Here is a 447334-nt window from a genome sequence, read left to right as displayed (position 1 = left end):
GGGGAATGTCGCTTTATCGTACGTTTACGGCTGCCGACGCCGTTGAATACGCCCGCCAATACGGGCAGGTGGCTGAGCCGCAGGCGCTGGTCAGCGCCGACGAGATCGGTGACGGCAACCTGAACCTGGTGTTCAAGATCCGCGATCGCGAAGGTGTGAGCCGGGTGATCGTCAAACAGGCGCTGCCCTACGTGCGCTGCGTGGGCGAATCCTGGCCGCTGACGTTGGATCGGGCGCGCATCGAAGCGGAAACGCTGCTGGTCCACGGCGGTTTCTGCCCAAGGCATACGGTAAAAGTCTTGCATCACGATCCCGAATTGGCGGTGATGGTGCAGGAAGATCTCTCCGATCATTGCATCTGGCGCAGTGAACTGGTGCAGGGCAACTATCACCCGCTGGCGGCCGGGCAACTGGCAGAATACCTGGCGCAGACGCTGTTCCACACCTCCGATTTTTATCAGTCGGCGCAGCGGAAGAAGGCGGAAGTCAGCCGTTTCACCAACCCAGAGCTGTGCCAGATCACCGAAGATCTGTTCTTTACCGATCCCTATATCGACCATGAGCGCAATCAGTTCGAGGCGGCGTTGTTGCCGCAGGTGCAGGCGTTGCGCGCGGATGCACCGCTGAAGCTGGCGGTCGCCAGCCTGAAACATCGCTTCCTCAGTAAGGCGGAGGCGCTGCTGCACGGGGACATTCACAGCGGTTCGATCTTCGTGGCGGAAGGGCGGTTAAAAGCGATCGATGCCGAATTCGGTTTCTACGGCCCGATCGGTTTCGATATCGGCACTGCGTTAGGCAACCTGCTGCTCAACTATTGCGGCCTGCCGGGGCTGTTCGGGCCGCGCGACGCCGCCGCCGGGCGCGAACAGCGCCTACAGGATGTGCGCGAGCTGTGGCTGATTTTCGCCGATCGCTTCCTGGCGCTATGCCATCAGCAGAGCCGCGATGCGGCGCTGGCGACGCCGGGTTACGCTGAGCAGTTCCTGCAGCAGGTCTGGACTGACGCAGTAGGGTATTGCGGCACCGAACTGATCCGGCGCACCATCGGCCTGGCGCACGTCGCCGATCTGGACAGCATTGCCGACGCCGATATGCGCCTCGACTGCCAGCGCCATGCGCTGGGACTGGGGCGCACGCTGATCGTTAATGCGTCGCAGATTGAGCATATCGACGCGCTGTTGGCGCGTATTCGCCAGCAAGGTTGAATAACTCGGCAATGAGGCAAACCCGGCTGCGGCCGGGTTTTTTATTTTTAAGAACTTATTGGTATCAGCAATAGAATAGATAAATTTTTTTTAACTAAAAAGGTATTTTTGTTCGTGTCTTATTTGTAAATTTAATTATATTTCCTGACCGTTGGTTACATGTCTTTAATATCGGTGTCCGCACCGGCGATGTGCTTATTTACCCAGTATTCATTGAGCGGGTTAAAATAAAAAATAGGCGACTGCGTTTTTTTTGATCGTTTTATTGTGGGAGTAGAAAGAAAAAAAGAGCCTTTTTATCGATAAAAGCTATCGCACCGCTGTTACTTTCTTATGGGTGGGAATAGCTCATGCTCTAAATTGAATAAAGTTGCAGGTTGATAAAATCAAAGTTACCTCCTAGATTGTTCGAGGGTCAGATAAACGCAAATAAATAACGCAAGGTTATTAACTATTAATCGCCTTCGGCATCACTTTGTCTGATTATTCCTGTCGAGATCGGAGTGCTCCATGCAATTAACGCCAAGAGAAATCGAAAAATTGATGGTCTATACCCTGGCCGACGTCGCATTAAAGCGAAAGTCCAGAGGGATAAAGCTGAATTACCCCGAGGCGGTGGCGATTATTACCACCGCAGCGCTGGAAGGCGCCCGCGAGGGAAAAACGCTGGAAGAAGTCATGAACGATACGCGGCAGGTATTGAGCCGCGATGACGTCATGGATGGTGTGGCGGACTTGATCCCGCACGTGCAGGTCGAAGCGATATTCAGCGACGGCAGCCGCCTGGTGACGGTGCACGACCCGATTCAGTAAGTGCGGTTGGCTTTCCTGATTGCCACGGATAAATCTTATCAGCACAGGTATTTCAATGAAAAAGCATGACCAAGAAAAGCACGTGCCGCCAGGCGGCTATATCCTGTCCGAAAGCCCCATTACCTTCAATGAAGATCGCGAGACGGTTATTTTAACGGTGCGCAACACCGGCGACAGGCCTATTCAGGTCGGTTCGCATTTTCATTTCTTCGAAGCCAACAAAGCGCTGCAATTCGATCGCGCCGCCGCCTTTGGCAAGCGTTTAAATATCACAGCCACGACGGCGATCCGTTTTGAACCCGGTGATGAGATTGAGGTGGCGCTGATTGCTATCGGCGGCAAGCAAACGGTCTACGGGTTTAATAATCTGGTAGACGGTTGGGCGGGTGACAGCCCGGTAGCAGCGGGTGAAAGGGTAAAGAAAACGATAGATGTAAAGCGAGCTATTGAGCTGGGTTATAAAAACCTCGTTCAGACGCCGCCGAAAACGAGCGAGGAATAACGCATGCCAACCGTCTCCAGGCAAGAATATGCCGGGCTGTTCGGCCCAACCACCGGCGATAAAATTCGTTTGGGCGATACGCAACTGTTTATTGAAATAGAGAAAGACCTGCGCGGCTACGGCGAGGAATCGGTCTACGGCGGCGGCAAGTCGCTGCGTGACGGCATGGGCGCCGACAACCGATTAACCAGCGATAACGTCCTGGATCTGGTGATTACCAACGTGACGATTTTGGACGCCCGGCAAGGGGTGATCAAGGCGGACGTCGGCATCAAGAACGGCCTGATCGCCGGCATCGGCAAAAGCGGCAACCCGGCGATGATGAACGGCGTCACGCCCGGCATGGTGGTGGGCGTCAGCACCGACGCCATCTCGGGTGAGCACCTGATCCTGACCGCCGCCGGCATCGATACGCATATCCACTTCATTTCGCCGCAGCAGGCGGCGCATGCGCTCTCCAACGGCGTGACGACGTTCTTCGGCGGCGGCGTCGGACCGACCGACGGCTCCAACGGCACTACCGTGACCGCCGGGCCCTGGCATATCCACCGCATGCTGCGCGCTTTTGAGACTATGCCGGTCAACGTGGGGATGCTCGGCAAGGGGCACGCTTCGCACGCTGCGCCGCTGGTCGAACAAATCGCCGCCGGCGTGGCGGGGCTGAAAGTGCATGAGGACTGGGGCGCCACCAACTCCGCGCTGCGCCACGCGCTGCGCGTGGCCGACGACATGGATATTCAGGTGGCGGTGCATACCGACAGCCTGAATGAAGGCGGTTACGTCGAGGACACCATCGACGCCTTTGAAGGACGCACCATCCACACCTTCCATACCGAAGGCGCCGGCGGCGGGCACTCGCCGGATATCATCAAGGTCGCCGCGCAGATGAACGTGTTGCCGAGCTCCACCAACCCCACGCTGCCGTTCGGCATCAACAGCCAGGCCGAATTGTTCGACATGATCATGGTGTGCCACAACCTCAATCCCAATGTGCCGGCCGACGTGGCGTTCTCCGAAAGCCGGGTGCGGCCGGAAACCATCGCAGCGGAAAACGTGCTGCACGACATGGGCGTGCTGTCGATGTTTTCCAGCGATTCCCAGGCGATGGGGCGGGTGGGCGAAAACTGGCTGCGGGTGATGCAGACGGCGCACGCGATGAAAGTCGCGCGCGGCAAGCTGCCGGAAGATGCGGCGGAGCACGACAACTTCCGCGTGTTGCGCTACGTGGCGAAGATCACCATCAATCCGGCGATTGCGCAGGGCATCAGCCACGTGCTGGGTTCGGTCGAGGTCGGCAAGATGGCCGATCTGGTGCTGTGGGAGCCGCGCTTCTTCGGGGCCAAGCCGAAGCTGGTAATCAAGGGCGGGATGATTAACTGGGCGGTGATGGGCGATCCCAACGCGTCGTTGCCGACGCCGCAGCCCACGTTCTACCGCCCGATGTTCGGCGCCATGGGTAAATCGCTGCAGGAAACCTGCGTCACCTTCGTCTCCGGCGCCGCGTTGCACGACGGTATCAAAGAGAAACTGGGGCTGGAGCGGCAGGTGATGGCGGTGCATAACTGCCGGGCGATCTCCAAGCAGGACATGGTGCGCAATGCGGAAACGCCGCACATCGAGGTGGATCCCGAAACCTTCGCGGTCAAGGTCAACGGCGAACATGCCACGGTGAAGCCGATCACCACCGCCGTGCTTAATCAACGTTACTTCTTCAGCTAGGGATCGCTGCTCATGATCGTGATTGAAAAGATACTCGGCAATATCAAACGGGATGCCGACTGGCGCGAGCGTTTGCAACATGCCTCGCTGGACGTATTGGCGCTCTCGCAGTGGGAGGCGCAGAAAAGCCGCTGCCGCAAAACCACCCGCGACGGCCAGGACCTCGGTATTTCCCTCGATCGTCACCAGGTGCTGGCCGACGGCGACGTGTTGCTCTGGAACGAAGCGAACCGCAGCGCGGTGGTGGTGCAGATGAACCTGCGCGATGTGATGGTCATCCATCTTGAGTCGCTGCTGGCGACCGATATGGCGACGGTGCTGAAGACCGCGTTCGAACTGGGGCATGCGCTGGGCAATCAGCACTGGAAATCGGTCATCAAAGGGAATCGCATCTTTATTCCGCTGACGGTGGCGACCAAGGTGATGGATTCGGTGATGAAAACCCACGGTTTCCATGCGTTGCCTTATTCGTTCGTGAAGGGCGAAAGCATTCTGCCGCATTTGACCCAGCCCGAAGCGCGCCTGCTGTTCGGCGGTGCGGAGGATTCCGCCACCCATGTGCATGTCGACAGCCCATTCCTCGGTCAGCATGTGATCAAATTGAAATGAACGCCGTTCAGTTGATTCGCATCCTGCAGTTTGCCGACTCGGTGCTGCCGGTGGGGGCGTTCGCCTTTTCCAACGGCGTCGAGTCGGCGATCCAGGCCGGCATCGTGCGCGATGCCGACACGCTGCAGTCGTTCACCCGCACCGCCTTGCAACAGGCGGCGGGCGGCGACGGCCGAGCGGTGGCGGCGGCCTGCCGGGCGCTGCAGGCCGGCGATCGCGAAGCGGCGATTGAGCATGACTGGGCGCTGTACAACCGCAAGCTGAACGAAGAGGGCCGCAACATGGTGGTGCGGATGGGAAAAAAGCTGGCGGAAATGGCGGCGGCCATCTGCGATGAGCCCCAGGTGGTCTGGTGGCTTGAGCAGATCAAAGCCGGTCGCGCCGCCGGTACCTATCCGGTAACGCAGGCGGTGGTGATGACGGCGCTGGGCGCCGGCCCGCGCGAGGTGGCGGTGATGCATCAGTACGGCGTGGCGATGACCATTCTCAGCGCCGCCATGCGCCTGATGCGCGTCACCCATATCGACACCCAACGCATCCTGTTTCAACTCAACCGGGACATCGACGTTTTTTGCGACGAAGCCGAACGCGGCGGCGTTGAACAAATGGCCTCTTACGCGCCGGTGACCGATGTCCTGGCCGCACTGCACGTCGGTGCATTTACCCGACTGTTCAGCAACTGATAATAAGGAACGATCAGAGTGAAAAAAATTACCCGCATCGGTATCGGCGGCCCGGTAGGCTCGGGCAAGACCGCGATTATTGAAGTCATTACGCCGCGCTTGATCGAGCGGGGCATCAGCCCGCTGATCATCACCAACGACATCGTCACCACCGAAGACGCCAAACAGGTCAAGCGCACGCTCAAGGGGATCCTGGACGAGGAAAAAATCCTGGGCGTCGAAACCGGTGCCTGCCCGCATACCGCCGTGCGCGAGGATCCGAGCATGAATATCGCGGCGGTAGAGGAGATGGAGGCCCGCTTTCCGGAAAGCGACGTGGTGATGATCGAGAGCGGCGGCGATAACCTGACGCTGACCTTCAGCCCGGCGCTGGCGGACTTTTACATCTATGTCATCGACGTCGCCGAAGGGGAAAAGATCCCGCGCAAAAACGGCCCAGGCCTGGTGCAGGCCGACATCCTGGTGATTAACAAAATCGACTTGGCTCCCTATGTCGGCGCCAGCCTGACGGTGATGGAACACGACACCCGCGTGGTGCGCGGCGAGCGGCCTTATATTCTCACCAACTGCAAAACCGGCGAAGGCATTGGCGAACTGGTGGACATGATCATGCGTGATTTCCTGTTCACCCATGCGCCGTCGGCGGCGGTATGACGGCGGCCAGCGAAGCCGCGAGGCGCGTCGCGCAGCTTGGCGCCGACGCGCCGGAGCTGGCCGATTATCAGGATGAACCGCCGCAAATGGCCAGCGGCGGCGTGGGCAAAACCGGCTATCTGCGGCTGGGGTTTGCGCTAAGTGGGCATCGCAGCGTGCTGCGGCAGATGGAGCGGCGCGTGCCGTTTCTGGTGCAGCGGGCGCTGTATTGGGATGAAGCGCTGCCGCAGATGCCGTGCGTGTTCGTCATCTCCACCTCGGGGTGCATCTTGCAGGGCGATCGCCTGACGCTCGAGGTGCAGGTCGCTCCCCAGGCCTGCGGGCATGTCACCACCCAATCGGCGACCAAGATCCACGCCATGGAAAATAATTACGCGGCGCAGATGCAGACGCTGACGCTCGAAGAGGGCAGCTATCTGGAGATGATGCCCGATCCGGTGATCCCCCACTGCGGCTCGCGTTTCATTACCGATACCCGCATTACGCTGCACCCGACGGCGACGCTGCTCTACGGCGAGATCCTGATGTCGGGGCGCAAACACCATCAGGCGGATCGCGGGTTCAGATTCGACGTGTACGCCTCGCGCATCAGCGCCTGCCGCCCCGAGGGCAAGACGCTGTTTGTCGAACGCTATGTGCTGGAACCGCATAAACACCCGCTGAACGGAGTCGGCGTGATGGGGCCGTTCGACGTGTTCGGCAATGTGATCCTGCTAACGCCGCCTGAGCACCATCAGCGGATCCTCGATCGCATCGCGCCCCAGTATGACGAGGCTGAGGGGATCGCCAGCGGCGTCAGCCGGTTGCCTAACGAGTGCGGGCTGATCTTTAAGGCCCTGGGCAAAGAGGCGCGCCAGGTGAAGGCGGCCATTCGCGTTTTCTGGCGCGTCGCCCGGGAAGAGATCCTGGGCGTGACGCTGCCCGAGCCCTTTATCTGGCGCTAATCTGCAGCGGGAAGCGGTCATGACGACAAGGTGGAGTTGGGGCGGGCTGTGTGCCCACAGCCGGATAGCGGCGGCGACGGATGCGGTGCTGCGCGGCTGTTCGCAGGTGATGTTTCAAAATAACCCGTTGACCGGATTACTGTTTTTTATCGCCATTTTTGTGGGTGCCTATGAGGAAGGGTTGCCGCAGGTGGCCTTCGGCTGTCTGCTGGGCACCGCATCGGCGACGCTGAGTGCGGCGTGGCTGGTGGACGATCGCACGGCGTTGCGTTCTGGCCTGTATGGCTACAACGGCTGCCTGGTCGGCGCCGCGCTGCCGACCTTTTTGCTGCCTTCGGCCTGGCTGTGGATCGGCGTGATATTCAGCAGCACGATCTCGGTGATCGTCACCGTTGGCCTCAATCGGCTGTTGCGAACCTGGAAGATCGCGGCGCTGACGGCGCCTTTCGTGCTGACCACCTGGACGGTACTGTTGGCCAGCTACCCGTTCAGCCATCTGCGGCATGTACGGTTACCGGCGGCGGCCATCCCGGCCGACGGGGCGGTGTTCTACGCGCATCCCGGCGTCGCAGAGATGCTGAGCGGCGCGCTGCACGGCGTTTCTCAGGTCTTTTTGTGCAGCAGTGTGAGTGGTGGCGTACTGCTGTTGCTCGGGCTGGCGGTTTCGTCGCCGCGCGCGATGCTGCTGGGTTTTTTCGGCGCGTTGCTGGCGGTGGCCACATCGCTGGCGATCGGCGCCGATCCGCAGGCGGTTTTCGCCGGGCTGTACGCCTTCAGCGCAGTGCTGACGGCGGTGGCGCTGGGATCCGTCTTCAACCCGCCCGGCCGGCGGGTGCTGATCTATACGCTGCTCGGCGTGATTTTCACGGTGCTGGTTCAGGGAGCGTTCAATACCCTGCTGGCTCCGCTGGGCATGCCGTCGCTGACCATGCCGTTCGTGATCGCGTCCTGGCTGTTTTTGAGCGCCAATCCGGCGGTGATCGCGGCGCGGCGCTAATCCATTGATTTGAACATAACGATAAAACAGGAGTGTGGGTATGGCGGGAGTTTCCGAAGGATTGCATGGCGCGGCCCGGCGACGGGCGGTATCTCTGTTGCTGGGGCTGGTGGCGGTCAACGTCATCGTCTGGCTGCTGGCGCTGGCGGTGTTCAAAGACAATGCGGCGCTGATGGGCACCGCATTGCTGGCCTACAGCTTTGGTCTGCGCCATGCGGTGGATGCCGATCACATCGCCGCGATCGACAACGTGACCCGCAAGCTGATGCAGCAGGGCAAAACGCCGGTGGCGGTCGGCACCTTCTTCTCGCTCGGCCACTCGACCATTGTGGTGCTGGCCTCGGCCGCCATTGCCGCGACGGCGATGATGTTCAGTCGCCAGATGGGCTGGTTTCACGAAACCGGCGGCCTGATCGGCACGCTGGTGTCCTCGTTGTTTTTGCTGACGGTGGCCTTTATCAACCTGCTGGTGCTGATCTCTGTGTGGCGTGCGTTCCGGCAGGTGAAAGCGGGCGAGCTGCCTGCGCATCAATCGCTGGATCTGCTGATGAGCGGCGGCGGTGTGCTGGCGCGTTGCTTCCGCCCGCTGTTCAAGTTGGTGAACCAGAGCTGGCATATGTACCTGGTGGGCTTCTTGTTTGGCCTGGGCTTTGACACCGCCACCGAGGTCGGGCTGCTGGGGATTTCGGCCGCCGGCGCGGGCCATGGCATGAACCTGTGGAGCATCATGCTGTTCCCGGCGCTGTTCGCCGCCGGCATGGCGCTGATCGACTCCATCGACAACTTCGTGATGATTGGCGCTTACGGCTGGGCGTTTTCCAAACCGATCCGCAAGCTGTACTACAACATGACCATCACGGCGGCGTCGGTGATCATCGCGGTGTTTATCGGCGGCATCGAGTCGCTCGGGCTTATCGCCGACAAGCTGGCGCTGTCCGGCCCGCTGTGGGACATCGTCGCGCGGCTCAACGATCATCTGGGGGAGATGGGCTACTGGGTGATCGCCGTGTTCATCTTCTGCTGGCTGGTGTCGGTGGTGAATTACCGCCTGCGCGGCTACGACAAACTGACGGTCAGCGGTTGAAAAGGCGGGTGCTCGTGGATCCTGCCTGACACCATCAGCCAACGGGCGGGGCGAACCCCGCCGTTGGGTTGCCTTACCGTTCGGATTCGTAAGCCAAAGTGGCCGCAACCTCCGAGTCTCCCAGCCTGATGCGCAGTTCGCACAGCGAACCGCGGGTTAGCCAGATGAACGCGATCAGCGTCATACAGACGATCACCAGCTTAAGTACGACCCGTTTTTGCTGCATTTTTGACCTCCCTATCCTTGCCTTGCGGCGGGTAAGAGGCTAACCTGATGTTGCTTGGCATCAGAGTGGCCTCGGGTTGATAATATCGACTCGGGGCCTTTCTCTTTCTTTCCTTTGCCAAGGCTCCGGACAGAAAGATCCAGAGCACCCGCTGCGCAGTCTACTCGAACTTCCTTCCCGTGAAATCCGCCGTTGCGCCAACCTGCGGCGCGGTGCGCAGTTTGCGGTGCAAGAAAAGAAAAAGGGGCGATGATGATCGCCCCTTGGATGCGTGGAGTGGGAATTGGCGTTAAGCCGCTTCGGTCTGCTGTTGGCGCTTAGACTGCGCCGCCGGCTTTTCCGGCTTGGCGGCCGCCAGCGCATCCGGCGCAAAGTCGTCCACGTTGATGGAGCGCAGACGGCTCTCTTCGGCTTTCACCAGGATCTTCGCTTCGTCGGCGCTGATCTTGCCTTCTTCCAGCGCGCGTTCCGCTAAACGATCCAGACGGGTGAACGGCAGGTTTTTGCCGGCTGCCTTGCACAGACGTTCGTGAATCGGCTCGGCGGCCATCACGTCGGCCAGCGCCGCTTCCAGCAGGCCGATTGGGTTATGTTCGCTCGGCGTCAGGTACTGGCCGCGCCCCAGGCGGCTGCGGGTGGCGGAAGGCACCTGCAGGATCTTGGCCAACTGGTGATCCAGACGATCGGACGGTGCGGTATGCACACGGCCGAGCGGGAAGACCACGAAGCGCATCGCGCCGGCGATAAAGCGGTTCGGGAAGTTGCGCAGCAGGTCATCCAGCGCCTGTTCGGCCTTATGCAGGCTGTCTTGCACGCCCCAATGCACCAGCGGCAGATCTTCTTTCTGACGGCCTTCGTCGTCAAAGCGTTTCAGCACGGCGGAAGCCAAATACATCTGGCTGAGGATATCCCCCAGGCGAGCAGAGATACGCTCACGGCGCTTCAGGCTACCGCCCAGCACGCCCATGGAAACGTCCGACAGCAGCGCCAGGTTGGCGCTCAGGCGGTTCAGCTGCTGATAGTAGCGACGGGTCGCGTCCTTGGTCGGCGTGGCGCTGGTGCGGCCGTTGGTCAGGCCCAGCCAGAAGCTGCGTACCTTGTTGCTGCCGACGTGGCCCAGGTGGCCGAACAGCGATTTATCGAAGGCGTTCAGATCGTTGCTCTGCGCCGCCGCCATTTCATCCAGCACATAAGGATGGCAGCGGATCGCGCCTTGACCGAAGATCATCATGGTACGGGTCAGGATGTTCGCGCCTTCCACCGTGATGGCAATCGGTGCGCCCTGATAGGCGCGAGCCAGGAAGTTGGATTCACCGAGCATGATGCCTTTACCGCCGGCGATGTCCATGGCGTCAACGATCGACTGCTGACCGCGGTGCGTGCAGTGGTATTTGACGATGGCCGACAGTACGGCCGGCTTCTCGCCCTGTACCAGCGCATAGGTGATCAGCGAAGCGGCGGCGTCCATCACATAGGTGTTGCCGGCGATGCGCGCCAACGGCTCTTCGATCCCTTCCATCTTGCCGATGGAGATTTTGAACTGACGACGAATGTGCGCGTAGGCGCCGGTCGCCAGGGCGATGGATTTCAGGCTGCCGGTAGAGTTGGACGGTAGGGTGATGCCGCGACCGACCGACAGACACTCAACCAGCATGCGCCAGCCCTGGCCGGCCATTTTCGGCCCGCCGATGATGTAATCGATCGGCACGAACACGTCGGTGCCACGGGTTGGGCCGTTCTGGAACGGCACGTTCAGCGGGAAGTGGCGGTTGCCGATCTCCACGCCCGGCGTGCTGGTCGGGATCAGCGCACAGGTGATGCCTGGGGATTCGTTGTCGCTCAGCAGGCGGTTCGGGTCATGCAGTTTAAACGCCAGGCCCAGTACGGTGGCGACCGGCGCCAGCGTGATGTAGCGCTTGTTCCAGGTCAGGCGCATGCCCAGCACCTGCTTGCCCTGCCAGTCGCCCATGCACACGGTGCCGACGTCCGGAATGGCGCCGGCATCGGAGCCCGCTTCCGGGCTGGTCAGCGCGAAGCAAGGGATCTCGTCGCCGCGCGCCAGGCCCGGCAGGTAGTGGTTTTTCTGTTCTTCGGTGCCGTAGTGCTGCAGCAGTTCGCCCGGGCCGAGAGAGTTTGGCACGCCGACGGTGATCGCCAGGATGCCGGAAACGCCGGCCAGCTTTTGCAGCACTTGCGCCTGAGCGTAAGGGGAGAATTCCAGACCGCCGTACTCTTTCTTGATGATCATCGCGAAGAAACGGTGTTCTTTCAGGTATGCCCAGAGTTCAGGCGGCAGATCGGCCAGTTCGTGGGTGATCTGGAAGTCGTTGGCCATGCGGCAGGCTTCTTCCACCGGGCCGTCGATAAACGCCTGCTCTTCTTCCGTCAGGCGCGGTTTCGGGTAGCTGTGCAGCTTGTTCCAGTCCGGCGCGCCGCGGAACAGATCGCCTTCCCACCAGGTGGTACCGGCGTCGATCGCTTCCTTCTCGGTGGTGGACATCGGCGGCATCACCTTGCGGAAGGCGCGCAGCGCCGGCGCGGAGAGCAGGGAACGGCGTACAGAGGAAAGGTTCAGCGGCAGCAGCACGATCGCCAGCGGCAGTAACAGCCAGAAGCTCCACAGGCCGATAGCACCCATGGCGGCGGTGTACGCCACCAGGATCAGGCTGCTGAGGGTAAGGTTCACTCGGTGGTAGAACACCACGCCGAGGAGAGCCAGGAAAACGACGATACTAAGAACCATCATAAGAAGCTCCGAAGTAGTAAGAGGTCTGACCTGTTGTGTGTATGTAATAGGTTTTAGTACAAGGCAGAATTTTTATCAATGCGTTTACAGTTTAATTACAACTCAGGTCACAAACTGACAGCACCAATCATCAAAAACCTCTCCGCTTCCTTAACCGGCGCGCTGTTTGGTTGAGAATGCTTCTCGCTGTTTCCGCGATCCGGTACACTGCGGAGCGGAAGATTTGACGATAACAAGAGGTTCCTCATGTACCACGACCTTATTCGCAGTGAACTGAACGAAGCGGCTGATACCCTGGCGAAATTTATCAATGACGACGCCAACATCGACGCCATCCAACGTGCGGCGGTGCTGCTGGCGGATTCCTTCAAAGCCGGCGGTAAAGTGATTTCCTGCGGCAACGGCGGTTCCCATTGCGACGCGATGCACTTCGCCGAAGAGCTGACCGGCCGCTACCGTGAAAACCGTCCGGGCTACCCGGCGATTGCCATCTCGGACGTGAGCCACCTGTCCTGCGTCAGCAACGACTTCGGCTATGAGTACGTATTCTCTCGCTATGTGGAAGCGGTAGGCCGCGAAGGCGACGTGCTGCTGGGCATTTCCACCTCCGGCAACTCCGGCAACATCATCAAGGCCATCGACGCGGCGCGTGCCAAGGGGATGAAAGTGATCACCCTGACCGGCAAGGACGGCGGCAAGATGGCGGGTTCCGCCGATGTGGAAATTCGCGTGCCGCACTTCGGCTACGCCGACCGCATTCAGGAAATCCACATCAAAGCGATTCACATCTTGATTCAGCTGATCGAAAAAGAGATGGTTAAGGCTTGATAGCCTTCGGGGAGCTGCGGCTCCCCATGGATAAGACGGCGGACGCCGCATGGTGCGTCCGCACAGCCTGTGTCAGTGTGGTTAAGGAGTGCTGGCGATGTGTGAACTGCTCGGGATGAGCGCAAACGTACCGACCGATATCTGCTTCAGCTTTACCGGCCTGGTACAGCGCGGCGGCCGCACCGGGCCGCATAAGGATGGCTGGGGCATTACCTTCTATGAAGGGAACGGCTGCCGCACATTCAAGGATCCGCAGCCGAGCTTCAACTCGCCGATCGCCCGCCTGGTACAGGACTACCCGATCAAGTCCTGCGCGGTGGTGTCCCATATTCGCCAGGCCAATCGCGGCGAAGTGGCGTTGGAAAACACCCACCCGTTCACCCGCGAACTGTGGGGCCGCAACTGGACCTACGCGCACAATGGCCAATTGAAAGGCTATCGTCAGTTGGATACCGGCACGTTCCGCCCGGTCGGCCAGACCGACAGCGAATACGCGTTCTGCTGGCTGCTGCATCAGCTGGCGCTGAAATACCCGCGCACCCCGAGCCAGTGGCCGGCGGTTTTCCGCTATATCGGCCTGTTGGCGAGCCAGCTGCGCAAGAAAGGGGTCTTCAATATGCTGTTGTCGGACGGGCGCTTCGTGATGGCCTATTGCTCCACCAACCTGTATTGGATCACGCGCCGCGCGCCGTTTGGCAAGGCGACGCTGCTCGATCAGGATGTGGAAATCGATTTTCAGCAGCAGACCACACCGAACGATGTGGTCACGGTGATCGCCACCCAACCGCTGACCGCCAACGAAACCTGGCACAAGATTGAGCCAGGCGAGTTCGCGTTATTTCACTTCGGTGAGCGGCTTGTTCTGAGCGAAGGGATTGGTGTTGGGCGTCGGATTGGCTGACGCGTACTGCGTCATCTGGCCGCTGCTCATCAACGGTTGACCCAGCACATACTGGCCGCTGTCTACGGTCATCATCGGCGGTTGGTGGTTCTTCGCGAAGTAATCGTAGCCCGGCTTCAGCTGGCGCCAGAAGGCGATATAGCTGGATGACGCATGGCGCTTGAGGTTTTGCTCGGTCATGCGGAACGGGTAGATGCTGATGTCGACGCGGCTTTGGCCATAGGCGAAGGCGGCTTCGACGTAGCGATAGATCTCATCCATATAGGTGTTGGTCATCGCATAACAGCCAATCGATTTACATTCGCCGTGGATCATCAGATAAGCGCCGGAATAGCCCTGCGATTTATCGTAATCATTAGGGAAACCGATATTGATCGCCCGGTAATACTTGCTGTCGGGTTTCAGATGGCGCGCGTCAACGCTATAAAACCCTTCCGGGCTTTTAAAGTCGCCTTCACGACGTTTAGGACCCAGCCCACCGGAGAAATTACAGATCGGGAACGTGTTGACCAGGCGGAATTCATTGCCCATTTTGGCATACAATTCCAGCTTGCGTTCCTCTTTGAAGATCTGAATATAGACCGGCGAACCCAATAATTGCTGTTTAACTACCGGCGCTTCGGGTACCTGCTCGCTGGCGCTGCAGGCCGTGATCATCGGCATAGAAACAAGCATCGCAAACAACAGCGCGATTTTGCTCATTATTATTCCTGCTTATATTTATCTGCCGGCGCAATTGAGGTTGGCCAGCATGCCACTGATTATTGTTTTTACTGCTGCAAAACACCGCCAGATTACCAGCGCGTTTATTTTTAGCAATACGTGATATGTATAAAAAAACGACAAAGCTCGATAAAAGTGAAATGACCGGCAGATTTTAACGATAAGTAGTGAAAAACAGGCGAAATTTAATTGCGTTTGCTTGACCCAAGTCACGACGGAACGCAGAACAATGTTGCGAACAATGTTAATATTCTCTCTTCAATTTAACGCACTGTGGCGATTGAAGCGGCAAGAGTTATTGCATATAACCCGGCCGTTTTGATGGTTATTTGGCTACAGGCCGTTAACACATCGACTGTCGCGCAAACAACGGAAAAGGGGAATCAAGGGAATGCGCGTTACCCCGTATTTTCACTGCGAGAAAGTTCATGTTGGGCGTGCCGCCGTGCGCACTGCCCGGCAATCCTGGCATCGTCAGCACCCGCCTCTGGGGCCGGGCAGACGTGTAAACCCAACTACATCGTATAAATCCTATGATTAAGATCAGAAAAGGGTTAGATCTGCCGATAGCCGGGGCTCCGGTTCAGGCGATCCAAGATGGCCCGAACATTCAGCATGTCGCCCTGCTTGGGGAAGAGTATGTCGGAATGCGTCCCTCCATGCTGGTGCAGGAAGGCGATACCGTTAAGAAAGGCCAGGCGTTGTTCGAAGATAAGAAAAACCCCGGGGTTTTCTTCACGGCTCCCGCCAGCGGCCGCATCGCTGCGATTAACCGCGGCGAGCGGCGCGTATTGCAATCGGTGGTGATTGCGCTGGAAAACGGCGGCGACGATCAGCTCGAGTTCGCGCACTACCCGCTGGGGGAATTGGCCCAGTTGCCGCGCGAACAGATCGAGAGCGAACTGATCGCCAGCGGCCTGTGGACCGCGCTGCGCACCCGCCCATTCAGCAAAACGCCGAGCCCCGGCAGCGAACCGCGCGCTATTTTCGTCACCGCGATGGATACCCAGCCGTTGGCCGCCGATCCGCAGGTGATCATCGCCGAGCAGCAGGCGGCGTTCAACGCCGGGCTGGTGGTCTTGGCGCGTCTGACGGCGGGCAAGGTACACGTATGCCACGCCGCCGGCGCCTCCGTTGGCCAGCAGAGCGGCCCGCAGATCGCCTACAGCGAATTTGCCGGCCCGCATCCCGCCGGGCTGGTGGGCACCCACATTCACTTCCTTGAACCGGTTAGCCTGAAGAAAACCGTTTGGCACATCGGCTACCAGGACGTCATCGCCATCGGCACGCTGTTCACCACCGGTAAACTCGATACCCGCCGGGTCGTGGCGCTGGCCGGGCCTCAGGTGTCGCAGCCGGCGCTGCTGCGTACCCGCCAGGGGGCCAGCCTCGAGGAGCTGACCGCCGGCCGCCTGAAAGACGGTGAGAACCGGGTGATCTCCGGTTCGGTGCTGAACGGCATGCACGCCGCCGGGCCGAACGCCTGGCTCGGCCGCTTCCACTCGCAGGTGTCGGTGCTGGAAGAAGGGCGCGACAAAGAGCTGTTCGGTTGGATCGTGCCTTCGCCGAACAAGTTCTCCATTACCCGCACCACGCTGGGCCACTTCCTGAAGAACAAACTGTTCGCCTTCTCGACCACCACCCACGGCGGCGAGCGCGCCATGGTGCCGATCGGCAACTACGAGCGGGTGATGCCGCTGGACATTTTGCCGACGCTGCTGCTGCGCGATCTGCTGGCGGGCGACAGCGACAGCGCGCAGGCGCTGGGCTGCCTGGAGTTGGACGAGGAAGATCTGGCGCTGTGCACCTTCGTTTGCCCCGGCAAGTATGAGTACGCGCCGGTGCTGCGCGAGGTGCTGACCAAGATTGAGCAGGAAGGATAACCCGATGGGCCTGAAGAATTATTTTGAGAAGATAGAGCATCACTTCACGCCGGGCGGCAAACTGGAAAAGTGGTATCCGCTGTATGAAGCGACTACCACGGTGTTTTACACCCCCGGCACGGTGACGCGCGGCGCTTCGCACGTGCGTGACGCCATCGATTTGAAACGCATGATGATCCTGGTGTGGCTGGCGGTGTTCCCGGCGATGTTCTGGGGCATGTACAACGTCGGCCAGCAGGCGATCCCGGCGCTGCACCATCTGTACAGCGGCGACGCGCTGCAACAGGTGCTGGCGGGCGACTGGCATTATCGTCTGGCGCAGTGGCTCGGCGCCTCGCTGGCGGCCGACGCCGGCTGGGTCAGCAAAATGGTGCTGGGCGCCTGTTACTTCCTGCCGATCTACGCCGTGGTGTTCGTCGTCGGCGGCTTCTGGGAAGTGCTGTTCGCCATCATCCGCAAACATGAGGTCAACGAAGGTTTCTTCGTCACCTCTATCCTGTTCGCGCTGATCGTGCCGCCGACCCTGCCGCTGTGGCAGGCCGCACTGGGCATCACCTTCGGCGTGGTGGTGGCCAAAGAGATCTTCGGCGGCACCGGGCGCAACTTCCTCAACCCGGCGTTGGCCGGCCGCGCCTTCCTGTTCTTCGCCTATCCGGCGCAGATCTCCGGCGATCTGGTGTGGACCTCTGCGGACGGTTTCTCCGGCGCGACGCCGCTGGCGCAGTGGAGCGCAGGCGGGGCGCACAGCCTGAGCAACGTGGCCACCGGCCAGTCCATCAGTTGGATGGACGCCTTCCTCGGCAACATTCCCGGCTCCATCGGTGAAGTCTCCACGCTGATGATCCTGATCGGCGGGGCGATTATCCTGTTCGGCCGCGTGGCCTCCTGGCGCATCGTCGCCGGCGTAATGCTCGGCATGGTGGCTTCTGCCCTGTTGTTCAACGCCATCGGTTCCGATACCAACCCGATGTTCGCCATGCCGTGGTACTGGCATCTGGTGCTGGGCGGCTTCGCCTTCGGCATGATCTTTATGGCGACCGACCCGGTTTCCGCCTCCTTCACCAACAAGGGGAAATGGTGGTACGGCATTCTGATCGGCGTGATGTGCGTGCTGATCCGGGTGGTCAACCCCGCCTATCCGGAAGGCATGATGCTGGCGATCCTGTTCGCCAACCTGTTCGCACCGCTGTTCGATTATCTGGTGGTGCAGGCCAACATCAAGCGGAGAAAAGCCCGTGGCGAATGAAGCGAAAAACGACGGCATCGGTAAAACGCTGCTGGTAGTGCTGCTGCTGTGTCTGGTGTGTTCAGTGGTGGTGGCGGGCTCCGCCGTCGGCCTGAAGTCCAAACAGCAGGAGCAAAAGCTGCTCGATAAGCAGCGCAATATTCTCGACGTAGCCGGCCTGTTGCAGCCGAAAATGGAGAGCGAGCAGGTCAAGCGCTTATACAGCGAGCGCATCGAACCACGCCTGGTGGATCTGAACAGCGGTGAGTTTGTCGCCGGCAAGGCGGCGGCGTTCGATCTGGGCGCCGCGCTGCGCGACGACGCCAAAAGCGTGGCGTTGCCCGCGGGCGACGATCCGGCCGGCATCAAGCGCCGCAGCAACCTGGCGGAAATCTACCTGGTGCGTGACGAAAGCGGCCAGGTGAACAAGCTTGTGCTGCCGGTATACGGCACCGGCCTGTGGTCGATGATGTACGCCTTCGTGGCGCTGGATAACGACGGCAACACGGTCAAGGGCATCACCTACTACGACCAGGGGGAAACGCCGGGGCTGGGCGGTGAGGTCGAGAACCCGTCCTGGCGCCAGCAGTGGGTCGGCAAGCAGCTGTTCGACGACAACGGCCAGCCGGCGATCCGCGTGGTGAAAGGCGGTGCGCGTCAGGGGGATGTGCACGGGGTGGACGGCCTGTCCGGCGCCACGCTGACCTCCAACGGCGTGCAGCATACGTTTGATTTCTGGTTGGGCGAGCACGGCTTCGGCCCGTTCCTGAAAAAAGTTCGTGAAGGAGCGCTGAAAAATGGCTGATTCCAAAGAGATAAAGCGGGTCCTGTTGGGGCCGCTGTTCGACAATAATCCGATCGCCCTGCAGGTGCTGGGCGTCTGCTCTGCGTTGGCGGTGACCACCAAGCTGGAGACGGCGGTGGTGATGACCATTGCGGTGACGCTGGTCACGGCATTCTCCAGCTTCTTCATCTCGCTGATCCGTCACCATATTCCCAACAGCGTGCGCATCATCGTGCAGATGGCGATCATCGCCTCGCTGGTGATCGTGGTCGATCAGCTGCTGCGCGCCTATGCGTTCGAGATCTCCAAGCAGCTGTCGGTGTTCGTCGGCCTTATCATCACCAACTGTATCGTGATGGGGCGCGCCGAGGCTTACGCCATGAAGTCGCCGCCGATCGAGAGTTTTATGGACGGCATCGGCAACGGGCTGGGCTACGGGGTGATCCTGGTGCTGGTCGGTTTCCTGCGCGAGCTGATCGGCTCCGGCAAGCTGTTCGGCGTCCCGGTGCTGGAAACGGTGCAGAACGGCGGCTGGTACCAGCCGAACGGCCTGTTCCTGCTGGCGCCGAGCGCGTTCTTCATCATCGGCCTGCTGATCTGGGTGCTGCGCACCCTGAAGCCGGCGCAGATCGAAAAGGAGTAAAGGCCGATGGAACACTATATCAGCCTGTTTGTGCGCGCGGTGTTCGTCGAGAACATGGCGCTGGCGTTCTTCCTCGGGATGTGTACCTTCCTGGCGGTGTCGAAGAAGGTCTCGACCGCCTTTGGCCTGGGCATCGCGGTGACCATCGTGCTCGGCATTTCGGTGCCGGTGAACAACCTGGTCTACAACCTGATCCTGCGCGACGGCGCGCTGGTGGAAGGCGTCGATCTGAGCTTCCTCAACTTCATCACCTTCATCGGCGTGATCGCGGCGCTGGTGCAGATTTTGGAGATGATCCTCGATCGCTTCTTCCCGTCGCTGTATAACGCGCTCGGCATCTTCCTGCCGCTCATCACCGTAAACTGCGCCATCTTCGGCGGCGTGTCCTTCATGGTGCAGCGCGACTATAACTTCGCCGAATCGGTGGTGTACGGCTTTGGTTCCGGCACCGGCTGGATGCTGGCGATCGTCGCCATGGCGGGGATCCGCGAAAAACTCAAGTATGCCAACGTGCCGGCAGGGCTGCGCGGCCTGGGCATTACCTTTATCACCACCGGACTGATGGCGCTGGGCTTCATGTCATTCTCCGGTGTTCAGTTGTAAAGGCGGGAAGAATTTATGGAAATTATTTTAGGCGTAGCAATGTTCACCACCATCGTGATGGTGCTGGTGTTGCTGATCCTGTTCGCCAAATCGAAGCTGGTGAATACCGGCGACATCGCGGTGGAGATCAACGGCGATCTGGATAAGAGCTTCCATGCACCGGCGGGCGACAAGCTGCTCAACGTGCTCTCCAGCCAGGGGATTTTCGTTTCCTCGGCCTGCGGCGGCGGCGGTTCCTGCGGCCAGTGCCGGGTGGTGATCAAAGAGGGCGGCGGCGATATCCTGCCGACCGAGCTTTCGCACATCAACAAGCGCGAAGCGAAAGAGGGTTGCCGCTTGGCGTGCCAGGTGAACGTGAAGCAGAACCTGAAGATCGAGCTGCCGGAAGAGATCTTCGGCGTGAAGAAATGGGAGTGCGAGGTTATCTCCAACGATAACAAAGCCACCTTTATCAAAGAGCTGAAGCTGAAGATCCCCGATGGCGAGGACGTGCCGTTCCGCGCGGGTGGCTTCATCCAGATCGAAGCGCCGGCGCACGACATCAGCTACGCCGACTTCGAGGTGCCGCAGGAGTATCGCGGCGACTGGGACAAGTTCAACCTGTTCCGCTACCGTTCGACGGTGAACGACACCACGGTGCGCGCTTACTCGATGGCCAACTACCCGGAAGAGAAGGGCATCATCATGCTCAACGTGCGTATCGCCACGCCGCCGCCGAACAACCCGGACGTGCCGCCGGGCATCATGTCTTCCTATATCTGGTCGCTGAAAGCCGGTGACAAGGTGACCATCTCCGGGCCGTTCGGCGAGTTCTTCGCCAAGGACACCGACGCCGAAATGATCTTCATTGGCGGCGGCGCGGGCATGGCGCCGATGCGTTCGCACATCTTCGATCAGCTCAAGCGCCTGAACTCGAAGCGCAAGATCACCTTCTGGTACGGCGCGCGTTCGCTGCGCGAGATGTTCTATGAAGACGACTTCAACCAGCTGCAGGCGGAGAACGAAAACTTCACCTGGCACGTGGCGCTGTCGGATCCGCAGCCGGAAGATAACTGGACCGGTTACACCGGCTTTATCCATAATGTTCTGCTGGAGAACTACCTGAGGAACCACCCGGCGCCGGAGGACTGCGAGTTTTACATGTGCGGGCCGCCGATGATGAACGCCGCGGTGATCAAGATGCTCAAAGATCTGGGCGTCGAAGACGAAAACATCATGCTGGATGACTTTGGTGGCTAAATGCGCGCATTGGCGATGAAAAACTGGCTGACGGGCGTGGCGCTGAGCGCCACCCTGCTGCTGACCGGCTGTGGGCCGGAACAGGTGGACCTGACGGGTAAAACCATGGGCACCTCGTATTCGATCCGTTACGTGACCGGTGACGATACGCCGTCGGCGCGCGAGATGCAGACGGAGATCGACAAACGGCTGGAGCAGGTGAACGACCAGATGTCCACCTACCGGCCGGACTCCGAGCTGAGCCGCTTCAACGCCAGCCGCGACATTGACCGGCCGTTCCCGGTTTCGCCGGCCACCGCTGAGGTGGTGCGCGAAGCGCTTCGCATCAACCGCGTCACCGACGGTGCGCTGGACGTGACCGTCGGGCCGCTGGTCAACCTGTGGGGCTTCGGCCCGGAAGGGCGGCCGGATAAAGTGCCGAGCGAGGCGGAGCTGGCGCACCGTCGCGCCTGGACCGGGGCCGATAAACTGTCGGTGCAGGGCAACGCGCTGGTGAAAAACATCCCCGAGCTGTATGTCGACCTGTCGTCGATCGCCAAAGGATACGGCGTGGACGTGGTGGCGGAGTACCTGCAATCGCAACACGTGCAAAACTACATGGTGGATATCGGCGGTGAAGTCCGCACCCACGGGCGCAACGGCGAGCAAAAGCCGTGGCGCATCGCCATCGAGCGCCCGACCGCCGGCACGCAGCAGCAGGCGCAGCTGGTGATCCAGCCGGGGGAGATGTCGATCGCTACTTCGGGTGACTATCGCAACTACTTCGAGCAGGACGGGGTGCGCTATTCGCACACCATCGATCCGATCACCGGCCGGCCGATCAACCACCGCCTGGTGTCGATCACCGTGCTGAGCCCGACCTGCATGACCGCCGACGGCCTGTCCACCGGACTGAACGTGATGGGGCCGGAGCGCGGCCTGGCGCTGGCCAATCTGCTCGGCATCCCGGTGTTCATGATCGTGAAAACCGCCGACGGGTTTGAGGAGCGTTATTCGGACGCGTTCAAACCCTATCTGAAAAAGCGTTCGTGAGGTTGCTATGTTGACGGTATTCGCCGCCACCTTCGTGTTGTTCCTGCTGATCGTCGGCGGGATGTCGCTGGGCTATGTGTTCAAACGCAAAAGCCTGCAGGGCAGCTGCGGCGGCATCACCGCATTGGGGATGGAGAAAGTCTGCGACTGCCCGGAGCCGTGCGATGCGCGCAAAAAGCGCGAAGCCAAAGCGGCGCAGCGGCGCGAGCAGCTGGACAAGCACCGCATTCTTTAGCTGTAGCGAAAACCCGGCCTTGGCCGGGTTTTTTTATTTGGGGGAGTTATTTGATTTTGAATAGGCCAGATTACCGAGTGCACCACCCATGAAACAGCACAAAATCAGGCCAATCGCCAGCAACTTGAAGTTAGCCGACATCTGATCCTCGCCCTCAACGTGGCCAATAATCCAGTCTGAGAGAAAGGGAAAAGCCATGAGCATGAGGCCAATACCTATTATCGCACCGACAATAATTGCTGCTATCCGTTTCATATCACCTGCCAGAACCAGACTTCTTTTGATTTAAAGAAATCGCTAAAACGCCCATCGTAATCTTTAATTTTGCTCAGGATTAAATCGTAAGGTTGATACATCTCTCATTTTAGAATCATTCGGATCTTCCTGATAGTTCTCAGCAGGTTAGTCTGTTGACTCGATTGGTTAAAATATCGTCTCATTAGGTTTATTTTGGATTTAGGGAGTTCCAGGATGGGACAACAACAAGAAGGGATAAAACGGGTGTTAACGGTGGGTGAAATTAATTTGGCCCGTTCCGTGTTTGGCAGGTCAGTTTTCTATGAGAAAGTGTTTGTTCACTGCGATAGCTATCTGCCGTTTGGGCTGCAAGCCAGCAGAACGGCGATGGCACCCAACGGAGAAGTCTGGTTTAGACAAGCCTTATATAAGGCTGATTTTTCCACGGCCGCTGCAGGTTTCCAGCATGTATTTATCCACGAAATGAGCCATGTCTGGCAGCACCAAAAAGGTATGTGGGTGAGAACCCGAGGGTTATTGAGTTGGGCTGCTGAATACAAATATCGACTCGATGGTAAACAGCTGTTGCATAACTACTCCATGGAGCAGCAAGCTTCTATCATCGCTGATTATTGGTTCCTGAAGAAGTATGGTTACACTATCTGGCTGGGTGCGATTAACAATGGCGTGAATTTTCAGGGCGTAACGGATAAAACGATCGCCAGAAAATACGAATATGCGCTTTCTCAGTTTCTTAAGCAGGGGTAACAGGATGAACCGCATTATTTTGGTTGGAACGCTAACTTTGTTGCTCGCCGGCTGCATGCACATGAACGATCCGAGGCCAAAAAACTACGCGGCCAACGTCACTGTCGTTGATAACCACGTTTGTGTGCGGGTTCAACCAGAAGGGGACGAGCGCTTGGCTAGCGTCATTATCGAAGAAATCGGCAACGCCAATGCTATCTTCGGCAAGCACTTCGCGGATAACGAGATGCCTGCGCTCACCGCGGCTACGTGCATTCCCGACGATAACTATAAATTCGAAGGCGGGAAGTCTTACGGGGTATCGGTGACGCTGTTGTCGCGGGATAAACGAAGTAATGGTCTTGAGCCTGCCGCCCGGCTATTCGGCGCTGGGTTTAGTGTTCGCAATGAAAATAGCACCATCCAGGTGGTTCCTGCTCGCTAACGGATGTTGAAAGCCATACGGGCATAAGGCGGGTTTGTCGAACCGCCTTATGCCGTTAGCCGGGTTTTTTATTTCGCCTTACGGAAGCTTTTTGCCTCGGCCGGTGAGTTGACCATCACGCCGTCGGCGCCCAGCGCCAGCGCCTGCTGATACTCTTGCGGCGAGTTGACGCCGAACAGGATGATGTGCGCCGGGCCCTGCGAGCGGAAACAGTCCATCGACTCTTTATCCCAGGTCAGAAACGCCTTAGAACGCCCTTCGCCGAGGGTATATTTCTCTACCACTTCCACCTCGCGCTTCAGCTCCAGTCCGTACCAGCGCGGCTGGCGGTTGTCCGGTTTGACGTCGCACTGGTGCGCCATGGTGATATTGGCCAGCAGCGTGCGGGTTTCGTCGCGGCTTTCGAAGCGCGGGATGGCCGGCGGCAGCGCCTGCAGGTATTTGGCGTCGGTGGAGTAGACGCGGATGCGGTTCAGGCTGTCGGTGCTTTCCAACGTCGCCAGCAGCGCCTGGCCAAACTGCCCGGATCGGCGTCCGGGGATTTGATGTCCAGATAGAAGGTGACGAGCGGAAACGCTTTAAGCACGTCGTCGAGCCGTGGAATGCCGATGCCCTGGCCGCGGAACGGGTGCGCATCACCCTTGGCGAAGGCCCAACCGGCGTCGATCTCGGCCAGCTGCGCGGCGGTATAGGCAGAGACCGGGCCCTGCCGGTTGGTCAGCGCTTTCAGGTCCGAGGGGCGATACAGCACGATGACGCCGTCTTTGGATTCTTGCAGGGTGATCCAGATGGCGTCGGCGCCGTTTTTCAGCGCGGTTTCGATGGCGATGCGGGTGTTCTCCGGCGCATCGGCGGTGCCGCCGCGGTGGGCGACGATCGCCGGCGCATGACCGGCGGTGGCGCTGGCCGCCAGCGCGCTCAGCGACAGCGCGGAAGCCAGCAGCAAAGAAGAAAATCTGATCATGTAGGGTACCTTGTCGTTATCGTTGTGGTGAGCCGCACGGGATGGCGGAAATCATACTATTGAAAAATTAAGCTTTTTTAACAACGCGGAAATATCTGGCGGAAACGGTGCTTTCGTCGAATCCTGCGGCCTTGAGCTTTCGGTATCTGACTGTATACTTATACAGTGTTACTGGAGGGTGCGATGCGTAAAATCATTCATGTCGATATGGACTGCTTCTTCGCAGCGGTGGAAATGCGCGACGATCCCAGCCTGCGCGATATCCCGCTGGCGATTGGCGGCAGCGCCGATCGCCGCGGGGTGATCAGCACCGCCAACTATCCGGCGCGGCGCTACGGCGTGCACAGCGCCATGTCCACGGCGATGGCGCTCAAGCTATGCCCGCATCTCACCTTGCTGCCGGGGCGCATGGCGGCCTACAAAGAGGCCTCGCTGCACATCCGCGAAATCTTCGCCCGCTATACCCCGCTGATCGAGCCGCTGTCGCTCGATGAAGCCTATCTCGACGTGACCGACAGCCCGCAATGCAACGGTTCGGCGACGCTGATCGCCCAGGAGATCCGCCAAGCGATCGCCGACGAACTGAACCTCACCGCGTCGGCCGGCATCGCGCCAATCAAGTTTCTCGCCAAAATCGCCTCCGAGATGAACAAGCCGAACGGGCAATACGTGATCACGCCGGCGCAGGTGCCGGCGTTTTTGCAGCAGCTGCCGCTCAGCAAGATCCCCGGCGTCGGCAAGGTGACCGCCAAGCGGCTGGAGGAAGTGGGGCTTATCACCTGCGCCGACGTGCAGCAATACGATTTGGCGCAGCTGCTCAAGCGCTTCGGCAAGTTCGGCCGGGTGCTGTGGGAGCGCTGTCAGGGCATCGATCGGCGCGAAATCTCTCCTGAGCGGCTGCGCAAATCGGTGGGGGTGGAGCGCACGCTGGCGGAGGATATTCACGACTGGGAAGACTGCGAAACGCTGATTATCGACAAACTCTATCCCGAGCTGGAGATGCGGCTGCGCAAGGTGAAGCCGGATCTGCAGATCGCCCGGCAGGGCGTGAAGCTGAAGTTTCAGGATTTTCAGCAAACCACCCAGGAGCACGTGTTTCCGGTGCTGAACCGGCAGGATTTGCTGGAGGTGGCGCGGCAGGCGTGGCGCGAGCGGCGCGAAGGGCGCGGCGTGCGGCTGGTGGGGTTGCATGTGACGCTGCTCGATCCGCAGCTGGAGCGGCAGCTGGCGCTGTCGTGGGAATAAAAAAGCCGGCGGTCGCCGGCTTTTTGCGTTAAGCGTGCAAATTACGCGCGCTCAGGGATTGCTTTCAGTAGCGAGGTCAGCAGCTTCCAGTACAGGCCGACGCTTTCGATATGCACCTGTTCATCCGGCGAGTGCGGGCCGGTGATGGTTGGCCCGATCGATACCATGTCCATGTTTGGATACGGCTTTTTGAACAGACCGCATTCCAGACCGGCGTGGATCACCATGATGTTCGGCGTCTTGTCGAACAGATCCTGATACAGCTCGCGCACCAGGTGCATCACCGGCGAGTCGGCGTCCGGCTGCCAGCCCGGGTAGCCGCCCTTCGGCGCCACCTTGGCGCCGGCCAGCTGGCCCAGCGCGGTCAGCATCTCGACCACATAGTCTTTGCCGCTGTCGATCAGGGAGCGGATCAGGCAGATGATTTCCGCTTCGTTTTCGCTGGTGGTGACCACGCCGACGTTCAGCGAGGTTTCCACCACGCCTTTCACCGCGTCGCTCATGCGGATCACGCCGTTCGGCGTGCCGTTCAGCAGCGCCAGGAAGCGCTGCTGGCTGTCGGCGCTCAGCGCCTGCGAAGCGCTGGTGGTCGGCTCCAACAGCACGGTGATGTTCTTCTCTTTGGCGGAGAGTTCGTTCTGCAGCACGGCCAGGAACTCCTGGCTCAGCGCTTTCAGCGCGTCGGCCTTGTCTGCCGGTACCGCAACCACCGCGGAGGCTTCACGCGGGATGGCGTTGCGCAGGGTGCCGCCGTTCAGATCCAACACGCGCAGGTTCAGCGCTGCCGCATGGGCGAACAGGAAGCGCGCCAGCAGTTTATTGGCGTTGCCCAGCCCGACGTGGATCTCGGCGCCGGAATGGCCGCCTTTCAGGCCCTTGAGGGTCAGCTTCAGGGTTTGGTAACCGGCCGGCACCGCTTCGCGCTGCAGCGGCAGGGTGGTGATGAAGTCGATACCGCCGGCGCAACCCATGTAGATTTCGCCTTCTTCTTCGGAGTCGGTATTGATCAGGATGTCCGCCTGCAGCCAGTTCGGCTGCAGCCCGAAGGCGCCGTCCATACCCGCTTCTTCGGTCATGGTCAGCAGCACTTCCAGCGGGCCGTGCTCAACGCTGTCGTCGGCCAGCACCGCCAGGGCGGAGGCCATGCCGATGCCGTTGTCGGCGCCCAGCGTGGTGCCGCGCGCTTTCACCCACTCGCCGGCGATATAAGGCTGGATCGGATCCTTGGCGAAGTCGTGCACGGTGTCGTTATTCTTTTGCGGCACCATGTCCAGGTGCGCCTGCAGTGCGACCGGCTTGCGGTTTTCCATGCCTTTGGTGGCCGGTTTGCGCAGCAGGATATTGCCGACCTGATCACGCTCGGCGTGCAGGTTCTTTTCTTTGGCCCAGGTGAGGATGTGCTGCGCCAGCGCTTCTTCATGATAAGAAGGGTGTGGGATAGAACAGATCTTGGCGAAAATATCCCACAGCGGCTGTGGCGAAAGCTGAGACAATTCAGACACTATAAGTCTCCTGTGACGGCAGGCTCCGACAGGACGGGCGTGCCGCGCGGTTAAGGTGAGTGGGCATCTGTGCGTCGTGGCACGATCATCAGAGAATATCACTTTATTTCCGGCGGTGCGCGCCCCGTATTGTGCGGTTTAAGCGCTTGATCACACGGCTTCGCGGCGGGAACGTTCGTTTTTTCAGCATCAATCACCGGAAAGCTGCGCGGCGGAAATCACGAGGTTTTCCTCGGTACAGCTGGAATTCAATGCGGCCAGTCTCTATAATCTCGCGCAACCTTTTTTCCCCTGAACTATAAAATAAGCCGCTTCACCGCCGGCTGGGACACGATTCTATGAGCGAAAAATACGTTGTTACCTGGGATATGCTGCAAATGCACGCACGCAAGCTGGCGCACCGCCTGCTGCCTGCCGACAAATGGACAGGCATCATTGCCGTAAGCCGCGGCGGTCTGGTACCGGCGGGCCTGCTGGCGCGCGAACTGGGCATCCGCTATGTGGACACCGTCTGCATTTCCAGCTATGACCATGACAACCAACGCGAAATGAAAGTGCTCAAGCGCGCCGAAGGCGACGGTGAAGGCTTCATCGTGGTGGACGATCTGGTGGATACCGGCGGCACCGCGAAAGCGATCCGCGATATGTACCCGAAAGCGCATTTCGTCACCATCTTCGCCAAACCGGCGGGCCGTCCGCTGGTGGACGACTATGAGGTCGACATTCCGCAGGATACCTGGATCGAACAGCCGTGGGACATGGGCGTCAGCTTCGTTCCCCCGATCGGCGGCCGCTAAGCCCAGCCAGTTCTAAGTCAACGCCCGGTTATGCCGGGCGTTTGCGTTATCTTGGTTTATCCCGCCAGAGTTAGGTACACTACCTCCAGTTAAGTAGGCCTTTTGCGGCCTATCGCCAGATTTACGGAGGCTGTTGTTACCATGGCACAGGCCAACCTTTCTGAAATTCTTTTCAAGCCCAAATTCAAACATCCCGAAACCTCGACGCTGGTGCTGCGTGCGCGCAACAAAGTGAGCGCCGCCATGCATTCCGCATTGGAAGGCGACACCACCGGCAGCTGGTACCGCATGCTGAATCCGCTGCTGTGGGCCTGGCGCGGCGTCAGCCCGATCGAAATCCACGAAGTGCTGGCGCGCATCGCCGCCTCCGACGCCGAGCGCAGCAATCCGCAGCGGCTGGATACCGTGGTGGGCTACCGCAACGGCAACTGGATCTACGAGTGGATCCATCAGGGCATGCAGTGGCAGCAGCGGGCGACGGAGCAGCAGGATCCGCTGCTCGGAGGCGAATACTGGCTGAAGGCCGCGAGCCTGTACAGCATCGCCGGTTACCCGCACCTGAAGGGCGACGAATTGGCCGAACAGGCGGAGATGCTCGCCAACCGCGCTTACGAAGAGGCGGCGCTGCTGCTGCCGTATCAGCTGAAAGAGCTGGAGTTTCGCATCGAAGGCGGCGGCAGCGTCACCGGCTTCCTGCACATGCCGGAGAAGGGCGAAGCGCCGTTCCCGACGGTGCTGATGTGCGGCAGTCTCGACACGCTGCAGACCGACTACCACCGTCTGTTCCGCGACTACCTGGTACCGCACGGCATCGCCATGCTGACGCTCGACATGCCGTCAATCGGTTCTTCGTGCAAATGGAAGCTGACGCAGGACTCCAGCTACCTGCACCAACAGGTGCTGATCCAGCTGGCCTCGGTGCCGTGGGTGGATCATCAGCGGGTGAGCGCCTTCGGCTTCCGCTTCGGTGCCAACGTGGCGGTGCGATTGGCCTACCTGGAGCCGCAGCGGCTGCGCGGCGTAGCCTGCCTGGGGCCGGTGGTGCATCGCCTGCTGTGCGACAGCAGCACCCAGCTGAACGTGCCGGACATGTATATGGATGTGCTGGCCAGCCGCATGGGCATGGCCAACGCTTCCGACAACGTGCTGAAGGTGGAGCTGAACAGCTACTCGCTGAAAATGCAGGGGCTGCTGGGGCGCCGCTGCCCAACGCCGATGATCTCCGGCTACTGGGAGCGCGATACGCTCAGCCCGAAAGAGGAGTCGCAGCTGATCGTCACCTCCTCGGTGAGCGGCAAGCTGGTCGCCATCCCGCGCACCCCGGTTTACGACAGCTTCCACCGGGCGTTGCTGCAGATGTCCGGTTGGCTGAGGGACAAAATGCGTTAATTAGTTGCTAAATTTTAACAGTTTGTTAAAAAGAGTGGTCTACATTGAGGAGGTTAGAGAATGACGTTACCGAGTGGTCACCCTAAAAGCCGACTAATGAAACGTTTTGCCAGCTTGGGGCCGTACCTGCGTGAAGGGCAATGTGAAAACGACCGTTTTTTCTTTGATTGTTTGGCCGTCTGCGTCAATGTAAAGCCTGCTCCGGAAAAGCGTGAGTTCTGGGGCTGGTGGATGGAGCTGCAGGCGGAAGAGGCGCGCTTCACCTATTCGTACCAATTCGGCCTGTTCGACAAGGAAGGCGACTGGACGGCGCAAAACATTAAGGATGATGAAGTGAACGCCAAGCTGGAAGACACCCTGCGCGACTTCCATCGCCGCCTGGGCGAACTGCTGGCGACCATGGAACTGGGGCTGGAACCCGCCGACGATTTCAAAGAAAAACTGATCAAACTCTCCGCCTGACCCCGTTTGACCACGTATTGTGCTGATTTCGCGTTGTGCCTGTTGGCATAACGCGTCTCTCCTGTTACAAAGACCTTTGCACTCTTCTTCTCATCATTACACACGGCAGAAATACTATGAACGGCAGCCAGACATTGGTTGTGAAATTGGGCACCAGCGTGTTGACCGGCGGATCGCTGCGTCTGAACCGCGCCCACATCGTCGAATTGGTGCGCCAGTGCGCGCAGCAACACGCCGCGGGCCACCGCATCGTCATCGTCACCTCCGGCGCCATCGCCGCCGGGCGCGAACACCTGGGCTACCCCGAGCTGCCCGCCACCATCGCCTCCAAGCAGCTGCTGGCAGCAGTAGGGCAGAGCCGGCTGATCCAGCTGTGGGAACAGCTGTTCTCCATTTACGGCATTCACGTCGGGCAGATGCTGCTGACGCGCGCCGATCTGGAAGACCGCGAGCGCTTCCTCAACGCGCGCGACACCATGACGGCGCTGCTGGACAACCGCATCGTGCCGGTAATCAATGAGAACGACGCCGTCGCCACCGCCGAAATCAAGGTGGGCGACAACGATAACCTGTCGGCGCTGGCGGCCATTCTGGCCGGGGCCGACAAACTGCTGCTGCTGACCGATCAGCAGGGCCTCTACACCGCCGATCCGCGCAACAACCCGCAGGCCGAACTGATCCGTGAAGTGCACGGCATCGACGACGCGCTGCGCGCCATCGCCGGCGACAGCGTCTCCGGTCTGGGCACCGGCGGCATGGGCACCAAGCTGCAGGCAGCCGACGTGGCCTGCCGCGCCGGCATCGACGTGGTGATCGCCGCGGGCAGCAAGCCGGGCGTGGTGGCGGACGTGATCGAAGGCAAGCCGGTGGGCACCCGTTTCCACGCGTTGGAAACCCCGCTGGAAAACCGCAAGCGTTGGATCTTCGGCGCGCCACCGGCCGGTGAGATCACCGTCGACGACGGCGCGGTGGAAGCGATGATGGCGCGCGGCAGCTCGCTGTTGCCAAAGGGCATCCGCGAAGTGAAGGGCGACTTCTCGCGCGGCGAAGTGATCCGCATCCGCAACCTGACGGGGCGCGATCTGGCGCACGGCGTCAGCCGCTACAACAGCGATGCGATGCGGATGATCGCCGGGCACCACTCGCAGGAAATCAGCGAGATCCTCGGTTATGAATACGGTCCGGTGGCAGTGCACCGCGACGATATGATTGTCAGTTAAGGAGTGAGCATGCTGGAGCAGATGGGGAAGGCCGCCAAGCAGGCCTCCTGGCAGCTGGCGGTGCTGAGCACGGCGAAGAAGAATCAGGTGCTGTCGGTGATGGCCGACAGGCTGGAAGCCAACAGTGAAGCGATCCTGCTGGCGAATGAACAAGACATGGCGCAGGCGCGCGCCACCGGCATGAGCGAAGCGCTGCTTGACCGCCTGCTGTTGACCCCGGCGCGGCTGGCGGCGATCGCCAACGACGTGCGCCAGGTGTGCCGCCTGAACGATCCGGTCGGCCACGTGTTGGACGGCAACCTGCTGGACAGCGGGCTGAAGCTGGAGCGCCGCCGGGTGCCGCTCGGCGTGATCGGCGTGATTTACGAGGCGCGGCCGAACGTCACCATCGACGTCGCCAGCCTGTGCCTGAAAACCGGCAACGCGGTGATCCTGCGCGGCGGTAAAGAGACGCATAACACCAACCAGGCAACGGTGAAAGTGATCCAGCAGGCGCTGGAGCAGTGCGGCCTGCCGGCGGCGGCGGTGCAGGCGATCGACAGCCCGGATCGTGCGCTGGTGAACGAACTGCTGCGCCTGGATCGCTATGTCGACATGCTGATCCCGCGCGGCGGCGCCGGCCTGCACAAGCTGTGCCGCGAGCAATCGACCATCCCGGTGATCACCGGCGGCATCGGCGTGTGCCATACCTACGTGGATGCCGACGTCGATTTCGACAAGGCGCTGACGGTCATTGAAAACGCCAAGATCCAGCGCCCGAGCGCCTGTAACTCGCTGGAGACGCTGCTGGTGAACCGCAGCATCGCCACCGAGTTCCTGCCGGCGCTGAGCGCCAAAATGGCGGCGGCGGGCGTGACGCTGCACGCGGCGGAAAACGCGCTGCCGCTGCTGCAGGGCGGCCCGGCGACGGTGGTGCCGGTGAACGCGGAAGATTACGACGATGAATGGCTGTCGCTGGATCTGAACGTGCTGCTGGTGGACGATATCGATCAGGCCATCGACCACATCCGCACCCACGGCACCAACCACTCCGACGCGATCCTCACCCGTTCGCTGAGCAGCGCCGAGCACTTCGTGCGCGCGGTGGACTCCTCGGCGGTGTACGTCAACGCCAGCACCCGCTTCACCGACGGCGGCCAGTTCGGCCTGGGTGCGGAAGTGGCGGTGAGCACCCAGAAACTGCACGCCCGCGGCCCGATGGGCCTGGATGCGCTGACCACCTACAAGTGGATCGGCTACGGCGACGATCTGGTGCGCAGCTAAGGCCGCATTGCGGTCATAAAGAGGTCAGGGCGCAGCGGGCTGCGCCCTGATTTTTTTTTGCAGCGTAGCTGCAGTGCGGCTGTTTGCAAAACAACCAAACGCCCCGGCGGCTATTGACTCATTTCACGCACAGGTCTACCTTGTTCAACGCACTTCCGGCTTGCCCCGCAGGCCCGGCTCGATGCCGATATAGCTCAGTTGGTAGAGCAGCGCATTCGTAATGCGAAGGTCGTAGGTTCGACTCCTATTATCGGCACCACTCCCTCTCCAGACTCCATTTGCTTACCCTTTCGCCGGTTAAACAACCGTTTAATTAATCACTGTTATAATTACCCCTGTTGAGCCTTGATGGGTGAATGTTTTCTCCTCAAGCATTGCGATGCGGCGCTCTGTGGAGCGGCATCCGTTTTTTGGACATGCCGGTGGTTCGGTGAGAAGTAAGGAGAAGTGCACTATGAGCAGAAAAGACAAGCTCGCGGCGGCCCTGCTGGCCATCTTCCTGGGTGGGCTGGGCATTCACAAGTTTTACTTAGGGATGAAGTGGTGGGGGCTGTTCTACCTGCTGTTCTGCTGGACGGGGATCCCGGCGATTGTCGGCTTTATCGAAGGCATTATTTATCTGTTCCAATCGGAAGAGAAGTTCAATCAGAAATACAATCCGGGTCTGATTTAACGCGTTTTCTGGCGGCGCCTCCTGTTAAGGGAAGCGCCGTTTTTCATTCCGTTACTGTTTCTTCATCATCATCTTGCCGCGCATCTCTTTGCTCATCATTTTATTCGAGCTGGAAATGACGCAGTTATATTGCTTACCTTGGTTAATGATCATAAAGGTGCTGACCGGATCTTTAAAATTCTTGTCGATGGTGAAATAAATATAGGCCTGCGGCAACGCGGCCGGTTTAAAGGCGCCGAAGGCATACACATCCGCCAGGCCCAGCGCGGAGAGATCGACCGTCAGCTCCATCGGTTTCATAGAGTCCGGCGATGGGAACATCGACTTGGCCGACATCATCATGGTGCTGCTGTTGATGGTGTAATCGGTTTTGACCTTCATGCCCATATATTTCGATTCCGGCATGGAAAGTTCTTTTTTGCAGGCGGCGTCGTGCTGCGGCGCCGGGCTGCCGTTTTCCATCACGGCATGCACATGTTCCAGCATCACCGCCGCGCTGCCGGTGGTAGGCTGCGCATCAGCCGCGTAAGCCGCGCCGCTGAAGGCGGCCACAGAGGTAAAGATAATGCCTGTAACGATTTTCATTGTCGCTCTCCGGAATGCTAATAATGATATTAATTGCGGTGTGTAGCCTATTGGCTTGATAAAACGCAAGGTTACCCGTTCCGTGGAAATAAAATTCCCTCGGAATATTGCTATAAAATGGTTTTTCACCCTCGCGGATAACGGGGTTGATTTAACTTCCTAAACGCCTTTCTTTTTTTATTCGGCGTTTTACCTGCATATAAATAGTATGTCTAAACATAGTCAATGTTTAGAATATACACAAATTATTGCGGTTTTTTTCCCCTTTTATCTTTTTGGTTTTAATAAGGTTGCGAATATTGCATTGAGATACAGAGGGTTATCTTTTTATGTTGAAATTACTCTGTGAAGCGTTATTTATGTGATCTCTGTAGTCACAGAAATAACGCTGAAATTATTACCTTTCTATTGAATGGCTAATTATCCATGGCATAGGCTTCAACCCCTTGCGTTTCCTGCGCTAGAATCAGGCGGTTTTCTCGTGGAAAAGGATATCGCTATGGCCGCCTGGGCCCTTTTGATCGTCGGTTGGGGGTTGATTTGGCAGGATCACCCGATTTTCGGCGTGCTGTGCATCGCGCTGTTTGCCGTGCTGCAATGGGTGAAGTACGCCGCTAAAGGCGCGCAAGATCCCGAAGCGGCCGCAGAGTGGCGCAAGACCGACTGGCGCTCGCAGCCGATTGAAATGGCGCACGCCGGCGACAGCGATCGGCGGATTGGCGGCGTGGGGGAGCTGGGCATGGGCGGCCCCAATTTTTGGACGCTGCTGCTGCGCGACGGGGCGATTGTGCATGGCGCCTGTGCGGCGGCGCAGGACGTGGACGATGGCAAGCTGCGCCTGATCCCGACCCGCAGTCGTGAGGGTGAGGGGCTGACGGTGTACGAGCCTGCCGCCCGGATGATGTACGCGCTGCCGGCATTGACCGATCGCGAGCAGGCGGCGTTGGCCGCCGGTGCCGCCGAGGCGCTGGCGCGGCTGCGGGCTAGGTGTCGGCAGGCGGAGGCCACGCCGTTGCATCCGGTGCGCGGTCTGTGGGTGCCGCCGTGGACAGAGGATCCGGCCGATCGTCTGGAGATCGCCTTGCCCAACGGCCGCGTGCTGGCGGCGCGCTCGATGTTGCCGGCGGATCTGCGCCAGGCGGACGATCCTGCCGCGCTGCTGCACGCGCCGCCTTATGAGCTGTTGTTGGATAACCGGCCGACGGATCGTTTCGTGCGCGATCTTGAACGCGTGGCGGGATCCCCGATGGGCTGCGGCTTGAGCGTCGGCGGTTGCCAGTTCCGCGGCGAGCATATCGTCGATGGTCTGTACCATCTGTACTTCGCCGGTGAGTGGTTCAGCCTGCTCGCTTACGCGCATAAACCGGCGGGCGGGCGTGGTTCCGACACCACCTTTTTCGTCGAGCGGGTCGAGCCGCAAGACGGCGGGGTGTTTGTGATTGAATGGGATGCCTACAGCGTGGGGCCCGACGGGCGTGAGCCGCGCGTGCCGGCCCCGCCGGTATTGGTTATCGCGGTGAGCTGGCAGGAAACGCCGCTGCAGCTGCCCACGGCCAATAACCGCGTGACCGTGCGTTTGCCCAACGCCACGGCGTAAGGCTTAGGGCAGCACCCTGACTTCGCCGTTGTGCAAGGTCAGCACCGCGATCGGGCTGCCGGAGAAGCACTCCCTAAAGATCCAGTCGCTTGGCCGAAACGCCGTCGCAGGCAGCCCGGCCTGCCACTCCTCCCACTGCGGGGCCGGCCGATCCGGCGGCAACAAGAAGGTGACCAGCCAACCCGCTTCGCAGTGCACCCTTTGGCCGCTCGGGCGGGTAAAGGTGTGCGCGCTCGCCAGCTCCATCACCGGCGGTAAAACCTCGAAGGCGATGATCGGCACGCCGGCCACGCTCTGCGGCTGAGGAAAACGCACAGCGGTCACGCCGTTCATCGTGATAGGGCTGTCTTCGGTGCCGGGCAGGCGTGGATCCTGGCGGTTTACCCAACTGCCTTTCGGCAGCGTCGTTTCACCGAACGGCTTTGCTTCGTCGAGCGTCAGGTAGCTGCGTTGATTCCAACGATCTTCCGCCCGCTGGCTCTTGATGTCCTGGATGGCCATGCCGATCAGCATCAGCGCGCACGCCACCGGGTAGACCGCCAGCGCCGAGGCCAGCAGATAGCCGCCCCAGGAGAGCGGCGGTCGCGGTCGGCCGCAGCGGGCGGCGATGTAGCGCCGGCCCCACCAGGCGATCAGGATGCCGGCGAGCAGCAGGGCCAACAACAGCGCCAGCAATCCTGCGGCGCCGGCGCCATAGCCTAACAGCATGGCAAGTTCCTTCTGTTCATGGCGTAGTGGAACGATAGCGAACGAAGTAGGGCAGTGGCGGGGTCTTCCCGTCATCGCCATAGTGGCTTTCCGGTTCGATCACGGTTTGGCGTGCGTCGTCGCGCCCGTTGTAGCGGTATTCCAACGGCTGTCGGTAGCGCACGTCGGATGAGCGCAGATCGAAAATCAGCGAAAGGCGCGCATCGCCGTTATCCGTTTGAGCGACCAGTTTGTCGTTGCCCGCCCACAGCTGATACAGCGATTTATCGCCGTTTTCCAACAGCACCGCCAACTGCCCGTCGGATTGATAACGCAGGAGCTGATACAGCCCTCTGTCCAGCGTTTGCGCGATCAGGTAGATGCCGCCATCCGGAGCCTGTGCGCTTTCCTTCACGCGTACCGGTAGCCAATGCAGTTCGGCCACCTCGCCGGTTTTGCCGTTAACGGCAATGTGCAAGGCGCCGGAACCGAGCACCGGGTTCATCCAGAACAGCACGCGTTCGCCATCAACGGCGGTAAAGATCTCGGGCATGGATTTGCGCTTTCCGGCGGCGTTAGCCGTCGGTGAGTCCTCCTCGCCGCGCTCAAAGCCCAGCAGCTGCCGCGCGTCCAGCTGCGCCGGCAGATCCAGCGTTTGCCGCCAATGGGCGCCAAAGTCCGGGCTGTAGAATACGCCTTCGGTGCTGATGAAATACAGCGCGCGTTGCCCCGGCAGCGCCACCAGTTTGCCGCCGATAAAGGAAGGCAGGTTGTCGTCGCCCTCCGGCCAGGGGATCAGCGCCCCGATGGTGCCCCGTTGCACATTGACCAGCCGGCGCCCCTTGGACAGAAAAAGCGCGCACTCCTGCTCGACGCAAACCGCATCGTAGATCGATTCGTCGAGTTGCCCCAGCATCTGCAACCCCTTCGGGCCGGTGAATAACACCTGGCTGAGGTAGCTGGCCGCCCAGCCGTAAAAGCTATTGTAGGCCCCGCGTTCACTCCTTTTGCTGATGAGCAGCAGAGCGCCGTCCTGCGCCGGGTAGCTGTGGATGAGATCGTAACGGGCTATCGTCGGCAAGGCTTCGTCGCTCTGGGTCCATTGCCACTGTGCATAGCGTTGTTCAGGGGCGAGGAAATAGACGCCCAGCGCGCTGGCCAAAAACAGCATCAGGATAATAAGGGGTCTTTTATAAAGCGCTAACGTCATCATTTCAGCTCCGTCACCTGTTCCTGCCGCCATAGCCTGCGGCGCAGATGGCGCAGGTATTTGAACGTTTTAAACGTGCGGTGCTGGTCAAACGCATAGAGGCGGCAGATCTGGGCGAAGCCCTCGATCAGCAGCGCCAGGCCGCTGATCATCAGCATCAGCAGCAGCAGAATCGGCGGCAATTCACTGCCGAGGCGCTTCAGGGTCCAGGCATCCAGGTAAAAGCCCGCTGGGGTATCGGCGTTATCCCACACGATCATGCCGAGCATCAAACACATCATGATCGCGCCGAGGATGAAGACGACGCGCGCGCTCAGGTTAAGGCCGGCTTCGGTGAAGTAGCGGCTGCCGCCGATGAGATAGGTCTGGCGGTCGCGGTGATTGATGATCCCCCGCACCGTCGGCAACTCGGGGACGGTGTCGTTCTCGCAATACAGCACCTGCAGCGGATCGCCTTTGGCGATGAAAAGCGGATGTTGCCGACGAAATACCGGATGCAGTTTGGTATTGGGAACGTTGAGCGCGCGGGTCGTCAACGCGAAGTGCGTCTCCTTCTGGCGCCACGCATAAGTGTCCAAATACTGCACCTGCCGCGGGAGCTTATAGTCGCGGAGTTCGTAGCTCAGGGCGTTGACCGTCTCGATGCCGGAGGCCTCGACGCCGTCCGGGAGGGGAGGCGCGGTCTGCAGCGGTGCGGCCGCCGGCACGGCGTCTGTGCGGACGGCCCGGTATTTGATGCCGGGGATGTTCAGGCTGAGCGAGCCGGGCGGCGTGACGTCTTGCCCCAGCAGCACGCGATCCAGCGCCCTGAGCAGGCGCCTGCGGCCGCGGTGCGCAATCAACAGGAGCTCTGAGCCGACGAACAGCACCAGGCCGATGCCGATAAGGCCGGCGATGATGGCGATAAAAAACAGGACGAGGGTCAGCCAGGAATCTTCCCGGTCCATGATGAAAAAGCTCGCCGGGAAACCGCCGGCCAGCACGATGCCCAGCAGCAGCAGGGCAAAGTATTTCAGCTTGTATTTCAGCGTTCTGTCGGGCTCCAGGCGGCCTTTCGTGCCGTGCAGCAGCCAGTGCAGCCAGTAGCTGCCGTCCCGCAGGCGGTGGGCGCCGATCTTCACCCGATCGCCGGCGGCGAGCGTGGCCAGCAGGTTTTCGCTGTCGCTGAAGTCGTCACGGTAAAAAAAGAACGTCTGGCCGGAAGCGATGAGCCTCACCAGATTGTCGGGCGCTGTCTGTTGGCAAGCGCATTGCTCGACGGTCACATGAAAAAATTGGGTTTGCATGTCATTCCCTGTCAGCGGGCGTGGCCCGAAAATTCATCCCTGGCGCCGGGTGGTCAGCGCTTTTTCATCAACGGCAGCATGCGCACCAGCGCATTGTCCTTGACGATATAGTGGTGGAACAGCGCGGCGGCGGCATGCAGGCCGATCAGCCAGTAGCCGAATGACGCCAGCGTTTTGTGCCAGCCGATAATCGCCCGCGCCTGCGGCCGATCGGCCACATCGGCGAACGGCATTGGCAGGCCGAATAGATACCACTCTTTGCCCCCCAGATAGCGCGAATAGACCCCCAGCACCGGCAGCGTCAGCAGCAGCAGGTAAATCAGGGTGTGCGTCAGGTGCGCCAGGCCGGTTTGCCACTTCGGCGGTTTGGGCGCGATGGCGGGCGAGGGGTGGCGCCAGCGCAGGAACAGGCGGGCGAGCATCAGCGCAAATACCGTTACGCCGCAGCTGAAGTGGGTGACAACCAGCACGTACCAGGGGGCGCTGCCCGGTTCGGCCAAGCCGCGCAGCTCGATGGTGACACAGGTGATGACCAGCAGGATCGCCACCAGCCAGTGCAGGCGAATTTGCCACGGCATGTAGGTGTTCTGCACCGGGTTACCTTTTGATGTTAAAGGGTCTGTGCGTCGATGGTAACGAAATGTTACATCGGAGGAAAGCGCGTGCGCGCAATTTAGGCAAAACGCCAGGCTCAACTCACTTATTAAGCTATTGGTTTAGTGGGGTATGCGCCAGGCGGTAGAGGGGCATCGTAAGTTGTGAAGCTAATGGGCGACAGTTTCAGAGGCTGGCAGCTTATTAAGTGGTGAAGCGGGTTGCGCCGCAGCCCGCGCTGCGGCGCCTGACATCAGTTCAATTTCGCCTTGGCGAAATCGCTGCCGTTCACGTCCACCACATAGCCGCTCAGGTTGCTGCGGGTGGCGTAGAACACCTTGCCGGTGGCCAACGGCAGCCACGGCGCCTGTTTGGCGAAGATCACCTGCGCCTGTTGATACAGCTTGGCGCGCGCCTGCGGCTGGTTCTCCTGGATAGCCTGCTGGATCAGCCGGTCATAATCCTTATCGCACCAGCGCGCCACGTTGGCGCCGCTCTGCACCCCGGCGCAGCCGAGCAGGGTGGCGAAGTTGTCCGGATCGCCGTTGTCCGACACCCAGCCGTACAGCGCGCTCTGCTGCTCGCCTTTGCGCAGCCCGGCCAGGTACTGACCCCACTCCCAGGTGACAATCTTGGCCTTCACGCCCACCTTCGCCCAGTCGCTTTGGATCATCTCGGCGATGCGCTTCGAGTTCGGGTTGTAAGGGCGCTGTACCGGCATCGACCAGATGTCGGTCTCAAAGCCCTGCTCCAGCCCGGCCTGCTTCAGCAGCTCGCGCGCCTTCTGCGGATCGTAGGTGTACTCCGGCAGTTTATCGTTGTAGCCCAGCATGCCCGGCGGCAGCAGCGAATTGGCCGGCGTGCCGCTGTCTTTGAACACCGCGGCGACGATCGCTTTCTTGTCTACCGCGTAGCTCAACGCCTGGCGCACCAGCAGGTTGTCGAACGGTTTTTTCTGGGTGTTGAACGCCAGATAGCCGACGTTCAGTCCGGTGATGTCGTGCAGCTGCAGGTTGCCGTCGGCCTTGATGGCGGCGAACTGTTCCGGCAGCGGCGCGGGGATGATCTGGCATTCGTTGGTTTTCAGCTTGGCCAGCCGGGTTTGCGGATCCGGCGTGATGGAGAAGATCAGGTGCTTGCTGGCCACTTCGCCCTGCCAGTAGTGCGGATTGGCGATGTAGCGGATCAGCGAATCCTGTTTGTACTGCTGCAGCGCAAACGGCCCGGTGCCGATCGGCCAGTTGTCGACGTATTCCGGCGTGCCCTTTTTCAGCATGGCGTCGGCGTATTCGGCGGACAGGATCGAGGCGAAATCCATCGCCCAGTCAGCGACGAAGGCGGCGTTGGGCTGGCTCAGCGTGAAGCGCACGTGATGCTCGTCCACCGCTTCCACCTTGGTGATCAGCTTATCCAGGCCCATGTCGGTGAAGTATTCATAGTTGCCGCCGGAGACCTTGTGATACGGGTTAGCGGAATCTTTCTGCCGCATCACGGTGAACACCACGTCTTCGGCGTTGAAGTCGCGTGTCGGGGTGAAGTATTTGTTGCTGTTGAATTTCACGCCCTGGCGCAGGGTAAAGGTATAGGTCTTGCCGTCCGGGCTGACGCTCCACTCGGTGGCCAGCGACGGGGCGGGGGTTTTATCGCTTTCGCGCAGCGTCACCAAGCGGTTGTACAGCACCTGCGAGGTGGCGATAAAAGTCGGCCCGGAGCTGGAGAGCTGCGGGTTGAACGATTCCGGCGAGGCGACGGTGCAGTACACCAGCGCATCGGAAGCGGCCAGCGCGCCGCCCGCCGACAGCAGGCCGCAGCCGGCCAGCACCAATCCGGTGATAGGGTGTTTTAAAAACGTCAAGGCAAGATCCTCAGGTGGAGTGGGCCGTTACCGGCGAATTGATTTAACTATAGATAACGGATGGCGAGACGGGGAACAAGCATCTCACCTGCGCATTCTGTGCGCCCCGCGTTGCCTGCCGCCGCAGCGCAGATCTACACTGCGGGACAATCAGTCACTCGCAAGGATTTCCCGATGAGCCACTTTCGCCCTGTCGCCCTCGAACACGCCAGCCGCCTGCTGAACCACGGCCCGACGGTATTGATCACCAGCCGCAGCCGCGACGGCGCTAAACGCAACGTGATGGCCGCCGCCTGGTCGATGCCGGTGGAGTTCAGCCCGCCGCGCATCGCCATCGTGGTGGACAAAGGGGCGCACAGCCGGCAAATGATCGAGGAGAGCGGCGCATTCGGCATTTGCGTGCCGGCGGCCATGTTCATCGACGCCACCTACGCGGTCGGCAGCGTGTCCGGGCTGGATGACGACAAGTTCGCCCGCTTTCATATCGCCGCAGCGCCGAGCGCTACGCTGCAGGTGCCGCTGATCGAACAGGGTTGCGTGGCGTGGCTGGAGTGCCGCTTATTGCCGGAAAGCGGCGCACAGGAAAAATACGATACCTGCTTCGGCGAGGTGCTGAGCGCGGCGGCGGATGAGCGGGTGTTCCAGCAAGGACGTTGGAACTTCACTGCCGCCAATGCGGATCTGCACACCATTCATCATCTGGGGGCAGGCAACTTCGTGCGCAGCGGCGAGGCGCTGCGGGCCAAACCGCTTTAATCGGCCTCGCGCCCGCGGTCGGCATCATAGCGCTCGCGGGCGGCGTCCAGCTCCGGGAAATGGTATTCCGCCCATCGGTCCAGCGCCGTCAGCGTCTCGACCAGCGAGCAGGCGACGGTGCTGAGCCGGTATTCCACATGTGCCTGATTCTTTTCACTTAAATCCAGCCGCTCGAGCAGCCCGTTGCGTTCCAGCTGGCGCAGCGTTTGCGTCAGCACCTTCTGCGAAATGCCGTCGATGCGGCGCAGCAGCTCGCCGTTGCGCATCGGACGCTGCGCCAGCGCAGGCAGGATCAGCATCACCCACTTGCCGGAAATCAGCGCCAGCGCATCGCGCGCGGAACACTTGCTCGAATAGACGTCGCCGGGATAAGCCATTGGGGGTTACCTTCAGGTGCGTAATTGCCAAGGGGGCGATAAAGCCACAGCATAACAGCACCACCTTACAACGGGAGACACAGGATGAACGTGCTGATTGTGCTGGCTCACCCCGAGCCGCATTCTTTCAATGCCCATTTGGCCGAACAGGCGCGGCAGGCTTATCTGGCGCAGGGGCACCAGGTGAAGACGGTCGATCTGTATCAGGAGGGGTTTGATCCGCGCGAGGGCGCCGGCCATTACCCCAGCAGAAAGCAGGCGGACCGGTTCGATGCGATGCAGGAACAGCGCCATCACTGGACGATCCAGGCGCTGCCGGCGGAGATCCGGCGGCATATCGAGCTGCTGCACTGGGCGGATACGCTGGTGCTGCAGTTCCCTTTCTGGTGGTTCGGCGCGCCGGCCATCATCAAGGGCTGGATGGATCGGGTGTTCGTTTACGGCGGGCTCTACGACAGCCGCCACCGCCATGAGAATGGCGTGATGCGCGGTAAGCGGGCGCTGCTGACCGTCACCGCCGGCGCTTCCGCTCAGGCCTGCGCCCCGGACGGGCGCGACGGCGATATGCGGCTGATGCTGTGGCCAATCATGCATGCGCTGCACTATATCGGCTTTAGCGTGCTGGAGCCGTTCTTGGTCTATGGCGTGCGCGGCGGGTTGGCGAGCGAGGAGCGGCAGGCGCAGAACGCCGCTTTGGCGCAGGTGACCCAGGCGTATCGGGCTGCCTTAAGCGATCTTGCCGCCTGGCCGGCGGTGCCGTTCAACCGCAATGAAGATTTTGACGCCGATCTGGCGCTGAAGCCCGGTGCGCCGGTCTACAGCCCGTTCGTGCGGCACCGCGATCCGGTTTAGAACCCGGCCTTCAGCAGTTCCTCGCGCAAGTCGTCGATAATCGCCGGTTCGATGTCGGGGAACTGTTGCTGGATATCGGCGATGGCTTCGGCCACGCTGGGGCCGGCGAAGGTACCGGAGAAGGGCAGCAGCGGCAGGTTGGCGTCGCTGTCCGGCAGTTCGCCGTGGATGGTGCCGGTGATCATGCCCGCTTTTTTTTCCGCCGTGAGGTCGTACTCCCCCACGTTTTTGTCGATCGGTTTCATTGGCCGCCTCGCAGTTGGTGAGTGTTTACCCTGTTCTGTTAAAGCATAGTGTTTCAGGCAATGAATACCAATCAATGTATATAATATTAATATAAAACAATGTGATGCGATTTTTGTCGTTTGACGTTCGCCGGGGGGCGGCGTTATGCTCGTGGCGCTAAAGGGACCTTCCTCACTGACAGGGACAGACGACATGAAAAAACTGAAAAGCGCGGCGTTGTTGTTGCCGCTGTTGGCGCTCAGCGCCTGCACCCATCACCTCAGCAGCGCCGAGCAGCATGCCAAGCACTACATTTATCAAACGCGCGACGACTTCGATCCGCAATTCCGCACTGATGTGAACGGCAGCATTAAAAACGCCGTGCCGATGTTCGAACAGTTCTACCAATGGGGGAAAAAGGATCGCGTGGCGGGCGTGGCGCGCAGCGAGGCGCAGAAAAAGGCCGATTACTTGGCCAGCGCGGAGTTCCAGCAGAACATGGAACACAAAACCATTTTCATTAATCGCGCCTACAGCAGCGCCGACAATCCTAAGCGCCGCCAGGTGCTCTCGCAAGAGGCGGTAGGCGCCTACTGGGACGGTTACGAAGGGCGCTGAACATAATCCCTCACAAATAGAAGGTAATAAAAACTGGTCTTCTGGCGGTTATTTGATTATAAAAACCGCCGCTAAGGACGATGTTCATAGATGAAACCAGGAGTGTTTATGTTGGCAAAAGTTAAACGTTCGTTCGCCGCCGCCGTCGTATTGATGTTGGCGCTGCCTGCGGTTCAGGCCGCGGATTACCGTGCGGGCGAGCAATACACCCGGCTGGATAAGCCGGTGGCCGCCGCGCCGGCGGTGGTGGAGTTCTTCTCCTTCTACTGCGGCCCTTGCTATCAGTTCGCCGAGACCTATCGCGTAGGCAGTACCGTGGCGCAGGCGCTGCCCGCCGGTGAGAAAGTCACCAAATATCACGTCAGCCTGATGGGCAAACTGGGCAATGAGCTGACCGAAGCCTGGGCGGTGGCGACGGTGCTGGGCGTGGAAGACAAGATTGAAGGGGCGATGTTCGACGCGGTGCAGAAACAGCGCGCCGTCAACGGCGCCGACGATATTCAGCGGGTGTTTACGGCGGCCGGCATCGATGCCGCTACCTATGAAAACGCACGCCACAGCCTGCTGGTCAAAGGATTGATCGCCAAGCAGAACGAGGCGGTGAAAGCATTCGAGGTGCGCGGCACCCCGTCGTTCTACGTGGCAGGCAAATACAAGATAGACAATGCCGGCATGGCCAGCACCAGCGTTGAAGGCTACGCCAAAGAGTACGCCGCGGTGGTGCGTTACCTGTTGGACAAACAGCCGTAAACCGGGCCGTCAGGGCCCGGTGTTAGCCGCCGGGTCTATTTATCCGCAGGCAAATCCAGCGCCTGGCGCAGCTCGTCGCGCGCTTGCCGGTACTGCTGCTGGAAATCCTGCTGCTGTGAAAGCTGCTGGCTGATGACGCTGCCGGCGATGCGGCCCATCTCGATATCGGAAGGGTAGTGGATCCCTGCCACCACTCTGTTGTCACCGTATTGCCAGGCGCGCGTCATAATGGCGGCGCGCTTTTCCGGCACCATATTGGCTAAGGTGATGCCCATCAGCGTGCCCAGCGTGGTGTGGCCGGAAGGCCAGGAGCCGGAGCTGGAGCGCTTGACGATCGGCTCGATGCGGCTGTCCAGCATATGCGGGCGCGGGCGCTTCCAGAAATCTTTCGCCGGATCCACCACCGCCGCCTCGGTCGCGACGATGCGATCGAAGAAGGCGCTCACGGCCGGCAGCGCTTTGGCGTTGAACTTCGGCCCCATCACGTTGCTGTACACCCAGACGTTCTCTTCCGCATCCGCCTTGGCCTGGCTGGCCATTTCCGGCGTGCGTTTCTGCTGCATGTCGAGCACTTCCCGCAGTTCGCGCTGGGTCTGCGCCGAGTCGTTGGCCGGCGGCGGCGGCAGGATGTGGGTCAGATCCACCTGCTGCGCGGTGGTGAACGGTTGGGCTTCCTCTGCCGCCTGCGCGTGGAACGCGGCCAGGGCGCTGGTGGTAAACAAACACAGCGCTAAAACGGATTTTTGCAACGATTTCATCGGGTCATGTCCAGGGTGTCAACGTGAAGGGGAGATCAGCCTGTATTTTTGGCGAGGCCTGTGACGATGAGATGACGGTTTCGTGGCGGATGAATGACAGCGCCCGATGATCTGTGATCGCGACGCCAAATCCCCCGTTCGCCATTGATTGTGTGTTAACGGATTGTTATGGTGTTTTTCTGTTCAACGGCGCAGCACCGCCGGCGTTTGAAGGGAGAGATCATGACGGCATTGGCAACGCTCCGGGACGCCGGCTTTGAAGAGTGGCTGGGGAAAATCAACACCGCCTGCGGCCGATTCTGCGCAAAAACGCTGGGGCCCGGCTTCAGCGGGGCGATGCAGGAGTTTCGCGCTCATGCCCTGCGTCTGAGCGTGGTCGACGTGTCTCAGGCCCGGCTGTACCGCACGCCGAGCGAGATCGCCCGCAGTGACGGTGCGCACTTTTTCACCGTTTTCCAGCTGCGCGGCAGCGCGTTGATGGAGCAGGGCGATCGCCAAACGGTGCTCTCTCCCGGCGACATGACGCTGATCGACGCCTCACGGCCCAGTAGCTTTACCTTCCAGCGCGATTCGCGCCAAATCTCTCTGCTGTTGCCGCGCGGCTGCCTGCCGGTGCCGCCGCCTTGCGCCCAGCGTCTCGGGGCTGAGCTCAGCGCGGTGCGCCTCAGCCGCCAGCTGGTGCTGAGCAGTATGCAGGATCCTCAGCTCGCCGCGGCGGAAAGCGAGGCGGTGCTGAATGCGCTGGCGGCGCTGCTGCGTCCGGCGCTGGCGCTCGAACAGGCGCGCCCGGAGGGGCAGCAACCGGTCTTCGACAAGGCGCTGGCATTGATCGACAGGCATATTCAGTCGGCGCAGCTGCGCCCTGAGTGGGTGGCGGCCGAGTTGGGGGTGTCGTTACGCAGCCTGTATCGGGTGTTCGCCCGTCAGGGGCTGATGGTGGCGCAGTACATCAGGAACCGCAGGCTGGATCTGTGCGCGCAGGCGCTGCGCAGCGCCGCCGGGCAGGAAAAACTGGCCGGCGTCGGCCTCGACTGGGGCTTCACCGATCACAGCCATTTCTCGACCGCTTTCAAGCAGCGTTTCGGCATGTCGCCGAGCGAATACCGTCGGCAGTATCAGTAAGTCAGGGCGCGGGCCAGGCCCGCGCCGCTTCACTCAATAGCGGATGCAGACCGATTTCGATTCGGTGTAGGCATCCAGCCAATCCGGGCCGAAGTCACGGCCGCTGCCCGACTGTTTAAACCCGCCGAACGGCATATTCGGATCGATCAGCGTATGGGTGTTGACCCACACGGTGCCGGCCTGAATGCGCGGCGTCAGCGCCATCGCCTGCTGCAGGCTGGTGGTCCACAGGCTGGCGGTCAGCCCGAAGTCGGTGTCGTTGGCCTTGCTCAGCGCCTCTTCGGCGCTCGCCACCCGAATCAGGTTGACCACCGGGCCGAACACTTCCTCGCGCGTCAGGTTCAGCCGATCGTCCGGGTTGATCACCAGGGTCGGCGGAATGTAGAAGCCGTTGGCGTCCGGCCCGGCCGCGCCGCCGATAAGCTCGGCGTTTTTCGCCCGGGCGTCGTCCAGGTAGGCCGCCACCTTGTTGCGGTGCGCGAGCGACACCAGCGGGTTGATTTGCGCGCCGGTATCCATCCCCGGCCCGACCGACAGCGATTTCACCGCCTGTTCGAATCCGGCCACCAACCGATCATAAATCGGCGCTTCAATATAAATTCGCGAGCTGGCGGCGCACACCTGCCCCTGGTTGAGGAAGCTGCCGAGCATCAGGCCTTCGATCACCTGCTGTGGATCGGCATCTTTCAGCACGATGGCCGGGTTTTTGCCGCCCAGCTCCAGCGTTACGCGGGTCAGGCGATCCGCCGCCGCGCGCGCGATGCTTTTGCCCACCGGCGTGGAGCCGGTAAAGCTGACTTTGGCGATCAGCGGATGTTCGGTCAGCGCTTTGCCGCACACGGTGCCGCGGCCGGTGACCACGTTGAACACGCCCGGCGGCACGCCGGCTTCGCTCGCCAGTTCGGCGATGCGCAGCAGGGTGAGCGGGGTGGTTTCCGACGGCTTGATGACGATGGAGCAGCCCGCGGCCAGCGCCGGCATCACTTTCCACATGCCGATCATCAGCGGGAAGTTCCAGGGCACGATGCCGGCGACCACGCCGATCGGCTCTTTACGGGTATAAACCTGATATTTGGCGCCCGGCGGCATCGGAATGGACACGTCCAGCGTCTGGCCGGTGATTTTTGTCGCCAGCCCGGCGGTGTAACGCATCCAGTTCAGGGTGCTACCGACTTCGAAAGCGCGGGCGATGTTGATGGATTTGCCCTGCTCCAGGGTTTCGAGCTGCGCCAGCTCTTCGGCGTGTTGTTCCACCAGATCGGCGAAGCGCAGCAGGATGCGTTCGCGCTCTACCGGCAGACGCTGCGCCCAGACGCCTGCGCTGAAGGCTTTGTGGGCGGACTGCACCGCCAGCGCGACGTCGTGTTCATTGGCGTCGGCGGTGGTGGCGATCTGCTGCCCATTGGCGGGGTTATACACCGCCAGGCGGCCTTCCGCGGCGGACGCGCGCCACTGGCCGTCGATATACAGCCCATGCTGACGATCGAGAAAACGCGATACGCTATCCAGCACGGCTACGGTATTGTCAGACATACATCCTCCGATCAGGCTCATCAGGTTATCGTTAACCCTGCAAGTCTAGATCAGCGGGAAAGCGGCGGCTTTGGTCTGCCTGACATTCGGTTTGTCCTGCGTGTCATTTTGCCGTGACGGAAGGGTAAACCGCGGCCGGCGGGCGCCGGCCGGGAGGGATCACGAGCTCAGGGTCGCCAGACGGGTGGCGAAGCCGAGGAACAGCAGGCCGATGAGGCCGTTGCCGAGCTTCGCCAGGCCTTTCTTGTGATTGAAGAAATGCGCCAGCATCGCGCCGGAGAAGATCAGCGTGCTCATGTAGATAAAGCTGACGGCTTCGAGGATCAGCGCCAGAATGGTGAACGACAGTCCGGTGTGCGCGTAGTTGAAATCGATGAACTGCACGAAGAACGACACGTAAAACAGGATAGCTTTTGGGTTGGTCAGGCTCAGCGTCAGCGATTTGCGCAGAATGCTGTGGCCGCCCTCAATTTGCTGCTGTTGCGCCTGCGCCTTCTGCACGAAGGTGGCGTAGAGGATTTTTGCGCCGAGGAACAGCAGGTAAATTGCGCCGAGAAAACGCACCAGGGTAAACAGGAACGGCGTGGTGCGGATCAGCGAAGCCACGCCGATATAGGCGCAGAAGATCAAAATCGCATCACCGATAAATACGCCCAGCGCGGCGGTATAGCCGGCGCGCACGCCGCGCGATATGCCGGTTTTCAGCACGTACAGCGTATTCGGCCCCGGCAGTATGATAATGAAGACCACCCCGGCCAAATAGGTCCATAAATTCAGGACGCCAAAACTCTCTAACACAATAACCTCTCCATGCGCGCAACTAACAGGCAAAAACACTGGCCACGCCCGTGGCCGGCCGCGATCCTAACGCTGTGCAACCGGGTTGGCAACGTAATAAACTTCATGTTGTTGGTTAAAAATTGTCGAAACATTGCTGAAAACGTCGGCGCCGAATTAAAAAGCAAGAGTCGGCGTGTTTCGCCAACGGCCCGTCACTATGCTGGTTAACACCGAAACCGCAGTGAGGAACGGATGATGAAAAACGTAATCGACAGCGCCGATCCGCGCTGGCTGGCGATCGTCAGCCGCGACAAGCACGCCGACGGCCGCTTTATCTACGCGGTGAAAACCACCGGCGTGTATTGCTCGCCTTCTTGCCCGTCACGCCAGCCGAATCGGCAAAACGTGGAGCTGTTCGACGATGCCGAACAGGCGGAAGCGGCGGGCTATCGGCCCTGTAAACGCTGCCGCCAGGGGCTGACGCCGTTGACGGAACAGCATGCGCGGCAGATAGCCGAGGCCTGCCGCTATATCGAACGGGCGGAGAAAGCGCCGTCGCTGCAGACGCTGGCGCGCCACGTTGGGTTGAGCCAGTACCATTTCCACCGGCTGTTCAAAGCGATCACCGGCCTGACGCCGAAAGGCTACGCCGATGCGCAGCGCAGCCAACGGCTGCGCACCGGTCTTACGCAGCAGGAGACGGTGACCGACGCGATCTTCGACGCCGGTTATGGCGCCAACGGCCGCTTCTATCAGCAAGCCAACGCCGCGCTGGGTATGACGCCGAAGGCCTACCGGGCCGGCGGCAAAGGCATGCGCATCCATTTCGCCGTCGGGCGCTGTTCGCTGGGCGAGATCCTGGCGGCGCAGAGCGAGGTAGGCATCTGCGCCATTCTGCTGGGGGACGATGCGCAGCGGCTGGTGCAGGATTTGCAGGACAAATTTCCCCATGCCGAGCTGATCGGCGGCGATGCGCAGTATGAAGCGCTGATGGCGCAGGTGGTGGGGTTGATTGAAGCGCCGGAAAACGGGCTGGCGCTGCCGCTGGATATTCGCGGCACCGCGTTTCAACAGCGGGTCTGGCAGGCGCTGCAGGCGATACCGGTCGGGGAAACCGTCAGCTATGCCGATATCGCCCGGCGCATCGGCGCGCCCAAAGCGGTGCGCGCGGTGGCCGGCGCCTGCGCCGCCAACGTGCTGGCGGTGGCGATCCCCTGTCACCGGGTGGTGCGCAACGACGGCGCCTTGTCCGGCTATCGTTGGGGCGTCGAGCGCAAGAAAGCCTTGCTGGAAAAAGAGGCGCAGCGATGAGCGGCGCGCTGGCGGCGCGGCTGGCCGAATTGGACTGGGCGGCAATTGAGCGTGAACTCGATGCGCAGGGCTGCGCGCGGTTGCCCAGCGTGCTCAGCCAAGAGCTATGCCGCGAGCTGGCGGCGCTCTACCCGCAGGATGCACACTTCCGCAGCCGCATCGTGATGGCGAAGCACGGTTTTGGCCGCGGCGAGTACCGCTACTTCGCCTATCCGCTGCCGCCGCCGGTGGCCGAAGCGCGCAGCCTGATGTATGCGCGGCTGGCGCCGGTGGCCAACCGCTGGAACGTCTTATTGGGCCTGGCGACGCGCTATCCCGCCGAACACGAGGCCTACCTGGCCGAATGCCACCGGGCCGGCCAACGGCGGCCGACGCCGCTGCTGTTGCGTTACGAAGCGGGGGATTATAACTGCCTGGATCAGGATCTGTACGGCGAGCGGGTGTTTCCGCTGCAGGTGGTGTTTTTACTTTCCGCCCCCGAACGGGATTTCACCGGCGGCGAATTCGTGCTGACCGAACAGCGGCCGCGTATGCAGAGCCGGCCGGAGGTGGTGCCGCTGCAGCAGGGCGATGCAGTGGTGTTCGCCGTGCATCACCGGCCGGTAGCGGGAGTGAAAGGCTACTATCGGGTCAATCTGCGCCACGGCGTCAGCCGGATACGCACCGGCCAACGCCACACGCTGGGGGTAATCTTTCACGACGCGCTATAGCTTGCGCGCCAGCAGAGTGGCGAAGCGCAGCGAGATGCGGTTGCCGGCGGCGTCGGTTTTGTGCAGTTGGCCGACGTCCTCGTTGTATTTGAGGATCTCCCAGTCGCGATAATAATGCTTCAGCTCACCCGGGCTGAAGGTGAACGGGAACGGCAGCGGGCAGGGATAATCCTCGCTATCCATCGCCGCCACGATCAGGTTATGGCCGCCGCGCACGGTGCTGTCCTGCATGTTTTGCACGATAGGCGGGATTTGCTGCCGCTCGAGGAACATCATCACCACGGTGGACAGGATGAAGTCGTAGTCACCGCTGAAGCGGTGGGTATTGAGATCCTGCACCCCGGCGCTCAGGTGGGTCAGCTGCTCGGCGTCGATGATCTGATTGAGGCGGGCTATCGACGGCGCGTGCTTGTCCCAGGCGGTGACGTTGAAACCTTTCAAATTGAGATAGAGCGAATTGCGCCCGCCACCGCAGCCCAGATCCAGCGCCTTGCCCGGCGCGATGCGCGCTGCCGCCTCGATCACTTCAGAGTGGGTGCGCGTCAGTTCGTATTTCTTGTGGTAGTAATCTTCCGGCGTGCAGTAAAACGCCAGCCGGCAGGTCATGTCGTCCGAGAAGGAAACGATGCGATGCCACTGCTGCGGCTCGATAAACGGCGGCTGGCTTTCGGGGCTGAACTGCCAGGTCTCGGTGGTGGCGCCGTCTTCGGTCATCATGGCGAACGTCAGGCTGCCGCTCAGTACGGTGAGCTTCGCCCAGGTGCCGCTCTGGGTATTGTGGCGCTGGCGGAAGGCTTCCGGCAGCGTGTCGCTGTTCCATTCCGGCAGGGTTTTATAGCAAAGCAGCTGCTGCTCCATAGGGGGCTCCTCTGGCTGGGTGAGCAAAGTGATTTATATGATGTATATAAAATACATCTTTATCGATCGTTTGAACATAGTGGCCTGACGGAAAGGCGCGGCGGTATCTTTATACTGGATTGTGCGCGGCGGCTGGGCTAATTTCAGTGCTGTTCATGTCATCACGTTCAGGGAAAAGATGCCGATACCTCGTTTATTCCACCCGATGCCTTTTCGCTGGCTAAGTCTGGCCGCGCTGCTGGCGCTGGCGGGCTGTACCAGCAAAACTACCACCACGGCGCCGGCGGCGCGCCCCGCCGACGTCAAAGCCCGGCTGATGACGCTGATCCCGGCCAACGTCGGCGATCGTCAGGGCTGGGCTACCGATATTACCGCCGCCTTCGCCGCGCAGGGCATCGAGCCGAGCGATGACAACCTGTGTTCGGTGCTGGCGGTGACCGAACAGGAGTCGACGTTCCAGGCTAACCCGCAGGTGCCGGGGCTGCCGAAGATCGCCTGGAAGGAGATCGACCGCCGCGCCGATCAGATGCACATCCCGAATTTTTTGGTGCACACCGCATTGAAGATTTCGTCGTCGAACGGCCAGAGCTACAGCGAGCGGCTGGATAAGGTGCGTACCGAGAAGGATCTGAGCGATATCTTCGATGACATGATCGACCGCGTGCCGATGGGGCAGAAGCTGTTCGGCCATTTAAATCCGGTACATACCGGCGGCCCGATGCAGGTGAGCGTCACCTTCGCCGAGGCGCACGCCAAAGGGTACCCTTATTCGATCGATGGCTCGATTCGCCGCGAAGTCTTCAGCCGGCGCGGCGGTATGTATTTCGGCATTATGCATTTGCTGGGATATCCGGCCGATTACAGCCGGCCGATTTACCGCTTTGCCGACTTCAACGCCGGCTGGTACGCCAGCCGTAACGCGGCGTTCCAAAACGCGGTCAGCCGGGCGAGCGCTATTCCGCTGGCGTTGGACGGCGATCTTATCGACTTCGGCAGCGACAAGCCCGGCTCGACCGAGCTGGCGGTGCGCACGCTTGGCAAGCGCCTGAACATGAGCGACAGCGCCATTCGCCGGGCGCTGGAGAAAGGCGACACGGCCGGCTTTGCCGACACCGACCTGTATAAGAAGGTCTATGCGCTGGCGGGCGGCAAGCTGCCGCGCGAGATGCTGCCGGGTATCCAGCTGGAAAGCCCGAAAATCACCCGCAAGCTGACCACCGCCTGGTTCGCCAAGCGGGTGGACGAACGCCGCCAGCGCTGCATGGCGCGCGCCGGCGGGTAGCGGCCATGTCGTCAGCGCCGTCGAATGAAGTCGATCACGGCTTGTGCCACCGCCTGCGGCACGTCCTCCATCAGGAAATGTCCGGCCAAGGGAAACACCTGCAGCCTGGCGCCGGGAATATCTCCCTGCAGCCGATAGGCGTAACTAACCGGCTGCCATTCGTCGCAGGCGCCCCACAGGATCTGCACAGGCAGACGCAGAGCCGGTAAATGCTCGGAAAAATCGGCGGTATAGCGGGCATCGTAATGAGCTATCTGATGCCGATAAAACGTCGGTTGGCCGATGACGCCGATGATCGGCGTCAGATAGCGGTGTAGCAGTTCGCCTTCCATCAGCGCTTTGTTGAACACCGCCATTTTGAGTTGCCGCGTCATCGCTTGTTCATGCTGTTCCGGCGCCATGACCGCATAGCGTTGATAGTGGTCGCGCATGTCGCGCCAGGACGGCGAAGGCCAGGAATCATAGCTGCAAATATCAGCGATGGTCAGCGAGCGAAAACGCGCGGCATGGCTGAAGGCCAAACGCAACGACAGCGCGCCGCCGATGTCGTGCCCAAAGATGTGCGCCGTCTCCAGTTCCCAGTCATCCAGCAACGCGAGCAGCAGTTCCGCCTGCGCGGCGATGGAGGTGTCCGCCGTCAGCGGGCGCTCTGAAGCGCCAAACCCCAGCAGATCGTAGAGATGAACTTGAAACCCCGCCGCAATCAGTGATGGTAGCACGTGCCGCCAGACGATGGCGTGCGCCGGGGTACCATGTACCAGCACCAGCGGCTCTCCCGTGCCGTGGACGCCGGCAGCGATGCGATGCCCGTTGATGATTCGGTGTTGGTTAAGCAGGTTTGGAAAAGCGTTCATGGCGAATCTCCAGATGAGAGCGTGTTTTTCCACCCTAACCAGTGTCTTTCCATGACGCCAATGACAAGTTATGGTTGGTTCCTCCCAATTTTTGTCATGGTGGAAATATGAATCAGCGTTTGTCGATAGATGCCTTGCGGGCGTTGCTGTGCGTGATCGACACTGGCAGCATGACCCGGGCTGCGCAGCAGCTGAATCTCAGCCAGTCGGCGGTCAGCTGGAAAATCAAACGGCTGGAGGCGCTACTGGGGCGCACCTTGCTGGATCGCCAGGGGGCTGCGCTGGCCGCCACCATAGACGGTGAGGTGCTAGCCGAACACGGACGACGCATTTTGAGCGCACACGACCGCGCGCTGGCGCATTTTGCACCTTCAGCGTTGCAGGGCGCAGTGCGGCTCGGCGCCACGGAACAGATGCCGTTGCCACCGCTGGCTGCCCTGTTGGCGGCGTTCAATGATCGGCACCCGCAGGTTGACGTGCAGTTGGTTATCGACCAAAGTCAGGTGCTGCGCCGCGGATTGGTGCAGGGAGAACTCGACCTGATCCTGCATCAGCGGTTTGACGGCCCGGATGATGAGGCAGAGACGTTGCTCGGTCGGGAGCGTTTACATTGGTGTTCGCCGCCGGGCTGGCGCTATCGGCAGGGTGAACCTATTAAATTGGTGAGCTACGGGCCGGATTGTTTTTATCGCAGTCTGGCGGAACGGTTGCTGAGCACGGCGGGAATACGTTGCAAAATAACCCTGGAGTGTCCTTCGGTTACCGGGATGCTGACGGCGATTTCTGCCGGTATGGGCGTCGGCGTGCTCAATCAGCAATGTCTGGATCGGCGAGTGCGAATCGATGAGACGCTTGAGCGTATGCTGCCACTACCGACGGTGGTAAATGCGCTGCGTATCGGAGAGGGCCCCCGTCGTTCACTGGCGCAAACGCTGGGGAGCGAGATTGTAGCGGCGTTGCAAACCGACGCCGCTTCCTGAGAAGCGGCGCGATCGCGCATCAGGCGCTGCGGCGCGGGTTGGTCAGGCCGAAGTTAAAGCTGTTGCAACGGTTGCAGAACTCTTTCATCACCGGCGGCGTATCCATCATCGGCACTTTCACCTCGATAAACGCCAGCCGATCCTGCCGCGAGGCGTGTTCCAGGGCCATTTCCAGCTGCTGCGTGGTTTCCACTGCCACGCTGAACGGCTGCGCCTGGGTATTCAGCACCGCCGGCAGTTTGGCATAGTCCCACGGGCTGATGTCGTTGTAGGACGAGTTTTCGCCGAGGATATAACGTTCGATGGTGTAGCCATCGTTATTGATCAGGAAGATGATCGGCTTTTGTTCGCAGCGCAGCAGGGTAGAGACTTCCTGCGCGGTGAGCTGGAAGGAGCCGTCGCCGATGAACAGCAGGTGACGGCGCTCCGGCGCTGCCATCAGGGTGCCGAGCAGCGCCGGTAGGGTATAACCGATCGAGCCCCAAATCGGTTGGTTGACCACCTTGACGCCGCCCGGCATGCGCATGCCGCCGATGGCCGCACCGGAGGTGCCGTTTTCCACCACCACCACGTCATCCGCCTGGATGAAGCGTTGGATGCGTCGCCACAGATAGGCCTGGTCGATAGGCGCGTCGCTCGGCGTCGCCAGCTTCTCACGGGGATCGGCCAGCGGCGATAAACGCTGCGCCGGCGCGTCTTCGCTCAGATCCAGCAGCGCCTGCAGCAGATCCGTCGTCGCCACCGCCGGGTAGGAGGTATTGTCCAGCTTCAGCGAGAACGGCTGGATATCCACCTGAGCGGCGGCGGGAATTTGCTGCGAGAAATAGCCGGTGGTGGAGTCTACCAGACGTACGCCGAAGCTCAGCACGCAGTCTGAGTGGGCCATGCGTTCATAAAGTTCGGGACGCGACAGGTTGCCGCTGTAGCCGCCCATCCAACCGGCGGTATCTTCCGGAATAATGCATTTGGCGGTCGGCATATTGGTCAACGGAATGGCAAAACGATGAGCGACGGCGATAACCTGCTGCTGCAGCTGATAGCGATCCACCATTTGGTCGACCAACATGATCGGACGCTGTGCGCGTTTTATTTTGGTTAACAGCGCCATCGCCGCTAATTGCACATTGTATTTATCGCTGGCCGGCAACTGCGGCGCCGCTGCGGCTGCGGCGACTTCAATTTCGACGTCGCAAATATCGGAAGGCAGCTGTAAATAGACCGGTTTCTTCTCTATCCAGGCGCGGGAAATAACGCGTGGGATTTCCTGCGCGGCATTTTCCGGCGTAATCAAAGCTTGAGCAACGGTAAATTGTTTAAAACAGTTCATGACGTTGTCGAAATTACCGTCGCCCAAGGTATGGTGCAATAGCTGATGATTCTTCATCGCATGCAGCGGCGGCGTGCCGGCGATGCAGACCACCGGCGAGGATTCGGCATAGGCTCCGGCGATGCCGGACAACGCGGCCAGATCGCCGACGCCGTAAGTGACGATCAGCGCGCCGGCGCCCTTCATTCGGGCGTAGCCGTCGGCGGCGTAGGAGGCGTTCAATTCATTGCAGTTGCCGATAAACGCCAGCCGGTCGTCGCTTTCCAGCAGCTCTAGCAGGCTGAGGTTATAGTCGCCGGGCACGCCGTAAATACGATCGACGTTCAGGGCGTGAAGCTGTTGCAGAATGAATGACCCGATAGTTATTTTCATTGATTGCTCCGGATTATTTATCTTTATTTTGTCAGGCGAAAATCAGCAAAAATAAATTGCTGGCGATGTTGTGTCGTTAGCTTTAACAGTTATTTAAAGCGTCCACTTGTTCAAGATAGGGTTGGCAGCCGGTAAATTGGCGGTTTGTATTCGGCGCTTTACGCGATTGAGTAATACATAAAAAGTAGGGTTATTGCGTGTTGGCGTGCAGCGGTATTTTTCCTTGATGGAATATCGACAGAGAAATGGCGGCATGTCGGCATTTATCATAATGCAGGGGGAGTTACCCGGTACTTTTGACGCCGCGTTAAATCCTGCCTGGCGACACCCGGCAGTGAGTCTGAGAAAGAAATACCGACGCTGACGTAAAGGGGGATTTTGGTGATCCGCCGCACGCTTATTTCAAGAAACCATCCTGTAACCAATTAAAAACAAAAAATTAACAACGATTGTTTTTTAGTCGTCGGTTTTCGTCAGCTTTGCTTTACGGGGCCGCAGTGCGCGTCACGTCGGGCCGGCGTTAAAATATGCCGTCACGGGCGCTAATATAACGTGGTGGCCATCACATTCCGTGGGAACTGATACGTAAACTTTTCTCTACGTGTGCGCAGATGGCGTATACCTACCAGAGAGGGCGGTGCCCCAGTGGCACAGGCTGACGGGGGGAAGAGCGATGAAAAGCTATCGACATATTCTGGTACTGATTCACGATGAGCGCAATGGGCTGCTGCTATTGCGTCAAACGGTGGCGATGGTGCGCGGGCTGCCGATCGCCATCACCGTTGGCCACCTTAACGCCGACTATGCGGAGCTGGAGTACGGCAGCGATGCGCTGGTCAAAGACCGCCAGGCGCAGGAGGTGATTGCCGCCAAGGCGATGCTGAGCCGGTTGGTGAGCGCCGTCGATGCGCCGGTTGCGGTCAAGGAAATCGTCACCATCCGGCGCTTTAAGGACGTCAGCGATTTCATTCATCAGGCTGATATCGATCTGGTGGTGGTCGGGCACCAAAACCGCCTGTTCGGTCTCTATTCCTCTTATTCCCTGGAGTTTGTGAACCGTCTCGATGTCGATGTGTTGGTCAAGCACCTTGCCCGTGAGTAGCGTGCGACAAAGCGGACTTTTCCCACGGCTTTGCCGCTCGAAAGGCGATAGCATAGGGGACACCGGTGCAACCTGTTAAAAAATATTGGGAATTTTCCGGTGCTAAACTTAACCAAAGCACAACAGGCGTTGGATAAATTAGATACAGCTTGATCTTGCCTGGGCTATCGGTAAGAATCTTCGGCCGTATTTTTACAGGAGCTTTACGATGTTTCTCAAACGGACTCTTTTGGCATGTTCTCTGGCGTTGATATTTCCTGCACTGCCTTCTTACGCTGAGGTTGGTACAGAAAGTGGCAATACCGCGCAGGCTGAAAAACCGGGTCTATGGCAGCGGTTTACCCATAACGTGGCGGAGACCTGGAACAACTCGCCTAACCACGATCTCTATATCCCGGCCATCACCTGGCACAACCGTTGGACTTACGATGATGAACATATCGATAAGTACAACGAGCGTCCGTGGGGCGCCGGTTACGGCATCTCCCGCTACGACAGCGACGGTGACTGGCACGGCATCTACATCATGGCGTTCAAGGATTCCTTCAACAAGTGGGAGCCGATCGGCGGCTACGCCTACGAGAAGATCTGGCGCCCGCTGGATGACAAGGATTTCCGCCTGGGGCTGGGCTTCACTGCCAGCGTCACTGCGCGTGACAACTGGAAATACATTCCTGTTCCGGCGCCGCTGCCGCTGGCCTCTATCGGCTATCAGCGGCTGACGTTCCAGGCGACCTACATTCCCGGCACCTATAACAACGGCAACGTGTTCTTCGCCTGGCTGCGCTGGCAGTTCTAAACTTCCTGAATTCCGAAAAACGGCGCGGTGGCGAGATAAAAGGAACTTGTCGCCGTCGGCGGCGTCGGAAGGGTATCCCGGCGCGCTGCGCCGATCGCATGCCGTTATTACAGGAGTTTCACCACTATGATCACCAAACATCGTTTACTGTTGGCCTTGGCGCTGTCCGCTACCCTGGCCAGCGGCGCCACCCAGGCCGCCGGGCTGATGGATTCCCTCAGCAGCGCGGCGGGCGAACTGAGCAAGTCGGGCGGCGACAGCAGCGGCGGCATGTCGCTCTCCTCGCTGACCGGCCTGCTGAACGGCGGCGACAAGGCGTTGAGCTCCAGCAGCATGACCAATGCCGCCGGTATCCTGCAGTACTGCGTGAAAAACAACGTGCTGTCGGCTAACGGCGCCGAAGGGGTGAAAGATCAGCTGCTCAGCAAGCTGGGCATCACCAGCACCGAAAACGCCAAGAGCCAGGATTATCAGCAGGGTCTGGGCGGCTTGCTGCAGACCGGCGAAGGCAAGAGCCTGGATCTGAACAGCCTGGGCACCTCGCAGATCACCGAGAAGGTGAAGCAAAAAGCCTGCGATCTGGTGCTGAAGCAGGGCAAATCCTTTATTTCATGATGAGCGAACGGCGGAGCGCTCCGCCGTTCGTTTTTGCATAAGCTGGAAAAATGAAAAAAACGTTGATGCTTTCCCTGCTGGCAGGGATGACGATGTTGCAGGGGTGTTCCGTGAAATCCAACGATGCGCCGCCACCACCGCAGGCGAAACCGATCGGCATGGCGAACCCGGCCGACGTGTATTGCACCAAAATCGGCGGCAAGCTGAACGCCAAAGAGAATGCGGCAGGCCAGTATTCCACCTGTACCTTGCCGAATGGGCAGGAAATAGAAAGCTGGGAGCTGTTCCGGCGCGATCACCCGGTGAAAAAGTAATCCTCGCGGCGCCGGCTCTTCCGCTCGGCGCCCGATCAGAATTGGCGATCGCCTATCGACTGCAGCTGCAGACTGCCGTTCTTCTGTAGCGTCAGCGGCATGCGCCAATCGCTCTGTTTATCCAGGTTGAACGGCCGGGAGCGGAACATGCAGCCGGTCTTGATGTTCTTGATTTTCATGACGTGTTCCGCGTCCGCATTGATTTTTATCTCGAAGCTGCCGGTGGGGGGAATAAAGACTTCCGCCAGCTGCTGCGGCGCCGCCGGCGTTTCCAGCTTGACCAGCACCGCGAAATTGTTGCCCTGATTATCCAGCGTCAGCCGATGCAGACCGGTCGCGGGCAGCCTCGTCGGCTGATGCAGATAACCGGCTGAGGCGGGCCACGGCTGTCCGGCATTGTCGTGCAGCGGCCCACCGCACTGTTCGCGCGCCTCGCGCAGCGGCATTTCGCGCTTGATAGCGCGGTTGTAATCGGTGGGGGCGGCGAGGCTGAACTCGTCATCATATTGGTGGGCGCGCAGATAGCGCTTGGCGCCGAGCACCGCGAGGGCGATCAGCATGAAGAACAAAAATATCCTCAGGCGATTTTTGAAAATCAGCCCGAACAGCTTCCCGGGGAGTTGAAACAGCCACCTTGCGATCGTCAATAACATCGTTTTCCCTTTACGCCCAAGCCGTTACGTCTGCGGTAACTTCGCCTGCCTCAGTATAGCCAAAGCGTTGCCTCCGGGCGGCATGCGCCATGAAATTCCTGTTTTTTACCCCAAACCTTCCTCTAACAGCAACAGCAGCAGGAAGCCGGCAAAGAACATCGCGGTGGCGAACGGGGTCTCTTTCCCGCCTTCATGCGCTTCGACCAGCAGCTCCTCGGTCACCAGGTAGAGCAGGGCGATCAGGCCAAAGGCCAAAAAGGCGGTCAGCCAAAATGTGCCCAGCATGGCCACCGGCGCCCCCAGCAGGCCACCGATGGGCAGCAGCAGCGCCAGGCCGACTATCGCCGCCATGGCACGCAGCCGCCTGCCGAGAAAGTCTTTCAAATCGCCGACGATCGATAATCCGAGGAACAGCACTTCCAGCGTTAACGCCAGCGTCAACAGCAGACCGGCTTTGGCGCCGGCCGCGAAGGCAATGCCCAGCACCAGCCCATCGATAAAGATATCGACGCCGACCGCGGCGATAAAACCGACCGGCCCCTGCGATTTTTCACCCAGCCGCCGAACCAGCAACATCAACAGCACCCCCACAGCGCCGCCCAGCAACACGGCCACAGGCGACTGCTGCTTGAGATCGGGCAGGATTTCGGTGGCGGCAGCGGCGAAAACGATGCCGGCGGTAAAGTGATGGATGACGCGCATCGTGGCGTCACCGGGGCGTCGATAGAGCGCCACCGCAGCGCCGACGACGGTGGCTGCGGCGGGAAACAGCGTATAAAGCACGGCGGAGGTCATCGCGTCATAATCCCTTATTGGTGATGTCGCTTTGAGTCTAGACGAGCGCCGCCGCTTAGGCGTGGCGAAAAAAGTGATTGTTCGATTGTGTACGTTTATGTACATTTGTGATCACTTCAGTGCCACCGGATCCACGCGATGTCCAAACTGTTACCGAATGAACGCCACCAGGCCATTCTCGACACGCTTCGCCAACAGGGGCGGGTACTTGCCCTGGAGATGGCGCAGCGGCTGAATACCACCGAAGCGACTATCCGCCGCGATCTGCGCCAGCTGGCGGCGCAGAACCTGTGCAAACGTATCTATGGCGGTGCGCTGGCGCCGACGCCGGCCGAAGGCCCCGTTGCGGCGCGCATGGCGCTCAGCGGCGATGAGAAACTGGCGCTGGCGCAGACCGCGCTGAGGGTGATCGGCGAAGAACAGTTGATTTTCCTCGATGCCGGCAGCACCCACCTGCATTTGGCGGAGCTGTTGCCGCGCGATCGGCGTTTGACGGTGGTGACCAATGCGTTGAGTATCGCCGGTAAAATGCTGGAGCGGCCGGGGATCCGCACCATCCTGATCGGCGGCGAGCTGGATGCGCAGGTCGGTGGCTGCGTGGACACCAAGGCGGCGGAAGAGATCGACGGTTTCCATTTCGATCTGGTGTTCACCGGCATCTGCGCCTACGACCCGGCCGGCGGTTTTTCGGCGCTGAGCTATCAGGACGCCACGTTCAAAAAGCGGTTGCTGACGCGCGCCGGCAGCGTGGCGGTGCTGTGTACCCGCGACAAACTCAATACCTATGCCCCTTACCCCTTCCTGCCCGCCGGGCGGGTGGATCATCTGGTGACGGCGCGCGGCGCGCACCCGCAGCTTGAGTTGCAGGTGGTGCAGGGCGGCGGCCAGGTCTGGCACAGCGACTTATCGACCGGAGAATGATGATGAAAATTGCCCATGTTGCCCTGTGGACCCAGGACATCGACGCGCAGCTGGCGTTCTGGCAGCGCTATTTCAACGGTGAAGCGGGGGAGGAGTATGTCAGCCGCAACCGATCGGGGTTCGTTTCCCGCTTTGTCAGCCTGGCGGCCGGGCCGTCGCTGGAGATCATGCGCGTGCCGACGCTGTTGCCGGCGCAGGCGCAGGAGGAGCGGGTCGGTTGGGCGCACATCGCGCTGTCGCTGGGGGATGAGCGGCAGGTCGATAGGTTGGCGCAGCGCGCACAGCAGGAGGGCATTTTGCTGTCCGCGCCGCGCTGGACCGGCGACGGCTTCTATGAGGCCGTCATCCGGGATCCGGACGGCAATGCGATCGAAATTACCGCCTGATCACTCTTCTTCGATGCTGGCGAACTGCTCACCCAGATAGTCGAGCAGCAGCCGCACCGCCGGCAGCAGGCCGCGGCGCGACGGGTAGACTGCGTGCACCACGCCGCCCTGCGGCTGCCAGCCCGGCAACAGTTGCACCAGCTCGCCGCGCAGCATGTCGTCGCGCATCATCATCGCCGGTAGCTGAACGATGCCGGCGCCGGCGATGGCGGCGGTGCGCAGCATCAGCATGTCGTCGGTGACCAGCCGCGGCGTGTGTTCCCACTCTACCCGTTCACCCTGTGGGCCGGTCAACCGCCATTGGTGCTGACCACGCGCCGGGCCGAGATCGAGCGTCGGGTATTTACGCAGGTCTTCCGGCGTGTGCGCCGGCCCGAGGGTGCGCACCAGCGCCGGGCTGGCGGCGACGCACCAGGTGCGCTGCGCCAGGATCTTCAGCACCAGATCGCTGTCTTCCAGCGGCGGCGGCCGCACGCGGATCGCCAGATCCAGCCCTTCCCCCACCACGTCCACCCGGCGGTTGGTGGCTTCCAGATGTACCGTCACCTTGGGGTAATCGGCCATAAAAGCCGCCACCATGCTGCCGACGCGGGTGTGCAAGATCGCCACCGGGCAGGACATGCGCACCGTGCCGCAGGGCTCGGCGCGGGTCTGCTCGATCGCTTGCTGCGCCGCTTCCGCTTCCACCAGCATCGCCTTGCAGTGTGCGTAATAGGTTTGGCCGACCTCGGTCACCGAGAAACGCCGCGTCGAGCGCTGGATCAGGCGCACGCCCAACCGCTCCTCCAGCAGCGCCACGCGGCGGCTGAGCTTGGATTTGGGAATGCCCAGCGCCCGGCCGGCGGGGGCGAATCCCTGGTGATCGACCACGCTGGCGAAGAAAAACAGATCGTTCAGATCGGTCAGCATCGTATCCCTTATCGTTCTACCAGTAGAACGCTGAGTGTACATCTTGCCTACTACTGCAGCAAACCCCGACGGATTAAACTTCTGACATCAACTTAAGGCCGTGAGGCCTGAAACGGGAGTTCAAGATGAAAAAAATCCTCGGTATTCACAACAGCCCGGAAGCACATTGGGTCGGTAACGGTTTCCTGGTGAATTCGCTGTTCTCTTATAACGATTTGGGGGCGGAAATGAGCCCGTTCCTGCTGCTGGATCACGCGGCGCCCACCAAATTCCGTTCCGCCTCCGGCACCCGCGGCGTGGGTCAGCACCCGCATCGCGGGTTTGAAACGGTGACCATCGTCTATCAGGGCGAAGTGGAACACCGCGACTCGACCGGCAGCGGCGGGGTGATTGGCCCCGGCGACGTCCAGTGGATGACCGCCGCCTCCGGCATTCTGCACGAAGAGTTCCATTCACGGGATTTCTCGCGCAAGGGCGGCACCATGGAAATGGTGCAGCTGTGGGTCAACCTGCCGGCCAAAGACAAAATGGCCGAGCCGGGTTACCAGACGCTGTTGAACGCCGATATTCCGGTGGTTCCGCTGGCGGACGGCGCAGGGCAGGTGCGGGTGATCGCCGGTGACTTTGGCGGCCACGCCGGCCCGGCACGCACTTTCAGCCCGCTCAACGTGTGGGACATGAAGCTGAATGCCGGCCACACCACCACGCTGACGGTGAAAGAAGGCCATACGCTGGCGCTGGTGATGCTGCACGGTGCCATCCTGGTCAACGGCGAAGACGTGGTGCGCGAAACCCAAATGGTGCGTTTCGACCGGGCGGGGGATTCGATCACTATCGAAGCCAACAACGACGTCGCGCTGCTGGTACTGAGCGGCGAACCGATCGATGAGCCTATCGTCGGCTACGGCCCGTTTGTCATGAACAGCGACGCGGAAATCCAGCAGGCGTTCCGCGATTTCAACAGCGGCAAGTTCGGCAGCATGAACGCTGAAGCGACCGTCGGTTGACCTTGGCGCCTGGGGCGGGACGTGTTCCCCGGCTCAGGCGCTACACTTAAACCTCGACGTCCCGCTCAGGCGGGGCGTTTCATCCGCAACATCAACCCCCACAGGAGTAAAACCATGACTGCAAATTACAAACGCCTCGACAAGGACCAGGCCGCCGTATTGCTGGTGGATCATCAGGCAGGGCTGCTTTCGCTGGTGCGCGATATCGATCCCGATCGGTTTAAAAACAACGTGCTGGCGCTGGGTGATTTAGCGAAGTACTTCAATCTGCCGACCATTCTCACCACCAGTTTCGAAAACGGCCCCAACGGCCCGCTGGTGCCTGAACTGAAAGCCCAATTCCCCGATGCTCCCTTCATTCCTCGCCCTGGCCAAATCAACGCCTGGGATAACGACGACTTCGTCAAGGCGGTAAAAGCCACCGGCCGCAAGCAGCTGATCATCGCCGGCGTAGTGACCGAAGTGTGCGTGGCATTCCCGGCGCTGTCTGCGCTCAATGAAGGTTTCGAGGTCTTTGTGGTGACCGACGCCTCCGGCACCTTCAATGAGCTGACGCGTCAGTCGGCCTGGAGCCGCATGGAAGCCGCCGGCGCGCAGTTGATGACCTGGTTCGGCGTCGCCTGCGAGCTGCACCGCGACTGGCGCAATGACATCGAAGGGCTGGGCGCGCTGTTCTCCAACCATATCCCGGACTACCGCAACCTGATGACCAGCTATAACACGCTGACGAACGGTAAGTAACGCGACGGCCCTTTACCCAACCTTTCGCCTTTCATCACGTTAGACGCGGGATGTAAGCAAAACGTAGCGGGGCGAAAAGGTAGCGAAAAGCGGCTTTCTCATGGGCCGGGGGCGGGGTAGCGTAATCCCGAACCCGGCAAATGAGGCTAATTCAATGAAACAAGCAATCAAGATCCTGGCGCTGCCCTGCATGGGCATGGCGCTGTTGTTCAGCGCGAGCGCGATGTCGGCCCCCGAGGCGCCTGCGGCCAAAGCGTTGCCGCCTGTGGCGGATGAACCGATGCGCATGCCGCCTTTCCCGGGAGGGCACCCGCCCAAACCGGGGTTCTGCCACGGCGGCGAACTGTTCTGCGCCACCTCGGCCAGCGACAATCCGGTGGAAACCATCAACAAACTGACGGCGGTGATCCCGGCGGGTAGCGCCAAGCATTACGAGGTGCGCGTCGCGGTGGTAGCCGTGCCTGACGCCCCGCCCGCGCGTTAACGGGCCACACCATCCCGCTCTGGTTCGCATGCCCAAGGCGCGTTAGGCTAAGGCGAGCGTTTATCGGGAGGCGGGATGACCCTTTTAGCACAACTGCCTTATCTCCAGCCCGGCGATCGCGCGCTGTTGTTCGACGGCGAATGCAATCTGTGTCACGGGCTGGTGAGATACCTTATTCGTGCCGATCGGCAGCGGCGCATTCTATTGGCGACGGTGCAATCCGTCGAAGGGCAGGCGATCCTGCAGGCGCTGGGATTGCCGACCGATCGTTTCGATTCCGTGGTTTATATTGAGCAGGGGCGCTGTTGGCTGCGTTCGGCGGCGTTGTTTCGGGCGCTGCGCCAATTGGGATGGCCGTACCGCGCGCTGGCGCTGGTGCGTTACCTGCCGCCGCGACTGGCGGACAAGGTCTATGATGCGGTCGCCGGCAATCGCTACCGGCTGTTTGGTCGCAACGATGGCACCGGTTTGCCGGGCGCCGACCAGCCCGGGCGCTATCTGCCCCGGCGGCAGGAACCGCCGGCCTGAGCTTTACGCTTCTTTACCATCCAACCGCTTGAAATATCAACACTCCAGCTCCATATAATGGAACGTTTAGCCAACAAGGAGCGCGTATGGGAATCAGTGAAGAAGAGCACATCCGCCGTTTGACCCAGGAGAAGAACGACATGGGCAATACGGCGAAATGGGTGGCGATCGTTTCCGCCGTGTACTTTGCCTTGATGGTGTTTTACGGCCATCCGACCGGCGTATTGGCGATGTCGGGCGCGGTGTTCATCGTGTCTACCACCACCTGGCTGAAAAAGCGTCAGAAGGTCAAGTCTTACCGCATGGCGTTGGCCAAAATCAGCGACGATCAGCCCTGATAGTCGCCGCGCTTTAGCGTATACACCAGGCTCGGCGCTGCGCCGGGCACGTCATCCAGTGTATCCACCCGCCGTAAACCGACCTTTTCCAGCACCCGCCACGAAGCCTGATTCTCCGCGCGCACAATGGCGGAAATTTCACCCACTTCCAGCCCGATAAAGCCGTACTGCAGTGAAGCCCACGCCATCTCGGTGGCCAGCCCCATGCCCCACACCCGGGTATCGAAGCGATAGCCGAGGTTAACGGTGCGCTGCGCGCCGAGCGGTTTCCAGGACAAGCCGCCAAAGCCGATAACCCAATCCGGCCGTTCGCGCAGGGCGATCGCCCAGGAGCCGTAACCGTGCTGCCGCCAGCCGGCGAGCCGATCCTGCAGCGCCGAGGCGGCCTGCGCTTCGCTGGTCAGCGGGCCGGCGGGGTTGAAGCGTTGGGTTTGCGGATCGCCAAAGATGGCGTAGAAACGTTCGAGGTCCGCCATTACCGGCGGCCGCATCTGCAGGCGTTCGCTGAAGAAGGGGGATGAAGGATTAAAGCTCGGCATCGTTTCTCCCGGCCGGATAAATGAACAGCGTTCACTGTAGTCCAGATCGGCGAAACGGGAAATCCCCCTCTCCAGGTGAGAGGGGGGAGGGCATTACAGGAAGGAGTCGTCGTCGTCGTTGTAATCGTCGTCGGCGTAGTCCGTGTCGTCCTGATAGTTGGCGTTCTGGAAGCCGTTGTCCTGGTTGAGGAAGCTGCCGCCGTCGCCGTTGTTGAAGGTATCAAGGTTGTTGGAGGCGTCGAAATTACGCATCGCGCTGTCGTCCAGCGGCGCCGGGGTTTCTTCGATAATATTCACGATTTCCTGCGGCTGCGAATGGCGGAACATGCCGGTCAGCATGTCGGCCAATACCACGCCGCCGGCGACGCCCGCCGCCGTTTGCAAGGCGCCGCCCAGGAAGCCGCCGGCGCGTGAAGGCGCCGCCTGCTGCGGTTGGGCATAGGCAGGTTGCTGCGGCTGCGCGTAGCCCCCCTGCTGCGCGTTGTTCCAGGCCGCCGTATTTTGCTGCTGCGCCTGGTACTGTTCACGCGGGCTCGGCGTATTGCGGCTGCCGCCGCCGAACAGGCCGGCCAGGAAACCACCGCTGCTTTGCTGGCCGTTGGCGGTTTGCTGCAGCTGCGCGACCTGGGCTTCCAGCTCTTTGACGCGCTGGTCCATCTGCTTGAGCGCCGCTTCCTGAATGATCATCGCCTGCGCCATGTAATAAGGGGCGGAAGGCTGCTCGCGAATATGCTGATTGATTTGCTGTTCTGCCTGGAGATCCCGTGGGCCCGTCTTGGTCTCGGCTTCTTTCAGGCGGCCAAACAGACCATCGATAAGGCGTTGTTCTTCGGATTGCATAGGCGTACCTCGGGAGATAAATAACGGTGCTGGATGATGACTATCATCGGTAACAATCACCCTAGCGCGTTTACATGAACCAATAAATAAATGGCGGGTAAACCTGTCTATGAATTTGTTACCAATTACGGCAGCGGGATCAGCATCACCAGCTTCAGACCGCCGTGTTCCGCCGGGTGGAAGGTGAGCTGGCGATAGCGCAGCGCGCCTTGCTGAGGATGTTCGAACGCTCTTTCGCCGCCTTCGCGCGCCATCACGTCATGCTGTTTCCACCAGTGATTAAAGTCCGTGCTGTTGTGCGTCATGTTGCGCACGAAGGCGCGCATCTCTTCGGTGTTTTGATGATGGCTGGTCTCGGCGCGAAACTCGGCCACCACGCGGCGAGCGCGTTCCTGCCAATCGCTGACCAGCGTTTTTGCCAATGGGTGGAAGAACATAAAGTGCAGCAGGTTGGGGCTGCTGGCCACATCCAGCCAGCCGCTGAACAACGCCGCCGCCTGTGGGTTCCAGGCGACGACGTTCCAGGTCACGTCCAGCAGGTAGCAGGGCACCGTCATCTGGTGCACGCTCTGCAGCACCGCGTCATTGGCGGTTTCACGGTGCGTTTCCTGCTCGGGGTCGGCGATGCGCGCCAGGGTAAACAGGTAGTGGCGCTCTGCCGGGCCGAGCCGCAGCGCCTTGGCGATGCGTGCCAGCGTATAGGGGGAAATGGATACCTCGCGGCCCTGTTCGATCCAGGTATACCAGGTGGCGCTGATGCCGCTGATTTGCGCCAGTTCTTCGCGGCGCAGGCCGCTGGTGCGGCGGCGCGAAGAGCTGGGCAGGCCGATCATTTCCGGCGTGATGCGTTCGCGGTGCGTGCGCAGAAATGCGCCGAGGGCTTTTGGCCCGGATAAGGCTTCTGATGACATAGCATGGTACCTATTTATACCAGGATAACTGCTCATATTGTACCCGTATAGTAGCCTGATTATAGTAGCCAAAAGCCTTCAGGCACAGGCGCAAGCCGGATAATAACAGGAGCAAACATGAGCAACAGCAACAGCCATAAAAACGCGGTAGACCGGCAGTTCGGCGAGCAGGCCAACGCCTATTTGAGCAGTGCGGTGCATGCGCAGGGCAAGGATTTGCAACGTCTCGCGCAGTTACTGGCGCCGTATGCCGACGCACGCCTGCTCGATCTGGGCTGCGGCGCCGGGCACGCCAGCTTCACGGCGGCGGCCAGGGTGGCGCAGGTGGTGGCCTACGATCTGTCGGCGCAAATGTTGGCGGTGGTGAAGCAGGCGGCGGCGGAAAAAGGCCTGGGCAACATTCAGCCGCAGCAGGGCGTGGCGGAGTCTTTACCCTTTGAGGACGCCAGCTTCGATCTGGTCATCAGCCGCTATTCGGCGCACCACTGGCACGATGTCGGCCAGGCGCTGCGTGAGGTCAGGCGGGTACTCAAGCCGGGCGGCAGGGCGATCTTCATGGACGTGGTCTCGCCGGGGCATCCGCTGCTGGATATCTACCTGCAAACCGTGGAAGTGCTGCGCGACACCTCACACGTGCGCAACTATGCGCCGGGTGAGTGGCTGGCGTTATTGACCGAAGCCGGGCTGGTGGTGCGCGAGGTGACGTCGGATCGGTTGATGCTGGAGTTCGGCAGCTGGGTGGCGCGCATGCGCACGCCGGCGCATTTCGTTACCGCGATCCGCGCGCTGCAGCAAAGCGTGTCGGAAGAGGTGGCAGCGCACTTCGCCATTCAGCCGGACGGCTCCTTTACCAGCGATATCATGATGTTTGAAGTGACGAAAGGCTGAAAGCAACGGGGCAGCCGATGAAGGCTGCCCCGTGAAACGCGATCGACTGCGATACGCTTATTTTTTGTCTTCCAGCAGGCAGCGGTAGATCAGGCCGCCGATAATGCCGCCGACCAGCGGCACCAGCCAGAATACCCACAGCTGCTGCAGCGCCCAGGTGCCCTGGAAGATCGCTACGCCGGTGCTGCGCGCCGGGTTGACGGAGGTGTTGGTCACCGGGATGCTGATCAGGTGGATCAGGGTCAGCGTCAAGCCGATCGCCAGCGGGGCAAAGCCTGCCGGCGCGCGCTTGTCGGTTACGCCATGGATAACGATCAGGAAGAAGGCCGTCAGCACCAGCTCAATCACGATGGCTGATTGCAGAGAATAACCGCCCGGTGAGTGTTCGCCGTAACCGTTGGAGGCGAAACCGCCTGTGGTGGCGTCGAAACCGGCTTTGCCGCTGGCGATCAGATACAGCACCGCCGCTGCGGCGATACCGCCGATCACCTGTGCGATCACGTAAGGGATCACGTCTTTCGCCGCGAAACGGCCGCCGGCGAATAAGCCGACGGTGATCGCCGGGTTAAAGTGCCCGCCGGAAATATGGCCGACGGCATAGGCCATCGTCACCACGGTCAGACCGAAAGCGAGCGCGACGCCGAGGAAACCAATACCCAGTTGTGGGAATGCCGCTGCTAATACTGCGCTACCACAACCACCAAACACCAACCAAAATGTGCCAAAAAATTCAGCAAAAAGTCGCTTTGACATAGATTCCATCCTGCGGAATTGACTAACGGGCGTTAGCACTAAAAACTATAGAACAGCTTTTTCAGTTCATGCAGATATTCTATAGAATTTTCTTAATGCACCTTGAATAACGGCGGTATTAAATCCCCGGTATTTTATTTTGTCTATGAGAAAAACACCGTTTTTTGCCGTGCTGGCGCGCGTTTGCCGATTTTTTTATCTTTGCCATAAGAATTTACCCTAAGCGAAATGGCGGGCTATTTTCGGGCGATTTTTTCCAGTGGTTTTCTCCATTCAATATCCCCAGGTTAATTGCTAATTTCTATTTGCCAGCCAACCTATTGTCTATTTCACATTTGACGAATTGCCTGTTGTCATCTCAGTGTCATGCTAAATTAATATCTTCGTCTGCCTGATAACGCTTCATTCAACCTCGGGTAAAAACCATGAAAATAAAATCGCTCTCCCTGCTGTTGGCTTCACTGTTTCCTGTATTCACCTACGCTGCAGATATTGAGGTGGCGCGTTATGTGGTCGGCTTCCCCGGCGGGGAACACGTCGCCTATCAGGGGGCGTTCGCCAAGAATTTCCCGCAGGGGCTGCCGGTGGGGATCGGCTCCGGGTTGACGTTCAATAGCAAACAGGGCGACGCTCTGGTATTGACGACGCTGACCGATCGCGGCCCGAATGCCGATGCCCCTGCGGTGGGCAAGCAGGAGGCCAAGATTTTCGCCAATCCGCAATTCGTGCCTCTGTTGATGGACATTCGTATCGGCGGCGGCAAGGCCGTGGCCGAGAATGCACGGCCCTTGCATGACGAAAAAGGGCCGATTAGCGGGCTGCCGCTGCCGAGCGAGCTAATTGGCTCCACAAATGAAGTGGCGTTGAATGACGTGTTGCAGCCGCTGTCCGGCGATCGCCGCGGGTTGGATACCGAAGGCATTACCGGTGACGGCAACGGTGGCTATTGGCTGTGCGATGAGTACGGCCCGTTTCTGATCCATGTTGACGGCAAAGGTAAAATTCTCGCCAAATACGGCCCAACGCCGCAGGCCGGTGAGCAGGCGGTGGCGAGCGGGTTACCGAACATCTTGAAATGGCGCCAGCCTAACCGCGGTTTTGAGGGGCTGACCCGGATGCCGGATGGGCGCATTCTGGCGGCGGTGCAGAGCACGCTGGATGTCGATGGCAAAAGCAAAAACAAGGCGCAGTTTACCCGGCTGGTGAGTTTCGATCCGCGCAGTGGCAAAACCACCATGTACGGCTATCCCATCGATATCGACAGTTATAAAAAAGCCAAAGACGCCAAGATTGGCGATGTGGTGGCGTTGGACAATCAGCGCATCCTGTTGATTGAACAGGGAACCGGTAAAGATAAGACAATGATCAACAAGATCTATCTGGTGGATCTCGCGCAGGCCAGCGATCTGGGCGCGTTTGACGGCCAGGGTAAAGCGCTGGAGTTCGACGACGCGAAAGATCTCGCTAAGCGCGGCGTGAAGCTGGCGCAGAAACGGGAAGTGGCGGATTTGCGCCAGTTGGGCTGGCGCCAGGAGAAAGCGGAAGGGTTGGCGCTGATCGACGATCGCACGCTGGCGGTGATCAATGACAACGATTTCGGCCTGCAGGCCAAACTGGTGGATGCATCGCCAAAGAGCAAGAAAATCGGCGACTACCAGCTGGAGAAAGAAGGACGGCTGAGCCTCGACGGCGACAAGACCGACGCCCGTATCGAGTTGCGCCCGCTGGAGCAGCCGGAATCGCTGAGCGAGCTGTGGGTGCTCACCTTGCCGCACCCCTTGAAGTGACCGACAGTGGGGGCGATAGCGCCCCCGTCAGACCGTTGACAAAGGAGGATAAAACGTGGTTTTTCCTCCTTTGTGGCCATCAGCCGAAAATCAATAAATTGATTTTCCTTGTTTTTTATCCGCTGCTCTTTGCAAACCCGGCAATGGCATGAGGTTTGTCATCAATCTCACAGCGGGGGCGATAGCGCCCCCGTTTGTGTCAGGCTTCCGCCTGCCGCTGCGGTGCTCTGCCGCGCGAGATGCTCTCCCACGCCGCCACCACCACCATGATCAGCGTCGTCAGGCCATTGACCATCAGCAGATCGGTTAAATAGGCGATGGGGGCCAATACCGCCAGCGCCAGCAGCCCGACCAGGTGCGATAGCGGGAAGCGATGATACACCAGCCGTTTATACAGCGCGTTGGCGAACAGGTAGAGCGCCGGGCCGAGCAGCAACACCGCCGCCGTGGCGTGTTGGATGCGGCCGTCGGGATGGGCGATCACCAGCTCGTTGGCCACGGCGCAGACGATGATCGCCCCCACCAGCGCGACGTGCACGTAATGAAAATAAGCGCCCAGCTGGCCGGGGTTTTCCGCCTGGCTGATGGCGTGGCTGCCGGCTTTGCTGCTGGTGTCGAAGTAGACCCACCACATCGCCAGGCTGCCGAGAAAGGCCACCAGCGAAGCGATGAGCACCGGCAGGCTCCAGCTTTCCATCTCGCTCAGGGTGGCGCCGGTGATCAAAATGGTTTCCCCCAGCGCCACGATCACGAACAGCTGGCAGCGCTCCGCCAGATGGTGCCCCTCGATGGTCCATTCGCTGCTGCTGTCCGAACGCCCCAGCATCGGCAGCCGGAAGCCGAACATCGGCGAGACGTATTCGCACAGTACGGCGACCGCCCACAGCGCCAGGCGGACATTGCCTTCCGCCAGCCCGCCGGCGATCCAGAAGACGGCGGAGATGCACAGCCAGCCGAGAATGCGGTGAAAGTTTCGTTTTAACGGATGACCGGGCGCCAGCAGGCGCAGCACCGTGACGGAGCGCCCGACCTGAATGGCGACATAGAACAGCGCGAAGATCAGACCGCGCTCGCCAAACGCCTGCGGCAGCGCGGCGGCGGCGAACAGCCCCAGCAGCATGATAGCGAACAGCAGCAGGCGGATCTGACGGGTGTCGGGATTGAACCAGTTGGTGACCCAGGCGGTGTATTGCCAGGCCAGCCAGACGGCGAACCACAACAGCAGGGTTTCCAGCGCGCCGGTCAACGTCAGGTGATGCAACAGATAGTGGGAAAGTTGGGTCACGGCGAAAACGTAGATCAGATCGAACAGCAGTTCGGAGAATGAGACCGAAGCGCCCTGACCGTCACGTACGCGCAGCAGGTTTTGCGACATAAGCGTTCTTCCTTAAAAGGGTAAGCCACAAAATCAGCGTAGCTCAGCGCGCCCCGGCGGGTAAACAATCTTAAATAGCGGCGACACGCGTTCTTTCTTTCGCCCTGTCTTTAATTGTTCATCAAATAGGGGTAAGGTGAAGCCTGTAAAATCATTCTCGCCTGAAAATACATACTCGCTCTTACTTCCTCCTTATTCTCCTCACAATGATTGATGTTCTTTACGTTGCATGACGTCCGTTTTCATTGGCTAGCGGATAATTAACATCACTGACAACGAGCTAATAAACAAGAACACCTGGAGTCAATCATGAAACTTATCCCAAGCATCGCAGCAGTATTGATCGCCGCCGCTTCCTTCTCCACTTTCGCCGCGCCGCTGTCGTCGGTGAAACAGGTCAACAGCGAACAGGCCGCCAATCTGCAAAGCCTCGGCGTGGTGTCGGTTTCCGGCATTAGCGGCTCACCGCATGACGCCATTCACGCCCTGAAAGAAAAAGCCGCGGCGGACGGTGCCAGCCATTACCGCATTATCGGCCTGGACACCCCCGGGGACTCCAGTAACTGGCGCGGCAACGCGGAAATTTATCGCTAAGCGTTGATTGTTACTCTCTGGCCACGGCAACGTGGCCAATAAAATAAACGGTCGTAATAATTATCTGAACAGTCGGCGCATAAACGACTTATTTTCAGGTCATTATTACGACCGTTTTTCTTTGTGCCGTCGTGGCTGAGGTCGCATTTTATTACAACTGTGTCTGCCGCTTTCGGAATCATGTTAATGATTACTTAAGAAATTCGGCTCACATTGGGGGTTTAACCCAAGGAGGCCTCAATGTTAAATGCGACCCGGCTGCAACTGATGAATCACTTCGCTTACCTGCAGCAATTTATGGCTTCACCGCGCACCGTCGGTACGCTGGCGCCTTCTTCCCCGTGGCTGTGCCAGGCGATGCTGAACCAGATTGAATGGACCCGTGCGCTGTCGATCGCGGAGCTGGGCGCGGCGGACGGCGTACTGACCAAACGCATCCTGGGGCGGATGCGCGCCGATGCGGCGCTGGAGGCTTTCGAAATTCAACCGCATTTCGTGCATCGGCTGCGGGGAATAGACGATCGGCGGCTGCAGGTGATGCCCCATTCGGCGACCCAAATGGCCACGGATTACGATGTGGTGTTTTCCTGCCTGCCGCTGCTGTCGATCCCGGTCAGGATCAGCGTGCGCATTCTTCAGCAGGCCCGGCAGCGGCTGCTGGCGCGCAATGGCACGCTGGTGCTGTTCCAATACAGCCACCTGTCGGAAAAATTGCTGTCCCGCTATTTTCACTGGAAGCGCCTGCGGGTGGTGCGCAACTTCCCGCCGGCGCTGGTGTATGTCTGTACGCCGCGTTAACTACAGCGTTTTCGCCATCACCACCACGTCTTCGTCATGCTGTCGCCGGCGCTCCAGAGGTTGCCAACCCCAGCCGGCATACAGCGCTTCCGACTTGTCGGTGATGAGATGCAAGACCGAATGATGGCGCTGCCGCGCCGCTTCGACGATGGCCATCTCCAGGCGATGGGCGATGCCCTGGCGGCGATGGTCGGGATGTACGAAAACGCCGGCCAGCCACGGGGTGAGATCCTGGCGCTGATGATCGTCGCTGGGCCACAGGCTGGCCATGCCCACCGGGCGATCGCCGTCGATCATCATCAGCGTCAGGAGATCGTCGCTTGGCCGGCTGCATTGGGTGAAACGCAGCTGGGTGCGTTCCAGCGTGCCGCCGCGTTGTGAACCCCACTGGCCGAAGGCCCAGGCGGCGCACACGTCGACAAACTGCGGGCACTCCGACAGCGGAATAATGCGTTGAGTCATGGAGGTCTCCCGGTTTTTTTGCTGTTTCCCCCTCCTATTTAATCGATTTTTCCGCCATTTTTTTAACTTTTTAAAGCCGCTCTTTTAGCGGTTTCGCCATGTTTCGCCGTGCGCCCGGCGCCATTTACCGGATTTCTTTTGGCAATCACCGTGCAGGATTGCAAGTGCTAATGAGAGTGATTATCATGCGCACACTATTTCCCCCGTGCCGGCTCAATCATGCGCAATTCCCTCATTTTACTGCTGCTTTCCCTGTGGTTCAGCCTGTTCTCCGCTCAGGCGAAGACGGTGACCGATATCACCGGCCGCCAGGTCGTGGTGCCGGACAACCCGCAGCGCATCGTGGTGGGGGAGAGCCGCATGCTGTATACGCTGGCCCTGCTGGAGCCGGGCAACCCGGCGCAGCGCATCGTCGGCTGGCCGGCAGATCTGGCGCGGTTCGATGCGCAAAGCTGGCAGCTCTATACGCAGAAGTTCCCGCAGATCGCCGCGATCTCCGTGATCAGCGGCAATAACTTCCGCCAGGTCAATATTGAAAGCCTGCTGCAGCTGAAGCCGGATCTGGTGATCCTGGCGCGCTACGCGCGTGAAGACGGCGACAACGATCTGCTGGTTTCCGCGCTGAACAAGGCCGGCGTGGCGGTGATCTACGTCGATCTGCGTATCGATCTGCTGAACAACACCGTGCCGAGCGTGCGGCTGCTGGGCGAAGTGCTCAACCGCCAGCAGCGCGCCGAGCAATTCATCACGTTTTATCAGCAGCATATGGCGGTGGTTCAGCAACGGCTGGCGGGCTATCAGGGGCCGAAGCCCAAAGTGATGCTGCACCTGCATCTGGGGCGGCGCGACACCTGCTGCACCACCGCCGCACACGGCAATCTCGGCGATCTGCTGACTTTTGCCGGCGGCGACAACATCGCCAACGCCAGCGTCAAAGGCGTGTATGGCGAACTGAACCCGGAAACTATTCTGAGCGCCAATCCTGATGTGTACCTCGCCACCGGCATGGCCGGCCCGCAGGGCAAACGGCTGTCCGATCTGCGCCTCGGGCCGCAGGTCAGCCCACAGGAGGCGGCCGACAGCTTCCGCCGGCTGATCGCCACGCAGCCGATGCTGGCCAGCCTGCAGGCGGTGAAGCATCACCGCGCGTGGAGCGTCTGGCACAACTTTTACCTCAGCCCGTACCACGTGGTGCTGGTCGAGATGTTCGCCAAAGCGTTTTACCCGGATCTGTTCGCCGACATTAACCCGCAGCAGACCTTCCAACAGCTGTATCAGCAGTTTTTGCCGTTACCTTTTTCAGGGACCTATTGGAGTCAGTTAGATAATGAATAACAACAAGCGCGGCTGGTGGTGCGCATTGCCTTTGGCGGTCTGCGCAACATCGCCGACGTGGGCGGCGGAAAAAGCCGCGTCGAAGGAAGAAAGTCTGGTGGTGATTGGCCGCAAAGACGCCGACGGCGTGCAGAGCTATCAACCATTGACCAGCGTCACCGGCACCCGCAGCGAAGCCAACCTGCTGAACGTGCCGCAGGCGATAGACGTGGTGCCGCAACAGGTGATTACCGATCAGGCGGTCAGCAGCCTGGACGAAGCGCTGTACAACGTCAGCGGCATTACCCAGGCCAACACGCTGGGCGGCACCCAGGACGCGGTAATGAAACGCGGCTTTGGCGACAACCGCGACGGCTCTATTCTGCGCGATGGCGTGCGTTCGGTGCAGGCGCGCAACTTTACGCCGACCACCGAGCGGGTAGAGGTGCTCAAGGGGCCGGCCTCAATGCTGTACGGCATGGGTGAGCCGGGCGGGATGATCAACATGATCACCAAAAAACCCCAGTTGCAGCAGCACACCCATGTGGAAGGCTGGGGCAGCAGCTTCAACGGCGGCGGCGGTCAGCTCGACGTTACCGGGCCGCTCGGCACGTCGGGCTTCGCCTATCGCATGATCGTCGATCACGATGAAACCGACTACTGGCGCAACTTCGGCCGCAACCGCCAGACGGTGATCGCGCCCTCGCTGATGTGGTATGGCGAGAACACCACCGTGCGGCTGGCTTACGAGCATATGGAATATCTGGTGCCGTTCGATCGCGGCACCATTATCGATTCGCGCACCGGCAAACCGGTGAATACGCCGCGCGATCGCCGTTTCGACGAAGCCTATAACGCCACCCGCGGCGATCAGGACAGCGTCACTCTGCAGATCGATCAAACGCTCAACGAGCGCTGGAAAAGCTCGCTGACCTACGCCTACAGCCGCAACAGCTACAGTGACAACCAGGCGCGCGCCACGGCGCTGAACCCGGTGACCGGCGTGTTGAGCCGCCAGGCCGACTCGACCGCCCATGCTGTCAGCCACGCCAACGCGGTGCAGCTGACGCTCAATGGTGACGTGGATTGGGGCAGCATCAACCACCAGATGCTGTTCGGCTTCGATTTTGAAGATAACCGTACCTACCGCGGCGACATGATCCGCGGTAAAAAGAACAGCGATTTCAATATCTATCATCCGGTATACGGCCTGATGCCGCCGTCGACCGCGGTCAGCGCCAAAGACAGCGACCAGCGGGAAAACCTCACCAGCTACGGCTGGTTTATGCAGGACTCCATCCAACTGACCGATAAATGGCTGGTAATGGGCGGGCTGCGTTACGACGCTTTCGACGTCTATGCCGGCAAGGGGCGGCCGTTCCAGACCAACACCGACAGTTCGGACGGCAAGCTGGTGCCGCGCGCCGGGGTGGTCTACAAGCTGACGCCTTACGTGTCGCTGTACAGCAGCTATACCGAGTCGTTCAAGCCGAACTCTTCCATCGCCACCCAAATTGATTCGCTGCCGCCGGAGCAGGGCAAGTCGTGGGAAGTCGGCGGCAAGCTGGCGTTGCCGAACGGCGTTACCGGCACTTTGGCGCTGTTCGACATCACCAAGCGTAACGTCATGGTCAATGAGCTGGTGGAGGGCGAAACCGTGACGCGCACCGCCGGGCGCGTGCGTTCGCAGGGCGTGGAGCTGGACGTGGCCGGTAATCTCACCGACTCGCTGAGCCTGATCGGTTCCTATGCGTATACCGACGCCCGCGTGGTGGACGATCCGGATAACAAGGGGAAAGAGATGACCAACGTGGCGCGTCATACCGCCTCGCTGTTCCTGACCCAGAACCTGGGCAGCCTGGGCCTCTACAGCGGCGATGAGGTGCGCATTGGTGCCGGCGCGCGCTACGTGGGCCGTCGCCCGGGCGATGCCGCCAACAGTTTCTCCCTGGATAATTACACCGTTGCCGATGCGTTCGCCGCTTACACCATGCCGATCAACGGCTATCGGGTGAAATGGCAGCTGAACGTGAAGAACCTGTTTGATAAAACTTACTACCCGTCCAGCGGCGGTAATTTGCGCGTGGCGGTGGGGGAACCGCGTGAGGTGGTGCTGCGCGGCAGTATCGATTTCTAAGCCACGGGCGGTGAAATTTGCTTAAATAACCGCCCCAACGTTAAGGAGAACCCATGAGCCTGCAGATTCGTTTGGCGCAGCAGCAAGATATCGTGCATCTGATGGCGGTTGAACGTTCGGCGGCGCAGCTGTTTCGCCAGCAGCCGGAATGGCGCTTTATCGCCGAAGGCGAGGTGATGGCCCCGCAGCAGCACGCCGCATTTATCGCCGAGCACCGTGAATGGCTGGCGCAAAGCGACAACGGCGAGTGCGCCGGTTTTATCGCCGTGCAGGTTCAGGGGGACGATTGGCACATCGCCGAATTGTCGGTCGCCGGCACCTGGCAGCGGCAGGGCGTCGGCCGTCGCCTGATCGGCGCGGTGGCGGAAGAGGCCAAACGGCAGGGGGCCGGCCGCCTGACGCTCACTACCTTCATCGAGGTGCCGTGGAATGCGCCTTACTACCGGCGGCTGGGATTCCGGCCGCTTGACGACGCGCGGCTCACGACCGCTTTACGGCGGCACCTGGATGAGGATCTGGCGCACGGCTTTGCCGTCGGCAGTCGCTGTGCTATGGAATTTACACTATCGTAAATATTGAAATACAGAGCGGGCAGGGTATGATGCTGCCACCACGTCATCGCACCCGCTCGGTATTTTGGTATGCAATGCACTCAAGTCACCGCATAAGGGACAACCCGTAATGACACAAACCCTGTTCATGATAGGCGCTCGCGGAGCCGGCAAGACGACGGTAGGCAGCGCATTGGCGCTGGCGTTGGGCTATCAGTTCGTCGATACCGATCTGTTTATGCAGCAGGCGGCGCAGATGAGCGTGGCGGAAATGGTCGAGCGCGAGGGCTGGCTGGGGTTCCGCCGCCGCGAGACCATCGCGTTGCAAACCGTGACCAAGCCGTCAACTATAGTTGCCACTGGCGGCGGTGCGATCCTGGCGGAAGAGAATCGTCAGTTTATGCGCCAGCATGGCACCGTTATCTACCTGCGCGCGCCGGCCAGCGTGTTGGCGCAGCGGTTGGAAGAGTATCCGGAAGATGCGCAGCGCCCGACGCTCACCGGCAGGCCGATCGCCGAAGAGATGCTCGAGGTGCTGGCGGCGCGCGAAGCACTGTATCAGGACGCCGCGCATTACGTGATAGACGGCGCCGCCGATCCACAGCGGGTGGTGGAACAAATCCTCGCGGTGCTGCCGCGTGAGACGGTGAAGTAACCCTTTCTTCTCGTCGGGCGCTGGGCGCCCGTTTTCCTATTCCGTTTGCCGAGCCGGCGCAAAGTACGCCCCGGGCGTGACGCCGAAGCGGCGGCGAAAGGCGGCGATATAGGCGCTGACGTTGTCATAGCCACAGGCGTCGGCCACCTCGCCGACCGCTGCGCCGCGTGATAATCCCTCCAGTGAACGCAATACCCGCGCCTGCTGGCGCCACAGCGCAAAGCTGATGCCGGTTTCCTGCTGAAAGCGGCGGCTCAGGGTGCGCGGGCTGAGCCCGGCCCAGGCGGCCCAGTCGCGCTGGCTGCGCAGGCTGGCGGGATCGTTCAGCAGCGCCCGGGCGATGTTCAGCAACCGGGCGTCCTGCGGCAGCGGCAATTGCAACGGCGCGCGGCTTGCCGCATGCATTTCGTCCAGCAGCACCTGCAGTAGCCGCCGTTGCGGCGCACTCAGCGGGCCGGCGGGGAACTGCGCGATGCGCTCCACCAGGGCCTGCAACAGCGCAGAGGCCGTGAACAACTGCGGCTGCGGCGGCATCTCCGGCACGCTTTCCACCGGCAGATACAAACTCCAGCCCGCCACGTCGCCGCAGGCCAGCGCCTGATGGGCGCATCCCGGCGGCAGCCAGCCCAGCGTACCGCCGGTGATCGCCCATTGCCGGCCCGGGAGTTCCATGGCCAGCATGCCGCGCGTCAAGAGATAGATCTGGCCGCCTTCGTGTCGGTGCCAGGGCGTCAGGTGTTTTTTTTCATGCTGAAGGCGTTGGCTGCGGATCTGCGTCATATTGGCCGTTTAGCGTTATTAAAAGTCTTTATGTGGTTATTATGCCATCGCCTGGCCGAGATAGGATCGCCGTTCACCCTATTTCGGAGAAACGTGATGACTCAACTTACCCCACTGAATCTGGTACTCGATACGCTGCAGCAGGTTGTCGCCAGCCCGGAACATCGGCCGACGCAGCTCGCCGCCCGTTTCAGCGCAGGCTACCGCCAGCAGGTGGATGGCAAGGTGCTGAACTTCGAACAGTTTGAACAACACATGGCGCTGCTGAAGCGGCAAACTCGCCGCATGACGCTGAGCGTGATCGCGGCGGCGGCGCAGGGCGAGGCGGTGCTGACCCACCATCTGGTCGAGGTGGAAAAGCGCGATGGCTCCTGCAGCCGTGTGCGGGTGCTGGCGCACTTCACCGTGCGTGAAGGCCGCATTTGCGCCTGCGACGAATTGACCGAACTGTTGGCGGGCGCCCCCGGCGATCGCGATCTTGGCTCGCGCGTGTCGGAATGAGGGCGGCTGCTATACTTGCTACTGTGTGAAACACACGGGAGAACGGCATGCGCGAAAATGATCAACCTGCTTATCCACGGAGCGCCCGCGTCGTAGAGGTGTTTCGGGGCGACCCGAGTCTGCATCTGCGCCGTTTTGAAGTGCGCACCGACGACATTGAGCCGAATACGCTGCTCAGTGAACATGAAACCGAGCAGGAAGCGCTCGACGCCAAGCACCGCTATGAGGACGAGGCGTTAGAGCTCTGACCTGCAGCCCAGCGGAAACCGGCGTCAGGCCGGTTTCCTGTTATTCCCGCCTTAGCACATATTTCCCAGAACAATATTGATAATGATAATCATTTATGTGATTTTTATCGCCCCTATTGGGTGTTTCACTTCTGGGAAAAGAGATGTCCAATTCCGAGTTGCAGGCGCTATTTCTGCGCCACATGCGGCCGCTGCAAGCCTATTTGAATGCTAAACTGCGCGACCCTCAGCTGGCCGCGGATTTGGCGCAGGAAAGTTTTACCCGCCTCACCGAGCAATACCCGCAGGGCAATATTCTCGATATCGAGGCCTACCTGTATAAAACCGCCAAAAATCTGATGCTCGACCATCTGCGGCAGCAGCAGCGGCGGCAAACCGAAGCGGTAGAAGACGACATTCTGGCGCAGTACCCCTCCGGCGAACCGGCGCTCGAACAGCGGGCGATCGATGGCCAACTGCTGCAGCTGTTGCAACAGGCGTTGGCGGGCATGCCGCCGCGCACGCAGCAGATTTTCCGCCTTAACCGGCTCGATGGCTTGACCCAGGCGCAGGTGGCGACGCAGCTGGGGGTGTCGCTCAGCACGGTGGAGAAACACTTGGCCAGCGCGCTGGAGCGGCTGATGGCGCGGATGGGCGAACAATAATGGCAATTTTTTTACGGGTTTATCCGCCCTCAGACGTCTTAACCTATAACCAGAAAAAACAGGGGTCTACGTCATCATGAAACCGCTAACCGCACAGGTGCGACAGCAGGCGGCGGCCTGGGCCGTATGCCTGGCCGAAGGGGCGCTGCCCGACGATCGGCGGCAAGCGCTGGACGCCTGGCTGGCCGATGATCCGCAGCATCCGGCGGCGCTGCGTCAGGCTCGCCTGCTTTGGGCGACGCTGGGGCAGCTGCCGCCAGAGCAGCGGCAGGCGTTACAGCCGCAGGTGGCGGCGCTGAAAACGCCCTCTCGCCATCGATGGCCCCGCTGGGCGGTGGCGGCTGCGGTGGCGATCGCCGTTTCCTTCGGCGTTTATCGTGGGCCGGATCTGTGGATCGGCCTGCAGGCGGATTATCAAACCGTTCGCGGCGAGGTGCGCGAAGTCGCGCTGCCGGACGGCAGCCGGGTGGCGCTGGACAGCGGCAGCGCGATCGCGCTGGCGTATTCTGCAGACGAGCGCAAGGTGCGGCTGCTGCGCGGTACCGCCTATTTTATCGTCGCGCCGCTGGGCGGGGCGGAACGTCGCCCGTTCAGGGTGGAGGCGGAAAACGGCGTTACGCAGGCGCTGGGCACCGAGTTCAGCGTGGCGCGCACCGGGCAGGGCGTAGACGTCAGCGTGCATCAGCACAGCGTGCGGGTGACGCTCGAGCGCGGCGAGCGCTCGCTGGTGGTCGCGCAACGTCAGGCGGCGCATTACCGCAGCGGCCTGCTGTGGCTGACGAGGCAAACGGCCGGCGATGACGCCTGGCGGCGCGGCTGGCTGGTGATCGACCGCCAACCGCTGACGCAGGCGCTCGCGCAGCTCAATCGCTATCGCGAAACCCGCATCGTGGCGGTCAATCCCGCGCTAAGAGCGCGCACGGTGAGCGGCGTGTTCGCGCTCAATAAACTCGACGACGGCGTCGGCGCCATTCGTCAGGAACTCTCCGCCCGCCAACTGAATCTCCCCGGCATCACATTGCTTTACTGAGCGGCTAAAGGCGGGCCGGGATGCCCGTTTCGCCGCTATTTTCACTTTCTGTAAAAAATCTTTACGGGTTTTTGCCTCCCGGAACGTCCTTATGTTTAAACGAGATTGATTTCCATTATCACTTAGTTTGGCATTCTTTCGGGTGGAACACACACGCATGTTTATTCACAAGGGAACCACGCCGGCCGGCCGATTGGCCACGGCGATACGCGCCGCGCTGGCGGCGATGATGCTGACTCAGCCGGCGGTAGCGCTCGACGCCCAGGCTGATGCGAGCAGCGCGCAGGCCGCACAGCAAAAGAATTTCAACATTGCGGCGCAGCCGCTGCAGAGCGCCATGTTGCGCTTCGCCGAGCAGGCCGATATGCAGGTATTTTTCGACGAGGTGAAGCTCGACGGCATGCAGGCGGCGGCGCTGAACGGCAGCATGAGCGTTGAACAGGGCCTGCGGCGCTTGATTGGCGACAATCCGGTGGCTTTCCGCCTGCAGCCGCAGGGGCAGATCGTATTGAGCCGGTTGCCAGCGGCAAACGGCGACGGTGGCGCGCTGGCGCTGGACAGCCTGACGGTGCTGGGCGCCGGCGGCATCAACGCCAACGATTGGGTTTACGACGAACCGCGCTCGGTCAGCGTCATCAGCCGCGAACAGATGGACAACCGCCCGGCGCGGCACGCGGCCGATATTCTGGAGCAGACTACGGGGGCCTATTCCAGCGTCAGCCAGCAAGATCCGGCGCTGTCGGTCAACATCCGCGGCATACAAGACTATGGCCGGGTGAACATGAATATCGACGGCATGCGGCAGAATTTTCAAAAGAGCGGCCATGGCCAGCGTAATGGCACCATGTACATCGATTCCGAACTGCTGTCCGGCGTGACCATCGACAAGGGCACCACCGGCGGCATGGGCAGCGCCGGCACGCTCGGCGGCATCGCCACCTTCAATACCGTCAGCGCGAGCGATTTCCTGGCGCCGGGCAAAGAGCTGGGCGGCAAGCTGCACGCCAGCACCGGCGATAACGGCACCCACTTCATCGGCAGCGGCATACTGGCATTGGGCAACGAAACCGGCGATATCCTGCTGGCCGCCAGCGAACGCCACCTCGGCGACTATTGGCCCGGCAACAAGGGCGATATCGGTAACATTCGTATCAATAATGACACCGGCAATTACGATCGCTACGCCGAGAGCATCAAGAACAACAAAATCCCCGACACCAATTACCGCATGCACTCGCGGCTGGCCAAGGTGGGCTGGAATCTGCCCGCCAATCAGCGCCTGCAGCTGAGCTATCTGCAGACCCAGACCGCGTCGCCGATCGCCGGCACGCTGACCAACCTGGGCACTCGCCCACCCTATGAACTGGGCTGGAAGCGCACCGGTTACAGCGACGTGATGGCGCGCAACGCGGCGTTTGATTACAGCCTGGCGCCGGAAGGCGTCGACTGGCTCGATTTTCAGGCCAAGCTGTATTACGTCGATACTCAGGACGACAGCGACACCTACAGCACCAGCTCGCTGCTGGACAACGGCTACGCGACGCGTACCCGGCTGCGTACCTACGGCGCGCAGGCGCAAAACACCTCGCGCTTCAGCCTGGCGCCGGGGCATGACTTCCGCGCCAACTACGGGCTGGAGTTCTATTACGACAAGGCGACCAGCGACTCTTCTCGTCAGGGCATGGAAGGGGTGACGCCGGCCGGCAATCGTTCGGTCGCCAGCCTGTTCGCCAACCTGACCTACGACTACGACGGCTGGCTGACGTTGGAGGGCGGGCTGCGTTACGACCGCTATCGCCTGCGCGGCCAGACCGGCCTGAGCTATCCGGATTTGGCCAAGGATGGGCAACGCTACACGATTGACAATCCTTGCAAAGCGCTGCGTCTGACCGGCTGTTCAACCACCACCCGCGAAGATTGGGCGGTTGACCGCGATCAGGGCAAGCTGTCGCCGACGCTGGCGGTGGCGGTGCGCCCCGGCGTGGAGTGGCTGGAGCTGTATACCACCTACGGCAAATCCTGGCGGCCACCGGCGATCACCGAAACGCTGACCAACGGCAGCGCGCACGGCTCCTCCACGCAATACCCCAACCCGTTTCTGCAGCCCGAGCGCTCGCGCGCCTGGGAAGTCGGGTTCAACGTGCAGCAGCCGGATCTGTGGTTTGAGGGCGATCGGCTGGTGGCCAAGGTGGCCTACTTCGACACCAAAGTGGATAACTACATCAACCTGGCGATAGACCGCAATAAACCGGGGCTGGTGCAGCCGAGCATCGGCAATGCCGCTTACGTCAACAACCTGTCGAAAACCCGCTTCCGCGGGCTGGAGTACCAGCTCAACTATGACGCCGGGGTGTTCTACGCCGATCTGACCTACACCCACATGATCGGCAAAAACGAGTTCTGCTCGAACAAAGCCTGGCTGGGAGGACGCCTGCGCTATGGCGACGGTTCGCGCCGCGGCAACTTCTATGTTGAACCGGATGCCGCGTCCAATGATGCCGTCACGTGCGACGGGGGCTCGCAGTTCGGCACTGCCGCCTATCTGCCGGGCGATCGCGGCTCGGTCACGCTGGGCGGCCGCGCCTTCGATCGCAAGCTGGACGCCGGGGTGACCGTGCGCTTCGCGCCGGGCTATCAGGACAGTTCGGTGCCGTCCAACTACCCGTACCTGGCCGACTGGCCGAAGTACACCCTGTTCGATCTGTACGCCAGCTACAAACTGACCGACAGCCTGACGCTGCGCGGCTCGGTGGAGAACCTGACCAACCGCGCCTACGTCGTCAGCTACGGCGAGACGCTGGCCAATACCCTGGGGCGCGGCCGCACCGTGCAGGGCGGGGTGGAATACCGTTTTTAAGCAGTAAAAGGGCGTTGCTCATTCTTGAGCACAAGGGCGGCCTCGCAAGGGGCGCCATTCATCAATGGAGATAGAGAAATGGCATTTTCAGTCAACTATGACAGCAGCTTCGGCAGCTACAGCATCCATAACTATCTGAACGAGTGGGCGTCGTCATTTGGCGATATCAACCACACCAACGGTAACGTCACCGACTCCAACAGCGGCGGCTTCTATGGCGGCAGCCTGTCCGGCAGCCAATACGCTGTGACCAGCACCGCCAACAACGTTACCTCGTTCGTGGCGGGCGGCAACCTGACCTACACCTTGTTCAATGCCCCGGCGCACACCCTGTATGGCCAGCTGGATTCGCTGTCGTTCGGCGACGGCCTGAACGGCGGCGGCTCCACGCCGTACAACATCCAGGTGCCTGACGTCAGCTTCGGCGGCCTGAACCTCAGCAGCCTGCAGGCGCAGGGCCACGATGGCGTGGTGCACCAGGTAGTGTACGGCCTGATGTCCGGCGATACCGGCGCGCTGGAAACCGCGCTGAACGGCATCCTCGACGACTACGGCCTGAGCGTCAATTCCACCTTCGATCAGGTGGCGGCGGCGACGGCGGTGGGCGTGCAGCATGCCGACAGCCCGGAACTGCTGGCGGCCTGATCGCGGCCGTTTGCCCGCCGGCGCCGCGCGCCCCGGCGGGCATTTTCTCGTTTTTAGCCGATGGAAAACGCCATGAAAAACGCCGTCAGGCGCGGAGAAGTGATGAGCGTGCTGGCCGCATACCGGCGCGGATTTTGGGGCATCGCGCTGTTTACCGCGGTGATCAACCTGCTGATGCTGGCCCCGGCGCTGTACATGCTGCAGGTCTACGATCGCGTGTTGCCGTCGGGCAACCGCATGACGCTGGCGATGCTGACCCTGATGGTGGTCGGCCTTTACCTGTTTATGGGGCTGCTGGAGTGGGTCCGCAGTCAAGTGGTGATCCGCCTCGGCGCCCAGATGGATATGCGCCTGAATCAGCGGGTCTACGACGCCGCCTTCGAAACCAATCTGAAAACCGGCAACCCGTTGGCGGGGCAGGCGCTGAACGATCTGACCAACCTGCGCCAGTTCGCCACCGGCAATGCGCTGTTTGCGTTCTTCGATGCGCCCTGGTTCCCGGTTTATCTGCTGGTGGTGTTTCTGCTCCACCCCTGGCTTGGCGCGTTGGCCAGCGCCGGGGTAATCGTGCTGGTGCTGCTGGCCTGGCTCAACCAGCGAGTGTCGCAAGCGCCGCTCGCGGAGGCTGGCCGGGTCGCGCTGAGCGCCACGCAGCAGGCCAACGGCAACCTGCGCAACGCCGAAGCCATTGCCGCCATGGGGATGCTGACCGACTTGCGCCTGCGTTGGTTGCGGCAGCATCAGCAGTTCCTGCTGTTGCAGAACCGCGCCAGCGAGAAAATCGCCGCCGTCACCGCCTGGTCGAAAACCGTGCGGCTGGCGCTGCAGTCGCTGATGTTGGGCTGCGGCGCGCTGCTGGCGGTCAACGGCGACATTACGCCGGGCATGATGATCGCCGGATCGATCCTGATCGGCAGGGTGCTGGGGCCGATCGATCAGCTGATCGGCGCCTGGAAGCAGTGGTCGTCGGCGCGCCAGTCTCTGCAGCGGCTGGAAGTGATGCTGGCCGCCAACCCGCCGCAGGCGGCGAGCCTGCCGCTGCCGGCCCCCAATGGCACCTTGACCGTGAATCAGCTGGCCGCCAGCGCGCCCGGCGGGAGCGCACCGGTATTGCACGGCGTCAGTTTTCGTCTGGAGGCCGGTGAGGTGCTGGGCGTCATTGGCGCATCCGGCTCGGGCAAAACGCTGCTGATGCGCCAACTGGTCGGCGCGCTGACGCCGCTCAGCGGCGACGTGCGGCTGGACGGCGCGGATATCCGGCAGTGGGATAAACAGCAGCTGGGGCCGCATATCGGCTACTTGCCACAGGATATCCAGCTGTTCGCCGGTACCCTGACGGAAAACATCGCCCGCTTTGGCCAGGTTGACGCCGAGAAGGTGGTGGCCGCGGCCGCGCTGGCCGGCGTGCACCAATTGATACTGCATTTGCCCAAAGGGTATGAAACTGAGCTGGGTGAGGGCGGCAGCGGCCTGTCCGGCGGCCAGCGTCAGCGGGTGGCGCTGGCGCGCGCGCTGTACGGTTCTCCGGCGTTGGTAGTGCTGGATGAACCGAATGCCAACCTCGATCGTGAAGGGGAAGAGGCGCTGCAGCGGGCGATCGAAGCGTTGAAGGCGCGCGGCACCACCATCGTGTTAGTGACTCACAAACCGGCGATCCTGGCGACGACCGACAAATTGCTGGTGCTGGCCGCTGGCCAGGTGCAGCACTTCGGCCCCAGTGACGCCATCCTGAAAAAGTTGCCTGGTTTTGCGCCCGCTGCCGTACCGGCCAACGTCGGCCGCAGCAGCGGTGGCTTCAACGTCAACTACGCCAACTTTGCAAAAACGGCCAGCGGTGAACGAAAAGTATGAGCAATCAGAGTGTGATCCCCGGCGATATCGACGCCCTTTCCCGGCAGTTCGACGAAGGGCGTCATCTGCGGCTCGGCGGCTGGCTGGTGCTGTTGGGGTTTGGCGGTTTCCTGCTGTGGGGGCTGTTGGCGCCGCTGGACAAAGGCGTGCCGGTCTCCGGCAGCGTGGTGGTGGCCGGTAACCGCAAGGCGGTACAGCACCCGAGCGGCGGCGTGGTGTCGCAAATTCAGGTGCATGAAGGCGACCGGGTTCGCGCCGGGCAGGTGCTGTTGCTGATGGATACCGTCGACAGCCGCACCCAGCGCGATGCGCTGCGCAGCCAGCAGTTGAGCAACGCCGCGCAGCGGGCGCGGCTGCAGGCCGAACGCGACGGCCTGCAGGCGATCGCCTTCCCGGCATTGCTGCAAGCGCGGCGGGAGGAGCCGGAGGTGATGTCGTTGATGCTGTTGCAACAGCAGCTGTTCACCAGCCGCCGTGCGGCGTTGCAGAGCGAGCTGGCGGCAATCGCGGAGAGCATCGCCGGATCGCAGGCGATGCTGGAGGGGATCCGGCAGTCTTACGCCAGCAAACAGCGGCAAAAGGCCATGTTGCAGGAGCAGCTGGGCGGCATGCGCAAGCTGGCGGCGCAGGGGTATGTGGCGCGCAATCGGCTGTTGGATCTGGAAGGACAGTATGCGCAGATTGACGGCCAGGCGTCCGAGGATACCGGCAATATCGGCCGCCTGGGGCGCCAGATCCTGGAGCTGAAGCTGCGGGCGATCCAGCGGCGGGAAGAGTATCAGAAAGAGGTCAGCAGCCAGTTGGCCGAGGTGCGGATGAAGCTGGACGAACTGGATAACCGCCTGGCCAAGGCGGAGGCCGATTTGGGCCATACGCAGGTGAAAGCGCCGGTGGCGGGCACCGTGGTGGGGCTGAGCGTGTTCACCGAAGGCGGCGTGATCGGCGCCGGCCAGCAGCTGATGGAGATCGTGCCCAGCGATCGGGGGTTGCAGGTGGAGGCGCGTATCCCGGTCGAGCTGATCGACAAGGTGCAGGTGGGATTGCCGGTCGAGCTGTTGTTCTCGGCGTTTAACCAAAGCACCACGCCGCGCGTCGAAGGCGAGGTGACGCTGGTCGGGGCCGATCGCCTGACCGACGAGAAAAGCGGCGCGCCCTACTACAGCGTGCGCGCCAAGGTCAGCGAAGCGGGGCTGCAACGCCTGAACGGGTTGGAGATCCGCCCGGGGATGCCGGTCGAAGGCTTCATCCGCACCGGCGAGCGTTCGATGATGAACTACCTGTTCAAACCGCTGACCGATCGCCTTCATCTGGCGCTGACGGAAGAGTGAGCATGTCGGTTTCGTCGCTGCCTTTCGCCGCGCCCGGTGCCGCCATGCCCTGGCGCCGCTGCCTGGTGCTGGTGCTGACGCTGCATCTGCTGGCCGCGGCGCTGCTCTGGCCCTGGCGAGACAAGGCCGCGCCGCCGTGGGTGCCACCGCCGGCGGTCATGGTGCTGATGGCCGCCGCACCGCAGGCCCCGGCCGAGGTAAAACAACCGCCGGGAGAAAGGACGCCGCCGCCTCAGGTTGAACCGCCGGCACCGCCGGAACCCTTGCCGACGGTGAAGGTGCCTGAAGCCGTACGGCCGAACATCGCCGTACCGCCAAAGCAGAAAAAACCGCCCAAGCCGGTGAAGAAAAACCCCCTGCCGCGCACGCCGCCGCAGGAGAAAACGATCGCGCCGCCGAAGGTTCAGGAGCAAAGCATCGGCGCGCCGCCGCCGGGCCGGGCGGATAAAACGGCCGCGCCGCAAACCCGCCTGACGCCCTATGCGCAGGCAGGAGAGGACAGCTGGCGCAGCCGCATCAACAGCCGCCTTAATCGCTTTAAGCGTTACCCCAAAGACGCATTGCGGCTGAAGCGCCAGGGCGTCGGGCAGGTGCGTTTTACGTTGGACAAGCAGGGCCATGTGCTGGCGATAACGCTGGTCAGCAGCGCCGGGCTGCCGTCGCTGGATCGTGAAATCCAGGCGCTGGTCAAACGCGCTTCGCCGCTGCCGACGCCGCCGGCGGACGCTTATGTCAACGGCACGGTGGAATTGACGTTGCCGATCGATTTCAGTTTACGCGGCGCGGGTTTTTGACGCGGTGGTTTCATGGCGATGGCCTGAGCGTGACGCACGGAAACCTTTGCCTCTGCGCCGGGATCGCATTTCGCGCGAAAAACCAGTGACAGATCAACCGCAATCCCCCAATATGGATTTTCCATCAAGATGATTACGCGGGTGCCAGTCTATGCTGAAAGTGAATGAGTATTTTGCCGGAAAAGTGAAGTCTATCGGTTTTGACAGTAGCAGCATCGGTCTTACCAGCGTGGGTGTGATGGAAGAGGGGGAATACACCTTCTCCACCGCGCAGCCGGAAGAAATGACGGTGATCACCGGGGCGCTGAAAGTGCTGCTGCCGGGGGCGCCGGACTGGCAGGTGTTTACGCCGGGCGAGAAGTTCTTCGTGCCGGGGCACAGCGAGTTCAACCTGCAGGTGGCCGACGCGACCGCCTATCTGTGCCGCTATCTGAGCAAATAAATTTTGTTCGTTAGGGGAACGCAGGGCTCAGCGGATGCTGGGCCCTGGTCGTTTCTGAGGCGGGATTAACGCTGGGCTTCGCCGCCGAGCGCTTCGATGGTGTTTTTGATCAACGCCGCCAGCTCGCTGGTCATCAGGATAAAGTCGGCGTCAAAGCGCTGGGCGAAGTCATCGCGATCGATATCGTCGTTCTGCTCGCGCAGCGTGTCGGCGAACTTCAGGCGCTTGAGCGAACCGTCGTCCGACAGCATCAGCTGAATGCGCTCCTGCCAATCCACCGCCAGCTTGGTCACCAGCTTGCCGGCTTCGATGTGCACCGCGATTTCGTCGCTGATCAGATTCTGTTTCTTGCAGCGGATCACGCCGCCTTCTTCCAGAATCGCTTTCAGTTCCGCTTCATCCTGAATGGCGAAGCCGGCCGGCATCTCGCCGGAACGCACCCATTCGGTCAGCGTCAGTTCGATCGGGCTTTCCATGGTCAGCGGCACCACCGGCAGCGAGCCGAGGCTCTTGCGCAGCAGCGCCAGCGTATCTTCGGCGCGTTTGGCGCTGGCGGCATCGACCATGATCAGATCGTTGACGGTGTCGATCCACATGAAGGTCTGGTTGAAGCGGCTGAACGCGCGCGGCAGCAGGCTGTGCAGCACTTCGTCCTTCAGCGCGTCTTTCTCGGTCTTCTTCAGTTTGCGGTGTTGTTCCGCCTCCAGGCGCTCAATCTTGGCCTGCAGCTCTTGCTTGATGACCGGCGACGGCAGGATTTTCTCTTCCTTGCGCGCGCAGATGACGATCTGGCCGTTGACCGCGTGCGTCAGCGCATCGCTGTGCGAGCCCATCGGGGAGACCCAGCCGGTCTTCGCCATATCCTGGCTACCGCACGGCGTGAAGGCGAACGCGCTGAGTTGTTTTTCCATTTCATCCGCGTTTAACGCCACTTCGCGGCTCAAACGGTAAACCATCAAATTCTTAAACCACAGCATAATGTTATCCCTGGCTGGGCGTGCGTTCGGCACGCTGATTCGTCAAAAGCAGGGCGGCATGATAACGAATTGACGCTGAAAAATCGCCCCATTCTCTCCGAATTGCGTCGCCGTACGCAGCGGAAAAGGCCTGGCCCGGGAGAGGGAAACAGGTGATTCATCCGCGCGCTTACATTAGGCTGTGGCAACGCTGCGTGGCATCGAGGAGAAAAAACGTGCGCATTGGCATCGACTTGGGCGGGACAAAAATTGAAGTGATTGCGTTGGCGGACGACGGGCGAGAGCTGTTTCGCCATCGCATCGCCACGCCGCGCCATGACTATGGGCAAACCCTGGCGGCGATCGCCGGGCTGGTGAAGCTGGCGGAAGATCATACCGGCGAATGGGGATCGGTCGGGATCGGCATTCCCGGCACGCTGTCGCCGTTTACCGGGCGGGTGAAGAACGCCAACTCGGTATGGCTCAACGGCCAACCGTTGGATAAGGATCTGTCGGCGCTGTTGGCGCGCGAGGTGCGTATCGCCAACGACGCCAACTGCCTGGCGGTGTCGGAAGCCACCGACGGCGCCGGTGCCGGCGCGCAAACCGTGTTTGCGGTCATTATCGGCACCGGCTGCGGCGCCGGCGTGGCGCTGAACGGCCTGGCGCATTCCGGCGGCAATGGCATCGCCGGCGAGTGGGGCCACAACCCGCTGCCGTGGCAGGATGACGATGAGCTGCGCTACGCCCGCGACGTGCCGTGCTACTGCGGTAAGCCGGGCTGCATCGAAACCTTTATTTCCGGCACCGGTTTCGCCACCGACTATGCGCGCCTGAGCGGCAACGCGCTGCAAGGGCACGAGATCATGGCGCTGAGCGAGCGGGGCGATGCGCTGGCGGAGCAGGCGATCGTTCGCTACGAAATGCGGCTGGCGAAAGCGTTGGCGCACGTGATCAACATTCTGGATCCGGACGTGGTGGTGCTCGGCGGCGGCATGAGCAACGTGGATCGCCTGTACCGCACGGTGCCGCAGCGGGTGAAAGATTGGGTGTTCGGCGGCGAATGTGAAACGCCGATCCGCAAGGCGGTTCACGGCGACTCCAGCGGCGTACGCGGTGCGGCCTGGCTGTGGCCGCAACAGCAACGCTAAACGTTGCAACAAAGCGCGAGGCTGCTCGCGCTTTAAACCCTTTCCTGTACAAAAACTGGACGGCGCCTTATGCTTTAGCTAACTTAGCTAAGGAGGACGCGTATGCCGATTCAGGCCAATATGCACGAAGCCAAATCCAATCTGAGCCAGTTGGCGGACAGAGCCGCGGAGGGAGAAACCGTGATTATTGCAAAAGCAGGGAAGCCGTACGTACAGCTGGTTGCCATCAAGGGGGAAGCGCGCCGCCCTGGCGCCGCCAAGGGCAAGTTCACCGTGCCGGCGGATTTCAACGCGGGGGATGCGGCCATTGCGGCGCTGTTTGAGGGCGATGAATGAAGCGCTTGCTGCTGGATACCCACGCGTTGCTGTGGTGGCTGATTGATGACGCCTGCCTGGGCGCGAACGCCAAAAGGCAGATCGCCGATCCCGGCAACGCGGTATACGTCAGCGCGGCCAGCATTTGGGAGATCTCGATCAAGCAGGCGCTGGGCAAGCTGGCGCTGCCGGAAGATATCTTTGCGATCATCGAGGCCGAAGATTTTCTGGCGCTGCCGATGGACGCCTTTCACTGCCAACAGGCCGGGCAGTTGCCGCCCTATCATCAGGATCCTTTCGATCGCATGCTGATCGCACAGGCGCAGGCCGAAGGGCTGACGCTGATCTCCGCCGACGCGGTGTTTCCGCAGTACGGCGTGCGGGTGGCGGATGCCCGCCGTTAAGCCGGTTTTTCCTCGCTTTCGCTGCGCACCCGTTCGATATGAATGGTCAGGAACATCATCTCTTCCGTGGTGAGCTGATGCTGATAGTGCTTTTCGATGTGGCGGTTGATCTTGCCGGCGCAGGCGAATGACTCACGGTATTTCTCTTTCACCACCTGATACAGCGAGTCGTCGTCGCTGTCGACGTAGTTTTTCCCCAGCAGGCGCTGGGCGAAGAATTTCAAATGGGTGACGAAACGGTGGTAGCTCAGGGCTTCCTCATTGTAATCAAAGCGGAAGTGGTATTTGACCAGGTTGAGGATCTCTTGCATCACGCGGGTGATGTGCAGCGTGTTGTGCATCTCGTCGTTAAGTTGGGCGTTGACCAGGTGTAGGGCGATAAATCCGGCTTCGTCTTCCGGCAGCGCGGTATCCAGCCGTTGGGCGATCAGGGCCAGCGCCTCCAGCCCGACGGCGAACTCGGCCGGATAGAGCTTTTTAATCTCCCACAGCAACGCATTTTTGATATCCAGCCCTTGCGCATGGCGCTGCAGGGCGAAGTGGATGTGATCGGTCAGCGTGATGTAGACGATGTTATGCAACTTGCCCGGCAGCCGTTCGCGGGCAAGGGTAATAATCCTGTCGGCGGTGGTGACGCAGGCCAACGGGATCTCGGCGAGCAGCTCTTTATAGCGTTCGGCGATTTCACCGCCGTTATGAGTGAACACCTTTTCGATCAGGCTTTCATCCAGCGTGTCGCCGGGCTTCTTTTTAAAGCCGATTCCTTTTCCCATTACCACCGTCTCTTCGTGACGGTCGTCCAGCGTAATCACCACGTTATTATTGAGTATTTTAGCGATTTTCATGGTCTTTCCCGGTGTTTCAGCATCCTGAAAACGAAAAAACCTGACGCCCGGAAGCGATCCCGGGCGTCAGGTTTTGCCTGTATTTTATGTTTCTGCCCTGCGGCCTGAGCGGCGGAGGGGATACAGTAACAATCCTGTTATGCCTGCATAATAACCCGTGCTCGCCGCGGCTCAACGCTTTTCACCGCGGAGTGCCGCCACGGTCACACTTCTGCGCCGCGCGCGGCGGGATCATTCCAGCCTGAAGTGCGCCTCCAGCCGGCTGACGCCAAGCCCGTTGACCTTTTTCACCTTGATTTGCACCGGAATACGCTCTTTCATCGCCTCGACGTGGCTGATCACGCCAATGGTTTTACCGGAAGCATTCAGGCTGTCCAGCGCGTCCAGCGCGGTATCGAGGGTTTCGGCGTCCAGCGTGCCGAAGCCTTCGTCGAGGAACAGCGAGTCGATGCTGGTTTTGTGGCTGACCAGATCGGACAACGCCAGCGCCAGCGCCAGGCTGACCAGGAAGCTCTCGCCGCCGGACAGGGTGCGGGTATCGCGCAGCGCATCGGCCTGCCAGGTGTCCACCACCTGCAGCTCCAGCGCGTCGCTGGTTTTGCGCTGCAGCAGGTAGCGCCCGTGCAGCCGGCCGAGCTGAAGGTTGGCCAGGTAGACCAAGTGATCGAGCGTCAGCCCCTGAGCGAAACGGCGGAACTTGTCGCCTTCTTTCGAGCCGATCAGCTGGTTGAGGTAGCTCCAGTCGTCGTAGTCTTGCTGGCTGCGGGCGATTTGCTCGAACAGCGCCTGTTGATTGAGACGACGGGCGGCGTCGCTTTCCAGCTGGTTGCGCAGTTCGCCCTGGCTCAGCTGCAGCGCCTTCAACTGCTGTGCCAGCGCGGCCAGCGATTGGGTGAGCGCGTCGAGATCCGCGTTGGCTTCATCCACCCCTTCAGGGCGGTTCAGCCGATGCTGCTCCAGCGTTTGCGTCGCCTGAGTCAGCAGGGCCGCAGCCTCTACCTGCCGCTGTTGCAGTTGCTCTTTGCGCTGCTGCAATTCGCGGCGCAGGGCGTCGTCCAGCAGCGCGGCGGCGAAGGCGGTTTCATCGGCGAATTCGCTGTCGGCCAGCGCCTGCTGCCATTGCTGCTGCGCCTGCTGCAGCCGTTCCTGCATTTGGGTGTGCTGTTGTTGTAACCCGGCCTGTTGGCCGGCCAGGCGTTCGCGCAGTTCCTGCGCCTTTTGCCACTGCTCGGCGGCCTGCAAGCTGGCCTGTTCACAGGCGGTTTGTTTGGCGCGCAGCTGTTCGCGCACCTCGGCGACTCGCTGTTCGCCGAACAGCGCCAGCCGCTGCGCGCGCCGTTCGGCGAGGGTCTTCTCGCCTTCCTGCCAGCGTTGAAGCAGGTCTTGCTGCTGTTGCAGGCTGTCGGCGTGGGTTTTCTGCAGCAGCGTAAAGCGCTCTTCGAGCAGCGCCAGCTGTTGCTGCGCCTGCTGCTGCTGCGTTTGCAGAGCGGCGAGCGCGTCTTTTGCCTGTTGTACCGCCTGCGCCGCCTGTTCATGCTGCTGCAGCGCGTGCTGCCCGTGCCGCTCTTCGTCGTCGCAGCCGCTCAGCCAGGCGCTGAGTTGCTCGCCCTCCGCCAGGGTAAAGTCGAATGCCAGCGGCGCGCTGAGCTGCTGCCACTGCTGCTGTTTGGCAGCCAGCTGCTGCTCATCCTGCGCGATGGTTTGCTGCTGGCGCTGCAATTGCTGTTGCAGGTTGTCGTAACGGGCTCGCAGCTCGACGCCTTGTTTTTGCAATGCTTCGGTCTGGACTTTCATTTGCTCCAGACGTTGCGCAGTTTCTGACAGTTTTACCTCTTGGTATTGTTCTACCGCCGGGTGCTCGCATGAGCCGCACAGTGGGCAGGGGGCTCCGGGTTGCAAACGGGCGCGCTCGGCCTCAAGACCCACGATCCGTTGTTCCAGCGCATAGGTTTTTTCAACATCGGCCTGGTGTGCTTTCTGTTGCTTAAATTGCTGACGGATGAGTTCTAGCTGTGGCTCCAGCTGGGTCAGTTCACGTTGACCGATGTTTAGCTCTTGCCGCTGCTGTTCCAGCCGTTTAACGATTTGCTGTGATAAAGAGGAGAGAGTAAACAGCTGCTGACGCGTCGGGCGCAGATCCGCCAGTGCGTTAAGGCGTTGGCGCAGCGGGGCCAGCGGGGTTTGCGCCTCCAGCGCCTGTTGCTGCTGTTGTTGAACGGCCAGCGCTTCGGTCAGCGCGTTCAACTGCTGCTGATGCTGTGCGGCCTGCGCCGTCAGCTGGCTGCGCTGGGCGGTGAGCTGCTCCAGTGCGGTCTGCTGCTGGGCGCACTGCTGCGCGGCGGCATCGCCGGCCTGTCGCCGCTCGGCCTGCGTCGACTGCAGTTGGGCGATCTGATGGTCGAGCGGGGCGACCTGGTCATCGATCAGTTGTTGCTGCTGCCGCATATGCTCGGCATGGGCTTGCTGCGCCAGACGGGCCTTTTCCACCGCCTGCTGCAGCGGCGCCAGCTGCGCCGAGTGCTGCTCCTGTTGCTGCGTCAGCTGGGCAGCCTGCTGTTGTATCGTTTGTAGCTCGGTGCGGCAGCGATCGCGTTCGCCGCGCAGCGGCCGCAATTTCTCGGCCGGTTCGCTGAGCGCCAGCCGCTGCAACTGCGGGGCGGCCTCGGCCTGCTCGCGCTGGGCGGTTTCCAGCCGCCGTTGACCCTCGTTTTGCTGTTGCCGGAGGCGTTGCCATTGCTGCAGCCAGCTCAGCGCCTGTTGCTGTTGCTGGGTTTGCTCGCCGAGGGTACTTTCCTGCGCGCTCAGCGCCGTCAGCTGTTCGCTCAGGGAGTGGCGCTGTTCATCATTCAGCAACTCGATGCCGCTGGCGCGCTGGTGCAACGCATCCAGGTCGGTTTTGGCCTGCTTGTGCGACTCGAACACCTGTTCGGACAACCGCCCGTAGATTTCGGTGCCGGTCAGCTCTTCCAGCAGCTCGGCGCGATCGTTGGCGTCGGCGTTGAGGAACGCGGCAAACTGCCCTTGAGACAGCATCATCGATTTGGTGAAGCGGCCGAAGTCCAGCCCGGTGATGGCGGCGGTGATCTCCAGCTTGTCGCGCACCTTATCCGCCAGGATCTTGCCGTCCTCGCGGCGCGCCAGTTCGACCTTCGGCGCCTGCAGATTGCCGTCCGGCGCATTTTTGGCGCGGCGCTGGCTCCAAAAGGCGCGATAGCCGATGCCCTTGATCTCGAATTCGACCTCCGCCAGCGATTCGGCGGTGTGGCGGGTCATCAGTTCATTCTGGCTCGGCGTGACGTTGAGGCGTGGCGTCTGGTGGTACAGCGCCAGGCAAATGGCGTCCAGCAGGGTGGTTTTGCCCGCGCCGGTCGGGCCGGTAATGGCGAACAGACCGTTGCTGGCGAACGGCTCAGCGGTGAAGTCAATTTTCCATTCGCCCTGCAGCGAGTTGAGGTTTTTTAACCGCAGGCTGAGGATCTTCATGGGTTGGTCTCCTCAGGATTGTGCTGCACCGCATCGACTACCTGGCGAAACAGTTGGTGCATCCGCCGTTGGCGCGCTTCGGGCATGTCGGCCTCCTGTGCCAGGCGCCGTTCGAACACCTCGTTGACGCTCAGCTCGTTGAGCGTTTCTTTGTCCTGCTGCGCGATCGCCTGGCGGCGTTGCTCTTTGCTGCGCCGCAGCAGTACCACTTCCACTGGCAGCTCATCCGCCATCAGTTGGATGCGGCGTTGGATATCGCTGAGGTAGTCCTGCGTCGCCACTTCGATATCCAGCCACACCGGCAGCTCGCCGGCATAGTCGGCAAATTGCTGCAGTTGCCGTTCGATCTCGGCCAGATCGCCTTTGATCAGCTGCATGGGCTGGAACTGCGGGATCGTTAACGCGTCTACCCGCTGGAGGGCGCCGTCGGCGAAATCGACCAGGAAGACGCTTTTGGCTTTGCCCAGTTCATCGAAGCTGAGCGGGATCGGCGAGCCGCTATAGCGAATATGTTCCGACTTGGCGACGTTCTGCGCGCGGTGAATGTGGCCCAGCGCGATATAGTCGGCAGGGGGGAAGGCCTGCGCCGGGAAGGCGTCCAGGGTGCCGATATAGATATCGCGCACCGAGTCGGAGGTAGTGACGCCGACGGTGGTCAGGTGGCCGGTGGCGACGATCGGCAGCGGCAGGCCCAGCCGATCGCGGCGCTCGCAGGCCGCCTGATACAGCGCCTGGTAATGTTCGGCGATGGCTTCCTGCAGCGCCTGCTGTTTCTGTACGCCGGATTCGCCGGCGCGGCTGGTGAGCAGATCGCGCGGCCGCAGAAACGGAATGGCGCACAGCACGGCACCCGGCTGACCGTCGCGCCGGTTAAGCACCACGATCTGCTGCTCGATGGCACCCTGCGCGCTCGCGATCACCGTGGTGTTCAGGCAAGAGAGCAGTTCCCGCGATTCGTTCAGCGTCGCGACCGAATCGTGGTTGCCGCCCAACACGACCAACTGGCAGCCGGTGCGCTGCAGGTCCACCACGAAGCGGTTGTACAGCTCGCGGGCGTAGCTGGGTGGCGAGCCGGTATCGAACAGATCCCCGGCGACGATCAGCGCATCCACCTGCTGCTGCTCGATCTGCTCGATCAGCCAGTTCAGAAAAGCCTGGTGCTCGGCGGCGCGGCTTTTGGTGAAAAAGTACTGGCCAAGATGCCAGTCAGAGGTGTGGATCAGGCGCATGACACTCCCGGATGCAAAGATAATGGCGATGATTATAAAGGCCGCGGCGGCGGCTGTCCCGGCGCAATGGCGATGACCATGGAATGATTTTTCTTTGCGCCGGGAAATAATCGCTATGCTTACTGCCTATAACAGCCGCTTTTTTTCATAAAAGTGTCACAAAACTGACGCATAATGGCGCCCGCAAAGTCGCTAACACATTGGCAGGATTGACGATGGCAAGACGCATACTGGTGGTGGAAGACGAAGCGCCGATCCGTGAGATGGTGTGCTTTGTGTTGGAACAGAATGGTTACCAACCGTTGGAAGCCGAGGATTATGACAGCGCCGTGACGCGCCTGTCTGAGCCGTTCCCTGATTTGGTGTTGCTCGACTGGATGTTGCCCGGCGGTTCCGGCATTCAGTTCATCAAACATATGAAGCGCGAAGCGCTGACCCGCGATATCCCGGTCATGATGCTGACTGCGCGCGGCGAAGAGGAAGACCGCGTGCGCGGCCTGGAAGTGGGGGCGGATGATTACATCACCAAGCCGTTCTCGCCGAAGGAGCTGGTGGCGCGCATCAAGGCGGTCATGCGCCGCATTTCACCTATGGCGGTGGAAGAAGTGATTGAAATGCAAGGGCTGAGCCTGGATCCATCCTCCCACCGCGTGATGGCTAACGATCAGGCGTTGGACATGGGGCCGACCGAGTTCAAGCTGCTGCACTTCTTTATGACCCACCCGGAGCGCGTTTATAGCCGCGAGCAGTTGCTTAATCACGTCTGGGGCACTAACGTTTATGTGGAAGACCGTACCGTTGACGTGCATATCCGTCGGCTCCGCAAGGCGTTAGAAACCAGTGGGCATGATAAAATGGTTCAAACCGTTCGGGGCACCGGCTACCGGTTCTCAACGCGCTACTGATCGCGCTGCGCTGGAGAATATGCCGTGTTAGAACGTCTGTCGTGGAAGAGGCTGGCTCTGGAGCTGGCTCTTTTTTGTTTGCCCGCTTTACTGCTGGGGCTGATTTTCGGTTATCTGCCCTGGTTCCTGCTGGCCTCCGCGCTGGCTGCGCTGGTGTGGAATTTCTACAACCAGCTCAAACTCTCCCATTGGCTGTGGATCGACCGCAGCATGACACCGCCGCCCGGCCGCTGGAGCTGGGAGCCGCTGTTTTATGGCCTGTATCAGATGCAGCAGCGCAACCGCCGCCGCCGGCGCGAGCTGGCGCTGCTGATCAAGCGCTTTCGCAGCGGGGCCGAATCGCTGCCGGATGCGGTGGTGATGACCACCGTCGAAGGCAACATCTTCTGGTGTAATGGGCTGGCGCAGCATCTGCTCGGCTTCCGCTGGCCGGAAGACAACGGCCAGCACATCCTCAACCTGCTGCGCTATCCGGAATTCAGCCACTACTTGCAACAGCAGGAGTTCTCGCGCCCGCTGACGCTGCAGCTGAACAACGAACACTACGTCGAATTCCGCGTGATGCCGTATTCCGAAGGGCAGCTGCTGATGGTGGCGCGCGACGTTACCCAGATGCGCCAGCTGGAAGGGGCGCGGCGCAACTTCTTCGCCAACGTCAGCCATGAGCTGCGCACGCCGCTGACGGTGCTGCAGGGCTACCTGGAGATGATGGGCGACGAAGAGCAGGACGGCTCGCTGCGCAGCAAGGCACTGAGCACCATGCAAGAGCAGACCCGCCGCATGGACGGGCTGGTCAAGCAGCTGCTGACGCTGTCGCGCATCGAGGCGGCGCCCAATGTCGACATGAACGAGCGGGTGGATATCCCGCTGATGCTGCGGGTGTTGCAGCGCGAGGCGCAGTCGCTGAGCGGCGGCAATCACGAGATCACCTTCCGGGTGAACGAACAGCTCAACGTGTTCGGTAATGAAGACCAGTTGCGCAGCGCGGTGTCTAACCTGGTGTACAACGCGGTCAATCACACGCCGAAGGGCACCCACATTGAAGTGAGCTGGCAGCAGACGGCGCACGGCGCGCAGTTCCAGGTCAGCGACAACGGGCCAGGCATCGCCGCCGAACACCTGCCGCGGCTGACCGAGCGTTTTTACCGCGTCGACAAGGCCCGTTCGCGCCAAACCGGCGGCAGCGGGTTGGGGTTGGCGATCGTCAAACACGCGCTCAGCCATCACGATGCGCGGCTGGAGATCCTCAGCGAACCGGGGATTGGCACCCGCTTTATCTTTACCTTACCCAATCGGTTGATTGTTCCCGCCGCTTTATCAGAGAATGCGGTGAAAAATTAACGCGAGACACCGGTATGACCCGAATAACCCGAGGGCTGTTGCTTTGCCTGGCGCTGCTGGCCGGACGCGGCGCGCTGGCGCAGCCCGACGGCATGCTGGCGGGCAACCTGTCCAGCGTCGGTTCCGACACCCTGGCGAATCTGATGGCGCTGTGGGCGCAGGATTTCAGTCAGCATTACCCCAACGTTAACCTGCAGATCCAGGCCGCCGGCTCCTCTACCGCGCCGACCGCCTTGGCGGCGGGCGCCGCGCAGCTGGGCCCGATGAGCCGGCCGATGAAGGCGGCCGAGGTCTCGGCGTTCGAACATCGCTACGGCTATGCGCCGCTGGCGGTGCCGGTAGCGGTGGATGCGCTGGTGGTGTTGGTGCATCAGGACAATCCGCTGCGTGGCCTCAATCTGCAGCAGCTCGATCGCATTTTCTCCGCCACCCGGCGCTGCGGCGAAAGCAAACCGCTGACGCGCTGGGGCGAACTGGGGCTGAGTGGCGACTGGGCGACGCGTTCGCTGCAGCGCTTCGGCCGCAACTCGGCGTCCGGCACCTACGGCTATTTCAAACTGCGTGCGCTGTGCGGCGGCGATTTTATGCCGCGCGTCAATGAGCTGCCCGGTTCGGCTTCGGTGGTGCAGGCGGTGGCCGGTTCACTCAACGGCATCGGCTACGCCAGCATCGGCTTTCGCGCCAGCGGCGTGCGGCTGCTGCCGTTGGCGGAGTCGGGAGAGGACTATGTTGCGCCTACCGCCGCCAACGTGCGCAACGATCGCTATCCGCTGTCGCGCTATCTCTATATCTACATCAACAAAGCCCCCAATCAACCGCTGGAGCCGCTGACCGCCGCGTTCCTCGATCGCGTGCTGTCGACCGCCGGACAGAGCCTGGTCAACCACGACGGCTACCTGCCTCTGCCGCCGGCCGCCCTGCAGAAGACCCGTCAGGCGCTTGGGTTGCAACCGCTCGCGTCGGCCATGATGCAATAACCGACAAAAGGCGACGTAATTTTCGCCTTTTTTCACGGCCAAACGAAGCTCGTGCCACGCGAAAATCGGGCTTATATTGGTGTTTTCGCGCGGTAAAGTGATATATGTTTCACGTTTCGTGAATCTGTTGTTCAAAAATGATACAAATCATGTAGTGTATATTTATTGATAGCCAATATGATCGACTGGTGGCTAAAGTTTATATGGTTGATAGCTCTGCTTTTCACCGTGCGCCTTGCCTTGAAGCGCTATAAACGTTTACCTTAGCCTTCGTTGTCGGATTAAACCTCCATTTTTATAACTCCTAAAATTTTGCCCATCTTCATGAGCGGCCACTTTCGAATAGGGACATAAACGCCGGATCCAGTGCGTTTAGGGTGCTTATTTGGCGCTGCAACGATCGGGCATGCCGGCAACCGGGTGGGGCGTTACGCCACCACGCTATCGGACAATTTTTTTTCATTTGAACAGGCAACACGACATCGTATGAGTCATCGTTTAACGTCAAAAGATATCCTGGCACTGGGCTTTATGACCTTTGCCTTATTCGTCGGGGCCGGGAACATCATCTTCCCGCCGATGGTCGGCTTACAGTCCGGTGAACACGTCTGGACCGCGGCGCTGGGCTTCCTGATCACCGCCGTCGGCCTGCCGGTCATCACCGTCATCGCGCTGGCGCGCGTCGGCGGCGGCATCGACGCCCTCAGCTCGCCGATCGGGCGCGGCGCCGGCCTGCTGCTGGCGACCGTCTGCTACCTGGCCGTCGGCCCGCTGTTCGCCACGCCGCGCACCGCCACCGTGTCCTTCGAAGTGGGTATCGCCCCGCTGACCGGCGACGGTGCCATGCCGCTGTTCATCTATAGCCTGGTGTATTTCGCGCTGGTGATCGGCATCTCCCTGTATCCGGGCCGCCTGCTCGACACCGTCGGCCATGTGCTGGCGCCGCTGAAGATCGTGGCATTGGCCGTACTGGGCATCGCCGCGCTGCTGTGGCCTGCCGGCGCGCCGATCCCGGCGACGGCGGCTTACCAGAGCGTGCCTTTCTCCTCCGGCTTCGTTAACGGCTATCTGACCATGGATACGCTGGGTGCGCTGGTATTCGGCATCGTTATCGTCAACGCGGCGCGTTCACGCGGCGTGAAAGACGCCGGTCTGTTGACCCGTTACACCATTCTGGCCGGTTTGATCGCCGGTGTGGGCCTGACGCTGGTTTACCTGAGCCTGTTCAAGCTGGGCTCCGGCAGCGGCGCGCTGGTGCCTGACGCCACCAACGGCGCGGTGATCCTGCACGCTTACGTTCAGAACACCTTCGGCAGTTTGGGCAGCTTCTTCCTGGCGGCGCTGATTTTCATCGCCTGCATGGTAACCGCGGTCGGCCTGACCTGCGCCTGCGCCGAGTTCTTCGCGCAATATCTGCCGTTCTCGTACAAGACGCTGGTGTTTATCCTGGGTCTGTTCTCGATGGTGGTGTCCAACCTCGGCCTGAGCCACCTGATCCAGATCTCCATTCCGGTGCTGACCGCGATTTACCCGCCGTGCATCGTGCTGGTGGTGCTGAGCTTCACCCTGCGTTGGTGGCACAGCGCGCCGCGCATCATCGCGCCGGTGATGCTTGTCAGCCTGTTGTTTGGTATCCTTGACGCGGTGAAAGCCTCCAGCTTCCAGCAACTGCTGCCGGCCTGGACGACTCACCTGCCGCTGGCGGAGCAGGGGTTGGCATGGTTGCCGCCTTCGCTGCTGATGCTGGTGCTGGTCGCGATTTATGATCGGGTGTGCACGCGTTCCCAAGTGACCGCGCACTGATAATCCCCCGGCTTAATCCAGGGCCACGGACATGTCCGTGGCTTTTTTTCGTTTAAAACTATGGGTCATTTTCATGCAACAACAGTCACCCACCTCTGCCCCCGACAATAAGCTGAAACGCGGCCTCAGCACGCGTCATATCCGCTTTATGGCGTTGGGGTCAGCCATCGGCACCGGGTTGTTCTACGGCTCGGCGGATGCCATCAAAATGGCCGGCCCGAGCGTGCTGCTGGCTTACCTGATCGGCGGCATCGTGGCCTTTATCATCATGCGCGCCCTGGGGGAGATGTCGGTCAACAACCCGCAGGCCAGCTCATTTTCCCGCTATGCGCAGGACTACCTCGGCCCGATGGCGGGTTACATCACCGGTTGGACCTACTGCTTTGAAATCCTGATCGTCGCCATCGCCGACGTGACCGCTTTTGGCATCTATATGGGGGTCTGGTTCCCGGAAGTGCCGCACTGGATCTGGGTGCTGAGCGTGGTGTTGATCATCGGCGCCATCAACCTGATGAGCGTCAAGGTGTTCGGCGAGCTGGAGTTCTGGTTCTCGTTCTTCAAGGTCGCCACCATCATCATCATGATCGCGGCCGGTATCGGCATCATCATCTGGGGTATCGGCAACGGCGGGCAACCGACCGGCATTCATAACCTGTGGTCGAACGGCGGCTTCTTCAGCAACGGCTTTATCGGCATGATCCTGTCGCTGCAGTTGGTGATGTTCGCTTACGGCGGCATTGAAATCATCGGCATCACCGCCGGCGAAGCCAAAGATCCGAAAAAATCGATTCCCAAAGCCATCAACTCGGTGCCGTGGCGCATTCTGGTGTTCTACGTCGGCACGCTGTTCGTCATTATGTCTATCTACCCGTGGAACCAGGTGGGCACCAACGGCAGCCCGTTCGTGCTGACCTTCCAGCATATGGGCATCACCGTGGCGGCGGGCATTCTCAACTTCGTGGTGATTACCGCGTCGCTGTCGGCGATCAACAGCGACGTGTTCGGCGTCGGCCGCATGCTGCACGGCATGGCTGAGCAGGGCCACGCGCCGAAAATGTTCAGCAAGGTGTCGAAGCGCGGTATTCCCTGGGTGACGGTGGTGGTGATGATGCTGGCGCTGCTGCTGGCGGTATACCTCAACTACATCATGCCGGAGAGCGTGTTCCTGGTGATCGCGTCCCTGGCGACCTTCGCCACCGTGTGGGTGTGGATCATGATCCTGTTCTCCCAAATCGCCTTCCGTCGCAGCCTGAGCAAAGAGCAGGTGAAGCAGCTGGCGTTCCCGCTGCGCGGCGGGGTATTCACCTCGGTGGTGGCGATCGTGTTCCTGGTGTTCATCATCGGCCTGATCGGCTACTTCCCGACCACGCGCGTCTCGCTGTACGCCGGCCTGGTCTGGGTGGTATTGCTGCTGGCGGGATACTGGTTCAAGGTCAACCATCAGAAAAAACGCGCGCCGCTGGCGACGCAGCAAGACTAAATGGAAAAACACCGGCTAAGGCCGGTGTTTTTTTAGCGTTGGTCTTCCACTTCATCCTCCCCGGCGGCGCGCGCTTCGATACGCATGTCGCCGCCGTTAAGGCGTTCTTCCTCCTCCTCGCCGGCGCAGCGCGCCAGCACTTCGCGAATGTCCTGCATATTGCTGCTGAGCGCGCTCAGCGAAGGTTGCAGATTGCGGGGCATGCGGCTTTCGTCCAGCGAAGCGCTGTGCAGGCAGCCGATAAACAGCAGGGTGGCCATCAGGGTAAACAACCGGTGACGTAACCGTTTCAGCAAGGGCTTTCCCTCTCGGTGGTGAAGGTGATGGCGCATTAACGCCGTTTTCGCCGGGGAAAAGAAGGGGGTGGAGATATCTGCTGGCAATTGAAAGAACATCATTACCAGCAGACACAATTACGTCAGCCGACGTCAGGAAGCGTTCGCGCTTTGTTGCAGCATGCCGCGCAGGTCATTGCCGGTCGGTGTCTGATGCACGCGCAGGCCGAACTCGTCGATCACCGCCAGGATATGGTCGAAAATATCCGCCTGAATGCTTTCATACTCCGCCCAGACCGTGGTGTTGGTGAAGGCGTAGATTTCCAGCGGCAGGCCTTCCGGCGTCGGCGCCAGCTGGCGCACCATCAGGGTCATGTTCTGGTGAATGCGCGGGTGAGCGCGCAGATAGGCTTCCAGATAGGCGCGCAGCGTGCCGAGGTTGGTCAGGCGGCGGCCGTTGAGCGGCGAGGCCAGATCGACGGCGATCTCCTGGTTGTGCTGGCTCAGCTCCTGGGTCTTGACGTTCAGGTAGCTGTGCAGCAGCGGGTTGCGCTGCAGGCTGCGCTGTTCCTCTTCTGACAGGAAGTGCACGCTGCCGGTGTCGATATTCAGGCTGCGCTTGATGCGGCGCCCGCCGGATTCCGACATCGACCGCCAGTTTTTGAACGAGTCGGAGATCAGCGCGTAGGTGGGAATGGTGGTGACGGTGTTGTCCCAGTTACGCACTTTGACCGTGGTCAGGCCGATGTCGGTGACCGCGCCGTCGGCGCCGTATTTCGGCATTTCCAGCCAGTCGCCGATCTTCAGCATATCGTTGGCGGAGAGCTGGATGCCGGCCACCAGCCCGAGGATCGGATCCTTGAACACCAACATCAAGACCGCGGTCATGGCACCCAGGCCGCTGAGCAGCAGCAGCGGCGATTTGCCCATCAGCAGCGAGACGATCATGATGCCGATCAGGATCGCCGCCACCAGTTTCAGGCCCTGGAAAATGCCGCGCAGCGGCAGCTGATTGGAGATCGGGCTTTGGCGCAGCAGCGCCAGCAGCGTATCCAGCAACGAGAACAGCGACAGCAGGGTGAAGGCGAGGATCCACACCTGCGCGGCGGTAACGATCACCGCCTGGGTCTGGCTGCCGCTCTGCAGCCACAGCGTCGCCTGGATGCTGATGATCACCCCTTGCAGCAGCAGCGCCACGCGCTGGAACAGTTTGTATTGGGTGATGGCCTGCTGCCAGACGCGCTGCGATTGCTGGCCTCGGCGCTGAAGGGCAGCCAACACTACCCGGTGCAGCACCAGGTGGATCACCACCGAGATCAGAACAATCAACCCTAATACCATCAACAGCGACATCACTCCGCCGAATTCCAACCCAAATTGTTCCAGCCAGCGCGTTATCTGTTGTTGCATTACCGCTCCTTAAAAAATGCGCAAAAAATATCCTGTAAGCTCAAAACGCGTTAGCCTAAGGGTTAACGTGCAGGATTTGTGCCTGTTTACCTTTTTTTACATCGAGTTAGCGTTATTTTTCGGTCTCCGCCCCCCGGCTCATCCCCGGGTTTTGCGGTCAGAGAGGAGGGGGAGTTGCACTTAACGTGGCATTGTTCGCTTCTTGAAGAACGCCGTCGATTTCGTTTGGTACAGCAGGAGAACAGTATGCTTAACGCCTGGCATCAACCGGTCCCGCCTTTTGTGGTGAAGCAAGGGCAACGTTTGGATATCACGCTGTGGTTACAAGGGGATGAACTGCCGGAACGGGTGTTTTTGCGCGCCGAACCGGACAACGAAGAGTGGCTGCTGGTGATGAAAGCGCAGCGCCACGAGGGGATGCGGCGCTACCAGGCCAGCCTGACGCTGAATGAGGGCGAGCCGACGCGGCGTTACTGCTTCAAGCTGCTGTGGGCCGATCGCCAGCAGTGGTTCGGCCCGCAGGGCTGGTCGCCAACGCCGCCGGGCCAGCTGGCGCAGTTCACCGTCGACGAGCCCGACAACGGCCCCGAATGGGTGGCGGATCAGCTGTTCTATCAAATTTTCCCCGATCGCTTCGCCAGCAGCGGCGGCGAGCACGGCATCCAAAGCGGCAGTTACCGCCATCACGCGGCCGGTGCCGAGGTGATTCGGCGCGACTGGCAGCATCCGCTGGAGGATCGCCACGCCGCCTCGACCTTTTACGGCGGCGATCTGGACGGCATCAGCGCCAAACTGCCGTATTTGCAGCAGCTGGGCGTGACGGCGCTGTACCTGAACCCGATTTTTACCGCGCCGAGCGTGCATAAGTACGATACCGAGGACTATTATCAGGTCGATCCGCACTTCGGCGGCAACGCGGCGCTGCAGCGTTTGCGAGTGAGCACTCACAAGGTGGGCATGAAACTGGTGCTGGACGGGGTCTTCAACCACACCGGCGACTCGCATCCGTGGTTCGACCGCCATCGTCAGGGCGAAAACGGCGCCTGTCATCATCCCGATTCGCCGTATCGCGGCTGGTTCAACTTTTACCCGGACGGCCGCGCGCTCGACTGGAAGGGCAACGCCAGCCTGCCGAAGCTCAACTTCGCCGAGCCGCAGGTGGCGGAAGCGATTTATCAGGGGGAAGGCAGCGTGGTGCGCCACTGGCTGCGCCCGCCGTACAGCATCGACGGTTGGCGGCTGGACGTGGTGCACATGCTGGGGGAGAACGGCGGCGCCGCCGGCAATTTGCGTCACCTGGCAGGCATCTATCAGGCGGTGAAGCAGGAGAACCCGCAGGCCTACGTCTTGGGCGAGCACTTCGGCGACGCGCGCCGCTGGCTGCACGCCGGCGTGGAGGATGCGGCGATGAACTACATGGGCTTCGCGCTGCCGGTGCGGGCGTTCTTGGCGGGGCTGGACGTGGCCTATCATCCGGTGCGGCTGGACGCCGCCGGGTGCGCGCAGTGGATGGACGGCTACCGCGCCGGGCTGCCGCACGGCCGCCAGCTGATCCAGTTCAACCAGTTGGACAGCCACGATACCGCGCGTTTCCTCACGCTGTTGCAGGGGAACGCGGCGCGCATGCAGATGGCGGCGGTGTGGTTGCTGAGCTGGATCGGTGTGCCTTGCCTCTATTACGGCGATGAGATTGGTCTGGACGGCGGCAACGATCCGTTCTGCCGCAAGCCGTTCCCGTGGGACGTCGGCGACTGGGACCGGCCGCTGTTGGCGCTGTTCCAGCGCATGGCGACGCTGCGTAAACAGAGCGTGGCATTGCGCCGCGGCGGCTGTCAGGTGCTGTATGCCAGCGGAGAAACGCTGGTGTTCGTGCGCCTGTATCAGCAGGAACAGGTGCTGGTGGCGCTGCAGCGCGACGGCAGCGGTCAGGCGCAGCTGCCGCACAACCCGCTGTTGGCGCGCGGCCCGTGGCGGCGTGTGGAAGGGCGGGGAGAGTTGAGCGAAACGGCGGGCGGGCTGCGCCTGCAGCTGGCGGAAGAGTCGGCCACCGTGTGGCGGTATGAAGGCTAAAGCAACTGCGGGGGCCGTAAGGCCCCCGCGATAAAGGTGAGTAGGCGTTTACATCAGTAACCGACCGCGGAGCCTGCCGGACGACGCACGTCGTTAGCGCCGTACAGGTAGCCTTCACGCACCTTACCGGAAACCGCCGAATCGTTGCCGGAGTTGGCCGGGCCGACGCCCGCCGCGCCCGGCAAGCCGACCAGAATCAGTTCGGCGGCGCCCCACGGCGTTTGCTCGACCATCTTATAACCCATGCCGCTCAGCAGCTTTAGCGTATCGGCGGAAACGCCGCGCTGTTCGTAGTACACCTCATCCGGCAACCATTGGTGATGGATGCGCGGCGCGTCTACCGCTTCCTGCGGCGCCATACCGTGGTCGATCACGTTCAACGCGGTCTGCAGGGTGATGGTGATGATGCGTGAGCCGCCCGGCGAACCCAGCACCATAAAGATTTTGTTGTCCTTGGTCACCAGTGTCGGGCTCATCGACGATAGTGGGCGCTTACCGGGGGCAATGCTGTTGGCGGTGCCCTGCACCAGCCCGTACAGGTTTTTCTCGCCCACTTTCACCGTGAAGTCGTCCATCTCGTCGTTGAGGAAGAAGCCGGTGCCCGGTGCGATCACCACGGCGCCGAAGCGGCCGTTGACGGTATAGGTGGTGGAGACCGCGTTGCCGTCGTGGTCGACGATCGAATAATGGGTGGTTTCCGGCTTCTCATGCGGTTCCATGCCGGGCTGCACGTTTTCCGACGGCGTGGCCTTGTCCGCGACGATTTTCTTGCGGATCTGCTCGGCGTAGCTCTTGCTCACCAGCCGGTCGATCGGGTTCTTGATGAATTCCGGGTCGCCGAGGTAGGTGTTGCGGTCCATGTAGGCATGGCGCATCGCTTCGGTCATGGTGTGAATGGCCGCCGCCGAGTTGAAGCCCATGCTTTTCAGGTCATAGCCTTCCACCACGTTGAGGATTTCGCACAGCGTCACACCACCGGAGCTGGGAGGCGGCGCCGACACGAATTTGTAGCCGCGATAGCTGCAGGTGATCGGCGGGGTTTCGGTGACTTTATAGTTGGCGAAGTCGGCGGCGGTCAAAATGCCGCCGCCCTGTTTGGCCGCTGCCTCCACCGCCTGTGGGATCTTGCCTTTATAGAAGGCGTCGGTTCCCCCTTTGGCGATGGCTTCCAGCGTGTTGGCCAGATCGGTTTGCACCAGTTTGTCCCCCGGCTGCAGCGGGCTGCCGTCCGGGCGCAGGAAGATTTTGGCCGACTCGGGATCCTGTTTGAAGCGTGCGACGGTGGTGTCGAGAATATCGGTGTCGGCGCGGGTCAGCACAAAGCCTTCGCGCGCCAGCCTGATCGCCGGCGCCAGCACCTGTTCACGGCTCAGTTTGCCGTACTTCTCACGCGCGGTTTCCATCCCCAGCACGGTGCCCGGCACGCCCGCCGCCAAATAGCCGTACAGGCTGGCGTCTTTCTTCACCTTGCCGTCGGCATCCAGATACATGTTGGCGCTGGCCGCCGCCGGCGCGGTTTCGCGGAAGTTGATGAAGGTGTCGGTGCCGTCCGCCAGGTGGACGGTCATAAAGCCGCCGCCGCCGATGTTGCCGCAGCAGGGGTTAACCACCGCCTGCGCGTAACCGACCGCCACGGCGGCGTCGATGGCGTTGCCGCCCATCTTCAGGATATCCACCCCGACCTGCGAAGCCAGATGCTGAGAGGTGACCACCATGCCGTTTTTGGCTTCCACCGCCGGGTTGGACGCCGCATACAGGCTGCCGCTGACCAGCAGCGCCGCCATGGTCAGGGGTTTGCTCCATTTCTGTAAAAACATAGTTATTCCTACCCTGTCAGTTTTTTATTGTGTTGTGTTTGCTTGCCGCTGTTCACTTGCAAAGCGCGAGCCAGCGTTATTGATAGTAGCCGCAGATGGGCATTCGCGCGGCGAGCAGGGCGGGAAATGTGAGCGGAAACAGGGAAATAAAGCACTGAAGGTGGGCGGTCTGCCCCAAAAAGGAGCATAAAAAAACCGGCCGCGTGGGCCGGTTGATTCACTATCAGGCTGAAATTACAGCTTGGCAGCGTTTTCAGACAGGTATTTTGCCACGCCGTCTGGGGAAGCGCCCATACCTGCTTTGCCTTTTTCCCACTGAGCCGGGCACACTTCACCGTGCTCTTCGTGGAATTGCAGCGCGTCAACGGTACGGATCATTTCGTCGATGTTACGGCCGATTGGCAGGTCGTTAACAACCTGAGCACGCACGATGCCGTCTTTGTCGATCAGGAAGGAGCCGCGCAGCGCAACGCCGGCTTCCGGGTGTTCGATGCCGTAAGCTTTCTGGATTTCACGCTTGATGTCAGCAACCATTGCGTATTTCACTTCACCGATGCCGCCTTTGTCGACAGGGGTTTTACGCCATGCGTTGTGAACGAATTCTGAGTCGAAGGAAACGCCAACCACTTCAACGCCACGCTTCTGGAACTCTTCGTAGCGGTGATCGAAAGCGATCAGCTCGGAAGGGCATACGAAGGTGAAGTCCATTGGCCAGAAGAACAGCACGGCCGGTTTGCCGTTCAGGTGCTTCTTCAGGTTGAAGTTTTCAACGATTTCGCCGCTACCCAGTACGGCAGCTGCAGTGAAGTCAGGGGCTTGACGAGTTACCAGGACCATAATTACTCCTGTAATAGGTGTTAAAGGGTGGATGTAAAAACAAGGGCCAGTATAGGGGCCGCGACTTGGCGAATAAAGGGCAAAAGACCAATCGATGAGATAGCTTTTACCTATTAAATTCATTAATTAAATTTGACAGGCTTTAAAAATAACCTTTTCCCACAAAAGGGCAAGCGGCAAAACGTAAATTCTTGCAAGGCGCTGCAATTTCAAACGCTTGGGCTTGACCTCAGAGCGTTTTGTCCTTCGCCTGCCGCATCATTTGCGGATAAAACTGCCAGAATTGTGTTTCAAGCTGATGATAATGTTGCTCGACGTCGGCGAACGAGCCGGCCAGCGCATCGAGGCGCGGACGGCGGCTGGCCATGCCCTGCAGCACCCGGGCGATGAACGGCAATTCGGCGTAGCGTTCCAGCCAGCGTTCCGGCCACAGATAGCCGTTCAGGTTCTGAAAACGCGGCGGCGTGAGTGGCAGGTAAGGTTCGATCTGGCTGCGGGCTTCCTGGGTAAACTGGTGCAGGTCGCGTGAAGGTTCCAACTGCTGCCAGTGGCGCGCCAGAAAATGGTCCCACACCACGTCGAGGGTAATCGGCGCCACGCGGCGGTAGGGGGCGCTGAAGTAGTCGCGGCAGGCTTTCACCTGCGGCAGGCTGTCGGTCAGCACGTCGACGCGGCGGTGCATCATGATGCCGGCCACCACGTCGGGCTGATAGTCGGCGGCGGGGTTGCCGCGCACGAAATCGGCCAGCAGGTTGCCCAGCAGCGAGCTGTCCGCCAACATGGCCAAATGAAGATGAGCGAGAAAATTCATCCCTCAACTATACCCGAAGTCAGGCAAATCCTCCTTATTTCTTGCCGCTGACCGCCCCCGGCTTTAGACTAGGCCGCCTGTTTTTTACCAACCAGCCCTAAATTGAAGAAGTGAATACCCATGCGCGTCGCTGATTTTTCGTTTGAACTTCCCGAATCCCTGATTGCCCACTACCCCCAGGCCGAACGCAGCGCATGCCGCCTGCTGCAGCTGGACGGGCCGAGCGGGGCGCTGACGCACGGCGTATTCACCGATCTGCTGGACAAGCTGGAAGCCGGCGACCTGCTGGTGTTCAACAATACCCGCGTGATCCCGGCGCGCATGTTCGGCCGTAAGGTCAGCGGCGGCAAGATAGAAGTGCTGGTGGAACGCGTGCTGGACGACCATCGCGTGCTGGCGCACGTGCGTGCGTCGAAAGCGCCTAAGCCGGGCGCCGAGCTGCTGTTGGGAGATGACGAGAGCATCGCCGCCACCATGGTGGCGCGCCACGAGACGCTGTTCGAACTGCGCTTCAACGACGAACGCGACGTATTCACCATTCTTAACGCAGCCGGCCACATGCCGCTGCCGCCTTATATCGCCCGCCCGGATGAAGACGCCGACCGCGAGCTGTATCAGACGGTCTACAGCGAGAAACCGGGGGCGGTCGCCGCGCCGACCGCCGGCCTGCACTTCGACGAACCCTTGCTGGCGGCGCTGCGCGCCAAGGGCGTGGAAATGGCGTTCGTGACGCTGCACGTCGGCGCCGGCACCTTCCAGCCGGTGCGCGTGGAAACCATCGAAGATCACGTGATGCACGCCGAATACGCCGAAGTGCCGCAGGACGTGGTCGATGCCGTGCTGGCCTGCAAGGCGCGCGGCAAACGCGTCGTGGCGGTTGGCACCACCTCGGTGCGCTCGCTGGAAAGCGCCGCGGCGGCCAGCAAAGAGGCGCTGATTGCGCCGTTCTTCGGCGATACCAGCATCTTTATCTATCCAGGTTATCACTACCAGGTGATCGACGCGCTGGTGACCAATTTCCACCTGCCGGAATCGACCCTGATCATGCTGGTATCGGCCTTCGCCGGCTATAAAAATACCATGAACGCCTATCAGCAGGCGGTGGCCGAGCAGTATCGCTTTTTCAGCTACGGCGATGCGATGTTCATCAGCCGTAACCCGCAGGCGGAAAACGAGTCCGTCGGCGGCTAATTTCCCGGGCTGTGCCCACGGCGCGGCCCCGTTTCAACGACATCAGACTGTTTCTCTGATGCTGGAGGCTTTGTGAAGTACGAATTAGACACTACCGATGGCCGCGCGCGTCGCGGCCGCCTGATCTTCGACCGCGGCGTGGTGGAAACCCCGGCTTTTATGCCGGTCGGTACCTATGGCACGGTCAAGGGCATGACGCCGGAAGAAGTGAAAGAGACCGGCGCGCAGATCCTGCTGGGCAACACCTTCCACCTGTGGCTGCGCCCGGGCCAGGAGATCATGAAACTGCACGGCGATCTGCACGACTTCATGCAGTGGCCGGGCCCGATCCTCACCGACTCCGGCGGTTTCCAGGTATTCAGCCTGGGGGCGATGCGCAAGATCAAAGAGGAAGGCGTGTACTTCCGCAACCCGATCAACGGCGACAAGGTGTTCCTGAGCCCGGAAAAATCGATGGAAATCCAGTATGACCTGGGTTCCGACATCGTGATGATCTTCGACGAGTGCACGCCGTACCCGGCCGACTGGGACTACGCCAAGCGTTCGATGGAAATGTCGCTGCGCTGGGCGGAGCGCAGCCGCAAGCGTTTCGACGAGCTGGAAAATAAAAATGCGCTGTTCGGCATCATTCAGGGCGGCGTTTACGAAGATTTACGTGATGTTTCCGTCAAAGGGCTGGTGGATATCGGCTTTGACGGGTACGCTGTGGGCGGCTTGGCTGTAGGCGAGCCGAAAGAGGATATGCATCGCATTCTTGAACACGTTTGCCCGCAAATTCCGGAAGATAAGCCACGCTATTTGATGGGCGTCGGCAAGCCGGAAGATTTGGTGGAAGGCGTGCGCCGCGGCATCGACATGTTCGACTGCGTCATGCCGACCCGCAACGCCCGCAACGGCCATTTGTTCGTGACTGACGGTGTGGTAAAAATCCGTAATGCCAAGCACAAGGATGATACTTCTCCGCTGGATAAGGACTGTGATTGCTACACGTGTCGCCATTACAGCCGCGCCTACTTGCACCATCTCGACCGTTGCAACGAAATATTGGGTGCTCGACTGAACACGATTCATAACCTGCGTCACTACCAGCGCCTCATGGCGGGTTTACGCCAGGCTATCGAAGAGGGTAAATTAGAGCAGTTTGTTGCGGATTTCTATGGTCGGATCGGCAAGCCGATTCCGCCTTTAAACGCTTGATCTAATAATTGATAACTTAATGAGGGAATTTCAATGAGCTTTTTCATTTCTGACGCCGTCGCATCCGCAGGGGCTCCGGCTCAGGGAAGCCCGTACTCTCTGATCATTATGCTGGTGGTGTTCGGCCTGATCTTCTACTTCATGATCCTGCGCCCACAGCAGAAACGCGCGAAAGATCACAAGAAGCTGATGGACTCCATCGGTAAAGGCGACGAAGTGCTGACCACTGGCGGCTTGATCGGTCGCGTGACCAAAGTGGCCGACACCGGCATCATCGCCATCGCGCTGAACGACACCACGGAAGTGATGATCAAGCGTGACTTCGTGGCGGCCGTTCTGCCGAAAGGTACCATGAAGGCCCTGTAATCTTTTTTCCCGAAGGGAATTGCCGTGCTAAACCGTTATCCTTTGTGGAAGTATCTGATGTTGATCGTCGTGATCCTCGTCGGTCTGCTTTATGCGCTTCCCAACATCTACGGTGAGGATCCGGCCGTACAAATCACTGGCGCGCGCGGTGTCGCCGCCAGTGAAACTACGCTGGACCAGGTCCGTACCGTATTAGAAAAAGACAACATTGCGAGCAAGTCGATTGCGCTGGAAAATGGCGCCATCCTGGCTCGCTTTAAAGATCCTGACGTTCAGCTGCGCGCCCGCGAAGCGCTGGTGACCGAGCTGGGTGACAAATTCGTCGTGGCGCTGAACCTGGCGCCGGCCACGCCGACCTGGCTGGCCATGCTGGGCGCAGAACCGATGAAACTCGGCCTGGACCTGCGCGGCGGCGTGCACTTCCTGATGGAAGTGGACATGGACACCGCGTTGAGCAAGCTGCAGGAACAGACCATGGATACCCTGCGCAGCGAGCTGCGCGAGAAGGGTATTCCTTACGCGTCTCTGCGCAAGCTGGACAACAACGGCGTGGAAGTTCGCTTCCGTGACGATGCGGCTCGCGACCAGGCCATCAGCTACATCGGCCCGCGTCAGCGCGATCTGGTGCTGTCCGCCAACGGCGCCAACACCATGAAAGCCAACCTGACGGACGCCCGTCTGAGCGAAGCGCGCGAATACGCCGTCCAGCAGAACATCACTATCCTGCGTAACCGCGTCAACCAGCTCGGCGTCGCCGAACCGCTGGTGCAGCGCCAGGGCGCCGACCGCATCGTGGTCGAGCTGCCGGGTATTCAGGACACCGCGCGCGCCAAAGAAATTCTGGGCGCCACCGCGACCCTCGAATTCCGTCTGGTGAACACCAATGCGGACGCCACTGCGGCGGCCAACGGCCGCGTGCCGGGCGATTCCGAGGTGAAATACACCCGTGACGGCCAGCCGATCGTGCTGTACAAGCGCGTGATCCTGACCGGTGACCACATCACCGACTCCACCTCGAGCACCGACGAATACAACCAGCCGCAGGTTAACATCTCGCTGGACAGCGCCGGCGGCACGTCCATGTCCAACTTCACCAAGGACAACATCGGCAAGCCGATGGCGACCCTGTTCGTGGAGTATAAGGACAGCGGCAAGAAAGACGCCAACGGCCGTGCGGTGCTGGTGAAACAGGAAGAAGTGATCAACGTGGCGAACATTCAGTCACGTCTGGGCAACAGCTTCCGCATCACCGGTATCGGCAACCCGAACGAAGCGCGCCAGCTTTCGCTGCTGCTGCGTGCGGGTGCGCTGATCGCGCCGATTCAGATCGTTGAAGAGCGCACCATCGGTCCAACCCTGGGTCAGCAGAACATCACCCAAGGTCTGGAAGCCTGTCTGTGGGGCCTGGTGGCGTCCATCGTCTTCATGGTGGTCTGGTACCGTAAGTTCGGCGTGATCGCCACCACGGCGTTGGTCGCCAACCTGGTGCTGATCGTCGGCGTGATGTCCCTGTTACCGGGGGCGACGCTGACCATGCCGGGTATTGCCGGGATCGTGTTGACGCTGGCGGTGGCGGTTGACGCCAACGTACTGATTAACGAACGTATCAAGGAAGAGCTGAAGAACGGCAGGTCCGTTCAGCAGGCGATCCATGAGGGCTATAAAGGCGCGTTCTCCAGTATCGTCGACGCCAACATCACCACCCTGATCACCGCGGTCATCCTGTACGCAGTCGGCACCGGTTCGATCAAGGGCTTTGCGATCACCACCGCTATCGGTGTGGCGACGTCCATGTTCACCGCGATTGTCGGTACCCGTGCCATCGTCAACCTGCTTTACGGCGGCAAACGCATTAACAAGCTGTCTATCTGAGGAGTGCGTTGTGGCACAGGATTATACTGTTGAGCAACTCAACTACGGCCGTAAAGTCTACGACTTTATGCGCTGGGACTATTTGGCCTTCGGCATCTCGTTGCTGCTGTTGGTCGCGTCGATTGTCACCATGTCGGTGCGCGGGTTTAACTGGGGTCTGGATTTCACCGGCGGTACGGTGATTGAAATCAACCTGGAGAAGCCGGCTAACCTCGATCTGATGCGCGATACGCTGGAGAAGGCCGGATTCCAGGATCCGATTATCCAGAACTTCGGCAGCAGCCGCGACGTGATGGTGCGCATGCCACCGGCGACCGGCACCGCAGGCCAGGAACTGGGCAACAAGGTGATCGGCGTGATCAACGACTCGGTGGATAAAAACGCCACCGTGAAGCGCATCGAGTTCGTCGGCCCGAGCGTGGGCAGCGAGCTGGCACAAACCGGCGGCATGGCGCTGCTGGTGGCGTTGATCTGTATCCTGATCTACGTCGGTTTCCGCTTCGAATGGCGCCTGGCGCTGGGGGCGGTTATCGCGCTGGCGCACGACGTGATCATCACGCTGGGCGTGCTGTCGCTGTTCCACATCGAGATTGACCTGACCATCGTCGCATCCCTGATGTCGGTTATCGGTTACTCGCTGAACGACAGTATCGTGGTATCCGACCGTATTCGTGAGAACTTCCGCAAGATCCGCCGCGGCACGCCTTACGAGATCATGAACGTGTCGTTGACCCAGACGCTGAGCCGTACGCTGATGACTTCCGGTACTACCCTGATGGTGGTGCTGATGCTGTACATCTTCGGTGGCGCGATGCTGCAAGGCTTCTCGCTGGCGATGTTGATCGGCGTGTCGATCGGTACCGTTTCCTCCATCTACGTCGCGTCCGCGCTGGCGTTGAAGCTGGGGATGAAACGCGAGCACATGCTGCAGCAAAAAGTGGAAAAAGAGGGCGCGGATCAGCCTTCGATTCTGCCTTAACCGCCGCAGTATTCAGCGAAATGAGAAGGAGCGCCGATGGCGCTCCTTTTTTTTGCTTTGAGTTTCAGTGTTGCTGCACCACCGCCGGTTGTGCGGTGGCCACCAGGCTGTGCAGACGGATATAGCCGAGCTGTTCCGGCGTCAGGCCGCTGAAGCGCAGTTCGAAGTCCTGGCCGGGTTTCGGCAGCAGCGAATCGGCGCTGGCGATCGGTTGCGACAGCGCTTCGGCGGTCAACGGCCGGCCGGTGGCTTCATCCAGCTGGCCCCATTCCACCACCGCGTTGAACGGCGGCAGCGTGGCCTGTGAGAGGATGCGCACATGCAGCTGCGCCTGCGTGCCGTTGGCTTCGCTCTTGATGTGGCTCAGTGAAACGCTCAGTTCGCCGAGGCTGCTCTGCAAACGGGCGGCGCTCCGGGCTGCCGGCAGCAGGTAGACGCCGTTGTCGGAGTGCTGATTGAGCAGATTCTGCCGCTCCAGCGCGGTGGTTTGGTCGGTCAGCACGCTCACTTTCTGGTTCAGCGCGGCGACCTGATGGCGCAGCTGGGGCACGGCGGCGTTGTGCGCGCAGCCCGCCAGCAAAATGGCGGCGGCGAGCAGGGCGATTTTGGGGTAACAGGTTGTCATGACGGCGATTTCCTATGCTGAGTCTCCTGCTATCAGCTTAGTCCGCATGGCGGTGAAAGTCATATCGCTGTCGCCTTCCCGCCGCCTGTCGCAACAAATGGCCGCCGCTCTTTGTTGTGGCTGCACTTCGGGTTAAACTGCATTTATCTATAAAAAACGTTTATCAGGACGTGTTATGCATTGCCCTTTCTGCGCCGCCGTTGATACCAAAGTCATTGATTCCCGCCTGGTGGGGGACGGATCGCAAGTGCGCCGTCGTCGCCAGTGTCTGGTATGCAATGAACGCTTCACCACCTTCGAGGTGGCCGAGCTGGTGATGCCGCGAGTGATTAAAAGCGATGAGGTGCGCGAGCCGTTCAACGAAGACAAACTGCGTCGCGGCATGCTGAAAGCGCTGGAAAAGCGCCCGGTCAGCTCGGACGACGTGGAAAACGCCCTTAACCATATCAAATCCCAACTGCGCGCCACCGGCGAACGCGAAGTGCCGACTAAATTAGTCGGCAATCTGGTGATGGACGCGTTGAAAAAGCTGGATAAGGTTGCCTACATTCGCTTTGCGTCGGTGTACCGCAGCTTCGAAGACGTGCGCGAATTCGGCGAAGAGATTGCCCGCCTGCAAGACTAAAGGATCTTTCATGCATCACGACGAATTTTACATGGCGCGCGCCTTCGAACTGGCGCGACTGGGGCGTTTCACGACTGCGCCCAATCCGAACGTCGGCTGCGTTATCGTGCGTGACGGCGAAATTGTCGGTGAAGGTTATCACCTGCGCGCCGGCGAGCCGCATGCGGAAGTGCACGCGCTGCGCATGGCGGGCGACAAGGCGCGCGGCGCCACCGCTTATGTCACGCTCGAGCCGTGCAGCCATCACGGCCGCACGCCGCCCTGCGCCGATGCGCTGGTGGCCGCCGGCGTGACGCGGGTGGTCGCGGCGATGCAAGATCCCAATCCGCAGGTGGCGGGGCGCGGGCTGTACAAGCTGCAGCAGGCCGGCGTCGAAGTCCGTCATGGCCTGATGCTGGCCGAGGCCGAAGCGGTCAACCTGGGCTTCCTCAAACGCATGCGCACCGGTTTCCCCTATGTGCAGCTGAAGCTGGGCGCGTCGCTGGACGGCCGCACGGCGATGGCCTCCGGCGAAAGCCAGTGGATCACCTCACCCGAAGCGCGCCAGGACGTGCAGCGTCTGCGCGCGCAGAGTGCCGCCATTCTCAGCACCAGCGCCACCGTGTTGGCGGACGATCCGTCGCTGACCGTGCGATGGGATGAGCTGGACGCCGAGACGCAGCGCCTCTATCCGCGCGAAAATCTGCGCCAGCCGCTGCGCATCCTGCTCGATAGCCAAAATCGCATTACCCCGCAGCACCGCGTGGTGCAGCAGCCGGGCGCCACCTGGTTGGCGCGCCTGCAGGCGGATGAACAGAGCTGGCCGCAAGACGTTGAGCAGTTTATCTGCCCGGCGCACGGCGGCGGCGTCGATCTGGTGGTGATGATGATGCTGTTGGCCAAACGCCAGGTGAATTCAATCTGGGTGGAGGCGGGGGCATCGCTGGCCGGGGCATTGCTGCAGGCCGGCCTGGTGGATGAGCTCATTTTGTACATCGCGCCGAAACTGTTGGGCGATAATGGCCGTGGCCTGTGCCACCTGCCGGGCCTGGAGCGGTTGGCCGACGCGCCGGAATTCGTCTTTAGCGATGTGCGTCAGGTTGGCCCCGATCTGCGTTTGCGCCTGCGGGCGAAACACTGAATCTCGCGCCCGCGCGCCGGTTTTACAAAAGCGCCGCGCAGGCGATGAAAGAATATGATAGAATCCGCCCCCCTGCGGGGTATTGAACCCATTTTTAAGGAAAGCCCATGAAAGTTATCGAAGGTGTTGTTGCTACTCCAAATGCCCGTGTGGCGATCGCAATTGCACGTTTTAACAATTTCATCAACGACAGCCTGCTGGAAGGTGCCATCGACGCACTGAAACGCATTGGTCAGGTTGCTGACGACAACATCACCGTTGTCTGGGTCCCGGGCGCTTACGAGCTGCCGTTGACGGCGAGCGTATTGGCCAAAACCGGCAAATACGACGCGGTTATCGCGCTGGGCACCGTTATCCGTGGGGGCACCGCGCACTTCGAATATGTGGCGGGCGAAGCCAGCTCCGGCATCGGCAACGTTGCGATGAATGCCGAAATCCCGGTTGCCTTTGGCGTGCTGACCACCGAAAGCATCGAACAGGCGATCGAACGCGCCGGCACCAAAGCGGGCAACAAGGGCGCTGAAGCCGCGCTGACCGCACTTGAAATGATTAATGTTATCAAAGCTATTAAAGCCTGAATTTAGTTAAGGGGAATTCCGTGAAACCTGCTGCTCGTCGCCGCGCTCGTGAGTGCGCTGTTCAAGCGCTTTACTCTTGGCAGTTGTCTAAAAACGACCTTGCCGATGTTGAACACCAGTTCCTGACGGAGCAGGATGTCAAAGATGTTGACGTCGCCTATTTTCGCGAGTTGCTGTCCGGCGCGGCAGTGAATGCAGGTATGCTGGACGAACTGATGGCGCCTTACCTGTCGCGTCAGCTCGAAGAGCTGGGTCAGGTGGAGCGCGCGGTGCTGCGCGTCGCGCTGTTTGAACTGAAAATGCGCGAGGATGTCCCTTACAAGGTGGCGATTAACGAAGCGATCGAGCTGGCGAAAACCTTCGGCGCGGAAGACAGCCACAAGTTTGTGAACGGGGTGCTGGATAAAGTGGCGCCAACCCTTCGCAAGAAAAAGTAAAACATTAAGGCCGGCATTCCCGGCCTTAATTTCTTCTAGTGGAATATCGATATGGCATGCGGCGAATTTGACCTCATTGCCCGCTATTTTGACCGGTTTAAGCGCGTGCGCCGGGATGTACAGTTGGGCATTGGAGATGACTGCGCACTGCTGGCAGTGCCGGAAAAACAGCTGGTGGCCGTCAGTACCGATACGCTGGTGGCGGGCATTCACTTCCTGCCGGACATCGATCCGGCCGATCTCGGTTACAAGGCGCTGGCGGTCAATCTCAGCGATCTGGCGGCGATGGGCGCCGATCCTGCGTGGCTCTCGCTGGCCCTGACCCTGCCGGAGGTGAACGAGCCGTGGCTGAAAGCCTTCAGCGACAGCCTGTTCGATCAGCTCAACTATTACGGCATGCAGCTGATAGGCGGTGATACCACGCGCGGCCCGCTGAGCATGACCTTGACCATTCAGGGACTGATCCCGGCCGGCCGGGCGCTGACCCGCAGCGGTGCGCGCATCGGCGACTGGATCTATGTGACCGGCACGCTGGGCGACAGCGCCGCCGGTCTGGCGATCCTGCAGGATCGCCTGGCGGTGACGGATACGGCGGCGCGCGATTATCTGGTCGCTCGCCATCTGCGGCCGCAGCCGCGCGTGCTGCAGGGGCAGGCGCTGCGCGATCTGGCCAGCTCGGCGATCGACATCTCCGACGGCCTGATTTCCGATCTGAAGCACATCCTGAAGGCCAGTGACTGTGGCGCACGCATTGTTCTGGACGAGCTGCCGATGTCGCAGGCGCTGAGCAGCCACGCCGATGCCGAGCAGGCGCTGCGTTGGGCGCTGGCGGGCGGCGAAGATTACGAGCTGTGCTTCACCGTGCCGGAGATCAACCGCGGCGCGCTGGAAGTGGCGCTGAGCCACCTCGGGGCTGACTACACCTGCATCGGGCAAATTGGCCCGCTGTCTGAAGGCATCCGCTATTATCGCAACGACGAAGCGGTAGAGCTGGACTGGATTGGGTTCGATCATTTCAACGCGGAGCCGGGCAGCCATGGATGAAGCCAAGCGCCGGCTGCGGATGAGCAACCCGTGGCACCTGCTGGCCACCGGTTTTGGCAGCGGTTTGTCGCCGGTGATGCCGGGCACCATGGGATCGCTGGCGGCGATTCCGTTCTGGCTGCTGCTGATCCAACTGCCGTGGCAGCTCTACTCGCTGGCGGTGATGTTCAGCATTTGCATCGGCGTCTATATTTGCCATCGCACGGCAAAAGACATGAAGGTGCACGATCACGGCAGCATCGTCTGGGACGAATTCGTCGGCATGTGGATCACGCTGATGGCGTTACCGGTCAACGATTGGCGCTGGGTCGCCGCCGGTTTCGTCATCTTCCGCATTCTGGATATGTGGAAGCCGTGGCCGATCCGCTGGTTCGACCGCAACGTGCATGGCGGTATGGGTATCATGGTCGACGATATCATCGCCGGCGTGCTGTCCGCCGGCATCATCTACCTGATTGGGCACCACTGGCCGATCGGGCTGTTCTGACAGACGGGCGCGCTTCGTCGCGCCCGCTTCTCTTTATTCAAACCCCGTCACCCGGTGCGGCACGTAAGCCGTCTCCAGTTCCGCCACCTCTTGCGGCGACAAACTCAAATCGACTGCGGCGATGGCGTCGTCCAGCTGTTCGCTGCGCGAAGCGCCGACGATCGGCGCGCTGACCGCCGGCTTGTTCAGCAGCCAGGCCAGCGCGATCTGCGCGCGTGAAACGCCGCGTTCGTCGGCGAGGCTGGCGACGCGCTCGGCGATAATGGCGTCAATGCCTTCGGTTTCCTCGTACAGGCTCTTGCCGAACTGGTCGGAAACCAGCCGCGCGGTGGTTTCGCCCCAGGGGCGGGTCAGGCGGCCGCGCGCCAGCGGGCTCCACGGCAGCACGGCGATGCCTTCGGCGGCGCACAGCGGGTGCATCTCGCGTTCTTCTTCGCGCTGAATCAGGTTGTATTGATCCTGCATGCTGACGAAGCGCGTCCAGCCGTGCAGATCGGCAGTATACAGCGCCTTGGCGAACTGCCAGGCGTACATCGAGGAGGCGCCGATGTAACGCGCCTTACCGGCTTTCACCACGTCGTGCAGCGCTTCCAGCGTCTCTTCCAGCGGCGTTTCGTAATCCCAGCGATGGATTTGCAGCAAATCGACATAGTCGGTGCCCAGGCGCCGCAGGCTGTCGTCGATGGACTGCATGATGTTGGCGCGCGATAAACCGCGCTTCAGGTTGCTCAGCGGGAAATACACCTTGGTGGCGATCACCACGTCCTCGCGGCGCGCATAGTCGCGCAGCGCTCGACCGAGGATCTCCTCGCTGCTGCCGTCGGAATAGCTGTTGGCGGTGTCGAAAAAGTTGATACCGGCTTCCAGCGCCTGTTTCAGCAGCGGGCGGCTGCTCTCTTCCGGCAATGTCCAGGCGTGATTGCCGCGGTTTGGCTCGCCGTAGGTCATGCAGCCCAGGCAGATGCGCGAGACGTTCAGATCGGTGTTGCCCAGTTTCAGGTACTTCATGCTTGCCTCCCATTCACAGCTCAGACAGTAACTGTAGCGCGGATCCCGGAGGGCGGAAATGAAAACGCCCCCGCAGGCGGAGGCGTTTGTCAGATGCAGGCGGTGATTACTGCGCCAGCCAGGTTTCGATTTGGCGCTGAATACCGGCGGCGTCCAGCCCCAGATCGGCGCGCAGCTCTTCCTGGCTGCCCTGCGAGACGAAGCTGTCCGGCAGGCCGAGGTTCAGCACCGGCACCGGGCGGCGTTTGGCCATCAGCAGTTCGTTGACGCCGCTGCCGGCGCCGCCCATGATCGCGTTCTCTTCCAGCGTGACCAGTGCTTCATGGCTAGCGGCCAGTTCGAGCACCAGCTGTTCGTCCAGCGGTTTGACGAAGCGCATGTCGACCAGCGTGGCGTTGAGCGCTTCCGCCGCTTGCGCGGCCTCCGGCAGCAGGGTGCCGAAGTTGAGAATGGCGATCTTTTCCCCCTGGCGACGCACCACGCCTTTGCCGATCGGCAGCAGGCTGAGCGGCTCCAGCGCCGCGCCGGTGCCGGAGCCACGCGGGTAGCGCACGGCGCTCGGGCCGGCATTGTAGTGATAGCCGGTATACAGCATTTGGCGGCATTCGTTCTCGTCGCTTGGCGTCATGATCACCATGGTCGGGATGCAGCGCATGAACGACAGATCGAACGCCCCCTGGTGAGTCTGGCCGTCGGCGCCGACGATACCGCCGCGATCGATGGCGAACATCACCGGCAGGTTCTGGATCGCCACATCGTGGATCAGCTGGTCGTAGGCGCGTTGCAGGAAGGTGGAATAGATCGCCACCACCGGCTTGTAGCCGCCGATCGCCAGCCCGGCGGCGAAGGTGACCGCATGCTGCTCGGCGATCGCCACGTCGAAATATTGCTGCGGGTAGTCGCGGGAGAACTGCACCATGCCGGAGCCTTCGCGCATGGCCGGCGTGATTGCCATCAGCGAGCTGTCTTTGGCGGCGGTTTCACACAGCCAGTCGCCGAAGATTTTCGAATAGGTCGGCAGACCGCCGGCGCTTTTCGGCAGCGTGCCGCTGGCAGGATCGAACTTCGGCACCGCGTGGAAGCTGATCGGATCCTTCTCCGCCGGCGCGTAACCGCGGCCTTTCTTGGTCATGATGTGCAGCAGCTGCGGGCCTTTCAGATCGCGCATGTTTTTCAACGTGGCGACCAGTCCCTGCACGTCGTGCCCGTCTACCGGGCCGATGTAGTTAAAGCCCAGTTCTTCGAACAGCGTGCCCGGCACCACCATGCCTTTCAGGTGCTCTTCGGTGCGTTTCACCAGCTCCTTGATCGGCGGCACGCCGGCCAGCACTTTCTTGCCGCCTTCGCGCAGGGTGGAGTAAAGCTTGCCGGACAGCAGCTGCGCCAGGTGGTTGTTCAGCGCGCCGACGTTTTCCGAGATCGACATCTCATTGTCGTTCAGCACCACCAGCATGTCCGGATTGATGTCGCCGGCGTGGTTCATCGCTTCGAACGCCATGCCGGCGGTGATGGCGCCGTCGCCGATCACGCACACCGTGCGGCGGCCTTTGCCTTCACGCTCTGCCGCCACCGCCATGCCGAGGCCGGCGCTGATCGAGGTCGATGAGTGGCCGACCGACAGCACGTCGTATTCGCTTTCGGCGCGCCACGGGAACGGATGCAGGCCGTTCTTTTGCCGAATGGTGGCGATGCGGTCGCGACGGCCGGTCAGAATTTTGTGCGGGTAGGCCTGGTGGCCGACGTCCCACACCAGATGATCGAACGGCGTGTTGTAGACGAAATGCAACGCCACCGTCAGTTCGACGGTACCCAGCCCGGAGGCAAAGTGGCCGCTGGAACGACTGACGCTGTTCAGCAGGTATTGCCGCAGCTCATCGCACAGCTTCGGCAAGCTCTCTTTGGGCAGCGAGCGGAGTTCCTCGGGGTTTTCCGCTAGCGCCAGGGTTGGGTATTTGGCTATATCAAGACTCATTCGATACTCATATCAGAGGAGTTAACGTCACACGTTAATTGTCGCGTTCAATAATGAAGCTGGCTAACGCTCGCAATGGCGCTGTGTTATAAGATTGCGCTGCCAAAGTGTCCAATGCAGCTAATGCTTCCTGATAGAGATCCCACGCTTTTGCTTTCGCGCTGTCAAGCCCGAGTAACGCCGGGTAGGTACTCTTTCCGTGTTGTTGGTCCGCGCCCTGGCGCTTGCCGATTTTCTCAGTCTCGCCGACAACGTCCAAAATGTCATCCTGCACCTGGAACGCCAGGCCGACCGCGGCGGCATAACGATCCAGCTGCGGCAGCGCCGCTCGCCCGGCTTCGCCGGCGCTCAGCGCGCCCAGGCGCACCGCCGCGCGGATCAGCGCGCCGGTTTTGTGGCGATGGATTTGCTCCAGCGCCTGCAGGTCGACGTGCTTGCCTTCAGCTTCCAGATCCAGCGATTGGCCGCCGCACATGCCGGCTACGCCGCTGGCGGCCGCCAGTTCGGAGACCATCGCCAGCCGATCGCGCAGGGCCACGTCGGGCATCTCGGCATCGGCCAGGATCGAAAACGCCAGCGTTTGCAGCGCATCGCCGGCCAGGATCGCGTTGGCTTCGCCGAATTTAATGTGGCAGGTCGGCTGGCCGCGGCGCAGATCGTCGTCGTCCATCGCCGGCAGATCGTCGTGGATCAGCGAGTAGGCGTGAATGCATTCCACCGCTGCCGCCGGCGCGTCCAGGTTGGTCAGCGACACGCCGAACATCTGGCCGGTGGTGTAGACCAGGAACGGGCGCAGGCGCTTGCCGCCCAGCAAGGCGCCGTGACGCATCGCCGCCACCATGTTGCCGTCGTTGAACGGCAGCGGGGCGATGAAATCCAGCAGCGCGCGATCGGCGCGCTGGCGGAACATCTGCAGTTGATCGGCAAAAGCGGCCGATGGGGCGATCTCAGACATGTCGGTTACTCGGCATCCGGTGTGAAAGGCGCCAGCGCCGCATCGTCGGCGCTGTCGTTAAGAAGTATCTGCACACGCTGTTCCGCCTGTTGCAGTTTCTGCTGGCCCTGACGCGCCAGCTGTACGCCGCGTTCGAACTCGTTCAGCGCGTCTTCCAGCGGCAATTCGCCTGACTCCAGGCGCGTCACGATGCTTTCCAGCTCGCCGAGGGCGCTTTCAAAGCTGGCAGTTTGCTCTGTACTGGCTGATTGTGCTGGTTTTTTCGGCATAATTTTCTTTTTACGTCATCATGTGAACCGTGGCGCCAGAGCCTATCCTAGCGGATCTTGATTAGCAAATCATGGCGCTCATGTGTGGTTTTGTGCGCAGAGCGCGGCGATATGGTGATATACTCCGCGCCGTAATTCTTATCTGACAACAAAGACCGCCATGAAGTTTATCATTAAATTGTTCCCGGAAATCACCATCAAGAGCCAATCTGTGCGCTTGCGCTTTATCAAGATTCTCTCGACCAATATTCGCAACGTCCTGAAGCAGTATGATGAAACGCTGGCGGTCGTCCGTCACTGGGATCATATCGAAGTTCGCGCCAAAGATGAAAACCAGCGGCCGATCATTGCCGACGCCCTGACGCGCATTCCCGGCATCCACCATATTCTGGAAGTGGAAGACCGCGCTTATACCGACATCCACCACATCTTCGAGCAGACGCTGGAAGCCTACCGCGCCCAGTTGGAAGGCAAAACCTTCTGCGTGCGCGTCAAGCGCCGCGGCAAGCAGGCGTTCAACTCGCAGGACGTGGAGCGTTACGTCGGCGGCGGCCTGAACCAGCATATCGAGAGCGCGCGCGTTAACCTTAGCCGCCCGCAGGTCACGGTAAACCTGGAGATTGAAGACGACAAGCTGATGTTGGTCAAACGCCGCCTCGAAGGCATCGGCGGTTACCCGGTCGGCACCCAGGAAGACGTACTGTCGCTGATTTCCGGCGGTTTCGACTCGGGCGTGTCCAGCTATATGCTGATGCGTCGCGGTTGCCGCGTGCATTTCTGTTTCTTCAACCTGGGCGGCGCCGCGCACGAGATTGGCGTGAAGCAGGTGGCGCACTACCTGTGGAACCGCTTCGCCAGCTCGCACAAGGTGCGCTTCGTCGCCATCGACTTCGAACCGGTGGTGGGCGAGATCCTGGAGAAGGTCGACGATGGCCAGATGGGCGTGGTGCTCAAGCGCATGATGGTGCGCGCCGCTTCGCAAGTGGCCGAACGCTACGGCGTGCAGGCGCTGGTGACCGGTGAGGCGCTGGGGCAGGTCTCCAGCCAGACGTTGACCAACCTGCGTTTGATCGACAATGCGTCCGATACCCTGATCCTGCGTCCGCTGATCTCGCACGATAAAGAGCACATCATCAAGCTGGCGCGCGAAATCGGCACCGAAGACTTCGCCAAAACCATGCCGGAATACTGCGGCGTGATTTCTAAGAGCCCGACGGTGAAAGCGGTCAAGGCCAAGATTGAAGAGGAAGAGAGCCACTTCGATTTCAGCATTCTCGACCGGGTGGTGAGCGAAGCGAAGAACGTCGATATTCGCTCTATCGCCGAGCAGGCGCAGGAGCAGGTGACCGAGGTGGAAACCGTCGCGGCCTTCGGCGCCGACGAGGTGATCCTGGATATCCGCTCCAACGACGAGCAGGAAGAGAAGCCGCTGCAGCTGGAACAGGTTGAAGTGAAAGCGCTGCCGTTCTACAAGCTGAGCACCCAGTTTGGCGATCTGGATCAGAGCAAAACCTACCTGCTGTATTGCGAGCGCGGCGTGATGAGCCGCCTGCAGGCGCTGTACCTGCTGGAGCAAGGCTTCAGCAACGTGAAGGTTTATCGCCCGTAACGCACGGAGCGGCATAAATGAGAAGGGCTGAACCGGTGTTCAGCCCTTTTTTTATCGGCAAGCCGCTCAGTCGCGGAAGTCGTACATTCCCGGGATCAGCACCAGCTGCGCAGCGATCTCCGCCGCCTTGGCCTTACCCAGCAGCAGGTCTATCAGCTTCAGCGCGAACTCCATCGCGGTGCCCGGCCCCTGGCTGGTGAGCAGGTTGACGCGGGCATCGTATACCACGCGGCGCTCCATCCATTTATCCGCCGGGATCTGGTCTTTCAGGCCAGGGAAGCCGGTCATGTTGCCGACCGGGAACAGATCGTGGTGCTGCAGCACCAGCGCCGGCGCCGCGCAGATGGCGGCGACGATGTTGCCCTGCAGATGCATCTGCCGCACCTTCTCCACCAGCAGCGGGCTGTCGCGGAAGCATTCTGCGCCTTTCAGGCCGCCGGGCAGCACGATGGCGTCGAACGGCTCATCGACGATCGCCACCAGCGGCGCGTCGGCCAGCAGTTTGACGCCGCGCGAACAGACGATAGTCAGCTCGCCGTCGCCGGCAACGCTGGCGGTAGTGACGCTTACACCCGCCCGCACCAGCAGGTCGATGGTGGTGACGGCTTCGGTTTCTTCGCTACCAGGTGCCAGGCAGACCAGCGCCGATACGCTCATATTCATTTTCCTTTCGTTTAATCAGTTCAAACAGCCGCGCATTTTCCGGCAGCACGAGGCCGTGGCTGCGCGCGCGGCGCAGCAGGTAACCGGTGATGTAGTCGATCTCGGTGTGCCGCTGGCTGCGGATGTCCTGCAGCATCGACGAAACGTTGTCGGCGGTGCTGTGGATCACGTCCATCACGTATTGCATCAGGCCTTCACAGGAGGTGTGGTAGCCCTCCATCGCCATCACGCTGGCGACTTCACGGCACAGCGTTTCGATCTGTTCCGGGTAGCGCTGCAGATCGCCGTTACGGCAGCCGTACAGCGCCGTGAGCGGGTTGATCACGCAGTTGACCGCCAGCTTGCGCCAGTTGGCCGAGGCGATGTTGTTGTGCCAGGCAACGTCGGGCAGCGCCTGATGCAGCACTTCCGCCAGGTGGCTGAGGTGCTGGGCGGCCGGCGAGGTCGGGCCGATGTGGGTGATGCCGGTGGCGACGTGGATAATGGTGCTGCCTTCGTGGCGCGCGGCGTGGGTGGTGGTGCCCTGCAGGATCGGCTGGCCGTTCGGCGGCAGCTCCTCCTGGGTGCCCATGCCGTTGTGCAGCAGCAAGATAGCGCACTGGGGGTTCAGCTTCGGCAGCAGCGCGCTGACCGCGCTGGACACCTGCCAGGCTTTCAGCGTCACCAGCAGCAGCTCGCTTTGCGCAAGATGCTCCGGATCGTTGGTGGGTAAGTTGCGATTGAACGAGACGCCTTCCGGCTCTATCACGTTCACCGCGCAAAAAGGCTGAGGCACTCTTAGCCATCCCTGTACATCGTGGCCCTGCTGATACAGCCGGGAGAGCCACAGTTGTCCGAGCGCGCCGCAACCAAGAATGGTTATTTTCATTCAGTCTCCTTGGAAACACGGGAATACCGCTCAATTACCGTGAATTAACTATAGGCTTTATGGCAGCCCGAAGCGCTATCCCTGCGTGCGTTCAGCAGATTTTGTCTGAGACGGCAAAGCGGTTATCATGCTCGGCATCAAAATCGCCTAAGCTATTAGGCACTCATTCAGGAGGAAGAAGTATGCCATCTTTCGACATCGTTTCCGAAATTGATATGCAGGAAGTGCGTAACGCCGTTGAGAACGCCACCCGCGATCTCGGCACCCGCTGGGATTTTCGCAACGTGCCGGCCAGCTTTGAGCTAAACGAGAAAGACCAAAGCATCAAGGTTGCCACCGAGTCTGATTTCCAGGTGCAGCAGCTGCTCGACATTCTGCGCGAAAAGCTGAGCAAGCGCAGCATCGACGGCGCCGCGCTGGAGATCCCGGAAGAGTTTACCCACAGCGGTAAAACCTACAGCGTGGAAGCCAAGCTGAAGCAGGGGATTGAAACCTCTGTGGCGAAGAAAATCGTCAAGCTGATCAAAGACAGCAAGCTGAAAGTACAGGCGCAGATCCAGGGCGAAGAAGTGCGGGTGACCGGCAAGTCACGCGACGATTTGCAGAGCGTGATGGCGCTGGTGCGTGGCGGCGATCTGGGGCAGCCGTTCCAGTTCAAGAACTTCCGCGATTAATCTCTACGGGGCCGGCATTGCCGGCCCCGTTTCTTTACAGCGAATTGACCAGCGCTTCCAGCTGACCGCGATTGGTCTGCTTGGTATCCACCTTGACGTAGGCGCTGCGCTCTTCCGGCACTACGATCGCCTCAGCCACGCCGGGCTGCGCCTTCAGGCGGCTTTCCAGCGCCGAATCCTTCACCGCCAGTTCCGACAGCGTAATGCGCAGGCTGCTGACATACGGCGGCTCTTTCATGGTGCTGCTGACCAGGAACCAGACTGCGGCCAATACGGCGCCGGCGATAAACACCAAGCCCGCCCCCTGCAAACCGTACAGCCAGCCGCCGAGGCTGCCGCCGATCGCCACGCCGATAAACTGGCTGGTGGAGTAGACCCCCATCGCGGTGCCCTTGTAGCCGGCCGGCGATTCTTTGCTGATCAGCGAAGGCAGAATGGCCTCCATCACGTTGAAGGCCATGAAGAATAGCTGCACGCCGGCGATGATGCCCCACAGGTGTGCGCCGGAGAGCCACAGCAGCACTTCGGCGCAGAACAGCACCGCCACGCAGCCCATAAACACCTGCTTCATGCGGCGATATTTTTCGGCATAGATGATGAAAGGCACCACGGCGGCGAACGATACCAGCATGGTGACCAGGTAGACGATCCAGTGCTCGCTGGCCGCCAGCCCGGCTTTTTCCATCGCCAGCGGCAGCGCCACGAAGCTCGACATCAGCAGGATATGCAGGCACATGATGCCGAAGTTGAGCTTCAGCAGGCGCGAGTTGCTCAGCACCTTGCGGAAGCTGCCGCGCACGATGCTGGACTCGCGGTTCAGCAGATGCGTGTCGGCGGAAGGCACTACCGCCAGGGTGATGACAATGCCGGCCAGCGCCAGTACGGCGATCATCCAGAACAGCGCGTGCAGACCGAAAGCGTGGGTGATGATAGGGCCCAATACCATGGCGATGGCAAAGGTGATGCCGAAGCTGACGCCGATAAACGCCATCGCCTTGGTGCGGTTCTGCTCGCGGGTCAGATCGGAGAGCAGCGCCATTACCGCGGCGGCGATCGCGCCGGAGCCTTGCAGCGCGCGGCCGAGGATCACGCCCCAGATCGAATCGGTCGCGGCGGCGATCACGCTGCCGAGGGCAAAGATCAGCAGGCCGCCGACGATCAGCGGCTTGCGGCCGATGCGATCGGACACCAGGCCAAACGGGATTTGAAACACCGCCTGCGCCAGGCCGTAGATGCCGATGGCGATGCCGATCAGCGCTTCGCTGGCGCCGTTGAGCGCCATGCCATAGGTGGTCAGCACCGGCAGTACCATAAACATGCCGAGCATGCGCAGGGAGAATACGGTGCCCAATCCCCAGGTGGCGCGGCGCTCCTGCGGGGTCATTGAATTATCGTTCACATCAAACCTCGGTAAAAACCATGCCATCAGACGTTGAAACAGCGCCTGATGGCATGACTTCTGTAAAGCTGCGTCATTTTAGTGTGCAGGGCAGGGGGGGTAAATCGAATGTTGTTTAGCAGATATTACAGTTCGGCCGCTTTTCGGCGTGACAAATAAAATGGGCCGCAAAAGCGGCCCATTCACAGATGATTTGGCTTACCAAACGTAGGTCACCAGCGCTTCAGGCGCCGCCGTGGCGCTGAAGTCGATCGACATCATCACGCTCAGCGAGGTGATGGCGACGATGGAGAACACGAACAGTTTACGCGCCCAGACGCTGTCGTTTTCGGTCTTGTAACCGCGCAGCGCCATGCCGAGCCACCATACGCTCACCGCCGCAGCGACGATCAGGTACTTGTAGCCGGCATAACCTACCAGGGTCAGCATCAGCGTGGCGATCATAAATGCCAGGATGTAGACCGTGATGTGGTTCTTGGCGACGGAAATGCCTTTCACCACCGGCAGGACCGGAATGTTGGCCGCCTGGTAATCTTTAAAGCGGAAGATAGCGATCGCATAAGAATGCGGCATCTGCCACAGGCTAAAGATAGCCAGCAGGATCAACGCGCCGGCGTCGAACTCGTTGGTCACCGCGCAGTAGCCGATAACCGGCGGCGCGGCGCCCGACAGGCTGCCGATCAGCGTGCCGTAGACCGAGTGGCGTTTCATGTACAGGCTGTAAACGCCGACATAAACCACGAAGCCCATCACCGCCAGCCACATGGCCAGCGGGTTGGCTGCGATATACAGCAACGCAAAGCCCACAATACCCAAAGCGGTCGCATAAACCAGGGTGACACTCGGCGCGATCAGGCCTTTTACCAGCACCCGATTCTTCGTTCTCTCCATTTTCTTGTCGATGTCGCGGTCGATGTAGTTGTTAAACACACAGCCCGACGCGACCACCAACGAGACACCCACCAGGGTGGCGAGAAACAGGGGATAGTCGATGCTCCCTTTGGAAGCGAGCAGGAATCCCCCAACGACAGAAATTAAATTGCCGAAAATAATTCCTGGTTTAGTGACTTGCAGGTATTGCTTAATCATCACGTGCAGCTCAGCTCTTAATCGACCATCATATTGATGTTGAGGTTGTACATAATCCAGAGTGAACCTACAACAACGATACCGATGATCATAGCGGTGAACAGCAATGCCACCAGGTTCCAGCGCTCTTCCGATGAGGTGTTCATGTGCAGGAAGTAAACCAGGTGAACAATCACCTGGATAACCGCCATACCGACAACAACCGCCAGGATGGTGGAATGAGAGGCAGTGCCGTTCATTACCATCGCAAATGGAATTACCGTCAGGATGATCGACAGGATAAAGCCGATCAGGTATGACTTCACGCTGCCGTGGCTTGCGCCGCCGTGAGAGGTTTCATGGGATGAATGGCTCATTACATAACCCCCAGCAGGTAGACAACGGTAAATACGCAGATCCAGACCACGTCCAGGAAGTGCCAGAACAGGCTCAGGCACATCAGGCGGGTTTTGTTGGCTGAGGTCAGGCCGAACTTGCTCACCTGAATCATCATCACGACGATCCAAATCAGACCGGAAGTCACGTGCAGACCGTGGGTGCCGACCAGCGCGAAGAAGCTGGACAGGAACGCGCTGCGATCCGGACCGAAGCCTTCGGCGATCAGGTGATGGAACTCATAGATTTCCATCGCCACGAAGCCCAGACCAAACAGGAAGGTCAGGAACAACCAGGTGTTTACACCGCCAACTTTACCCTTGTTCATGGCGATCATCGCCATGCCGTAGGTGATGGAGCTGAACAACAGCAGGAAAGTTTCGACCAGGACAAACTTCAGGTCGAAGATGTCTTTGCCTGAGGGACCGCCCGCGGTCCCGTTCACCAGGACTGCATAAGTTGCGAACAAGCTCGCAAACAAAATACAGTCGCTCATCAGGTAGATCCAGAATCCGAAGACTTTGGTCTCACCCGCATCGTGGTGCCCATGCTCTGCATGGGCTGCGTTATGATTGGTCAGAGTTTCAGTTGACATGGTTCACGCCTGCTTTACGGATTTGTTCGTAGTGTTGGTTCTCAATGCGCTCGATTTCATCAACCTGCACATAGTAGTCAACATCGTGATCGAAGCTCTTGCCGATCCAGACAACGATCATACCGATGAAGCCGGCCAGAGCCATCCACCAGATTTCCCAAATCATTGCGAAACCGAAGACCAGGCTGAAGAAGGCGATGATAACGCCGGCGCCGGTGTTCTTAGGCATATGAATCGGTTCGTATTTAGCCGGTTTCTTATACGCTTCGCCTTTTTCTTTCATGTCCCAGAATTCATCACGGTCGTGAATCTGCGGCACTACGGCAAAGTTATAGAACGGCGGTGGAGACGAAGTTGACCACTCCAGAGTACGAGCACCCCATGGGTCACCGGTCAGATCGCGGTTCTGTTCGCGGTCACGGATACTGACGAAGATCTGAATCAGCTGGCACAGGATGCCGCAGGCGATCAGCGCCGCACCGCCGGCTGCAACCAGCAGCAGAGGGTGGAACTCAGGGTTGATGTTCTGGCTGATACGACGGGTCATGCCCATAAAGCCCAATGCGTACAGCGGCATGAAGGCGGTGAAGAAGCCGATGATCCAGAACCAGAACGCGCGGATGCCCCATTTTTCGTTCAGCGTGAAGCCGAAGGATTTCGGGAACCAGTAGGTCAGGCCCGCGAAGCAACCGAACACCACGCCGCCGATGATGACGTTGTGGAAGTGAGCGATCAGGAACAGGCTGTTGTGCAGCACGAAGTTCGCGCCCGGCACCGCCAGCAGAACGCCGGTCATACCACCCACGGAGAAGGTGATGATGAAGCCAACGGTCCACAGCATTGCGGAGTTGAGCTTGATACGGCCCTGATACATGGTGAACAGCCAGTTGAAGATTTTCACCCCGGTCGGGATGGAAATGATCATGGTGGCGATACCGAAGAAGGCGTTAACGTTCGCGCCGGACCCCATGGTGAAGAAGTGGTGCAGCCAGACGATGAACGACAGAACGGTGATCGCGATGGTTGCCCATACCAGTGAGGTATAGCCGAACAGGCGTTTTCTGGAGAAGGTCGCGGTGACTTCGGAGAACACGCCGAACACCGGCAGAACCAGGATATACACCTCTGGGTGACCCCAGGCCCAAATCAGGTTGATGTACATCATCATGTTGCCGCCCATATCATTGGTGAAGAAATGGGTGCCCAGATAGCGATCCAGGGTCAGCAGCGCGATGGTGACGGTCAGAATTGGGAAAGAAACGATGATCAGGACGTTAGTACACAGGGCCGCCCAGGTGAACACCGGCATCTTCATCATAGGCATGCCAGGGGCACGCATCTTCAGAATGGTGGCGAAGAAGTTCACGCCGGTCAGCAGGGTACCCAGACCGGAAATCTGCAGACTCCAGATCCAGTAATCGACCCCGACGCCAGGACTGTACTCTTTACCCGACAGCGGCGGATACGCCAGCCAACCGGTCTGAGCGAACTCACCGACCCCCAGGGAGATGTTGATCAGCACAACGCCCACCACGAAGAACCAGAAGCTCAGGGAGTTCAGGAACGGGAAGGCGACGTCGCGCGCACCGATTTGCAGCGGCACCACGACGTTCATCAGGCCGACCACGAAAGGCATCGCCATGAAGAAGATCATGATAACGCCGTGCGCGGTGAAGATCTGGTCGTAGTGGTGCGGCGGCAGGAACCCGGCTTCGCCGGCGGACGCCAACGCCTGCTGGCTACGCATCATGATGGCGTCGGCAAAGCCGCGCAGCAGCATGACCATGGCCACGACGATGTACATGATACCAATTTTTTTATGGTCGACCGAAGTCAGCCATTCGCTCCACAGCCACTTCCATTTGCCGAAATATGTCAGCAGCGCCAGCACTGCCAGGCCCCCGACAATAATTGCGGCTACGGTGACCATGATGATCGGTTCGTGGTACGGAACCGCATCAAGTGTTAATTTTCCCAACATCAGTTATTCCTCGGCTCCGGCGTGAGCAGCATGTTCACCCATGTCCATACCTTGGCTCATGTCCATGCCTTCGTGCGCGCCAGCGCCCTTGTGCATATCCATGTCGCCCATGAATTTGGCAATTGTTTCTTTGAACAAATTCGGTTTGACAGCGGCAAAGTACTCAACCGGGTTGTTTTCACTCGGCTCTGCCAGTTTGTTAAAGTCGTCGGTGGTGTTCAGGTTTTTAGACGATGCCTTCACCTTGGCCACCCACTGATCGAAGTCGCCTTCGGTCGGGGTAACGATCGCGGTGAATTTCATACCGGAGAAGCCTGCGCCGCTGTAGCTGCTGGAGATGCCCTTGTAGGCACCGGCTTCGTTGCCGATCAGGTGCAGTTTGGTCTGCATGCCGGCCATCGCATAAATCTGCCCACCTAACTGCGGGATAAAGAACGAGTTCATTACCGAGTTAGAGGTGATCTTGAATTCGACTGGAACATCTTTCGGGAACGCCAGCTCATTAACCGTCGCAATGCCTTGTTCCGGGTAGATGAACAGCCATTTCCAGTCGAGCGACACCACTTCGATCGTCATCGGCTTCTTGTCAGTGACAATCGGCTTGAACGGGTCGAGCTCGTGGGTAGTCTTCCAGGTAATGGTGCCAAGGATGGCGATGATAATGATAGGAATGGTCCAGACGACCGCTTCGATCTTGTTGGAGTGGGCCCAGTTCGGACTGTACTTGGCGTCTTTGTTGGAAGAACGATACTTCCAGGCAAAGGCGAACGCCATGAAGATAACTGGCACCACCACGATCAACATCAACGCGATTGCAGTGATAATCAGTGTCCGTTGCTCAACACCAATTGCTCCTTTGGGATTCATCAAAACCATATCGCAACCACTGAGCAATACAGTGGCTGCGATTAATGACAGCATCCCAATACTTTTATTGTATTTCTTAAGTCTCATCTAACGACCTCAATAACAAAGGCTCAATTGTCGTTTCATGTGTGCGGGCATTTTACGGGAAGGTTGCAGTACTGTAAACATGCTTAAGGGAGTGTCAGCGGCTTGTTGACACTTTCTGTTAAGGGGGTCACAGATGTAACCCTGCGTGACAATTTACCAATGACAACAACGCGTTGGCACGCTGAATCGTGACGAGCAGCCCGTATGTTAAGGAAAACTAAAGGTATGATGAATTTGGCGAAGAAATGCGCGGCGGGGAAATACGCAGAAAAGGTTTATTTAATGTAAAATAATTGTGTCTTAAAGGTGAATTTAATTTTATTTCCGAGCGCCGTAGCCGGATAAAAAAATAATTTCCACGCCGATTATCTTTTTTTAGCGAAATAAATATACCTGCGGATCGCTTTTTTTTCGGCCGGCGAAATCGCCGGCCGGTCAGATTATGCCAAACGGGTGCGGCGCAACGCCAGGTAATCCAGCGTGCTGCCCATCGCGACGCCGAGCAGGCTCAGCGCGGCGCCGACCTGCAGCAGCCGATCGGCCAACAGCGGTTCCTGCGTCCAGCCCAGCGCATTGGCGACCAGCAACAGCAACCACAGACCCAACAGCGAACAGCCCAGCGTCAGCAAGCGCAGCGCCCAGCGGTAAGATCCTGAAAACTCGGTGCGCGGCATAAAGTCGCCGTGCTGCTGGGTGTGTTCCAGCGTCTGGCGGCAGATGCCGAGCAGCAGCAAGCCGGGCAGGGCGGCGGCGATCGAGAACAGGTAGAACAGCGGCCAGCCGTGGGCTTCGACGAACCAGCCGGCGATCGGGCCGACATAAACGCGGCCCACGGCGGACAGCGCCGACAACAGCGCAAACTGGGTGGCGGAGAACGAACGGTTGCACAGCGTCATCAGCAGCGCCACGAAGGCCGCGGTGCCCATGCCGCCGCACAGGTTTTCGAGGAAGATGGCGCTGCCCATGGTGAGCAGGCTCTTGTCGGTCACCGCCAGGATCCAATACCCGAGGTTGGAGACTGCCTGCAGGACGCCGAACAGCATCAGCGCGCGGAACAGGCTAAGGCGCTGCATCAGCACGCCGCCGAACAGGGCGCCGACGATGGTGGCGAACAGGCCGAGGGTTTTGTTGACCAGCCCGACTTCACCGGCGTCGAACCCCACGCCGCGGATCAGGAACGTGGTGCTCAGGCTGCCGGCGAAGGCGTCGCCCATTTTGTACATCACGATCAGCAGCAGGATCAGCCAGGCGTTGTTGCGGCCGAAGAAATCGCGCAGCGGCGCGACGACCGCCTGTTCCATAGTGCGCGGCGCCGGGATGCTTTCATCCGGCTCCGGTGCCAGCAGCGTGGCGGCCACGCCGATCAGCATCAATCCGGCCATCAGCCAGTAGGTGGCTTGCCAGCCGAAATAGCGATCCGCCAGCCACAGCGCCAGGCCGCCGGAAACCAGCATCGCCAGCCGATAACCCAGTACCGATATCGCCGCACCCGTGCCGCGTTCTTCGGCTTTCAGCAGGTCGGTTTTATAAGCGTCGAACACGATATCTTGCGAGGCGGAGCAGAACGCCACCAGCACCGCCAACGCCGCCAGCCACCACAGGTGCTGCGCGGGTTGCATGAAGCCCATCGCCACGATCGCCGCCACCAGCAGCAGCTGGCTGATCAGCAGCCAACCGCGGCGCCGCCCGAGGAACGGCGGGGTATAGCGGTCCATGAAGGGCGACCAGAGGAATTTGAAGACGTAGGCCTGGCCCACCAGCGAGAAAATGCCGATGGTTTTCAGATCGATGTTTTCGACGGTCATCCAGGCTTGCAGCGTGCCGGAGGTCAGTGCCAGCGGCAGACCCGACGCGAAGCCCAGCAGCAGCAGAATGGCGGAGTTACGCTGGGTGAAGATGTTCAGATAGTGTTTCGACATGAGTTCCCTGTCTGCGCCGCCCGATCCGCCGGGCGGCGCAAGGCGCGTCGATTAGCGCGCGTTTTGCTTGATAAAGTCGTTGACGCTGGTGTCCTGGGCCATGTCGGCGATCACGTCGCCCAGCACGGAGTTGACGGCGTCGGTGATCTTCTCGTTGGTGGCCGTGAAGGCGCCCTGCACGTTATAGGTTGAGCGGTAATTTTTCACCTGCTTGTTGCCGTTCTTCGCCTGGGCGATGATCGAGATGTCGGCTTTGGTGGTGATGTTGTAGCGCAGATTGCCTTCGGAGACGTCCGCGTACAGGTTATTGACGACGATCTGCAGCGCCACCGGGCCGTCGGCGCCGATCATGTAGCCGCGTGCGCCCATTTGTTTCTCCAGCACTTCCTGCAACAGGAAACGCAGATCGCGCGATGGCGTCAGCGTAACCAGCTGACCGTCGCGGTTTACCTTGGCCAGCGCCTGATCGGTGCGTTGATCCGCGCCGTTGATGCTGATGGTGATGCCCTGCAGGGTAGGATCCTGCTGCGGCAGAACGATTTTCGGCGTGACGTTCAGGGTGTTGCTGCTGGTCGCACAGCCGGCCAGCAGCAGGGCGGCCAGCAAAGGAAGACAAAGTTTCTTTAACATGTTTTCTGTCTCATTCTCGATGGATTTAGCAATAATCAGAGCGGGATAGCCGACAACAAATTGCCGACATCATAGCATCGCCGCCGTGCGGTGGAAGCGCGGAAGGCGCCTGAGTGACAAATTTTTACCTGCCGTTGATAAAAACACGCTTTTTTGGCCTGCTCAATCGGATAATCCCCCAAGCGGCGGGGATAACGCTCATCATCTGACCGCAGAAAAGAGAAATTTGTCCAGGCGATGGTCTAAACGGGGGAAAACCGGCTAATATTGAACTAGATGGGCACGGTCCTCTGCCGGTGTTGTAAGGAGATCCTATGATTCGCGAGCAAATAGAAGCAAAGTTAAGGGCGGCGTTTGAGCCCGCGTATCTGGAAGTCGTTGATGAAAGCTATCGTCATAACGTTCCGGCGGGTTCAGAAAGTCATTTCAAAGTGGTATTGGTCAGCGATCGCTTCGTCGGCGAACGGTTTTTGACGCGTCACCGCTCTATCTACGGCGTACTGTCGGAAGAACTGGCCGATGGCGTACACGCGCTGGCGCTGCACACCTATACGCTCAAAGAGTGGGAAGGATTGCAGGATACCGTGCCGGCCTCGCCGCCGTGCCGCGGCGCCGGGACGCTGGCCTGAGGGGGAAATTTTCAGGTATCAGTGGAACTTTGCCCTCGAATTAGGGTATTACTACTGACGAATTTTGAAACGGCCTGCGGGCCGTTTCTGTTTTTGACGACGACACGGCCGATGCGCAATATGGCCAACGTTCGGTCTGTTTTGGCGGCCTTTTGGCGATTGAATCGGCAAAAGTGTGAGTTTTAGCGCGCCTGCGCCGCCTAGCTTTCCTCGACTCGCCATGCATGCGCCGCTATAATGTCGCGTCTTATTTTTCCGGAATGGTTTCGGGACGCTTCTGTCATCAGGGAACTCGGTTCTTATTTGTAGCCGTCCTGGTTCTTGGAACGGAGTTGACCGAGCACTGTGATTTTTTTGAGGTAACAAGATGCAAGTTTCAGTAGAAACCACTCAAGGCCTTGGGCGCCGTCTCTCTATTACTGTACCGGCTGATACTATCAAGCAGGCGGTGAAGAAAGAGCTGATCAACGCAGCGAAAAGCGTGCGTATCGACGGCTTCCGCAAAGGCAAAGTGCCGATGAACATCGTGGAACAGCGTTACGGCGCTTCTGTTCGTCAGGACGTGCTGGGCGAAGCGATGCAGCGCAGCTTCGTTGACGCGATCATCAAAGAAAAGATTAATCCGGCCGGCGCACCAAACTACGTGCCGGGCGAGTACAAAGAAGGTGAAGACTTCACTTTCGCCGTTGAATTCGAAGTGTATCCAGAAGTTGAGCTGAAAGGCCTGGAAAACATCGCGGTTGAAAAACCGGTGGTTGAAGTGAACGACGAAGACGTCGACGCGATGCTGGACACCCTGCGCAAGCAGCAGGCTACCTGGAAAGAAACCGATCGCGCAGCGGAAGCTGAAGATCGCGTGACCGTTGACTTCACCGGTTCTATCGACGGTGAAGAGTTCGAAGGCGGCAAAGCGTCCGACTTCGTACTGGCAATGGGCCAGGGCCGCATGATCCCAGGCTTCGAAGAAGGTCTGGTCGGTCACAAAGCGGGCGAAGAGTTCTCCATCGACGTGAACTTCCCGGAAGATTACCACGCGGAAAACCTGAAGGGCAAAGCGGCCAAATTCGCTATCGTGCTGAAGAAAGTTGAAGAGCGCGAGCTGCCGGAACTGACCGAAGAGTTCATCAAGCGTTTCGGCGTGGCGGACGGTTCCGTTGCCGGCCTGCGCACCGAAGTTCGCAAGAACATGGAGCGCGAGCTGAAAGGCGCCGTGCGTAACCGCATCAAGTCTCAGGCGATCGACGGTCTGGTGAGCGCGAACGAAATCGACGTGCCTGCTGCCCTGATCGACGGCGAAATCGACGTGCTGCGTCGTCAGGCTGCACAGCGTTTCGGCGGCAACGAGAAGCAAGCGCTGGAACTGCCACGCGAGCTGTTCGAAGAGCAAGCGAAACGCCGCGTAGTGGTTGGCCTGCTGCTGGGCGAAGTGATCAGCACCAACGATCTGAAAGCTGACGAAGACCGCGTGAAGACGCTGATCGAAGAAATGGCTTCTGCCTACGAAGATCCGAGCGAAGTCATCGAGTTCTACAGCAAAAACAAAGAGCTGATGAACAACATGCGCAACGTGGCTCTGGAAGAGCAAGCGGTTGAAGCCCTGCTGGCAAAAGCGAAAGTGACTGAAAAAGCCACTACCTTCAGCGAGCTGATGAACCAGACTCAACAGGCGTAATGCCGGCGTGCCGGGCGCGATGAACGGCGCCCCCGGTTTCGCCTGGCGAACCGGCGCACGATGAAAAAGCCCGCAACCTCAGGTTGCGGGCTTTTCTTTTTGCCACGTTGCTGATTAATCTCAGGTTAAGCGGGGCAATATGCACTATATTTACCCTGTTGCCTGGGGAACTGGCTGGCATGATAACGGTCAGAATAACGGCATCGTTTCCGGCGCGCGGAGAAAATCGACTTCTGGGCTTGAAATCGCGCCGGGATCCCCCAATCTGTAAAGAATAATTCTGGGGCTGTTTGCCAAAGTGCGCGGGATGAAATAACCGTCGGGTACGTGTGGCGTGGGTCGAATGCTTGAGCATAGTCATCATGGCCGTTCTCAAGTAGAATCGGCGTATTAGGGTGACACCCTGGCCGCCAAGGCAATTTCTATTAGGAGACGGTAATGTCATACAGTGGCGAACGAGATCAATTTGCACCGAACATGGCGCTGGTGCCGATGGTGGTAGAGCAGACTTCACGCGGGGAGCGTTCTTACGACATCTATTCCCGCCTGCTGAAAGAGCGCATCATTTTCCTGACCGGCCAGGTGGAAGATCACATGGCCAACCTGATCGTGGCGCAAATGCTGTTCCTCGAAGCGGAAAGCCCGGAAAAAGACATTTACCTCTACATCAACTCGCCGGGTGGGGTAATTACCGCGGGCATGTCGATTTACGACACCATGAAGTTCATCAAGCCGGACGTCAGCACTATCTGTATGGGCCAGGCGTGCTCGATGGGCTCCTTCCTGCTGACCGCCGGCGCCAAAGGCAAGCGTTTCTGCCTGCCGAACTCGCGCGTGATGATTCACCAGCCGCTGGGCGGCTACCAGGGCCAGGCGACGGACATCGAAATCCACGCGCGTGAAATCCTCAAGGTGAAAGCGCGCATGAACGAACTGATGGCTGAGCATACCGGCCAGCCGCTGGAGCAGATCGAGCGTGACACCGAGCGCGATCGCTTTATGACCGCGGAAGAAGCCGTGGAATACGGCCTGGTTGACGGCATTCTGACACACCGCAGCTAGAATCACGCGGCGCCGATGGACTATAGTAATCAGAGTGGGCAGGGGCTCGCTCTGTTGTGACCCTCGGCGTTCCCGATATGAGTTTGGGCGCACTGCCGCCGTGATTTTCCTGCGGGACAAGACTAAAGAAGAGGTTTGACTGATGACAGATAAGCGCAAAGACGGTTCAGGAAAGCTGCTGTACTGCTCTTTTTGCGGCAAAAGCCAGCATGAAGTGCGTAAGCTGATTGCCGGGCCGTCAGTGTATATCTGCGATGAATGTGTCGATCTGTGTAACGACATTATTCGCGAAGAGATTAAAGAAGTTGCCCCGCATCGTGAGCGCAGTGCGCTCCCGACGCCGCACGAAATTCGCCACCACCTGGATGACTACGTCATCGGCCAGGAGCAGGCGAAGAAAGTGCTGGCGGTTGCGGTGTACAACCACTACAAACGCCTGCGCAACGGCGATACCAGCAACGGTATCGAGTTGGGCAAGAGCAACATCTTGCTGATCGGCCCGACCGGCAGCGGTAAAACGCTGCTGGCGGAAACGCTGGCGCGTTTCCTGGACGTGCCCTTCACCATGGCCGACGCCACCACGCTGACCGAAGCCGGTTACGTGGGTGAGGACGTGGAAAATATTATCCAGAAGCTGTTGCAAAAATGTGACTATGACGTGCAGAAAGCGCAGCGCGGCATCGTTTATATCGATGAAATCGATAAGATTTCCCGCAAGTCCGACAACCCGTCGATCACGCGTGACGTCTCGGGTGAAGGCGTGCAGCAGGCGCTGCTGAAGCTGATTGAAGGCACCATTGCCGCGGTTCCGCCGCAGGGCGGCCGCAAGCATCCGCAACAGGAGTTCCTGCAGGTCGATACCTCCAAGATCCTGTTTATCTGCGGCGGCGCATTCGCCGGCCTGGATAAGGTGATCGGTCAGCGCGTCAACACCGGCTCCGGCATCGGTTTCGGCGCGACCGTCAAGGGCGAGTCCGAGAAGGCCACCGAAGGCGAACTGCTGCTGCAGGCTGAACCGGAAGACCTGATCAAATTCGGTCTGATCCCGGAGTTCATCGGCCGTCTGCCGGTGGTGGCGACCCTGAGCGAACTGAGCGAAGACGCGCTGATTCAAATCCTGAAAGAGCCGAAGAACGCCCTGACCAAGCAGTATCAGGCGCTGTTCAATCTGGAAGGCGTGGAGCTGGAGTTCCGCGACGAAGCGCTGAACGCCATCGCCAAGAAAGCCATGGCGCGCAAAACCGGTGCCCGCGGCCTGCGTTCCATCGTGGAAGGCGCGCTGCTCGACACCATGTACGATCTGCCGTCGATGGACAGCGTAGACAAAGTGGTGATCGATGAGTCGGTCATCGCCGGCCAATCCAAGCCGCTACTGATTTACGGCAAGCCGGAAGCCCAGGCATCTGGCGAATAATTAGCCAGTTAAACCAGAGCGTTATCAGCAAAATGGGGGATTTCATCCCCCATTTCTTTTTCCTGCATTCTTGCCGTTGAATGTAAGAGATTCATCCCCATATACTCATTAACCAGATTTTATGAAACGTTAGATGCTTGCGTCTCATGAGATTCCCCCTCAACCTGGCGGAAATTAAACTAAGAGAGAGCTCTATGAACCCTGAGCGTTCCGAACGCATTGAAATCCCCGTCCTGCCATTGCGCGACGTGGTGGTTTATCCGCACATGGTGATCCCGTTATTTGTTGGCCGGGAAAAATCGATTCGGTGCCTCGAAGCCGCAATGGATCACGATAAGAAGATCATGCTGGTGGCACAGAAAGAGGCCTCAACGGATGAACCTGGCATTAACGACTTGTTCTCGGTTGGCACCGTAGCGTCTATCTTGCAGATGCTGAAGCTGCCGGACGGCACGGTAAAAGTGCTGGTCGAGGGGCTGCAGCGCGCGCGTATCACTACGCTGTCCGACAGCGGTGAGCATTTTGCCGCGCAGGCGGAATACCTTGATTCGCCAGCGATCGACGAGCGCGAGCAGGAAGTGCTGGTGCGCACCGCGATCAATCAGTTTGAAGGTTATATCAAACTGAACAAAAAAATCCCGCCGGAGGTGCTGACTTCACTGAACAGCATCGATGACGCCGCGCGCCTGGCGGACACCATCGCTGCCCACATGCCGCTGAAACTCAGCGACAAGCAGTCGGTGCTCGAGATGTCCGACATCACCGAGCGTCTGGAATACCTGATGGCGATGATGGAGTCGGAGATCGACCTGTTGCAGGTCGAGAAACGCATCCGTAACCGCGTCAAGAAGCAGATGGAGAAGAGCCAGCGCGAGTACTATCTGAATGAGCAGATGAAGGCGATTCAGAAAGAACTGGGCGAGATGGACGAAGCGCCGGACGAGCACGAAGCGCTGAAGCGCAAAATCGATGCGGCGAAAATGCCGAAAGAGGCGCGCGAGAAAACCGAAGCGGAACTGCAGAAGCTGAAGATGATGTCGCCGATGTCGGCGGAAGCGACCGTGGTGCGCGGCTACATCGACTGGATGTTGCAGGTGCCGTGGAACGCGCGCAGCAAGGTGAAAAAAGACCTGGTCAAGGCGCAGGAAGTGCTCGATACCGATCACTACGGCCTGGAGCGCGTCAAGGATCGCATCCTCGAGTACCTCGCGGTACAGAGCCGCGTCAGCAAAATCAAAGGGCCGATCCTGTGTCTGGTAGGGCCGCCGGGCGTAGGTAAAACCTCGCTGGGGCAGTCGATCGCCAAAGCGACCGGGCGCCAGTACGTGCGCATGGCGTTGGGCGGCGTGCGTGACGAAGCGGAAATCCGCGGTCACCGCCGTACCTATATCGGTTCGATGCCGGGCAAGCTGATCCAGAAAATGGCCAAGGTTGGGGTGAAGAATCCGCTGTTCCTGCTGGATGAGATCGACAAGATGTCGTCCGACATGCGCGGCGATCCGGCCTCCGCTCTGCTGGAGGTGCTGGATCCGGAACAGAACGTGGCGTTCAACGACCACTACCTGGAAGTGGATTACGATCTGTCCGACGTGATGTTCGTTGCCACCTCGAACTCGATGAACATTCCTGCGCCGCTGCTGGACCGTATGGAAGTGATCCGCCTGTCGGGTTACACCGAGGACGAGAAGCTTAACATCGCCAAGCAGCACCTGCTGCCGAAGCAGCTTGAGCGCAACGCGCTGAAAAAAGGCGAGCTGACGGTCGACGACAGCGCCATCATCGGTATCATTCGCTTCTACACCCGCGAAGCCGGGGTGCGTAGCCTGGAGCGTGAAATCTCCAAGCTGTGCCGTAAAGCGGTGAAAACGCTGCTGATGGACAAGAAGCGCAAGCATATCGAGATCAACGGCGACAACCTGAAGGATTACCTGGGCGTGCAGCGGGTCGATTACGGCCGTGCGGATACTGAAAACCGCGTGGGTGAAGTCACCGGATTGGCGTGGACGGAAGTGGGCGGCGATCTGCTGACCATCGAAACCGCCTGCGTGCCGGGCAAAGGCAAGCTGACCTACACCGGTTCTCTGGGTGAAGTGATGCAGGAATCGATTCAGGCAGCGCTGACCGTGGTGCGCGCGCGCGCGGAGAAGTTGGGCATCAACGCCGATTTCTACGAGAAACGCGACATCCATGTGCACGTGCCGGAAGGGGCGACGCCGAAAGACGGCCCGAGCGCCGGTATCGCGATGTGCACCGCGCTGGTCTCCTGCTTGACCGGGAACCCGGTACGCGCCGATGTGGCGATGACTGGCGAGATCACGCTGCGCGGCCAGGTGTTGCCGATCGGCGGCCTGAAAGAGAAGCTGCTGGCGGCGCATCGCGGCGGCATCAAAACCGTGCTGATCCCTTACGAGAACAAGCGCGATCTGGAAGAGATCCCGGACAATGTTATCGCCGATCTGGAGATTCATCCGGTGCAGCGAATCGATGAAGTTTTGAACATTGCGTTGCAAAACCCGGCCTTCGGCGCACTGCCGGTAGCGGCAAAATAGTGACGAATCGCAAAAACCATTGATAAAACTTATACTGGCAAGCCATTTCGGACTTGCCAGTATTTTTTTGTACCGCTAAGTTAGATCTCTGTCGGCCCGCGTTTTGCCACCCAGTCGGTGGCTTGCCAAGGTTCGATGGGATTGATATAACAGCTGCGCTGTCGCAACCGTAGGGATTTTTCGGTGCGACGATAGAATTCTAGAGGGGATGATAGAGTGAATAAGTCACAACTGATCGACAAGATTGCCGCAGGTGCTGATATTTCCAAAGCGGCAGCGGGACGTGCTTTAGACGCAGTAATCGCTTCCGTTACCGACTCTCTGAAAGCAGGGGATGACGTGGCTCTGGTAGGTTTCGGTTCCTTCACCGTGCGTGAACGTTCGGCTCGTACCGGCCGTAACCCGCAGACCGGTAAAGAAATCAAGATCGCGGCAGCCAAAGTACCGGCCTTCCGTGCAGGGAAAGCGCTGAAAGACGCTGTAAACTGATTTGGCGTCTAACCGTTTAGCGTAACAGGGTTTTGTAATAAACAATCACCTGACGCAGCGGTGCTGGTAAGGTAAGATACAAGGCGCATCGGACTGATGCGCTTTTTTTATTTTTGTCGCAGGGAACGCGCCTGCACAAGGGTTGTTAATCCACATCACAGCGGAGTGTTGTCACACTATGATGGACAATTTACGCGCGGCTGCTAATCACGTCGTGCTCAAAATCATCCTGGCCCTGATCATCCTGTCATTCGTTCTGACCGGGGTGGGTAACTACCTGATCGGCGGCTCCGGCGATTATGCTGCGAAAGTAAATGGTCAGGCGATCGAACGTGCTCAACTGGAGCAGGCGTTCCAAAGCGAACGCAGCCGTATGCAGCAGCAGCTGGGTGACCAGTTCTCTGCGCTGGCCGGCAACGAAGGCTACATGCAGCAGATGCGTCGTCAGGTGTTGTCCCAGTTGATCGACAACATGCTGCTCGACCAATACGCCAAGAAGCTGGGTCTGGCGGTCAGCGACGATCAGATCAAAGACGCCATCCGCAAGGCGCCTTATTTCCAGACCAACGGCCAGTTCGATAACGCCAAATACCTCGATTTGATCGGCCGTATGGGCTATACCGCCGACAACTTCGCGCAGTCGATGCGCCAGCAACTGGTCAATCAGCAGCTGATCCAGGCCTTCGGCGAATCCGGCTTCGTACTGCCGTCCGAATCGCAAGCTATGGCGGCGCTGGTGCTGCAAGAGCGCGACGTGCGCATGGCTACTATCGATCTGAAGGCGCTGCAGGCGAAACAGAACGCCGGCGACGACGAGCTGAAAGCGTATTACGATCAGAACAAGAACAGCTTCATCGCACCGGAGCAGGTGAAGGTGAGCTATATCCCGCTGGACGCCGCGTCCATGCAGGACAAGGTGAAAGTGAGCGAAGAAGACATCAGCGCTTACTACGACCAGCACAAAAGCAGCTACGGCCAGCCGGAACGTAAAAACTACAGCGTGATCCAGCTGAAAACCGAGGCGGAAGCCAATGCGGCGTTGGACGAGCTGAAGAAGGGCGCCGATTTCGCCACCCTGGCGAAAGAAAAGTCTACCGACATCATCTCACGCCGCACCGGCGGTGAGCTGGGCTGGCTGGAGCCGGAAACCACCGCCGACGAGCTGAAGCAGGCTAACCTGACTGAGAAAGGGCAGCTGTCCGGCGTGGTGAAATCCTCTGTCGGCTTCCTGATCGTGCGTTTGAACGACATCGAACCTGAGAAACTGAAACCGCTGAGCGAAGTGCATGACGCTATCGCCAAGCAGGTGCAGCAGGAGAAAGCGGTAGACGCGTATTACGCGCTGCAGCAGAAGGTGAGCGAAGCGGCGACCAGCGACAACGAATCTCTGGCCTCGGCTGAAGAAGCGGCCGGCGTGAAAGCGGCGCAAAGCGACTGGTTCACCCGTGACAACATTCCTGCCGCGCTGAACTTCAAGCCGGTCGTGCAGGCGATCTTCGACGGCTCGCTGATCGGCGAGAATGGCGCGCCGGGCAGTAACTCCGACGTGATCACCGTCGATGGCGACCGCGCCTTCGTGGTGCGCGTGAGCGGCCATAAGCCGGAAGGTATCGAGCCTTTCGACCAGGTGAAAGACCGCGTGGCCGAGCTGGTGAAGCGTAACAAAGCGGTGCAGGAAGCGAAACTGCAGGGTGAGAAGCTGCTGGTTGAGCTGAAGCAGGGCAAGGGCGACGAAGCGATGAAAGCCGCCGGCCTGAGCTTTGGCGCCGTGCAGAAGATGGCACGCGCGCCGGAAGACAGCCAGCTGGTGGAGAGCGTATTCGCGCTGCCGCACCCGCAGGACGGTAAACCGGTGTACGGCATGTCGCAGGATCGTCAGGACAACGTGGTGCTGATCGCGCTCGATGCGGTGAAACCAGGCACGCTGCCGGAAGACGAAATGAAAACCTTCGTCGGCAAGATGGAAGAGGGCGCGACCGGCGTTTCCTTCGATTCGCTGCTGGCGAGCCTGCGTAAAGAAGCCAAGATCAAAATGGGCGCCGCTGAGCAACAGCCTCAGTAATCGCCGCATTTTTCTGCAACGCAGTGCAACAAACAAAGGCCGCTTTCGCGGCCTTTTCCACATCTGATATCCGCCGATTGCTGAATATTCGCCGCCGCGGCAAGGTAGCCGTGCTGTCACACACAAGGAGGATACAGCATGCAACATACAGAGAAAAAATCAGCGTTATCAGGTTATCAGCATCACATTAAAGCTGCGCTGACCGCGCTGCTGTTGTGCCTGGCGGGGCCGGTCGCTGCGGTGGATAAAACCGAGGCACCGGCGCCGATGCTCTCAACACCGACGAGCAATGGCGGGCAATCGGTGATGACCAAGGCAACCGAAGAGGCGGCGGTCAGCATCAATCAGGCCACCGCCGAACAGCTGGCCGCTGCCTTGAGTGGCGTCGGTCTGAAGAAGGCGGAAGGCATTGTGCGCTACCGCGAGCAGAATGGGCCGTTCACCCAGGTTGAGCAGTTGCAGGAGGTGCCGGGCATCGGGCCGGCGCTGTTTGAGAAGAACCGCACCCGGCTGAAAATGTGATCCCGGTCGCGGCTGCGTGGCAAAATGCCGCTGAGGCCATGACTCCTCTGCTACATTTCACAGGTCTTACCAGTTTGGCGCGTTGACCAAACGGGCGAGGGAGCCTCTGCGGCTCCCTCTTTCTGTAATCACCAGGCAGGAGCGATCGTTCCCTATGCAAACCTTTATCAAAGTTCGCGGTTATCACCTTGATGTTTACCAGCACGTTAACAACGCCCGCTATCTGGAGTTTCTGGAAGAGGCGCGCTGGGAGTGGCTGGAAAACGAGGCCGGGTTCCGCTGGATGACGGAAAACAACATCGCTTTCATCGTGGTGAACATCAATATCAATTACCGCAGCCCGGCAGTATTGGGCGATAAGCTGCGTATCGACAGCCAGATGGTGCAGCTCAACGGCAAGAGCGGGGTGCTGAGTCAAAAGGTGACGCAGGATCCGGCCGGAACGCCGGTGGCCGACGCGCTGCTGACTTTTGTGTGTGTCGATCTGAAAACGCAGCGGGCGCTGCCGATTGAAGGCGAATTGCGCGAGCACCTGGAGGCGCTCACGCTGAAGGAAAATCCGCAGTAAGCTCACACGGGCGGCAGGAGCTGCCGCCGTCACTGCCTCAGGCCAGCGCGGCCTTCTGTTTCAACGCTGCCATCACTTCCGCCTGGTTGGCCCGGTACTGCATCAGGCCATTGGCGCGCAGGTTGCAGGCAGCGCATTCACCACAGCCGTCACCCTTGATGCCGTTGTAGCAGGTCAGCGTATCCTGCCGCACGCGATCCAACTGGTGGTAATAATCCGCCAGCGCCCAGGTCTCGGCCTTGTTCAGCCACATCAGCGGCGTTTCGAAGCGGATATCGCGAGCGATGCCCAGCACCACCGCCTTGTTCAACGCTTTGACGAACTCGTCGCGGCAATCCGGGTAGCCGGAGAAGTCGGTTTCACACACGCCGGTGATCACCGCTTCCGCTTCCACCTGGTAGGCGTAGATCGCCGCCAGCGTCAGGAACAGGATATTGCGGCCCGGCACGAAGGTGCTCGGCAACGCATTTTTCTGATTGGGATCGTAGGCGGGAACCGGAATATTGTCGCGCGTCAGGCTGCTGACGGCCAGCTCATTGAGCAGCGTTACGTCCAGCACCTTGTGCGCTTTGGCGCCGAGGGCCACCGACAGCTCTTGAGCCACTTCAATCTCGGCGCGATGGCGCTGGCCATAATCGAACGTGACGCAGTGAACTTCGTCATACTGTTGCAATGCCTGGATCAAGCAGGTCGTGGAGTCTTGTCCACCGCTGAAAACGACAACCGCGCGCTTCATAAAATCACCTTTTTGGACTTTGGCCATTCCCGATACACATTCGGGCGGCAGGATAAAAATTGCGTTGCGGCGACAATAGTAGCAGAAAGGGCCGCCAGGCGCAGGACGGTTCGGCTCAGGCCGGTGCGTCGTCCACCGGCGGCGGCAGCCACGCCTGGCAAAAATCGAACCAGCCGTGCGCGGTCAGCGTCACGCCATGCATGCGCGGCGGTGCGCTGATCTGATACTGGTAGTGAAACAGCGGCGTGATGATGGCGGCGGCCATCAGCTGTTGATAATAGGCCTGCAGCTGTTCGAAGCGCGGTTGCTGCGCCTGCAGCTGCTGGATCTGCTGCAGCGTATCCTGTTGATGCTGCCAGCGGCTTTCCGTCAGGATGCCGCGCCACAGCGTATCCTGACGCAGCCAGCTCTCCAACGTCGCCTCCGGCGCCTCGCCGATCAGGTTGTCCGCCAGCAGCAGGTCGGCCTGGGCGATCTGTTCCTCGCTTTGCCAGCGCTTGCCGGCGTAGTAGCGCACTTCCAGCTCGCAGCCGTGCTGCGCCAACAGCCGTTGTAGCGCGGCCGTCACCGTTTCCAGCTCGACCGGCGGCCGATACAGCAGCGTCAGCCGGGTGGGCAGGGGGACATCTTCTTCAATCCGTTGGCTGGGGATGCGCCAGCCGGGCAGCATTTCATGGCTGGGGGTGATCACGCTGTTGGGGATCGGCAGATGGTTCAGCAGGCCGGACTGCTGGATCAGCATCAGCAGCTTTTGCCCCTGGGCTTCGCTCAGCACGCCGTGGCGCAGGTTCAGCGCCAAATAACACCAGCCCAGGCTCATGCTGCGCTGTACCGGCCGGGCCAGCGCCAAGTCGTCTTGCTGACCGATGGTGATGCGCACCGGATGCTGGCAGCTGGTGTCGGCGCCGGCGGTGGGCAGATCGGGCGTGATCCAGTATTCGATGGTGTCCAGATACGGATGCTGCAGATGGTAACCGGCGTGCTGTTCCAGCCTCACCAACTGCGGTTCATTCAACGCCAGTTTGAACGGGCCGGCGCCGATGGTCGGCAGCTCCGGGTGGGTCATCAGACAAGGCAGCTCCGCCAGCCGGTGGGCCAGCCAATAGTCCGGCAGGTGCAGATCGAACTGAATGCACAGCGGATGCGGCAAGCTGATGTTCGCGACGTTGGCTAGGCTGGGTTGGCTGCGCGGGTGGCGCTGCAGTTTTTCCAGCGTTTGCAGCAGCTGTTGGCCGGTCAGCGGTTCACCGTTATGCCAACGCAGCTGGCTGCGCAGGAAGAAGCGCCAGCGCAGGCCGTGCTCGCCAATCTGCCAGTGGTGCGCCAGGTCGGGCTGCGGTTCCGGGTTACCGGTCATCAGGCGCGTCAGCCCGGCGTGCAGGGTCGACACCAGATGTTGTTCGGCGCGGCCGGTCAGCGTGAGCGGGTCGAGCGCTTCCAGCGTGCGGTAATAGGGAATGCGCAGCGTCGGGCTGCCGGCCTGCCATTGTCCGCCGAGGTGCGGGCTGAGCAGATCCTGCAGGTGCTGCGGATCGAGTTGCGCCATTTCCAGCGCCCCCTGATGATTGCCCTGTTGCAGCAGCTGTTGCAACAGCTGCGCGCGCAGCTCATCCGGGGTTTTCAGGCAGTGCAGGCGGGCGCGTTTGCCGCGGCCGGGCTGCGAATGCCAGCTCAACCAGCCCTGATCCTGCAGCTGCTGCACCAGCGTGCGGGCGTGGCGTTCGCTGCAGTAGAACATCGCCGCCAGCTCGCCGATGGTCGCGGCGACCGGCGCGCTGCCGAGCTGATGGTACAGGCGTTGATATTGGCTGAGACGGTGAACCAGGCGCATGGGCAGAAATCCGGAACAGTTTTCTCAAATTGTTCACTATTACTTCCGTAAATGCCATCCCATACTGCATTGATTGCAATCGCGTTCACATTCAAGAGGTCTTTATGTATCGCCTGGCAGCTTTCGATATGGACGGCACGTTGTTGATGCTGGATCACCGGATTGGCCCGGAAACGCTGGCGGTGCTGAACCAGCTGGTGGAGCGGGAGATGGTGGTGACGTTCGCCACCGGGCGGCATTACCTTGACGCGCAGCCGATCATGGCGCAGCTGGGGCTGCAGGGCTACCTGATCACCGGCAATGGTACGCGTGTGTATGACAACCGCGGCCAACAGCTGCATGCCACCGATCTGCCGGCAGCGGTCGCCGAAGAGGTGCTGCATCATCATTGGCGTACCCGCGCCAGCATGCATGTGTTCCGCGACGAAGGTTGGCTGACCGAATTCCCCGTGCCGGAAGAGATGCTGCGGGCACATCACCTGAGCGGCTTTCGTTTTCAGCTGGCTGACGTGCGCCGCCTGCCGGCGTTCGGTAACAGCAAGGTGTGTTTTGTCGCGCCGCATGAGGAGTTGCTGGCATTGCAGGTGCAGCTGCGGGCACAGCTGGGTGGTGAGGCCGATCTGTGCTTTTCCGCCTACGACTGCCTGGAGGTGCTGCCGCTCGGTTGCAACAAGGGCACGGCGCTGGACCGGCTGAGCCGCCATCTGGGGCTGACGATGGCCGACTGCATGGCGTTCGGCGACGCGATGAACGACAAAGAGATGCTGGGGGCGGTGGGACACGGTGTGGTGATGGGCAACGCCCTGCCGCAGCTGAAATCCCTGCTGCCGCAGCTACCGGTTATCGGCCATTGCCAACAGCAGGCGGTGGCCCACTATTTACAACATTGGCTGCGTTCACCTTGCCTCACCTATTCCCCCGAAGAATGAGGTTCTCCTTACAGCCGGCCGGGTATGACTACCCGGCTTTTTTTTACCTAACGCCTGGCGTTACAAATCCGCCAGCTGCGCCAGATAAGGCTGCAGATCGCCGATGTTGTTGCTGACCCATTCCGGGTTGTAATAGGTATCCAGGTAACGCTCGCCGCTGTCGCACAGCAGGGTGACGATCGACCCTTGCTCGCCGTTTTCCCGCATCTGTTTCGCCAGCTGCAGCGCACCCCAGACATTGGTGCCGGTGGAGGCGCCAACCTTGCGGCCGAGCACGCCTTCCAGCCAGTGAATGGTGGCGACGCTGGCGGCATCCGGCACCCGCAGCATGCTGTCGACCACCGACGGGATGAACGACGGTTCGGCGCGCGGGCGGCCGATGCCTTCGATACGGCTGCCGCAGCTGCCGATCAGGGTGCGATCGCCGTGGTGGAAGCAGTCATAGAACACCGAGTTTTCCGGATCGACCACCGTCAATTGGGTGTTGTGCCCCTGATAGCGGATATAGCGCCCCAGCGTGGCGGAGGTGCCGCCGGTGCCGGCGCTCATCACGATGTGTTTCGGCACCGGGAAGGGTTCGCGCGCCATCTGGCGGAAGATGCTGTCGGCGATATTGTTGTTGCCGCGCCAGTCGGTGGCGCGTTCGGCGTAGGTGAACTGATCCATATAGTGGCCTTTCAGCTCTTGCGCCAGCTGTTCGGAGGCGGCGTAGATCTGAGCGGCATGATCGACGAAGTGGCAGCGGCCGCCGTAAAAGGCAATCTGCTCCACCTTGCGGCGCGCGGTGCAGGACGGCATCACCGCGATGAACGGCAGGCCGATCAGACGAGCGAAGTAGGCTTCGGACACCGCGGTGCTGCCGGAAGAGGCCTCGATGATGGTGGTGTTCTCGGTGATCCAGCCATTGCACAGGCCATAAAGGAACAGCGAGCGCGCCAGGCGGTGTTTCAGGCTGCCGGTCGGGTGGGTGCTCTCATCCTTCAGATACAGGCAGATGCCGGGAAACGCCGGCAGGTTCAGGCGGATCAGGTGCGTATCGGCGGAGCGCTGAAAATCCGCTTCTATTTCACCGATAGCATATTTTACCCAAGAGTTTGTCATGATTTGGCCTCAGAATAGGGGGCTGGTTTATGGCGTAGCATAGCCTGTCGGCAGGAAAAAAGGATTGCCATTTTTCCTGTTTAATCGCCTAATGAGAGAAAGTTTTTCTCCTGGTAGCCGATATGTTAGATAAAACAGACCGTAAGCTGCTGTGCATGCTGCAGCAAGATTGCACCCAGTCGCTGCAGACGCTGGCCGATGCGGTCAATTTGACCTCGACGCCGTGCTGGAAACGGCTGAAGCGCCTGGAGGACGAGGGCTATATCCGCGGCCGGGTGGCCTTGCTGGATAACGAAAAGCTCGGCCTGGGGCTGACGGCGTTCGTGCTGATCAAGACCCAGCAGCACAGCAGCGAGTGGTATCAGGCGTTTGTGCAGTTGACCAGCCAGATGCCCGAGGTGCTGGCGTTCTACCGCATGGCGGGGGAGTACGACTACCTGATGCAGGTCGAAGTGGCGGACATGAAAAGCTACGACGGCTTTTATAAGCGTCTGGTGAACGGCGTACCGGGCCTCATCGATGTCACCTCAAGCTTTGCCATGGAAAAAATCAAATACACCACCGCGCTGCCGGTACCGGAGTGAAAAGTTCACCGGACGGGCGGCTTAACGGTGGTATCCTGCTCTGCTAAAGCAGAAAAAGAGACAAATCCCATAAAACCCTGGAATCAAACTGCGTGAGATTATTTGCTCAAATTGGCTGGTACTTCCGCCGGGAGTGGCGCCGCTACCTCGGGGCGGTGGTGCTGCTGATCGTCATCGCCATCCTGCAACTGCTGCCGCCTAAGCTGGTCGGCATCATCGTGGACGGTATCACCGAAAAACAGATGTCCACCGGTGTGCTGATGGCCTGGCTCGGGCTGATGATCGGCACCGCGATCGTCGTTTACCTGCTGCGCTATGTGTGGCGGGTGTTGCTGTTCGGCGCGTCCTACCAGTTGGCGGTCGAGCTGCGCGAAAACTTTTACCGCCAGCTCAGCCGGCAAAACCCGGCGTTCTACCTGCGCCACCGCACCGGCGATCTGATGGCGCGCGCCACCAACGACGTGGACCGTGTGGTATTCGCCGCCGGTGAAGGCGTGCTGACGCTGGTGGATTCGCTGGTGATGGGGTTGGTGGTGCTGGTGGTGATGAGCACCCAAATCAGCTGGCAGCTGACGGTGCTGGCGTTAATCCCGATGCCGCTGATGGCGATCGCCATCAAATATTACGGCGACCAGCTGCACCAGCGTTTTAAATCGGCGCAGGCGGCGTTTTCCAGCCTGAACGATCAGGCGCAGGAAAGCATGACCAGCATCCGCATGATCAAGGCCTTTGGGCTGGAAGATCACCAATCCAATCGCTTTGCCGAGGTGGCGGCGCAGACCGGGGCCAAAAACATGCATGTGGCGCGGGTGGATGCGCGCTTCGATCCGACCATTTATATCGCCATCGGCGCCTCTAACCTGCTGGCCATCGGCGGCGGCAGCTGGATGGTGGTGAACGGGTCGCTGACGCTCGGGCAGCTGACCAGCTTTGTGATGTATCTCGGCCTGATGATCTGGCCGATGCTGGCGCTGGCCTGGATGTTCAACATCGTTGAACGCGGCAGCGCGGCCTACAGCCGCATCCGCAGCCTGCTCGACGAGGCGCCGGCGGTGCAGGACGGCCCGCAGGCGCTGCCGGCCGGCCGCGGCGTGCTGGACGTGGATATCCGCGCGTTCCACTACCCGGAAAACCCACATCCGGCGCTGCATGACGTGGCGCTGACGCTGAAGCCGGGGCAGATGCTGGGGCTGTGCGGGCCGACCGGCGCCGGCAAGTCGACGCTGTTGTCGCTGATCCAGCGCCAGTTCGACGTCGACCAAGGGCAGATCCGCTATCACGGCCTGCCGTTGCCGCAGGTCAAACTCGACGACTGGCGTTCGCGGCTGTCGGTGGTGAGCCAGACGCCGTTCCTGTTCTCCGATACCGTGGCGAACAACATCGCGCTGGGCCATCCGGGGGCGACGCAGGCGCAGATCGAACAGGCGGCGCGGTTGGCCAGCGTTCATGAGGACATTCTGCGGCTGCCGCAGGGCTATGACACCGAAGTGGGCGAACGCGGCGTGATGCTGTCGGGCGGGCAGAAACAGCGCATCTCCATTGCGCGTGCGCTGCTGCTGGATGCGGAGATCCTGATCCTCGACGACGCGCTGTCGGCGGTGGATGGCCGTACCGAACACCAAATCCTGCACAACCTGCGCAGCTGGGGGCAAGATCGTACGGTGATCATCAGTGCGCACCGGCTGTCGGCATTGACCGAAGCCAGCGAGATCCTGGTGATGCAGCACGGCGGCGTAGCGCAACGCGGCGACCCGGCGGCGCTGGCGGCGCAGCCGGGCTGGTATCGCGATATGTACCGTTATCAGCAGCTGGAAGCGGCGCTGGACGAAGCGCCGGAAAACGGCGAGGAGGCGTTGGCCGATGAATAAAGTGCAAAAGCTGTGGCCGACGCTGAAGCGGCTGCTGGCCTATGGCTCGCCGTACCGCAAACCGCTGGGGCTGGCGGTGCTGATGCTGTGGATCGCGGCGGCGGCGGAAGTCGCCGGGCCGATCCTGGTGAGCTATTTTATCGATAACTACGTCGCCAAAGGACAACTGCCGCTGACGCTCGTCGGCGGGCTGGCGGCGGCTTACATTCTGCTGGAGCTGCTGGCGGCGGCGCTGCACTACTTCCAGGCGCTGCTGTTCAACCAGGCGGCGGTGGGGGTGGTGCAGCGGCTGCGTACTGACGTGATGGACGCCGCGCTGCGCCAGCCGCTCAGCGCCTTCGACACGCAGCCGGTCGGGCAATTGATCTCGCGCGTTACCAACGACACCGAGGTGATCAAGGATCTGTACGTAATGGTGGTCTCCACGGTGCTGAAAAGCGCCGCGCTGATCGGCACCATGCTGGTGGCGATGTTCAGCCTCGACTGGCGCATGGCGCTGGTGGCGGTCTGCATCTTCCCGGCGGTGTTCGTGGTGATGGGCATCTATCAATACTACAGCACGCCGATCGTGCGCCGGGTGCGCAGCTATCTGGCGGACATCAACGACGGTTTCAACGAAGTGATCAACGGCATGGGCGTGATTCAGCAGTTCCGCCAGCAGGTGCGCTTCGGCGAGCGCATGAGCGCCGCCAGCCAGTCGCATTATCTTGCGCGTATGCAGACCCTACGGCTCGACGGTTTTCTGCTGCGGCCGCTGCTCAGCCTGTTTTCGGCGCTGGTGCTGTGCGGCCTGTTGATGCTGTTCGGCTTCAGCGGCGAGGGCGTGATTGGCGTCGGCGTCCTCTACGCCTTCATCAACTACCTGGGGCGCCTGAATGAACCGCTGATCGAGCTGACGTCACAGCAATCGATCCTGCAGCAGGCGGTGGTGGCCGGCGAACGCATTTTCGAGCTGATGGATCGCAGCCAGCAGAGTTACGGTATTGACGATCGTCCGTTGGCCGGTGGCCGCATCGACATCACCGATCTGAGCTTCGCTTACCGTGCGGACAAAAAGGTGCTGCAGCATATTTCGCTGGCGGTGCCATCACGCGGCTTCGTGGCGCTGGTCGGGCATACCGGCAGCGGCAAGAGCACCTTGGCCAACCTGCTGATGGGCTATTACCCGGTCAGCGAGGGGGAAGTGCGTCTCGATGGCCGCCCGATCTCCAGCCTGTCGCACCGCACGCTGCGTCAGGGCGTAGCGATGGTGCAGCAAGATCCGGTGGTGATCGCCGATTCGGTACTGGCCAACGTCACGCTGGGGCGTAACATCGAGGAAGACGCCGTTTGGCGGGCGCTGGAAACGGTGCAGCTGGCGGATCTGGTGCGCGGCTTCCCGCAGGGTATTCACACACGGTTGGGGGAGCAGGGCAATAACCTGTCGGTCGGGCAGAAACAGCTGCTGGCGATGGCGCGGGTCTTGGTGCAGGCGCCGCAGATTCTGATCCTCGACGAGGCGACTGCCAATATCGACTCGGGCACCGAACAGGCGATCCAGCGCGCGCTGCGTGCGATCCGCGAGCACACCACGCTGGTGGTGATCGCCCACCGGCTGTCGACCATCGTCGATGCCGACTCCATCCTGGTGCTGCATCGCGGCCAGGCGGTGGAGCAGGGCAACCATCAACAGCTGCTGGCGCAGCAGGGGCGCTACTACCAGATGTATCAGCTGCAGCTGGCGGGCGAGCAGTTGGCGGAAGCGGTGCGCGAGGAGAGTCAACCCGCCTGATCCCAGGGGCCGCGATCGCGGCCCTTGTTTCTTTCCCACGCACCACAAGCAGGCAACCCGCCTGTGCCATGCCCCCTTTCTGCACTTTTTCGACGCGATGCGCACCAAATCAGTGCGCATTATTTAACCCATTCAAGGTATCGGTGCTGTGCTGCGTCGCGGCGGCGCCCGCGTGTGCGCTAATCCGCTGAATCGTCATACAAAAATTAAATTTGGCACAGCCCTTGCTACATATGACGCGTACCAGGGGTGAGTTTGGGCTTAATTCGTGGAGGGGCAATATGAAGCTGGTGACCGTGGTAATCAAACCGTTCAAGCTGGAGGATGTGCGCGAGGCTCTGTCCTCCGTGGGCATTCAGGGGTTGACCGTAACCGAAGTGAAGGGCTTTGGCCGCCAGAAGGGGCATGCCGAGCTGTATCGCGGCGCCGAATATAACGTCAACTTCTTGCCCAAGGTCAAAATCGATATCGCTATCGCCGACGATCAGTTGGATGAAGTGGTTGATGTGATTAGCAAAGCCGCCTACACCGGTAAAATCGGCGACGGCAAAATTTTCGTTGCCGAGTTGCAACGCGTGATCCGCATTCGCACCGGCGAAACCGACGAATCGGCACTGTAACCACGAACTCAGTTAAGCAATGGGGATGGATTGATAATGAAAAGACTGTTATCCATGTTGGGCCTGAGTTCGGTAACCCTGGTTCCTTCTTTGGCCCTGGCCGCCCCGGCGGTCGCCGATAAGGCCGACAACGCCTTTATGATGATCTGCACCGCGCTGGTGCTGTTCATGACGCTGCCGGGCATCGCGCTGTTTTACGGCGGCCTGCTGCGTGGCAAAAACGTGCTGTCGATGCTGACGCAGGTCACCGTCACTTTCGCGCTGGTCTGCGTGCTGTGGGTGCTGTATGGCTACAGCCTGGCGTTCAGCGAGGGCAATGCGGTATTCGGCGGGTTCGAAACGGCGATGCTGAAAGGCATCGGCATCGACAGCGTTACCGGCAGCATCAGCCAGATGATCCACGTCGCCTTCCAGGCGTCCTTCGCCTGCATTACCGTGGCGCTGGTGGTGGGCGGCTTCGCTGAACGCATTCGCTTCTCGGCGGTGCTGATCTTCGCGATCGTATGGTTCACCCTGTCTTACCTGCCGATCGCGCACATGGTGTGGGGCGGCGGCTATCTGGCCACCGACGGCGCACTGGACTTCGCCGGCGGCACCGTGGTGCACATCAACGCCGCCAGCGCCGGGCTGATTGGTGCCTACCTGATCGGCAAACGCGCCGGCTTCGGTAAAGAGGCGTTCAAACCTCACAACCTGCCGATGGTGTTTACCGGGGCGTCCATCCTGTATATCGGCTGGTTCGGCTTCAACGCCGGTTCCGCCAGCGCGGCCAACGGCATTGCGGCCCTGGCATTCCTCAACACGGTGGTTGCCACCGCGGGCGCCATTCTCTCCTGGACCTTCGCCGAATGGGTGCTGCGCGGCAAGCCTTCGCTGCTGGGCGCCTGCTCCGGCATGATCGCCGGGTTGGTTGCGGTGACGCCTGCGGCGGGCACCGTGAGCGTGGGCGGGGCGTTGATCATCGGCCTGGTGGGCGGCGTCGCCGGCCTGTGGGGTGTCGTGACGCTGAAGAAATGGCTGAAGGTGGACGACACCTGCGACGTGTTCGGCGTGCATGGGGTGTGCGGCATCGTCGGCTGCCTGCTGACCGGCGTGTTCACCGCCTCTTCGCTGGGCGGCACCGGCTACGCCGAAGGGGTGACGATGGGCCATCAGGTCTGGATCCAACTGGTGAGCGTGCTGATCACCCTGGTGTGGTCGAGCGTCGCCGCCTTTATCGCTTTCAAGATCGCGGGCGCGATGGTGGGCCTGAGAGTACCGGAAGAGCAGGAACGCGAGGGGCTGGACGTCAACAGCCACGGCGAGAGCGCCTACAACCAGTAAGACTCGAAGCAGGGCAGTGCGCTAAAGACTAAAATAATGATGAAGCCGAAAGGGGCGATGGAAACATCGCCCCTTTCTTTATGCTGCGGATCAGGCGTCGCGCTGGCGAATTACCCCTTCCTGCACGGTGGTGGCGACCAGTACACCGTCGCGGGTGTAGATCTGGCCGCGCACAAAGCCGCGTGCGCCAGAGGCAGAGGAACTCTCCACCGCGTACAGCAGCCAGTCATCCATGCGGAACGGACGGTGGAACCACATAGAGTGGTCAATGGTGGCCACCTGCATGCCCGGCTCGAGGAAACCTACGCCGTGCGGCTGCAGCGCGGTCGGCAGGAAGTTAAAGTCCGATGCGTAGCCCAGCAGGTATTGGTGGATACGTTGATCGTCCGGCATATTGCCGTTGGCGCGGAACCAGACGTAGCGATGCGGTTCTTCCACGCTGCCTTTCAGCGGGTTGTGGAATTTCACCGGGCGCATTTCGATCGGCTTCTGGCCGATAAATTTTTCGCGCACTTTTTCCGGCAGCATATGCGCCAGCTTCTGGGCGATCTCTGATTCGGACAGCAGTCCTTCCGGCGGCGGCACGTCCGGCATCAGGTTCTGGTGCTCGAAACCTGCTTCCGGGCTCTGGAAGGAGGCGGTCATATAGAAGATGGGTTTGCCGTGCTGGATGGCGCTGACGCGGCGGGCGCTGAAGCTGTTGCCGTCACGCAGGGTTTCCACGTCGTAGACGATGGGTTTACTGCTGTCGCCCGGACGCAGGAAGTAGCTGTGGAACGAGTGCACGCTGCGATCATCCGGCACCGTCTGTTTGGCGGCGTAGAGCGCCTGACCGACCACCTGCCCGCCGAACACCTGGCGTAACCCCAGATCTTCGCTCTGACCGCGGAACAGCCCTTCTTCGATTTTCTCCAGATCCAGCAGATCGAGGAGGTTTTGTAATGCCTGGCTCATAAAATTGTTACCTTTCTAATAATCATTTTGCGCAGTGTGCGGAATATCACGGCGCGGCGTCAACATCTTGCGTTAAAGGGCCGATGAGAATGCTCTTAATAGTGAGCGCATTGGGCAGGCTAAGTGATTAATAGGCGGAGCAAAGTGGATTTATCAGTGTTTTGTGCTAACTTTAATGGGTGCGGTGGTGAAAGCCACCAACGTGTTGATAATAAAAAAGGAGACCGATCCATGAAACTCTGGCAAATCGTAGGCGGTGCCGCGGCACTGACGATCACGCTGGCAGGATGCGCGCAAAAGAGTGCTGATGTGCCTACACCGGCTGCCGGCAACCCGGCGGCTGCGCAAACGCAGATTCAGGGCCCGGCGGTGACAGGTTCGGTTAATATACGTCAGCGCATTGCGCTGCCGCCGGACGCCGTACTGACGGTCACTCTCTCTGACGCCTCGCTGGCGGATGCGCCGTCTAAAGTGATTGCACAGCGCGCGGTACGCACTGAAGGGCAACAGGCGCCGTTCAGCTTTACGCTGCCGTATAACCCGTCCGACATCCAACCGAATGCGCGTATCATTCTGAGCGCGGCGGTGACGGTCAACGGGCGACTGATATTTATTACCGACACCATCCAGGAAGTGGTCAATCGCAACGGCACGCGTGCCGATCTGCTGCTGGTTCCGGTTCAGGGTGTGCCGATTCAGGCTGCGCCAACCGCCATGCAGTAATCTTACTGCGGTACAGCAAGATGAAATCAACAGCCTTTGCGCTTCGGCCAAAGGCTGTTTTGTTTTACCAGCGCCAGCCGTAGCGATCGAAATCGACCGTGCTGTGCGGGCCGAAAATAATCCCCTCCGCCAGCAATGCCTGCCGTTGCCGTTGAAAATCCTCCCCCTGCTGCGATATCTGCCCGTGGCGGTTGATCACCCGGTGCCAGGGCAGCGTGCTGCCTTCCGGCAAACGCCGCAGTACGCCGCCGACCTGACGCGCGGCGCGCGGTGAACCGGCCAGCCGGGCGACTTCGCCGTAGGTGGTGACTTTGCCGTAAGGAATGGCGGCCACGATGTGGAATACCCGCTGGCTGAAAGAGGCGTCTTCTGGTTGCATGTTGCGGTTCCTGCTCGAGTCAAAACCCAGGCGGAGAGTGTGCCACAGCGCAGGTGGGTAAGAAAACAGCGGTTGGTCCCGGTTGGCTTGCTATTTGGTAGGGCATCACCGATAATGCCCACCGCTTCGGAGTACAGAAGCCGTCAATGGGGGCCCTGTTGGTTCTCCCGCAACACTAACTTGTGAACTCGGTCAGGTCCGGAAGGAAGCAGCCGCAGCAGGTGACGTGTGTGCCGGGATGTAGCTGGCAGGGTCCCCACCCATTTGCGGCCCGCAAAAACGCTTTTCCCCGTTATTCTTCCTGTCGACAGCTGCACAAGCGTCATTCCGCACGCCGCGAGCGAGCGTCTTTTCCTCTGCGCCGTTTTGCCCTTCTCCGCCTGTAGAGTTGCCAACAGATCCGATGACGGTGAAAAAAATAGCGTTTATATCGTTATTTGTGGGACAAATAATGGCGGAGATATAGGGAAAATTCTTAAAGTTGCACGCCTGTTGGGATGGCGTTAGTATTGTTTATTCTCTATGCGAAAAAACTATCCGCGCTTCGCGGCGGTCGTCGAACTGGCTGAATAAGTTTAAATAATAACCCGTGTGCGCTGTCAGGCTGAACATGATTTATATCATTGATAAAGATATTACATTTAACACTGAAAACGGTTCATTGAAGAGTATAAAGAAGGGACGAGAAGTTTTCTTATCCAGCGTTAATTCTAGAGTATTCAAATGTTTGCTTGAGCATGGCCACGAGGCGGTGAGCCGGGATACGCTGTTGCAGCAGGTGTGGACCGATCACGGCCTGAGCGCCTCTTCGGCGACGTTAAATCAATATATCAGCCTGACGCGGCGGGCATTGACGTCTGTCGGTTTCAATGAACGGCTGATCGTTACCCTCTCTAAAAAGGGGTATAGACTCAATAGAATAATACCGATCGACCGACTGCGGATTGATTTACCCGAGCCCCCACCGCTTGCCGATGCCCCGACGCCCTTGGCTGCGCCGACCGCAACGTCAAAAAACACCCACCACTATTTTTTTATTCTGCTGCGCAGCTTATCGATCGTCGTGCCATTATCATTTCTGGCGCTGTGCTTCATCTATTACAAACATCATCGCGACAGTGAAAAGAAGCAGGTATTGTCTTACGTCGGTACGGTGAACGGCTGCCCGATCTACTATGCCGGGAATTTTTTGGAGAATCACCAGGACGACTATTTGCAGTTCTTGGTCAGGAAGGATCTTTATGGCCAACGCTGCCGCCCCGGTGAGATTGTCATTACCAAGGTTAACCGTTCTCATAATGCCAATGAAGACAGCGGACGCCAGTTTATCGCCAAATGCACGAAGGACAGTGCGGCCGTTTTGCATAATTGTGAGAGCGAGTACATCCGGGCATGGAAAAAAAATTAAATATTTTGTCAGCCACGCTGGTCGGCCTGTGCGTGTTGACGGGCAGCGTGGTGTATTCCCTGGTCCGCAGCCATCATGAATTCGGTGAATTTTCCTGTGAAGCGAACGCCACGTTCAATTATTTCAATTCGCTGGATGTGCAGGCGGCACACGATGACATCCAGCTGTCGCTAAAAATAAACTACATCTTTTTGTCCGGCGATAAAGGCGTGATGATCCTGTCGGGCCTGGCCAACGACGGCGAAGAGACGTATTTCGTCAACCGACGGGTTAACTTCAGCTATGTGTCGCAAGGCAGTTTTTATCGTTTCCACTATGGCGAGGTGAATTATTCACCGCGCGATACCTTGCCGGAAGAGGTGTATACTTACTTTTTCAGCAATGAATCGACGTTTTATCATATTCGTAGCGTGGACAAGAATACGCTGATGTTTAGCAATGCCTACTCGCCGATGTTTTTATGTAATATTGAGTCCTGATTTTTATCTCGTTTTTTATATGAGGTTAAGGTGTATTTATATTACCCTTTACATCCTCGCCTTCTGCCTTTTTAGCACGCAACTAATAACATGGGTTATTATGTTCGAATGTCTATTTTCTTCATCATTAATCAAATTTAATGGTGATTTAGTTATTTTATAAAACCTGCTATCGTCATGTTTTTAAATGATTTAATGAATCTAAGGCGATGTGATGTGGCCATATTAATTTTATATTGTTTATTTTAAAGAAATAAGTTGCATGAATGTTTTTTGCATGATTAATTGAGGCCGCTCTTGAAACGGCGAACCATTAATTTTCATTGAAAATGCATCTCGCCGCATGCGTGCAAAGGTGATGGCACAGAGAGCCTTTGAACTTCATTAAACTGATAGGCGAGAGATGGACATACATAACATTGCCCTGAACGAGACTCTGTTGGAAAATGAGTTGGTGATATTAAACAACAATGAAAAAACGCTGTTGTTTAAAAAAGAGAATGTGCTCATTGAAATGACCGAATTACAGCGGCGCTTCATGCTGTGCCTGTTGAGCGGTATTTATAAGAAGAACGACATTATTCGCGCAGTCTGGTTTTGCAACCATGAGACCATCAGCGACAATAACTATTATCAGATGATATTCCAATGCCGCTCTTTGCTCTCCCGCCACGGTATTCCCGGCGAGGTGATCAAGACCATTCCCCGATTTGGCGTGATGTTGAGTTTTCAAGCCTGCGAGCGCGCGTCCGCTAATTTGCAGGGGGGATGCCCGCCATCGGCTAATAAGCGCCGGCGAACGTGGCTGGACGCCGTGAATTATAAAGTGGCCCTGGTCATCACGCTGCTGTTTTCCGTCGCGATGGTGGTCGGTATTTCCGCTTAGCGTTGGCACCGTTGAATAACCGGGGGTGCCGTGAGCAAACGGTTGATAGACTTTTTTATGCTTCTTTTTTTTCTGACGAATCTGGTGTTCATGCTCCAGCTGGGATGGCGAATGATGGCCGGGGATGGCGCGCCCGTTGAGCCGAGCCGTGAAAACGCGCGCGGGCCGGCGCGCCATATTGTCTTTCCTCAGGAAGAGGACATCGGGAAAATTAATGACGCGCACTGGTTTGGGCGCTATCAAGCGGCGAAAGACGGCGAAAAGGCGCACGGGTATAAAGTCGGCGAATGGGCGATCGGTGCCGAGCTGCTGGCTAACGCACCGGAAGCCGCTGCGCTTGGCAAGATAGCGGGCCTGCTGTTCAGCGATAACGCCCAAAAAAGCCTGGTCATCGTCGAGCATGGCGGTAAGCAAACCGGTTATGGCGTTGGCGACCGTCTGGCCGGCAGCAATGCCGTCATCGTGCGGATAGTGAAAAATAAAATACTGCTCGACGAAAACGGCTATTACGCCACGCTGACGTTTAAAGAGTAGCCGGCGCGCCGTTTCGGCGCGGGGTGTTTTATAGCATAAGGCGACATTGTGATTACGCATTTTATTTATCGTTCTGGCCCAGGCTGGAGCGCCGGCTTATGGCGCGCGTTAGCGGCGGTGGCCGTCATGATTGTGCTGGCTGGCGCGGCGCACGCAGAGCAATTCTCCGCCAATTTCAAAGGCACGGACATTCAGGAATTTATCAATACGGTCAGTAAGAACCTGGGCAAAACCATCATTATCGATCCGGCGGTGAAAGGTAAGGTCACGGTACGCAGCTATGAACAGCTCGATGAGAAACAGTATTACCAGTTCTTTCTCAACGTATTGGATGTTTATGGCTATACGGTCATCGGCATGCCCAACAACGTCTTGAAGGTGATCGCCGCCAAAGAGGGAAAAAGAGCCGCGCTGGCACAAAACGGCGGCGAGACGATCGCCGAAGGGGATGAAGTGGTGATGCGCGTGGTACCGCTGCGCAATATCGCGGCCAAAGACGTTTCACCGATATTGCGCCAGCTCAACGACAGCATCGGCGTGGGCAGCGTGGCGCATTACGAGCAGGGGAACGCGCTGTTGATCACCGGCCGGGCCAGCGTGGTCAACGGCCTGCTCGAGCTCGTCAGGGAGATGGATCAGGACGATGGCAATCGGGTCGAGACCCTCGCGCTGAAGCATGCGGCGGCGCCGGAGATCGCGCGCATGGTGAACGAACTGTTTCGCGAAGAGGGCAAGCGGCGCATGGCCGGCGCGAGCTCGCTGCGGCTGGTGGCGGATGAGCGGACCAACAGCGTGATGATCGCCGGGGATGACCGGAGCCGCGAACACGCCAAGGAGCTGATTGACCAGCTGGATAACAAGAGCGTCACCCAGGGCAATACCCAGGTTATCCCTCTCAAATACGCCAAGGCGCAGAGCCTGGTCGAGGTGCTGACCGGCGTGAGTGCGGGTCTGCAAAACGAGAAGGAGAGCGCCGCCGCTAACGTGGCGCTGCTGAAAAATGTGGTGATCAAGGCCGATGAGCAGACCAATGCGCTGATCATCACCGCCGCGCCGGATGTGATGCGCGATCTGGAGGCGGTGGTCGCCAAGCTCGATGTGCGCCGCGCGCAGGTGCTGGTCGAAGCGGTGATCGTCGAAGTGCAGGATGGGCAGGGGCTGAACATCGGCGTGCAGTGGGCCAACAAATACGGGGGCGGCACGCAGTTCGCCGGCTCGGCGCCCGGGGTGTCGGCGGGGTTCGAAAACGGCATGAGCGACGTGTTCGGCAAGGCCAACGGCCTGATGACCGGTTTCTACAGCGGTAACTGGGGCGTATTGCTGACCGCCATCGCCAGCAACAATCAGAACAATATCCTGGCCACGCCGAGCATCGTCACGCTGGATAACGCCGAGGCGGAATTCAGCGTCGGGCAGGATGTGCCTATCCTGACCGGTTCGCAAACCACCAATAGCGATAACGTCTTCAATACCGTGTCGCGCAAGACGGTGGGGATCAAACTCAAGGTCAAACCGCAGATCAACCAGGGCCAGTCCGTGCTGATGCAGATCGAACAGGAGGTCTCCAGCGTCGCCGACAGCGCCGGCGCCACGCCGGATTCGCTGGGAGCGACCTTCAATATCCGCACGGTCAACAATACGGTGCTGGTGGACAGCGGCGAAACCGTGGTGGTGGGCGGCCTGTTGGACAAGTCCAACTCGGAGCTGGAGAGCAGCGTGCCGATCCTGGGCAAGATCCCGCTGGTGGGGGCGCTGTTTCGCTCGACCGCCACCAAAGCGAGCAAGCGTAATTTGATGCTGTTTATCCGCCCGACCATCATTCGCAGCACCGAGGGGTATGCCCGACAGAGTCAACGCAAGTTAGGCAAGTTCGACGCCGAGCAACAGGACGATCGTGAGCTGAATAACGCACTGCGTGGCGAGATCGCCGGCGATAAGAAGGCGATCGACAATCGGGCGTTTCTCGCCACCGTTGCAAGTATCGACGCGTTTTATCCGCGGGGAGCACGCCCGTGAAGCCACGCTCTGCGGGGCCGCTGCTGCCTTTTTCCTGGGCGCGCCAGCATGGCGTGCTGGCCGTTGACGGGCAGCACGGTATCCAAATTTATTGTCGCCCTGACACGAGCCACGCCGCATTGATGGAGGCCTACCGCTGCCTGCCCGGCGAGCCGGCGCTGGCCCGGCTGGAAGCGGAGGTCTTTGATCAACGGCTGGTGGCGCACTACCAGCAGGAAAGCGGCCAGGCGCAGAAAATGATCGACGATCTGGGCGGCGAACTGGATTTTTACGCGCTGGCCGAGGAGCTGCCGCAGCAGCAAGACCTGTTGGACGAACAGGATGATGCGCCGATTATCCGCCTGATCAACGCCTTACTGAGCGAGGCGATCAAAGAGCGCGCCTCCGATATCCACATCGAAACCTACGAGAGCGAGCTGGTGATCCGTTTTCGCATCGACGGCGCGCTGCGGCGGATTTTGGCGCCGCAGCGCAAGCTGGCGGCGCTGCTGGTGTCGCGCATCAAGGTGATGTCGAAGCTGGATATCGCCGAGAAGCGCGTGCCGCAGGATGGACGCATGGCGCTGAAGGTCGGCGGGCGGGCGATTGACGTGCGGGTGTCGGTGATGCCGGCCAGCCACGGCGAGCGCGTGGTCATGCGCCTGTTGGACAAACAGGGCGTGCGGCTCGAACTGCCCAGCCTGGGCATGACGCCGGCACATCAGCAGGCGTTGCTGCGCCTGATCCGCCAGCCGCACGGCATTATTTTGGTCACCGGGCCGACCGGCTCCGGCAAAAGCACCACGCTCTATACCTTGCTCAGCCAGATCAACGATGAACAGCGCAACATCATGACGATCGAAGATCCCGTCGAGTATGAGTTGGCCGGCATTGCGCAGACGCAGGTGAATCCCAAGGTGGACATGACCTTCGCGCGCGGGCTGCGCGCGCTGCTGCGTCAGGATCCCGACGTGGTGCTGATCGGCGAGATCCGCGACGGTGAAACGGCGCAGATCGCGGTGCAGGCCTCATTGACCGGGCATCTGGTGCTGTCGACCCTGCATACCAACACGGCGATCGGCGCCGTGACCCGGCTGCGGGACATGGGAGTCGAGCCGTTTCTGCTTTCGAGCTCGCTCAGCGGCGTGTTGGCGCAGCGCCTGGTGCGCCGGCTGTGCCCGCAGTGCCGTGAGCCTTATGCGTTGCCTGACGCGCAGCGGCGCCTGCTGGGGCTGCCACCGACGCCGGCGGTGACCTGCTGGCGCCCGTTGGGGTGCGAGGCCTGCGGTGGGCAGGGATATCACGGCCGAATCGGCTTGCACGAATTGTTGGTGCTGGATGAACCGATGCGCATGGCGATCCATCGCGGTGAGGGCGAGTTGGATATCGCGAAACTGGCCGCCGAACGCTATCTGCCGCTGCGCCAGGATGGTATCGCCAAAATGCGCGCCGGGGAGACCAGCCTGGAGGAAGTGCTGCGAGTGACGCGCGAAGGGGACGGCGATGAAGTTTGATTATCGCGCCTGCGATCGTGAGGGGCGCGCCCAGCGCGGCGTGTTGGAGGCGGATTCTCTGCGCCACGCCCGCGATCGCCTGCGTGAAAAGGGGTGGCAGGTGCTGGCGGTGCAAGCGCGCAGGCGGCCCGCTTTCGCCGGCATGTTTGCCGGCCGCTGGATGAGCGGCGTGAGCAGTGGCGATGTGGCGCTGTTGACCCGGCAGCTGGCGACGTTGCTGTCCGCTGCGCTGCCGCTGGAGGAAGCGCTGATGGCGGTGGCGCGGCAAACGGAGAAGAAAGGTCTGCAGGCGGCGTTGGTTCAGGTGCGGCAGCGCATCCTGGAGGGCTTCCCGCTGGCGCAGGCGCTGGGACAGTATCCGCAGATTTTCGACCGCCTCTATTGCGCCATGGTGGCCGCCGGTGAGATTTCCGGCCATCTGGCGCCGGTGCTGGAACGGCTGGCCGACTACGTCGAACAGCGCCAGCAAATGAAGAACAAAATCGTGCAGGCGCTGGTGTACCCGATGGTGCTGACGGCGGTGGCGATCGGCGTGGTGGCGATCCTGTTGACGGCGGTGGTGCCGAAGGTGATCGAACAGTTTGTGCATATGAAGCAGACCTTGCCGCTGTCGACCCGGATGCTGCTCGGCGCCAGCGACGGGCTGCGCCGATGGGGGGCGTTGGCGCTGATATCGGTGCTGACGGGCCTTGGCGCTTTCCGCTATCGCCTGCGGGATCCGGCGCGACGCGTGCGCTGGCATGCGTTCATCCTGCGGTTGCCGGTGGTCGGCAAGCTGTCACTGGCGGTGAATACGGCGCGCTACGCCAAAACGCTGAGCATTTTGAACGCCAGCGCGGTGCCGTTGCTGGAGGCGATGCGCATCAGCGCCGGCGTGTTGGGCAATGATGCCGCCCGCAAACGGCTGCTGGCGGCGATGGAGCGAGTGCGGGAGGGCGAAGGATTGTCGCCGTCGCTTGAGGGCACCGCGCTGTTCTCACCGATGATGCGGCACATGATCATGTCCGGCGAGCGCAGCGGTGAGCTGGACATGATGCTCGAACGGGCGGCGACGATGCAGCAGGAGGCCTTCGGCCGGCAAGTCACGCTGGCGCTGGGGCTGTTTGAGCCTTTATTGGTGATCGCGATGGCAGGCTCGGTGCTGTTTATCATCTTGGCCATCCTGCAGCCGATATTGCAGCTCAATAATATGGTCGGCTAATTATGCCGTTAATGGAGAGTAAAGTGAGTCATATCAGCAAGATGCGCAGGTCGCGGCAGCGGGGGTTTACGCTGCTGGAAATCATGGTGGTGATCGTCATTCTGGGGCTGTTGGCCAGCCTGACCATTCCCAGCCTGATGGGAAACAAGGAGAAGGCCGATCGACAAAAGGCCGCCAGCGATATCGTCGCGTTGGAGAACGCGTTGGATATGTACAAGCTGGACAACGGGCGTTATCCCAGCGCGGAACAGGGGCTGGCGGCGCTGGTGACCCGGCCGGCGCTGGCGCCGATCCCGAGAAATTATCCCGAAGACGGTTATATCCGCCGGTTGCCGCAAGATCCCTGGGGGCAGGAGTACCGTCTGCGCAATCCGGGGCGTCACGGCAAGCTGGACGTGTTTTCTCTGGGCCCGGATGGCATCGCCGACACCGATGACGATATCGGCAACTGGGTGGCCGACGCCGACGCGCCATGAGGCGCATACGCGGCTTTACGCTGCTGGAGATCATGTTGGTATTGCTGCTGCTGGGGGTGACCAGCGGCCTGGTAATGCTGAGTTTTCCGGCGGATGAGAAAGCGTTGGCACGGCAGGGGGAGCGGCTGAACCATTGGTTGAATGCCCTCGCCGAGCGGGCCGAGCGCGAAGGGGTGAGTTATGGCGTGGCGTTCGGCAGCGGCGGTTGGCGCAGCGTTGCTGCCACGGGGCAGGAACGTCGGGAGGAATATGCCCTGCCGGACGGCATCGCGCTGTGGCTGAGCGTTGAAGGGCAAACCGTCGCGCTCGATGACGCGGCGGAGCGGCCGCCGCAGGTGTGGCTGTATCCGGGGGGCGAAACCACGGCGTTCAGCGTAGCGCTGTCGCAGGGGCGGTGCCTGTGGCGATTGCAGGCGCCCGGTTACTTCGTATTTGAAACGACGGACATTCGTTGCGATGACGCGGAAAATGAGACGCCAGCAGGGCATGACGCTGCTGGAAGTGATGGTGGCGTTGATGATCTTCGCCATCGGTTGTCTGGCACTGATCAACAGCACCGGCGGCCAGGTGCGTAGCCTGAGCGAGATCGAAGCCAAGACCGTTGCGCTGTGGGTCGCGGACAACCAGCTGACGCTGCTGCAGCTCGATCCGCATCCGCCGACGCTGGCCTGGCATTCGGGTACCACGGTGATGGCCGGTGAGGCCTGGTACTGGCGTTATCGCGGGCAGGAGACCAGCGACGCCGGAATGCGGGCGATCGCGATCGAAGTCAGGCGCGATCCGCAGGATCGCAACGTGTTGGCGGCGTTGCAGGCTTATCGGGAGTTGCCATGACGCGCGCTTTGCAACGCGGTTTTACGCTGGTGGAAATGCTGCTGGCCATCGCCCTGTTCGCCATGCTGTCGCTCACCGCCCTGGCGGTCTTCAGGGGTGTGCTGAAAAACGACGAAATTACCCAGCGCAAATCGACGCAGCTGACCCAGCTGCAACGGGCGCTGGCGATCGTCGAGCGCGATTTTGCTCAGGCGCAGGTGCGTGCGCCGATCGGTGATCAACGCAGGCCGGCGGCGCCGGAATTCGCGGTGCTGCAGACGGCGGAGGGGGAAGACGCGGATTTTCAGCTGTTGCTGATCCGAAGCGGCTGGCCGAATCCGCAGGCCCGGCTGCCGCGTGCCACGCAGGAACGGGTGGCCTATCGCCACCGGCAGGGGCGGCTGGAGCGCCTCAGTTACCCGAATTTGAGCAGCCCGCAGGCGATGGCGCGCAGCGTGCTGTTGCTGCCGGAGGTGACGCGGTTCCGCCTGCGTTTTTACCGGCAAGGCGAATGGTTGACGGCCTGGCGCGCCGGTGGGCTGCTGCCGCAGGCGGTGGAGATTACCGTCGAAACCCCCGCGTTGGGGGAAATACGGCGCATCATCGCGCTGCCCTCGGCGAGGCCATGATGAAAAAACAACGTGGTATGGCGCTGTTGATGGTGCTGCTGATGATGTCGCTGATGGCGATCGTGGCGGTCAATATTAACGACAACTGGCAGCGTTCGCTGGCGCGCACCCAGTCTCAGCAGGATCGGCTGAGAGCGAAATGGCTGCTGTTGGGCGGGGAGATCTACGCCCAACAGCGGTGGCGGCAGGCAGGAGAGCAGCGCAAGGCCTGGGGAGCCTCTGGGGCGATGTTCAGTATGCGTACCGAAGAGGGGGAGGTGGCGATACGCCTGCGCCGGGTCGATGCCTGTTTCAACGTAAACGCCCTGATCCGCGCCGCCGGCCCAACGGAGGTCGGGGATAGCGAGGGGGCTCCCCCCAATAAGGAGAGACGGATATTCATGCTGTTAATGAACAACCTGGGGATCGCCGACGTGCAGGCGGGTGCGATTGCCGATGCGATCGTCGCCCGGGCTTATGGCGAAGGGTATCTGATGGGGGATATCAGCGAACTGCGGGAGTTGGCTGGTATCGATCGTGAGCTATACCTGCGCCTCGCGCCGCAGCTTTGTGCGGCGCCGGATGCTGAATTGCAGATCAACCCGGACGCCGTGGATGAGGCCCGGTTGCCGCTGCTGCGGGCGATGCTGATGAACGCCCTGAACGGTGAACGGCTGCGGGCGTTGCTGGCGGTTCGCCCGCCGCAGGGTTGGCAGACGCTGACGTTTTTGTCGCAGGAAAAAGCGCTGCAAGCCTTGGATGACGACGATCTCGACGAGCGATTGAAGTTCGACGACAGCCGCTGGATTGCGCAGCTGCAGCTGACGCTGAACGACGGGCGCTATCGGCTTGTCAGCGCGTGGCAACCGGGCCAGTCAGGCATCACGGTCAGCGGACGCCGGTTCGACAGAGGGGAGGGATAAACGGTGGCGAACACAATCCTGCTTATCGCGCTGAGCGAAGACTCGATGGCCGATGTGCGCTGGGGCCACGTCGGCGAGACGCGCTGCCGCTTTGGCGCCCGTCTCGATTTGACCGAAGGCGGCGGCAAGTTGGCGGCCATGGCGCAGGGCTGCCGGGTGGTGGTGTTGGTGCCTGCCCGTCATGTGGTGCTGAGACAAACGACATTCCAGGGTAAGGCCCGGCAGGCGACGCCGCTGGCTTTGGCCTACGCCCACGAGGCCGGGCTGTTGACCGATACCGAGCAGATGCACTGGGCGGTGCTGGGCAAGGCGCAGCGTGATTTCACCCTCGCCGGCGTCGCGCTGGCGCAGATGCAGGGCTGGGTCGAGCGCCTGAGCGCCTGCGGCATTCGCGCCGATAAAATGCTGCCCGACGTGCTGGCATTACCGCTGCCGGGCCAATGCAGCGCGCTGCGCTGGCGCGATCGCTGGCTGATCCGAACGGGGAATGGGCAGAGCTTGTCGCTGCCCGATGCCTGGCGGGATTACACTCCGCTGCCGACGCCGGATTGGTGTTTGCACTGCGGCGGAGAGATTCCGGCGGGCTGGGAAGCGGCGCGTATTGACGAGGATCCGCTCTGGCAACTGGCGCAAGAGGCCTGGAGCAGCCCCGCCACGCTGCTGCAGGGGCGTTTCAAATCGAGCGTACGCTGGCCGCGTCGCCTGCCCGATAAGACCGCCTGCGCGCTGCTGTTGCTCAGCGGTTCGCTGCTGGTGGGCGGTTTGCATCACCAACAGATGGCCCGGCAGAACGAGAGCCGGATAGCGGTACTGTCTCAGCGCCTGCTGCCTGGCCAGACCGCGCCGGCGTTTGCGGAACAGGCGGCGAAAGCGCAGGTGCGGCGTATGCAAGACGCCCTGAATGCGCCGCAGCTGTTCAGGCTGCTGCCCTACGCGGCCGGGGCACTGGCTTTATGGGCGCCCCCGCAGCTGCAGGCGCTGGCTTTCGACGCTGCCGACGATCGTCTGGTGGTGACGCTGAACAGAAACGACGTGCCGCTGCCGGCACCGGTTAACGATGGCGAGATCAGCATGACGTTCAGCGAAGGCGGCGCACCCAACCAGGCGGTCCTGACGGTGAGAGGTGAGCGATGAATATCGGATGGCGCGATAAGGCGTTGCGGCGGGCGGTGTTGTTAAGCCTGTTGCTGTTGGTAGCCTGCGGCTACTGCCTGTATCAGTTTTCACTGGCGCAGAAAAGCGCACAACGGCTGGCGGCGCTGCAGGGGCAGGCACGCGTCATCCAGCAACTGCAGGCTCGCTTGCCGCCGGGCGCCGCTGCGCGCGAGCAACTGCCGGAGCGGCTGCGGCAGAGCGCGCAGGCGTACCGCATTCCCATCGCCGACCTGACGGAAAGTGACGCGGAGATGCTGGTGAGGCTGCCGCCCGTGCCGTTCGAAAGCCTGCTGTCGTGGCTGGCCGCCCTGCAACGCGAGCACGGTATCCGCGTGCTCGCGCTCGCCGTGGAGCGCGCGGGGCAGGCGCCGGGCGTAGTGCAGGTCAGCCGGCTGCAGGTGACAACGCAGCCGTCGATGTAACCCACGCTAACGAATCATCAGGAATCAGAAAAAATCATGCTATTCGCCCTAAACGCGGCGGCGGATGAACACTGGCTGTTATTTAGCGCCGTGTTGAGTCTGTGCGTCGGCAGTTTTATTAACGTGGTCGTTTATCGGCTGCCTGTCATGCTTGAGCGTGAAATGGAAACGACGCAGGCCGAGCGGTTTGATCTCGTTTGGCCGCGTTCATTTTGCCCGTCATGCACAAAACAATTATCGGCGTTCGATAATATTCCTTTATTAAGTTGGCTGCTGTTGCGTGGCCGCTGTCGTTATTGCCGCCGCCCTATTTCCGTGCGTTATCCACTGGTGGAGTTATTTCTGATGCTGATGGGAATCATGCTGGCCTGGCATCTCGGCATTGGGCTGGATTGGTTTTTCATGCTGGCGTTTGTTGCGTTGTTGCTGGCGCTGGCGGCGATTGACAGCGAGCGCCAACTCCTGCCGGATTGTCTGACGCTGTCGCTGTTGTGGGGCGGGTTGCTGTGGCATTGCCTCGCGCACCCGGCCTTTTTGCCGGCGGCGGTTATCGGCGCGATGGCGGGCTATCTGACGCTGTGGCTGCTGTATTGGGGATTTCGTCTGGCGACTGGCCGCGAGGGGCTGGGATACGGCGATTTTAAACTGTTGGCGGCGCTTGGCGCCTGGGGCGGCTATGCCGCTTTGCCGTCGATCCTGCTGTTCGCCTCCGCCGGCAGCCTGCTATGGCTGTTGCTGCGCGTATGGCGCGGCGGTGATGGAACTCAGCCCCTGCCTTTCGGGCCGGGGCTGGCGACGGCGGGCGCAGGCGCGGTCGCCTGCCAATGGTTTGTGCTGCCGCTGGGGGGCTAACGGCGCTGGGCTAAAAAGGGCGCCAGTGACCGATTGAATTCGCTGCACTTCTCCTGCAGCGGCGTGGCGTCGGCCGCCAGCTGTGCGGCGACGTGTTGACCTGCAGCAAGCAACTGGGCGCGATTGAGCGCCGGCGACCAGCCTTTTTTCTCTGCTTCCTGCAGCGCCGCCGCCGTGAGCTTATCGTCGGCCGGGATGTCGGCGCGATTGCAACGCTCTCTCAAAAACAAGCCGGCGCCGACCAGCGACGACAGCTGGTCGCGTTGGGCGGCGGCGTCAGGGGCGGATTTGGCGGCGTGCTGGCAGCCGGAGAGCAGCAGGGAGGCCAAGACCGCTGCGGCGATATTTTTCAATGTCACGTTATTCTCTCTGTGGAATAGGAACGGTGCGCTTATTTCTTTCGCCGCACGGCGGCGCTTCACGATTTCCGGATTATTTTAAACGTTTGTCATGCCATTTAATATCTTGGTCGTATTAGGTTTTATTATTTTAATGCATTCTAAGTGCCGGGCGTTCAGGGCTTCTACTTATTATTCCTCTCGCGGTATCGCCGCACCTCTTTGAGTTTCTTCTCACTCAGTTGGAATCCAATAAATTTAACTGGAGTCGTAATGAATTTATCCAAAATCGCCCTGATGATGGCAACGCTCGCTGCCTCGTCGGCCGCCTGGTCGCATGGGTATATCGAAGTTCCCGAAAGCCGCGCCTACAAGTGCAAGCTGGGTAGCAACACCGACTGCGGCCGGGCGCAGTGGGAACCGCAAAGCGTTGAGCAGATTTCCGGCTTCCCTGGCGGCGCTACGCCGCTCGACGGTCAGCTGGCCAGCGGCGGGGTTAATGGCTTCGAACCGCTGGATCGCCAGGGCGTCAACGTCTGGGCGTTGAACACCATGAAGCCGGGGCCGCAGACGTTCACCTGGTACCACACCGCCAAGCATAAAACCAATAACTGGCGTTACTACATCACCAAACAAGATTGGGATGTGAACAAACCGCTGTCGCGCGAGGCTTTCGAAAAAGAGCCGTTCTGTGAAGTTGATGGCCATGCTCAGGCGCCAAAAGATCGCGAAGTGCATCAGTGCGTGGTGCCGGAGAGAACCGGCTATCAGGTGATTTACGGCGTGTGGGAAATCAATGACACGGTAAACAGTTTCTATCAGGTGGTTGACGTTAACTTTGAAGACGACGGCGTCGTATCCGAATGGCGCAAGCAGCTGCAGGGTTCCCTCACCGGTAAAAACCTGCAGGTTGGCGACAAAGCGATCGCTCGCTTCTTCGACGCAAACGGCGAAGTGCTGGCGATGAAAACCGAGCTGGCGATCGACAGCGAGGCGCTGACCGACAAAAACCGCTGGAGCCACGCACTGGCTACCAAGATCAACGCCGAACAGAAAGCGGTGCGCGCCGGGGTGAAGGACGGCAAAGGCAACGTCAACCCGGTATTCGGCAATAACGCGGTCTTCGCCAAGCAGGGCAGCACGATGAAGAGCGTGGTGATTTCCTATGATGAAAATACACCTGAGATTACCGAAGAGATTCGTATTGGCAATCTGTCCAGCACCAAGATCAAGGATGGTAAAGCCCAACTGACCTTCAATGCCGAGGTTAAAGGCAAGCTGACGGTTGAAGCGCGCGTTTACGATCACGGTCAGACGGAGAAAGGCTATGTGAAAGAGACGCTGGAAGACGCAAGCCAGCCGCTGACCATCGCGCTGAGCAACGTCAGCGAGGGCCACCACATGCTGAAAGTGATCGCCAGCAACGATAACGGGCAGAGCATTCAGCCTGATATCGAAAACTTCAATCTGGAAGCCGACTCCACCGGCGGTGGTGGCAATGGCGACTACAACTTCGTCTTCCCGAACGAGCTGAGTAAATACACCGCCGGCACCACGGTGCTGCAGCAGAAGGACGGCAAGGTGTATCAGTGCAAACCTTTCCCTTACAGCGGTTACTGCATGCAGTGGAACAGCGGCGCGACTCACTATGAGCCGGGCGTGGGATCCAACTGGCAGGATGCCTGGGTTCTGAAAAAGTAAGCGTAAATCGGATAGCCAAGCGGCCAGCGATGGCCGCTTTTAAAGGAGTTTTATGTCACACGAACCTGCCCGTTACGATCTTTTCAGTCGGTTACTGCATTGGGGCATTGCCGCGGTCATGATCTACGTAATGATTGTCGGTTATTCGCTGCATTTTATGACGGATGCGCGCATCTTCGCTTTTTTCTCCGTGACCAATATGTCGTTGGCTTTGGTGCTGACACCGCTGATGGCGGCGCGCTTTATCTGGCGCTTTTTCCGGCCGAAGGTGCCCTATGGCGATATGCTGCAAGGGCACGAGAAGGGATTGGTGCATTTGCAGCACGAAATATTCTACCTGCTGATTTTCGTGGTGCTGATCAGCGGATTCCTCATGCTGGAGCACGGCTTTGCCGTTTTCGGTGCGATTGACTTCCCACGCCCGATTGCAAATCTCGACGTTAACCGCTTCTTTTTCGCCGTGCACCGTTATGCGTGTATCGCGCTGTCGGCCATGATCGTGCTGCACGTTGCGGCGGTGATTAAACACCACTGTTTTGCCCGGCAGGCGATTTTGCGCCGCATGCTCTGATTTTACGGGGCGATCACTCCGCCCGGCGAGGCAGTGCGGCGGCGTGGCCGCGAGGGGTATAGGTTAGGAGGGATTGGCTGCATGGCCGTTACGCTGGTGGCCGTTAAGAAGGGGGCGAGAGTCATAACGCGTTAATCGCGTTATACCCCGAACAGGAACAGAGAAGTGTTGCTATTTATTATTAACGATAAAGATGAACGTAATTAACATTTCATTGTCAATAGGAAAAATACGTATTTAACGTGGACATTGAAGCCGATAAAAGCATCGGCTCAACGCGTTGGGGTCTGATTACCTGACATATTTCCAAACGGAGGTGGGGATTTTGTCATACAGTTTGTTCATGGTGAGCTCCGCCAGACGGTGATCGGCCGCTGAGTAAAACAGCTCCAGTTCATCATCGGAAAGCTCGTACTTATTTTTCTCAATAACACGTTCGAGAGTATCAATCGTGGTGCATTTACGTAAACGCATCAGATAGTCGGTTTTAGTCATGGTGGCCTTTTAGTTTAATAACCGTAAAATAGCTCGGGAATAATTATCCCCTAAGTTTTCATTGTCGTACAGATGTCCTCTCCTGAGAACATTCTGAATAATCTCGCCTTGGTCTTTTGCCAGCGGCGCAGGTCGGAATCATTGATACCGTAGCTGCTGAACAGCGTATAAGTATCGTCGAGATATTCTTCGACTAACTCCGACAGGTCTGATTCGTCCATGTATTTAATTTTATAACTCATCACAAACGAAGCGATATGTTCGATCAACTCATTAAGCTGCAGGTTGACGGAGGATGTCGGATCGTTGACCCACCCGTGGTGGCTGTCTCCCAGGGTAGCGATACCTTCATCATACAAATTTTCGCACAAGAATTTGAGCTGAGCAATGTCGTGTCGCTTAGGCGAATACTCATCCATATCATCCCCTCCGTAAGTCTTAATTGCGGTGTGATAACACTATGTGAGTAAGCTGATTTACATCATGAACGGAGGCAGCTTAACGGTGGTTAAATAAACTTCCCGTAAAATGAATATAAATCATTTTTTCGCGTTTGGCCTGCAGTTATTACGTAAACTTACAATTCATCCGCAGTTGATGGACGTGAGTTATCAATGATGTCGAAGATTAAACCCCGCTCCGTCACTCGAAACCGGACGCTGTCGTTGATGATATCTTCGCTGTTGATATCCAGGCAGGCATTAAAAATGCCCCACTTATAGCGATAACTCATTGAATAACCGCCGTCACCTTGTTGCACTATATCAAGTATTTCTAATGAATCTTCGGCATAGCGTGCGCTTTCAGAATAAAAACTGAGTCCACTGGTCAGCGCCGGCACTAACTCCGCTATATTGTCATTAATCACTTTCTTTAATTTTTTAACAGAAAGTGCGTTGACGTCCAGGCTACAGACAAGGGTAACAAGCATTAAGATCGGCCAACAGCAATGTTATCTGCTTATCTTACTCCTTTTCCACACGCGCCGGTAAATTTTTCGATTTACCGCTGTTCTTTACCCTATGCCAACATTTCTGTCGAACGGGAATATCCCTGAGATTGATAAGGGGAGCGTGGCGGGGGAGAGCCGCTGCGCGGGGCTGTTACGTTCCGTTGCATTAATTGGCACGGCAGGGCTTGAGACGTCGTAGTGAGTGTGATGTTATATTGTAACCATTACTCCATCGCGTTGGTCACGACATTGACTCCCTCTCCACAACATGACGCTGCGTCGTCACTGAATTCGTTGTTTACCACCTCCGCTGCCGTGCGCTGTTCGGGGGCCGTTGTGCTGCTGGCCCTGTTGTGGCTCGGCATTTTCTGGGCGGTGTCGCTGCCATGATCACCTTGCGTCAGTTGGCGATAGGCTATGGGGCCACGCCACTTTTCCCGCCGCTGAGCGGGCAGTTTACTGCCGGATCGTTAACCGCGGTGGTGGGCGTCAACGGGGCGGGTAAGTCGACGCTGCTGAAAACCTTCGCCGGATTGTTGCCGCCGTTGGGGGGCAGCCTGAGTTTTAGCGGCGGAAAGCCACCGCGCAGAGCGTATTTACCGCAGCAGGCGGAACTGGATCGGCAGTTCCCCATCGCGGTGAGCGATCTGGTGGCGATGGGCTGTTGGCCGCAAAGCGGCATGTTCGGCGGCATGAACAAGCGTGCGACGAGCCAGGTCAATGAGGCGCTGGCGAACGTTGGCATGAGTGCGCTGGCGCGCAGCCCGGTGGGCGAGCTGTCCGGTGGCCAGCTGCAGCGAGTGCTGTTTGCGCGCCTGCTGGTCCAACAGGCGCCGCTGATCCTGCTGGATGAGCCTTTTACCGGCATCGACAGCGCCACCACGCAGATTTTGCTGCAGGCGATTGCGCAACTGCACCGGCAGGGGAGAACGGTGATTGCCGTGCTGCACGATATGTCGATGGTTGCCGAGCATTTCCCGCAGGCGCTGTTGCTGACGCCGCAGGCTTGCCACTGGGGCGCGGCTGAGCGGGTGCTGGAACAGGTGCCGAGGTATCGCGCCGAACGGCAGCCGGATCTGCGGGCGGTGGCGCCATGATGCTGTTGCATGGGCTTATCGATCCTTTCCTCTCTTTCGGTTTTATGCGCCGTGCGCTCATGGCGTGCCTGGCGCTGTCGCTCAGCGCAGCCCCGCTGGGCGTGTTTCTGCTGCTGCGCCGCATGAGCCTGGTCGGGGACGCATTGTCCCACGCGGTGTTGCCGGGCGCGGCGATCGGTTATCTGATCTCCGGCATGTCGCTGGTGGCGATGGGCGTGGGCGGCTTTATTGCCGGGCTGGCGGTGGCGATGCTGTCCGGCCTGGTGAGCCGCCGCACGCCGTTAAAAGAAGATGCCAGCTTCGCCGGGTTCTATCTGGGGTCGTTGGCGCTGGGAGTCACGCTGGTCTCGCTGCGCGGTTCCAGTGTGGATCTGCTGCACGTGCTGTTCGGTTCGATTCTGGCGGTCGATGAGCAGGCCATGCTGATGGTCGGTGCAATCGCCTCAGTTTCGCTGCTGGCGCTGGCGGCGCTGTATCGCGCGTTAGTGATCGAATCCTTCGACGTGACTTTTCTGCGCGTCAATGCGCCGCGCCGGTTGGCGCTGATCCACGGCCTGTTTCTGGCGCTGGTGGTGGTCAATCTGGTGGCGGGATTCCAGATCCTCGGCACCCTGATGTCGGTGGGGCTGATGATGCTGCCCGCCGCCAGCGCGCGCTTCTGGGCGCGCAATCTGCCGCAGACGCTGGCGACGGCGATGGGCATCGGCGCGCTTTCCAGCGTGATTGGGCTGGTATGGTCCTACTACGCGTCGTTGCCTGCCGGCCCGGCGATCGTGCTCAGCGCCAGCGTCATCTTTTTCGTCTCGATCCTGTTTGGAACGCGCGGAGGCATTTGCGCCTTCGCGCGCCGTTGAGAAGTGCCCTTTGCAAGGAGAAAGTATGAAACGTTTACCTATATCGCTGGCGGTTGCTGCTCTGCTGGCCAGCCCATTGGCGATGGCGAAGACCGTCGACGCCGTCGCCAGCTTTTCCATTCTGGGCGATATCGTCAAACAGGTGGGAGGCGATCACGTCAAGGTTAGCACGCTGGTAGGGCCGGATGGCGATCCGCACAGTTTCGAGCCTTCGCCGCAGGACGGCAAGACGCTGGCTCGGGCTGATGTGGTGTTCGTCAGCGGCCTGGGACTGGAAGGGTGGATCGATCGTCTGGTCAGCGCTTCGGGTTATAAAGGGCAGGTGATCACCGCTTCACAGGGGATCGCACCCGCCAAATGGAGGAGGACGGCAAACCGATTACCGATCCTCACGCCTGGAACAGCATGAAAAACGGCGTGCAGTACGCCACCAACGTGATGAACGCCCTGATTGCCGCCGATCCCGAAGATGCCAACTATTTTCGCCAGCGCGGAGCCGAATATATTCAGCAACTGCAAAAGCTGGACCTGTGGGCCAAAACCCAGTTCGCGGCAGTACCGCCACAGAAACGCAAGGTGCTGACCAGCCATGATGCCTTTGGCTACTTTGGGCAAGAGTACGGCGTCACCTTCCTTGCCCCGGTCGGGTTTTCCACCGAGGCCGAAGCCAGCGCCAGCGACGTGGCGGGCCTGATCAAGCAAATCAAACAGGAAAAGGTCAACGCTTACTTTATCGAAAATCAGACCGATCCGCGGTTGGTGAAACAGATCGCCGCCGCCACCGGCGCCAAGGCGGGCGGCGAGCTGTACCCTGAAGCGCTCTCCCGCGCGGGCGGCCCGGCGGCCACCTATGAGCAGGCGTTCAAGCACAATGTCGACGCGCTGCTGAGCAGCATGAAGTAATCTCCGCCCCCGCCTGCCGGCGGGGGACGGCTTGCAGGCACTTTCTCGCCATAAAAAAAAGCCCCGTTGAGCAGCAACGGGGCTTTGCGACAGATGACACTTTGGAATTAACGCTTTTTCTTACGTCCCTGTACCGCTTTGAATCGCGGATTGCTTTTACAGATCACATAGATGCGGCCACGACGGCGCACGACTTTGCAATCAGGGTGGCGGTTTTTCGCCGAACGCAATGAACTCAATACCTGCATGGGATTTCCTTGTTACTTATTGCCGATAAAGCGGCCAAAGCGCTGCTGGAAGCGCGCCGTGCTGCCTTCTTTGGAATAGTCTTTCTGCTTGCCGGTGTAATACGGATGCGAAGCAGAAGAGACGTCAAGGGTGACATACGGCCAGCTTTCGCCGTCCAGCTCGATGGTGCGATCGGTTTTGATGGTCGATCCCACTTTGAAGTAGGCATTGGCGCTGACGTCGTGGAACACCACGGTGCGATAATCGGGATGGATGCCGGGTTTCATAATGGCTCTCTAATGTAATGTTATACTATAACAATAATTATGCGCCGACCTGGCATCGCGATCAAGCGCAAATTGCACACAAGAGTGAATTAATGAGAACGGTTTGCATTAAGCAACTGAAGCAAAAGAAAAAGGCCGCATGCGCGGCCTTTTCGATTATCGGGTGGAGCTCACATCACTGAGCGATCAGTGGTGCTCTACCGGATGGCTGTGTTCCAGATCCTCGTTCTTCTTGCTGAAGCGGCGGCGAACCACCACGAAGAACACCGGTACGAAGAAGATCGCCAAGACGGTGGCGGTGATCATCCCGCCCATTACGCCGGTACCTACCGCGTTCTGTGCGCCGGAGCCTGCACCGCTGCTGATAACCAGCGGCAGAACCCCGAGGATGAAGGCCAGAGATGTCATCAGGATTGGGCGCAGACGCATACGCACCGCTTCCAACGTCGCTTCGATCAGGCCTTTGCCTTCTTTCTCCATCAGATCTTTGGCGAATTCCACGATCAGGATGGCGTTCTTCGCCGACAGGCCTATGGTGGTCAGCAGCCCCACCTGGAAGTACACGTCGTTGTTCATGCCGCGCATCGTCGCGGCCAGCAACGCACCGATAACCCCCAGCGGCAATACCAGCATGACCGAGAACGGCACGGACCAGCTTTCATACAGCGCCGCCAGACACAGGAACACCACCAGAATCGAGATGGCGTACAGCGCCGGCGCCTGGTTGCCCGACAGACGTTCCTGATAGGACATACCGGTCCAGTCGTAACCGATGCCGCTTGGCAGTTTGGATGCCAGCTGTTCCATCAGGTTCATCGCTTCACCGGTACTCTTGCCCGGTGCGGCCTGGCCCAGAATTTCCATCGACGGCAAGCCGTTATAGCGTTCCAAGCGCGGTGAGCCGTATTCCCATTTCGCCGAAGAGAAGGCGGAGAATGGCACCATCTGGCCGCTCGTGCCGCGCACGTACCATTTGTTGATGTCTTCCGGCAGCATACGGAACGGCGCCTCGGCCTGCACGTACACCTTCTTCACACGACCGCGGTCGATGAAGTCGTTGACGTACGAACCACCCAGGGCGGTGCTCAGCGTGCTGTTGATGGTGGTGATGCTGACGCCCAGCGCCTTGGCTTTCTCCTGATCGACGATCAGTTTGAACTGCGGCGTATCTTCCAGGCCGTTCGGGCGCACGCCCACCAGCACGTCCGGATGCTGAGCAACCATGCCCAACAGCTGGTTACGCGCTTCGGTCAGTTTTTCGTGCCCCAGGCCGCCCTGGTCAATCAGCTCGAAGTCGAAGCCGGTTGCGGTACCGAGTTCGATAATCGCCGGCAGGTTGAACGGGAACACCAGGCCTTCTTTAATCTGCGAGAACGCACCCATGGCACGGCCTGCGATCGCCTCGACCTTGTTCCCGGCCCCTGGACGTTCACCCCAGTCCTTCAGGCTGACGAATGCCAGGCCGTTGTTCTGGCCGTTACCGTTGAAGCCGAAGCCCGCGACGGTAAACACCGAAACCACGTTGTCCTTTTCCTTGTTCAGGAAGTAGTCGGAGACTTCTTCCAGCACTTTGTTGGTACGGGACTCGGTGGCACCGGCAGGCAGCTGCACCATGGTCAACAGGATGCCCTGATCTTCGTCCGGCAGGAACGAGGAAGGCAGGCGCAGGAACAGCAGGCCCATGCCAACCACGATCAGCAGGTAGATGATCAGGTAGCGACCGGTGCTGCGCAGGATGTTGCCCACGCTGTCGGTATAGTGATGCGTGCTCTTCTCAAACATGCGGTTAAACCAGCCGAAGAAGCCTGTTTTAACCCCGTGATCGCCTTTCGGGATCGGTTTGAGCATGGTGGCGCACAGCGCCGGCGTCAGGATCAAGGCCACCAGCACCGACAGCGCCATCGCGGACACGATGGTGATTGAGAACTGGCGATAGATAGCGCCGGTTGAACCGCCGAAGAACGCCATCGGCACGAATACCGCCGACAGCACCATGGCGATACCCACCAGCGCGCCCTGGATCTGGCCCATCGATTTACGGGTAGCTTCTTTCGGCGGCAGCCCCTCTTCGGACATAACGCGCTCGACGTTTTCCACCACCACGATGGCGTCATCCACCAGCAGGCCGATCGCCAACACCATGCCGAACATCGTCAGGGTGTTTATCGAGAAGCCAAACGCCGCGAGGATCGCAAAGGTCCCCAGCAGTACTACCGGCACCGCGATGGTTGGGATCAGCGTCGCGCGGAAGTTCTGCAGGAACAGATACATCACCAGGAATACCAGGATGATGGCTTCGATCAGCGTTTTCACCACTTCGTTGATGGAGATTTTAACGAACGGGGTGGTGTCGTACGGATAAACCACTTTCATCCCTTGCGGGAAGAAGGGCGCCATCTTGGCCAACTCGTCTTTCACACCTTTGGCGGTGTTCAGGGCGTTGGCGCCGGTTGCCAGTTTGATACCCAGACCGGCGGCCGGCTTGCCGTTGTAGCGAGCGGTAACGGCATAGCTTTCCGCGCCGCGCTCGATATGAGCGACGTCGCGCAGGCGCACCTGGGAACCGTCGGTATTTACCTTCAGCAGGATCTTGCCGAACTCTTCCGGCGAAGTCAGACGGGTCTGCGCGATGATCGAGGCGTTCAACTGCTGCCCCGGCACCGGCGGCAGGCCGCCCAGCTGGCCTGCGGCGATCTGGTTGTTCTGCTCGGTGATGGCGGAGGTCACGTCCGTGGTCGTCAGCTGGTAGTTGTTCAGCTTGTTCGGATCCAGCCAGATACGCATCGCGTACTGGGCACCGAACAGCTGCACTTCACCCACGCCGGACGAACGGCTGATCGGGTCCTTGATGTTGGACGCCACGTAGTCCGCAATATCGTCCTGAGTCATGTTCGGATCGTCGGAAACGAAGCCGGCCACCATCAGGAAGCTGCTGCTGGATTTTTCTACTTTCAGGCCCTGTTGCTGAACTTCTTGCGGCAGCAACGGGGTGGCCAACGACAGTTTGTTCTGGACCTGAACCTGCGCGATGTCAGGATCGGTGCCGGAATCAAACGTCAGGGTAATGGTGACGCTACCAGAGGAATCACTGGTGGAGGACATGTACATCAGGTTATCGATACCGTTCATGTTCTGTTCGATAATCTGAGTGACGGTATCCTGCACCGTTTTGGCATCTGCGCCCGGGTAGTTGGCGGAAATGCTCACCGCCGGCGGTGCAATAGTGGGATACTGCGCGATAGGCAGTTTCATTATTGCAAGCACCCCCGCCAACATGACGATGATGGCGATTACCCAGGCGAAAATCGGGCGATCTATAAAGAACTTAGCCATGTATTACAGGCTCCTTTTTATGACTTCTGCGCTTCAGACTGCGGCTGTTTTTGCGCCTGAGTGTCAACTTCCTGCACTTTTACCTGCGCGCCCGGATGCACTTTCATCAGGCCGGAGACGATCACGCGATCGCCGGCTTTCAGGCCATCGGTAACCAGCCATTTGTCGCCAATCGCCTGGTCTGCCTTCAGCGTGCGCAGCTCAACTTTGTCGTCTGCCCCTACCACCAACGCCGTCGCGTCGCCGCGCGGGTTGCGGGTAACGCCTTGCTGAGGCACCAGCAGTGCATCGCTGCGCACGCCTTCGTCCAGACGGGCGCGCACGAACATGCCCGGCAGCAGCGTATCGTTCGGGTTAGGGAACAGGGCGCGAATGGTGATGGAGCCGGTGGTCTCATCGACGGTGACGTCGGAGAACTCCAGCGTGCCTTCCTGCGCGTATTCAGCGCCGTTTTCCAGCATCAGTTTCACCTTGGCCTTGCCGTTTTCCTGCTTCAGCGCGCCGCTGGCCAGTTCTTGCTTCAGGCGCAGGAAGTCGGTGCTCGACTGGGTGACGTCGACATACATCGGATCCAGCTGCTGCACGGTGGACAGGGCGGTCGCCTGGCCGTTGCTGACCAGTGCGCCTTCGGTCACGGCGGACTTGCCGATGCGGCCGGAGATCGGGGAGGTCACCTTGGTGTATGCCAGGTTGATGCGCGCGGTTTCCACGGCGGCCTTGGCGGCCACGACGGCGGCGTCCGCCTGCTGCAGCGTGGAGACGGCGTTGTCGTAGTCCTGTTTACTGATGTAGCTCGTGCCCAGCAATGGCTTGTAGCGGTTTACCGTCACGCGTGCGATGGAAGCGCTGGCCTGCGCTTTGGCCAAATCGCCTTTCGCGCTGTCGTAGCTGGCCTGATAGGTGGCGGGATCGATTTGGTACAGAGACGTCCCGGCTTTGATATCGCTGCCTTCAACGAAGTTGCGCTTCAGGATGATGCCGCTGACCTGAGGGCGAACTTCGGCGATGCGATACGCAGCGGTGCGGCCAGGAAGATCGGTAGTGATGTTGAGAGGCTCGGCTTTCAAGGTCACTACGCCCACTTCAGGAGCCTGCTGGTGGGCGCCTTGCTGTTGGGTTTCTTTATCGTTACATCCTGTTAGCACTAAGCTGCCTGAAAGCATCAGAACGGCCGCCAGAGGCGTTAACCCTCTGTTTTTGTTCATAGAAAAACCTCAAGTGTCCGATTTCAAAATGATCAATGGATCACAAGCTTTAAAACCCATTGCTGCGTTAATTATATGTGCGTGCTATGGTACATACATTCGCGAATGTATGTAAATCACACTCCCCCTAAATAACAATGCCATGGCACGAAAAACCAAACAGCAGGCGCAAGAAACCCGACAGCAAATCCTTGATGCTGCGGTGAGAGAGTTCTCTGAACGTGGCGTTGCTGCAACGTCACTGACAGATATTGCCACCGCTGCCGGGGTTACGCGTGGAGCCATCTACTGGCACTTCAAGAATAAGGTAGACCTGTTTAATGAAGTTTGGGAATCTACCGAGCCGAAAATTGACCAGCTCGAAACAGAGTATCAGGCAAAGTTTCCCGATAATCCACTGCGGGTTATCCGAGAAATTCTGATTTACATTCTGACGTCTACGGTTGAAGACGGCCGCAGGCGGGCGTTGATGGAAATTATATTCCACAAATGCGAGTTTGTCGGTGAAATGATGCCGCTGCTGGATTCGCGCAAGGTGCTGTACCTCGCCGGCTACGAGCGTATCGAAGCGGTACTGTATAACTGCATTCACCACGGGCAATTGCCCGCCGATTTGCATACCCGTCGTGCGGCGATCATCCTGCGCGGTTATATCACCGGCCTGATGGAAAACTGGCTGTTTATGCCGGAAAGTTTCGATCTGCGGGCCGAAGCCGAAGCGCTGGTGGACGCGTTTTTGGAGATGCTGCAGTTTTGCCCCACCTTGCGCCTCAAACCCGACGCGGCGACGCCTGACGTCGACCGCCTTCCTTTATAAGGAGAGATTTCATGTCATCCATCGTTCTCATCGCCAATGGCGCCGCCTATGGCCATGAATCCTTGTTCAATGCGCTGCGGTTGGCCATCGCCATGAAAGAGCAGCAGAGCAGTCTCGACCTGCGACTGTTTCTGATGTCCGACGCGGTGGTGGCCGGGCTGGCCGGACAGCAGCCGCACGAAGGGTATCACCTGCAGCAGATGCTGGAGATCCTCACCGCGCAGCAGGTGCCGGTCAAGCTCTGCAAGACCTGCGCCGACGCGCGCGGCGTCAGCCGCTTGCCGCTGGCGGACGGCGTGGCGATCGGTACGCTGGTCGAGCTGGCGCAGTGGACGCTGGCGGCGGAGAAAGTGCTGACTTTCTGATTTCGCGACAACGAGACATCACCAGCAACGTTTTTGTTGTTCGTTGCCCGCCGGCGGTCGTGATAATCTTCAGGCTTCTTTACCGATCCGAAGCCAAATCATGCATCGCTGGTTGACTCTGCCTTCTCTGACGCCGCTCACGTTTGTCGGCGCATGCCGGCGGCGCATCGCCGCCGTGACACTCCTTTTCCTGATTTTTGCGTGTTGCTTGCCGGCACAGGCGGCGCTGAACGGCGATCTGCCGCAGCGCAGCGAAGTGCAAAGCCAGCTGGAAACGCTGAACAAGCAAAAAGCCCTGACGCCGGTCGAAAAGCTCTCCCAACAGGATTTAACCCGTACGCTGGAGCTGCTGGACGCCATCGAGCGCAACCGGCAGGACGTCGCACAGCTCAAACAGCAGGTGCAGCAGGCGCCGGCGAAGCTCAATCAGGTCACCGCCGAACTGGATGCGCTGAAGCGGCCGACGGACAACGCGGCCGCGCGCGCCGCACTGTTGCCGCTGTCGCTGCGCCAGCTGGAAAGCCGGCTGTATCAAACGCTCGACGAGCTGCAAAGCGCGCAGGAGAGCCTCTCGACCTACAACAGCCAACTGGTGTCGCTGCAAACCCAGCCTGAACGGGTGCAGAGCACCATGTACGCCGCTTCGCAGCGCCTGCAGGAGATCCGCAGCCAGCTCAGCGGCCAGACGCCGGGGCAAGATTCGCTGCGCAACAGCCAGCAGGTGATGCTGAACACCGAACAGGCGCTGCTCAATGCGCAGCTGGAGCTGCAGCGCAAGAGCCTGGAAGCCAACACCACGCTACAAGATCTGCTGCAAAAACAGCGTGATTACACCACGGCGCATATCGACGCACTGGATCGGTCGGTGCAGTTGCTGCAGGAGCTCGTCAACAGCAAGCGCCTGACGCTGTCTGAAAAAACCGCCAAAGAGGCGCAGAACCCGGAAGACGCCACCGATATCCAGCACGATCAGTTGGTCAGCAAGCAGTTGGACGTCAACCGACAGTTGAGCCAACAGCTGATTGCCGCCACCGAAGAGAGCAACACCCTGTTCCAGCAGAATATTCGGGTCAAAAACTGGCTCGATCGCGGTCTGCAGGCGGAACGTAACCTGAAAGAGCAGATCCAGGTGCTGAAGGGCAGCCTGGTGCTGTCGCGCATCCTGTATCAGCAGCAGCAGAGCCTGCCGCAGGGCACGCTGCTGGCGGATATAGACACGCGCATCGCCGATCTGCGGCTGGAGCAGTTCGATATCAATCAGCAACGCGACGATCTGTTCAAGGGGGAGGATTACATCAACCAGCTGGTGGCCGAAAGCAAGGAAAAGGCCGGCCCGGAAGTGATCGACGCGCTGAACGAGATTGTCGACATGCGCCGCGAACTGCTGGATCAGCTGAACAAGCAGCTCAGCAACCAGCTGTCGCTGTCGATCAACCTGCAGATCAACCAGCAGCAGCTCACCAGCGTCTACGGCTCGTTGCAGGATACGCTGACCCAGCAGATTTTCTGGGTCAACAGCAACAAGCCGGTCGATCTGGCGTGGCTGAAGGCGATGCCTGAGGCGGTGCGCGATCAGCTCGCCGGGCTCGATATCAAATTCGACGGTGGCAAGCTATTGCAGGGCGGCTTGAATGCGCTGGTGTTCCTGATCCCGATGCTGCTGGCGATCGGACTGTTGCGCTGGCGCTACCGGCTGATCGACGGCCATCTGCAAAAGCTGGCCAACGACGTGGGGCAGCTTAAACGCGACGGCCAGCTGCATACGCCGAAGGCCATCGCGCTGACCTTGCTGAAGGTGTTGCCCGGCGCCGCGCTGCTGCTCGGCGTCGGTTTCTGGATGTATCGCGCGGATTTGGGCATCAGCGACTTTATCTGGGCGCTGTCGCAGCAGCTGGCGCTGTCGTGGCTGGTGTTCGGCTTCAGCTACCGCATGCTGAAGCCGGGCGGCATCGCCGAGCGGCATTTCAACTTCGGCGCCAACCTGTGCGCGCATTACCGCCGCCAGACGCTGCGGCTGGGGCTGGCGCTGCAGCCGTTGATCTTCTGGTCGGTCTTGGGCGAGAAAGCGCCGCTGCGTTTGGTGGAGGACGTCATCGGGCAGATCGTGGTGATGTTGACGCTGGCGCTGCTCACGGTGCTGGTGTTCCCGCTGTGCCGCGACAGCTGGCGCGAAAAGGGCTCGCACGCCGTGCGGCTGGTGGTGGTCACCGCGCTCGCCGCCACGCCGCTGATCCTGCTGGGGCTGATGTTTGCCGGCTACTTCTATACCACGCTGCGGCTGGCCAGCCGCTGGATAGACAGCCTGTATCTGTTCTTCCTGTGGAATATCGTGTACCTGACCGCGCTGCGCGGCCTGAGCGTGGCGGCGCGGCGTCTGGCCTATCGGCGCGCGTTGGCGCGGCGGCAAAATGTGGCGAAGGAGGGGGCCGAAGGCGGTGAAGCCGTGGTGGAAGAGCCGCCGTTGGCGCTCGATCAGATCAACCAGCAGTCGCTGCGCCTGACCACCCTGGTGCTGTTCGCCATCTTCGCCAGCGCCTTCTACGCCATTTGGTCGGATCTGGTGACGGTCATCGCTTACCTGGACAGCATCACGCTGTGGCATTACACCAGCACCGTGGCGGGCAGCAGCGTGTCGCAGGCGGTGACGCTGGGCAACATGATGGTGGCGATCGCCGCAGTGATCGTCGCCTACGTGCTCACCCGCAACCTGCCCGGTTTGCTGGAGGTGGTGGTGCTGTCGCGGCTGCAGCTGCGGCAGGGGGCATCCTATGCCATCACCACCGTGCTCACTTACCTGATTACCGCCGTGGGCGCCGTGGTTGCGCTGGGATCGCTCGGCGTCTCCTGGGACAAACTGCAATGGCTGGCCGCCGGCCTGACGGTCGGGCTGGGCTTCGGCCTGCAGGAAATCTTCGCCAACTTCGTTTCCGGCCTGATCATTCTGTTCGAACGCCCGATCCGCATCGGCGATACCATCACCATCGGCACCTTCTCCGGTTCGGTCAGCAAGATCCGCATTCGCGCCACCACCATTACCGACTTCGATCGCAAAGAGGTGATCATTCCGAACAAGGCGTTCGTCACCGAGCGGCTGATCAACTGGTCGCTGTCCGACACCATCACCCGCGTGCTGATCAAGGTGGGCGTGGCCTACGGTTCCGATCTCGACAAGGTGAAAAAGGTGCTGCTGCAGGCGGCGCACGACAACCCGCGGGTGATGACCGATCCCGAACCGCAGGTGTTCTTCCTCAACTTCGGCGCCAGCACGCTGGATCACGAACTGCGGCTCTATGTGCGCGAACTGCGCGATCGCAGCTACACCGTGGACGAGCTGAACCGCTCAATCGACCGCTTGTGCCGGGAAAACGACATCGACATCGCCTTCAATCAGCTGGAGGTCTATCTGCATAACCAGCAGGGCAACGAAGTGCAGGAAGTGAAAAGAACGCTGTCGCCGGATGAAGGCGGCCAGACGGCGAACTGAGACGCTAATGAGAGGCAAAAGGGACAGCGGCGCTGTCCCTTATTATTGTCCGGCAGGCAGATAGGGAGAGGTGACGCCGGTGCGCTGCAGCTTTTCTTGATAGTCCCGTTTGACGATATCCAGCGCCGCCAGCGCGGTGGCCGGATCGATCTCGTTGCATTCCAGCAGGTAAATCAAGTCTACCGCCAGTTGCAGTTCGGGTGAGGCGTTTTCCAGAGACATAGTACCTGCGCTTATATTAATTAATGGAATGAATAACTCGCGTACCGGCAGAGTATAGTGAACCCGGCGCGCAACCGGGAATAATCATTAAAATATTGTGATAAATCTTCAAAAACCGTTTTCTTTGCGCTCGATATTGCGTTCGATGCGCGCCAGCGCCTGACGGCAGCGCATCAGTCTCCCCTCCAGCGCCGCCAGCTCGTGCTGCAGCTTTTGCTGCGCCGCCAGCGTGGTCTGGCGCCCCAGCAGGCTTTCCCGATCCTGAATCATGGCGATCAGCCGGCGTTCGTAGTCCTGATGCTCGGCCAGCTTGTGGTACAGATCGGCCTCGGGGGCTTCTTTCGGCTGGTTCTTGCGCCGCAGCGCCTGGGTTGCCAGCTCGCGCTGCAGGGCAGAGATTTGAGCCACCAGTTTTTCGGCCAGAAAGGCCACCTGGCTGGTGCGGCTGTCGTTGGCGGCGCTTTGCAGCTGGGCGAAATTCTTCTCCACCTCGGCCAGGTAGTCGCGCAGCCGCGTGCCGCGGTTGGCGAACAGGGCGGCGTCGAAGCGCGCCTGCGGGATCGGGGCGTCGCCGCGCGGGGTGACTTCGGCCGCCAGCGCCGCGATCTGCTGCGCCAACACCTGTAATAGACGCTGAGTGCTCACATAAGCTCCCTCTTGATTTCAACAGGCGTAAGCTTGCCCGCGATCCTGCCGTGAAACAAGCGCCGTACGCATATTCCGCCGGCGCGGCGCCGATGCTACAGTAGACGGCAACCGATTGAGGAGCGAAGAGCCGCATGACGCGTGGGTTATTGATCATTTTGGGCTGGCTGGCGGTGGTGCTGGCGACGTTGGGCGTGGTGCTGCCGCTGTTGCCGACCACGCCGTTCCTGCTGTTGGCCGCCTGGTGTTTCGCCCGCTCTTCGCCGCGCTTTCATCACTGGCTGCTGCACCGCTCCTGGTTCGGCCCCTACCTGCGCCATTGGCAGCAGCATCGCGCGCTGCCGCCGGGGGCGAAGTGGAAGGCGGTGCTGGTGATCGTGCTCACCTTCGCCTGTTCGCTGTGGCTGGTGAAAATTTGGTGGGTGCGCGGGCTGTTACTGCTGATGCTGGCCATTTTGCTGACCTTTATGCTGCGCCTGCCGGTTATTGATCTGCCGCAACAAAAACAGCGCTGATTGTACCTTAAACTCCTCAATAGCTTTCAAGCCGCAGCGAGGCGACAAACGCAGGCATCCCCGGGAGCTTACTGAGGTAAGTGACCGGGGGGAATGCGTGCGGTCAACAACGCTGCGGGTTGAAAGATGCAGGGGAGAGTTGCATTCTTCCGCCAGTTTGCATAGATTTGAGCGTTTTCGTGCGCGGATTGCCTGCCATTCCTTCTCCGGTGTGTTTCACCCGGCGGCGGCGGGTGAGCGGCGCGCCGGTTTTCAGGCAGCTTTATCAGGCAACAATTATGACCGCTACTGCGCAGCAGCTTCAGTTTATTAAAGACAGTATCAAAACCATCCCGGATTATCCGAAGCCGGGCATCCTGTTCCGCGACGTGACCAGCCTGCTGGAAAACCCGTTGGCCTACGCCGCCAGCATCGAGCTGCTGGTTGAGCGCTATCGCGAAGCGGGCGTGACCAAGGTGGTGGGTACCGAAGCGCGTGGTTTCCTGTTCGGCGCGCCCGTCGCGTTGGCGCTGGGCGTCGGTTTTGTGCCGGTGCGTAAACCGGGCAAACTGCCGCGCGCCACGCTCAGCGAAAGCTATGAGCTGGAGTACGGCACCGACAAGCTGGAGATCCACACCGACGCCATCACCGCAGGTGACAAAGTGCTGGTGGTGGACGATCTGCTGGCGACCGGCGGCACCATCGAAGCGACCACCAAGCTGATCCGCCGCCTGGGTGGTGAAGTGAAAGACGCTGCGTTCATCATCAACCTGCCGGATCTGGGCGGGGAAGCGCGTCTGAACAAGCTGGGCATCGACTGTTACTGCCTGGTGGACTTCGCCGGCCATTGATGCGGCATCGCCCCTTGGGCACAACGGCCTCGCGGATCGCCGCGGGGCTGTGTTAGCATGACTCTCCAGATTCCTCGACTTCTCCGGTATTAATGAGCTATCAGGTTCTCGCCCGTAAGTGGCGCCCTCAAACGTTCGCAGACGTGGTCGGCCAGGAACATGTCCTGACCGCGTTGGCCAATGGCCTCTCGCTGGGGCGGATCCATCACGCCTATCTGTTCTCGGGCACGCGCGGCGTGGGGAAAACCACCATCGCGCGCCTGCTGGCCAAAGGCCTGAACTGTGAAACCGGCATTACCGCCACGCCGTGCGGCCAATGCGACAACTGCCGCGAGATCGAGCAGGGGCGCTTCGTCGATCTGATCGAGATCGACGCCGCTTCCCGCACCAAAGTGGAAGATACCCGCGATCTGCTGGACAACGTCCAGTACGCGCCGGCGCGCGGCCGCTTCAAGGTCTACCTGATCGATGAAGTGCACATGCTCTCGCGCCACAGCTTCAACGCGTTGCTGAAGACGCTGGAAGAGCCGCCATCGCACGTGAAATTCCTGTTGGCCACCACCGATCCGCAAAAGCTGCCGGTGACCATTCTCTCGCGCTGTCTGCAGTTCCACCTCAAAGCGCTGGACGTCGATCAGATCCGCCAGCAGCTGGAAACGGTGCTGACGGCGGAGCAGATCACCAGCGACGCCCGTGCGCTGCAGCTGCTGGCGCGCGCCGCCGACGGCAGCATGCGCGATGCGCTGAGCCTGACCGATCAGGCGATCGCCATGGGGCAGGGGCAGGTGACCGCCGCCACCGTCAGCCAGATGCTCGGCACGCTCGATGACGAGCAGCCGCTGGCGATCCTCGAAGCGCTGGTCAGCGCCGACGGCGAAAAGGTGATGGCGCAGGTCGCGCAGGCCGCTTCGCGCGGCGTGGACTGGGAAAACCTGCTGGTGGAGACGCTGGCGTTGCTGCACCGCATTGCGATGGTGCAACTGCTGCCTTCGATGCTCGACAACCACTACGCCGCCGTGGAACAACGGCTGCGCGAGCTGGCGCGCACCCTGCCGCCGGCCGATGTGCAACTTTACTACCAGACGCTGTTGGTGGGCCGCAAAGAGCTGGCCTATGCGCCGGATCGCCGCATGGGGGTTGAGATGACCCTGCTGCGCGCGCTGGCGTTTCACCCGAAAGCGGTGATCCCGGAGCCGGTGGCGTTGGTGCAGACCGCGCCGGCGCCGATGGCGCAGCCGCAGGCCGCCGCATCGCAACAGCCGCCGCAGTTTCAGGACGCGCCGCCGCCGCTAGGGCAGCCGGCCGCGCCACCGCGACAATCATCGGCCCCATTACCGGATGCCACCGCCCAGCTTTTAAAAGCGCGGTCCCAGTTGCAGCGGCAGCAGGGAGCATCCACACCAAAAAAGAATGAGCCGGCGGCGCCAGGAATAGCGCGGCCGGCAAACTCGGCGCTGGGGCGTTTGGCTTCGGTGACCGAGCGTAGCCAGCAGCGCCTGGCGGAGAAGAAGGTGCCGGAAAAACCGGCGAAGCCGGAAGCCTATCGCTGGCGCGCGCAGACCGAGCCGGAAGCGGCGCCGGAACCGCTGGCGACGCCGAAAGCGTTGCGCACGGCGTTGGAGCACGAGAAAACGCCGGAGCTGGCTGCCAAGCTGGTGGTGGAATCGCTGGAGCGCGACGCCTGGGCGGCGGAAATCGATAAGCTCAAGATCCCGAAACTGGTGCAGCAGCTGGCGTTGAACGCTTTCAAGCAGCAGCCGGAACCGGGCAAGATTAACCTCCATCTGCGGTCTTCGCAGCGCCATCTGAATTCGCCTTCGGCGCAGAAGACGCTGGCCGAAGCGCTCGGCGAGCTGTACGGCAGCCCGGTCGAGCTGACCGTGGTGGAGGACGATAATCCGGCGGAGCGCACCCCGCTGGAATGGCGACAAGCCATCTATGAAGAAAAGCTGGCGCAGGCGCGCCAGTCCATCGTTGCGGATACCCATATTCAGACGCTGTGCCGGTTCTTCGACGCGGATCTGGATGAAGAGAGTATCCGCCCCCTTTAAACGCCGCGCGAGGTGCGCGGCCCTAGCGACGAGAGACGACTATGTTTGGTAAAGGCGGTCTGGGCAACCTGATGAAGCAAGCCCAGCAAATGCAAGAAAAAATGCAGCAGATGCAGGAAGAAGTCGCCAAATTGGAAGTGACCGGCGAATCTGGCGCGGGCCTGGTGAAAGTCACCATCAACGGCGCGCACAACTGCCGCCGCGTGGAGATCGATCCTAGCCTGATGGAAGACGACAAAGACATGCTGGAAGATCTGATCGCCGCCGCGTTTAACGACGCCGCGCGCCGCATCGAAGAGACCCAGAAAGAGAAAATGGCTTCCGTCTCCAGCGGCATGCAGTTGCCGCCTGGCTTCAAGATGCCGTTCTGATGCAAACCAGCCCGCTCCTTGAATCCCTGATGGAGGCGCTGCGCTGCCTGCCGGGCGTCGGCCCGAAATCGGCGCAGCGCATGGCGTTTCAGCTGCTGCAGCGCGACCGCAGCGGCGGCATGCGTCTGGCGCAGGCGTTGACGCGCGCGATGTCGGAAATCGGCCACTGCGCCGACTGCCGCACCTTCACCGAGCAGGACATCTGCACCATCTGCGCCAATCCGCGCCGTCAGCAAAACGGCCAGATTTGCGTGGTGGAGAGCCCGGCGGATATCCACGCCATCGAGCAGACCGGCCAGTTCGCCGGGCGCTACTTTGTGCTGATGGGCCATCTGTCGCCGCTGGACGGCATCGGGCCGGGCGATATCGGTCTCGATCGCCTGGAGCAACGGCTGGAAAAGGAAAGCATCACCGAAGTGATCCTCGCCACCAACCCGACGGTGGAAGGGGAGGCGACCGCCAACTACATCGCCGAGATGTGCGGCCAGTATGGCGTACTTGCCAGCCGTATCGCCCACGGCGTGCCGGTGGGCGGCGAGCTGGAGATGGTCGACGGCACCACGCTGTCGCATTCGCTGGCCGGGCGTCACGCCATCAAGTTCTGATGTTTTCCCGGACGGGGCCATTCGGCCCCGTCGTTTTTTTGCCAAAAATTTCCCGCCGTCCGCTTGAAAAACAAGACCCTGACCCTCATCTGATCCTCATTGTTCGATTTTGGTAGCCATTGTCTTTGAGGTAATCAATGAGTATGAAAGGTCAAGAAACCCGCGGGTTCCAGTCTGAAGTAAAACAGCTGCTTCATTTGATGATCCATTCGCTGTACTCCAACAAAGAAATTTTCCTGCGCGAGCTGATTTCCAACGCCTCTGACGCTGCCGACAAGCTGCGCTTCCGCGCCCTGTCCGCACCAGAGCTGTACGCCGGCGACGGCGAGCTGCGCGTACGCTTGTCCTTCGATAAAGAGCAGCGCACCCTGACCATCGCCGACAACGGCATCGGCATGCGCCGCGAAGAAGTGATCGAAAACCTCGGCACCATCGCCAAGTCGGGCACCAAAGCGTTCCTGGAATCCATCGGTTCCGACCAGGCGAAAGACAGCCAGCTGATTGGCCAGTTCGGCGTCGGTTTCTACTCGGCGTTCATCGTGGCGGATAAAGTGACCGTGCGTACCCGCGCCGCCGGCGCTGCCGATGATGAAGGCGTGTTCTGGGAGTCCGCCGGCGAAGGCGACTACACCATCGCCGACATCACCAAAGAGACCCGCGGCACCGAAATCACCCTGCATCTGCGCGAAGGCGAAGATGAGTACCTCGACGCCTGGCGCCTGCGCTCGGTGATCGGCAAATATTCCGATCACATCGCCCTGCCGGTGGAGATCGAAAGCAAAAACGAAGAAGACGACACCGTCACCTGGGAGAAGATCAACAAGGCGCAGGCCCTGTGGACCCGCAGCAAGGCTGACGTGACCGACGAAGAGTACAAAGAGTTCTACAAGCACATCGCCCATGATTTCACCGATCCGCTGAGCTGGAGCCATAACCGGGTGGAAGGCAAGCAGGAGTACACCAGCCTGCTGTATATCCCGGCGCAGGCGCCGTGGGACATGTGGAACCGCGATCACAAACACGGCCTGAAGCTGTACGTGCAGCGCGTGTTCATCATGGACGACGCCGAGCAGTTCATGCCGAACTACCTGCGCTTCGTGCGCGGCCTGATCGATTCCAACGATCTGCCGCTGAACGTGTCGCGCGAGATCCTGCAAGACAGCCGCGTGACGCAAAACCTGCGCGGCGCGCTGACCAAGCGCGTGCTGCAGATGCTGGATAAGCTGGCCAAAGACGACGCCGAAGGCTACCAGAAATTCTGGCAACAGTTCGGTCTGGTGCTGAAAGAGGGCCCGGCGGAAGACAACGGCAACCAGGAAGCGATCGCCAAACTGCTGCGTTTCGCCTCCACCCACGGCGACAGCTCGGCGCAGACCGTGTCGCTGGAAGAGTACGTCGGCCGCATGGCGGAAGGGCAGGAGAAGATTTACTACATCACCGCCGACAGCTACGCCGCCGCCAAGAGCAGCCCGCACCTGGAGCTGTTCCGCAAGAAAGGCATCGAAGTGCTGCTGCTGTCCGATCGCATCGACGAGTGGATGATGAGCTACCTGACCGAGTTCGACGGCAAGCCGTTCCAGTCGGTCAGCAAAGCGGATGAAACGCTGGATAAACTGGCGGATGAAACCGAAGAGCAGAAGGCCGCCGAGAAGCAGCTGGAACCGTTCATCGAACGCGTGAAAACCCTGCTGGGCGAGCGCGTGAAGGATGTACGCCTGACGCACCGCCTGACCGATACGCCGGCGATCGTGGTGACCGACGCCGACGAAATGAGCACCCAGATGGCCAAGCTGTTTGCCGCCGCCGGTCAGCAGGCGCCGGAAGTGAAGTACATTTTCGAGCTTAATCCAGCGCATGCGCTGGTCAAACGAGCATCCGATGTGGGCGATAACGAACATTTTGCCGAATGGATCGACCTCTTATTGGATCAGGCGCTGCTGGCTGAACGCGGCACGCTGGAGGATCCGAACCTGTTCATCCGTCGTATGAATAAGTTGCTTTCCGCCTAAAAGCTGAGGATATGCGCCCTTAACGGCACCGTTAGGGGCGTATTTCCGCTTTTTCCCCGTTTTTTCTTGCCTTTTGTTCGTCCGTTTTTTTGCACATTCCGCAATCGATTTCCTTCGCGCGCCTTGAGCCTGCCCCCCCTGAAATGGTATCGTTGAGCGTTTTCGCAATTTTATAAAAACTACATAGCAAGGGGATTTACGCAATGCGTATCATTCTGCTGGGCGCTCCGGGCGCTGGTAAAGGTACTCAGGCTCAATTCATCATGGAGAAATACGGCATTCCGCAAATCTCCACCGGTGATATGTTGCGCGCAGCCGTGAAGGCCGGCAGTGAACTGGGCAAGCAGGCGAAAGAGATCATGGACGCCGGCAAGCTGGTGACCGATGAGCTGGTGATCGCGCTGGTCAAAGAGCGCATCACACAGGAAGATTGCCGCAAGGGCTTCCTGTTGGACGGTTTCCCACGCACCATTCCGCAGGCCGACGCGATGAAAGAAGCCGGCATCAACGTGGACTTCGTGCTGGAGTTCGACGTGCCGGACGAGCTGATCGTTGACCGCATCGTTGGCCGCCGCGTGCACGCGCCGTCCGGCCGCGTCTACCACGTGAAGTTCAACCCGCCGCAGGTGGAAGGCAAAGACGACGTGACCGGCGAAGAGCTGACCACGCGCAAGGACGATCAGGAAGAGACCGTGCGCAAGCGCCTGGTGGAATACCATCAGATGACCGCGCCGCTGATCTCTTACTACAGCAAAGAAGCGGCAGCGGGCAACACCCAATACCGTAAAATCGACGGCACCCGCAAGGTAGCCGAAGTGAGCGCAGAGCTGGCGACCATCCTCGGTTGATCGCAAGCGCATTGTGCATGACGCCGGGCCTGAGGTCCGGCGTTTTTTTTGCCGTTTTCCCGCCAAATTGTGATCGCGGCAGCTTGTTGCGGCCGTGCCCGTTAATCGCCCGCGCCAAATGGCGTATAACAAGCCTGCGTTTTCACCCTCAGCAGGGAGCCGGGCATGCTCAGACAAACCAATCTTCTGGCGGAAGCCACCGCGCGTCAGATCGTCCAGCGGGCGATGGGCATCATCAGCCATTCCGTCAACGTGATGGACAGCAACGGCGTGATCATCGCCTCCGGCAACCCGCAGCGCCTGTTCCAGCGCCATGAAGGCGCGGTGCTGGCGCTGGCCGAGAACCGGGTGGTGGAAATCGACCGCGTCACAGCCGAGCACCTGAAGGGCGTGCGGCCCGGCATCAACCTGCCGTTCAGCTTTCGCAATCAGCGGGTGGGGGTGATCGGTATTTCCGGTGAACCGGCTGAGGTGCGCGCCTACGCTGAACTGGTGAAGATGGCGGCGGAGATGATGGTGGAGCAGGCGGCGCTGCTGGATCAGCACCAGTGGGAAAAACGCTACCGGGAGGAGCTGGCGAACCAGCTGCTGCAGCCCCAGCCGAACACCGCGTCGCTGGAAGCGATGGCGGCGTATCTGGGATTGGATCTGCGCCAGTCGCGCATCGTCTGGATAGTCGAGCTGCAAGAGGCGCAGCCGCACCTGCTGCGCGAGCTGCTGGCGGAGCTGGAGGCCACCCAGCGCGACGCGTTGATCGCCATTACCGGCTTCAATGAAATGACCCTGCTGCGCCCGGCCTGCATGGCGCAGGGCGAATGGAGCCTGAAGCTGGAACGCCAACAGGCGCAGCGTTTACAAAACCAGCTCAAACACCGCTTTCGGGTGCGGCTGATCGTCGGCGGTTTTTATGACGATCCGCAAAGCGCCTACCGCTCCAGCCTGACGGCGCGCGCCACCCAGGCGATGGCGCAGCGTCTGAAACTGCGTCACGCCACGCTGTTCTACCACGACTATCCGCTGCCGTCGCTGTTGTGCGATCTGGGGGAGGACTGGCGCGCGCAGGAGCTGGGGCGCCCCTGGCGGACGCTGGGCGAACAGGACGAAAAAGGCGTGCTGCGCGGCACGCTGCGCCACTATTTTTCGCAGAATTGTGATCAGACGCAGACCGCCGCGCAGCTGCATATCCACGTCAATACCCTGCGCTATCGCCTGCAGCGCATCGAAGCGATAACTGGTATGAAAATCAATCAATTAACCGACGCTCTGCGGTTGTATATCGGCATGCTGATGCACGACTGAGTTGTGCCAACCCACAAATTCCACGCCGCTCCGCCGGCGATTTTTTGTTGTTTCCCCTCAGGCCAACGCCGGGCGCGCGGGATATGTTGGCCTGCACATCAACCACGGAGAAAACAACAATGACAACCGTATCCACGCTGGGGGCGCTGGTGGCGTTAGCCGTCGCCATCGTCCTGATTCTACGCAAGGTGCCACCGGCTTACGGCATGATCGCCGGCGCGCTGGCGGGCGGGCTGTGCGGCGGCGCCGACCTGGTGCAGACCGTAACGCTGATGATCGGCGGGGCGCAGGGCATCACCAACGCCGTGATGCGCATTCTGGCGGCGGGGGTGCTGGCCGGGGTGCTGATCGAATCCGGCGCGGCGCACACCATCGCCGAAACCATCGTGCGCAAGGTGGGTGAAACCCGCGCGCTGCTGGCGCTTGCGGTGGCTACACTGATCCTGACGGCGGTGGGGGTGTTTATCGACGTGGCGGTGATCACCGTCGCGCCGATCGCGCTGTCGATCGCCCAGAAGGCCGGCATTTCACGCGCGGCGATCCTGCTGGCGATGATCGGCGGCGGCAAGGCCGGCAACGTGATGTCGCCCAACCCGAACACCATCGCGGCGGCGGACAATTTCCACGTGCCGCTCACTTCGGTGATGATGGCCGGCATCGTGCCGGGGCTGTGTGGCCTGGTGGTGGCCTATGTGCTGGCGCGTCGCCTGAGCGATAAAGGTAGCAAAGTGATGGCCGAAGAGCTGACTCAGCATGGCGAAGGGGCGCGGCCGGGCTTCGCTGCGGCGATCAGCGCGCCGCTGGTGGCGATCCTGCTGCTGTCGCTGCGGCCGATCGCCGGTATCGCCGTCGATCCGCTGATCGCGCTGCCGGCCGGCGGCTTGGCGGGCGCACTGCTGATGGGGCGCATCCGCCAGTGCAATCAGTTTATGGTCTCCGGCCTGTCGCGCATGGCGCCGGTGGCGATCATGTTGCTCGGTACCGGCACGCTGGCGGGCATTATCGCCAACTCGGCGCTGAAGGATGTCTTGATTAACGGTTTAACGCACACCGGGCTGCCGGCCTGGCTGCTGGCGCCGCTGTCCGGCGCGCTGATGTCGATGGCGACCGCGTCGACCACCGCCGGCACCGCCGTGGCTTCCGGGGTGTTCAGCTCCACGCTGCTCGAACTGGGCGTGAGCGGGTTGGCCGGCGCGGCGATGATCCATGCGGGCGCTACGGTGTTGGATCACCTGCCGCACGGCAGCTTCTTCCACGCCACCGGCGGCAGCGTCAATATGGCGGTGCACGAACGGCTGAAGCTGTTGCCGTATGAAACGCTGGTGGGATTCACCATCGCGGCAATCTCGGCGCTGATGTTTGGCGTGTTTAACCTGGCGGGATAAGGAACAGTGATGAAAACGCTGAAAAAAGTGGTTATTGCCCCGGATTCTTTCAAAGAGAGCCTGAGCGCGCTCGGCGTTGCCGACGCCATCGAGCGGGGATTCCGCCAAATTTATCCGCAGGTGCACTACGTGAAGCTGCCGATGGCGGACGGCGGCGAAGGCACGGTGGAGTCGATGGTGGCGGCCACCGGCGGCGAAATCGTCCAGGTGACGGTCACCGGGCCGCTGGGGGAGCCGGTGCAGGGGTTTTATGGCCTGCTGGGCGATGGCGAAACCGCAGTGATTGAAATGGCCGCCGCTTCCGGGCTGCACCTGGCGCCGCCCAACCGGCGCGATCCGCGCATCACCACCAGTTACGGCACCGGCGAACTGATGCTGGCGGCGCTGGAGCGCGGCGTGAAGGCGATCATTCTCGGCATCGGCGGCAGCGCCACCAACGACGGCGGCGCCGGGATGATGCAGGCGCTGGGCGTGAAGTTGCTGGATAAGGAGCGCCGGCCGCTGCCGGTGGGCGGGGCGGCGTTGGCGCAGCTGGCGCATCTTGATCTCGCCGGGCTGGATGCGCGTTGGCAACGGGTGAGCGTAACCGCCGCCTGCGACGTCGATAACCCGCTGTGCGGCGAAAAGGGCGCCTCGGCGGTGTTCGGGCCGCAGAAGGGGGCGACGCCGGAGATGGTGGCACAGCTCGATGCGGCGCTGCATCATTATGGCGAACTGCTGGAACGGGAAACCGGCCGCGCCGTGCTCACTCAGCCGGGCGCGGGCGCGGCGGGCGGCATGGGGGCGGCGCTGCTCGGCATGCTCGACGCGCGCTTGCGACCGGGCATCGAGATTGTCACTGAAACCCTGCGCCTGGATGAGGCGGTGCGCGATGCCGATCTGGTGATTACCGGCGAAGGGCGGCTGGACAGCCAGTCGATCCACGGCAAAACGCCGATCGGCGTGGCGCGGGTGGCCAAGCGCCACGGGGTGCCGGTGATCGCCATCGCCGGCAGCCTGACGCCGGATTATTCGGTGGTGCATCAACACGGCATCGATGCGGCGTTTTCGGTACTCGATCGCATCGTGACGCTGGAAGACGCGCTGGCGAGCGCCGATCGCAATCTGCAGGTGACGGCGCGCAACGTGGCGGCGGTATGGCAACTGGCGCAAGGGGGAAGCCCACAGGCATAGCCTGTTGCTGTTATCGGTTTCGATGCAGGACTTTTCCGTTACAATAGCCGGCATTAATGGCTGCTGACATCCCGACCCAGAACGGAATGCCGGCCGGAAAGGAAATGAGGGGAACTGAGATGAAGCAAGAGAAACACGGCGTATTGCTGGTGAACCTGGGCACACCAGATGCGCCGACCTCGTCGGCGGTCAAACGCTATCTGAAGGAATTCCTCAGTGACGATCGCGTGGTCGACACGGCGCCGCTGATCTGGTGGCCGATCCTCAACGGCGCGATCCTGCCGATCCGCTCGCCGCGCGTGGCGAAGCTCTATCAGTCGGTGTGGATGGAAGAAGGCTCGCCGCTGCTGGTATACAGCCGCCGCCAACAGCGGGCGCTGGCGGCGCGCATGCCGAATACGCCGGTGGAGCTGGGAATGAGCTACGGCTCGCCAAGTTTGGCTGAAGCCATCGACAAGCTGCTGGCGCAAGGTGTGACCAACCTGGTGGTGCTGCCGCTCTACCCGCAATACTCCTGTTCCACCAGCGCGGCGGTATGGGATGGCGTAGCCCGAGTGCTGAAAGGCTATCGCCGCTTGCCGTCGGTGGCCTTCATCCGCGATTACGCCGAACACCCGGCCTATATCGCCGCGCTGCAGCAAAGCGTGGAGCGCTCGTTCGCCGAGCACGGCCAGCCGGATCGGCTGGTGTTGTCGTTCCACGGCATCCCCAAACGCTATGCGCGCCTGGGCGATGACTACCCGCAGCGCTGCGAAGATACGCTGCGTGCGCTGAGCGCCACGCTGCCGCTGGCGCCGGAGCGCGTGATGATGACGTACCAATCGCGCTTCGGCCGCGAGCCGTGGCTGACGCCGTACACCGATGAGACCCTGAAGGGGCTGCCGGCGCAGGGCGTGAAGCACATTCAGCTGATTTGCCCCGGTTTCTCGGCGGACTGCCTGGAAACGCTGGAAGAGATCAAAGAACAGAACCGCGAGATCTTCCTCAAGGCCGGCGGCGAGAAGTTTGAATACATCTCGGCGTTGAACGACGAGCCGGCGCATATCGATATGATGCAGCAGCTGGTGGCGCAGCGTCTGTAATCATCCATAATCTGTCTATTAGATGCATCGTGATCGGGCGGGGATGTGTTAACATTCTCCGCTTGTTAAACCGTCACCACCGCCAATCACATGAAATTTCCTGGTAAACGCAAGTCCAAACACTATTTCCCGGTGAGCGCCCGCGATCCGCTTCTGCAGCAGGCCCAGCCCGAAAGTGAAATCAGCACCTCGTATATCGTCGGCATCGATCAGACGCTGGTGGATATCGAGGCGAAAGTGGACGACGCTTTTGTCCAGCGCTATGGCCTGAGCCTGGGCCACTCTCTGGTGATCGAAGACGACGTCGCCGAGGCGCTGTATCAGGAACTGAATGAAAACAACCTGGTCACCCATCAATTCGCCGGCGGCACCATCGGCAATACCATGCACAACTATTCGGTGCTGGCGGACGATCGCTCAGTGCTGCTCGGCGTGATGTGCAGCAACGTGAAAATCGGCAGCTATGCCTACCGTTATCTGTGCAATACCTCCAGCCGTACCGATCTTAACTATCTGCAGGGCGTAGACGGCGCCATCGGCCGCTGTTTCACGCTGATCGGTGAAAGCGGTGAGCGCACCTTCGCCATCAACCCTGGCCAGATGAACCAGCTGCGCCCGGAAAGCATTCCTGAAGAGGTGATCGCCGGCGCATCGGCGCTGGTGCTGAGCTCTTATCTGGTGCGTTGCAAGGAAGGGGAGCCGATGAAGGCCGCTACCCTGCAGGCGATCGAATACGCCAAAAAACACGACGTGCCGGTGGTGTTGACGTTGGGCACCAAGTACGTGATCGCTGACAACCCGCAGTGGTGGCGCGATTTCCTGAAGGAAAACGTGACGATTCTGGCGATGAACGAAGACGAAGCGTTGGAGCTGACCGGGCTGAGCGACCCGTTGACCGCCTCGGATATGGCGCTGGAGTGGGTGGATCTGGTGCTGTGCACCGCCGGGCCGAGCGGCCTGTATATGGCGGGCTACACCGAAGAAGCCAACAAGCGTCAGACCCAGCATCCGCTGCTGCCGGGGCATATCGCCGAGTTCAACCGCTACGAGTTCAGCCGCGCTATGCGCCGCGAGCACTGTGAACATCCGCTGCGCGTTTATTCGCACATCGCGCCTTATATGGGCGGCCCCGAGAGGATCATGAACACCAACGGCGCCGGCGACGGCGCGCTGTCGGCGTTGCTGCACGATATCGCCGCCAACGGCTATCACCGCCACAACGTGCCGAATTCCAGCAAGCACGTGCGCAGTTACCTGACATACTCCTCATTGGCGCAGGTGTGCAAATACGCCAACCGCGTCAGCTACCAGGTGTTGAACCAGCATTCGCCACGACTCACTCGCGGCCTGCCGGAGCGCGAAGACAGCCTGGAAGAGGCTTACTGGGAGCGTTAACCCGCTGAAAAAGAAAAGGTCCGGCAATGCCGGACCTTTTTTTATGCGCGCGTGGCGTTTCAGATCGGGCAGCCGCCCATTTTTTCTTCTTCGCTCAGGGTGTCCAGCTGCAGGATGTTCAGCATGCTGTTGGCGATCTCCCGTTCGCCCATCACCACCTGATTGGCGCCGCGATCGGTGATGTAGGCCACTTCGTCGTCGTAGTGGGCGCGGGCGATGATTTCGATGTTCGGCCGCTTGGCGCGCGCCGAGGCGACGATCTCGCCGGCCTCATAGCCGTTGGGGATGGTCAGCAGCAGCCAACGCGCGCAGTCGAGCCGCGCCAGGTCCATCACTTCCGCATTGGCGGCGTTGCCCAGCACCGTCTTGATGCCTTGCTCGCGCAGCGCTTCCACCCGCGGGCGGGAGTTTTCGATCACCACCAGCGGGATGCCCGCCTCGGCCAGTTTGCCGCCCAGCAGGCTGCCGACGCGGCCATAGCCGACCACCAGCGCATGGTTGCACATTTCTACCGGGATCTGCTTTTCTTCTTCCACCGCCTCTTCGAGGATTTGCTCTTCGATGGTTTCGGTCTTGGCCAGATAGCGCTCCAGCAGGGTGAACAACAGCGGGTTGAGCATGATCGACAGGATCGCGCCTGCCAGCACCAGATTGCGACCGTGTTCCGACATCATGCCGAGCGTGATGCCGAGGCCCGCCAGAATAAAGGCGAATTCGCCGATCTGCGCCAGGCTGGCGGAGATGGTCAGCGCGGTACGCTTGGAGTGGCCGAACATTTTCACCAGCAGGAACGCGGCGGCGGATTTGCCGAACACGATGATTGCCAGCGTCGCCAGCACCGCCAGCGGTTCGTTAATCACGATCATCGGATCGAACAGCATGCCGACCGAGACGAAGAACAGCACCGCGAACGCGTCGCGCAGCGGCAGGGTGTCGTGCGCCGCGCGGTGGCTCAGTTCGGACTCGTTCAGCACCATGCCGGCGAAGAAGGCGCCCAGGGCGAAGGAGACGTCGAACAGTTTCACCGCACCGTAGGCGATACCGAGCGCCAGCGCCAATACCGCCAGGGTGAACAGTTCGCGCGAGCCGGTGCTGGCGGTTTTCGACAGGATCCACGGCACCAGACGGCGGCCGACCACGATCATCAACGCGATGAAGGCGATGACTTTACCGATGGTCAGCGCCAGCTCCATCAGCAACTGGCCGCTGCTGGCGTTGTTGTTGCCCAGCATGTTGCCGAAGGCCGGCAGTAACACCAGCGTCAGCACCATCGCCAAATCTTCGACGATCAGCCAGCCGATGGCGATTTGCCCGCGCTGGCTGTCGATCAGCTGCCGTTCCTCCAGCGCGCGCAATAACACTACGGTGCTGGCGGTGGAGAGACAGAGGCCGAACACCAGCCCGGAGATCAGATCCCAGCCGAGCAGCTTGGACAGCCCCATGCCGAGCAGGGTCGCGACGGCTATCTGCGCCACGGCGCCGGGTATGGCGATAGATTTTACTGCGAGGAGGTCTTTCAAAGAGAAGTGCAGGCCAACACCGAACATCAACAGGATAACGCCGATTTCCGCCAGTTCCGGCGCCAGTGAAGTATCGGCGACGAAACCGGGGGTGAACGGGCCGGCGAGCACCCCTGCGGCCAGATACCCCACCAGAGGGGAGATGCGCAGGCGGTTCGCCAGCATGCCGAGGAGGAAGGCGAGTACTAACCCTCCGACGATGGTGGTGATGAGCGGTGTTGAATTATGCATCCATACTCCTTCTGGCTATGCATCGCGGCACGGGAGAAACGCAACAAAGTTACGAAAAGATACATTTAGTTTATTGCATTTGTTCGCGGCTTGCTTGGCTAATTTGGCCTTTTTTGTAAAAAAGCAGAGGATTTCACTTAAGGCGCGGCAATGAGGAGATTTTGTGTCAGATAAGCCAAATAACATTGGTTTATCCGTGGGATAACCCGGATGAATAAATGATTTCATCCGGGCATTCAGCGGGGTTATTGCGCTTTATGCTCCATATTGGGCAGTAGCGCAGTGATAATGCCGATCAGCGGCAGGAAAGCACAGATTTGGTAGACCAGCTCGATACTGGTCAAATCGGCAACATAACCAAGAACTGCCGCACCTAATCCGCCCATACCGAAAGCAAAACCGAAGAATAAACCGGAAACCATGCCGACTTTTCCGGGGATCAGCTCCTGTGCGTAGACCAGAATGGCGGAGAACGCCGAGGCGAGAATAACCCCGATGATCACCGTCAAAATGCCGGTCCAGTACAGGGATGCATAGGGTAAAATAAGCGTGAAGGGTGCGGCGCCGAGGATGGAGCCCCAAATAACATATTTACGCCCTATTTTGTCGCCAAGAGGCCCGCCGATAATGGTTCCGGCCGCCACTGCGAACAGGAAGGCGAACAGGTGAATCTGCGCATTCTGCACCGAAACGCCGAACTTATGTATCAGATAAAAGGTGTAATAGCTGCTGATGCTGGCCAGATAGAAGTATTTGGAGAAAATCAGCACCAGCAGAATGCCCAGCGAGTAGGCTACGGTACGTTTTGGCAGCGGTTTCAACACCGAAGGGCTTTTCGGCAGCCCTTTAGTTGCCCGATGCTGATGTTGATACCATTTGCTGACCTGCAGCAACACCACGATCGCCAGCAGCGCCGCCAGCGTGAACCAGGCGACGTTGCCCTTGCCGTAAGGCGCGATGATCAGCGCGGCCAGTAGCGGGCCGAGCGAGCTGCCGAAGTTGCCGCCGACCTGGAACAGCGACTGCGCCAGGCCGTGCCGCCCGCCGGAGGCCATGCGCGCCACGCGCGAGGATTCCGGGTGGAACACCGATGAGCCGGTGCCCACCAGCACCGCCGCCAGCAGCACCAGCGGGAAGGTGTTCGCCACCGACAGCAGCAGCAGGCCGGACAGAGTAAAGCCCATGCCGATCGGCAGCGAGTAAGGCTGCGGATGTTTATCGGTGTAATAGCCAATCAGCGGCTGCAGCAGGGAGGCCGTCAGCTGATAGGTCAGGGTAATCATGCCGATCTGCACGAAGCTGAGGTGAAAATCGGCTTGCAGGATCGGGTAAATCGCCAGGATCAGCGATTGGATCATATCGTTGAGCAGGTGAGACACGCTGATGGCGCCGAGGATGGAGAAGGCGGTTCCCTTCACCGCGCTGCCCTTGGCGGGCGGCATCGCGCTTTGGCTACTGTCGGTCATATTATTATTAGCCTGATAAGTTGTTGAGCACAGAGATGACATCTTAGGCAGGGCGCGCAATTTTTACCATATCTGAAATAATCAGACTCACATCGCAAAAATTTGAAATCAGCTGTCATTAATTCGCGCTACAATTTCGCCCTCATCATAAAAGCCATTTAATACACGGAGATCCGCCATGCGTTTTTCGCTGAAAACCACCGCATGCGCGTTGGCCGTTTCCCTGACGTTGCTGTCGGGGGCCGCCAGTGCCTGGGAAAAGGATAAGACCTACGCCATCACCATTCTGCACACCAACGATCATCACGGTCACTTCTGGCAGAACGATCACGGCGAATACGGCCTGGGCGCGCAGAAAACGCTGGTGGACGGCATTCGCCAGGAAGTGGCGGCGCAGGGTGGCAGCCTGCTGCTGTTGTCCGGCGGCGATATCAACACCGGCGTGCCGGAATCGGATCTGCAGGATGCCGAGCCGGACTTCCGTGGCATGAACCTGGTGGGTTATGACGCGATGGCGATCGGCAACCACGAATTCGATAACCCGCTGAGCGTACTGCGCCAGCAGGAGAAATGGGCGACCTTCCCGCTGCTGTCCGCCAACATCTATCAGAAAAGCACTGGCCAGCGCCTGTTCAAGCCTTACGCCTTGTTCGACAAGCAGGGCATCAAGATTGCGGTGATCGGCCTGACGACCGACGACACCGCGAAAATGGGCAATCCGGAGTACTTTACCGACATTGAATTCCGCGTGCCGGCGCCGGAGGCGAAGCGGGTGGTGGAGCAATTGCGCAAGGACGAGAAGCCGGACGTGATCATCGCCGCTACCCACATGGGGCACTATGACAACGGCGAACACGGCTCCAACGCGCCGGGCGACGTGGAGATGGCGCGCAGCCTGCCGGCCGGGTATCTCGACATGATCGTCGGCGGCCACTCGCAGGACCCGGTGTGCATGGCCGGCGACAACCGTAAGCAGGTGGACTATGTGCCGGGCACGCCGTGTTCGCCGGATCGCCAGAACGGCACCTGGATCGTGCAGGCGCATGAATGGGGCAAGTACGTGGGCCGCGCCGATTTCGAATTCCGCAACGGTGAGCTGAAGCTGGTGCATTATCAGCTGATCCCGGTGAACCTGAAGAAGAAGGTGGAGAAGGAGGACGGCACCAGCGAGCGAGTGTATTACACCCAGCAGATCGCGGAAGATCCGACCATGATGAAACTGCTGACGCCGTTCCAGGAGAAGGGCAAGGAGCAGCTGAGCGTGAAGATCGGCAGCGTTAACGGCAAGCTGGAGGGCGATCGCAGCAAGGTACGCTTCGTGCAGACCAACCTGGCGCGGGTGATGTTGGCCGCGCAGAAGGAGCGCGCCGATGCCGACTTTGCGGTGATGAGCGGCGGTGGGGTGCGTGACTCCATTGAAAGCGGCGATATCACCTACAAAAACGTGCTCAAGGTACAGCCGTTCGGCAACACCCTGGTGCATGTCGATATGAAAGGCAGCGAGGTTGAGCAGTACCTGGCGGTAGTGGCCAACATGAAGCCGGATTCCGGCGCCTACGCCCAGTTCGCCAACGTCAGCCTGGTGGCGGACGGCAAGGGCGTCAGCGAGGTGAAGATCAACGGCCAGCCGCTGCAGGCGGATAAAACCTACCGCATGGCGACGCTGAACTTCAATGCGCTGGGCGGCGACGGCTATCCGAAGCTGGACGGGCTGCCGAGCTACGTCAACACCGGCTTTATCGATGCCGAGGTGCTGAAGCAGTATATCGAGAAACACTCGCCGCTGGATGCGGCGGCTTACGAACCGAAGGGCGAGATCGTTTATCGCTAATCGCCACCGCAGCGGCCTGCTCCCCCATGGGCGGGCCGCCTGTTTTCCCGCCGAAAACCCTGCCTCAAACGCACGCAAAAGTCGCCGCCGCCGCCTTCCAATGATAGCCTGAGCAACAATTTGATTTTGATAACGCAAGCAGGGAGATGACATGTTGAAAACCGCAGGCTGGCTGCTGCCCGCCATCCTGGCGCTGGCGGGGTGTTCGTCATCCGGCCAACGCCATGAGCAAACGCTCAGCCAGGCGTTGACGGCCATCGGCCAAGACAAGGCGCTGGTTGGCGCGTCGAGCGGCGTGATGGTGCGCGATGCCGACAGCGGTACCGTGTTGTATCAGGCGCACGCGGAGCAGCGCCTGGCGCCGGCTTCCAACATGAAGATGTTCACTTCTCTGGCGGCGTTCGGCGTGCTGGGGGCGGATTACCGGTTTGAAACCCGGCTGCTGACCACCGGTGAACAGCGCGGCGACACCTTGCAGGGGGATCTCTATCTGCAGGGCAGCGGCGATCCGACGTTGCATCTTGACGATCTCGACACCTTCGCCGCCACGCTGGCGCAGCGCGGCATTCGCCAGATTCATGGGCGGCTGATCCTCGACGCCAACGCGTTCGATCAAACGCCCTTCGGCGCCGGCTGGAGCTGGGACGACGAACCCTTCGCCTTCGCCGCGCCGATCTCGGCGCTGAACTACGCCTTTACCCCCGGCGGCGATATCAACGTGGTGCGGGTGGACGTGCAGCCGGGTAACCGCGCTGGTGCGCCAGGGCGGGTGAGCGTCTATCCCGCCAATGATGCGGTGACGCTGGTCAACCGCACCACCACCGGCGGCGACACCGCACTGACGTTCGAGCGCCAGCCGGGCAGCAACCGGATCGTGGTCAGCGGCACCATCGCCGCGCAGGCGGAGACCCGCTCGCGATTGATCACCGTCGATCAACCGGTTCGCGTGATCGGCGCCTTATTGCAAAATGCCCTGCGCGCGCAGGGCATCACGCTGCGCGGCAACGCGGAAGAGGGCGTGACGCCTGCGGGCGCTCGTCTGCTGACCGAAAAAACCTCGCCGCCGCTCTCCCGCCTGGTCGTCACCTTCCTGAAAGTGTCCAATAACGGTTACGGCGAGGTACTGACCAAGGCGATGGGCCGCAAGACGCAGGGTAAGGGGGATTGGGCCGCCGGCCTGCAGGCGATCGGCCAGTTTGTGCAAAGCCAGGGCATCGAGGCCGGCGCATACCGTCAGGTAGACGGTTCCGGGCTGTCGCGCATGAACCAAATCACGCCGCAGCAGCTGACGACGCTGCTGTTGGCGGCCAGAAAACAGCCGTGGTTTGCCGACTGGTATCGTGCCTTGCCCATCGCGGGCCAGCCGGGGTTGTTGGTGGGCGGTACGCTGCAGAGCCGCATGGTGAAGACGGCGGCAGCCGGGCGCGCCCACGCTAAGAGCGGCTCCATGACCGGGGTCTCGTCGCTCAGCGGCTATGTCGATTCGGCGACCGGACGGCCGCTGGCGTTCGCCATCATCAGCAACAACTATCTGGTGCCCGGCGCGGAGGTGAAGGCGCTGGAGGACCGCCTGGTCGAGACGCTGGCGGCCTGTGACGCCACGGTGGTGTGCCGCTGAGCGCGCGGCGTCAGTCGCGCTTGGCGATATCGGCGAAGCTGCCGGCCAGCAGGCGGCACAGATCGGCGGCGGCCAGCTCGATGTCCAGCCCGCGTTTGCCGCCGGAAACGTAGATGGTGGCGAACGCTTGCGCCGGGCTGTCGATCACCGTCGGCAGTCGTTTTTTCTGCCCCAGCGGGCTGATGCCGCCCACCAGATACCCGGTGACGCGCTGCGCCAGCTGCGGATCGGCCATCTCGGCCTTTTTGGCGCCGAGGGCGCGGGCGACCTTTTTCAGATCCAGCTGGGTGGCGACCGGCGTGACCGCCACCGCCAGGTGTTTGGCGTCGCCGTTCAGCGCTACCAGCAGCGTTTTGTAAACCCGATCGGCATCCAGCCCCAGCTTTCTCACCGCTTCGTCGCCGAAGTTGGTTTCGTCGCTGTCGTGGTGATACGGATGAAGGGTAAAGGCGACCTTTTGTTTCTCAAGCAGAACGACTGCGGGCGTCATGATGTGTTGTCCAGAATGTCCCCTGCGGGGAAAGGGTGATAACCAGCCTTAAAAATACAAAAATCCGACCTGCCCGGCAACCTGAGCGGCTGTTACATAAAGCGGGTTGCCAAGATATTCACCGGGTTGCTACCCTGTTTACTGTAACCGTTAACACGGTTGCTATGCGTATAACTAGAATACAAGAAATTCCTCTTTGACTGGCCAATAGCGATATTGGCCTCTTTTTTTATCCCTGCGGCTGCAGCATCGCCGGCAGGTTATCCTCGCCATACAGGTGCAATGCGCCAACCGCCACCACATAGTCCCCGGCCGGCAGCGCCTCCAGCTGTCGCCGCCAGTCGCGATTGCGCTGGTGCATCAGCACGTCGTACAGCCCGGCGCTGAAGGTGGCGGGCAAGGTGTCCAGCGTGCCGCGCGGTTTGGCGTCCAGCCACCAGCTCACCATGGTTTGCAGCAGCCGCGCGTTGGTGTGCCAGTGCTCCAGCGTATCGCGCAGCAGCGCAATGCCGCCTTCCGGCAGCTGTTCCAGCATCGTCAGCTGCTGCTGCGTCCCTTCCAGTTCGATCACCGGTTTGTCCTGCGCCCGGGCGGCCTGCAGCAGCTGATAGTCCACGCCATACTCTGCCCGCAGCCCCAGACGCTGAGCCTGGCGCGCCTGCATCATCAGCGCCACCTGCCAGCCGGGCAGGGTGGCGAAGGCGTGCGGATCGGCGCCCAGCTCATGGCACAGCGCCAGCAGCCGTTGATATTCTTCGGCGGACAGGCGCTGTTCCAGCTCCGGCTGCAGCTCGGCGTGGTCGAAAGGCGAGGCGGCGTCGGTGATATCGGCTTCGACGATCAGCGCGTCGGCCTGTTGCAGCCGGGCGGCCAGCCGGGGCGGCAACGGTGACATATCGACGGTGCCCATATGGATGCTGCCCACCAGATGCAGCCGACGATCGCCCGGCAGAGTGATGTCCAGCGCCGGATAGGCGTAACGTTTGGGCGAGATCAGGCCGAGAAAGGCGGCGAGACGGCGTAACAGTTGACCCATACGGCGTGGCTCCTGAATAACGGGTGCGCGTTTCAGCATGAAAAGCGAGGGAAAATCGTCATTCATGCTAAACGCTATCCGCCGCGCAGGGAAGCCCGGAAAACAGCGGGGCGCCATGACGGCGCCCCGGCGATCACTTCCTGGGTTTAAAACGCAGCAGCCGGTTGGCGTTGCTGACCACGGTAATCGACGACAGCGCCATTGCCGCGCCCGCCACTACCGGGCTGAGCAGCGTGCCAGTCAGCGGGTAGAGCACGCCGGCGGCGATTGGAATGCCCAGCGTATTGTAGATAAAGGCGCCGAACAGGTTCTGCTTCATGTTGCGCAGCGTGGCCTTCGACAGCGCTACCGCATCCGCCACGCCGTGCAGGCTGTGGCGCATCAGGGTGATGGCGGCGGTCTCGATGGCAATGTCGCTGCCGCCGCCCATCGCGATGCCCACGTCGGCCTGCGCCAGCGCCGGGGCGTCGTTGATGCCGTCGCCGACCATCGCCACGCGCTGGCCCTGCGCCTGCAGCTGCTTGATCGCCGCCGCTTTGCCGTCCGGCAGCACCCCGGCAATCACCCGATCGATACCGGCCTCTTTGGCGATGGCGTTGGCAGTCACCGGGTTGTCGCCGGTCAGCATCACCAGCTGATACCCCTGCTGGTGCAGGCGCTGCAGCGCTGCGACGCTGTCCTCGCGCAGCGGATCGCGAATGGCGAACAGCGCGGCCGGTTTACCGTCAACGGCCAGCAGCACCGGCGTCACGCCGCGTTCGGCCTGGGCGCGCATCGGCGCATCCAGCTCGGTGGTTGCGACCTGATGCTGTTCCAGCAGCGCGGCGTTGCCCAGCAGCAGCTGCACGCCGTCGATCTCCCCGCTGACGCCGGCGCCGCGCAGGGTGCGGAACTGCGCGACCTGCGGCAGCGTTTGCCCGGCGGCGCGTTCCATGATGGCGCGCGCCAGCGGGTGGTTGGAGCCTTGCTCCAGCGCCGCGGCCCAGCCGATCGCCTGCTGCTCGCTGACCTGATTGAAGGTCAGGATCTCCACCACCTGCGGCTTCCCTTCGGTCAGGGTGCCGGTTTTGTCGAACACCAGGGTGTCCAACTGGCTGGCCTGCTGCAGGGCGTCGGCGTCGCGTACCAGCACGCCGAACTCCGCCGCGCGGCCGACGCCGGAGATGATCGACATCGGCGTTGCCAGGCCCAATGCGCATGGGCAGGCGATGATCAGCACCGTGGTGGCGATCACCAGCGTATAGACCAGCTGCGGCTGCGGGCCGAAGAAGTACCACATCGCCGCGCTGAACAGGGCGATCGCCACCACCGCCGGCACGAACACCGCCGAGACGCGGTCGGCCAGTTGGCCAATCGCCGGTTTACTGCTCTGCGCCTGACGCACCAGTTTGATGATGCGCGCCAGCGTGGTTTGGCTGCCGATGGCGGCGGCGCGGAACAGCACGCTGCCGTCGTCGACCACCGTTCCGGCATGCACCGTATCGCCGGGGCCTTTTTGCTGCGGCACCGCTTCGCCGGTCAGCATCGCTTCATCGAGCCAGACTTCGCCCTGCACGATTTCACCGTCGACCGGCACGCGATCGCCGGTGGTCAGCCGCAGCGTCATGTCGAGCTGCACCTCCGCCAGCGGGATGTCGCGCTCGCCGTCGTCAGTCACCCACCGCGCGGTAGGCGGCGTCAGATCCAATAACCGCTCCAGCGCCTGCGAAGAACGCTGACGAGCGCGCTGCTCCAGCGCATGGCCGAGGTTGATCAAACCGATGATCATCGCGCTGGCCTCGTAATAGAGGTGGCGAGCCTCCATCGGGAAGAAATCAGGCCAAATGTTGACGGCGATCGAGTAAAGCCAGGCGGCGCCGGTACCGAGCGCCACCAGGGTATCCATGGTGGCGCTGCCGTTCATCAGTGCGCGCCAGGCGTTGCGGTAGAAGTGCCCGCCGGCGAATACCATCACCGCCAGGGTAATGACGCCGACCAGCAGCCAGGGGCGCTGGGTTTCCGGCGTCAGCGTCATGCTGCCGCCGAACAGTCCCCAGGCCATCAGCGGGATACCCAAGGCCAGGCCCAGCACCGCCTGCCAGCTAAAGCGCTTCATGTTGGCGCGTGCGGTCTGCTGCTGGCGCTCGCGGCGTTCGGTCTCGTCCTGAATCATCTCGGCGCCGTAGCCGGCTTTTTCCACTGCCGCCACCAGCGCCTGCGCATCGGCGCCGCCGGTCACCAGCGCGCTGCGTTCCGCCAGGTTGACGCGCGCATGCTCTACGCCGGGAACGCTTTGCAGCGCCTGCTGCACTTTATTGACGCAGCTGGCACAGGTCATGCCGCTGAGCAGCAGCTGTACGCTGTCGTCCGCGCCGTCGGTTGCCGGAAGGGAAGGTTGCGCCGCTGGCTGAACGTCCGGCAACGAAGGTGTTGCGTCAGTCAACGGCTCAGTTTTTGGGACGACGGCACCCGCCACGCTGGCGTGATAACCGGCATCCTCCACCGCGGCGATCAGCGCCTGCGGATCGGCATCGCCGTACACTTTCGCGCTGTCGATCTCGACGTCGGTAGCGAACACGCCCGGCACGGCTTCCAGCGCTTTGCGGGTGCTGCCGACGCAGTGCATGCAGCTCAGGCCGCTCAGCTGCAGCTCGGTATCGGCGTGTGGCGCGACTTCGGCCTGATAGCCGGCGGCAATCACGCTATCGATCAACGCGCTGTCCGGCGCGTCGCCGGTCACTTTGGCGTAATGCACGTTAACCTCGGCCTGTTCGACATCGCTGCGGCTTTCCAGGGCTTTTTTCACCCGCTGCGCGCAGTTCATGCAGGACAGCCCCTGCAATGCCAGCATAGTGGTGTGTGACATGGTTGGACTCCTTGCTTAAAGGGCGGTGTTTAAAGGTTGACCGCCGGACCTGTTTTCACTAAGAATGGAGCTTAAACCTTCCAGCAAGGGTAAGGTCAAGGAGGGAAAATGAATATTAGCGACGTCGCGAAAAAAACCGGGTTAACCAGCAAGACGATTCGTTTTTACGAAGAGAAAGCGCTGATTACCGCCCCGATCCGCAGCGACAACGGTTACCGCCACTATTCCGCCAGGCACGTTGAAGAGCTGACGCTGCTGCGCCAGGCGCGGCAGGTGGGCTTCAACCTGGACGAGTGCCGTGAGCTGGTGGCGTTGTTCAACGATCCGGCCCGCCACAGCGCCGACGTGAAGGCGCGCACGCTGCAGAAGGTGGCGGAGATCGAAAGACACATCAGCGAGCTGGGAGAAATGCGCCAGCGCCTGCTGACGCTGGCGGAACAATGCCCGGGCGACGAGGGGGCGGAGTGCCCCATTATCAATAATCTGGCGGGGTGCTGTCGTTCGAATTAACGGCTGATGGCGCGGATCACCAGCGTGACCCCTTCTACCGCCACCACTTCCACTTCGGTGCCGGCGGGCAGATCTTCTGCCGCCTGCGCGCGCCAACTGCTGTCGCCGATATTGATGCGCCCCATGCCGTTGTGCATCGGCTCCGTCAGCGTGGCGCGGGTGCCGATCAGCTGGCGATTGCGCTGGTTGAGCACCGGCGACCCGCCGGATGCGGCCACCGGGCGCCGGCGCAGCCAGTACCACCACAGGTAGGCGACGACGACGGTCAGGACGGCGAAGATCATGCCTTGCCACGCCCAGGAAAGTTGCGGCAGCAGCCAGATCAGAGCGCCGACCAACAGCGCCGCCACGCCGCTCCACAGCAGGTAGCCGCCGGCGCCGAGCATTTCCGCCGCCAGCAACACGCCCCCGAGGGAGAGCCAAAACCACAGCGGATTCGCCGCGATCAGTTCGAGCATGATTATTTGCCTTTGCTTTCTTTCAGCAGCTCGGTAATGCCGCCGATCGAGCCGAGCAGGCTGCTGGCGTCCAGCGGCATCATCACCACCTTGCTGTTGTTGGAGGAACCGATCTTCTGCAGCGCGTCGGTGTATTTCTGCGCCACGAAGTAGTTCACCGCCTGAATGTTGCCGCTGGCGATGGCATCGGACACCAGCTGGGTGGCGCGCGCCTCGGCCTCGGCGGCGCGTTCACGCGCTTCCGCCTGCAGGAACGCCGACTGGCGTTCGCCCTCGGCCTTCAGGATCTGCGATTGTTTCTCCCCCTCGGCGCGCAGAATGGCCGCCTGACGCACCCCTTCCGCCTCGAGGATGTCGGCGCGCTTGGTGCGCTCGGCCTTCATCTGGGCGTTCATCGAGGCGATCAGTTCCGCCGGTGGCCGCACGTCGCGGATCTCGATACGGGTGATTTTCACCCCCCACGGATTGGTCGCTTCATCGACGATGTGCAGCAGGCGGCTGTTGATGCTGTCGCGCTGCGACAGCATTTCGTCCAGCTCCATCGAGCCGAGCACGGTGCGGAAGTTGGTCATGGTCAGGTTGACGATCGCCTGTTCGAGGTTGCTGACTTCGTAGGCGGCACGCGCCGGATCGACCACCTGGATAAAGCACACCGCGTCGATGGCGACGTTGGCGTTATCGCGGGAAATCACTTCCTGCGAAGGAATGTCCAGCACCTGCTCCATCATGTTGATTTTGCGGCCGATGCGGTCCATGAACGGCACCACCAGGTTCAGCCCCGGCATCAGCGTTTTGGTGTAGCGGCCGAAGCGTTCTACCGTCCATTGGAACCCCTGCGGCACAATTTTGACGCCGGCGAACACCACAATCAGTGCGACGACGATCACGATGGGAATAAAAGTAAGCATGCAAACCTCCTGTCAGACATATGTAAACAGATATTACGACAGCGCCGGAAAAATGCCTACTGATACCGCGACTTAATCCAGGGCGCCGACCAAACCCGCGATCAGCGGATCCCGCGTCTGGAACAGGCTGATAAGGGTACGCACCGCTTCGCCGCCGCGAGCGTCGGACCAGGCCAGCGACAGGGGAGAGGGCTGGCGCGGATATTTGAGCTGCTTGGCCACCAACTCGCCGCTATCAAGATAAGTTTGGCACAGTTGGCGCGGAAGGAAACCGATCCCGAGGCCGCGCAGATGGCACTCCAGCTTGGTGCGCAGATCCGGCACCTTGATCTCCTGTTGGCCCGACAGCAGCCAGGCGGTGCGCTTGGCCAGATGGCGCGCGGTATCTTCGACGTTGATCGCGGCGTAAGGGCGCAGCTGCGTTTCGTTCAACGGATCGGCTGCATTGGCCAGCGGGTGTGTCGGCGAGATGGCGAATACCCAATTGACCTTGCCCAGCGGCAGCACCTTGATGCTGTTTTCCAGCGATTCATTGCCCGCCGCGCCGATCGCCAGATGGCAGTCCTCATTCAGCAGCGCATCCCACACGCCCATGTACACCTGGCGGGAAATGTGGAATTGGGTGAACGGGTATTTGTCGTGCAGGTGGGTCAACAGCCCGGCCACGGCGGCGGCGTCGTACAGCAGGTTGTTGATCACGATATTCACCTGATGCTCTACGCCGTCGTTGATTTGCCGCAGTTCGCCCGGCATGGCGTCCAGCCAGGTGTGCCACTGGCGGCAGCGTTCCAGCAAATACTCCCCGGCCGGCGTCAGGTTGACGGTGCGGGTGGTGCGGATAAACAGCTGCGTACCGATGCTCTCTTCCAGCGTTTTAATGCGGTAGCTGATGGTGGCGGTGGTTTTATGCAGCAATTCTGCCGCGCGCGAGAAGCTTTGGCACTCGGCAACTTTGATAAACGAACGAATGGTTTCGTGATCCAGCATGTGGGGTCCTTGGCTGACACCGCCTTTTCGGTTATCGGTGAGAAGAATCTACTGATGTTGCGGCGCGATAGGCAGCGGCAAAGCCCAACCCCACGATCCCGGTCACAGAATCATCCGATAGCGATGAACGTGCGCCGCCCCATTTTACCCGATGATGAATTAGGCGGTTTTTTAATTCATTGATTTAAAGCAACTAATATTGCTCTTCGATCGTAAAGTGTGCTGATGATCTTATTGTGGAAAAATTTTCCAAAAAATGCTGTCAAATTCGCCAAGCGCTGTCTAGAGTGAAGGCGTTGGGTGAAATATCGCCGTTCAATCGTCGCTGGGTCATGCGCTTGGGAGAATCACATGGATTTAGTCATCGAAGAATTAACGCCGGCGGCCTTTGCGCCTTATGGCGATGTATTGCAGATAGAGGGCTCGCGCTTCTTTCATATCAATGACGGGAAAACCGAGCGTTATCACGATCTTGCCAAGATAGAGGTATCCGACGGCAACCGGGTGCTGGCCAGCATCAACCGGGCGGAACCCAGCGAGCTACCGATGACCTTTTCCCTGTTGGAAAAGCATCCGCTCTCGTCGCAGGCCTTTGTGCCGATGAACGGCGAACGCTTCGTGGTGATCGTCGCCGAACCGGGCGACACCATCCCCGTCGGCACGCTGCGCGCTTTTATCACCAACGGCAAACAGGGGATCAACTACCATCGCAACGTCTGGCACCATCCGCTGTTTGCCTATGCGAAGGTCACCGACTTTTTCACCATCGATCGCGCAGGCGCTGACAACTGCGTGGTCAGCCGCTTGCCGGAGCCGTATCGCATAGTTTTGGCATAGCGCTGGCCGCACGCCGCGCAGGGCGTTTATCATAGCGTCACCCATGCCGTTACTGACAAAGGAAGCTTGAATGACCGAATTACGCAGGAAAGGACGACCCGCCACCGAAGCCGGCGCCACCAAAGGGGCGCAGGCGTTGGATCGCGGGCTGGAGATCCTCCAGTACCTGGCCAACGCCGGGGGGAGCTCGTCGGTTTCCGTGCTGTCCGAAAAGCTGGAGCTGCCGCTGTCCACTACCTTCAGATTATTGAAAGTGTTGGAGAAATCGGAATTCGTCTTTCAGGATCCACAGCTGGGCTGGTGGCATATCGGCATTCAGTCGTTCACCGTCGGTTCCGCTTACATGAACGATCGCGACGTAGTATCGGTGGCCGGGCCGTTCATGCGCCGGCTGATGCTGCTGTCCGGCGAGACCGCCAACCTGGCGATCCGCAACAATTTCGACGCGGTGCTGATTCGTCAATGCGAGTGCCAGGCGATGGTGCGCATGTGCGCGCCGCTGGGCAGCCGCTTGCCGCTGCACGCCTCGGGCGCCGGCAAGGCGCTGCTGTACCCGCTGGCGGAAGAGGAGATGCTGGATCTGATCGTGCGTTCGGGGCTGCAATCCTACACGCCGAAGACGCTGACCAGCGTGAACCTGCTGCGTAAGGATCTGCATCAGTCGCTGGCGCAGGGCTACACCATCGACGATGAAGAGCACGCGCTCGGCCTGAACTGCCTGGCTTCGGCGATTTTCGATCGCAACAACAACGTGATCGCCGCCATTTCCATCTCCGGGCCCAGTTCGCGGGTCGGCAAGGAGCGGTTCAAGGAGCTGGGCGAACTGGTGGGTGAGGTGGCCAGAGACATCAGCGCCGCGCTGGGCGAATCGCGCAGCAAGGCATAAACGTCGCGCGCCGGGCTGAACCGGCGCGGAGCAAGACTCCCCGTTTGATGAGCAAACGGGTTTTTTTGACCGTAATTTTAAGTTGGAAAAATTTTCCAATAAATTAAGGAGAACATCACATGGCAATTATGCGAGCGGTAGACGCGGCAATGCACGTGCTGGAAAAAGAAGGGATCACCACCGCGTTCGGCGTGCCCGGCGCGGCGATCAACCCGTTCTACGACGCGATGCGGCGGCACGGCGGCATCAAACACTACCTGGCGCGGCACGTGGAAGGGGCCTCGCACATGGCGGAAGGCTACACTCGCGCCGCCGCCGGCAACATCGGCGTGTGCATCGGCACTTCCGGCCCGGCGGGCACCGACATGATCACCGGCCTTTACTCCGCCTCCGCCGATTCGATTCCGATCCTGTGCATCACCGGCCAGGCGCCGCGCGCGCGTTTGCACAAAGAGGATTTCCAGGCGGTAGACATCGAATCGATCGCCAAGCCGGTGACCAAGATGGCGGTCACCGTGCAGGAACCGGCGCTGGTGCCACGCGTGCTGCAACAGGCGTTTCACCTGATGCGTTCCGGCCGGCCGGGGCCGGTGCTGATCGACCTGCCTTTCGACGTGCAGATGGCGGAGATCGAGTTCGATCCGGACACCTACTCTTCACTGCCCGCCTATAAGCCGGCGGCTACCCAGGCGCAGATCGACAAAGCGCTGGATCTTCTGTGCGCGGCGAAAAAGCCGTTGATCATCGCCGGCGGCGGCATTCACAACGCCGATGCGGCGGATCTGCTGCAGCAGCTGGCGGAGATCTGCAACGTGCCGGTGATCCCGACGCTGATGGGCTGGGGCGCCATTCCGGACGATCACCCGCTGATGGCGGGTATGGCGGGCCTGCAAACCTCGCACCGCTACGGCAACGCCAACCTGCTGGATTCTGATCTGGTGTTCGGCATCGGTAACCGCTGGGCCAACCGCCACACCGGGTCGGTGGACAAGTACACCGCCGGGCGCAAGGTGGTGCATATCGATATCGAGCCGACGCAAATTGGCCGGGTGATCTGCCCGGATCTGGGCATCGTTTCCGACGCGCGCATCGCGCTGCAAATGCTGGTGGACGCGGCGCAGCGCCGCTTCGAGCGCGGCGAGTTGCCGAATCGCGACGCCTGGTGCGCCGCCTGCCTGCAGCGCAAGCAAACGCTGCTGCGCAAAACCCACTTCGACAACGTGCCGGTCAAGCCGCAGCGGGTGTATGAAGAGATGAACCGCGCCTTCGGCCGTGACGCCTGCTACGTCACCACCATTGGGCTATCGCAGATCGCTGCCGCGCAAATGCTGCACGTTTTCGAACCGCGCCACTGGATCAACGCCGGCCAGGCCGGCCCGTTGGGTTGGACGTTGCCTGCGGCGCTGGGCGTATGCGCCGCCGATCCGCAGCGCAAGGTGGTCGCGCTGTCGGGCGACTATGATTTCCAATTTATGATTGAAGAGCTGGCGGTCGGCGCGCAGTTCAAGCTGCCCTATATCCACGTGTTGGTGAACAACGCCTATCTGGGGCTGATCCGCCAGGCGCAGCGCGGGTTCGATATGGATTACTGCGTGCAGCTGTCGTTTGAAAACATCAACAACGCGGAGATTGGCGAGTACGGTGTCGATCACGTCAAGGTGGCGGAAGGGCTGGGCTGCAAGGCGCTGCGGGTGTTCAAACCGGAAGAGATCGCGCCGGCGTTCCGTCAGGCCCAGGAACTGATGCAGCAGCACCGGGTACCGGTGGTGGTGGAAATCATCCTGGAGCGCGTCACCAATATCTCCATGGGTACCGAGCTGGATAACGTCAATGAGTTTGAACCGGTGGCGGCAACGCCGGAAGACGCACCGACCTCGGTCAACTTCTTTGATTACCGTTGAGGAATCTCGCCATGCCGAAATTTTCAGCCAATCTGTCCATGCTGTTCACCGAAGTCGATTTCCTGCAGCGCTTCCGCCGGGCGAAGGAGCAGGGCTTCAGCGCGGTGGAATATATGTTCCCTTACGACTACCCGATCGCCGCGCTGCGCAGCGAACTGGAGGCGCATCGCCTGAACCAGGTGCTGTTCAACCTGCCGGCCGGTGACTGGGCGGCGGGCGAACGGGGCATCGCCTGTTTACCGGGGCGCGAAGCGGAGTTCCGCGACGGCGTCGGGCGCGCGATCGAGTATGCACAGGCGCTGGGCTGCGATCGCATCAACTGCCTGATCGGCAATCCGGATCCCGCCGTCAGCCGCCACACCACCGACGAACGGGTGAAGGAGAACCTGCGCTACGCCGCCGACACTCTGGCGCAAAAGAATATCCGACTGCTGATCGAACCGATCAACCGCTACGACATGCCGCAGTTCTACCTGCAAACCTCCCGGCAGGCGATCGAACTGATCGAAGCGATCGGCAGCCCCAACCTGTATCTGCAGTACGACCTTTACCACATGCAGCGCATGGAGGGAGAGCTGACGCAGACCCTTGAGCGCCTGCTGGCGAAGATCGACCACATTCAGGTTGCCGACAACCCGGGGCGGCACGAGCCGGGCACCGGCGAAATCAACTGCGAGTTTATCTTCGCGCAGCTGGATCGCATGGGTTACCGCGGCTGGATCGGCTGCGAATACAAACCGCTCACCACCACGGAAAGCGGCCTGTCATGGATTAAAAAATACCTGTCTTGAGGAGATGAAAATGAACGTGGGATTTATTGGTCTGGGCATCATGGGCGCGCCAATGGCGGAAAAGCTGCTGGCGGGCGGGCATACGCTTTATGCCCACACCCGGCATGAGGTACCGGCGGCGCTGCTGCAACAAGGGGCCATCGCCTGCCGCGATCCGCAGCAGGTGGCGGATGAGGCGGACGTGATCTTTATCATGGTGCCGGATACGCCGCAGGTGGAGGAGGTGCTGTTTGGTGAACGCGGCTGCGCCACCGGCAAGCTGAACGGCAAAGTGGTGGTGGACATGAGCTCCATTTCACCGCTGGAGACCAAGCGGTTCGCGCAGCGCATCAACCAGCTGGGCGCCCGGTACCTGGACGCGCCGGTTTCCGGCGGCGAAGTGGGCGCCAAGCAGGGCACGCTGACCATCATGGTGGGGGGCGAGGAAGCGACCTTCGAACGGGTGCAGCCGCTGCTGGCGCTGATGGGCAAGAATATCACGCTGATCGGCGGCAACGGCGACGGGCAAACCTGCAAGGTCGCCAACCAGATCATCGTGGCGCTGACCATCGAAGCGGTCTCCGAGGCACTGGTGTTCGCCTCGCGCGCCGGCGCCGATCCGGCCCGGGTGCGTGAAGCCCTGATGGGCGGCTTCGCCTCGTCGCGCATTCTGGAGGTGCACGGCGAGCGGATGATCAAGCGGGCGTTCGCGCCGGGGTTCCGCATCTCGCTGCACCAGAAGGATCTCAACCTGGCGCTGCAGGGCGCGAAGGCGCTGGCGCTCAGCCTGCCGAATACCGCCACCTGCCAGGAGCTGTTCAACGTCTGCGCCGCCAATGGCGACGGCGAGCTGGATCACTCCGCGCTGGTGCGGGCGCTGGAAATTATGGGCAACCACCGGGTGGCCGGCTAAGGCGCCCGCCGGCATTTAATTTGCTGGCTTATCATTAGAATCAGAGATGTTCGACATTAATAACGCCCTCTTTATGATAAATAAAGAGGGTCCCCGCCAATCCAATAAAAAATGATTCAGCACAATAAAAAGTAAAAAGCAGGATGCCAACCCAAGGAGACACTGAATATGGCAACCGATAATGCTGTTATTGATAAAGATATTCTTACCGCCCCTGACAAAAGTCGTTTATATCGAAAAATCGCCTGGCGCATTATGCCCATTCTATTAGTGAGCTATATCGTCGGTTATCTCGACCGGGTGGGGATTTCGTTTTCGAAATTCCAAATGATGCCCGATATTCTGAACGGCAACGTCTCGATGGCTGAAGCCGTTTACGGGCTGGGGGCCGGGGTATTTTTCATTGGCTATATCATCGCCGGGGTACCCAGCAACATTCTGCTGAGCCGCTATGGCGCCAGAAAGATCATCGCGCTGCTGATGGTGGTGTGGGGGGCGATCTCGATGCTGAGCGTCTTTATCACCAACCCCTGGCAATTCTACCTGGCGCGTTTTCTGCTGGGGCTGGCGGAGGCCGGTTTTTACCCCGGCGTGATCCTCTACCTGACGCTGTGGTTTCCCTCCAGCCAGCGCGCCAAGATGACGGCGCTGTTCGTGTGCGGCATCCCGGTCAGCAACATCATCGGCGGCCCGCTGTGCGGGTGGATCATCGAGCACATGAACGGCCTGATGAATCTCTCCGGCTGGCAGTGGCTGTTCTTTATCAGCGGCCCGCGCGCGCTGCTGATCGCCATTGTCATCTTCTGTTTCCTGGATAATACCTATCAGAGCGCCACGTGGCTCAGCCCGCAGGAGAAGGCATTGATCAAAGAGGATATGGCGCAGAGCGCGCCGCGTCAGGGCGCCGCCGGCGGGCAGGAGTGGACGATGAAGAGCATGCTGAGATCGTCCGCGTTCACCAAAATGTGGCTGATTTGCTTCTGCACCGTGATGGGCCAGGGCGGGCTGGCGTTTTGGGTACCGACCATCATTCGCGACACCGGCGTGACCTCGGTGATGGATATCGGGTTGCTGACCATGCTGCCTTACATGCTGGCGGTGGTGGCGATGCTGGTGGCCGCGCGCAGTTCGGACAAGCATCGCGAGCGGCGCTGGCACATCATCGTACCGTTCTGCATCGCCGCAGTGTCGCTGATCTTCATCGGCCTGTTCCCGGACAACAAGCACGTGGTGATGGCGGCGCTGTGCGTGGCGGTGGCGTCGAGCCTGGTGCCGTCGCCGCTGTTCTGGAGCCTGCCGAACGCCATTTTTACCGGCACCTGCGCTGCGGCGGGCATTGCGCTCATCAATTCCATCGCCAATATCGGCGGCTTTATTTCGCCTTATATCATCGGCTATTTCAAACAGCTGACCCACAGTAATTTAGTGGCGATGTGCGTCTTATCGACAATGATGATACTGGGGGCGATATTAACCTACAGCGTGCCGGCAAAATGGGTCAATAAATAACACTTCCCGTCATCTTCATTAAATAATCGGCAACAGTTTTATTTTATTTCGCCATGCATTCCTCATCTGATTAATTCAGCGGGGGAAGGCATGGCCATTTTTATTTCCGTTCGAATAAAGGATGCATCATGAAAATTGTTATTGCACCGGATTCATTTAAAGAAAGCGTTAGCGCGGAACGGGCGGCGCGGGCGATCGCGCGCGGTTTTCACGAGGTTTATCCCGATGCCGAGTGCGTCTGCCTGCCGATCGCCGACGGCGGCGAAGGCACGGTGGACGCGCTGGTGGCCGCTACCGGCGGGCGCAAGGTGAGCGTGACCGCCACGGGGCCGTTGGGGGAACGGGTGGCGGCATTTTATGGCGTCAGCGGCGACGGCAAAACGGCGGTGATCGAAATGGCGGCGGCCAGCGGGCTGATGTTGACGCCGGCGGAGCGTCGTAACCCGCTGCTGGCGACCAGCTACGGCACCGGCGAACTGATCCTGCATGCGCTGGATCAGGGCATTCGCCACCTGATCCTCGGCATCGGCGGCAGCGCCACGGTGGATGGCGGTGTCGGCATGGTGCAGGCGCTGGGCGGGCGTTTCTACCGCCCGGACGGCAAGACGCTGCCGTGGGGCGGCGGCGAGCTGGCGACGCTGAGCGGAATCGATCTCAGCATGCTGGACGCACGCCTGCGGCAGTGCCGGATTGAGGTCGCCTGCGACGTAGACAATCCGCTGGTGGGGCCGCGTGGCGCGGCGGCGGTGTTCGGGCCGCAGAAGGGCGCGACGGCGGCGATGGTGGCGCAGTTGGAGCAAGGGCTGGCGCAGTATGCCGAGGTGATCCGCCAGAGCACCGGCCAGGACGTGCGGCAGGTCGCCGGCGGCGGGGCGGCGGGCGGCATGGGGATCGCCTGCCAGGTGTTCCTCGGCGCAACGCTGAAGCCGGGCATCGAGATCGTGATGGCGGCGCTGGGCCTGGAGCAGGCGCTGGCGGAGGCCGATCTGCTGATCACCGGCGAAGGGCGCATCGACAGCCAAACGCTGGGCGGCAAGGCGCTGTCCGGCGTCGCCCGTCTGGCGCGGGCGCGCGGCCTGCCGGTCATCGCGTTGGCCGGCGTGGTGGAGGAAGGGGCGGAAGCGCTGCACGCGCAGGGAATCGACGCGATGTTCAGCATTCTGCCGCGTCTGAGTACGCTGGAGGTCGCGCTGTCGCAAGGGGAACTCAACCTGCAGCGCAGCGCCGCCAACGTCGCCCGCGTAATGCGCATCGGCCGGCGATTGGGATAAAAAAGAAGGCCACGCTGCGCGAGCAGGTGGCCTTGGTTTTGGCGGCGAAGCGCTTACGGCTCGACGTCGCGGTTGCAGTCCTTGGAGTAGATGTAGCTGAAGGTTTCCTGGCCCACCGCATAGCCCGCCTGCTGCACATAGGCGCCCATGAAGATGTAGTCGCCTTGCTTCACCGGCATCCATTCATTGTCCAGGTTGTACACGCCGGCGCCGCTGAGAATGTAGGCGCCATGCTCCTGCACGTGGGTCTCGATGTAGCCGTGGCTGGCACCGGGGGCGAAGGAGAGGATGTGCATGTTCATGTCGAAGCCCAGATCTTTCGGCAGCAGATCCTGCAGGATCACCTCGCTCATGCCCTCGTAGTGGATCTGCTCCAGGTTGGCGACGTTGTTGCTGACCACGTGCGCCTCGTAGCCTTTGATGCGCTGATAGCGGCGTTTGTAGAGGAACAGGCGGCTGGATTGGCCACCGTTGGCGTTTTCCAGCCGCAGGGTGACGCCCGCCGGGCAGTAAAGGTAGCCGCCGGCGGTCAGCGGGTAGTCGGTGGCGTCGGCGGAAGCGGTGATGGCGCCGTCGATGACGTACACGAAGGTTTCGAGCTCTTCGCCGCCAAAGCCTTTGGTATTGCGGCCGCAGTCGTGCAGCGTCACCAGATAATCGACGAAGGTGGCACCCAGTTTCGGCGTCGACAAGATGGTGACGTCGCAGTTTTCAAAACCGGGAATGACGTTGCGCACCAGGCCGTTCGGCGGGATCAGCGCATAGTTGCCGCGTTTGATGATGGCGCGCGTTGACAGAATGTCGGTTGGATAACCGGTTTGATTGTTGAAGTAACCCACGTTGATTCTCCTGATCGTTGAAAGGGCGCCGCGGCGGCGCCCGGTAAAAAAGCGCCGTCAGGCCTCGGTGGCCGTTCGAGCTGCCGTAGTGCGTTTCATCAAGACGTTGACGGTGAAGAAAATGGCGGTGCCCACCAGCAGGATGGCGGCGGAGATGTAAAAGCCCATCACCTTGGAGCCGGTGCTGTCGGAGATCACGCCGGTGAGGAAGGGGGCGATCACCGACGAGGACATGCCGAAGAAGTTGAACACGCCGAAGCTGGTGCCATAGCCTTTCTTTGGCGCGTTGTCGGCGACGAAGGAAATCATGATCGGATCGACCGCCAGCTTACCCAGCAACCCGTACAGGATCAGGCTGATCAGCAGCATGGTGGAGTCCGGCGAAATGACGGTGCAAACCAGCATCACCGCCGCGCACAGCTCGAGGAAAATGATCAGCTGCACCTTCTTGTTGCGGAAACGGTCGGACATGCGGCTGAAGAACAGCGCGCCCGGCACCGAGGCGAACGCCACCAGCGCGGAGGAGAAGCCGATGGCCACCCCTTCAAAGCCGCGCTCTTGCTGCAGGAACGAGGGCAGCCAGGTGACTATCATGTAGTAGCCGTAGCAGGTGGCAAAGTACATCGCGTAGGCGGAGATCATGCGCAGGCTGAACAGGCCGCTGGCCTGGCCGTCCTCTTCGGGCGCGATCGCCGTCGGTGCAACGGTCTGGCTGACGGCCACCGGGGCTTGGGGCTGCGAGCCTTTGATGACCACGGCGAACACCAGCGTCATCACCACCAGCAGGCCGGTGATGATGAACAGCATGATCTGCCAGTTCATGTTGAAGCTTTTCACCAGCAGGCTGGAGGCGATCAGGCCGATCGCCATGCCGAGCGCCGAGCCGCTGTTGATCACCGCGGTCGCCAGGCCACGGCGTTCCAGCGGGATATTCTCCGACGACAGGGAGTAGGCCGAGCCGTAATAAGAGCCGCAGCCCATGCCCGCCAGCAGGCTGCCGGCATAGACCATGGTCAGACTGGTGGCGTTGCCGATCAGCAGCGTGGCGATGATGAACAGGCAGAAGCCCGGGATCAGCACCACCTTCTTGCCGAATTTGTCCACCAGGATGCCCGCCGGGATCTGCATCCCGGTGTAGGCGAAGAAGTAGAAGCTGGCGATCAGCCCCATTTCCGCATTGGAGTGCGCGCCGATGGTTTGTTGGATCTCGGGGAAGATCGGCGTCAGGACGGTGCGATAGATCCAGATCACCGCCCAGCCCAGACAGAGCACGACGACGATCTTTTTCCAGTAGCGCGGGTCGATATCGTTGCTCATGCCTCGGCCCCCTGTTCGGTGTAGGCCAGCTGATACAGCGTCTGCGCCAGGATTTTCACCCCTTCGTTCAGATCGGCGACGGCGGTTTTTTCCGCCGGGTTATGGCTGATGCCGGCGATGCTCGGCACGAACATCATCACCGTCGGCACGCGCGGGGCGAAGATTTGCGAGTCGTGTCCGGCGCCGCTGTGCATCATGCGGTAATTCAGCCGCTGCGTTTCGCACAGGCGGCTGACGCAGGCCACCAGCTGTTCGTTCATCGGGATCGGCGCTTCGTCCATCCACAGATCGATCTCGACCTCGATGCCCATCTCGGCGCAGATGCGCTGGATATCCTGCTCGATCTCCTGCGTGAAGCGCAGCAGCGTGGCCTGATCGGTGTGACGACAGTCGAGGGTGAAGTGGGTGAAGCCCGGCACCACGTTGACGGTGTTTGGCTTCGGCTCCACCTTGCCGAAGGTCAGCACCAGCGGATCGCCTTCGGCGCGCGCCTTGGCGATCGATTCGCAGCAGATGCGGCTGAAGGCGTGCACGGTATCCCGGCGGTAGCTCATCGGGGTGGTGCCGGCGTGGTTGGCTTCGCCCTGCAGCCGCACGTCATAGCGCCGTTGGCCGACGATGCTGGTCACCACGCCGATGGTTTTGCCTTCGGTTTCCAACACCTTGCCCTGCTCGATGTGGATCTCGACGAAGGCCGCGATGTCGCTGCGCAGCGGCTGATGCGGCGGAGGGAAATCGAAGCCGGCGTCGCGCATGGCGTTGACGAAGCCGACGCCCTTGGCGTCCGTAATGTGCTGCACGTCTTCCCGCCGGGCCAGGCCGACGATGTTCTTGCTGCCCCAGAACACATAAGGAAAACGGCTGCCTTCTTCTTCCGCCAGCGCGATGACTTCCAGGCTGCGCAGCGGCGGGCCGTAGGTGTCCTTGAGGTGTTTGATCGCCATGAAGGCGGCTTCGATGCCGAACTGGCCGTCGAGGTTGCCGCCGTTGACCACCGTGTCGATGTGCGACCCGGAGAGAATCACCTGGTCGGGGTATTTGCTGCCCTCCAACCGGCCGAACAGGTTGCCGACTGCATCAAAATGGGTGTTCAGCCCGGCGGCCTCGAAGGCGTTTTTCAACGCGTGCTGCGCTTCGATCCATTCCGGGGTATAAAGCAAACGCGTCATGCCGCCGCTGGGGTCGGCGCCGATTTTCGATAACCAGCCGGAAATATCACGGATTTCTTGTTGGAAGTCTTTCATGTTTACCTGCCCGCATGTTGTGTCTCAGCGGCGATGCGGCCAGGGCGGGGATATACGCCACCGGCCGACCTATTGCGCTGAGCGCGCTGATGAAGGTTTTCTTTTTCTCCCCGGCTCTGACATATCAACCGCGAGCCGCGGCGCAAAAAGCCCACGATAATAAGAGTGCGTTAACTGGCGAAGGGATCTTTATGGTCGTAAGAGCGCTGGTAAATAGCATTTGAAATTAAGTATTGATAAATATCGTCGACGATTTCGATACCGTTTTTCTCGCTTTCCATTTCACGCGCATGGCTATTCTGCCCCGGGTAAAGCACTTTGCTGACGCCTGGCGCCGGTTTAACGGCATTCAATTCTTTCATGACCTGACTGATATTTTTACGGAATGCGGATTCGTTGGTGAAATAACCCGGGTTCAGCACGATATGCAATTGGCCCAATTCCCGGCCGGCGCTGAGATCGTGATACATCGAGCTGACGTGTTTGCCGAACGGCAGGCCGAGCAAAATGCCCGACAGCACGTCGACCATCATCATCAGGCCGTAGCCTTTCGGCCCGGCGATCGGCAGCAGCCCGCTGACGGCGAACGGATCGGTGGTGTGCTTGCCCTCGGCGTCCACCGCCCAGGTGTCGGGAATGGCGGCGTTGCGCGAACGGGCGTCCAGCACTTTGCCCCAGGCCTGCACGGTGGTGGCCATATCGAAGGTGATCAGCTCGTCGCCTTCGCCCGGCGCGGAGAAGGCGATGGGGTTGGTGCCGTAGTAGACTTCGGCGCCGCCGTACGGCACCACCATCGGATCGGACTGGCACAGCGAAATGCCGACCATGCCGGCGCGCGCCGCCTGCTGCACGAAGTACGACAGCGCCCCGCTGTGGCCGATGCGGCGCACGCCCACTACCGCCACGCCGTTCTCTTTCGCCATCTCGATGGCGCGATCCATGCTCAGCTTGGCCGCCACGTGCCCGGCGCCGTTGTCGCCGTCGAAAATGGCGCTGCAGGGGCCGGTTTTTTCAAAGGTGAAATGCGGGTGATTGTTGGTGCCGCCTTTGCTGATACGTTCGGAATAGTATTCGACCCTGACCGCGCCGTGGGAGTGGATGCCGCGCGCATCGGCATGAACCAGCACATCGGCGACGATGCCGGCGTGTTCCTGGCTCAGGCCGGCGGCGTGAATTTTTTGCTGGATAAGCTGATGTAATTGTTGTTTAGAGACCTTCATATACAGTCCTTTTATCACTACGGTTTATTTAATTCGCCTCTGCGTTGTAATGTATAAATACCGGGGGGGAATAATGTGATCCAGATGCGTTTTATCCGATTGGATTAAAAATTCGTTGAATTAAATTGCCATTGTTAGAAGTTTTTTTATAAATGCTTTTCCCCGTCTGGATTAACTAATATTGAAGTGATTAAGTTATTTTTTCTAACAATAGATAAAGTGTGACCGCACTCACCTCTGGGCGTGATTTTAATTTGTAGCTTGATAATTAACCTTTTCGCTGGATTCAATGCATCGCCGTGCCGCCGGTGCGGGAAATATTGCCGATATTATTAAATGCTGTCTTAAGGATATCACCATGATCCATGCTTTTATTAAAAAGGGGAGCTTTCAGGATTCCGTCAGCCTGATGTTGATCTCCCGCAAACTCAGTGAATCTCCCAAGGTCGAGGAAATATCCGTCATGATGGGGACGCCGGCCAATAAATCCTTATTGGAGGTGACCGGTTTCTGGCACCCGCAGTTTAGCGAAGCGACGCCGAACGATATTTGCGTGGCGATCAAAGCGGAGTCCGCCGACGAGACGATCGCCGAGGAGATCGGCGTGGCGCTGGAGACGGCGCTCAAGGCGATTGCGCAGGGGAGCCAGGGCGGCAAAAAACTGCTGCGGGCGCGCAGCTGGCGCACCGCCAGGCAGAAGCTGCCCGCCGCCAATCTGGCGCTGATCTCGATCGCCGGCGAATACGCGGCGGAGTTGGCGGATAGCGCGCTGGAAGACGGCTGCAACGTGATGATGTTCTCCGACAACGTCAGCCCGGCGCAGGAAGTGGCGCTGAAAACCAAGGCGCGTGAACGCGGGCTGATCGTGATGGGGCCGGACTGCGGCACCGCCTGCATTGCCGGCGCGCCGCTGGCGTTCGCCAACGTGGCACCCGCCGGATCTATCGGCGTGGTGGGCGCCTCCGGCACCGGCATTCAGGAGCTTATTTCGCAAATTACCCTGGCGGGCCAGGGCATCTCGCACGCTATCGGCCTCGGCGGGCGGGATTTGACGGCGGAGATCGGCGGCATCAGCGCCATCAGCGCGCTGCGCATGCTGGCGGCGGATCCGCAGAGTCTTGTGCTGGCGTTCGTGTCCAAGCCGCCGGCGCCCGAAGTGCGCCAGCGGGTGATCGACGAGATGAAAGCGCTCGGCAAGCCGGTGGTGGCGCTGTTCCTCGGCGCGCAGTCTGCCGTGCGCCAGGAGGGCAACATCACGTTCGCCGCCACGCTGGATGAAGCGGCGCGGCTGGCGGCGATGCTGGGCTGCGTGCAGCAACAGGCGGCGCAACAGCCTGCGGTGCCCGGCGGCAAAATCGCCGGGCTGTACGCCGGGGGCACGCTGGCGGCCGAATGCGCGATGCTGCTGGCGGAAAAACTGTCCCTGCCGGTGGATAGCGAGCATCCGCGCGGCGCCATGCTGGTGGCCGACGGCCATCGCATCATCGACATGGGTGATGACTTTTATACCCAGGGGCGCCCGCACCCGATGATTGACCCGACCGCCCGCAAGCAAGAGATCGCCCGCCTGGCGCAGCAGCCGCAGACCGGCGTATTGCTGCTGGACGTGGTGATCGGCTTCGGCGCTCAGGACGATCCGGCGGCGTCGCTGGCGGCCGAGGTGGCCAACGTGCGCGCGGCGCGCGGCGCGGCTCACCCGCTGGCGGCGATCGCCACCGTCACCGGCACCGAACAGGATCCGCAGCAGCGTTCGCGGCAAATCGCCACCCTGCAGGAGGCCGGCATCGCGGTAATGCCGTCGCTGCCGGCGGCGGTCGCGCTGGCGCATCAGCTGATTACTCCCGTCTTACCCGCACCTGAACGCGAACGGCCGGCCTTGCTGGACGGCGTCGCGGTGATCAACGCCGGGCTGCGCAGCTTCGCCGATGACCTGCAAACCAGCGATATCCCGGTGGTGCATTACCAGTGGGCGCCGGTGGCCGGTGGCGATCAACGATTAGCCAACATCTTGAAAAAATTAAAGTAAGGAACCGCTATGTACGCAACGATTGAGCAAGCAAACGCCGCCGTTATCGCCCGTATCCGCGAGGCGCGCCCGCACTGGCAGGATGTGGATCTGGCGCACCGGTTGATCCCGCAGCTGGCCGAAGGGCGCAAGCTGCTGCACGCCGGCCCGCCGGTCACCTGGCAAGAAATGAGCGGACCGGTGCGCGGCGCCTGCATCGGCGCCTGCCTGTTCGAAGGCTGGGCGCAGGATGAGCAGCAGGCGCTGACGCTGCTGGAGCAGGGGGAAATCGAGTTTATCCCGTGCCACAGCGTGAGTGCGGTGGGGCCGATGGGCGGCATCACCTCGGCCCACATGCCGATGGTGGTGGTCAGGAATACCGTTCACGGCAATTACGCCTACTGCAACATGAACGAAGGCATCGGCAAAGTGATGCGCTTCGGCGCCTACGGTGAGGACGTGCAGCAGCGCCTGCGCTGGATGCGCGACTCGCTGGCCCCGGTGCTGAAAGCGGTGCTGGCGACGCTGGACGAAGGGATCGATCTGACCGCGCTGATGGCGCAGGCGATCAGCATGGGGGACGAATTCCACCAGCGCAATATCGCGGCCTCGGCGCTGTTGATGCGCAGGCTGGCGCCGGAGATTAGCCTGCTGCCTCGCGATAAGGCGGAGCTGGCGCAGGTGATGCAGTTCCTCAGCATCACCGATCAGTTCTTCCTCAATCTGGCGATGGCCTACTGCAAGGCGGCGATGGACGCCGGGGCGGAGATTGAACAGGGCACCATCGTCACGGTAATGACCCGCAACGGCAAGAATTTCGGCATCAAGATCAGCGGCATGGGCGATCGGTGGTTCACCGCGCCGGTGAACACGCCGGAAGGGCTGTTCTTCTCCGGCTTCAGCCAGGCGGACGCCAACCCGGACATCGGCGACAGCGCGATCACCGAAACCTTCGGCATTGGCGGCGCGGCGATGGTCGCGGCCCCGGGCGTGACGCGCTTTGTCGGGGCTTCCGGCGGCATGAGCGCCGCCACCGACATCTCTGAGGAAATGGCGGAGATCTACCTCGAGCGCAACATGATGCTGCAGATCCCGACCTGGGACTTCCAGGGCGCCTGCCTGGGGCTGGATGCGCGCCGGGTGGTGGAAACCGGCATCACGCCGCTGATCAACACCGGCATCGCCCACCGCGAAGCCGGGGTCGGGCAAATTGGCGCCGGCACGGTGCGTGCACCGCTCGGCTGCTTCGAGAAAGCGATCGAAGCGCTGGCCGATAAGCTCGGCATTACGGCGTAAGCAAACGGAGGGGCGTATGGACATTATCGCGTTGGCCGGCAGCCGCCATGCGACGCAGGATTACGGCGCGCTGCGCTGCGTCGGCAGCTTCAACAACGCGATCAATTTCCTGACGGAAAACGCGCGGCTGCTGACGCTGCACCGCGCCGGCAGCGGCCTGAGCCCGATGGGGTGGCAGCTCGGTACGCGGGATTTCGACCGCGTGCGTCATGCGGCGCCGTCCGCGCGACGCTGCGCTTTCTCCGCCGCCGGCATCACGTTGGATGCGCTCCTGGTTCGGCCCGCCGCGGCGGCGCGGGATCTGGCGTTGGTACTGCGCGCGGCCATTGCCGATCGGCCGCTGACGGCAGTATTGCAGCGCTGCACGGCGCAGTGCGGGTTGCACGGCGAGCTGGGCCGATTGGTGAGGCAACCGTTAACACCGGAGCTGGCCGCGCTGGTGCGGGAGTTCTCCCGTTGGCTGCGGGGCGACACGGTCGACTGGCGTCAGGCGCTGGGCAAGGGGCCGGGGCTGACGCCGAGCAACGACGACACCCTGCTCGGCCTGCTGCTGAGCGCGCACCTCGACAGCCGCATCCCTGTCACCGGGCTGGCGCCGTTTTTCACCCATACCCCTCCGCTGGACGCGCTGACCACGCTGGTGAGCGCGCACTACCTGCGTTACGCCGAGCAGGGCGTGTTCGCCACGCCGCTGCATGCGTTGGCGCAGGGGCTGCGGGCGCCTGAAGACGTATCGGCGGCGGTGGCGGCGGTGCTGAGCCTGGGGCACTTCTCGGGAGCGGACACGCTGCTGGGCGTGTGGCTGGGGGTGACGACGATTAACGCACTGTGCGGCGCGCGGTGTGAATACGAGGGCCGGATCGCGGATCCGGCCGGGACGGTATGATTTCAACTACGGGTGCAAACCATGAAAACCTTGGTCATTGCGTTGGGCGGCAACGCCCTGTTGCAGCGCGGAGCCGTGCTCTCTGCGGAAAATCAGTATAAGAGCATCGCCCTCATCGCCGACGCCATCGGCAAGCTGGCGCAGAAATACCGCATCGCCATCGTGCACGGCAACGGCCCGCAGGTGGGGCTGCTGGCATTGCAGAACCTGGCGTACCGCGATGTGCCGCCCTATCCGCTGGATATTCTGGTGGCTGAAAGCCAGGGCATGATCGGCTATATGCTGGCGCAGCAGCTGAACGCCTGCCATCCGCAGCAGCCGGTATCCACGCTGCTGACGCGGGTGCTGGTGGATGCGCAGGATGCGGATTATCAGGCGCCGAGCAAGTTCATCGGGCCGGTGTATGCGCCGGAACAGCGGCAGGCGCTGGAGGCCAAATACGGCTGGACGCTGAAGGCGGACGGTAACTACATTCGCCGGGTGGTGCCTTCGCCAGCGCCGCAAAAGATCCTCGACATCGAGGCGATCACGCTGCTGCTGTCGCAGCGGCACATCGTGATCTGCAACGGCGGCGGCGGTATCCCGATGATCGCCGGCGAGCATGGGCTGACGGGCAGCGAAGCGGTGATCGACAAAGATCTGGCTGCGGCGCTGTTGGCGGAGCAGGTGGGGGCCGATCATCTGGTGATCCTCACCGATGCCGACGCGGTGTACCAGGAGTGGGGCACGCCGCGCCAGCGCGCCATTCGCCGCGCCACCACGCAGGAGCTGGCGCCGATGGCGGTGGCGGACGGCGCCATGGGGCCGAAGATCATGGCGGTCAGCCGCTTCGTCGATCGCACCGGGCGGACGGCGCATATCGGTGGCCTGCAGGATATCGACGCGGTGCTGGCGGACCAGGCCGGCACTTCTATTTTACCTTAGCCGCCGTCGGTTTATCCGCGCCCAGGTTGGCGCGGATAAGTATGCCTAAATGGCATGATTTCAATAATTTTTATTCATTTCATGATGTTGCTCGCCTTGGCTAGAGTAAAAACACCCCCGTATTTACCGTCAAAAATTTGTCATTTTTATTTGCGACTATGCTTTTTGAAATGACATTTCGGCCAAGGATTGTTATGGATTCGCTCAGTGTTGATGAACTCGCCCAGAAGAAGGATCGCTGGTATCGCATTGTGGAGGAGATGTTGGCGGAAGCCGGCGTCGCCATCAACGGCCCGCGCGCCTGGGATATCCGGGTGCATAACCCGGCGCTGTTCAAACGCATTTTGCAGGAAGGCTCGCTCGGCTTCGGCGAAGGCTATATGGACGGCTGGTGGGAGTGCGAACGGCTGGACATGTTGTTCACCCGCATTTTGCAGGCCGGCGTCGATGAGCGGCTGCCGAAAAGCCTGAGCGACATCGCGCGCATCGCCTATGCCCGGCTGTTCAACCGCCAATCGCGCAAGCGCGCCTGGCAGGTGGGCAAAGAGCACTACGACATCGGCAACGACCTGTTCCGGGCGATGCTTGACCCTTACATGCAATACTCCTGCGGCTACTGGAAAGAGGCGCAGACGCTGGAGCAGGCGCAGCAGGACAAGCTGCGGATGATCTGCGAAAAACTGCAGCTGAAACCGGGCATGACGCTGCTGGATATCGGCTGCGGCTGGGGCGGGTTGGCGCAGTTTGCGGCGCAAAACTACGGCGTCACGGTGCACGGTGTGACCATTTCGGCCGAGCAGCAGAAGCTGGCGCAGGCGCGCTGCGCCGGGCTGGACGTCGAGATCTTGCTGCAGGATTACCGCGATCTGGATCGTCAGTTCGATCGCATCGTGTCGGTCGGCATGTTCGAGCACGTCGGGCCGAAAAACTACGAGACCTATTTCAGCGTCGCGGCGCGCAACCTGAAGCCCGACGGCCTGTTTTTGCTGCACACCATCGGTTCCAATCAGACCGATCTCAACGTCGACGCCTGGATAGACAAATACATCTTCCCCAACGGCTGTCTGCCTTCGGTGCGGCATATCGCCGAGGCCAGCGAAGGGCGTTTCGTGATGGAGGATTGGCACAACTTTGGCGCCGATTACGATCGCACGCTGATGGCCTGGCTGGAGAACTTCAAACGGGCGTGGCCAGAGTTGGCGGGCGGTTATTCCGAGCGCTTCGAACGCATGTTCACCTATTACCTGAACGCGTGCGCCGGCGCGTTCCGTTCGCGCAACATTCAGCTGTGGCAGGTGTTGTTCAGCCCGGCGGGCGTGGAAGGTGGGGTGCGGGTCTATCGTTGATATCCCTTCGTCTTTCCCGCCGCATCGTTGTTGGCTGCACGTTCGAACCCCTGGTCACTTAGTTATCTAAGCTCCCAGGGCTTCTCACGTTTGCCGCCTGGATGCAGCTTCAGGTATGACGGATATCAGTACAGCAGGGAGTACAGCTGGCGGCGATATTTAGCGGCCAGCGCGTCGCCGGTACCGAGTGCGGCCAGAATGTCCATCAGGGTCTTGCGCGCGTTGCCGTTGGCGGCGGCCAGATCTTTCTTCAGATGCCCCATCAGCAGTTCCAGCGCTTCTTCGTTACGCCCGACCTGATGCAGCTGCAGCGCCAGCTGCACCGCCAGTTCGACGTTGTCCGGCTGCTGTTGCACCTGTTGTTGCAGCTGCTGGATTTCCGGCGTGTCCGCCGCCTGCTTCAACAGTTCAATCTGCGCCACCAGGCCCTGATAGCGGGTATCGCGATCCTGCAGCGGGATGGTTGCCAGCACCGCTTCAGCGTCTTCGCTGCGGCTGAGCGCGATCTGGGTTTCGGCCAACGTCAGACCGATGTCGCTGCGCTGTTGGCTGCTCTGCCAGGCGTCTTTCAGCAGCGGCAGCGCTTCGGCGGCGTTGCCGGCGGCCAGCAGTTCCTGCGCCTGCGCCAGTTTCAGATCTTCTTCCTTCGGCAGGAAACGCTGCAGCAAGTCGCGGATCGCTTCTTCCGGCTGCGGGCCCTGGAAGCCGTCGACCGGCTGGCCGTCTTTGAACAGGTAGACCGTCGGAATCGAACGCAGCCCGAATTGGGAGGCGATCATCTGTTCGGCGTCGCAGTCCACCTTGGCCAGAATGAACTGACCGGCGTATTCCGCCGCCAGCTTGTCCAGCACCGGCGTGAGCTGCAGGCAGTGTTGGCTGCGCTCGGACCAGAAGTAGAACAGCACCGGAATGGACATCGATTGTTCCAGCGTCTGGTGCAGGTTAGTTTCGTTAATATCAACAACAGCTTGAGCTAGCATCTTTTTTCTCTCTGATCGTGCGGAGCCATGGGGTGTAGATGGGGGCGCGCCGCCATTCTTCAACCCCGGCGGGCGAATTAAGCGTTGCCGCGCAGCAGCCAATCCAGACAGCGGCCCGGCAAAATGCGGCGCAGCACGCTCATGGCGTGTGCCAACAGGGTCACCGGGTAGCGCAGTTTGGCGCGCGGGCTCTCCAGCGCGTGGCGCAGTTTGGGCAGAATGGCCTCCGGCGGCAGCGTCAGGCGCTTGGCGATGCCGGGATTGTGCACCGGCTTATCGCTCTGCGCCTGGTTGACGTTCTGGCTAAAGTGGGTGGAGATCGGCCCCGGTTCGATCAGGCTGACCTGAATGCCGCTGCCGTGCAGTTCCATACGCAGCGCGTCCGACCAGGCTTCCAGCGCGAACTTGCTGGCGGCGTAGGCGCCGCGCCCGGCGCTGGAAACCAGGCCCATCACCGAACTGGTCTGAATAATGCGCCCTTCGCCGTGCGGCAGCATCGCGGGCAACAACAGCTGGGTCAGTTGGTGGGTGCCGAACAGGTTGGTGGCGAATTGCCGCTCCAGCTGGCTGCGCGAAATGCGACTGAGCGGGCCGTAAACGCCGAAACCGCCGTTATTGAACAGGCCGTACAGGCGGCCGTCGGTCAGCGCGATCACCTCGGCAGCGGCACGCTCGACGCTGGCGCTGTCGTCCAGATCCAGCTCGATGCCTTCCAGCCCAAGTTGGCGCATGTTTTCCACGTCCTGCGGTTTGCGGCAGGCGGCCAGCACCCGGTAGCCGCGGTTGCGCAGATCCTGCGCCGCAATCAGTCCAATCCCGCTGGAACAGCCGGTTATCAATACCGCTTTTTGCATAACTTTACCTAGTGTACGACCCTAATTTAGTGAGACTCATGTTTTACTAGCGGTTCCAGGCGCTCCGCCATCCAGGTGGCGATAAACGGCTGGGCGTCCCCATTGGGGTGCAATCCGTCATCCTGCATCCATTCCGGCTTCACCACCACCTGTTCCATATAGAATGGCAGCAGCGGAATGTTGAACTGTTTGGCCAGCGCCGGATAGACGGCGCTGAACGCCTCGGTATAGCGGCGGCCGTAGTTCGGCGGGATGCGAATTTGCATCAGCAGCGGCTGTGCGCCGGCCTGCTGCACCTGTGTGATGATCTGGCCGAGATCGCGCTGTACGTCCTGCGCCGGGAAGCCGCGCAGGCCGTCGTTGGCGCCCAGCTCAATCAGCACCCAGCGCGGCTGATGCTGTTTCAGCAGCACGGGCAGACGCGCCAGCCCCTGCGCGGCGGTGTCGCCGCTGATGCTGGCGTTGACCAGCTGTGGCGCGCCCGGTTTTTTCTGCCACTGTTCGGCCAACAGCGTCGGCCAGGCCCGCTCGATCGGCAGGCGGTAGCCGGCGCTTAAACTGTCGCCCAAAATCAACAAGGTATCGGCGGCGACAGCGCGTAAACTGAATAATCCCAACAGCAAAAGGAAGGGAAGATGCCAGCGGAAAACGTTCTTGAAGTTCATCATCTTAGTAAACACGTTGGTCAGGGTGAGCATCAGCTCACCATCCTTACCGGAGTCGAGCTGCTTGTCAAACCCGCGCAGACGATCGCCCTGATCGGTGAATCCGGATCGGGGAAATCGACCCTGCTGGGCATTTTGGCCGGGCTGGATGACGGCAGCGAGGGCGAGGTGCGCCTGCTCGGCGAGTCGCTGACCGCACTTGACGAAGAAGGCCGCGCCGCGCTGCGCGCCAGGAACGTCGGCTTCGTGTTTCAGTCGTTCATGCTGGTGCCGACGTTGAACGCGCTGGAAAACGTGCAGCTGCCGGCGCTGCTGCGCGGCGAGAGCGACAGACAGAGCCGCGAGCAGGCGGTGCAGCTGCTGGAACAGCTGGGATTGGGGAAACGGCTCGATCACCTGCCGGCGCAGCTGTCCGGCGGCGAGCAGCAGCGCGTGGCGCTGGCGCGCGCCTTCAGCGGCCGGCCGCGGGTGCTGTTCGCCGATGAACCCACCGGCAACCTCGATCGTCAGACCGGCGATCGCATCGCCGACCTGCTGTTTTCCCTCAACCGGGATTTTGACACCACCCTGATCCTGGTGACCCACGACGAAACCCTGGCGGCGCGCTGCCAGCGGCGGCTGCGGCTGCGCGAAGGCAAGCTGTGGGAGGAAGCATGATCTGGCGCTGGTTCTGGCGCGAATGGCGCTCGCCGTCGCTGCTGATCGTTTGGCTGGCGTTGACGCTCTCCGTCGCCTGCGTGCTGGCGCTGGGCAGCATCAGCGATCGCATGGATAAAGGGCTCAGCCAACAGAGCCGCGACTTTATCGCCGGCGATCGGGTGCTGCGCAGCGCGCATCCGGTGCCGGAAGGTTGGCTGCTGGACGCGCAGCAGCAGGGGCTGAAGCTGAGCCGTCAGCTGTCGTTCACCACCATGACCTATGCCGGCGATCGGCCGCAGCTGGCGGACGTGAAAGCCACCGATCTGGCCTATCCGCTGTACGGCAAGCTGGAAACGCGCCCGGCCAATATCAAACCCGAACCGGGCAGCGTGCTGGTGGCGCCGCGTTTGCTGGCGCTGCTGAACGTGAAAGTGGGGGATTCGCTCGAGGTGGGCGACACCACGCTGCGCATCGCCGGTGAAATCATTCAGGAGCCGGACGCCGGCTTCAATCCGTTCCAGACTGCGCCGCGCATCATGATCAACCTGGCGGACGTCGATAAGACCGGCGCGGTGCAGCCGGGCAGCCGGCTGACCTACCGCTACATGTTCGCCGGCGCCGAGCCGGATATTCAGCGTTACGAAGCGCGGCTGACGCCGCAGTTGACGCCGGATCAGCGCTGGTTCGGGCTGCAAGAGTCCGGCAGCGCGCTCGGCAAGTCGCTGCAGCGTTCCCAACAGTTCCTGCTGCTGTCGGCGCTGCTGACGCTGCTGCTGTCGATCGCGGCCGTGGCGGTGGCGATGAGCCACTATTGCCGCAGCCGCTACGATCTGATCGCGGTGTTGAAAACCCTTGGCGCCGGGCGCGGCGCGCTGCGTAAGTTGATCGTCGGCCAGTGGTTGGCGGTGATGGCGCTGGCGGCGGTGTGCGGCGGGGCGATCGGGCTGGCATTTGAAGCGCTGTTGATTCGCCTGCTGAAGCCGGTATTGCCGGCCGCGTTGCCCGCCGCCGGCGCCTGGCCGTGGCTCTGGGCGCTCGGCGCGCTGGTGCTGATTTCGCTGCTGGTCGGGCTGCGGCCGTACCGTCAGCTGCTGGCTACCCAACCGCTGCGGGTGCTGCGCCGCGACGTGACGGCCAACGTGTGGCCGCTGCGCTACTTCCTGCCGGTGACGGCGGCGATTGTGGTGGCACTGCTGGTGGTGCTGATGGGGGCCAGCACGCTACTGTGGGCGATCCTGGCCGGTATGGCGGTGCTGGCGCTGCTGCTGGGCGGCATCGGCTGGGGCAGCCTGTTGTTGCTGCGCCGCATCACGCTCAAGAGCCTGGCGCTGCGGCTGGCGGTCAACCGCCTGCTGCATCAGCCGTGGGTGACCATCAGCCAGCTGGCGGCATTCTCGCTGTCGTTCATGCTGTTGGCGCTGCTGTTGGTGCTGCGCGGCGATCTGCTCGAACGTTGGCAGCAACAGCTGCCGCCGGACAGCCCGAACTATTTCCTGCTCAACATGACCGAGGCGCAGGTGCCGCAGGTGAAAACCTTCCTGCAGCAGCACCAGATCAAGCCGGAAACCTATTATCCGATCGTCCGGGTACGCCTGACCGAGATAAACCAGCAGCTGGCGACCGAACGGGTGCATGAAGACGATCCGGGCGGCGAGGCGGTGAACCGCGAGCTGAACCTGACCTGGCTGGCCGATCTGCCGGATCATAATCCGCTGGTGGCGGGCAACTGGCCGCCGAAAAGCGGCGAAGTCTCGATGGATGAAGGCATTGCCGGGCGGCTGAAGATCACGCTGGGCGACACGCTGACCTTCAGCGGCGATACCCAGGCGTTCAGCGCCAAGGTCACCAGCCTGCGCCAGGTGGATTGGGAAAGCCTGAAGCCGAACTTTTACTTTATCTTCCCGCCGGGCGCGCTGGACGGCCAGCCGCAGACCTGGCTCACCAGTTTCCGCTACGACGGCGACGGCCAGATGCTGACCCAGCTCAACCGCCAGTTCCCGACGCTCAGCCTGCTGGACATCGGCGCGATCCTGAAACAGGTCGGCGGCGTGCTGCAGCAGGTCAGCCGCGCGCTGGAGGTGATGGTGGTGCTGGTGGTGCTGTGCGGCGGCCTGCTGCTGCTGGCACAGGTGCAGGTCGGCATGCGTCAGCGCCGTCAGGAGCTGGTGGTGTACCGCACGCTGGGGGCCGGCAAACGGCTGCTGCGCCGCACGCTGTGGTGCGAGTTCGCCCTGCTGGGGCTGGTGGCGGGCATCGCGGCGGCGGTAGGCGCCGAGGCGGCGCTGTGGCTGCTGCAAAGCCGGGTGTTCGACTTCCCGTGGACGCCGACGCCGGTGCTGTGGTGGGCGCTGCCGCTGGCCAGCGCGCTACTGCTGTCGCTGTGCGGTGGCTGGCTGGGCGTGCGCCTGCTGCGCGGCCGGGCGCTGTTCCGAAGTTATGAGGGGTGATGTTGCGATCGCAGGCCCGTTGCCGCCTGGCGTGGCCGGGCCTGCCGATTTTCTTTCGCGCGTTACTGGCGCTATTCCTCTATCATGCCCATTTATAGTGAAATCGATTACATTTATGTCATGTCGATACGTTTGCCACTGAGCATCGGTGCAACGGATAGCTGGCCGGTTTCGCCTGTTTTTCGCATTAATTTATAGGATTATGCATGACTTAAGCGAATTCATCCGCCATAAAAAGCGGTCTATAAAGATTTAATGGTGTGTAACCGTTTTCACTAATGTGATCGCACTCACTTATCTCCGACGCATTGCCTCCTATCATGTCGCACACTGATGACCGTTTTCTCCTGGAGGCTGTATGAGCGATACCGTCAAAGTTACACCGGCGGAGAAAAGCCCGACTCATGTCGGTATGACTTTTTTTGTCTGTTTTTTAGCCGCCTTGGCCGGCCTGCTGTTCGGTCTTGATATCGGCGTGATCGCCGGCGCCTTGCCGTTTATTACCGACACTTTTCAGATCACCAGCTCTCAGCAGGAGTGGGTGGTCAGCTCAATGATGTTTGGCGCCGCCGTCGGCGCCATCGGCAGCGGCTGGATGAACTTCCGGCTGGGGCGCAAATACAGTTTGATGATCGGCGCCATTCTGTTTGTGGCGGGATCGCTGTTTTCAGCGTTCGCCCCCAACGTGGAGGTGCTGATCGTTTCACGTATTCTGCTGGGATTGGCGGTGGGTATCGCTTCTTATACCGCGCCGATTTATCTTTCTGAAATCGCGCCGGAGAAAATCCGCGGCAGCATGATCTCGATGTATCAATTGATGATCACCATCGGCATTCTGGCCGCCTACCTGTCTGATACGGCATTCAGCTATACCGGTGCCTGGCGCTGGATGTTGGGCGTTATCACCATCCCGGCCGGGCTGTTGTTGGTCGGCGTGTTCTTTTTGCCTGACAGCCCGCGTTGGTTGGCCTCGCGCAATCGCCATGAGCAGGCGCGTCAGGTGTTGGAGAAGCTGCGCGACAGCAGTGCCCAGGCGCAGCATGAGCTGAATGAAATTCGTGAAAGCCTCAAACTGAAGCAAAGAGGTTGGGCGTTGTTCAAAGGCAATAAAAATTTCCGACGCGCGGTTTTCCTTGGCGTTCTTCTCCAGGTGATGCAACAGTTCACCGGAATGAACGTCACCATGTATTACGCGCCGAAGATTTTTGGTCTGGCGGGCTTCGCCAGTACGGAACAGCAGATGTGGGGTACGGTGATCGTCGGTCTGGTCAACGTGCTGGCCACCTTTATCGCGATTGGACTGGTTGATCGCTGGGGCCGCAAGCCCACTTTGATCCTTGGGTTTATCGTGATGGCTGTCGGCATGGGGGCGCTGGGAACCATGATGAACATCGGCATGAACTCGGCGGCGGGGCAATATTTCGCCATCGTTATGCTGCTGATGTTTATCGTCGGCTTTGCCATGAGCGCCGGCCCGCTGATTTGGGTGCTGTGCTCAGAGATCCAGCCATTGAAAGGCCGCGATTTCGGCATAACCTGTTCCACCGCCACTAACTGGATAGCCAATATGATCGTGGGGGCGACGTTCCTGACCATGCTGAATTCGTTGGGTAGCGCTCACACCTTTTGGGTCTACGCGGGGCTTAACGTGCTGTTTGTTTTCATCACGCTGGCGCTGATCCCGGAAACCAAAAATATTTCGCTGGAACAGATTGAACGCAATCTGATGGCCGGCAAACCGTTGCGTAACATCGGCTCGCGTTGATCTTTGCGGCAATGAAAAAGGTTCAGCCTGGGCTGAACCTTCTTCTTTTCGGCGGTGTAAACCGTTAAGCCAGCTTCTGCTGTGCCCAGGCCAGCCCGCTTTGGTATTCGCCCGGCAGCAGCGGCGCCAGCGCCTGCAGCGCCTGGCGCAGATCGGCGGCGCTCGGGTCGTTCAGATTGAGGTGGCCGACCTTGCGGCCCGGGCGCACCTCTTTCTCATACCAGTGCAGATGCACCAGCGGCAGCGACAGCCACTGTTCGTTGACGGCGGTGCCGATCAGGTTGACCATCACCGACGGCGTGCTCACCACCGGCTGCGGCAGCGGCAAACCGAGAATCGCGCGCAGGTGCAGTTCGAACTGGCTGATGGACGCGCCGTTTTGCGTCCAGTGGCCGCTGTTGTGCACGCGCGGCGCCAGTTCGTTGATCAGCAGCCGATCGCCGACGATAAAGCACTCCATCGCCATCACGCCGACGTAGTTCAGCTCGTTCAGGATCGCCGCCAGCATCTGCTCGGCCTGTTGCTGCAGCACCGGGTTGGGCTGCGGCAGCGCCACGCTGGTGCGCAGGATGCCGTCTTCATGCAGGTTGTGGGTCAGCGGGTAGAATACCGAACGGCCGTCGTGGCCGCGCGCGCCCACCAGCGACACTTCGCCGGAGAAATTGATGCCTTGCTCGACGATGCACTCGCCATAGGCGTCGGCCGGCAGTTCGGCTTCCTGGCCCGGGCGCAGGCGCCACTGGCCACGGCCGTCATAGCCACCGACTCGGCGTTTGACGATCGCCAGCTCGCCCAGCGAAGCGAACACCTGCGGCCATTCGGCGGCGCTCGCCAGCAGCTGCCACGGCGCGGTTGCCAGGCCGAGCTGGTCGAGCAGCTGTTTTTGCGTCAGGCGATCCGCCAGGCGCGGGAAGATGTCGCGGTTGACGAAGGCGCTGTGGGTAGCCAGCTCGCGCGTCAGCGCGGTTTCCGGCCAGCGTTCGATCTCGGCGGTAATGACGCTGTTCTGATACGGCACCGCCTCAGGTTCGGCATCGATGCCGATGGGGTAGACGGCGATGCCCAGCGGTTCGCCGGCCTGGCGCAGCATGCGCCCCAGTTGGCCGTTGCCCAGTACGCAAACCGGCTTCATGCGTCCTCCCGCGGATCGGGGTGGTTCAAGACGTCTTCGGTCTGCGCCTGACGCCAGTCCGCCAAACGCTGCGCCAGCGCGGCGTCGTGCAGCGCCAGGATCTGCATCGCCAGCAGCCCGGCGTTGGCGGCGCCGGCTTTGCCGATCGCCAGCGTGCCCACCGGAATGCCGCGCGGCATCTGTACGATGGAGTAGAGGCTGTCTACGCCGCTCAGCGCGGCGCTTTGCACCGGCACACCCAGCACCGGCACCAGGGTTTTCGCCGCCAGCATGCCCGGCAGGTGCGCCGCACCGCCGGCGCCGGCGATGATCACGTCAAAGCCGTTGGCGGCAGCCTGCTCGGCGAAGTTGAACAGCTTGTCCGGCGTGCGGTGAGCGGAAACGACTTCGACATGGAAGGGGACATCGAGCTGGGTCAGGACTTCGGCGGCGAACTGCATGGTGGCCCAGTCACTTTTCGATCCCATTACAATTGCGATTTTCGCCCCGGTAGTGGCGGCTGAAGCGGCGTTGGCTCCCATGGGTGTAAGGCTCCTGTGATTTTTCTGGCGTCGGCTGAGGGCCGAATGAGGGCGTAGAGCATACCATGAGCGCACGGCGAGGAAAACGGTTGCGTCGCCGGTTTTCACCGTCGAAAGCGCGAATTTTTACTCGCGCGTCAGTGCGGAATTCAGAACGGGAATTGGATCAGCTCGACGGCGTCGGCGCTGACTTTGATCATCGATCCTTCGACGTGCCAGGCGCCCAGCACCGCGCGATGGGCTTCGCCGTTGCTCAATGCCAGCCGGTGCACCGCCGGGCGATGGGTATGGCCGTGGATCATCCAGTGCACGTCGTGGCGCAGCATGGTTTGCTCGACCGCCTGCGGGTTGACGTCCATGATGGCGTCCGACTTGCCCTGGTTGGATTGCTGGCTGCGGGCGCGCATGTTGGCGGCGATCTTCAGTCGCCAGCGCAGCGGCAGCGCGAGGAACAATTTTTGAATCAGCGGGTTGTGCACTTTACGGCGGAATTGCTGATAGGCTTGATCGTCGGTGCACAGAGTGTCGCCGTGCAGGATCAGGATCCTGCGGCCGTACAACTCCAGCACTTTTTCTTCCGGCAGCAGCTGCATGCCGCTGGCGCGGGCGAAGCGCTTGCCGAGCAGAAAATCGCGGTTGCCGTGGATGAAGTAGCAGGGCACGCCGGCCTGTTGCAGCGCTTTCAGCGCCGCGGCGATCTCCGCGTGCAGCGGCTCGGGATCGTCGTCGCCGATCCAGGCTTCAAACAGGTCGCCGAGGATGTACAGCGCGTCGGCGTGCACCGCTTCGCGCCGTAAAAAGCGCAGAAAACCGGCAGTGATTGCCGGTTCCTGTGCGCACAAGTGCAGATCTGCGATGAACAGCGTACTCATGCAGCCGCGATTACTCGCTGACGGTCACGCTGTTGATCACCACGTCTTCTACCGGTACGTCCTGGTGCATGCCGCTGCGGCCGGTTTTCACGCCTTTGATCTTGTTGACCACGTCCATGCCTTCAACCACTTCTGCAAACACGCAGTAGCCCCAACCTTGCGCGTTTTCGCCGCGGAAGTTCAGGAAGTCGTTGTCAGCCACGTTGATGAAGAACTGTGCGGTGGCGGAGTGCGGATCGTTGGTGCGCGCCATTGCCAGGGTACCGATGGTGTTTTTCAGACCGTTGTTGGCTTCGTTCTTGATGGTCGCGTTGGTCGCTTTCTGGTTCATGCCCGGCTCGAAACCGCCGCCCTGGATCATGAAGCCGTTGATCACACGGTGGAAGATGGTGTTGTCGTAGAAACCGGCGCGGCAGTAGTTCAGGAAGTTTTCAACGGTAACCGGCGCTTTGTCAGCAAAGGTCTTGATAACGATATCGCCGTGATTGGTGTGGAAAGTAACCATAGTTTTAATCCTAACAAGGTGAAGTGAGACGTCACGTAAAGCGAGTGAACATTCAGACCGCCCTTATAACATATCCGCCCCAGCGAGTCAGCAGCGGCTCAACCGCGCACTGTCTGTGGTAATTGTATTTATGTTATATTATAACAATTTCGCCAACCGCCGAATTTCGCGCATTTTATTCGCGTGAAGTCAGCAAAGCATGGCCTTAACCTTGCAATAGATCAGGCTTCAGGTTTCAATACGCTACCGGGCGGAAAACCTGAAGCCCGGTTATCTTTTTTGTTATCACGCACACCACGGAATCTCCCGATGCTAAAGATTTTTAATACCCTGAGTCGTCAAAAAGAGGAATTCAAACCCATTCATGCCGGGAAAGTGGGCATGTACGTGTGCGGGGTAACCATCTATGACCTGTGTCACATCGGCCACGGTCGTACCTTTGTCGCTTTCGACGTGGTGGCGCGTTACCTGCGCTACCTCGGCTATTCGCTGAACTATGTGCGCAACGTCACCGACGTAGACGACAAAATCATCCGCCGCGCGGCGGAAAATCATGAGACCTGCGACCAACTGACCGAACGCATGCTGGCGGAAATGCACGCCGACTTCGACGCGCTGCTGATCGACCGCCCGGATCAAGAGCCGCGCGCGACCCAGCATATCGCCGAGATCATCGAGATCACCCAGCGCCTGATCGATCGCGATCACGCCTATGTGGCCAGCAACGGCGACGTGATGTTCTCCATCGACAGCGATCCGCAATACGGGCTGCTGTCGCGCCAGGATCTGGATCAGCTGCAGGCCGGCGCGCGCGTGGAAATCGACGACGTGAAGCGCAACCCGATGGATTTCGTGTTGTGGAAGATGTCCAAGCCGGGCGAGCCGAGCTGGCAGTCGCCGTGGGGGCCGGGCCGTCCAGGCTGGCACATCGAATGCTCCGCCATGAACTGCAAGCAGCTGGGCACCCACTTTGACATTCACGGCGGCGGTTCCGATCTGATGTTCCCGCACCACGAGAACGAGATCGCACAGTCGAGCTGCGCCCACGACGGCCCGTACGTCAATTACTGGATGCACTCCGGCATGGTGATGATCGACAGAGAGAAGATGTCCAAATCGCTGGATAACTTCTTCACCATCCGCGACGTGCTCGGCCATTACGATGCGGAGACGGTGCGTTACTTCCTGATGTCCGGCCACTATCGCAGCCAGCTGAACTACAGCGAAGAGAACCTCAAACAGGCGCGCACCGCGCTGGAGCGCCTCTATACCGCGTTGCGCGGTACCGACGCCGATGCCGCACCGGCCGGCGGCGAAGCGTTCGAAGCCCGCTTCCGCGAAGCGATGGACGACGACTTCAACACCCCGGAAGCCTACTCGGCGCTGTTCGATCTGGCGCGCGAGGTTAACCGCCTGAAGGGTGAAGACATGGCGGCGGCCAACGGCATGGCGGCGGAGCTGCGTAAGCTGGCGAACGTGCTCGGCCTGCTGCAGCAGGAGCCGGAGCAGTTCCTGCAAGGGGGCGCTCAGGTTGACGACGGCGAAGTGGCGGAGATCGAAGCGCTGATCAAACAGCGTAACGAAGCGCGTGCTGCCAAGGACTGGGCGCTGGCAGATGCCGCTCGCGATCGGTTGAACGAGATGAACATCGTGCTGGAAGACGGCCCGCAGGGCACTACCTGGCGCCGTAAGTAATCCGGCCGCAGGGAAAAACAAAAAAGGCGCTGAATTCAGCGCCTTTTTCTATGGCTGCGGGTTAGGGTTTAACCATGACCTTGCCGCCGTTGAATTCCACCACCTGATCGGCGACGATCTTGCAGCGCTTACGCGTTTCGACCTTGCCGTCAACTTTCACCTGCCCTTCGGCGATGACTTCTTTGGCGGCGCCGCCGCTTTCACACCAGCCCTGGAACTTCAGCAGATCGCACAGTTCGACGTGGGGATGATTGTCCAGATTGAAAATTTCCATACTGCCTTACTTATTTAGGTTGAACGTCGTGATATTCCTCGCAGGCCTGCAAGGTATTTTGGATCAGTGTAGCAACGGTCATCGGGCCGACGCCACCCGGCACTGGGGTGATGTAGGCGGCGCGCTCGCTGGCGGCGTCGAAATCGACGTCGCCGACCACTTTACCGCTTTCCAGACGGTTGATGCCGACGTCCACCACGATGGCGCCCGGTTTGATCCAGTCGCCTGGAATGAAGCCCGGCTTACCGACCGCCACCACCAGCAGATCGGCGTTCTCGACGTGATGACGCAGATTCTTGGTGAAGCGGTGGGTGACGGTGGTGGTGCAGCCGGCCAGCAGCAGCTCCATGCTCATCGGGCGGCCGACGATGTTGGACGCGCCGACCACCACGGCGTTCAAGCCGTAGGTATCGATGTTATAACGCTCCAGCAGGGTGACGATGCCGCGCGGCGTGCACGGGCGCAGCTTAGGCGCGCGCTGGCACAGGCGGCCGACGTTGTACGGGTGGAAGCCGTCGACGTCTTTGTCAGGGTGGATGCGTTCCAGCACCTTGACGTTATCGATGCCGGCCGGCAGCGGCAGCTGCACCAGAATGCCGTCGATTTCCTCATCGGCGTTCAGCTGGTCGATCAACGCCAGCAGCTCGGCTTCACTGGTGGCAGCGGGCAGATCGTAGGAGCGGGAAAGGAAGCCGACTTCATCGCAGGCGCGGCGCTTGCTGGCGACGTAAATTTGCGAAGCCGGGTTCTCGCCGACCAACACAACCGCCAGCCCTGGGGCGCGTTTGCCGGCCGCCAGACGTTGTTTCACTTGCTCAGCCACTTCGTTTCTAACCTGCTGCGCAATCGTTTTACCATCAATAATCTTTGCTGACATCAGTGTGGAAATCCATCAATTAAGAAAAGCGGGGATGCCGCTATTCTGGCAGAAGCTGAGCGCGCTGTCAGGCGCAGAATCACCCTCGCGGCCGTTGCCAATGCCGATTTACGCTTTTTTTATGCCGGCCTCAGGATCCTCTACGCCATTTTTACCTGCATTTGCATACGCTGAGGTCGTTCACAGGGCGAAAGAGGGCAGGATCATGAGAGCGATAACCCGGCTTTACCCGTTGCATCATCAGCCTGACGAGCAACCGGCGCAGCCTAAACATGTGGGAGAGACGGTGTTCGATTCTTCGCTGCATCCGGCGGACAGTGCGCAGCTTATCGCGCTGCATCAGCTCGGCCAGCATGAGGCGGCGCCGTCGTGGCGGGCACGCCTGAACGCCCTGTGGCGGAAGCTGTGCGCATGAACGGCAGCGCATGGGTAGGTTGCACGCTATTGCTGGTCTGGGCGCCGTGGAGCCAGGCCTCTTTGAACAGTGCGCGTCCCGACGCCGCGTTGGCGGCGAGACTGGCGGCAACCTGCAACACACTGGCGGTTGAGCATGCCGACTGGAGCGATATCACGGCGGTCGTTCAGTCCGCGCGCGTTTGCCTGCAGCGGAATAGCGGGCGGCAGCGTTCTGAACGCTCGCCGGGTGACACCGCGGTCGGTCTGGTGCAACGCAGCGTTGCGGGGGCCGCCGTGCGGGCGCTGGCGGAAAAAACGCCATAAAGCACGGCCACCGCCGTAACGTCATGAAAAGGCATTGACTCGCTAACCTCTGACCGTATAATCCCAACCCGCAGCCACAGGTTGCCGCATCTCAATGCGCCCTTAGCTCAGTTGGATAGAGCAACGGCCTTCTAAGCCGTAGGTCATAGGTTCGAATCCTATAGGGCGTGCCATTAAGTATCAATGAGTTACGCTCATTCCCCCACTGCAAGATTTTCCAAAAGTGCCAGATTAGTGACATTGCCCGCCAAGACTTCGTCAATTTTTCTCGCATGTTCGGTTAGATGGGTTGGGGATAGGTGAGCATAGCGCTGAACCATTTCTATGCTCTCCCAGCCGCCCATTTCTTGCAGTGCCGAAAGCGGCACACCTGCCTGAACCAACCAACTCGCCCACGTATGCCGCAGATCGTGAAAGCGGAAATCAGTTATTCCCGCCCTCCGTTTCCCGGTGTTCCATGCTGAGTTATCATCAACCCGCATTTTCCTAACTGCCGGGGTCACTCCGCCGCCTGGTCGCTTCCGTGCTGTCGTATGCACAAAGACGTACCGTGAGTGTTTTCCAATCTGATCACGTAACGTTCGGCATGCGGTATCGTTCAGAGCAACGCCAATAGCCTTACCCGCTTTGGCGTTCTCTGGGTGGATCCATGCCACCTTTCTTTGCATGTCAACCTGTGACCACTCGAGATCGATGATATTTGAACGGCGTAGGCCAGTTGCCAGGGCAAAAACGACAACGGGCCTAAACTGTTCAGGCATGCATTTGATCAAGGTGGCCGCCTCTTCCTTTGTCAGCCACCTGACGCGCTTGCTTGCAGGCTTCCTTACCTTTATCACCGGCGCTTTGCGCAGCCACTTCCATTCGTCGGCCGCCATCTTCATCAGCCCCCTCATAAAAGAGAGATGCTGGCTTCGAGTAGCCGCTGATACTGGTTTAGGCTCGTATGCCGGCACCGGTTTACCCTTCCTCTCTGCTGCGGCCTTTTTGAGCTCCCATCGTTGACGATGTTTCCTGTTGGGCATTTTGGCGACAGCAGCCATAATCCTATCTTCCGTGATAGATGAGAGAGTTTTGCCGGCGAAGTGCTGAAGGAAAAACTCTATCTTCGTTCGGTCGTCGTCCAATGACCTTTTCTCTTCTTTCTCCGTTAACCAGCGGAGACACGCCTCTTCAAAAGTATGCTCCGCTATCTCCCCAAGCTTGTTTACCCGCCAAGCCTCAGCCCTTAGCTGATCGTAGAGCTCTTGCGCTTGGAGCTTGTCCGTCGTGTTAAGGCAGCGTCTAATTCTTTTACCACTGCCCGGTTCGACAAAATCGCAGTACCAATTTCCGTAACGTTGTTTGAGGGCCATCTGTTGTTACCTTTCTGTTGATGGCCGTCTGCATTCACGGCCCGATTTTCTGTCTCTCTTGCGTAATATGCAAGGCACTCGGATTTTAAAATCTCCCATCTACCGCCGCCTTTCTTCCCGCTTTTGTTGGCATGAAGCAGCCCCTCTTTAATTAGTGCTCGAAGGGTTCTAGGCGACTTCTTCATGAATGCAGCCGCTTCAGGGAGCGTGAACGGCACATCGTTTATGTTGATTTCTGACATGGTCATCTCTCTGTAAAACGCCCATTCAGCATGCCGATCGTGTAGTTGAATCGCGGCAAAGAAATGCCTAGCAATTCGACCTGAGCGAAATGCTTCATGATGATAGGGCGGGATAGGGTGTCGAAAGGGGTTTTCGGGTGTTGCTTAATCGCGGCGTGGAGTTCGTCGTTACAGCGTTTTGCTACTGATCTTAGTGCGTTTTGCTGAACGCTGCCGGCAGCAATTGCAGGCTGTTTACAGGGCATTGATTCCCCCAATGATCCCAGCCTGGCGCATCGCCCCGGCTGAATAGTTCGATTCGTGACACGTCGCCGTAGAGCCGCTCAAGGCGCCGGCGGACTTCCCAGGGTTTCGCGCTGTGCTCGCCTAGGCAACTGAACACAACCTGCTTTACCGATGCGCTGGCGCGCTCGATGCCTTGTCCGCGAACGGCGATCAACACGTCTTCGGAGTTGGCGCGAGTGTAATTTCCGCCGTTCATCCGGGTTTCGGCGTTTAGCATGTCGATCAGGTCGGTGAAGTCGAAGATGGTTTGCTGCTTCAGCGCCTTATTAAACCGAGCTTCGGCCTGCTGGTTGAGCTTCACCCAGGTGAAAGCCTTCATCGTTCTGACGCTGAATCCCCAAGCCTCTGCCAGTTCGATCGCCTCCTGGCTGTGGTTGCCGGTATACCACATCGCGAGCACGCTATCTGGAGCAGCAACAGCCCATACCGGCAGGCGCTTCAGGTCTGCCATGCTCATAGTGCTGTAGTGATTACCGGCGGCGCCATTGCTGATTGTGTTGCCGTAACTCCAGGGAGGATCTGCATAGATGAGTTGATAGGTCATTGAGCGTTACCCCAGCAGCGCGCGGCCGCGTTGGTGCAGAACTCCATGCGAGTTTTAATCCACGGAACATCGACTGCTCGCGCAAGCTTGAGGGACTTTTCCCAAACTTCAGCGGCCTTTTCATACCATCCGCGGTGTTCACATTCAGCCGCAATTCTGGCGATATTGCGGTATGCATCATAGGTGCCCATGTTTAAATCCTGATTTGGTTGTTGTAGCGCTCATGGCTCATCACTTCCCATGAGTTGCCGTTGTCTTTTGACAGCAATCGCCAGCAGCGGGCCACTGGCAGCGTTAAATGCTTGTGTTGATATGTTAGGTTGGGTTTCTTTTTGCCCTCCCTGTAGGCGCATAGAACCCCCTCAGCTTTGGCGCTGATTCGTTGCGGAATTCGTGGTTTCATTTTTACCGGTGGGTTATTTGGTGATTGGCGCCCAGCATATGGATCGGATGCCAGGGCGGCGGACTTTCTCAACGGCGTTTTCTTTTTCCAGCTTCATCAGTCGGTGACGGATGGCTCTACCGGTCATGCCGTTGTAGCCGGCGCAGCGGAGGAGGCTTGCGACAGAATCCGGCGTAGAACCGGCAATGCTGAGCCGCGAGATGATTTCGTTATCGTCTGGTATCGTGATCATTCCCACCCTCCGGCGCTGCTGCCAGCATCGCTTTGTGCATGGCATCGTAGCCGTCTTCTTCCACCCTCTGAGCCGCGTCAATCATAGCTCGAGTCGCATCTATAGGAACCAGCTTCCAACCATCCGGAATTACCGGAGAGTTGAACGTGTAACCGCTACTTACAGGTTGAGCGAGAAGCCTCTCCATGATTTCCACCATATCCCCCGGTGGTATTTTGCATGTAGGGGAACCAAACTGTTTCTGCTGTCGAGCATATGCCAGGATGTGTTCCAGTTTGCCGCGGTTCATCATGGTCGTTCTCCTTTCAGCATTGCGGCGCGGCAGGCGTTCCATGCTGCTGCCCATGTAATGCCGGAGTACTTGTTGATATTGTGTTCTTGCGGAATGTCGTCAGGCGACGCCTCCGGCGGCACTGCTGGCGCTGGCGGTGCGTAATAGTTTGCCAGCACCCAGCCAATAACGTAGTCCGCCTTGAACTTTTCAACCGGGAATCCGGTGTTCCATTCCTTAAATTTCGCGATGACATCCAATGCCACCGGCTGAGCCTCCCGGTTAGCCGCCTGCCCCTTCCATCCTTCCCACATCGCAGCTGCCATGATGAACCACGCATTGCCGCAGCCGTCCTTCTTCTTGTCGAAGAACCAGTTAACGAAATCCATACTCATTTCGTTTTGCTCAGCAAACTGCTGGCGTTCGGTCGTTAGTGTCATGCATCCCCCTCAAGCAGTGCTTCGCCTTTGTCGGTCAAGTGAATGAAGTGCGTGTCATCTGCAAACCCAGAAAGTCCAGCATCGAAAATGGAATGCATATGGACATTAGCAGTTGGGTAATTCGATTCACGCTCATCACCGGTGATTTCGTCTACGAATTTCCCGTTGTAGCCGTTTACCGACTCAAGCACCGAATAGAATGCACCCCCGGCTTTTTTGAAGGCTTTCACACCTGATTCAATCTGTTTCCACGCTTTCAGCTGTGCCGGGGTTAGTTCAAGCAAGTCTTCTAATGTCATCCTACTCATCTCCCTCTACCCATCCACGGCCTGTACTGCGAATTAGGCCTTTCTTGCGCAGAGCTTGCAGCCGGCGATCAAGAACACGGAATGCCTCATCGCTATCTTTTCCCTCGGCCCCGGCGATTGACGTGCAGTAACCGCGAACACACCCGCTATACAGCTCGACAAACTTGGTTGGCTCCGCATCAATTCGCCGCAAAATTGCCGCGTCCAGATTTTCGTATTTGTTCACTACTCATCCCCCTCTACGGTGAAGCCAGCGGCGCGGATGTTCTGCTCGTAGCGCCAAAGCCCGAATTTATAACCAGTGTCGAAATCGTCGCTGCAATCACTGGGCCACATATCTCGGCAATCATCCAGGCCATCATCTGGAGACCGCACCGGCGTAGCCAGCTTGGCTTCCAGCTCGGAGGCTCGTTGCTCTGCTGCCTCAGCGCGTCGCTTCATCTCAATCAAGTCATATTCGTAATCGACAGCATTCGAGATTAGTAACCGCTCTTTCTCCCCTGCGCGGATTTTTAACGCCTCGTTATCGGCTAGCAGGGCGGAGACGTACTCTTGCGAGTAGAGGGCGCATTTTTGGTAATTTGGCGCTGGGTTGCAGTTAACTTCATCTGTGACAAATTTCCAGTCACCGACCCACGCTTCGCCATGTGAATCAGTAATTCCGGGCTTCGTGTAACGATAGCGCCACGCCACCGGCTTGCTCAGCTCGCTCAGCTTCTCAGTGCTCATAATGCTTTCTCCTGGGCCTCGGCCCACAACTTCCATCCGTAATTTTGATAAACCCAGCGACGAACGATTCGGCCATCACCAAACGAACCAAGGCGCAGCGTTGCCTGATTTCCATCAACGGCCATTACCTTGTAGAGAGCCCCGCGAGGGGACTGCCACACTTCGCCAACCTTAAGGAGGTCATCGCGCTTAGCCACGCCCCACCTCCCTAGCGCTGTCACCTGGGCTTGCATTGCGGATGGCAACCTTCAGCGCATAGGATTCTGCATCATCTCTGCTGCTGAAATTCTTCATCCATGCCAATGCTGAATCACACCCTCCGCCGTTATGAGTAGGGAACGTGGCGATGACACACGGCCCCATGCTCCAGAAGTTTGCATCAAAGCTCAGGGAGATACCGAGCGCTTCAGCTTGCTGCTTCAGTTCATTTGCTGGCATCACGTACCTCCCACACGACGAAACTCGATAACCCACACCCAGGGATTGGCACGCCAGCTCTCTTCGCCATAAATGGATTGCCAGAGGCGCTGGAATGCAACCTTGGCTGTAGCAAAGTCGCCCTTTGGCGTCAGGAATGTGTCTGGGTAATCCGGCAGCATGTCGCCAGCCGGTTTTACGCCCTCAGCCTTGGCATCCTCTTCGCTGATATCGTTCATGCGCTCAACGCGCACGGCTGTGATTTCCAGTAGGATGCGGGAGGCTTTGCGCGGCATGTGGATTGATGGCTTCCAGCAAGAACGCTCGCCCTGGCCGTCGTCATCACCCCAGGTAAATTCCCCGTCGGCGGCATAGATGGCGTGGCCGGAGTAGTAACCATTGCCAAAAGGCATTTCATGAATGGCTGTTGCTGGTCGATCTGGCACCCAATCAATAATCCGATCGCTTTCATCAAATTCGTGGCTGATAACACCCCACGTCTCGCGCACCCACAGCAGATCGCCTACCTGGCCGAATGGGCATAACCCATGCCCCGGCGCATCCATAACATGCGTGTAAATCCCGTCTTTGGTTTTGGTCGGCTTATGCAGTGGAATGCAGTTATCGGGGCTGACATTGGCAATAACCCGCCGCGTCTGGGTCTTGCGGCCGTCGAGAATGGCGCGAACCATCTCGCCGTTAAAAATCACTGGGCGCTCTTTCATTTGGCCTCCCGCAGCTCAGCGCGAATCATCGCGATAACTTCATCGCTGTAATCACGGGTGAAATCCTCTTCAGGAGCTCCAGGTAACTCAGTTACAGCCGACAAAATCATTTTTGCCACGTCCGCCACTTCACCTGCTGGCTTATCGATAAAGCCATGTTCAAATGCCGCCAATAGCCGGTTGGCCGCAAAGTTGATACCCTCCGCGCGGTGCTTATCCCGGATAGCTGCAAGTGCTGCGTCAGTGGCTGGGGTTTCACTTAAAAAGGCGGCAGCATTTGTGACGGCGCTATATTTCTCATCAGGAATGGAAACTTCATCAGATGAGACAACCGCGTAAAGCCATTCGAACCCATCCTTCAGCACCGCATTCTCCACAGCCAGCGCATCGGCTCGCTTCTGCTGCGCATCGCGCTCAGCCTCTACGGCGCTCACCACTTGCTGGTGGGCATCAAACCGAACAAGTTCGCCGTGCTCAGCTTCACGCGCGAAAGCCTCAAACCGAACAGCGTGCATTTTGTAATCAGGGGTAAAGCGCTTGATGGTTGTCATGCTTCGTCTCCCAGCACCCAGCGGAGCGCCTGAGCGTAATCACCGCTCGCACCTTCCAGGGCTTTCGTTATTTCTTTTCGTGACTTCAGGCGGGGTTTGGCATCGCCGATCACCTGGCGCTGCCGGCGTGCCTTTTCGTGGCCTTTGGTGCCGGCGGTTGCCGCTTCAACCTCTTTCACTTTTTCGCGCTGTTCGTCGGGTGTGAGGTTCGCCAACTGTCTCGCTTGGGTGACTGTTACTGCGCCAGATTCAACCGCATCTTTAACGGCCTGAGTGGCATCGAGCAGGGCGAGTGTGGCGCGGATCGTCTGCACGCCGACGCCAAACATCAGCGCTAAATCTTTTTCGTCGTGGCCCCACGTAAGCGCATCAGCCATTTTTTTAGCGCGTCCCAGAGGCGTGTCTGCCTGAAAGATTTCATTGGCACTAATCATCACCTCAGCGACGCTAAACGGTGATCCACGTCTGACGACCGCCGGCACCAGAAGAGGTTTTTTGCCTTCTTCTCGCAGACGTTTATTTGCTTCAAGAGTGTTTTTAACCCGCTGACGACCTTCAACGACGCAGGAGCGGCCTGTCTCTGGGTCTTTCCAGATAATGATTGGCTCCAATACCCCCAATTTCATGATGCTAAGCACAGTCGGTTCATGGAGGGGAAGATGGATGCGCTCGTCGTAAAGCGGGTGCTTTTTATCGGATACCAGGTGCAGATTTTCCGGCTCGAACATCAATACGTTGGTTTTACCGCTGGCGCCGTAGGCTTCCGTTGAGTTTTTGGCCATGCATCAACTCCATACCGCGCCGGCGGTGAGCAGGCACAGGGTAAAAATGAGAAGGTAGAAGAGGTGTTTGCCGTGGTGGCGCTTAGGGGCGAAATCGCCCCCGGTCAGGTCGTACTTGTGCTGTATGCGGGCGTTGAGGCTTACCATGTCGGCCTCCGCTGCTGAGTGTGAAGGCGGCGCTGCAACGTTCTGATGTTCTGGCGGACGACGTACACCGGCGCGCAGGTATCGGCGCAGACGAGGATTCTCACGGCCTTATATCTGCCGTCTTCGTAGCGCTGAATGCTCACTGCTTTTTTCTCTACGTCGCGGGTCTGTCCGCAGTGCTCGCAGCGTTGGGTATTGGTTTGCATAACATGTCCTCTCAATGAAATTCACATGGGCAAAGGCGCTGCCTGAGTTGATGCACGCGCTCGGTTTCCCTACGGTTCCAGCACACTGGAGCAGGGCAGCGCCTTTGCTGATGTGAAAAAAAGAGCCCCGGCGAGCGGGGCAAAGGATGTAACAAGGGAACTGAGCAGGCTTGTGATTTCTCACGCACCTGGTGGCGCATCGAACCGGGGATTTATACTGTGTAGGTTAAAAGGTGAACCGGAACGATACGCCACCAGACAGGTGAGACGCCGGCGTTAACCGGCGATATAGACGCAGCCCGCTATGGTTACAGCCCACAGGCACAGGCCCGCAGCGACGCTGTAAACCAGCGCCTTCCATCCGTTTAAGCTCATGATTGCCTCAGTGCGCCGCCGGCGCCGGATGATTAGCGAACGTCGATATCAGGAATGATCACTGAAGGTTTGAAGGTGACGCGGTAGAAATATGGGTTGGTCTTCACGCCGTCGATCTGCTCAATGAAGAATGTCACGTTGTCAGACAGGCCGAGCAGGTGCTTTTTGTACGAGTTAGGGCCAACCTTGCACACGATGCCCAAGGTGTTGGCGGTGCTGCTGTTGTCTTTCGAGCACAGGCCTTCGATAGACAACATATAATCGCCGGTGATGCCGTTATAGAAGACGACGCGGCGATTAACCTCGAAGTTATCTGAGGCGGTGCTTAGATTGCGCGAAACCACGTCTGCGTCATTGTCGCAACCGGCCAGAACCAGAAGCGAAAGAGCCAGAGCTATTTTCTTCATTCACATTTTCCTTATCAGTGCGCCCCGTAGGGCGCGGTGGGTGTTTTATGCGTTTACCATGAAATTAAGTGCTCCAGTCTTTCCCGTGGCGGCCACATAGTCCGCATATTTGGGGTTTACTATCCCTTTAAATTCACAAGCTAATGGCTCAAGCAGGGAATACATTTGCGCGGCAAAATTGGCGCGCTGGTCTTCGTTAAAATTCATGTATTCAACAGTAATTCTTTGTTGCATCACGAAAAAACTCAGGATTTCTTCGTGGATGATATGCATGATTTCGTCGTCCGCTAATCCGCTGGTAACGCGCGTTTTTACGTTTTCGACGATGACATGTGCGATTTTTTGGAATCGTTCGATCTGTAGTGCCATATCTACGTGTGCCATCGTGTAGCTCCTCAGTGGTTTTATGCCTACCGCCCCACACTGGCAGCGGCAGGGTAAAAGCACTCCGTAACCGTTACATTTTCCAGCCCTCCAGTTGTCTGCCTGTTCACGTTGCTGGGGCAGGCTCCCGCGCTTATGTCCCCTTGCACCCGTCATAGCCGAAGCTGATAAGAGCAAGCGGGGTTAAAAGTCTTTCTCCCTAAAGAACGTCTCCGGTCGATCCCTCTCGGGGCCGGGGAGTGATTACATCGCTCACCCCTGGGCGTCTTACCTGCGTGGCTTCCTGCCGGTGACGTTGTTGCTGTCGATGGATTAAAATGTACAGGCAAAACTGTATTTAGTAAACAGGAAAAACTGTAAAAATTACAGGTCATGATGTAATCCAATGATTTGGAAAAGATTAAAGTTTGAGATTTAGGCGAAAAAAAACCTCGCCGAAGCGAGGTCTTGAAGTTGAGAGGGATTAACTTATTGTGACGCCATACCAGAACACCGCGCCAACTACCCTGATTTTGTTGCTATCGTCACCCATATATATTTCATCGGGGTACTCATCAGTGTTGAATGACCGTAGACGCACTCCACCAGGAAGGCGATACAAAATCTTCACCCGAGCCATACCGTCATGATCCAATGCATAGATCTTTCCGTCTTTTATTTCCCTGTTACCAGTATTGATGGCGACTGTAGCTCCATCAGGGAGAACGGGCTCCATGCTATTACCCCAGACCGACATACAAGCCGCTTCTTCGGGCTTTACTCCAAGTTTTTTTAAGCTACGGAGTGAGAACTTTAGCTTTCTACCCTCGCAGTCAAGCTCTACCACTCTACCATTCCCCGCAGCTAACTGAGCCTCTTTGAAGAAAGGAAGATAGACATCATCTTCATCTTCTTCTTCATCGTCAGTCCACAGTGAAATACCGTCCAAAGGCGTCGCATTCGACTCTTGGACACCGGTTTTTAGCCACTGCATTGAGCACTTAAGAGCTTGAGACAGTTCAAATATTTTTCTCGGGTTTTTTGTCTCACCATTTTCAATGCTTGCAATTGACTGTTGCCGAATACCAACCAGATCAGCAAGTTCTGTTTGAGTAATACCAAGCGCTTCGCGCCTAGTTCGTACCCTTTCTGCAAGGCTCATAACCCCTCTCCGCCATTAATGAACAGCGCAAATCTTCACAGTAAATACTGTATTTGACAAACAGGCTTGCCTGTAGAACAATACAGATAAAACTGTAGGAGAGCGCAATGAATACAGGTAACTCACTTTCACATCGGGCAAAGGCTCGACGGATCGAGCTTGGTCTTACACAAGCCGAAGTTGCAGAGCTAGCTGGGATTACTCAGCAGTCATACCAGCAACTTGAGGCTGGGGAAACGAAGAGGCCCAGAAACTTACTGGAGATTTCTTCAGCCCTTAAATGCACAGCCCATTGGCTGATGTATGGAAAACGCAAGCTTTCTTCGTGAAAGCAACCTTTCAACATAACGGAAATTGTAAATGGAATCAGTCGCAACAAGTCGCAATTCAGTGCGCGTCAACTGCAAGCCTGAAGTGCTGGAGAGCTTCTTTCACAAGGAGGCTATTTTGCGTGGCAACAAGCCGCTGGCAATGGGGATGGGGATCCACCCTTCGGGGTTGAGCCGTGACAAGGTTCGCATCGTGAAGATGGCGGCGCGGATGGTGTTGGAGCTTGGATTGCCTGATGGGTGCGTTGCATCTCCAGGATGCGAGCAAAACGTAGTGCTGACCGGTGATGAGGCTAAAAAGTTGCTTTCAATGCTGGAGCACATCCGGGAACCAAAGACGGAATAGGGGGGGCTTTATGGCCTGGGACACGTTTGTTTACGACAACATCAAGAAGCAGCTGGTGAAAGAGGGATTCAGCGAAGCGCTGGCTCAGGGGGGGCAAACCATGGAGCTGATCACTATCGCCGTATGTCGCAGGCGAGCCGCAAAGGGATGGCATTCGACGATTGCCTCACCCGAGCCAGGCAGTTTGCATTGGCTAGCGGTACGAAGGACGAGAAGCCAGAGAAGGCGGGCAAGAAAGCAAAAAGCCGCGCAGCTGCAACTGCACGGCCTTCACTAATCTGATTTGGAGTTCTGCTATGAACAACCTGATTGTGATCGAAGATACCGCCATTCGTCAAGACTCGGCTGGCCGTTACTGCCTGAATGACCTGCATCGGGCCGCTGGTGGTGAGGAACGCCATAAGCCGAAATACTGGTACGCCACCCAGCAAACGCAAGAGCTTGTGCAACTTTTGACCGAGGGAGGAATTCCCCCCTCGCAAGAAAATCAACCAATTAGCGTTATTCGCGGTGGGTTGGAGCAGGGCAGTTATGCCTGCAAAGAGCTGGTTTACTCCTACGCCATGTGGATCAGCGCGGCCTTCAACCTGAAGGTGATACGCACCTTCGACGCAGTGCAAACCGCATCACCGATGACCGAGCTGGAAATGATCGCTCTGATGGCGACCAAAGCCGCCGAGCAGCAGCGCCAGATGAACGCATTACAGCTGCAGGTGAGCGGCGTAACCCAGCAGATTGAAGAAATCTCGACCGGCGCCATTCCTCCGGGTTGGCAGACTGTCCGCAACCTGGTTGCTGAATCCGGCCTTTCCGACGGGAAGGTGAGAGCGTTGATCAGCGCCTTCCATGTACCCAGCAAGAAAATTCCCTTCAACGCACCGGGCGGCATTCTGACGAATGCGACTGTGGCAAAAGAGGACGATTTCATGTCTGCACTGGGCGAGGTTCGCCGAACGGCGACGCGTGCCTGCCGCAGCAAGTACTGGTATCACCCGCGCCTTGGCCGCTTCGAGATGAAAGAGCTGCATGACTAGCCGCGAGGTTGATCGGTACTACGTAGACAGCCACGGCATCCGCGTGCATGTCATCCGTTGGGATATCGGCGAGAACCGAGTGATTTTCCTGCGTGATGGCTATGAGCATGGCGAGTGCTTCAGGTCTGTCGAGAACTTCAAAGAGAATTTTAAGCGAGTTGACGAATGAGCATAAACCAGATAGCCCGCTGCTGTGGATGTCTATCTCCAATAGACGAAGAGGAGATGCTGAAACTGGTTTATCCCAGCGGGGTACATGTTTGCGATCATTGCGCAAGAAAAGTATGGGAAAGCTATGAGAGCTGGCATGGCGGCAGTGCTGTAGGCAGTGCCAAAAGAAAGCCAAAGCGGCAGAGGGTAACCGACTCAGTAAGGTTGCGGATTTTTAAGCGCGATGGATTCTGCTGCAAGCACTGTAACACCAGCGAAGATCTGACTATTGATCATATCCATCCCGTATCCAAAGGCGGAAGTTCGGCTGATGAGAATCTTCAAACCCTTTGCATGTCATGCAATCGGTCAAAGGGGGCTTCTTTATGAGCTTGCTTCTGCCTTCTCGTCCTATTGTTGTTATTCCTGAACTTGCAATGCGTGTTGGGCTAAATGAAGCGATGCTGCTTCAGCAGGTTCATTACTGGATCACTGAGACAACATCAGGGATTGAGCATGATGGCCGTCGCTGGGTATACAACACGATCGCAGAGTGGATGGAACAGTTTCCATTCCTCTCAGAATCGTCCATTAAGCGGGCATTTTCATCGCTGAAATCGCAGGGGATTATCTATGTGGAGCAGCTATCCAGTGACCCTCGTGACAAGACCAATTTTTACGCAATCAACTATGAGCACCGCGCCCTGACTGATGAGGTCAAAATGACCTCATGCAACAGGTCAAATTGCACCGTTGCATCAGGTCACAATGAACCAATGCAACAGGCCAAACCGGCACGCTGCAAGAGACCAAAAAGAGCCGCTCTTCTTACAGAGAGTACTTCAGAGAGTACCCCAAAAGAAAACCCCCCCATAGCCCCCCAGAGCGATGCGGGAGCAGATAACCCATCGGCTGAGGCTGGGGAAGTTCTCGATTTTCTGAATGAAAAAATCAACGGCAGGACGCCAAAGCGCGCTGACACGTTGCGGGAGATTACCGAGCGCCTGGCAGAAGGCAACAGCGCCGCCGAACTGAAGCTGGTGGCTGAACACCGCGCAAGTCTGCTGCTGGGCGATCCGAAGATGGGCCACATGCTCAGCGCCAAGATGATTTTCGATGCCGTCCGGTTCGGTGGATATTTGGCAGCCGCCAACGCCTGGGATCGTCAGCGCAGCCACAAAGCTGCTATGGCCGAAGCGGTCGAACAGCAGCGCCAAGAGCCGGTGGCCGGTGACGCGCCGGAGATTGATTTCGATGAGGCTTTCGATCGCCTGATCCGTGATGCAGCGATGCCAGAAAATGACGCTGAGAAACGCGCGCAGCAACAGGTACGCAAGAACGGATTTGGGAATGTGGACGAGAGCAAAGCTCGCCAGCAGTGGCGCCCAATTTTAACCAGAGCTTACGCAATGTCAGGAGTTCAGGCATGAGAGCGATAGTCAAAGCAGCGGTACAGCGTGATCTGGGTATTGCCCTGATCCCGGTTGACGAAAAGCTGGCGTTTCACATGACGGGCCGCGTGATGGTTTCCACGCTGCCGAAAGAGTTTAAAGACGCCCCAGAAGGCATCCTACCGGCGGTGGAGCATGAGATCGCCAACGACCCACGGTTACAGGGTTTCTTCGCCCATGAGCGCGTCACAAACGCCTGTGGCGGGGTTAACGCTATTGAAGCCTGGGCGACGCAGTTCACGAAATGCCAGTACAGCAAGCATGACCTGCCGGAGGCAATTCTGGACACAGAGCGCGTAGGCAATTCGGCCGTTCGCATCTGTCCTGGGTGCTACAAAAAAAGCCTGGGTGTATCGCCGAAGCTGGAAAAAATCGCAGCCCGCAATACAGCTCGCTGGGTGGTGGCGACGGCAAAACACCGCCTGAAGTCTGAGGGACAGCTGACAATCCCTGAGCTGATGCTGTGGGCCATGCTGTCCGGCGTATTCGACCTGATTCCCGATGACGTTGCGCGCACCGTCACCGACTTACCGGAGCCAAAGGTGATCACCGGCACCCGCAAGGAATCCGAGATGGACTGCACGCCGGGGGCCACTGCGATTATTTCCAAGCAGGCGGCTAAGTGTTTCACCGTAGACCCAGCACCACAAAAGGCTTTCATGCTGCGGCCGAAGCTCACCCGCGTAGAGGACAGCAAATATACCCGATGGGTTAAGACTCGACCCTGCTGCGGTTGCGGAGGGCGCTCAGACGATCCTCACCACATCATCGGCCACGGGCAGGGCGGAATGGGAACCAAGGCCCATGACTTCTTCACTATCCCGCTGTGCCGTAAATGCCACGACGCATTGCACGAGGATATGGCGGCCTGGGAAGCGGAACATGGAAGCCAGGTTGAACTGCTGTTTGAGTTCCTGGATTTCTCCTTTGGCATCGGGGCTATCGCATGAAGACGTACAAGATAACGCCAATCCCAAAACCACGCATGACACAAAAAGACCGGTGGGCCAAGCGCCCGCCAGTTCTCCGCTACCGGGCATTCTGTGATGAGGTGAAATTGAATCGAATCTCGCTGCCTGAGAGCGGCTATCACGTGACGTTTGTTTTACCCATGCCAGATGGCTGGAGCAAGAAGAAACGCGCTGAGATGGCCGGGAAACCGCATCAGCAGAAGCCAGACAAGGACAATCTGGAAAAGGCATTGCTGGATGCCATTTTTGAGGACGACTGCCGCATCTGGGACGGTCGAGTAACAAAGATTTGGGGCGAAGTAGGCCAAATAATTATAGGGGAAATAGCATGAGATTAGAGTCGATTCCGAAATACTTTGCACCGAAAACACCGACCTTTAGCGACTCACCGCGCGCGACGGCTTCGGATTCTTTGACCGGTACTGACGTGATGGCGGCATTCGGGATGTGCCAGGCGCAGGCAGAGTTGGGCCTTTCGGCGTTCATGGGGAAAATGGGTGTCAGCGATGCCGATAAGGTCAAGGCGGTGACACTGCTGGCGGAGAAGGGCATGGCTGGGTCAGTTCGCGTGGCGCCACTGAGAAAGCTGCAGGATGAGACAAGAGTTCGCGTTGTTCTGGCACTATCAGTTTTCGCCTTCCTGGATTACTCCCGCAGCGCATCGAGTGAGGTTGCTTGTGATTGTTGCTCCGGAACCGGATTTATTGAGGCCGAAGTATTCACGAATAAAGTTCACACCCCTTTCCCGGCGAAGGAGTTCGTCAAAGCGTCGATCCGGTTTGGCGTGGAGGGGTTTAGACCTTCCGAGTATGAAGTGCGCCGGGAACAGAGAGAGGTTGTTCGCGTTAAGTGCAAAAACTGCAACGGGAAAGGCAAGGTATCGACGGCCTGTCGTGATTGCTCCGGCAGAGGTTCTGCAGTCGATAAGAAGGAGACGGCAAAGCAGGGTGTGCCAGTCAGAGGAACCTGCAAACGATGCTCAGGCCGTGGGTATGAGCGCATACCAGCGTCACACGCTTACGCAGCAGTGCAACAGGTCACGGATGCTATTTCCTCGGCGACCTGGGATAAAACCGTGAAGCCATTTTATGACGGCCTTATTCGCATTCTGGAGAGCGAAGAGAGCCACGCGGAGCGGGTATTACAGCGTGTTACTGCATAGTGCATGAAAAAATAGTGCAGTATTTTATCGTGAGCTATTTACTTTTTCCGAAAACTGGGTAATTATCTTCCTAACACTAGAAATCCGTCTGATTGTTAAGGTGGATTCAAAAATTTCAAAGGCTGCCTTCGGGTGGCCTTTTTGCATTTCAGCCCCAGCCAACGGACGACACACACGGCACCTTCTTACCTGCAGCGTTTACGGCTGGTGGCTGATCCTTTCCTACAAACAGCACAGCCCGATAGCCGGGAGGTGGAGTCATGAAAATGCACCCAGACAATCCAAACCTACCGTACTGGTGGTCGGCACTGCTCGGCTTCTTTTCGCTGCTGTCGCTGCAGGATTATGTATTCATCGTAGGCGCGCTTATATCGGCCTTCTTCACGATCAAGACGTACTACGCCAAGCGGAAGGAAGAACGGGAACGTTTAGCTGAGGAACGACGGCGCACGAAAATCATGGAGGACTATCTGCACGGCGTATCAACAAAGCCAGAAAGCGAGCGCCCGGCGGCAATCGAGGTTGTTGCAGAAGCTATGCGCAGAGCAGAGGGATGACATGTCGATTAGCAAATCAAAACTCAGCGCCGTGATGCTGGCCCTGATCGCCGCCGGCGCATCGGCTCCGGTGATGATGGCGCAGTTTCAGGAAGAGAAAGAAGGCCAGCGCCTGATCGCATACCAGGACGGTGTCGGCATCTGGACAATCTGCGGCGGCGTGACGATGGTTAACGGCAAGAAGGTTGTGAAAGGCCAGCGCCTGACCGCCGAGCAGTGCAAGCAGATTGACGCAGCCGAGCAGAAAAAGGCGCTCGACTGGGTAGACCGCAACGTCAAGGTAACGCTGACCGAACCGCAAAAAGTCGGTATCGCCTCGTTCTGCCCCTGGAACATCGGCCCCGGAAAGTGCTTCACCTCCACCTTTTACAAGAAGCTGAACGCCGGCGACCGCATTGGCGCCTGCCGCGAAATCCGTCGCTGGATATACGACGCTGGCCGAGATTGTCGTATTCGCTCGAATAACTGCTATGGGCAGATCCTCCGGCGCGACCAAGAGGCCGAGCTGGCTTGCTGGGGGCTGGATAAATGAGATATCTACCGTCAGCGGTATGTTTCGCAGCGGCCGGTTATCTTGCTGCTCACGGCATTGATGGCTGGGGCTGGTTCCTGTTCGTCGGAGTGATTCTGCTATGAACCGATCGACCACGATAATTGCCGCTGTGTTGCTGGTGGCTGTCATGGCCGCCTGCTGGGTAGCCAGCTATTACCAGGGAAAGTCGGAGAGGCTGGAGGGCACGGTCAAGCAACTGCAGGGCGATAACAACCTTCAGACGGCGACCATTGCTACCCAAGCGCTTCACTTTCAGCGCGCCAACGAAATCAGCAACGCGGCGAATAAGTACGGCATCAACACTGACGCGGCCACACAGGGGAAGGAAATTGAATACCGGACGATCATCAAGAAACAGCCTACGTGTGATCTGGCTGTGCCTGCCACTGTTGCTGGTGGGTTGCTCGACTACACGCACCGTCTACGCTCCCGCGCAATGTCAGCCAATACCGGCGACGCTTACGCAGCCGGTGCTGGTGCCACTGCCTCCGGCGCCCTGACATACTGCCAAGCAGTGCTGTGGATTGATCCGCTGCTGGCGGCGCTCGACAAGGCTAACAACCAACTTCTGGAGATACGGCGGCTTAATGATGAACGGTAGTAATCGTTAGAAAAGATCTAACCTATCTTACTATTGTTGTGTGTGTATTATTTAATAATAAGATATTATCACCTCGTTACTTTTCTAAGGGGTGTTCAATGAACGCGGATATAATTTCGTTTGAGTCAATGTTAGCCACTAAGCAGGCCGCCGAATGGGCTTTTTGGACTATGATTGCTTCAGGTGTCTCTGCACTGGCTGCTGCACTTGGTGTTATATTTGCTTGGAGGACTGTCGCTTCATGGAAGCAGCAAGAAAAAGCTAAAGTGAAAATGGATTTCAAGCGTTCAATTTTTAATATTATAAATATAATGCTCAGCATGCCAGATAGATTTAATCTTGAACTGGCGGGAAGGGGTAAAAAGGCCTTAAAATTCAGCGATAATAGTAGTATTGATGACAGATGTAATGTGGAGATTTCTCATCAGTTCGATGAGCTGGTTAAGGTTTTGTCTAATGCGCAAGGATGTTGGATTTATTGTGAGAGATTCTTTGACGGAACTGATATTGAAGGTAAATGGGTTTATAGCCGCGACTTGGTGTTAGACTATATTAATGGAGATGTTGAAAAAAGCGTGGTTATTAATTCTTTAAATAACCTTGCTGAGGAACCATTCGTATATGGGTAATTTGCGATTGTAGCTATTTATATTGGGGGGAGGATGGCAGGTTTAAAAGAGCTGTCGGCTCAACTCAAGAGCGTACGTAAGCAAATCCCGTTTGCTACGGCGCAGGCACTGACAAGCGTCGCCCGAAAGATAGAGGCAGCGGAGAAAACCGCGTTTAAGCGGCATCTGGAAAACCCCACACCGTTTACGGTCAACTCGGTTAAATCGTTCGGTGCCCGGAAAAGCAACCTGAAGGCCAAGGTGTTCGTGATGGACACCGCCGCGAGCTATCTGGAGCCGTTCGAATTCGGCGGCCAGCATAAGCTGAATAGCCAGGCGCTGCTGAACCCCAAGAACATCAAGCTGAACAAATACGGCAACCTGACGCGCAATAAGATGGCGCAGCTGAAGGCTAAGGATGACGTGTTCATTGGCGATGTGACCACCAAATACGGCGAGAAGGTCAACGGTGTATGGCAGCGGCAGAAAGCCAAAAAGGTGAAAAAGGGCAAAGGGCGCCGGCGTAAACGCTCTGCCAATGGCACGCGGCAACCTCGCATCCAGCAAAGAGCGCCAAAGCTTCTTATACGATTCGGTGACGCGCTTCCCGTTAAGCCAACGCTTGGCTATTTCGAACGGGCGCAGGCTATGGCCAATGCCTTGATGCCGACAGAGCTGAGCAGGGCTATGGCAGAGGCGATGCGAACAGCAAAATGATCGGCGATCACCTTCGGGGGAGGCTCCAGAAAAAAATGGGTCCTTCCTGGCACTTTTTTATCTCACGGGCATTGCGCGCCGCGTTCTGCGTCTAGCTATCAACTTTTGAAATTTGGGTAACAGGTAACACCTGAGGTAACAGATGAACCAGTCAGATTTTGCCAAACTTCACAGCGTTAGCCGAAAGACGGTAACGGCCTGGAAGGCCCGCGGCTGGCTGGTTCTGGCCGGAGACGACATTGACGTTGAAGCGTCGAATGCGAACATCGAGCGCTTCCGAAAAACTGTTACCCGACCAGAGAAAAAACCGGCAGGTAACAAGCAGGGTAACAAAACAGGTAACAGATCCTCGGGTAACAAGTCAGGTAACAAAAACGATAAGGATCTGGCCGAGTCTCCGACGAAAACCGTTGAGCGAATGATCGCCGAGCATGGCGTGACGATGACGCTTGATGAAGCGCGCCAGATGAAAGAAAACTTCCTCGCGTTGCTTACCCAGCTCGAGTACGACATTAAATCCGGGCAGGTGCTGCCGTACAAAGACATGATCGAGGCCGTAGGTAATGAATACGCCCGCATGCGCACCCGTCTCATTGCGATTGCTCCTGAACATGGCCCCCGGTTACGGGTGCTGGCTTCTACCACCAACGACGCGGAGTTTGTCCAGGCACTGCAGGAGGTGGTTTACGAGGCGATGGAGGAATTGAGCCTTGATGCAGATAACAACCGAGGAGAGAACTAACGCTGCAGCCTGGCAGAATTTCACCGGGGAGCTGCGCCAGCGTCGCTCCGATGTTCGCCCGCCCGAACCGCTGTCACTGAGCGAATGGGCTAATAAATACGCGGTGCTCTCGAAAGAAACCAGTGCGCAAACGGGCCGATTCCGGTCTTTCGCGTATCAGGATGGCATGATGGACGCCATTACTGATCCAGCGGTGACGCAGGTGTCGGTGATGAAGTCGGCGCGCGTTGGCTACACCAAAATCCTTGACCACGTTGTCGGCTATTACCTGGCGCATGACCCGTCGCCGATCCTCATCGTTCAGCCGCGTGTTGAAGATGCCGAAGATTACAGTAAAACCGAGATCGCGCCGATGTTGCGTGATACCCCGGTGCTGGCGGAAATCTGTGGTGATCCCAAGGCCAAGGACAGTAATCAGACCATCCTCAAAAAGACCTTTGCCAACGGCGCCAATTTGACGCTGGTGGGGGCAAACAGCCCCGGCGGTTTCCGCCGTATTACCTGCCGGATCATCCTGTTTGACGAAGTTGACGGTTATCCGTCCGGCGGCGCCGGGGTGGAAGGTGATCAGATTGCACTGGGCATTAAGCGTTCCGAAACATTCTGGAACCGCAAGATTGCCCTGGGTTCGACGCCAACGGTGAAAGGCACCAGCCGGATTGAAAAGGCGTATGAGGAAAGCGATCAGCGCCGCTATTACGTCCCGTGTCCGCACTGCGGTGAATTTCAGGTACTAGAGTGGGGCGGCCCTGAGACGCCATACGGCATCAAGTGGGACAAGGATGAAAATGGCGATGGCATCCCAGAATCGGCATATTACGTCTGCCGGCATAATGGTTGCGTGATCCACCATAACGAAAAGTCGGGCATGGTGAAGCGTGGCGAATGGCGCGCAACTAAACCATTTAAAGGGCATGCGGGTTTTCACATTTGGGCGGGTTACAGCCTGTTCCCGAACGCAGCCTGGAAGTATCTGGTGGCTGAGTGGCTACGGGTGAAAAACGATCCGCTCATGCGTCAGACCTTTATCAACCTGGTGCTTGGCGAGCCGTATGAAGACCGCGGCGAAAAAGCACTGAGCGAGAAACGCTTGCTGGAACGCTGTGAAGTCTATGCAGCAGAAGTGCCTGACGGCGTGGCGGTATTAACGGCCGGCATCGATACCCAGGATGGTCGCTTTGAAATTGAGGTGACGGGCTGGGGACGTAATGAGGAGAGCTGGTCGATTGCCTTCGACGTGATTGAGGGCGATCTGGAAACCAACGAACCGTGGCAACGCCTCGATGCGTATCTCAAGCAGGTCTGGCGTCGGGCTGACGGGCGTGGATTCACGATCATGGCGGCCTGCATGGACTCCGGTGGTCACCACACCCAGAAAGTTTACGAGTTTGCCAAAGAGCGCCTTGGCCGCCGAATTTGGGCGATCAAGGGCGAATCGGCGCGCGGTGGTAAACGTTCGCCAGTTTGGCCCACGAAAAAGCCAACGTCCAAGTCAAAGGCCAGTTTTAAACCAATCATCATTGGGGTGAATGCGGCCAAGGATACCATCCGCGGGCGACTGCATATCGATCCGCCTGCACCGGGTGAGCCAGCAGCCAGTTACATGCATTTTCCGGCAGACCGTGACCTGAACTATTTCAGCCAGTTGCTGGCGGAACGTTCGGTGTTGAAGGTGTCCGGCGGCCAGCGTTACCGGGTGTGGGAACAGCTTCCAGGCAGGGCAAACGAAGCGCTGGACTGCAGGGTGTACAGTTATGGAGCCCTGTGCGGCCTGTTTTATCTTGGTTTGAAGCTGAATCTGCTGGCGGACAACATTGCGATCAATCCCGATCGCCTGTTGCCGGCGCCGCAGCAGCCGGAGGAAAAACAAAACCTTCGACTGCCTGGCGTCATCATTGAAGAGCCGGAAAAACCGAAGCGCAAGCGCCTGTCACAACTTTTGCCATCATAAGGATCCCTATGTTTAACCGTAACACCAGCCTGTTGGCCGGTGCGATGACGCCTGCGCAATTGCAGGACGCATTGGCAAAGGCGCAACAGGCCTATATTGACCTCGCAGCCGGCGCGCGCGGTGTGTCGTTCTCGTACACGCAAGGTGATGGCACGCGCTCTGTCTCATATCAACAAGCCTCAATGGCGGACCTGATGGCACTGATCCAGTTGCTGCAGGCGCAGTTGGGTATTGTTCCCCGCCCACGTCGGCCAATGAGGTTTAGATTCTGATGAATGACATCAAAATTTTAGGCCCGAATGGGCAGCCGCTACCGCCGATGCGGTCAAAGGCATCCATGCTGGTGGGCGGCAGCCGTGTGCCTTACGATGCGGCGGATTCGTTTAGCGACCAGTTGGCCAACTGGCAGCCTGCCTTATGGTCACCCGACAATGAGATCAATATCTACCGTGATCGCATTGTTTCCCGCGTGCGAGATCTTGCGCGCAATGATGGTTGGGCCAGCGGCAGCATTACCCGCGTGCTGGATAACGCCGTCGGCGCCAACTTTCGTCCCATCCTCAAGCCTGACTACCGCATGTTGGCATTGATGACTGGTAATACAGCCTTCGACGCCACCTGGGCAGATGAATATGGCAAGGTGGTTGAGGCTCACTGGCGGTCATGGGCTAATGATCCGGGACGTTTTTGCGATGTAGAGCGCAAACAAACCGTGTCTCAAATGCTGCGTCTGGGCTTTCGCCACAAACTGCTTGATGGTGATGCGTTGGCGGTGCTGCAATACCGCCCCGACAGGCTGGGGCGTGGGCGTGGCCGCTATGCCACAACGGTGCAAATCGTCGATCCGGACCGGTTGAGTAACCCGCAGCAAAACTTTGACATGCCGAATGTTCGCGGTGGCGTTGAAATTGACGGTGATGGTGCGCCAATCGCGTATCACATCCGCGAAGCACATATCGGCGATTGGTGGAGCGGCGCCAAGACGATGACGTGGCGGCGTATCCCGCGGGAAACAAGTTGGGGCCGCCCGCATGTGGTCCATGATTATGACCATGAGCGGGGCGCACAACACCGGGGAAATGGGATTTTAACGCCGGTTGTTCAGCGGCTGAAAATGCTCATCAAGTATGACCAGTCGGAGCTTGAAGCAGCTATCCTGAACGCCGTATTTGGAGCCTACATTACCTCTCCCTACGATCCCCAGATGGTCGAAGCGGCGATGGGTGAGGCTTTTGATGATACCACCATTGGTGCTTATCAGGATGGGCGAGTCGAATTCCATAACGATCGGCGGATCTCTCTGCAAAATGGTGCTAGGTTGCCGATCATGTACCCAGGCGAAAAAATTGAGACGGTAACAGCTGCGCGCCCGCACAGCAATTTTGAGGTGTTTGAAAGTGCAGCGCTGCGCAATATCGCCGCGGCAACGGGCCTGTCAACGCAGCAGGTCACGCAAGATTGGTCAGATGTTAACTACAGTTCGGCACGCTCTGCGATGCTGGAGGCGTGGAAGACACTGACCCGCCGGCGTGATGATTTTTCTGTGGGGTTCGCCCAGCCGATCCTGTCCGCTTTTATTGAAGAAATCCACGATACGGAAGACCTACCGCTGCCCAGTGGTGCACCGCACTTTCTGGACGCCAGGGCGGCGTATTGCCGTGCTCGCTGGATGGGGCCTGGTCGTGGCTGGGTGGACCCGGTGGCGGAGAAGAAAGGTGCAATTCTGGGTATGGATGCCGGGCTTTCAACGCTGGAAATGGAATCGGCGGAAAACGCCGGCGAGGACTGGGAAGAAATGCTGGATCAGCGTGCGCGCGAGATTGCCGCCTTCAAAGAGCGGGGGCTCCCGGTTCCGAGCTGGGCACAGGCTGAAATCCTGGCACCTGAAACAATTAGAGATCCGGAGGCAGAGTGAATTTACCGCATCTGGCGCAGCGGCTGTTTAACACGCCGCTGGCGCTGCACCCGCAAAAGGCCGAAGTGGTTATGGCCGCCATGATGGACCGGTTCGGGATAACCCGCATCAACACGCTGGCATCTGACTGGCTGGGGGATGATGAAAGTTTTACCCGAAAGGCACGTAAACAGGACGCCGGCTATGACGTAGTTGGCGGTATCGCGGTGATCCCCGTGCAGGGGACATTGGTTCAGAAGTTGGGCAGTCTGCGACCCTACAGCGGTATGACGGGCTACGACGGGATCAGGCAGTCGTTCCTGACCGCGATCAGTGACCCCGAAGTAAGCGGAATCTGCCTCGATATCGATTCTCCCGGCGGTGAGGTAGCCGGCTGTTTCGATCTGGTGGATGAAATTTATCACGCCCGCGGTTCAAAACCGATCCACGCCATCCTTACCGAAAATGCGTATTCCGCAGCGTATGCCATCGCCAGCGCGGCAGATCGCATTCATGTACCGCGCACCGGTGGTGTCGGTTCGGTCGGGGTGATCGTCATTCATTGTGACTGGTCACAGCGAATTAAAGAAGACGGCCTGGCGGTCACCATCATCACCTACGGTGACCGCAAAGCCGAGAGCAACCCCTACGTCAAATTGAGCGATCAGGCCCGCGCCGCGATTCAAGATGATGTAGATGCGATGGGTAGGCTTTTTGTCAGCACGGTAGCCCGTAACCGGGGGATCACTGAAAAAACTATCCGTAACACCCAGGCTGCCTGTTTCCTGGCGGCTGATGGCGTCAAGTTGGGGCTTGCCGATGCGGTGATGACCCCTGATGCCGCATTCCGAAAATTAATCAATGAAGCAGGAGCTTAACGTATGTCTCATTTCAAGTTTGCCCATCTTCTCGGCCTCAAGAAAAAAGCGTCTGAGGAAGAGGACGACGACAAAGAAAAAAGTAAAAAAGCGAAATCCCGTCGCGCGGAAGAGGAGCGCGATGACGAGGAGGACGCTGAAGACGATGACGATCGCGAAGACATGGAAGACGACGACGATCGTGAACCTGACGCCGAGGACGATGATGACGACAAGGAAAAAGGCAAAAAGGCTAAATCCCGTCGTGCTGAAGAAGACGACGAAGACGACGAAGACGCGGAAGAGGGTGAAAACCGCGATGTGAAAAAAGGTCGCCGGGCAGAGCGGAAACGTTGCGCCGCCATTTTTGGCAGTAAGCATGCCGCCGGCCGCCCGGACATGGCCGCTCACCTGGCTTTCAATACCCGGATGAGTGCGCGTGAAGCCATCGACACGCTGGCGACGGTGGGCGCCGTAGCCCCGCAGCCACAAGGTAGAAAGTCGCTGGATGCCCGGATGCGTGAATCTGAGCAGGCACGATTGGGGCCCGACGGCGAGAAGCCTGCAACGGGTAAAAATGCGCTGGTAAGTAAAATGACCAGTCTCTATGACACTGCACGAGGTAACAAGTAATGGACCAGTTTGGACAAAATCAATTCGCTCCGGGCATGAACAGTTCGCTGTTCGTACCCGATCAGCTGGTTTCCGGCCCGTTACAGCTGGTCACTGACTCGGTCACGATCGGTGTTTCAGGGGCGCTTAAACGTGGGACGGTACTCGGTGTGGTCACCGCTACCGGCGCGTATATCCCGAGCAAAAAAGACGCCACCGACGGCAGTGAAAAGCCATCTGCCATTTTGGTCGATAACGTAGACACCACAACCACAGCACAAACTGGCGGTGTGTATCTGATGGGCGAGTTTAACCAGCATCGCCTGATCTTCGACGCGACCTGGACCATTGCTGAACTGAAAGCGCAATTCCGCCCGTTGGCCATCTTCCTACGCGATAGCATCCAGTCGCCGGTATCCTGATCTAACCCCTTTGAAACGTAACTGATGCCAGTTCTTTGGCAGGGTTGCACTCGTCCTGAATTCTGGCCGGCCACGGTGCCGGCATCATAAAGAGACTGAATATGGAAAACATTTTTGATACCAGCGTGCTGGTCCAGGTCGTCCCTAACCTGAAAACCAGCCAAAACTGGCTTCTGGATCGCTTCTTCCCGAACGTGGTGACTTACGAGACGGAAGAGGTTGCTATCGATGTGGACGTGGGTCTGCGTCGTATGGCGCCATTCGTATCGCCGCTGGTGGAAGGTAAACTGGTCGAGAGTCGCAAATACCAGACCAATACCTTTAAGCCGGCATACATCAAAGACAAGCGCGCCCCGGATCTGCGTAAACCGATCCGCCGGCAGATTGGCGAACGCATCGGCGGTGAATTTACCGCGGCAGAGCGCGAAATGCTGAACCTGCAGTTCGAGATGGCAGATCAGATCGACATGATTAACCGCCGTCTTGAATGGATGGCCAGCAGCGCCATGGTGTCAGGGAAAGTCACCGTGAACGGTGAAGGTTATGAAACCAAGGTGGTGGATTTTGGCCGTTCGCCGGATCTGACCATCACCCTCAGTGGCAGCGATAAATGGCCGCTGACGGTGGCCGCCGGCGCTACCAACACGCAGCCGTCGGATGACATTGAAGAGTGGCAGACGCTGATCCTTAAAAATTCCGGCGCGGTACCGACGGACATCATTTTCACCAACAAGGCGTGGAAAGCATTCCGACTGGATACCACGATCAAGGACAACGCCATCACCTTCCCTGCGTTGAGCCCGTTCGGCAACCAGATTAATGCCGGTGCGCAGGTGCAGAAAGGGGCCGTTTATAAAGGCCGCTGGGGCAACTTCGACCTGTGGCTGTATAACGACTGGTTCATTGACCCGCTGGACAATGTCGAAAAACCGATGATCCCTGACGGTGCCGTCATTATGTCTGGCGCTGATCTGATGGGGACTCGTGCGTTTGGCGTAATCCTCGATCCCGCTTTCAACTATGGCCCTCTGGCCTATGCCCCTAAGACCTGGGTGAAAGAAGATCCGGCGCAACGCCTGCTGATGATGCAGTCAGCTCCGTTGGTTATCCCAAGCCGGGTAAATGCTGCACTCTGCGCGACGGTGGTGTGATATGGCATCGAAAAAACAGCAAGGTAACGAACTGGGCGGCTTGCCGCCCGAGTTGATGGTGGGCGAACTGGAAAACGGAGAAGAGTTGAAAGTTGACGGCCAAGAGCCCGACAATTCTGCCGACACCGACACCGACACCGACACCGACACCGACACCGACACCGACACCGACACCGACACCGACACCGACACCGACACCGACACCGACACCGACACCGACACCGACACCGACACCGACGATGATCACGATTCGGATGCCGATCAGGACGGTGAACAGTTGCCGGCCGGCATGGTTTCAGTGGTTGTCACCAAAGGTAACACGGTGCGGCACGATGGCTGCGACTATCCAGAAAACCGGGCTTTCATGTTGCCGGTAGAAGATGCGCAGCGGCTGATTGGCCTGGGCGTGGTTGCTGATGTTGAACAGCTCCGCAAGTTGGCGTTGCTTCGCAGTGCGCCGGCCGTATCTGTGCAATCGGGGGAGTAATGGGAATCAACTGGGATCAGCATTTGCTGGCGCCGTTGCACGGCGTTTTTGGTGACCCGGTTGAGTATCGCCCTGGCGGCGGCGCGGAGCCTTACACCATTAGCGGCATATTCGATCGAGCCTATACGCAAGAGGTCGATCCGCTGGACGATGGCAGCACTATTAACACCACCAATCCTGTGCTGGGTGTGCGTGATAGTCAGTTCCGGGCAGCGCCTAAACAGGGGGACCGGGTATTGGTCGGCATCGTTGGTGGGGTGCCGGTCAATACGCTCTTTGCCGTAGCGGATGTTCAACCTGATAGCCACGGCGGGACGAAGCTAATTCTCAACAAGGTGAAATCATGAACCCGAGAGGAGTCCGGTTGCTGGTCATTGAAGCGTTGAAGAATAAGACCGATGCCGCCGATCGGGTTTATTCACCTCGGGACTGGCCCACCACTGCGGATATGTATCCTGTTCTCCTGGTGCAGACACCGATCGACGTGAAGAATTCGCTGGGGCGCAATGTGCCCCAGTTCAACACGGTGACTACGGTCCGCATCACCGGCCGTCTGCAGGAATTGGACGATGCGGCGGAGGACAACGGGGCAGAAAAAGCCGAAGAAGCGCTGGAGCAGCTACGCGAGCAGGTAGAGCGCGCGGTCATCAATAGCTATGAACTGACGCGAAAAATTCAGCAGTTTCTGCAGGTACGTTCGACCATTGATGTGGACGCCGGCGGCGAAGGGCACACCGCCCAGTTACTGATGGAACTGGATATCGAATACTATCAGGGCCCCGAAGAGTTTTATGAAATTGATGCTTCTCCGCTTGAGGGAATTGACGTCACGATCTCCATGCCGGATGGCACCCCTGAACCACTCGTAAAAATCGATCTGGAGTAACCCTATGTTTGTGAAACCCGTACCGGGGCGCATTGTGCGTGATCCGGTCAAGGGCACTTTTTTGCCGGAATCCGGCGAACAGGTTCCCGATAATATTTTTTGGGGGCGCCGCCTGAAGGATGGCGATGTACAAAAATTCGACCCTAACGCATCGGTTAAGCCGGTGGCGGGGAAGAAAAGTCAGGAGAGTGATCAATGACCGTTCCATTTACTCGCATCCCTTCAAATCAGCGTGCACCGTTTTTCTACGCCGAGTTTGATAACTCGATGGCGAATACCGCGACTGCAGTACAGCGCACGCTGCTGATCGGGCAAATGCTGTCAACGGCGACGGCAACGCCAGGCATCCCGCAGAAAGTTTCTTCTGAATCGGCGGTAGCTGGCATCTGCGGTAACGGCTCCATGTTGCACAACATGATGGCAGCGTATCTGGCCAACGACATTTCTGCGGAAATCTGGATCCTGCCGTTATCGGATGGCACCACCGGAACCACAGCGGCAGCCGGTAAATTACAGGTGCTGACAGCGGCGGCCACGACCGGCGTTTTGTCGCTCTACATTGCCGGTATGCGCGTTCAGCTCACGGTCGTCAGTACCGACGATAAGGTTGCCGTGTCCGCGGCGATTGCAGCGGCGATCAACGGTCAAAGCAAGCTGCCGGTTACTGCTGTCGTGGATACCACAGCCACCGATACGGTGAACCTGACGGCGAAAAATAAAGGTGCGCACGGCAACAGTATCGATATTCGCCTCAATTATCAGGGTGCCGCCGGCGGTGAGGAAACCCCGCAGGGCATGGAGTTGAAGGTAACGCCAATGGCCGGCGGTGCCGGTGCGCCGTCTCTGACTGAGCCGCTGGGTAATCTGCAAGATCGCGCATTTGACTTCATCGTCAACCCCTACACGGACACCACGTCGCTGGATGCCGTGAAAGAGTTCCTGTCAGATGCCACCGGCCGCTGGTCTTACGCACAGCAGCTCTATGGCCATTCATTCGGTGCGCTGGCAGGCACGTATGGTTCTTTGTCCGCCGCCGGCGAAGCACGCAATAACCAGCATGAGACGCTGCTGGGGATCAACGGATCACCGACGCCCACTTATCTTTGGGCGGCAGCGTTGACCGGGGCGATTGCGCCGAGCCTGCGGAACGATCCGGGCCGTCCAACGCAGACGTTGACGATCAGTGGTGTACTGGCCCCGCCGCTGGAATCCCGCTTCATGCTGACTGAACGCAATAATCTGCTGTATAGCGGTATCTCAACGTTTACGGTCGCTGATGATGGTTCTGTGCAGGTTGAAAAGACCATCACCACCTACCAGAAGAACAAGTTCGGCGATGCAGATGACAGCTATCTGAACATTGAAACGCTCTATCTGCTGATGTTCGTGACCCGTTTCCTGCGCACGCAAATCACTTCCAAGTTCGGCCGTATGAAGTTGGCTAACGACGGTACCCGCTTTGCGCCAGGCTCCGCGATTGTGACACCCAACGTGATCCGCGCGGAGCTGATCGCCCAGTATCGCACGCTGGAATATAACGGCTATGTGCAGGATGCCGCGGCATTTGCCGAGACGTTGCTGGTGGAGCGTAACAGCAGCAATACCAAGCGGATCGATGTGCTGTGGACGGGCACGTTGATCGACCAACTGGAAATTTTCGCACTACTCAATCAATGGCGACGCGCGCAGACCGCGGCCTAAGGGGGATTCATGGGAGATACAACTAACCGCCTGGCCGGGACCGCGTACGTTACCATCGACGGTGTAACGGTCATGGTTGCCGGCCAGTTCAAATACAGTCCCGGTAAAGTGGAGCGCTCCACGTTGACCGGGATGGATACGGTGCACGGTTACAAAGAAAAGCCGCGGGCGCCGTTTATTTCCTACCAGGCACGTGACAGCGGCGGAACGTCGATCGCTAAAATCAACGATTCCACCAACGTCACGGTGGTCGTCGAGCTGGCCAACGGCAAAACAGTGATCGGCGAAAACATGTGGTCCGTGAATACGCAGGATGTTGATAGCGAAGAAGCGGTGTTTGATGTTCGCTGGGAAGGCGGCTCGGTAACGGAGTATTGATATGGCAGTGCTTGATAAAACTAAAACGATCGTACTCAGTAAAGCGCTGGAGATGGGCAACACCCGCTACGAGAGCCTCGAACTGAAAGAACCTGCCCTGGCTGAGGTTGAGCAGTTCTATGAAACGCAGCGCAGCAAGAATGGCATGGCAGCCATGAAGCTGCTGCTGGCGTTGAACTCGGGCGTAACTGAAAAAGTGTTGAGTGGCATGGCTTACACCGATTACAGGAAGTGTGAGGACTACTTGATGTCTTTTTTGACCTTCGATCCCTCGGCGGATGGCAGCAACTAGCTGCTGAGGTGACGAAGTATTACGGGTGGGGGCCGCAGGATGCGTGGTCCCTGACCCGTACCCGGTTGGATTTTTGGGCCGTTCAGGCCCGTCGGATAGAAAAGCTTAAGGCGGGCAAGTAATGGCCAACTCATTCGACTTTGAGCTGACGGCTAATGATGAGGCGTCAGCCGCAATTCTGCGGATTGAGGAAATTGTAAAGCACCTCAATCCGCTGTTGGACAGAACGCGCGATGCGTTGGCGTTGGGCGGTCAGGAATCCAGAGATAACCTTGACGATTTGGGCAGCCGTTTTGATGTGTTGGCTAAAAATGCCAGAAGCGGCGTCCAATTCATCGGCGATTTGGTCCCGCCGCTCAAAATGGTCGGTGGATTAACCCTCGGGCTGGGTGGCGCTGCAGCGGTCGTCAACGTTGTTAAAAACAACCTGACCAATTTTGCCAACGCCGGCTACCGGATCGATACCGTTGCAAAAAACGTCAGCATGACGGCGGACGCCTTTCAGGAACTGACTGGCGCCATGATTGAAAACGGCAGCGCGCGTGAGGCTGCGGAAGGATCGGTCAGTGAGTTATTTGAAAAGGCGAATGATGCTGTACACGGCCGTAATGATGGCTTTCTCGCCTTGCTGAAACAGCGGGGGATAGGGATCAGTGAAACCAAGGATGGCCTGGCCGATGTAGGCAAGCTGATTAACGACCTCAACCGCGCTATGCAATCACTCCCTGCTGGGCAGCAGGCGCTGTTTGCCAACAAATTGGGCCTTTCGCCCGATCTTCTCAGCTATCTGCGCAACACGACCAGTGAAGTTCAAAGGCTCAAGGATCAAGCCCGCCGGGATGGCCTGATATTTACCGAGAAGGATCTGCAGAATGCCCTGGCGTTCAAGCAGCAGCTGAACCAGATAGGTGCTGCCTACGACGGCATGCTGATGAAAGGGCAGGCCTGGCTGGGCCAGTCGGAAACCTTGGCGGCTTCGGTAGACCAGATCAAGCAGGTCGTCACCAATGGTCTGGACAGTACGGCTATCGGTTCGATCCTGACGTTTAACAGCGGCGGGAAACAGGCCGATGTTTTGCGGCAGGCTCAAGGCGATGAGAAATTTAAAGACACGCTGTCATGGAAAGAGAAGCTGGATTTAAAACTGGGCTATGCGTCAGAAGATCTGATCAAGAAACTGAACGGATATTATAAACCGGCCTGGCATGCAGAGAAGGTCGGGAAACAACTGCAAAATGATTTAGAACAAGTTATGCATCCCCTACCACAGAATGTGAGCAACCCTATAGATCAGGCATTGGGGAATACACCTGAGCAGCAGCATTTGTTTAAATTAGAGACAAAAAACAACCTCCCGCCGGGGTTGTTGGATAGGGTCTGGAATACTGAGTCATCGCGAGGGAAAAAGCTTTTTTCCTCCGCCGGGGCAGAAGGCCCATTCCAGTTTATGCCACCTACCGGTAGAGATTATGGGCTTAATAATAGATCTGACCGAATGGATTTCTATAAATCCAGCGATGCGGCTGCGCGTTATCTGTCAGACCTGTTAAAAAGATTTGATGGGGATGTGAGCAAGGCAGTTGCGGCATATAATTGGGGGCCAAATCGAGTAAGTGATAAAGGGCTTGCAAGAGCACCGCGGGAAACCCGTGATTACTTGCAAAAGATTATGCCTGGATTACCGATGTTCTACCCTCAGGGTGATGGATCAGATTCTGGCTATTCACGAGCATCAAAAGACAACACCTCTCGGATTTTCAGCGGGCCAGGACGACAGGGGGATTCATCTGGAGCAAATCAAGATTTGTTGTCAGCCATAACATCGTTAAATAAAACCATGCAAGACAGCAAGATGCAGATTGAGTTAACGCTAGTTGATAGTAAGACGGGCGAGCGGCGTACTATCATTGGTAACGATGGGGCTCGGGTATCAACCTCAATGAACTTCCAGTAGCATTGTGCTAGCATTGACACTGAACTGATTCATTACGTCATATGGATGGTACGAAATGAGCTTGTGGAATGCAATTTTATTAGGTTCGGTGTTTTTCCTGTTTTCTGTTTTTTATTCTTTTAAGAAAGAGCCGTCAGTGCTCAGATCTCTCATGAGGTTTATTGCGGTAGCGGCAATAGTGGTTGCATCATATTATGGGTATGTGTTTAAAGGAATGATAGACCAATCAAGAAACTGTAATGATAAAACAGAGTCTTTCTACGAGAGTCATGGGGAACTCTGTTATAGTGTTGTAAATATAAAGGAGATTGCAAATAAAAACGCCAATTTAGAAGTTAATAAATTCATCATTATTAATGATAAAGTGGCTGTTATTAACACCCCGTTAAATGAGCAGTACGAAATAAAATATGTTGATGGTGTAGGGTTGAAAACTAGATTGCTAAATTGATATTTATATCTGTGAGTTATTATTTTAAATCTAGTGTTGTATGCCCACCTTTAAGTGGGCTTTATTTTTTCAGGATGTCACTTCCTAACCTAGTCATTGCGATTAGATGTATCAATCGCATTGTTGCCTGAGGTGATTAAGTTAATCAATGTGTCTATTTTATTCTCCAGTGCGTTGATTTTATTGTTTAAGTTTTTGTTTTTTGTTATTTCGTTTTTCTCATTGAGTGCTTCAATTGCGATCGCCCTAGAGTTTGGTCTAGACCTACCAACTGGCACAAAAAATTGAGCATGAATAGCTACGCCAGCGATATAGAAATCGCTTGGCTTTATCGTTGGATACTCAGGATTAAGCGGTTTTAAGTATGTTATTCCCTGATCAGTTATTAGTTGTTTGAATGTGGTTTCTCCTGTGTCATTCAAATGGCAAAGAATAAAAGAACCACTAGTCGCATGTATTTTTGGGTCAAAGGTGACTATGATCCCATCAGGAAAACTGATGCCATCAGTTGCCATCATCGAATCGCCATCAATTTTTAAGGCAAATAGTTCCTCCCCGGTAGTGGTTGGAGCTGGGATAAAGTCAAGGATTGAGACTTCTGATGCTTCACCGAGACTAAACCTAATGGCTTGAGAGTGAGAAAGTAGGGGGATCTCTCTAACCGTTACCGTTCGCTTTATGTTGCTAACGTCGGGCCCTACACCATTACCAGAACTAAGCCATTCAACAGATGTACCGAGAGTGGCAGCAAGGTTTTTTAAAACCCCTTCACGCGGTTTCGAGTTTCCTGCTTCATAAGCAGCTATTTGACGCCTTACCACACCGACAGCCTCAGCGAGCTGGGATTGAGTCAACCCCAGCGAGGTTCTGGCTACGGCTACTCTTTTGTAGAATGAGTCATCAATATTCATATGTGCACCATAAAAAATCACATTGACACATCGATATGTGCGTAATATAGTCAAATCTAACTTGTGATGTTGTGATATGCAAAAATACATGAGGTGCATAATGGAGCAAAAGGCAGTTAACAGCAAGCTGATGTCGTATCGCATGCGTCCTGAAATTCGTGAATTCGTGGATCGTAACGCGGCGAAGACATACCGATCAGCACAGGGAATGATGGACTACTTGATGAATCGTTTGATGGAAATGGAGAGGAAGGGTGAAATTACAATTGAATAACGGCGAAACCCGGCTGTGCGCGAACACTAACCGGGTCTCTATGTCAGTAACTTTGCGAGAAACCAACATGAACATTGTAGCGAAGACCGATCTTAATTTCCATGGTGTGATTTTGTCTCCGGTAACCGAAGTGCCAGGCATATGGTTAACGGCATCCCAAATCGGCTACGCGCTGCAGTATGCCGACGATAAGGCGGTACAACGCATTTACTCGCGACACGCTGATGAATTTACAGACAACATGACAGGGGTGGTCAATTTGACCACCCCAAGTGGAACGCAGGCGACACGGATTTTCTCACTGCGCGGAGCTCATCTGATAGCTATGTTCGCCCGCACTCCTGTAGCTAAAGAGTTCCGTCGTTGGGTTCTGGATATATTGGATAGAGAGGCGGCCCGAATGCCGGAGAACTCACCTCTTCACCGATATTTCGTGAAAGTCATCATCAGAGATAACGTGTTTGGTGCTGATGTTGAGCTTCTGGGAAAGGCTGATACGTTCAAGGCGATCGCGCGTGGACTTGCCACAGACTTGGGTTTTGAGCCAACAGGTTTTATAAGTCGCAGACCAGCGACGGAGAAAATGATGCGGAAGCATTAGGGATTTTGCCCCTGACATTGGGCAAATAAAAACCGCCAGTGTAGGGCTGGCGGCTTATGTCACTACTGATTGGAGATTTGAATGCAACAATCAACAGCTGTAAATGTAGCAAAGACAGCGCACATTGTCGATCCTGATATTCTGCCAGTTATGGAGTGGGGTGGAACAAGAGTCGTCACCACCGAAACTTTGGCTAAGGGTTATGGGTGCCAAGAAAAAAGTATCCGCATGAATCTAGCTAACAATAAGGGGCGGTTCGTGGAGGGAATGCACCTATTCACGTTATCAGGCAACGAGTTACGCGAATTTAAGAACAGAGCCAATGATAGTGGCTCTGTTGGTAAGAATGCCCGTTCGCTTACTCTTTGGACTGAAAAGGGTGCTGCCCGTATGTCCAAGATCGTTGATACCGATGAAGCATGGTCATTCTTCGAGAAACTGGAAGATTCATACTTCAGACCTCGCGAATCCGTTGGCTTGCCATTGGACTACGAGCACGCACTTGAAAACCTGCTGGCAAAGGTTAAAGAAAATCGCATAGTTACGGAACAACGCGATCGTGCAATTAAGGAGCGGCGCTGGATTGGCGAGAAACGCGAGGCCACGGCGATGGCAACTGCATCGGTAGCCGTGCGGGAGAAGAACAGACTTGCTGAGCGTCTTGGAGAAGGAAAGAATTACGCTGCCATTATCCCGGTGGAGAAGAAAACCGGTGAAAAGTTTAAATGGCAGCCGCTTCGCAAGTGGTGCAGAGAAAACGACGCAGTGCCACATAGCGTCGAAGACCCCCGGTTTGGCACAGTAAAATCGTGGCCACGGGAAGCGTGGATGGCGGTATATGGAGTAGACCTCCGCAAGCTGTTTTAACAGTCAGAATTGATTACACCTATCCAACCCGCTTAATTGCGGGTTTTTTGTTTCTGGAGAAAAGATGGCTCTAATCAATGACGCACTATCTTCCCTGTTGGGGAGTGGAGAGAGCTGGGACTGGTTCGAGCATATTCACCCGGCATCATTTCGTGGCATTCCCTTTGCGGTAGTCAGTGCCGAAGGCGTATTTGGTCGGCGCCAGGCCGTGCATGAATACCCTTATCGCAACACCGCCTGGGTTGAAGACTTGGGGCGTGGTACGCGCAAATTAACGATCAGGGGTTTCATCGTCCATAACAGCCTGGCGTATGACGCACCTGACGTGATAACGCAGCGTGATTCGCTGGTGGCTGCGTGCGAGACGGAAGGGCCGGGTACGTTGATACATCCGACGCTTGGGGAGCTTACCGTAAGTGTGCCGGATGGCGGTTTGCGGGTACTTGAGAGCGTGGATAACGGCCGTTCCTTCGAGTTTACCCTGACGGTCATTGAGTCCGGTTTAAAGGTGTTTGCGATTACCGGCAGCACTCAGGCGGCATCACTGGTTCAGGCAAACTGGTTACGAACCGGCCTGATGGCGGCCACAAAATTTATTGCCACGGTTAAAGGTGAGATCCGCAGTGTAACTCAGACCATCAAGACGTTGCGCAATACCGCTGCGTTTTGGGGAAACATGGTGAAAAGCACCGCAAATGAGGTCACTAATCTCAGTAATGTCCTGAAATCGACCTTCGGTAGCGCCCGGTATGGGCGATACAACAAAGGCACCGTAGGGGGAGGAGTTTCGGGATCAACCGGTGCAGTAAATCGAACAGCAGATACCGACAATTACGCCGGATTGGTTAACCAAAAAATGGCGCAAGCGGTAACAGGACGCGCCGAATTGTTGGCGCTCACGGCCACATTTGAGGGGGTAGCCTCCGTCGATGCCTTCCCCGTTGATGCCAGGGCCATCATTGATGCGGTCATTTCGTTCAGCGGCAGTGTAGAAGAAAAAATCCGCATGCTGGAAACGTTGGCCTCGTATCGAAACACCACGTTTTACGCCACCTCGGGTGAAAATTCGGTAGCCAATGGCGCCACTATCTTGCTCTGCGTACTGTCCGCCGGCGCACTGGCAGCGACCGCCGCCAATTATGAGCCATCAAGCTATGACGATGCCATTTTGATGCTTAATCGCGTCTGCGACACGCTGGATGAGGTGCTGCTGATGGCGGCGGATGCCGGGGACGACGACGATTATCTGAACCTGTTGCAAACCCGCGATGCGCTGGTCAACGCCTACAGCCAGAAAGGCGCCGTTCTTAGTTCACTGACCCAGGTTGTTATGCCCACATCGTTACCGGCGTTGGTGCTGGCCAACCGCATGTATCAGGACGGTGCTCGGGGTGATGAACTGGTTCAGTCTGTCGGGCCGCGCCATCCGGCATTCATGCCCACCAAATTTAAAGCGCTGAGAAAATGAAAGATGAACTGATTTTGACGGCCGGCGGTAAGCGAATTTCCGGCTGGGATTCTGTTCGCGTTACGCGAGGCATTGAGCGCTTGCCATCGGATTTCGACTTGTCGTTGATGGACTACTACCCCGGTAACGAAGAAAAGCAGCTGGTGCTGCCCGGAGACAGCTGCACGGTGCATCTAGGGGATGATCTGGTCATGACCGGCTATGTCGATCGCTGGAATCCGGTGATTGGCAAAGAGCGCCATGAAGTTCGCGCTACGGGAAGGAGTAAATGCCAGGACCTGGTGGATTGTTCAGCTGAATGGCCTAACAACGTGATCAGCCAGGCTAATGCCCTGCAGATAGCGCAAAAGCTGGCGGCACCATACGGCATCACCGTCAGTAGCGACGTGAATAATATGACGACGGTTCCCCAATTTACCCTGAACTGGGGGGAGTCTTCGCAAGAAGTGATCGACCGGATCACCCGTTGGGCCGCACTGCTATATTACGACAAGCCCGATGGAAGTCTTTTCCTTACCCGCGTCGGAATCGCCAAGGCGGCCAGCGGCGTGGCGCAAGGGGAAAATATTGAGACGGCATCTTTCATGTCATCGATGGACGAACGTTTTTCCGATTATGTCGGGGTATCAATGTCGATGACGCCGGCGATGGAGTTGTCCCCGGATAGCGGCTATTCCGCCGTTACTCTGGCGCGCGCCCAGGATCCGGAAGTCGCCAAAATGCGCTACCGCAATCGGATTGTCATCGTTGAGAGCACGATGAACTCTCATGGACAGGCGCAAAACTGCATCGACTGGGAGATGAACCGGAGATATGGCCGTTCACGACGCCTGCAGGTGGAGATCGATAGCTGGCGAGACAAGGCCGGGAAACTGTGGGAGCCGAATACGCTGATCCCCATCAATATTCCTGTTTTTGGGCTCAATAACGTGCAGTGGCTTCTGGCGGAGGTCACCTTTACCCGTGACGAGCGAGGCACGCGGGCCAATCTCATCATGATGCCGAAAGAAGCATTTGCCGTTCAACCCTATCAATTCTATAGCCAGGTGCAGGAGCTAAATCGATGAATGACGGCATGTTGAGGCAGCTTGGGCGCCGGGTGGCCATGATGATCGGCCTGGGCAAGATCACCGGGTACGGCGATGCCGGCGGAATTCAAAAACTACAGTATCAGACGCCACTGGAGGTGAGGGGTGACACCCCGCGAATGGCGGAGTTTGGATTTTCTTCCGGTCTCCCGGTGGGTACGGATGTGGTGCTGGCGTATCTGGGGGGTGATCGTTCCAGCGCCGTGATCGTGGCCAGCAACAATCAACAATACCGGCAATCGGGTTTAAAAAGCGGCGAAACGCTGATTTATAACCAGTGGGGAATGTTTGTAAAACTCACAGAAAACGGCATTGAGATAGAAGCGAAAGGGAAGCCGGTAACAGTGACCAATGCGACCACCGTTACCGTCACGGCCACTGAAAAAATCAGACTTGAAACGCCGCGTTTGGAAGTGACCGGCGACGTGATCGACAACTGCGACAGCAATGGCGCCACGCTAAAAGCATTACGCGATACCTATAACGATCACAGCCATAACGTGAAAAATGTCCAGAGCGGCAACGATGAGAAGACCAGCGAGAAACCGGGGGAGATCGTCGAATGAGTGATATCAGCTCTTACTGGGATATTGAACGGCTAGTAGCTGAGTGGCGTGAGGGAAACGGCGATCTGATCAATGGCGATGACCTGCAGACCGCGATGATTATCAGTCTGTTCACCGACCGTGTCGCCCGTGATGACGATGATATAGACGGAGACGACCGACGCGGTTGGTGGGGGGATATGGGGGAGGATCATAACATCGGCTCCCGCCTTTGGTTGTTGCGCCGTCAGAAATTGACCCAGGCAGTTGCTCAAAAAGCGGAAGACTATGCCCGCGAGGCATTGCAGTGGCTGATCTCTGATGGTGTGGTGTCGTCGTTCACAATAGCAACCCAGATCGTTTATCCACGCCGGCTAAATATGGTCATTCGTTATCTGCGTCCGGGTAACGGTGACCGCACGGACATGCGATTTTTTTGGGTTTGGGAGCAATAAACTATGCCTTTCAATCGACCGACACTCACCGAATTGCGTGAGAAGAGTCGCACACAGCTTCAGGCTGAACTGAGAAAGACCGGTGCGCTGTTGCGCTATTCCAACATGCGTGTTTTGGCAGATGCCGACGCCGGCCTGGCCCATTTACATTACGGGTACCTGGATTATATCGCGCTGCAGTCCACCCCTTTTAATGCCACTGATGAATGGCTATCGGGATGGGCTGGCCTTAAAAGTGTTTACCAAAACCCGGCCAATCCGGCATCCACACCGTCTTATGAATTTAGCGGAACTGTGGGGACTCCCGTCAACAAAGGCGCTGTGTTGCGCCGTGGTGATGGTTATCTCTACCGGCTTGAAGAGAGCGTAACGATCGGGGCAACCGGGAAAGGTGTTGGCAAGCTTACCGCAATATTGCCCGACATCATTGACGACCCTACTGGGGGCGGTATTGAAGGTAATGCGGATGCCGGGACGACCCTGACACTGGATGTTTCACTACCTGGCATTGATGCCAGCGGCGTAATGCTCGAGCCCGCAACCGGCGGAGCAGATATCGAGACCCAGGAAAGTTTCCGCGCCCGTATGCTGCTGGCCTATCAAAATCCGCCCCAGGGCGGCAGCGATACCGATTACGAGCAGTGGGCGCTGGCGGTGCCTGGCGTTACACGTTGCTGGCCCAAACGGCGCCTGATGGGGGCCGGTACGGTTGGGGTGTACATCATGTGCGACGGCAACGACGAAACCAATCACGGTTTCCCGGTAGGGACTGACGGTATTTCTCAGTTGGATGACTGGGGCGCACAGAAGGCTACCGGAGATCAGGGGCGTGTGGCTGATTACATCTACCCACGCGCGCCAGTCACTGCGCTTGTTTACGTTTGTTCGCCAGTGGCCAAGACGGTGGATTTTGAGATCAGCGGCATTTCACATGTTGGCAGCGACATTACCACGGCCATTGCGGCGGCTATCGACAATGTCTTTTTCGAAGGTGGAACGCCGGTCGGCAATGGCAAGATCTTCCTCTCTGACCTGAACAGGGCAATCGGAGACATTGATGGCACAGCAGGCTTTATCCTTATTTCCCCAACAACGAATATCGATCTGGGGGTAGGGGAACTGCCGGTGCGTGGCGAGGTGAACTACACATGAGCCAGTTTACCGTAAAGGAGTATTCGCGCGCGCTACAGGCGTTGATCCCAACCGGGTTAGCGTGGCCGCGCGACCCTGGCGGGGTTCAGGGGGCAGTTATTCGGGCTCTGGCTACAGGGTTTCAGCGTAGCGATAACGATGCGATAGCGTTGCTTGTGGGCGCTTTCCCTGAAACCGCAACCATCATGCTGACTGAGTGGGAAAAAACTCTCGGCTTGCCGGATGACTGTTCGATCGGTGAGGTTGACACGATAGCGAAACGCCAGGCGGCCGTGGTATCAAAATTTATCAGTACCGGAGGCCAGTCACGCACCTATTTTATCGGTATCGCCAGAGCGCTCGGTTACAACATCACCATCAAGGAATACCGCCAGGCGCGCGCCGGGCTGTCTGTGTGTGGCGATGGGTTAAATGGCGACGACTGGCCTTTTGTGTGGCTGGTGGAGGCAGAGGAAACAACCATTTCCTATGCCCGAGCCGGGATGAGTTACTGCGGAGATCCGCTGCGTTCATGGGGGAATAAGCAGCTTGAGTGTCGAATGAACGCGCTCGCACCTTCGCATACGATCGTTAAATTTGGCTATATCAATTTTGGATTTAACGACGAGGGCGTTTACGACGTTACCCCAGAATTTGCCGATATGTTCGACACTGCATCGGGCTATCTCTAAACAAATCTATATCAAATTTCAGGAGTTATCATGAGAAAGGTAGGAAGCACAACTGATACAGCAGATGCAAACGGCGAATATACGAATGGTAATGTGGCGCAGGGCATCCCGCCGACCATTATCAATGCGGAGATGTTGAACACGTTCCAGCGCGAGTTAGTTGGTGTTGTCGAGGGTGCTGGTTTAGAACTAGATCCTACAGATGATCATCAAGTATATAAATCCATTCAAACTATTATTGCCGATGGGTTTAATTCGTTACTACAGCCCAGAGGTTACCAAGAATTACCCTCTGGACTAATAATTCAATGGGGTACGGAATATACTGACAATACATCTGTTAATATAAATTTCCCCAAGGAGTATAATAGTGCTGTGTTCTATGTTTCTGCAGTAAAAATCACTGCAGGTGATGGAAGGTTTTCTACGGTTGGTGAGGTGAATAAAATCGGTTTTAATGCCTACGGTAGGCTTGGGGTTGATGCTGCAGTTTTGAACAACTTTATGTGGTTGTCAGTTGGTTTTTAGTTAAGAAACGGGGGCTCAGAACCCCCTGCTTTGAAAATAAACTCTCAACTTGGAATTAGTTTATCCCTCATGGATAAAACTGACTTTTCGAAAAATGAGTAGACCAACCAGGCACTTAACAAAGTAATGAAAATGAAAAGGAACCATTGCATTAAACATTCGAGAAAAGTTGTAGGGGGTAGGAAAAAATAACGTATTGATACTAATGCTGGAAGGTTTGTCAAATAAGCTGCGTATGACCATCGTGCGATTTTTGAGAATGGATAGTTAATTATTGGACTTGCGCTAATTCTATATCCGGCGCAAATTAAGCAAGCAAATCCTACATTTGCAACCGGGAATAAAAGTACTTTTAAAATTTTACTTTCATCCATGAATGAGTCGGGTTTGGACGCAATGTAAATGCATAAAGGTATTAGTAGAACTCCAGTCTTAACTATACGCGTGGAACCGATTTTATTATAAGCAATGACTGCTATGACACCAATCATTATGGAGTCTATTCTACAGAGTGCAGTTGACCTGATTTCGTTGAAAGTCATGTCGGTATATAGAGATGCATGAATACGCAGCATGACTGGAATTATGATTAGTAAGGAGATGGTTAATAAAACACTGATTCTTTTATTGTTGGTTATAGCAATAAAAACTGATAGTACGATTGGAGTTATAAAATAAAAAATCTCTTCTACCGCAAGGCTCCATGCCTCACCGAAAAATGATGGGTGAGGAGATAATAAGCTTTGAGTAAATGTAAGAAACTTTACTAGATTAGGGAATGGTTCCTGCCTAACACTAGATATTATTAAAATGTTAATAATAATAAAAAGTAAGTAGCTTGGGTATGTACGCATCCATCTTCTACCCCAAAATTCAGGAACCCATGATGCTGGCGACTTAGAAGTTTTTATTTTATCTAAAATAATCCCCCCGATTAAAAAGCCGGAAAGCACGAAAAAAAACTCAACCCCAAGAAATCCGCCGAATTTTAATATGTTAGCGTTAGGGAATATTGGTGTGATGAAAATTCGACCGTGGGAGAGTAGAACAAGCAATATTGCAGTTGCTCGGCATATATCTAACCATGGGTTAAGTTGTTTCTTCATCTCTTGTTTTTCACCAATATATTTAATTTTATTAGGTATTTTAACATATACACACAAACCAATCACCTACCCACTGCAATATTGGAGAGTAATCCATGTCATCTGAAGGATTGCCAGTCGATGGCGCCGTCGGCACAGGTGTTATGCCCGGGGTTACAGCGTGAACTGACCGACAGAAGCACAGCCTTTCAGTGGGCATCCTCCCGCTAAATGTTAACGGTAAAATTACCATCAGGAAATTTTATGGCCCAAAGATACAACACCGGAAACCCACGTCCTTCTAACAGCATGAAGGACTTAAACGATAACGCCCTTGCTTATGATGACTTCCTTAACGGCGAACAAGATGAGGCTTACGATCGGTTTCAAAAACCATTCCCGACAGTGCGCCGGCAGGTTGCCGATCGCATAGATGAAATAACTGGTGCGCAAAAGAGCATTGAGCAGTATACGGATGAGGCTAAGCAGGCAGCAGACAACGCCCAGAACGTCGCAGACGCCAATACCTACTACACCACACCGTCAGACCCCGACGGGACGATTGCTGGGATTGCCGGGACTCCGCTTGGGAAGAGCTTCCGTGTTGGGCTTGGGGACGGGAAAGGGTTTAAATATTACATTAACAATAATGGCTTGCCACTTTTAATTTCAGAAACACCGGGCGTAAATTCTCAAGAAAAACTATCGGATGAGTTATTCGAAGCAATACAAAACTATCCAGATAGTGCATTGTCTATGCAGGACATTGCTACTGTTGTTGAGTATGATGACGGCGTTGTAGCGCCGTTCATGAGCAAGTCCGGCAGGGTGGGTAGTGTAGATGAATTTGGCGAATGGCAAGATGCCGCGTTTGACAACTCGCTGGTAGCCAAATTTTCTTATAAAGCTCAGGACTTGGTTTTATCAGATGGATCGATCTGCCGTGAGGTAATTCTTGATGCTGATAAGCGCATAATTGAGGCATGGACATATGATGGCGGATACTACCTGGCATCTGAGTCTGGACTCAAAAGGGTGTCAGGTGGTGAGCCAGAAAATAAAGAATCAGCGATTGTCTATGCATCGGCCGTAGCCACAATTGCGGGCGGGGTTGGTACAAGAGTTTCGGTAAACATCGATGATAACGTCTGCTTTATCTTCGTAACGTGGGGTCAATCACTTGCTCAGGGTTACAACGGTGATGCTTCTGACACCCTGACGGCTGTAATTCCACTTTATCCAGATAACTGCCTGATGTTTGCAGGAACCAGACCAAATAGGGGTGTTACTGAGATCACATCGCTTACACCCTTGAAAGAAGCTATCAGCGCCGGAGGTTTGAAAGAAACGGCGGCCAGCAGCCTGGCGTCTCACACGTTCCAGATGGTTCAGACAATCACTGGTCACTCCATCAGAACGTTGTCATTCGTTGCGGCAGAGGGAGGTAAAGCATTTCAAGATCTGACAAAAGGTACGCCGGCATGGCAAGCCATGATTCAGGGGGTTGTTGACGCCAAAAACATCTGCATTAAAAATGGGTGGAAGCCTGTGGTCGCGTGTCTTGATGTTATGGCTGGCGAGACAGATTCAGAGAATATACCTGCGATGACTACTGAGCGATACAAACGCCAGCTTCAGCAGTTAGATGCTGACTTTAACTCAGAAGTAAAGCGCATTACAAAACAGAGCGGCAACGTGCGGATTATCGTTTGCCAAAGCGCATTTACACCAAACTCTCGTGGGCTATGGGATCAGCCAGTACGACAGGCTCAATATGACCTTGACGGGGTTGGTAATATTCGTTTGGCAGGACCTGTTTACCCATTCCCATATGCTGATGTAATTCATATCAACAGCCTGGGACAGAACCGGCGGGGACAAATGGTTTCGCGCGCTTTGATGTGGGAATTCTTCGGAACTGGATGGAGGACGATAAAGCTTGTCAATTATATCTGGAGGACGCCGACGCTATTAAGTTTGGTTTTTGATGTGCCGACTCCGCCGTTAGTTATCGACTCCACTGGAGATACAATTACAGTATCCGGCCTCGGTAATGGCATGGGTTTTGTATTAGATGACAGAAGTTCGACACCTATCGTTATTTCGAGTGTCACCCTGGCAAGTAACTCCGTGATTGATATTGCTCTATCAGTCGCTCCTCTTAATCCATCGGCGGTTCGCATTGGCTATGGGATTAAAAGAAACGACGGGAATACAACTCAGGATGGCCCTGTCGTTGGCGCGCGTGGCTGCATTAGAGACAGCACAAACCATGTATCCCTTTATGACTCTGCAACTAATCACAACTGGATGCCGGCGTTTATCAAAGAAATTCCATTTTAAAGGGTAACTCAATGATCGTATCAATCAAATCAAGAACGAAAATCGTTAATCCAAGCCTGCCGGTTTTGAACCTGTCACCTGAGGAAGAGTTTATTTTACGCAAAAGGCCGTCCGCGTGGATCTCTACTGCGAATGGTCTGCTGTCAGATGATGGAACAAACGTTAAGCTTATTCTTGATCGGGGCGGGAACCCGAATTGGGCGCCGCTGTTGTCAAATATGCCGCGTAAAGCTGCGTCGAATGGTAAGCCAATCCTGAATTTTGGCGCCCCTGGGCCAACAAACAACGGTGCCGTCATTTCGCAAAATGCCTATGAGGCGTTGCCAGCCAATGGCGTGATGACGGTCGCGGCGCTATACCGCATGCCATCAGGCAATACTGGCGGTAACCTGTTCGGGAATAATGCAGCAGACCCGAACCGTCTGCGCGTCCGCTTTGGGGAAGATAGTTACGTTGGTAACGCGCTTTGGATTAACCACGGCGCCACGTCACCGATCACTGATGCAAACTATCCAATCAACAGCACGCTATCATTCCGCGATAACGTCTGGCACACGGCGTTAATCGAAATTAACCCAGGAATGCACAGATGGGAGCATGACGGCACATTGCTGCAGCAAAAGTCTGTTGGCGCCATTCCGTTCGCCACAACCGATAGTCGGCGGCTTGTCGTTGGGAGCGCGGGAAACCCGATTTCAATCGGATATATCGGCGACCTGGCCGAGCTGTTGGTTATTCCCACGACAGTGGATAGTGTCACCAAGACTGTAATTTACTCATGGCTGAATGCGCGAAAAGCAAGCTTGACGGCGTGATCTGATGCCGGGAGGGAACCCGGCTATTTGTAAAGCGTGGCAAAGTCGAATGCGAGTGCTGCATCAACGGCTTTGCCCTCTGTTTCGAATGGCGTTTCTGATACGAGCGGCCAGCGGCTCTTGTGCCAAACATAAAGCCAGTGCTGCTGCTCTTCGTCTTCGCGGATTGCGAACATCGGCGGGCTGTTTTGCTGTGGTTCTGGATATCGGTCGTTTTCGTTGAGAATGAAGATCTGCCGGCCGGCGAGGGTGATGCTGCCCATTGCTCTGCTCCGCTGGTGGGTGTGCAGTAATGGTAGCTGGTGGTGGGATTGATGGGTAGGGATGGTGTCATATTGGTGACGTCACTATGGTGCCATTAAGGCGCCACTAATATGTCACCACTTGCCGATTCGTGTCACTGTGAATGCAGAACGGCCTTTAATTACAATAGGTTAATCTTTATGTCACTTTCTTCTAAGCCGTAGGTCATAGGTTCGAATCCTATAGGGCGTGCCATTACTCCCTTGATTTTCTTCCCCCTACTTGTTCCCTTGAAAACTCGACTGCGTAACCCGTACTCCCGTTGGCTCGCCGCTGCGCGTCGTGCTATGTTCGTTCGCTAACTTTCAGTCAGTGGCAGAATGAAAAATGCAAAGCTTATTCGTTTACGGCACCCTGGGGCCAGGCAGACCCAACGCACACATAATGGAAGCTATCGGCGGCAGCTGGGAAGAAGGCAGCGTTGGCGGATCGCTGCTTAACGAAGGCTGGGGCGCCGAGATGGGCTACCCGGGCATCGTGTTGGATAACAGCGGCAATCGGGTGAACGGTTTTCTGTTCCGTTCAGCTAATCTCGTCAACCACTGGTCGACTCTCGATGCGTTCGAAGGCGAGGGGTATGAACGGGTAGCGGTCAGCGTCACCACCACCGGCGGCGAAACCGTCGATTCGTTTATCTACATGTTGAAGAAATGATACGAGCCGCCTCGCCGAATGAGTGCGAGGCGCTCGACCCGCCGGCAATTGAACTTTCGTTTATTTTGCCGCGCTACAATAGGCGAAAATTTCCCCATGGAGCCTATCGTGCGCAAATCCAGATTCCTGCTCGTGACCTTGCTGTGCCTGTGCGCCGCCGCCGTGCTGTACGTGATGGCTTACCGGGCGCTGGGGCATTACCTCAGCGACGGCGAGAAGGCCTACCCGGACATCAGCGTTGAAGTCCGCTGAGAGCCGTGCGGCGCCGCGGTGACTGCGCCGACTTTTTCGCACTGATTTACCCGCCATTTACCCACCGTCGGCAATGATGACGCTGCGTCTCCACACTGTGTGGTTCTCTTGGGCGGAATGCGGTTATGTCACTGCAACAGGTTTCGAATGTCTCTTTGAGCAACAACGGCTTAAAGGGCATCGGTTACAAACATTACGCGTTGGCGATCGTGGCGTTTTCGGCGATCGTGCGGTTTATTTCCTTAACGGATCGGTATTTTTGGTGCGATGAAGCCTCCAGCGTGCTGACCAGCCGCTATGATGTGGGCGCTTTGCTGTACCACGCTTCCTTCGATGTTCACCCGCCGCTTTATTACCTGCTGTTGCATGGCTGGATGGTGCTGTTTGGCGACGGCATTATGGCGGCCCGTTCGCTGAGCCTGGTGTTCGGCGTGGCGACGGTGGCGCTGGCGATGCGCTTTACCCGCTGGTTGGCCAATGAGCGGGCGGCGCTGGTCGCGGGGTGGCTGATGGCAATCATGCCGATGGCGGTGCGTTACAGCCAGGAGGCGCGGATGTACGCGCTGATGGGGATGCTGGCGATCGTCGCCGCCATGGCGTTGGCGAAGTGGCTGAAAACGCCGGATAACCGCCGCTATCTGGCGCTGTATGCGCTATTGATGACGCTGAGCTTTTATACCCATTACTTCACCATTTTCACGCTGATCGCCCACTGGCTGGTGGTGCTGGCGCTGTCGTGCCGCCACGAAGGCGTACGTTACATCAAGCAGCCGGCGTGGTGGCTGGCCAATGTGGCGATCGGGGTGGCCTACATTCCCTGGCTGCTGGTGCTGTTCAATCTGCTGGCGCATATCGCCGAGCTGCGGGTTGGCGGCGACGTCGGTTGGATCCCTCAGGTTTCCTGGGGCGATCTGCCGGCAATGTATTGGCGTTTTCTCACCGGCCACGACGGCAGCAACTATCCCACGATCATTCTCTGGCTGCTGCCGGCGATGTTTGTCGCGTTGTGCGCGCTGCTGCTGAAACGGCGCGCGATGCCAAGGACATTCTCGCTGCTGCTGCTCGGCGGCATTCTGATCCCGGTGACGTTGGTCTTCGCCATTTCCTGGCGTTCGCCGCTGTTTGTCGATCGCTATCTCTACTCGGCTGCGCTCGGCATTCCGCTGGTGTTGGGCGTGCTGATCGCCGGAACGAAAAGCCGGGTGCGCGGGATCTCTTTGCTGCTGTTCTTCAGCCTGCTGTTCGGCTGCGGCGTGCGTAACGACTACCCGGTCGAGAAAGATGAGTTCAAGGTGATGGTGCACTATATCAACAGCCACTATCAGCCTAACGATGCGGTGGTGGTCAGCAACATGTTCAACTACCTGAGCTACGTGTATTACAACAAACAGGGCTATCGCGCCCTGCTGTATACCCCGGCCAGGCCCAACGGCATTTCGGGCAAGCCCAATGCCTATGGCTTCGGCACCTTTTTCCACGATCGAGCGGCGCAGACCTATGTCGATAAGCTCAGCGTTTTATCGAAAGGCCATCGCCGGGTCTGGCTGGTCAGCGGCGGGGATTTCAATCAGGACTTCGGCCGTTCGCCGACAGGGTGGGTCAATACCGGCACCTTCAAGAGCGGCGGTTTCGAATCGCGCCTGTTCGTGGTGCGTTGAGCAAAATGTCATATTTCCCATTCGGCGTTACATCTGGCCGAGCAAACTTACGCGGGGATGACAGTTCTATACATTGGGATTGGTACTGTAGCTCTACCCGATGATGTTGTGTGTTATCCATTCCCTGTAGTGTATTACCCCATCCCTGTTAAGTTTATCCCGCCTTGCGCGGGATTTTTTTTATCTGCGCCCGGCGAGATGCACGCCGCCGGTCATGATGTTGCGGGTGACCGGCAGGGCGAGAAAATCGTGCGGGAATCCCAGCTCGATGGCGCTGAGATCGTCCAATTGTCGCCAATGATCTTCCGCCAGCGTCACCTTCAATGCGCCGAGGTTATCTTCCAATTGCGCCAGGGTTCGGGCGCCGACGATCGGCGCGGTGACCGTCGGGTGACGCAGTGTCCAGGCCAGCGCGATTTGTGATGGGGAATATCCCGTCTCATCAGCTATCTGGTTGACGGCGTCGGCGATATCAAGATTGTGTGCGTTCAATGTGCCCTTGGCGCGCACGGCTTCACGCCGAGAGCCCGCCTCATCGGGCGACGGTTGCAGATCCTGCCGCCGGTATTTGCCGCTTAATACGCCGCCGGCCAGCGGCGACCAAGGGATCACGCCCATCCCCAATTCTTGCGCCATCGGCATCAGCTCGCGTTCGACGGTGCGCTCCAGCAGACTGTACTCGATTTGCAGAGCGATCAGTGGCGACCAGCCACGCAGGTCCGCCAGCATTTGCATTCTCGACGCCTGCCAGGCGGGAAGGTCCGATACTGCCACATACAGCACTTTCCCGGCGCGTACCAAATCGTCCATGGTGCGCATGATCTCTTCCACCGACGTGGTGAAATCCCAGGCGTGCAGATAGAGCAGGTCGATGTAATCGGTATTGAGCCGTTGCAGGCTTCCCTCCACCGATCGCAGCATGCTTTTGCGGTGATTGCCGCCGGAATTGGGATCGTCCGGCTGCATCGGCAGGGTGTATTTGGTGGCGATCACCAACCGATCGCGGCGCCCGGCGGCGAACTCCCCCACGAAACGTTCGGCGCTGCCCTCGGTATAGCGGTTGGCGGTATCGATAAAGTTGCCGCCGCGTTCGACATAAACGTCAAACAGACGGCGGGCTTCGGCCAGTTCGGCGCCCCAGCCCCAGTCGGCACCGAAGGTCATGGTGCCCAGCGCCAGCGGTGAAACGCGCAGGCCGGAACGGCCCAATAAACGATAGTGATCCAGCGATAGTGACGTGTTCATAGGCATTCTCCCGTGTAGGTAGCGTCTACGGTAGCGCCCACAGGTTGTTTAAGGAATGCGCTATAATCTTCATGAATTATTAAGGAGGGAGAGCATAATGAGGGGCAGTGATTTCGCCGAGTTGCGCGCCTTTGCCGCGATTGTTGAGCACGGCGGTTTCGCTCGCGCCGCTGCACATTTGGGCATGTCCGCTTCGGCGCTCAGCCAAACGCTGCGCAACCTGGAGGAGCGTTTGGGTGTGCGTTTACTGAATCGCACCACTCGCAGTGTGGCGCTGACTGAAGCCGGAAGACAGATGTTGGCGCGCCTGACGCCCGCGATGGCCGAGATCGACGCGGCGGTGGCACAGGCGGTCGAGCAACGCCAGAACCCCTCAGGTCTTTTGCGGCTTAATGTAACCCGCGTGGCGGCGTTACATTTTCTGGCGCCTTTGATCGCGCCGTTTCATCATCAATATCCCGATATTACGCTCGATCTCAATGTTGAGGAGCGGTTGGTGGATATCGTTGCCGGCGGTTTTGACGCCGGCGTGCGGCTGCACGAGAAACTGGCGAAAGATATGGTGGCGGTCAAACTGGGCGGGGAGGTGCGGATGCGCGTCGTTGCTTCACCGGCGTATTTGGCGCGTCACGGCCGGCCGTCAACACCGGGCGATCTGCATCGACATCGCTGCTTGAATTACCGCTGGCCGACCAACGGCAGTTTGTATCGCTGGGAGTTTGAGTGCGACGGTGAAAAGCAGGAGATCGCCGTGGAAGGGCCGGTGATAGTCGATGAGCCGGAAGTCTTGGTGCGGGCTGCGATGGATGGGGCGGGCATTGCCTACCTGTTTGAGCAACAGGTCGCCGCCGGTTTGGCCGATGGCCGCTTGTTGCCGCTGCTCGATGCCTGGACGCCGCCGTTCCCCGGTTTCTACCTGTACTATCCGGCAAACCGCCAAATGCCGCGCCCGCTGCGCGCTTTTATCGACTTTGCCCGTCAACAGGCAGAGCAGGGCGCGTAGCGCGATTTTTTTGAATAACACCGTCAGTTTTATTCGGTATTCAGCCGCTGCGCGCTTGATTAGATTGAACGCGAGAGGGGCGCCGTCGGCGCCTTTGTGCAATGAGTGGAGAATTTCTATGGCGAAGACAGTAGTGGTGTTTCATTCCGGCTACGGCCATACCGAGCGTTTGGCGAAAGTGGTGGCGGAAGGCGCCGGGGCGGCACTGATCGCCATCGATCAGAACGGTGATATCAGCGACGAAGCCTGGCAGACGCTGGATGAGGCGAACGCCATCATCTTTGGCTCACCGACCTATATGGGCGGCCCATCCTGGCAGTTCAAGAAATTCGCCGACGCCAGCTCCAAGGCCTGGTTCGGCCGCAAGTGGCAGGACAAAGTGTTCGGCGGCTTTACCAACAGCGCCAGCCTGAACGGTGACAAGCAGGTTACGCTGATCGCGCTGCAGACGCTGGCTTCGCAACATGGCGGCCTGTGGGTCAGCCTGGGGCTGCTGCCGGCCAACACCAAATCGGCGCAGCGCACCGACGTCAATAACCTGGGCGGTTCGGTGGGGCTGCTGGTGCAGACCCCGGCAGATGCCGGCGTGGACGAGATGCTGTCGGGCGATCTGGCGACCGCCAAGCTCTATGGCCAGCGCGTAGCGGGCTTTGCCGCCAAACTGGCGTAAGGCCTTCCGTGCGGATAGGGGGACGCGGATGAACGGACGCCGCGTTCATTTTCTCTGCACAATTGGCGTGTAAGCTGCGAAATGTTATTAGCCTGCTTGGGCTAACACTGCATTTCGTACAAATATTCCCGGTTCCTAGACCGGGTTTTTTGTTGCTAAGGTCTGCTTAAGCTTTCACCGCTATACTGCGCAGCAGCACAGGCATGCAACGTATGGCTGTGTCGTAACTGTCGATTTGCTGTTGTTCAAGCAAGCCCGCGCTATGCGGGCTTTTTTTGGGTTGTTATTGCACGGGCGGCCCAGTTGCAGGAAAATAATCGCGTAGTTATTCAAACATCATTCAATGACCAATAACCACAAGCTTATTAATGTAATTGGCGCCGTCGGCGGCCTATTACGCCATGCGCTATGCTGACAGCAGAGTAGGCATTATTTGCTGACGCTATGCGGGGGCGCCCGCCGCAGCCGCATGGGGCTAAGAAAAGTCTGTTAATTAAATGTTAACATTTTTTATTATTGATTTGTCTGGCTTTTTTGGTTGAAATTCGAGTTGACTATCCCTCACTGGCCGGGCGAGAGAGTATGCACATTATTATTCTGGTTATTAGCAAAATATGGGCGAGGCGATGAACGTCAGAATAAATGCCAGGCATGGCCTGCCTCTGACGGTTCAGCTGATCAATCTTTTCATGCTGGCCTTTTTACTTTCGCTGGTAGGTATTCTTAGCCGGCCGATTGGTTCGCTTTCCTTATTTTGGCCAGTGAATGCGATTCTGCTCGGTCTGCTGCTGCGCAAACCCGTTTACGCCACGCCGCTCGGCTGGCTTACCACCTATCTGGGCATGGTTGTCGCCGATCTCAGCACCGGCGAAGGCTGGTCTCTGGCGCTGTGGCTGAACGCCTGCAACATGTCGCTGATCGCCGTCGGTTACGGCATCATGCTGATGCTGCCCCAATCTCAACGGCGCATGGGCAAACCCCAGGCGATACTCTATATGTTCAGCGCCAGTCTGGCCGGCGCGGCGGTGGCGTCGACCTTGTCGGTGCTGCGCAACGACAGCCTGTATAACAACACGGTGGTGGTCGCCTGGCTGGCTTGGTTCAGCGAGCAGTTCTCGACGACCTTGCTGCTGTTGCCGGTACTGATGGCGGCGCCGCGATTGAAACAGCTGTTGCGCATGCAGGTGCGTTGGCGCTTGAAAGGCTGCCTGCCGCTGTTGGCGTTGCTGCTGTCGCTGGCGTTCAGCGTCTATATTGGCGGGCCGGGCGCCATCGCCTTCCCGATCCCGGCGCTGCTGTGGTGCGCGGTGCGCTACCCGCTGTTCCCCGTAACGTTGCTGACGCTGTTGACCGGCATGACCGAAATCAGCAGCATTTCCGCCAACCTGGTGCTGTATGAAACGCCGAACAACCATAACGCCTTCCTCGACACGCTGATGTCTGCCCGCTTGGGCATCGCCATGCTGGTGATGGGGCCGCTGATCCTCGCCAGCTCTATCGCCGCCAACCGCAAGCTGATGCGGCGTCTGGAGCACAGTGCCAACCACGATTTTCTGACCGGCGTGCTGGCGCGCAGCGCGATGACGCGCAAAGCGGGCGAGCTGCTGGAGCACAAGCACCGCTCCAAAGAGGCGGTGTCGCTACTGCTGATCGACATTGACCACTTCAAGCAGATCAACGATACGCACGGCCACAGCGCCGGCGATCAGGTCTTGGCGTCGTTCGCGCACGTCGTGCGGCGCGAGCTGCGGCACGATCAGCTGTTCGGCCGTTTGGGCGGGGAAGAGTTCGCTATCATGCTGCCGCGCGCGCTGGCGGCGCAGGGCGTGGCGCTGGGGGAACATCTTCGTCGTCTGGTGGAGCAGACCGAGCTGCAGGCGGAAGGCAAGCAGACGTTGAAAATCACTATCAGCGTCGGCGTCGCCAGCCTGGCGATGAACGAGGTGAAATCGCTGGAGCAACTGATGAATATGGCGGATATCGCGCTGTATCGCGCCAAATCGCAGGGGCGTAATCGGGTGGAGTCGTTCAACGTGGTGAACGGCAACAGCGTCGAGCATATCCTGTTCCGCTAGGGCTCGACGCTGGGCAACCGGCGCTTACAGGCTTTTCAGCGCCTTGATGGTTTCATCCATATCGATCTCATGTTCGGAGAAGGTATGGGTGGTGTTCTGGAAAGTGGTAATGGTCAGCATGCGCAGCGTTTGCATGGTCTGCGCCTGGTCTTCTGACTGCGGGCGAATGCGGTTCATCAGCAGGCCGACCGACAGCACGGTGTTCTCTTTGTCCACGTCGGCTTTGACCGGCACTTCCTTAGTGAAAGTATTGAAAGACTTGATGCTGGTGATCTTGATTCTTTCGTTGGCGATGATGATGTATTTGCTGGGTGCCAACACTTTGACCGCATAAGCCGACGGGCCTTTGGTGTTGTTGGTCGGTTCGAAGGTCACCGCCGCGTTTTTCTTAATCAGCTCCGGATTCTGCACTTTAATCACGTGAAAATAACGATTTTCTCCGTTCTCGTCGGTAATAAAGCCGAAGCCTTTGTCTTCAAAAAAAGTCGTTATCTTGCCGTTCATCGCTATTCTCACAAAAGGGTTCTATACAGCGCTTATGATAGCGCGGAATGCCTTGCAGCGACAGATTGCGCGGGCGGCATTTAGTCATGCGATAACGGCATTTAGCGGCTTTCCCACCACATGCTATGTTCATGCTGACTTCATTCAATGCGAAAAAGGAATATCGATGGGCATTAAACGTCTCAATCACGCCGTGCTTTATGTCAGCGACGTGCGGCAGAGCGCCGACTTTTATCATCAGGTGTTGGGGTTCAAGCTCAAGCCGTCCGACAGCCCCGATCGGGCGGTGTTTACCCAGGCCGCCGATTCGGACAACGATCACGATTTGGCGCTGTTCAGCAAGAACCTGGGTCAGCAGCGCGCGGGGGTCTTTCGCGCCAACAACGAGCCGCCGGCGGAGCATGAGCCACCGGCCGGGCTGTACCATCTGGCCTGGGAAGTCGACAGTCTGGAAGAGCTGGAGCGTATTCGTCACCAGCTGGCCGAACGCGGCATTCTCGGGCTGGAAGAGGATCATGGCGTGCACAAAAGTATTTACGGCCACGATCCGGACGGGCTGCTGTTCGAGGTGACCTGGTTTATTCCCCCGGCGCTGTTGACCGACGAGGACAAAAACCAGCAGGGGATCCGCCCGCTGGATTTTGCCGCCGAAAAACGGCGTTTCGCCGGCCGGTAAGCGGCTCGGGTACGGGGCGCCGCAGCGCCCCGACGATCACAGCACTTTGTTGAGGAAATTGACGGTGCGCGGGTGCTGCGGCTGAGCCAACACTTGCCTGGCGTCGCCCTGTTCGACGATCTGCCCGTCGACCATAAACACCACCCGATCCGCCGCTTCGCGCGCAAAGCCGATTTCATGCGTGACCACCACCAGCGTGACGCCCAGATCCGCCAACCCCTTAATCACGTCCAGCACTTCGCCGACCAGCTCGGGATCGAGCGCGGAGGTCGGTTCATCGAACAGGATCACCTTCGGGTTCAGCGCCAGCGCGCGCGCGATGGCGATGCGTTGCTGTTGGCCGCCGGAGAGGTGGCGCGGGTAGGCGTCCGCCTTGTGGCGCAGCCCGACGGTATCCAGCAGCTCATAGGCTACCGCCTTCGCCCGCTCGCGGGAGTGAATTTTGTGCACCACCGGCGCTTCGATGATGTTTTCCAGCACCGTCAGGTGCGGGAACAGGTTGAAATTTTGGAACACATAGCCGACGTTGATGCGTTGCCGGAGGATGGCCTTTTCCTTCAGCTCATACAGCCGGTTGCCCTTGCGGCGGTAGCCGACGTAGTCGCCGTCGATGCGGATAAAGCCTTCGTCCACGCGCTCCAGGTGGTTGATCGCCCGCAGCAGCGTCGATTTTCCGGAGCCGGAAGGGCCGAGGATCACGGTGACGGTGCCCGGCTGCAGCGTCAGGCTGACGTCGTCCAGCGCCTTGTGTTTGCCGAAGAATTTGCTGACGTTGCTGATTTCGATCAGACCGCGTGCCGGCACCGGGGTGAGATTGCGTACCGGCTGCTCGGGCAAGGCGTAATAATCAATGGCTTCAGACATGCGGGTCTCCTAACGTTTTAGCCAGCCGGCCAGTTTCTGCCAGGGCGTCGGCGGCAGTTCGCGTACCGCGCCCCGGGCGAAATAGCGCTCGATGTAGTATTGGATCACCGACAGCGCGGTGGTGATGAACAGATACCAGACGGTGGCGACCATCAGCAGCGGTATCACCTGCTGGGTGCGGTTATAGATAACCTGAATGGTGTAAAACAGCTCCGGCAGCGCCAGCACATAAACGATTGAGGTGCCTTTCGCCAGGCTGATGATCTCGTTGAAGCCGGTCGGAATAATGGAGCGCAGCGCCTGCGGCAGAATGATGCGGAAGGTGCGGCGATAGCCCGGCAGGCCCAGCGCCGCCGCCGCTTCGTGCTGGCCGTAATCCACGCCCAAAATGCCGCCGCGGATGATCTCGGCGGTATAGGCAGATTGCACCAGCGTCAGGCCCAGCACCGCCACGGCGAACTGGCCGAGAATGTCGATGGTGGGAAAGCTGGCGAACACCACGGAGGTGAAAGGAATGCCCAGCGAGATGGCGTCGTACAGGTAGGAAAAGTTGTACAGGATGATCAGCACCAGGATCAGCGGCAGCGAGCGAAACAGCCAGATATAGCCCCAGGCCAGCGACGCCAGCAGGTAGGAGCGCGACAGCCGCGCCAGCGCCAGCAGGGTGCCGAACAGGATGCTGAACAGCGTACCGAGCAGCGTCAGCAGCAGGGTTTGCCCCAGCCCCGCCAGCACCGCCGGCGCGAAGAACCACTCGGCGAACACGCCCCATTCCCAGCGCGCGTTGCCCGCCACCGATTGCACGATGGCGGCCAGAATAAACAGCTAAAACAGCGCGCCGATCAGCCGCAGCGGATAGCGGGCGGGCACGACTTTCAAGACTTCTTGTTTGGACATGTCATGTCTCCTGATACAGATAAGGGGGCCTTAGGCGATTTTCCTTTCCGACGCGCAACAACACGCGTCCTCTGCAATCAGGCTTTTGCGGAACGGCAGGCGGCCATCGTAGGGCGGGCGGCTGTAAACCTCGCTGTCGACGGTGGGATCGAACTGCGGCTGATACCCGTTGTTCAGATACAGGCCCACCGCTTCGGGCTGGCGAAAGCCGGTGGTCAGATAGAGCCGGCGATATCCCTGCGCCAGCGCCAGCGTTTCCAACTGTTGCAACACCCGCTGCGCCAGGCCCTGGCGGCGCAGGTCGCCCCGCGTCCAGATGCGCTTCAGCTCGGCGGTCTGTGCGTCATAGCGTTTGAAGGCGCCCATGGCGATCGGCGCACCGGCGCGCAGCAGCACGATGAAGGCCCCTTGCGGCGGCGCGTACAGATCCAGCGCTTCCGGTTCCTGGTCACCAAAATAGTCGCCGTAACGCTGGCGATATTCGCCGAACAGCCCCTCGATCACCGGGGCGATCAGCGGGTCGGTCGGCAGCGTCTGAATGAAAGTGTCTTGCGTCATCGCGCGCTCCTAATCGCCCAGGCCGGGCGGGTTGATTTCCGACTGTGCAAGGCGTTCGACGCTCTCGCCCCAGCGGTTGAGCACCCGATCGTACTGCCCGCCGCGGATCGCGCCGTTCAGCGCTTCGTTCACCGCCTGCACCAGGCCGTTGCCTTTACGGGTGGTGACGGCGATGTGTGCCGCCTTGGGCCAACCGCCTTTCACCGTGCCCGCCAGCCGGGTGCGGCCGTTCAGCGCCGCTTTATAGGCGCCCAGCACGTTCGGTCCGAAGTAGGCGTCGGCCCGGCCGGACTGGATCGCCAGCGTGGCGGCCGCATCGTCGGTCACGTAGATCGGCTGGAAAGGTTTGAGCCCCTGCTGCCGATTCTGCTTGTCCCACGCCAGCAGGATGGCTTCCTGATTGGTGCCGGAGCCGACGATAATTTTTAATCCGGCGATATCGGCAGGCTGTTTGATCGTCGCGATCTTGCCGCCGGTTTTGACATAAAAGCCGAGCGAATCGATGCGGTAGGTGGCGAAGTCGAAGCGGGTTTTGCGTTCTTTGGTCACGGTGACGTTGGTGATGGCCGCGTCATACTTGCCGGAGACCACCCCCAACGGCCAGTCTTCCCACGAGGTTTGCACCACGTTAAGCGTTAGGCCCAGGCTGTCGGCCACCAGCTGTGCGATATCCACTTCGCTGCCGATCAGCCGCCGGTTGTCGGCGGCGAACAGCGCCAGCGGCGGCGTATTGAGCGCGGCGATCGCGACGGTGAATTGGCCCGGCTTCACGAAGTGGAAATCGGCCGGCAGTTTGGCGATCGCCTGCGGGTTTTTCGGCGCGTGGATCGGGGTTTCATTGGCCTGCAAATCGATGCCGGTGCCCGCCTGCGCGGCGCCGGTCAGGCTCAGCAAGGCCGCCACGAGGGCGGCGGTAACGGTTTTCTGCATAGCGGGTATCCCTGAAAACGATCTTATTATTGGGTGAATCTGTTCAACGGGCGCTTCAGGCCCAGGTGCTCGCGTAGCGTGTCGCCGTGGTACGCCTGGCGGAACAGGCCGCGCTGTTGCAGGATAGGCACCACCCGATCGACGAAGTGGCCGAAGGCGTTGGGCGTACCGCCGCTGATGATGAAGCCGTCGGCGGCTTCGCTGTCGAACCAGCGTTGCAGGCCATCCGCCACCGCTTCCGGCGAGCCGCTGAACACCGGTCGCGGCGAGGCGGCTTCCAGCGCTACCTGGCGCAGCGTGAGGTTACGCTCGCGGGCGTTGTGCTTGATGGCGTCGGTGGTGCTGCGGAAGCTGTTTTGCCCCAGATCGCCGATGTCCGGGAAGGGCGCGTCCAGCGGATGGCGGGCGAAGTCGTAATGCTCGAAGTAGCGGCCAAGATAGTTGAGGGCGTTCTCGATGCTGACCAGGCGGGCGGTCTCTTGGTACTGGCGCTCGACGTCCGCGTCGTCGTCGCCGACGATCACGCTGACACCCTGGAAGATGCGCAGATCGTCTGGCTCGCGCCCCTGTTCCACCAGCTGCCGCTTCACGTCCTGATAGAAGTCCTGCGCCTGCTCCAGCGTGTCGTGATGGGTGAAGATCGCATCGGCGTGTTGGGCCGCCAGCCGTTTGCCGTCTTCGGAGGCGCCGGCCTGGAAAAGGATTGGGCGGCCCTGCGGCGTGCGGCCGATGTTCAGCGGCCCCTGCACCGAGAAGAACTCCCCTTGGTGATTGAGAGTGTGCAGCTTGCCGGTGCGGAAGAATTCGCCGCTGGCTTTATTACGCACGAAGGCGTCGTCTTCCCAGGAGTCCCACAGCCCTTTGGCGACGTCGAGAAATTCGCCGGCGATGCGGTAACGCAGGCTGTGTTCCGGGTGTTCTTTACGCGAGAAGTTTTTGGCCGAGCCTTCCAGCGGCGACGTCACCACGTTCCAGCCCGCGCGGCCGTTGCTCAGGTGATCGAGGCTGGCGAACTGGCGGGCGACGGTGAACGGATCGCTGTAGGAGGTGGAAAGGGTGCCCACCAGGCCGATTTTGTCGGTGGCGGCGGACAGCGCGGCCAGCAGGGTAAGCGGTTCGAAACGATTAAGAAAATGCGGAATGGATTTTTCGTTGATATATAAGCCATCGGCGACGAAGACGAAATCGAATTTCCCCTGTTCGGCTTTTTTCGCCGAGGCGATATTAAATTCGAGGTTAATGCTGGCGTCGGCGGTGGCATCCGGGTGGCGCCAGGCGGACATATTTCCCGATGCGCCGTGCAGAATGGCGCCCAGCCGTAGTTGCCGTTGATTATTCGCGTTGTCGCTCATCGTGATTATCCTGTCATGCGCCGCAGAGGCGCGCGGTGTCTGATGGGTTCACTATTGATGAGCGGTGGCGGGATGTAAAACAACAAAACAGCATATTCAAATGTTGAAAATTGCAAATATCACGGCGAGCGAAATAATAAGACCCGACGCGGCATCCGCGGCGTCGGGGAAATACTCTTTGCCGTTATTCAGACGTTGCTGAGGGCTTTTTCTGGCGCGGTGGTTAATTGTTGCAGCGTGCGTTCCGCCAGCAGCGTGAAATATTGCGCTGCGGGGAACAGGGCGCGTTCATCGGGATTGAAACGCGGATGATGCAGGCCGAACTCGCTGGCAGATCCGATGCTGACGAAGACGCCCGGCACATGATGCAGATACAGCGCGAAATCTTCGCCCCCCATCTGCAACTCCGCCTCTTCGACCCGGTAGCCGGCCTCGGCGGCGACGGTTTTGCTGAACGCCGCCCAATGCGGGTCATTGATCACCGCCGGCGGCCCCGGTTGCCAGCGCAGTTCGGCCTGCGCGCCCAGCGCGGCGGCAACGCCGTCGATCACCTGGCGAATCTTGTCCGGTACCAGGCGGCGCACCGCGTCGCTGTGGGTGCGCACCGTGCCTTCCAGCTCCACGGTTTGCGGCAGCACGTTCCAGGTATTGCCGCCCTCGATGCGCGTCACGCTGACCACCAGCGATTCCAGCGAGCTGAAGCTGCGGCTGGGCAGCGTCTGCAGCGCACCGACGATCTGACTGGCGGTGACGATGGTGTCGACGCCCTGTTCCGGTTTGGCGGCGTGGGCGCCCTTGCCGGTGATGAGGATCTGGAAACGATCGACGTTGGCGTAGAACGGCCCGGCGCGGGTGGCGAAGGTACCGGTGGGCAGCTCCGGCGCATTATGCAGGCCAAACACCGCCGCGACGTTATCCAGCGCGCCGGCGTCGATCAGGTGCCGGGCGCCGTTGAAGGTCTCTTCCGCCGGCTGGAAGAAGATGCGCACCGTGCCGGGCAGGTCGGCCTCACGCGCTTTGAGCAGGTGTGCAGCGCCGAGCATCACCGAGGTATGAAAGTCGTGGCCGCAGGCGTGCATCACGCCGCTGTTTTGCGAACTGAAGGGCACGTCGGCGATTTCGTCGATCGGCAGAGCATCAATGTCGCCGCGCAGGGCGATAATCGGCCCCTTGCCGCTGCCGATCTCCGCTACGACGCCGGTTTTCAGCGCCAGCGGCAAAATACGAATGCCCGCCTCTTCCAGCCAGCGGGTCAGCCGGGCGGTGGTGGCGAATTCATGATTGGAAAGCTCCGGGTTTTGGTGCAGCTCACGCCGATAGGCGATGATCTTTTCTGCCAACTGGCTGGTCATAGGCTTGGCTCACAGTGGGAAATAAACCCTAACCCTAGTGCAGGGGCCGCCGAAGCAAAAAGACCATCTGGTTATATTTCATAGCGATTGCGTCTGCATGAGGGCATCAACGCTGGGGTAAGCGGGCGGGTTTGGGCGTTCGCTCGTTGTTCGCCGGCGTAGAAAGAGGTTTGGCCTGGAACGGTAACTTATCGCAACCGGTGCAATCAATTTACACCGGACAACACGGATTTTTTCACTCTTTATCGGATTTCTGTGATCGCGGTGGTGGACAAAATCCTGCCTGCTTGCTGTACTGTAATCGACACAGGTTTTGTGTCTTTCATTCACGTTAAAGGTAAGTTTGATGTCTAAGATTAAAGGTAGCGTTAAGTGGTTTAATGAATCCAAAGGCTTCGGTTTCATTACTCCGGAAGATGGTAGCAAGGACGTTTTCGTTCACTTCTCTGCCATCGTTAGCAACGGTTTCAAAACGCTTGCTGAAGGCCAGCGTGTAGAATTTGAAATCACGAACGGTGCCAAAGGCCCATCTGCCGCTAACGTTACTGCTATCTAAGCTGCGTAGCTGAATTTCTTAAAACCCGCTCCTTGAGCGGGTTTTTTATTGGGCGCGTTATGCCTCGCTGCGGCGGCCTAGCACGCTGAACAGCAGGATGGCGACGGCGTAGCAGCCGACGATGGTCAGCGCCATCGATAGGCTGGACGTGCCGCCCAGCCCGGTGAGCGGCACGGCGCAGGCGCCGAGGGCGAACATGCACACGCCTATCAGAGCCGAGGCGCTGCCCGCTTTGTCACCCTGGCTTTGCATTGCCAACGAAGAGGCGGTTGGGCCGACGATGCCGATCACCGCTACCGAGAAGAACAGCGGCACCAGCAACAACACCAGCGGCGCATGCAGCGCGGCGGCCAACAGCAGCAGCAGCGACGCGACGGCCGCCAGCGTCAGCCCGCTCTTCAGCACCCGGCGCTCCCCCCAACGCGAACTGAGGCGGCTGGCCAGCTGCGCCGCAATGATCAAGCCGACGCCGTTAATGGCGAAGCACAGGCTGAACATCTGCGGACTGAGGCCGTAGATCTGCTGCAAGACGAAAGGCGAGGCGCCGATATAGGCGAACATGCCGGCCATCACGAAACCCTGCGTCAGGCACAGGCCCATGAAATAGCGTTGGGTCAACAAACTGCCCAGCGACATCAGCATCGCCAGGATACCGCCCTGGCTGCGGCGTTCTACCGGCAGGGATTCGCGCAGCTTCAGCGCCGACAGGCTGAACAGCAGCACGGCGATGGCCGCCAGCACGCCGAAGATGCCGCGCCAGTTCATCACCTGCAGCATCACGCCGCCCAGCACCGGCGCGACGATCGGCGCCAGGCCGTTGACCAGCATCAGCAGGGCGAAGAAGCGGGTCAGCTCATGGCCGGCATACAGATCGCGGGCGATGGCGCGGGAGATCACCGCGCCACCGGCGCCGGCGATGCCCTGCAGCAGACGAGCGATCAGCAGTTGGTCGATGCTGGGCGCGAGGGCACACCACAGCGAAGCGCCCAGCAGCAGGATCAGCGACAGCAGCAGCGGGCGCATGCGGCCCAGTTTGTCGCTGTAAGGGCCGAAAATCAGCTGGCCGACGCCCAGGCCGAGCAGCCCGGTGGTCAGGCTGAGCTGCGCGGCGGCGGTAGAGGTATTCAGCTCACCCGCCATTTCCGGCAGGGCGGGCAGGTAGAGATCGGTGCACAGCGGCCCCAGCGCGGCCAGCAGGCCAAGCACGACGGCGTACACCAGACGTTGTCTGGCTAAGTGTTTGGTCATGGGAGATTAGAGTTTCCTGAACAGGTGAGAAATGGCCTGCTGATACAGATCGCGCAGCAGGGACGCATCGACTTTTTGCGTGGTAAGGATACGGTAACCGGTGCCTTCGCTCATGACGGCGATAAATTCCACCCGCGCGGCGATCTCTTCCGCGCTGAAATGGGGAAACAGCTGCTGCAGGTTGTGGCACACGTGGCGAAACAGCCTCGCTTCCGCGTCGCTGAGCATTTTGGCCACCACCGGATTGCGCGTGGCCTCGGCTGTCACTTCCAGCATCAGCATATGGTCGGTTTCGCTCTCGCCCGGCTGCTGGAACAGCGTGCGCTCCGCCAGCACGCCGGCGATCAGATTGATGTGATCGCCAAGGTTTTCCAGCCGCTGCATCTTGCTGGCGATGATGCGGTTGACGATCTCCTCGATAATCGCGTCTTTATTGGCGAAATAGCGATAGATTTGGCCGACGCTGAGCTGTGAGCCCTGGGCGATTTCCGCCATGCTGGCGGCGTGGAAGCCGTGGCGGCGGAAGCTGATTTTCGCCGCTTCGACGATCTGATCGCGGCGGGCCTGCACCTTAGCCTGTTTACTGTCGTTGGGGGAGAGCATCTGCCCGATCCTTTGCTACGCGTGAGCCGGGTTCACATTTTGGGTGTGAACGTTCATTCTCAATTGTAGTGTAATCGGCCGGAAAGGCGCAAGATGAATGCGTGCTGCGGGGAAAAAGGCGCTTATGCGAACAGGTAGGATTTGATAAAGGCGGCGACGATCAGCACGCACAGCGCAACGGCAATCGCTTCGGCGGCGGTTTTCGGCAGGCTAAACATAGCGGTTTCTCATCCAGTCAGGAGTACTGGATGAGATTATGCGCATGCAAGATTAAGGAAACATTAAGGGCTTAGCGCCCGTTGACCCACATCACCAGCATAAAGGCCAGCAGCGTCATCGCCAGCGAACCGGCCAGGTTGAGCAGCATGTTGGCCAGTGCCCAACCGAAGCGGCCATCCTGCATCAGGTACACCACCTCCAGCGAAAAGGTGGAGAAGGTAGTCAGGCCGCCGCAGAACCCGGTGGTGATCAGTAATTTCCAGGTGGGATCCAGATGCGTCATGCGGGTGAAAATCGCCATCGCCAGACCGATGATAAAACCGCCGATCAGATTGACCATCAGCGTACCGAGCGGGATGTGGGCGTTCAGCGGATTCATTTTCATGCTTACCGCCCAGCGTAAAACGCTGCCGACGCCGCCGCCGATAAATACGGCCAGTAAAGAACTCAACATGGGGCAACTACCTTTCAATCAGAGAAATTCACGGGACTCGGAAAGGGACAGACGTAACGCTACGCGCCTCTCTCCGAGAGGTTACGTAGACATCATCAGCCTGTGAAGGCGGTTAGGGAGGAATGTCATCTCCAGCGTGCCGCACGGCCTTTTTTGCCGTACCCGGTGGATGTTACACCTAACGCCGCCTATTTTGTAGTATCGACACTCTGCGAGGTAAAACGGATGGAAATCAGAACGGCGCGTCTGAGCGACCGGCACGCTATCGCCGAATTAATGACGGCGCTGGATTATCCCGGCACCGAGGCGTTTCTGACGCAGCGAATGCAGCAATTGTTGGCGCATCCGGATGAGGCGCTGCTGGTGGCGGTTGAGGAGGAGCAAGTGCTGGGCGTGTTGTCGCTGCATTTTCTGCCTCAGCTGGCGTTGGCCGGCGATATTGCCCGCATCAGCTATTTTTGCGTCGACGATCGGGCGCGCGGCGCGGGCGTAGGGCGGTTGCTGTTGGCGGAGGGCGAGGCGCTGGCGCACCGTCGCGGCTGCGATCGGTTGGAAGTTCATTGCCACAGCCGCCGCGAGCGGGCCCATGCGTTTTATCGGCGCGAAGGCTTTGTCGAAGCGCCAAAGTATTTTGCCAAGTTATTAAGTCAGTAAGCTAGCCACTCGTCGGCGTCGCCGTTTCCAGCCGGTTGCGGCCATTATGCTTCGCCCGGTAGAGCGCGCCGTCGGCGGCTTTGAGCCAGTCCAGATAACCGCCCAGCGCGGGGTGGTAGTTGGCGATGCCGGCGCTGATCTGCAGCCGCAGCTGCGGCGCCTCCTTGAAAATGACCGCGTCCAGCCGCTGCTGGATACGGCGCAGAACGATTTCCGCCTGTTCGGCACTGGTGTTCGGCAGCACCGCACCAAATTCGTCGCCGCCGTAACGCCCGACGATATCCACGTTGCGCAAGCCGATCAACAGCTCTTCCGCCAATGCCGCCAGGGCTTCATCCCCCAGCGCGTGGCCGAAGGTGTCGTTGATGGTTTTGAAGCGATCGATATCCATCAGGATCAGCGTGGCGTTGTCCTGGTAGCGGCGGCAGCTGTCGAACTGGCGATGCAGCAGGTGCTCCCAGTGGCGGCGATTATACAGGCCGGTTAATCCATCGCGGGTGCTGATGCGCTGCAGCTCCTGTTTCTTTTCCGCCAGCCGCTTGGCGGTGCGGTAGGTCACCAGCCCGAGCAGCGTCGGATACAGGTAGATCATCGGCAGGCACAGATAGATTTGCAGCGGCGTGCTGTGCGGGTGGAACGGGAAGCCGAGCAGCGCGCCGGTCAGCGCTGCCACGGCCAACTGAATCGCCAATCCTTTGACAAACAGTGTCTTACCGGCCGAAGCGATGTTGTTCATGCTCATCATCGACAGGATGACGATCGCCGGCAGCGCGTTGAATGCCATCATCGCCGCCCAGAAGCCGCCGAAGGCGGAGTCGATCAGCAGGTTGCGGATCTCGGCTTTGAACGGATCTTTGGCGCGGCAGGCCCGATGGTAGGCGAGATGCGGCCAGACAAAGCCGTGAAAGGCCAGCAAGAGCCAGACCGCCGTGGGCGGAGCCAGCGGGTAGAGCGCGGCGCAGACGCAGATAAAGCCGAGCCCCAGACCGGCGACGCGGGGCAGATAGGTGCGTTTGGCGAAGCTGAGGCCGGATTTTCGGGCATCGAAAATGGGTGGAGCAATATACATCCGGCATCTCCCTGATAAGTATCACGGCAGCGTATCATGCGGGTGATAAACTAAGAATAGTCTGGGATTCACGCCGTGAGGCCGCGTGGCATTCCTGCGACGGATCTCACTCTGTTACATGTTGCGGTTGTGCGAACTGGGGGAAAGTCGCTAAATATTCGCAGGCAAGGTCAGTTTTTCTCGCTGTTCACACAGCGCTCTATGATAAGAAGGTGAGTATGGAAGGTATCAGCATTACCAAACTTCTGGTGATTGCAGTGTTGGTGATTTTACTGTTCGGCACCAGCAAACTGCGTACGCTCGGCGCCGATCTTGGCGCGGCGCTGAAAGGCTTTAAAAAAGCCGTGGGCGACGACAGCACGCCGCCGGCCGCCGGCAACAACACCGCCGAGAGCCAGTCCGCTCAGCAGAGCGTCGAAAAGAAAGACGTTTAATTCCGTCTGACGGCGCGCAATAAAAAAACGGATGCCTTACGGACATCCGTTTTTTTGGCGTTTCCGCCGTCTTTAGCGTAACAAACTATTACGCGTTATTTCACTTCCATCCCTTTGGCCTGCAGATCGGCGTGGTAAGACGACCGCACGAACGGGCCGCAGGCGGCGTGGGTGAAGCCCATCGCCATCGCTTCTTCTTTCATCTCGTCGAACTCGGCCGGGCTGACGTAGCGCTGCACCGGCAGGTGGTGACGGCTTGGCTGCAGGTATTGGCCCAGCGTCAACATGGTCACGCCGTGGCGGCGCAGATCGCGCATCACTTCGACGATTTCCGCGTTGGTTTCGCCCAGGCCGACCATCAGGCCGGATTTGGTCGGGATATCCGGGTGCGCTTCTTTAAAGCGCTCCAGCAGCTTCAGCGACCACTCGTAGTTGGCGCCCGGGCGCACCTGGCGGTAGACGCGCGGCACGTTTTCCAGGTTGTGGTTAAACACGTCCGGCGGCGTGGCGGTGATGATTTCCAGCGCGCGATCCATGCGGCCGCGGAAGTCCGGCACCAGCGTTTCAATTTTGATGTTCGGGCTCTTGGCGCGGATGGCCGAGATGCAGTCGGCAAAGTGCTGAGCACCGCCGTCGCGCAGATCGTCGCGGTCAACCGAGGTGATCACCACGTAACGCAGCGCCATGTCGGCGATCGTTTGCGCCAGCTTTTCCGGTTCGTTGGCGTCCGGCGCGATCGGGCGGCCGTGGGCCACGTCGCAGAACGGGCAGCGACGGGTGCAGATAGCGCCGAGGATCATAAAGGTGGCGGTACCGTGGTTGAAACACTCGGACAGGTTAGGGCACGAGGCTTCCTCACAGACGGAGTGCAGGCCGTTTTTACGCATCGCGGCTTTGATGCCCTGAATGCGCGTTGAGTCGGCAGGCAGTTTGATCTTCATCCACTCGGGTTTACGCAACAGCTCCTGCCGTTCGGTGACCACCGTTTTGACCGGGATCAGCGCCATTTTGTCAGCATCGCGGTATTTGACGCCGCGTTCCATCTGAATTGGTTTACTCATAATCGTGCAGGTTCCAGTTACGAAGCTCGACCGTCTGGTAGCCGAGTAAATGAACAAATTCCTGTACCAGGATTGGGTGTATGTCTTCAATGCCAACGCCGGGCGCCAGCGCGCTGACCTGCGTCATCTGCATGCCGGCGTAACCGCAAGGGTTGATGCGTTGGAAGGGGCTGAGATCCATCGCCACATTCAGGGCCAGGCCGTGGAATGAGCTGCCTTTGCGGATCCGCAAACCCAACGAACAGATTTTCTGCTCCCCCACATACACGCCAGGCGCATCCGGACGGGCGCGCGATGCGAGGCGAAAGTGGGCGAGGGTGTTGATAACCGTATCTTCTATCGCCGTGACCAATTGACGCACGCCGACCTTGTTGCGTTTCAGATCGACCATCACGTACATCACCTGCTGACCCGGGCCGTGGTAGGTCACCTGGCCGCCGCGATCGCTCTGGACCACCGGGATATCACCGGGCATCAGCACATGCTCGGCTTTGCCGGCCTGGCCTTGGGTGAACACCGGGTGATGCTGTACCAGCCACAGTTCGTCCGGCGTAGTCTCGGTACGACTGTCGGTGAAGTTATGCATGGCTTGGGATACAGGCGCGTAGGGCTGCAACCCCAGCTGACGCAAAATGATCTTGTCTGGTTGCAAAAGAGTCATCGTCAGGTTACAGAAGTGGTAAAGCCATTATACCGGGCGCTCCGGCTTGCGGCCAGCCTTTCGCTGACCAAAAATGCGCAACCCGGGAAGACGCTGCGCCATCCCGGGTTGATAAGCAGGGTTTTATGCTGGAATTACAGCACCATGCGAACAATTTCAATGTTGCCCAACTCTTCGTACAGGGTTTCGACCTGCTCGATATGAGTGGCGTTGATGGTGATGGAAACGGAGTGGTAGTTGCCTTTGCTGCTCGGCTTAACCTGCGGGTTGTAATCGCCCGGTGCATGGCGCTGCACCACTTCAACTACCTGGTCAACCAGCTCAGGCTGCGCCAGGCCCATCACCTTGTAGGTAAACGAGCAAGGGAATTCGAGCAGTTCGTTCAGTTTAGTTTTTTGCATGTGCGTGCGCTCCAGAGTGCTAGCTAATCTATAAATTATAACTCCCGCCGGGGCGGGAGTTAATGTTATTCAGTATATGGGGGCAATTTCGCCCGTTTCAACCGTTAACCGAACCAGTGGTGGAACATCAGTTTGATGTAGTCCACGATGCGGCTGAAGAAACCGCCTTCTTTCACTTCGTTCATCACCACCAGGGGACGCTGGTCGATGGTTTTGCCGTCCAGCTGGAAGTTGATGCTGCCCACCACCTGGTTTTTCGCCAGCGGCGCGTGAATTTCCGGGGTGTTCAGCACGTAGCTGGCCTTCAGATCTTTCATGCGGCCGCGCGGGATGGTCAGGTAGACGTCTTTGTCCACGCCCAGCTCAACGCGGTCGGCATCGCCGAACCAGACCGGCTCGGAAGCGAACTCTTTACCGACTTTCAGCGGCGCCACGGTTTCAAAGAAGCGGAAGCCCCAGGTCAGCAGTTTCTTGCTCTCGGCTTCGCGGCCTTTGTAGGTGCGGCCGCCCATTACGGCGGAGATCAGACGCATCTGGCCTTCGGTCGCCGAAGCCACCAGGTTGTATCCCGCCGCGTCGGTGTGGCCGGTTTTGATGCCGTCGACGTTCAGGCTGTTATCCCACAGCAGGCCGTTGCGGTTCATCTGGCGGATATTGTTGAAGGTGAACTCTTTTTCTTTGTAAATCGCGTACTCTTCCGGCACATCGCGGATCAGCGCCTGGCCGATCAGCGCCATGTCGCGCGCCGAGCTGTACTGGCCCTGGGCATCCAGGCCGTGTACCGTCTGGAAGTGGGTGTTCTGCAGGCCCAGCTTGCTGACGTAGGTGTTCATCAGGTTAACGAACGCGTCCTGGCTGCCGGCGACGTAGTCGGCCATCGCCACGCAGGCGTCGTTACCGGATTGCAGGTTGATGCCGCGGGTCAGCTTGGAGACCGGCACGCGATCGCCCGGCTTCAGGAACATCAGCGAGGAGCCTTTGAATACTGGGTTGCCGGTCGCCCAGGCGTCCTGGCCGACGGTCACCAGATCGTCCTGGCCGATTTTGCCCGCTTTCAGCGCCTGGCCGATGACGTAGCTGGTCATCATTTTGGTCAGGCTGGCCGGATCGCGACGCGCATCGGCGTTCATCTCGGCCAGCACCTTGCCGGAGTTGTAATCAATCAGGATGTACGCTTCCGCATCGATCTGCGGGACACCTGGGATCATGGTTTTGATGTTAACGTCATCGGCATGCGCAACGGAGGCTGCGCTCATTGCGATAACGGTGCCGAGTGCGATGCTTTTGATTAAGCGAAAAGAAGTTACTTGTTTCATGATCGGGACTACAACATCCGTGAAAGTAAAGTTAAAAAACGAGCCACACTATAGCAGATGCGATCCCGGCAGGCATTACCCATTCATCTGACTAATTGCGGTTAGAGACCTTTTAGCTGCAAGAAAATGTTTCAGCTAAATAACCGCTTATCAGCCGCGAATGCCCGCCGGGCTTAACGCTTAGGGTGCAGCAGTAACGAAAGACTGTTGTTGCGCTTCGCTGGCCAGGCGTTGCTGCAGCTGGGCCGCCTGCTGACGGCTGCTGAATGGGCCGAGCTGGACGCGATAAACGTTGCCGTTGGCCGCCACTTTACCCGGTACGCCAAACTGTTGGCTCAGGCTTTGCTGCCAGCTCTGGGCGCGCTCGGCGCTGCTCAGCGCACCGACCTGCACCACGTAACCGCCGGAGGAAGACGCGGCAGCCATGCCGACAGCCGCGGCGCCGGCTGCAACCGGCGCGGCCACGGCGGCGGCTTCAGGTTCGGAACCTTCCAGCACGCCGGCCGGTACTGCGCTTGGCGCGCCGAGGAAACCGCTGCGGCCGCCAGCGGCGTTGCCACCGGCGGCTGGGGCGTTGTTGTCGTCGGTGCGCAGGGTGCTGTTATCGATCGGGCGCACCGCCGCGCCGCTGGCGACCGGCACGTCCTGTTGGATTGGGGTGCCCATGCCGCTGGCGCCGAGATCCGGGCGCGACGGCAGGGCGTAGCTCTGTTTCGCCACGATGGTGCCGATGGTGCCCGGGCCGCTCAGCGTGCCGTCCGGCGCTACGTTGATGAAATCGACTTTGACCTTGGTGTTGTTGGACAGGTTGAGGCGGTCGGCGGCGGCTTTCGACAGATCGATGATGCGCCCCTTGGTGTAAGGCCCGCGATCGTTGACGCGCACCACCAGCTGACGGCCGTTGGCCAGGTTGGTGACGCGCACATAGCTTGGGATCGGTAAGGTCGGGTGCGCCGCGGTCAGGCCATTCGGATCGAACTGCTCGCCCAGCGCCGTGGTGTTGCCGTTGGCTTCTTCGCCATACCAGGCCGCCAGGCCGGTCTGCGAGAAGTTCTGCGGATCTTTTACGATGCGGTAAGTATCGCCATTAACCTTATAATCCAGCATGTTGTTAGGGTTATAGGGTTCATATTGAGGCTCGACGCCACCGATCTCCACCACCGGGCCGTTGTACGGCTGCTGTGGTGCCTGCTGTTCCGTGGTCGGGGCGGTACAGGCGGAGAGCAACACCGCCGCGACGCCGATCCAAAGCCATTCCTTACGCATTACTCACCTCTTATAAACTTTTAGACAGCATTTTCCGATGCGTGTGGATCGACATGATGATGCCGAAACCGGCCATCAACACTATCAGCGCCGAACCCCCGTAACTGACCAGAGGCAAAGGTACGCCAACTACCGGCAAAATGCCACTGACCATACCGATGTTAACAAAGACATAAACGAACAAAATCAGCATCAAGCCGCCGACCATCACGCGGCCGAAGGTAGTTTGTGCCTTGGCCGCGATCATCAGCCCGCGAATGATCACCAGCAGGTAAAGCGCCAGCAGCACCAACACCCCGATCAGCCCCAGCTCTTCGGCCAACACGGCGAAGATAAAGTCGGTATGGCGTTCCGGCAGGAACTCCAGCTGCGACTGGGTGCCGTGCAGCCAGCCCTTGCCGGACAGGCCGCCGGAGCCGATGGCGATCTTGGATTGAATGATATGGTAGCCGGCGCCGAGCGGGTCGCTCTCCGGATCGAGCAGCATCATCACGCGGTCGCGCTGATAGCCATGCATCAGGAAGAACCACAGCACCGGGATAAAGGCCGCCAGCGCAACGGCGGCGACGGCGATCAGTTTCCAGCTCATGCCCGACAGGAACAGCACGAACAGGCCGGAGGCGGCGATCAGGATCGAGGTGCCCAGATCCGGCTGCGCGGCCACCAGCAGCGTCGGCAGGAAGATCAGCACCAGCGCGATAGCGGTGTTTTTCAGCGAAGGCGGGCAGACATCGCGGTTCATAAAGCGCGCCACCATCAGCGGCACGGCGATCTTGGCGATCTCCGACGGCTGGAAGCGCACCACGCCGAGATCCAGCCAGCGCTGTGCGCCTTTACTGATCTGCCCGAAGGCGTCCACCAGGATCAGCAAAATCACGCAGAAGATGTACAGATAGGGTGCCCAGCTTTCGTACACGCGCGGCGGGATTTGCGCCATGACGGCCATCACGATCAGCCCCATGACGATCTGCCCGATCTTGCGTTCCATCATGCCGATGTCCTGGCCGCTGGCGCTCCACATCACGAAGGCGCTGTAGACCAGCAGGGCCAGGATCAGCAGCAGGAACGTCGGGTCGATGTGGATTTTGGTCCAGATCGAGCCTTTTTGTTGGCTTTCAGTCATGTTCTACCTTAGTCACCTTCTACGCCAGGCGGCAGCGGCGCTTCGCTTGGCAATTGCGTATTGTTGTCGCCCAGCAGAATATGGTCGAGGATCTGGCGGGTGATGGTGCCCACCGCCGGACCGGCGCCGCCGTTTTCCAGAATGATGGCGACCGACACCGTCGGATTGTTGAACGGCGCGAAGGCGGTCATCAGTTTATGATCGCGCAGGTGCTCCGCCAGTTTGTGGGCGTTGTAGGTTTCGTAGCCGAATACCTGTGCGGTACCCGATTTCGCCGCGGCTTTATAAGGTGCGTCCGCAAAGTATTTGCGCGCCGTCCCGTTCGGACGGTTGGCCACACCGTACATGCCGTCTTTGGCGATTTCCCAGAAGCCGGAGTGAATATCGCCGATCTGCGTGTCTTCTTCCTGTTTAAACGGCACCAGCGCGCCGTTGACGCGGGTGCTCTGCAGCAGGTGCGGCGTTTTGACGTTGCCGTCGTTGATCAGGGTGTTCAGCGCTTTGGACATCTGGATCGGCGTGGCGGTCCAGTAACCCTGGCCGATGCCCACCGGAATGGTGTCGCCCTGATACCACGGCTTTTTATAGCGCTTCAGCTTCCACTCGCGCGTCGGCATCAGGCCGGAGCGCTCTTCGGACAGATCGATGCCGGTGTACTGGCCGTAACCGAATTTGGTCAGCCAGGTCGACAGCCGATCGATCCCCATGTCATAGGCAACCTGATAGAAATAGGTATCTGCGGATTCTTCCAGCGCCTTGGTGACGTTCAGGCGGCCGTGGCCCCATTTTTTCCAGTCGCGGAAGCGTTTTTCCGAGCCGGGCAGTTGCCACCAGCCGGGATCGAACACCACGGTGTTTTTGGTGATCACCCCGGCGCTCAGCGCCGATACCGCGATGTAAGGCTTCACCGTTGACGCGGGCGGGTAGACCCCCTGCGTGGCGCGGTTGATCAGCGGGCGATTCGGATCGTTCAGCAGCCCCTGATAGTCCTTGCTGGAAATACCGTCGACGAACAGGTTCGGATCGTAGCTCGGGTTGGACACCATCGCCAGGATGGCGCCGGTGCGCGGATCGCTCACTACCACTGCGGCACGGCTGCCGACCAGCAGCTGCTCGATATAGCGCTGCAGGTCAAGATCGAGCGTCAGATAAACGTCCTGACCGGCGGAAGGCGGCTGTTCGTGCAATTGGCGGATCACCCGGCCTCGGTTGTTGACCTCGACCTCTTCATAGCCGGTTTTGCCGTGCAGCGTGTCTTCGTAATAGCGTTCGATGCCCAGCTTGCCGATATCGTGGGTGGCGGCGTAGTTGGCCAGCTTGCCGTCTTTATCCAGGCGTTCGACGTCGCGGTCGTTGATCTTCGACACATAGCCGGTGACGTGGGTGAGGGCGGATCCGTAAGGGTAGTAGCGGCGTTGATAGCCTTTCACTTCCACGCCGGGGAAGCGGAACTGATTGACCGCAAAGCGGGCGACCTGCACCTCGGTTAGCGCGGTTTTCACCGGAATGGAGACGAAACGGCGCGATCGCTTGCGCTCTTTTTCGAAATTGGTGATGTCATCGTCGGTCAGATCGACCACCGTGCGCAGCGCCTGCAGCGTGGCTTTGAGATCGTCGACCTTCTCCGGCATCAGCTCCAGCTGATAAATGGTGCGGTTGAGCGCCAGCGGGGTGCCGTTGCGATCGTAGATAATGCCGCGGCTGGGCGCGATGGGCACCAGCTTGATGCGGTTTTCGTTGGAGCGGGTGCGGTAATCCTCGACGCGGACCACTTGCAGATTATACAGGTTGGCGATCAGGATGCCGGACAGCACCAGGATGACCAAGAACGCCACCAGGGCGCGGCGTACAAACAGGGCGGATTCAGCCGTATAGTCGCGAAAAGGGTTACGTTCTATTTTCATCCCGCTGCTTTATTTCACTCTGTCACGGTCACCACCGGCTATTCCCGGTGGTAAGGATGATTTGTAGTAATACTCCAGGCGCGGTAGAGGCTTTCGGCCACCAGGACGCGCACCAAAGGATGCGGCAGTGTCAACGGAGAAAGTGACCAGCTCTGCTCGGCAGCGGCTTTGCAGGCGGGCGCGAGCCCTTCCGGGCCGCCGATCAGCAAGCTGACGTTACGGCCATCCTGCTTCCAGCGCTCAAGCTGCTGCGCCAGCTGCGGCGTTTCCCACGGCGTGCCGGGGATATCCAGCGTAACGATACGGTTGCCTTTGCCCACCGCCGCCAGCATCTGTTCGCCTTCCTTGTCCAGAATGCGCTTGATGTCGGCGTTTTTGCCGCGTTTGCCCGCCGGGATCTCGGTCAGCTCAAACGGCATATCTTTGGGAAAGCGGTGCAGGTAATCCATAAAGCCGGTTTGCACCCAGTCTGGCATTTTGGTGCCGACCGCCACCAATTGCAGTTTCACCGCTTAGCTCCAGAGTTTTTCCAGCTCGTACAGGCGACGGCTCTCTTCCTGCATCACGTGCACGATCACTTCGCCCAGATCGACCACGATCCAGTCGGAGGCTTCCTGGCCTTTCATGCCAAACAGCTCCATGCCTACGGCACGGGATTCCTGTACCACGTGGTTGGCGATCGACATCACGTGGCGAGTCGACGTGCCGGTGCAGATGATCATGCAATCGGTGATGCTGGATTTGCCCTGTACGTCCAGAGCGATAATGTCTTGGCCTTTCAGGTCATCGATTTTATCGATGACGAAATCTTGGAGCGCTTTACCTTGCAAAGGTTCCCCCTCGGGTGTGTTCTGTTCAGTCGGCTGCAGCGGGCAACATGCGCACGCCGCGGCGTAACCGGATAATGGTTTCGGCAGGCTGCCGCTGAAAGCCAGCTAACTGGTGACTGCCCGGCCAGCTAAGGTTTCCGGGGTTTTCAGCGGATACCTGAAAAATAGCGGCGCAGTATATCACGCACCTTTCGCTAGCGATATAAACCCTGCAACTCGATATAGCGCTGCACCGGGCGTGGCAGCAGGTCGTCGCAGTTGAGGCCCTGATGGCGGCGCTGGCGGATCTCGGTAGCGGAAATTTCCAGTTCCGGCGTATCGGCCAAATAGATGTGGCCGTGCGGGCGACGGCTGAGCAGCGCCGGATCGACGGTGCGATGGCGTTCCAGCCACTGCTGCAGTTCCGGTGTGTCCATGCGATCGTTATAGCCCGGGCGCGCCAGCACCAGCAGGTGGCAGACGTCCAACAGCGCCTGCCAGCGATGCCATTTATGCAATGTCAGCAGCGAGTCCTGGCCAATAATAAACGCCAGTGGCTGAGCGGCGCCACGCTCTTTACGAATCGTTTCCAACGTCTCGATGGTATAGGAGGGGGTGGTGCGGTGCAGTTCGCGATCGTCGACCGCAAACAGCGGGTTGCCGGCGATCGCCAGCTCGACCATCTTCAGGCGTTGCTGCGCATTGGCCTCCGGCTGTGGGCGGTGCGGTGGCACGTGGTTAGGCAGCAGCGTGACGCGATTCAGGCCCACTTCGGCGGCCAACGCCTCCACCGGCCGCAGGTGGCCATAGTGGATAGGGTCAAAGGTGCCGCCGAACAGCGCGTGCAAAACGGTGGGGTGTTCCGGATTAGTGGGCATCGCTAAAACTCGTGGCCAGGGGTTTGCCGCACAGCAGCATCGACAGGGTTTCCAGTTCCGGCCAGACCGACTGGCCATAGTCCTGCTTGAGGGTCAGCTCGATTTGCGTCAGCAGCTGCACCGCCTGCTGCAGCTGGGGGCCGGACAGGCGTTGCAGCGCCTGGGTCACCAGCGGGCGGCGGTTCTGCCAAACCTTGTGCTGATCGAACAGCGTGCGCAGCGGCGCGGACGCCATGCGGCGCTGCAGCGTCAGCAACAGCAGCAGTTCGCGCTGCAGGGTGCGCAGCAGGATCACCGGCTCCACGTCCTCTTGCTGCAGCTGCTGCAAGATATGCCAGGCGCGCTTGCTCTTGCCGGCCAGCAGGGCATCCAGCCAGTGGAACGGCGTGAAGTGGGCGGCGTCGTTCACCGCCTGTTCGACGCGCGGCAGCGTGAGTTTGCCGTCCGGGTGCAGCAGCGACAGCCGCTCCAGCGCCTGCGACAGCGCCAGCAGGTTGCCTTCGTAGCAGTAGCACAACAGCTGATTGGCGGCGTCGTCCAATTCCAGCTTCATCGCCTTGGCGCGCGTGGCGACCCAGCGTGGCAGCTGCGCCTGTTCCGGCGTCTGGCAACTGACGAGGGCGCCGTGCGGGCTGAGCGCCTTGAACCAGGCGCTGTTTTCCTGCGCTTTGGTGAGGCGCGGGCCGCGCAGGATAAGCAGAATATCCTCGTGCAGCAGCGTGGCAAGCTTGGTCAGCTGTTCGCCGATCGGCGCCGTCGGGCCGTTTTCCGGGAAGATCAGCAGCAGCGTCTGGCGGCTGGCGAACAGGCTCATTGCCTGGCAGATGCCGAAGATGGCGTCCCAGTCGGTATGGGCGTCGAGGGAAATGCTGTAGTGCTCGCTGAACTGCTGCTGTTGCGCGGCTTGCCGGAGCAGATCCTGGCTTTCCTGCAGCAGTAGCGGTTCATTGCCGCTCAATAAATAACAAGCGCGCAGCCCCTCTCGGAGCTGCGCGGCAAGTTGTTCCGGATAAATGCGGATCATTGTGCGGTTTGGCTTGCCGCTCGTTCGCCGACGGCAGCGGCTTTTTGCCGGTTTTCTTCTTCCGCCGCGTGCACGGTCAGCAGTTTGCGCACCAGCTGTTGCGCCGCCTGCTCACGCATTTCCTGGCGAATGATCTCCTGCTCGGAGTCTTTGGCCAGCGCGGTCAGCGGGTTGTCGAAGAACGAACGGAACACTTTCACCGACAGCGGGTACAGGTCGTGGCCCGGGAGCAGCACCTGGGCCTGCACGGTCAGCACCAGCTGGTACTCGGCGGTTTTACCGTCCTGGAAGATCGAGGCGGTATCCTGGCTTTCCGTCGCGCCGACGATGCGCAGGGAAGGCACGTCTTTACGCTTCGGATCGCTGACGATGGTCACGGCGTTCAAACGCAGCTGCTCACGCACCGCGCGCGTCAATGGTCCGTAAGGATCCGAACTGTCCAGGATCAGCGTTTTCATTTCATTAGGCACCTGCGTGGTGCCACGCAGGTGAAAACCGCAGCCGGCGGTGACCAGCACCGCCAACCCCAGCAACAGCGTCAGAATACGTTGTCGCACAACTCCTCCTTGTGTTAACCCACAACCAGGTTAAGCAGTTTGCCCGGAACGTAGATCACTTTGCGAATCGTGACGCCGTCCAGATATTTAGCCACCAGATGCTCTTCGGCAGCGCGCGCGCGCACTTGCTCTTCGGTCGCATCGGCAGATACGGTGATTTTAGCGCGAACCTTGCCGTTCACCTGCACCACCACCAGCTTGGAGTCCTCGACCATTGCCTGTTCGTCGGCAACCGGCCATGGCGCGGTGTCCACGTCGCCTTCGCCGCCCAGCGCCTGCCACAGGGTGAAGCACACGTGCGGGGTGAACGGATACAGCATGCGAACCACGGCCAGCAGCGCTTCCTGCAGCAGCGCGCGATCCTGCTCGCTCTCCTGTGGCGCGCGGGCCAGCTTGTTCATCAGCTCCATCACGGCGGCGATCGCGGTGTTGAAGGTCTGACGGCGGCCGACATCGTCGGTCACTTTGGCGATGGTTTTGTGCAGATCGCGGCGCAGCGCTTTCTGATCTTCGTTCAGCGCCGCCACGTCCAGCGGCTGTACCGCGCCTTTTGCCACGTGATCGTAGGCCAGTTTCCACACGCGTTTCAGGAAGCGGTTAGCCCCTTCCACGCCGGACTCCTGCCACTCCAGCGTCATTTCTGCCGGTGAAGCGAACATCATGAACAGACGCACGGTGTCCGCGCCGTATTTTTCCACCATTTCCTGTGGGTCGATGCCGTTGTTCTTCGACTTCGACATTTTGCTCATGCCAGCATAGACCAGTTCACGGCCTTGCGGATCGGTGGCCTTGATGATGCGGCCCTTGTCGTCACGCTCGACGGTGGCGTCAACCGGAGATACCCAGACGCGCTCGCCGCTGTTGCCGGTGTAGTAGAAGGCGTCGGCCAGCACCATGCCCTGACACAGCAGGCGCTTGGCCGGCTCGTCGGAGTCCACCAGGCCCGCATCGCGCATCAGCTTGTGGAAGAAGCGGAAGTACATCAGGTGCATGATGGCGTGTTCGATACCGCCGATATATTGATCGACCGGCAGCCAGTAGTTGGCGGCGGCCGGATCCAGCATGCCCTGGTCGTACTGCGGGCAGGTGTAGCGCGCGTAGTACCAGGAAGACTCCATAAAGGTGTCGAAAGTGTCGGTTTCACGCAGCGCCGGCTGGCCGTCGACGGTGGTCTTCGCCCACTCAGGATCGGCCTTGATCGGGCTGGTGATGCCGTCCATGACCACGTCTTCCGGCAGGATCACCGGCAGCTGGTCTTCCGGCGTCGGCATCACGGTGCCGTCTTCCAGCGTCACCATCGGGATTGGCGCACCCCAGTAACGCTGACGGGAGACGCCCCAGTCGCGCAGACGGTAGTTGACCTTACGCTGGCCTACGCCCTTGGCGACCAGTTTGTCGGCGATGGCATTGAAGCCCGCTTCATTGTCCAGGCCGTCGAACTCGCCGGAGTTGAACAGCGCGCCCTTGTCGGTCATCGCTTCGGCGCTCACGTCAGGCTGGCTGCCGTCGAGGTTCAGGATCACCGGTTTGATCGGCAAATCGTATTTGGTGGCGAATTCCCAGTCGCGCTGGTCGTGCGCCGGTACCGCCATCACGGCGCCGGTGCCGTATTCCATCAGCACGAAGTTGGCGACCCACACCGGCAGCTTCTCGCCGCTCAGCGGGTGGACAACGAACAGGCCGGTCGGCATGCCTTTCTTCTCCATCGTCGCCATTTCGGCTTCGGCCACTTTGGTGTTGCGGCATTCGTCGATGAAGTCGGTCAGCGCCGGGTTGTTGCGCGCGCCCTGTTGCGCCAGCGGGTGACCCGCGGCGACCGCCACGTAGGTGGCGCCCATGAAGGTGTCGGGACGGGTGGTATAAACCGTCAGCTTCTCTTCGCTGTCCGCCACGTCGAAGGTGATTTCCACGCCTTCGGAGCGGCCAATCCAGTTGCGCTGCATGGTTTTCACCTGCTCCGGCCAGCTTTCAAGCGTGTCCAGATCGTTCAGCAGCTGATCGGCGTAGGCGGTGATTTTGATGAACCACTGCGGGATCTCTTTACGCTCGACCTTGGTGTCGCAGCGCCAGCAGCAGCCGTCGATAACCTGTTCGTTGGCCAGCACGGTCAGATCGTGCGGGCACCAGTTCACCGCCGAGGTCTTCTTGTAGACCAGGCCTTTTTCATACAGCTTGGTGAAGAACCACTGTTCCCAGCGGTAGTATTCCGGCTGGCAGGTGGCGATTTCGCGATCCCAGTCGTAGCCGAAGCCCAGCAGTTTCAGCTGGTTCTTCATGTATTCGATGTTGTCGTAGGTCCACGGGGCCGGTGCGGTGTTGTTTTTCACCGCCGCACCTTCCGCCGGCAGGCCGAACGCATCCCAGCCGATCGGCTGCAGTACGTTTTTGCCCAGCATGCGCTGATAGCGCGAGATCACGTCGCCGATAGTGTAGTTACGAACGTGGCCCATGTGCAGTCGGCCGGACGGGTAAGGCAGCATGGATAGGCAGTAGTACTTTTCCTTGCTGTCGTCTTCGGTAACTTTGAAAGTCTGCTTCTCTTGCCAGTGAAGCTGTACGTTCGATTCTATGTCTTCTGGACGGTATTGCTCTTGCATGGCGGCCGGTGGTCCTGTAGGTGTAAACCGTTGCCTCGGTCAGAGGCAACGCAATGAACATTTAGTATTCGTAGATCCGCATAGCATAGCTGATAAGACCTCCCGGCAACAACTCCAAGCGCCTGACTCGGCGCATTTAAAAAAAACGCCGCCATGACGCGGCTCACAACCTGCGGATCCCGCGTCTTGCCAAGTGACATCAGTCATTTACGGCTAAAATAAGAACAAGTAGCTTAGGGGTATCCCTACAGCCAAGTCCGGCGCAGCGTTTATCGAGGAGAGTCTATGAACAAGGTTGCTCAGTATTACCGCGAATTGGTGGCATCGCTGACCGAACGCCTGAAAAACGGTGAGCGCGATATCGACGAACTGGTGGCCAGCGCGGAGCGGCGGTTGAACGAGGCCGAAGATCTGACCCGCGACGAGGTGCGGCAGGTGACGCAGGCGGTGCGGCGCGATCTGGAAGAGTTCGCCCGCAGCTATCAGGAAAGCCGGGACGAGTTTACCGACAGCGTGTTTATGCGGGTGATCAAAGAGAGCCTGTGGCAGGAACTGGCGGATATCACCGACAAAACCCAGCTGGAGTGGCGCGAGGTGTTCAAGGATGTCAGCCACCACGGCGTTTACCACAGCGGTGAAGTGGTGGGGCTGGGCAATCTGGTGTGCGAGCAGTGCCATTACCACCTGGCGTTCTACACGCCGGAGGTGCTGCCGCTTTGCCCGAAATGCGGTCACGACCAGTTCCAGCGCCGGCCGTTTGAACCTTGATGACGTTCCCCGCCAGGGCGGAGAACGCTAAGGCCGGCGTTTAACGGAACAGTTTCTTCAGCAAGTTGCTCAGGAAACCGCCGCTGACGGCTGCCGGGGCGGCTTGCGCCTGCGCCGGTGCGCTGGCCGGTACGGCGACGCCGGCCGGGATTTTCTGCGCGACCGCGATGCGGCTGTCCTGAGCGGCTTTCTCTGCCGCTTCCGGGCCGTAGGCGAAGCCTTCCGCCAGCACGAATTCAACGTCGGTGATGCCGATAAAGCCCAGGAACAGCTTCACGTACGGCGTGATCAGATCCGTCGGCGTATCGGCGTGGATGCCGCCGCGGCTGGAGATGACGATCGCTTTTTTGCCCGTCACCAGCCCTTCGGCGCCGGCGGAGGTGTAGCGGAAGGTCTGACCGGCGCGGGCGATCAGATCGAAGTAGATTTTCAGCTGCGTTGGAATGTTGAAGTTGTACATCGGGGCGCTGATGATCAGCGTGTCGTGCGACTTCAGCTCGGCAATCAGCTCATCGGACAGCGCCAGGGTGCTCTGCTGATGCGGCATCAGCGGTTTGTCGCCGGCGGTAAAGCCAGCCATCACTTCGCCATCCAGCTCCGGCAGCGTTGGGTTGGCCAAGTCGCGCACGGTGAACGTGTCTTCAGGATGAGTTTCACGCCATTGTTCAACAAAAAAATCGACTAATTTTCCAGACTGGGAATATTCACCCAGAATACTTGATTTCAGGACCAGTATGCGGCTCATTGGCTTATCTCCAGGCGAAGTTTAATCGGTAACGATGTCAGTCGGTGTAAACGCATGGTAGAGGCAAGCCATGAACAGTGATAGCGCAAAAATTCGCTGAGTTAAATCAAAAAAGTTGAATGAGGGGCGCGAGCGCGCCCCGATGGGATCAATAACGCGCCAGGCGCTCGGCCAGCAGATCGATAAAGCCTTCGCGGTTGATGCTGGTCAGCACTTCCACGTTGGCCGCGTTGCCGGTTTGCTGGAAATAGTCCACCACCGTCATGCCGACGGTGTATTCCCCTTTGGTCTCCACGCCGACCCAGCGTTCTACGCCGGTGAACAGTTGTGGCGCCAGCAGCCAGGCGATGGTGCAGGGATCGTGCATTGCAGCGCCGGGCAGGCCGCGCGGATGGCTGAGGTACAGCGGCAGGTAAAAATCGAGCATCTCCGCGACCGCCTGCGCGACCGGATTGTCTATCTGGCGAATGCGCTCGATATCCTGCGGCAACACCAGCGCCTGATGGGTGACGTTCAACCCGGCCATGGTCAGCGGCACCCCGGATTTCAATACCATTTCGGCGGCTTCGGGATCGACGAAGATGTTGAACTCCGCCACCGGTGTGGTATTGCCGGCGTTCATGCCGCCGCCCATAAATACGATGCGTTCGATGCGGCTTTTCAGCTCGGCATGCTGGGCCAACAGCAGGGCGATGTTGGTCATCGGGCCGGTCACCACTAGGGTTATCGGCTGCGGGCTGGCGCGCAGCAGGTCGGCGATCAGCTCGACGGCGCCGCGGGGATCGGGTTTGAGGGTCGGCGTCGGCAGGTGGGTGTTGCCCATGCCGGTTTTGCCGTGGACATAGTCGGCGATCACCAGTTCGCGCATCAGCGGGCCGCTGGCGCCGGCGGCGACCGGTATGTCCTCGCGCTGCATCAGGGTCAACAGGCCCAGCGCGTTATGCAGGGTTTTCTCCGGCGTCTGGTTGCCGGCGGAGGTAGTGATGGCTTTGATGTCCAGTTCTGACGAACGCAGCGCCATAGCCAGCGCGATGGCGTCGTCGAGGCCGGGATCGCAATCGATGATAATAGGGCGGGGCATGTTCTTTCTCCTCTGTTTGTTATCCTGCGAGCATCGGATCAAAACCGGGGAGAAACAAGCGCTTTTAGTGCCGGGGGAAAAGATGCGCCCCTGGCGGGGCGCATAGGCAGAGCGTTTAGTGCAGGATCTTGGCCAGAAAATCCTTGGCGCGATCGGACTCAGGGTTGTTGAAGAAATCGTCTTTGTTGCGGTCTTCGACGATTTTGCCTTCGTCCATAAAGATCACCCGATTCGCCACCTTGCGGGCGAAGCCCATTTCGTGGGTTACCACCATCATGGTCATGCCTTCATTCGCCAGTTCGACCATCACGTCCAGCACTTCGTTGATCATTTCCGGATCGAGCGCCGAGGTCGGCTCATCGAACAGCATGGCGATAGGATCCATGCACAGCGCACGGGCGATGGCGACGCGCTGCTGCTGGCCGCCGGACAGCTGACCGGGGAACTTGTTGGCATGGGCGGAGAGGCCGACGCGCTCCAGCAGCTTCAGACCCTTCTCGCGTGAGGCGGACTTGTCGCGCTTGAGCACTTTCACCTGCGCCAGCGTCAGGTTGTCGATGATAGACAGGTGCGGGAACAGCTCAAAGTGTTGGAACACCATGCCAACCTTGGCACGCAGCTGCGCCAGGTTGGTTTTCTTGTCGTTGACCGGTGTGCCGTTCACCAGGATATTGCCCTGCTGGATCGGCTCGAGGCCGTTGACGGTTTTGATCAGGGTGGACTTGCCGGAACCTGAAGGACCGCAGACGACGACCACTTCGCCTTTTTTCACTTCGGTGGTGCAATCGGTCAACACCTGAAAGTGACCGTACCACTTAGAAACATTTTTCAGGGATATCATCAAACAGTCCTTTTCTTCAAATAGCTTACCAGCGCCGAGGCGGCGAGGCTGATAACAAAATAGACAAAGCCGGCGAACAGGATCATTTCAACCTGGGTGCCGTCGCGTTCGCCGATGGTCGACGCGGTGCGGAAGAAGTCGGCCAGGCTCAGCACGTAAACCAGCGAGGTATCCTGGAACAGTACGATGCCCTGGGTCAGCAGTAGCGGCACCATGGCGCGGAACGCCTGCGGCAGGATCACCAGCCGCATGGATTGCCAATGGGTCATGCCCAGCGCCAGCGCGGCGGAGGATTGGCCGCGCGAGATGCTGATGATGCCGGCGCGGATGATTTCCGAGTAATAGGCCGCTTCAAACAGGGAAAAGGCTACCATAGCCGAGATCAGGCGAATATCGGTTTTCGGCGATAAGCCTAGAACCTGTTGTAATAAGCTTGGAACCACCAGATAGAACCACAGCAGCACCATCACCAGCGGCACCGAGCGGAACAGGTTGACGTACAGGGTGGCGAACCAGCTGATCGGTTTGAACGGCGACAGACGCATCACCGCCAGTACGGTACCCCACAGAATGCCGACCACGATGGCGGTCACGGTGATCTTCAGCGTGATTACCATGCCCTGCAGCAGAAACGGGAAGCTTGGGACGATCGACGCCCAGTCAAATTCGTACATTATTTACTCCCCAGGTTGCCAGGCAACTGCACTTTCTTTTCGACCAGACGCATAAACAGCATGATAACGGCGTTGATGCCGATATAAGCCAGCGTGATGGCGGTAAAGGATTCATAGGCGTGTGCGGAGTAATCCAACAGCTTGCCGGCCTGCGCGGCCATGTCCACCAGCCCGATGGTAGAGGCGATGGCGGAGTTTTTGACCAGGTTGAGCATCTCCGAGGTCATCGGCGGCACGATCACCCGGTAGGCGTTCGGCAGCAGCACGTAGCGGTAGGTTTGCGGCAGCGTCAGGCCCATCGCCAGCCCGGCGGCTTTCTGGCCGCGCGGCAGGGACTGGATGGCGGCGCGCACCTGCTCGCAAACGCGGGCGGCGGTAAACAGCCCCAGGCAAAGCATGGAGGAGACGAAGAATTGCACGTTGGGATCCAGCTCGCTTTTAAACCAGGTGCCGATATTGGCCGGCAGCAGCTCGGGGATCACCAGATACCAGGTAAAGAATTGTACGATCAGCGGCACGTTGCGGAACAGTTCGACGTAACAGGTGCCGAGGGCGGAAAGAAAGCGGTTGGGTACGGTACGCAAGATACCGAACAGCGAACCGACGAAGAAAGCGATAATCCATGCACAGACGGAGAGGGCCACCGTGACCTGAAAGCCGGACCAGATCCAGCCGAGGTAAGTGGTGTTCCCAAACGGGGCCTGCTGCAGGAAGATACCCCAGTTCCAATCTATTGACATAACAAACTCCGGTAAACGGGCGCAGAGCGCCGAAGATTGATGACCTGATGAGCGCCGATCGCCGCGCGGCCAGTCTGGCTGGCTTATTGTGTGCGGATGTCGGTGATGCGCCTTGGGGAAAATGAGGGAGGGGAACGGCCCCCCTCATACCTGTCTGTCCCAGTCATCAACTGGGCCGGTTTGGCCTGGCGGCCGCCCCGGCTGTCATTCTATTTAGTTCAATGCCTTGTCGTTAGGTTCTTTGAACAGCTGTTTCATGTCGTCCGACAGTTCGAAGTTCATGTTGAGGTTTTTCGGTGGAATCGGCTGCTTGAACCATTTATCAAACCACTTGGCCGCTTCGCCGGAGGTTTGCGCCTGGGCGATGGTGTCATCGACCAGTTTCTTGAACGCAGGATCGTCTTTACGCAGCATGCAGCCGTAGGCTTCTTTCGACTGCGGCGTGCCGATGATTTCCCACTGATCCGGCTTCTTGGCCTTGGCGCGCTCGCCCGCCAGCAGGGCGTCGTCCATCATGAAGGCCACCGCGCGGCCGCTTTCCAGGGTACGGAAGGAGTCGCCATGGTCTTTGGCGCTGATGATGCGCATGTTCATCTTGTCGCTGTCGTTCAGCTTGTTCAGCAGCACTTCGGAGGTGGTGCCGGAGGTGACCACCACCGGTTTGCCGGCCAGGTCTTTAAAATCTTTGATGTCAGAGCCTTTTTTCACCAGCAAGCGGGTGCCGACCACGAAAATGGTGTCGGAGAAGGCGGCCTGTTTCTGGCGCTCGAGGTTATTGGTGGTGGAGCCGCACTCGAAATCATAGGTGCCGTTTTGCAGCAGCGGGATGCGGTTCTGCGAGGTAATCGGCAGCATTTTCACCTGCAGGTTCGGTGCATTCAGCTGTTTCTTAACGGCTTCAACGATTTGGTTGGAGTAGTCCTGAGAGTAGCCCACAACTTTTTGTTGGTTGTCGTAGTAGGAGAACGGCACTGACGATTCGCGGTGGCCGACAACGATCACGCCATTGTCTTTGATTTTCTTCAGCGTACCGGTCAGGTCTTCCGCGTGCGCCACGCTACCTGCCGCACCGAGCAGCAGTAACGATAACGCCAATTTACGCATTTGCATGGTCCAACTCCTTTGCTGTTGTTGTGGCTCTGACTAAAGAGCGTCAGGTTAAATCGACTGTTTATTGCTCAAGTTATAAAGATAGTCTTATGAACTGAACGCTGTTAAAAAATAACCGATTGTGAACACCTTGAAACTAAAATGTTTCATTTTTTGAGACGCCGCGCGCACCAAATCAATGCAACAAAACGTCGGCGCACCCGTGCGGTGCGTTCAATGCACCCAAAATGTGCGCAGGTGCGACAAAGCGTCAGCAAAAGTAAACCGGCGCGCGATGTCGCCATAGATAAAGCAAGGAGTGTGCCAGTCGCGTTGATTTAACGGCGTTTTCTGACTGAGGGGGATTTGACGAGAAAGCGGGGCGCGGCGGGCGCGCCCCGGCGAAGAGGACTATTTGCGGCGCAGGCCCAGCATCAGCGCCCAGCCGCCCAGCAACAGGGTCATCACCCACAGCGGCGTGGCGCCGAAGCGCGCGTAAGGGGTGACGCCGGTGGTCGGCGTGACCTTCACTTCGAGCACCTGGCGGGTGAATTGCGGGATCTCGGCGATCACCTCGCCGTTGGCGTTCACCGCGGCGGTGACGCCGTTATTGGTGCTGCGCAGCAGCGGTCGGCCGAGCTCCAGCGCCCGCATGCGCGCCATCTGGAAATGCTGCCACGGGCCGATGGAGTGGCCGAACCAGGCATCGTTGGAGATGGTCAGCAGGAAATTGGTGTCCGGGCGGAAGTTATCACGCACCTGCTGGCCCAGCACGATTTCGTAGCAGATGGCCGCCGTCAGGTTGTAGCCGCGTACGCTGAGCTGCGGCTGTACGTAGTCGCCGCGGCTGAAACCGGACATCGGCAGATTGAAGAACGGCGCGATAGGGCGCAGCAGTTCACCCAGCGGCACGAATTCGCCGAACGGCACCAGGTGGTGTTTGTTGTAGCGATCTTTGGCCGGGTAGCTGTACGGCGTCGGTTCGCCCAGCACGATGGCGCTGTTGTATTCCTGCACGCCTTGCGGGGTGGCGCGTGCATCGACAATCCCCGTGATCAGGCTGCTGTTCTTCGCCCGCATCAGGTCATCCATCATGGTCAGGAAGCCGTTCTGACGCGGCTCGAAGTCAGGGATGGCGGACTCCGGCCAGATGATGATCGGCGCCTTGCCCATGTAGGGGCGCGTTTCATCCAGATAGGTTTGCAGCGTGCTGAGCAGAATGCTCGGATCCCACTTCATCGACTGGGGAATATTGCCTTGCACCATGGCGACGTTCACCGCTTTCTCCGGCTGCGGGGTAAACCACTGCAGCTGGCGCAGCGGCCACGGCAACAGCAGTAGCGCGATGGCGATCACGGCTGCCGAGAGGCGGCGCTGATTGACGGCGTACACCAGCAGGCCGGCGATGGCCATCAGCACAAAGGTGATGGCGTCGACGCCCAGCAGCGGCGCGATGCCTTTCAGCGGGCCGTTGATCTGGCTGTAGCCGAACTGCAGCCACGGGAAGCCGGTCAGCACCCAGCCGCGCAGGAATTCGGTCACCTGCCACAGCGCCGGCGCGGCGATGGCCAGCCGCCACCAGCGGGTAGCCGGCCACAGGCGCGTCAGCAGCCCGGCGAACAGCCCGGTATACAGTGACAGGTAAGCGGCGAGCAACACCACCAGGAAGACGTTGACGGCGAAGGGCATGCCGCCGAAATCGGCGATGCTGACATACACCCAGTTGATACCGCTGCCGAACAGCCCGAAGCCCCAGACAAAGCCGAGCAGGGCGGACTGTTTGGTGGTGCGATTGAGGGTGACGGCCAGCAGGCCGAACAGGGAGACGATGGCCGCGGGCCAGAAGTCGTAGGGCGAGAACGCCAGCGTCCCGCCGGCACCTGACAACAGCGCCAGCAGGGCGCGAACCCGCTGGCGTTCAAGTAATGAGGCTTTAGCCATGTTGGATTTAATCTTCCAGTTTCGGTGGTGGAGAATCGTCCGGAATTTTTACATGAACCTGGATAATACGTCGACTGTCGGCCATGGCAACTTTAAATAGGTAACCTTCGATTTCAATGGTTTCCCCGCGCGCCGGCAGGTGGCCGAAGGCCTGCATCACCAGACCGCCGATGGTATCGACCTCGTCGTCGCTGAAATGGGTGCCGAAGGCATCGTTGAAGTCTTCGATCGGGGCCAGCGCGCGCACGGTGTACATGTGGCGGCTGAGCTGGCGGATATCCAGATCGTCTTCGTCGTCGTATTCGTCTTCGATCTCGCCGACGATCAGTTCCAGGATATCTTCGATAGTGACCAGGCCGGACACGCCGCCGAATTCGTCAATGACAATCGCCATGTGATAGCGCTGGGAGCGGAACTCTTTCAGCATCCGGTCGACGCGCTTGCTTTCCGGCACCACCACCGCGGTGCGCAGCACCTTGTCGATGCTGAACGGCTCGGAGTCTGCGCGCATGAACGGCAGCAGATCCTTGGCCATTAGGATGCCTTCGATGTGATCTTTGTCTTCGCTGATCACCGGGAAGCGCGAGTGGGCGGAGTCGATAATCACATCCAGGCACTCTTCCAGCGTCTGGTTGCGCTTGAGCGTCACCATCTGGGAGCGAGGGATCATGATGTCGCGCACGCGCTGTTCAGCGATATCCATCACGCCTTCCAGCATGTCGCGGGTATCGGGATCGATCAGGTCGTTTTGTTCGGAATCACGGATCAGTTCGACCAGATCGCCACGGTTTTTGGGTTCGCCGTGGAACAGCTGGTTAAGGATAAGAGTAAAGAACCCCTTCTTGGGACTGGGGCTGTCATTGCTTTGTGAATGGTCGTCGCTCATGGCGTTTTAGTTACTGTCACTCATGTCAGAGTTAAGGGGCGTCAGCGACAGCCCCGCATGGGGGCTGTGGGGTAAACGGCTGACGTCAGACGGGGTCTTTTTCCGCCAGGTACGGATCAGGATAACCCAGTCCGTGCATGATTTCGGTTTCCAAAGACTCCATTTCTTCGGCTTCATCGTCTTCGATGTGGTCATACCCTAGCAGATGAAGACTGCCGTGGACAACCATATGCGCCCAGTGGGCCTCCAGCGCCTTGCCTTGCTCAATCGCTTCCTGCTCAACCACCTGGCGGCAGATGATCAGATCGCCGAGCAGCGGCAGCTCGATGCCCGGCGGGGCTTCGAACGGGAAAGAGAGCACGTTGGTCGGCTTGTCTTTGCCGCGGTAGGTCAGGTTCAGCTCGTGGCTTTCCGCTTCGTCCACCAGACGCACGGTCACCTCGGCCTCTTCCTGAAATTGCGGCAGCACGCCTTCCAGCCAGCGCTGGAAGGTGGCCTCATCCGGCAGGCCGTCGCTGCTTTCACAGGCAATCTGCAGATCCAAAATCACCTGACTCATGGTGTCTCCTGCTCGGAGGCGGCGAGCGCCTCGCGCTTACGTTGTTCGGCAATCGCATCTTTGCGTTTCTGTTCAGCCGCTTCCCAGGCCTCATAGGCGATGACTACGCGAGCTACTACCGGGTGGCGCACCACGTCTTCGCTGTGGAAGAAGTTGAAGCTCAGTTCTTCCACGTCCGACAGCACTTCCACCGCGTGGCGCAGGCCGGATTTCTGGTTGCGCGGCAGGTCGATCTGGGTGACGTCGCCGGTGATGACCGCCTTCGAGTTGAAGCCGATGCGCGTCAGGAACATCTTCATCTGTTCGATGGTGGTGTTCTGGCTCTCATCCAGAATGATAAAGGCGTCGTTCAGCGTGCGGCCGCGCATATAGGCCAGCGGCGCGACTTCGATCACGTTGCGCTCGATGAGCTTCTCCACGCGCTCGAAGCCCAGCATTTCGAACAGGGCGTCGTACAGCGGGCGCAGATAAGGATCGACCTTCTGGCTCAGATCGCCGGGCAGGAAGCCCAGCTTTTCGCCGGCTTCGACCGCAGGACGGGTCAGCAGAATGCGGCGAATTTCCTGGCGTTCCAGCGCATCTACCGCAGCAGCGACCGCCAGGTAGGTTTTGCCGGTGCCCGCCGGGCCGATGCCGAAGGTGATGTCATGATCGAGAATGTTGGCGATGTACTGCGCCTGGTTAGGCGTACGCGGTTTCACCATGCCGCGCTTGGTTTTAATGGTGACCGCCTTGCCGTAATCCGGCACGCTGTCGGCCACCTGTTCCAGCACCCGACTCTCTTTGATAGCCAGGTGGATTTGCTCCGGATCGATATCCGGGATCACGCCGCGAATCGGCGCGGTATCCACGTACAGATGGCGCAGGATATCGGCGGCGGCAACCACGCACAGGTTTTTGCCGACCAGCTTGAAACGGTTGTCGCGGCGATTGATTTCAATGCCCAATCGGCGCTCGAGTTGCTTGATGTTGTCATCAAACGGGCCGCACAGGCTGAGCAAACGCTGGTTGTCTGCGGGCTCTAACAAAATTTCTTGTGTTGCGACGTTCAAACTATTCCTCTAGGTCACATCGGGCCTGGTTGATGTCACATAGCGCGTTCGGGACGCGCGCGTTCAGGGCGAGCCTGAATACTCTCTTTCTTGAATTATTCATGGTGCGCCGCAACGGCGCAAGTTTACCGCTGATCTATCTGTGCGCCATCGGCGGAATTCAAGGGAAGATAAGGAAAAAACGCGGCGGGGCGCAAAGCCCGCCGCGTCATCACAGAACAAGGCCGCCGTGAATCAGTTCTTTTTCACGAACTCGGATTTCAGCTTCATCGGGCCGAAGCCGTCGATTTTGCAGTCGATGTTGTGATCGCCTTCGACCAGACGAATGTTTTTCACCTTGGTGCCGATCTTCAGCATCGAGGAGCTGCCTTTGACCTTCAGGTCTTTGATCACCGTGACCGCATCGCCGTCCGCCAGCAGGTTGCCGTTGGCGTCTTTGACGATCAGCGCGTCCTGATCTTCCGCCGGGGCGCTGTCGCTCCATTCGTGAGCGCACTCAGGGCAGATGAACAGGGCATTGTCCTGGTAGGTGTATTCGGAGTTGCACTTCGGGCAGTGTGGGAGTTGCATGTTATGTCGCCTCTTCAACAATAAAAAAAATAAAAAAGAAAATCACCGGGCGCGGGCGCCCGGCGGAGAAACGGTAAGGAGTAGCGCGAATGGGCGGCGATAAGGCGGCCGCCGCGGCGTCAGGGCTGGTAAATGCCGACGCCCAGCGCGTTTTCTTTGCGGGTACGGGCGATCACCGACTGCGGGGATTCATGTACGCGCAGATCCATCTGCTGCTCGGTGCGCACCACTGCGCCACGCAGGGTGTTGGTCAGCACCTCGGTAATTTCCACGTCGACGAACTGGCCGATCATGTCGCGCGTGCCCTCGAAGTTTACCACACGGTTGCACTCCGTGCGCCCGGCCAGCTCCATCACGCTTTTACGCGAGGTGCCCTCCACCAGAATGCGCTGGACGGTGCCGAGCATGCGGCGGCTGAACTGCAGCGCCTGCTGGTTGATGCGATCCTGCAGAATATACAGCCGCTGTTTTTTCTCTTCTTCGCTGACGTCGTCGACCATGTCCGCCGCCGGGGTGCCCGGGCGCGACGAATAGATGAAGCTGAAGCTGACGTCGAAATTGACGTCGGCAATCAGGTTCATGGTCTGTTCGAAGTCGGCCTGGCTTTCACCCGGGAAACCGACGATGAAATCGGAGCTGAGCTGAATGGCCGGCCGCGCCTTGCGCAGCTTGCGGATAATCGCCTTGTACTCCAGCGCGGTGTGGGCGCGTTTCATCATGGTCAGGATGCGATCCGAACCGCTCTGCACCGGCAGATGCAGGAAGCTGACCAGCTCCGGCGTGTCTTCGTACACCGCGATAATGTCGTCGGTGAATTCGATCGGGTGGCTGGTGGTGAAGCGAATGCGATCGATGCCGTCGATGGCCGCCACCAGGCGCAGCAGTTCGGCGAACGAGCAGATATCGCCGTCATGCGTGGCGCCGCGGTAAGCGTTGACGTTTTGGCCGAGCAGGTTGACCTCGCGCACGCCCTGCGCCGCCAGTTGGGCGATTTCGAACAGCACGTCGTCGCTCGGGCGGCTCACTTCTTCGCCGCGGGTGTAAGGCACCACGCAGAAGGTGCAGTATTTGTTGCAGCCTTCCATGATCGACACGAACGCAGTCGGGCCTTCGGCGCGCGGTTCCGGCAGGCGGTCGAATTTTTCGATCTCCGGGAAGCTGATGTCGACCACCGGGCTGCGGGTGCCCTGAACGTGATTGATCATTTCCGGCAGGCGGTGCAGGGTCTGCGGGCCGAATACCACATCGACGCAGGGCGCGCGGCTGCGGATCAGCTCGCCTTCTTGCGAGGCTACGCAACCGCCGACGCCGATGATGACAGACGGGTTCTTTTCTTTGAGCAAGCGCCAGCGCCCCAGCATGGCGAAAACTTTCTCCTGCGCCTTTTCACGGATCGAGCAGGTGTTCAGCAACAGCACGTCCGCCTCTTCGGCGTTTTCGGTCCACTCGAAACCGTGCGTGCTGTTTAACAGGTCGGCCATTTTCGATGAATCGTATTCATTCATCTGGCAGCCCCAGGTTTTGATATGTAGTTTTTTCGTCATTGACTTGCCATTACTCAGTGCGGAGCGAAAGTTGCGTTACGCGACATGCAGGGCGCGTATTGTAATCATTTGCCGCCGTTGTGACCAGCGCGGGGGAAAATGGCATGCGACCTGAAGCCGGAGCGAAAATCCGGTACACTGCGCAAAACGCCATGCCGGGTGGGATGGCGAGCATTCACACAGAAAACATAGCCAATATGAAGACATCTCAAAATCGGTATGACGCGGTGGTGGTAGGTGGCGGCATGGTCGGCGCGGCGGCGGCCCTGGGGCTGGCGCAGGCGGGCTGGTCGGTGGCGTTGCTGGAACATCAGGCGCCGCAGGCGTTCGAGGCACAAAGCCCGCCGGATCTGCGCATTTCCGCGATCGGCTGCACCTCGGTGGGGTTGCTGAAACAGCTCGGTGCCTGGCAGGCCGTGACGGCGATGCGTACGGCGCCGTATCGCCGGCTGGAGACCTGGGAGTGGGCGTCGTCGCGCGTGGCGTTCGACGCGGTGTCCCTGGGGCTGCCGGAGCTGGGCTTTATGGTGGAAAACCGCATTCTGCAGCTGGCGCTGTGGCAACAGTTCGCGCAGTGCGCCAACCTGACGCTGCTGTGCCCCGCCAGGCTGCAATCGCTGCAGCGGGCGGACAATGCCTGGCAACTGATGCTGGACAGCGGCGAAACGCTGCATACGCGTCTGGTTATCGGCGCCGACGGCGCCCACTCGCAGGTGCGCAAGCTGGCGGCGATCGGCACCAACGGCTGGCAATATCGTCAGGCGTGCATGTTGATCACCGTCGATACCGGCGCGCCGCAGCAGGATGTGACCTGGCAGCGCTTCTTCCCGTCCGGGCCGCGCGCCTTCCTGCCGCTGTACGACAGCTGGGCGTCGCTGGTGTGGTATGACAGCCCGCAGCGCATTCGCCAATTGCAGGCGATGCCGCCGGCGCAGCTGGAGCGCGAAATCGCTACCGCTTTCCCGGCACGACTGGGTCCGGTCAAGGTGCACGCTGCCGGATCGTTCCCGCTGACGCGGCGTCATGCGCAGCGCTACGTGCTGCCGGGGTTGGCGCTGCTGGGGGATGCGGCGCATACCATCAACCCGCTGGCCGGGCAGGGCGTCAATCTGGGGTATCGCGATGTGGATGCCTTACTGAACGTGTTGAGCGAGGCGCGGGATCAGGGAGAGGACTGGAGCTGCGAGGCGGTACTGCTGCGTTATCAGCGTCGCCGCCGTACCGACAATCTGCTGATGCAGAGCGGCATGGATCTGTTTTATACCGCTTTCAGCAATAACCTGGCGCCGCTGAACGTCGCGCGCAATCTGGCGCTGATGGCCGCGCAGCGGGCGGGCAAGCTGAAAGAGCATGCGTTGAAGTACGCGTTGGGATTGTAACCGCCAGGGGCTCAGCTGCGGCTGGGCCCGTTAGGATGGGCTGAACGCCAGACAGCAAAAAGCCCGCCGAAGCGGGCTTTTCTAAATATGGCTGGGGTGCCAGGATTCGAACCTGGGTATGCTGGTATCAGAAACCAGAGCCTTACCGCTTGGCGACACCCCAATTATGGTGGCTACGACGGGATTTGAACCTGTGACCCCATCATTATGAGTGATGTGCTCTAACCAGCTGAGCTACGTAGCCGATGTTACTTTTTACTTCTTTGATTTGCAAGCAGTTTGTTATGGCTGGGGTACCTGGATTCGAACCAGGGAATGCCGGTATCAAAAACCGGTGCCTTACCGCTTGGCGATACCCCACCTGCAAACAAATCTTATGTTGAAACCCCATTCCCGAAAGAATATGGCTGGGGTACCTGGATTCGAACCAGGGAATGCCGGTATCAAAAACCGGTGCCTTACCGCTTGGCGATACCCCATCAACATACTGCGCCGACGATGAAGAGAAATGGTGCGGGAGGCGAGACTTGAACTCGCACACCTTGCGGCGCCAGAACCTAAATCTGGTGCGTCTACCAATTTCGCCACTCCCGCAAAAACAAAAAAGAGATGGTGGCTACGACGGGATTCGAACCTGTGACCCCATCATTATGAGTGATGTGCTCTAACCAGCTGAGCTACGTAGCCCTCTTTTTTTGCTTTGCCTTCATCGGCGTTGCGGGGCGCATTATGCGTATATGACCGATTTGCGTCAACAAGTTTTTTCCCGAAAAAGTGCCCGGAAGCGCCGTTTGTCTGGGTTGTGAACATTATGGCGATAAAATCGGCAATTCAGGCAGTTGGCGGGGGGGAAAGGCAACAAAAAGGCGGGCCAAAAGGCCCGCCCCAAGGGAAAACACCGCGCGATTATTTATAGGCGGCCTGGTGCACGCCGACGGCGCGGCCGGAAGGATCGTCCATCTTCTTGAACGATTCATCCCATTCTATGGCCTTGGCGGACGAACAGGCGACGGACGGGCCGCCCGGCACGCATTCGGCGGCGCTTGGCAACGGGAACAGCTCTTCGAAGATCTCGCGGTACAGGTAGCCTTCTTTTGAGGTCGGCGTGTTGTAAGGGAAGCGGAAACGCGCAGTTTCGAGCTGTTGATCGCTAATTTGCTGCGCAGCGACCTCTTTTAAGGTGTCGATCCAGCTGTAACCGACGCCGTCGGAGAACTGCTCTTTCTGGCGCCAGGCCACGCTGGCGGGCAAATAGGATTCGAAACATTCGCGAACGATGTGTTTTTCCATTTTGCCGTTGCCGCACATTTTATCTTTCGGGTTGATGCGCATCGCCACGTCGAGGAATTTCTTGTCCAGGAACGGCACGCGGGCTTCGACGCCCCAGGCGGACATCGCCTTGTTGGCGCGCGCGCAGTCGAACATATGCAGCGCCAGCAGCTTGCGCACGGTCTCTTCGTGGAATTCGCGCGCGTCCGGCGCCTTATGGAAGTAGAGGTAGCCGCCGAACACTTCGTCCGCACCTTCGCCGGAGAGCACCATTTTGATGCCCATCGCCTTGATTTTTCGCGACATCAGGTACATTGGCGTCGAGGCGCGAATGGTGGTGACGTCATAGGTTTCGATGTGATAAATCACGTCGCGGATGGCGTCCAGGCCTTCCTGAACGGTGAAGTGGATCTCATGGTGCACGGTGCCCAGGTGGTTAGCCACCTCCTGTGCGGCGCGCAGATCCGGCGAGCCTTCCAGGCCAACGGCGAAGGAGTGCAGCTGCGGCCACCAGGCTTCGCTGCGTTCCTGATCTTCCACGCGGCGCGCGGCGTACTTCTTGGTGATCGCCGAGATGACCGAGGAGTCCAGCCCGCCCGACAGCAGCACGCCGTAAGGCACGTCGGACATCAGGTGGCTTTTCACCGACTCTTCCAGCGCGGTGCGCAGGGCGGCGGCGTCGGTCACGTTGTCTTTGACGCTGTCGTAATCGAACCAGTCGCGGCGATAGTATTCGCGGATCTCACCGTCCTGGCTCCACAGGTAGCTGCCGGCCGGGAATTCTTTGATGGTGCGGCACACCGGCACCAGCGCTTTCATTTCCGAGGCGACGTACAGGTTGCCGTACTCGTCGTGGCCCATGTACAGCGGGATGATGCCCAGGTGATCGCGGCCGATCAGATAGGCGTCTTTTTCGGTGTCATACAGGGCGAAGGCGAACATGCCTTGCAGATCGTCGAGGAAATCCGGGCCTTTCTCCTGATACAGCGCCAGGATCACTTCACAGTCGGAACCGGTCTGGAACGCATAGCGGTCGCTCAGCTGTTGGCGCAGCGCCTGGTGGTTGTAAATTTCGCCGTTGACCGCCAGAACGTGGGTGTGCGCAGCGTTGTACAGCGGTTGAGCGCCGTTGTTGACGTCGACGATCGACAGGCGTTCGTGGGCCAAAATGGCTTTGTCGCTGGCATAAACGCCGGACCAATCCGGGCCGCGGTGGCGCATCAGGCGCGACAGCTCCAGCGCTTTCTTACGCAATTCAACGGGATCGGACTTCAGATCGAGCACACCGAAAATAGAACACATACAACTCTCCTAACGGGCTTTTATGACTGTGATGTTGTTTTTTACTGTTATGGGCAGCATTGCCGATTCATCAGCGATAACGCGGTTTTGCTGCGCTGTGGTTATGAAAATGCGCCTAAAGCTGCAGGAGATGCAAGCGTTTTAGCCATACGCTGAGAAATAGTTGTTTGCGTGGCTGCGATTTTTAACGGATTTTCAGTTATTGGCGGGAAAATTTAACGATTATGCAATTTTTAGCGTGATGACGGGATTGCCGGCCGATTTGACCGGCAATCGATTAGCGATTAGGCGATGAGCTGCCACAGGGTGAAGGCGGCGTCCGGCGTCCAGCCGGCGTTGGAAGTGTGCGCCTGGATACAGGTGTATTTCTTGCCTTTATAACTCACCACGTCGCCGGCTTTGTAGCTGTGGTTGTTCTGCCACTCGGGCGCCCCCGGATCGGGCGGCGTGCCGTCGTTGGCGGTTTTAACCGCCAGCGCGCTGCTCGGCAGCGAGGTATTGCCCTGGCTGTCGGTTGCGGTAACGAAGTAGCTGTACTGGGTGGCCGGGGTCAGGCCGCTGTCGGCCAGCGACAGGCCGGCGGTCTGGCCGATCGGGTTGCCGTTGCGGTAGACGGTGTAGCTGGCGATCGGTAAGGCGCCGGTGGCGGCGGCCCAGCTCAGTTTCAGCGAGGTGGCACCCAGCTCGGAGGCCGTCAGCGCCGTCGGCGCATTAGGCTTTCCCGGCGGCGGGGTGACGCCGCCTTGGATCAGTGGCGCATAGCGGGTTTTGAACTCCCAGTTGTAGGCCACGCCGGCTTTGCTCTTGCCGTTGTCCCAGTTGATTGACCAGGTCATCAGGCCTTTGATCGACAGGTTTTTGGCGTCAAGACGCGAGAAAGCGTTATACACCGCCTGTTTGTTGACCACGTAGCCGGTGGCGGCGGCATCGTTATTGCTCGGCAGACCGATGACGAATTTCGCCGCCGGGATCTTTGCATAGCCGCGGGTGCCGGTGACCAGGCTTTCCGTCAGGTAGTAGAGGAAGTCCTCTTTCATGGCGTCGTTATTCTGTGTGATCCAGGCGTTGAGTTCGTCCACCCAAATACCGTCGCCACCCTGGTTATAATATTGCGGCGCGATAAAGTCATAATAGCCTTCGAGGGCGTTGATATAATCCAGGTAGGTGCCGTTGGTGCGTAAATACGGGAATTCCGGCGCCATGCTGATAATAAAGTTTTTCCCCTGCGCGGCGTAATAGTCTTTTACTTTTTTCAATGCCGCAGGCAAGACGGTTTTATTATTGGCGGCGCCGATCGCCGCCTGTTCCAGATCGATATCCAGGCCGTCAAAGCCATAGACTTCCACCAGGCGAATAATCTCATCTTTCAACTTGTCTTCGTCGCCGGTTTTCAGCTCGATATGCGCGTCTGCGCCGCCGAGGGAGATCAGCACCGCGCGGCCCTGGCCGTTCAGCACGCCAACCTGGCGGCGGAACTCGGCGTCGGACAGGTTGTAAGGCTTGAAGGTCGGGATGCCCTGGCCTTTCATAAAGGCGACTGCGACCACATTGTACTCGGCGGGAATGTCGGTCAGGTTCATATTGGCGAACTGGCCTTGCTGATAGCCGTCACTGGCGCCGGCGGCCCAGTTGTGCCAGAAACCCATCAGGATTTTTTTATTGGCGATAGTCGGCATAATGGCCGCGTCATCGGCGGCGGCGTTAATAATATTATTTGTGCTCATGGTAGCCTCATTAACTAGGGTAAGGGTTTTTCGCGTGCCGGCAATATCAGCTATTGGCGGGGCGTAAGGTTATAATGAGGATTTTTAGCGCAGGCAGGCTGAAACCTTTTGCGGTCATGAACGAATTAAATTCAAACTGCGGTCAGGAAGAGGGAAATAATGGCGGCCAGGCGACCGCCATGGCCGCATCAGAAGATAGTGATATCGGCGACGGAAGGGTAGACGTAGCTCGGGCGGAACGGCATGGTTTCGATGTCGCTCAGCGTGGAGACGCCGGACAGCACCAGTACGGTTTCCAGGCCGGCCTGGAAGCCCGCCAGAATGTCGGTGCGCAGGTTGTCGCCGACGATCACCGTCTCCTCCGAGTGCGCCTGCATTTTGTTCAATGCGGCGCGAATGATCCACGGGCTGGGCTTGCCGACGTAAAACGGCTTGCGGCCGGTGATCTTCTCGATGGGGGCGCACAGAGCGCCGCAGGCCGGCGAGAAGCCGTGGCCGTGGCTATCCGGGTTGGTGGCGATAAAGCGCGCGCCGTTACTGACGAAATAGGCGGCCTTGTGCATCATCTCCCAGTTGTAAGAGCGGGTTTCACCAACGATCACGAAATCCGGGTTGATGTCGGTGATGGTGAAACCGGCTTTGTACAGCTCATGGATCAGGGCGCCTTCGCCGACCACGTAGGCCTTTTTGCCTTCCTGGCGGCGCAGAAAATCGGCGGTGGCCATCGCCGAGGTGTAAAACGCGCTCTCCGGCACTTCCAGCCCGGCGGCGGCGAAGCGGTTCGCCAGATCCTGCGCGGTCTGTGACGGGTAGTTAGTCAGCACTACCAGTGGCATGCCTTGTTCCTGGATGCGCGCCAGGAACAGATCGGCGCCGGGCACCGGCGTATTGTCATGCAGCAGCACGCCGTCGATATCGCATATAACGTTTTTGATTTTCATTTGTCGCTGTTTCTCATGATTACGGCAGGCAAGGGGTGACGATAACACACCTGCCAGAAGCGGCGGATCAGCTTTCCAGCAATCGCTGCAAGAGCACGCCGTTGAGCATCGCGCGTTTGGCCAGGGCGAAAGCGCCGATCGCCGAGCGATGATTGAGTTCGGAGGTCACCACCGGCAGATTTTTGCGGAAGTCCTTCAGCACCTGGGTATTGATGCAGCTCTGGATCGCCGGCAGCAGCACCTTGTCCGCTTCGGTGATCTCACCGGCGATCACCACCTTCTGCGGGTTGAACAGGTTGATGGCGATGGCCACCGCCTTGCCCAGGTAGCGGCCGACGTGTTCGATCACTTCGCTGGCCAGCAGATCGCCGCGGTTGGCGGCCTTGCAGATGGCGTTGATGCCGCAGTCTTCCAGGGTCAGTTTGCTCGGGTAGCCCTGGCTCAGCAGCTGGCGCACGCGCTGTTCGATCGCCGCATTGGCGGCTACGGTTTCCAGGCAACCGAAGTTGCCGCAGTGGCAGCGTTCACCCAGCGGATCGATCTGGATATGGCCGATTTCGCCGACGTTGCCGTTATTGCCGAGAAAAATCTGCCCGTTGACGATAATGCCGGCACCGGTGCCGCGGTGCAGGCGCACCAGAATCGAGTCTTCGCAGTCGCGGGTGGCGCCGAAGTAATGCTCCGCCAGCGCCAGGCTGCGGATGTCGTGGCCGACGAAGCTGGTGACGTTGAAGCGCTGCTGCAGGTTGTCGACCAGCGCCCAGTTGCTGACGCTGATGTGCGGCATGTAGCGCACCACGCCCAGCGCCGGATCCACCAGGCCGGGTAGGATCACCGCGATGGCGATCAGTTCGCGCAGACGGCGCTGGTTTGCTTCGATGAATTGGGCGATGGCGGCGAACAGCGCATTCTCCAGCGTTTCCTGGGTGCGTTCCGGCAGCGGATAGTGTTCTTCGCTGAGCGATTTACCGCTCATGTCATACAGGGTGATGGTGGCGTCGTGGCGGCCGAGGCGCACCGCGACGGTATGAAAATGACGGGTTTCCGACACGATGGAGATCGCGCGGCGGCCGCCGGTGGAGGCTTGCTGATCGACTTCTTTGATCAGCCCGCGCTCCAGCAGCTGGCGAGTAATTTTGGTGACGCTGGCGGGAGCAAGCTGGCTGAGTTCGGCAATTTGAATGCGCGAGATCGGGCCCTGCTGGTCGATCAGGCGGTAAACTGCCGCGCCGTTAAGCTGTTTGACTAAGTCAACGTTCCCTATTTGTGCTTGTCCGCCAGTGCTCATCAATAATGTTACTCGCTGTTCATTGAATTAAACCTCGTTACCGTTAACGAGCGTTTTGGTGATCTTGAAATCACGGGTGAAGGCGGTCAGGTTAGCTACCTTGCCGGCTTCGATGGTGCCCAGACGCTGCTCGACGCCGATGGCGCGCGCCGGGTACAGCGTCGCCATGCGCAGCGCTTCGTCCAGCGCGATGCCGATATGCTCGACGCTGTTTTGCACCGCTTCGATCATGGTCAGCGCGGAACCGCTCAGGGTACCGTTCTCATCCACGCACAGCCCATCCCGATAGTATATTGTTTTACCGGCGAAAATAAATTGGTCTATATCTGCACCTGCCGGTGCGGTTGCGTCGGTGACCAAGACCAATTTATCACCTTTCAGGCGTTTGGCGTTACGGATACTCGCCCAGGCCACGTGATGGCCGTCGGCGATGATGCCGGTATAGACCTCCGGCGTATCGAAGATCGCCCCCATCAGCCCCGGTTCGCGGCCGGTGATATACGGCATGGCGTTGTACAGGTGGGTGGCGAAGCTGATGCCGGCGGCGAAGCCGGTGCGCGCCTGATCGTAGGTGGCGTTCGAGTGGCCGGCGGAGACCACGATGCCGGCCTCGGTCAGCTGCCGGATAACGTGCGGCTCAACCATTTCCGGCGCCAGCGTCACCTTGGTGATCACGTCGGCGTTGGCGCACAGGTAATCGATCATGTCCTGCGTTGGCTTGCGAATGAACGCCGGGTTATGGGTGCCTTTTTTCACCGGGCTAAGGTACGGCCCTTCCAGGTGCAGGCCCAGCGCCTGGTTTTGGTGCTTTTTCAGATAGGCGCGCATCACGTCGACGCTGTGCTTCATGAATTCGTCGCTGCTGGTGATCAGCGTCGGCAGATAGCTGGTGCAGCCGGATTTCTCGTTGGCGCGCTGCATGATCTCCAGCGTTTCTTCCGAAATCGCTTCCAGCGAATCGTTGAACTGGACGCCGCCGCAGCCGTTCAGCTGCACGTCGATAAGCCCGGGGGCCAGGATGGCGCCACCCAGGTCGCGCGTTTCGATGCCGGCGGGCAATTCAGCCGCCGGGCAGACTCTCTCGATCAGCCCATCAGCGATAATGACTGCATGGTCATCAAGTACGTCGTGGCCGGTATAGATTCGGCCGTGGGTTAAAGCGAACATCGTAGCCCCCTGCAAAGATTAAAGACTTTTCACGCTTTCCGCTTCTAACTCGCGGAAATATTTGACGGTTTTGACTTTCAGCTCCATGGTGGCCGGTTCGTCGCACACCACCACCGCTTTGGCGTGCAGCTGCAGGCAGCTGATGGTCCACATGTGGTTGATGTTGCCTTCCACTGCGGCTTCCAGCGCCTGCGCCTTGGCATGGCCGGTCACCAGGATCATCACTTCTTCGGCATCCAGCAGCGTGCCCACGCCGACGGTCAACGCATATTTCGGCACCAGGCTGACGTCGCCGCCGAAGAAGCGTGAGTTGGCGATGCGGGTGTCTTCGGTCAGCGTTTTGATGCGGGTGCGCGAAGCCAGGGACGAAGCCGGCTCGTTGAACGCGATATGGCCGTCGATACCCACGCCGCCCATGAACAGGTTAATTTTGCCGTAAGACTTGATCTTCTCTTCGTACTGGCGGCACTCGGCGTCGACATCCGCGGCGTTGCCGTTCAGCAGGTTGATATTTTCACGAGGGATATCAACGTGGTCAAAGAAGTTGCGGTACATGAAGGTGTGGTAGCTTTCCGGGTGTTCCTGCGGCAGGCCAACGTACTCGTCCATGTTGAAAGTCACAACATGCTTAAAGCTTACTTCACCTGCTTTGTGCATCGCAATCAGATGTTTGTAGGCTTCCAGCGGCGTGCCGCCGGTAGGCAGGCCGAGGACAAACGGGCGCTCTGCGGTTGGCTTGAATGCGTTGATGCGTTGAACGATATGACGCGCGGCCCATTTGCCGACTTGTGCGGTATCTTTCAGTGGGATAAGTCTCATCTAACACCTCTTGGGATAAGTAAACTAAAGCTATACTGTACGGGCCTGCGGGAGTCTTAAGCGTAACCCAGCTTGATGATTCTCGCGTGAATCGTCCGTCTGGTTGATTTTTTGAATGATAAAATAAGTTTTGTGTGATGGCCAGCAATCTGGGAGGTAAAGACTACTTTTTGGTGATATTTATCACAAAAAGGGAGGTTTTAATTTGCGATACAAAATAAATTTTTTACACTCGGCATGAGTGATACGTGCCAAGCATTGTTTCTAAAAAGGTAGTGAGAGATCCAAATAAACTACTAATAGGGTCCGTCCGCGGACAACATAGGGGGAAAAGGTGAACATTCTTAGTTATTTGCAAAAGGTGGGACGGGCGCTGATGGTGCCGGTGGCCACGCTGCCTGCCGCCGCCATCTTGATGGGCGTCGGGTACTGGATTGACCCTGTTGGTTGGGGCGGCGACAACGCGCTTGCCGCATTATTTATCAAATCCGGTTCAGCCATTATCGATCATATGGCCGTGCTGTTCGCCATCGGTGTGGCCTACGGCATGTCCAAAGACAAGGACGGCTCTGCCGCACTGACCGGCTTCGTCGGTTTCCTGGTGCTGACCACCCTCTGTTCACCGGCCGCCGTGTCGATGATTCAGAAGATCCCCCTCGACCAGGTGCCTGCCGCGTTCGGCAAAATTGAAAACCAGTTCGTCGGTATTCTGGTGGGTATCATCTCCGCCGAAGTGTACAACCGCTTCAGCGGCGTCGAGCTGCCTAAGGCGCTGTCGTTCTTCAGCGGCCGCCGTCTGGTGCCGATCCTCATTTCCTTCCTGATGATCCTGGTCGCCTACATCCTGATGTATGTCTGGCCAGTGGTGTTCGGCGCTCTGGTGAGCTTCGGCGAACACATCCAGAAATTGGGCTCCGCCGGCGCGGGCATCTATGCCTTCTTCAACCGTCTGCTGATCCCGGTCGGCCTGCACCACGCGCTGAACTCGGTGTTCTGGTTCGACGTGGCCGGCATCAACGATATCCCTAACTTCCTTGGCGGCCAGCAGTCGATCGAAGCCGGTAAAGCGGTCGTCGGCATCACGGGCCGTTATCAGGCGGGCTTCTTCCCGATCATGATGTTTGGTCTGCCGGGCGCAGCGCTGGCTATCTATCACTGCGCGCGCCCTGAGAATAAGGCGAAAGTGCTGGGGATCATGATGGCGGGGGCATTCGCTGCCTTCTTTACCGGCATCACCGAACCGCTGGAATTCTCCTTCATGTTTGTGGCGCCGGTGCTGTATGTGCTTCACGCGATCTTGACCGGGATTTCCGTCTTCATCGCCGCCAGCATGCACTGGATTGCCGGTTTCGGCTTCAGCGCCGGTTTGGTGGATATGGTGCTGTCGTCGCGCAACCCGTTGGCGACCCACTGGTACATGCTGATCCCGCAAGGTCTGGTGTTCTTCGTTATCTACTATGTGGTGTTCCGCTTCACCATCAATAAGTTCAACCTGATGACCCCGGGCCGCGAGCTGGCGGTTGCCGGTGACGAAACCGACGGTTATGACGTCAACGTCAACAGCAACGCCGGTAAAGACGAGAACGAAACTACCACGCTGGCCCGTCGCTACGTCGGCGCGATCGGCGGTTCCGACAACCTGACCGGCATCGACGCCTGCATCACCCGCCTGCGTTTGAACGTGAAGGACTCTGCGCTGGTGAACGACGCATTGGCGAAACGCCTCGGCGCATCGGGCGTTATCCGCCTGAACAAGCAGAGCGTGCAAGTGATCGTCGGCACCCGTGCTGAACTTATCGCCAGCGCAATGCGCAACGTGATTGCGGCCGGCCCGGTGGCGGCTGCGGCAGCCTCGGCAGCGGCCCCTGCTGCGGAAGCCAAACCGCAGGCGGTACCGAACGCGCCGAAAGTCGCGTTTGAAACGCTGGTGGCGCCGGTGACCGGCGAAGTCGTGGCGCTCGATCAGGTGCCGGACGAAGCTTTCGCCAGCAAGGCGGTAGGCGACGGCCTGGCGATTCGCCCGACCGACAACATCGTCGTGGCGCCGGCGGACGGCACCGTGGTGAAAATCTTCAATACCAACCACGCGTTCTGCCTGGAAACCGATAAGGGCGCCGAGGTCGTGGTACATATGGGGATCGACACCGTCGCACTGGAAGGCCAGGGCTTCAAACGCCTGGTGGAAGAGGGCGCGGAAGTGAAAGCCGGTCAACCGATTCTGGAACTGGATCTGGATTATCTGAACGCCAACGCGCGTTCGATGATAAGCCCGGTGGTGGTCAGCAACGCTGACGACTACGCCGGCCTGGCGGCGCTGGCCAGCGGCTCGGTGGTCGCCGGTCAGACCAAGCTGTACGAGATCCAAAAGTAAGGCCGTTTTTACCTGAGTAGTACCGGGGGCTGGCCACGCATCATGGCGGAGTTTGCCCCGACTTGGCGGGAAGAGAGCGATCTCTTCCCGCTTTTTTTATTCCGTTTCGCCCCACGGCGGTGCGCTGCGCGCCGATGGTGCAACGCGCCGCATTTTTCGTGAAACAAACGGTTGTTTCCAGACGTGGCTTGTTGGATCATAGGCGGTTATGTGTAGCGCTTTGCATTGAGGAACAGTGAAATGAGTGAGGCTGAAGCCCGCCCAACCAATTTTATCCGTCAGATCGTCGATGAAGATCTGGCGTCGGGGAAACACACGTCGGTACATACCCGCTTCCCGCCGGAGCCTAACGGCTATCTGCATATCGGCCACGCCAAGTCCATCTGCCTGAACTTCGGCATCGCCAAGGACTATCAGGGCCAGTGCAACCTGCGTTTCGATGACACCAACCCGGTGAAAGAAGACATCGAGTTCGTGGAGTCAATCAAGCACGACGTGGAGTGGCTGGGCTTTGAGTGGAGCGGCAACGTTCGTTACTCCTCAGACTATTTCGATCAGCTGCACCAGTATGCGGTTGAGCTGATCACCAAGGGCCTGGCCTACGTCGATGAGCTGTCGCCGGAGCAGATCCGTGAATATCGCGGCACCCTGACCGCGCCGGGCAAAGACAGCCCGTACCGCGATCGCAGCGTGGAAGAGAACCTGGCGCTGTTCGAGAAGATGCGCAACGGCGAGTTCGCCGAAGGTGCCGCCTGCCTGCGCGCCAAGATCGATATGGCTTCGCCGTTTATCGTGATGCGCGATCCGGTGCTGTACCGCATCAAGTTCGCCGAACACCACCAGACCGGCAACAAATGGTGCATCTACCCGATGTACGATTTCACCCACTGCATTTCCGATGCGCTGGAAGGGATCACCCATTCGCTGTGTACCCTGGAATTCCAGGATAACCGCCGTCTGTATGACTGGGTGCTGGATAACATCACCATTCCTTGCCACCCGCGTCAGTACGAGTTTTCGCGCCTCAACCTCGAATATGCCATCATGTCGAAGCGCAAGCTGCACCAGCTGGTGGCCGAGAAGATCGTCGAGGGCTGGGACGATCCGCGTATGCCAACCGTCTCCGGTCTGCGCCGTCGCGGTTATACCGCCGCCTCGATTCGCGAGTTCTGCCTGCGCATCGGCGTGACCAAGCAGGACAACAACGTCGAGATGGTCGCGCTGGAATCCTGCATTCGCGACGATCTGAACGAGAACGCCCCGCGCGCCATGGCGGTGCTGGATCCGGTGAAAATCGTCATCGAGAACATGGGCGATGCGGTGGAAATGGTCACCATGCCTAACCACCCGAACAAGCCGGAAATGGGCAGCCGCGATGTGCCGTTCAGCCGCGAGATCTATATCGATCGCGCCGACTTCCGCGAAGAAGCCAACAAGCAGTACAAGCGTCTGGTGCTGGGCAAAGAAGTGCGTCTGCGCAATGCCTACGTGATCAAGGCCGAGCGCGTCGAGAAGGACGAAGCGGGCGAGATCACCACCATCTTCTGCAGCTACGATGCGGAAACGCTGAGCAAAGATCCTGCCGACGGCCGCAAGGTGAAGGGCGTGATCCACTGGGTGTCTGGGGCGCACGCGCTGCCGGCGGAAATTCGCCTGTACGATCGCCTGTTCAGCGTGCCTAACCCGGGCGCGGCGGAGGACTTCCTCTCCACCATCAACCCGGAATCGCTGGTGATCAAGCACGGCTTCGTTGAGCCGAGCCTGGCGGCCGCACAGCCGGAGAAAGCCTACCAGTTCGAGCGCGAAGGCTACTTCTGCGCCGACAATCGTTATTCGTCGGCCGAGCATCTGGTGTTTAACCGCACCGTCGGCCTGCGTGACACCTGGGCGAAAATCGAAGGCTAATCTTATTCGCCTCGAAAATTAATGAATCAGCGCGGCTTTAAGCCGCGCTTTTTTTATGCCTGCGCTCGGCTCACGATCTATTCCTCTCTCATTTTCTCCGGGATGCGTTTAATTAATGGCGACGCATTAACCCATTAGTTTTCTTATATTGGTTTTATTAGTCTTCATTTTTTCTTATATATTCGTGATGCGAATTAATTTCATTTGGAGAGCGCTCTCAATTTTTATCGTCTGACTGACGAATTTAGTCAGGCTGAAACCATTAATCGTCTCTGGTTGACCTTGTATCTCAATTTATTCTGATTTAATTGAATTTTTTATTCGACACTCTCCATGATTACCGACGTAACAAAATCTCACTGATATGTGCTCCTTGTCATACTTTGACAAATCTCCCGCATTTTTCATTTGATAATTCGCGTCGCGAAAAATAGTCTGTCTGTAGCAATTAGTGCTGTGGGAATAACATCTCGTCGGCAATATTTTTTACCCGTTCGGGTTTTTTATTGGCAGTCGTGCAGGGCAGTGGTGAACACAGGCGGCTGCAACTTTTAAGTTAAGTCAAAGAGGAATTTCAATATGGGTACGCACGGTGCTCAGCGTAAAACGCTGGCGCTCGCAGTCGCGGGCGCGCTGTTGGGAACAGGGTTTGCCATGGCGCCTGAGGCGAAAGCCGCAGGGTTTATCGATGATTCCACGCTGACCGGCGGCATTTATTACTGGCAACGTGAGCGCGACCGTAAAGATCTCAATCCAGACAGCAAGGATTACAACCAATACACCACCAACCTGTCGCACTCCACCGCCAACCTGAGCCTGGATTTCGCGTCGGGCTACGCCTGGGACATGTTCGGTCTGGACGTCGGCGCCTTTACCGCCATCGAGCTGGCAGAATCCAGCGCCAGCGGCCACCCGAACGAGATCGCGTTCTCCTCTAAAAACCGTACCTACGACGAAGACTATTCCGGTGACAAAGGCGGCGTGAGCCTGTACAAAGCCGCCGCCAAATTCAAATACGGCCCGGTCTGGGCGCGCGCCGGCTATATTCAGCCGAGCGGCCAAACCCTGCTGGCACCGCACTGGAGCTTTATGCCGGGCACTTATCAGGGGGCCGAAGCCGGCGCCAAGTTCGACTACGGCGATGCCGGCGCGTTGAGCTTCTCCTACATGTGGACCGACAAATACAAGGCGCCGTGGCATATCGAGATGGACGACTTCCGCCAGAACGATAAGAAAACGCGCGTCTCCTACCTGCACTCGCTGGGCGCCAAGTACGATTTCAAAAACGATCTGGTGCTGGAAGCCGCCTTCGGCCAGGCGCAGGGTTATGTGAATCAATACTTCACCAAGGCGTCTTACAAATTCGATGTGCTGGGCAACCCGCTGACCACCAGTTACCAGTTCTACGGTGCGGAAGACCGCATCAGTAACAAGAACGATCCGAACAGCATCTACGACGGCCTGGCCTGGCTGCAGGCGCTGACCTTCGGTTACACCACCGGTCAATTCAACTGGCGTCTGGAAGGCACCATGGTCAAGGCGGAAGGCAACCAGGGCTTCTTCCTGCAGCGCATGACCCCGACCTACGCCTCGTCCAACGGTCGTCTGGACGTGTGGTGGGACAACCGCTCCGACTTTAACGCCAACGGCGAGAAAGCGGTGTACGCCGGCGTGATGTATGACCTCAGCAACTGGAACCTGCCGGGCATGGCGGTCGGCGGCTCCTACGTTTACGCCTGGGACGCCAAGCCGAGCACCAACCCAATCTACGATCAGAGCCAGCGCCTGAAAGAGAGCGCCTGGAGCCTGGACGCGATGTACACCATCCAGGAAGGGCGCGCCAAGGGCACCCTGATCAAGCTGCACTACACCCAGTATGACAACCACACCAACATCCCGAGCTGGGGCGGCGGTTACGGCAACATCTTCCAGGACGAGAAAGACGTCAAGTTCATGGTCATCGCGCCATTCACCATCTTCTGATGCGTTCCCCGGCCTCGCCGCCGGGGAGCAGTTAAGGGAATTCAACGATGAAAAAAATCATGCTGATGTTGGCGGCCGCCGCGGCCTTGAGCGCCTGCGCGCAACCCGCCGCGCCGCCGGAAGACGCCAAATTGAAGCAGGCTTACAGCGCCTGCATCAACACTGCCGAAGGCTCGCCGGAGCGTCTGCAGCCCTGCAAGGCGGTGCTGAACGTGCTGAAACAAGAGAAGCAGCACCAGCAGTTCGCCGCGCAGGAAACGGTGCGGGTGATGGATTATCAGAACTGCATTATGGCGGTGCACAGCGGTAACGGTCAGGCTTACGACGCCAAGTGCGGCAAGCTGTGGCAAGAAATTCGCGATAACAATAATTAAGAAGGACGAGAACATGAACGCATTCAAACTGAGCGCATTAGCCGCGTTGACGGCAACGATGGGATTCCTGGGCGGCATGGGAAACGCCATGGCCGATCAACAGCTGGTGGATCAGCTGAGCCAGCTGAAGCTGAACGTGAAAATGCTGGATAACCGCGCCGGCGAAAACGGCGTGGATTGCGCGGCGCTGGGCGCCGACTGGGCCTCATGCAACCGGGTGTTGTTCACCCTCAGCAACGACGGCCAGGCGATCGACGGCAAAGACTGGGTCATCTATTTCCACAGCCCGCGCCAGACCCTGCGGGTAGACAACGACCAGTTCAAGATCGCTCACCTCACCGGCGATCTGTACAAGCTGGAGCCGACCGCCAAATTCAGCGGTTTCCCGGCCGGTAAGGCGGTGGAAATCCCGGTGGTCGCCGAATATTGGCAGCTGTTCAGAAACGACTTCCTGCCGCGCTGGTATGCCACGTCCGGCGACGCCAAGCCGAAAATGCTGGCGAATACCGACACCGAAAACCTGGACCAGTTTGTGGCGCCGTTCACCGGCGACCAGTGGAAGCGCACCAAGGACGACAAAAACATTCTGATGACGCCGGCTTCGCGCTTTGTCAGCAATGCCGATCTGCAGACGCTGCCTACCGGCGCGCTGCGCGGCCAGATCGTGCCGACGCCGATGCAGGTGAAGGTTCACGCGCAGGACGTCGATCTGCGCAAAGGGGTATCGCCGGATCTGAGCACGCTGGTTAAGCCGGCGGCGGACGTCGTCAACCAGCGCTTCGCGCTGCTGGGCGTGCCGGTTCAGGCCAACGGTTACCCGATCAAAACCGACATCCAGCCGGGCAAATTTAAAGGCGCGATGGCGGTGCCGGGTGCCTATGAGCTGAACATTGGCAAGAAAGAGGCGCGGGTGATCGGCTTCGATCAGGCCGGGGTGTTCTACGGGCTGCAGTCGATCCTGTCGTTAGTGCCGAGCGACGGCAGCGGCAAGATAGCCACGCTGGACGCCAGCGACGCGCCGCGCTTCCAGTATCGCGGCATTTTCCTCGACGTGGCGCGCAACTTCCATAAGAAGGACGCGGTGCTGCGCCTGCTGGATCAGATGGCGGCCTACAAGCTCAACAAATTCCACTTCCACCTGAGCGATGACGAAGGCTGGCGCATTGAGATCCCCGGTTTGCCGGAGCTGACGGAAGTCGGCGGCCAGCGCTGCCACGATCTGAGCGAAACCACCTGCCTGCTGCCGCAGTACGGCCAGGGGCCGGACGTCTACAGCGGCTTCTTCAGCCGTCAGGACTATATCGACATCATCAAATACGCTCAGGCGCGCCAGATTGAGGTGATCCCGGAGATCGACATGCCGGCACACGCCCGCGCCGCGGTGGTCTCGATGGAAGCGCGCTATAAAAAGCTGCATGCCGCCGGGAAAGAGCAGGAGGCCAACGAATTCCGCCTGGTGGATCCGACCGATACCTCCAACACCACCTCCGTGCAGTTCTTTAACCGCCAGAGCTACCTGAACCCGTGCCTGGACTCTTCCCAGCGCTTTGTCGACAAGGTGATCGGCGAGATCGCCCAGATGCATAAAGAGGCCGGCCAGCCGATCAAGACCTGGCACTTCGGCGGCGACGAAGCGAAAAACATTCGCCTGGGCGCCGGCTATACCGACAAGGCGAAACCGGATCCGGGCAAAGGCATCATCGATCAGAGCAACGAAGACAAGCCGTGGGCCAAGTCGCAGGTTTGCCAGACGATGATCAAAGAGGGCAAGGTGGCCGACATGGAGCACCTGCCGAGCTACTTTGGCCAAGAGGTCAGCAAGTTGGTGAAAGCGCACGGCATCGACAGAATGCAGGCCTGGCAAGACGGCCTGAAAGACGCCGAGAGCGCGAAGGCGTTCGCCACCTCGCGCGTGGGCGTCAACTTCTGGGACACGTTGTACTGGGGCGGTTTCGATAGCGTCAACGACTGGGCCAACAAAGGGTATGAAGTGGTGGTCTCCAACCCGGACTACGTCTATATGGACTTCCCTTACGAGGTGAACCCGGACGAGCGCGGTTACTACTGGGGTACCCGCTTCAGCGACGAGCGCAAGGTGTTCAGCTTCGCGCCGGACAACATGCCGCAGAACGCTGAAACCTCGGTCGACCGCGACGGCAACCACTTCAACGCCAAGAGCGACAAGCCGTGGCCGGGCGCCTACGGGCTGTCCGCTCAGCTGTGGAGCGAAACTCAGCGCACCGACCCGCAGATGGAATACATGATCTTCCCACGCGCGCTGTCGGTGGCAGAACGCGCCTGGCACCGCGCCGGTTGGGAGCAGGACTATCGCGCCGGCCGCGAATACAAAGGCGGGGAAACCCACTTTGTCGATACCAAGACGCTGGAGAAAGACTGGCTGCGCTTCGCCAATATCCTGGGCCAGCGTGAACTGGCCAAGCTGGACAAGGGCGGCGTCGCTTACCGTCTGCCGGTGCCGGGCGCACGCGTAGCGGGCGGCAAGCTGGAGGCGAATATCGCGCTGCCGGGATTGGGCATCGAGTACTCCACCGACGGCGGCAAGCAGTGGCAGCGCTATGACGCCAAGGCCAAACCGGCGATCTCCGGTGAGGTGCAGGTGCGTTCGGTCAGCCCGGACGGCAAGCGCTACAGCCGCGCCGAGAAGGTCTAAGCCCGGTGCAACGGCCTGCTGCCCTGGCGGCGGCCGTATAACGAAGGGGGAATGCGTTCGCTCGCGCGTGTCGGCGTAGGGCGGACGTTGTAGTGAGAGTAGTACGTGGAGTAGCAGTGCCGCTGCAATTGTGATATTTCATGACATGATTTTCCCCCGGCTTGTCCGGGGATTTTTTTGTCCGTTGTACGGCGGGCATAAAAAAACCGCCTCGGTGTGAGGCGGTTTTTCAAAGCCGGTCAGGCTTACTTCTTGTCGTGCAGCGTTTCGTCTTCGCGGCAGTCACCGGTTTCACAGTGGCCGTACAGGTACAGGCTGTGGTTGGTGAGCTTGATGCCGTGCTGCTTGGCGATATCACGCTGGCGCACTTCGATGGATTCGTCGCTGAATTCGATCACTTTGCCGCAGTCCAGGCAAATCAGGTGATCGTGGTGATGCTGTTGGGTCAGTTCGAACACGGACTTGCCGCCTTCGAAATTGTGACGTGTCACAATGCCCGCATCGTCAAACTGGTTCAGTACGCGATAAACCGTTGCCAGCCCGATCTCTTCGCCCATATCAATCAGTTTTTTGTACAAATCTTCCGCACTGACGTGATGGCATTCCGGATTTTGCAGTACTTCCAGGATTTTGAGTCGCGGAAGCGTGACTTTTAAGCCGGCCTTCTTCAATGCGATGTTGTTGTCGGTCATGCGAATTCAGTCCTGTTACTATGCTAATCAAGTTGAGGCGTACTCGCCTGTGGCATCGGTCGGCACAAAGAGTTAATGCGTCTCATTATAGAACCGGTTGTACTAAATGGAAACCGCCGGTTGTTAACAAAGATATAATTGCACTATTGCATGTTTTGCATGCAACGCCTTGATGGATGGGATAAACCGATATCTCAGTCTACCGTGACGGGGTGGGAAGTTACAAATCTGTAGCTTCTATCGCAGCAATCCCTGCTGCCGATGACGGCCCTGTGGGCACACTATGCACTTTACAGGGCCTTTGTTCAACCTTTCGCCAGTGCCGGGGCTTAGCCGACGATATCGGCCAGGCTCAGCTCTTCGACGATCTGTTTGACCCAAGCGTCCACGCGCTCGTTGGTCAGCTCCGGTTGACGGTCTTCGTCGATCGCCAGACCGATGAAGTGATCGTCGTCCGCCAGGCCTTTGGAGGCCTCGAAGTGGTAGCCTTTGGTCGGCCAGTGGCCCACGATGGCCGCGCCGCGCGGTTCGATGATGTCGCGGATGGTGCCCATCGCGTCACAGAAGTATTCCGCGTAGTCTTCCTGGTCGCCGCAGCCGAACAGCGCCACCAGTTTGCCGTTGAAGTCGACTTCTTCCAGCGTCGGGAAGAAATCATCCCAGTCACACTGCGCTTCACCGTAGTACCAGGTCGGGATACCCAGCAGCAGAATATCGAACCCTTCCAGGTCTTCTTTGCTGCTTTTAGCGATGTCATGCACTTCAGAGACGTCGTCGCCAAACTGTTTCTGGAGAATTTTCTGGATCATTTTGGCAATGTTTTCGGTATTGCCAGTGTCGCTGCCAAAGAAAATGCCTACAGTAGCCATATCGCGTATAACCTTTAAATTCAAGTAATTGCATTACTCGACGCCGGCACTGCCGCCGCTGACGCCGATTAAAATGATGCCATGGCAAGAGCCTTTCGCCTCCGGGGCGGGCGCCGACAGGCGCAGTCTCTTACCGGTAAATGCGTATCATGCCAGAAAGTGGCGCCGGGGTTTTATCGCATTTATGCGATGCCGGAGAATGAAGAAAAGCGTGGTCGATCCGGCGTTGTCCTTAACGCCGCGCCGCGCGTGCGGCCGAAGAGATCAATGTTCCGGCTGTTCTTCCGCCAGTTGTGCCAACAGCATCTGCTCGATGAGTTCGCTGCGGCTGATGTTGCGCTGTTCCGCCAGTTTGTTCAGGGCGTCCACCGCATCCGCGTTGATTTTCAGCTCTACGCGCCGCAATCCACGCACTTTATCGCGCCGTAACTGATTGCGCTTATTGATTCTAAGCTGTTCATCGCGGGAAAGCGGGTTGGTTTTCGGGCGCCCCGGACGGCGTTCATCTGCGAACAGATCCAGCGTCGTGCGATCCGTTTGTTCTTTTGCCATAGGTAGCGGTACTGCAAGGGAGTTTGCATCAAAAAGCGCTCGCACGCTTCCGGAGGCATCGGTTAACACACTTCGGGCCAATAAACCCTAACCCAAATTCACCCCCGAACCGGCGTTCGCGAACGCGCTGGCGCGGTGGCAAAATTATAGCGCGCCATATTACCCCAGCAGATGGAGCGACGACAATGCCTAACTGCGGGCTAAACGCGCTAAGCCGTTATCTTTAGCGCGTTTTTTCGCCAGGTGAGTGCGTTTTTCAGGCTTCGTCGAGGAAACGGTGAATGGCGCGCAGCACCGCTTCCGGTTTTTCGGCATGCACCCAATGGCCGGTGCCGGCGACGACGTGTGCGCGGGCCTGCGGGAACTGGCGGGCGATATCCGTACGGTAGCTGTCCTGCACGTACGGCGACAGGCCGCCGCGAATGAACAGGGTCGGATGCGGCCAGGCCGGGACTTCCTGCCAGCCGGTGATGTCTTCGTAGCGTTCGATCAGCACCGGCAGGTTGAAGCGCCATTCGCCGTTGTGGAAGGACTTCAGCAGGAACTGGATCACGCCTTCTTCCTGCAGGTAGTCGCGCATCAGCTGGGCAGCCGCCTGGCGCTGGGTGATGCCGGCGGCGCTGACGGCCTTCAGCGCGGCGAAGATCTCGTCGTGGCGGCGGGTCTGGTAATTCACCGGCGCGACGTCGATGACGATCAGCCTGGCGACGCGCTCGGGCGCGATGGCGGTCAGCGCCATCGCCGCTTTGCCGCCCATCGAATGGCCGATGACGATCGCTTTTTCCAGCTGCAGTTCGTCGAGCAGCGCCAGCAGATCCTGCGCCATGGCGGGGTAGTTCATGTCGTCGGCGCGCGGAGAGAGGCCGTGGTTGCGCAGATCGACCTTGATCACCGTGTGCTGTTTATGCAGATCGCGCGCCAGCACGCCCAGGTTGTCCAGATTGCCGAACAGCCCGTGGATCAGCAGCACCGGCAGCGCGTCTGACTCGGCGGCCAGCAGTTGATAATGTAATTTCATGGCGAAGTTCATACTGAGAGAGATTCAGATTAGGGTATCATGATTGAATCGCACGATGAATCATGCGGAATTTTCGCGGCGCGGGCTTGGCAGTGCCGGCTATAGGTATTAGTCTGCATTTTCCGTCCGGAGGCACATTGTTGTGTTCGCCCCAGCGCTTTTAACCTTATAATCCCATGGCTTGAATGCAGGATCTGGCTTCAGGTTCTAAGTAGAAAAAACAGTATTGGATAAAGATGAAAACTATTGAAGTCGACGAAGAGCTTTACCGTTATATTGCCAGCCACACGCAACACATCGGTGAAAGCGCGTCCGATATTTTACGCCGCATGTTGAAATTCACCGCCGGGCAACCGGTGCGCGCGTTGCCTGCCGCCAGTGCGCCACAGTCCGTCGAGCTGGAAAAAACGGCGCCGGCGCAGCGTCCGCGCGATCGCGTGCGCGCCATGCGCGAGCTGCTGTTGTCGGATGAATATGCCGAGCAGAACAAAGCGGTCAACCGTTTCATGCTGGTGCTGTCCACGCTGTATACCCTCGATGCCGCCGGTTTCGCCGCCGCCACCGAGGCGTTGACCGGCCGTACCCGCACCTATTTCGCCGGCGATCAGCAGACCCTGCTGGCCAACGGCACGCATACCAAGCCGAAGCATGTACCGGGCACCCCTTACTGGGTGATCACCAATACCAATACCGGCCGCAAACGCAGCATGATCGAACACATCATGCAGGCCATGCAGTTCCCGGCGGAACTGATCGAGAAAGTTTGCGGTACCGTCTAATTTAGCGAACAGCCCGTCATGATGGCCGTGCGCGACGTATTTGCCCGGTCACCGACAGGGATGAGGGAGATATGTCGATGGCGAATAATCCACGTGCCGGGCAGCCCGCCCGCCAAAGCGATCTGATCAACGTAGCCCAGCTGACGTCGCAGTACTATGTGCTGCAACCGGAAGCCGGCAATGCCGCACATGCGGTGAAGTTTGGCACCTCCGGCCACCGCGGCAGCGCGCAACGCCACAGCTTCAACGAAGCACACATCCTCGCCATCGCTCAGGCGATCGCCGAAGTTCGCCATCAGCAGGGCACCACCGGCCCGTGCTACGTGGGCAAAGACACCCATGCGCTGTCCGAGCCGGCCTTCATTTCCGTGCTGGAAGTGCTGACCGCCAACGGCGTCGACGTGATCGTGCAGGAAAACAACGGCTTCACGCCAACGCCGGCGGTATCGCACGCCATTCTGTGCCACAACCGCCGCGGCGGTGCGCTGGCCGACGGCATCGTCATTACGCCGTCCCACAACCCGCCGGAAGACGGTGGCATCAAATACAATCCGCCGAACGGCGGCCCGGCTGACACCAACCTGACGTCGGTGATCGAAAAGCGCGCCAACCAACTGCTGGCGCAGCAGCTGAAAGGCGTTCAGCGTCAGTCGCTGGACAAGGCCTGGAACAGCGGCCACCTGCACGCCAAAGATCTGGTGCAGCCGTATGTCGAAGGGCTGGTTGAGGTGGTCGACATGCCGGCCATCCAGCGTGCCGGCCTGAAACTGGGCGTGGATCCGCTCGGCGGCTCCGGCATCGCCTATTGGCAGCGCGTAGCGGAACACTACAAGCTGGATCTGACGCTGGTGAACGATTCCATCGATCAGACCTTCCGCTTTATGCATCTGGACCACGACGGCATCATTCGCATGGACTGCTCGTCCGAGTCGGCGATGGCCGGCCTGCTGGCGCTGCGCGACAAATTCGATCTGGCGTTCGCCAACGATCCGGATTACGACCGTCATGGCATCGTCACGCCGAAAGGCCTGATGAACCCGAACCATTACCTGGCGGTAGCCATCAACTACCTGTTCCAGCATCGTCCGCAGTGGGGCGCCGATGTGGCGGTCGGTAAAACGCTGGTGTCCAGCGCGATGATCGACCGCGTGGTGGCCGACCTGGGCCGCAAGCTGGTGGAAGTGCCGGTTGGCTTCAAGTGGTTTGTGGACGGCCTGTTCGACGGCAGCCTGGGCTTCGGCGGCGAAGAGAGCGCCGGGGCCTCGTTCCTGCGCTTCAACGGCAAACCGTGGTCGACGGACAAAGACGGTATCATCATGTGCCTGCTGGCGGCTGAAATCACTGCGGTAACCGGTGAAAATCCGCAGCATCACTATGACGATCTGGCCAAGCGCTTCGGTGCGCCAAGCTATAACCGCATCCAGGCACCGGCGACTGCGGCGCAAAAAGCGGCGCTGTCCAAGCTGTCGCCGGAGATGGTCAAGGCCAATACCCTGGCGGGCGACCCGATCACCGCCCGTCTGACCGCCGCACCGGGCAACGGCGCATCGATTGGCGGCCTGAAAGTGATGACCGACAACGGCTGGTTCGCGGCCCGTCCTTCCGGTACCGAAGACGCATACAAGATCTACTGTGAGAGCTTCCTCGGGGCGGAACACCGCGAGAAGATCGAGCACGAAGCGGTCGAGATCGTCAGCGAAGTGCTGGCTTCCGCCAAGTAATCGCTTTTCTTGATTGATAAAAGGCGCTGTTTTTACAGCGCTTTTTTTATGCCTGTAATTTAGATATATCTTTTTATCGGCGCGCGCTTGCGCATTTAGATATATCGATCTAGATTAGCGTTATCGATGCTGTTTAGATATATCTAAACAACCTCGTATTGATGTTCACTGTTAAAGCGAGGTATCACCCTATGTTTCACCGATTAGGTTTACACCGTCATCACCACCACCATGACTGCGAAGCGGGCGAGGAGCGCCGTCATCGCGGCGGTCGTCATCACTTCAGCGGTGACGGCGAAGAGCACGGCCGGGGTGGGCGCGGCGGCCGCGGCGGGCGCCATCGCCTGTTCGAGCACGGCGATTTGCGCCTGGTGCTGCTGGCGTTGGTGGCGCGCAAGCCCAGCCACGGCTATGAGTTGATCAAGGCGATTGAGGAAGCTTCATCCGGCCTGTATGTGCCGAGCCCGGGGGTGATTTACCCCACGCTGACGCTGCTGGAAGAGCAGGATTTTCTTGAACCGCTCACCACCGGCAACGGCCGCAAAAGCTACCGCATCACTGCGGCGGGCGAGGGCGAACTGCAAAAGCATCAACAGGTGGTTGACGTCATTCTGGCGCGCCTGGCGGGTGCCGGCCGCGAGCATCATCGGCACGGCAACCTGGCGGAAGGCATCTACGACGCCATGAATCGTCTGCGCAGCCTGCTGCGCGGCAACGTGATGCGCGCCGATCTCACGCCGCAGCAGGTGGAGCGCATCAACGCCGCGTTGCTGACCGCCGTGGCGGCGATCGAAAGCGAAATGCATATTCAACCCACGCAGCAGGAGAAGAACTGATGCCCGGCCACCGTTTTACTATTACCGTTGAAGCCCTGAGCGATCGCCAGGGCAATCCCGTCGAGAAAGCGCCGCTGAGTTTTGAAGTGACCAACCACGACGATATTCTCGACATCGTTGAGCGCATCCGGGCGCGTGACGATCTGAACTTCGGCCCCGAGCAGAGCGCGGCCTTCGCCGTAGGATTGAAGCTGTTCTCCGAAGTGATGATCGAAAACCGCAAACACCCGGTGTTCGCTCCGCTGCGCGATGCGTTTAAAGAATTTATGGTCGGATTGAAGAAGGGGCCGGCGGCGTAAAGGCGCGGCAAACCGCGCCCGCCGAGGTTAAGGCATGAAGCGATAGCCGACGCCGGTTTCGGTCAGCAGGTGTTTGGGCCGGGCCGGATCGGCTTCGAGCTTCTGCCGCAGGTGGCCCATGTAGATGCGCAGATAGTGGCTGTGTTCCACGTAGTTCGGCCCCCAGACGTGGCTCAACAGCTGGCGTTGGGTGATCACTTTGCCGGCGTTGGCCAGCAGCTCCGCCAACAGGCGAAACTCGATCGGCGTCAGATGCAGATCTTCGTCGTTGCGCAGCACCCGGCGATTCACCAGATCGACCGTGATTTCCGAAAAACTTATCAGCGGGCTTTCCTGTTGACTGGCGGAGTGGCGGCGCAGTGCGACCCGCACCCGCGCCAGCAGCTCGCCGATGCCGAACGGTTTGCTGAGGTAGTCGTCGGCGCCGGCGTCCAGCGCGGCGATTTTGTCCTCTTCGGCGTTGCGTGCCGACAGCACGATCACCGGAATGGCGCTCCATTGCCGCAAATCGCGGATGTAGCTCAGCCCGTCGCCGTCCGGCAAGCCCAAATCAAGAATGATCAGATCCGGTTTACGCGTGCCGGCTTCAATCAACCCGCGCTGCAGCGTTTCACTTTCAAACACCCGCAGGCCTTCGCTCTCCAGCGCGGTGCGTACGAAGCGGCGGATCTCTTTTTCATCTTCAACAATCAGAATGTTGGTTGGCGTTATGCTCACGTTTCCCCTGCGTTGATTACAGATCGAAGGCGTCGCCGTCGATCTCGGGCGGTTTTTCCAGCGGCAGCACGAAGCGGAAGCTGGCACCGCCGTTGGCGCCGTTTTCCGCCCAGATGCGGCCATCATGCACTTCAATAATGGCACGGCAAATCGCTAACCCCAAGCCGACGCCGGGGATTGCCGACTCTTTATTGCCGCGTGAAAACTTGTCGAAAATCAGCTGCAGCTGATCGGCGGGGATGCCGGGGCCGTTATCCCAGACCTCGACTTCCAGCCACTCGGGCAGCGTGCGCGCGCGAATGCCGATGGTGGCCTCGGCGCCGGCGTATTTATTGGCGTTTTCCAACAGGTTGGTGAACACCCGCTCCAGCAGGCTACCGTCGCAGTTGACCAGGATCTGTTCCGGCGGCAGCTCGACCACGATCGGATGCTGGCTGAGCAGCGGCTCCAGCATGTGCAGCGAGGCGCCGACGATCTCTTCCAGCGACTGCCACTCTTTGCGCAGGCTGAAACCGCCGGATTGGATGCGCGCCATATCCAGCAGGTTGTTCACCAGCCGGGTGGTGCTCAGCACCTGCTGGCGGATCTGGCTGGCCTGGGTGGCGTGATTGGAACCTTCGGCCGCCAGGTCCAGCGTGAGGATTTCCGCCTGGCCGAACAGCACGGTCAGCGGCGTGCGCAGATCGTGCGACAGCGCCGCCAGCAGCGAGTTGCGCAGCTGTTCGCGCTCGGCGTCCAGTTTGGCCTCTTCGGCGCTGCGCGCCAGGTGCAGCCGCTCCAGCGCGCTGGCGATCAGCACCGCGAAGGTCTGCAACAGCCGCTGCTGTTCCGGCACCATCAGCTGGCGCAGGTTGTTGGGCTCGATCGCCAGCAGGCCGAAGGTCTGCTTGGGGGTATTGAGCGGCAGCAGCTGGTAAGGCACGCCGGGCAGGGTGTCGGTGCCGGCGCCGGCCGGCAGGCCTTTGTCGAAGCTCCAGCGCGCGATAGCCTCGTCTACCGACAGCAGCCCGCCTTCCTCGCCGACCATCTGCTGCAGCCGGCCGTCTTCCTGCGGCAGCAGCAGCACGGTTTTCGCCTGGAAACTGCTGGAGAGGAAGTGGCGGCTGGTGTTGGCGATGTCGGCCACGGTCAGCGCACGGCTCAGCCCGCGCGACATTTCGTACAGGTGACGCGCCCGCTGCTCGCGGTAGCGCGCCACCCGGGCCTGATAGCGCACCCCGGCGGTCAGGTTGCCGATGATGATGCCCACGGCGAGCATCACGCCGAAGGTCAGCAGATACTGCATATCGCTGACGGCGAACGACCATTCGGGCTGAACGAAGAACAGATCGAAACTGGCGACGTTGATCACCGCCGCCAGCACCGACGGCCAGCGGCCGAAGAACAGTGCGACGATCGCCACGCCGAGCAGATAGACCATCACCAGGTTGGCCTGATCGAAGCCCGGCAGCAGCCACTGCGAGAGCAGGGTAATCAGCGCGCACAGCGCGACTGCGACCGCGTAACCGCGCAGCTGCATGCGCCATTTCTCATTGAAGCTGCGGCCGTCGTGTTCCTTGCCCGGCGGCGGTTGTGTGGTGTCGCTCTCCAGCGCCACGATCACCAGATCGAGATCCGGGCCCAGTCGGCCAAGGCGATCGGCGAAGCTGCCGCGCAGCTTCCAGCGCTGCTCGCTGCGGCGGCCGATGATGATTTTGCCGAGGTTATGCTCGCGGGCGTAGCGCAGCACCGCGCGTTCTTCGGACGGATCGGCCAGGGTGGCGGTTTCTGCCCCCAGTTCCTGCGCCAGCCGCAGCGCGCGCAGAATGGCGCGGCGCTGGTTTTCCGGCAGCCGGTGCAGCTTGGGGGTTTCCACATAGACCGCATGCCAGTGGCAGCCAAGCCGCGCCGCCAGCCGGGCGGCGATGCGCACCAGCTTTTCACTGCCGCTGTTGTGGCCAACGCACAGCAGAATGCTGTCGCGGGTGTGCCACACTTTCTCGCGCCCCTGGGTGTCGCGAAACTCGCGCATCTGGTCATCGACCCGATCGGCGGTGCGGCGCAGCGCCAGCTCACGCAGGGCGATCAGGTTGCCTTTGCGGAAGAAGTGCTCGATAGCGCGCTCGGCCTGGCCGGGAATATACACTTTGCCTTCGTGCAGCCGCCGGCGCAGATCGTCCGGCGGCAGATCGACCAGCACCACTTCGCTGGCCTCGTCAAACACGTGGTCGGGCACCGTTTCGCGCACCCGTACGCCGGTCACGCCGCCCACCACGTCGTTCAGGCTTTCCAGATGCTGTACGTTGACGGTTGTCAGCACGTCGATGCCGGCATCCAGCAGCTCTTCCACATCCTGCCAGCGTTTGGGGTGGCGCGAACCGTGAGCGTTGCTGTGCGCCAGTTCATCCATCAACACCAGCGCCGGGTGGCGCGCCAGCGCGGCGTCGAGATCGAATTCATGCACCAGCCGGCCGCGATGCTGGATGCGTTTTTGCGGCAACAGCGTCAGGCCGTCGAGCAGGGCGGCAGTCTCGCTGCGGCCGTGGGTTTCCACCACGCCGACCAGCACGTCCAGCCCCTGAGCGCGTAAACGCTGGGCTTCCTGCAGCATGGCGTAGGTTTTGCCGACGCCGGCGCAGGCGCCGAAGAATACCTTCAACCGGCCGCGCGGTTTTTCATTGGCCATCGCCAGCAGGCTATCGGGATCGGGGCGCTGCTGTTCTTCTTCGACCATGACAATTCCTTGTGTTACCAAGCAAAAAGGGGTTCGGCATGCCGAACCCTATCACTATGCTGAATACGGCGCGTTACTTCAACGCATCCAGCGCCAGGTTCAGCTTCAGCACGTTGACCACCGACTCCCCCATGAAGTTGGGCGTGGCCCGATCGGTGTTGTCTTCGATCAGTTTAGCTATCTGTTCCGGTGGCAGATGCCGCGCCGCCGCGACCCGTGCCAGTTGATACTGTGCGGCGGCGATCGAGATCTGCGGATCCAACCCGCTGGCGGAGGCGGTCAGCAGATCGACCGGGATCGGGCCGCTCATCGCAGGGTTGGCCTGGCGCAGCTGCGCTGCGCGCTCGGCGATAGCCTTATCCAGCGCCGGGTTGGTGGCCGCCAGGTTACTGCCGGCGGAGGCCAGTGGATTATAGGCCGAATCGCCGGTGGCCGATGGGCGACCCCAGAAATAGTCGGCGCGCGTAAAGTTCTGGCCAATCAGCGCGGAGCCGACCGCCTTGTCGTCCCGGTACAGCAGCGAACCGTTGGCCGCCCCTGGAAACAGCAGCTGCGCCAGCCCGGTGGTCAGCAGCGGATAGGCGATGCCGGTGATCAGCGTCAGCAGGATCAGCATCACCAGCGCAGGTCGTAAATACGTCATGTTCATTTCCCTCAATGGTTAACCGGCGACGTGCAGCGCGACCAGGATCAGGTCGATCAGTTTGATGCCGACGAACGGCACCAGCAGGCCGCCGACCCCGTACAGCCACAGGTTGCGGCGCAGCAGGGCCGCGGCGCTCATCGGTTTGTAACTCACCCCTTTCAACGCCAGCGGGATCAGGAACACGATCACCAGGGCGTTGAAGATCACCGCCGACATGATGGCGGAGGCCGGGGAGTGCAGGTGCATCACGTTCAGCGCGTTCAGCTGCGGATAGGTGGCCGCGAACGCCGCCGGAATAATGGCGAAGTATTTGGCCACGTCGTTGGCGATGCTGAAGGTGGTCAGTGAGCCGCGCGTCATCAGCATCTGTTTGCCGATGTGTACCACTTCGATCAGCTTGGTCGGGTTGGAATCCAAATCGACCATGTTGCCCGCCTCTTTGGCGGCTTGGGTGCCGGAGTTCATCGCCACCGCCACATCGGCCTGCGCCAGCGCCGGGGCGTCGTTGGTGCCGTCGCCGGTCATCGCCACCAGGCGGCCTTCCGCCTGGTACTGACGGATCAGCGCCAGCTTGGCTTCCGGCGTGGCTTCCGACAGGAAGTCGTCCACCCCGGCTTCGGCGGCGATCGCCGCCGCGGTCAGCGGGTTATCGCCGGTGATCATCACCGTTTTGATGCCCATCTTGCGCAGCTCATTGAAGCGTTCTTTGATGCCGCCCTTGACGATATCCTTCAACGCCACCACCCCCAGCACCCGGGCGCCTTCCGCCACCACCAGCGGCGTGCCGCCGGTGCGCGCCACGCTTTCCACCAGATCGTCCACCGCCCGCGGGAAGTGCCCCTGATTGGATTCGACGTGACGGCGAATGGCATCCACTGCGCCTTTGCGGATCATGCGCTCCTGCACGTTGACGCCGCTCATGCGGGTCTGGGCGGAGAAGGGCACGAAGGTGGCGTTCAGCGCCTGCAGATCGCGTTCGCGCAGGTTGAAGCGCTGTTTGGCCAACACCACGATGCTGCGGCCTTCCGGCGTTTCGTCCGCCAGCGAGGCCAGCTGCGCGGCGTCCGCCAGCTCTTGCTCTTTCACGCCCGGCGCCGGCAGGAACTCCGAAGCCTGGCGGTTGCCCAGCGTGATGGTGCCGGTTTTATCCAGCAGCAGCACGTCCACGTCGCCGGCGGCTTCCACCGCGCGGCCGCTGGTGGCGATCACGTTGGCGCCGAGCATGCGGCTCATCCCGGCCACGCCGATGGCGGACAGCAGGCCACCGATGGTGGTGGGGATCAGGCAAACCAGCAATGCGACCAGCACGGTGATGGTGACCACGCTGCCGCTGCCGGCTGCTTCCACGCTGTATTGCGAGAACGGGAACAGGGTGGCGGTGGCCAGGACGAACACGATGGTCAGCGCCACCAGCAGGATAGTCAGCGCGATCTCGTTCGGCGTTTTGCGGCGCTTGGCGCCTTCCACCATGGCGATCATGCGATCGAGGAAGGTTTCCCCCGGGTTGACGCTGCACTGTACCACCAGCCAGTCGGACAGCACGCGGGTGCCGCCGGTGACCGAGGAGAAGTCGCCGCCGGATTCGCGGATCACCGGGGCGGATTCGCCGGTGATGGCGCTTTCATCTACCGAGGCGCCGCCTTCCAGCACTTCGCCGTCGCACGGGACGGTATCGCCGGCTTCCACCAGTACGATATCGCCTTTGCGCAGGCTTTCGGCGGCCACTTTCTCCGTGGCGCCGTCGCGGCGCGGGCCGGCCAGCTTTTTCGCCCAGCTGGTTTTCTTGGTGCCCCTCAGGCTTTCCGCCTGGGCTTTGCTGCGGCCTTCGGCCAGTGCCTCAGCGAAGTTGGCGAACAGCACGGTGAACCATAACCACAGGGCGACGCTGCCGGTAAAGGCGGCGGCGCCGTCGGTTTGGCCGGTGAGGATCGCCAGCCAGATGGCGGTGGTCAGAATGCTGCCGATATACACCACGAACATCACCGGGTTGCGCCATTGAACGCGAGGGTCCAGTTTTTTCACCGCATCGATCAGCGCGGTGCGCACCAGGGCGGGTTCAAACAGCGCGCGTTGTTTGCGAGTCATCTCTTATTCTCTCTCTGTGACGTCGGTTAGTTTGCCAACCAAAGCTGCAAATGCTCGGCCACCGGGCCCAGCGCCAGCGCCGGCACGAAGGTCAGTGCGCCCACCAGCAATACGGTGCCGATCAGCAGGCCGATAAACAGCGGCCCATAGGTCGGCAGGGTGCCGTTGCCCGCCGGCTGGCGTTGTTTGGCGCTCAGCGAACCGGCGATCGCCAGCACCGGCAGGATCACCCCGAAGCGGCCGACAAACATGGCGAAGGCCAGCAGCAGGTTGTAGAACGGCGTATTGACGCTCAACCCGGCGAAGGCGCTGCCGTTGTTGTTGGCGGCGGAGGACAGGGCGTACAGCACTTCGCTGAAGCCGTGGGCGCCCGGGTTGAGGATGCCGGCGCGGCCCGCGTCGGTGCCGATGGCCAGCGCGCTGCCCAGCAACACCAGCGTCGGCGTGACCAGGATCGCCAGCGCGGTCATCTTCATGTCGTAAACGTCGATTTTCTTGCCCAGATATTCCGGGGTGCGGCCGATCATCAGGCCGGCGATAAATACGGTCAGCAGCACGAACAGCAGCATGCCGTACAGGCCGGAGCCGACGCCGCCGAACACCACTTCACCGATCTGCATTAGCCACATCGGCACCATGCCGCCCAGCGCGGTGAAGGAGTCGTGCATGGCGTTGACCGCCCCGCAGGACGCGGCGGTGGTCACCACTGAGAACAGGCTGGTGGCGAGAATGCCGAAGCGTGACTCTTTGCCTTCCATATTGATGTTGCTGTCGGCGCCCAGCGCGCTCAGGTGCGGGTTGCCTGCCAGCTCGGCGACCATCACCACCACCACCGCCACCACGAAGATCAGCGCCATCGCCCAGATCAGCGCGTGGCCCTGGCGGTTTTCACCGGCCAACTGCCCGAAGGAGAAGCACAGCGCGCAGGGGATCAGGAAGATGGCCAGCATCTGCACGAAGTTGGTCAGCACGGTTGGGTTCTCGAACGGGTGCGCCGAGTTGGCGCCGAAGAAGCCGCCGCCGTTGGTGCCGAGCATTTTGATCGCTTCCTGCGAGGCCACCGGCCCCATCGGCAGCGTTTGCTGAGCGCCTTCAAGCGTGGTGACGTGCAGGTAAGGCAGGAAGTTTTGCAGCGTGCCCTGGCTGACGAAGAACAGGGCGATCAGCAGCGCGATCGGCAGCAGCACATACAGCGTGATGCGGAACAGATCGGCCCAGGCGTTGCCGACGGTCTTGCCGGCGCGGCGGGTAAAGGCGCGGATCAGCGCAAAGGCCACGGCGATGCCGGTGGAGGCGGAGACGAAGTTCTGCACCGCCAGCCCGGCCATCTGGCTGAAATAGCTGAGGGCGCTTTCGCCGCTGTAGGCCTGCCAGTTGGTGTTGGTGACGAAGCTGACGGCGGTGTTGAGCGCCAGATCCCAGGAGAGGCCCGGGAAGCCTTGCGGGTTGAGCGGCAGCGAGCCCTGCGTCATCAGCAGGGCGAACAGCAACGCCAGGCCGAGCAGGTTGAACGCCAGGATTGCCAGCGCGTACTGCCACCAGTTCATCTCGGTGGCGCGGATGCCGCAGGCGCGCCAGACGCCGGCTTCCACCCCGCGCAGCGCAGGCAGCGGCTCACCTTCGATCAGGCGCGCCATAAAGCCGCCCAGCGGCCGGGCCAGCAGCAGAAGCACCAGCAGGAAGCTGGCGATCAGTAAAAAGGCTGAAGCCGCCATCAGAAATCCTCCGCGTTAAACAGGGCGTAGACCAAATAGGCCAACAGCAGCAGAACCAACAGCGCACCACCAATAACGCTGAAACTCACGGGACACCTCCAGAGGTGTTGTTTTTGATAGAGGCAGTGTAGGGAGCGAGGTAGAAAGAAGATGAAAAAATCGCGCGGGCGGGTGTAAAAAAAGTATAAAAATGGCTGAAATTTCAGCGGAAATTCAGCATTTCAACCATCAGGGCGGTAGCGAGGTTGCCCCCGATGGGGCAGGGAGAACGCACGTAAGCGGGAAATAACGAACCGGATAATAACCACAATGTAACCAATGGTAAGTTAAAAATTAACCTGGTTGTAACAAAATTACGAATCGTTGCGGCGATTAGCGATTTTTTGTGCGATTTAGTGGTCGGATGAGTAGTAAACTTTCATCAAGTGCGCTAAAATTTTGCTCAGTTACCAAATTACCGATTGTTCATTTGATACGCCGACGCCGTTTTCCCTGACAAATCAACGGCAGGCGTTTTTAAGGAGGTTCGCATGTCTACTACCTATCACGCTTATTCATTGCATCGGATTCTCCTGCGCCGCAGCGCAGTGGTTATCGCGGGCATTTTGGCCCTGCCGGTGATGCTGTTCCGCAGCGATCGCGGGCGTTTTTACAGCTACCTGCACCGCGTCTGGTCAAAAACCAGCGATAAGCCGGTCTGGCTGCAGCAGGCGGAACTGGCGTCCTGCGATTTCTACTGAGTCGCTGCCGATTCACGAAAAAACCCTCGCCCTGCGGCGGGGGTTTTTTTATGCCTCTGGCCGCCCCTATCAAGCGCAAGGTCGTATTCGGCAAGCCATTCTTCTACACTTTCCTCATCGGCCAACAACATGGGAGAGCGGTATGAGCGACAAGATCCCTATCGGCATCAGCGCCTGTTTACTGGGCGAGACGGTGCGTTTCGACGGCGGCCACAAGCGGCTGGCCTTTGCGGTGGAACAGTTGGCGCCCTATGTGCGCTTTGAGCCCGTTTGCCCGGAAATGGCGATCGGGCTGCCTACGCCGCGCCCGGCGCTGCGCCTGGTGAAACAGGCGCAGCCGTGGCCGGCGATGCGCTACAGCAACGACGCCGGCGTGGATCTGACCGAGGAGATGCGCGGCTTCTCCGCGCAGCGCGTGGCGGCCTTGCAGCATCTTTGCGGGTACATCGTCTGCGCCAAGTCACCGAGCTGCGGCCTGGAGCGGGTGCGGGTCTACAGCGAAAACGGCAAGGACTCGCGTAAAAACGGCGTCGGGCTGTTTACCGCCGAACTGCTGCGCCAGATGCCGTGGCTGCCGGTGGAAGAAGACGGACGATTGCAGGACGCGGCACTGCGGGAAAACTTCATTGAACGGGTATACGCGCTGTACGAGCTGAACATGCTGTGGCGTCAGGGGCTGACCCGCGGCGGGCTGATCGCGTTTCACAGCCGCTACAAGCTGTCGCTGCTGGCGCATTCGCAGCCGGCGTATCGCGAGCTGGGGCGCTTCGTCGCCGATATTCACCGCTGGGACTCGCTGGAGGCCTTCGCCGTGGAATACCGCAGCCGCCTGATGGCGCTGTTGGCGCACAAGGCGACGCGGCGCAACCACACCAACGTGTTGATGCATGTGCAGGGCTATTTCCGCCGTCAGCTCAGCGCGACGCAGCGCCAGGAGCTGGCGCACCTGATCGACCGCTACCGGCAGGGCATGCAGCCGCTGCTGGCACCGATCGCGCTGCTCAAGCATTACATGGCGGAATACCCCGATCGCTATCTGGCGGAACAACGCTATTTCGAACCTTACCCGGAGGCGCTGCGTTTGCGTTACGGCCATTGATTGACAAGGAGTTTTATGACCACGCATCTGGTCTGGTTGCGTAACGATCTGCGTATCACCGACAACAAAGCCCTGCACGCCGCCTGCAGCGATCCCGAAGCCCGGGTGCTGGCGGTGTTTATCGCCACGCCGCAGCAGTGGCGGCAACATGAGATGGCGCCGCGACAGGCGGCGCTGATCCACGCCAGCCTGGAGGCGGTGCAGCAGGCGCTGGCGCAAAAGGGCATTGCGCTGCATTGCCATGCCTGTGCGGACTTTGCCGCGTCGATCGACTGGCTGGCGGACTATTGCGAGCGGGAGCAGGTGGATGCGCTGTTTTACAATCGCCAGTACGAACTGAACGAACGGCGGCGCGATGCGCGGCTGGAACAGCGGTTGAGCGAGCGGGTGAGGTGCCACGGTTTCGATGACAGCCTGCTGTTGCCGCCGGGCAGCGTGCTCACCGGCGGCGGCGAGATGTACAAGGTCTATACGCCGTTTCGCAACGCCTTTCTTCAGCGCCTGACCGAGTCCGACGTGAGCTGCCTGCCGGCGCCGCAGACCCGCGCCGGTGGCGCGTTACCCATGCCTGAGATGCCGGCGGCGTTCGATTATCCCACGGCAGACATCGGGGATGGCTATCCCGCCGGTGAGGAGGCCGCGCTGCAGCGGCTGCGCGCCTTTTGCCGCGAGCAGGTGCAGGATTACCTCCGGCAGCGCGATCTGCCCGCCCTCGCCGGCACCAGCAGTCTGTCGCCCTATCTGGCGATCGGTGCGCTGTCGCCGCGCCAGTGCTTCAACCGCCTGCGCGCCGAATGCCCGCAGCTGCTGGAAGATCGCGAGAGCGGCGCTTTCGCCTGGCTGAACGAGCTGATTTGGCGCGAGTTCTACCGCCATCTGCTGGTGGCCTATCCCGAGCTGTGTCGCCATCGGCCGTTTATCGCCTGGACGGACAAGGTGAGCTGGTGCGATGACGCGGCGAAGCTGCAGGCCTGGCAGCGGGGCGAAACCGGCTATCCGATCGTCGATGCCGCCATGCGCCAACTGAATGCCACCGGCTGGATGCACAACCGGCTGCGCATGATCAGCGCCAGTTTTCTGGTGAAAGATCTGCTGATCGACTGGCGCGCCGGGGAGCGCTATTTCATGTCGCAATTGCTGGACGGGGATCTGGCGGCCAACAACGGCGGCTGGCAGTGGGCGGCCTCCACCGGCACCGACGCCGCGCCGTATTTCCGCATCTTCAACCCGACCACCCAGGGTGAACGTTTTGATCCACAAGGCACTTTTATCCGTAAATGGTTGCCGGAACTGGCGGATGTGCCCGACAATGACATCCATCATCCCCATCGCTGGGCGGAAAAGCAGCGATGCCCGCTGAACTATCCGCTGCCGATCGTCGATCACAAGCAAGCGCGTGTAGAGACGCTGGCGGCGTTCGAGGCGGCAAAACGGGGAGAGTCTTGAGGCAACTGCAAGGAGCGACGTAATGATGAAAAAGGTGCTGGCCCTGTGTCTGAGCGGCTATTCCGCGCTGGCGATCGCCGGCTTTGACGTGGTGGCGCTGGGCGTCGACGGCGGCGTCAGCGACGGCAACCTGACTTCCTACCTGATCCGCAGCGACAATCAGCCGCATTATGTGGCGCTGGACGCCGGTTCACTGCTGCCGGGCATCGCCAAAGGGCTGGAGAAGGGCAGCTTCCCGCAGGTGACGCCCGAGCTGGCCGCGCCTTACACGCCGCAGGGCTATGTGTTCCGGCAGTTGATCGGCAGTTACTTTATCAGCCACGGCCATCTGGACCACGTGGCGGGGCTGATCGTCGGCTCGCCCGAGGACAATAAAAAAACCGTTTACGCCCAGGCGGACACCGTGCTGACCCTGCGTAATCACTACTTCAACTGGAAGGCCTGGCCGAACTTTACCGACGCCGGTAACGGCTCGCGGTTGGGCACCTACCGGCTGCAAACGGTGCGGCCGCAGCAGCGGTTTACCCTTGGCCTGACCGGGTTGACCGGCGTGATGTACCCGCTCAGCCACGATCGCTACCCGTCGTCGATGCTGCTGATTTCCAACGGCAGCGAGTTCTTTGCCTACTTCGGCGATACCGGGCCGGATAAGGTGGAGCAGTCACGCGATCTCGATACCGTCTGGCGCACGCTGGGGCCGCTTGTCGAGCAGAAAAAGCTCAAAGGTATGATTATCGAAACCTCGTACCCCAACGGGGTGGAGGATAAACATCTGTACGGCCATTTGACGCCGGCCTGGCTGCTGAAGGAGCTGAAGAACCTGACGCAGTACAGCGGCGGCGATGGCTCGCTGAACGGTTTGCCGGTGGTGATCAGCCACATCAAGCCCAGCCTGAAGCAGGGCGAAGACACGCGCGCCACCATTGCGCAACAGCTGGCGCAGGGCAACGATCTGGGCGTGAAATTCATCCTGATGGCGCAGGGCGACCGGCAGACATTTTGACTATGAAGAGAGAAGAGAATGCGTAACCTCGATCTGGAACAACTGATCAACACGGAACTGAACGCCGCGGCGTTTCAGGACTACGCCCCCAACGGATTGCAGGTAGAAGGCCGCCCACACGTGCAGCGCATCGTGACCGGCGTCACCGCCTGTCAGGCGCTGCTGGACGCCGCGGTGGCGCATCAGGCCGACGCGATTATCGTGCACCACGGCTATTTCTGGAAAAACGAGGCGCCGGCGGTGCGCGGCATGAAGCGCAATCGCCTGAAAACGCTGCTGACCCACGATATCAACCTGTACGGCTACCACCTGCCGCTGGACGCGCATCCGGTGCTGGGCAACAACGCGCAGCTGGCGCAGGCGCTGGGCATTCGGGTGATTGGCGACGTTGAGCCGCTGGTGCCGCACGGCGAATTTGAACAGCCGCTGACCGGCGAAGCGCTGCAGCAGCGTATCGAAAATCGGCTGGGGCGCGCGGTGCTGCACTGCGGTGATAACGCGCCTGAGCACATTCGCCGGGTGGCCTGGTGCACCGGCGGCGGTCAGGGCTTTATCGACAGCGCGGCGCGTTTCGGCGTCGATGCGTTCATCAGCGGTGAAGTGTCTGAGCAGACCATTCACAGCGCGCGCGAAATGGGCGTACATTTCTTCGCCGCCGGTCACCACGCCACCGAGCGCGGCGGCGTGAAAGCGTTGGGGGACTGGCTGGCCCAGCACCACGGCTTTGATGTGACCTTTATCGATATCCCGAATCCCGCCTGATTTTTTTCTTCCCCGGATCCAGCCCGGCCTGTGCGCCGGCTGAATCCTTTTATCGCGCTATTTCCTTATTTTCCTTATGGTTGCGTTCTATTGACAGCCGGGGCCGCGTCACGCATAACTGGTGTGTTTTTCATCGCGATAATAATAAGGAGAATAAGGGTGCAACAAGCACGTTATTACCTGTTGGGTGAGAGAGCGGTAGTGCTTGAACTGTCGCCGCCGGTGACCTTACCGAGCCAGCAGCGCATCTGGGCGCTGGCGGAAAAGCTGAATCACCACCCCGACGTGCGGGAAGTGGTGCCGGGGATGAATAACCTGACGCTGTTGCTGCATACGCCGCAGGCCGACGCCGAAGCGATGCTCGCATTGCTGCAGCAAGGTTGGGAAAGCAAAGAGAGCCTGACGCCGGAATCGCGCCAGGTGGATATTCCGGTGGTCTACGGCGGGGAGCAAGGCCCCGATCTGGATGACGTGGCGCGCCATACCGGCATGACGCCGCGGCAGGTGGTGGAATGCCACGCGGCGGCGGCCTACGTGGTCTATTTCCTCGGCTTTCAGCCGGGCTTCTCCTATTTGGGCGGCATGCCGGAACAACTGGCGACGCCGCGCCGCGCTGAGCCGCGTCTGGCGGTGGCGGCCGGCTCCGTCGGCATCGGCGGCGGCCAGACCGGCATCTATCCGCTGGTGACGCCCGGCGGCTGGCAGCTGATTGGCCGCACGCGACTGGCGCTGTTCAATCCGCATGAAATGCCGCCGACGCTGTTGCGCCCGGGCGATAACGTGCGCTTCGTGCCGCAGAAGGAGGGCGTATGCTGATTATTCTGCGTGCCGGCATCTATACCACGGTGCAGGATTTGGGCCGCGAGGGATTCCGCCGCCTGGGCATCAGCACCGGCGGGGCACTGGATCAACCGGCGCTGAAGATCGCCAACCTGCTGGTGGGCAATGCGCCTGAGGCCGCCGGGCTGGAGATCACCCTCGGCCAGTTCAGCGCCGAGTTTACCCGCCCTGGCTGGATCGCCCTGACCGGCGCCGGCTGCGACGCGCAACTGGACGGCAAGCCGCTGTGGACCGGCTGGCGCTACCCGGTGAAAAAGGGGCAGCGGCTGGTGCTGGGCACGCCGAAACGCGGCATGCGCAGCTACCTGGCGATCTCGGGCGGTATCGCCGTGCCGGAAATGCTGGGCTCGTGCAGCACCGACATGAAAGCCGCCTTTGGCGGCCACGAAGGCCGTAATCTGAAAGACGGCGATCGGCTGCCGTTGGGCAAATCGGCCGCTCAACCGCAACATCGCTGCGGCGTGAAACAGCTGCTGTTCACCAACCGCATCCGCGCGCTGCCGGGGCCGGAGTACGCCGAATTCAGCGAAGAGGCGCAGGATACGTTTTGGCGCACCGCCTGGCAGCTCAGCCCGCAGAGCAACCGCATGGGCTACCGCTTGCACGGCGGTACGCCACTGGAGCGCACCACCGACCGCGAGATGCTGTCGCACGGCCTGCTGCCCGGTGTGGTGCAGGTGCCGCACAACGGCCAGCCGATCGTGTTGATGGCCGACGCGCAAACCACCGGCGGTTACCCGCGTATCGCCTGCGTGATCGAAGCCGATCTCTACCACTTGGCGCAGATCCGTCTCGGCGAACCGATCCACTTCGTTCTCTGCTCACTGACGGAGGCGCAGCGCGCCAAAGCCGAGCAGGATCTCTTCCTTCGACAGATTGCCTGGGGGTTACATGATCGTTGATTTGAACGCCGATCTCGGCGAAGGCTGCGCCAACGATCAGGCGCTGTTGCAATTGGTGAGCTCGGCCAACATCGCCTGCGGCTTCCACGCCGGCGATGCGCAGACCATGCGTCAATCGGTGCGCTGGGCATTGCAGTACGGCGTGGCGATCGGCGCCCACCCGAGTTTTCCCGATCGGGAGAACTTCGGCCGCACCCGCATGCAGCTGCCGCCGGAAACGGTGTACGCGCAGGTGGTGTATCAGCTCGGGGCGCTGGCGGCCATCGCCCGCGCCGAGGGTGGGGTGATGGTGCACGTCAAGCCGCACGGCATGCTGTATAACCAGGCGGCGGTTGAACCGGCGCTGGCGGAAGCGATCGCCCGGGCGGTGCAGGCGGTCGATCCGGCGCTGCGGCTGGTGGGGCTGGCCGGGAGCGAGCTGATCCGCGCCGGGGAAAAACTCGGCCTGACCACTCGGCAAGAGGTGTTCGCCGATCGCGGCTATCAGGCCGACGGCACGCTGGTGCCGCGCGGTTTGCCGGGGGCGCTTATCGAGGACGACGAACACGCGCTGGCGCAAACCCTGGAGATGGTGCGCCACCACCGGGTGCGCAGCGTGGATGGCGTCTGGGCCGCCGTTCAGGCGGAAACCGTCTGCCTGCACGGGGACGGCGATCATGCGCTGGCGTATGCGCGCAAGCTGCGGGACAGTTTTGTTCAGCAGGGCATCCGCGTCAGCGCGGAGCAGTAAAAGCAATAAAGCAAGACACAACATCACAAGCAAAAAACTATTAGAAAATATCGAGGGAAGACTATGGAACAGGCCGTGAATCTCTGGCCACTGATCGGCATCGCCGCCATCGTGGTCGGATTTGTATTGCGTTTCAACCCGGTGCTGGTGGTGATCGCCGCCGGTATCATCACCGGTTTGGCGGCGCTGATGCCGCTGGACGTCATTCTGGAAAAGCTCGGCGAGGGCTTTCTCAACACCCGTAACCTGCCGCTGATCCTGCTGCTGCCGCTGGCGGTGATCGGCCTGCTGGAGCGCCACGGGCTGAAAGAGCGTGCGCAGGCGTGGATCGCCAAGATCAAAAGCGCCACCGCCGGCCGTTTGCTGATCGTGTACCTGTTCGTGCGCGAGATTACCGCGGCGATGGGGCTGACCAGCCTGGGCGGGCATCCGCAGATGGTGCGGCCGCTGCTGGCGCCGATGGCGGAAGGGGCAACGGAAAATCGCTACGGTGAGCTGCCGGAGCGTACCCGCCACCGCCTGCGCGCCATGTCGGCCGCGACCGACAACGTCGGGCTGTTCTTCGGCGAAGATATCTTCGTGGCCTTCGGCGCGATCATCTTCATGCACAACTTTATGCTGGAATCGGGCGGTATCCAGACCGAGCCGCTGCATATCGCGCTGTGGGGCATTCCGACCGCGATTTTCGCTTTCCTGATCCACGCGTTCCGGCTGTATCGGATGGATAAACAGCTGAGCGCCGAACTGGCGCAGCTGAATCAGGCGGCGCTGCAGGCGAAGGGGGAGGCACGATGAACTTCCAGCAACAATATCTCTACTGGCTGGCCGGCGCGGTGCTGCTGATTGTGGCGGTGATGTCCTTCCGCGATCGCGCCAACCCGCGCCGCATCACCACCGGGCTGTTTTGGGGGTTGTACGGCCTGGTATTCCTGGTCGGCGACTGGACTTACCGCCTGCTGGGCGACGTACTGGGCGAGGGCAGTAACGAGAAACGCATGCTGCATATCATCGTTGGCGGGGTGGTGGTGGTGATGGCCCTGATCGCCGGCTTCGGCGGCGTGCGCCTCGGCAGCTATCATCAGCGAACGCCGCAGGAGCGCGAGGCCAGCGCCAAGCGTTTGGGCAACAAGCTGTTTATCCCCGCACTGGCGATCCCGGTGGTGACGGTGATCGGCGTGCTGCTGTTCAACAACATTCCGGCGTTGCAAAGCGCGGTGTTCGGCAGCGGTAACCACGCGACGCTGATCACGCTGTTCTCGATGACCGTCGGCTGCCTGATTGGCCTGGCGATCGCGGTGAAAATGACCCATGAGAAGGCGTTGCAGCCGGTGCAGGAAGCGCGGCGCCTGCTGGATTCGATCGGCTGGGCGTTCATTCTGCCGCAGATCCTCGCCACGCTGGGTCTGCTGTTTACCGTCGCCGGCGTTGGCACTGCGATCTCGCATTTGACCCAGGAGTATCTGGCGGTCGATAACCGCTTTATCGCCGTGGCGGTCTACGCTATCGGTATGGCGGTGCTGACCATGGTGATGGGCAACGCCTTCGCCGCTTTCCCGATCGTTACCGCCGGCATCGGCATTCCGATCCTGGTGTTGCAGCACGGCGGCAACCCGGCGGTGATGGCGGCGATCGGCATGTTCTCCGGCTATTGCGGCACCCTGATGACGCCGATGGCGGCGAACTTCAACATTGTGCCGGCGGCGCTGCTGGAGCTGCCGGACAAGAATGCGGTGATCAAGGCGCAGGTGCCGACCGGCGTGCTGCTGCTGTTGGTTAACGTGTTCCTGCTGTATTTCCTGATGTTCCTGTAGGAGTAAGGATGCAAAACGTATTGATTACCGGCTTTGAGCCGTTTGGCGGCGAGCGCCTTAACCCCTCCTGGGAAGTGGTGAAGCAGCTTAATGATATGGAGCTGGTCGGCACGCGCATCGTGGCGCGCCAGCTGCCGTGCGTGTTCGGCGCGGCGCTGGAGGCGCTCAATGCGGCGATCGACGAGGTGCAGCCGGTGATGGTGTTGGCTATCGGCCAGGCCGGCGGCCGCACCGATATCACGATTGAACGGGTGGCGATCAACGTCGACGACGCGCGCATTCCCGACAATCAGGGGCAGCAGCCGGTGGACGAGCCGATCGTCGCCGGCGGCCCGGCGGCCTATTTCAGCACCTTGCCGATTAAAGCGATGGTCAGTTCGATGCGCGAGGCCGGCATTCCGGCCGCCGTTTCGCAGACTGCCGGCACCTACGTGTGCAACCATGTCATGTATGGGCTGCTGCACCGTTTGAGCGGCCAGCGCGAGGTGAAGGGCGGGTTTATTCATATTCCGTACCTGCCGGAGCAGGCGGCGGCGCACCCCGGTGCGCCGAGCATGGCGGCTTCGACGGTGCTGTTTGCGCTGGAGCTGGCCGTTTCCATCGCTTTGCAGGTGGAACACGATCTGAAAGTGGTGGGCGGCGCGACGCATTAATCAAGAGAATCCCCGGCGCATCGGGCTGCGCCGGGTCTACGCAAGGAGTGGTCTATGCCGGAAGGACCGGAGATTCGCCGGGCGGCGGACAAACTGGCGGCGGCGGTGATCGATCAGCCGCTGACCGCCGTCGATTTCGCTTTTCCTCAGCTGAAACACTATCGCCAGCGTCTGCTCGGCGAGCGCATCGTCGCTATCGAGCCGCGCGGCAAGGCGCTGCTGACCCATTTCTCCAATGGGCTGACGATGTACAGCCACAACCAGTTGTACGGCGTGTGGAAAGTGGCGGCGGCCGGGGAGACGCCGGAGACCAAGCGCGATCTGCGGGTGCGGCTGGAAACCGCCCGCAGCGCGATATTGCTCTACAGCGCTTCCGACATTACCGTCGGGCCGCGCGAGGAAATAGAACAACACCCGTTTTTGCAACGCATCGGCCCTGACGTGTTGGACATGTCGCTGACGGTAGACGATGTGGCGGAGCGGTTGCTGACGCCGCGTTTTCGCCGCAGGCAGCTGGGCGGCATGCTGCTCGACCAGGCGTTTCTCGCCGGATTGGGCAATTATCTGCGCGCCGAAATCCTGTGGCAGGCCGAACTGGCGCCGCCGCACAAACCGCAGGATCTGATGCCAGAGGCGCTGCGCCACCTGGCGGAGGCATTGCTGGCAGTGCCGCGCCTTTCCTACCAGACGCGCGGGCAGGCGGATGACAACCGTCATCACGGCGCGCTGTTTCGCTTCAAGGTATTTCATCGCAGCGGCGAGCCCTGCGAACGCTGTGGTGGGATGATCGTGCGCACCGAGCTGTCGTCGCGGCCGTTTTATTGGTGCCCGGGCTGCCAGAAATAGCTAAAAAAAACGCCGCCCGAAGGGGCGGCGCTGTGCGGTTTCAGCCGGATAAACGGCTTACTTGTTTTTCAGCTGGGATTTGAAATCGCGTTCGGCATAGCCGGTGTACAGCTGACGCGGACGGGCAATTTTGATGCCTTCGTCGTGCATTTCGTTCCAGTGGGCGATCCAGCCGATGGTGCGCGCGATGGCGAAGATCACGGTGAACATGGAAGAAGGAATGCCCATTGCCTTCAGGATGATGCCGGAGTAGAAGTCGACGTTCGGGTACAGTTTCTTCTCGATGAAGTACGGGTCGTTCAGCGCGATGTGTTCCAGCTCCATCGCGACCTGCAGCAGGTTGTCGTCTTTCTTGTTCAGCTCTTTCAGCACTTCGTGACAGGTTTCGCGCATCACGGTAGCGCGCGGATCGTAGTTCTTGTACACACGGTGGCCGAAGCCCATCAGGCGGAAGGAGTCGTTCTTGTCCTTGGCGCGCTTGATGAATTCCGGAATGTGCTCGACGGTCTTGATCTCTTCCAGCATTTTCAGCGCCGCTTCGTTGGCGCCGCCGTGCGCCGGTCCCCACAGGGAGGCGATACCGGCCGCGATGCAGGCGAACGGGTTGGCGCCGGAAGAGCCGGCGGTGCGCACGGTTGAGGTAGAGGCGTTCTGCTCATGGTCGGCGTGCAGGATCAGGATGCGATCCATGGCGCGTTCCAGCACCGGGTTCACCACGTATTCTTCGCACGGGGTGGCGAACATCATGTGCAGGAAGTTGCCGGCATAGGACAGATCGTTGCGCGGGTAAACGAACGGCTGGCCCAGGGAGTATTTGTAGCACATCGCGGCCACGGTCGGCATTTTGGACAGCAGACGGAACGCGGTGATTTCACGGTGACGCTCGTTGTTGACGTCCAGCGCATCGTGGTAGAACGCCGCCAGCGCGCCGGTCACGCCGCACAGCACCGCCATCGGGTGCGAGTCGCGACGGAAACCACGGAACAGATGGGTGATCTGGTCGTGGATCATGGTGTGGCGGGTTACGGTCGTCTTGAAGGTCTCGAACTCTTCCGGCGTTGGGGTCTCGCCGTACAGCAGGATGTAGCACACTTCCAGGTAGGAAGACTCTTTCGCCAGCTGCTCGATAGGGAAGCCGCGGTGCAGCAGCACGCCTTTGTCGCCGTCGATGAAGGTAATCTTGGATTCGCAAGAAGCGGTGGAGGTAAAGCCGGGATCAAATGTGAAATAACCTTTGGAACCCAGAGCGCGGACATCGAGGACATCAGGGCCCAGTGTCGGTGTCAATACGCCCAGTTCGATCGGAGCTTCGCTGTCGTTAATGGTTAGCGTCGCTTTCTTATCAGTCATTTACTGTCTCCTTAGCGCCTTATTTTAAAAACCACTAACAACTGAAATACCTTAAATCTCTGCAGGTTGCCCGCAAAAAAATGGTGCGGACGCTAACTCTGTGAGCGACTGCGCAACTGTGCGCGGGTAGGGTACAGAGTGCTGACCAGGCGAACGAGACGGGTGACCAGTTGTTAACGATTCATAGTAATTCGTTATAGTCTGTTAATCTTACCTATGAGCTGTTCGAAGAGATGTGAACCTATCCCAATAAACTGTTTTTATTTGCTTTCTTTGCTTTTTGACGCCGGCAAAATCGAGCGGGAAACAACGGCTATTGGGATAGGTTCGCCAAATACACTGTTGCATAACTCGAACCCGGGGGGAAGTGTATCTGCTGACCCGTAGCGCATCATAGGACCGTTTGTGCCCCTATATGTAATGGAAATGTTGATCTCTTGTCAAATCAGATAATTAATTTTGCACTAATTGTGAAATCCGTGATCTGAATCACTGTTCGGGGGAAATGTTATCAAAGCGGTTGTATGAGAATTGTAATCAGAATGTGATCCTCCTATACTGCCGCCAGGTCTCCGGATTACCCTGAAGTAGGAGCACCCAGCGTTATAAATGCGCGCCGTTTGAGCACAGAGGATGTTGATGTTTGAGCGCGTGACGTGTAAGGGTTTTAGGCTCTTAACGCTGTCTGATCCCCGCCCAGGCCCGGAGGAAGGAAAATAATAAGAGCTGTGTGGGCAAATACGTGAAAAAACAACGACCTGTCAACTTGGATCTGCAAACGATCCGGTTCCCCGTAACTGCGATAGCGTCTATCTTACACCGAGTCTCTGGCGTAATTACCTTCGTTGCCGTGGGTATCCTCCTCTGGCTGCTGGGCCTGTCACTCTCTTCCCAAGAGGGGTTCCTGCAGGCGGCCGCCATCATGAATAGCTTCATCGTCAAATTCATATTCTGGGGCATCCTTACGGCGCTGGCCTATCACATTTGCGGTGGCATCCGTCACTTGTTAATGGATTTTGGCTACATCGAAGAGAGTTTGGCCGCCGGTACCCGTTCCGCCCAGGTGGCGATCGGTCTGACCGTCGTGCTGTCAGTTCTGGCTGGAGTCCTCGTATGGTAAACAACGTTTCTGCATTAGGGCGCAACGGCGTGCACGATTGGCTGCTGCTGCGTGCTTCCGCGATCATCATCACCCTGTACGTCCTGTATATCCTGGGCTTTTTCGTCACGGCTCCGGAACTCACTTATGACATCTGGCGCGGTTTCTTCGCCACTTCCATTACGAAAGTGTTCACTCTGCTGACCTTGCTGTCGATTCTGGTGCACGCCTGGATCGGGCTGTGGCAGGTGCTGACGGACTACGTCAAGCCGCTGGCGGTTCGCCTGGTGTTGCAGCTGGCTGTCGTGGTCGCGTTGCTGGTCTATTTACTGTACGGAACAATCGTAGTGTGGGGTGCTTAAATGAAACTGCCAGTCAGAGAGTTTGATGCCGTCGTAATCGGCGCCGGCGGTGCGGGTATGCGTGCCGCGCTGCAAATTTCCCAAGCGGGCTCGACCTGTGCCCTGCTGTCCAAAGTTTTCCCGACCCGTTCCCATACCGTGTCCGCACAGGGCGGCATCACCGTCGCGCTGGGCAACAGCCACGAGGACAACTGGGAATGGCATATGTACGACACGGTGAAAGGGTCCGACTATATCGGTGACCAGGACGCCATCGAATATATGTGTAAAACCGGCCCGGAAGCGATTCTGGAACTGGAACACATGGGCCTGCCGTTCTCTCGTCTGGACGACGGCCGCATCTATCAGCGCCCGTTCGGCGGCCAGTCGCTGAACTTCGGCGGCGAGCAGGCGGCGCGTACCGCAGCCGCAGCCGACCGTACCGGCCACGCGCTGCTGCACACCCTGTACCAACAGAACCTGAAAAACCACACCACCATCTTCTCCGAGTGGTATGCGCTTGATCTGGTGAAAAACCAGGACGGTGCGGTGGTCGGCACCACGGCTATCTGCATCGAAACCGGTGAAGTGGTTTACTTCAAAGCCAAGGCCACCGTGCTGGCGACCGGCGGCGCAGGCCGTATTTACCAGTCCACCACCAACGCCCACATCAACACCGGCGACGGTGTCGGCATGGCGCTGCGCGCCGGCGTACCGGTGCAGGACATGGAAATGTGGCAGTTCCACCCGACCGGCATCGCCGGCGCGGGCGTGCTGGTGACCGAAGGCTGCCGCGGCGAAGGCGGTTACCTGCTGAACAAACACGGCGAGCGCTTCATGGAGCGTTATGCGCCGAACGCCAAAGATCTGGCGGGCCGCGACGTGGTTGCCCGTTCGATCATGATCGAAATCCGCGAAGGCCGCGGCTGCGACGGTCCTTGGGGCCCGCATGCCAAGCTGAAGCTGGATCACCTGGGTAAAGAGGTGCTGGAATCCCGTCTGCCGGGCATCCTGGAACTGTCCCGCACCTTCGCGCACGTCGATCCGGTGAAAGAGCCGATCCCGGTTATCCCAACCTGTCACTATATGATGGGCGGCATTCCGACCAAAGTGACCGGCCAGGCGCTGACCGTGAACGAGAAAGGCGAAGACGTGGTGATCCCGGGGCTGTTCGCCGTGGGCGAAATCGCCTGCGTATCGGTGCACGGCGCCAACCGCTTGGGCGGCAACTCGCTGCTCGACCTGGTGGTGTTCGGCCGTTCCGCCGGCATGCACCTGCAGGAATCGCTGGAAGAGCAGGGCGTGAGCCGTGACGCCAGCGACTCCGACGTGGAAGCCTCGCTGGACCGTCTGAACCGTTGGAACAACACCCGTTCCGGCGAAGACCCGGTCGAAATTCGCAAAGCGCTGCAGTCTTGCATGCAGCACAACTTCTCGGTATTCCGCGAAGGCGATGCGATGGCCAAGGGCCTGGAAGAACTGAAAGTGATCCGTGAACGTCTGAAGAACGCACGCCTGGACGATACCTCCAGCGAGTTCAACACCCAGCGCATCGAATGCCTGGAGTTGGATAACCTGATGGAGACCGCGTATTCCACCGCCGTGTCGGCCAACTTCCGCACCGAGAGCCGTGGCGCACACAGCCGCTTCGACTACCCGGAACGCGATGACGCCAACTGGCTGTGCCATTCGCTGTATCTGCCGCAATCGGAAAGCATGACGCGTCGTGAAGTGAACATGCAACCGAAGCTGCGCCCGGCATTCCCGCCGAAAGTGCGTTCTTACTAATTGCGGAGATCGACAGATGAAACTCGAATTTTCCATTTATCGCTACAACCCGGATGTCGACGACGCCCCGCACATGCAGGATTACACCCTGGAAGCGGAAGAAGGTCGCGACATGATGCTGCTGGATGCGTTGATCCAGCTGAAAGAAAAAGACCCGACCCTGTCGTTCCGTCGCTCATGCCGTGAAGGCGTGTGCGGTTCCGATGGCCTGAACATGAACGGTAAAAACGGCCTGGCGTGCATCACCCCGATTTCGTCGCTGCGTAAAGGCAACGGCAAGATCGTGATCCGTCCGCTGCCGGGCCTGCCGGTGGTGCGCGATCTGGTGGTGGATATGGGCCAGTTCTATACCCAGTATGAAAAGATCAAGCCATACCTGCTGAACGACGGCAAGAACCCGCCGGCGCGCGAGCACCTGCAGTCGCCGGAGCAGCGCGCCAAGCTGGACGGTCTGTACGAGTGCATTCTGTGCGCCTGCTGCTCGACCTCTTGCCCATCGTTCTGGTGGAACCCGGACAAGTTCATCGGGCCTGCCGGTCTGTTGGCGGCGTATCGCTTCCTGATCGACAGCCGTGACACGGAAACGCAAGAACGTTTAGATGATCTGGACGACGCTTTTAGTGTTTTCCGCTGCCATAGCATTATGAATTGTGTCAGTGTATGTCCTAAAGGCTTGAACCCGACGCGTGCGATCGGGCATATCAAGTCCATGCTGCTGCAACGCGGCGCATAAACGGAATGAGATGCTGCGCCGGGCTCTTTTCCGGCGCACATCCCATAGGGGAGGGAACCTCTAAAAACTGACCCGCGGCTGCGGCGCTATGCAGCCTGGTTCTTCCGCCGGTTTTTAGAGGTTCCTTGTAAGGGACCGCAAGGTCCATAACAGAACGTATCGGGCCGTCATGGCCGCAAGTACGTCGAGTGAACCGTTTTACGGCAAACCGTATTCATCACGGTAATTATGTTAACCACGGCGAAAACTAAAGCTTCAAAGCTTAAGGGATCATGATGCAGAACGGCGCAATGAAGGCCTGGCTGGATTCCTCCTATCTGGCGGGCGCGAACCAGTCTTACATAGAGCAGCTCTATGAAGACTTCTTAACCGATCCGGGTTCCGTTGAAGATAGCTGGCGTTCCATTTTTCAACAGCTACCAACCGCGGGTGTCAAACCCGATCAGCTTCACTCTCAAACGCGCGATTACTTCCGCCGCCTGGCGAAAGACTCCGCGCGCTACAATACCACCATCACCGATCCGGAAACCGACGCCAAACAGGTCAAGGTACTGCAGCTGATCAACGCCTTCCGCTTCCGCGGGCATCAGCATGCCAACCTCGATCCGCTCGGCCTGTGGCAGCGCGAGCAAGTTCCTGACCTTGATCCCGCTTACCACAACCTGACCGAAGCCGATTTCCAGGAAACCTTCAACGTGGGCTCTTTCGCCATCGGCAAAGAAACCATGAAGCTGGGCGATCTGTACGCCGCGCTGAAGCAGACCTATTGCGGGTCGATCGGCGCTGAGTACATGCACATCACCAACACCGAAGAGAAACGCTGGATCCAACAGCGCATCGAGTCGGTGGTGGGGCGCGCCAGCTTTACCGCCGACGAAAAACGCCGTTTCCTGAACGAGCTGACCGCGGCGGAAGGCCTGGAACGTTACCTGGGCGCCAAATTCCCGGGTGCCAAACGCTTCTCGCTGGAAGGCGGCGACGCGCTGGTGCCGATGCTGAAAGAGATGGTGCGCCACGCCGGTAAGAACGGCACGCGCGAAGTGGTGTTGGGCATGGCCCACCGCGGCCGTCTGAACGTGCTGATCAACGTGCTGGGCAAAAAGCCGGCCGATCTGTTCGACGAATTCGCCGGCAAGCATAAAGAACACCTCGGCACCGGTGACGTGAAATATCACCAGGGCTTCTCTTCCGATGTGGAAACCGAAGGCGGCATGGTTCACCTGGCGCTGGCGTTCAACCCGTCGCACCTGGAGATCGTCAGCCCGGTGGTCATGGGCTCGGTACGTGCCCGTCGCGATCGTCTGGACGAAGCGCGCAGCAACATGGTGCTGCCGATCACCATCCACGGCGACGCCGCCATCACCGGCCAGGGCGTGGTTCAGGAAACCCTGAACATGTCTCAGGCTCGCGGCTACGAAGTGGGCGGTACCGTGCGTATCGTCATCAACAACCAGGTTGGTTTCACCACCTCCAACCCGCTGGATGCGCGCTCTACCGAATACTGCACCGACATCGCCAAAATGGTTCAGTCGCCGATCTTCCACGTTAACGCGGACGATCCGGAGGCCGTGGCTTTCGTCACCCGCCTGGCGTTGGATTTCCGTAACACCTTTAAGCGTGACGTGATGATCGATCTGGTCTGCTACCGTCGCCATGGGCACAACGAGGCCGACGAGCCGAGCGCTACCCAGCCGGTGATGTATCAGAAGATCAAGAAACACCCTACGCCGCGCAAAATCTACGCTGACGTTCTGACCGAGCAGAAAGTGGCCAGCCTGGAAGATGCCACGGAAATGGTCAACCTGTACCGCGATGCGCTCGACCGCGGCGATTGCGTGGTTGAAGAGTGGCGTCCGATGAATCTGCACTCCTTCACCTGGTCACCGTACCTGAACCACGAGTGGGACGAAGAGTACCCGAGCAAGGTTGAGATGAAGCGCCTGCAGGAGCTGGCACGCCGCATCAGCACCGTGCCGGAAGCGATCGAAATGCAGTCGCGCGTGGCGAAAATCTACGCTGACCGCGCCGAGATGGCGGCGGGCAACAAGCCGTTCGACTGGGGCGCTGCCGAAACGCTGGCTTACGCGACCATGGCGGATGAAGGCATCCCGATCCGCATCTCCGGTGAAGACGCCGGCCGCGGCACCTTCTTCCACCGTCACGCGGTGGTGCACAACCAGAAAAACGGTTCTGTCTACGTTCCGCTGGCGAACATCCACAGCGGTCAGGGCGAATTCAAGGTCTGGGACTCCGTGCTGTCTGAAGAGGCGGTGCTGGCGTTCGAATACGGCTACGCCACGGCGGAACCGCGCACGCTGACCATCTGGGAAGCGCAGTTCGGTGACTTCGCCAACGGCGCACAGGTCGTTATCGACCAGTTCATCAGCTCCGGCGAGCAAAAATGGGGCCGTATGTGCGGCCTGGTGATGCTGCTGCCGCACGGCTATGAAGGCCAGGGCCCTGAGCACTCTTCCGCGCGTCTGGAACGCTATCTGCAGCTGTGCGCAGAGCAGAACATGCAGGTGTGCGTCCCGTCCACGCCGGCGCAGGTTTACCATATGCTGCGTCGTCAGGCGCTGCGCGGTATGCGCCGTCCGCTGGTGGTAATGTCGCCGAAGTCGCTGCTGCGTCACCCGCTGGCGATTTCTTCGCTGGACGAACTGGCCAACGGTACCTTCCTGCCGGCGATCGGCGAGATCGACGACTTGGATCCGAAAGCGGTCAAGCGCGTCGTGCTGTGTTCCGGCAAGGTCTACTACGACCTGCTGGAACAGCGTCGCAAGAACGAGCAGAAAGACGTGGCCATCGTGCGTATCGAGCAGCTGTACCCGTTCCCGCATCAGGCCGTGCAGGCCGTGCTGGAACAATACTCGCACGTGCATGATTTCGTCTGGTGTCAGGAAGAGCCGCTGAACCAGGGCGCCTGGTACTGCAGCCAACACAACTTCCGTGAAGTGGTGCCGTTCGGGGCTTCTTTACGTTACGCAGGACGTCCGGCCTCCGCCTCTCCGGCGGTGGGCTATATGTCCGTACACCAGAAGCAGCAGCAGGCTCTGGTGAACGACGCGCTGAATATTGACTAATGTTCGCTCGCTTGCCGGCCGAGGGCCGGCAAGCAGATGATAAAAAACTTAAGGGAAAGCTAAATGAGTAGCGTAGATATTCTGGTTCCTGACCTTCCTGAATCGGTTGCCGATGCGACCGTAGCCACCTGGCACAAAAAACCAGGCGACAGCGTGCAGCGTGATGAAGTCCTGGTTGAAATCGAAACCGACAAAGTCGTGTTGGAAGTGCCGGCCAGTGAAGCGGGCATTCTCGATGCTATCGTGGAAGAAGAGGGCGCGACCGTACTGTCTCGCCAGCTGCTTGGCCGCATCCGTCCGGGCGACAGCTCCGGCAAGCCGACCGCTGAGAAGAGCCAGGAGAAAGAAGCCACGCCTGCACAGCGCGCTACCGCGAGCCTGGAAGAAGAAAGCAATGACGCGCTCAGCCCGGCGATTCGCCGCCTGATCGCCGAACACGACCTCGATGCCGGCGCCATCAAAGGCACCGGCGTGGGTGGCCGCATCACGCGTGAAGACGTGGAAGCGCACCTGGCCAAAGGCGGCGCCGCTGCCAAACCGGCCGCTGCTGCTGAAGCCGCACCGCAGCCTGCTCTGGCCGGCCGCAGCGAAAAACGCGTGCCGATGACCCGCCTGCGCAAACGCGTCGCCGAGCGTCTGCTGGAAGCGAAGAACAGCACCGCGATGCTGACCACCTTCAACGAAATCAACATGCAGCCGATCATGGACCTGCGCAAGCAGTACGGCGAAGCCTTCGAGAAGCGCCACGGCGTGCGTCTGGGCTTCATGTCCTTCTACATCAAGGCCGTGGTTGAAGCGCTGAAGCGCTTCCCGGAAGTGAACGCGTCGATCGACGGTTCCGACGTGGTTTACCACAACTACTTCGACATCAGCATCGCGGTTTCTACCCCGCGCGGCCTGGTGACGCCGGTACTGCGCGATGTGGACGCCATGAGCATGGCTGACATCGAGAAGAAAATCAAAGAGCTGGCCGTTAAGGGCCGCGACGGCAAACTGACCGTTGAAGAGCTGACCGGCGGTAACTTCACCATTACCAACGGCGGCGTATTCGGCTCCCTGATGTCCACTCCGATCATCAACCCGCCGCAGAGCGCCATCCTGGGCATGCACGCCATCAAAGATCGCCCAATGGCGGTCAATGGTCAGGTGGTGATCCAGCCGATGATGTATCTGGCGCTGTCTTATGACCACCGCCTGATCGACGGTAAAGAATCCGTCGGTTATCTGGTGACGGTCAAAGAGATGCTGGAAGATCCGGCTCGTCTGCTGCTGGACGTCTAGTAACCCTTGCCGGGCGCGGCATGCCGCGCCCGCACTCTGTGCTATGTGGCCGGAAAACCATGCGGTTTACCGCGTAATAATGGTCCGGCTAAAAACCTTCAGAACTGAATGGATAGAACATCATGAATTTACACGAATATCAGGCAAAACAGCTGTTTGCTCGGTATGGCATGCCGGCACCAACCGGTTACGCCTGTACCACTCCGCGTGAAGCAGAAGAAGCCGCATCCAAAATCGGCTCCGGCCCGTGGGTGGTGAAATGTCAGGTTCATGCTGGTGGCCGCGGTAAAGCGGGCGGCGTTAAAGTCGTCAACAGCAAAGAAGATATCCGTGCTTTCGCGGAAGCCTGGTTGGGCAAGCGTCTGGTGACTTACCAGACTGACGCGCTGGGCCAGCCGGTTCACCAGATCCTGGTAGAAGCGGCGACCGACATCGATAAAGAGCTGTACCTGGGCGCGGTAGTGGATCGTTCTACCCGTCGCGTGGTGTTCATGGCGTCTACCGAAGGCGGCGTGGAAATCGAGAAGGTGGCGGAAGAAACCCCTGAACTGATCCACAAAATGACCATCGATCCGCTGGCGGGTCCACAGCCTTATCAGGGCCGTGAGCTGGCCTTCAAACTGGGCCTGACCGGTAAGCAAGTCAGCCAGTTCGCCAAGATCTTCATGGGCCTGGCGACGCTGTTCCTGGAGCGCGATCTGGCGATGGTTGAGATCAACCCGCTGGTGATCACCAAGCAGGGCGATCTGGTGTGCCTGGACGGCAAACTGGGCGCCGACGGCAATGCCCTGTTCCGCCAGCCGGAACTGCGTGAAATGCGTGACCCTTCTCAGGAAGACGAGCGCGAATCCCGTGCGGCTCAGTGGGAGCTGAACTACGTTGCCCTCGACGGCAACATCGGCTGCATGGTTAACGGCGCCGGTCTGGCGATGGGCACCATGGACATCGTTAAACTGCACGGCGGCGAACCGGCCAACTTCCTGGACGTTGGCGGCGGCGCGACCAAAGAGCGCGTGACCGAAGCGTTCAAAATCATCCTGTCCGACGACAAGGTGAAAGCGGTTCTGGTTAATATCTTCGGTGGTATCGTACGTTGCGATCTGATCGCCGACGGCATCATCGGCGCAGTGGCCGAAGTGGGCGTTAACGTCCCGGTCGTGGTGCGTCTGGAAGGGAACAACGCCGAACTGGGCGCCAAGAAACTGGCGGACAGCGGCCTGAATATCATTGCTGCGACCAGCCTGACTGATGCGGCTCAGCAAGTTGTTGCAGCAGTGGAGGGTAAATAATGTCCATTTTAATCGATAAGAACACCAAAGTAATTTGCCAGGGCTTCACCGGTAGCCAGGGGACTTTCCACTCCGAACAAGCTATCGCTTACGGCACCAAAATGGTTGGCGGCGTAACCCCGGGCAAAGGCGGCACTCAGCATCTGGGTCTGCCGGTGTTCAACACCGTGCGCGAAGCGGTTGAAGCGACCGGCGCGACTGCCTCGGTCATCTACGTTCCAGCGCCTTTCTGCAAAGACTCCATCCTGGAAGCGATCGATGCCGGCATCAAACTGATCATCACCATCACCGAAGGCATCCCGACCCTGGACATGCTGACCGTGAAAGTGAAGCTGGACGAAGCCGGCGTGCGCATGATCGGGCCGAACTGCCCTGGCGTGATCACCCCGGGCGAGTGCAAAATCGGTATCATGCCTGGCCACATCCACCTGCCGGGCAAAGTGGGCATCGTTTCCCGCTCCGGTACCCTGACCTATGAAGCGGTGAAACAAACCACCGATGCCGGTCTGGGCCAGTCCACCTGCGTGGGCATCGGCGGCGACCCGATCCCGGGCTCCAACTTCATCGATATCCTGAAGATGTTCCAGCAGGATCCGCAGACCGAAGCGATCGTGATGATCGGTGAGATCGGCGGCAGCGCTGAAGAAGAAGCGGCAGCTTACATCAAAGAACACGTCACCAAACCGGTTGTCGGCTACATCGCCGGCGTAACCGCGCCGAAAGGCAAGCGTATGGGCCACGCCGGCGCCATCATCGCAGGCGGCAAAGGCACGGCGGACGAGAAGTTTGCTGCGCTGGAAGCGGCGGGCGTGAAAACCGTTCGCAGCCTGGCGGACATCGGCGACGCGGTAAAAGCGGTGCTGAAGCGCTAAGATCTTAGTACGAAATAACAATATCTCGACATGTTTGGCCACCCATTGGGTGGCCTTTTTTATGGGGGAAGATCAGAAATCGTTGAGTGCTCTGATCAGCGCGATCCGATCCTGCAGGCGGCGCTGTTGCACCGGATCCGCGGCGATTTGCCGCTGTTTTTCCAGCGAGGTGAGGGCGGTGCGGTAATCGTCGGCGTTGCGGAACAGCGCGTCTTTGACGTTGATCGAGGCGACGTTGGTGTAGCGGCCATCGTCGGTGGTCGGCACCTGGATAACGCCTTCATTGAGCAGCCGTTTGACGATCGCCCGCTGCGGTTCGTACCCCTCCATGCCGACCAGCTTCCAGCGCTGCGGCGTCACGCCCTGATACTGGCCGTGTTTCACTTCCGCCAGGTAGCGCAGAGCCAGGTGGCGAATGGTGCCTTCTTCTTCACCGTATTGCGCTTTGCTGTCAAACAGCACCGGGAAGGATTGCCCCTCCAACGCGCCGCCCTTTTGCGTCAGGTGGCCCATGCGGTAACTGTTCATGCCCAGGCGGATCGGCATGTCGTCGGTGACCGGCGTGCCGTCCGCCAGGCGCAGATCGACGATGCGCGAACCGGCGGGCTGGCGCAGATCGATGGTGTAAGTGACGCCGTCGAAGAAATCGTTGGTGGAATATTTGGACGATCGCCGCGCCGGGTTAAAGCTGTAGGTGACGTCGCCCGGCTGCAGCTGATTGAAATAGTCGGCGGACCACTCCATGTAGCGTTTAAGCGCTTTGCCGTTGAGCTGATAAACGGTGATCTCGCCGCCGGCGTATTGGTAGTTAAAGGCGATGTCCTTGGCCTTGATGTCGCCGACGTTCAATTTGGCGCGATCGTTGTCGATCTGCAGGGCGATCACCTGAGCCAGCGGCGCATAGTGGCGGGCGGCCTGCTGGAACAGCGCGCTGATGCCGGTATCCTGCACGTGCACCTGGGGAATGCCGCGAAACTCGTCGGCGGGCACCAGATCGCTGCCGCTCAGCTTCGCCACGACCCGGTTGGCGTTGGCGCGCAAAATGTCATGGTACGGCTGGTAGAGCGCTTGCATGGCGCTGTCCGGCGCCAGCCCTTTGATCGGGTAGGTGTAGCTGTTTTTGTCGATCAGCGTGAATTTGCCGTCGCGGCGTTCAAACTGCAGGTCGATGCGCGACAGCGCGCGGCCGTATTTATCCGGCTCAGTGATGATGACGCCGTTAACCACCGCTTTGTCGATCTTCACATGCATGTGGCCGGCGACGATCGCCGCCAGCTCCGGGTTGGCGTTGGCGATGTCGGCCACGCCGGTGCCGGGGCGCTGGTTCTCATTGTCGATGCCCATATGCGCCACCAACACGATGGCGTCGACCTGGCCGTCGATTTGCCTGATGACCTGTTTCACCGCCTGCACCGGATCGGTGAAGTTCAACCCTTTGATGCGATCGGTGCCCTTGGCGAATTCCGCGGTCATCGGCGTGTCCATGCCGATAATGCCAATTTTCACCCCTTGGCGTTCGACGATGGTATAGGCCGGCAGGTAGGGCTTGCCGTTGTCCCAGACGATATTGCCCGCCAGCGCCGCGCCTTTGAACTGCTTGAGCGGCGTAGCCAGCACCGGTAGGCCGAAGTCGAACTCGTGGTTACCCATCACCCAGACATCGTAATTGAGCGCGTTGAGGCCCAGCATCATCGGGCTGACGGCCTCATGCTTGAAGGTTTCGACGAAGTTGCCCTGAATGGTGTCGCCGGCGTCCACCAGGATCAGGTTGGGCTGCTCGGCCCGCACCTTTTTGACCTGAGTGGCTATCTGGCTCAGGCTGCCCGCCAGATTTTCCGTGTCGCTGGCGTAGTCCCAGGGCACGAAGGTGCCGTGCAGATCGGAAGTACCCAGCAGGGTGATATTTACCGTTTCGGCGGCCATGACGTTTCCCGAGAGTCCCAAGACAGAGGCAAAGATGATTTTTTTCATAAGTTATTGTCACTCAATGTAATTTTAACATAATTGGTCATTTTGCTACAAAATCGCAACCTTTACGATCCCATCGCGAGAAATAGACTAATATTGGAGAGAGATTTGTTGTTTTGTGACTGCTATCACTGTCACGGCTTATTGGAAATAAAAGGTTAATTATGTCGCATAATAAGCGCGTAATAATACAATGGCGGCTCTTTTAAATTACATTTATTTAACACAAAAATATCATTAAAAAACAATTAAACCATTGCGCAACATGACCCTAAGAAAATTACGCGAAATGTGCTGATGAATATGGAAATAAGATGCGGATAGGCTTAAATTGTCTCAGATCAAATTAGCCCGAAGTACCTCTTTCGGCTAAGATTTGACCTGTAACCAAAAGTCTAACCCACGTCACGTAAAAACCTATTTATTGTGTGGGATTGGGCGAGTATCATCCATGTTGTGATTATGGATGGTTGATCTTGTTGCATTTGTTACCCGTTGTCGGTTTTCAGTGGCGTGCTTGTCGGCGGCCCGAGGGGCTATTGGCTGAGTGTGCGGTTGAAAGCGGAGAAGCTGGATCAAATTTGTTGTGTTTAAGGGCATTCACTGCGGGGCGTTACTGGCGGCTTTGAAAGAAGCGTGCCGATAACCGCGTGTCGGAGTCTTCCTGCGAGGAGCAAGGAGTCAAGATGTTTGATATTGTCGAACTGTCGCGCTTACAGTTTGCTTTAACGGCGATGTACCATTTCTTATTTGTCCCATTAACGCTCGGTATGGCGTTCTTGCTGGCAATTATGGAAACGGTATATGTCCTGTCTGGCAAACAAATCTATAAAGACATGACCAAATTCTGGGGAAAGTTATTTGCGATTAACTTTGCTCTGGGTGTGGCCACCGGTTTGACCATGGAGTTCCAGTTCGGGACTAACTGGTCGTATTTCTCTCACTACGTCGGCGATATCTTCGGGGCCCCTCTGGCTATCGAAGGTCTGATGGCGTTCTTCCTTGAATCGACGCTGGTCGGCCTGTTCTTCTTCGGCTGGGATCGTCTGAGCAAGGTACAGCACATGGCGGTAACCTGGTTCGTGGCCCTCGGCTCCAACCTGTCCGCGCTGTGGATCCTGGTCGCCAACGGCTGGATGCAGAACCCGATCGCTTCGGATTTCAACTTCGAAACCATGCGCATGGAGATGGTCAGCTTCTCCGAACTGGTGCTTAACCCGGTTGCGCAGGTGAAATTCGTTCACACCGTGGCTTCCGGCTACACCTGCGGCGCGATGTTCGTTCTGGGCATCAGCTCCTACTACCTGCTGAAAGGCCGCGACATCGCCTTTGCCAAGCGCTCCTTCGCCATCGCTGCCAGCTTCGGTATGGCTGCCATTCTGTCCGTTATCGTTCTGGGTGATGAATCCGGCTACGAAATGGGCGACGTGCAGAAAACCAAACTGGCCGCTATCGAAGCGGAATGGGACACCCAGCCGGCACCGGCGTCCTTCACCCTGTTCGGCATTCCCGATCAGGACAAGATGGAAAACTCCTTCTCTATTCAGATCCCGTATGCGCTTGGCCTGATCGCCACCCGCTCCACGGACACTCAGGTCACCGGCCTGAAAGATCTGATGGCGCAGCATGAAGTGCGCATCCGCAACGGGATGAAAGCCTACCAGCTGCTGGAAGAGCTGCGCGGCGGCAACACCGATCCTGCGGTACGCGCCGAATTCAACAAAACCAAGCAAGACCTGGGCTACGGCATGCTGCTGAAGCGCTATACCCCGAACGTCACCGACGCGACGGAAGCGCAGATCCAGCTGGCGACCAAGGACTCCATTCCGCGCGTGGCGCCGCTGTACTTCGCCTTCCGCATCATGGTGGCCTGTGGCGTGATCATGCTGTTGATCATCGGCCTGTCGTTCTGGAACGTGATCCGCGGCCGCATCGGCCAGAAAAAATGGCTGCACCGCGCCGCGCTGTACGGTTTGCCGCTGCCTTGGATCGCGATCGAGTCCGGTTGGTTCGTGGCGGAGTACGGCCGTCAACCGTGGGCGATTGGTGAGGTGCTGCCGACGGCGGTCGCCAACTCTTCGCTGACCGCGGGTGACATTCTGTTCTCGATGGGGCTGATCTGCGGCTTGTACACCCTGTTCCTGGTGGCTGAATTGTACCTGATGTTCAAGTTTGCGCGTCTGGGTCCAAGCAGCCTGAAAACCGGCCGCTATCACTTTGAACAACCGACTGCCGCCGTGCAGGAAGCGCGCTAAACAGGAGTCCACGTATGTTTGACTATGAAGTACTGCGATTTATTTGGTGGGTCCTGGTTGGCGTACTGCTGATCGGCTTCGCCGTCACCGACGGTTTCGACATGGGCGTCGGCATTCTGGTGCGCATCATCGGGAAAACCGATACCGAGCGCCGGGTGATGATCAACTCCATCGCCCCGCACTGGGACGGTAACCAGGTGTGGCTGATCACCGCCGGCGGCGCGCTGTTCGCCGCCTGGCCGATGGTCTACGCAGCGGCCTTCTCCGGCTTCTACGTCGCCATGATCCTGGTGCTGGCCGCCTTGTTCTTCCGCCCGGTCGGTTTCGACTACCGCTCCAAGCTGGAGAGCAGCCGCTGGCGCAACATGTGGGACTGGGGCATCTTCATCGGCTCCTTCGTGCCTGCGGTGGTATTCGGCGTGGCGTTCGGCAACCTGCTGCAGGGCGTGCCGTTCCACATGGACGAGTACATGCGCCTGTTCTACACCGGCAACTTCTTCCAACTGCTGAATCCGTTCGGTCTGTTGGCGGGCGTGGTCAGCCTGACCATGCTGGTCACCCAGGGCGCGACCTACCTGCAAATGCGCACCACCGGCGAGATCCACCTGCGTTCACGCGCTGCGGCACAGATCGCGACGCTGATCATGGCGGTGTGCTTCCTGTTGGCGGGTGTATGGCTGGTGAAAGGCATCGACGGCTTCGTTGTGACGTCGGCGCTGGACACCATGGCGGAATCCAACCCGATGCGTAAAGAAGTGGCGCATCAGGCCGGTGCCTGGCTGATCAACTTCAACAAGTATCCGCTGCTGTGGGCGTTGCCTGCGCTGGGCGTGGTGCTGCCGTTGTTCACCATCCTGTTCTCGCGTCTGGAGAAGGGCGCGCTGGCGTTCGTCACCTCGTCGTTGACCATCGCCTGCGTCATCCTCACCGCCGGGGTCACCATGTTCCCGTTCGTGATGCCGTCCAGCACCGTGCCTAACGTCAGCCTGACCATGTGGGACGCGACCTCGAGCCTGTTGACGCTGAAAGTGATGACCGTCGTGGCGGCGATCTTCGTGCCTATCGTTTTGGCGTACACCAGCTGGTCGTACTACAAAATGTTCGGTCGCCTCGACAAGAACTACATCGAAAACAACAAGCATTCGCTGTACTAAGGATAAGGAGCTAAACCATGTGGTATTTTGCCTGGATTCTCGGAACGCTTCTTGCCTGCGCCTTCGGCATCATCACGGCGCTGGCGCTTGAGCAGAGCGAAGCGACCAAAGCTCAGCAAGACGGTAAGTGATGAGCTCGTCCGTGATTGACAAGCTGTACGCTGTCACCGACAAGGGCCCGATCCGGGCCCTTTCCCTGGTGCTGGCGTTGATTTTGGCGGGGTGCGTGTTCTGGGATCCGACGCGTTTCGCCGCCAAAACCAGCTCGCTGGAGATTTGGGAAGGGCTGTTGCTGATTTGGGCGGTGTGCGCCGGGGTGATCCACGGTTTCGGATTCCGCCCGCAGCGCAGCGTCTGGCGCGCTTTTTTCGCGCCGCTTCCCGCCATTGTGATCTTGTGCGCAGGATTACTTTACGTTTCTTTATAATCTCCCCGATGTCCCCTTGTTATGGGCCCTCACGGCCCATAATTATTTTCATTCCCATCTTGTAACCCATTCCCAACCCGATCCGTCTTGCGTATAGTAGCAGCGTTAAATTGCATTGCTGGGAAGTAGAGTGAGTAATACGTTGTTTCGATGGCCGGTTCGCGTTTACTACGAGGATACCGATGCCAGTGGTGTGGTCTATCACGCCCGCTACGTCGCCTTTTTTGAAAGAGCGCGCACAGAGATGCTGCGTCAGCACAACTTTCATCAACAGCAGCTGCTCAGTGAACAAGTCGCTTTTGTCGTCCGGCGCATGACGGTGGATTATCTGGCTCCGGCTCGTCTCGACGAGCAACTGGAGGTCCAGAGCGAAATCACCTGTCTGCGCGGGGCTTCTCTCACGTTTGCTCAACGCATTGTCAATTCTGACGGGGCCCTACTGAGCCAGGCAGATGTCCTGATTGCCTGTATTGATCCACACCAAATGAAGCCAAGAGCGCTTCCTAAGTCTATTGTCGCGGAGTTTAAGCAGTGACTGACATGAACATCCTAGATTTATTCTTGAAGGCGAGCCTGCTGGTTAAGCTTATCATGTTGATTTTGATATGCTTCTCGGTAGCCTCTTGGGCGATCATCATTCAGCGCACCCGCATCCTCAATGCGGCGACGCGTGACGCCGAAGCCTTTGAAGACAAATTCTGGTCCGGTATCGAGCTTTCCCGTCTGTACCAGGAAAGTCAGGCGCGTCGCGATAGCCTGACCGGTTCCGAGCAGATCTTCCATTCCGGCTTCAAAGAGTTCGCTCGCCTGCACCGCGCCAACAACCATGCGCCGGAGTCGGTGATCGAAGGGGCGTCGCGCGCGATGCGCATTTCGATGAACCGCGAGCTGGAAACGCTGGAAACCCATATTCCGTTCCTCGGCACCGTCGGTTCGATCAGCCCGTACATCGGCCTGTTCGGCACCGTGTGGGGGATCATGCATGCCTTTATCGCGCTGGGCGCGGTGAAGCAAGCCACGCTGCAGATGGTGGCGCCGGGTATCGCCGAAGCGCTGATCGCCACCGCGATCGGTCTGTTCGCCGCTATCCCGGCGGTAATGGCCTACAACCGTCTCAACCAGCGCGTCAACAAGCTTGAGCAGAATTACGACAACTTTATGGAAGAGTTCACCGCTATTCTGCATCGTCAGGCCTTCTCCAGCGACAGCAAATAAGTAGGAGGTAGCATGGCGAGAGTACGTGGACGTAGTCGGCGCGAGCTGAAGTCCGAAATTAACATCGTTCCGCTGCTCGACGTGTTGCTGGTGCTGCTGCTGATCTTTATGGCAACCGCGCCAATCATCACGCAGAGCGTGGAGGTTGACCTGCCGGACGCCACCGATTCCAAAACGGTGTCCAGCGATGACAATCCGCCGGTGATCCTTGAGGTTTCCGGCGTAGGTCAATACACCCTGGTGGTGGATCACAACCGTATGGAGCTGCTGCCGCCTGAGCAAGTCGCGGCCGAAGCCAAGTCGCGTTTGGCGGCTAACCCGAAAACGGTCTTTTTGATCGGCGGTGCGAAGGAAGTCCCTTACGATGAGATTATCAAGGCATTGAATATTCTCCATCAGGCGGGCGTGGCTTCCGTGGGGCTGATGACCCAGCCGATCTGACCGTAAGGCGAACGGCAACCCGGTTCCTGCGCTGCGGCCCAGGAACCCCGTATAAGCAACACCAGTTTTTGGGAATCTATTTTGGTAAAGGCAACTGAGCAAAACGATAAGCTGAACCGCGCCGTTATTGTTTCGGTCGTTCTGCACTTCATATTGATTGCCCTGCTGATTTGGGGATCGCTGCAGGAAAAGGTCGACATGGGCGCCGGCGGTGGCGGTGATGGCACCGTGGTGGGCGCAGTGATGGTCGATCCTGGCGCGGTGGTGGAGCAATACAACCGCCAGCAGCAGCAGAGCAACGATGCGCAGCGTGCCGAGAAGCAGCGCCAGAAAAAGGCGGAGCAACAGGCCGAAGAGCTTCAGCAGAAGCAGGCGGAGCAGCAACAGCGCCTGAAGGAGCTGGAGAAAGAGCGTTTGGCGGCGCAGGAGAAAGCTGCGCAGGACGCCAAGGCGCAGGCTGAGCAACAGCAGAAGGCAGCGGAGCAGCAGAAACAGGCCGCCGAGCAGCAAAAAGCGGCGGAAGCCGCCGCAGCCAAGGCCAAAGAGCAACAGAAGGTCGCCGAAGCCGCCGCCGCCAAGGCGAAGGCCGAAGCGGAAAAGGTCGCCAAGGCACAGGCGGACGCGCAGAAGAAAGCCGAAGCGGAAGCCAAGAAAGAAGCGGCCGCCGCTGCCGCCGCCAAGAAACAGGCGGAAGAGGCGAAGAAAGCCGCAGCTGCCGCCGCAGAGCAAAAAGCCGCAGAGGCCGCGGAGAAGAAAGCGGCCGCTGAAGCCGAGAAAAAAGCCGCAGCGGAAGCCGAGAAGAAGGCTGCCGCTGAGGCAGAGAAGAAAGCGGCCGCCGCTGAGAAAGCTGCGGCAGCCAAGAAAGCCGCTGCGGACGCCAAGAAGAAGGCCGCCGCTGAGGCTGCGAAACAATCGGATGAAGTGAGCGATCTGTTTGGCGGCCTGGCGGACGGCAAGAACGCGCCGAAGAGCGGCGGTGCCAAATCGAAAGGTGATGGTAAACCGGCCGGGCAGGGCAATGCTAAGGCAGCTGGGGCCAGCGGGGCGGATATCAGCGGTTATATGGGGCAGATTCAAGGGGCGATTCAGAGCAAGTTCTATGACGCCAGTTCGTTCGCCGGCAAAACCTGCGACCTGCGTATCAAGCTGGCGCCGGACGGCCTGCTGATAAGCGTACAAGCGGCGGGGGGCGATCCGGCATTGTGCCAGGCCGCGGTGTCTGCCGCCAAGTTGGCGCATATACCGAAGCCGCCGAGCGATGCCGTTTATCAGCACTTTAAGAATTCTATCCTTGAATTCAAGCCGCAATAACGGTTGATTGACTGAGTAAGATCACAGGGATGTACTAAGGTAACCAACAGGGATTATGTAGTTTTACGTAAGTTGGTTTGTTAAAATTCTGCTAATTTATCGCAGGCATCCCGCCTGGATAAGGGAGATGAGATGAAGCAGGCATTTCGAGTAGCGCTAGGTTTTTTAATTCTGTGGGCGTCCGTGCTGCACGCGGAAGTTCGCATTGAAATCACCCAAGGGGTCGACTCCGCTCGCCCGATTGGCGTGGTGCCGTTTAAGTGGGCGGGCCCAGGCACGCCGCCGGAAGATATCGGCAAGATTGTCGGCGCGGATCTGCGTAACAGCGGCAAATTCAACCCGATCGACGTGGCGCGCATGCCGCAGCAACCGACCTCCGCGTCTGAAGTGACGCCGGCGGCCTGGACTGCATTGGGCATCGACGCCGTGGTTGTCGGCCAGGTTCAACCTGGCGCCGACGGCAGCTACCTGATCTCCTACCAGCTGGTGGACACTTCGGGTTCGCCGGGCACCGTATTGGCGCAGAACCAGTATAAAGTGACCAAACAGTGGTTGCGTTATTCTGCCCATACCGCCAGCGACGAAGTGTTCGAAAAGCTGACCGGCATCAAGGGCGCGTTCCGTACCCGTATCGCCTACGTCGTGCAGACCAACGGCGGGAAATTCCCGTATGAGCTGCGCGTAGCGGATTACGACGGTTACAACCAGTTCACGGTGCACCGTTCTCCTGAGCCGCTGATGTCACCGGCCTGGTCGCCGGACGGCAGCAAACTGGCTTACGTGACCTTCGAGAGCGGCCGTTCCGCGCTGGTGGTGCAAACCCTGGCTAACGGCGCAATCCGCCAGATCGCCTCGTTCCCGCGCCACAACGGTGCGCCGGCGTTCTCGCCGGACGGCAGCAAGCTGGCCTTCGCGCTGTCCAAGAGCGGGAGCCTGAACCTGTACGTGATGAACCTCGGCTCCGGCCAGATCACGCAGCTGACCGATGGTCGCAACAACAACACCGAACCGACCTGGTTCCCGGATGGCCAGTCGCTGGCGTTTACTTCCGACCAGGGCGGGCGTCCGCAGATTTATAAAATCAGCGCCAGCGGCGGTGCCGCACAGCGTCTGACGTGGGAAGGCTCTCAGAACCAGGATTCTGAAGTCAGCTCCGACGGTAAATTCCTGGTGATGGTGAGCACCAACAGTGGTGCACAACACATCGCCAAACAAGATCTTGGATCGGGCGCCGTTCAGGTTTTGACCGGCACCTTCCTGGATGAAACGCCTAGTATTGCGCCAAACGGCACCATGGTGATCTATAGCTCCACGCAAGGTATGGGCTCCGTGCTGCAGTTGGTGTCAACTGATGGACGTTTCAAAGCGCGTCTTCCGGCAACTGATGGACAGGTCAAATTCCCTGCCTGGTCGCCGTATCTGTGATGCATGTGTAAATATGTATGGCAAACTATAAAAGGATCAAAGAAATGCAACTGAACAAAGTGCTGAAAGGGCTTCTGCTGGCACTGCCAGTTCTGGCTGTAGCAGCTTGTAGTTCTAACAAAAGCGCGAACAACGACCAATCTGGTATGGGCGCTGGCACTGGTATGGAAAACGGCAGCAGCAACCTGTCTTCCGAAGAACAAGCTCGTCTGCAGATGCAAGAACTGCAGAAGAACAACATCGTTTACTTCGGCCTGGACAAGTATGACGTTAGCTCCGAATTCGCTCAGATGCTGGACGCGCACGCTGCATTCCTGCGTAACAACCCGTCTTACAAAGTGACCGTTGAAGGCCACGCTGACGAACGCGGCACGCCGGAATACAACATCGCTCTGGGTGAGCGCCGTGCTAACGCCGTTAAAATGTACCTGCAGGGTAAAGGCGTTTCCGCTGACCAGATCTCTATCGTTTCTTACGGTAAAGAAAAACCAGCAGTACTGGGCCACGACGAAGCGGCTTATGCTAAAAACCGTCGTGCCGTTCTGGTTTACTAAGAGAATCGCATGAACAGTAACTTCAGACGTCACCTGTTGAGTCTGTCGTTACTGGTTGGCGTAGCGGCCCCCTGGGCCGCTACTGCCCAAGCGCCAATCAGTAATGTCGGCTCCGGCTCGGTCGAAGACCGCGTCACCTCGCTTGAGCGCATCAGCAATGCTCAAGGCCAGCTTTTAAACCAACTCCAGCAACAACTCTCTGATAACCAACGCGACATTGATTCTCTCCGTGGGCAAATCCAGGAAAGTCAGTATCAGTTGAATCAGGTGGTTGAACGCCAGAAGCAAATCTATCAGCAGATGGATAGCCTCAGCCAGGGTGGCGCTCAGAGCGCCTCTGCGGCCGCGGGCGCTGCCGGTGGGGCAGCCGCAGGCGCATCTTCCGATGCGGGCAGCAGCGCGCCTGCAGCCGCGTCTGCAACGCCGAGCGGCGGTGATGAGAACAGCGACTACAACGCCGCTGTTTCTCTGGCGCTGGAAAAAAAACAGTATGACCAGGCGATTTCTGCCTTTCAGTCCTTCGTAAAACAGTACCCGAAGTCTACCTATCAGCCCAACGCCAACTATTGGCTGGGTCAGTTGTTCTACAACAAGGGTAAAAAAGACGATGCGGCCTACTATTTTGCGGTGGTGGTGAAGAATTACGCTAAATCACCGAAGGCGCCGGACGCCATGTACAAGGTGGGTATCATCATGCAGGAGAAAGGGCAGGCCGATAAAGCCAAAGCTGTGTTCCAGCAGGTGATTAAACAATACCCAACCAGTGCGGCGGCCAAACAGGCGAAAAGTCGCGTAGGCGGTTAATAGTCAGAAAAATGAGCCCAGAAGTTAGTCGATTTGACCGATTTCTGGGCTCATTCGCGTGAAGAACAAGCAGTTGAACGTATCAGCAAAAAATTTAGGTTGCGCTGCCAAGATAAATTAGTAATATATGCCGCCGTTGCCAAGACATCTTGCAAGATGTTAAAGCGGCAGGGAAATTGGGTCGTTAGCTCAGTTGGTAGAGCAGTTGACTTTTAATCAATTGGTCGCAGGTTCGAATCCTGCACGACCCACCAATTTCTGAAGTAGCAGTAACCACAACAGTGGGTGATTAGCTCAGTTGGTAGAGCATCTCCTTTACACGGAGGGGGTCGGCGGTTCGAGCCCGTCATCACCCACCACTGTTATGGGTCGTTAGCTCAGTTGGTAGAGCAGTTGACTTTTAATCAATTGGTCGCAGGTTCGAATCCTGCACGACCCACCATTCTTTAAGAATGGCAGCTTCAGAATCGGTTTGATGTGGCAAGTAAAGGTCCGAGTCGAGTACCCGTCGAGTTGTCCTGAACATCCCCATCCTTGTTTTCCGCGAGTCGGTTCCAATAACCTATTCGCCATCAGCAGTAAACCACATCAGTGGGTCGTTAGCTCAGTTGGTAGAGCAGTTGACTTTTAATCAATTGGTCGCAGGTTCGAATCCTGCACGACCCACCACTCTTTAATAGAGCAAGGTGTTAAATCGTCAGGATGAGAACCGTAAAGGTTCGAGTCTCGCAAAGCGAGACAACATCACATCAGGTGATGGCCCGAAGGGCGAGGCCAAAGGCCGAGTTATCCTGCACGACCCACCACTCTTTGAGAGTGAAAATAGCAGTACCACAGCAGTGGGTGATTAGCTCAGTTGGTAGAGCATCTCCTTTACACGGAGGGGGTCGGCGGTTCGAGCCCGTCATCACCCACCACACTGCGGGTCGTTAGCTCAGTTGGTAGAGCAGTTGACTTTTAATCAATTGGTCGCAGGTTCGAATCCTGCACGACCCACCAATTCAGAAAAAAGCGCCTTTTGGCGCTTTTTTCGCATCTGTATCCTCCCAAACCTGACTTTATCCGCTTGCCAAGATAGTTCACTGAGCCGTGCGGGTGAGATCCTGCGTTCAGGTTCGAGCATCGCGCAGCGATACGACAACGCGCAGCGTTGCCCGCAGGGTGAGGCCACAGGCCGAATCAATCCTGCACGACCCACCCATTCAGAAAAAAGCGCCTTTTGGCGCTTTTTTCGCATCTGCGTCATCGCAATCTAAATCCGCTGCTTTCTCGTTTCAATACCACACCGATCGTCATCCCGCTCTTTTCTGAACGGCTATACGTTCTCGCCAGGCTGTTAATCCGCTGTGAACTGCGCGGGTAACGCCAGTGTTTTTAATTCATTAAACAATAGGTGCGCAAATATGAAAATATCAGCGGACTTTTCGCGCAGTTTTAGGTATTTTGTTTAGTATATAAAACGAAGGGCGTTGCGGCAGGCGATATTCACGCGGCAGGCGCCCAGCCTAGCATGAGATTGCAGCGATGAGTGAAATGTTTGATGTCAATGCGGCGGTGTATCCCTTCCCGCCTAAACCGGTACCGCTGGACGTAGCCGAAAAAGCCTTTTATCGCGAGAAGATCAAAACCCTGCTCAAGCAGCGCAATGCGGTGATGGTCGCCCACTATTATACCGATCCGGAAATTCAGGCGCTGGCGGAAGAAACCGGCGGCTGCGTGGCGGATTCGCTGGAAATGGCGCGCTTCGGCAGCGCTCATCCGGCTTCTACACTGTTGGTGGCCGGCGTGCGTTTCATGGGGGAAACCGCCAAAATCCTCAGCCCGGAAAAGCAGGTGCTGATGCCGACGCTGTTTGCCGAATGTTCGCTGGATCTGGGCTGCCCGGAAGAGGAGTTTCAGGCGTTTTGCGACAGCCATCCCGATCGTACCGTGGTGGTCTATGCGAACACCTCGGCGGCGGTCAAAGCGCGCGCCGACTGGGTGGTGACTTCCAGCATCGCCGTTGAGCTGATCGAACACCTGGATAGCCTGGGCGAGAAGATCATTTGGGCGCCGGATCGCCATCTCGGCAGCTACGTGCAAAAGCAGACCGGTGCCGACGTGCTGTGCTGGCAAGGCGCCTGCATTGTGCATGACGAGTTCAAGACCCAGGCGCTGCGGCGTATGAAGGCGCTTTATCCGCAGGCGGCGATCCTGGTACATCCCGAATCGCCTCAGGCGGTGGTCGAGCTGGCGGATGCGGTGGGATCTACCAGCCAACTGATTCAGGCGGCGAAAACATTGCCGCATCAACAGCTGATTGTCGCCACCGATCGCGGTATCTTTTACAAGATGCAGCAGGCCTGCCCGGACAAGGAGTTGTTCGAAGCACCGACCGCCGGAGAAGGGGCGACCTGCCGCAGCTGCGCGCATTGCCCGTGGATGGCGATGAATGGCCTGAAGGCAATTGCCGAAGGGCTGGAGCAAGGGGGCGCGCAGCATGAGATCCACGTGGACGCCGCGCTGCGTGAGAAGGCACTGGTGCCGCTGAATCGCATGCTGGATTTCGCCGCTCAGCTTAAGATGCAGGTTAAAGGCAACGCTTAACCGTTTAAAAGGATGACCTCATGAGCTTCTTCAGTACCAGCAATATTCTGGTGCACATTCCGCTGGGCGCAGGTGGTTACGATCTGTCGTGGATCGAAGCTATCGGCACATTGTTCGGGTTGCTGTGCATCTGGTACGCCAGCAAGGAAAAAATCATCAACTACCTGTTCGGCCTGATCAACGTCACGCTGTTCGCGGTGATTTTCTTCCAGATCCAGCTGTACGCCAGCCTGCTGCTGCAGCTGTTCTTCTTCGGTGCCAACATTTACGGTTGGTATGCCTGGAGCCGCCAGACCCAGGACAATCAGGCTGAGCTGCAGATCCGCTGGCTGCCGCTGCCGAAAGCGTTGGCCTGGGCGGCGGTCTGCGTCATCGGCATCGGCCTGATGACCTTTAACATCGACCGCGTGTTCGCCTGGCTGACGCAGGTTGCGGTGGCGGTGATGCAAGGGCTGGGGCTGAACGTGCAGATGCCTGAACTGCAGCCGGACGCGTTCCCGTTTTGGGATTCGGCGATGATGGTGCTCTCCATCGTGGCGATGATCCTGATGACGCGCAAATACGTGGAAAACTGGCTGCTGTGGGTGGTTATCGATGTCATCAGCGTGGCGATCTTCGCCTACCAAGGGGTGTACGCGATGGCGCTGGAGTACGTCATTCTGACGCTGATCGCCCTGAACGGTTCCTGGCTGTGGATTAAGAGCGCCGGGCGCAACCGTTCCAATCCGCTCTCTTCCACACCGTAACAACGCAGAGGGCGCCGTGGTGGCGCCCTCTTGGCTTAGTGACGATGTCCCAGATGGGAATGCGCTTCGGCATGTGAGTGTTCACTCGGCTCCGGCGCCCGGTTGATACCGCAGTCCGGCGTCTCGCAGTGCTGGTACTCCATCTGAATGGTCACGTGGCCAATCTTGTAGTGTTCCAACAGATAAGCCTGAATGCGTTGCAACAGCCCATCGTGGTCATGCGGCGGGATCACCTGCGCATGCAGTGTCATCAGCTTCTGGTCGCCGATCTGCCAGACGTGTACGTGGTGGATGTTGCGCACTTCCGGGATATTCAGGCACAGGTCTTTTTGCAGCTTGGCGATGTCGATCTCCTGCGGCGTGCCTTCCAACAGTTCGTGGAAACTCTCCTTCAGCAGTCGCCAGGCGCTGCGCAGCACCAGACAGGAGACCAGCACCGACAGGATCGGGTCAATCGGCGTCCAGCCGGTGGCAAGAATGACGATGGCGGCGGCGATGGCGCCCACCGAACCGAGCAGATCGCCCAGCACATGCAACGCGGCGGCGCGCACGTTGATATTTTTCTCTTCGCTGCCGCGATGCAGCAACCAGAAGGCGAACAGGTTCGCCAGCAGCCCCGCTATGGCGATGATCAGCATCGGGGTACCCATCACCGGCTGTGGTTCGAAGAAACGCCGTATCGCCTCCCACAGGATGAATACCACGATCACCAGCAGCGCCGCGGCGTTGAGGAAGGCCGCCAGGGTAGTGAGGCGCAGATAGCCGAAGGTATGGCGCGCGTTGGGCTTGCGCTGGGAGAAATGTACCGCCATCAGCGCCACCAGCAGCGCGGCGGCATCGGTCAGCATGTGGCCGGCATCGGCCAACAGCGCCAGCGAGCCGGACAACAGGCCGCCGACCACCTCGGCCACCATAAAGACCGCGGTGACTAAAAAAGCGGTCAGTAGGCGTTTACTATTACTGTCTTTCGGCAAGTGTACGTGTGGAGTGTCCGACATTATTCATCCTTATGCATAGCGAAAGAGGGGGCGGCGGTGAGCAGAGCGTCCAGCTCCGGCACTATCTGCGCCACTAACGCCTTTAATTTAGTATAAGCGGCGGCGGCAAGCTCACCCCGACGTGCGGTATCCACCAGCTGCTGGCACAGCTGCGCAGCTTCCGGCAGCTGCAGCATCAGCAGACTGCCCTTGATGCGGTGCGCCGCCTGCTCCAGTTGTGGCCAGTCGCTCGCGGCGACGGCATCCGCGAGTCGCTGCCGGTCTTGCCGCAGCGTATCGCCGAGCGTCTGCGCCAGCCGCTGCAGCATGGCGCGATCGCCACCCGCCATTTCGGCCAGCGTTTGCTGCAGGTCAGTAAGGACTGACTTTTCTTCCTGAGCCTGCGGCTGTTGAGCCAATACCTGGCCGATCGCCGCCAGTGAAATCGGTTTGGTCAGGAAGTGGTCGATCGCCACCAGCCCTGGCGGGATGCGGGTAAACTCCTGCACGTCTGCCGAGCAGAGCACGATGCGGCAAGGCGGGCGCCGCAGCCGCTGTTCGTCGCGGCGGATCAGCCTGGCCAGCGTCAGGCCGTCCGGACGCGGCATGTTATAGTCGATAAACAGCAGATCGAACGGCTGCCGGCGCTGGGCCTTCAGCAGCGCATAGCCTTGCTCGAAGCGGGCGGGCTGCAGCCCGAAGTGGCGCAACTGGCGTTCCAGCAGCAACAGATTGGTGGGGTGATCGTCGATCAGCGCGGTACGCAAGGCGGAAGACGGCAGAGCAAAGGTATGCTCCTCCGGGGCGACAGCCGGCGCGGCACCGCTCAGCTCGACCGGTACCGTGACCTCGACGCGGGTGCCGACGCCCGGCTGCGACCGCAGCTCGATGTGGCCGCCCATTTGTTCGACGATCTCTTTGCAGATAGACAGTCCTAAACCGGTACCCTGCACCGAGATGCGTTGCGCGCCGCGCGCGCGGTAAAACGGTTGGAACAGCTTGTCTATTTCATCGGCGGCGATGCCGCAGCCGCTGTCGTTCACCGTCAGATGCAATTCTCCCTGTCGATCATTCTGCGCGTGCCAGCCGACCTCGACCTGAATGGCGCCGCGCGGCGTGAACTTTATCGCGTTGTTTATCAAGTTGTTAGTTACCTGAAGTAAACGCTCACCATCAATAATCACCCCCTCCGGCAGCGCCGGATCCGCCAGCACGCTCAGCGTCAACGGCCGCTCGCCGATCAGCGGCCGGTAAAGGGCGTCGATGCGTGCTACCCAGGGGCGCAGCGCCACCGGTTTCGGCGCCAGCGTCAGCGAACCGGTTTCCAGCCTGGCGTGATCCTGCAGGTCGTTGAGCAGGTTGAGCAGCGAAGAGGCCGAGCTGTATATCACCGGCAGCCCTTCCGGCGCAGGTTGGCGTTTAAGCTCCAGCTCCAGCAGGCCGAGGATGGCATGCATCGGCGTGCGCAATTCGTGGCTGACGGTGGCGAGGAATTTACTCTTCATGCGGTTTTCCGCCTCGGCGCGACGGCGCGCGTGCTCGAGCTCTTCGCGTTCGCGTTTTTCACGGCGCTGCAGCATGAAACGGCGCAGCGTCAACGCCAGCAGCAGCACGGTGGCGGCGGCCAGCAGCGCCAGCAACCAGGTGGTCTGCGGCGGCATGCGGTTGTCGTTCACCGCGTCGATCAGATTGCTGCGGTCGACGATCCACTCGTCGCGCAGCGATTGTAGGGTGTCCGCCGGGATCTGCATCAGGTTCTTATCGAGGATGGCCAACAGAAGAGGCTGATCGCGGCGCACGCCGAAGGCCACCGGGTAGGGGATGTTGTTGGCGGCAAAGGCCAGCTTGATGGCGCCGGAATAGCGCGACAGCGCCAAAAAGTTGGCGGAGATAACGTTATCCACCAGCGCATCCAACTGGCCGTTGGCCAGCGCATCATACATCGACTTGCTGTCGGCGAAGCTGATGGTTGGTTCCCGTTCCGGCACCAGCCCCTGCGCCAAATCGCCCTGCAACACGCCGATGCGCTTACCGGCCAAATCGCTCCAGGTCGAGATGCCGTTGGCGTATTGGCCGACGTAAACGCCCCACAGCGAACGGTGGATCGGCATGCTGGCGCCGTAGCGCGCCTTGACGCCGCGCGCCAGCGGCAGGGCGGCGCGGAAGCTGGCCTGGCCGGACTGCACCAGCTCATCGGCCTGCTCGGCGTTGCGCGCCCACAGCGGCGCGAAACGCAGCCCGGTGTTTTGCGCGATGATGTTGAGAATGTCGATGGCGTAGCCACGCGGCTGGCCGTCGGAACCGCGGTAGGCGAACGGGAAGTTGTTCTCGATGGCGGCGTAGTAAACCACACGGTGGCTCGCCACCCAGTTTTTCTCCATCGTCGTCAGATCGGCATTGCCGGTGTCGAGGTAGCTGGGGATTTTTTTGCTCCAGCGGCTCTGCAGGGCGTTCATCAGTTCCATCGGCGCGTCGGCGATGGCGGTGTCCAGCGTGTCTATCAGTCGCGGGTCGGCGGCGGCGAACACAAAGGAGAGGTTGCCCAGGTTCTCGTTGCTTTCAATCTGATAGAGCTGGCCGAGCTGCAGCTGATCGATGATAAAACTGGCGCTGGCCTCGTCGGCGATAAAGTAGTCGCTGCTGCCGTTGAGCAGCGAGTAGACCGCCTGCAGGTTGTTGTCGTAGCGCTGGATCTGCGATGCCACCGCCTGCAGGGCGCCGCCGGATTGCATGTCGGTCAGCGCGCCGATCGCGACGCGGGCGTTGGCGGAATTGAGCATCACCGGCCGATCGTTGCTGCGATCGCGCAATACGCGCAGGTTGCTGACGTAGTAAGGCTGAGAGATCTCCAGCCCGTGCAGCGCTTCACTCTGCGGGATGCCGTACAGCAGATCGACCTTGCCGTCGTGCAGCGCCTGCTCCAGCTGCGTCAGGTCGGCGAAGCCGTAAATGGCAAAGCGGATGCCGGTCACCTGCTGAATGTAGCCGAGGTAATCGGCGTTCAGTCCGTACAGATCGTCGTCCACGATGATGTTGTATGGGCTGGTGTTCTCACTGATGATGCCGATGCGCAGCGTTCGGTCGCGCCAGGGGTTTTTCTCGCCGACAATCAGCATGTTATCGGGGGTATTCAGATTGCTGACCAGCTGATAGCGCACCGGCTCTGCCGCCTGCGCCAGACCGCACCACAGCAGCAGCAGCAGCAGGGCGCGGCGCATCATGGCGCCAGCTCTTTAAACACCGCCACCAGCTCCAGCAGGTTGCCGGCGCCGGTCTTGCGCTGGATGTTTTTCTTGTGCGTGCTGACGGTCTTGTTGCTGATATGCAGCCGATCGGCGATCTGCAGGTTGGACAGGCCCTGGCTCAGCAAGCCCAGCACTTCGAGTTCCTTGGGGGTGAGCAGCCCGCCTTCCGCCATCGGCGCCTCTTCGGCCAACGCGGCGGCGGGGAAACTGGTTTCCCCGTCCAGCACCTGCTCGATCGCCTGCACCAGCTGCGCCAGCGAGCTGCCTTTATTGACGAAACCGTTGGCGCCGGCGGCGTGCGCCATGCGTGCATAGACATCGGCCTCCTGCGCGGTGTAGATCAGGATCGGTTGTTGCGGGTAGCGGCGGCGGATTTTTTTCAACAGCTGCAGCCCGTCGACCTGCGGCAGGCCGATATCCAGGATCACCAGGCCGAAAGCGGCCTCGGCCAGCAGGGCCAGCGCCTGAACGTCGTCGTGCGCCGCCTGAAGGCGGTAGGGACGGGATGATTTCATTAGCGCCGCTTCCAGTGCGACATGAACCACCGGGTGGTCATCAACTAATAACAGAGAGGGCATGTTCAACTCGGGTCGCTTTATATTCCGATCGCTAGCATAGCGAAAAAGGAGGCTCTGCGCTCCCCTGATGAAACAGCACAATCTGCTGTTAATTTGGCGGTTCCAGCGGAGGGGGGCAAAGGTGATTTACAGCGCCATTCCCACAGGCTAGATTGTTGGGATCTACACCGTTACGCACTGCGAAATACCCCTCGATACCGAATGGAAAAGCTATGAATTACCAAAACGACGATTTACGCATTAATGATATTAAGGAACTCCTGCCGCCGGTGGCTTTGCTGGAGAAATTCCCGGCCACTGAACGCGCAGCAAAGACGGTGTCCCAGGCCCGCAGCGCAATTCACAATATCCTCCGCGGCAGCGACGATCGCCTGCTGGTGGTGATTGGCCCTTGCTCTATCCACGATACCCAAGCCGCCAAAGAGTACGCGGGGCGCCTGCTGGCGCTGCGTGAAGAACTGAGCGGCGAGCTGGAAGTGGTGATGCGCGTGTACTTCGAAAAACCGCGCACCACCGTGGGCTGGAAAGGCCTGATCAACGATCCGCAAATGGACAACAGCTTCAACATCAACGACGGCCTGCGCCTGGCGCGCAAGCTGCTGGTGGAGATTAACGACAGCGGCCTGCCGGCCGCCGGCGAATTCCTCGACATGATCACGCCGCAGTACCTGGCGGATCTGATGAGCTGGGGCGCCATCGGCGCGCGCACCACGGAATCGCAGGTGCACCGCGAGCTGGCTTCCGGCCTTTCTTGCCCGGTCGGCTTCAAGAACGGCACCGACGGCACCATCAAGGTGGCGATCGACGCCATCAACGCCGCCGGCGCGCCGCACTGCTTCCTGTCGGTGACCAAATGGGGCCACTCGGCGATTGTTAACACCAGCGGCAACGGCGACTGCCACATTATCCTGCGCGGCGGCAAAGAGCCGAACTACAGCGCGGCGCACGTGAAGGACGTCAAAGCCGGTCTGAGCAAAGCCGGGCTGCCGGCGCAGGTGATGATCGACTTCAGCCATGCCAACAGCAGCAAACAGTTCAAAAAGCAGATGGACGTGAGCGCCGATGTTTGCGGGCAAATTGGCGGCGGTGAAAAAGCGATTATCGGTGTGATGATCGAAAGCCACCTGGTGGAAGGCAACCAGAACCTCGAAAGCGGCGAACCGCTGGTTTACGGCAAGAGCGTGACCGACGGCTGCATCGGCTGGCAGGACACCGAAACCGTGCTGCGCGATCTGGCGGCGGCGGTGAAAGCGCGCCGCGGTTAATCGCGAAAATGACAAGGGTTCGGCAGCGGGCCCTTGTTTTATCCTTGTCATTGCATTTCTCTATCTCCATCTTCCGTTAATATAAGGCTTACAATTAATAGGCCAATGAAATCATTAAGCGACCTCCTTCGCATTATTCCTATTTAATAAAAGAATAATTGTCACTGCTCATGGCATTGTGCTTATATAAGACGCTTTTTTATTCCACAAACCCCGCATGAAAAATAAGTGGGGAGTGGCATGACCTATTCCTTTCAGGACGAAAGAATTATGACAAGCAATACCTCGCAGCCGCTGGGGCTGCACCGGATTAAATTCCATGGGAAAGGTGGCGAGTACTTCGCTATTTGGTTAGTCAATGCATTATTGACCATTGTGACCCTGGGCATCTATTCCGCCTGGGCGACGGTGCGTCGGCGTCGTTATTTTTACGGCAACACGGAATTGGACGGCGATCGTTTCGATTATCATGCGCAGCCGCTGCAAATTCTGAAAGGGCGTCTGTTGGTGATCGGTGGCATCATCGTGTTTTATATCCTGCTGGCGGTGGCGCCACTGCTGGGGCTGCTGGCCTTACTGGCGTTGCTTGCCCTGCTGCCATGGGTGGTGATTCGCAGCTGGCGCTACAATGCGATTATGTCGAGCTATCGCGGCGTGCGTTTTAATTATGTTTGCCGCACCGGGCGCGCTTATTGGGCGCTACTGTTCTGCCCGCTATTACTGATTATCGGGCTTTATGTCGGCTTAATCATTTTGCTCAGTATTGGCAGCGGTTTTGACAGTATCAACGCCATCGGCCTGATTCTGGTGCTGACGCTGCTGTTGGCCGTGCCGGCATTCGCCGCCGTCAACGGTATTATTAGCGCGCTGCAGCACGATCTGTACGTTAATAATCTGTTCTTCGGCCGCACGCCGTTTATTGCCGAGCTGAAAAAGTCGGCCTTTATCAAATTTGCCTTGATCGGCCTGCTCATTTTCCTGCCGTTTATGTTGGCGGCGCTGGTATGTATGGGGTCGTTCATACTGTCGCTGTACCAAATGATATTGATGGGCATACTGACGGATGAAACCGCCGACTTGCTGGTGTTGGAGAATATTGGCAGCCTGCTGCTGATGATGGTGGTGTTGCTGGTTGGCGCGTTGATCGCCGGCAGCTACCAGATCGTCGCCCAACGCAACTATCTGTATAACCAGGCGACGCTGAACGGCAATATCAAACTGCGCTCTTCCATGCAAACCCTGCCGTATATGGGGCTGTTGATCACCAATACCCTGATCACGCTGTTCTCGCTCGGCTTTGCTGCGCCGGTGGCGGAAGTGCGTCACGCCCGTTATCTGGCGGAGTGCACGGCGGTTGAAGGCGATCTGGCATTGCTGGACATCGCGGCGCATCAGGAAACCGCCAACAGCGCGGTGGCTGAAGAAGCGGTGCAGGCGCTGGATCTGGGCGGCAGCTTCTGAGGCGCCGATGATCCTTGAGGGCGCCTATCAGTTGCCGGGGCGGGCCGCACGTGAGGCGGCCCGTCTGCTGGTGAACGAAAGCGGCGAGGGCGTGACGCTGCAGCGGCAGGATGAGCAACGTTACATCCCCTTGGCTGACATCACCGTCTCTGCGGCGCTGGGCAATATTCCGCTGACGCTGACCTTCAAGGACGGTGCGCGCTTTGTGCCGGACGACGACGCAGCGTTTCGCCGCTGGTTCTATCAGCGCCGTTCGCCGGGCTGGGTGCATCGCCTGGAACGCCACAAACGCGGCGTGGCTCTGGCGCTGTTGATGACGCTGCTGGCGGTCGTGGCCTACGTTTACGTTGTGCTGCCGTGGGCGAGCAGCGAGATCGCCATGCGCATCCCTACCTCGGTGGAACAGACGCTGGGCGAACACACGCAGACGTTTTTGAGCCAGAGCGGCTTCAAGCCTTCTGCACTTCCGGCCGAGCGGCAGCAGGCATTGCAGCAGCTGTTCCGGCAGGTGATGCCGGCCGAGATGCGCCAGGAGCGCACGCCGCTGTCGTTGAAGCTGATGGCGGTGCCCGGTGCGCCGAACGCCTTTATGTTGCCGGACGGTACGCTGGTGCTCAGCGATAGTCTGGTCGCCTTGTCGAAAAACGACGAGGGGCTGGCGGCGGTGATGCTGCATGAGATGGGGCATCACGCTCATCGCCACCCGATGCGTATGCTGGTGCGTTCGTCGCTGGTGGCCTTGACGCTGATGTGGATGACCGGCGACGTCAGCGGCATCGGCGACACGCTGCTGCAGTCCGCGTCCTTCGTGAATGAGATGCAGTTTTCCCGCGGGATGGAGCGCGAGGCGGATGCGTTCGCCATCGCTCAGATGCAGCGCCAGGGGCGTTCGCTGGCGGAAATGGCGGCGATCTACCGCGCGTTGGCACAGGCGCCTGAACGAGAACAGGCCGATGACTGGGCGTTGCCGGCCTGGCTCAGCACCCATCCGGCGATGCAGGAACGGCTGGAGGCGGTGAACGAGGCGATGGCGCAGCAGTAATAAAAAAGCCCCCGGCGAAAACCGGGGGCTTTTTCGTTAACGGGCGAAATTACTTCGCTTTACCCTGGTTCGCTACGGCCGCCGCTTTTGCTGCGATCTCGTCAGCGTTACCCAGGTAGTAACGTTTGGTTGGCTTGAAGTTCTCGTCGAACTCATACACCAACGGCACGCCGGTTGGGATGTTCAGCTCGAGGATTTCGTCTTCGCTCAGGTTATCCAGGTATTTCACCAGCGCGCGCAGCGAGTTGCCGTGCGCCGCAACGATCACGCGCTCGCCGCTCTTGATGCGTGGCAGGATCTCTTCGTCCCAGTAAGGGATAACGCGATCGATGGTCAGCGCCAGGCTTTCGGTCAGCGGCAGCTCTTGCTCGGTCAGCGAGGCGTAGCGCGGATCGTGGCCAGGGTAGCGTTCGTCTTCTTTGGTCAGCTCAGGTGGGGTCACCGCGAAGCCGCGACGCCATTGTTTCACCTGCTCGTCGCCGTATTTTTCAGCGGTTTCCGCTTTGTTCAGACCCTGCAGCGCGCCGTAATGACGTTCGTTCAGCTTCCAGGATTTTTCGGTCGGCAACCAGGCCTGATCCAGCTCGTCGAGGATGTTCCACAGGGTGTGGATCGCGCGCTTCAGTACGGAGGTGTAAGCGAAGTCGAAAGTGAACCCTTCTTCTTTCAACAGCTTGCCTGCTGCTTTCGCTTCGGTACGGCCCTTGTCGGACAGATCGACATCATACCAACCGGTGAAGCGGTTTTCTTGGTTCCACTGGCTTTCGCCGTGACGCACCAGAACCAGCTTAGTTACAGCCATAGCTTAACTCCTTAATAATCTGACATTTCAATGATAACGAAAATCATTATATTGCCGCGGGCCGGGGCTCGGCAATCGATAGTGTCTAACCATAGCCAATTTCTTGCCGCAAAGTAAGGGCTGGCGAAAGGAAAAAGCTGAATCGTTCAGGCTGGCGCTGCGAGGGGGAAACGGCGCGCCGAAATCGCGTCGGGCGCGCCGTGGCGTGGGGCAAATCAGGCCGATTTTTTCAGGCAGCTGCTCATGAAGGTTTTACGCGCGTCGCCCTTCAGATTCTTGGTCTTGGCGTCGGCGTTGCAGGTTTTCATTTTCTGCTGCTGCGGCGTCAGGGTTTTGCCCGTCGCGGCGGCGCCTTCAGATTTCAGGCAGGTGCTCATAAAGGTGGAGCGATCCGCGCCTTTCAGCGATTTGGTGGATGCCTGTTGGTTGCAATCGGTCATGCGTTTCTGTTGGGCCGCCTGCGCCGGCGAAGGCGTTTTTGTCGCCGTCGTCGCGTCGGCCGCCATCAGATTGGTGCTCAGCATTAAGCCCGCCAGCAATGGAAGTGCAGTAATCAGACGCATAGGTGTTCCTTCAGCTATTGATTGGCCGCCATCGGCCGAAAATTGTGACGTTGCACAAGGCGTTGTGCTTATCACGGTAGCCTGAGTGTAGTGCGCGCTTTGGAATAAGGAAAGGTGGGCGCCGGCGGGGGAATAGCGCTAAAAGGTAAGCATTTATAACAAATCGCCCCCGGCCGCGCGGCGAGGGGCGTGGCGGGTCAGATAGGATAAAACTGATAATGCGTGGTGCTGCGGTAGCGGCTCCCCGGCTGCAGCCAACAGTCCGGCTGTGGCCATTCGGGATGGTGCGGGCTGTCCGGCAAAAACTCGCTTTCCAGCGCCACGCCGGCGTGGTTGGCATAGCTGCCGCCGTCGCGCGCCGGCGTGCCGGCCAGATAATTGCCGCTGTAGAGTTGCAGTGCGGGCGCGTCGGTGAACACGCTCATCTGCACTTGCCCGTCGGCGGACCATAAATGGGCCGCCGGGCACTCCAGCGCGCCGCAGGTGCGGTGCAGCAGAAAAGCATGATCGTAGCCTTTTACCCGCTGCTGGTCGCGGTCGCGCAGAAAATCCTGCAGCAGCGTTTTCGGCTGGCGGAAATCCATGCCGCTGCCGTCCACCGGCGTCAGCCCGGCACAGGGAATGCCCTCGGCGTCGACGGGCAGATAGCGATCGGCGAACAGCTGCAGCCGCTGGGCGCGGGCGTCGGTGCCGGCACCGTCCAGATTGAAATAGGCGTGGTTGGTCAGGTTGACCGGGCAGGGGCGATCGACCTGCGCCAGATAGCTGATTTCCACGCGATTGTCGGCGGTCAGGCGGTAGCAGACCTGCACGTCGAGATTGCCCGGGAAACCCTGATCGCCCTCTGCCGAGTGCAGCGCATAGCAGACCTGCTGCGCATCGTGCTGTACCCGGCGCCAGCGGCGGGCATGGAAGCCGTCGGGGCCGCCGTGCAGCTGGTGGGCGCCCTGATTGGCGGCCAGCGCATGGGGTTTCCCGTCGATGGGCAGACTGGCGTTGGCGATGCGGTTGGCGTAACGGCCGACGGTGGCGCCCAGATAGGCGCCCTGACGTTGGTAGTCCGCCGGGCTGCGGCAGCCGAGCAGCAGCTCGCGCCTTTCGCCGGATTTGAGCGGCAAGACGGCGGACAGCCAGGTGGCGCCCCAGTCCATCAGAGTGACGGTCATGCCGCCGGCGTTTTGCAGCTGCGTCAGTTGATAAGGTTGCCCATCGGGGGCGAGTGCCGCCGTTGGCGTCAGCATAGGCCGGCGCCTTGCGAAGCCTGGCAGACATAGAAGGTTTCCTGCAATCCGCCGGTTTGCCGCGGATACTCGTGCGCCACGGCGGCACGCACCGTCTCCACGAGATCCTGCGGCATCAGCGCGACGATGCAGCCGCCAAAGCCGCCGCCGGTCATGCGCACGCCGCCGCGTGGGCCGATCGTCGCTTTGACAATCTCGACCAGCTTATCGATCGGCGGCACGGTGATTTCGAAGTCATCGCGCATCGAGGCGTGGGATTCCGCCATCAGTCGGCCCATGCGTTGCAGATCGCCGGCCGCCAGCGCGTCGGCCGCCGCCAGCGTGCGGGCGTTCTCGCTGATAACATGGCGCGCGCGTTTGGCCACTAACGGATCGAGCTGATGTTGACGGGCTTCAAACTGTTCGGCGCTGACGTCACGCAGCGCCTTGACGCCGAAGAACCGCGCCGCCTCTTCGCACTGTTTGCGTCGGGTGTTGTACTCGCTGTCCACCAGCCCGCGTTGCACATTGGAGTTGACGATCACCACCGCGATGCTGTCCGGCATCGGCACCGCACGGGTTTCCAGCGAGCGGCAGTCGATCAGCAGAGCGCTGTCGCGCCGGCCGAGCGCGGAGATCAGCTGATCCATGATGCCGCAATTGCAGCCGACGAATTGGTTCTCCGCCTCCTGGCCGTTCAGCGCCAGCGCCACGCCGTCCAGCGGCAGCTGATAGAGCGCCTGCAGCGCCTGGCCCACCGCCACTTCCAGTGCGGCGGAGGAACTGAGCCCCGCCCCTTGCGGCACATTACCGGCGATCACCAGGTCCGCGCCGCCGAAGTCGGCGTTGCGGCGCTGAAGGTGCTTCACCACGCCGCGCACATAGTCGGACCAGCGCTGATCGGGATGGTTGACGATCGGATCGTCGAGCGAGAATTGATCCTGCTGATTCTGATAATCGGCGGCGAGTACGCGGATCTGGCGGTCGTCGCGTTTGGCGCAGGCGATAACGGTTTGATAATCGATGGCGCAGGGCAGCACGAAGCCGTCGTTGTAATCGGTATGCTCGCCGATCAGGTTCACCCGCCCCGGCGCCTGGATGGTCAACGCCGGCGCGTAGCCGAAGTGCTCGGTAAACAGGGAATGGGTAAGCGGTTTCAGGCTCATGCTTGGGCTCCGGCTTCACGGTAATGAATATCGCTGACGGCGCGCAGACGCTCTGCGGCCTGTTCGGCGGTCAGGTCGCGCTGGGTTTCCGCCAGCATCTCGTAACCGACCATAAATTTGCGCACGCTGGCTGAACGCAGCAGCGGCGGGTAGAAATGGGCGTGCAGCTGCCAGTGTCGATTGTCGGCACCGTTGAACGGCGCACCGTGCCATCCCATCGAATAGGGGAAGGAGCACTGGAACAGGTTGTCGTAGCGGCTGGTCAGCTTCTTCAGCGCCAGCGCCAGATCTTGGCTTTGCGCCGCGCTGAGATCGGTAATGCGCTGCACCGCCGCTTTCGGCAGCAGCAGCGTTTCAAACGGCCAGGCGGCCCAGTAGGGCACCACCGCCAGCCAGTGTTCGGTGTTCACCACGATGCGTTCGCCGGCGGCCAGCTCGCGCCGCGCATAGTCCAGCAGCAGCGGGGAGGCGTGCTCCCGAAAATACGCTTGCTGCAGGCGATCTTCGCGCTCGGCCTCGTTCGGCAGAAAACTGTTGGCCCAGACCTGCCCGTGCGGGTGCGGGTTGGAACAACCCATCGCCGCGCCTTTGTTTTCGAACAGCTGTACCCAGGGGTACTGCCTGCCTAGCTCATCGGTTTGCGCCTGCCAGGCGGCGACCACCTGCTCCAGCGCCGGCAGCGTCAATTCGGGCAGGGTCTTGCTGTGGTCGGGAGAGAAGCAGATCACCCGGCTGACGCCGCGCGCGCTCTGGCTGCGCATCAGCGGATCCTGGCTGTCGGGTGCCGGCGGCGTATCGCTCATCAGCGCGGCGAAATCGTTGGTGAAAACGTAGGTGCCGCGATAATCCGGATTGCGATCGCCGGTGACGCGCGTGTTGCCCGGGCACAGGAAACAGTCGGGATCGTGCGCCGGCAGCGTTTCCGTGGGGATGGCCTCTTGTTGGCCCTGCCAGGGGCGCTTGGCGCGGTGCGGTGAGACCAGCACCCACTGGCCGCTCAGCGGGTTGTAGCGGCGGTGTGGGTGGTCGATAGGGTTAAATTCCGTCATACGGTTCCTTTCTTGACGTCGACGAAGGTGTAATCGCTTCCAATTACCGCCTTGATACGCCCGTCACTGGACAGGGAGAGGTCATTGCGCAAAAAGATAGCATGCCCGCGGCGATAAAAAGGTGATCTAACGCGAAAAATGGAATCGTTTACACTTCATTGAAAAGCGACGAATGGCCGGAGATGAGCCGGTGGCTACGTGATTGAGGGGATTGCGGTGAGCTGCCGGTGATAGCGTTTTCACCTGGCCAACCGGCAGAGAGAGGCTCTCTGCCGGCGTCAGCCGTCAGGGGTGCTGATACAGCGGGTAGGTGAAGAACAGCAGATGGGTCAGGTTAAGCCCGAAATGGAACAGAATCGGCACCCACAGGCGGCCGCTCCACATCCATGCCAGGCCGTAGATCACGCCGGCCAGCGTCGCGAAGATCACCATCAGCATGCCACCGGCCAAATGCGCGGCGCCGAACACCAGGGCGGCGACGATCAGCGCCGGCCAGGCCCCCAGCCATTGGCTGAGGCGCTGTTGCAGGTAGCCGCGAAACAGCGCTTCTTCGGCCATGCAGACGAAGAACAGGTTCGCCATCACGAATGGCAGCATCCAGGCGGGCGCATGCAGTTCGATTTTTAAACCGCCCAGCGCCACGGCCAGCAGCAACAGCGCCGGTACGCTGATGATCAATGCGATCCAGGAACCCGAGGCGACGCTTTTTTCCGCTTTATCGGTTCTGAACAGCGTGGGCAAGCAGGCGAACAGCAGGAAGGGCACCATCGCCTTGTCGAAATTGTAATACATGGTGAACGGCGCGCTGAGCGGGCCGGCTTTCTCGCCGTCGATCATCAGCTGGTTGTGGATGCCCGGCACCAGATGCAAGAACAGCGCGATGCAGCCGGCGACCACCAACCCTTCGAACGCGATCGCCAGATTACGCTGCGCGCGAAAATGGTGACGCAGCCCGGCCAACGCTACGATCGCCAGCAGATAACTCAGGCTGAGCGGCGTCAGTACCCCATGATAAAGCCCCATGCCCGCCGAGGCGGCCAGGATCACCCAGGCTATCAGCCGATTAAACGGCAAGAAAAATAACGAAGCAGCCAGTACGCCCCACATAATATGTCCCTTTAAAATATGTACACGGCGCTCAGCGCCTTTGCGGCGTGCGATGATGGCGAAATTGAGCGCTAAAGCGGATAGTAGCACACCCAAATGACGCTAAAGGTCGGGGCAGTGACGGATTTGTGCATGATGCCGGCCCACACGACCGGCGACAACGCGGGTCAGCCTTTCATCCAGGCCTGCGAACGGATGATTTCGGCCAGATTTTGCAAGGTATCGAGGCTTTGTTGGTGGATTTCCTGCGTGGGGGCCGCGCACAGGTCGTGCAGCACGGTCACCTGAAAGCCGGCGTCGTGCGCCTGACGCGCGGTGCTCTCGATGGCGAGCGGCGTGCTGACGCCCGCCAGCAGCAGATGATGGCACCGATGCTGCCGCAGCCAGGCTAACAAATTGTTACCGGAGAAGGCGCTGACCGCCGTTTTTTCAAACAGCAGATCGCTCTCTTCCTGATGCAGGTCGGGCATCCAGCGGCAGCCCGGGCTGTTAAGCCGCAGCGCGCCTATCTGTTTCAAATGGTTGAACAGCGGCGAGTGGGGGGGAATATCATGATAATCGTCGGCGAATCCCACCCGCACCCAAATTACCGGGATTTTTCGCACCCGGGCGTAGGCCGCGGCGGCATTGACGTTGGCGAGCAGGTGGGTCGCCAGCACCTGTTCGCGGCAGTGGTTGGCGCGCCCTTTGGGCCCGATCAGATCCTCGATCAGGTCGATGATAATCAACGCAGCGGACATGGCGTCTCCAGAAAATGGCCTTCTTTCTTTCTATGATAAAAGGCCAAATGTGATGTGCTGCGGTGAAGTGTTGCCGGATATGTTTACGCCGCGCTTCAGGCGGAGGCCACCTCCAGCCGTTGCTGTTGGTAGCCGTAGCCGCCCTCGCCGTCGGGCACGAAGCTGAGGCGGTGAGTGATGCACCGCGGCGCGTCTTCGGCATGGTGTGAGACGAACAGCAGCTGGGTGGCGCCCTGGCCAATCAGCACGTCGATGAAGCGACGCACCAGCTGGCGATTGAGCGGATCCAGCCCTTGCAGCGGCTCGTCGAGGATCAGCAGCGCCGGGTGTTTCACCAGCGCGCGGGCGATCAGCGCCAGCCGCTGTTGGCCCCAGGAAAGGCTGTGGAACGGAGCGTCGCCGCGCGCGCCGTCGAGCCCGAGCAGCGCCAGCCATTGTTCGGTCAGCTGCCGCTGACGATCCGAGACCGCCTGATAAATGCCGATCGAATCGAAGAACCCCGACAGCACCACGTTGCGCACGCTGGTGTTGACGCGATAATCCAGATGCAGGCTGCTGCTGACGTAGCCGATATGGCGCTTGATCTCCCAGATGGTTTCCCCGCTGCCGCGGCGGCGGCCGAACAGCGTCAGATCGTTGCTGTAGCCCTGCGGATGATCGCCGGTGATCAAACTCAGCAGCGTGGACTTGCCGGCGCCGTTCGGGCCGACGATCTGCCAATGTTCACCGGGGTTAACCTGCCAGTCGAGATGATTGAGGATCGGTCGATCGTTATAGCTGACTACGCCGTCGCGCAGGACGATCAGCGGCCGATCCGCCGGCAGGGCCACCTTTTGCGTCGGATCCTCGGTCTCCGGCAGCGCCAGCCCGCTGAGGTTTTCGCTGTGCGCCAGCTGCGCCACCAGCGCGTCTGCCATCACCTGGCGGCGCGGCCCGCGGCTGGTCAGGGTGCAGTCCGCCAGCACGCCCACTTGCCGGACAAAATCCGGTATTTCGTCGAACCGGTTGAGCACCAGCACCACGGTTTGGCCCTGGGCGGAAAGTTCGCTCAGCAACGCGGCGAGCTGTGCGCGCGAGTGAACGTCCAGCCCGTCGAAGGGTTCGTCGAGGATCAGCAGGTCAGGCTCGGGCATCAGCGCCCGGCACAGCAGGGTTTTACGCGTTTCGCCGGTGGAGAGGTACTTGAAGCGGCGCGTCAGCAGGGCGGTGATGCCGAACTGCGCGGCCAGCCGCTCACAGCGCGCGGCGTCTTTCACCTCTTCCTGAATGATTTCCGCCGCGGTGCGGCCGGTGTCGTCCTCGTCCGCGCTGAGCAGATCGGTGTTGTTGCGTTGCCACTCGTCGCTGACCATTTTTTGCAGCTGTTCGAAGGAGATGCGCACTGCGTGCTGAAAATCGCTGCGCCGTTCGCCGCTCAGCAGAACCAGTTCGTCGGCCAGCGCACGCGCCAGGGCGGATTTGCCGCTGCCGTTGGCGCCGACGAAGGCCCAACTGTCGCCGGCCTGGATCGCCAGCGCGTCCAGCGTCAGGGTACGGGTATCGCTTAAGCGGAATGAACCTTGCGAAATGTGCAACGACGACATCACCTGTTCCTTTTTTTGCAATTATTTGCCTTAGAAATAGGCGCATTGCACGGTGATGTCAATCAGCAAAAACGCAACGTTACGTTGCGCTTAACACAACGTGGCGACAATCACGTGGTCGGCGTTGAACAGGGCGTGTACGGCGGCGCCGACGCTCAGTTGCAGGCGCTGCAGCTCCGCCGTCGTGAGGGTGGCGCACAGGGTTTCGCCCCCCGCCAGCGTCACCAGCACCTCGCTGTGTTCGGCCCCTGGCTGAATGCCGGCTACCACGCCTGCCAGCGCATTATCCGCACCGGCATGCTCCGCTGTCTCGACGCTTAACCGCACCCAGGGCGCCTTGATCAGCGCCAGCACCTCTTTGCCCGGCGTCAGCTGCAACCGGTCGGCACTTTGTTGAGTGATGGCCGCCGTCAGGCGAGTGGTGCCGTCGTTCAACAAAATCGCCAGGTGCTGCTGCACCTGCTGATGATCGCGTTCGATCACGGTGCCGAAGAACTGATTGCGCGCGCTGGTTTGCAGCGAGAAGCGCGAGATGGCCGCCAGCAGGCTGTCGAGCGGCAGATCGTCCTGCTGCAACACGTCGAAAGCTTTTTGCTGTACCTGGCCCAGCAGGTCATACAGCTGGATCAACCGTTGGCCATAGTGCGTCAGCTGCGCGCCGCCGCCGCCTTTACCCCCGGTGGCGCGTTCCACCACCGTTTGTTCCGCCAGCTGGTTCATCTCATTGATGGCGTCCCAGGCACTTTTGTAGCTGATGCCCGCCAGTTTGGCCCCCTGGCTGATGGAGCCGGTGTGCTGTACCTGTTTCAGCAGCGCGATGCGGCGCGGATCGGCGAACAGCTTTTGCTGGAGTTTGAGAGTCAGAAGAATTTCGGCCTGCATAGCGCACATCCTGTCGGCAGCAAAAATCTTATTGTCGCCGATTTGGCGGCAAAGCGCCAAACGCCGTGCGTGGGAGAGCGGGGCAATAAAGACTGGTATTGCAATATTGTAATAATATAACATAACAAGAAACGATAAAGCTTTATTCCGGCTGCGGCCGATTTTTATTTCACCACAGGGATGCTCCATATGAGTACGACACGCCGGCGCCTTCACGCGCCCAGGAAATCTTTATGCCTCGCCGCCGCCTGGGTCGGCGGTGCACTGGCGGCGCCGCTGGCTTTCGCCGCCGACTGCGATAAAGCCCGCAATGCCACGGGATGTGAAGAACATCTCACCGTGGAGGCGGCAGCCCCCGCCGGGCGTTACGATGCGTTGAACGCCGTGAGCCGCAGCGCGTCACAGCTCGGGCTGAGCGCTCGGGAGACGCCGCGCAGCGTCGATATCATCAGCGCGCGGGCGATCCAACAGCGGGGCGATCGCTCGCTGGCCGCCGCCGTCGAGCACGCCACCGGTCTGTCCGGCGTCGCTTCGCCAACGTTGTCCAACAACTTTTCCGCACGCGGTTTTCGGCCGATCGCCTGGCTGTATAACGGCGTAGAGATGCCCGGCAGCACGCTGCAACTGGGCGATCCGGCGCATTACGACAGCATCGAGGTACTGCGCGGGCCGGGATCGGCATTGAACGGGCTGAGCGCCGCGGGCGGCAGCGTCAACCTGATCTCGCGGCGGCCGACCTTCAGCCGCCAGCCGGTTGAGCTTGATTATGGCTTCGGCAGCTACCGCAGCCAGCGTCTGCATCTGGGGGCCGGCGGCGCGCTGGTGGACGATGCGGTGGCGTACCGGTTGGACGTCAGCGGCAACGACAGCGGCAGCAACGTGCAGTATGAACGCGATCGGCAGAAGCGGGTTTCCGGCTCGCTGCTGTTTAAATTGACGGACGATGCGTTGCTGACGCTGAGCCTGGACCGCATGCTCAACCGCACCAACAACCCTTACTACGGCACGCCGCTGCTGGACGGGCGCATTGCCGGCGAGCTGCGTGACATCAATTACAACAACCTGACCGACAGCCGCATCCAGAGCAACGCCACCGCATTTCAGGCCAGTCTGGACTGGTTTATGACGCCCGAAGTGGAGTGGCATAACCAATTCTATTACTACAGCGGCTTTCGCGAATGGCGCAACGTCGAGCGTTTCCGCGTCGCGGCGGCGGCCCGGCCCGGCGACGTCAACCGCGACTCCTTTGGCGCCCTGGCGCACGACGACGATCTGATCGGCAACCGCAGTTCGCTGGTGTTCGATCGGGCCATCGCCGGTTTCGATAACCGGTTGCTGGTCGGCTTCGATCTGAGTAAGCGGCATTTTCAGTACTACTCGAACGGTTTCCCTGGCTCCGAAGACGTACCGCTCGGCGCGCCGCCCAGAGAGCCGTTCGCTCAGGGCACCGCCAGCCAGCGTGCGCCGGTGCGCCACGTCACCCAGAATCAGTACGCCGCCTTTCTTGAAGACCGCTTCAGCCTGACCGAGCGTTTAGCGCTGCTGGGCCAGCTGCGCTACAACCATATGAACATGGACTGGCGCTTCCAGGGGCCGCAGGAAGAGAGCCGCGCCCACACTTATGTTTTCAGCACCTGGAGCCTGGGCCCCAGCTATGCATTGACCGATAACCTCACGCTCTACGCCAACTACACCACCGGTCAGGAGCCGGGCAACGATCTGTTCTTCCTCAGCCCAACGCAGACCGATCTGCCGCTGACGCGAGCGCGCCAGTGGGAGGCCGGCGCCAAAGGGCAGTTCTGGGGGAACAAGGGCGAGGCGACGCTGGCGCTGTACGAACTGCGCAAGGACAACCTGTTTGTGCCCGACGCGCAGCGGCCGGATGCGTTGAACGCGGTAGGCAGGCAGACGTCGCGCGGCATCGAGCTTGGCGTGGTGCTGCGTCCCGACGAGCGCTGGGAGCTGGCCGGCAACGCCGCCTACACGCATGCCCGCTACGACGACTATCGCGGCGGCAGCCCGCTGCGCAGCTACAACGGCAATCGCCCGGCCTATATCCCGGACTGGACCGCCAACCTCAGCGTGCATTATCAGGCGACGGCGCGCCTGGGGCTGGCTTCTTCGCTGCGCTACGTCGGCAGCAGCTACAACGACGACGCCAACCGGCGCAAGATGCGCGCGTACACCACGCTCGATCTGGCGGCAGACTATCAGCTGACGCCGATCGTCGATGTCGGTTTTCGCATTCGCAACGCCACCAACCAGCTGTACGCCTATCAGCGCACCTACCCGGATCAGGCGCTGATCGCGCCGCCGCGCAGCTATGAAACCTTCGTGTCGGTCAGGTTCTGACGGCGTGAAACGATCGCTTTATCCGTTGTTGTGCGCCCTGGGATTGGGCGGGGGCGTGCCGTGGCACGCTGAGGCCGTCGGCCTGCAAAATTGCGGGGTAACGCGCGATTATCCGCAGCCACCGCAGCGGGTGCTGGTTTACGCCAACCCGGCGTTGGAAAACCTGCTGGCGCTGGGGCTGGCTGGCCGTGCGATCGGCGTGGTCGGGTATGACCGCGCGCGCGATCCCGCGCCGACGGCGCCGGCCGATGCGCTGCGGGCGCCCGCCAGCCCGGCGCCGCCCACGGCGGAAGCGTTGCTGCTGATGCGGCCGGATTTTGTCTATTCGGCCAGCTATTACTGGCTGCACAGCCCGGAAACGCCCGATCGGGCGCGTCTGGAGGAATGGGGCATCGGCACTTACCTCTCCCCCGGCGCCTGCAGCGGCCAGCAAAGCGCGATCGCCGCCGCGCTGACGTTTGAAGACATCTTCTCCGAGCTGCGGGAGCTGGCGCGCATTTTCAACGTCAGCCGTGCCGGTGAAGCGCCGATCGCGCGGCTGCGCGGGCAACTGCAGGCGTTTGAGGCGCAGCGCGCGCCGCTGCCGCATTTGCGTCTGCTGTGGTGGTATGCCGGCACGCAGACGCCCTACGTGGCCGGCTGCTGCGGCGCACCAGGTTTGCTGAGCCGCAGCATCGGCAGCGAGAACCTGTTCGGCGATCGGCCCGAGCTGTGGCCGACGGTATCCTGGGAGGTTATCGCCGCCCGCGATCCGGATGCGATCGTGCTTGGCGATCTGCCGCGCGGCGGCTTCGGCGACAGCGCAGCGGACAAGATCGCCTTTCTGGAGCATCACCCGCTGACCGCGACGCTGCGCGCCGTGCGTCAGCGGCGCTACGTGATCCTCCCCGGTTACGACATGGACCCTTCCGCCCGCACCGTGGCGGCGCTGGGCCGTTTGATTCGTGGCCTGGCGGCCTTGCCGCCGCAGGCTACGACTTTTTCCAACAAGGAACCTTGATATGACAGCCGTTTCATTATCTTCATCTTCTTCGCTCTCTTCACTGCTGGATGCCTGGGATCGCCAGCAGGCGGCCTACATCGCCGAGCGGGAAGCGCGTTTTAACGCCCAACTGGAGGTGCTGGCGCTGGCTGCCGGCCAGGATTTTCACGTGGTGGATCTGGCCTGTGGCCCGGGATCGCTGAGCCTGCGCATTTTGCAGCGCTTTCCGCAGGCCAGGGTGACCGCCATCGATCTCGATCCGCTGCTGCTGGCGGTGGCGCGCGGTGCGCTGGCGGCATACGGCGATCGGATCCGCATTCTGCAGGCCGATCTGGCGGATCCGGCCTGTTTTGCCGCATTGTCCGGCCCCGCGCCGCAGGCGGCGGTGTCCAGCACGGCGCTGCACTGGCTGATGCCGGAGCAGCAGCTGGCGCTGTACCGCAACGTCGCCGAGCTGCTGGCCGACGGCGGCGTATTCCTCAATGCCGATCATCAGCGCTATGACCACCGTCAGCCACGGCTGAAGGCGTTGGCCGAGCGGCACGATGAGCAGACCCAGCAACGCGCCTGGGACAACGGCGTCGAGGATTGGGATCGCTGGTTCGCGAACGCACTGCAATCGCCGGCATTGGCCGCTTATCAGGCCGAGCGTGACGCGCTGTTCGCCGGCCGCCCGGTGCCGCCGCCGACGCCGGTGGATTTCCAGCTCGCGGCGCTTAGACAAGCCGGTTTCAGCGAGGCGGGGACGGTGTGGCAGCTGTTGGACGACTATGTGATCGCAGGCTGGAAATAACATGATCCGGTGGTTACTGCCCGGTCGTGAGGCCGGCTGGCTGCTGTTGCTGGCGGCGGCGTTGCCGCTGGCTCTGCTGGGCGCCACCTTGTCGGGGCCTGCGCCGATCGCGTGGCACGACGCCTGGCGCATCGTGCTCGGCGTCAGCGGCGGTGCGCAGACCGATGCCGAGGTGTATCAGCGTATCATCTGGTCGCTGCGGATGCCGCGCGCGCTGCTGGCGGCGCTGGCCGGCGCCGGGCTGGCGCTGGCGGGCACCGTGCTGCAGTCGCTGACCCGCAACCCGCTGGCCGATCCCTGGGTGCTGGGGATCTCCTCCGGCGCCGGTGTGGGGGCGGTAACGGTGCTGGTATTGGGGCTGGGGAGCGGCCTGCTGTCGGTGTCCGGCGGGGCGTTTATCGGCGCGCTGGGGGCATTTGCGCTGGTGATGTTGCTGGCCGGGCGTTCGCTGCAGGGGGAGTCCACGCTGTTTATTCTGGCCGGGGTGGCGGTGACGCAGCTGCTTTCTGCGTTGACTTCGCTGATCACCCTCTGGCAGGCGGACGCCAACGCCACGCGCGGCGTGATGTTCTGGCTGCTGGGATCGTTCAGCGACGCGCGCTGGCCGCAGGTCGGGCTGTGCGGGTTGGCGCTGGCGGCGACGCTGCTGCTTTGTTGGCTGCGGGCGGGGGAGCTGGACGCGCTGGCGTTCGGCGGCGTGACCGCCGCTTCGCTGGGGGTGGCGGTGGCCCCGCTGAAACTGTTGTTGTATGTGATGACCACCGCGCTGACGGCGGCGATCGTCGCGTTCAGCGGCGCGGTGGGATTTATCGGGCTGACGGTGCCGCACGTCGCCCGGCGGCTGGTCGGCTCGCGGCATCGTCAGCTGTTGCCGGCCAGCGCGCTGTGCGGCGCGTTGTTCGCCGTGGCGGCGGACACCCTGGCCAGAACGCTGTTTGCCCCGCGCGAGTTGCCGGTCGGCGTGTTGACGGCGCTGTTGGGGGTACCGGTATTCCTGCTGTTGCTGTATCGGAAGGTCAATGCATGACGGTTGAAAAAACGCAATCCGGTCTGTGCGCCGAGGCGGTAAGTTGGCGAGCGGGCACGCGCACGGTGTTGGAAAACCTCAGTTTCTGCGCCTTGCCCGGTGAAATCACCGGCGTGCTCGGCGTCAACGGCAGCGGTAAATCCACGTTGCTCAAGCTGCTGGCCGGGCTGCAGCCCGCCGCCGGCGGCCGCGTTTGGCTGGAAGGGCGCGAAATCGCCGCGTTTTCCGCGCGGGAGCGCGCCAGGCGCATCGCCTTTCTCGAGCAATCCGCCCCCGGCGCCTTCGCGCTGCCGGTGAAGGAGGCGGTATTGTTGGGGCGCCTGGCCCACATCGGCCGCTGGCGCGGTTTCGGCTCCGAAGATCGCCGCCTCGCCGGGCAGGCGATGGAACAAGTGGGCATCAGCCACCTGGCCGATCGTGATTGGCAACGGCTGTCCGGCGGTGAACGGCAGCGGGTGCATCTGGCGCGCGCGTTGGCGCAGCAAACGCCGTGGCTGCTGCTGGACGAACCCGCTAATCATCTGGATATCGCTCATCAGCAGCAGTTTATGGCCTTGCTGCGGCGGCTGAAGCTCAGCGTGGTGGTGACGCTGCACGATCTGAATCTGGCGGCCTGTTATTGCGATCGGGTCGCGCTGCTGCAGCGGGGCGGGATCTGTGCGGCGGGCACGCCGCAGCAGGCGCTGACGCCGGAGCACATTCGCGCGGTATACGGGGTGGAGGCCCGGCTGGCAGCGCCCGACGGCTATGCGCCGCCGCTGATCTATTACCCTGCGGCAGGATGAGATCGGTCAAAAGGGCACGTTTGGCCGATCACAATTTCGCCTCGCTGGCTAAAATAACTCCGGTTTTAGCGATTTTTTTGGGTTAGAATAACCCGATATGCGGTGAAAGGCATTTGCCGCTCAATGGGCAGTTAAGCGAGGCTATCATGTTGGAATTATTGAAAAGTCTGTTATTCGCCGTGGTGATGGTGCCGGTGGTCATGGCGATCATTCTCGGTCTAATCTACGGTTTTGGCGAAGTGTTCAACGTCTTCTCCAAAGTGGGTCGTTCGAAAGAAAACCGCACCCAGCACTGACCGTTCCCCATCCCGATACCCGTCGGCATCGCCCGGCGGGCATTCCTCAAGTTATCTCACGCTTTGCCGATAAACCGCATGACAAGCTTTCGCGCAACGTTATATTATTTTTTATATAACGAAGAGTGATAATGCACGTTAACTTGCGGAGAAAAACAATGAAACAGCAATGGACCAAATGGGTTGGCGGGATCGTGTTGGCATCGGGCCTGGTGGCTCAGGCCTCGGCGGCGGAAAAGATCACCGTGTTCGCCGCCGCGTCGCTGACCAACGCGCTGCAGGACATCGCCACCCAATATCAAAAAGGCAAGGACGTACAGGTGGTTTCTTCCTTTGCGTCGTCTTCTACGCTGGCGCGCCAAATTGAGCAGGGCGCTCCGGCCGACCTGTTTATCTCCGCCGATCAGCAGTGGATGGATTACGCCATCGATAAGCAGCAGATGGTGAAAGATACCCGTTACACGCTGCTGGGCAACGAGCTGGTGCTGATCGCCGCCAAGAGCGATAAACAAGACAAGATCGCCATCGACAAGCAGACCGACTGGACCAAGTTGCTCAGCGGCGGCCGCCTGGCGGTGGGCGATCCGGATCACGTGCCGGCCGGCATTTACGCCAAAGAGGCGCTGGAGCATCTGGGCGCCTGGAGTGCGCTGGAACCGAAACTGGCGCGCGCCAACAACGTGCGCAGCGCGATGGCGCTGGTGGAGCGCGGTGAAGCGCCGCTCGGCATCGTCTACGGCTCCGATGCGGTCGCCAGCGACAAGGTGAAAGTGGTGGGCGTGTTCCCGGAAGACAGCCACAAACCGGTTGAATATCCGATGGCGATGGTGAAAGATCGTCAAACTCCGGCGGTCAGCGCTTTCTATACCTATCTGAAGAGCCCGGAAGCCGCCGCTATTTTCGAACATTATGGATTCACCCCGCGTAAATGATTCTGAGTGAGTACGAGTGGCAGGCGGTTGAGCTGAGCCTGAAAGTCTCCGGTTTGGCGGTGGTCTGCAGCCTGCCGTTCGGCATTTTGATGGCTTGGGTGCTGGTGCGTTGCCGTTTTCCCGGCAAGGCGCTGCTGGATGGCGTCATTCACCTGCCGCTGGTGCTGCCGCCGGTGGTGGTAGGCTATTTGCTGCTGATCGCCATGGGGCGGCGCGGCGTCATCGGCGAGTGGCTGTACGACTGGTTCGGCTTCAGCTTCAGCTTTAGCTGGCGCGGCGCCGCGCTGGCGTCGGCGGTGGTGGCGTTTCCGCTGATGGTGCGCGCTATCCGGCTGGCGCTGGAGGCGGTGGACACTCGGCTGGAGCTGGCGGCACGCACGCTGGGCGCCAACCCGTGGCGGGTGTTTTTCACCATCACGCTGCCGCTGTCGCTGCCCGGCGTCATTGTCGGCGTGGTGCTGGCCTTTGCCCGTTCGCTGGGGGAGTTCGGCGCCACCATCACCTTCGTCTCCAACATTCCCGGTGAAACCCGCACCATTCCGCTGGCGATGTATACGCTGATTGAAACGCCGGGGGCGGAGGCCGCCGCCGCGCGTCTGTGCGTGATCGCCATCGTGCTGTCGCTGGCTTCGCTGATGGTGTCCGAATGGCTGGCCCGCTGGGGCCGCAAACGGATGGGGGTGTAAATGCTGGAGCTGGACTTCTCGCAGCAGCTGGGCGACCTCAATCTCAACGTCCGCGCCGATTTGCCGGCGCAGGGCATCACCGCGATTTTCGGCCTGTCCGGCGCGGGCAAAACCTCCCTGATCAACGCCATCGGCGGCCTGACCCGTTTGCAGCAGGGGCGCATTGCGCTCAATGGCCGCACGCTGGTGGATACTGCCGCGGGCCTTTGCCTGCCGCCGGAAAAGCGCCGCATCGGCTACGTGTTTCAGGATGCGCGGCTGTTCCCGCATTATCGGGTGCGCGGTAACCTGCAGTACGGCATGGCGGCCGGCATGCGCGCGCAGTTCAATACCATTGTCGAGCTGCTGGGCATCGGGCCGCTGCTTAATCGGCTGCCGCTGACGCTCTCCGGCGGTGAAAAACAGCGGGTGGCGATCGGCCGCGCGCTGCTGACCGCGCCGGAACTGCTGCTGATGGACGAGCCGCTGGCCTCGCTCGATCTGCCGCGCAAACGCGAGCTGCTGCCGTATCTGGAGCGGTTGGCGCAGGACGTCAACATCCCTATCCTCTACGTCAGCCATAGCCTGGACGAGATCCTGCGCCTGGCCGAGCAGGTGATGGTGCTGGATCGCGGCGAGGTGCGCGCGTTCGGCGGGCTGGAAGCCGTCTGGGCCAGCAGCGCGCTGCGGCCTTGGCTGCAGCGTGAAGATCAGAGCAGCGTGCTGCGCGTCAGCGTGATTGAGCATCATCAACGCTATGCCATGACCGCGCTGGCGCTTGGCGATCAGCGGCTGTGGGTCAGCGGCATCGACGCCGAACTGGGCACCCAGCTGCGCATTCGCATCAATGCCGCCGACGTCTCGCTGGTGCTGCAGCCGCCGGTCAACAGCAGCATTCGCAACGTGTTGCCGGCCAAGGTGAGCGAGTGTCTGGACGTGGACGGGCAGGTGGAAGTGAAGCTGGCGGTCGGGGAACACGTGCTGTGGGCGCGGATCACGCCGTGGGCGCGCGATGAACTGGCGATCCGCCCTGGGCAGTGGCTGTACGCGCAGGTGAAGAGCGTGTCGATCAGCCGCGAGAGCCGCTAAGACAGGCCCTCCCGGCGGGAGGGCGAAAAAGCTAGAGTACGCGGGTGCGGATCACCTCGGCGATGCCCGGCTGCAGGTTATCGGCGATCACCAGATCGGCGCGTTCCTTGATCGCGTCATCGGCGTTGCCCATCGCCACGCCCAAACCGACCGCTTCCAGCATGCTGATATCGTTGTAGTTATCGCCGAATGCCACCACCTGATCCATGCTCAGCCCCTGCGACTCCACCCATTGGCGCAGGCGCTTGCCTTTGCTGTTGCCGCCTTTGGCGATATCCACCTGATCGTGCCAGGACCATTCGCACGCCAACCCCAGCTCTTTCTCCACCGTGTCGGCAAACTCGCGCAGCGCCAGGGTATCGGCGTGCGAGGTGGCGAATTTCCAGATGGCCTGCGCGTCGTCGGCCGCCTGTGCCAGGCTGCCGACCTGCAGCAGCGTCGGGCGCTGCGCCGCCGGCAGAGTTTCGGCCCAGGCCAGCGAGCGGGTCACGTGGCCGCTCGGTTCCTGATACAGCATGGCGTCGTCAACGTACATCAGTCCGTGAATGTCGGTCTGTTTGAGCATCTGCAGTACCAGCTTGGCCTGCTCCTTCGCCAATGGGTCGGCGGCCAGCACCTTTTTCTGCTGAAAATCATACAGGTAGGTGCCGTTACAGCAGATGGCCGGCGTGTCTATTTGCAGCGCCTGGTAGAACGGATGGATGGCGACGTGATGGCGGCCGGTGACCACCACCACCTGGACGCCGGCGGCGCGCGCCTGCGCCAGCGCGTCCAGCGACTGCGGTAAGATGCGTTTTTGATTGTCCAGCAGGGTGCCGTCAAGATCGAGGGCGATGACGCGGTAGCTCATAGGGTTCTCGTTATCGTTAGCCATAAAATTAATCCGATGGTACACCGGATAGCCAATGGAGAAAACCGCGTGAGCTTCCGGTGCTAAGCAGGGTTGCCATGCGACGGATGTGCGGTAAGCTAGGAGCAATCGAACGGCCTGAAACCGGTTCCTCTTTTACCCTTTGCAAGGAGAACACATGAAGCAAATCGTTTATGTCGCCAGCCCGGAGAGCCAGCAGATCCACGTCTGGCAGTTGGACGACGCCGGCGCGCTGGCGCTGCTGCAAACCGTTGACGTGCCGGGCCAGGTGCAGCCGATGACCCTTCATCCGGACAAGACCCACCTGTACGTCGGCGTACGTCCGGCGTTCGGCATCGTCAGCTACCGCATCGAGGCGGACGGCACGCTGCAGCAGGCCGGCATGGCGCCGCTGCCGGGCAGCCCGACCCATATTTCCACCGATTTGCAGGGGCGTTACCTGTTCTCCGCCTCCTACAGCGGCAACTGCGCCAGCATCAGCCCGATCGGCCACGACGGCGTGGTGACGGCGCCTATTCAGCAGATTGACGGCCTGACCGCGCCGCACTCGGCGAACATCGATCCGACCAACCAGCTGGTGCTGGTGCCTTGCCTGAAAGAAGACCGCATCCGCCTGTTCAACCTGAGCCTGGCGGGCCAGCTGACGCCACACGCGCAGGAAGCGGTGGCGACCGCCGCCGGCGCCGGGCCGCGCCATATGGCGTTCCACCACAACGACAAGTTCGCCTACTGCGTCAATGAGCTGGACGGTACGGTGGACGTGCTGGCTATCTCGGAAAACGGCGGCAAATACACCGTGACGCAGACGCTGGACATCATGCCGGTCGACTTCGACGGCACCCGCTGGGCGGCGGACATTCATATCACGCCGAACGGCCGTTTCCTGTACACCAGCGATCGCACCGCCAGCATTCTGACCATTTTCAGCGTTTCCGAAGACGGCGGCACGCTGAGCGTGGTCGGCTATCACCCGACCGAAACGCAGCCGCGCGGTTTCAATATCGATCACAGCGGCCGCTTCGTGATTTCGTCCGGTCAGAAGTCCGATCACATCGCGGTGTATGAAATTGACCAGGCCAGTGGCGAGCTGACCACGCTGGCGCGTTATCCGGTGGGCAAAGGCCCGATGTGGGTGAGCGTGCTGGCGAAGTAATTCGGCGGTCAGACGAGTATGGAAAAAGCGCGGTTCGGTTGAACCGCGCTTTTTTATTGGCGGCGGATCAGTTGAACGTCACCGTCAGCGTGGCGCTGCCGAGGCTGTGGAAGTGGACGTTGAAGCCCACCAGCGCGCCGCTGGATCCCTCATCCACTTCGATACGCTCCACGTCCAGCGCATGCACGGTGAACTGGTAGCGGTGGCTCTCGCCCTCTGGCGGCGCCGCGCCGCCGTAGCCGGCCGAGCCAAAATCGGTGCGGGTCTGCAGTGCGCCGGCGGGCAGCGGGGCTTTGCCGGAGCCCGCGCCCTGCGGCAGCTCGCGCACGTCGGCGGGAATATTGGCCACCACCCAGTGCCACCAGCCGGAGCCGGTTGGGGCATCGGGATCGTAAACGGCGATTACGAAGCTCTTGGTGCCGGCCGGCACGCCGTCCCAGGCCAGGTGCGGCGACAGGTTATCGCCGTGG

452 protein-coding genes, 14 tRNA genes, 3 other RNA genes, 3 pseudogenes, 1 riboswitch and 1 other annotated feature (1 of these 474 running past the window's edge) are annotated in these 447334 nt (G+C 59.6%); of the genes and pseudogenes, 284 read left to right on the top strand and 188 right to left on the bottom strand.

All coding sequences use genetic code 11. The features are described 5' to 3' along the window. The first annotated feature begins 5 nt into the window (after positions 1–5). The 10 genes from mtnK (at position 6) to FHU12_RS17385 (ending at position 9210) form a co-directional block, all read left to right on the top strand. Positions 6–1205: an S-methyl-5-thioribose kinase gene (gene mtnK, locus FHU12_RS17430; RefSeq protein WP_141970834.1), complete on the top strand. Its 1200-nt coding sequence runs from the start codon at positions 6–8 to the stop codon at positions 1203–1205. A gap of 510 nt (positions 1206–1715) precedes the next feature. Continuing rightward, complete coding sequence (locus FHU12_RS17425) at positions 1716–2018, top strand: urease subunit gamma (protein WP_025160087.1); 303 nt, start codon at positions 1716–1718, stop codon at positions 2016–2018. A gap of 55 nt (positions 2019–2073) precedes the next feature. Then, positions 2074–2520: an urease subunit beta gene (locus FHU12_RS17420; protein ID WP_141970832.1), complete on the top strand. Its 447-nt coding sequence runs from the start codon at positions 2074–2076 to the stop codon at positions 2518–2520. 3 nt (positions 2521–2523) lie between these two features. Beyond that, complete coding sequence (locus FHU12_RS17415; RefSeq protein ID WP_141970831.1) at positions 2524–4239, top strand: urease subunit alpha; 1716 nt, start codon at positions 2524–2526, stop codon at positions 4237–4239. A 12-nt stretch (positions 4240–4251) separates the two neighbouring features. Further along, positions 4252–4848 (top strand): urease accessory protein UreE, encoded by a 597-nt coding sequence (locus FHU12_RS17410; protein WP_141970830.1) that lies wholly within the window; start codon positions 4252–4254, stop codon positions 4846–4848. Beyond that, the gene (locus FHU12_RS17405) at positions 4845–5531 is read left to right on the top strand and encodes an urease accessory protein UreF (RefSeq protein ID WP_141970828.1); all 687 of its coding nucleotides are present in this window, start codon (positions 4845–4847) and stop codon (positions 5529–5531) included. The genes FHU12_RS17410 and FHU12_RS17405 overlap by 4 nt, the downstream gene beginning before the upstream one ends. An 18-nt stretch (positions 5532–5549) precedes the next feature. Further along, positions 5550–6185: an urease accessory protein UreG gene (gene ureG, locus FHU12_RS17400; RefSeq protein ID WP_141970826.1), complete on the top strand. Its 636-nt coding sequence runs from the start codon at positions 5550–5552 to the stop codon at positions 6183–6185. Continuing rightward, complete coding sequence (locus tag FHU12_RS17395) at positions 6182–7129, top strand: urease accessory protein UreD (protein WP_141970824.1); 948 nt, start codon at positions 6182–6184, stop codon at positions 7127–7129. The genes ureG and FHU12_RS17395 overlap by 4 nt, the downstream gene beginning before the upstream one ends. A gap of 19 nt (positions 7130–7148) precedes the next feature. Further along, on the top strand, positions 7149–8126 hold the full coding sequence (yut, locus tag FHU12_RS17390) for an urea transporter (RefSeq protein ID WP_141970822.1): 978 nt from the start codon (positions 7149–7151) through the stop codon (positions 8124–8126). Positions 8127–8166: 40 nt separating this feature from the next. After that, a complete protein-coding gene (locus FHU12_RS17385; RefSeq protein ID WP_141970820.1) occupies positions 8167–9210 on the top strand; it encodes a HoxN/HupN/NixA family nickel/cobalt transporter in 1044 nt (347 codons plus the stop codon). Positions 9211–9283: 73 nt separating this feature from the next. Here the strand turns inward: FHU12_RS17385 and FHU12_RS17380 are convergent, their stop codons facing one another. Together FHU12_RS17380 and fadE are read right to left on the bottom strand one after the other, a co-directional pair. Beyond that, positions 9284–9436: a Hok/Gef family protein gene (locus tag FHU12_RS17380; protein ID WP_004930217.1), complete on the bottom strand. Its 153-nt coding sequence runs from the start codon at positions 9434–9436 to the stop codon at positions 9284–9286. Positions 9437–9725: 289 nt separating this feature from the next. Continuing rightward, positions 9726–12182 carry an acyl-CoA dehydrogenase FadE gene (fadE, locus tag FHU12_RS17375; RefSeq protein ID WP_103101612.1) on the bottom strand — a complete coding sequence of 819 codons (2457 nt, stop codon included), beginning with the start codon at positions 12180–12182 and terminating at the stop codon, positions 9726–9728. 246 nt (positions 12183–12428) lie between these two features. Between fadE and lpcA the strand changes: the two genes are divergently transcribed. Then, positions 12429–13010, top strand: coding sequence for a D-sedoheptulose 7-phosphate isomerase (gene lpcA / locus FHU12_RS17370; protein ID WP_004930220.1), 582 nt, complete (start codon positions 12429–12431; stop codon positions 13008–13010). Between the two features lie 97 nt (positions 13011–13107). Further along, a complete protein-coding gene (locus FHU12_RS17365; RefSeq protein ID WP_060432493.1) occupies positions 13108–13911 on the top strand; it encodes a class II glutamine amidotransferase in 804 nt (267 codons plus the stop codon). Here FHU12_RS17365 and dpaA read toward each other — a convergent pair. Beyond that, positions 13846–14613 carry a peptidoglycan meso-diaminopimelic acid protein amidase gene (dpaA, locus tag FHU12_RS17360; RefSeq protein WP_141970818.1) on the bottom strand — a complete coding sequence of 256 codons (768 nt, stop codon included), beginning with the start codon at positions 14611–14613 and terminating at the stop codon, positions 13846–13848. The two genes, FHU12_RS17365 and dpaA, sit on opposite strands and share 66 nt — an antisense overlap. A gap of 554 nt (positions 14614–15167) precedes the next feature. On the opposite strand from dpaA, the gene FHU12_RS17355 reads away from it, so the two are divergent. From FHU12_RS17355 to nqrM, 8 genes are read left to right on the top strand one after another with little or no spacing between them, the layout of a single operon-like run. Next, positions 15168–16517 (top strand): Na(+)-translocating NADH-quinone reductase subunit A, encoded by a 1350-nt coding sequence (locus tag FHU12_RS17355; protein WP_141970816.1) that lies wholly within the window; start codon positions 15168–15170, stop codon positions 16515–16517. A gap of 4 nt (positions 16518–16521) precedes the next feature. Beyond that, the gene (locus FHU12_RS17350) at positions 16522–17763 is read left to right on the top strand and encodes an NADH:ubiquinone reductase (Na(+)-transporting) subunit B (RefSeq protein ID WP_060432499.1); all 1242 of its coding nucleotides are present in this window, start codon (positions 16522–16524) and stop codon (positions 17761–17763) included. Further along, the gene (locus FHU12_RS17345; RefSeq protein WP_141970814.1) at positions 17753–18547 is read left to right on the top strand and encodes a Na(+)-translocating NADH-quinone reductase subunit C; all 795 of its coding nucleotides are present in this window, start codon (positions 17753–17755) and stop codon (positions 18545–18547) included. The genes FHU12_RS17350 and FHU12_RS17345 overlap by 11 nt, the downstream gene beginning before the upstream one ends. Further along, positions 18540–19169 carry an NADH:ubiquinone reductase (Na(+)-transporting) subunit D gene (locus FHU12_RS17340; RefSeq protein WP_004930232.1) on the top strand — a complete coding sequence of 210 codons (630 nt, stop codon included), beginning with the start codon at positions 18540–18542 and terminating at the stop codon, positions 19167–19169. Before FHU12_RS17345 ends, FHU12_RS17340 begins: the two co-directional genes overlap by 8 nt. Positions 19170–19175: 6 nt before the next feature. Then, positions 19176–19772 carry an NADH:ubiquinone reductase (Na(+)-transporting) subunit E gene (gene nqrE / locus FHU12_RS17335; RefSeq protein ID WP_004930235.1) on the top strand — a complete coding sequence of 199 codons (597 nt, stop codon included), beginning with the start codon at positions 19176–19178 and terminating at the stop codon, positions 19770–19772. 15 nt (positions 19773–19787) lie between these two features. Next, complete coding sequence (gene nqrF / locus FHU12_RS17330; RefSeq protein WP_060447681.1) at positions 19788–21011, top strand: NADH:ubiquinone reductase (Na(+)-transporting) subunit F; 1224 nt, start codon at positions 19788–19790, stop codon at positions 21009–21011. Then, positions 21012–22043 carry an FAD:protein FMN transferase gene (locus FHU12_RS17325; protein WP_141970812.1) on the top strand — a complete coding sequence of 344 codons (1032 nt, stop codon included), beginning with the start codon at positions 21012–21014 and terminating at the stop codon, positions 22041–22043. It abuts the gene before it with no gap. A 7-nt stretch (positions 22044–22050) separates the two neighbouring features. Then, on the top strand, positions 22051–22278 hold the full coding sequence (gene nqrM, locus FHU12_RS17320) for a (Na+)-NQR maturation NqrM (protein WP_004930244.1): 228 nt from the start codon (positions 22051–22053) through the stop codon (positions 22276–22278). 33 nt (positions 22279–22311) lie between these two features. Here the strand turns inward: nqrM and FHU12_RS17315 are convergent, their stop codons facing one another. Beyond that, on the bottom strand, positions 22312–22533 hold the full coding sequence (locus FHU12_RS17315; protein WP_141970810.1) for a hypothetical protein: 222 nt from the start codon (positions 22531–22533) through the stop codon (positions 22312–22314). 216 nt (positions 22534–22749) lie between these two features. Here FHU12_RS17315 and FHU12_RS17310 point away from each other — a divergent pair, with 216 nt between their 5' ends. Then, on the top strand, positions 22750–23283 hold the full coding sequence (locus FHU12_RS17310) for a type IV secretion protein Rhs (protein WP_141970808.1): 534 nt from the start codon (positions 22750–22752) through the stop codon (positions 23281–23283). A 4-nt stretch (positions 23284–23287) separates the two neighbouring features. Continuing rightward, complete coding sequence (locus FHU12_RS17305; protein WP_141970806.1) at positions 23288–23707, top strand: putative T6SS immunity periplasmic lipoprotein; 420 nt, start codon at positions 23288–23290, stop codon at positions 23705–23707. 68 nt (positions 23708–23775) lie between these two features. On the opposite strand, the pseudogene FHU12_RS17300 reads toward FHU12_RS17305, so the two are convergent. Beyond that, positions 23776–24671 (bottom strand): annotated as a pseudogene (locus tag FHU12_RS17300) (glycerophosphodiester phosphodiesterase family protein). Between the two features lie 183 nt (positions 24672–24854). Here FHU12_RS17300 and dinB point away from each other — a divergent pair. Next, complete coding sequence (dinB, locus tag FHU12_RS17295; RefSeq protein WP_141970804.1) at positions 24855–25916, top strand: DNA polymerase IV; 1062 nt, start codon at positions 24855–24857, stop codon at positions 25914–25916. 41 nt (positions 25917–25957) lie between these two features. Here dinB and pepD read toward each other — a convergent pair whose 3' ends face one another. Beyond that, positions 25958–27418 carry a beta-Ala-His dipeptidase gene (pepD, locus tag FHU12_RS17290; RefSeq protein ID WP_019454301.1) on the bottom strand — a complete coding sequence of 487 codons (1461 nt, stop codon included), beginning with the start codon at positions 27416–27418 and terminating at the stop codon, positions 25958–25960. Positions 27419–27756: 338 nt separating this feature from the next. Here pepD and gpt point away from each other — a divergent pair, with 338 nt between their 5' ends. From gpt to FHU12_RS17255, 7 genes are all read left to right on the top strand, one after another. Continuing rightward, positions 27757–28215 carry a xanthine phosphoribosyltransferase gene (gene gpt, locus FHU12_RS17285; protein WP_025301674.1) on the top strand — a complete coding sequence of 153 codons (459 nt, stop codon included), beginning with the start codon at positions 27757–27759 and terminating at the stop codon, positions 28213–28215. 141 nt (positions 28216–28356) lie between these two features. Next, a complete protein-coding gene (gene frsA / locus FHU12_RS17280; RefSeq protein WP_141970802.1) occupies positions 28357–29604 on the top strand; it encodes an esterase FrsA in 1248 nt (415 codons plus the stop codon). Between the two features lie 60 nt (positions 29605–29664). Next, complete coding sequence (gene crl / locus FHU12_RS17275; RefSeq protein ID WP_004930258.1) at positions 29665–30066, top strand: sigma factor-binding protein Crl; 402 nt, start codon at positions 29665–29667, stop codon at positions 30064–30066. A 116-nt stretch (positions 30067–30182) separates the two neighbouring features. After that, positions 30183–31286 (top strand): glutamate 5-kinase, encoded by a 1104-nt coding sequence (gene proB, locus FHU12_RS17270; protein ID WP_047572529.1) that lies wholly within the window; start codon positions 30183–30185, stop codon positions 31284–31286. A gap of 9 nt (positions 31287–31295) precedes the next feature. Then, entirely contained in the window at positions 31296–32549 is a 1254-nt protein-coding gene (gene proA, locus FHU12_RS17265) for a glutamate-5-semialdehyde dehydrogenase (RefSeq protein ID WP_060425303.1), read from the top strand. Between the two features lie 183 nt (positions 32550–32732). Further along, positions 32733–32808: transfer RNA gene (locus FHU12_RS17260), tRNA-Thr, on the top strand. Between the two features lie 195 nt (positions 32809–33003). After that, the gene (locus FHU12_RS17255) at positions 33004–33222 is read left to right on the top strand and encodes a TM2 domain-containing protein (RefSeq protein WP_015376761.1); all 219 of its coding nucleotides are present in this window, start codon (positions 33004–33006) and stop codon (positions 33220–33222) included. Positions 33223–33273: 51 nt separating this feature from the next. Here FHU12_RS17255 and FHU12_RS17250 read toward each other — a convergent pair whose 3' ends face one another. Continuing rightward, the gene (locus FHU12_RS17250; protein WP_141970800.1) at positions 33274–33807 is read right to left on the bottom strand and encodes a hypothetical protein; all 534 of its coding nucleotides are present in this window, start codon (positions 33805–33807) and stop codon (positions 33274–33276) included. A 499-nt stretch (positions 33808–34306) separates the two neighbouring features. Between FHU12_RS17250 and FHU12_RS17245 the strand changes: the two genes are divergently transcribed. Continuing rightward, a complete protein-coding gene (locus FHU12_RS17245; RefSeq protein WP_141970798.1) occupies positions 34307–35404 on the top strand; it encodes a hypothetical protein in 1098 nt (365 codons plus the stop codon). Between the two features lie 3 nt (positions 35405–35407). On the opposite strand, the gene FHU12_RS17240 is transcribed toward FHU12_RS17245, so the two are convergent. From FHU12_RS17240 to FHU12_RS17220, 5 genes are all read right to left on the bottom strand, one after another. Continuing rightward, positions 35408–36112, bottom strand: a complete 705-nt coding sequence (locus tag FHU12_RS17240) for a hypothetical protein (protein WP_141970796.1) — start codon at positions 36110–36112, stop codon at positions 35408–35410. Positions 36113–36128: 16 nt separating this feature from the next. Next, entirely contained in the window at positions 36129–37304 is a 1176-nt protein-coding gene (locus FHU12_RS17235; protein ID WP_141970794.1) for a hypothetical protein, read from the bottom strand. Continuing rightward, positions 37301–38587, bottom strand: a complete 1287-nt coding sequence (locus tag FHU12_RS17230) for a hypothetical protein (RefSeq protein WP_141970792.1) — start codon at positions 38585–38587, stop codon at positions 37301–37303. The genes FHU12_RS17235 and FHU12_RS17230 overlap by 4 nt, the downstream gene beginning before the upstream one ends. A 53-nt stretch (positions 38588–38640) precedes the next feature. Further along, positions 38641–39165 carry a cytochrome b561 gene (gene cybB / locus FHU12_RS17225; protein WP_089196507.1) on the bottom strand — a complete coding sequence of 175 codons (525 nt, stop codon included), beginning with the start codon at positions 39163–39165 and terminating at the stop codon, positions 38641–38643. Between the two features lie 269 nt (positions 39166–39434). Continuing rightward, the gene (locus FHU12_RS17220; RefSeq protein WP_141970790.1) at positions 39435–41036 is read right to left on the bottom strand and encodes an ABC transporter substrate-binding protein; all 1602 of its coding nucleotides are present in this window, start codon (positions 41034–41036) and stop codon (positions 39435–39437) included. Between the two features lie 174 nt (positions 41037–41210). Between FHU12_RS17220 and FHU12_RS17215 the strand changes: the two genes are divergently transcribed. Continuing rightward, a complete protein-coding gene (locus FHU12_RS17215; protein ID WP_049295110.1) occupies positions 41211–41792 on the top strand; it encodes a flavin reductase family protein in 582 nt (193 codons plus the stop codon). On the opposite strand, the gene FHU12_RS17210 is transcribed toward FHU12_RS17215, so the two are convergent. Continuing rightward, on the bottom strand, positions 41789–42169 hold the full coding sequence (locus tag FHU12_RS17210; protein ID WP_141970788.1) for a winged helix-turn-helix transcriptional regulator: 381 nt from the start codon (positions 42167–42169) through the stop codon (positions 41789–41791). The genes FHU12_RS17215 and FHU12_RS17210 overlap by 4 nt on opposite strands. A gap of 84 nt (positions 42170–42253) precedes the next feature. Here FHU12_RS17210 and FHU12_RS17205 point away from each other — a divergent pair, with 84 nt between their 5' ends. After that, positions 42254–43021 carry an NAD(P)H-dependent oxidoreductase gene (locus FHU12_RS17205; protein WP_141970786.1) on the top strand — a complete coding sequence of 256 codons (768 nt, stop codon included), beginning with the start codon at positions 42254–42256 and terminating at the stop codon, positions 43019–43021. Here the strand turns inward: FHU12_RS17205 and FHU12_RS17200 are convergent. Further along, positions 43018–43266 (bottom strand): hypothetical protein, encoded by a 249-nt coding sequence (locus tag FHU12_RS17200; RefSeq protein WP_141970784.1) that lies wholly within the window; start codon positions 43264–43266, stop codon positions 43018–43020. The genes FHU12_RS17205 and FHU12_RS17200 overlap by 4 nt on opposite strands. 193 nt (positions 43267–43459) lie before the next feature. Here FHU12_RS17200 and FHU12_RS17195 point away from each other — a divergent pair, with 193 nt between their 5' ends. After that, complete coding sequence (locus FHU12_RS17195) at positions 43460–43864, top strand: Exc2 family lipoprotein (RefSeq protein WP_049295112.1); 405 nt, start codon at positions 43460–43462, stop codon at positions 43862–43864. A gap of 108 nt (positions 43865–43972) precedes the next feature. After that, positions 43973–44614: a DsbA family protein gene (locus FHU12_RS17190; RefSeq protein WP_025301687.1), complete on the top strand. Its 642-nt coding sequence runs from the start codon at positions 43973–43975 to the stop codon at positions 44612–44614. Between the two features lie 35 nt (positions 44615–44649). Here the strand turns inward: FHU12_RS17190 and FHU12_RS17185 are convergent, their stop codons facing one another. After that, the gene (locus FHU12_RS17185) at positions 44650–45372 is read right to left on the bottom strand and encodes an acid phosphatase (RefSeq protein WP_049295113.1); all 723 of its coding nucleotides are present in this window, start codon (positions 45370–45372) and stop codon (positions 44650–44652) included. A 222-nt stretch (positions 45373–45594) separates the two neighbouring features. Here FHU12_RS17185 and feaR point away from each other — a divergent pair, with 222 nt between their 5' ends. Continuing rightward, positions 45595–46494 (top strand): transcriptional regulator FeaR, encoded by a 900-nt coding sequence (gene feaR, locus FHU12_RS17180; RefSeq protein ID WP_141970782.1) that lies wholly within the window; start codon positions 45595–45597, stop codon positions 46492–46494. Positions 46495–46527: 33 nt separating this feature from the next. Here feaR and FHU12_RS17175 read toward each other — a convergent pair whose 3' ends face one another. Together FHU12_RS17175 and leuE are read right to left on the bottom strand one after the other, a co-directional pair. Next, complete coding sequence (locus tag FHU12_RS17175; protein WP_141970780.1) at positions 46528–48027, bottom strand: aldehyde dehydrogenase family protein; 1500 nt, start codon at positions 48025–48027, stop codon at positions 46528–46530. A 159-nt stretch (positions 48028–48186) separates the two neighbouring features. Then, a complete protein-coding gene (gene leuE, locus FHU12_RS17170) occupies positions 48187–48825 on the bottom strand; it encodes a leucine efflux protein LeuE (protein WP_004940625.1) in 639 nt (212 codons plus the stop codon). 237 nt (positions 48826–49062) lie between these two features. On the opposite strand from leuE, the gene ada reads away from it, so the two are divergent. Continuing rightward, positions 49063–50118: a bifunctional DNA-binding transcriptional regulator/O6-methylguanine-DNA methyltransferase Ada gene (gene ada, locus FHU12_RS17165; protein ID WP_141970778.1), complete on the top strand. Its 1056-nt coding sequence runs from the start codon at positions 49063–49065 to the stop codon at positions 50116–50118. Beyond that, complete coding sequence (locus tag FHU12_RS17160; protein ID WP_141970775.1) at positions 50115–50828, top strand: 2OG-Fe(II) oxygenase; 714 nt, start codon at positions 50115–50117, stop codon at positions 50826–50828. Before ada ends, FHU12_RS17160 begins: the two co-directional genes overlap by 4 nt. Here FHU12_RS17160 and tehB read toward each other — a convergent pair. Beyond that, on the bottom strand, positions 50823–51686 hold the full coding sequence (tehB, locus tag FHU12_RS17155) for an SAM-dependent methyltransferase TehB (protein WP_141970773.1): 864 nt from the start codon (positions 51684–51686) through the stop codon (positions 50823–50825). The genes FHU12_RS17160 and tehB overlap by 6 nt on opposite strands. Positions 51687–51864: 178 nt before the next feature. On the opposite strand from tehB, the gene FHU12_RS17150 reads away from it, so the two are divergent. After that, the gene (locus tag FHU12_RS17150; RefSeq protein WP_141970771.1) at positions 51865–52968 is read left to right on the top strand and encodes a DUF1615 domain-containing protein; all 1104 of its coding nucleotides are present in this window, start codon (positions 51865–51867) and stop codon (positions 52966–52968) included. Between the two features lie 11 nt (positions 52969–52979). Here the strand turns inward: FHU12_RS17150 and FHU12_RS17145 are convergent, their stop codons facing one another. Continuing rightward, positions 52980–53822 (bottom strand): alpha/beta fold hydrolase, encoded by an 843-nt coding sequence (locus tag FHU12_RS17145; protein ID WP_141970769.1) that lies wholly within the window; start codon positions 53820–53822, stop codon positions 52980–52982. Positions 53823–53929: 107 nt separating this feature from the next. Between FHU12_RS17145 and FHU12_RS17140 the strand changes: the two genes are divergently transcribed. Further along, on the top strand, positions 53930–54802 hold the full coding sequence (locus FHU12_RS17140) for a LysR family transcriptional regulator (RefSeq protein ID WP_141970767.1): 873 nt from the start codon (positions 53930–53932) through the stop codon (positions 54800–54802). Positions 54803–54821: 19 nt separating this feature from the next. Here the strand turns inward: FHU12_RS17140 and FHU12_RS17135 are convergent, their stop codons facing one another. Further along, entirely contained in the window at positions 54822–56501 is a 1680-nt protein-coding gene (locus tag FHU12_RS17135) for an alpha-keto acid decarboxylase family protein (RefSeq protein ID WP_141970764.1), read from the bottom strand. A 673-nt stretch (positions 56502–57174) separates the two neighbouring features. On the opposite strand from FHU12_RS17135, the gene FHU12_RS17130 reads away from it, so the two are divergent. The 4 genes from FHU12_RS17130 (at position 57175) to FHU12_RS17115 (ending at position 59331) form a co-directional block, all read left to right on the top strand. Then, positions 57175–57603, top strand: a complete 429-nt coding sequence (locus FHU12_RS17130) for an adenine nucleotide alpha hydrolase family protein (protein ID WP_141970763.1) — start codon at positions 57175–57177, stop codon at positions 57601–57603. A gap of 208 nt (positions 57604–57811) precedes the next feature. Next, positions 57812–58402: a lipid IV(A) palmitoyltransferase PagP gene (gene pagP, locus FHU12_RS17125; RefSeq protein ID WP_141970761.1), complete on the top strand. Its 591-nt coding sequence runs from the start codon at positions 57812–57814 to the stop codon at positions 58400–58402. A gap of 126 nt (positions 58403–58528) precedes the next feature. Further along, positions 58529–59017 (top strand): YjjA family protein, encoded by a 489-nt coding sequence (locus tag FHU12_RS17120; RefSeq protein WP_015376789.1) that lies wholly within the window; start codon positions 58529–58531, stop codon positions 59015–59017. A gap of 50 nt (positions 59018–59067) precedes the next feature. After that, positions 59068–59331, top strand: a complete 264-nt coding sequence (locus FHU12_RS17115; protein WP_141970759.1) for a putative hemolysin — start codon at positions 59068–59070, stop codon at positions 59329–59331. A 35-nt stretch (positions 59332–59366) separates the two neighbouring features. Here the strand turns inward: FHU12_RS17115 and FHU12_RS17110 are convergent, their stop codons facing one another. Next, positions 59367–59984 (bottom strand): hypothetical protein, encoded by a 618-nt coding sequence (locus FHU12_RS17110; RefSeq protein ID WP_141970757.1) that lies wholly within the window; start codon positions 59982–59984, stop codon positions 59367–59369. A gap of 105 nt (positions 59985–60089) precedes the next feature. Continuing rightward, positions 60090–60779 (bottom strand): ZIP family metal transporter, encoded by a 690-nt coding sequence (locus tag FHU12_RS17105; RefSeq protein WP_141970755.1) that lies wholly within the window; start codon positions 60777–60779, stop codon positions 60090–60092. Positions 60780–60917: 138 nt separating this feature from the next. Here FHU12_RS17105 and FHU12_RS17100 point away from each other — a divergent pair, with 138 nt between their 5' ends. Together FHU12_RS17100 and FHU12_RS17095 are read left to right on the top strand one after the other, a co-directional pair. Next, positions 60918–61700 (top strand): DeoR/GlpR family DNA-binding transcription regulator, encoded by a 783-nt coding sequence (locus tag FHU12_RS17100; RefSeq protein WP_141970753.1) that lies wholly within the window; start codon positions 60918–60920, stop codon positions 61698–61700. A 2-nt stretch (positions 61701–61702) separates the two neighbouring features. Next, positions 61703–62086 carry a VOC family protein gene (locus tag FHU12_RS17095; RefSeq protein ID WP_185742325.1) on the top strand — a complete coding sequence of 128 codons (384 nt, stop codon included), beginning with the start codon at positions 61703–61705 and terminating at the stop codon, positions 62084–62086. Here FHU12_RS17095 and FHU12_RS17090 read toward each other — a convergent pair whose 3' ends face one another. Continuing rightward, complete coding sequence (locus FHU12_RS17090; protein ID WP_033634044.1) at positions 62087–62995, bottom strand: LysR family transcriptional regulator; 909 nt, start codon at positions 62993–62995, stop codon at positions 62087–62089. Between the two features lie 125 nt (positions 62996–63120). Between FHU12_RS17090 and FHU12_RS17085 the strand changes: the two genes are divergently transcribed. From FHU12_RS17085 to FHU12_RS17065, 5 genes are all read left to right on the top strand, one after another. Beyond that, entirely contained in the window at positions 63121–64002 is an 882-nt protein-coding gene (locus tag FHU12_RS17085; protein WP_141970749.1) for a pirin family protein, read from the top strand. A gap of 114 nt (positions 64003–64116) precedes the next feature. Then, the gene (ycaC, locus tag FHU12_RS17080) at positions 64117–64743 is read left to right on the top strand and encodes an isochorismate family cysteine hydrolase YcaC (RefSeq protein ID WP_025301704.1); all 627 of its coding nucleotides are present in this window, start codon (positions 64117–64119) and stop codon (positions 64741–64743) included. 154 nt (positions 64744–64897) lie between these two features. After that, the gene (locus FHU12_RS17075; protein WP_127146275.1) at positions 64898–65227 is read left to right on the top strand and encodes a hypothetical protein; all 330 of its coding nucleotides are present in this window, start codon (positions 64898–64900) and stop codon (positions 65225–65227) included. A gap of 75 nt (positions 65228–65302) precedes the next feature. Beyond that, positions 65303–65755 carry a thiol-disulfide oxidoreductase DCC family protein gene (locus FHU12_RS17070; RefSeq protein ID WP_141970746.1) on the top strand — a complete coding sequence of 151 codons (453 nt, stop codon included), beginning with the start codon at positions 65303–65305 and terminating at the stop codon, positions 65753–65755. A gap of 86 nt (positions 65756–65841) precedes the next feature. After that, positions 65842–66093, top strand: coding sequence for a hypothetical protein (locus FHU12_RS17065; protein WP_025301707.1), 252 nt, complete (start codon positions 65842–65844; stop codon positions 66091–66093). Here the strand turns inward: FHU12_RS17065 and FHU12_RS17060 are convergent. The 3 genes from FHU12_RS17060 to FHU12_RS17050 form a co-directional block, all read right to left on the bottom strand. Further along, the gene (locus FHU12_RS17060) at positions 66084–66632 is read right to left on the bottom strand and encodes a GNAT family N-acetyltransferase (RefSeq protein WP_141970744.1); all 549 of its coding nucleotides are present in this window, start codon (positions 66630–66632) and stop codon (positions 66084–66086) included. The two genes, FHU12_RS17065 and FHU12_RS17060, sit on opposite strands and share 10 nt — an antisense overlap. 93 nt (positions 66633–66725) lie before the next feature. Further along, on the bottom strand, positions 66726–67472 hold the full coding sequence (locus FHU12_RS17055) for a DUF2076 domain-containing protein (protein ID WP_141970741.1): 747 nt from the start codon (positions 67470–67472) through the stop codon (positions 66726–66728). Positions 67473–67597: 125 nt separating this feature from the next. Next, complete coding sequence (locus FHU12_RS17050) at positions 67598–68383, bottom strand: helix-turn-helix transcriptional regulator (protein WP_141970739.1); 786 nt, start codon at positions 68381–68383, stop codon at positions 67598–67600. Positions 68384–68500: 117 nt separating this feature from the next. Between FHU12_RS17050 and FHU12_RS17045 the strand changes: the two genes are divergently transcribed. Next, the gene (locus FHU12_RS17045) at positions 68501–69271 is read left to right on the top strand and encodes a class I SAM-dependent methyltransferase (RefSeq protein WP_141970737.1); all 771 of its coding nucleotides are present in this window, start codon (positions 68501–68503) and stop codon (positions 69269–69271) included. A 57-nt stretch (positions 69272–69328) separates the two neighbouring features. On the opposite strand, the gene aqpZ is transcribed toward FHU12_RS17045, so the two are convergent. Then, entirely contained in the window at positions 69329–70024 is a 696-nt protein-coding gene (gene aqpZ / locus FHU12_RS17040; protein WP_033647364.1) for an aquaporin Z, read from the bottom strand. Positions 70025–70449: 425 nt separating this feature from the next. On the opposite strand from aqpZ, the gene FHU12_RS17035 reads away from it, so the two are divergent. Then, on the top strand, positions 70450–71811 hold the full coding sequence (locus tag FHU12_RS17035; RefSeq protein WP_141970735.1) for an esterase-like activity of phytase family protein: 1362 nt from the start codon (positions 70450–70452) through the stop codon (positions 71809–71811). Positions 71812–72010: 199 nt separating this feature from the next. On the opposite strand, the gene FHU12_RS17025 is transcribed toward FHU12_RS17035, so the two are convergent. Next, positions 72011–73186 carry a low temperature requirement protein A gene (locus FHU12_RS17025; RefSeq protein WP_141970731.1) on the bottom strand — a complete coding sequence of 392 codons (1176 nt, stop codon included), beginning with the start codon at positions 73184–73186 and terminating at the stop codon, positions 72011–72013. Between the two features lie 309 nt (positions 73187–73495). Here FHU12_RS17025 and FHU12_RS17020 point away from each other — a divergent pair, with 309 nt between their 5' ends. Both FHU12_RS17020 and FHU12_RS17015 read left to right on the top strand, forming a co-directional pair. Beyond that, positions 73496–73780 carry a YdgH/BhsA/McbA-like domain containing protein gene (locus FHU12_RS17020; protein WP_019454243.1) on the top strand — a complete coding sequence of 95 codons (285 nt, stop codon included), beginning with the start codon at positions 73496–73498 and terminating at the stop codon, positions 73778–73780. Positions 73781–74020: 240 nt separating this feature from the next. Then, positions 74021–74578 carry a class I SAM-dependent methyltransferase gene (locus FHU12_RS17015; RefSeq protein WP_025301715.1) on the top strand — a complete coding sequence of 186 codons (558 nt, stop codon included), beginning with the start codon at positions 74021–74023 and terminating at the stop codon, positions 74576–74578. Here the strand turns inward: FHU12_RS17015 and FHU12_RS17010 are convergent, their stop codons facing one another. Continuing rightward, positions 74579–75040, bottom strand: a complete 462-nt coding sequence (locus tag FHU12_RS17010; RefSeq protein WP_141970729.1) for a GNAT family N-acetyltransferase — start codon at positions 75038–75040, stop codon at positions 74579–74581. 219 nt (positions 75041–75259) lie between these two features. Between FHU12_RS17010 and FHU12_RS17005 the strand changes: the two genes are divergently transcribed. The 4 genes from FHU12_RS17005 (at position 75260) to aroL (ending at position 79697) form a co-directional block, all read left to right on the top strand. After that, positions 75260–76375 (top strand): ABC transporter substrate-binding protein, encoded by a 1116-nt coding sequence (locus FHU12_RS17005; RefSeq protein ID WP_141970727.1) that lies wholly within the window; start codon positions 75260–75262, stop codon positions 76373–76375. Then, on the top strand, positions 76368–78491 hold the full coding sequence (locus tag FHU12_RS17000; RefSeq protein WP_141970724.1) for a TonB-dependent siderophore receptor: 2124 nt from the start codon (positions 76368–76370) through the stop codon (positions 78489–78491). The genes FHU12_RS17005 and FHU12_RS17000 overlap by 8 nt, the downstream gene beginning before the upstream one ends. A 53-nt stretch (positions 78492–78544) precedes the next feature. Beyond that, positions 78545–79063 carry a GNAT family N-acetyltransferase gene (locus FHU12_RS16995; protein ID WP_089194342.1) on the top strand — a complete coding sequence of 173 codons (519 nt, stop codon included), beginning with the start codon at positions 78545–78547 and terminating at the stop codon, positions 79061–79063. Between the two features lie 109 nt (positions 79064–79172). Continuing rightward, the gene (aroL, locus tag FHU12_RS16990; RefSeq protein ID WP_033637260.1) at positions 79173–79697 is read left to right on the top strand and encodes a shikimate kinase AroL; all 525 of its coding nucleotides are present in this window, start codon (positions 79173–79175) and stop codon (positions 79695–79697) included. Between the two features lie 36 nt (positions 79698–79733). On the opposite strand, the gene FHU12_RS16985 is transcribed toward aroL, so the two are convergent. Then, positions 79734–80477 (bottom strand): helix-turn-helix domain-containing protein, encoded by a 744-nt coding sequence (locus FHU12_RS16985; protein ID WP_141970722.1) that lies wholly within the window; start codon positions 80475–80477, stop codon positions 79734–79736. Positions 80478–80573: 96 nt separating this feature from the next. Here FHU12_RS16985 and FHU12_RS16980 point away from each other — a divergent pair, with 96 nt between their 5' ends. The 10 genes from FHU12_RS16980 (at position 80574) to ppnP (ending at position 90817) form a co-directional block, all read left to right on the top strand. Continuing rightward, positions 80574–80978: a nuclear transport factor 2 family protein gene (locus FHU12_RS16980; RefSeq protein ID WP_141970720.1), complete on the top strand. Its 405-nt coding sequence runs from the start codon at positions 80574–80576 to the stop codon at positions 80976–80978. A 47-nt stretch (positions 80979–81025) separates the two neighbouring features. Further along, a complete protein-coding gene (locus tag FHU12_RS16975) occupies positions 81026–81226 on the top strand; it encodes a YaiA family protein (RefSeq protein WP_046688340.1) in 201 nt (66 codons plus the stop codon). A gap of 143 nt (positions 81227–81369) precedes the next feature. Next, entirely contained in the window at positions 81370–81870 is a 501-nt protein-coding gene (locus FHU12_RS16970; RefSeq protein ID WP_033642035.1) for an RNA polymerase sigma factor, read from the top strand. A 76-nt stretch (positions 81871–81946) separates the two neighbouring features. Continuing rightward, positions 81947–82900 carry a FecR family protein gene (locus tag FHU12_RS16965; RefSeq protein ID WP_141970718.1) on the top strand — a complete coding sequence of 318 codons (954 nt, stop codon included), beginning with the start codon at positions 81947–81949 and terminating at the stop codon, positions 82898–82900. Positions 82901–83057: 157 nt separating this feature from the next. Beyond that, a complete protein-coding gene (locus FHU12_RS16960; protein WP_141970716.1) occupies positions 83058–85757 on the top strand; it encodes a TonB-dependent receptor in 2700 nt (899 codons plus the stop codon). A gap of 78 nt (positions 85758–85835) precedes the next feature. Next, positions 85836–86402 (top strand): heme acquisition protein HasA, encoded by a 567-nt coding sequence (locus tag FHU12_RS16955; RefSeq protein ID WP_033642038.1) that lies wholly within the window; start codon positions 85836–85838, stop codon positions 86400–86402. 72 nt (positions 86403–86474) lie between these two features. Continuing rightward, entirely contained in the window at positions 86475–88253 is a 1779-nt protein-coding gene (locus FHU12_RS16950; protein WP_047572472.1) for a type I secretion system permease/ATPase, read from the top strand. Then, on the top strand, positions 88250–89581 hold the full coding sequence (locus tag FHU12_RS16945; RefSeq protein WP_060432541.1) for an HlyD family type I secretion periplasmic adaptor subunit: 1332 nt from the start codon (positions 88250–88252) through the stop codon (positions 89579–89581). Before FHU12_RS16950 ends, FHU12_RS16945 begins: the two co-directional genes overlap by 4 nt. 2 nt (positions 89582–89583) lie before the next feature. Beyond that, complete coding sequence (locus FHU12_RS16940) at positions 89584–90375, top strand: energy transducer TonB (RefSeq protein ID WP_141970714.1); 792 nt, start codon at positions 89584–89586, stop codon at positions 90373–90375. 151 nt (positions 90376–90526) lie between these two features. Next, positions 90527–90817, top strand: a complete 291-nt coding sequence (gene ppnP / locus FHU12_RS16935; protein ID WP_004940463.1) for a pyrimidine/purine nucleoside phosphorylase — start codon at positions 90527–90529, stop codon at positions 90815–90817. Positions 90818–90882: 65 nt separating this feature from the next. On the opposite strand, the gene rdgC is transcribed toward ppnP, so the two are convergent. Continuing rightward, complete coding sequence (rdgC, locus tag FHU12_RS16930) at positions 90883–91794, bottom strand: recombination-associated protein RdgC (RefSeq protein WP_004940461.1); 912 nt, start codon at positions 91792–91794, stop codon at positions 90883–90885. A 215-nt stretch (positions 91795–92009) separates the two neighbouring features. On the opposite strand from rdgC, the gene mak reads away from it, so the two are divergent. The 3 genes from mak to FHU12_RS16915 all read left to right on the top strand — a co-directional run bounded on the left by mak (position 92010) and on the right by FHU12_RS16915 (position 93643). Next, a complete protein-coding gene (gene mak / locus FHU12_RS16925) occupies positions 92010–92924 on the top strand; it encodes a fructokinase (protein ID WP_141970711.1) in 915 nt (304 codons plus the stop codon). Positions 92925–93026: 102 nt separating this feature from the next. Beyond that, positions 93027–93260, top strand: coding sequence for a type II toxin-antitoxin system Phd/YefM family antitoxin (locus FHU12_RS16920; RefSeq protein ID WP_016928893.1), 234 nt, complete (start codon positions 93027–93029; stop codon positions 93258–93260). Continuing rightward, positions 93257–93643, top strand: coding sequence for a type II toxin-antitoxin system VapC family toxin (locus FHU12_RS16915; protein WP_033637281.1), 387 nt, complete (start codon positions 93257–93259; stop codon positions 93641–93643). Before FHU12_RS16920 ends, FHU12_RS16915 begins: the two co-directional genes overlap by 4 nt. Here the strand turns inward: FHU12_RS16915 and licT are convergent. The 3 genes from licT to sbcD form a co-directional block, all read right to left on the bottom strand. Next, positions 93640–94488 carry a BglG family transcription antiterminator LicT gene (licT, locus tag FHU12_RS16910; protein ID WP_141970709.1) on the bottom strand — a complete coding sequence of 283 codons (849 nt, stop codon included), beginning with the start codon at positions 94486–94488 and terminating at the stop codon, positions 93640–93642. The two genes, FHU12_RS16915 and licT, sit on opposite strands and share 4 nt — an antisense overlap. A 231-nt stretch (positions 94489–94719) precedes the next feature. Then, positions 94720–97971 (bottom strand): exonuclease subunit SbcC, encoded by a 3252-nt coding sequence (sbcC, locus tag FHU12_RS16905; protein WP_141970707.1) that lies wholly within the window; start codon positions 97969–97971, stop codon positions 94720–94722. After that, positions 97968–99200: an exonuclease subunit SbcD gene (gene sbcD / locus FHU12_RS16900; RefSeq protein WP_141970705.1), complete on the bottom strand. Its 1233-nt coding sequence runs from the start codon at positions 99198–99200 to the stop codon at positions 97968–97970. The genes sbcC and sbcD overlap by 4 nt, the downstream gene beginning before the upstream one ends. A 215-nt stretch (positions 99201–99415) precedes the next feature. Here sbcD and phoB point away from each other — a divergent pair, with 215 nt between their 5' ends. The 5 genes from phoB (at position 99416) to proY (ending at position 105706) form a co-directional block, all read left to right on the top strand. Next, a complete protein-coding gene (phoB, locus tag FHU12_RS16895) occupies positions 99416–100105 on the top strand; it encodes a phosphate response regulator transcription factor PhoB (protein WP_004940438.1) in 690 nt (229 codons plus the stop codon). Between the two features lie 24 nt (positions 100106–100129). After that, a complete protein-coding gene (gene phoR, locus FHU12_RS16890; RefSeq protein ID WP_004940434.1) occupies positions 100130–101446 on the top strand; it encodes a phosphate regulon sensor histidine kinase PhoR in 1317 nt (438 codons plus the stop codon). A 14-nt stretch (positions 101447–101460) separates the two neighbouring features. After that, positions 101461–102423 (top strand): PstS family phosphate ABC transporter substrate-binding protein, encoded by a 963-nt coding sequence (locus tag FHU12_RS16885; protein ID WP_141970703.1) that lies wholly within the window; start codon positions 101461–101463, stop codon positions 102421–102423. 486 nt (positions 102424–102909) lie between these two features. Beyond that, positions 102910–104226: a branched-chain amino acid transport system II carrier protein gene (gene brnQ, locus FHU12_RS16880; RefSeq protein ID WP_141970701.1), complete on the top strand. Its 1317-nt coding sequence runs from the start codon at positions 102910–102912 to the stop codon at positions 104224–104226. Between the two features lie 73 nt (positions 104227–104299). Then, the gene (gene proY, locus FHU12_RS16875) at positions 104300–105706 is read left to right on the top strand and encodes a proline-specific permease ProY (protein ID WP_099817509.1); all 1407 of its coding nucleotides are present in this window, start codon (positions 104300–104302) and stop codon (positions 105704–105706) included. A 32-nt stretch (positions 105707–105738) separates the two neighbouring features. Here the strand turns inward: proY and FHU12_RS16870 are convergent, their stop codons facing one another. Continuing rightward, a complete protein-coding gene (locus tag FHU12_RS16870; RefSeq protein WP_049209296.1) occupies positions 105739–106002 on the bottom strand; it encodes a hypothetical protein in 264 nt (87 codons plus the stop codon). A gap of 132 nt (positions 106003–106134) precedes the next feature. Continuing rightward, positions 106135–107391, bottom strand: a complete 1257-nt coding sequence (locus FHU12_RS16865) for a mechanosensitive ion channel family protein (protein ID WP_122004305.1) — start codon at positions 107389–107391, stop codon at positions 106135–106137. Positions 107392–107637: 246 nt separating this feature from the next. Here FHU12_RS16865 and malZ point away from each other — a divergent pair, with 246 nt between their 5' ends. Then, positions 107638–109461 carry a maltodextrin glucosidase gene (gene malZ, locus FHU12_RS16860; RefSeq protein WP_141970699.1) on the top strand — a complete coding sequence of 608 codons (1824 nt, stop codon included), beginning with the start codon at positions 107638–107640 and terminating at the stop codon, positions 109459–109461. Positions 109462–109514: 53 nt separating this feature from the next. Here malZ and ggt read toward each other — a convergent pair whose 3' ends face one another. The 3 genes from ggt to FHU12_RS16845 all read right to left on the bottom strand — a co-directional run bounded on the left by ggt (position 109515) and on the right by FHU12_RS16845 (position 112926). Continuing rightward, complete coding sequence (gene ggt, locus FHU12_RS16855) at positions 109515–111278, bottom strand: gamma-glutamyltransferase (RefSeq protein WP_141970697.1); 1764 nt, start codon at positions 111276–111278, stop codon at positions 109515–109517. Positions 111279–111512: 234 nt separating this feature from the next. Next, entirely contained in the window at positions 111513–112115 is a 603-nt protein-coding gene (locus FHU12_RS16850; protein WP_019454212.1) for a peroxiredoxin C, read from the bottom strand. A gap of 229 nt (positions 112116–112344) precedes the next feature. Next, positions 112345–112926, bottom strand: a complete 582-nt coding sequence (locus FHU12_RS16845; RefSeq protein WP_141970686.1) for an ACP phosphodiesterase — start codon at positions 112924–112926, stop codon at positions 112345–112347. A 120-nt stretch (positions 112927–113046) separates the two neighbouring features. Here FHU12_RS16845 and queA point away from each other — a divergent pair, with 120 nt between their 5' ends. The 5 genes from queA to secF all read left to right on the top strand — a co-directional run bounded on the left by queA (position 113047) and on the right by secF (position 118531). Further along, positions 113047–114117 (top strand): tRNA preQ1(34) S-adenosylmethionine ribosyltransferase-isomerase QueA, encoded by a 1071-nt coding sequence (gene queA, locus FHU12_RS16840; protein WP_016928878.1) that lies wholly within the window; start codon positions 113047–113049, stop codon positions 114115–114117. A gap of 72 nt (positions 114118–114189) precedes the next feature. Continuing rightward, positions 114190–115314, top strand: a complete 1125-nt coding sequence (gene tgt, locus FHU12_RS16835; RefSeq protein ID WP_141970684.1) for a tRNA guanosine(34) transglycosylase Tgt — start codon at positions 114190–114192, stop codon at positions 115312–115314. 33 nt (positions 115315–115347) lie between these two features. After that, positions 115348–115680, top strand: a complete 333-nt coding sequence (yajC, locus tag FHU12_RS16830; RefSeq protein ID WP_004940391.1) for a preprotein translocase subunit YajC — start codon at positions 115348–115350, stop codon at positions 115678–115680. A gap of 24 nt (positions 115681–115704) precedes the next feature. Next, positions 115705–117552 (top strand): protein translocase subunit SecD, encoded by a 1848-nt coding sequence (secD, locus tag FHU12_RS16825; RefSeq protein ID WP_141970682.1) that lies wholly within the window; start codon positions 115705–115707, stop codon positions 117550–117552. A gap of 10 nt (positions 117553–117562) precedes the next feature. Continuing rightward, complete coding sequence (secF, locus tag FHU12_RS16820; protein WP_004940389.1) at positions 117563–118531, top strand: protein translocase subunit SecF; 969 nt, start codon at positions 117563–117565, stop codon at positions 118529–118531. A gap of 64 nt (positions 118532–118595) precedes the next feature. Here the strand turns inward: secF and FHU12_RS16815 are convergent, their stop codons facing one another. Beyond that, positions 118596–119156: a SadB/YajI family lipoprotein gene (locus tag FHU12_RS16815; RefSeq protein ID WP_141970680.1), complete on the bottom strand. Its 561-nt coding sequence runs from the start codon at positions 119154–119156 to the stop codon at positions 118596–118598. A 175-nt stretch (positions 119157–119331) separates the two neighbouring features. On the opposite strand from FHU12_RS16815, the gene nrdR reads away from it, so the two are divergent. The 6 genes from nrdR (at position 119332) to pgpA (ending at position 123447) form a co-directional block, all read left to right on the top strand. Beyond that, the gene (gene nrdR, locus FHU12_RS16810) at positions 119332–119781 is read left to right on the top strand and encodes a transcriptional regulator NrdR (protein WP_004940387.1); all 450 of its coding nucleotides are present in this window, start codon (positions 119332–119334) and stop codon (positions 119779–119781) included. A gap of 10 nt (positions 119782–119791) precedes the next feature. Then, complete coding sequence (gene ribD / locus FHU12_RS16805) at positions 119792–120901, top strand: bifunctional diaminohydroxyphosphoribosylaminopyrimidine deaminase/5-amino-6-(5-phosphoribosylamino)uracil reductase RibD (protein WP_141970678.1); 1110 nt, start codon at positions 119792–119794, stop codon at positions 120899–120901. 107 nt (positions 120902–121008) lie between these two features. Then, positions 121009–121479, top strand: a complete 471-nt coding sequence (gene ribH, locus FHU12_RS16800; protein WP_004940385.1) for a 6,7-dimethyl-8-ribityllumazine synthase — start codon at positions 121009–121011, stop codon at positions 121477–121479. Between the two features lie 20 nt (positions 121480–121499). Continuing rightward, positions 121500–121916, top strand: a complete 417-nt coding sequence (gene nusB / locus FHU12_RS16795) for a transcription antitermination factor NusB (RefSeq protein ID WP_004940384.1) — start codon at positions 121500–121502, stop codon at positions 121914–121916. A 51-nt stretch (positions 121917–121967) separates the two neighbouring features. Beyond that, positions 121968–122960, top strand: coding sequence for a thiamine-phosphate kinase (thiL, locus tag FHU12_RS16790; RefSeq protein ID WP_141970676.1), 993 nt, complete (start codon positions 121968–121970; stop codon positions 122958–122960). Next, entirely contained in the window at positions 122953–123447 is a 495-nt protein-coding gene (gene pgpA / locus FHU12_RS16785; protein WP_004940382.1) for a phosphatidylglycerophosphatase A, read from the top strand. The genes thiL and pgpA overlap by 8 nt, the downstream gene beginning before the upstream one ends. A gap of 33 nt (positions 123448–123480) precedes the next feature. Here the strand turns inward: pgpA and FHU12_RS16780 are convergent, their stop codons facing one another. From FHU12_RS16780 to xseB, 4 genes are all read right to left on the bottom strand, one after another. Then, positions 123481–124455, bottom strand: a complete 975-nt coding sequence (locus FHU12_RS16780; RefSeq protein ID WP_060432550.1) for an aldo/keto reductase — start codon at positions 124453–124455, stop codon at positions 123481–123483. 106 nt (positions 124456–124561) lie between these two features. Further along, positions 124562–126427: a 1-deoxy-D-xylulose-5-phosphate synthase gene (gene dxs / locus FHU12_RS16775; RefSeq protein WP_141970675.1), complete on the bottom strand. Its 1866-nt coding sequence runs from the start codon at positions 126425–126427 to the stop codon at positions 124562–124564. A gap of 34 nt (positions 126428–126461) precedes the next feature. Next, positions 126462–127382 carry a (2E,6E)-farnesyl diphosphate synthase gene (ispA, locus tag FHU12_RS16770; protein ID WP_141970673.1) on the bottom strand — a complete coding sequence of 307 codons (921 nt, stop codon included), beginning with the start codon at positions 127380–127382 and terminating at the stop codon, positions 126462–126464. A gap of 5 nt (positions 127383–127387) precedes the next feature. After that, a complete protein-coding gene (gene xseB / locus FHU12_RS16765; protein WP_015376838.1) occupies positions 127388–127651 on the bottom strand; it encodes an exodeoxyribonuclease VII small subunit in 264 nt (87 codons plus the stop codon). A 160-nt stretch (positions 127652–127811) separates the two neighbouring features. Here xseB and thiI point away from each other — a divergent pair, with 160 nt between their 5' ends. Continuing rightward, positions 127812–129260, top strand: coding sequence for a tRNA uracil 4-sulfurtransferase ThiI (gene thiI / locus FHU12_RS16760; RefSeq protein ID WP_141970671.1), 1449 nt, complete (start codon positions 127812–127814; stop codon positions 129258–129260). Positions 129261–129326: 66 nt separating this feature from the next. Here the strand turns inward: thiI and yajL are convergent, their stop codons facing one another. Together yajL and panE are read right to left on the bottom strand one after the other, a co-directional pair. Further along, a complete protein-coding gene (yajL, locus tag FHU12_RS16755; protein ID WP_141970669.1) occupies positions 129327–129917 on the bottom strand; it encodes a protein deglycase YajL in 591 nt (196 codons plus the stop codon). Further along, positions 129880–130791, bottom strand: coding sequence for a 2-dehydropantoate 2-reductase (gene panE, locus FHU12_RS16750; RefSeq protein WP_141970667.1), 912 nt, complete (start codon positions 130789–130791; stop codon positions 129880–129882). The genes yajL and panE overlap by 38 nt, the downstream gene beginning before the upstream one ends. A gap of 182 nt (positions 130792–130973) precedes the next feature. Here panE and FHU12_RS16745 point away from each other — a divergent pair, with 182 nt between their 5' ends. Further along, positions 130974–131465, top strand: coding sequence for a YajQ family cyclic di-GMP-binding protein (locus tag FHU12_RS16745; protein WP_025301759.1), 492 nt, complete (start codon positions 130974–130976; stop codon positions 131463–131465). 34 nt (positions 131466–131499) lie between these two features. Here the strand turns inward: FHU12_RS16745 and FHU12_RS16740 are convergent, their stop codons facing one another. The 8 genes from FHU12_RS16740 to FHU12_RS16705 all read right to left on the bottom strand — a co-directional run bounded on the left by FHU12_RS16740 (position 131500) and on the right by FHU12_RS16705 (position 140407). Further along, positions 131500–132864: an MFS transporter gene (locus FHU12_RS16740; protein WP_048232836.1), complete on the bottom strand. Its 1365-nt coding sequence runs from the start codon at positions 132862–132864 to the stop codon at positions 131500–131502. Between the two features lie 198 nt (positions 132865–133062). Then, positions 133063–133953 (bottom strand): heme o synthase, encoded by an 891-nt coding sequence (gene cyoE / locus FHU12_RS16735; protein WP_025301761.1) that lies wholly within the window; start codon positions 133951–133953, stop codon positions 133063–133065. A 17-nt stretch (positions 133954–133970) separates the two neighbouring features. Beyond that, positions 133971–134309 (bottom strand): cytochrome o ubiquinol oxidase subunit IV, encoded by a 339-nt coding sequence (locus FHU12_RS16730; protein ID WP_004940369.1) that lies wholly within the window; start codon positions 134307–134309, stop codon positions 133971–133973. Further along, entirely contained in the window at positions 134309–134923 is a 615-nt protein-coding gene (locus tag FHU12_RS16725; RefSeq protein WP_141970665.1) for a cytochrome o ubiquinol oxidase subunit III, read from the bottom strand. The genes FHU12_RS16730 and FHU12_RS16725 overlap by 1 nt, the downstream gene beginning before the upstream one ends. Continuing rightward, the gene (cyoB, locus tag FHU12_RS16720; protein WP_141970663.1) at positions 134913–136904 is read right to left on the bottom strand and encodes a cytochrome o ubiquinol oxidase subunit I; all 1992 of its coding nucleotides are present in this window, start codon (positions 136902–136904) and stop codon (positions 134913–134915) included. The genes FHU12_RS16725 and cyoB overlap by 11 nt, the downstream gene beginning before the upstream one ends. 3 nt (positions 136905–136907) lie before the next feature. After that, positions 136908–137858: a cytochrome o ubiquinol oxidase subunit II gene (cyoA, locus tag FHU12_RS16715; protein ID WP_073529233.1), complete on the bottom strand. Its 951-nt coding sequence runs from the start codon at positions 137856–137858 to the stop codon at positions 136908–136910. A gap of 440 nt (positions 137859–138298) precedes the next feature. Beyond that, complete coding sequence (gene ampG, locus FHU12_RS16710) at positions 138299–139777, bottom strand: muropeptide MFS transporter AmpG (RefSeq protein WP_141970661.1); 1479 nt, start codon at positions 139775–139777, stop codon at positions 138299–138301. A gap of 51 nt (positions 139778–139828) precedes the next feature. Further along, positions 139829–140407, bottom strand: a complete 579-nt coding sequence (locus FHU12_RS16705) for a lipoprotein (RefSeq protein ID WP_025160064.1) — start codon at positions 140405–140407, stop codon at positions 139829–139831. 314 nt (positions 140408–140721) lie between these two features. Here FHU12_RS16705 and bolA point away from each other — a divergent pair, with 314 nt between their 5' ends. The 9 genes from bolA (at position 140722) to FHU12_RS16660 (ending at position 151374) form a co-directional block, all read left to right on the top strand. Then, entirely contained in the window at positions 140722–141036 is a 315-nt protein-coding gene (gene bolA, locus FHU12_RS16700; RefSeq protein WP_004940361.1) for a transcriptional regulator BolA, read from the top strand. Between the two features lie 367 nt (positions 141037–141403). Next, complete coding sequence (tig, locus tag FHU12_RS16695; RefSeq protein WP_141970659.1) at positions 141404–142708, top strand: trigger factor; 1305 nt, start codon at positions 141404–141406, stop codon at positions 142706–142708. 438 nt (positions 142709–143146) lie between these two features. Continuing rightward, the gene (clpP, locus tag FHU12_RS16690; RefSeq protein ID WP_004940356.1) at positions 143147–143770 is read left to right on the top strand and encodes an ATP-dependent Clp endopeptidase proteolytic subunit ClpP; all 624 of its coding nucleotides are present in this window, start codon (positions 143147–143149) and stop codon (positions 143768–143770) included. A gap of 142 nt (positions 143771–143912) precedes the next feature. Beyond that, entirely contained in the window at positions 143913–145184 is a 1272-nt protein-coding gene (clpX, locus tag FHU12_RS16685; RefSeq protein WP_004940354.1) for an ATP-dependent protease ATP-binding subunit ClpX, read from the top strand. A 194-nt stretch (positions 145185–145378) separates the two neighbouring features. Further along, complete coding sequence (gene lon, locus FHU12_RS16680; RefSeq protein WP_141970656.1) at positions 145379–147733, top strand: endopeptidase La; 2355 nt, start codon at positions 145379–145381, stop codon at positions 147731–147733. A 216-nt stretch (positions 147734–147949) separates the two neighbouring features. Next, positions 147950–148222, top strand: a complete 273-nt coding sequence (gene hupB / locus FHU12_RS16675; protein WP_004940351.1) for a nucleoid-associated protein HU-beta — start codon at positions 147950–147952, stop codon at positions 148220–148222. Between the two features lie 178 nt (positions 148223–148400). Further along, on the top strand, positions 148401–150284 hold the full coding sequence (gene ppiD, locus FHU12_RS16670; protein WP_141970655.1) for a peptidylprolyl isomerase: 1884 nt from the start codon (positions 148401–148403) through the stop codon (positions 150282–150284). 138 nt (positions 150285–150422) lie between these two features. Next, a complete protein-coding gene (locus tag FHU12_RS16665; protein WP_141970653.1) occupies positions 150423–150806 on the top strand; it encodes a ComEA family DNA-binding protein in 384 nt (127 codons plus the stop codon). A 154-nt stretch (positions 150807–150960) separates the two neighbouring features. Further along, on the top strand, positions 150961–151374 hold the full coding sequence (locus tag FHU12_RS16660) for an acyl-CoA thioesterase (RefSeq protein WP_025301769.1): 414 nt from the start codon (positions 150961–150963) through the stop codon (positions 151372–151374). Positions 151375–151411: 37 nt separating this feature from the next. On the opposite strand, the gene queC is transcribed toward FHU12_RS16660, so the two are convergent. Beyond that, the gene (gene queC / locus FHU12_RS16655; protein WP_049296013.1) at positions 151412–152110 is read right to left on the bottom strand and encodes a 7-cyano-7-deazaguanine synthase QueC; all 699 of its coding nucleotides are present in this window, start codon (positions 152108–152110) and stop codon (positions 151412–151414) included. Between the two features lie 115 nt (positions 152111–152225). Then, positions 152226–153941: an SgrR family transcriptional regulator gene (locus tag FHU12_RS16650; protein ID WP_141970651.1), complete on the bottom strand. Its 1716-nt coding sequence runs from the start codon at positions 153939–153941 to the stop codon at positions 152226–152228. 104 nt (positions 153942–154045) lie between these two features. Between FHU12_RS16650 and cof the strand changes: the two genes are divergently transcribed. Further along, positions 154046–154870 carry an HMP-PP phosphatase gene (gene cof, locus FHU12_RS16645; protein ID WP_141970650.1) on the top strand — a complete coding sequence of 275 codons (825 nt, stop codon included), beginning with the start codon at positions 154046–154048 and terminating at the stop codon, positions 154868–154870. Between the two features lie 60 nt (positions 154871–154930). Here the strand turns inward: cof and FHU12_RS16640 are convergent, their stop codons facing one another. Continuing rightward, positions 154931–155971: a PLP-dependent cysteine synthase family protein gene (locus FHU12_RS16640; RefSeq protein ID WP_141970648.1), complete on the bottom strand. Its 1041-nt coding sequence runs from the start codon at positions 155969–155971 to the stop codon at positions 154931–154933. A 122-nt stretch (positions 155972–156093) separates the two neighbouring features. On the opposite strand from FHU12_RS16640, the gene FHU12_RS16635 reads away from it, so the two are divergent. The 5 genes from FHU12_RS16635 to amtB all read left to right on the top strand — a co-directional run bounded on the left by FHU12_RS16635 (position 156094) and on the right by amtB (position 162137). Further along, positions 156094–156555, top strand: coding sequence for an Lrp/AsnC family transcriptional regulator (locus FHU12_RS16635; RefSeq protein ID WP_141970646.1), 462 nt, complete (start codon positions 156094–156096; stop codon positions 156553–156555). A 92-nt stretch (positions 156556–156647) separates the two neighbouring features. Continuing rightward, on the top strand, positions 156648–158423 hold the full coding sequence (gene smdA, locus FHU12_RS16630; protein WP_141970644.1) for a multidrug efflux ABC transporter permease/ATP-binding subunit SmdA: 1776 nt from the start codon (positions 156648–156650) through the stop codon (positions 158421–158423). Then, positions 158416–160194, top strand: a complete 1779-nt coding sequence (gene smdB, locus FHU12_RS16625) for a multidrug efflux ABC transporter permease/ATP-binding subunit SmdB (protein WP_141970641.1) — start codon at positions 158416–158418, stop codon at positions 160192–160194. Before smdA ends, smdB begins: the two co-directional genes overlap by 8 nt. A 281-nt stretch (positions 160195–160475) precedes the next feature. Further along, positions 160476–160814, top strand: a complete 339-nt coding sequence (gene glnK / locus FHU12_RS16620; RefSeq protein WP_004940327.1) for a P-II family nitrogen regulator — start codon at positions 160476–160478, stop codon at positions 160812–160814. Positions 160815–160850: 36 nt separating this feature from the next. Further along, complete coding sequence (gene amtB, locus FHU12_RS16615) at positions 160851–162137, top strand: ammonium transporter AmtB (protein WP_141970639.1); 1287 nt, start codon at positions 160851–160853, stop codon at positions 162135–162137. A gap of 90 nt (positions 162138–162227) precedes the next feature. Here the strand turns inward: amtB and tesB are convergent, their stop codons facing one another. Further along, the gene (gene tesB, locus FHU12_RS16610; protein WP_141970637.1) at positions 162228–163091 is read right to left on the bottom strand and encodes an acyl-CoA thioesterase II; all 864 of its coding nucleotides are present in this window, start codon (positions 163089–163091) and stop codon (positions 162228–162230) included. 231 nt (positions 163092–163322) lie between these two features. Between tesB and FHU12_RS16605 the strand changes: the two genes are divergently transcribed. Beyond that, positions 163323–163814, top strand: a complete 492-nt coding sequence (locus tag FHU12_RS16605) for a YbaY family lipoprotein (protein ID WP_141970636.1) — start codon at positions 163323–163325, stop codon at positions 163812–163814. 64 nt (positions 163815–163878) lie between these two features. On the opposite strand, the gene FHU12_RS16600 is transcribed toward FHU12_RS16605, so the two are convergent. Further along, the gene (locus FHU12_RS16600) at positions 163879–164193 is read right to left on the bottom strand and encodes an MGMT family protein (protein WP_033642088.1); all 315 of its coding nucleotides are present in this window, start codon (positions 164191–164193) and stop codon (positions 163879–163881) included. A gap of 156 nt (positions 164194–164349) precedes the next feature. Between FHU12_RS16600 and ffs the strand changes: the two genes are divergently transcribed. The 16 genes from ffs to FHU12_RS16520 all read left to right on the top strand — a co-directional run bounded on the left by ffs (position 164350) and on the right by FHU12_RS16520 (position 177459). Continuing rightward, positions 164350–164446, top strand: an RNA gene (gene ffs / locus FHU12_RS16595) — signal recognition particle sRNA small type. Positions 164447–164803: 357 nt separating this feature from the next. Then, on the top strand, positions 164804–165601 hold the full coding sequence (locus FHU12_RS16590; RefSeq protein WP_141970634.1) for a winged helix-turn-helix domain-containing protein: 798 nt from the start codon (positions 164804–164806) through the stop codon (positions 165599–165601). Beyond that, positions 165586–166080, top strand: a complete 495-nt coding sequence (locus FHU12_RS16585) for a FidL-like protein (RefSeq protein WP_141970632.1) — start codon at positions 165586–165588, stop codon at positions 166078–166080. The genes FHU12_RS16590 and FHU12_RS16585 overlap by 16 nt, the downstream gene beginning before the upstream one ends. Positions 166081–166483: 403 nt before the next feature. Continuing rightward, positions 166484–166966, top strand: coding sequence for a winged helix-turn-helix domain-containing protein (locus FHU12_RS16580; RefSeq protein WP_141970630.1), 483 nt, complete (start codon positions 166484–166486; stop codon positions 166964–166966). A 30-nt stretch (positions 166967–166996) separates the two neighbouring features. Next, positions 166997–167500: a type II secretion system protein N gene (locus tag FHU12_RS16575; RefSeq protein ID WP_141970628.1), complete on the top strand. Its 504-nt coding sequence runs from the start codon at positions 166997–166999 to the stop codon at positions 167498–167500. A gap of 126 nt (positions 167501–167626) precedes the next feature. Next, the gene (gene gspD / locus FHU12_RS16570; protein ID WP_141970626.1) at positions 167627–169516 is read left to right on the top strand and encodes a type II secretion system secretin GspD; all 1890 of its coding nucleotides are present in this window, start codon (positions 167627–167629) and stop codon (positions 169514–169516) included. Then, complete coding sequence (gspE, locus tag FHU12_RS16565; RefSeq protein ID WP_185742324.1) at positions 169513–171009, top strand: type II secretion system ATPase GspE; 1497 nt, start codon at positions 169513–169515, stop codon at positions 171007–171009. Before gspD ends, gspE begins: the two co-directional genes overlap by 4 nt. Beyond that, positions 170999–172210: a type II secretion system inner membrane protein GspF gene (gspF, locus tag FHU12_RS16560; protein ID WP_141970624.1), complete on the top strand. Its 1212-nt coding sequence runs from the start codon at positions 170999–171001 to the stop codon at positions 172208–172210. The genes gspE and gspF overlap by 11 nt, the downstream gene beginning before the upstream one ends. Positions 172211–172251: 41 nt before the next feature. Then, positions 172252–172686, top strand: a complete 435-nt coding sequence (gspG, locus tag FHU12_RS16555; RefSeq protein ID WP_047730782.1) for a type II secretion system major pseudopilin GspG — start codon at positions 172252–172254, stop codon at positions 172684–172686. Continuing rightward, positions 172683–173261, top strand: a complete 579-nt coding sequence (locus tag FHU12_RS16550) for a prepilin-type N-terminal cleavage/methylation domain-containing protein (RefSeq protein ID WP_141970621.1) — start codon at positions 172683–172685, stop codon at positions 173259–173261. Before gspG ends, FHU12_RS16550 begins: the two co-directional genes overlap by 4 nt. Continuing rightward, on the top strand, positions 173155–173520 hold the full coding sequence (gspI, locus tag FHU12_RS16545; protein ID WP_260440736.1) for a type II secretion system minor pseudopilin GspI: 366 nt from the start codon (positions 173155–173157) through the stop codon (positions 173518–173520). The genes FHU12_RS16550 and gspI overlap by 107 nt, the downstream gene beginning before the upstream one ends. Beyond that, on the top strand, positions 173517–174128 hold the full coding sequence (gspJ, locus tag FHU12_RS16540) for a type II secretion system minor pseudopilin GspJ (protein WP_141970617.1): 612 nt from the start codon (positions 173517–173519) through the stop codon (positions 174126–174128). Before gspI ends, gspJ begins: the two co-directional genes overlap by 4 nt. Next, entirely contained in the window at positions 174128–175030 is a 903-nt protein-coding gene (gspK, locus tag FHU12_RS16535; RefSeq protein WP_141970615.1) for a type II secretion system minor pseudopilin GspK, read from the top strand. Before gspJ ends, gspK begins: the two co-directional genes overlap by 1 nt. 3 nt (positions 175031–175033) lie before the next feature. Beyond that, positions 175034–176164 carry a type II secretion system protein GspL gene (gene gspL, locus FHU12_RS16530; RefSeq protein ID WP_141970608.1) on the top strand — a complete coding sequence of 377 codons (1131 nt, stop codon included), beginning with the start codon at positions 175034–175036 and terminating at the stop codon, positions 176162–176164. Beyond that, the gene (locus FHU12_RS16525; RefSeq protein ID WP_141970606.1) at positions 176161–176607 is read left to right on the top strand and encodes a type II secretion system protein M; all 447 of its coding nucleotides are present in this window, start codon (positions 176161–176163) and stop codon (positions 176605–176607) included. The genes gspL and FHU12_RS16525 overlap by 4 nt, the downstream gene beginning before the upstream one ends. Positions 176608–176643: 36 nt before the next feature. Continuing rightward, the gene (locus FHU12_RS16520; protein ID WP_141970604.1) at positions 176644–177459 is read left to right on the top strand and encodes a prepilin peptidase; all 816 of its coding nucleotides are present in this window, start codon (positions 176644–176646) and stop codon (positions 177457–177459) included. Here FHU12_RS16520 and gspS read toward each other — a convergent pair. After that, positions 177456–177818, bottom strand: coding sequence for a type II secretion system pilot lipoprotein GspS (gene gspS, locus FHU12_RS16515; RefSeq protein WP_141970602.1), 363 nt, complete (start codon positions 177816–177818; stop codon positions 177456–177458). The genes FHU12_RS16520 and gspS overlap by 4 nt on opposite strands. A gap of 252 nt (positions 177819–178070) precedes the next feature. On the opposite strand from gspS, the gene gbpA reads away from it, so the two are divergent. After that, positions 178071–179498 (top strand): N-acetylglucosamine-binding protein GbpA, encoded by a 1428-nt coding sequence (gbpA, locus tag FHU12_RS16510; RefSeq protein ID WP_141970600.1) that lies wholly within the window; start codon positions 178071–178073, stop codon positions 179496–179498. 52 nt (positions 179499–179550) lie between these two features. After that, positions 179551–180069 carry a cytochrome b gene (locus FHU12_RS16505; protein WP_141970597.1) on the top strand — a complete coding sequence of 173 codons (519 nt, stop codon included), beginning with the start codon at positions 179551–179553 and terminating at the stop codon, positions 180067–180069. A gap of 291 nt (positions 180070–180360) precedes the next feature. Here the strand turns inward: FHU12_RS16505 and hha are convergent, their stop codons facing one another. The 3 genes from hha to FHU12_RS16490 form a co-directional block, all read right to left on the bottom strand. Then, positions 180361–180564, bottom strand: a complete 204-nt coding sequence (hha, locus tag FHU12_RS16500) for a hemolysin expression-modulating protein Hha (RefSeq protein WP_004940313.1) — start codon at positions 180562–180564, stop codon at positions 180361–180363. A gap of 50 nt (positions 180565–180614) precedes the next feature. Next, complete coding sequence (gene tomB / locus FHU12_RS16495) at positions 180615–180983, bottom strand: Hha toxicity modulator TomB (RefSeq protein ID WP_004940312.1); 369 nt, start codon at positions 180981–180983, stop codon at positions 180615–180617. Between the two features lie 158 nt (positions 180984–181141). Further along, the gene (locus FHU12_RS16490; RefSeq protein WP_141970595.1) at positions 181142–181495 is read right to left on the bottom strand and encodes a hypothetical protein; all 354 of its coding nucleotides are present in this window, start codon (positions 181493–181495) and stop codon (positions 181142–181144) included. Positions 181496–181902: 407 nt separating this feature from the next. On the opposite strand from FHU12_RS16490, the gene FHU12_RS16480 reads away from it, so the two are divergent. The 3 genes and pseudogenes from FHU12_RS16480 to FHU12_RS16470 all read left to right on the top strand — a co-directional run bounded on the left by FHU12_RS16480 (position 181903) and on the right by FHU12_RS16470 (position 184370). Then, positions 181903–182613, top strand: a complete 711-nt coding sequence (locus FHU12_RS16480; RefSeq protein ID WP_141970591.1) for a metal ABC transporter ATP-binding protein — start codon at positions 181903–181905, stop codon at positions 182611–182613. After that, on the top strand, positions 182610–183467 hold the full coding sequence (locus FHU12_RS16475) for a metal ABC transporter permease (protein ID WP_141970589.1): 858 nt from the start codon (positions 182610–182612) through the stop codon (positions 183465–183467). The genes FHU12_RS16480 and FHU12_RS16475 overlap by 4 nt, the downstream gene beginning before the upstream one ends. A gap of 25 nt (positions 183468–183492) precedes the next feature. Continuing rightward, a pseudogene (locus FHU12_RS16470) lies at positions 183493–184370 on the top strand (metal ABC transporter solute-binding protein, Zn/Mn family). A gap of 107 nt (positions 184371–184477) precedes the next feature. Here the strand turns inward: FHU12_RS16470 and ykgO are convergent. The 4 genes from ykgO to sdeX all read right to left on the bottom strand — a co-directional run bounded on the left by ykgO (position 184478) and on the right by sdeX (position 189423). Then, on the bottom strand, positions 184478–184618 hold the full coding sequence (gene ykgO / locus FHU12_RS16465; RefSeq protein WP_004940304.1) for a type B 50S ribosomal protein L36: 141 nt from the start codon (positions 184616–184618) through the stop codon (positions 184478–184480). A 12-nt stretch (positions 184619–184630) separates the two neighbouring features. Then, the gene (locus tag FHU12_RS16460) at positions 184631–184885 is read right to left on the bottom strand and encodes a type B 50S ribosomal protein L31 (protein ID WP_004940303.1); all 255 of its coding nucleotides are present in this window, start codon (positions 184883–184885) and stop codon (positions 184631–184633) included. A 186-nt stretch (positions 184886–185071) separates the two neighbouring features. Next, positions 185072–188218 carry a multidrug efflux RND transporter permease subunit SdeY gene (sdeY, locus tag FHU12_RS16455; RefSeq protein ID WP_060423439.1) on the bottom strand — a complete coding sequence of 1049 codons (3147 nt, stop codon included), beginning with the start codon at positions 188216–188218 and terminating at the stop codon, positions 185072–185074. A 17-nt stretch (positions 188219–188235) separates the two neighbouring features. Further along, the gene (gene sdeX / locus FHU12_RS16450) at positions 188236–189423 is read right to left on the bottom strand and encodes a multidrug efflux RND transporter periplasmic adaptor subunit SdeX (protein WP_049199912.1); all 1188 of its coding nucleotides are present in this window, start codon (positions 189421–189423) and stop codon (positions 188236–188238) included. 142 nt (positions 189424–189565) lie between these two features. On the opposite strand from sdeX, the gene acrR reads away from it, so the two are divergent. From acrR to mscK, 3 genes are all read left to right on the top strand, one after another. Beyond that, positions 189566–190240 carry a multidrug efflux transporter transcriptional repressor AcrR gene (gene acrR / locus FHU12_RS16445; RefSeq protein ID WP_141970587.1) on the top strand — a complete coding sequence of 225 codons (675 nt, stop codon included), beginning with the start codon at positions 189566–189568 and terminating at the stop codon, positions 190238–190240. A gap of 11 nt (positions 190241–190251) precedes the next feature. Next, a complete protein-coding gene (locus tag FHU12_RS16440) occupies positions 190252–190605 on the top strand; it encodes a DsrE/DsrF/TusD sulfur relay family protein (protein ID WP_033647269.1) in 354 nt (117 codons plus the stop codon). A 100-nt stretch (positions 190606–190705) separates the two neighbouring features. After that, a complete protein-coding gene (gene mscK / locus FHU12_RS16435; RefSeq protein ID WP_141970585.1) occupies positions 190706–194089 on the top strand; it encodes a mechanosensitive channel MscK in 3384 nt (1127 codons plus the stop codon). A 42-nt stretch (positions 194090–194131) separates the two neighbouring features. Here the strand turns inward: mscK and rsmS are convergent, their stop codons facing one another. Both rsmS and priC read right to left on the bottom strand, forming a co-directional pair. Further along, complete coding sequence (gene rsmS, locus FHU12_RS16430) at positions 194132–194311, bottom strand: pleiotropic regulatory protein RsmS (protein WP_141970583.1); 180 nt, start codon at positions 194309–194311, stop codon at positions 194132–194134. A 108-nt stretch (positions 194312–194419) separates the two neighbouring features. Continuing rightward, positions 194420–194956: a primosomal replication protein PriC gene (gene priC / locus FHU12_RS16425; protein ID WP_141970581.1), complete on the bottom strand. Its 537-nt coding sequence runs from the start codon at positions 194954–194956 to the stop codon at positions 194420–194422. A gap of 134 nt (positions 194957–195090) precedes the next feature. On the opposite strand from priC, the gene FHU12_RS16420 reads away from it, so the two are divergent. From FHU12_RS16420 to FHU12_RS16365, 12 genes are all read left to right on the top strand, one after another. Then, positions 195091–195471: a DUF454 family protein gene (locus tag FHU12_RS16420; protein WP_004940275.1), complete on the top strand. Its 381-nt coding sequence runs from the start codon at positions 195091–195093 to the stop codon at positions 195469–195471. Positions 195472–195749: 278 nt separating this feature from the next. Beyond that, positions 195750–196301 carry an adenine phosphoribosyltransferase gene (gene apt, locus FHU12_RS16415; protein WP_019454166.1) on the top strand — a complete coding sequence of 184 codons (552 nt, stop codon included), beginning with the start codon at positions 195750–195752 and terminating at the stop codon, positions 196299–196301. Positions 196302–196393: 92 nt separating this feature from the next. Beyond that, complete coding sequence (gene dnaX, locus FHU12_RS16410; RefSeq protein WP_141970579.1) at positions 196394–198352, top strand: DNA polymerase III subunit gamma/tau; 1959 nt, start codon at positions 196394–196396, stop codon at positions 198350–198352. Further along, positions 197685–197749 (top strand) — a sequence feature (DnaX frameshifting element). It overlaps the preceding gene by 65 nt. Positions 198353–198393: 41 nt before the next feature. Next, the gene (locus tag FHU12_RS16405) at positions 198394–198723 is read left to right on the top strand and encodes a YbaB/EbfC family nucleoid-associated protein (protein WP_025301790.1); all 330 of its coding nucleotides are present in this window, start codon (positions 198394–198396) and stop codon (positions 198721–198723) included. After that, positions 198723–199328 carry a recombination mediator RecR gene (gene recR, locus FHU12_RS16400; RefSeq protein ID WP_025301791.1) on the top strand — a complete coding sequence of 202 codons (606 nt, stop codon included), beginning with the start codon at positions 198723–198725 and terminating at the stop codon, positions 199326–199328. The genes FHU12_RS16405 and recR overlap by 1 nt, the downstream gene beginning before the upstream one ends. A 143-nt stretch (positions 199329–199471) precedes the next feature. Further along, positions 199472–201337: a molecular chaperone HtpG gene (gene htpG, locus FHU12_RS16395; RefSeq protein ID WP_049272283.1), complete on the top strand. Its 1866-nt coding sequence runs from the start codon at positions 199472–199474 to the stop codon at positions 201335–201337. A gap of 203 nt (positions 201338–201540) precedes the next feature. Beyond that, positions 201541–202185, top strand: coding sequence for an adenylate kinase (adk, locus tag FHU12_RS16390; RefSeq protein WP_025301793.1), 645 nt, complete (start codon positions 201541–201543; stop codon positions 202183–202185). Positions 202186–202350: 165 nt separating this feature from the next. Beyond that, a complete protein-coding gene (locus FHU12_RS16385; protein ID WP_141970575.1) occupies positions 202351–203484 on the top strand; it encodes a sugar diacid recognition domain-containing protein in 1134 nt (377 codons plus the stop codon). A gap of 119 nt (positions 203485–203603) precedes the next feature. Next, positions 203604–204869: a GntP family permease gene (locus tag FHU12_RS16380; protein WP_141970573.1), complete on the top strand. Its 1266-nt coding sequence runs from the start codon at positions 203604–203606 to the stop codon at positions 204867–204869. A gap of 9 nt (positions 204870–204878) precedes the next feature. Next, positions 204879–206042, top strand: coding sequence for a glycerate kinase (locus tag FHU12_RS16375; protein ID WP_141970571.1), 1164 nt, complete (start codon positions 204879–204881; stop codon positions 206040–206042). A 119-nt stretch (positions 206043–206161) separates the two neighbouring features. Further along, the gene (gene hemH, locus FHU12_RS16370) at positions 206162–207124 is read left to right on the top strand and encodes a ferrochelatase (protein WP_004940253.1); all 963 of its coding nucleotides are present in this window, start codon (positions 206162–206164) and stop codon (positions 207122–207124) included. Between the two features lie 90 nt (positions 207125–207214). After that, entirely contained in the window at positions 207215–208519 is a 1305-nt protein-coding gene (locus tag FHU12_RS16365) for an inosine/guanosine kinase (RefSeq protein ID WP_141970570.1), read from the top strand. 59 nt (positions 208520–208578) lie between these two features. Here the strand turns inward: FHU12_RS16365 and ybaL are convergent, their stop codons facing one another. Both ybaL and FHU12_RS16355 read right to left on the bottom strand, forming a co-directional pair. Further along, on the bottom strand, positions 208579–210270 hold the full coding sequence (gene ybaL / locus FHU12_RS16360; RefSeq protein ID WP_141970568.1) for a YbaL family putative K(+) efflux transporter: 1692 nt from the start codon (positions 210268–210270) through the stop codon (positions 208579–208581). A 245-nt stretch (positions 210271–210515) separates the two neighbouring features. Continuing rightward, positions 210516–211736, bottom strand: a complete 1221-nt coding sequence (locus FHU12_RS16355; RefSeq protein ID WP_141970566.1) for an MFS transporter — start codon at positions 211734–211736, stop codon at positions 210516–210518. A 178-nt stretch (positions 211737–211914) separates the two neighbouring features. Here FHU12_RS16355 and ushA point away from each other — a divergent pair, with 178 nt between their 5' ends. After that, entirely contained in the window at positions 211915–213567 is a 1653-nt protein-coding gene (gene ushA, locus FHU12_RS16350) for a bifunctional UDP-sugar hydrolase/5'-nucleotidase UshA (RefSeq protein WP_141970563.1), read from the top strand. A gap of 151 nt (positions 213568–213718) precedes the next feature. Beyond that, the gene (gene dacB, locus FHU12_RS16345) at positions 213719–215185 is read left to right on the top strand and encodes a D-alanyl-D-alanine carboxypeptidase/D-alanyl-D-alanine endopeptidase (protein WP_141970561.1); all 1467 of its coding nucleotides are present in this window, start codon (positions 213719–213721) and stop codon (positions 215183–215185) included. Between the two features lie 10 nt (positions 215186–215195). On the opposite strand, the gene ybaK is transcribed toward dacB, so the two are convergent. From ybaK to copA, 3 genes are all read right to left on the bottom strand, one after another. After that, positions 215196–215675 carry a Cys-tRNA(Pro)/Cys-tRNA(Cys) deacylase YbaK gene (gene ybaK, locus FHU12_RS16340; protein ID WP_004940240.1) on the bottom strand — a complete coding sequence of 160 codons (480 nt, stop codon included), beginning with the start codon at positions 215673–215675 and terminating at the stop codon, positions 215196–215198. Positions 215676–215904: 229 nt separating this feature from the next. Beyond that, the gene (locus tag FHU12_RS16335) at positions 215905–216711 is read right to left on the bottom strand and encodes a TraB/GumN family protein (RefSeq protein WP_141970560.1); all 807 of its coding nucleotides are present in this window, start codon (positions 216709–216711) and stop codon (positions 215905–215907) included. 133 nt (positions 216712–216844) lie between these two features. Continuing rightward, positions 216845–219556, bottom strand: coding sequence for a copper-exporting P-type ATPase CopA (gene copA, locus FHU12_RS16330; RefSeq protein WP_141970558.1), 2712 nt, complete (start codon positions 219554–219556; stop codon positions 216845–216847). 108 nt (positions 219557–219664) lie between these two features. Here copA and cueR point away from each other — a divergent pair, with 108 nt between their 5' ends. Continuing rightward, positions 219665–220066, top strand: coding sequence for a Cu(I)-responsive transcriptional regulator (gene cueR / locus FHU12_RS16325; protein WP_015376888.1), 402 nt, complete (start codon positions 219665–219667; stop codon positions 220064–220066). Here cueR and FHU12_RS16320 read toward each other — a convergent pair. The 3 genes from FHU12_RS16320 to allS all read right to left on the bottom strand — a co-directional run bounded on the left by FHU12_RS16320 (position 220063) and on the right by allS (position 222419). Then, on the bottom strand, positions 220063–220524 hold the full coding sequence (locus tag FHU12_RS16320) for an NfeD family protein (protein WP_141970556.1): 462 nt from the start codon (positions 220522–220524) through the stop codon (positions 220063–220065). The genes cueR and FHU12_RS16320 overlap by 4 nt on opposite strands. Before the next feature lie 2 nt (positions 220525–220526). Beyond that, positions 220527–221432 (bottom strand): SPFH domain-containing protein, encoded by a 906-nt coding sequence (locus FHU12_RS16315; protein WP_004940203.1) that lies wholly within the window; start codon positions 221430–221432, stop codon positions 220527–220529. A 72-nt stretch (positions 221433–221504) separates the two neighbouring features. Continuing rightward, complete coding sequence (gene allS / locus FHU12_RS16310) at positions 221505–222419, bottom strand: HTH-type transcriptional activator AllS (protein WP_141970554.1); 915 nt, start codon at positions 222417–222419, stop codon at positions 221505–221507. 351 nt (positions 222420–222770) lie between these two features. Between allS and FHU12_RS16305 the strand changes: the two genes are divergently transcribed. From FHU12_RS16305 to FHU12_RS16275, 7 genes are all read left to right on the top strand, one after another. Next, positions 222771–223256, top strand: a complete 486-nt coding sequence (locus FHU12_RS16305; protein WP_141970552.1) for an ureidoglycolate lyase — start codon at positions 222771–222773, stop codon at positions 223254–223256. Positions 223257–223326: 70 nt separating this feature from the next. Continuing rightward, positions 223327–224142, top strand: a complete 816-nt coding sequence (allR, locus tag FHU12_RS16300) for an HTH-type transcriptional repressor AllR (RefSeq protein ID WP_038875050.1) — start codon at positions 223327–223329, stop codon at positions 224140–224142. A 119-nt stretch (positions 224143–224261) separates the two neighbouring features. After that, a complete protein-coding gene (gene gcl, locus FHU12_RS16295) occupies positions 224262–226043 on the top strand; it encodes a glyoxylate carboligase (protein ID WP_096241980.1) in 1782 nt (593 codons plus the stop codon). Positions 226044–226054: 11 nt separating this feature from the next. Beyond that, positions 226055–226834: a hydroxypyruvate isomerase gene (gene hyi, locus FHU12_RS16290; protein WP_141970550.1), complete on the top strand. Its 780-nt coding sequence runs from the start codon at positions 226055–226057 to the stop codon at positions 226832–226834. A gap of 10 nt (positions 226835–226844) precedes the next feature. After that, positions 226845–227726 (top strand): 2-hydroxy-3-oxopropionate reductase, encoded by an 882-nt coding sequence (gene glxR, locus FHU12_RS16285; RefSeq protein ID WP_141970548.1) that lies wholly within the window; start codon positions 226845–226847, stop codon positions 227724–227726. A gap of 255 nt (positions 227727–227981) precedes the next feature. Next, complete coding sequence (locus FHU12_RS16280; protein ID WP_230490096.1) at positions 227982–229235, top strand: MFS transporter; 1254 nt, start codon at positions 227982–227984, stop codon at positions 229233–229235. A 128-nt stretch (positions 229236–229363) separates the two neighbouring features. Next, positions 229364–230506: a glycerate kinase gene (locus FHU12_RS16275; RefSeq protein ID WP_141970544.1), complete on the top strand. Its 1143-nt coding sequence runs from the start codon at positions 229364–229366 to the stop codon at positions 230504–230506. Between the two features lie 53 nt (positions 230507–230559). Here the strand turns inward: FHU12_RS16275 and allE are convergent, their stop codons facing one another. From allE to allD, 4 genes are all read right to left on the bottom strand, one after another. Then, positions 230560–231345, bottom strand: a complete 786-nt coding sequence (gene allE, locus FHU12_RS16270; RefSeq protein WP_096241984.1) for a (S)-ureidoglycine aminohydrolase — start codon at positions 231343–231345, stop codon at positions 230560–230562. 57 nt (positions 231346–231402) lie between these two features. Beyond that, a complete protein-coding gene (locus FHU12_RS16265; protein ID WP_141970542.1) occupies positions 231403–232662 on the bottom strand; it encodes an MFS transporter in 1260 nt (419 codons plus the stop codon). Next, positions 232659–233906 carry an allantoate deiminase gene (gene allC, locus FHU12_RS16260; RefSeq protein ID WP_141970540.1) on the bottom strand — a complete coding sequence of 416 codons (1248 nt, stop codon included), beginning with the start codon at positions 233904–233906 and terminating at the stop codon, positions 232659–232661. The genes FHU12_RS16265 and allC overlap by 4 nt, the downstream gene beginning before the upstream one ends. Positions 233907–234076: 170 nt before the next feature. Further along, the gene (allD, locus tag FHU12_RS16255; RefSeq protein WP_015376901.1) at positions 234077–235126 is read right to left on the bottom strand and encodes an ureidoglycolate dehydrogenase; all 1050 of its coding nucleotides are present in this window, start codon (positions 235124–235126) and stop codon (positions 234077–234079) included. Between the two features lie 358 nt (positions 235127–235484). Between allD and FHU12_RS16250 the strand changes: the two genes are divergently transcribed. From FHU12_RS16250 to cfa, 5 genes are all read left to right on the top strand, one after another. Next, on the top strand, positions 235485–237152 hold the full coding sequence (locus FHU12_RS16250; protein WP_141970538.1) for an acyl-CoA synthetase FdrA: 1668 nt from the start codon (positions 235485–235487) through the stop codon (positions 237150–237152). A 9-nt stretch (positions 237153–237161) separates the two neighbouring features. Then, positions 237162–238427, top strand: coding sequence for a YlbE family protein (locus tag FHU12_RS16245; RefSeq protein ID WP_116286602.1), 1266 nt, complete (start codon positions 237162–237164; stop codon positions 238425–238427). A 16-nt stretch (positions 238428–238443) separates the two neighbouring features. Further along, the gene (locus tag FHU12_RS16240) at positions 238444–239313 is read left to right on the top strand and encodes an oxamate carbamoyltransferase subunit AllH family protein (protein ID WP_141970536.1); all 870 of its coding nucleotides are present in this window, start codon (positions 238444–238446) and stop codon (positions 239311–239313) included. 21 nt (positions 239314–239334) lie between these two features. Beyond that, entirely contained in the window at positions 239335–240237 is a 903-nt protein-coding gene (locus FHU12_RS16235) for a carbamate kinase (RefSeq protein WP_141970535.1), read from the top strand. A gap of 194 nt (positions 240238–240431) precedes the next feature. Beyond that, positions 240432–241583 (top strand): cyclopropane fatty acyl phospholipid synthase, encoded by a 1152-nt coding sequence (cfa, locus tag FHU12_RS16230; RefSeq protein ID WP_141970533.1) that lies wholly within the window; start codon positions 240432–240434, stop codon positions 241581–241583. Between the two features lie 125 nt (positions 241584–241708). Here the strand turns inward: cfa and FHU12_RS16225 are convergent, their stop codons facing one another. The 3 genes from FHU12_RS16225 to tesA all read right to left on the bottom strand — a co-directional run bounded on the left by FHU12_RS16225 (position 241709) and on the right by tesA (position 244082). Then, complete coding sequence (locus FHU12_RS16225) at positions 241709–242563, bottom strand: co-chaperone YbbN (RefSeq protein ID WP_025160052.1); 855 nt, start codon at positions 242561–242563, stop codon at positions 241709–241711. Between the two features lie 77 nt (positions 242564–242640). Continuing rightward, positions 242641–243417: an SDR family oxidoreductase gene (locus FHU12_RS16220; protein ID WP_096241989.1), complete on the bottom strand. Its 777-nt coding sequence runs from the start codon at positions 243415–243417 to the stop codon at positions 242641–242643. Between the two features lie 26 nt (positions 243418–243443). After that, a complete protein-coding gene (gene tesA / locus FHU12_RS16215) occupies positions 243444–244082 on the bottom strand; it encodes a multifunctional acyl-CoA thioesterase I/protease I/lysophospholipase L1 (RefSeq protein WP_185742367.1) in 639 nt (212 codons plus the stop codon). Between tesA and ybbA the strand changes: the two genes are divergently transcribed. The 3 genes from ybbA (at position 244053) to FHU12_RS16200 (ending at position 248933) form a co-directional block, all read left to right on the top strand. After that, on the top strand, positions 244053–244739 hold the full coding sequence (gene ybbA / locus FHU12_RS16210) for a putative ABC transporter ATP-binding protein YbbA (protein WP_004940192.1): 687 nt from the start codon (positions 244053–244055) through the stop codon (positions 244737–244739). The genes tesA and ybbA overlap by 30 nt on opposite strands. Further along, a complete protein-coding gene (ybbP, locus tag FHU12_RS16205) occupies positions 244736–247168 on the top strand; it encodes a putative ABC transporter permease subunit YbbP (protein WP_141970529.1) in 2433 nt (810 codons plus the stop codon). Before ybbA ends, ybbP begins: the two co-directional genes overlap by 4 nt. A gap of 358 nt (positions 247169–247526) precedes the next feature. After that, entirely contained in the window at positions 247527–248933 is a 1407-nt protein-coding gene (locus tag FHU12_RS16200) for a sugar porter family MFS transporter (protein ID WP_141970527.1), read from the top strand. 64 nt (positions 248934–248997) lie between these two features. Here the strand turns inward: FHU12_RS16200 and purK are convergent, their stop codons facing one another. The 4 genes from purK to ppiB form a co-directional block, all read right to left on the bottom strand. Beyond that, positions 248998–250065: a 5-(carboxyamino)imidazole ribonucleotide synthase gene (gene purK, locus FHU12_RS16195; protein WP_141970525.1), complete on the bottom strand. Its 1068-nt coding sequence runs from the start codon at positions 250063–250065 to the stop codon at positions 248998–249000. Further along, on the bottom strand, positions 250062–250586 hold the full coding sequence (purE, locus tag FHU12_RS16190) for a 5-(carboxyamino)imidazole ribonucleotide mutase (protein ID WP_141970523.1): 525 nt from the start codon (positions 250584–250586) through the stop codon (positions 250062–250064). The genes purK and purE overlap by 4 nt, the downstream gene beginning before the upstream one ends. A 149-nt stretch (positions 250587–250735) precedes the next feature. After that, positions 250736–251458 carry a UDP-2,3-diacylglucosamine diphosphatase gene (locus tag FHU12_RS16185; RefSeq protein WP_141970521.1) on the bottom strand — a complete coding sequence of 241 codons (723 nt, stop codon included), beginning with the start codon at positions 251456–251458 and terminating at the stop codon, positions 250736–250738. A gap of 10 nt (positions 251459–251468) precedes the next feature. Further along, positions 251469–251963, bottom strand: a complete 495-nt coding sequence (gene ppiB, locus FHU12_RS16180; protein ID WP_025301816.1) for a peptidylprolyl isomerase B — start codon at positions 251961–251963, stop codon at positions 251469–251471. A gap of 309 nt (positions 251964–252272) precedes the next feature. On the opposite strand from ppiB, the gene cysS reads away from it, so the two are divergent. Continuing rightward, entirely contained in the window at positions 252273–253658 is a 1386-nt protein-coding gene (gene cysS, locus FHU12_RS16175; RefSeq protein WP_025301817.1) for a cysteine--tRNA ligase, read from the top strand. A 61-nt stretch (positions 253659–253719) separates the two neighbouring features. Here cysS and ybcJ read toward each other — a convergent pair whose 3' ends face one another. Continuing rightward, a complete protein-coding gene (ybcJ, locus tag FHU12_RS16170; protein ID WP_033637394.1) occupies positions 253720–253932 on the bottom strand; it encodes a ribosome-associated protein YbcJ in 213 nt (70 codons plus the stop codon). Positions 253933–253942: 10 nt separating this feature from the next. Further along, complete coding sequence (gene folD, locus FHU12_RS16165) at positions 253943–254809, bottom strand: bifunctional methylenetetrahydrofolate dehydrogenase/methenyltetrahydrofolate cyclohydrolase FolD (protein ID WP_004940177.1); 867 nt, start codon at positions 254807–254809, stop codon at positions 253943–253945. A 205-nt stretch (positions 254810–255014) separates the two neighbouring features. Here folD and FHU12_RS16160 point away from each other — a divergent pair, with 205 nt between their 5' ends. From FHU12_RS16160 to FHU12_RS16150, 3 genes are all read left to right on the top strand, one after another. Then, positions 255015–255224, top strand: a complete 210-nt coding sequence (locus FHU12_RS16160; protein WP_185742323.1) for a hypothetical protein — start codon at positions 255015–255017, stop codon at positions 255222–255224. Further along, positions 255221–255529 carry a hypothetical protein gene (locus FHU12_RS16155; RefSeq protein WP_141970519.1) on the top strand — a complete coding sequence of 103 codons (309 nt, stop codon included), beginning with the start codon at positions 255221–255223 and terminating at the stop codon, positions 255527–255529. Before FHU12_RS16160 ends, FHU12_RS16155 begins: the two co-directional genes overlap by 4 nt. A gap of 96 nt (positions 255530–255625) precedes the next feature. Further along, positions 255626–255702 (top strand) — tRNA-Arg (locus tag FHU12_RS16150). Between the two features lie 21 nt (positions 255703–255723). Here the strand turns inward: FHU12_RS16150 and FHU12_RS16145 are convergent. The 20 genes and pseudogenes from FHU12_RS16145 to relB all read right to left on the bottom strand — a co-directional run bounded on the left by FHU12_RS16145 (position 255724) and on the right by relB (position 265473). Then, positions 255724–256884 carry a tyrosine-type recombinase/integrase gene (locus tag FHU12_RS16145; protein WP_072628239.1) on the bottom strand — a complete coding sequence of 387 codons (1161 nt, stop codon included), beginning with the start codon at positions 256882–256884 and terminating at the stop codon, positions 255724–255726. Between the two features lie 71 nt (positions 256885–256955). Continuing rightward, positions 256956–257126, bottom strand: a pseudogene (locus tag FHU12_RS27575) (helix-turn-helix domain-containing protein); the annotation flags it as partial. Between the two features lie 190 nt (positions 257127–257316). Beyond that, positions 257317–257955: an MT-A70 family methyltransferase gene (locus tag FHU12_RS16135; RefSeq protein ID WP_141970515.1), complete on the bottom strand. Its 639-nt coding sequence runs from the start codon at positions 257953–257955 to the stop codon at positions 257317–257319. Next, a complete protein-coding gene (locus FHU12_RS16130; RefSeq protein WP_141970513.1) occupies positions 257952–258146 on the bottom strand; it encodes an ANR family transcriptional regulator in 195 nt (64 codons plus the stop codon). The genes FHU12_RS16135 and FHU12_RS16130 overlap by 4 nt, the downstream gene beginning before the upstream one ends. Before the next feature lie 2 nt (positions 258147–258148). Beyond that, entirely contained in the window at positions 258149–258358 is a 210-nt protein-coding gene (locus tag FHU12_RS27610) for a ParE family toxin-like protein (protein ID WP_141973016.1), read from the bottom strand. A 13-nt stretch (positions 258359–258371) separates the two neighbouring features. Continuing rightward, the gene (locus FHU12_RS27195) at positions 258372–258590 is read right to left on the bottom strand and encodes a hypothetical protein (RefSeq protein WP_185742322.1); all 219 of its coding nucleotides are present in this window, start codon (positions 258588–258590) and stop codon (positions 258372–258374) included. Then, a complete protein-coding gene (locus FHU12_RS27530) occupies positions 258568–258882 on the bottom strand; it encodes a hypothetical protein (protein ID WP_141970511.1) in 315 nt (104 codons plus the stop codon). Before FHU12_RS27530 ends, FHU12_RS27195 begins: the two co-directional genes overlap by 23 nt. Beyond that, a complete protein-coding gene (locus tag FHU12_RS16115; RefSeq protein ID WP_141970509.1) occupies positions 258879–259301 on the bottom strand; it encodes a hypothetical protein in 423 nt (140 codons plus the stop codon). Before FHU12_RS16115 ends, FHU12_RS27530 begins: the two co-directional genes overlap by 4 nt. Beyond that, on the bottom strand, positions 259298–259600 hold the full coding sequence (locus FHU12_RS16110; protein ID WP_141970508.1) for a hypothetical protein: 303 nt from the start codon (positions 259598–259600) through the stop codon (positions 259298–259300). The genes FHU12_RS16115 and FHU12_RS16110 overlap by 4 nt, the downstream gene beginning before the upstream one ends. A gap of 234 nt (positions 259601–259834) precedes the next feature. Continuing rightward, positions 259835–260338: a hypothetical protein gene (locus FHU12_RS16100; protein ID WP_141970503.1), complete on the bottom strand. Its 504-nt coding sequence runs from the start codon at positions 260336–260338 to the stop codon at positions 259835–259837. Then, positions 260335–260535 carry a hypothetical protein gene (locus FHU12_RS16095; RefSeq protein WP_260440735.1) on the bottom strand — a complete coding sequence of 67 codons (201 nt, stop codon included), beginning with the start codon at positions 260533–260535 and terminating at the stop codon, positions 260335–260337. Before FHU12_RS16095 ends, FHU12_RS16100 begins: the two co-directional genes overlap by 4 nt. Further along, positions 260528–260776: a hypothetical protein gene (locus FHU12_RS27190; RefSeq protein WP_185742377.1), complete on the bottom strand. Its 249-nt coding sequence runs from the start codon at positions 260774–260776 to the stop codon at positions 260528–260530. The genes FHU12_RS16095 and FHU12_RS27190 overlap by 8 nt, the downstream gene beginning before the upstream one ends. Continuing rightward, a complete protein-coding gene (locus tag FHU12_RS16090; RefSeq protein ID WP_141970499.1) occupies positions 260776–261480 on the bottom strand; it encodes an ASCH domain-containing protein in 705 nt (234 codons plus the stop codon). The genes FHU12_RS27190 and FHU12_RS16090 overlap by 1 nt, the downstream gene beginning before the upstream one ends. After that, positions 261477–262031, bottom strand: coding sequence for a hypothetical protein (locus FHU12_RS27185; protein WP_185742321.1), 555 nt, complete (start codon positions 262029–262031; stop codon positions 261477–261479). Before FHU12_RS27185 ends, FHU12_RS16090 begins: the two co-directional genes overlap by 4 nt. Next, on the bottom strand, positions 262028–262813 hold the full coding sequence (locus FHU12_RS16080) for a ParB/RepB/Spo0J family partition protein (RefSeq protein ID WP_141970496.1): 786 nt from the start codon (positions 262811–262813) through the stop codon (positions 262028–262030). Before FHU12_RS16080 ends, FHU12_RS27185 begins: the two co-directional genes overlap by 4 nt. A gap of 3 nt (positions 262814–262816) precedes the next feature. Then, a complete protein-coding gene (locus FHU12_RS27180; RefSeq protein WP_154582428.1) occupies positions 262817–262960 on the bottom strand; it encodes a hypothetical protein in 144 nt (47 codons plus the stop codon). Continuing rightward, positions 262954–263166 carry a hypothetical protein gene (locus tag FHU12_RS16075; protein ID WP_089186342.1) on the bottom strand — a complete coding sequence of 71 codons (213 nt, stop codon included), beginning with the start codon at positions 263164–263166 and terminating at the stop codon, positions 262954–262956. The genes FHU12_RS27180 and FHU12_RS16075 overlap by 7 nt, the downstream gene beginning before the upstream one ends. Positions 263167–263573: 407 nt before the next feature. Further along, positions 263574–263948: a beta-sandwich lipoprotein gene (locus FHU12_RS16070; protein ID WP_049300022.1), complete on the bottom strand. Its 375-nt coding sequence runs from the start codon at positions 263946–263948 to the stop codon at positions 263574–263576. 45 nt (positions 263949–263993) lie between these two features. Next, the gene (locus FHU12_RS16065) at positions 263994–264332 is read right to left on the bottom strand and encodes a hypothetical protein (protein ID WP_221627852.1); all 339 of its coding nucleotides are present in this window, start codon (positions 264330–264332) and stop codon (positions 263994–263996) included. Between the two features lie 463 nt (positions 264333–264795). Next, positions 264796–265473, bottom strand: coding sequence for a type II toxin-antitoxin system RelB family anti-toxin (gene relB, locus FHU12_RS16060; protein ID WP_060446915.1), 678 nt, complete (start codon positions 265471–265473; stop codon positions 264796–264798). 107 nt (positions 265474–265580) lie between these two features. On the opposite strand from relB, the gene FHU12_RS16055 reads away from it, so the two are divergent. The 32 genes from FHU12_RS16055 to FHU12_RS15895 all read left to right on the top strand — a co-directional run bounded on the left by FHU12_RS16055 (position 265581) and on the right by FHU12_RS15895 (position 287730). Then, positions 265581–265802, top strand: a complete 222-nt coding sequence (locus FHU12_RS16055) for a helix-turn-helix domain-containing protein (protein ID WP_089186340.1) — start codon at positions 265581–265583, stop codon at positions 265800–265802. 31 nt (positions 265803–265833) lie between these two features. Further along, positions 265834–266148: a hypothetical protein gene (locus FHU12_RS16050; protein WP_141970494.1), complete on the top strand. Its 315-nt coding sequence runs from the start codon at positions 265834–265836 to the stop codon at positions 266146–266148. Positions 266149–266158: 10 nt separating this feature from the next. Then, positions 266159–266425: a hypothetical protein gene (locus FHU12_RS16045; RefSeq protein WP_141970492.1), complete on the top strand. Its 267-nt coding sequence runs from the start codon at positions 266159–266161 to the stop codon at positions 266423–266425. 19 nt (positions 266426–266444) lie between these two features. Continuing rightward, positions 266445–267182 (top strand): KilA-N domain-containing protein, encoded by a 738-nt coding sequence (locus FHU12_RS16040; RefSeq protein ID WP_072269893.1) that lies wholly within the window; start codon positions 266445–266447, stop codon positions 267180–267182. After that, positions 267175–267351, top strand: coding sequence for a DUF4222 domain-containing protein (locus FHU12_RS16035; RefSeq protein ID WP_141970490.1), 177 nt, complete (start codon positions 267175–267177; stop codon positions 267349–267351). Before FHU12_RS16040 ends, FHU12_RS16035 begins: the two co-directional genes overlap by 8 nt. Further along, positions 267348–267722, top strand: a complete 375-nt coding sequence (locus FHU12_RS27570; RefSeq protein WP_376698847.1) for an HNH endonuclease — start codon at positions 267348–267350, stop codon at positions 267720–267722. The genes FHU12_RS16035 and FHU12_RS27570 overlap by 4 nt, the downstream gene beginning before the upstream one ends. Beyond that, positions 267719–268762: a conserved phage C-terminal domain-containing protein gene (locus FHU12_RS16025; RefSeq protein ID WP_185742320.1), complete on the top strand. Its 1044-nt coding sequence runs from the start codon at positions 267719–267721 to the stop codon at positions 268760–268762. Before FHU12_RS27570 ends, FHU12_RS16025 begins: the two co-directional genes overlap by 4 nt. Further along, a complete protein-coding gene (locus FHU12_RS16020; RefSeq protein WP_141970484.1) occupies positions 268759–269733 on the top strand; it encodes a DUF968 domain-containing protein in 975 nt (324 codons plus the stop codon). Before FHU12_RS16025 ends, FHU12_RS16020 begins: the two co-directional genes overlap by 4 nt. Then, positions 269730–270086 carry a RusA family crossover junction endodeoxyribonuclease gene (locus FHU12_RS16015; RefSeq protein WP_141970483.1) on the top strand — a complete coding sequence of 119 codons (357 nt, stop codon included), beginning with the start codon at positions 269730–269732 and terminating at the stop codon, positions 270084–270086. The genes FHU12_RS16020 and FHU12_RS16015 overlap by 4 nt, the downstream gene beginning before the upstream one ends. Next, positions 270083–270916: an antitermination protein Q gene (locus FHU12_RS16010; protein WP_141970481.1), complete on the top strand. Its 834-nt coding sequence runs from the start codon at positions 270083–270085 to the stop codon at positions 270914–270916. The genes FHU12_RS16015 and FHU12_RS16010 overlap by 4 nt, the downstream gene beginning before the upstream one ends. Before the next feature lie 260 nt (positions 270917–271176). Beyond that, positions 271177–271473 carry a hypothetical protein gene (locus FHU12_RS16005; protein WP_060447787.1) on the top strand — a complete coding sequence of 99 codons (297 nt, stop codon included), beginning with the start codon at positions 271177–271179 and terminating at the stop codon, positions 271471–271473. Between the two features lies 1 nt (position 271474). Then, positions 271475–272005: a lysozyme gene (locus FHU12_RS16000; protein ID WP_141970479.1), complete on the top strand. Its 531-nt coding sequence runs from the start codon at positions 271475–271477 to the stop codon at positions 272003–272005. A 100-nt stretch (positions 272006–272105) separates the two neighbouring features. After that, entirely contained in the window at positions 272106–272627 is a 522-nt protein-coding gene (locus FHU12_RS15995) for a hypothetical protein (protein ID WP_141970477.1), read from the top strand. Between the two features lie 98 nt (positions 272628–272725). Next, the gene (locus tag FHU12_RS15990) at positions 272726–273256 is read left to right on the top strand and encodes a hypothetical protein (protein ID WP_140927005.1); all 531 of its coding nucleotides are present in this window, start codon (positions 272726–272728) and stop codon (positions 273254–273256) included. Positions 273257–273289: 33 nt separating this feature from the next. Beyond that, on the top strand, positions 273290–273952 hold the full coding sequence (locus tag FHU12_RS15985; RefSeq protein ID WP_141970475.1) for a hypothetical protein: 663 nt from the start codon (positions 273290–273292) through the stop codon (positions 273950–273952). Positions 273953–274094: 142 nt separating this feature from the next. Beyond that, positions 274095–274694, top strand: coding sequence for an RNA polymerase subunit sigma-70 (locus tag FHU12_RS15980; protein ID WP_141970473.1), 600 nt, complete (start codon positions 274095–274097; stop codon positions 274692–274694). Then, positions 274666–276645, top strand: coding sequence for a phage terminase large subunit family protein (locus tag FHU12_RS15975; protein ID WP_141973012.1), 1980 nt, complete (start codon positions 274666–274668; stop codon positions 276643–276645). The genes FHU12_RS15980 and FHU12_RS15975 overlap by 29 nt, the downstream gene beginning before the upstream one ends. Before the next feature lie 8 nt (positions 276646–276653). Continuing rightward, positions 276654–276917 carry a gpW family head-tail joining protein gene (gene gpW, locus FHU12_RS15970; RefSeq protein ID WP_060420187.1) on the top strand — a complete coding sequence of 88 codons (264 nt, stop codon included), beginning with the start codon at positions 276654–276656 and terminating at the stop codon, positions 276915–276917. Further along, positions 276917–278560 (top strand): phage portal protein, encoded by a 1644-nt coding sequence (locus tag FHU12_RS15965; RefSeq protein WP_141970471.1) that lies wholly within the window; start codon positions 276917–276919, stop codon positions 278558–278560. The genes gpW and FHU12_RS15965 overlap by 1 nt, the downstream gene beginning before the upstream one ends. After that, positions 278557–279417: a S49 family peptidase gene (locus tag FHU12_RS15960; RefSeq protein WP_118892204.1), complete on the top strand. Its 861-nt coding sequence runs from the start codon at positions 278557–278559 to the stop codon at positions 279415–279417. The genes FHU12_RS15965 and FHU12_RS15960 overlap by 4 nt, the downstream gene beginning before the upstream one ends. A gap of 3 nt (positions 279418–279420) precedes the next feature. After that, a complete protein-coding gene (locus FHU12_RS27175; RefSeq protein WP_185742319.1) occupies positions 279421–280029 on the top strand; it encodes a hypothetical protein in 609 nt (202 codons plus the stop codon). Continuing rightward, positions 280029–280430 (top strand): head decoration protein, encoded by a 402-nt coding sequence (locus tag FHU12_RS15945; protein ID WP_060432169.1) that lies wholly within the window; start codon positions 280029–280031, stop codon positions 280428–280430. Before FHU12_RS27175 ends, FHU12_RS15945 begins: the two co-directional genes overlap by 1 nt. A 101-nt stretch (positions 280431–280531) precedes the next feature. Continuing rightward, entirely contained in the window at positions 280532–281581 is a 1050-nt protein-coding gene (locus FHU12_RS15940; protein WP_141970469.1) for a major capsid protein, read from the top strand. Between the two features lies 1 nt (position 281582). Beyond that, on the top strand, positions 281583–282068 hold the full coding sequence (locus tag FHU12_RS27170; RefSeq protein ID WP_185742318.1) for a hypothetical protein: 486 nt from the start codon (positions 281583–281585) through the stop codon (positions 282066–282068). Then, entirely contained in the window at positions 282068–282415 is a 348-nt protein-coding gene (locus tag FHU12_RS15930; RefSeq protein ID WP_141970467.1) for a head-tail joining protein, read from the top strand. The genes FHU12_RS27170 and FHU12_RS15930 overlap by 1 nt, the downstream gene beginning before the upstream one ends. After that, complete coding sequence (locus FHU12_RS15925; RefSeq protein WP_129993363.1) at positions 282412–282954, top strand: ATP-binding protein; 543 nt, start codon at positions 282412–282414, stop codon at positions 282952–282954. The genes FHU12_RS15930 and FHU12_RS15925 overlap by 4 nt, the downstream gene beginning before the upstream one ends. Before the next feature lie 4 nt (positions 282955–282958). Then, the gene (locus FHU12_RS15920; RefSeq protein WP_141970466.1) at positions 282959–283153 is read left to right on the top strand and encodes a DUF2635 domain-containing protein; all 195 of its coding nucleotides are present in this window, start codon (positions 282959–282961) and stop codon (positions 283151–283153) included. After that, complete coding sequence (locus tag FHU12_RS15915) at positions 283150–284655, top strand: phage tail sheath subtilisin-like domain-containing protein (protein WP_141970464.1); 1506 nt, start codon at positions 283150–283152, stop codon at positions 284653–284655. Before FHU12_RS15920 ends, FHU12_RS15915 begins: the two co-directional genes overlap by 4 nt. A gap of 9 nt (positions 284656–284664) precedes the next feature. Further along, positions 284665–285033, top strand: a complete 369-nt coding sequence (locus FHU12_RS15910; RefSeq protein ID WP_060432162.1) for a phage tail tube protein — start codon at positions 284665–284667, stop codon at positions 285031–285033. 1 nt (position 285034) lies between these two features. Then, positions 285035–285325, top strand: coding sequence for a phage tail assembly protein (locus FHU12_RS15905; RefSeq protein WP_060435581.1), 291 nt, complete (start codon positions 285035–285037; stop codon positions 285323–285325). A gap of 121 nt (positions 285326–285446) precedes the next feature. Continuing rightward, positions 285447–287279, top strand: coding sequence for a transglycosylase SLT domain-containing protein (locus FHU12_RS15900; protein ID WP_141970462.1), 1833 nt, complete (start codon positions 285447–285449; stop codon positions 287277–287279). Positions 287280–287334: 55 nt separating this feature from the next. Next, positions 287335–287730, top strand: coding sequence for a hypothetical protein (locus FHU12_RS15895; protein WP_141970460.1), 396 nt, complete (start codon positions 287335–287337; stop codon positions 287728–287730). A gap of 89 nt (positions 287731–287819) precedes the next feature. On the opposite strand, the gene FHU12_RS15890 is transcribed toward FHU12_RS15895, so the two are convergent. Further along, a complete protein-coding gene (locus tag FHU12_RS15890; protein ID WP_185742317.1) occupies positions 287820–288641 on the bottom strand; it encodes a LexA family protein in 822 nt (273 codons plus the stop codon). 100 nt (positions 288642–288741) lie between these two features. Between FHU12_RS15890 and FHU12_RS27165 the strand changes: the two genes are divergently transcribed. The 10 genes from FHU12_RS27165 to FHU12_RS27445 all read left to right on the top strand — a co-directional run bounded on the left by FHU12_RS27165 (position 288742) and on the right by FHU12_RS27445 (position 296290). Next, positions 288742–288915 (top strand): hypothetical protein, encoded by a 174-nt coding sequence (locus FHU12_RS27165; RefSeq protein WP_185742316.1) that lies wholly within the window; start codon positions 288742–288744, stop codon positions 288913–288915. Further along, positions 288896–289516, top strand: coding sequence for a BRO-N domain-containing protein (locus tag FHU12_RS15885; RefSeq protein ID WP_311770109.1), 621 nt, complete (start codon positions 288896–288898; stop codon positions 289514–289516). Before FHU12_RS27165 ends, FHU12_RS15885 begins: the two co-directional genes overlap by 20 nt. Positions 289517–289597: 81 nt before the next feature. Further along, the gene (locus FHU12_RS15880; protein WP_141970456.1) at positions 289598–290383 is read left to right on the top strand and encodes an ORF6N domain-containing protein; all 786 of its coding nucleotides are present in this window, start codon (positions 289598–289600) and stop codon (positions 290381–290383) included. A 64-nt stretch (positions 290384–290447) separates the two neighbouring features. Beyond that, the gene (locus FHU12_RS15875; RefSeq protein WP_141970454.1) at positions 290448–291851 is read left to right on the top strand and encodes a DNA circularization protein; all 1404 of its coding nucleotides are present in this window, start codon (positions 290448–290450) and stop codon (positions 291849–291851) included. Beyond that, on the top strand, positions 291848–292918 hold the full coding sequence (locus tag FHU12_RS15870) for a phage baseplate assembly protein (RefSeq protein WP_141970452.1): 1071 nt from the start codon (positions 291848–291850) through the stop codon (positions 292916–292918). The genes FHU12_RS15875 and FHU12_RS15870 overlap by 4 nt, the downstream gene beginning before the upstream one ends. After that, positions 292915–293505 carry a phage baseplate assembly protein domain-containing protein gene (locus tag FHU12_RS15865; RefSeq protein WP_060420139.1) on the top strand — a complete coding sequence of 197 codons (591 nt, stop codon included), beginning with the start codon at positions 292915–292917 and terminating at the stop codon, positions 293503–293505. Before FHU12_RS15870 ends, FHU12_RS15865 begins: the two co-directional genes overlap by 4 nt. Beyond that, positions 293502–293939 carry a phage GP46 family protein gene (locus FHU12_RS15860; protein ID WP_060420136.1) on the top strand — a complete coding sequence of 146 codons (438 nt, stop codon included), beginning with the start codon at positions 293502–293504 and terminating at the stop codon, positions 293937–293939. The genes FHU12_RS15865 and FHU12_RS15860 overlap by 4 nt, the downstream gene beginning before the upstream one ends. Before the next feature lie 3 nt (positions 293940–293942). Then, entirely contained in the window at positions 293943–295091 is a 1149-nt protein-coding gene (locus tag FHU12_RS15855) for a baseplate J/gp47 family protein (RefSeq protein WP_141970450.1), read from the top strand. Further along, positions 295088–295762: a YmfQ family protein gene (locus FHU12_RS15850; RefSeq protein ID WP_060433271.1), complete on the top strand. Its 675-nt coding sequence runs from the start codon at positions 295088–295090 to the stop codon at positions 295760–295762. Before FHU12_RS15855 ends, FHU12_RS15850 begins: the two co-directional genes overlap by 4 nt. A gap of 30 nt (positions 295763–295792) precedes the next feature. Beyond that, on the top strand, positions 295793–296290 hold the full coding sequence (locus FHU12_RS27445; RefSeq protein WP_260440734.1) for a gp53-like domain-containing protein: 498 nt from the start codon (positions 295793–295795) through the stop codon (positions 296288–296290). A 44-nt stretch (positions 296291–296334) separates the two neighbouring features. Here the strand turns inward: FHU12_RS27445 and FHU12_RS15840 are convergent, their stop codons facing one another. Continuing rightward, a complete protein-coding gene (locus FHU12_RS15840) occupies positions 296335–297396 on the bottom strand; it encodes an acyltransferase family protein (protein ID WP_141970448.1) in 1062 nt (353 codons plus the stop codon). Between the two features lie 243 nt (positions 297397–297639). Between FHU12_RS15840 and FHU12_RS15835 the strand changes: the two genes are divergently transcribed. Then, entirely contained in the window at positions 297640–299718 is a 2079-nt protein-coding gene (locus tag FHU12_RS15835; protein ID WP_141970447.1) for a hypothetical protein, read from the top strand. Between the two features lie 11 nt (positions 299719–299729). Beyond that, on the top strand, positions 299730–300533 hold the full coding sequence (locus FHU12_RS15830) for a hypothetical protein (RefSeq protein WP_063990961.1): 804 nt from the start codon (positions 299730–299732) through the stop codon (positions 300531–300533). 23 nt (positions 300534–300556) lie between these two features. On the opposite strand, the gene FHU12_RS15825 is transcribed toward FHU12_RS15830, so the two are convergent. Next, entirely contained in the window at positions 300557–300796 is a 240-nt protein-coding gene (locus FHU12_RS15825) for a hypothetical protein (RefSeq protein WP_141970445.1), read from the bottom strand. A 367-nt stretch (positions 300797–301163) separates the two neighbouring features. On the opposite strand from FHU12_RS15825, the gene FHU12_RS15820 reads away from it, so the two are divergent. From FHU12_RS15820 to FHU12_RS15815, 3 genes are all read left to right on the top strand, one after another. Then, positions 301164–301490, top strand: a complete 327-nt coding sequence (locus tag FHU12_RS15820) for a gamma-glutamylcyclotransferase family protein (RefSeq protein ID WP_141970443.1) — start codon at positions 301164–301166, stop codon at positions 301488–301490. A gap of 108 nt (positions 301491–301598) precedes the next feature. Beyond that, on the top strand, positions 301599–301742 hold the full coding sequence (locus FHU12_RS27160) for a hypothetical protein (RefSeq protein WP_185742315.1): 144 nt from the start codon (positions 301599–301601) through the stop codon (positions 301740–301742). Between the two features lie 125 nt (positions 301743–301867). Further along, positions 301868–303400, top strand: a complete 1533-nt coding sequence (locus FHU12_RS15815) for a glycosyltransferase family 39 protein (RefSeq protein WP_141970441.1) — start codon at positions 301868–301870, stop codon at positions 303398–303400. Positions 303401–303580: 180 nt separating this feature from the next. Here FHU12_RS15815 and FHU12_RS15810 read toward each other — a convergent pair whose 3' ends face one another. Continuing rightward, a complete protein-coding gene (locus FHU12_RS15810) occupies positions 303581–304645 on the bottom strand; it encodes an aldo/keto reductase (RefSeq protein WP_141970439.1) in 1065 nt (354 codons plus the stop codon). Positions 304646–304742: 97 nt separating this feature from the next. On the opposite strand from FHU12_RS15810, the gene FHU12_RS15805 reads away from it, so the two are divergent. The 3 genes from FHU12_RS15805 to FHU12_RS15795 all read left to right on the top strand — a co-directional run bounded on the left by FHU12_RS15805 (position 304743) and on the right by FHU12_RS15795 (position 308393). Beyond that, positions 304743–305648, top strand: coding sequence for a LysR family transcriptional regulator (locus FHU12_RS15805; protein WP_038877404.1), 906 nt, complete (start codon positions 304743–304745; stop codon positions 305646–305648). A 118-nt stretch (positions 305649–305766) separates the two neighbouring features. Then, positions 305767–306318 (top strand): flavodoxin family protein, encoded by a 552-nt coding sequence (locus FHU12_RS15800; protein ID WP_141970437.1) that lies wholly within the window; start codon positions 305767–305769, stop codon positions 306316–306318. 626 nt (positions 306319–306944) lie between these two features. Then, positions 306945–308393, top strand: a complete 1449-nt coding sequence (locus tag FHU12_RS15795) for a GGDEF domain-containing protein (RefSeq protein ID WP_230490107.1) — start codon at positions 306945–306947, stop codon at positions 308391–308393. 24 nt (positions 308394–308417) lie between these two features. Here the strand turns inward: FHU12_RS15795 and FHU12_RS15790 are convergent, their stop codons facing one another. Continuing rightward, a complete protein-coding gene (locus FHU12_RS15790) occupies positions 308418–308897 on the bottom strand; it encodes a cold-shock protein (protein ID WP_025301823.1) in 480 nt (159 codons plus the stop codon). A gap of 166 nt (positions 308898–309063) precedes the next feature. On the opposite strand from FHU12_RS15790, the gene FHU12_RS15785 reads away from it, so the two are divergent. Further along, positions 309064–309573 carry a VOC family protein gene (locus tag FHU12_RS15785; RefSeq protein ID WP_038877409.1) on the top strand — a complete coding sequence of 170 codons (510 nt, stop codon included), beginning with the start codon at positions 309064–309066 and terminating at the stop codon, positions 309571–309573. Between the two features lie 36 nt (positions 309574–309609). Here the strand turns inward: FHU12_RS15785 and FHU12_RS15780 are convergent, their stop codons facing one another. From FHU12_RS15780 to FHU12_RS15755, 6 genes are all read right to left on the bottom strand, one after another. Then, positions 309610–310437: an amino acid ABC transporter ATP-binding protein gene (locus FHU12_RS15780; protein WP_049235221.1), complete on the bottom strand. Its 828-nt coding sequence runs from the start codon at positions 310435–310437 to the stop codon at positions 309610–309612. A gap of 9 nt (positions 310438–310446) precedes the next feature. After that, the gene (locus FHU12_RS15775) at positions 310447–311262 is read right to left on the bottom strand and encodes an amino acid ABC transporter permease (protein WP_260440782.1); all 816 of its coding nucleotides are present in this window, start codon (positions 311260–311262) and stop codon (positions 310447–310449) included. Positions 311263–311364: 102 nt separating this feature from the next. Beyond that, positions 311365–311892: a GNAT family N-acetyltransferase gene (locus FHU12_RS15770; RefSeq protein ID WP_043135734.1), complete on the bottom strand. Its 528-nt coding sequence runs from the start codon at positions 311890–311892 to the stop codon at positions 311365–311367. 9 nt (positions 311893–311901) lie between these two features. Then, positions 311902–312822 (bottom strand): ABC transporter substrate-binding protein, encoded by a 921-nt coding sequence (locus FHU12_RS15765; protein WP_141970434.1) that lies wholly within the window; start codon positions 312820–312822, stop codon positions 311902–311904. Between the two features lie 26 nt (positions 312823–312848). After that, positions 312849–314174, bottom strand: coding sequence for an LLM class flavin-dependent oxidoreductase (locus FHU12_RS15760; RefSeq protein ID WP_141970432.1), 1326 nt, complete (start codon positions 314172–314174; stop codon positions 312849–312851). A 188-nt stretch (positions 314175–314362) separates the two neighbouring features. Then, positions 314363–315526: a M20 peptidase aminoacylase family protein gene (locus FHU12_RS15755; protein WP_141970430.1), complete on the bottom strand. Its 1164-nt coding sequence runs from the start codon at positions 315524–315526 to the stop codon at positions 314363–314365. Between the two features lie 346 nt (positions 315527–315872). On the opposite strand from FHU12_RS15755, the gene cspE reads away from it, so the two are divergent. Then, entirely contained in the window at positions 315873–316082 is a 210-nt protein-coding gene (gene cspE / locus FHU12_RS15750) for a transcription antiterminator/RNA stability regulator CspE (protein WP_004940030.1), read from the top strand. A 57-nt stretch (positions 316083–316139) separates the two neighbouring features. Here the strand turns inward: cspE and FHU12_RS15745 are convergent, their stop codons facing one another. The 3 genes from FHU12_RS15745 to crcB form a co-directional block, all read right to left on the bottom strand. Next, positions 316140–317330 (bottom strand): multidrug effflux MFS transporter, encoded by a 1191-nt coding sequence (locus FHU12_RS15745; protein WP_141970429.1) that lies wholly within the window; start codon positions 317328–317330, stop codon positions 316140–316142. A gap of 6 nt (positions 317331–317336) precedes the next feature. Next, positions 317337–317933 (bottom strand): TetR/AcrR family transcriptional regulator, encoded by a 597-nt coding sequence (locus FHU12_RS15740; RefSeq protein WP_141970427.1) that lies wholly within the window; start codon positions 317931–317933, stop codon positions 317337–317339. A gap of 289 nt (positions 317934–318222) precedes the next feature. Then, on the bottom strand, positions 318223–318606 hold the full coding sequence (gene crcB, locus FHU12_RS15735) for a fluoride efflux transporter CrcB (RefSeq protein ID WP_004940022.1): 384 nt from the start codon (positions 318604–318606) through the stop codon (positions 318223–318225). A gap of 79 nt (positions 318607–318685) precedes the next feature. Further along, a riboswitch (Fluoride riboswitch) is annotated at positions 318686–318748 on the bottom strand. An 83-nt stretch (positions 318749–318831) separates the two neighbouring features. Between crcB and FHU12_RS15730 the strand changes: the two genes are divergently transcribed. After that, the gene (locus FHU12_RS15730) at positions 318832–319260 is read left to right on the top strand and encodes a GNAT family N-acetyltransferase (protein ID WP_025160047.1); all 429 of its coding nucleotides are present in this window, start codon (positions 318832–318834) and stop codon (positions 319258–319260) included. 1 nt (position 319261) lies between these two features. Here FHU12_RS15730 and FHU12_RS15725 read toward each other — a convergent pair whose 3' ends face one another. Then, on the bottom strand, positions 319262–320329 hold the full coding sequence (locus tag FHU12_RS15725) for a diguanylate cyclase (protein WP_141970425.1): 1068 nt from the start codon (positions 320327–320329) through the stop codon (positions 319262–319264). A 218-nt stretch (positions 320330–320547) separates the two neighbouring features. On the opposite strand from FHU12_RS15725, the gene tatA reads away from it, so the two are divergent. Next, positions 320548–320763 carry a Sec-independent protein translocase subunit TatA gene (tatA, locus tag FHU12_RS15720; protein ID WP_060440524.1) on the top strand — a complete coding sequence of 72 codons (216 nt, stop codon included), beginning with the start codon at positions 320548–320550 and terminating at the stop codon, positions 320761–320763. A 95-nt stretch (positions 320764–320858) separates the two neighbouring features. Here the strand turns inward: tatA and lipA are convergent, their stop codons facing one another. From lipA to leuS, 13 genes are all read right to left on the bottom strand, one after another. Beyond that, positions 320859–321824 (bottom strand): lipoyl synthase, encoded by a 966-nt coding sequence (lipA, locus tag FHU12_RS15715; RefSeq protein ID WP_063991083.1) that lies wholly within the window; start codon positions 321822–321824, stop codon positions 320859–320861. Next, a complete protein-coding gene (gene lipB, locus FHU12_RS15710) occupies positions 321817–322485 on the bottom strand; it encodes a lipoyl(octanoyl) transferase LipB (protein WP_015376934.1) in 669 nt (222 codons plus the stop codon). The genes lipA and lipB overlap by 8 nt, the downstream gene beginning before the upstream one ends. Positions 322486–322619: 134 nt before the next feature. Continuing rightward, positions 322620–322886 carry a DUF493 family protein YbeD gene (gene ybeD / locus FHU12_RS15705; protein ID WP_004940012.1) on the bottom strand — a complete coding sequence of 89 codons (267 nt, stop codon included), beginning with the start codon at positions 322884–322886 and terminating at the stop codon, positions 322620–322622. Positions 322887–322990: 104 nt separating this feature from the next. Beyond that, positions 322991–324202: a D-alanyl-D-alanine carboxypeptidase DacA gene (dacA, locus tag FHU12_RS15700; protein ID WP_004940010.1), complete on the bottom strand. Its 1212-nt coding sequence runs from the start codon at positions 324200–324202 to the stop codon at positions 322991–322993. Between the two features lie 180 nt (positions 324203–324382). Continuing rightward, entirely contained in the window at positions 324383–325468 is a 1086-nt protein-coding gene (rlpA, locus tag FHU12_RS15695) for an endolytic peptidoglycan transglycosylase RlpA (RefSeq protein WP_141970423.1), read from the bottom strand. Positions 325469–325478: 10 nt separating this feature from the next. Then, positions 325479–326591 (bottom strand): peptidoglycan glycosyltransferase MrdB, encoded by a 1113-nt coding sequence (mrdB, locus tag FHU12_RS15690; RefSeq protein ID WP_004940006.1) that lies wholly within the window; start codon positions 326589–326591, stop codon positions 325479–325481. Positions 326592–326599: 8 nt separating this feature from the next. After that, positions 326600–328495, bottom strand: coding sequence for a peptidoglycan DD-transpeptidase MrdA (gene mrdA / locus FHU12_RS15685; protein WP_141970421.1), 1896 nt, complete (start codon positions 328493–328495; stop codon positions 326600–326602). Positions 328496–328533: 38 nt separating this feature from the next. Continuing rightward, positions 328534–329004 (bottom strand): 23S rRNA (pseudouridine(1915)-N(3))-methyltransferase RlmH, encoded by a 471-nt coding sequence (gene rlmH / locus FHU12_RS15680; RefSeq protein WP_004940002.1) that lies wholly within the window; start codon positions 329002–329004, stop codon positions 328534–328536. Between the two features lie 3 nt (positions 329005–329007). Further along, positions 329008–329325 (bottom strand): ribosome silencing factor, encoded by a 318-nt coding sequence (rsfS, locus tag FHU12_RS15675; RefSeq protein WP_025301839.1) that lies wholly within the window; start codon positions 329323–329325, stop codon positions 329008–329010. 194 nt (positions 329326–329519) lie between these two features. Beyond that, positions 329520–330182 carry a nicotinate-nucleotide adenylyltransferase gene (gene nadD, locus FHU12_RS15670; protein ID WP_025301840.1) on the bottom strand — a complete coding sequence of 221 codons (663 nt, stop codon included), beginning with the start codon at positions 330180–330182 and terminating at the stop codon, positions 329520–329522. Beyond that, positions 330172–331206: a DNA polymerase III subunit delta gene (holA, locus tag FHU12_RS15665; RefSeq protein WP_055316089.1), complete on the bottom strand. Its 1035-nt coding sequence runs from the start codon at positions 331204–331206 to the stop codon at positions 330172–330174. Before holA ends, nadD begins: the two co-directional genes overlap by 11 nt. Continuing rightward, the gene (gene lptE, locus FHU12_RS15660) at positions 331203–331763 is read right to left on the bottom strand and encodes an LPS assembly lipoprotein LptE (protein ID WP_049242706.1); all 561 of its coding nucleotides are present in this window, start codon (positions 331761–331763) and stop codon (positions 331203–331205) included. The genes holA and lptE overlap by 4 nt, the downstream gene beginning before the upstream one ends. Before the next feature lie 14 nt (positions 331764–331777). Beyond that, positions 331778–334360, bottom strand: coding sequence for a leucine--tRNA ligase (gene leuS, locus FHU12_RS15655; RefSeq protein WP_141970419.1), 2583 nt, complete (start codon positions 334358–334360; stop codon positions 331778–331780). 285 nt (positions 334361–334645) lie between these two features. On the opposite strand from leuS, the gene FHU12_RS15650 reads away from it, so the two are divergent. Then, on the top strand, positions 334646–335128 hold the full coding sequence (locus FHU12_RS15650; RefSeq protein WP_025301844.1) for a zinc ribbon-containing protein: 483 nt from the start codon (positions 334646–334648) through the stop codon (positions 335126–335128). A 40-nt stretch (positions 335129–335168) separates the two neighbouring features. On the opposite strand, the gene FHU12_RS15645 is transcribed toward FHU12_RS15650, so the two are convergent. The 12 genes from FHU12_RS15645 to miaB all read right to left on the bottom strand — a co-directional run bounded on the left by FHU12_RS15645 (position 335169) and on the right by miaB (position 346850). After that, a complete protein-coding gene (locus FHU12_RS15645) occupies positions 335169–335873 on the bottom strand; it encodes an FMN-dependent NADH-azoreductase (RefSeq protein WP_141970417.1) in 705 nt (234 codons plus the stop codon). Between the two features lie 148 nt (positions 335874–336021). After that, positions 336022–336954, bottom strand: a complete 933-nt coding sequence (gene rihA, locus FHU12_RS15640) for a pyrimidine-specific ribonucleoside hydrolase RihA (protein ID WP_141970415.1) — start codon at positions 336952–336954, stop codon at positions 336022–336024. 115 nt (positions 336955–337069) lie between these two features. After that, positions 337070–337795, bottom strand: coding sequence for an amino acid ABC transporter ATP-binding protein (locus FHU12_RS15635; RefSeq protein WP_025301847.1), 726 nt, complete (start codon positions 337793–337795; stop codon positions 337070–337072). Beyond that, positions 337795–338469, bottom strand: coding sequence for a glutamate/aspartate ABC transporter permease GltK (gene gltK, locus FHU12_RS15630; RefSeq protein ID WP_025301848.1), 675 nt, complete (start codon positions 338467–338469; stop codon positions 337795–337797). Before gltK ends, FHU12_RS15635 begins: the two co-directional genes overlap by 1 nt. Continuing rightward, positions 338469–339209, bottom strand: coding sequence for an amino acid ABC transporter permease (locus FHU12_RS15625; protein ID WP_019454074.1), 741 nt, complete (start codon positions 339207–339209; stop codon positions 338469–338471). The genes gltK and FHU12_RS15625 overlap by 1 nt, the downstream gene beginning before the upstream one ends. A gap of 213 nt (positions 339210–339422) precedes the next feature. Continuing rightward, positions 339423–340319, bottom strand: a complete 897-nt coding sequence (locus FHU12_RS15620; protein WP_141970413.1) for an amino acid ABC transporter substrate-binding protein — start codon at positions 340317–340319, stop codon at positions 339423–339425. A 390-nt stretch (positions 340320–340709) separates the two neighbouring features. Next, positions 340710–342239 carry an apolipoprotein N-acyltransferase gene (gene lnt, locus FHU12_RS15615; protein ID WP_141970411.1) on the bottom strand — a complete coding sequence of 510 codons (1530 nt, stop codon included), beginning with the start codon at positions 342237–342239 and terminating at the stop codon, positions 340710–340712. A gap of 7 nt (positions 342240–342246) precedes the next feature. Next, positions 342247–343125, bottom strand: coding sequence for a CNNM family magnesium/cobalt transport protein CorC (gene corC / locus FHU12_RS15610; RefSeq protein ID WP_025301851.1), 879 nt, complete (start codon positions 343123–343125; stop codon positions 342247–342249). Between the two features lie 85 nt (positions 343126–343210). Then, entirely contained in the window at positions 343211–343684 is a 474-nt protein-coding gene (ybeY, locus tag FHU12_RS15605) for an rRNA maturation RNase YbeY (protein WP_004939970.1), read from the bottom strand. Continuing rightward, on the bottom strand, positions 343681–344736 hold the full coding sequence (locus tag FHU12_RS15600) for a PhoH family protein (RefSeq protein WP_004939969.1): 1056 nt from the start codon (positions 344734–344736) through the stop codon (positions 343681–343683). The genes ybeY and FHU12_RS15600 overlap by 4 nt, the downstream gene beginning before the upstream one ends. Before the next feature lie 234 nt (positions 344737–344970). After that, positions 344971–345306, bottom strand: a complete 336-nt coding sequence (locus FHU12_RS15595; protein WP_004939967.1) for a zinc ribbon domain-containing protein YjdM — start codon at positions 345304–345306, stop codon at positions 344971–344973. A 119-nt stretch (positions 345307–345425) separates the two neighbouring features. Continuing rightward, positions 345426–346850 (bottom strand): tRNA (N6-isopentenyl adenosine(37)-C2)-methylthiotransferase MiaB, encoded by a 1425-nt coding sequence (gene miaB, locus FHU12_RS15590; protein ID WP_141970409.1) that lies wholly within the window; start codon positions 346848–346850, stop codon positions 345426–345428. Between the two features lie 197 nt (positions 346851–347047). On the opposite strand from miaB, the gene ubiF reads away from it, so the two are divergent. After that, positions 347048–348229: a 3-demethoxyubiquinol 3-hydroxylase gene (gene ubiF / locus FHU12_RS15585; RefSeq protein ID WP_141970406.1), complete on the top strand. Its 1182-nt coding sequence runs from the start codon at positions 347048–347050 to the stop codon at positions 348227–348229. Positions 348230–348317: 88 nt separating this feature from the next. Here ubiF and FHU12_RS15580 read toward each other — a convergent pair. The 12 genes from FHU12_RS15580 to nagB form a co-directional block, all read right to left on the bottom strand. Next, a tRNA-Gln gene (locus tag FHU12_RS15580) sits at positions 348318–348392 on the bottom strand. 4 nt (positions 348393–348396) lie between these two features. Beyond that, a tRNA-Met gene (locus FHU12_RS15575) sits at positions 348397–348473 on the bottom strand. 41 nt (positions 348474–348514) lie between these two features. Next, positions 348515–348589: transfer RNA gene (locus FHU12_RS15570), tRNA-Gln, on the bottom strand. A gap of 44 nt (positions 348590–348633) precedes the next feature. Beyond that, a tRNA-Gln gene (locus FHU12_RS15565) sits at positions 348634–348708 on the bottom strand. 30 nt (positions 348709–348738) lie between these two features. After that, positions 348739–348823: transfer RNA gene (locus tag FHU12_RS15560), tRNA-Leu, on the bottom strand. A gap of 16 nt (positions 348824–348839) precedes the next feature. Then, positions 348840–348916, bottom strand: a tRNA-Met gene (locus FHU12_RS15555). A gap of 219 nt (positions 348917–349135) precedes the next feature. Continuing rightward, complete coding sequence (gene asnB, locus FHU12_RS15550; protein WP_102984136.1) at positions 349136–350800, bottom strand: asparagine synthase B; 1665 nt, start codon at positions 350798–350800, stop codon at positions 349136–349138. Between the two features lie 284 nt (positions 350801–351084). Next, positions 351085–352524: a chitinase ChiC gene (chiC, locus tag FHU12_RS15545; protein WP_141970404.1), complete on the bottom strand. Its 1440-nt coding sequence runs from the start codon at positions 352522–352524 to the stop codon at positions 351085–351087. A gap of 188 nt (positions 352525–352712) precedes the next feature. Continuing rightward, positions 352713–353465 carry an HAD-IIA family hydrolase gene (locus FHU12_RS15540; protein ID WP_141970402.1) on the bottom strand — a complete coding sequence of 251 codons (753 nt, stop codon included), beginning with the start codon at positions 353463–353465 and terminating at the stop codon, positions 352713–352715. 67 nt (positions 353466–353532) lie between these two features. Then, on the bottom strand, positions 353533–354753 hold the full coding sequence (gene nagC / locus FHU12_RS15535) for a DNA-binding transcriptional regulator NagC (RefSeq protein ID WP_004939956.1): 1221 nt from the start codon (positions 354751–354753) through the stop codon (positions 353533–353535). 27 nt (positions 354754–354780) lie between these two features. After that, positions 354781–355920: an N-acetylglucosamine-6-phosphate deacetylase gene (gene nagA / locus FHU12_RS15530; RefSeq protein WP_141970400.1), complete on the bottom strand. Its 1140-nt coding sequence runs from the start codon at positions 355918–355920 to the stop codon at positions 354781–354783. 18 nt (positions 355921–355938) lie between these two features. Next, positions 355939–356739, bottom strand: coding sequence for a glucosamine-6-phosphate deaminase (nagB, locus tag FHU12_RS15525; RefSeq protein ID WP_004939952.1), 801 nt, complete (start codon positions 356737–356739; stop codon positions 355939–355941). 334 nt (positions 356740–357073) lie between these two features. Here nagB and nagE point away from each other — a divergent pair, with 334 nt between their 5' ends. The 5 genes from nagE (at position 357074) to FHU12_RS15500 (ending at position 366043) form a co-directional block, all read left to right on the top strand. Further along, a complete protein-coding gene (gene nagE / locus FHU12_RS15520) occupies positions 357074–359110 on the top strand; it encodes an N-acetylglucosamine-specific PTS transporter subunit IIBC (RefSeq protein WP_141970398.1) in 2037 nt (678 codons plus the stop codon). 240 nt (positions 359111–359350) lie between these two features. After that, positions 359351–361015: a glutamine--tRNA ligase gene (gene glnS, locus FHU12_RS15515; RefSeq protein WP_141970396.1), complete on the top strand. Its 1665-nt coding sequence runs from the start codon at positions 359351–359353 to the stop codon at positions 361013–361015. Positions 361016–361594: 579 nt separating this feature from the next. Beyond that, complete coding sequence (gene chiP, locus FHU12_RS15510; RefSeq protein WP_019454060.1) at positions 361595–362998, top strand: chitoporin ChiP; 1404 nt, start codon at positions 361595–361597, stop codon at positions 362996–362998. Between the two features lie 47 nt (positions 362999–363045). Next, the gene (gene chiQ, locus FHU12_RS15505; RefSeq protein ID WP_004939944.1) at positions 363046–363372 is read left to right on the top strand and encodes a ChiQ/YbfN family lipoprotein; all 327 of its coding nucleotides are present in this window, start codon (positions 363046–363048) and stop codon (positions 363370–363372) included. A gap of 13 nt (positions 363373–363385) precedes the next feature. After that, positions 363386–366043 (top strand): beta-N-acetylhexosaminidase, encoded by a 2658-nt coding sequence (locus tag FHU12_RS15500; protein ID WP_141970394.1) that lies wholly within the window; start codon positions 363386–363388, stop codon positions 366041–366043. A 245-nt stretch (positions 366044–366288) separates the two neighbouring features. Here the strand turns inward: FHU12_RS15500 and fur are convergent, their stop codons facing one another. The 4 genes from fur to ybfF all read right to left on the bottom strand — a co-directional run bounded on the left by fur (position 366289) and on the right by ybfF (position 369186). Next, entirely contained in the window at positions 366289–366735 is a 447-nt protein-coding gene (gene fur, locus FHU12_RS15495) for a ferric iron uptake transcriptional regulator (protein ID WP_019454058.1), read from the bottom strand. Positions 366736–367064: 329 nt separating this feature from the next. Continuing rightward, positions 367065–367604, bottom strand: a complete 540-nt coding sequence (gene fldA, locus FHU12_RS15490) for a flavodoxin FldA (RefSeq protein ID WP_025301862.1) — start codon at positions 367602–367604, stop codon at positions 367065–367067. Between the two features lie 264 nt (positions 367605–367868). After that, on the bottom strand, positions 367869–368156 hold the full coding sequence (ybfE, locus tag FHU12_RS15485) for a LexA regulated protein (RefSeq protein ID WP_004939936.1): 288 nt from the start codon (positions 368154–368156) through the stop codon (positions 367869–367871). A 256-nt stretch (positions 368157–368412) separates the two neighbouring features. Then, positions 368413–369186 carry an esterase gene (gene ybfF / locus FHU12_RS15480; protein WP_141970392.1) on the bottom strand — a complete coding sequence of 258 codons (774 nt, stop codon included), beginning with the start codon at positions 369184–369186 and terminating at the stop codon, positions 368413–368415. A 224-nt stretch (positions 369187–369410) separates the two neighbouring features. Between ybfF and seqA the strand changes: the two genes are divergently transcribed. The 4 genes from seqA to FHU12_RS15460 all read left to right on the top strand — a co-directional run bounded on the left by seqA (position 369411) and on the right by FHU12_RS15460 (position 372809). Continuing rightward, positions 369411–369953 (top strand): replication initiation negative regulator SeqA, encoded by a 543-nt coding sequence (gene seqA, locus FHU12_RS15475; RefSeq protein WP_049201976.1) that lies wholly within the window; start codon positions 369411–369413, stop codon positions 369951–369953. A gap of 77 nt (positions 369954–370030) precedes the next feature. After that, positions 370031–371674: a phosphoglucomutase (alpha-D-glucose-1,6-bisphosphate-dependent) gene (pgm, locus tag FHU12_RS15470; protein WP_141970390.1), complete on the top strand. Its 1644-nt coding sequence runs from the start codon at positions 370031–370033 to the stop codon at positions 371672–371674. A gap of 191 nt (positions 371675–371865) precedes the next feature. Then, positions 371866–372510 carry a PadR family transcriptional regulator gene (locus FHU12_RS15465; protein ID WP_141970389.1) on the top strand — a complete coding sequence of 215 codons (645 nt, stop codon included), beginning with the start codon at positions 371866–371868 and terminating at the stop codon, positions 372508–372510. Next, a complete protein-coding gene (locus tag FHU12_RS15460) occupies positions 372510–372809 on the top strand; it encodes a DUF3861 domain-containing protein (RefSeq protein ID WP_038877504.1) in 300 nt (99 codons plus the stop codon). Before FHU12_RS15465 ends, FHU12_RS15460 begins: the two co-directional genes overlap by 1 nt. A gap of 27 nt (positions 372810–372836) precedes the next feature. Here FHU12_RS15460 and kdpE read toward each other — a convergent pair whose 3' ends face one another. The 6 genes from kdpE to FHU12_RS15430 all read right to left on the bottom strand — a co-directional run bounded on the left by kdpE (position 372837) and on the right by FHU12_RS15430 (position 380774). Continuing rightward, positions 372837–373526 (bottom strand): two-component system response regulator KdpE, encoded by a 690-nt coding sequence (kdpE, locus tag FHU12_RS15455; RefSeq protein WP_038877506.1) that lies wholly within the window; start codon positions 373524–373526, stop codon positions 372837–372839. A gap of 16 nt (positions 373527–373542) precedes the next feature. Beyond that, entirely contained in the window at positions 373543–376239 is a 2697-nt protein-coding gene (gene kdpD, locus FHU12_RS15450; RefSeq protein WP_016928746.1) for a two-component system sensor histidine kinase KdpD, read from the bottom strand. A 73-nt stretch (positions 376240–376312) separates the two neighbouring features. Next, a complete protein-coding gene (gene kdpC / locus FHU12_RS15445) occupies positions 376313–376882 on the bottom strand; it encodes a potassium-transporting ATPase subunit KdpC (RefSeq protein WP_141970387.1) in 570 nt (189 codons plus the stop codon). An 18-nt stretch (positions 376883–376900) separates the two neighbouring features. Further along, positions 376901–378970: a potassium-transporting ATPase subunit KdpB gene (gene kdpB / locus FHU12_RS15440; protein ID WP_141970385.1), complete on the bottom strand. Its 2070-nt coding sequence runs from the start codon at positions 378968–378970 to the stop codon at positions 376901–376903. Between the two features lie 26 nt (positions 378971–378996). Continuing rightward, on the bottom strand, positions 378997–380685 hold the full coding sequence (gene kdpA / locus FHU12_RS15435) for a potassium-transporting ATPase subunit KdpA (protein ID WP_043136574.1): 1689 nt from the start codon (positions 380683–380685) through the stop codon (positions 378997–378999). Further along, on the bottom strand, positions 380685–380774 hold the full coding sequence (locus FHU12_RS15430) for a K(+)-transporting ATPase subunit F (RefSeq protein ID WP_016928742.1): 90 nt from the start codon (positions 380772–380774) through the stop codon (positions 380685–380687). The genes kdpA and FHU12_RS15430 overlap by 1 nt, the downstream gene beginning before the upstream one ends. 441 nt (positions 380775–381215) lie before the next feature. On the opposite strand from FHU12_RS15430, the gene FHU12_RS15425 reads away from it, so the two are divergent. From FHU12_RS15425 to nei, 12 genes are all read left to right on the top strand, one after another. Next, complete coding sequence (locus tag FHU12_RS15425; RefSeq protein WP_004939916.1) at positions 381216–381425, top strand: YbfA family protein; 210 nt, start codon at positions 381216–381218, stop codon at positions 381423–381425. Positions 381426–381567: 142 nt separating this feature from the next. Continuing rightward, positions 381568–382524, top strand: coding sequence for a YbgA family protein (locus tag FHU12_RS15420; protein WP_141970383.1), 957 nt, complete (start codon positions 381568–381570; stop codon positions 382522–382524). Positions 382525–382539: 15 nt separating this feature from the next. Then, positions 382540–383970: a deoxyribodipyrimidine photo-lyase gene (gene phrB, locus FHU12_RS15415; RefSeq protein WP_141970381.1), complete on the top strand. Its 1431-nt coding sequence runs from the start codon at positions 382540–382542 to the stop codon at positions 383968–383970. Positions 383971–383992: 22 nt separating this feature from the next. Beyond that, positions 383993–384973 (top strand): MBL fold metallo-hydrolase, encoded by a 981-nt coding sequence (locus tag FHU12_RS15410; RefSeq protein WP_141970379.1) that lies wholly within the window; start codon positions 383993–383995, stop codon positions 384971–384973. Between the two features lie 18 nt (positions 384974–384991). Continuing rightward, positions 384992–385735, top strand: coding sequence for a type 2 GTP cyclohydrolase I (locus FHU12_RS15405; RefSeq protein WP_047568877.1), 744 nt, complete (start codon positions 384992–384994; stop codon positions 385733–385735). A 159-nt stretch (positions 385736–385894) separates the two neighbouring features. Next, positions 385895–386551: a 5-oxoprolinase subunit PxpB gene (gene pxpB, locus FHU12_RS15400; protein ID WP_141970377.1), complete on the top strand. Its 657-nt coding sequence runs from the start codon at positions 385895–385897 to the stop codon at positions 386549–386551. Beyond that, positions 386545–387477: a 5-oxoprolinase subunit PxpC gene (gene pxpC / locus FHU12_RS15395; protein WP_141970375.1), complete on the top strand. Its 933-nt coding sequence runs from the start codon at positions 386545–386547 to the stop codon at positions 387475–387477. Before pxpB ends, pxpC begins: the two co-directional genes overlap by 7 nt. Then, positions 387467–388207, top strand: coding sequence for a 5-oxoprolinase subunit PxpA (gene pxpA, locus FHU12_RS15390; protein WP_141970373.1), 741 nt, complete (start codon positions 387467–387469; stop codon positions 388205–388207). The genes pxpC and pxpA overlap by 11 nt, the downstream gene beginning before the upstream one ends. A 63-nt stretch (positions 388208–388270) precedes the next feature. Beyond that, the gene (locus tag FHU12_RS15385) at positions 388271–389002 is read left to right on the top strand and encodes a DUF969 domain-containing protein (RefSeq protein WP_016928734.1); all 732 of its coding nucleotides are present in this window, start codon (positions 388271–388273) and stop codon (positions 389000–389002) included. Continuing rightward, a complete protein-coding gene (locus tag FHU12_RS15380) occupies positions 388999–390018 on the top strand; it encodes a DUF979 domain-containing protein (RefSeq protein ID WP_048794597.1) in 1020 nt (339 codons plus the stop codon). Before FHU12_RS15385 ends, FHU12_RS15380 begins: the two co-directional genes overlap by 4 nt. A gap of 8 nt (positions 390019–390026) precedes the next feature. After that, a complete protein-coding gene (pcp, locus tag FHU12_RS15375; protein ID WP_141970371.1) occupies positions 390027–390671 on the top strand; it encodes a pyroglutamyl-peptidase I in 645 nt (214 codons plus the stop codon). Positions 390672–390725: 54 nt separating this feature from the next. Next, a complete protein-coding gene (gene nei / locus FHU12_RS15370; RefSeq protein ID WP_141970369.1) occupies positions 390726–391517 on the top strand; it encodes an endonuclease VIII in 792 nt (263 codons plus the stop codon). A gap of 57 nt (positions 391518–391574) precedes the next feature. Here nei and FHU12_RS15365 read toward each other — a convergent pair whose 3' ends face one another. Beyond that, positions 391575–392867, bottom strand: coding sequence for a citrate synthase (locus tag FHU12_RS15365; RefSeq protein WP_016928730.1), 1293 nt, complete (start codon positions 392865–392867; stop codon positions 391575–391577). A 730-nt stretch (positions 392868–393597) separates the two neighbouring features. On the opposite strand from FHU12_RS15365, the gene sdhC reads away from it, so the two are divergent. The 8 genes from sdhC to sucD all read left to right on the top strand — a co-directional run bounded on the left by sdhC (position 393598) and on the right by sucD (position 403353). Next, positions 393598–393987, top strand: coding sequence for a succinate dehydrogenase cytochrome b556 subunit (sdhC, locus tag FHU12_RS15360; RefSeq protein ID WP_004939893.1), 390 nt, complete (start codon positions 393598–393600; stop codon positions 393985–393987). Next, positions 393981–394328, top strand: a complete 348-nt coding sequence (gene sdhD / locus FHU12_RS15355) for a succinate dehydrogenase membrane anchor subunit (protein WP_004939891.1) — start codon at positions 393981–393983, stop codon at positions 394326–394328. Before sdhC ends, sdhD begins: the two co-directional genes overlap by 7 nt. Beyond that, positions 394329–396095: a succinate dehydrogenase flavoprotein subunit gene (gene sdhA / locus FHU12_RS15350; protein WP_015376974.1), complete on the top strand. Its 1767-nt coding sequence runs from the start codon at positions 394329–394331 to the stop codon at positions 396093–396095. 16 nt (positions 396096–396111) lie between these two features. Continuing rightward, positions 396112–396828: a succinate dehydrogenase iron-sulfur subunit gene (locus tag FHU12_RS15345; protein WP_004939885.1), complete on the top strand. Its 717-nt coding sequence runs from the start codon at positions 396112–396114 to the stop codon at positions 396826–396828. A gap of 275 nt (positions 396829–397103) precedes the next feature. Then, positions 397104–399911, top strand: a complete 2808-nt coding sequence (gene sucA / locus FHU12_RS15340; protein ID WP_025301881.1) for a 2-oxoglutarate dehydrogenase E1 component — start codon at positions 397104–397106, stop codon at positions 399909–399911. 63 nt (positions 399912–399974) lie between these two features. Then, positions 399975–401192, top strand: coding sequence for a 2-oxoglutarate dehydrogenase complex dihydrolipoyllysine-residue succinyltransferase (gene odhB / locus FHU12_RS15335; protein ID WP_033637469.1), 1218 nt, complete (start codon positions 399975–399977; stop codon positions 401190–401192). Between the two features lie 122 nt (positions 401193–401314). After that, positions 401315–402481 (top strand): ADP-forming succinate--CoA ligase subunit beta, encoded by a 1167-nt coding sequence (gene sucC / locus FHU12_RS15330; RefSeq protein WP_025301883.1) that lies wholly within the window; start codon positions 401315–401317, stop codon positions 402479–402481. Beyond that, on the top strand, positions 402481–403353 hold the full coding sequence (sucD, locus tag FHU12_RS15325) for a succinate--CoA ligase subunit alpha (protein WP_004939878.1): 873 nt from the start codon (positions 402481–402483) through the stop codon (positions 403351–403353). The genes sucC and sucD overlap by 1 nt, the downstream gene beginning before the upstream one ends. Positions 403354–403425: 72 nt before the next feature. Here sucD and FHU12_RS15320 read toward each other — a convergent pair whose 3' ends face one another. Further along, a complete protein-coding gene (locus FHU12_RS15320) occupies positions 403426–405324 on the bottom strand; it encodes a bifunctional metallophosphatase/5'-nucleotidase (RefSeq protein WP_141970367.1) in 1899 nt (632 codons plus the stop codon). 683 nt (positions 405325–406007) lie between these two features. Here FHU12_RS15320 and cydA point away from each other — a divergent pair. From cydA to pnuC, 21 genes are all read left to right on the top strand, one after another. Beyond that, positions 406008–407576 carry a cytochrome ubiquinol oxidase subunit I gene (gene cydA / locus FHU12_RS15315; protein WP_019454034.1) on the top strand — a complete coding sequence of 523 codons (1569 nt, stop codon included), beginning with the start codon at positions 406008–406010 and terminating at the stop codon, positions 407574–407576. Positions 407577–407590: 14 nt separating this feature from the next. Continuing rightward, entirely contained in the window at positions 407591–408730 is a 1140-nt protein-coding gene (cydB, locus tag FHU12_RS15310) for a cytochrome d ubiquinol oxidase subunit II (protein ID WP_063991116.1), read from the top strand. A gap of 17 nt (positions 408731–408747) precedes the next feature. After that, positions 408748–408861: a cytochrome bd-I oxidase subunit CydX gene (gene cydX, locus FHU12_RS15305; protein ID WP_004939868.1), complete on the top strand. Its 114-nt coding sequence runs from the start codon at positions 408748–408750 to the stop codon at positions 408859–408861. After that, positions 408861–409157, top strand: a complete 297-nt coding sequence (ybgE, locus tag FHU12_RS15300; protein ID WP_019454032.1) for a cyd operon protein YbgE — start codon at positions 408861–408863, stop codon at positions 409155–409157. The genes cydX and ybgE overlap by 1 nt, the downstream gene beginning before the upstream one ends. A gap of 130 nt (positions 409158–409287) precedes the next feature. Then, positions 409288–409692: a tol-pal system-associated acyl-CoA thioesterase gene (ybgC, locus tag FHU12_RS15295; RefSeq protein WP_025160034.1), complete on the top strand. Its 405-nt coding sequence runs from the start codon at positions 409288–409290 to the stop codon at positions 409690–409692. Then, on the top strand, positions 409689–410372 hold the full coding sequence (gene tolQ / locus FHU12_RS15290; protein ID WP_004939862.1) for a Tol-Pal system protein TolQ: 684 nt from the start codon (positions 409689–409691) through the stop codon (positions 410370–410372). Before ybgC ends, tolQ begins: the two co-directional genes overlap by 4 nt. Positions 410373–410384: 12 nt before the next feature. Further along, positions 410385–410813 (top strand): colicin uptake protein TolR, encoded by a 429-nt coding sequence (tolR, locus tag FHU12_RS15285; protein WP_004939859.1) that lies wholly within the window; start codon positions 410385–410387, stop codon positions 410811–410813. Between the two features lie 81 nt (positions 410814–410894). Then, positions 410895–412124: a cell envelope integrity protein TolA gene (gene tolA, locus FHU12_RS15280; protein ID WP_141970365.1), complete on the top strand. Its 1230-nt coding sequence runs from the start codon at positions 410895–410897 to the stop codon at positions 412122–412124. Between the two features lie 132 nt (positions 412125–412256). Next, positions 412257–413549 (top strand): Tol-Pal system beta propeller repeat protein TolB, encoded by a 1293-nt coding sequence (tolB, locus tag FHU12_RS15275; protein ID WP_004939856.1) that lies wholly within the window; start codon positions 412257–412259, stop codon positions 413547–413549. A 44-nt stretch (positions 413550–413593) separates the two neighbouring features. Continuing rightward, positions 413594–414103: a peptidoglycan-associated lipoprotein Pal gene (gene pal / locus FHU12_RS15270; RefSeq protein ID WP_025160033.1), complete on the top strand. Its 510-nt coding sequence runs from the start codon at positions 413594–413596 to the stop codon at positions 414101–414103. A 9-nt stretch (positions 414104–414112) separates the two neighbouring features. Continuing rightward, positions 414113–414907 (top strand): cell division protein CpoB, encoded by a 795-nt coding sequence (cpoB, locus tag FHU12_RS15265; RefSeq protein ID WP_004939852.1) that lies wholly within the window; start codon positions 414113–414115, stop codon positions 414905–414907. 178 nt (positions 414908–415085) lie between these two features. Continuing rightward, positions 415086–415161 (top strand) — tRNA-Lys (locus FHU12_RS15260). Between the two features lie 29 nt (positions 415162–415190). Beyond that, positions 415191–415266: transfer RNA gene (locus tag FHU12_RS15255), tRNA-Val, on the top strand. Positions 415267–415273: 7 nt separating this feature from the next. Next, positions 415274–415349 (top strand) — tRNA-Lys (locus FHU12_RS15250). A gap of 151 nt (positions 415350–415500) precedes the next feature. Further along, a tRNA-Lys gene (locus FHU12_RS15245) sits at positions 415501–415576 on the top strand. A gap of 13 nt (positions 415577–415589) precedes the next feature. After that, positions 415590–415713: non-coding RNA, RtT sRNA (locus tag FHU12_RS15240), on the top strand. Between the two features lie 35 nt (positions 415714–415748). Next, positions 415749–415824: transfer RNA gene (locus tag FHU12_RS15235), tRNA-Val, on the top strand. A gap of 6 nt (positions 415825–415830) precedes the next feature. After that, a tRNA-Lys gene (locus FHU12_RS15230) sits at positions 415831–415906 on the top strand. A 76-nt stretch (positions 415907–415982) separates the two neighbouring features. Continuing rightward, a non-coding RNA gene (locus tag FHU12_RS15225) (RtT sRNA) lies at positions 415983–416107 on the top strand. Positions 416108–416431: 324 nt separating this feature from the next. After that, the gene (nadA, locus tag FHU12_RS15220) at positions 416432–417493 is read left to right on the top strand and encodes a quinolinate synthase NadA (protein ID WP_141970363.1); all 1062 of its coding nucleotides are present in this window, start codon (positions 416432–416434) and stop codon (positions 417491–417493) included. Positions 417494–417513: 20 nt separating this feature from the next. Beyond that, on the top strand, positions 417514–418239 hold the full coding sequence (pnuC, locus tag FHU12_RS15215) for a nicotinamide riboside transporter PnuC (RefSeq protein WP_089180632.1): 726 nt from the start codon (positions 417514–417516) through the stop codon (positions 418237–418239). A 35-nt stretch (positions 418240–418274) separates the two neighbouring features. Here pnuC and zitB read toward each other — a convergent pair whose 3' ends face one another. From zitB to FHU12_RS15200, 3 genes are read right to left on the bottom strand one after another with little or no spacing between them, the layout of a single operon-like run. After that, a complete protein-coding gene (zitB, locus tag FHU12_RS15210) occupies positions 418275–419237 on the bottom strand; it encodes a CDF family zinc transporter ZitB (RefSeq protein ID WP_141970361.1) in 963 nt (320 codons plus the stop codon). Next, positions 419237–422437, bottom strand: coding sequence for an ATP-binding protein (locus FHU12_RS15205; protein ID WP_141970359.1), 3201 nt, complete (start codon positions 422435–422437; stop codon positions 419237–419239). Before FHU12_RS15205 ends, zitB begins: the two co-directional genes overlap by 1 nt. Then, on the bottom strand, positions 422434–423039 hold the full coding sequence (locus tag FHU12_RS15200) for a response regulator (RefSeq protein WP_141970357.1): 606 nt from the start codon (positions 423037–423039) through the stop codon (positions 422434–422436). Before FHU12_RS15200 ends, FHU12_RS15205 begins: the two co-directional genes overlap by 4 nt. A 212-nt stretch (positions 423040–423251) precedes the next feature. Between FHU12_RS15200 and aroG the strand changes: the two genes are divergently transcribed. The 3 genes from aroG to FHU12_RS15185 all read left to right on the top strand — a co-directional run bounded on the left by aroG (position 423252) and on the right by FHU12_RS15185 (position 426807). Then, complete coding sequence (gene aroG / locus FHU12_RS15195) at positions 423252–424304, top strand: 3-deoxy-7-phosphoheptulonate synthase AroG (RefSeq protein ID WP_141970355.1); 1053 nt, start codon at positions 423252–423254, stop codon at positions 424302–424304. Positions 424305–424574: 270 nt separating this feature from the next. Next, positions 424575–425765, top strand: coding sequence for a YjgN family protein (locus FHU12_RS15190; protein ID WP_141970353.1), 1191 nt, complete (start codon positions 424575–424577; stop codon positions 425763–425765). 7 nt (positions 425766–425772) lie between these two features. After that, positions 425773–426807, top strand: a complete 1035-nt coding sequence (locus FHU12_RS15185; protein ID WP_141970351.1) for a M48 family metallopeptidase — start codon at positions 425773–425775, stop codon at positions 426805–426807. A gap of 49 nt (positions 426808–426856) precedes the next feature. On the opposite strand, the gene gpmA is transcribed toward FHU12_RS15185, so the two are convergent. The 9 genes from gpmA to modE form a co-directional block, all read right to left on the bottom strand. After that, positions 426857–427609 carry a 2,3-diphosphoglycerate-dependent phosphoglycerate mutase gene (gene gpmA, locus FHU12_RS15180; RefSeq protein ID WP_004939834.1) on the bottom strand — a complete coding sequence of 251 codons (753 nt, stop codon included), beginning with the start codon at positions 427607–427609 and terminating at the stop codon, positions 426857–426859. A 215-nt stretch (positions 427610–427824) separates the two neighbouring features. Further along, complete coding sequence (locus tag FHU12_RS15175) at positions 427825–428172, bottom strand: PsiF family protein (protein ID WP_048232954.1); 348 nt, start codon at positions 428170–428172, stop codon at positions 427825–427827. A gap of 197 nt (positions 428173–428369) precedes the next feature. After that, complete coding sequence (gene galM / locus FHU12_RS15170) at positions 428370–429413, bottom strand: galactose-1-epimerase (protein ID WP_141970349.1); 1044 nt, start codon at positions 429411–429413, stop codon at positions 428370–428372. After that, the gene (galK, locus tag FHU12_RS15165) at positions 429407–430558 is read right to left on the bottom strand and encodes a galactokinase (protein WP_141970347.1); all 1152 of its coding nucleotides are present in this window, start codon (positions 430556–430558) and stop codon (positions 429407–429409) included. Before galK ends, galM begins: the two co-directional genes overlap by 7 nt. Next, positions 430555–431607 carry a galactose-1-phosphate uridylyltransferase gene (gene galT / locus FHU12_RS15160; RefSeq protein WP_141970345.1) on the bottom strand — a complete coding sequence of 351 codons (1053 nt, stop codon included), beginning with the start codon at positions 431605–431607 and terminating at the stop codon, positions 430555–430557. The genes galK and galT overlap by 4 nt, the downstream gene beginning before the upstream one ends. 285 nt (positions 431608–431892) lie before the next feature. Then, positions 431893–432714 (bottom strand): CPBP family intramembrane glutamic endopeptidase, encoded by an 822-nt coding sequence (locus FHU12_RS15155; RefSeq protein ID WP_141970343.1) that lies wholly within the window; start codon positions 432712–432714, stop codon positions 431893–431895. A gap of 167 nt (positions 432715–432881) precedes the next feature. Next, complete coding sequence (locus tag FHU12_RS15150) at positions 432882–433454, bottom strand: cysteine hydrolase family protein (protein WP_141970341.1); 573 nt, start codon at positions 433452–433454, stop codon at positions 432882–432884. A 95-nt stretch (positions 433455–433549) separates the two neighbouring features. Then, entirely contained in the window at positions 433550–435037 is a 1488-nt protein-coding gene (modF, locus tag FHU12_RS15145; protein WP_141970340.1) for a molybdate ABC transporter ATP-binding protein ModF, read from the bottom strand. A 90-nt stretch (positions 435038–435127) separates the two neighbouring features. Next, on the bottom strand, positions 435128–435919 hold the full coding sequence (gene modE / locus FHU12_RS15140; RefSeq protein ID WP_141970338.1) for a molybdenum-dependent transcriptional regulator ModE: 792 nt from the start codon (positions 435917–435919) through the stop codon (positions 435128–435130). 189 nt (positions 435920–436108) lie between these two features. Between modE and FHU12_RS15135 the strand changes: the two genes are divergently transcribed. From FHU12_RS15135 to modC, 9 genes are all read left to right on the top strand, one after another. Beyond that, positions 436109–438271, top strand: a complete 2163-nt coding sequence (locus tag FHU12_RS15135; RefSeq protein WP_141970336.1) for a TonB-dependent siderophore receptor — start codon at positions 436109–436111, stop codon at positions 438269–438271. Positions 438272–438275: 4 nt separating this feature from the next. Beyond that, positions 438276–439271 carry an ABC transporter substrate-binding protein gene (locus tag FHU12_RS15130; RefSeq protein WP_141970334.1) on the top strand — a complete coding sequence of 332 codons (996 nt, stop codon included), beginning with the start codon at positions 438276–438278 and terminating at the stop codon, positions 439269–439271. A gap of 1 nt (position 439272) precedes the next feature. Beyond that, positions 439273–440046, top strand: a complete 774-nt coding sequence (locus FHU12_RS15125; protein ID WP_141970332.1) for a class I SAM-dependent methyltransferase — start codon at positions 439273–439275, stop codon at positions 440044–440046. 1 nt (position 440047) lies between these two features. Continuing rightward, the gene (locus FHU12_RS15120; protein WP_141970330.1) at positions 440048–441073 is read left to right on the top strand and encodes a FecCD family ABC transporter permease; all 1026 of its coding nucleotides are present in this window, start codon (positions 440048–440050) and stop codon (positions 441071–441073) included. Then, the gene (locus FHU12_RS15115) at positions 441070–441858 is read left to right on the top strand and encodes an ABC transporter ATP-binding protein (RefSeq protein ID WP_141970328.1); all 789 of its coding nucleotides are present in this window, start codon (positions 441070–441072) and stop codon (positions 441856–441858) included. The genes FHU12_RS15120 and FHU12_RS15115 overlap by 4 nt, the downstream gene beginning before the upstream one ends. Positions 441859–442004: 146 nt before the next feature. Then, a complete protein-coding gene (locus tag FHU12_RS15110; RefSeq protein WP_141970326.1) occupies positions 442005–442154 on the top strand; it encodes an AcrZ family multidrug efflux pump-associated protein in 150 nt (49 codons plus the stop codon). A gap of 158 nt (positions 442155–442312) precedes the next feature. Next, entirely contained in the window at positions 442313–443086 is a 774-nt protein-coding gene (gene modA / locus FHU12_RS15105) for a molybdate ABC transporter substrate-binding protein (protein WP_141970324.1), read from the top strand. Further along, positions 443083–443772: a molybdate ABC transporter permease subunit gene (gene modB, locus FHU12_RS15100; protein WP_141970322.1), complete on the top strand. Its 690-nt coding sequence runs from the start codon at positions 443083–443085 to the stop codon at positions 443770–443772. The genes modA and modB overlap by 4 nt, the downstream gene beginning before the upstream one ends. Beyond that, complete coding sequence (gene modC, locus FHU12_RS15095) at positions 443773–444840, top strand: molybdenum ABC transporter ATP-binding protein ModC (protein WP_016928697.1); 1068 nt, start codon at positions 443773–443775, stop codon at positions 444838–444840. It abuts the gene before it with no gap. A 31-nt stretch (positions 444841–444871) separates the two neighbouring features. Here the strand turns inward: modC and FHU12_RS15090 are convergent, their stop codons facing one another. After that, entirely contained in the window at positions 444872–445690 is an 819-nt protein-coding gene (locus FHU12_RS15090; RefSeq protein ID WP_141973008.1) for a pyridoxal phosphatase, read from the bottom strand. Between the two features lie 178 nt (positions 445691–445868). Between FHU12_RS15090 and pgl the strand changes: the two genes are divergently transcribed. Then, positions 445869–446864 carry a 6-phosphogluconolactonase gene (pgl, locus tag FHU12_RS15085; RefSeq protein ID WP_141970320.1) on the top strand — a complete coding sequence of 332 codons (996 nt, stop codon included), beginning with the start codon at positions 445869–445871 and terminating at the stop codon, positions 446862–446864. 67 nt (positions 446865–446931) lie between these two features. On the opposite strand, the gene FHU12_RS15080 is transcribed toward pgl, so the two are convergent. Next, positions 446932–447334, bottom strand: the 3' portion of a protein-coding gene (locus FHU12_RS15080; RefSeq protein ID WP_049201165.1) for a kinase inhibitor. 80 nt of this gene lie beyond the right edge of the window; 403 of the gene's 483 nt are visible here — the last part of the coding sequence; the start codon falls outside the window, past its right edge; it ends in the stop codon at positions 446932–446934.

The sequence above is a fragment of the Serratia marcescens genome, assembly GCF_006715005.1.
Taxonomy (GTDB): domain Bacteria; phylum Pseudomonadota; class Gammaproteobacteria; order Enterobacterales; family Enterobacteriaceae; genus Serratia; species Serratia montpellierensis.
This window is presented reverse-complemented; position numbering and strand designations above follow the sequence as displayed.

What these genes read in the sequence shown, in the direction of transcription:
- mtnK (WP_141970834.1), top strand. Translation starts at nt 6, where the DNA reads ATGTCGCTTTATCGTACGTTTACGGCTGCCGACGCCGTTGAATACGCC.
- FHU12_RS17425 (WP_025160087.1), top strand. Translation starts at nt 1,716, where the DNA reads ATGCAATTAACGCCAAGAGAAATCGAAAAATTGATGGTCTATACCCTG.
- FHU12_RS17420 (WP_141970832.1), top strand. Translation starts at nt 2,074, where the DNA reads ATGAAAAAGCATGACCAAGAAAAGCACGTGCCGCCAGGCGGCTATATC.
- FHU12_RS17415 (WP_141970831.1), top strand. Translation starts at nt 2,524, where the DNA reads ATGCCAACCGTCTCCAGGCAAGAATATGCCGGGCTGTTCGGCCCAACC.
- FHU12_RS17410 (WP_141970830.1), top strand. Translation starts at nt 4,252, where the DNA reads ATGATCGTGATTGAAAAGATACTCGGCAATATCAAACGGGATGCCGAC.
- FHU12_RS17405 (WP_141970828.1), top strand. Translation starts at nt 4,845, where the DNA reads ATGAACGCCGTTCAGTTGATTCGCATCCTGCAGTTTGCCGACTCGGTG.
- FHU12_RS17395 (WP_141970824.1), top strand. Translation starts at nt 6,182, where the DNA reads ATGACGGCGGCCAGCGAAGCCGCGAGGCGCGTCGCGCAGCTTGGCGCC.
- yut (WP_141970822.1), top strand. Translation starts at nt 7,149, where the DNA reads ATGACGACAAGGTGGAGTTGGGGCGGGCTGTGTGCCCACAGCCGGATA.
- FHU12_RS17385 (WP_141970820.1), top strand. Translation starts at nt 8,167, where the DNA reads ATGGCGGGAGTTTCCGAAGGATTGCATGGCGCGGCCCGGCGACGGGCG.
- FHU12_RS17380 (WP_004930217.1), bottom strand. Translation starts at nt 9,436, where the DNA reads ATGCAGCAAAAACGGGTCGTACTTAAGCTGGTGATCGTCTGTATGACG.
- fadE (WP_103101612.1), bottom strand. Translation starts at nt 12,182, where the DNA reads ATGATGGTTCTTAGTATCGTCGTTTTCCTGGCTCTCCTCGGCGTGGTG.
- lpcA (WP_004930220.1), top strand. Translation starts at nt 12,429, where the DNA reads ATGTACCACGACCTTATTCGCAGTGAACTGAACGAAGCGGCTGATACC.
- FHU12_RS17365 (WP_060432493.1), top strand. Translation starts at nt 13,108, where the DNA reads ATGTGTGAACTGCTCGGGATGAGCGCAAACGTACCGACCGATATCTGC.
- dpaA (WP_141970818.1), bottom strand. Translation starts at nt 14,613, where the DNA reads ATGAGCAAAATCGCGCTGTTGTTTGCGATGCTTGTTTCTATGCCGATG.
- FHU12_RS17355 (WP_141970816.1), top strand. Translation starts at nt 15,168, where the DNA reads ATGATTAAGATCAGAAAAGGGTTAGATCTGCCGATAGCCGGGGCTCCG.
- FHU12_RS17350 (WP_060432499.1), top strand. Translation starts at nt 16,522, where the DNA reads ATGGGCCTGAAGAATTATTTTGAGAAGATAGAGCATCACTTCACGCCG.
- FHU12_RS17340 (WP_004930232.1), top strand. Translation starts at nt 18,540, where the DNA reads ATGGCTGATTCCAAAGAGATAAAGCGGGTCCTGTTGGGGCCGCTGTTC.
- nqrE (WP_004930235.1), top strand. Translation starts at nt 19,176, where the DNA reads ATGGAACACTATATCAGCCTGTTTGTGCGCGCGGTGTTCGTCGAGAAC.
- nqrF (WP_060447681.1), top strand. Translation starts at nt 19,788, where the DNA reads ATGGAAATTATTTTAGGCGTAGCAATGTTCACCACCATCGTGATGGTG.
- FHU12_RS17325 (WP_141970812.1), top strand. Translation starts at nt 21,012, where the DNA reads ATGCGCGCATTGGCGATGAAAAACTGGCTGACGGGCGTGGCGCTGAGC.
- nqrM (WP_004930244.1), top strand. Translation starts at nt 22,051, where the DNA reads ATGTTGACGGTATTCGCCGCCACCTTCGTGTTGTTCCTGCTGATCGTC.
- FHU12_RS17315 (WP_141970810.1), bottom strand. Translation starts at nt 22,533, where the DNA reads ATGAAACGGATAGCAGCAATTATTGTCGGTGCGATAATAGGTATTGGC.
- FHU12_RS17310 (WP_141970808.1), top strand. Translation starts at nt 22,750, where the DNA reads ATGGGACAACAACAAGAAGGGATAAAACGGGTGTTAACGGTGGGTGAA.
- FHU12_RS17305 (WP_141970806.1), top strand. Translation starts at nt 23,288, where the DNA reads ATGAACCGCATTATTTTGGTTGGAACGCTAACTTTGTTGCTCGCCGGC.
- dinB (WP_141970804.1), top strand. Translation starts at nt 24,855, where the DNA reads ATGCGTAAAATCATTCATGTCGATATGGACTGCTTCTTCGCAGCGGTG.
- gpt (WP_025301674.1), top strand. Translation starts at nt 27,757, where the DNA reads ATGAGCGAAAAATACGTTGTTACCTGGGATATGCTGCAAATGCACGCA.
- frsA (WP_141970802.1), top strand. Translation starts at nt 28,357, where the DNA reads ATGGCACAGGCCAACCTTTCTGAAATTCTTTTCAAGCCCAAATTCAAA.
- crl (WP_004930258.1), top strand. Translation starts at nt 29,665, where the DNA reads ATGACGTTACCGAGTGGTCACCCTAAAAGCCGACTAATGAAACGTTTT.
- proB (WP_047572529.1), top strand. Translation starts at nt 30,183, where the DNA reads ATGAACGGCAGCCAGACATTGGTTGTGAAATTGGGCACCAGCGTGTTG.
- proA (WP_060425303.1), top strand. Translation starts at nt 31,296, where the DNA reads ATGCTGGAGCAGATGGGGAAGGCCGCCAAGCAGGCCTCCTGGCAGCTG.
- FHU12_RS17255 (WP_015376761.1), top strand. Translation starts at nt 33,004, where the DNA reads ATGAGCAGAAAAGACAAGCTCGCGGCGGCCCTGCTGGCCATCTTCCTG.
- FHU12_RS17250 (WP_141970800.1), bottom strand. Translation starts at nt 33,807, where the DNA reads ATGAAAATCGTTACAGGCATTATCTTTACCTCTGTGGCCGCCTTCAGC.
- FHU12_RS17245 (WP_141970798.1), top strand. Translation starts at nt 34,307, where the DNA reads ATGGCCGCCTGGGCCCTTTTGATCGTCGGTTGGGGGTTGATTTGGCAG.
- FHU12_RS17240 (WP_141970796.1), bottom strand. Translation starts at nt 36,112, where the DNA reads ATGCTGTTAGGCTATGGCGCCGGCGCCGCAGGATTGCTGGCGCTGTTG.
- FHU12_RS17235 (WP_141970794.1), bottom strand. Translation starts at nt 37,304, where the DNA reads ATGATGACGTTAGCGCTTTATAAAAGACCCCTTATTATCCTGATGCTG.
- FHU12_RS17230 (WP_141970792.1), bottom strand. Translation starts at nt 38,587, where the DNA reads ATGCAAACCCAATTTTTTCATGTGACCGTCGAGCAATGCGCTTGCCAA.
- cybB (WP_089196507.1), bottom strand. Translation starts at nt 39,165, where the DNA reads ATGCCGTGGCAAATTCGCCTGCACTGGCTGGTGGCGATCCTGCTGGTC.
- FHU12_RS17215 (WP_049295110.1), top strand. Translation starts at nt 41,211, where the DNA reads ATGAGCCACTTTCGCCCTGTCGCCCTCGAACACGCCAGCCGCCTGCTG.
- FHU12_RS17210 (WP_141970788.1), bottom strand. Translation starts at nt 42,169, where the DNA reads ATGGCTTATCCCGGCGACGTCTATTCGAGCAAGTGTTCCGCGCGCGAT.
- FHU12_RS17205 (WP_141970786.1), top strand. Translation starts at nt 42,254, where the DNA reads ATGAACGTGCTGATTGTGCTGGCTCACCCCGAGCCGCATTCTTTCAAT.
- FHU12_RS17200 (WP_141970784.1), bottom strand. Translation starts at nt 43,266, where the DNA reads ATGAAACCGATCGACAAAAACGTGGGGGAGTACGACCTCACGGCGGAA.
- FHU12_RS17195 (WP_049295112.1), top strand. Translation starts at nt 43,460, where the DNA reads ATGAAAAAACTGAAAAGCGCGGCGTTGTTGTTGCCGCTGTTGGCGCTC.
- FHU12_RS17190 (WP_025301687.1), top strand. Translation starts at nt 43,973, where the DNA reads ATGTTGGCAAAAGTTAAACGTTCGTTCGCCGCCGCCGTCGTATTGATG.
- FHU12_RS17185 (WP_049295113.1), bottom strand. Translation starts at nt 45,372, where the DNA reads ATGAAATCGTTGCAAAAATCCGTTTTAGCGCTGTGTTTGTTTACCACC.
- feaR (WP_141970782.1), top strand. Translation starts at nt 45,595, where the DNA reads ATGACGGCATTGGCAACGCTCCGGGACGCCGGCTTTGAAGAGTGGCTG.
- FHU12_RS17175 (WP_141970780.1), bottom strand. Translation starts at nt 48,027, where the DNA reads ATGTCTGACAATACCGTAGCCGTGCTGGATAGCGTATCGCGTTTTCTC.
- ada (WP_141970778.1), top strand. Translation starts at nt 49,063, where the DNA reads ATGAAAAACGTAATCGACAGCGCCGATCCGCGCTGGCTGGCGATCGTC.
- FHU12_RS17160 (WP_141970775.1), top strand. Translation starts at nt 50,115, where the DNA reads ATGAGCGGCGCGCTGGCGGCGCGGCTGGCCGAATTGGACTGGGCGGCA.
- tehB (WP_141970773.1), bottom strand. Translation starts at nt 51,686, where the DNA reads ATGGAGCAGCAGCTGCTTTGCTATAAAACCCTGCCGGAATGGAACAGC.
- FHU12_RS17150 (WP_141970771.1), top strand. Translation starts at nt 51,865, where the DNA reads ATGCCGATACCTCGTTTATTCCACCCGATGCCTTTTCGCTGGCTAAGT.
- FHU12_RS17145 (WP_141970769.1), bottom strand. Translation starts at nt 53,822, where the DNA reads ATGAACGCTTTTCCAAACCTGCTTAACCAACACCGAATCATCAACGGG.
- FHU12_RS17140 (WP_141970767.1), top strand. Translation starts at nt 53,930, where the DNA reads ATGAATCAGCGTTTGTCGATAGATGCCTTGCGGGCGTTGCTGTGCGTG.
- FHU12_RS17135 (WP_141970764.1), bottom strand. Translation starts at nt 56,501, where the DNA reads ATGAAAATAACTATCGGGTCATTCATTCTGCAACAGCTTCACGCCCTG.
- FHU12_RS17130 (WP_141970763.1), top strand. Translation starts at nt 57,175, where the DNA reads ATGAAAAGCTATCGACATATTCTGGTACTGATTCACGATGAGCGCAAT.
- pagP (WP_141970761.1), top strand. Translation starts at nt 57,812, where the DNA reads ATGTTTCTCAAACGGACTCTTTTGGCATGTTCTCTGGCGTTGATATTT.
- FHU12_RS17120 (WP_015376789.1), top strand. Translation starts at nt 58,529, where the DNA reads ATGATCACCAAACATCGTTTACTGTTGGCCTTGGCGCTGTCCGCTACC.
- FHU12_RS17115 (WP_141970759.1), top strand. Translation starts at nt 59,068, where the DNA reads ATGAAAAAAACGTTGATGCTTTCCCTGCTGGCAGGGATGACGATGTTG.
- FHU12_RS17110 (WP_141970757.1), bottom strand. Translation starts at nt 59,984, where the DNA reads ATGTTATTGACGATCGCAAGGTGGCTGTTTCAACTCCCCGGGAAGCTG.
- FHU12_RS17105 (WP_141970755.1), bottom strand. Translation starts at nt 60,779, where the DNA reads ATGACCTCCGCCGTGCTTTATACGCTGTTTCCCGCCGCAGCCACCGTC.
- FHU12_RS17100 (WP_141970753.1), top strand. Translation starts at nt 60,918, where the DNA reads ATGTCCAAACTGTTACCGAATGAACGCCACCAGGCCATTCTCGACACG.
- FHU12_RS17095 (WP_185742325.1), top strand. Translation starts at nt 61,703, where the DNA reads ATGAAAATTGCCCATGTTGCCCTGTGGACCCAGGACATCGACGCGCAG.
- FHU12_RS17090 (WP_033634044.1), bottom strand. Translation starts at nt 62,995, where the DNA reads ATGCTGACCGATCTGAACGATCTGTTTTTCTTCGCCAGCGTGGTCGAT.
- FHU12_RS17085 (WP_141970749.1), top strand. Translation starts at nt 63,121, where the DNA reads ATGAAAAAAATCCTCGGTATTCACAACAGCCCGGAAGCACATTGGGTC.
- ycaC (WP_025301704.1), top strand. Translation starts at nt 64,117, where the DNA reads ATGACTGCAAATTACAAACGCCTCGACAAGGACCAGGCCGCCGTATTG.
- FHU12_RS17075 (WP_127146275.1), top strand. Translation starts at nt 64,898, where the DNA reads ATGAAACAAGCAATCAAGATCCTGGCGCTGCCCTGCATGGGCATGGCG.
- FHU12_RS17070 (WP_141970746.1), top strand. Translation starts at nt 65,303, where the DNA reads ATGACCCTTTTAGCACAACTGCCTTATCTCCAGCCCGGCGATCGCGCG.
- FHU12_RS17065 (WP_025301707.1), top strand. Translation starts at nt 65,842, where the DNA reads ATGGGAATCAGTGAAGAAGAGCACATCCGCCGTTTGACCCAGGAGAAG.
- FHU12_RS17060 (WP_141970744.1), bottom strand. Translation starts at nt 66,632, where the DNA reads ATGCCGAGCTTTAATCCTTCATCCCCCTTCTTCAGCGAACGCCTGCAG.
- FHU12_RS17055 (WP_141970741.1), bottom strand. Translation starts at nt 67,472, where the DNA reads ATGCAATCCGAAGAACAACGCCTTATCGATGGTCTGTTTGGCCGCCTG.
- FHU12_RS17050 (WP_141970739.1), bottom strand. Translation starts at nt 68,383, where the DNA reads ATGTCATCAGAAGCCTTATCCGGGCCAAAAGCCCTCGGCGCATTTCTG.
- FHU12_RS17045 (WP_141970737.1), top strand. Translation starts at nt 68,501, where the DNA reads ATGAGCAACAGCAACAGCCATAAAAACGCGGTAGACCGGCAGTTCGGC.
- aqpZ (WP_033647364.1), bottom strand. Translation starts at nt 70,024, where the DNA reads ATGTCAAAGCGACTTTTTGCTGAATTTTTTGGCACATTTTGGTTGGTG.
- FHU12_RS17035 (WP_141970735.1), top strand. Translation starts at nt 70,450, where the DNA reads ATGAAAATAAAATCGCTCTCCCTGCTGTTGGCTTCACTGTTTCCTGTA.
- FHU12_RS17025 (WP_141970731.1), bottom strand. Translation starts at nt 73,186, where the DNA reads ATGTCGCAAAACCTGCTGCGCGTACGTGACGGTCAGGGCGCTTCGGTC.
- FHU12_RS17020 (WP_019454243.1), top strand. Translation starts at nt 73,496, where the DNA reads ATGAAACTTATCCCAAGCATCGCAGCAGTATTGATCGCCGCCGCTTCC.
- FHU12_RS17015 (WP_025301715.1), top strand. Translation starts at nt 74,021, where the DNA reads ATGTTAAATGCGACCCGGCTGCAACTGATGAATCACTTCGCTTACCTG.
- FHU12_RS17010 (WP_141970729.1), bottom strand. Translation starts at nt 75,040, where the DNA reads ATGACTCAACGCATTATTCCGCTGTCGGAGTGCCCGCAGTTTGTCGAC.
- FHU12_RS17005 (WP_141970727.1), top strand. Translation starts at nt 75,260, where the DNA reads ATGCGCAATTCCCTCATTTTACTGCTGCTTTCCCTGTGGTTCAGCCTG.
- FHU12_RS17000 (WP_141970724.1), top strand. Translation starts at nt 76,368, where the DNA reads ATGAATAACAACAAGCGCGGCTGGTGGTGCGCATTGCCTTTGGCGGTC.
- FHU12_RS16995 (WP_089194342.1), top strand. Translation starts at nt 78,545, where the DNA reads ATGAGCCTGCAGATTCGTTTGGCGCAGCAGCAAGATATCGTGCATCTG.
- aroL (WP_033637260.1), top strand. Translation starts at nt 79,173, where the DNA reads ATGACACAAACCCTGTTCATGATAGGCGCTCGCGGAGCCGGCAAGACG.
- FHU12_RS16985 (WP_141970722.1), bottom strand. Translation starts at nt 80,477, where the DNA reads ATGACGCAGATCCGCAGCCAACGCCTTCAGCATGAAAAAAAACACCTG.
- FHU12_RS16980 (WP_141970720.1), top strand. Translation starts at nt 80,574, where the DNA reads ATGACTCAACTTACCCCACTGAATCTGGTACTCGATACGCTGCAGCAG.
- FHU12_RS16975 (WP_046688340.1), top strand. Translation starts at nt 81,026, where the DNA reads ATGCGCGAAAATGATCAACCTGCTTATCCACGGAGCGCCCGCGTCGTA.
- FHU12_RS16970 (WP_033642035.1), top strand. Translation starts at nt 81,370, where the DNA reads ATGTCCAATTCCGAGTTGCAGGCGCTATTTCTGCGCCACATGCGGCCG.
- FHU12_RS16965 (WP_141970718.1), top strand. Translation starts at nt 81,947, where the DNA reads ATGAAACCGCTAACCGCACAGGTGCGACAGCAGGCGGCGGCCTGGGCC.
- FHU12_RS16960 (WP_141970716.1), top strand. Translation starts at nt 83,058, where the DNA reads ATGTTTATTCACAAGGGAACCACGCCGGCCGGCCGATTGGCCACGGCG.
- FHU12_RS16955 (WP_033642038.1), top strand. Translation starts at nt 85,836, where the DNA reads ATGGCATTTTCAGTCAACTATGACAGCAGCTTCGGCAGCTACAGCATC.
- FHU12_RS16950 (WP_047572472.1), top strand. Translation starts at nt 86,475, where the DNA reads ATGAAAAACGCCGTCAGGCGCGGAGAAGTGATGAGCGTGCTGGCCGCA.
- FHU12_RS16945 (WP_060432541.1), top strand. Translation starts at nt 88,250, where the DNA reads ATGAGCAATCAGAGTGTGATCCCCGGCGATATCGACGCCCTTTCCCGG.
- FHU12_RS16940 (WP_141970714.1), top strand. Translation starts at nt 89,584, where the DNA reads ATGTCGGTTTCGTCGCTGCCTTTCGCCGCGCCCGGTGCCGCCATGCCC.
- ppnP (WP_004940463.1), top strand. Translation starts at nt 90,527, where the DNA reads ATGCTGAAAGTGAATGAGTATTTTGCCGGAAAAGTGAAGTCTATCGGT.
- rdgC (WP_004940461.1), bottom strand. Translation starts at nt 91,794, where the DNA reads ATGCTGTGGTTTAAGAATTTGATGGTTTACCGTTTGAGCCGCGAAGTG.
- FHU12_RS16920 (WP_016928893.1), top strand. Translation starts at nt 93,027, where the DNA reads ATGCCGATTCAGGCCAATATGCACGAAGCCAAATCCAATCTGAGCCAG.
- FHU12_RS16915 (WP_033637281.1), top strand. Translation starts at nt 93,257, where the DNA reads ATGAAGCGCTTGCTGCTGGATACCCACGCGTTGCTGTGGTGGCTGATT.
- licT (WP_141970709.1), bottom strand. Translation starts at nt 94,488, where the DNA reads ATGAAAATCGCTAAAATACTCAATAATAACGTGGTGATTACGCTGGAC.
- sbcC (WP_141970707.1), bottom strand. Translation starts at nt 97,971, where the DNA reads ATGAAGATCCTCAGCCTGCGGTTAAAAAACCTCAACTCGCTGCAGGGC.
- sbcD (WP_141970705.1), bottom strand. Translation starts at nt 99,200, where the DNA reads ATGCGCCTGATCCACACCTCTGACTGGCATCTTGGCCAGTACTTTTTC.
- phoB (WP_004940438.1), top strand. Translation starts at nt 99,416, where the DNA reads ATGGCAAGACGCATACTGGTGGTGGAAGACGAAGCGCCGATCCGTGAG.
- FHU12_RS16885 (WP_141970703.1), top strand. Translation starts at nt 101,461, where the DNA reads ATGACCCGAATAACCCGAGGGCTGTTGCTTTGCCTGGCGCTGCTGGCC.
- brnQ (WP_141970701.1), top strand. Translation starts at nt 102,910, where the DNA reads ATGAGTCATCGTTTAACGTCAAAAGATATCCTGGCACTGGGCTTTATG.
- proY (WP_099817509.1), top strand. Translation starts at nt 104,300, where the DNA reads ATGCAACAACAGTCACCCACCTCTGCCCCCGACAATAAGCTGAAACGC.
- FHU12_RS16865 (WP_122004305.1), bottom strand. Translation starts at nt 107,391, where the DNA reads ATGCAACAACAGATAACGCGCTGGCTGGAACAATTTGGGTTGGAATTC.
- malZ (WP_141970699.1), top strand. Translation starts at nt 107,638, where the DNA reads ATGCTTAACGCCTGGCATCAACCGGTCCCGCCTTTTGTGGTGAAGCAA.
- ggt (WP_141970697.1), bottom strand. Translation starts at nt 111,278, where the DNA reads ATGTTTTTACAGAAATGGAGCAAACCCCTGACCATGGCGGCGCTGCTG.
- FHU12_RS16850 (WP_019454212.1), bottom strand. Translation starts at nt 112,115, where the DNA reads ATGGTCCTGGTAACTCGTCAAGCCCCTGACTTCACTGCAGCTGCCGTA.
- FHU12_RS16845 (WP_141970686.1), bottom strand. Translation starts at nt 112,926, where the DNA reads ATGAATTTTCTCGCTCATCTTCATTTGGCCATGTTGGCGGACAGCTCG.
- queA (WP_016928878.1), top strand. Translation starts at nt 113,047, where the DNA reads ATGCGCGTCGCTGATTTTTCGTTTGAACTTCCCGAATCCCTGATTGCC.
- yajC (WP_004940391.1), top strand. Translation starts at nt 115,348, where the DNA reads ATGAGCTTTTTCATTTCTGACGCCGTCGCATCCGCAGGGGCTCCGGCT.
- FHU12_RS16815 (WP_141970680.1), bottom strand. Translation starts at nt 119,156, where the DNA reads ATGACAACCTGTTACCCCAAAATCGCCCTGCTCGCCGCCGCCATTTTG.
- nrdR (WP_004940387.1), top strand. Translation starts at nt 119,332, where the DNA reads ATGCATTGCCCTTTCTGCGCCGCCGTTGATACCAAAGTCATTGATTCC.
- ribD (WP_141970678.1), top strand. Translation starts at nt 119,792, where the DNA reads ATGCATCACGACGAATTTTACATGGCGCGCGCCTTCGAACTGGCGCGA.
- ribH (WP_004940385.1), top strand. Translation starts at nt 121,009, where the DNA reads ATGAAAGTTATCGAAGGTGTTGTTGCTACTCCAAATGCCCGTGTGGCG.
- thiL (WP_141970676.1), top strand. Translation starts at nt 121,968, where the DNA reads ATGGCATGCGGCGAATTTGACCTCATTGCCCGCTATTTTGACCGGTTT.
- pgpA (WP_004940382.1), top strand. Translation starts at nt 122,953, where the DNA reads ATGGATGAAGCCAAGCGCCGGCTGCGGATGAGCAACCCGTGGCACCTG.
- FHU12_RS16780 (WP_060432550.1), bottom strand. Translation starts at nt 124,455, where the DNA reads ATGAAGTACCTGAAACTGGGCAACACCGATCTGAACGTCTCGCGCATC.
- dxs (WP_141970675.1), bottom strand. Translation starts at nt 126,427, where the DNA reads ATGAGTCTTGATATAGCCAAATACCCAACCCTGGCGCTAGCGGAAAAC.
- ispA (WP_141970673.1), bottom strand. Translation starts at nt 127,382, where the DNA reads ATGTCTGAGATCGCCCCATCGGCCGCTTTTGCCGATCAACTGCAGATG.
- xseB (WP_015376838.1), bottom strand. Translation starts at nt 127,651, where the DNA reads ATGCCGAAAAAACCAGCACAATCAGCCAGTACAGAGCAAACTGCCAGC.
- thiI (WP_141970671.1), top strand. Translation starts at nt 127,812, where the DNA reads ATGAAGTTTATCATTAAATTGTTCCCGGAAATCACCATCAAGAGCCAA.
- yajL (WP_141970669.1), bottom strand. Translation starts at nt 129,917, where the DNA reads ATGAGCGTATCGGCGCTGGTCTGCCTGGCACCTGGTAGCGAAGAAACC.
- panE (WP_141970667.1), bottom strand. Translation starts at nt 130,791, where the DNA reads ATGAAAATAACCATTCTTGGTTGCGGCGCGCTCGGACAACTGTGGCTC.
- FHU12_RS16745 (WP_025301759.1), top strand. Translation starts at nt 130,974, where the DNA reads ATGCCATCTTTCGACATCGTTTCCGAAATTGATATGCAGGAAGTGCGT.
- cyoE (WP_025301761.1), bottom strand. Translation starts at nt 133,953, where the DNA reads ATGATTAAGCAATACCTGCAAGTCACTAAACCAGGAATTATTTTCGGC.
- FHU12_RS16730 (WP_004940369.1), bottom strand. Translation starts at nt 134,309, where the DNA reads ATGAGCCATTCATCCCATGAAACCTCTCACGGCGGCGCAAGCCACGGC.
- FHU12_RS16725 (WP_141970665.1), bottom strand. Translation starts at nt 134,923, where the DNA reads ATGTCAACTGAAACTCTGACCAATCATAACGCAGCCCATGCAGAGCAT.
- cyoB (WP_141970663.1), bottom strand. Translation starts at nt 136,904, where the DNA reads ATGTTGGGAAAATTAACACTTGATGCGGTTCCGTACCACGAACCGATC.
- cyoA (WP_073529233.1), bottom strand. Translation starts at nt 137,858, where the DNA reads ATGAGACTTAAGAAATACAATAAAAGTATTGGGATGCTGTCATTAATC.
- ampG (WP_141970661.1), bottom strand. Translation starts at nt 139,777, where the DNA reads ATGTCGAAACACTATCTGAACATCTTCACCCAGCGTAACTCCGCCATT.
- FHU12_RS16705 (WP_025160064.1), bottom strand. Translation starts at nt 140,407, where the DNA reads ATGTTAAAGAAACTTTGTCTTCCTTTGCTGGCCGCCCTGCTGCTGGCC.
- bolA (WP_004940361.1), top strand. Translation starts at nt 140,722, where the DNA reads ATGATTCGCGAGCAAATAGAAGCAAAGTTAAGGGCGGCGTTTGAGCCC.
- tig (WP_141970659.1), top strand. Translation starts at nt 141,404, where the DNA reads ATGCAAGTTTCAGTAGAAACCACTCAAGGCCTTGGGCGCCGTCTCTCT.
- clpP (WP_004940356.1), top strand. Translation starts at nt 143,147, where the DNA reads ATGTCATACAGTGGCGAACGAGATCAATTTGCACCGAACATGGCGCTG.
- clpX (WP_004940354.1), top strand. Translation starts at nt 143,913, where the DNA reads ATGACAGATAAGCGCAAAGACGGTTCAGGAAAGCTGCTGTACTGCTCT.
- lon (WP_141970656.1), top strand. Translation starts at nt 145,379, where the DNA reads ATGAACCCTGAGCGTTCCGAACGCATTGAAATCCCCGTCCTGCCATTG.
- ppiD (WP_141970655.1), top strand. Translation starts at nt 148,401, where the DNA reads ATGATGGACAATTTACGCGCGGCTGCTAATCACGTCGTGCTCAAAATC.
- FHU12_RS16665 (WP_141970653.1), top strand. Translation starts at nt 150,423, where the DNA reads ATGCAACATACAGAGAAAAAATCAGCGTTATCAGGTTATCAGCATCAC.
- FHU12_RS16660 (WP_025301769.1), top strand. Translation starts at nt 150,961, where the DNA reads ATGCAAACCTTTATCAAAGTTCGCGGTTATCACCTTGATGTTTACCAG.
- queC (WP_049296013.1), bottom strand. Translation starts at nt 152,110, where the DNA reads ATGAAGCGCGCGGTTGTCGTTTTCAGCGGTGGACAAGACTCCACGACC.
- FHU12_RS16650 (WP_141970651.1), bottom strand. Translation starts at nt 153,941, where the DNA reads ATGCGCCTGGTTCACCGTCTCAGCCAATATCAACGCCTGTACCATCAG.
- cof (WP_141970650.1), top strand. Translation starts at nt 154,046, where the DNA reads ATGTATCGCCTGGCAGCTTTCGATATGGACGGCACGTTGTTGATGCTG.
- FHU12_RS16640 (WP_141970648.1), bottom strand. Translation starts at nt 155,971, where the DNA reads ATGACAAACTCTTGGGTAAAATATGCTATCGGTGAAATAGAAGCGGAT.
- FHU12_RS16635 (WP_141970646.1), top strand. Translation starts at nt 156,094, where the DNA reads ATGTTAGATAAAACAGACCGTAAGCTGCTGTGCATGCTGCAGCAAGAT.
- smdB (WP_141970641.1), top strand. Translation starts at nt 158,416, where the DNA reads ATGAATAAAGTGCAAAAGCTGTGGCCGACGCTGAAGCGGCTGCTGGCC.
- glnK (WP_004940327.1), top strand. Translation starts at nt 160,476, where the DNA reads ATGAAGCTGGTGACCGTGGTAATCAAACCGTTCAAGCTGGAGGATGTG.
- amtB (WP_141970639.1), top strand. Translation starts at nt 160,851, where the DNA reads ATGAAAAGACTGTTATCCATGTTGGGCCTGAGTTCGGTAACCCTGGTT.
- tesB (WP_141970637.1), bottom strand. Translation starts at nt 163,091, where the DNA reads ATGAGCCAGGCATTACAAAACCTCCTCGATCTGCTGGATCTGGAGAAA.
- FHU12_RS16605 (WP_141970636.1), top strand. Translation starts at nt 163,323, where the DNA reads ATGAAACTCTGGCAAATCGTAGGCGGTGCCGCGGCACTGACGATCACG.
- FHU12_RS16600 (WP_033642088.1), bottom strand. Translation starts at nt 164,193, where the DNA reads ATGCAACCAGAAGACGCCTCTTTCAGCCAGCGGGTATTCCACATCGTG.
- FHU12_RS16590 (WP_141970634.1), top strand. Translation starts at nt 164,804, where the DNA reads ATGATTTATATCATTGATAAAGATATTACATTTAACACTGAAAACGGT.
- FHU12_RS16585 (WP_141970632.1), top strand. Translation starts at nt 165,586, where the DNA reads ATGGAAAAAAAATTAAATATTTTGTCAGCCACGCTGGTCGGCCTGTGC.
- FHU12_RS16580 (WP_141970630.1), top strand. Translation starts at nt 166,484, where the DNA reads ATGGACATACATAACATTGCCCTGAACGAGACTCTGTTGGAAAATGAG.
- gspD (WP_141970626.1), top strand. Translation starts at nt 167,627, where the DNA reads ATGATTGTGCTGGCTGGCGCGGCGCACGCAGAGCAATTCTCCGCCAAT.
- gspF (WP_141970624.1), top strand. Translation starts at nt 170,999, where the DNA reads ATGAAGTTTGATTATCGCGCCTGCGATCGTGAGGGGCGCGCCCAGCGC.
- gspG (WP_047730782.1), top strand. Translation starts at nt 172,252, where the DNA reads ATGCGCAGGTCGCGGCAGCGGGGGTTTACGCTGCTGGAAATCATGGTG.
- FHU12_RS16550 (WP_141970621.1), top strand. Translation starts at nt 172,683, where the DNA reads ATGAGGCGCATACGCGGCTTTACGCTGCTGGAGATCATGTTGGTATTG.
- gspI (WP_260440736.1), top strand. Translation starts at nt 173,155, where the DNA reads ATGAGACGCCAGCAGGGCATGACGCTGCTGGAAGTGATGGTGGCGTTG.
- gspJ (WP_141970617.1), top strand. Translation starts at nt 173,517, where the DNA reads ATGACGCGCGCTTTGCAACGCGGTTTTACGCTGGTGGAAATGCTGCTG.
- gspK (WP_141970615.1), top strand. Translation starts at nt 174,128, where the DNA reads ATGAAAAAACAACGTGGTATGGCGCTGTTGATGGTGCTGCTGATGATG.
- FHU12_RS16525 (WP_141970606.1), top strand. Translation starts at nt 176,161, where the DNA reads ATGAATATCGGATGGCGCGATAAGGCGTTGCGGCGGGCGGTGTTGTTA.
- FHU12_RS16520 (WP_141970604.1), top strand. Translation starts at nt 176,644, where the DNA reads ATGCTATTCGCCCTAAACGCGGCGGCGGATGAACACTGGCTGTTATTT.
- gbpA (WP_141970600.1), top strand. Translation starts at nt 178,071, where the DNA reads ATGAATTTATCCAAAATCGCCCTGATGATGGCAACGCTCGCTGCCTCG.
- FHU12_RS16505 (WP_141970597.1), top strand. Translation starts at nt 179,551, where the DNA reads ATGTCACACGAACCTGCCCGTTACGATCTTTTCAGTCGGTTACTGCAT.
- hha (WP_004940313.1), bottom strand. Translation starts at nt 180,564, where the DNA reads ATGACTAAAACCGACTATCTGATGCGTTTACGTAAATGCACCACGATT.
- tomB (WP_004940312.1), bottom strand. Translation starts at nt 180,983, where the DNA reads ATGGATGAGTATTCGCCTAAGCGACACGACATTGCTCAGCTCAAATTC.
- FHU12_RS16490 (WP_141970595.1), bottom strand. Translation starts at nt 181,495, where the DNA reads ATGCTTGTTACCCTTGTCTGTAGCCTGGACGTCAACGCACTTTCTGTT.
- FHU12_RS16480 (WP_141970591.1), top strand. Translation starts at nt 181,903, where the DNA reads ATGATCACCTTGCGTCAGTTGGCGATAGGCTATGGGGCCACGCCACTT.
- FHU12_RS16475 (WP_141970589.1), top strand. Translation starts at nt 182,610, where the DNA reads ATGATGCTGTTGCATGGGCTTATCGATCCTTTCCTCTCTTTCGGTTTT.
- ykgO (WP_004940304.1), bottom strand. Translation starts at nt 184,618, where the DNA reads ATGCAGGTATTGAGTTCATTGCGTTCGGCGAAAAACCGCCACCCTGAT.
- FHU12_RS16460 (WP_004940303.1), bottom strand. Translation starts at nt 184,885, where the DNA reads ATGAAACCCGGCATCCATCCCGATTATCGCACCGTGGTGTTCCACGAC.
- sdeY (WP_060423439.1), bottom strand. Translation starts at nt 188,218, where the DNA reads ATGGCTAAGTTCTTTATAGATCGCCCGATTTTCGCCTGGGTAATCGCC.
- sdeX (WP_049199912.1), bottom strand. Translation starts at nt 189,423, where the DNA reads ATGAACAAAAACAGAGGGTTAACGCCTCTGGCGGCCGTTCTGATGCTT.
- acrR (WP_141970587.1), top strand. Translation starts at nt 189,566, where the DNA reads ATGGCACGAAAAACCAAACAGCAGGCGCAAGAAACCCGACAGCAAATC.
- FHU12_RS16440 (WP_033647269.1), top strand. Translation starts at nt 190,252, where the DNA reads ATGTCATCCATCGTTCTCATCGCCAATGGCGCCGCCTATGGCCATGAA.
- mscK (WP_141970585.1), top strand. Translation starts at nt 190,706, where the DNA reads ATGCATCGCTGGTTGACTCTGCCTTCTCTGACGCCGCTCACGTTTGTC.
- rsmS (WP_141970583.1), bottom strand. Translation starts at nt 194,311, where the DNA reads ATGTCTCTGGAAAACGCCTCACCCGAACTGCAACTGGCGGTAGACTTG.
- FHU12_RS16420 (WP_004940275.1), top strand. Translation starts at nt 195,091, where the DNA reads ATGACGCGTGGGTTATTGATCATTTTGGGCTGGCTGGCGGTGGTGCTG.
- apt (WP_019454166.1), top strand. Translation starts at nt 195,750, where the DNA reads ATGACCGCTACTGCGCAGCAGCTTCAGTTTATTAAAGACAGTATCAAA.
- dnaX (WP_141970579.1), top strand. Translation starts at nt 196,394, where the DNA reads ATGAGCTATCAGGTTCTCGCCCGTAAGTGGCGCCCTCAAACGTTCGCA.
- FHU12_RS16405 (WP_025301790.1), top strand. Translation starts at nt 198,394, where the DNA reads ATGTTTGGTAAAGGCGGTCTGGGCAACCTGATGAAGCAAGCCCAGCAA.
- recR (WP_025301791.1), top strand. Translation starts at nt 198,723, where the DNA reads ATGCAAACCAGCCCGCTCCTTGAATCCCTGATGGAGGCGCTGCGCTGC.
- htpG (WP_049272283.1), top strand. Translation starts at nt 199,472, where the DNA reads ATGAAAGGTCAAGAAACCCGCGGGTTCCAGTCTGAAGTAAAACAGCTG.
- adk (WP_025301793.1), top strand. Translation starts at nt 201,541, where the DNA reads ATGCGTATCATTCTGCTGGGCGCTCCGGGCGCTGGTAAAGGTACTCAG.
- FHU12_RS16385 (WP_141970575.1), top strand. Translation starts at nt 202,351, where the DNA reads ATGCTCAGACAAACCAATCTTCTGGCGGAAGCCACCGCGCGTCAGATC.
- FHU12_RS16380 (WP_141970573.1), top strand. Translation starts at nt 203,604, where the DNA reads ATGACAACCGTATCCACGCTGGGGGCGCTGGTGGCGTTAGCCGTCGCC.
- FHU12_RS16375 (WP_141970571.1), top strand. Translation starts at nt 204,879, where the DNA reads ATGAAAACGCTGAAAAAAGTGGTTATTGCCCCGGATTCTTTCAAAGAG.
- hemH (WP_004940253.1), top strand. Translation starts at nt 206,162, where the DNA reads ATGAAGCAAGAGAAACACGGCGTATTGCTGGTGAACCTGGGCACACCA.
- FHU12_RS16365 (WP_141970570.1), top strand. Translation starts at nt 207,215, where the DNA reads ATGAAATTTCCTGGTAAACGCAAGTCCAAACACTATTTCCCGGTGAGC.
- ybaL (WP_141970568.1), bottom strand. Translation starts at nt 210,270, where the DNA reads ATGCATAATTCAACACCGCTCATCACCACCATCGTCGGAGGGTTAGTA.
- FHU12_RS16355 (WP_141970566.1), bottom strand. Translation starts at nt 211,736, where the DNA reads ATGACCGACAGTAGCCAAAGCGCGATGCCGCCCGCCAAGGGCAGCGCG.
- ushA (WP_141970563.1), top strand. Translation starts at nt 211,915, where the DNA reads ATGCGTTTTTCGCTGAAAACCACCGCATGCGCGTTGGCCGTTTCCCTG.
- dacB (WP_141970561.1), top strand. Translation starts at nt 213,719, where the DNA reads ATGTTGAAAACCGCAGGCTGGCTGCTGCCCGCCATCCTGGCGCTGGCG.
- ybaK (WP_004940240.1), bottom strand. Translation starts at nt 215,675, where the DNA reads ATGACGCCCGCAGTCGTTCTGCTTGAGAAACAAAAGGTCGCCTTTACC.
- FHU12_RS16335 (WP_141970560.1), bottom strand. Translation starts at nt 216,711, where the DNA reads ATGGGTCAACTGTTACGCCGTCTCGCCGCCTTTCTCGGCCTGATCTCG.
- copA (WP_141970558.1), bottom strand. Translation starts at nt 219,556, where the DNA reads ATGTCACACACCACTATGCTGGCATTGCAGGGGCTGTCCTGCATGAAC.
- cueR (WP_015376888.1), top strand. Translation starts at nt 219,665, where the DNA reads ATGAATATTAGCGACGTCGCGAAAAAAACCGGGTTAACCAGCAAGACG.
- FHU12_RS16320 (WP_141970556.1), bottom strand. Translation starts at nt 220,524, where the DNA reads ATGCTCGAACTGATCGCGGCGAATCCGCTGTGGTTTTGGCTCTCCCTC.
- FHU12_RS16315 (WP_004940203.1), bottom strand. Translation starts at nt 221,432, where the DNA reads ATGCTTACTTTTATTCCCATCGTGATCGTCGTCGCACTGATTGTGGTG.
- allS (WP_141970554.1), bottom strand. Translation starts at nt 222,419, where the DNA reads ATGCTGGATCACGAAACCATTCGTTCGTTTATCAAAGTTGCCGAGTGC.
- FHU12_RS16305 (WP_141970552.1), top strand. Translation starts at nt 222,771, where the DNA reads ATGGATTTAGTCATCGAAGAATTAACGCCGGCGGCCTTTGCGCCTTAT.
- allR (WP_038875050.1), top strand. Translation starts at nt 223,327, where the DNA reads ATGACCGAATTACGCAGGAAAGGACGACCCGCCACCGAAGCCGGCGCC.
- gcl (WP_096241980.1), top strand. Translation starts at nt 224,262, where the DNA reads ATGGCAATTATGCGAGCGGTAGACGCGGCAATGCACGTGCTGGAAAAA.
- hyi (WP_141970550.1), top strand. Translation starts at nt 226,055, where the DNA reads ATGCCGAAATTTTCAGCCAATCTGTCCATGCTGTTCACCGAAGTCGAT.
- glxR (WP_141970548.1), top strand. Translation starts at nt 226,845, where the DNA reads ATGAACGTGGGATTTATTGGTCTGGGCATCATGGGCGCGCCAATGGCG.
- FHU12_RS16280 (WP_230490096.1), top strand. Translation starts at nt 227,982, where the DNA reads ATGCCCATTCTATTAGTGAGCTATATCGTCGGTTATCTCGACCGGGTG.
- FHU12_RS16275 (WP_141970544.1), top strand. Translation starts at nt 229,364, where the DNA reads ATGAAAATTGTTATTGCACCGGATTCATTTAAAGAAAGCGTTAGCGCG.
- FHU12_RS16265 (WP_141970542.1), bottom strand. Translation starts at nt 232,662, where the DNA reads ATGAGCAACGATATCGACCCGCGCTACTGGAAAAAGATCGTCGTCGTG.
- allC (WP_141970540.1), bottom strand. Translation starts at nt 233,906, where the DNA reads ATGAAAGACTTCCAACAAGAAATCCGTGATATTTCCGGCTGGTTATCG.
- allD (WP_015376901.1), bottom strand. Translation starts at nt 235,126, where the DNA reads ATGAAGGTCTCTAAACAACAATTACATCAGCTTATCCAGCAAAAAATT.
- FHU12_RS16250 (WP_141970538.1), top strand. Translation starts at nt 235,485, where the DNA reads ATGATCCATGCTTTTATTAAAAAGGGGAGCTTTCAGGATTCCGTCAGC.
- FHU12_RS16245 (WP_116286602.1), top strand. Translation starts at nt 237,162, where the DNA reads ATGTACGCAACGATTGAGCAAGCAAACGCCGCCGTTATCGCCCGTATC.
- FHU12_RS16240 (WP_141970536.1), top strand. Translation starts at nt 238,444, where the DNA reads ATGGACATTATCGCGTTGGCCGGCAGCCGCCATGCGACGCAGGATTAC.
- FHU12_RS16235 (WP_141970535.1), top strand. Translation starts at nt 239,335, where the DNA reads ATGAAAACCTTGGTCATTGCGTTGGGCGGCAACGCCCTGTTGCAGCGC.
- cfa (WP_141970533.1), top strand. Translation starts at nt 240,432, where the DNA reads ATGGATTCGCTCAGTGTTGATGAACTCGCCCAGAAGAAGGATCGCTGG.
- FHU12_RS16225 (WP_025160052.1), bottom strand. Translation starts at nt 242,563, where the DNA reads ATGCTAGCTCAAGCTGTTGTTGATATTAACGAAACTAACCTGCACCAG.
- FHU12_RS16220 (WP_096241989.1), bottom strand. Translation starts at nt 243,417, where the DNA reads ATGCAAAAAGCGGTATTGATAACCGGCTGTTCCAGCGGGATTGGACTG.
- ybbA (WP_004940192.1), top strand. Translation starts at nt 244,053, where the DNA reads ATGCCAGCGGAAAACGTTCTTGAAGTTCATCATCTTAGTAAACACGTT.
- tesA (WP_185742367.1), bottom strand. Translation starts at nt 244,082, where the DNA reads ATGAACTTCAAGAACGTTTTCCGCTGGCATCTTCCCTTCCTTTTGCTG.
- ybbP (WP_141970529.1), top strand. Translation starts at nt 244,736, where the DNA reads ATGATCTGGCGCTGGTTCTGGCGCGAATGGCGCTCGCCGTCGCTGCTG.
- FHU12_RS16200 (WP_141970527.1), top strand. Translation starts at nt 247,527, where the DNA reads ATGAGCGATACCGTCAAAGTTACACCGGCGGAGAAAAGCCCGACTCAT.
- purK (WP_141970525.1), bottom strand. Translation starts at nt 250,065, where the DNA reads ATGAAGCCGGTTTGCGTACTGGGCAACGGCCAACTGGGGCGCATGCTG.
- purE (WP_141970523.1), bottom strand. Translation starts at nt 250,586, where the DNA reads ATGGGAGCCAACGCCGCTTCAGCCGCCACTACCGGGGCGAAAATCGCA.
- FHU12_RS16185 (WP_141970521.1), bottom strand. Translation starts at nt 251,458, where the DNA reads ATGAGTACGCTGTTCATCGCAGATCTGCACTTGTGCGCACAGGAACCG.
- ppiB (WP_025301816.1), bottom strand. Translation starts at nt 251,963, where the DNA reads ATGGTTACTTTCCACACCAATCACGGCGATATCGTTATCAAGACCTTT.
- cysS (WP_025301817.1), top strand. Translation starts at nt 252,273, where the DNA reads ATGCTAAAGATTTTTAATACCCTGAGTCGTCAAAAAGAGGAATTCAAA.
- ybcJ (WP_033637394.1), bottom strand. Translation starts at nt 253,932, where the DNA reads ATGGAAATTTTCAATCTGGACAATCATCCCCACGTCGAACTGTGCGAT.
- folD (WP_004940177.1), bottom strand. Translation starts at nt 254,809, where the DNA reads ATGTCAGCAAAGATTATTGATGGTAAAACGATTGCGCAGCAGGTTAGA.
- FHU12_RS16160 (WP_185742323.1), top strand. Translation starts at nt 255,015, where the DNA reads ATGAGAGCGATAACCCGGCTTTACCCGTTGCATCATCAGCCTGACGAG.
- FHU12_RS16155 (WP_141970519.1), top strand. Translation starts at nt 255,221, where the DNA reads ATGAACGGCAGCGCATGGGTAGGTTGCACGCTATTGCTGGTCTGGGCG.
- FHU12_RS16145 (WP_072628239.1), bottom strand. Translation starts at nt 256,884, where the DNA reads ATGGCCCTCAAACAACGTTACGGAAATTGGTACTGCGATTTTGTCGAA.
- FHU12_RS16135 (WP_141970515.1), bottom strand. Translation starts at nt 257,955, where the DNA reads ATGACCTATCAACTCATCTATGCAGATCCTCCCTGGAGTTACGGCAAC.
- FHU12_RS16130 (WP_141970513.1), bottom strand. Translation starts at nt 258,146, where the DNA reads ATGGGCACCTATGATGCATACCGCAATATCGCCAGAATTGCGGCTGAA.
- FHU12_RS27610 (WP_141973016.1), bottom strand. Translation starts at nt 258,358, where the DNA reads ATGAAACCACGAATTCCGCAACGAATCAGCGCCAAAGCTGAGGGGGTT.
- FHU12_RS27195 (WP_185742322.1), bottom strand. Translation starts at nt 258,590, where the DNA reads ATGATCACGATACCAGACGATAACGAAATCATCTCGCGGCTCAGCATT.
- FHU12_RS27530 (WP_141970511.1), bottom strand. Translation starts at nt 258,882, where the DNA reads ATGATGAACCGCGGCAAACTGGAACACATCCTGGCATATGCTCGACAG.
- FHU12_RS16115 (WP_141970509.1), bottom strand. Translation starts at nt 259,301, where the DNA reads ATGACACTAACGACCGAACGCCAGCAGTTTGCTGAGCAAAACGAAATG.
- FHU12_RS16110 (WP_141970508.1), bottom strand. Translation starts at nt 259,600, where the DNA reads ATGACATTAGAAGACTTGCTTGAACTAACCCCGGCACAGCTGAAAGCG.
- FHU12_RS16100 (WP_141970503.1), bottom strand. Translation starts at nt 260,338, where the DNA reads ATGAGCACTGAGAAGCTGAGCGAGCTGAGCAAGCCGGTGGCGTGGCGC.
- FHU12_RS27190 (WP_185742377.1), bottom strand. Translation starts at nt 260,776, where the DNA reads ATGCCAGCAAATGAACTGAAGCAGCAAGCTGAAGCGCTCGGTATCTCC.
- FHU12_RS16090 (WP_141970499.1), bottom strand. Translation starts at nt 261,480, where the DNA reads ATGAAAGAGCGCCCAGTGATTTTTAACGGCGAGATGGTTCGCGCCATT.
- FHU12_RS27185 (WP_185742321.1), bottom strand. Translation starts at nt 262,031, where the DNA reads ATGACAACCATCAAGCGCTTTACCCCTGATTACAAAATGCACGCTGTT.
- FHU12_RS16080 (WP_141970496.1), bottom strand. Translation starts at nt 262,813, where the DNA reads ATGGCCAAAAACTCAACGGAAGCCTACGGCGCCAGCGGTAAAACCAAC.
- FHU12_RS27180 (WP_154582428.1), bottom strand. Translation starts at nt 262,960, where the DNA reads ATGGTAAGCCTCAACGCCCGCATACAGCACAAGTACGACCTGACCGGG.
- FHU12_RS16075 (WP_089186342.1), bottom strand. Translation starts at nt 263,166, where the DNA reads ATGCAAACCAATACCCAACGCTGCGAGCACTGCGGACAGACCCGCGAC.
- FHU12_RS16070 (WP_049300022.1), bottom strand. Translation starts at nt 263,948, where the DNA reads ATGAAGAAAATAGCTCTGGCTCTTTCGCTTCTGGTTCTGGCCGGTTGC.
- FHU12_RS16065 (WP_221627852.1), bottom strand. Translation starts at nt 264,332, where the DNA reads ATGGCACACGTAGATATGGCACTACAGATCGAACGATTCCAAAAAATC.
- relB (WP_060446915.1), bottom strand. Translation starts at nt 265,473, where the DNA reads ATGAGCCTTGCAGAAAGGGTACGAACTAGGCGCGAAGCGCTTGGTATT.
- FHU12_RS16055 (WP_089186340.1), top strand. Translation starts at nt 265,581, where the DNA reads ATGAATACAGGTAACTCACTTTCACATCGGGCAAAGGCTCGACGGATC.
- FHU12_RS16050 (WP_141970494.1), top strand. Translation starts at nt 265,834, where the DNA reads ATGGAATCAGTCGCAACAAGTCGCAATTCAGTGCGCGTCAACTGCAAG.
- FHU12_RS16045 (WP_141970492.1), top strand. Translation starts at nt 266,159, where the DNA reads ATGGCCTGGGACACGTTTGTTTACGACAACATCAAGAAGCAGCTGGTG.
- FHU12_RS16040 (WP_072269893.1), top strand. Translation starts at nt 266,445, where the DNA reads ATGAACAACCTGATTGTGATCGAAGATACCGCCATTCGTCAAGACTCG.
- FHU12_RS16035 (WP_141970490.1), top strand. Translation starts at nt 267,175, where the DNA reads ATGACTAGCCGCGAGGTTGATCGGTACTACGTAGACAGCCACGGCATC.
- FHU12_RS27570 (WP_376698847.1), top strand. Translation starts at nt 267,348, where the DNA reads ATGAGCATAAACCAGATAGCCCGCTGCTGTGGATGTCTATCTCCAATA.
- FHU12_RS16025 (WP_185742320.1), top strand. Translation starts at nt 267,719, where the DNA reads ATGAGCTTGCTTCTGCCTTCTCGTCCTATTGTTGTTATTCCTGAACTT.
- FHU12_RS16020 (WP_141970484.1), top strand. Translation starts at nt 268,759, where the DNA reads ATGAGAGCGATAGTCAAAGCAGCGGTACAGCGTGATCTGGGTATTGCC.
- FHU12_RS16015 (WP_141970483.1), top strand. Translation starts at nt 269,730, where the DNA reads ATGAAGACGTACAAGATAACGCCAATCCCAAAACCACGCATGACACAA.
- FHU12_RS16010 (WP_141970481.1), top strand. Translation starts at nt 270,083, where the DNA reads ATGAGATTAGAGTCGATTCCGAAATACTTTGCACCGAAAACACCGACC.
- FHU12_RS16005 (WP_060447787.1), top strand. Translation starts at nt 271,177, where the DNA reads ATGAAAATGCACCCAGACAATCCAAACCTACCGTACTGGTGGTCGGCA.
- FHU12_RS16000 (WP_141970479.1), top strand. Translation starts at nt 271,475, where the DNA reads ATGTCGATTAGCAAATCAAAACTCAGCGCCGTGATGCTGGCCCTGATC.
- FHU12_RS15995 (WP_141970477.1), top strand. Translation starts at nt 272,106, where the DNA reads ATGAACCGATCGACCACGATAATTGCCGCTGTGTTGCTGGTGGCTGTC.
- FHU12_RS15990 (WP_140927005.1), top strand. Translation starts at nt 272,726, where the DNA reads ATGAACGCGGATATAATTTCGTTTGAGTCAATGTTAGCCACTAAGCAG.
- FHU12_RS15985 (WP_141970475.1), top strand. Translation starts at nt 273,290, where the DNA reads ATGGCAGGTTTAAAAGAGCTGTCGGCTCAACTCAAGAGCGTACGTAAG.
- FHU12_RS15980 (WP_141970473.1), top strand. Translation starts at nt 274,095, where the DNA reads ATGAACCAGTCAGATTTTGCCAAACTTCACAGCGTTAGCCGAAAGACG.
- FHU12_RS15975 (WP_141973012.1), top strand. Translation starts at nt 274,666, where the DNA reads ATGCAGATAACAACCGAGGAGAGAACTAACGCTGCAGCCTGGCAGAAT.
- gpW (WP_060420187.1), top strand. Translation starts at nt 276,654, where the DNA reads ATGTTTAACCGTAACACCAGCCTGTTGGCCGGTGCGATGACGCCTGCG.
- FHU12_RS15965 (WP_141970471.1), top strand. Translation starts at nt 276,917, where the DNA reads ATGAATGACATCAAAATTTTAGGCCCGAATGGGCAGCCGCTACCGCCG.
- FHU12_RS27175 (WP_185742319.1), top strand. Translation starts at nt 279,421, where the DNA reads ATGTCTCATTTCAAGTTTGCCCATCTTCTCGGCCTCAAGAAAAAAGCG.
- FHU12_RS15945 (WP_060432169.1), top strand. Translation starts at nt 280,029, where the DNA reads ATGGACCAGTTTGGACAAAATCAATTCGCTCCGGGCATGAACAGTTCG.
- FHU12_RS15940 (WP_141970469.1), top strand. Translation starts at nt 280,532, where the DNA reads ATGGAAAACATTTTTGATACCAGCGTGCTGGTCCAGGTCGTCCCTAAC.
- FHU12_RS27170 (WP_185742318.1), top strand. Translation starts at nt 281,583, where the DNA reads ATGGCATCGAAAAAACAGCAAGGTAACGAACTGGGCGGCTTGCCGCCC.
- FHU12_RS15930 (WP_141970467.1), top strand. Translation starts at nt 282,068, where the DNA reads ATGGGAATCAACTGGGATCAGCATTTGCTGGCGCCGTTGCACGGCGTT.
- FHU12_RS15925 (WP_129993363.1), top strand. Translation starts at nt 282,412, where the DNA reads ATGAACCCGAGAGGAGTCCGGTTGCTGGTCATTGAAGCGTTGAAGAAT.
- FHU12_RS15920 (WP_141970466.1), top strand. Translation starts at nt 282,959, where the DNA reads ATGTTTGTGAAACCCGTACCGGGGCGCATTGTGCGTGATCCGGTCAAG.
- FHU12_RS15915 (WP_141970464.1), top strand. Translation starts at nt 283,150, where the DNA reads ATGACCGTTCCATTTACTCGCATCCCTTCAAATCAGCGTGCACCGTTT.
- FHU12_RS15910 (WP_060432162.1), top strand. Translation starts at nt 284,665, where the DNA reads ATGGGAGATACAACTAACCGCCTGGCCGGGACCGCGTACGTTACCATC.
- FHU12_RS15905 (WP_060435581.1), top strand. Translation starts at nt 285,035, where the DNA reads ATGGCAGTGCTTGATAAAACTAAAACGATCGTACTCAGTAAAGCGCTG.
- FHU12_RS15900 (WP_141970462.1), top strand. Translation starts at nt 285,447, where the DNA reads ATGGCCAACTCATTCGACTTTGAGCTGACGGCTAATGATGAGGCGTCA.
- FHU12_RS15895 (WP_141970460.1), top strand. Translation starts at nt 287,335, where the DNA reads ATGAGCTTGTGGAATGCAATTTTATTAGGTTCGGTGTTTTTCCTGTTT.
- FHU12_RS15890 (WP_185742317.1), bottom strand. Translation starts at nt 288,641, where the DNA reads ATGAATATTGATGACTCATTCTACAAAAGAGTAGCCGTAGCCAGAACC.
- FHU12_RS27165 (WP_185742316.1), top strand. Translation starts at nt 288,742, where the DNA reads ATGGAGCAAAAGGCAGTTAACAGCAAGCTGATGTCGTATCGCATGCGT.
- FHU12_RS15880 (WP_141970456.1), top strand. Translation starts at nt 289,598, where the DNA reads ATGCAACAATCAACAGCTGTAAATGTAGCAAAGACAGCGCACATTGTC.
- FHU12_RS15875 (WP_141970454.1), top strand. Translation starts at nt 290,448, where the DNA reads ATGGCTCTAATCAATGACGCACTATCTTCCCTGTTGGGGAGTGGAGAG.
- FHU12_RS15870 (WP_141970452.1), top strand. Translation starts at nt 291,848, where the DNA reads ATGAAAGATGAACTGATTTTGACGGCCGGCGGTAAGCGAATTTCCGGC.
- FHU12_RS15865 (WP_060420139.1), top strand. Translation starts at nt 292,915, where the DNA reads ATGAATGACGGCATGTTGAGGCAGCTTGGGCGCCGGGTGGCCATGATG.
- FHU12_RS15860 (WP_060420136.1), top strand. Translation starts at nt 293,502, where the DNA reads ATGAGTGATATCAGCTCTTACTGGGATATTGAACGGCTAGTAGCTGAG.
- FHU12_RS15855 (WP_141970450.1), top strand. Translation starts at nt 293,943, where the DNA reads ATGCCTTTCAATCGACCGACACTCACCGAATTGCGTGAGAAGAGTCGC.
- FHU12_RS15850 (WP_060433271.1), top strand. Translation starts at nt 295,088, where the DNA reads ATGAGCCAGTTTACCGTAAAGGAGTATTCGCGCGCGCTACAGGCGTTG.
- FHU12_RS27445 (WP_260440734.1), top strand. Translation starts at nt 295,793, where the DNA reads ATGAGAAAGGTAGGAAGCACAACTGATACAGCAGATGCAAACGGCGAA.
- FHU12_RS15840 (WP_141970448.1), bottom strand. Translation starts at nt 297,396, where the DNA reads ATGAAGAAACAACTTAACCCATGGTTAGATATATGCCGAGCAACTGCA.
- FHU12_RS15835 (WP_141970447.1), top strand. Translation starts at nt 297,640, where the DNA reads ATGGCCCAAAGATACAACACCGGAAACCCACGTCCTTCTAACAGCATG.
- FHU12_RS15830 (WP_063990961.1), top strand. Translation starts at nt 299,730, where the DNA reads ATGATCGTATCAATCAAATCAAGAACGAAAATCGTTAATCCAAGCCTG.
- FHU12_RS15825 (WP_141970445.1), bottom strand. Translation starts at nt 300,796, where the DNA reads ATGGGCAGCATCACCCTCGCCGGCCGGCAGATCTTCATTCTCAACGAA.
- FHU12_RS15820 (WP_141970443.1), top strand. Translation starts at nt 301,164, where the DNA reads ATGCAAAGCTTATTCGTTTACGGCACCCTGGGGCCAGGCAGACCCAAC.
- FHU12_RS15815 (WP_141970441.1), top strand. Translation starts at nt 301,868, where the DNA reads ATGTCACTGCAACAGGTTTCGAATGTCTCTTTGAGCAACAACGGCTTA.
- FHU12_RS15810 (WP_141970439.1), bottom strand. Translation starts at nt 304,645, where the DNA reads ATGAACACGTCACTATCGCTGGATCACTATCGTTTATTGGGCCGTTCC.
- FHU12_RS15805 (WP_038877404.1), top strand. Translation starts at nt 304,743, where the DNA reads ATGAGGGGCAGTGATTTCGCCGAGTTGCGCGCCTTTGCCGCGATTGTT.
- FHU12_RS15800 (WP_141970437.1), top strand. Translation starts at nt 305,767, where the DNA reads ATGGCGAAGACAGTAGTGGTGTTTCATTCCGGCTACGGCCATACCGAG.
- FHU12_RS15795 (WP_230490107.1), top strand. Translation starts at nt 306,945, where the DNA reads ATGAACGTCAGAATAAATGCCAGGCATGGCCTGCCTCTGACGGTTCAG.
- FHU12_RS15790 (WP_025301823.1), bottom strand. Translation starts at nt 308,897, where the DNA reads ATGAACGGCAAGATAACGACTTTTTTTGAAGACAAAGGCTTCGGCTTT.
- FHU12_RS15785 (WP_038877409.1), top strand. Translation starts at nt 309,064, where the DNA reads ATGGGCATTAAACGTCTCAATCACGCCGTGCTTTATGTCAGCGACGTG.
- FHU12_RS15780 (WP_049235221.1), bottom strand. Translation starts at nt 310,437, where the DNA reads ATGTCTGAAGCCATTGATTATTACGCCTTGCCCGAGCAGCCGGTACGC.
- FHU12_RS15770 (WP_043135734.1), bottom strand. Translation starts at nt 311,892, where the DNA reads ATGACGCAAGACACTTTCATTCAGACGCTGCCGACCGACCCGCTGATC.
- FHU12_RS15765 (WP_141970434.1), bottom strand. Translation starts at nt 312,822, where the DNA reads ATGCAGAAAACCGTTACCGCCGCCCTCGTGGCGGCCTTGCTGAGCCTG.
- FHU12_RS15760 (WP_141970432.1), bottom strand. Translation starts at nt 314,174, where the DNA reads ATGAGCGACAACGCGAATAATCAACGGCAACTACGGCTGGGCGCCATT.
- FHU12_RS15755 (WP_141970430.1), bottom strand. Translation starts at nt 315,526, where the DNA reads ATGACCAGCCAGTTGGCAGAAAAGATCATCGCCTATCGGCGTGAGCTG.
- cspE (WP_004940030.1), top strand. Translation starts at nt 315,873, where the DNA reads ATGTCTAAGATTAAAGGTAGCGTTAAGTGGTTTAATGAATCCAAAGGC.
- FHU12_RS15745 (WP_141970429.1), bottom strand. Translation starts at nt 317,330, where the DNA reads ATGACCAAACACTTAGCCAGACAACGTCTGGTGTACGCCGTCGTGCTT.
- FHU12_RS15740 (WP_141970427.1), bottom strand. Translation starts at nt 317,933, where the DNA reads ATGCTCTCCCCCAACGACAGTAAACAGGCTAAGGTGCAGGCCCGCCGC.
- crcB (WP_004940022.1), bottom strand. Translation starts at nt 318,606, where the DNA reads ATGTTGAGTTCTTTACTGGCCGTATTTATCGGCGGCGGCGTCGGCAGC.
- FHU12_RS15730 (WP_025160047.1), top strand. Translation starts at nt 318,832, where the DNA reads ATGGAAATCAGAACGGCGCGTCTGAGCGACCGGCACGCTATCGCCGAA.
- FHU12_RS15725 (WP_141970425.1), bottom strand. Translation starts at nt 320,329, where the DNA reads ATGTATATTGCTCCACCCATTTTCGATGCCCGAAAATCCGGCCTCAGC.
- tatA (WP_060440524.1), top strand. Translation starts at nt 320,548, where the DNA reads ATGGAAGGTATCAGCATTACCAAACTTCTGGTGATTGCAGTGTTGGTG.
- lipA (WP_063991083.1), bottom strand. Translation starts at nt 321,824, where the DNA reads ATGAGTAAACCAATTCAGATGGAACGCGGCGTCAAATACCGCGATGCT.
- lipB (WP_015376934.1), bottom strand. Translation starts at nt 322,485, where the DNA reads ATGACTCTTTTGCAACCAGACAAGATCATTTTGCGTCAGCTGGGGTTG.
- ybeD (WP_004940012.1), bottom strand. Translation starts at nt 322,886, where the DNA reads ATGCAAAAAACTAAACTGAACGAACTGCTCGAATTCCCTTGCTCGTTT.
- dacA (WP_004940010.1), bottom strand. Translation starts at nt 324,202, where the DNA reads ATGAAACAAGTAACTTCTTTTCGCTTAATCAAAAGCATCGCACTCGGC.
- rlpA (WP_141970423.1), bottom strand. Translation starts at nt 325,468, where the DNA reads ATGCGTAAGGAATGGCTTTGGATCGGCGTCGCGGCGGTGTTGCTCTCC.
- mrdB (WP_004940006.1), bottom strand. Translation starts at nt 326,591, where the DNA reads ATGACTGAAAGCCAACAAAAAGGCTCGATCTGGACCAAAATCCACATC.
- mrdA (WP_141970421.1), bottom strand. Translation starts at nt 328,495, where the DNA reads ATGAAAATAGAACGTAACCCTTTTCGCGACTATACGGCTGAATCCGCC.
- nadD (WP_025301840.1), bottom strand. Translation starts at nt 330,182, where the DNA reads ATGCCCACTAATCCGGAACACCCCACCGTTTTGCACGCGCTGTTCGGC.
- holA (WP_055316089.1), bottom strand. Translation starts at nt 331,206, where the DNA reads ATGATCCGCATTTATCCGGAACAACTTGCCGCGCAGCTCCGAGAGGGG.
- leuS (WP_141970419.1), bottom strand. Translation starts at nt 334,360, where the DNA reads ATGCAAGAGCAATACCGTCCAGAAGACATAGAATCGAACGTACAGCTT.
- FHU12_RS15650 (WP_025301844.1), top strand. Translation starts at nt 334,646, where the DNA reads ATGAACAAGGTTGCTCAGTATTACCGCGAATTGGTGGCATCGCTGACC.
- FHU12_RS15645 (WP_141970417.1), bottom strand. Translation starts at nt 335,873, where the DNA reads ATGAGCCGCATACTGGTCCTGAAATCAAGTATTCTGGGTGAATATTCC.
- rihA (WP_141970415.1), bottom strand. Translation starts at nt 336,954, where the DNA reads ATGCCCCGCCCTATTATCATCGATTGCGATCCCGGCCTCGACGACGCC.
- FHU12_RS15635 (WP_025301847.1), bottom strand. Translation starts at nt 337,795, where the DNA reads ATGATATCCCTGAAAAATGTTTCTAAGTGGTACGGTCACTTTCAGGTG.
- gltK (WP_025301848.1), bottom strand. Translation starts at nt 338,469, where the DNA reads ATGTACGAATTTGACTGGGCGTCGATCGTCCCAAGCTTCCCGTTTCTG.
- FHU12_RS15625 (WP_019454074.1), bottom strand. Translation starts at nt 339,209, where the DNA reads ATGTCAATAGATTGGAACTGGGGTATCTTCCTGCAGCAGGCCCCGTTT.
- FHU12_RS15620 (WP_141970413.1), bottom strand. Translation starts at nt 340,319, where the DNA reads ATGCAAATGCGTAAATTGGCGTTATCGTTACTGCTGCTCGGTGCGGCA.
- lnt (WP_141970411.1), bottom strand. Translation starts at nt 342,239, where the DNA reads ATGGCTAAAGCCTCATTACTTGAACGCCAGCGGGTTCGCGCCCTGCTG.
- corC (WP_025301851.1), bottom strand. Translation starts at nt 343,125, where the DNA reads ATGAGCGACGACCATTCACAAAGCAATGACAGCCCCAGTCCCAAGAAG.
- ybeY (WP_004939970.1), bottom strand. Translation starts at nt 343,684, where the DNA reads ATGAGTCAGGTGATTTTGGATCTGCAGATTGCCTGTGAAAGCAGCGAC.
- FHU12_RS15595 (WP_004939967.1), bottom strand. Translation starts at nt 345,306, where the DNA reads ATGCAACTCCCACACTGCCCGAAGTGCAACTCCGAATACACCTACCAG.
- miaB (WP_141970409.1), bottom strand. Translation starts at nt 346,850, where the DNA reads ATGACGAAAAAACTACATATCAAAACCTGGGGCTGCCAGATGAATGAA.
- ubiF (WP_141970406.1), top strand. Translation starts at nt 347,048, where the DNA reads ATGAAGACATCTCAAAATCGGTATGACGCGGTGGTGGTAGGTGGCGGC.
- asnB (WP_102984136.1), bottom strand. Translation starts at nt 350,800, where the DNA reads ATGTGTTCTATTTTCGGTGTGCTCGATCTGAAGTCCGATCCCGTTGAA.
- chiC (WP_141970404.1), bottom strand. Translation starts at nt 352,524, where the DNA reads ATGAGCACAAATAATATTATTAACGCCGCCGCCGATGACGCGGCCATT.
- FHU12_RS15540 (WP_141970402.1), bottom strand. Translation starts at nt 353,465, where the DNA reads ATGAAAATCAAAAACGTTATATGCGATATCGACGGCGTGCTGCTGCAT.
- nagC (WP_004939956.1), bottom strand. Translation starts at nt 354,753, where the DNA reads ATGAGCACTGGCGGACAAGCACAAATAGGGAACGTTGACTTAGTCAAA.
- nagA (WP_141970400.1), bottom strand. Translation starts at nt 355,920, where the DNA reads ATGTTCGCTTTAACCCACGGCCGAATCTATACCGGCCACGACGTACTT.
- nagB (WP_004939952.1), bottom strand. Translation starts at nt 356,739, where the DNA reads ATGAGACTTATCCCACTGAAAGATACCGCACAAGTCGGCAAATGGGCC.
- glnS (WP_141970396.1), top strand. Translation starts at nt 359,351, where the DNA reads ATGAGTGAGGCTGAAGCCCGCCCAACCAATTTTATCCGTCAGATCGTC.
- chiP (WP_019454060.1), top strand. Translation starts at nt 361,595, where the DNA reads ATGGGTACGCACGGTGCTCAGCGTAAAACGCTGGCGCTCGCAGTCGCG.
- chiQ (WP_004939944.1), top strand. Translation starts at nt 363,046, where the DNA reads ATGAAAAAAATCATGCTGATGTTGGCGGCCGCCGCGGCCTTGAGCGCC.
- FHU12_RS15500 (WP_141970394.1), top strand. Translation starts at nt 363,386, where the DNA reads ATGAACGCATTCAAACTGAGCGCATTAGCCGCGTTGACGGCAACGATG.
- fur (WP_019454058.1), bottom strand. Translation starts at nt 366,735, where the DNA reads ATGACCGACAACAACATCGCATTGAAGAAGGCCGGCTTAAAAGTCACG.
- fldA (WP_025301862.1), bottom strand. Translation starts at nt 367,604, where the DNA reads ATGGCTACTGTAGGCATTTTCTTTGGCAGCGACACTGGCAATACCGAA.
- ybfE (WP_004939936.1), bottom strand. Translation starts at nt 368,156, where the DNA reads ATGGCAAAAGAACAAACGGATCGCACGACGCTGGATCTGTTCGCAGAT.
- ybfF (WP_141970392.1), bottom strand. Translation starts at nt 369,186, where the DNA reads ATGAACTTCGCCATGAAATTACATTATCAACTGCTGGCCGCCGAGTCA.
- seqA (WP_049201976.1), top strand. Translation starts at nt 369,411, where the DNA reads ATGAAAACTATTGAAGTCGACGAAGAGCTTTACCGTTATATTGCCAGC.
- pgm (WP_141970390.1), top strand. Translation starts at nt 370,031, where the DNA reads ATGGCGAATAATCCACGTGCCGGGCAGCCCGCCCGCCAAAGCGATCTG.
- FHU12_RS15465 (WP_141970389.1), top strand. Translation starts at nt 371,866, where the DNA reads ATGTTTCACCGATTAGGTTTACACCGTCATCACCACCACCATGACTGC.
- FHU12_RS15460 (WP_038877504.1), top strand. Translation starts at nt 372,510, where the DNA reads ATGCCCGGCCACCGTTTTACTATTACCGTTGAAGCCCTGAGCGATCGC.
- kdpD (WP_016928746.1), bottom strand. Translation starts at nt 376,239, where the DNA reads ATGGTCGAAGAAGAACAGCAGCGCCCCGATCCCGATAGCCTGCTGGCG.
- kdpC (WP_141970387.1), bottom strand. Translation starts at nt 376,882, where the DNA reads ATGACGTATTTACGACCTGCGCTGGTGATGCTGATCCTGCTGACGCTG.
- kdpB (WP_141970385.1), bottom strand. Translation starts at nt 378,970, where the DNA reads ATGACTCGCAAACAACGCGCGCTGTTTGAACCCGCCCTGGTGCGCACC.
- kdpA (WP_043136574.1), bottom strand. Translation starts at nt 380,685, where the DNA reads ATGGCGGCTTCAGCCTTTTTACTGATCGCCAGCTTCCTGCTGGTGCTT.
- FHU12_RS15425 (WP_004939916.1), top strand. Translation starts at nt 381,216, where the DNA reads ATGTCTACTACCTATCACGCTTATTCATTGCATCGGATTCTCCTGCGC.
- FHU12_RS15420 (WP_141970383.1), top strand. Translation starts at nt 381,568, where the DNA reads ATGAGCGACAAGATCCCTATCGGCATCAGCGCCTGTTTACTGGGCGAG.
- phrB (WP_141970381.1), top strand. Translation starts at nt 382,540, where the DNA reads ATGACCACGCATCTGGTCTGGTTGCGTAACGATCTGCGTATCACCGAC.
- FHU12_RS15410 (WP_141970379.1), top strand. Translation starts at nt 383,993, where the DNA reads ATGATGAAAAAGGTGCTGGCCCTGTGTCTGAGCGGCTATTCCGCGCTG.
- FHU12_RS15405 (WP_047568877.1), top strand. Translation starts at nt 384,992, where the DNA reads ATGCGTAACCTCGATCTGGAACAACTGATCAACACGGAACTGAACGCC.
- pxpC (WP_141970375.1), top strand. Translation starts at nt 386,545, where the DNA reads ATGCTGATTATTCTGCGTGCCGGCATCTATACCACGGTGCAGGATTTG.
- pxpA (WP_141970373.1), top strand. Translation starts at nt 387,467, where the DNA reads ATGATCGTTGATTTGAACGCCGATCTCGGCGAAGGCTGCGCCAACGAT.
- FHU12_RS15385 (WP_016928734.1), top strand. Translation starts at nt 388,271, where the DNA reads ATGGAACAGGCCGTGAATCTCTGGCCACTGATCGGCATCGCCGCCATC.
- FHU12_RS15380 (WP_048794597.1), top strand. Translation starts at nt 388,999, where the DNA reads ATGAACTTCCAGCAACAATATCTCTACTGGCTGGCCGGCGCGGTGCTG.
- pcp (WP_141970371.1), top strand. Translation starts at nt 390,027, where the DNA reads ATGCAAAACGTATTGATTACCGGCTTTGAGCCGTTTGGCGGCGAGCGC.
- nei (WP_141970369.1), top strand. Translation starts at nt 390,726, where the DNA reads ATGCCGGAAGGACCGGAGATTCGCCGGGCGGCGGACAAACTGGCGGCG.
- FHU12_RS15365 (WP_016928730.1), bottom strand. Translation starts at nt 392,867, where the DNA reads ATGACTGATAAGAAAGCGACGCTAACCATTAACGACAGCGAAGCTCCG.
- sdhD (WP_004939891.1), top strand. Translation starts at nt 393,981, where the DNA reads ATGGTAAACAACGTTTCTGCATTAGGGCGCAACGGCGTGCACGATTGG.
- sdhA (WP_015376974.1), top strand. Translation starts at nt 394,329, where the DNA reads ATGAAACTGCCAGTCAGAGAGTTTGATGCCGTCGTAATCGGCGCCGGC.
- FHU12_RS15345 (WP_004939885.1), top strand. Translation starts at nt 396,112, where the DNA reads ATGAAACTCGAATTTTCCATTTATCGCTACAACCCGGATGTCGACGAC.
- sucA (WP_025301881.1), top strand. Translation starts at nt 397,104, where the DNA reads ATGCAGAACGGCGCAATGAAGGCCTGGCTGGATTCCTCCTATCTGGCG.
- odhB (WP_033637469.1), top strand. Translation starts at nt 399,975, where the DNA reads ATGAGTAGCGTAGATATTCTGGTTCCTGACCTTCCTGAATCGGTTGCC.
- sucC (WP_025301883.1), top strand. Translation starts at nt 401,315, where the DNA reads ATGAATTTACACGAATATCAGGCAAAACAGCTGTTTGCTCGGTATGGC.
- sucD (WP_004939878.1), top strand. Translation starts at nt 402,481, where the DNA reads ATGTCCATTTTAATCGATAAGAACACCAAAGTAATTTGCCAGGGCTTC.
- FHU12_RS15320 (WP_141970367.1), bottom strand. Translation starts at nt 405,324, where the DNA reads ATGAAAAAAATCATCTTTGCCTCTGTCTTGGGACTCTCGGGAAACGTC.
- cydA (WP_019454034.1), top strand. Translation starts at nt 406,008, where the DNA reads ATGTTTGATATTGTCGAACTGTCGCGCTTACAGTTTGCTTTAACGGCG.
- cydB (WP_063991116.1), top strand. Translation starts at nt 407,591, where the DNA reads ATGTTTGACTATGAAGTACTGCGATTTATTTGGTGGGTCCTGGTTGGC.
- cydX (WP_004939868.1), top strand. Translation starts at nt 408,748, where the DNA reads ATGTGGTATTTTGCCTGGATTCTCGGAACGCTTCTTGCCTGCGCCTTC.
- ybgE (WP_019454032.1), top strand. Translation starts at nt 408,861, where the DNA reads ATGAGCTCGTCCGTGATTGACAAGCTGTACGCTGTCACCGACAAGGGC.
- tolR (WP_004939859.1), top strand. Translation starts at nt 410,385, where the DNA reads ATGGCGAGAGTACGTGGACGTAGTCGGCGCGAGCTGAAGTCCGAAATT.
- tolB (WP_004939856.1), top strand. Translation starts at nt 412,257, where the DNA reads ATGAAGCAGGCATTTCGAGTAGCGCTAGGTTTTTTAATTCTGTGGGCG.
- pal (WP_025160033.1), top strand. Translation starts at nt 413,594, where the DNA reads ATGCAACTGAACAAAGTGCTGAAAGGGCTTCTGCTGGCACTGCCAGTT.
- cpoB (WP_004939852.1), top strand. Translation starts at nt 414,113, where the DNA reads ATGAACAGTAACTTCAGACGTCACCTGTTGAGTCTGTCGTTACTGGTT.
- nadA (WP_141970363.1), top strand. Translation starts at nt 416,432, where the DNA reads ATGAGTGAAATGTTTGATGTCAATGCGGCGGTGTATCCCTTCCCGCCT.
- pnuC (WP_089180632.1), top strand. Translation starts at nt 417,514, where the DNA reads ATGAGCTTCTTCAGTACCAGCAATATTCTGGTGCACATTCCGCTGGGC.
- zitB (WP_141970361.1), bottom strand. Translation starts at nt 419,237, where the DNA reads ATGTCGGACACTCCACACGTACACTTGCCGAAAGACAGTAATAGTAAA.
- FHU12_RS15205 (WP_141970359.1), bottom strand. Translation starts at nt 422,437, where the DNA reads ATGATGCGCCGCGCCCTGCTGCTGCTGCTGCTGTGGTGCGGTCTGGCG.
- FHU12_RS15200 (WP_141970357.1), bottom strand. Translation starts at nt 423,039, where the DNA reads ATGCCCTCTCTGTTATTAGTTGATGACCACCCGGTGGTTCATGTCGCA.
- aroG (WP_141970355.1), top strand. Translation starts at nt 423,252, where the DNA reads ATGAATTACCAAAACGACGATTTACGCATTAATGATATTAAGGAACTC.
- FHU12_RS15190 (WP_141970353.1), top strand. Translation starts at nt 424,575, where the DNA reads ATGACAAGCAATACCTCGCAGCCGCTGGGGCTGCACCGGATTAAATTC.
- FHU12_RS15185 (WP_141970351.1), top strand. Translation starts at nt 425,773, where the DNA reads ATGATCCTTGAGGGCGCCTATCAGTTGCCGGGGCGGGCCGCACGTGAG.
- gpmA (WP_004939834.1), bottom strand. Translation starts at nt 427,609, where the DNA reads ATGGCTGTAACTAAGCTGGTTCTGGTGCGTCACGGCGAAAGCCAGTGG.
- FHU12_RS15175 (WP_048232954.1), bottom strand. Translation starts at nt 428,172, where the DNA reads ATGCGTCTGATTACTGCACTTCCATTGCTGGCGGGCTTAATGCTGAGC.
- galM (WP_141970349.1), bottom strand. Translation starts at nt 429,413, where the DNA reads ATGCTGACGCCAACGGCGGCACTCGCCCCCGATGGGCAACCTTATCAA.
- galK (WP_141970347.1), bottom strand. Translation starts at nt 430,558, where the DNA reads ATGAGCCTGAAACCGCTTACCCATTCCCTGTTTACCGAGCACTTCGGC.
- galT (WP_141970345.1), bottom strand. Translation starts at nt 431,607, where the DNA reads ATGACGGAATTTAACCCTATCGACCACCCACACCGCCGCTACAACCCG.
- FHU12_RS15155 (WP_141970343.1), bottom strand. Translation starts at nt 432,714, where the DNA reads ATGTGGGGCGTACTGGCTGCTTCGTTATTTTTCTTGCCGTTTAATCGG.
- FHU12_RS15150 (WP_141970341.1), bottom strand. Translation starts at nt 433,454, where the DNA reads ATGTCCGCTGCGTTGATTATCATCGACCTGATCGAGGATCTGATCGGG.
- modF (WP_141970340.1), bottom strand. Translation starts at nt 435,037, where the DNA reads ATGTCGTCGTTGCACATTTCGCAAGGTTCATTCCGCTTAAGCGATACC.
- modE (WP_141970338.1), bottom strand. Translation starts at nt 435,919, where the DNA reads ATGCAGGCCGAAATTCTTCTGACTCTCAAACTCCAGCAAAAGCTGTTC.
- FHU12_RS15135 (WP_141970336.1), top strand. Translation starts at nt 436,109, where the DNA reads ATGAGTACGACACGCCGGCGCCTTCACGCGCCCAGGAAATCTTTATGC.
- FHU12_RS15125 (WP_141970332.1), top strand. Translation starts at nt 439,273, where the DNA reads ATGACAGCCGTTTCATTATCTTCATCTTCTTCGCTCTCTTCACTGCTG.
- FHU12_RS15120 (WP_141970330.1), top strand. Translation starts at nt 440,048, where the DNA reads ATGATCCGGTGGTTACTGCCCGGTCGTGAGGCCGGCTGGCTGCTGTTG.
- FHU12_RS15115 (WP_141970328.1), top strand. Translation starts at nt 441,070, where the DNA reads ATGACGGTTGAAAAAACGCAATCCGGTCTGTGCGCCGAGGCGGTAAGT.
- FHU12_RS15110 (WP_141970326.1), top strand. Translation starts at nt 442,005, where the DNA reads ATGTTGGAATTATTGAAAAGTCTGTTATTCGCCGTGGTGATGGTGCCG.
- modA (WP_141970324.1), top strand. Translation starts at nt 442,313, where the DNA reads ATGAAACAGCAATGGACCAAATGGGTTGGCGGGATCGTGTTGGCATCG.
- modB (WP_141970322.1), top strand. Translation starts at nt 443,083, where the DNA reads ATGATTCTGAGTGAGTACGAGTGGCAGGCGGTTGAGCTGAGCCTGAAA.
- modC (WP_016928697.1), top strand. Translation starts at nt 443,773, where the DNA reads ATGCTGGAGCTGGACTTCTCGCAGCAGCTGGGCGACCTCAATCTCAAC.
- FHU12_RS15090 (WP_141973008.1), bottom strand. Translation starts at nt 445,690, where the DNA reads ATGAGCTACCGCGTCATCGCCCTCGATCTTGACGGCACCCTGCTGGAC.
- pgl (WP_141970320.1), top strand. Translation starts at nt 445,869, where the DNA reads ATGAAGCAAATCGTTTATGTCGCCAGCCCGGAGAGCCAGCAGATCCAC.